The organism is Acinetobacter sp. YH12045, from assembly GCF_013419925.1.
Taxonomy (GTDB): Bacteria; Pseudomonadota; Gammaproteobacteria; order Pseudomonadales; family Moraxellaceae; genus Acinetobacter; species Acinetobacter amyesii.
The window spans coordinates 111899-573271 of the sequence record NZ_VOZE01000001.1; the positions used below are offsets into that span (position 1 = coordinate 111899).

Annotated in this window: 438 protein-coding genes, 6 tRNA genes, 1 other RNA gene and 8 pseudogenes (1 of these 453 running past the window's edge); 257 read left to right on the top strand and 196 right to left on the bottom strand. The window is 39.6% G+C overall.

All coding sequences use genetic code 11. The features are described from left to right. Positions 1-102 precede the first annotated feature (102 nt). Positions 103-1194 (bottom strand): redox-regulated ATPase YchF, encoded by a 1092-nt coding sequence (gene ychF / locus FTU02_RS00645; protein ID WP_078189045.1) that lies wholly within the window; start codon positions 1192-1194, stop codon positions 103-105. Between the two features lie 269 nt (positions 1195-1463). On the opposite strand from ychF, the gene FTU02_RS00650 reads away from it, so the two are divergent. After that, positions 1464-2228, top strand: a complete 765-nt coding sequence (locus FTU02_RS00650; RefSeq protein WP_180012150.1) for a glutathione S-transferase family protein — start codon at positions 1464-1466, stop codon at positions 2226-2228. A gap of 83 nt (positions 2229-2311) precedes the next feature. Here the strand turns inward: FTU02_RS00650 and FTU02_RS00655 are convergent, their stop codons facing one another. Further along, a complete protein-coding gene (locus FTU02_RS00655; RefSeq protein ID WP_180085724.1) occupies positions 2312-3640 on the bottom strand; it encodes a hypothetical protein in 1329 nt (442 codons plus the stop codon). A gap of 484 nt (positions 3641-4124) precedes the next feature. On the opposite strand from FTU02_RS00655, the gene FTU02_RS00660 reads away from it, so the two are divergent. Beyond that, the gene (locus tag FTU02_RS00660; RefSeq protein ID WP_067763303.1) at positions 4125-4595 is read left to right on the top strand and encodes an Lrp/AsnC family transcriptional regulator; all 471 of its coding nucleotides are present in this window, start codon (positions 4125-4127) and stop codon (positions 4593-4595) included. A gap of 89 nt (positions 4596-4684) precedes the next feature. Here the strand turns inward: FTU02_RS00660 and FTU02_RS00665 are convergent, their stop codons facing one another. From FTU02_RS00665 to FTU02_RS00675, 3 genes are all read right to left on the bottom strand, one after another. After that, positions 4685-5437, bottom strand: coding sequence for a YebC/PmpR family DNA-binding transcriptional regulator (locus FTU02_RS00665; protein ID WP_078194353.1), 753 nt, complete (start codon positions 5435-5437; stop codon positions 4685-4687). Positions 5438-5737: 300 nt separating this feature from the next. Next, positions 5738-6307, bottom strand: coding sequence for a 1-acyl-sn-glycerol-3-phosphate acyltransferase (locus tag FTU02_RS00670; RefSeq protein ID WP_180119718.1), 570 nt, complete (start codon positions 6305-6307; stop codon positions 5738-5740). Between the two features lie 764 nt (positions 6308-7071). Beyond that, positions 7072-7148: transfer RNA gene (locus tag FTU02_RS00675), tRNA-Ile, on the bottom strand. 368 nt (positions 7149-7516) lie between these two features. Here FTU02_RS00675 and FTU02_RS00680 point away from each other — a divergent pair. Further along, a complete protein-coding gene (locus FTU02_RS00680) occupies positions 7517-9721 on the top strand; it encodes an OsmC domain/YcaO domain-containing protein (RefSeq protein WP_180155279.1) in 2205 nt (734 codons plus the stop codon). 535 nt (positions 9722-10256) lie between these two features. Then, positions 10257-10481: a hypothetical protein gene (locus FTU02_RS00685; RefSeq protein WP_180007368.1), complete on the top strand. Its 225-nt coding sequence runs from the start codon at positions 10257-10259 to the stop codon at positions 10479-10481. Positions 10482-10608: 127 nt separating this feature from the next. Here FTU02_RS00685 and bioB read toward each other — a convergent pair whose 3' ends face one another. Both bioB and queG read right to left on the bottom strand, forming a co-directional pair. Continuing rightward, positions 10609-11601 carry a biotin synthase BioB gene (bioB, locus tag FTU02_RS00690; protein WP_180027230.1) on the bottom strand — a complete coding sequence of 331 codons (993 nt, stop codon included), beginning with the start codon at positions 11599-11601 and terminating at the stop codon, positions 10609-10611. Positions 11602-11878: 277 nt separating this feature from the next. Next, complete coding sequence (gene queG, locus FTU02_RS00695; RefSeq protein WP_180155281.1) at positions 11879-12973, bottom strand: tRNA epoxyqueuosine(34) reductase QueG; 1095 nt, start codon at positions 12971-12973, stop codon at positions 11879-11881. A gap of 20 nt (positions 12974-12993) precedes the next feature. Between queG and FTU02_RS00700 the strand changes: the two genes are divergently transcribed. Then, the gene (locus tag FTU02_RS00700) at positions 12994-14481 is read left to right on the top strand and encodes an NAD(P)H-hydrate dehydratase (protein ID WP_180155283.1); all 1488 of its coding nucleotides are present in this window, start codon (positions 12994-12996) and stop codon (positions 14479-14481) included. A 1-nt stretch (position 14482) separates the two neighbouring features. Then, on the top strand, positions 14483-14758 hold the full coding sequence (locus FTU02_RS00705) for an acylphosphatase (protein WP_168379658.1): 276 nt from the start codon (positions 14483-14485) through the stop codon (positions 14756-14758). Positions 14759-14827: 69 nt separating this feature from the next. Here the strand turns inward: FTU02_RS00705 and ruvC are convergent, their stop codons facing one another. Beyond that, positions 14828-15373 (bottom strand): crossover junction endodeoxyribonuclease RuvC, encoded by a 546-nt coding sequence (gene ruvC / locus FTU02_RS00710; protein ID WP_180155285.1) that lies wholly within the window; start codon positions 15371-15373, stop codon positions 14828-14830. 132 nt (positions 15374-15505) lie between these two features. Here ruvC and FTU02_RS00715 point away from each other — a divergent pair, with 132 nt between their 5' ends. Further along, positions 15506-16078 (top strand): FxsA family protein, encoded by a 573-nt coding sequence (locus tag FTU02_RS00715; RefSeq protein WP_180155287.1) that lies wholly within the window; start codon positions 15506-15508, stop codon positions 16076-16078. A gap of 145 nt (positions 16079-16223) precedes the next feature. After that, positions 16224-16868, top strand: coding sequence for a LysE family transporter (locus FTU02_RS00720; RefSeq protein ID WP_180155289.1), 645 nt, complete (start codon positions 16224-16226; stop codon positions 16866-16868). Between the two features lie 72 nt (positions 16869-16940). On the opposite strand, the gene FTU02_RS00725 is transcribed toward FTU02_RS00720, so the two are convergent. The 3 genes from FTU02_RS00725 to ahpF all read right to left on the bottom strand — a co-directional run bounded on the left by FTU02_RS00725 (position 16941) and on the right by ahpF (position 19447). After that, entirely contained in the window at positions 16941-17135 is a 195-nt protein-coding gene (locus FTU02_RS00725; RefSeq protein ID WP_111885752.1) for a hypothetical protein, read from the bottom strand. 236 nt (positions 17136-17371) lie between these two features. Next, positions 17372-17614, bottom strand: coding sequence for a hypothetical protein (locus FTU02_RS00730; RefSeq protein WP_078192893.1), 243 nt, complete (start codon positions 17612-17614; stop codon positions 17372-17374). Between the two features lie 267 nt (positions 17615-17881). Further along, a complete protein-coding gene (gene ahpF, locus FTU02_RS00735; RefSeq protein ID WP_180035992.1) occupies positions 17882-19447 on the bottom strand; it encodes an alkyl hydroperoxide reductase subunit F in 1566 nt (521 codons plus the stop codon). Positions 19448-19730: 283 nt separating this feature from the next. Here ahpF and FTU02_RS00740 point away from each other — a divergent pair, with 283 nt between their 5' ends. Continuing rightward, complete coding sequence (locus FTU02_RS00740; protein ID WP_180155291.1) at positions 19731-19949, top strand: DUF1653 domain-containing protein; 219 nt, start codon at positions 19731-19733, stop codon at positions 19947-19949. A 57-nt stretch (positions 19950-20006) separates the two neighbouring features. Then, positions 20007-20600, top strand: a complete 594-nt coding sequence (locus FTU02_RS00745) for an O-methyltransferase (protein WP_180155293.1) — start codon at positions 20007-20009, stop codon at positions 20598-20600. Between the two features lie 86 nt (positions 20601-20686). Here the strand turns inward: FTU02_RS00745 and FTU02_RS00750 are convergent, their stop codons facing one another. From FTU02_RS00750 to ahpC, 3 genes are all read right to left on the bottom strand, one after another. Further along, the gene (locus tag FTU02_RS00750) at positions 20687-20893 is read right to left on the bottom strand and encodes a KTSC domain-containing protein (RefSeq protein ID WP_078189026.1); all 207 of its coding nucleotides are present in this window, start codon (positions 20891-20893) and stop codon (positions 20687-20689) included. Between the two features lie 218 nt (positions 20894-21111). Then, positions 21112-21588 carry a hypothetical protein gene (locus FTU02_RS00755; protein WP_180119739.1) on the bottom strand — a complete coding sequence of 159 codons (477 nt, stop codon included), beginning with the start codon at positions 21586-21588 and terminating at the stop codon, positions 21112-21114. 291 nt (positions 21589-21879) lie between these two features. Beyond that, a complete protein-coding gene (gene ahpC, locus FTU02_RS00760; RefSeq protein WP_078193727.1) occupies positions 21880-22443 on the bottom strand; it encodes an alkyl hydroperoxide reductase subunit C in 564 nt (187 codons plus the stop codon). A gap of 1335 nt (positions 22444-23778) precedes the next feature. Here ahpC and hrpA point away from each other — a divergent pair. From hrpA to FTU02_RS00805, 9 genes are all read left to right on the top strand, one after another. Further along, positions 23779-27666, top strand: coding sequence for an ATP-dependent RNA helicase HrpA (gene hrpA, locus FTU02_RS00765; RefSeq protein WP_218956150.1), 3888 nt, complete (start codon positions 23779-23781; stop codon positions 27664-27666). Between the two features lie 30 nt (positions 27667-27696). Next, positions 27697-28812, top strand: a complete 1116-nt coding sequence (locus tag FTU02_RS00770) for a beta-ketoacyl-ACP synthase III (RefSeq protein ID WP_111885081.1) — start codon at positions 27697-27699, stop codon at positions 28810-28812. Positions 28813-28823: 11 nt separating this feature from the next. After that, positions 28824-29591, top strand: coding sequence for a 1-acyl-sn-glycerol-3-phosphate acyltransferase (locus tag FTU02_RS00775; protein WP_180155297.1), 768 nt, complete (start codon positions 28824-28826; stop codon positions 29589-29591). 212 nt (positions 29592-29803) lie between these two features. Beyond that, entirely contained in the window at positions 29804-31819 is a 2016-nt protein-coding gene (locus FTU02_RS00780; protein WP_180155299.1) for a hypothetical protein, read from the top strand. Positions 31820-31915: 96 nt separating this feature from the next. Further along, the gene (locus FTU02_RS00785) at positions 31916-33631 is read left to right on the top strand and encodes an AAA family ATPase (RefSeq protein WP_180155301.1); all 1716 of its coding nucleotides are present in this window, start codon (positions 31916-31918) and stop codon (positions 33629-33631) included. Positions 33632-33875: 244 nt separating this feature from the next. Then, on the top strand, positions 33876-34796 hold the full coding sequence (locus FTU02_RS00790; RefSeq protein WP_078189020.1) for a LysR family transcriptional regulator: 921 nt from the start codon (positions 33876-33878) through the stop codon (positions 34794-34796). A 143-nt stretch (positions 34797-34939) separates the two neighbouring features. Beyond that, positions 34940-35131, top strand: a complete 192-nt coding sequence (locus tag FTU02_RS00795; RefSeq protein ID WP_373684190.1) for a gamma-glutamylcyclotransferase family protein — start codon at positions 34940-34942, stop codon at positions 35129-35131. A 252-nt stretch (positions 35132-35383) separates the two neighbouring features. Further along, positions 35384-36394, top strand: a complete 1011-nt coding sequence (locus FTU02_RS00800; RefSeq protein WP_078193686.1) for a sensor domain-containing diguanylate cyclase — start codon at positions 35384-35386, stop codon at positions 36392-36394. A gap of 318 nt (positions 36395-36712) precedes the next feature. Next, positions 36713-37879 carry a CynX/NimT family MFS transporter gene (locus FTU02_RS00805; RefSeq protein WP_257232732.1) on the top strand — a complete coding sequence of 389 codons (1167 nt, stop codon included), beginning with the start codon at positions 36713-36715 and terminating at the stop codon, positions 37877-37879. Positions 37880-37911: 32 nt separating this feature from the next. Here the strand turns inward: FTU02_RS00805 and FTU02_RS00810 are convergent, their stop codons facing one another. Beyond that, the gene (locus tag FTU02_RS00810) at positions 37912-38367 is read right to left on the bottom strand and encodes a DUF441 domain-containing protein (RefSeq protein ID WP_180155304.1); all 456 of its coding nucleotides are present in this window, start codon (positions 38365-38367) and stop codon (positions 37912-37914) included. Between the two features lie 151 nt (positions 38368-38518). Here FTU02_RS00810 and FTU02_RS00815 point away from each other — a divergent pair, with 151 nt between their 5' ends. Continuing rightward, positions 38519-39238, top strand: a complete 720-nt coding sequence (locus FTU02_RS00815) for a pseudouridine synthase (RefSeq protein ID WP_180155307.1) — start codon at positions 38519-38521, stop codon at positions 39236-39238. 137 nt (positions 39239-39375) lie between these two features. On the opposite strand, the gene FTU02_RS00820 is transcribed toward FTU02_RS00815, so the two are convergent. From FTU02_RS00820 to FTU02_RS00830, 3 genes are all read right to left on the bottom strand, one after another. Further along, entirely contained in the window at positions 39376-39819 is a 444-nt protein-coding gene (locus FTU02_RS00820; protein ID WP_180155308.1) for a GNAT family N-acetyltransferase, read from the bottom strand. Between the two features lie 98 nt (positions 39820-39917). Beyond that, a complete protein-coding gene (locus FTU02_RS00825; protein WP_078189014.1) occupies positions 39918-40265 on the bottom strand; it encodes a type II toxin-antitoxin system RelB/DinJ family antitoxin in 348 nt (115 codons plus the stop codon). Between the two features lie 112 nt (positions 40266-40377). Beyond that, on the bottom strand, positions 40378-41283 hold the full coding sequence (locus tag FTU02_RS00830) for a pseudouridine synthase (protein WP_180155310.1): 906 nt from the start codon (positions 41281-41283) through the stop codon (positions 40378-40380). A gap of 135 nt (positions 41284-41418) precedes the next feature. On the opposite strand from FTU02_RS00830, the gene tsaE reads away from it, so the two are divergent. The 4 genes from tsaE (at position 41419) to hfq (ending at position 45453) form a co-directional block, all read left to right on the top strand. Beyond that, entirely contained in the window at positions 41419-41898 is a 480-nt protein-coding gene (tsaE, locus tag FTU02_RS00835; RefSeq protein ID WP_180022517.1) for a tRNA (adenosine(37)-N6)-threonylcarbamoyltransferase complex ATPase subunit type 1 TsaE, read from the top strand. After that, positions 41888-43900 (top strand): DNA mismatch repair endonuclease MutL, encoded by a 2013-nt coding sequence (mutL, locus tag FTU02_RS00840; protein WP_180155312.1) that lies wholly within the window; start codon positions 41888-41890, stop codon positions 43898-43900. Before tsaE ends, mutL begins: the two co-directional genes overlap by 11 nt. Before the next feature lie 6 nt (positions 43901-43906). Further along, a complete protein-coding gene (gene miaA / locus FTU02_RS00845) occupies positions 43907-44851 on the top strand; it encodes a tRNA (adenosine(37)-N6)-dimethylallyltransferase MiaA (protein WP_180155314.1) in 945 nt (314 codons plus the stop codon). A gap of 92 nt (positions 44852-44943) precedes the next feature. Then, positions 44944-45453, top strand: a complete 510-nt coding sequence (gene hfq / locus FTU02_RS00850) for an RNA chaperone Hfq (RefSeq protein WP_180155316.1) — start codon at positions 44944-44946, stop codon at positions 45451-45453. A gap of 152 nt (positions 45454-45605) precedes the next feature. On the opposite strand, the gene FTU02_RS00855 is transcribed toward hfq, so the two are convergent. Together FTU02_RS00855 and FTU02_RS00860 are read right to left on the bottom strand one after the other, a co-directional pair. Next, complete coding sequence (locus FTU02_RS00855; RefSeq protein WP_180155318.1) at positions 45606-46913, bottom strand: peptidylprolyl isomerase; 1308 nt, start codon at positions 46911-46913, stop codon at positions 45606-45608. Further along, on the bottom strand, positions 46913-49384 hold the full coding sequence (locus FTU02_RS00860; RefSeq protein WP_180155320.1) for an LPS-assembly protein LptD: 2472 nt from the start codon (positions 49382-49384) through the stop codon (positions 46913-46915). Before FTU02_RS00860 ends, FTU02_RS00855 begins: the two co-directional genes overlap by 1 nt. Before the next feature lie 120 nt (positions 49385-49504). On the opposite strand from FTU02_RS00860, the gene FTU02_RS00865 reads away from it, so the two are divergent. From FTU02_RS00865 to pyrF, 28 genes are all read left to right on the top strand, one after another. Beyond that, positions 49505-50518, top strand: a complete 1014-nt coding sequence (locus FTU02_RS00865; protein WP_111885068.1) for an aminoglycoside phosphotransferase family protein — start codon at positions 49505-49507, stop codon at positions 50516-50518. Further along, positions 50518-51207 carry an N-acetylmuramate alpha-1-phosphate uridylyltransferase MurU gene (murU, locus tag FTU02_RS00870; RefSeq protein WP_180155322.1) on the top strand — a complete coding sequence of 230 codons (690 nt, stop codon included), beginning with the start codon at positions 50518-50520 and terminating at the stop codon, positions 51205-51207. The genes FTU02_RS00865 and murU overlap by 1 nt, the downstream gene beginning before the upstream one ends. A gap of 84 nt (positions 51208-51291) precedes the next feature. Beyond that, on the top strand, positions 51292-51924 hold the full coding sequence (rsmG, locus tag FTU02_RS00875) for a 16S rRNA (guanine(527)-N(7))-methyltransferase RsmG (RefSeq protein ID WP_078188959.1): 633 nt from the start codon (positions 51292-51294) through the stop codon (positions 51922-51924). Positions 51925-51948: 24 nt separating this feature from the next. After that, positions 51949-52731 (top strand): ParA family protein, encoded by a 783-nt coding sequence (locus tag FTU02_RS00880; RefSeq protein WP_078188958.1) that lies wholly within the window; start codon positions 51949-51951, stop codon positions 52729-52731. Next, positions 52728-53615: a ParB/RepB/Spo0J family partition protein gene (locus tag FTU02_RS00885; RefSeq protein ID WP_168378888.1), complete on the top strand. Its 888-nt coding sequence runs from the start codon at positions 52728-52730 to the stop codon at positions 53613-53615. The genes FTU02_RS00880 and FTU02_RS00885 overlap by 4 nt, the downstream gene beginning before the upstream one ends. 31 nt (positions 53616-53646) lie before the next feature. Beyond that, positions 53647-54288, top strand: a complete 642-nt coding sequence (locus FTU02_RS00890) for a MotA/TolQ/ExbB proton channel family protein (RefSeq protein ID WP_180059024.1) — start codon at positions 53647-53649, stop codon at positions 54286-54288. A 13-nt stretch (positions 54289-54301) separates the two neighbouring features. Further along, positions 54302-54724, top strand: coding sequence for a biopolymer transporter ExbD (locus FTU02_RS00895; protein ID WP_180022523.1), 423 nt, complete (start codon positions 54302-54304; stop codon positions 54722-54724). Further along, positions 54724-56451, top strand: a complete 1728-nt coding sequence (msbA, locus tag FTU02_RS00900) for a lipid A export permease/ATP-binding protein MsbA (protein ID WP_180155324.1) — start codon at positions 54724-54726, stop codon at positions 56449-56451. The genes FTU02_RS00895 and msbA overlap by 1 nt, the downstream gene beginning before the upstream one ends. Before the next feature lie 3 nt (positions 56452-56454). Then, entirely contained in the window at positions 56455-57468 is a 1014-nt protein-coding gene (gene lpxK / locus FTU02_RS00905; RefSeq protein ID WP_078188953.1) for a tetraacyldisaccharide 4'-kinase, read from the top strand. 3 nt (positions 57469-57471) lie between these two features. Next, a complete protein-coding gene (gene kdsB / locus FTU02_RS00910; RefSeq protein ID WP_180155326.1) occupies positions 57472-58233 on the top strand; it encodes a 3-deoxy-manno-octulosonate cytidylyltransferase in 762 nt (253 codons plus the stop codon). Between the two features lie 13 nt (positions 58234-58246). Then, positions 58247-59230, top strand: coding sequence for a DNA polymerase III subunit delta' (locus FTU02_RS00915; protein ID WP_180059027.1), 984 nt, complete (start codon positions 58247-58249; stop codon positions 59228-59230). Positions 59231-59245: 15 nt separating this feature from the next. Continuing rightward, a complete protein-coding gene (locus tag FTU02_RS00920) occupies positions 59246-59587 on the top strand; it encodes a PilZ domain-containing protein (protein ID WP_180059028.1) in 342 nt (113 codons plus the stop codon). Between the two features lie 31 nt (positions 59588-59618). Next, positions 59619-60392, top strand: coding sequence for a TatD family hydrolase (locus FTU02_RS00925; protein WP_111885060.1), 774 nt, complete (start codon positions 59619-59621; stop codon positions 60390-60392). Between the two features lie 42 nt (positions 60393-60434). Then, the gene (locus tag FTU02_RS00930; protein ID WP_168378896.1) at positions 60435-61049 is read left to right on the top strand and encodes a TetR/AcrR family transcriptional regulator; all 615 of its coding nucleotides are present in this window, start codon (positions 60435-60437) and stop codon (positions 61047-61049) included. 9 nt (positions 61050-61058) lie between these two features. Next, positions 61059-61616, top strand: coding sequence for a type II secretion system protein (locus tag FTU02_RS00935; protein WP_180155328.1), 558 nt, complete (start codon positions 61059-61061; stop codon positions 61614-61616). Beyond that, positions 61606-61998 carry a type II secretion system minor pseudopilin GspI gene (gene gspI / locus FTU02_RS00940; protein ID WP_180155329.1) on the top strand — a complete coding sequence of 131 codons (393 nt, stop codon included), beginning with the start codon at positions 61606-61608 and terminating at the stop codon, positions 61996-61998. Before FTU02_RS00935 ends, gspI begins: the two co-directional genes overlap by 11 nt. Positions 61999-62044: 46 nt before the next feature. Then, positions 62045-62674, top strand: a complete 630-nt coding sequence (gene gspJ / locus FTU02_RS00945; protein ID WP_180155331.1) for a type II secretion system minor pseudopilin GspJ — start codon at positions 62045-62047, stop codon at positions 62672-62674. A 36-nt stretch (positions 62675-62710) separates the two neighbouring features. Further along, a complete protein-coding gene (gspK, locus tag FTU02_RS00950; RefSeq protein WP_180155333.1) occupies positions 62711-63658 on the top strand; it encodes a type II secretion system minor pseudopilin GspK in 948 nt (315 codons plus the stop codon). A gap of 130 nt (positions 63659-63788) precedes the next feature. Then, positions 63789-64385 (top strand): 6-carboxytetrahydropterin synthase, encoded by a 597-nt coding sequence (locus tag FTU02_RS00955; RefSeq protein ID WP_180023911.1) that lies wholly within the window; start codon positions 63789-63791, stop codon positions 64383-64385. Between the two features lie 36 nt (positions 64386-64421). After that, complete coding sequence (gene ung, locus FTU02_RS00960) at positions 64422-65135, top strand: uracil-DNA glycosylase (protein WP_078193660.1); 714 nt, start codon at positions 64422-64424, stop codon at positions 65133-65135. Continuing rightward, a complete protein-coding gene (locus tag FTU02_RS00965) occupies positions 65132-66253 on the top strand; it encodes an enoyl-CoA hydratase/isomerase family protein (protein ID WP_078188941.1) in 1122 nt (373 codons plus the stop codon). Before ung ends, FTU02_RS00965 begins: the two co-directional genes overlap by 4 nt. A gap of 7 nt (positions 66254-66260) precedes the next feature. After that, entirely contained in the window at positions 66261-66812 is a 552-nt protein-coding gene (gene tadA, locus FTU02_RS00970) for a tRNA adenosine(34) deaminase TadA (RefSeq protein WP_180115261.1), read from the top strand. Between the two features lie 26 nt (positions 66813-66838). Beyond that, positions 66839-67270 carry an SRPBCC family protein gene (locus FTU02_RS00975; protein ID WP_078188937.1) on the top strand — a complete coding sequence of 144 codons (432 nt, stop codon included), beginning with the start codon at positions 66839-66841 and terminating at the stop codon, positions 67268-67270. A 17-nt stretch (positions 67271-67287) separates the two neighbouring features. Continuing rightward, complete coding sequence (cmk, locus tag FTU02_RS00980; protein ID WP_180115259.1) at positions 67288-67971, top strand: (d)CMP kinase; 684 nt, start codon at positions 67288-67290, stop codon at positions 67969-67971. Positions 67972-68078: 107 nt separating this feature from the next. Next, entirely contained in the window at positions 68079-69758 is a 1680-nt protein-coding gene (gene rpsA, locus FTU02_RS00985; protein WP_078188933.1) for a 30S ribosomal protein S1, read from the top strand. A 162-nt stretch (positions 69759-69920) separates the two neighbouring features. Beyond that, positions 69921-70223: an integration host factor subunit beta gene (locus tag FTU02_RS00990; RefSeq protein WP_067767464.1), complete on the top strand. Its 303-nt coding sequence runs from the start codon at positions 69921-69923 to the stop codon at positions 70221-70223. A 24-nt stretch (positions 70224-70247) separates the two neighbouring features. Then, the gene (locus FTU02_RS00995) at positions 70248-70613 is read left to right on the top strand and encodes a lipopolysaccharide assembly protein LapA domain-containing protein (RefSeq protein ID WP_180023907.1); all 366 of its coding nucleotides are present in this window, start codon (positions 70248-70250) and stop codon (positions 70611-70613) included. A 240-nt stretch (positions 70614-70853) separates the two neighbouring features. Further along, entirely contained in the window at positions 70854-71534 is a 681-nt protein-coding gene (gene pyrF, locus FTU02_RS01000; RefSeq protein ID WP_180132993.1) for an orotidine-5'-phosphate decarboxylase, read from the top strand. Between the two features lie 77 nt (positions 71535-71611). Here the strand turns inward: pyrF and FTU02_RS01005 are convergent, their stop codons facing one another. Beyond that, positions 71612-72520 carry a lysine exporter LysO family protein gene (locus FTU02_RS01005; RefSeq protein ID WP_180155335.1) on the bottom strand — a complete coding sequence of 303 codons (909 nt, stop codon included), beginning with the start codon at positions 72518-72520 and terminating at the stop codon, positions 71612-71614. A gap of 49 nt (positions 72521-72569) precedes the next feature. Beyond that, positions 72570-74099: an NAD(P)/FAD-dependent oxidoreductase gene (locus FTU02_RS01010; RefSeq protein WP_180155883.1), complete on the bottom strand. Its 1530-nt coding sequence runs from the start codon at positions 74097-74099 to the stop codon at positions 72570-72572. 157 nt (positions 74100-74256) lie between these two features. Between FTU02_RS01010 and FTU02_RS01015 the strand changes: the two genes are divergently transcribed. The 5 genes from FTU02_RS01015 to FTU02_RS01035 all read left to right on the top strand — a co-directional run bounded on the left by FTU02_RS01015 (position 74257) and on the right by FTU02_RS01035 (position 81308). Then, a complete protein-coding gene (locus tag FTU02_RS01015) occupies positions 74257-75264 on the top strand; it encodes an AraC family transcriptional regulator (RefSeq protein ID WP_180003059.1) in 1008 nt (335 codons plus the stop codon). Positions 75265-75348: 84 nt separating this feature from the next. Continuing rightward, positions 75349-76500 carry a cell division protein ZapE gene (gene zapE / locus FTU02_RS01020; protein WP_111885050.1) on the top strand — a complete coding sequence of 384 codons (1152 nt, stop codon included), beginning with the start codon at positions 75349-75351 and terminating at the stop codon, positions 76498-76500. Between the two features lie 526 nt (positions 76501-77026). Beyond that, the gene (locus FTU02_RS01025) at positions 77027-79189 is read left to right on the top strand and encodes a malate synthase G (RefSeq protein ID WP_180129521.1); all 2163 of its coding nucleotides are present in this window, start codon (positions 77027-77029) and stop codon (positions 79187-79189) included. An 88-nt stretch (positions 79190-79277) separates the two neighbouring features. After that, a complete protein-coding gene (locus FTU02_RS01030) occupies positions 79278-79754 on the top strand; it encodes a hypothetical protein (RefSeq protein WP_180155337.1) in 477 nt (158 codons plus the stop codon). 111 nt (positions 79755-79865) lie between these two features. Then, positions 79866-81308, top strand: coding sequence for an aldehyde dehydrogenase family protein (locus FTU02_RS01035; protein ID WP_180155340.1), 1443 nt, complete (start codon positions 79866-79868; stop codon positions 81306-81308). 76 nt (positions 81309-81384) lie between these two features. Here the strand turns inward: FTU02_RS01035 and FTU02_RS01040 are convergent, their stop codons facing one another. Then, on the bottom strand, positions 81385-82371 hold the full coding sequence (locus tag FTU02_RS01040; RefSeq protein ID WP_180155342.1) for a hypothetical protein: 987 nt from the start codon (positions 82369-82371) through the stop codon (positions 81385-81387). 38 nt (positions 82372-82409) lie between these two features. Between FTU02_RS01040 and FTU02_RS01045 the strand changes: the two genes are divergently transcribed. Further along, on the top strand, positions 82410-83069 hold the full coding sequence (locus FTU02_RS01045; RefSeq protein ID WP_111885089.1) for an SOS response-associated peptidase family protein: 660 nt from the start codon (positions 82410-82412) through the stop codon (positions 83067-83069). 21 nt (positions 83070-83090) lie between these two features. On the opposite strand, the gene FTU02_RS01050 is transcribed toward FTU02_RS01045, so the two are convergent. Then, complete coding sequence (locus FTU02_RS01050) at positions 83091-83555, bottom strand: MarR family winged helix-turn-helix transcriptional regulator (protein WP_078193646.1); 465 nt, start codon at positions 83553-83555, stop codon at positions 83091-83093. Positions 83556-84173: 618 nt separating this feature from the next. Here FTU02_RS01050 and FTU02_RS01055 point away from each other — a divergent pair. From FTU02_RS01055 to FTU02_RS01065, 3 genes are all read left to right on the top strand, one after another. Then, positions 84174-85694: a transporter associated domain-containing protein gene (locus FTU02_RS01055; protein WP_180155344.1), complete on the top strand. Its 1521-nt coding sequence runs from the start codon at positions 84174-84176 to the stop codon at positions 85692-85694. A gap of 380 nt (positions 85695-86074) precedes the next feature. Beyond that, complete coding sequence (locus FTU02_RS01060) at positions 86075-86803, top strand: hypothetical protein (protein ID WP_180155346.1); 729 nt, start codon at positions 86075-86077, stop codon at positions 86801-86803. Between the two features lie 19 nt (positions 86804-86822). Further along, entirely contained in the window at positions 86823-87374 is a 552-nt protein-coding gene (locus FTU02_RS01065) for a DUF3828 domain-containing protein (protein WP_180133003.1), read from the top strand. A gap of 95 nt (positions 87375-87469) precedes the next feature. On the opposite strand, the gene thiM is transcribed toward FTU02_RS01065, so the two are convergent. From thiM to FTU02_RS01080, 3 genes are all read right to left on the bottom strand, one after another. After that, on the bottom strand, positions 87470-88339 hold the full coding sequence (gene thiM, locus FTU02_RS01070; RefSeq protein WP_180155348.1) for a hydroxyethylthiazole kinase: 870 nt from the start codon (positions 88337-88339) through the stop codon (positions 87470-87472). Between the two features lie 11 nt (positions 88340-88350). Continuing rightward, positions 88351-89508, bottom strand: a complete 1158-nt coding sequence (locus tag FTU02_RS01075) for a hypothetical protein (RefSeq protein ID WP_180155350.1) — start codon at positions 89506-89508, stop codon at positions 88351-88353. 148 nt (positions 89509-89656) lie between these two features. Further along, the gene (locus FTU02_RS01080; protein ID WP_111885040.1) at positions 89657-89920 is read right to left on the bottom strand and encodes a hypothetical protein; all 264 of its coding nucleotides are present in this window, start codon (positions 89918-89920) and stop codon (positions 89657-89659) included. Positions 89921-90413: 493 nt separating this feature from the next. Here FTU02_RS01080 and FTU02_RS01085 point away from each other — a divergent pair, with 493 nt between their 5' ends. From FTU02_RS01085 to FTU02_RS01110, 6 genes and pseudogenes are all read left to right on the top strand, one after another. Continuing rightward, positions 90414-90689: a hypothetical protein gene (locus FTU02_RS01085; RefSeq protein WP_180155352.1), complete on the top strand. Its 276-nt coding sequence runs from the start codon at positions 90414-90416 to the stop codon at positions 90687-90689. 353 nt (positions 90690-91042) lie between these two features. Continuing rightward, positions 91043-93652 (top strand): aminopeptidase N, encoded by a 2610-nt coding sequence (gene pepN, locus FTU02_RS01090; RefSeq protein ID WP_180155354.1) that lies wholly within the window; start codon positions 91043-91045, stop codon positions 93650-93652. Positions 93653-93985: 333 nt separating this feature from the next. Continuing rightward, positions 93986-94198, top strand: a complete 213-nt coding sequence (locus FTU02_RS01095; protein ID WP_078193638.1) for a hypothetical protein — start codon at positions 93986-93988, stop codon at positions 94196-94198. Positions 94199-94424: 226 nt separating this feature from the next. Then, positions 94425-95201 carry a Rossmann-like and DUF2520 domain-containing protein gene (locus FTU02_RS01100; protein ID WP_180155356.1) on the top strand — a complete coding sequence of 259 codons (777 nt, stop codon included), beginning with the start codon at positions 94425-94427 and terminating at the stop codon, positions 95199-95201. Between the two features lie 62 nt (positions 95202-95263). Next, positions 95264-95947, top strand: coding sequence for a class I SAM-dependent methyltransferase (locus FTU02_RS01105; RefSeq protein ID WP_180155358.1), 684 nt, complete (start codon positions 95264-95266; stop codon positions 95945-95947). Between the two features lie 215 nt (positions 95948-96162). Continuing rightward, a pseudogene (locus FTU02_RS01110) lies at positions 96163-97196 on the top strand (GMC family oxidoreductase). Positions 97197-97299: 103 nt separating this feature from the next. Here the strand turns inward: FTU02_RS01110 and trmB are convergent. The 3 genes from trmB to FTU02_RS01125 form a co-directional block, all read right to left on the bottom strand. Beyond that, entirely contained in the window at positions 97300-98016 is a 717-nt protein-coding gene (gene trmB, locus FTU02_RS01115; RefSeq protein ID WP_180023891.1) for a tRNA (guanosine(46)-N7)-methyltransferase TrmB, read from the bottom strand. Between the two features lie 175 nt (positions 98017-98191). Continuing rightward, positions 98192-100132: a sensor histidine kinase gene (locus FTU02_RS01120; RefSeq protein ID WP_257232746.1), complete on the bottom strand. Its 1941-nt coding sequence runs from the start codon at positions 100130-100132 to the stop codon at positions 98192-98194. A gap of 289 nt (positions 100133-100421) precedes the next feature. Beyond that, complete coding sequence (locus FTU02_RS01125) at positions 100422-101864, bottom strand: SulP family inorganic anion transporter (protein ID WP_180155362.1); 1443 nt, start codon at positions 101862-101864, stop codon at positions 100422-100424. 215 nt (positions 101865-102079) lie between these two features. Here FTU02_RS01125 and FTU02_RS01130 point away from each other — a divergent pair, with 215 nt between their 5' ends. Further along, a complete protein-coding gene (locus FTU02_RS01130) occupies positions 102080-102691 on the top strand; it encodes a glutathione binding-like protein (protein ID WP_078188886.1) in 612 nt (203 codons plus the stop codon). Positions 102692-102773: 82 nt separating this feature from the next. Here the strand turns inward: FTU02_RS01130 and FTU02_RS01135 are convergent, their stop codons facing one another. From FTU02_RS01135 to FTU02_RS01160, 6 genes are all read right to left on the bottom strand, one after another. After that, complete coding sequence (locus FTU02_RS01135; protein ID WP_180155363.1) at positions 102774-103346, bottom strand: hypothetical protein; 573 nt, start codon at positions 103344-103346, stop codon at positions 102774-102776. Positions 103347-103527: 181 nt separating this feature from the next. After that, positions 103528-104313, bottom strand: coding sequence for a thiazole synthase (locus FTU02_RS01140; RefSeq protein WP_111885685.1), 786 nt, complete (start codon positions 104311-104313; stop codon positions 103528-103530). A gap of 12 nt (positions 104314-104325) precedes the next feature. Further along, positions 104326-104523 carry a sulfur carrier protein ThiS gene (gene thiS / locus FTU02_RS01145; RefSeq protein ID WP_180007313.1) on the bottom strand — a complete coding sequence of 66 codons (198 nt, stop codon included), beginning with the start codon at positions 104521-104523 and terminating at the stop codon, positions 104326-104328. Between the two features lie 56 nt (positions 104524-104579). Further along, entirely contained in the window at positions 104580-104945 is a 366-nt protein-coding gene (locus FTU02_RS01150) for a DUF423 domain-containing protein (protein ID WP_180155365.1), read from the bottom strand. Between the two features lie 169 nt (positions 104946-105114). Continuing rightward, positions 105115-105984, bottom strand: coding sequence for an RNA polymerase sigma factor RpoH (gene rpoH / locus FTU02_RS01155; RefSeq protein WP_078188879.1), 870 nt, complete (start codon positions 105982-105984; stop codon positions 105115-105117). 142 nt (positions 105985-106126) lie between these two features. Next, the gene (locus FTU02_RS01160) at positions 106127-106321 is read right to left on the bottom strand and encodes a sulfurtransferase TusA family protein (RefSeq protein ID WP_078189214.1); all 195 of its coding nucleotides are present in this window, start codon (positions 106319-106321) and stop codon (positions 106127-106129) included. 415 nt (positions 106322-106736) lie between these two features. On the opposite strand from FTU02_RS01160, the gene FTU02_RS01165 reads away from it, so the two are divergent. Together FTU02_RS01165 and rhlB are read left to right on the top strand one after the other, a co-directional pair. Then, positions 106737-106949 carry a cold-shock protein gene (locus FTU02_RS01165; RefSeq protein WP_005014923.1) on the top strand — a complete coding sequence of 71 codons (213 nt, stop codon included), beginning with the start codon at positions 106737-106739 and terminating at the stop codon, positions 106947-106949. Between the two features lie 99 nt (positions 106950-107048). After that, the gene (gene rhlB, locus FTU02_RS01170; RefSeq protein WP_180003018.1) at positions 107049-108200 is read left to right on the top strand and encodes an ATP-dependent RNA helicase RhlB; all 1152 of its coding nucleotides are present in this window, start codon (positions 107049-107051) and stop codon (positions 108198-108200) included. Between the two features lie 98 nt (positions 108201-108298). Here the strand turns inward: rhlB and FTU02_RS01175 are convergent, their stop codons facing one another. Then, positions 108299-108688, bottom strand: a complete 390-nt coding sequence (locus FTU02_RS01175; protein ID WP_078188876.1) for a hypothetical protein — start codon at positions 108686-108688, stop codon at positions 108299-108301. 212 nt (positions 108689-108900) lie between these two features. On the opposite strand from FTU02_RS01175, the gene FTU02_RS01180 reads away from it, so the two are divergent. The 14 genes from FTU02_RS01180 to FTU02_RS01245 all read left to right on the top strand — a co-directional run bounded on the left by FTU02_RS01180 (position 108901) and on the right by FTU02_RS01245 (position 122460). Next, on the top strand, positions 108901-109491 hold the full coding sequence (locus tag FTU02_RS01180; protein WP_171525909.1) for a nitroreductase family protein: 591 nt from the start codon (positions 108901-108903) through the stop codon (positions 109489-109491). 60 nt (positions 109492-109551) lie between these two features. Beyond that, entirely contained in the window at positions 109552-110625 is a 1074-nt protein-coding gene (locus FTU02_RS01185; protein ID WP_078188874.1) for an NAD(P)H-dependent glycerol-3-phosphate dehydrogenase, read from the top strand. A 79-nt stretch (positions 110626-110704) separates the two neighbouring features. Further along, positions 110705-111160: a histidine phosphatase family protein gene (locus tag FTU02_RS01190; RefSeq protein WP_078193626.1), complete on the top strand. Its 456-nt coding sequence runs from the start codon at positions 110705-110707 to the stop codon at positions 111158-111160. Positions 111161-111187: 27 nt separating this feature from the next. After that, positions 111188-112327 (top strand): type II secretion system protein GspL, encoded by a 1140-nt coding sequence (gene gspL / locus FTU02_RS01195; RefSeq protein WP_180155367.1) that lies wholly within the window; start codon positions 111188-111190, stop codon positions 112325-112327. After that, positions 112327-112806, top strand: coding sequence for a type II secretion system protein GspM (gene gspM / locus FTU02_RS01200; RefSeq protein ID WP_180155369.1), 480 nt, complete (start codon positions 112327-112329; stop codon positions 112804-112806). Before gspL ends, gspM begins: the two co-directional genes overlap by 1 nt. Positions 112807-112896: 90 nt before the next feature. Continuing rightward, the gene (locus tag FTU02_RS01205) at positions 112897-113898 is read left to right on the top strand and encodes a quinone-dependent dihydroorotate dehydrogenase (RefSeq protein ID WP_078188867.1); all 1002 of its coding nucleotides are present in this window, start codon (positions 112897-112899) and stop codon (positions 113896-113898) included. 5 nt (positions 113899-113903) lie between these two features. Next, complete coding sequence (locus FTU02_RS01210) at positions 113904-114491, top strand: CvpA family protein (RefSeq protein WP_078188866.1); 588 nt, start codon at positions 113904-113906, stop codon at positions 114489-114491. 24 nt (positions 114492-114515) lie between these two features. Further along, positions 114516-116054 (top strand): amidophosphoribosyltransferase, encoded by a 1539-nt coding sequence (purF, locus tag FTU02_RS01215; RefSeq protein WP_078193623.1) that lies wholly within the window; start codon positions 114516-114518, stop codon positions 116052-116054. 91 nt (positions 116055-116145) lie between these two features. Then, the gene (locus tag FTU02_RS01220; RefSeq protein WP_180155371.1) at positions 116146-118035 is read left to right on the top strand and encodes a M48 family metalloprotease; all 1890 of its coding nucleotides are present in this window, start codon (positions 116146-116148) and stop codon (positions 118033-118035) included. A gap of 174 nt (positions 118036-118209) precedes the next feature. Further along, the gene (locus FTU02_RS01225; protein ID WP_180155373.1) at positions 118210-118857 is read left to right on the top strand and encodes a hypothetical protein; all 648 of its coding nucleotides are present in this window, start codon (positions 118210-118212) and stop codon (positions 118855-118857) included. A 20-nt stretch (positions 118858-118877) separates the two neighbouring features. Continuing rightward, the gene (locus FTU02_RS01230; RefSeq protein WP_180155376.1) at positions 118878-119849 is read left to right on the top strand and encodes a D-glycerate dehydrogenase; all 972 of its coding nucleotides are present in this window, start codon (positions 118878-118880) and stop codon (positions 119847-119849) included. 85 nt (positions 119850-119934) lie between these two features. After that, on the top strand, positions 119935-121374 hold the full coding sequence (locus tag FTU02_RS01235; RefSeq protein WP_180115232.1) for a M48 family metalloprotease: 1440 nt from the start codon (positions 119935-119937) through the stop codon (positions 121372-121374). 121 nt (positions 121375-121495) lie between these two features. Next, positions 121496-121855 (top strand): hypothetical protein, encoded by a 360-nt coding sequence (locus FTU02_RS01240; protein ID WP_111885700.1) that lies wholly within the window; start codon positions 121496-121498, stop codon positions 121853-121855. A gap of 47 nt (positions 121856-121902) precedes the next feature. Further along, on the top strand, positions 121903-122460 hold the full coding sequence (locus FTU02_RS01245; RefSeq protein ID WP_180155378.1) for a GNAT family N-acetyltransferase: 558 nt from the start codon (positions 121903-121905) through the stop codon (positions 122458-122460). Between the two features lie 114 nt (positions 122461-122574). Here FTU02_RS01245 and FTU02_RS01250 read toward each other — a convergent pair whose 3' ends face one another. Both FTU02_RS01250 and rpsU read right to left on the bottom strand, forming a co-directional pair. Further along, positions 122575-123021 (bottom strand): GatB/YqeY domain-containing protein, encoded by a 447-nt coding sequence (locus FTU02_RS01250; protein WP_078193617.1) that lies wholly within the window; start codon positions 123019-123021, stop codon positions 122575-122577. A gap of 39 nt (positions 123022-123060) precedes the next feature. Then, positions 123061-123276 (bottom strand): 30S ribosomal protein S21, encoded by a 216-nt coding sequence (rpsU, locus tag FTU02_RS01255; RefSeq protein WP_001136722.1) that lies wholly within the window; start codon positions 123274-123276, stop codon positions 123061-123063. Between the two features lie 146 nt (positions 123277-123422). On the opposite strand from rpsU, the gene tsaD reads away from it, so the two are divergent. Then, positions 123423-124439, top strand: a complete 1017-nt coding sequence (tsaD, locus tag FTU02_RS01260; protein WP_078193616.1) for a tRNA (adenosine(37)-N6)-threonylcarbamoyltransferase complex transferase subunit TsaD — start codon at positions 123423-123425, stop codon at positions 124437-124439. A 38-nt stretch (positions 124440-124477) separates the two neighbouring features. Here tsaD and FTU02_RS01265 read toward each other — a convergent pair whose 3' ends face one another. Further along, a complete protein-coding gene (locus FTU02_RS01265) occupies positions 124478-125446 on the bottom strand; it encodes an Lrp/AsnC family transcriptional regulator (protein WP_180155380.1) in 969 nt (322 codons plus the stop codon). Positions 125447-125543: 97 nt separating this feature from the next. Between FTU02_RS01265 and FTU02_RS01270 the strand changes: the two genes are divergently transcribed. Continuing rightward, positions 125544-126839 (top strand): MFS transporter, encoded by a 1296-nt coding sequence (locus FTU02_RS01270; protein ID WP_180155382.1) that lies wholly within the window; start codon positions 125544-125546, stop codon positions 126837-126839. Continuing rightward, positions 126836-128179 (top strand): amidase, encoded by a 1344-nt coding sequence (locus FTU02_RS01275; protein ID WP_180155384.1) that lies wholly within the window; start codon positions 126836-126838, stop codon positions 128177-128179. The genes FTU02_RS01270 and FTU02_RS01275 overlap by 4 nt, the downstream gene beginning before the upstream one ends. A 69-nt stretch (positions 128180-128248) precedes the next feature. Here FTU02_RS01275 and FTU02_RS01280 read toward each other — a convergent pair whose 3' ends face one another. Further along, entirely contained in the window at positions 128249-129121 is an 873-nt protein-coding gene (locus FTU02_RS01280) for an ATP-binding protein (RefSeq protein ID WP_180155386.1), read from the bottom strand. 189 nt (positions 129122-129310) lie between these two features. Here FTU02_RS01280 and FTU02_RS01285 point away from each other — a divergent pair, with 189 nt between their 5' ends. From FTU02_RS01285 to FTU02_RS01310, 6 genes are all read left to right on the top strand, one after another. Next, positions 129311-130822, top strand: coding sequence for a DUF3336 domain-containing protein (locus FTU02_RS01285; RefSeq protein WP_180155388.1), 1512 nt, complete (start codon positions 129311-129313; stop codon positions 130820-130822). Then, complete coding sequence (locus FTU02_RS01290) at positions 130800-131618, top strand: protein kinase (RefSeq protein ID WP_180155390.1); 819 nt, start codon at positions 130800-130802, stop codon at positions 131616-131618. The genes FTU02_RS01285 and FTU02_RS01290 overlap by 23 nt, the downstream gene beginning before the upstream one ends. Before the next feature lie 107 nt (positions 131619-131725). Further along, a tRNA-Leu gene (locus FTU02_RS01295) sits at positions 131726-131810 on the top strand. Between the two features lie 37 nt (positions 131811-131847). Beyond that, positions 131848-131921: transfer RNA gene (locus tag FTU02_RS01300), tRNA-Trp, on the top strand. A gap of 36 nt (positions 131922-131957) precedes the next feature. After that, positions 131958-132042, top strand: a tRNA-Leu gene (locus tag FTU02_RS01305). 73 nt (positions 132043-132115) lie between these two features. Next, positions 132116-132200 (top strand) — tRNA-Leu (locus FTU02_RS01310). A gap of 307 nt (positions 132201-132507) precedes the next feature. Here the strand turns inward: FTU02_RS01310 and FTU02_RS01315 are convergent. After that, a complete protein-coding gene (locus tag FTU02_RS01315) occupies positions 132508-132711 on the bottom strand; it encodes a hypothetical protein (RefSeq protein ID WP_078188846.1) in 204 nt (67 codons plus the stop codon). A 440-nt stretch (positions 132712-133151) separates the two neighbouring features. Here FTU02_RS01315 and FTU02_RS01320 point away from each other — a divergent pair, with 440 nt between their 5' ends. Beyond that, positions 133152-133418, top strand: coding sequence for a hypothetical protein (locus FTU02_RS01320; RefSeq protein WP_249748755.1), 267 nt, complete (start codon positions 133152-133154; stop codon positions 133416-133418). A 91-nt stretch (positions 133419-133509) separates the two neighbouring features. Here FTU02_RS01320 and gloB read toward each other — a convergent pair whose 3' ends face one another. Further along, positions 133510-134241, bottom strand: coding sequence for a hydroxyacylglutathione hydrolase (gene gloB, locus FTU02_RS01325; protein WP_180155392.1), 732 nt, complete (start codon positions 134239-134241; stop codon positions 133510-133512). Positions 134242-134350: 109 nt separating this feature from the next. Further along, entirely contained in the window at positions 134351-134959 is a 609-nt protein-coding gene (locus FTU02_RS01330) for a flavin reductase family protein (protein WP_180155394.1), read from the bottom strand. Between the two features lie 104 nt (positions 134960-135063). On the opposite strand from FTU02_RS01330, the gene FTU02_RS01335 reads away from it, so the two are divergent. Together FTU02_RS01335 and FTU02_RS01340 are read left to right on the top strand one after the other, a co-directional pair. Beyond that, positions 135064-135885 (top strand): PhzF family phenazine biosynthesis protein, encoded by an 822-nt coding sequence (locus tag FTU02_RS01335; protein WP_180155396.1) that lies wholly within the window; start codon positions 135064-135066, stop codon positions 135883-135885. Between the two features lie 149 nt (positions 135886-136034). After that, positions 136035-138803, top strand: a complete 2769-nt coding sequence (locus tag FTU02_RS01340; protein WP_180155398.1) for a pitrilysin family protein — start codon at positions 136035-136037, stop codon at positions 138801-138803. Positions 138804-138884: 81 nt separating this feature from the next. Here the strand turns inward: FTU02_RS01340 and FTU02_RS01345 are convergent, their stop codons facing one another. Together FTU02_RS01345 and FTU02_RS01350 are read right to left on the bottom strand one after the other, a co-directional pair. Next, positions 138885-139949: an amidohydrolase gene (locus tag FTU02_RS01345; RefSeq protein ID WP_180155400.1), complete on the bottom strand. Its 1065-nt coding sequence runs from the start codon at positions 139947-139949 to the stop codon at positions 138885-138887. A gap of 172 nt (positions 139950-140121) precedes the next feature. Then, positions 140122-140523: a DUF3144 domain-containing protein gene (locus FTU02_RS01350; RefSeq protein WP_078188837.1), complete on the bottom strand. Its 402-nt coding sequence runs from the start codon at positions 140521-140523 to the stop codon at positions 140122-140124. A 108-nt stretch (positions 140524-140631) separates the two neighbouring features. On the opposite strand from FTU02_RS01350, the gene FTU02_RS01355 reads away from it, so the two are divergent. Next, complete coding sequence (locus FTU02_RS01355) at positions 140632-141264, top strand: hypothetical protein (protein ID WP_180155402.1); 633 nt, start codon at positions 140632-140634, stop codon at positions 141262-141264. Between the two features lie 35 nt (positions 141265-141299). Here the strand turns inward: FTU02_RS01355 and FTU02_RS01360 are convergent. Beyond that, positions 141300-142545 (bottom strand): annotated as a pseudogene (locus FTU02_RS01360) (MFS transporter). 117 nt (positions 142546-142662) lie between these two features. Between FTU02_RS01360 and FTU02_RS01365 the strand changes: the two are divergent. Further along, entirely contained in the window at positions 142663-143352 is a 690-nt protein-coding gene (locus FTU02_RS01365) for a TetR/AcrR family transcriptional regulator (protein WP_257232733.1), read from the top strand. A 23-nt stretch (positions 143353-143375) separates the two neighbouring features. Here FTU02_RS01365 and FTU02_RS01370 read toward each other — a convergent pair whose 3' ends face one another. Both FTU02_RS01370 and FTU02_RS01375 read right to left on the bottom strand, forming a co-directional pair. Then, positions 143376-143852: a hypothetical protein gene (locus FTU02_RS01370; protein ID WP_180155405.1), complete on the bottom strand. Its 477-nt coding sequence runs from the start codon at positions 143850-143852 to the stop codon at positions 143376-143378. Positions 143853-144075: 223 nt separating this feature from the next. Beyond that, positions 144076-145536 carry an inorganic triphosphatase gene (locus FTU02_RS01375; RefSeq protein WP_180155887.1) on the bottom strand — a complete coding sequence of 487 codons (1461 nt, stop codon included), beginning with the start codon at positions 145534-145536 and terminating at the stop codon, positions 144076-144078. Positions 145537-145857: 321 nt separating this feature from the next. Here FTU02_RS01375 and FTU02_RS01380 point away from each other — a divergent pair, with 321 nt between their 5' ends. From FTU02_RS01380 to rapA, 8 genes are all read left to right on the top strand, one after another. Continuing rightward, positions 145858-146241, top strand: a complete 384-nt coding sequence (locus FTU02_RS01380) for a DUF962 domain-containing protein (protein ID WP_180077721.1) — start codon at positions 145858-145860, stop codon at positions 146239-146241. A gap of 592 nt (positions 146242-146833) precedes the next feature. Further along, positions 146834-147454 carry a thiamine phosphate synthase gene (thiE, locus tag FTU02_RS01385; RefSeq protein ID WP_078188828.1) on the top strand — a complete coding sequence of 207 codons (621 nt, stop codon included), beginning with the start codon at positions 146834-146836 and terminating at the stop codon, positions 147452-147454. A gap of 32 nt (positions 147455-147486) precedes the next feature. Beyond that, complete coding sequence (gene hemL / locus FTU02_RS01390) at positions 147487-148785, top strand: glutamate-1-semialdehyde 2,1-aminomutase (protein ID WP_180155407.1); 1299 nt, start codon at positions 147487-147489, stop codon at positions 148783-148785. Positions 148786-148888: 103 nt separating this feature from the next. Continuing rightward, positions 148889-149302, top strand: coding sequence for a heme-binding protein (locus FTU02_RS01395; protein WP_180155408.1), 414 nt, complete (start codon positions 148889-148891; stop codon positions 149300-149302). A 221-nt stretch (positions 149303-149523) separates the two neighbouring features. After that, positions 149524-149817 (top strand): hypothetical protein, encoded by a 294-nt coding sequence (locus tag FTU02_RS01400; protein ID WP_180155410.1) that lies wholly within the window; start codon positions 149524-149526, stop codon positions 149815-149817. Positions 149818-149956: 139 nt separating this feature from the next. Continuing rightward, a complete protein-coding gene (locus FTU02_RS01405) occupies positions 149957-150661 on the top strand; it encodes a phosphopantetheine-binding protein (protein WP_180155412.1) in 705 nt (234 codons plus the stop codon). 133 nt (positions 150662-150794) lie between these two features. Next, positions 150795-151439, top strand: coding sequence for an RluA family pseudouridine synthase (locus FTU02_RS01410; protein WP_078188821.1), 645 nt, complete (start codon positions 150795-150797; stop codon positions 151437-151439). A 141-nt stretch (positions 151440-151580) separates the two neighbouring features. Then, positions 151581-154418 (top strand): RNA polymerase-associated protein RapA, encoded by a 2838-nt coding sequence (gene rapA, locus FTU02_RS01415; RefSeq protein WP_078188819.1) that lies wholly within the window; start codon positions 151581-151583, stop codon positions 154416-154418. A gap of 130 nt (positions 154419-154548) precedes the next feature. On the opposite strand, the gene FTU02_RS01420 is transcribed toward rapA, so the two are convergent. Next, on the bottom strand, positions 154549-154980 hold the full coding sequence (locus FTU02_RS01420) for a hypothetical protein (protein ID WP_180155414.1): 432 nt from the start codon (positions 154978-154980) through the stop codon (positions 154549-154551). A 513-nt stretch (positions 154981-155493) separates the two neighbouring features. On the opposite strand from FTU02_RS01420, the gene FTU02_RS01425 reads away from it, so the two are divergent. Then, positions 155494-155757: a PAAR domain-containing protein gene (locus tag FTU02_RS01425; protein ID WP_078193592.1), complete on the top strand. Its 264-nt coding sequence runs from the start codon at positions 155494-155496 to the stop codon at positions 155755-155757. A 106-nt stretch (positions 155758-155863) separates the two neighbouring features. After that, on the top strand, positions 155864-156685 hold the full coding sequence (locus tag FTU02_RS01430) for an alpha/beta fold hydrolase (RefSeq protein WP_180155416.1): 822 nt from the start codon (positions 155864-155866) through the stop codon (positions 156683-156685). A 29-nt stretch (positions 156686-156714) separates the two neighbouring features. On the opposite strand, the gene FTU02_RS01435 is transcribed toward FTU02_RS01430, so the two are convergent. The 4 genes from FTU02_RS01435 to FTU02_RS01450 all read right to left on the bottom strand — a co-directional run bounded on the left by FTU02_RS01435 (position 156715) and on the right by FTU02_RS01450 (position 161157). Then, positions 156715-159099, bottom strand: a complete 2385-nt coding sequence (locus tag FTU02_RS01435; RefSeq protein WP_257232734.1) for a fimbria/pilus outer membrane usher protein — start codon at positions 159097-159099, stop codon at positions 156715-156717. A gap of 5 nt (positions 159100-159104) precedes the next feature. Continuing rightward, positions 159105-159833 (bottom strand): molecular chaperone, encoded by a 729-nt coding sequence (locus FTU02_RS01440; protein ID WP_180064248.1) that lies wholly within the window; start codon positions 159831-159833, stop codon positions 159105-159107. 290 nt (positions 159834-160123) lie between these two features. After that, positions 160124-160627: a spore coat protein U domain-containing protein gene (locus FTU02_RS01445; protein ID WP_180155420.1), complete on the bottom strand. Its 504-nt coding sequence runs from the start codon at positions 160625-160627 to the stop codon at positions 160124-160126. 212 nt (positions 160628-160839) lie between these two features. Further along, positions 160840-161157, bottom strand: a complete 318-nt coding sequence (locus FTU02_RS01450) for a hypothetical protein (RefSeq protein ID WP_257232735.1) — start codon at positions 161155-161157, stop codon at positions 160840-160842. A gap of 580 nt (positions 161158-161737) precedes the next feature. Between FTU02_RS01450 and FTU02_RS01455 the strand changes: the two genes are divergently transcribed. Then, positions 161738-162412: a response regulator transcription factor gene (locus tag FTU02_RS01455; RefSeq protein ID WP_180155424.1), complete on the top strand. Its 675-nt coding sequence runs from the start codon at positions 161738-161740 to the stop codon at positions 162410-162412. A gap of 30 nt (positions 162413-162442) precedes the next feature. Here FTU02_RS01455 and fabR read toward each other — a convergent pair whose 3' ends face one another. Beyond that, positions 162443-163117, bottom strand: coding sequence for an HTH-type transcriptional repressor FabR (fabR, locus tag FTU02_RS01460; RefSeq protein ID WP_372491111.1), 675 nt, complete (start codon positions 163115-163117; stop codon positions 162443-162445). 168 nt (positions 163118-163285) lie between these two features. On the opposite strand from fabR, the gene FTU02_RS01465 reads away from it, so the two are divergent. Together FTU02_RS01465 and FTU02_RS01470 are read left to right on the top strand one after the other, a co-directional pair. After that, complete coding sequence (locus FTU02_RS01465; RefSeq protein ID WP_180155426.1) at positions 163286-164353, top strand: ferredoxin reductase; 1068 nt, start codon at positions 163286-163288, stop codon at positions 164351-164353. Between the two features lie 12 nt (positions 164354-164365). Then, the gene (locus tag FTU02_RS01470; RefSeq protein ID WP_180155427.1) at positions 164366-165460 is read left to right on the top strand and encodes an acyl-CoA desaturase; all 1095 of its coding nucleotides are present in this window, start codon (positions 164366-164368) and stop codon (positions 165458-165460) included. 84 nt (positions 165461-165544) lie between these two features. On the opposite strand, the gene FTU02_RS01475 is transcribed toward FTU02_RS01470, so the two are convergent. The 3 genes from FTU02_RS01475 to FTU02_RS01485 all read right to left on the bottom strand — a co-directional run bounded on the left by FTU02_RS01475 (position 165545) and on the right by FTU02_RS01485 (position 167726). After that, on the bottom strand, positions 165545-165748 hold the full coding sequence (locus tag FTU02_RS01475) for a hypothetical protein (RefSeq protein ID WP_180155429.1): 204 nt from the start codon (positions 165746-165748) through the stop codon (positions 165545-165547). 176 nt (positions 165749-165924) lie between these two features. Continuing rightward, positions 165925-166554: an HAD-IB family hydrolase gene (locus FTU02_RS01480; protein ID WP_180155431.1), complete on the bottom strand. Its 630-nt coding sequence runs from the start codon at positions 166552-166554 to the stop codon at positions 165925-165927. After that, positions 166521-167726: a DUF1615 domain-containing protein gene (locus tag FTU02_RS01485; RefSeq protein WP_180155433.1), complete on the bottom strand. Its 1206-nt coding sequence runs from the start codon at positions 167724-167726 to the stop codon at positions 166521-166523. The genes FTU02_RS01480 and FTU02_RS01485 overlap by 34 nt, the downstream gene beginning before the upstream one ends. Positions 167727-168002: 276 nt before the next feature. On the opposite strand from FTU02_RS01485, the gene FTU02_RS01490 reads away from it, so the two are divergent. Both FTU02_RS01490 and FTU02_RS01495 read left to right on the top strand, forming a co-directional pair. Beyond that, complete coding sequence (locus tag FTU02_RS01490; RefSeq protein ID WP_180155435.1) at positions 168003-168185, top strand: hypothetical protein; 183 nt, start codon at positions 168003-168005, stop codon at positions 168183-168185. Positions 168186-168300: 115 nt separating this feature from the next. Further along, positions 168301-168516, top strand: a complete 216-nt coding sequence (locus FTU02_RS01495) for an acyl-CoA thioesterase (RefSeq protein WP_249748744.1) — start codon at positions 168301-168303, stop codon at positions 168514-168516. A gap of 91 nt (positions 168517-168607) precedes the next feature. Here FTU02_RS01495 and FTU02_RS01500 read toward each other — a convergent pair whose 3' ends face one another. Next, entirely contained in the window at positions 168608-168778 is a 171-nt protein-coding gene (locus FTU02_RS01500; protein WP_168377461.1) for a hypothetical protein, read from the bottom strand. Between the two features lie 315 nt (positions 168779-169093). Beyond that, complete coding sequence (locus FTU02_RS01505) at positions 169094-169468, bottom strand: hypothetical protein (RefSeq protein ID WP_180074098.1); 375 nt, start codon at positions 169466-169468, stop codon at positions 169094-169096. 475 nt (positions 169469-169943) lie between these two features. Here FTU02_RS01505 and dusB point away from each other — a divergent pair, with 475 nt between their 5' ends. After that, positions 169944-170948 (top strand): tRNA dihydrouridine synthase DusB, encoded by a 1005-nt coding sequence (dusB, locus tag FTU02_RS01510; RefSeq protein WP_265734189.1) that lies wholly within the window; start codon positions 169944-169946, stop codon positions 170946-170948. A 155-nt stretch (positions 170949-171103) separates the two neighbouring features. On the opposite strand, the gene FTU02_RS01515 is transcribed toward dusB, so the two are convergent. Further along, a complete protein-coding gene (locus FTU02_RS01515; protein ID WP_180155437.1) occupies positions 171104-172147 on the bottom strand; it encodes a nitronate monooxygenase family protein in 1044 nt (347 codons plus the stop codon). A 214-nt stretch (positions 172148-172361) separates the two neighbouring features. Between FTU02_RS01515 and FTU02_RS01520 the strand changes: the two genes are divergently transcribed. From FTU02_RS01520 to FTU02_RS01530, 3 genes are all read left to right on the top strand, one after another. Continuing rightward, positions 172362-173621 (top strand): putative DNA modification/repair radical SAM protein, encoded by a 1260-nt coding sequence (locus FTU02_RS01520; protein ID WP_180106565.1) that lies wholly within the window; start codon positions 172362-172364, stop codon positions 173619-173621. Positions 173622-173630: 9 nt separating this feature from the next. After that, a complete protein-coding gene (locus FTU02_RS01525; RefSeq protein ID WP_180155439.1) occupies positions 173631-174410 on the top strand; it encodes a TIGR03915 family putative DNA repair protein in 780 nt (259 codons plus the stop codon). Positions 174411-174475: 65 nt separating this feature from the next. Further along, positions 174476-174997, top strand: coding sequence for a hypothetical protein (locus FTU02_RS01530; RefSeq protein WP_180155441.1), 522 nt, complete (start codon positions 174476-174478; stop codon positions 174995-174997). A gap of 40 nt (positions 174998-175037) precedes the next feature. Here FTU02_RS01530 and FTU02_RS01535 read toward each other — a convergent pair whose 3' ends face one another. The 5 genes from FTU02_RS01535 to metK form a co-directional block, all read right to left on the bottom strand. Continuing rightward, complete coding sequence (locus FTU02_RS01535) at positions 175038-176249, bottom strand: YeeE/YedE family protein (protein ID WP_180155443.1); 1212 nt, start codon at positions 176247-176249, stop codon at positions 175038-175040. A gap of 136 nt (positions 176250-176385) precedes the next feature. Further along, positions 176386-177087 (bottom strand): VIT family protein, encoded by a 702-nt coding sequence (locus FTU02_RS01540; protein ID WP_180010154.1) that lies wholly within the window; start codon positions 177085-177087, stop codon positions 176386-176388. A 146-nt stretch (positions 177088-177233) separates the two neighbouring features. Further along, positions 177234-177578 (bottom strand): hypothetical protein, encoded by a 345-nt coding sequence (locus FTU02_RS01545; protein WP_078193577.1) that lies wholly within the window; start codon positions 177576-177578, stop codon positions 177234-177236. A 151-nt stretch (positions 177579-177729) separates the two neighbouring features. After that, positions 177730-178170 carry an SMI1/KNR4 family protein gene (locus FTU02_RS01550; RefSeq protein WP_180155445.1) on the bottom strand — a complete coding sequence of 147 codons (441 nt, stop codon included), beginning with the start codon at positions 178168-178170 and terminating at the stop codon, positions 177730-177732. A gap of 169 nt (positions 178171-178339) precedes the next feature. Then, positions 178340-179506 (bottom strand): methionine adenosyltransferase, encoded by a 1167-nt coding sequence (gene metK / locus FTU02_RS01555; RefSeq protein ID WP_078188779.1) that lies wholly within the window; start codon positions 179504-179506, stop codon positions 178340-178342. 445 nt (positions 179507-179951) lie between these two features. Between metK and FTU02_RS01560 the strand changes: the two genes are divergently transcribed. The 4 genes from FTU02_RS01560 (at position 179952) to FTU02_RS01575 (ending at position 183865) form a co-directional block, all read left to right on the top strand. After that, positions 179952-180377, top strand: a complete 426-nt coding sequence (locus tag FTU02_RS01560; RefSeq protein WP_180155448.1) for a pilin — start codon at positions 179952-179954, stop codon at positions 180375-180377. Positions 180378-180847: 470 nt separating this feature from the next. Further along, positions 180848-182836 carry a transketolase gene (gene tkt / locus FTU02_RS01565; protein ID WP_180155450.1) on the top strand — a complete coding sequence of 663 codons (1989 nt, stop codon included), beginning with the start codon at positions 180848-180850 and terminating at the stop codon, positions 182834-182836. Positions 182837-183018: 182 nt separating this feature from the next. After that, a complete protein-coding gene (locus FTU02_RS01570; RefSeq protein WP_078188774.1) occupies positions 183019-183234 on the top strand; it encodes a hypothetical protein in 216 nt (71 codons plus the stop codon). A 187-nt stretch (positions 183235-183421) separates the two neighbouring features. Next, positions 183422-183865 carry an N-acetyltransferase gene (locus tag FTU02_RS01575; protein ID WP_227591806.1) on the top strand — a complete coding sequence of 148 codons (444 nt, stop codon included), beginning with the start codon at positions 183422-183424 and terminating at the stop codon, positions 183863-183865. 52 nt (positions 183866-183917) lie between these two features. On the opposite strand, the gene FTU02_RS16285 is transcribed toward FTU02_RS01575, so the two are convergent. Next, a complete protein-coding gene (locus FTU02_RS16285) occupies positions 183918-184358 on the bottom strand; it encodes a hypothetical protein (protein WP_257223249.1) in 441 nt (146 codons plus the stop codon). A gap of 369 nt (positions 184359-184727) precedes the next feature. On the opposite strand from FTU02_RS16285, the gene FTU02_RS01585 reads away from it, so the two are divergent. Then, entirely contained in the window at positions 184728-185324 is a 597-nt protein-coding gene (locus FTU02_RS01585) for a YceI family protein (RefSeq protein ID WP_180003836.1), read from the top strand. Between the two features lie 81 nt (positions 185325-185405). On the opposite strand, the gene FTU02_RS01590 is transcribed toward FTU02_RS01585, so the two are convergent. Further along, positions 185406-186035, bottom strand: coding sequence for a LysE family transporter (locus tag FTU02_RS01590; RefSeq protein WP_180027052.1), 630 nt, complete (start codon positions 186033-186035; stop codon positions 185406-185408). A gap of 66 nt (positions 186036-186101) precedes the next feature. After that, positions 186102-186809: a glutamine amidotransferase gene (locus tag FTU02_RS01595; protein ID WP_180155452.1), complete on the bottom strand. Its 708-nt coding sequence runs from the start codon at positions 186807-186809 to the stop codon at positions 186102-186104. 419 nt (positions 186810-187228) lie between these two features. Here FTU02_RS01595 and FTU02_RS01600 point away from each other — a divergent pair, with 419 nt between their 5' ends. Further along, positions 187229-187504 carry a hypothetical protein gene (locus FTU02_RS01600; protein ID WP_078193570.1) on the top strand — a complete coding sequence of 92 codons (276 nt, stop codon included), beginning with the start codon at positions 187229-187231 and terminating at the stop codon, positions 187502-187504. An 86-nt stretch (positions 187505-187590) separates the two neighbouring features. Here FTU02_RS01600 and FTU02_RS01605 read toward each other — a convergent pair whose 3' ends face one another. The 3 genes from FTU02_RS01605 to cysS all read right to left on the bottom strand — a co-directional run bounded on the left by FTU02_RS01605 (position 187591) and on the right by cysS (position 191877). Further along, positions 187591-189690 (bottom strand): TonB-dependent siderophore receptor, encoded by a 2100-nt coding sequence (locus FTU02_RS01605; protein WP_180155454.1) that lies wholly within the window; start codon positions 189688-189690, stop codon positions 187591-187593. Between the two features lie 627 nt (positions 189691-190317). Continuing rightward, positions 190318-190393 (bottom strand) — tRNA-Gly (locus tag FTU02_RS01610). 62 nt (positions 190394-190455) lie between these two features. Beyond that, on the bottom strand, positions 190456-191877 hold the full coding sequence (gene cysS / locus FTU02_RS01615) for a cysteine--tRNA ligase (RefSeq protein ID WP_180155456.1): 1422 nt from the start codon (positions 191875-191877) through the stop codon (positions 190456-190458). Positions 191878-192232: 355 nt separating this feature from the next. Between cysS and FTU02_RS01620 the strand changes: the two genes are divergently transcribed. From FTU02_RS01620 to FTU02_RS01655, 8 genes are all read left to right on the top strand, one after another. Further along, complete coding sequence (locus FTU02_RS01620; protein WP_168377848.1) at positions 192233-193210, top strand: SIS domain-containing protein; 978 nt, start codon at positions 192233-192235, stop codon at positions 193208-193210. Positions 193211-193214: 4 nt separating this feature from the next. Then, on the top strand, positions 193215-193754 hold the full coding sequence (locus FTU02_RS01625) for an HAD family hydrolase (protein ID WP_078188762.1): 540 nt from the start codon (positions 193215-193217) through the stop codon (positions 193752-193754). Positions 193755-193789: 35 nt separating this feature from the next. After that, on the top strand, positions 193790-194332 hold the full coding sequence (lptC, locus tag FTU02_RS01630; protein ID WP_180007749.1) for an LPS export ABC transporter periplasmic protein LptC: 543 nt from the start codon (positions 193790-193792) through the stop codon (positions 194330-194332). After that, positions 194322-194888, top strand: coding sequence for a lipopolysaccharide transport periplasmic protein LptA (lptA, locus tag FTU02_RS01635; protein ID WP_111883783.1), 567 nt, complete (start codon positions 194322-194324; stop codon positions 194886-194888). The genes lptC and lptA overlap by 11 nt, the downstream gene beginning before the upstream one ends. Beyond that, the gene (lptB, locus tag FTU02_RS01640) at positions 194888-195631 is read left to right on the top strand and encodes an LPS export ABC transporter ATP-binding protein (protein ID WP_078188759.1); all 744 of its coding nucleotides are present in this window, start codon (positions 194888-194890) and stop codon (positions 195629-195631) included. The genes lptA and lptB overlap by 1 nt, the downstream gene beginning before the upstream one ends. A 269-nt stretch (positions 195632-195900) precedes the next feature. Next, the gene (locus FTU02_RS01645) at positions 195901-196500 is read left to right on the top strand and encodes a YigZ family protein (RefSeq protein WP_180048898.1); all 600 of its coding nucleotides are present in this window, start codon (positions 195901-195903) and stop codon (positions 196498-196500) included. Further along, positions 196493-197110, top strand: a complete 618-nt coding sequence (locus tag FTU02_RS01650; protein ID WP_180102636.1) for a DapH/DapD/GlmU-related protein — start codon at positions 196493-196495, stop codon at positions 197108-197110. The genes FTU02_RS01645 and FTU02_RS01650 overlap by 8 nt, the downstream gene beginning before the upstream one ends. Positions 197111-197240: 130 nt before the next feature. Further along, complete coding sequence (locus FTU02_RS01655) at positions 197241-198083, top strand: universal stress protein (protein ID WP_078193559.1); 843 nt, start codon at positions 197241-197243, stop codon at positions 198081-198083. Between the two features lie 212 nt (positions 198084-198295). Here FTU02_RS01655 and FTU02_RS01660 read toward each other — a convergent pair whose 3' ends face one another. The 13 genes from FTU02_RS01660 to FTU02_RS01720 form a co-directional block, all read right to left on the bottom strand. Beyond that, positions 198296-198961 (bottom strand): O-methyltransferase, encoded by a 666-nt coding sequence (locus FTU02_RS01660; protein WP_180155458.1) that lies wholly within the window; start codon positions 198959-198961, stop codon positions 198296-198298. Between the two features lie 131 nt (positions 198962-199092). Then, complete coding sequence (locus FTU02_RS01665; RefSeq protein WP_078188751.1) at positions 199093-199815, bottom strand: D-Ala-D-Ala carboxypeptidase family metallohydrolase; 723 nt, start codon at positions 199813-199815, stop codon at positions 199093-199095. Positions 199816-199953: 138 nt separating this feature from the next. Then, a complete protein-coding gene (gene fdxA / locus FTU02_RS01670) occupies positions 199954-200277 on the bottom strand; it encodes a ferredoxin FdxA (RefSeq protein ID WP_004651686.1) in 324 nt (107 codons plus the stop codon). A 384-nt stretch (positions 200278-200661) separates the two neighbouring features. Next, positions 200662-203292: a DNA mismatch repair protein MutS gene (gene mutS / locus FTU02_RS01675; RefSeq protein ID WP_180155460.1), complete on the bottom strand. Its 2631-nt coding sequence runs from the start codon at positions 203290-203292 to the stop codon at positions 200662-200664. A gap of 1502 nt (positions 203293-204794) precedes the next feature. Further along, positions 204795-206801, bottom strand: a complete 2007-nt coding sequence (locus FTU02_RS01680) for a triacylglycerol lipase (protein WP_180155462.1) — start codon at positions 206799-206801, stop codon at positions 204795-204797. A 128-nt stretch (positions 206802-206929) separates the two neighbouring features. Continuing rightward, positions 206930-207844 carry an ABUW_2363 family tetratricopeptide repeat lipoprotein gene (locus FTU02_RS01685; protein WP_078193555.1) on the bottom strand — a complete coding sequence of 305 codons (915 nt, stop codon included), beginning with the start codon at positions 207842-207844 and terminating at the stop codon, positions 206930-206932. Positions 207845-207949: 105 nt separating this feature from the next. Beyond that, positions 207950-208759, bottom strand: a complete 810-nt coding sequence (cysE, locus tag FTU02_RS01690; protein WP_111883774.1) for a serine O-acetyltransferase — start codon at positions 208757-208759, stop codon at positions 207950-207952. Beyond that, entirely contained in the window at positions 208752-209594 is an 843-nt protein-coding gene (locus tag FTU02_RS01695) for an RNA methyltransferase (protein WP_180039995.1), read from the bottom strand. Before FTU02_RS01695 ends, cysE begins: the two co-directional genes overlap by 8 nt. Positions 209595-209645: 51 nt before the next feature. Next, positions 209646-213218, bottom strand: a complete 3573-nt coding sequence (gene dnaE, locus FTU02_RS01700) for a DNA polymerase III subunit alpha (protein WP_180084291.1) — start codon at positions 213216-213218, stop codon at positions 209646-209648. A 233-nt stretch (positions 213219-213451) separates the two neighbouring features. Continuing rightward, positions 213452-213940 carry a hypothetical protein gene (locus FTU02_RS01705; protein ID WP_257232736.1) on the bottom strand — a complete coding sequence of 163 codons (489 nt, stop codon included), beginning with the start codon at positions 213938-213940 and terminating at the stop codon, positions 213452-213454. A gap of 284 nt (positions 213941-214224) precedes the next feature. After that, the gene (locus tag FTU02_RS01710; protein WP_078188742.1) at positions 214225-214920 is read right to left on the bottom strand and encodes a methionine ABC transporter permease; all 696 of its coding nucleotides are present in this window, start codon (positions 214918-214920) and stop codon (positions 214225-214227) included. Then, on the bottom strand, positions 214917-215942 hold the full coding sequence (locus tag FTU02_RS01715) for a methionine ABC transporter ATP-binding protein (RefSeq protein ID WP_180155464.1): 1026 nt from the start codon (positions 215940-215942) through the stop codon (positions 214917-214919). Before FTU02_RS01715 ends, FTU02_RS01710 begins: the two co-directional genes overlap by 4 nt. 74 nt (positions 215943-216016) lie before the next feature. Beyond that, positions 216017-216889 (bottom strand): MetQ/NlpA family ABC transporter substrate-binding protein, encoded by an 873-nt coding sequence (locus FTU02_RS01720; protein WP_180007758.1) that lies wholly within the window; start codon positions 216887-216889, stop codon positions 216017-216019. A gap of 656 nt (positions 216890-217545) precedes the next feature. Here FTU02_RS01720 and FTU02_RS01725 point away from each other — a divergent pair. Beyond that, positions 217546-217866: a pyrimidine/purine nucleoside phosphorylase gene (locus FTU02_RS01725; protein WP_180155466.1), complete on the top strand. Its 321-nt coding sequence runs from the start codon at positions 217546-217548 to the stop codon at positions 217864-217866. Positions 217867-218112: 246 nt separating this feature from the next. Here the strand turns inward: FTU02_RS01725 and FTU02_RS01730 are convergent, their stop codons facing one another. After that, on the bottom strand, positions 218113-218667 hold the full coding sequence (locus tag FTU02_RS01730) for a GNAT family N-acetyltransferase (protein WP_180155889.1): 555 nt from the start codon (positions 218665-218667) through the stop codon (positions 218113-218115). A gap of 88 nt (positions 218668-218755) precedes the next feature. Here FTU02_RS01730 and FTU02_RS01735 point away from each other — a divergent pair, with 88 nt between their 5' ends. Further along, positions 218756-219643, top strand: a complete 888-nt coding sequence (locus FTU02_RS01735) for a hypothetical protein (RefSeq protein WP_180155468.1) — start codon at positions 218756-218758, stop codon at positions 219641-219643. 232 nt (positions 219644-219875) lie between these two features. Here FTU02_RS01735 and purD read toward each other — a convergent pair whose 3' ends face one another. The 8 genes from purD to FTU02_RS01775 form a co-directional block, all read right to left on the bottom strand. After that, positions 219876-221159 (bottom strand): phosphoribosylamine--glycine ligase, encoded by a 1284-nt coding sequence (purD, locus tag FTU02_RS01740; RefSeq protein ID WP_120365368.1) that lies wholly within the window; start codon positions 221157-221159, stop codon positions 219876-219878. Between the two features lie 130 nt (positions 221160-221289). Then, positions 221290-222864, bottom strand: coding sequence for a bifunctional phosphoribosylaminoimidazolecarboxamide formyltransferase/IMP cyclohydrolase (gene purH / locus FTU02_RS01745; RefSeq protein WP_180155470.1), 1575 nt, complete (start codon positions 222862-222864; stop codon positions 221290-221292). A gap of 95 nt (positions 222865-222959) precedes the next feature. Next, the gene (gene fis, locus FTU02_RS01750) at positions 222960-223229 is read right to left on the bottom strand and encodes a DNA-binding transcriptional regulator Fis (protein WP_001086304.1); all 270 of its coding nucleotides are present in this window, start codon (positions 223227-223229) and stop codon (positions 222960-222962) included. A 392-nt stretch (positions 223230-223621) separates the two neighbouring features. Further along, positions 223622-224506 (bottom strand): DUF3426 domain-containing protein, encoded by an 885-nt coding sequence (locus FTU02_RS01755; protein WP_180155472.1) that lies wholly within the window; start codon positions 224504-224506, stop codon positions 223622-223624. An 18-nt stretch (positions 224507-224524) separates the two neighbouring features. Then, positions 224525-225427, bottom strand: a complete 903-nt coding sequence (prmA, locus tag FTU02_RS01760) for a 50S ribosomal protein L11 methyltransferase (protein ID WP_180155474.1) — start codon at positions 225425-225427, stop codon at positions 224525-224527. Between the two features lie 126 nt (positions 225428-225553). After that, positions 225554-226441: a bile acid:sodium symporter family protein gene (locus FTU02_RS01765; RefSeq protein ID WP_180155476.1), complete on the bottom strand. Its 888-nt coding sequence runs from the start codon at positions 226439-226441 to the stop codon at positions 225554-225556. A 75-nt stretch (positions 226442-226516) separates the two neighbouring features. Next, on the bottom strand, positions 226517-227395 hold the full coding sequence (locus tag FTU02_RS01770) for a bile acid:sodium symporter family protein (protein ID WP_078188732.1): 879 nt from the start codon (positions 227393-227395) through the stop codon (positions 226517-226519). A gap of 146 nt (positions 227396-227541) precedes the next feature. Beyond that, positions 227542-227892, bottom strand: a complete 351-nt coding sequence (locus FTU02_RS01775; RefSeq protein WP_078188731.1) for a hypothetical protein — start codon at positions 227890-227892, stop codon at positions 227542-227544. 253 nt (positions 227893-228145) lie between these two features. Between FTU02_RS01775 and mnmG the strand changes: the two genes are divergently transcribed. The 3 genes from mnmG to FTU02_RS01790 all read left to right on the top strand — a co-directional run bounded on the left by mnmG (position 228146) and on the right by FTU02_RS01790 (position 232017). Beyond that, positions 228146-230026 (top strand): tRNA uridine-5-carboxymethylaminomethyl(34) synthesis enzyme MnmG, encoded by a 1881-nt coding sequence (mnmG, locus tag FTU02_RS01780; RefSeq protein ID WP_180003879.1) that lies wholly within the window; start codon positions 228146-228148, stop codon positions 230024-230026. Between the two features lie 344 nt (positions 230027-230370). Next, positions 230371-231576, top strand: coding sequence for a 3-(3-hydroxy-phenyl)propionate transporter MhpT (gene mhpT, locus FTU02_RS01785; RefSeq protein ID WP_180155478.1), 1206 nt, complete (start codon positions 230371-230373; stop codon positions 231574-231576). 114 nt (positions 231577-231690) lie between these two features. After that, positions 231691-232017, top strand: a complete 327-nt coding sequence (locus tag FTU02_RS01790) for a hypothetical protein (protein WP_078193710.1) — start codon at positions 231691-231693, stop codon at positions 232015-232017. A 72-nt stretch (positions 232018-232089) separates the two neighbouring features. On the opposite strand, the gene glnG is transcribed toward FTU02_RS01790, so the two are convergent. Beyond that, positions 232090-233565: a nitrogen regulation protein NR(I) gene (gene glnG / locus FTU02_RS01795; RefSeq protein WP_168377613.1), complete on the bottom strand. Its 1476-nt coding sequence runs from the start codon at positions 233563-233565 to the stop codon at positions 232090-232092. After that, entirely contained in the window at positions 233555-234661 is a 1107-nt protein-coding gene (glnL, locus tag FTU02_RS01800) for a nitrogen regulation protein NR(II) (protein ID WP_078188727.1), read from the bottom strand. The genes glnG and glnL overlap by 11 nt, the downstream gene beginning before the upstream one ends. Before the next feature lie 352 nt (positions 234662-235013). Here glnL and rimO point away from each other — a divergent pair, with 352 nt between their 5' ends. The 12 genes from rimO to lpxA all read left to right on the top strand — a co-directional run bounded on the left by rimO (position 235014) and on the right by lpxA (position 247384). Next, complete coding sequence (gene rimO, locus FTU02_RS01805; RefSeq protein WP_180102157.1) at positions 235014-236357, top strand: 30S ribosomal protein S12 methylthiotransferase RimO; 1344 nt, start codon at positions 235014-235016, stop codon at positions 236355-236357. Between the two features lie 45 nt (positions 236358-236402). After that, on the top strand, positions 236403-237131 hold the full coding sequence (gene pyrH, locus FTU02_RS01810; protein ID WP_078193535.1) for a UMP kinase: 729 nt from the start codon (positions 236403-236405) through the stop codon (positions 237129-237131). A 79-nt stretch (positions 237132-237210) separates the two neighbouring features. Next, complete coding sequence (gene frr, locus FTU02_RS01815; protein ID WP_078188724.1) at positions 237211-237765, top strand: ribosome recycling factor; 555 nt, start codon at positions 237211-237213, stop codon at positions 237763-237765. A 6-nt stretch (positions 237766-237771) separates the two neighbouring features. After that, complete coding sequence (gene uppS, locus FTU02_RS01820; RefSeq protein WP_180155480.1) at positions 237772-238527, top strand: polyprenyl diphosphate synthase; 756 nt, start codon at positions 237772-237774, stop codon at positions 238525-238527. Continuing rightward, the gene (locus FTU02_RS01825; RefSeq protein ID WP_078188722.1) at positions 238528-239352 is read left to right on the top strand and encodes a CDP-archaeol synthase; all 825 of its coding nucleotides are present in this window, start codon (positions 238528-238530) and stop codon (positions 239350-239352) included. Continuing rightward, positions 239353-240549, top strand: a complete 1197-nt coding sequence (gene ispC / locus FTU02_RS01830; protein WP_180155482.1) for a 1-deoxy-D-xylulose-5-phosphate reductoisomerase — start codon at positions 239353-239355, stop codon at positions 240547-240549. It begins immediately after the preceding gene. A 3-nt stretch (positions 240550-240552) separates the two neighbouring features. Next, on the top strand, positions 240553-241908 hold the full coding sequence (gene rseP, locus FTU02_RS01835) for an RIP metalloprotease RseP (RefSeq protein WP_078193531.1): 1356 nt from the start codon (positions 240553-240555) through the stop codon (positions 241906-241908). Between the two features lie 85 nt (positions 241909-241993). Then, positions 241994-244492 carry an outer membrane protein assembly factor BamA gene (bamA, locus tag FTU02_RS01840; RefSeq protein WP_373684197.1) on the top strand — a complete coding sequence of 833 codons (2499 nt, stop codon included), beginning with the start codon at positions 241994-241996 and terminating at the stop codon, positions 244490-244492. Positions 244493-244533: 41 nt separating this feature from the next. Next, the gene (locus FTU02_RS01845; protein ID WP_180078385.1) at positions 244534-245034 is read left to right on the top strand and encodes an OmpH family outer membrane protein; all 501 of its coding nucleotides are present in this window, start codon (positions 244534-244536) and stop codon (positions 245032-245034) included. A 3-nt stretch (positions 245035-245037) separates the two neighbouring features. Next, complete coding sequence (gene lpxD, locus FTU02_RS01850) at positions 245038-246108, top strand: UDP-3-O-(3-hydroxymyristoyl)glucosamine N-acyltransferase (protein ID WP_180155486.1); 1071 nt, start codon at positions 245038-245040, stop codon at positions 246106-246108. Positions 246109-246113: 5 nt separating this feature from the next. Then, complete coding sequence (gene fabZ, locus FTU02_RS01855) at positions 246114-246599, top strand: 3-hydroxyacyl-ACP dehydratase FabZ (protein ID WP_171263789.1); 486 nt, start codon at positions 246114-246116, stop codon at positions 246597-246599. After that, positions 246596-247384 (top strand): acyl-ACP--UDP-N-acetylglucosamine O-acyltransferase, encoded by a 789-nt coding sequence (lpxA, locus tag FTU02_RS01860; RefSeq protein ID WP_180023806.1) that lies wholly within the window; start codon positions 246596-246598, stop codon positions 247382-247384. Before fabZ ends, lpxA begins: the two co-directional genes overlap by 4 nt. 59 nt (positions 247385-247443) lie before the next feature. Here the strand turns inward: lpxA and FTU02_RS01865 are convergent. Further along, positions 247444-248305 (bottom strand): annotated as a pseudogene (locus FTU02_RS01865) (YbgF trimerization domain-containing protein). Positions 248306-248596: 291 nt separating this feature from the next. Here FTU02_RS01865 and ffs point away from each other — a divergent pair. Next, positions 248597-248693, top strand: an RNA gene (gene ffs / locus FTU02_RS01870) — signal recognition particle sRNA small type. Positions 248694-248800: 107 nt separating this feature from the next. Here ffs and FTU02_RS01875 read toward each other — a convergent pair. The 4 genes from FTU02_RS01875 to FTU02_RS01890 all read right to left on the bottom strand — a co-directional run bounded on the left by FTU02_RS01875 (position 248801) and on the right by FTU02_RS01890 (position 251849). Next, positions 248801-249445 carry a regulatory protein RecX gene (locus tag FTU02_RS01875; RefSeq protein ID WP_180155488.1) on the bottom strand — a complete coding sequence of 215 codons (645 nt, stop codon included), beginning with the start codon at positions 249443-249445 and terminating at the stop codon, positions 248801-248803. Positions 249446-249525: 80 nt separating this feature from the next. Continuing rightward, positions 249526-250569, bottom strand: a complete 1044-nt coding sequence (gene recA, locus FTU02_RS01880; protein WP_078193524.1) for a recombinase RecA — start codon at positions 250567-250569, stop codon at positions 249526-249528. 145 nt (positions 250570-250714) lie between these two features. Then, positions 250715-251155, bottom strand: coding sequence for an RNA-binding S4 domain-containing protein (locus FTU02_RS01885; protein ID WP_168377604.1), 441 nt, complete (start codon positions 251153-251155; stop codon positions 250715-250717). Continuing rightward, the gene (locus FTU02_RS01890) at positions 251148-251849 is read right to left on the bottom strand and encodes an HAD-IA family hydrolase (protein ID WP_180155490.1); all 702 of its coding nucleotides are present in this window, start codon (positions 251847-251849) and stop codon (positions 251148-251150) included. Before FTU02_RS01890 ends, FTU02_RS01885 begins: the two co-directional genes overlap by 8 nt. A gap of 13 nt (positions 251850-251862) precedes the next feature. Between FTU02_RS01890 and FTU02_RS01895 the strand changes: the two genes are divergently transcribed. Together FTU02_RS01895 and FTU02_RS01900 are read left to right on the top strand one after the other, a co-directional pair. Beyond that, positions 251863-252714, top strand: a complete 852-nt coding sequence (locus FTU02_RS01895) for a 3'(2'),5'-bisphosphate nucleotidase CysQ (protein WP_180155492.1) — start codon at positions 251863-251865, stop codon at positions 252712-252714. A gap of 69 nt (positions 252715-252783) precedes the next feature. After that, positions 252784-253527 carry a histidine phosphatase family protein gene (locus tag FTU02_RS01900; protein ID WP_078188709.1) on the top strand — a complete coding sequence of 248 codons (744 nt, stop codon included), beginning with the start codon at positions 252784-252786 and terminating at the stop codon, positions 253525-253527. Between the two features lie 88 nt (positions 253528-253615). On the opposite strand, the gene FTU02_RS01905 is transcribed toward FTU02_RS01900, so the two are convergent. Next, complete coding sequence (locus FTU02_RS01905; protein ID WP_180066534.1) at positions 253616-254059, bottom strand: hypothetical protein; 444 nt, start codon at positions 254057-254059, stop codon at positions 253616-253618. Positions 254060-254503: 444 nt separating this feature from the next. On the opposite strand from FTU02_RS01905, the gene FTU02_RS01910 reads away from it, so the two are divergent. Beyond that, the gene (locus FTU02_RS01910; protein ID WP_180155494.1) at positions 254504-257098 is read left to right on the top strand and encodes a M66 family metalloprotease; all 2595 of its coding nucleotides are present in this window, start codon (positions 254504-254506) and stop codon (positions 257096-257098) included. A 104-nt stretch (positions 257099-257202) separates the two neighbouring features. Here FTU02_RS01910 and rpsT read toward each other — a convergent pair whose 3' ends face one another. Beyond that, positions 257203-257469, bottom strand: coding sequence for a 30S ribosomal protein S20 (gene rpsT, locus FTU02_RS01915; RefSeq protein WP_078188707.1), 267 nt, complete (start codon positions 257467-257469; stop codon positions 257203-257205). Between the two features lie 215 nt (positions 257470-257684). Between rpsT and FTU02_RS01920 the strand changes: the two genes are divergently transcribed. The 6 genes from FTU02_RS01920 (at position 257685) to FTU02_RS01945 (ending at position 263316) form a co-directional block, all read left to right on the top strand. Continuing rightward, a complete protein-coding gene (locus FTU02_RS01920) occupies positions 257685-258350 on the top strand; it encodes an NAD(P)H-binding protein (RefSeq protein WP_180155496.1) in 666 nt (221 codons plus the stop codon). A 10-nt stretch (positions 258351-258360) separates the two neighbouring features. Further along, positions 258361-258873, top strand: coding sequence for a ribonuclease E activity regulator RraA (gene rraA / locus FTU02_RS01925; protein ID WP_180155498.1), 513 nt, complete (start codon positions 258361-258363; stop codon positions 258871-258873). Between the two features lie 143 nt (positions 258874-259016). Then, positions 259017-259796, top strand: a complete 780-nt coding sequence (locus FTU02_RS01930) for a glutathione S-transferase N-terminal domain-containing protein (protein ID WP_180155500.1) — start codon at positions 259017-259019, stop codon at positions 259794-259796. Positions 259797-260021: 225 nt separating this feature from the next. Next, positions 260022-260705, top strand: coding sequence for a response regulator transcription factor (locus FTU02_RS01935; protein WP_078188703.1), 684 nt, complete (start codon positions 260022-260024; stop codon positions 260703-260705). 53 nt (positions 260706-260758) lie between these two features. Beyond that, positions 260759-262597: an ATP-binding protein gene (locus FTU02_RS01940; RefSeq protein ID WP_306669720.1), complete on the top strand. Its 1839-nt coding sequence runs from the start codon at positions 260759-260761 to the stop codon at positions 262595-262597. Between the two features lie 23 nt (positions 262598-262620). Then, on the top strand, positions 262621-263316 hold the full coding sequence (locus tag FTU02_RS01945) for a hypothetical protein (protein WP_180155504.1): 696 nt from the start codon (positions 262621-262623) through the stop codon (positions 263314-263316). A 50-nt stretch (positions 263317-263366) separates the two neighbouring features. Here FTU02_RS01945 and FTU02_RS01950 read toward each other — a convergent pair whose 3' ends face one another. The 4 genes from FTU02_RS01950 to FTU02_RS01965 form a co-directional block, all read right to left on the bottom strand. Beyond that, complete coding sequence (locus FTU02_RS01950; protein ID WP_180155506.1) at positions 263367-264533, bottom strand: cupin domain-containing protein; 1167 nt, start codon at positions 264531-264533, stop codon at positions 263367-263369. Between the two features lie 96 nt (positions 264534-264629). Beyond that, positions 264630-265175 (bottom strand): hypothetical protein, encoded by a 546-nt coding sequence (locus FTU02_RS01955; protein WP_180155508.1) that lies wholly within the window; start codon positions 265173-265175, stop codon positions 264630-264632. Positions 265176-265281: 106 nt separating this feature from the next. Continuing rightward, a complete protein-coding gene (locus FTU02_RS01960; protein WP_078188699.1) occupies positions 265282-265875 on the bottom strand; it encodes a nucleoside triphosphate pyrophosphatase in 594 nt (197 codons plus the stop codon). Further along, complete coding sequence (locus FTU02_RS01965) at positions 265875-266258, bottom strand: DUF2237 family protein (RefSeq protein WP_078188698.1); 384 nt, start codon at positions 266256-266258, stop codon at positions 265875-265877. The genes FTU02_RS01960 and FTU02_RS01965 overlap by 1 nt, the downstream gene beginning before the upstream one ends. A 140-nt stretch (positions 266259-266398) precedes the next feature. Between FTU02_RS01965 and FTU02_RS01970 the strand changes: the two genes are divergently transcribed. The 4 genes from FTU02_RS01970 to FTU02_RS01985 all read left to right on the top strand — a co-directional run bounded on the left by FTU02_RS01970 (position 266399) and on the right by FTU02_RS01985 (position 270139). Next, a complete protein-coding gene (locus FTU02_RS01970; RefSeq protein WP_180155510.1) occupies positions 266399-267586 on the top strand; it encodes a phosphoglycerate kinase in 1188 nt (395 codons plus the stop codon). Between the two features lie 151 nt (positions 267587-267737). Next, the gene (locus FTU02_RS01975) at positions 267738-268013 is read left to right on the top strand and encodes a hypothetical protein (protein ID WP_078188696.1); all 276 of its coding nucleotides are present in this window, start codon (positions 267738-267740) and stop codon (positions 268011-268013) included. Between the two features lie 122 nt (positions 268014-268135). Then, positions 268136-269173: a class II fructose-bisphosphate aldolase gene (gene fba / locus FTU02_RS01980; protein ID WP_180155512.1), complete on the top strand. Its 1038-nt coding sequence runs from the start codon at positions 268136-268138 to the stop codon at positions 269171-269173. Positions 269174-269284: 111 nt separating this feature from the next. Further along, complete coding sequence (locus FTU02_RS01985) at positions 269285-270139, top strand: EamA family transporter (RefSeq protein ID WP_078193508.1); 855 nt, start codon at positions 269285-269287, stop codon at positions 270137-270139. On the opposite strand, the gene FTU02_RS01990 is transcribed toward FTU02_RS01985, so the two are convergent. From FTU02_RS01990 to nfsB, 3 genes are all read right to left on the bottom strand, one after another. Further along, positions 270099-270329, bottom strand: coding sequence for a hypothetical protein (locus FTU02_RS01990; protein WP_257232737.1), 231 nt, complete (start codon positions 270327-270329; stop codon positions 270099-270101). The two genes, FTU02_RS01985 and FTU02_RS01990, sit on opposite strands and share 41 nt — an antisense overlap. Positions 270330-270477: 148 nt before the next feature. Next, on the bottom strand, positions 270478-270711 hold the full coding sequence (locus FTU02_RS01995) for a hypothetical protein (RefSeq protein ID WP_078188692.1): 234 nt from the start codon (positions 270709-270711) through the stop codon (positions 270478-270480). Between the two features lie 115 nt (positions 270712-270826). Then, entirely contained in the window at positions 270827-271480 is a 654-nt protein-coding gene (gene nfsB / locus FTU02_RS02000; protein ID WP_180155514.1) for an oxygen-insensitive NAD(P)H nitroreductase, read from the bottom strand. A 252-nt stretch (positions 271481-271732) separates the two neighbouring features. Here nfsB and hpaI point away from each other — a divergent pair, with 252 nt between their 5' ends. Beyond that, the gene (hpaI, locus tag FTU02_RS02005) at positions 271733-272527 is read left to right on the top strand and encodes a 4-hydroxy-2-oxoheptanedioate aldolase (RefSeq protein WP_180155516.1); all 795 of its coding nucleotides are present in this window, start codon (positions 271733-271735) and stop codon (positions 272525-272527) included. A 327-nt stretch (positions 272528-272854) separates the two neighbouring features. Then, the gene (locus FTU02_RS02010) at positions 272855-273073 is read left to right on the top strand and encodes a transposase (RefSeq protein ID WP_111883736.1); all 219 of its coding nucleotides are present in this window, start codon (positions 272855-272857) and stop codon (positions 273071-273073) included. Between the two features lie 51 nt (positions 273074-273124). On the opposite strand, the gene FTU02_RS02015 is transcribed toward FTU02_RS02010, so the two are convergent. After that, on the bottom strand, positions 273125-274534 hold the full coding sequence (locus tag FTU02_RS02015; RefSeq protein ID WP_180155518.1) for an LLM class flavin-dependent oxidoreductase: 1410 nt from the start codon (positions 274532-274534) through the stop codon (positions 273125-273127). A gap of 346 nt (positions 274535-274880) precedes the next feature. Between FTU02_RS02015 and FTU02_RS02020 the strand changes: the two genes are divergently transcribed. Together FTU02_RS02020 and FTU02_RS02025 are read left to right on the top strand one after the other, a co-directional pair. Beyond that, positions 274881-276086, top strand: a complete 1206-nt coding sequence (locus FTU02_RS02020) for an SfnB family sulfur acquisition oxidoreductase (protein ID WP_180155893.1) — start codon at positions 274881-274883, stop codon at positions 276084-276086. Positions 276087-276098: 12 nt separating this feature from the next. Next, positions 276099-277358 carry an acyl-CoA dehydrogenase family protein gene (locus FTU02_RS02025; protein WP_180155520.1) on the top strand — a complete coding sequence of 420 codons (1260 nt, stop codon included), beginning with the start codon at positions 276099-276101 and terminating at the stop codon, positions 277356-277358. 235 nt (positions 277359-277593) lie between these two features. Here the strand turns inward: FTU02_RS02025 and FTU02_RS02030 are convergent, their stop codons facing one another. After that, positions 277594-278313, bottom strand: coding sequence for a UDP-2,3-diacylglucosamine diphosphatase (locus tag FTU02_RS02030; RefSeq protein WP_180155522.1), 720 nt, complete (start codon positions 278311-278313; stop codon positions 277594-277596). 138 nt (positions 278314-278451) lie between these two features. Further along, a complete protein-coding gene (locus FTU02_RS02035) occupies positions 278452-278961 on the bottom strand; it encodes a peptidylprolyl isomerase (protein WP_078193500.1) in 510 nt (169 codons plus the stop codon). Between the two features lie 168 nt (positions 278962-279129). On the opposite strand from FTU02_RS02035, the gene FTU02_RS02040 reads away from it, so the two are divergent. Continuing rightward, positions 279130-280857, top strand: a complete 1728-nt coding sequence (locus FTU02_RS02040) for a glutamine--tRNA ligase/YqeY domain fusion protein (protein WP_180155525.1) — start codon at positions 279130-279132, stop codon at positions 280855-280857. Positions 280858-280992: 135 nt separating this feature from the next. Beyond that, positions 280993-281904 carry a bestrophin family protein gene (locus tag FTU02_RS02045; protein ID WP_180155527.1) on the top strand — a complete coding sequence of 304 codons (912 nt, stop codon included), beginning with the start codon at positions 280993-280995 and terminating at the stop codon, positions 281902-281904. Positions 281905-281913: 9 nt separating this feature from the next. Here the strand turns inward: FTU02_RS02045 and FTU02_RS02050 are convergent, their stop codons facing one another. After that, positions 281914-282837, bottom strand: a complete 924-nt coding sequence (locus FTU02_RS02050) for a LysR family transcriptional regulator (protein ID WP_180155529.1) — start codon at positions 282835-282837, stop codon at positions 281914-281916. Positions 282838-282933: 96 nt separating this feature from the next. Here FTU02_RS02050 and FTU02_RS02055 point away from each other — a divergent pair, with 96 nt between their 5' ends. Both FTU02_RS02055 and FTU02_RS02060 read left to right on the top strand, forming a co-directional pair. Beyond that, entirely contained in the window at positions 282934-283995 is a 1062-nt protein-coding gene (locus FTU02_RS02055) for an aldo/keto reductase (protein ID WP_180155531.1), read from the top strand. Positions 283996-284078: 83 nt separating this feature from the next. Beyond that, positions 284079-284537: an SRPBCC domain-containing protein gene (locus FTU02_RS02060; RefSeq protein ID WP_372491103.1), complete on the top strand. Its 459-nt coding sequence runs from the start codon at positions 284079-284081 to the stop codon at positions 284535-284537. 139 nt (positions 284538-284676) lie between these two features. Here FTU02_RS02060 and FTU02_RS02065 read toward each other — a convergent pair whose 3' ends face one another. Next, positions 284677-285213: a lecithin retinol acyltransferase family protein gene (locus FTU02_RS02065; RefSeq protein ID WP_111883727.1), complete on the bottom strand. Its 537-nt coding sequence runs from the start codon at positions 285211-285213 to the stop codon at positions 284677-284679. A gap of 135 nt (positions 285214-285348) precedes the next feature. On the opposite strand from FTU02_RS02065, the gene FTU02_RS02070 reads away from it, so the two are divergent. Then, on the top strand, positions 285349-286125 hold the full coding sequence (locus tag FTU02_RS02070) for a phosphodiester glycosidase family protein (protein WP_257220784.1): 777 nt from the start codon (positions 285349-285351) through the stop codon (positions 286123-286125). 56 nt (positions 286126-286181) lie between these two features. Here the strand turns inward: FTU02_RS02070 and FTU02_RS02075 are convergent, their stop codons facing one another. The 4 genes from FTU02_RS02075 to putA form a co-directional block, all read right to left on the bottom strand. Beyond that, positions 286182-286430 (bottom strand): hypothetical protein, encoded by a 249-nt coding sequence (locus FTU02_RS02075; protein WP_180041590.1) that lies wholly within the window; start codon positions 286428-286430, stop codon positions 286182-286184. Positions 286431-286693: 263 nt separating this feature from the next. Beyond that, complete coding sequence (locus FTU02_RS02080; RefSeq protein ID WP_078193492.1) at positions 286694-286918, bottom strand: hypothetical protein; 225 nt, start codon at positions 286916-286918, stop codon at positions 286694-286696. Between the two features lie 252 nt (positions 286919-287170). Then, positions 287171-288253, bottom strand: coding sequence for a tRNA (uridine(54)-C5)-methyltransferase TrmA (gene trmA, locus FTU02_RS02085; protein WP_180155533.1), 1083 nt, complete (start codon positions 288251-288253; stop codon positions 287171-287173). A gap of 229 nt (positions 288254-288482) precedes the next feature. Further along, positions 288483-292214: a trifunctional transcriptional regulator/proline dehydrogenase/L-glutamate gamma-semialdehyde dehydrogenase gene (putA, locus tag FTU02_RS02090; protein WP_180155535.1), complete on the bottom strand. Its 3732-nt coding sequence runs from the start codon at positions 292212-292214 to the stop codon at positions 288483-288485. Positions 292215-292347: 133 nt separating this feature from the next. On the opposite strand from putA, the gene FTU02_RS02095 reads away from it, so the two are divergent. Beyond that, positions 292348-292845: an Lrp/AsnC ligand binding domain-containing protein gene (locus tag FTU02_RS02095; RefSeq protein ID WP_180090044.1), complete on the top strand. Its 498-nt coding sequence runs from the start codon at positions 292348-292350 to the stop codon at positions 292843-292845. A 415-nt stretch (positions 292846-293260) separates the two neighbouring features. On the opposite strand, the gene putP is transcribed toward FTU02_RS02095, so the two are convergent. Next, positions 293261-294763, bottom strand: a complete 1503-nt coding sequence (putP, locus tag FTU02_RS02100) for a sodium/proline symporter PutP (RefSeq protein WP_180155537.1) — start codon at positions 294761-294763, stop codon at positions 293261-293263. Between the two features lie 423 nt (positions 294764-295186). Here putP and aspA point away from each other — a divergent pair, with 423 nt between their 5' ends. From aspA to FTU02_RS02125, 5 genes are all read left to right on the top strand, one after another. Beyond that, the gene (gene aspA / locus FTU02_RS02105) at positions 295187-296635 is read left to right on the top strand and encodes an aspartate ammonia-lyase (RefSeq protein WP_180109709.1); all 1449 of its coding nucleotides are present in this window, start codon (positions 295187-295189) and stop codon (positions 296633-296635) included. Between the two features lie 333 nt (positions 296636-296968). Continuing rightward, positions 296969-297325, top strand: a complete 357-nt coding sequence (locus FTU02_RS02110; RefSeq protein ID WP_180155539.1) for a hypothetical protein — start codon at positions 296969-296971, stop codon at positions 297323-297325. Between the two features lie 179 nt (positions 297326-297504). Beyond that, positions 297505-300972 carry a transcription-repair coupling factor gene (mfd, locus tag FTU02_RS02115; RefSeq protein ID WP_180155895.1) on the top strand — a complete coding sequence of 1156 codons (3468 nt, stop codon included), beginning with the start codon at positions 297505-297507 and terminating at the stop codon, positions 300970-300972. Positions 300973-301194: 222 nt separating this feature from the next. Next, a complete protein-coding gene (locus FTU02_RS02120) occupies positions 301195-301629 on the top strand; it encodes an HIT domain-containing protein (protein WP_067762788.1) in 435 nt (144 codons plus the stop codon). A 61-nt stretch (positions 301630-301690) separates the two neighbouring features. Further along, the gene (locus FTU02_RS02125; protein ID WP_078193484.1) at positions 301691-303157 is read left to right on the top strand and encodes an adenylate/guanylate cyclase domain-containing protein; all 1467 of its coding nucleotides are present in this window, start codon (positions 301691-301693) and stop codon (positions 303155-303157) included. Positions 303158-303333: 176 nt separating this feature from the next. On the opposite strand, the gene fdx is transcribed toward FTU02_RS02125, so the two are convergent. The 8 genes from fdx to FTU02_RS02165 all read right to left on the bottom strand — a co-directional run bounded on the left by fdx (position 303334) and on the right by FTU02_RS02165 (position 309509). Next, positions 303334-303672 carry an ISC system 2Fe-2S type ferredoxin gene (gene fdx / locus FTU02_RS02130; protein WP_078188671.1) on the bottom strand — a complete coding sequence of 113 codons (339 nt, stop codon included), beginning with the start codon at positions 303670-303672 and terminating at the stop codon, positions 303334-303336. A 16-nt stretch (positions 303673-303688) separates the two neighbouring features. Further along, positions 303689-305548, bottom strand: a complete 1860-nt coding sequence (hscA, locus tag FTU02_RS02135; RefSeq protein ID WP_180109194.1) for a Fe-S protein assembly chaperone HscA — start codon at positions 305546-305548, stop codon at positions 303689-303691. 39 nt (positions 305549-305587) lie between these two features. Continuing rightward, on the bottom strand, positions 305588-306103 hold the full coding sequence (hscB, locus tag FTU02_RS02140) for a Fe-S protein assembly co-chaperone HscB (protein ID WP_180155541.1): 516 nt from the start codon (positions 306101-306103) through the stop codon (positions 305588-305590). 104 nt (positions 306104-306207) lie between these two features. Next, on the bottom strand, positions 306208-306528 hold the full coding sequence (iscA, locus tag FTU02_RS02145; protein WP_078188668.1) for an iron-sulfur cluster assembly protein IscA: 321 nt from the start codon (positions 306526-306528) through the stop codon (positions 306208-306210). Between the two features lie 37 nt (positions 306529-306565). After that, positions 306566-306952: a Fe-S cluster assembly scaffold IscU gene (iscU, locus tag FTU02_RS02150; RefSeq protein ID WP_078188667.1), complete on the bottom strand. Its 387-nt coding sequence runs from the start codon at positions 306950-306952 to the stop codon at positions 306566-306568. 104 nt (positions 306953-307056) lie between these two features. After that, positions 307057-308274 (bottom strand): IscS subfamily cysteine desulfurase, encoded by a 1218-nt coding sequence (locus FTU02_RS02155; protein WP_078193480.1) that lies wholly within the window; start codon positions 308272-308274, stop codon positions 307057-307059. 1 nt (position 308275) lies between these two features. Next, positions 308276-308749, bottom strand: a complete 474-nt coding sequence (locus FTU02_RS02160; RefSeq protein ID WP_078188665.1) for an Rrf2 family transcriptional regulator — start codon at positions 308747-308749, stop codon at positions 308276-308278. Between the two features lie 112 nt (positions 308750-308861). After that, complete coding sequence (locus tag FTU02_RS02165; RefSeq protein ID WP_078188664.1) at positions 308862-309509, bottom strand: hypothetical protein; 648 nt, start codon at positions 309507-309509, stop codon at positions 308862-308864. 207 nt (positions 309510-309716) lie between these two features. Here FTU02_RS02165 and FTU02_RS02170 point away from each other — a divergent pair, with 207 nt between their 5' ends. From FTU02_RS02170 to FTU02_RS02185, 4 genes and pseudogenes are all read left to right on the top strand, one after another. After that, positions 309717-310187: a phasin family protein gene (locus FTU02_RS02170; RefSeq protein WP_180155543.1), complete on the top strand. Its 471-nt coding sequence runs from the start codon at positions 309717-309719 to the stop codon at positions 310185-310187. A 166-nt stretch (positions 310188-310353) separates the two neighbouring features. Further along, a complete protein-coding gene (locus tag FTU02_RS02175; RefSeq protein WP_078188662.1) occupies positions 310354-310626 on the top strand; it encodes an HU family DNA-binding protein in 273 nt (90 codons plus the stop codon). Between the two features lie 132 nt (positions 310627-310758). Continuing rightward, on the top strand, positions 310759-312624 hold the full coding sequence (locus tag FTU02_RS02180; RefSeq protein WP_180155545.1) for a SurA N-terminal domain-containing protein: 1866 nt from the start codon (positions 310759-310761) through the stop codon (positions 312622-312624). A gap of 254 nt (positions 312625-312878) precedes the next feature. Next, positions 312879-313804: pseudogene (locus FTU02_RS02185) on the top strand (alpha/beta fold hydrolase). A 76-nt stretch (positions 313805-313880) separates the two neighbouring features. Here FTU02_RS02185 and FTU02_RS02190 read toward each other — a convergent pair. Further along, a complete protein-coding gene (locus tag FTU02_RS02190; protein WP_078189198.1) occupies positions 313881-314750 on the bottom strand; it encodes a DUF2797 domain-containing protein in 870 nt (289 codons plus the stop codon). Positions 314751-314784: 34 nt separating this feature from the next. Here FTU02_RS02190 and FTU02_RS02195 point away from each other — a divergent pair, with 34 nt between their 5' ends. Then, a complete protein-coding gene (locus tag FTU02_RS02195) occupies positions 314785-315255 on the top strand; it encodes a DUF6231 family protein (RefSeq protein WP_168378602.1) in 471 nt (156 codons plus the stop codon). Positions 315256-315367: 112 nt separating this feature from the next. Beyond that, positions 315368-315994 carry a YidB family protein gene (locus tag FTU02_RS02200; protein WP_180155547.1) on the top strand — a complete coding sequence of 209 codons (627 nt, stop codon included), beginning with the start codon at positions 315368-315370 and terminating at the stop codon, positions 315992-315994. A gap of 86 nt (positions 315995-316080) precedes the next feature. Here the strand turns inward: FTU02_RS02200 and FTU02_RS02205 are convergent, their stop codons facing one another. Genes FTU02_RS02205 through FTU02_RS02215 form a run of 3 tightly spaced genes read right to left on the bottom strand, consistent with a single transcriptional unit; the run spans position 316081 to position 318036 of the window. After that, complete coding sequence (locus FTU02_RS02205) at positions 316081-316689, bottom strand: OB-fold-containig protein (protein ID WP_180155549.1); 609 nt, start codon at positions 316687-316689, stop codon at positions 316081-316083. Between the two features lie 16 nt (positions 316690-316705). Then, positions 316706-317032 carry a Rieske (2Fe-2S) protein gene (locus FTU02_RS02210; protein ID WP_180041404.1) on the bottom strand — a complete coding sequence of 109 codons (327 nt, stop codon included), beginning with the start codon at positions 317030-317032 and terminating at the stop codon, positions 316706-316708. Further along, on the bottom strand, positions 317032-318036 hold the full coding sequence (locus FTU02_RS02215) for an adenosine kinase (RefSeq protein ID WP_078193475.1): 1005 nt from the start codon (positions 318034-318036) through the stop codon (positions 317032-317034). The genes FTU02_RS02210 and FTU02_RS02215 overlap by 1 nt, the downstream gene beginning before the upstream one ends. 277 nt (positions 318037-318313) lie before the next feature. On the opposite strand from FTU02_RS02215, the gene FTU02_RS02220 reads away from it, so the two are divergent. From FTU02_RS02220 to FTU02_RS02235, 4 genes are all read left to right on the top strand, one after another. Beyond that, a complete protein-coding gene (locus FTU02_RS02220) occupies positions 318314-318763 on the top strand; it encodes a GNAT family N-acetyltransferase (protein ID WP_078188654.1) in 450 nt (149 codons plus the stop codon). Positions 318764-318930: 167 nt separating this feature from the next. Beyond that, positions 318931-319704: a hypothetical protein gene (locus FTU02_RS02225; RefSeq protein ID WP_373684191.1), complete on the top strand. Its 774-nt coding sequence runs from the start codon at positions 318931-318933 to the stop codon at positions 319702-319704. 141 nt (positions 319705-319845) lie between these two features. Continuing rightward, positions 319846-322785, top strand: a complete 2940-nt coding sequence (locus FTU02_RS02230; protein WP_180022829.1) for an insulinase family protein — start codon at positions 319846-319848, stop codon at positions 322783-322785. Positions 322786-322803: 18 nt separating this feature from the next. After that, positions 322804-323961, top strand: coding sequence for a phospholipase A (locus FTU02_RS02235; protein WP_180034824.1), 1158 nt, complete (start codon positions 322804-322806; stop codon positions 323959-323961). Positions 323962-324025: 64 nt separating this feature from the next. Here FTU02_RS02235 and FTU02_RS02240 read toward each other — a convergent pair whose 3' ends face one another. From FTU02_RS02240 to ilvA, 4 genes are all read right to left on the bottom strand, one after another. Next, the gene (locus FTU02_RS02240) at positions 324026-325363 is read right to left on the bottom strand and encodes a TrkH family potassium uptake protein (RefSeq protein ID WP_168378596.1); all 1338 of its coding nucleotides are present in this window, start codon (positions 325361-325363) and stop codon (positions 324026-324028) included. 52 nt (positions 325364-325415) lie between these two features. Next, positions 325416-326075 carry a TrkA family potassium uptake protein gene (locus FTU02_RS02245; protein WP_180155551.1) on the bottom strand — a complete coding sequence of 220 codons (660 nt, stop codon included), beginning with the start codon at positions 326073-326075 and terminating at the stop codon, positions 325416-325418. Positions 326076-326179: 104 nt separating this feature from the next. Next, positions 326180-326647 (bottom strand): hypothetical protein, encoded by a 468-nt coding sequence (locus FTU02_RS02250; protein WP_180155553.1) that lies wholly within the window; start codon positions 326645-326647, stop codon positions 326180-326182. Positions 326648-326841: 194 nt separating this feature from the next. Further along, on the bottom strand, positions 326842-328380 hold the full coding sequence (gene ilvA / locus FTU02_RS02255) for a threonine ammonia-lyase, biosynthetic (protein ID WP_180023764.1): 1539 nt from the start codon (positions 328378-328380) through the stop codon (positions 326842-326844). 107 nt (positions 328381-328487) lie between these two features. On the opposite strand from ilvA, the gene rpiA reads away from it, so the two are divergent. Together rpiA and FTU02_RS02265 are read left to right on the top strand one after the other, a co-directional pair. After that, a complete protein-coding gene (gene rpiA / locus FTU02_RS02260; RefSeq protein ID WP_078188646.1) occupies positions 328488-329159 on the top strand; it encodes a ribose-5-phosphate isomerase RpiA in 672 nt (223 codons plus the stop codon). Between the two features lie 217 nt (positions 329160-329376). Further along, entirely contained in the window at positions 329377-330054 is a 678-nt protein-coding gene (locus tag FTU02_RS02265; protein WP_180155556.1) for a SprT family zinc-dependent metalloprotease, read from the top strand. Between the two features lie 36 nt (positions 330055-330090). On the opposite strand, the gene FTU02_RS02270 is transcribed toward FTU02_RS02265, so the two are convergent. Then, complete coding sequence (locus FTU02_RS02270) at positions 330091-330546, bottom strand: AAA family ATPase (protein WP_180155559.1); 456 nt, start codon at positions 330544-330546, stop codon at positions 330091-330093. 131 nt (positions 330547-330677) lie between these two features. Between FTU02_RS02270 and argC the strand changes: the two genes are divergently transcribed. The 5 genes from argC (at position 330678) to FTU02_RS02295 (ending at position 335710) form a co-directional block, all read left to right on the top strand. Further along, complete coding sequence (gene argC, locus FTU02_RS02275) at positions 330678-331730, top strand: N-acetyl-gamma-glutamyl-phosphate reductase (protein WP_180155561.1); 1053 nt, start codon at positions 330678-330680, stop codon at positions 331728-331730. A 79-nt stretch (positions 331731-331809) separates the two neighbouring features. Further along, positions 331810-332559, top strand: coding sequence for a hypothetical protein (locus FTU02_RS02280; RefSeq protein ID WP_078188642.1), 750 nt, complete (start codon positions 331810-331812; stop codon positions 332557-332559). 18 nt (positions 332560-332577) lie between these two features. Then, positions 332578-332991 carry an ATP-dependent Clp protease adapter ClpS gene (gene clpS, locus FTU02_RS02285; protein ID WP_180155562.1) on the top strand — a complete coding sequence of 138 codons (414 nt, stop codon included), beginning with the start codon at positions 332578-332580 and terminating at the stop codon, positions 332989-332991. Between the two features lie 12 nt (positions 332992-333003). Further along, positions 333004-335280 (top strand): ATP-dependent Clp protease ATP-binding subunit ClpA, encoded by a 2277-nt coding sequence (gene clpA, locus FTU02_RS02290; protein WP_078188640.1) that lies wholly within the window; start codon positions 333004-333006, stop codon positions 335278-335280. Positions 335281-335356: 76 nt separating this feature from the next. Continuing rightward, positions 335357-335710 (top strand): YnfA family protein, encoded by a 354-nt coding sequence (locus FTU02_RS02295; protein ID WP_180155898.1) that lies wholly within the window; start codon positions 335357-335359, stop codon positions 335708-335710. 47 nt (positions 335711-335757) lie between these two features. Here FTU02_RS02295 and FTU02_RS02300 read toward each other — a convergent pair whose 3' ends face one another. From FTU02_RS02300 to FTU02_RS02310, 3 genes are all read right to left on the bottom strand, one after another. Next, on the bottom strand, positions 335758-336234 hold the full coding sequence (locus FTU02_RS02300) for a hypothetical protein (RefSeq protein WP_180155564.1): 477 nt from the start codon (positions 336232-336234) through the stop codon (positions 335758-335760). Positions 336235-336324: 90 nt separating this feature from the next. After that, complete coding sequence (argF, locus tag FTU02_RS02305) at positions 336325-337245, bottom strand: ornithine carbamoyltransferase (protein WP_180155566.1); 921 nt, start codon at positions 337243-337245, stop codon at positions 336325-336327. Between the two features lie 112 nt (positions 337246-337357). Beyond that, entirely contained in the window at positions 337358-338011 is a 654-nt protein-coding gene (locus tag FTU02_RS02310) for a TetR/AcrR family transcriptional regulator (RefSeq protein WP_111883702.1), read from the bottom strand. A gap of 239 nt (positions 338012-338250) precedes the next feature. Here FTU02_RS02310 and prpB point away from each other — a divergent pair, with 239 nt between their 5' ends. Both prpB and prpC read left to right on the top strand, forming a co-directional pair. Continuing rightward, entirely contained in the window at positions 338251-339135 is an 885-nt protein-coding gene (prpB, locus tag FTU02_RS02315) for a methylisocitrate lyase (RefSeq protein ID WP_180155568.1), read from the top strand. 2 nt (positions 339136-339137) lie between these two features. Then, on the top strand, positions 339138-340274 hold the full coding sequence (gene prpC, locus FTU02_RS02320) for a 2-methylcitrate synthase (protein ID WP_111883699.1): 1137 nt from the start codon (positions 339138-339140) through the stop codon (positions 340272-340274). 64 nt (positions 340275-340338) lie between these two features. On the opposite strand, the gene FTU02_RS02325 is transcribed toward prpC, so the two are convergent. Both FTU02_RS02325 and FTU02_RS02330 read right to left on the bottom strand, forming a co-directional pair. Then, positions 340339-340956, bottom strand: coding sequence for an aminotransferase (locus FTU02_RS02325; protein ID WP_180155570.1), 618 nt, complete (start codon positions 340954-340956; stop codon positions 340339-340341). Between the two features lie 77 nt (positions 340957-341033). Next, positions 341034-341510: a CinA family protein gene (locus tag FTU02_RS02330; RefSeq protein WP_180130223.1), complete on the bottom strand. Its 477-nt coding sequence runs from the start codon at positions 341508-341510 to the stop codon at positions 341034-341036. Between the two features lie 236 nt (positions 341511-341746). Between FTU02_RS02330 and FTU02_RS02335 the strand changes: the two genes are divergently transcribed. The 10 genes and pseudogenes from FTU02_RS02335 to FTU02_RS02380 all read left to right on the top strand — a co-directional run bounded on the left by FTU02_RS02335 (position 341747) and on the right by FTU02_RS02380 (position 346536). Next, positions 341747-341977 carry a hypothetical protein gene (locus FTU02_RS02335; protein ID WP_078190858.1) on the top strand — a complete coding sequence of 77 codons (231 nt, stop codon included), beginning with the start codon at positions 341747-341749 and terminating at the stop codon, positions 341975-341977. A gap of 510 nt (positions 341978-342487) precedes the next feature. Further along, positions 342488-342634 carry a hypothetical protein gene (locus FTU02_RS02340; RefSeq protein ID WP_180155572.1) on the top strand — a complete coding sequence of 49 codons (147 nt, stop codon included), beginning with the start codon at positions 342488-342490 and terminating at the stop codon, positions 342632-342634. A gap of 202 nt (positions 342635-342836) precedes the next feature. Then, positions 342837-343103 carry a hypothetical protein gene (locus FTU02_RS02345; protein ID WP_180155104.1) on the top strand — a complete coding sequence of 89 codons (267 nt, stop codon included), beginning with the start codon at positions 342837-342839 and terminating at the stop codon, positions 343101-343103. A gap of 105 nt (positions 343104-343208) precedes the next feature. Then, positions 343209-343417, top strand: a pseudogene (locus tag FTU02_RS02350) (cold-shock protein). 930 nt (positions 343418-344347) lie between these two features. Next, positions 344348-344569 (top strand): transposase, encoded by a 222-nt coding sequence (locus FTU02_RS02355; RefSeq protein ID WP_067766975.1) that lies wholly within the window; start codon positions 344348-344350, stop codon positions 344567-344569. Positions 344570-344692: 123 nt separating this feature from the next. Next, the gene (locus FTU02_RS02360; RefSeq protein ID WP_180155576.1) at positions 344693-344908 is read left to right on the top strand and encodes a cold-shock protein; all 216 of its coding nucleotides are present in this window, start codon (positions 344693-344695) and stop codon (positions 344906-344908) included. Positions 344909-344911: 3 nt separating this feature from the next. Beyond that, a complete protein-coding gene (locus tag FTU02_RS02365; protein ID WP_180155578.1) occupies positions 344912-345124 on the top strand; it encodes a hypothetical protein in 213 nt (70 codons plus the stop codon). 55 nt (positions 345125-345179) lie between these two features. Further along, a pseudogene (locus FTU02_RS02370) lies at positions 345180-345524 on the top strand (hypothetical protein); the annotation flags it as partial. A 169-nt stretch (positions 345525-345693) separates the two neighbouring features. Beyond that, positions 345694-345963 carry a hypothetical protein gene (locus tag FTU02_RS02375; RefSeq protein WP_078193453.1) on the top strand — a complete coding sequence of 90 codons (270 nt, stop codon included), beginning with the start codon at positions 345694-345696 and terminating at the stop codon, positions 345961-345963. Positions 345964-346326: 363 nt separating this feature from the next. After that, positions 346327-346536, top strand: coding sequence for a cold-shock protein (locus tag FTU02_RS02380; protein WP_180115730.1), 210 nt, complete (start codon positions 346327-346329; stop codon positions 346534-346536). 770 nt (positions 346537-347306) lie between these two features. Here FTU02_RS02380 and FTU02_RS02385 read toward each other — a convergent pair. Then, on the bottom strand, positions 347307-347540 hold the full coding sequence (locus FTU02_RS02385) for a DUF2171 domain-containing protein (protein ID WP_078190806.1): 234 nt from the start codon (positions 347538-347540) through the stop codon (positions 347307-347309). Positions 347541-347716: 176 nt separating this feature from the next. Beyond that, a complete protein-coding gene (locus tag FTU02_RS02390) occupies positions 347717-348277 on the bottom strand; it encodes a lipocalin family protein (protein WP_180155580.1) in 561 nt (186 codons plus the stop codon). Between the two features lie 518 nt (positions 348278-348795). Between FTU02_RS02390 and FTU02_RS02395 the strand changes: the two genes are divergently transcribed. After that, positions 348796-350766 carry a choline BCCT transporter BetT gene (locus tag FTU02_RS02395; protein WP_180155582.1) on the top strand — a complete coding sequence of 657 codons (1971 nt, stop codon included), beginning with the start codon at positions 348796-348798 and terminating at the stop codon, positions 350764-350766. Between the two features lie 44 nt (positions 350767-350810). Here FTU02_RS02395 and FTU02_RS02400 read toward each other — a convergent pair whose 3' ends face one another. The 5 genes from FTU02_RS02400 to FTU02_RS02420 form a co-directional block, all read right to left on the bottom strand. Further along, positions 350811-352889 carry a catalase gene (locus FTU02_RS02400; RefSeq protein ID WP_180133800.1) on the bottom strand — a complete coding sequence of 693 codons (2079 nt, stop codon included), beginning with the start codon at positions 352887-352889 and terminating at the stop codon, positions 350811-350813. A 126-nt stretch (positions 352890-353015) separates the two neighbouring features. Then, complete coding sequence (locus FTU02_RS02405) at positions 353016-353711, bottom strand: DUF421 domain-containing protein (protein ID WP_180133799.1); 696 nt, start codon at positions 353709-353711, stop codon at positions 353016-353018. A 43-nt stretch (positions 353712-353754) separates the two neighbouring features. Further along, complete coding sequence (locus FTU02_RS02410) at positions 353755-354051, bottom strand: hypothetical protein (RefSeq protein WP_078193446.1); 297 nt, start codon at positions 354049-354051, stop codon at positions 353755-353757. An 84-nt stretch (positions 354052-354135) separates the two neighbouring features. Further along, the gene (locus tag FTU02_RS02415) at positions 354136-354546 is read right to left on the bottom strand and encodes a hypothetical protein (RefSeq protein ID WP_180155583.1); all 411 of its coding nucleotides are present in this window, start codon (positions 354544-354546) and stop codon (positions 354136-354138) included. A 189-nt stretch (positions 354547-354735) separates the two neighbouring features. After that, entirely contained in the window at positions 354736-355209 is a 474-nt protein-coding gene (locus tag FTU02_RS02420; RefSeq protein WP_180155585.1) for a CinA family protein, read from the bottom strand. 246 nt (positions 355210-355455) lie between these two features. On the opposite strand from FTU02_RS02420, the gene FTU02_RS02425 reads away from it, so the two are divergent. Both FTU02_RS02425 and FTU02_RS02430 read left to right on the top strand, forming a co-directional pair. Next, positions 355456-356853, top strand: coding sequence for an iron-containing redox enzyme family protein (locus FTU02_RS02425; RefSeq protein WP_180155587.1), 1398 nt, complete (start codon positions 355456-355458; stop codon positions 356851-356853). 262 nt (positions 356854-357115) lie between these two features. Further along, on the top strand, positions 357116-358276 hold the full coding sequence (locus tag FTU02_RS02430) for an MFS transporter (RefSeq protein ID WP_180155589.1): 1161 nt from the start codon (positions 357116-357118) through the stop codon (positions 358274-358276). 24 nt (positions 358277-358300) lie between these two features. On the opposite strand, the gene FTU02_RS02435 is transcribed toward FTU02_RS02430, so the two are convergent. Then, the gene (locus FTU02_RS02435) at positions 358301-359683 is read right to left on the bottom strand and encodes a sensor domain-containing diguanylate cyclase (RefSeq protein WP_257232738.1); all 1383 of its coding nucleotides are present in this window, start codon (positions 359681-359683) and stop codon (positions 358301-358303) included. Positions 359684-359982: 299 nt separating this feature from the next. On the opposite strand from FTU02_RS02435, the gene FTU02_RS02440 reads away from it, so the two are divergent. Next, positions 359983-360465 carry a hypothetical protein gene (locus FTU02_RS02440; protein ID WP_078190792.1) on the top strand — a complete coding sequence of 161 codons (483 nt, stop codon included), beginning with the start codon at positions 359983-359985 and terminating at the stop codon, positions 360463-360465. 70 nt (positions 360466-360535) lie between these two features. On the opposite strand, the gene accC is transcribed toward FTU02_RS02440, so the two are convergent. The 3 genes from accC to aroQ are packed head-to-tail and all read right to left on the bottom strand — an operon-like array spanning position 360536 to position 362802. Beyond that, positions 360536-361897, bottom strand: a complete 1362-nt coding sequence (accC, locus tag FTU02_RS02445; protein WP_180005521.1) for an acetyl-CoA carboxylase biotin carboxylase subunit — start codon at positions 361895-361897, stop codon at positions 360536-360538. 17 nt (positions 361898-361914) lie between these two features. Further along, the gene (gene accB, locus FTU02_RS02450) at positions 361915-362331 is read right to left on the bottom strand and encodes an acetyl-CoA carboxylase biotin carboxyl carrier protein (protein WP_078190790.1); all 417 of its coding nucleotides are present in this window, start codon (positions 362329-362331) and stop codon (positions 361915-361917) included. A 15-nt stretch (positions 362332-362346) separates the two neighbouring features. Beyond that, positions 362347-362802 carry a type II 3-dehydroquinate dehydratase gene (gene aroQ, locus FTU02_RS02455; protein ID WP_180155593.1) on the bottom strand — a complete coding sequence of 152 codons (456 nt, stop codon included), beginning with the start codon at positions 362800-362802 and terminating at the stop codon, positions 362347-362349. A gap of 1118 nt (positions 362803-363920) precedes the next feature. On the opposite strand from aroQ, the gene FTU02_RS02460 reads away from it, so the two are divergent. The 9 genes and pseudogenes from FTU02_RS02460 (at position 363921) to FTU02_RS02500 (ending at position 369432) form a co-directional block, all read left to right on the top strand. After that, complete coding sequence (locus tag FTU02_RS02460) at positions 363921-364289, top strand: hypothetical protein (protein ID WP_078190788.1); 369 nt, start codon at positions 363921-363923, stop codon at positions 364287-364289. Between the two features lie 3 nt (positions 364290-364292). Next, positions 364293-364685, top strand: a complete 393-nt coding sequence (locus FTU02_RS02465; RefSeq protein WP_249748881.1) for a hypothetical protein — start codon at positions 364293-364295, stop codon at positions 364683-364685. Positions 364686-365269: 584 nt separating this feature from the next. Beyond that, complete coding sequence (locus tag FTU02_RS02470) at positions 365270-365530, top strand: hypothetical protein (protein ID WP_180079155.1); 261 nt, start codon at positions 365270-365272, stop codon at positions 365528-365530. 3 nt (positions 365531-365533) lie between these two features. After that, positions 365534-366289, top strand: a complete 756-nt coding sequence (locus FTU02_RS02475; protein ID WP_249748882.1) for a zeta toxin — start codon at positions 365534-365536, stop codon at positions 366287-366289. Between the two features lie 74 nt (positions 366290-366363). Continuing rightward, a complete protein-coding gene (locus tag FTU02_RS02480; protein ID WP_180035250.1) occupies positions 366364-366558 on the top strand; it encodes a hypothetical protein in 195 nt (64 codons plus the stop codon). A gap of 239 nt (positions 366559-366797) precedes the next feature. Beyond that, the gene (locus FTU02_RS02485; protein WP_180155595.1) at positions 366798-367211 is read left to right on the top strand and encodes a YeeE/YedE family protein; all 414 of its coding nucleotides are present in this window, start codon (positions 366798-366800) and stop codon (positions 367209-367211) included. Between the two features lie 2 nt (positions 367212-367213). Next, positions 367214-367633, top strand: coding sequence for a DUF6691 family protein (locus FTU02_RS02490; RefSeq protein ID WP_078193373.1), 420 nt, complete (start codon positions 367214-367216; stop codon positions 367631-367633). Beyond that, positions 367633-368495 (top strand): annotated as a pseudogene (locus tag FTU02_RS02495) (MBL fold metallo-hydrolase). The gene FTU02_RS02490 and the pseudogene FTU02_RS02495 overlap by 1 nt, the downstream one beginning before the upstream one ends. A gap of 175 nt (positions 368496-368670) precedes the next feature. Beyond that, positions 368671-369432: an alpha/beta fold hydrolase gene (locus FTU02_RS02500; protein ID WP_180155597.1), complete on the top strand. Its 762-nt coding sequence runs from the start codon at positions 368671-368673 to the stop codon at positions 369430-369432. A 45-nt stretch (positions 369433-369477) separates the two neighbouring features. Here FTU02_RS02500 and FTU02_RS02505 read toward each other — a convergent pair whose 3' ends face one another. The 6 genes from FTU02_RS02505 to tssH are packed head-to-tail and all read right to left on the bottom strand — an operon-like array spanning position 369478 to position 377120. After that, the gene (locus FTU02_RS02505; protein WP_078193371.1) at positions 369478-370434 is read right to left on the bottom strand and encodes a M15 family metallopeptidase; all 957 of its coding nucleotides are present in this window, start codon (positions 370432-370434) and stop codon (positions 369478-369480) included. After that, complete coding sequence (locus FTU02_RS02510) at positions 370431-371102, bottom strand: hypothetical protein (protein WP_180155599.1); 672 nt, start codon at positions 371100-371102, stop codon at positions 370431-370433. The genes FTU02_RS02505 and FTU02_RS02510 overlap by 4 nt, the downstream gene beginning before the upstream one ends. Positions 371103-371114: 12 nt before the next feature. Continuing rightward, complete coding sequence (icmH, locus tag FTU02_RS02515; RefSeq protein WP_078190778.1) at positions 371115-371918, bottom strand: type IVB secretion system protein IcmH/DotU; 804 nt, start codon at positions 371916-371918, stop codon at positions 371115-371117. 9 nt (positions 371919-371927) lie between these two features. Beyond that, the gene (tssK, locus tag FTU02_RS02520) at positions 371928-373292 is read right to left on the bottom strand and encodes a type VI secretion system baseplate subunit TssK (protein ID WP_111885478.1); all 1365 of its coding nucleotides are present in this window, start codon (positions 373290-373292) and stop codon (positions 371928-371930) included. A gap of 5 nt (positions 373293-373297) precedes the next feature. Then, positions 373298-374428 carry a type VI secretion system protein TssA gene (gene tssA, locus FTU02_RS02525; RefSeq protein ID WP_180027198.1) on the bottom strand — a complete coding sequence of 377 codons (1131 nt, stop codon included), beginning with the start codon at positions 374426-374428 and terminating at the stop codon, positions 373298-373300. Between the two features lie 19 nt (positions 374429-374447). Beyond that, positions 374448-377120, bottom strand: coding sequence for a type VI secretion system ATPase TssH (tssH, locus tag FTU02_RS02530; RefSeq protein ID WP_180155601.1), 2673 nt, complete (start codon positions 377118-377120; stop codon positions 374448-374450). 372 nt (positions 377121-377492) lie between these two features. Between tssH and FTU02_RS02535 the strand changes: the two genes are divergently transcribed. From FTU02_RS02535 to FTU02_RS02600, 14 genes are all read left to right on the top strand, one after another. Then, positions 377493-378188, top strand: coding sequence for a hypothetical protein (locus FTU02_RS02535; RefSeq protein WP_180155603.1), 696 nt, complete (start codon positions 377493-377495; stop codon positions 378186-378188). Between the two features lie 15 nt (positions 378189-378203). Beyond that, positions 378204-378707 (top strand): type VI secretion system contractile sheath small subunit, encoded by a 504-nt coding sequence (tssB, locus tag FTU02_RS02540; protein ID WP_078193364.1) that lies wholly within the window; start codon positions 378204-378206, stop codon positions 378705-378707. Next, positions 378700-380184, top strand: coding sequence for a type VI secretion system contractile sheath large subunit (gene tssC / locus FTU02_RS02545; RefSeq protein ID WP_180050798.1), 1485 nt, complete (start codon positions 378700-378702; stop codon positions 380182-380184). The genes tssB and tssC overlap by 8 nt, the downstream gene beginning before the upstream one ends. Before the next feature lie 48 nt (positions 380185-380232). Then, positions 380233-380736: a type VI secretion system tube protein Hcp gene (locus tag FTU02_RS02550; protein ID WP_078190771.1), complete on the top strand. Its 504-nt coding sequence runs from the start codon at positions 380233-380235 to the stop codon at positions 380734-380736. Between the two features lie 70 nt (positions 380737-380806). Further along, positions 380807-381283, top strand: coding sequence for a type VI secretion system baseplate subunit TssE (gene tssE, locus FTU02_RS02555; protein WP_180155605.1), 477 nt, complete (start codon positions 380807-380809; stop codon positions 381281-381283). A gap of 15 nt (positions 381284-381298) precedes the next feature. Then, complete coding sequence (tssF, locus tag FTU02_RS02560) at positions 381299-383107, top strand: type VI secretion system baseplate subunit TssF (protein ID WP_180155606.1); 1809 nt, start codon at positions 381299-381301, stop codon at positions 383105-383107. Further along, positions 383071-384063 (top strand): type VI secretion system baseplate subunit TssG, encoded by a 993-nt coding sequence (gene tssG, locus FTU02_RS02565; protein ID WP_180155608.1) that lies wholly within the window; start codon positions 383071-383073, stop codon positions 384061-384063. Before tssF ends, tssG begins: the two co-directional genes overlap by 37 nt. A gap of 2 nt (positions 384064-384065) precedes the next feature. Beyond that, positions 384066-385511: a hypothetical protein gene (locus tag FTU02_RS02570; protein WP_180155610.1), complete on the top strand. Its 1446-nt coding sequence runs from the start codon at positions 384066-384068 to the stop codon at positions 385509-385511. 28 nt (positions 385512-385539) lie between these two features. Then, positions 385540-389373 (top strand): type VI secretion system membrane subunit TssM, encoded by a 3834-nt coding sequence (gene tssM, locus FTU02_RS02575; RefSeq protein ID WP_180035240.1) that lies wholly within the window; start codon positions 385540-385542, stop codon positions 389371-389373. A gap of 57 nt (positions 389374-389430) precedes the next feature. Continuing rightward, positions 389431-390390, top strand: a complete 960-nt coding sequence (tagF, locus tag FTU02_RS02580; RefSeq protein WP_078190765.1) for a type VI secretion system-associated protein TagF — start codon at positions 389431-389433, stop codon at positions 390388-390390. A 20-nt stretch (positions 390391-390410) separates the two neighbouring features. Next, positions 390411-391157: an OmpA family protein gene (locus FTU02_RS02585; RefSeq protein WP_257222640.1), complete on the top strand. Its 747-nt coding sequence runs from the start codon at positions 390411-390413 to the stop codon at positions 391155-391157. Positions 391158-391556: 399 nt separating this feature from the next. Next, positions 391557-393185 carry a long-chain-fatty-acid--CoA ligase gene (locus FTU02_RS02590; RefSeq protein WP_180155612.1) on the top strand — a complete coding sequence of 543 codons (1629 nt, stop codon included), beginning with the start codon at positions 391557-391559 and terminating at the stop codon, positions 393183-393185. Between the two features lie 240 nt (positions 393186-393425). Beyond that, entirely contained in the window at positions 393426-394313 is an 888-nt protein-coding gene (locus FTU02_RS02595) for a DMT family transporter (protein ID WP_180155614.1), read from the top strand. A gap of 281 nt (positions 394314-394594) precedes the next feature. Continuing rightward, entirely contained in the window at positions 394595-395893 is a 1299-nt protein-coding gene (locus tag FTU02_RS02600; RefSeq protein WP_180155616.1) for an MgtC/SapB family protein, read from the top strand. 23 nt (positions 395894-395916) lie between these two features. On the opposite strand, the gene yddG is transcribed toward FTU02_RS02600, so the two are convergent. Next, positions 395917-396840 carry an aromatic amino acid DMT transporter YddG gene (yddG, locus tag FTU02_RS02605; protein WP_180107925.1) on the bottom strand — a complete coding sequence of 308 codons (924 nt, stop codon included), beginning with the start codon at positions 396838-396840 and terminating at the stop codon, positions 395917-395919. 266 nt (positions 396841-397106) lie between these two features. Here yddG and FTU02_RS02610 point away from each other — a divergent pair, with 266 nt between their 5' ends. The 6 genes from FTU02_RS02610 to FTU02_RS02635 all read left to right on the top strand — a co-directional run bounded on the left by FTU02_RS02610 (position 397107) and on the right by FTU02_RS02635 (position 402446). Further along, positions 397107-397412, top strand: a complete 306-nt coding sequence (locus FTU02_RS02610) for a hypothetical protein (protein WP_257232739.1) — start codon at positions 397107-397109, stop codon at positions 397410-397412. 1035 nt (positions 397413-398447) lie between these two features. Further along, entirely contained in the window at positions 398448-399014 is a 567-nt protein-coding gene (locus FTU02_RS02615) for a hypothetical protein (protein ID WP_180155620.1), read from the top strand. Positions 399015-399110: 96 nt separating this feature from the next. After that, the gene (puuE, locus tag FTU02_RS02620) at positions 399111-400073 is read left to right on the top strand and encodes an allantoinase PuuE (RefSeq protein WP_180155622.1); all 963 of its coding nucleotides are present in this window, start codon (positions 399111-399113) and stop codon (positions 400071-400073) included. A gap of 143 nt (positions 400074-400216) precedes the next feature. After that, positions 400217-400720 (top strand): 2-oxo-4-hydroxy-4-carboxy-5-ureidoimidazoline decarboxylase, encoded by a 504-nt coding sequence (gene uraD, locus FTU02_RS02625; protein WP_180155624.1) that lies wholly within the window; start codon positions 400217-400219, stop codon positions 400718-400720. Continuing rightward, positions 400717-401037, top strand: a complete 321-nt coding sequence (uraH, locus tag FTU02_RS02630) for a hydroxyisourate hydrolase (protein ID WP_180155626.1) — start codon at positions 400717-400719, stop codon at positions 401035-401037. The genes uraD and uraH overlap by 4 nt, the downstream gene beginning before the upstream one ends. Positions 401038-401066: 29 nt before the next feature. Then, a complete protein-coding gene (locus tag FTU02_RS02635) occupies positions 401067-402446 on the top strand; it encodes a nucleobase:cation symporter-2 family protein (protein WP_180155628.1) in 1380 nt (459 codons plus the stop codon). 203 nt (positions 402447-402649) lie between these two features. Here FTU02_RS02635 and FTU02_RS02640 read toward each other — a convergent pair whose 3' ends face one another. Together FTU02_RS02640 and alc are read right to left on the bottom strand one after the other, a co-directional pair. Then, positions 402650-403150 (bottom strand): ureidoglycolate lyase, encoded by a 501-nt coding sequence (locus FTU02_RS02640; protein WP_180131794.1) that lies wholly within the window; start codon positions 403148-403150, stop codon positions 402650-402652. Positions 403151-403239: 89 nt separating this feature from the next. After that, a pseudogene (gene alc / locus FTU02_RS02645) lies at positions 403240-404107 on the bottom strand (allantoicase). 208 nt (positions 404108-404315) lie between these two features. Between alc and hpxO the strand changes: the two are divergent. After that, positions 404316-405473: an FAD-dependent urate hydroxylase HpxO gene (gene hpxO, locus FTU02_RS02650; RefSeq protein WP_180155630.1), complete on the top strand. Its 1158-nt coding sequence runs from the start codon at positions 404316-404318 to the stop codon at positions 405471-405473. A 104-nt stretch (positions 405474-405577) separates the two neighbouring features. Here the strand turns inward: hpxO and FTU02_RS02655 are convergent, their stop codons facing one another. Then, on the bottom strand, positions 405578-406507 hold the full coding sequence (locus tag FTU02_RS02655; protein ID WP_180155632.1) for a LysR family transcriptional regulator: 930 nt from the start codon (positions 406505-406507) through the stop codon (positions 405578-405580). Between the two features lie 248 nt (positions 406508-406755). Between FTU02_RS02655 and FTU02_RS02660 the strand changes: the two genes are divergently transcribed. Then, complete coding sequence (locus FTU02_RS02660) at positions 406756-407811, top strand: aromatic ring-hydroxylating dioxygenase subunit alpha (RefSeq protein ID WP_180155634.1); 1056 nt, start codon at positions 406756-406758, stop codon at positions 407809-407811. A 71-nt stretch (positions 407812-407882) separates the two neighbouring features. Here FTU02_RS02660 and FTU02_RS02665 read toward each other — a convergent pair whose 3' ends face one another. Further along, entirely contained in the window at positions 407883-408323 is a 441-nt protein-coding gene (locus tag FTU02_RS02665; RefSeq protein ID WP_078190743.1) for a DUF2147 domain-containing protein, read from the bottom strand. Between the two features lie 524 nt (positions 408324-408847). Between FTU02_RS02665 and FTU02_RS02670 the strand changes: the two genes are divergently transcribed. Then, positions 408848-409684, top strand: a complete 837-nt coding sequence (locus FTU02_RS02670) for an SDR family oxidoreductase (protein WP_180155636.1) — start codon at positions 408848-408850, stop codon at positions 409682-409684. Between the two features lie 312 nt (positions 409685-409996). Continuing rightward, positions 409997-410890 carry a DNA-binding transcriptional regulator HcaR gene (gene hcaR / locus FTU02_RS02675; RefSeq protein WP_180155638.1) on the top strand — a complete coding sequence of 298 codons (894 nt, stop codon included), beginning with the start codon at positions 409997-409999 and terminating at the stop codon, positions 410888-410890. A gap of 378 nt (positions 410891-411268) precedes the next feature. On the opposite strand, the gene benE is transcribed toward hcaR, so the two are convergent. From benE to catA, 6 genes are all read right to left on the bottom strand, one after another. After that, a complete protein-coding gene (gene benE / locus FTU02_RS02680) occupies positions 411269-412492 on the bottom strand; it encodes a benzoate/H(+) symporter BenE (RefSeq protein WP_180155640.1) in 1224 nt (407 codons plus the stop codon). A gap of 63 nt (positions 412493-412555) precedes the next feature. Next, positions 412556-413341: a benzoate diol dehydrogenase BenD gene (gene benD / locus FTU02_RS02685; RefSeq protein ID WP_180155642.1), complete on the bottom strand. Its 786-nt coding sequence runs from the start codon at positions 413339-413341 to the stop codon at positions 412556-412558. Positions 413342-413355: 14 nt separating this feature from the next. Continuing rightward, positions 413356-414372 carry a benzoate 1,2-dioxygenase electron transfer component BenC gene (gene benC / locus FTU02_RS02690; protein WP_180155644.1) on the bottom strand — a complete coding sequence of 339 codons (1017 nt, stop codon included), beginning with the start codon at positions 414370-414372 and terminating at the stop codon, positions 413356-413358. A 94-nt stretch (positions 414373-414466) separates the two neighbouring features. Then, positions 414467-414976 (bottom strand): benzoate 1,2-dioxygenase small subunit, encoded by a 510-nt coding sequence (gene benB / locus FTU02_RS02695; RefSeq protein WP_078190730.1) that lies wholly within the window; start codon positions 414974-414976, stop codon positions 414467-414469. After that, the gene (gene benA, locus FTU02_RS02700; protein WP_078190863.1) at positions 414973-416370 is read right to left on the bottom strand and encodes a benzoate 1,2-dioxygenase large subunit; all 1398 of its coding nucleotides are present in this window, start codon (positions 416368-416370) and stop codon (positions 414973-414975) included. Before benA ends, benB begins: the two co-directional genes overlap by 4 nt. 85 nt (positions 416371-416455) lie before the next feature. Beyond that, positions 416456-417376, bottom strand: a complete 921-nt coding sequence (catA, locus tag FTU02_RS02705; RefSeq protein ID WP_180155646.1) for a catechol 1,2-dioxygenase — start codon at positions 417374-417376, stop codon at positions 416456-416458. 281 nt (positions 417377-417657) lie between these two features. On the opposite strand from catA, the gene FTU02_RS02710 reads away from it, so the two are divergent. From FTU02_RS02710 to FTU02_RS02725, 4 genes are all read left to right on the top strand, one after another. Continuing rightward, positions 417658-418572, top strand: a complete 915-nt coding sequence (locus FTU02_RS02710; RefSeq protein ID WP_180107911.1) for a LysR family transcriptional regulator — start codon at positions 417658-417660, stop codon at positions 418570-418572. Between the two features lie 191 nt (positions 418573-418763). Beyond that, entirely contained in the window at positions 418764-420137 is a 1374-nt protein-coding gene (locus FTU02_RS02715; RefSeq protein WP_180155648.1) for an MFS transporter, read from the top strand. 125 nt (positions 420138-420262) lie between these two features. Then, complete coding sequence (locus FTU02_RS02720; protein ID WP_180155650.1) at positions 420263-421576, top strand: DcaP family trimeric outer membrane transporter; 1314 nt, start codon at positions 420263-420265, stop codon at positions 421574-421576. Between the two features lie 369 nt (positions 421577-421945). After that, complete coding sequence (locus FTU02_RS02725; RefSeq protein ID WP_180155652.1) at positions 421946-424075, top strand: TonB-dependent receptor domain-containing protein; 2130 nt, start codon at positions 421946-421948, stop codon at positions 424073-424075. A gap of 105 nt (positions 424076-424180) precedes the next feature. Here FTU02_RS02725 and FTU02_RS02730 read toward each other — a convergent pair whose 3' ends face one another. Both FTU02_RS02730 and FTU02_RS02735 read right to left on the bottom strand, forming a co-directional pair. Beyond that, positions 424181-425617 carry an amidase gene (locus FTU02_RS02730; protein WP_180155654.1) on the bottom strand — a complete coding sequence of 479 codons (1437 nt, stop codon included), beginning with the start codon at positions 425615-425617 and terminating at the stop codon, positions 424181-424183. 120 nt (positions 425618-425737) lie between these two features. After that, positions 425738-427162, bottom strand: coding sequence for a PLP-dependent aminotransferase family protein (locus tag FTU02_RS02735; protein ID WP_180155901.1), 1425 nt, complete (start codon positions 427160-427162; stop codon positions 425738-425740). A gap of 197 nt (positions 427163-427359) precedes the next feature. Between FTU02_RS02735 and FTU02_RS02740 the strand changes: the two genes are divergently transcribed. Next, the gene (locus tag FTU02_RS02740) at positions 427360-428157 is read left to right on the top strand and encodes a hypothetical protein (protein ID WP_180155656.1); all 798 of its coding nucleotides are present in this window, start codon (positions 427360-427362) and stop codon (positions 428155-428157) included. Positions 428158-428396: 239 nt separating this feature from the next. On the opposite strand, the gene FTU02_RS02745 is transcribed toward FTU02_RS02740, so the two are convergent. Together FTU02_RS02745 and FTU02_RS02750 are read right to left on the bottom strand one after the other, a co-directional pair. Next, positions 428397-428555, bottom strand: a complete 159-nt coding sequence (locus FTU02_RS02745) for a hypothetical protein (RefSeq protein ID WP_168379604.1) — start codon at positions 428553-428555, stop codon at positions 428397-428399. A gap of 121 nt (positions 428556-428676) precedes the next feature. Beyond that, positions 428677-429558, bottom strand: a complete 882-nt coding sequence (locus tag FTU02_RS02750; protein WP_078193328.1) for a LysR family transcriptional regulator — start codon at positions 429556-429558, stop codon at positions 428677-428679. A 163-nt stretch (positions 429559-429721) separates the two neighbouring features. On the opposite strand from FTU02_RS02750, the gene FTU02_RS02755 reads away from it, so the two are divergent. From FTU02_RS02755 to FTU02_RS02785, 7 genes are all read left to right on the top strand, one after another. Continuing rightward, positions 429722-431239, top strand: a complete 1518-nt coding sequence (locus tag FTU02_RS02755) for a CoA-acylating methylmalonate-semialdehyde dehydrogenase (RefSeq protein ID WP_180011812.1) — start codon at positions 429722-429724, stop codon at positions 431237-431239. Between the two features lie 15 nt (positions 431240-431254). Further along, entirely contained in the window at positions 431255-432145 is an 891-nt protein-coding gene (mmsB, locus tag FTU02_RS02760; protein WP_180155658.1) for a 3-hydroxyisobutyrate dehydrogenase, read from the top strand. A gap of 89 nt (positions 432146-432234) precedes the next feature. Then, positions 432235-433890 (top strand): AMP-binding protein, encoded by a 1656-nt coding sequence (locus FTU02_RS02765; protein WP_180155660.1) that lies wholly within the window; start codon positions 432235-432237, stop codon positions 433888-433890. A 120-nt stretch (positions 433891-434010) separates the two neighbouring features. Continuing rightward, on the top strand, positions 434011-435138 hold the full coding sequence (locus tag FTU02_RS02770) for an acyl-CoA dehydrogenase family protein (protein WP_180040943.1): 1128 nt from the start codon (positions 434011-434013) through the stop codon (positions 435136-435138). A gap of 81 nt (positions 435139-435219) precedes the next feature. Beyond that, positions 435220-435993: an enoyl-CoA hydratase gene (locus FTU02_RS02775; protein WP_180155662.1), complete on the top strand. Its 774-nt coding sequence runs from the start codon at positions 435220-435222 to the stop codon at positions 435991-435993. Between the two features lie 22 nt (positions 435994-436015). Beyond that, positions 436016-437041: an enoyl-CoA hydratase/isomerase family protein gene (locus FTU02_RS02780; protein ID WP_180155664.1), complete on the top strand. Its 1026-nt coding sequence runs from the start codon at positions 436016-436018 to the stop codon at positions 437039-437041. A 203-nt stretch (positions 437042-437244) separates the two neighbouring features. After that, positions 437245-438582 carry an MFS transporter gene (locus FTU02_RS02785; protein ID WP_180155666.1) on the top strand — a complete coding sequence of 446 codons (1338 nt, stop codon included), beginning with the start codon at positions 437245-437247 and terminating at the stop codon, positions 438580-438582. A 911-nt stretch (positions 438583-439493) separates the two neighbouring features. On the opposite strand, the gene FTU02_RS02790 is transcribed toward FTU02_RS02785, so the two are convergent. The 8 genes from FTU02_RS02790 to FTU02_RS02825 are packed head-to-tail and all read right to left on the bottom strand — an operon-like array spanning position 439494 to position 446775. Next, positions 439494-439787 carry a DUF971 domain-containing protein gene (locus FTU02_RS02790; RefSeq protein WP_180084964.1) on the bottom strand — a complete coding sequence of 98 codons (294 nt, stop codon included), beginning with the start codon at positions 439785-439787 and terminating at the stop codon, positions 439494-439496. Beyond that, on the bottom strand, positions 439777-440769 hold the full coding sequence (locus FTU02_RS02795) for a HEAT repeat domain-containing protein (RefSeq protein ID WP_180155668.1): 993 nt from the start codon (positions 440767-440769) through the stop codon (positions 439777-439779). Before FTU02_RS02795 ends, FTU02_RS02790 begins: the two co-directional genes overlap by 11 nt. 5 nt (positions 440770-440774) lie before the next feature. After that, complete coding sequence (locus FTU02_RS02800) at positions 440775-441626, bottom strand: ABC transporter ATP-binding protein (RefSeq protein ID WP_180155671.1); 852 nt, start codon at positions 441624-441626, stop codon at positions 440775-440777. Beyond that, positions 441626-442474 carry an ABC transporter permease gene (locus tag FTU02_RS02805; protein ID WP_180155673.1) on the bottom strand — a complete coding sequence of 283 codons (849 nt, stop codon included), beginning with the start codon at positions 442472-442474 and terminating at the stop codon, positions 441626-441628. The genes FTU02_RS02800 and FTU02_RS02805 overlap by 1 nt, the downstream gene beginning before the upstream one ends. A gap of 48 nt (positions 442475-442522) precedes the next feature. Further along, complete coding sequence (locus tag FTU02_RS02810; protein WP_180073817.1) at positions 442523-443986, bottom strand: ABC transporter substrate-binding protein; 1464 nt, start codon at positions 443984-443986, stop codon at positions 442523-442525. A 13-nt stretch (positions 443987-443999) separates the two neighbouring features. Beyond that, positions 444000-444245: a ferredoxin family protein gene (locus FTU02_RS02815; RefSeq protein WP_180073818.1), complete on the bottom strand. Its 246-nt coding sequence runs from the start codon at positions 444243-444245 to the stop codon at positions 444000-444002. Between the two features lie 33 nt (positions 444246-444278). Then, complete coding sequence (locus tag FTU02_RS02820) at positions 444279-446015, bottom strand: fumarate reductase/succinate dehydrogenase flavoprotein subunit (protein WP_180155676.1); 1737 nt, start codon at positions 446013-446015, stop codon at positions 444279-444281. A gap of 19 nt (positions 446016-446034) precedes the next feature. Continuing rightward, complete coding sequence (locus FTU02_RS02825; protein ID WP_180155678.1) at positions 446035-446775, bottom strand: GntR family transcriptional regulator; 741 nt, start codon at positions 446773-446775, stop codon at positions 446035-446037. Positions 446776-447291: 516 nt separating this feature from the next. On the opposite strand from FTU02_RS02825, the gene FTU02_RS02830 reads away from it, so the two are divergent. After that, the gene (locus tag FTU02_RS02830) at positions 447292-447528 is read left to right on the top strand and encodes a VF530 family DNA-binding protein (protein WP_111884665.1); all 237 of its coding nucleotides are present in this window, start codon (positions 447292-447294) and stop codon (positions 447526-447528) included. Positions 447529-447656: 128 nt separating this feature from the next. Beyond that, on the top strand, positions 447657-448355 hold the full coding sequence (locus FTU02_RS02835; protein WP_180155680.1) for a DUF1826 domain-containing protein: 699 nt from the start codon (positions 447657-447659) through the stop codon (positions 448353-448355). 67 nt (positions 448356-448422) lie between these two features. Here FTU02_RS02835 and FTU02_RS02840 read toward each other — a convergent pair whose 3' ends face one another. The 14 genes from FTU02_RS02840 to nirD all read right to left on the bottom strand — a co-directional run. Continuing rightward, positions 448423-448632 carry a hypothetical protein gene (locus FTU02_RS02840; protein WP_180155682.1) on the bottom strand — a complete coding sequence of 70 codons (210 nt, stop codon included), beginning with the start codon at positions 448630-448632 and terminating at the stop codon, positions 448423-448425. 95 nt (positions 448633-448727) lie between these two features. Then, positions 448728-449108, bottom strand: coding sequence for a cation efflux protein, CzcI-like (locus FTU02_RS02845; RefSeq protein ID WP_218956144.1), 381 nt, complete (start codon positions 449106-449108; stop codon positions 448728-448730). 198 nt (positions 449109-449306) lie between these two features. Further along, positions 449307-450710 (bottom strand): amino acid permease, encoded by a 1404-nt coding sequence (locus FTU02_RS02850; RefSeq protein ID WP_180155684.1) that lies wholly within the window; start codon positions 450708-450710, stop codon positions 449307-449309. Positions 450711-450923: 213 nt separating this feature from the next. Beyond that, a complete protein-coding gene (locus tag FTU02_RS02855) occupies positions 450924-451562 on the bottom strand; it encodes an ATP-binding cassette domain-containing protein (protein WP_180155687.1) in 639 nt (212 codons plus the stop codon). Beyond that, a complete protein-coding gene (gene modB / locus FTU02_RS02860) occupies positions 451549-452247 on the bottom strand; it encodes a molybdate ABC transporter permease subunit (RefSeq protein WP_180155689.1) in 699 nt (232 codons plus the stop codon). The genes FTU02_RS02855 and modB overlap by 14 nt, the downstream gene beginning before the upstream one ends. Positions 452248-452250: 3 nt before the next feature. Beyond that, entirely contained in the window at positions 452251-453012 is a 762-nt protein-coding gene (gene modA / locus FTU02_RS02865) for a molybdate ABC transporter substrate-binding protein (RefSeq protein WP_180155691.1), read from the bottom strand. Between the two features lie 9 nt (positions 453013-453021). Next, positions 453022-454272: a molybdopterin molybdotransferase MoeA gene (locus FTU02_RS02870; RefSeq protein WP_180155693.1), complete on the bottom strand. Its 1251-nt coding sequence runs from the start codon at positions 454270-454272 to the stop codon at positions 453022-453024. Further along, complete coding sequence (gene moaCB / locus FTU02_RS02875; RefSeq protein WP_180023676.1) at positions 454269-455192, bottom strand: bifunctional molybdenum cofactor biosynthesis protein MoaC/MoaB; 924 nt, start codon at positions 455190-455192, stop codon at positions 454269-454271. Before moaCB ends, FTU02_RS02870 begins: the two co-directional genes overlap by 4 nt. A gap of 51 nt (positions 455193-455243) precedes the next feature. Continuing rightward, complete coding sequence (locus FTU02_RS02880; RefSeq protein WP_180023675.1) at positions 455244-455810, bottom strand: molybdenum cofactor biosynthesis protein MoaE; 567 nt, start codon at positions 455808-455810, stop codon at positions 455244-455246. Between the two features lie 2 nt (positions 455811-455812). Then, positions 455813-456064 (bottom strand): MoaD/ThiS family protein, encoded by a 252-nt coding sequence (locus FTU02_RS02885; protein WP_180102092.1) that lies wholly within the window; start codon positions 456062-456064, stop codon positions 455813-455815. Positions 456065-456066: 2 nt separating this feature from the next. Further along, on the bottom strand, positions 456067-457104 hold the full coding sequence (gene moaA / locus FTU02_RS02890) for a GTP 3',8-cyclase MoaA (RefSeq protein ID WP_180155696.1): 1038 nt from the start codon (positions 457102-457104) through the stop codon (positions 456067-456069). 356 nt (positions 457105-457460) lie between these two features. Next, positions 457461-458084, bottom strand: coding sequence for a molybdenum cofactor guanylyltransferase (locus tag FTU02_RS02895; protein ID WP_373684198.1), 624 nt, complete (start codon positions 458082-458084; stop codon positions 457461-457463). Then, positions 458084-460876: a nitrate reductase gene (locus FTU02_RS02900; RefSeq protein ID WP_180155699.1), complete on the bottom strand. Its 2793-nt coding sequence runs from the start codon at positions 460874-460876 to the stop codon at positions 458084-458086. The genes FTU02_RS02895 and FTU02_RS02900 overlap by 1 nt, the downstream gene beginning before the upstream one ends. A 291-nt stretch (positions 460877-461167) precedes the next feature. Continuing rightward, positions 461168-461373 carry the final stretch of a nitrite reductase small subunit NirD gene (gene nirD / locus FTU02_RS02905; protein WP_180155701.1) on the bottom strand. The gene runs 1405 nt beyond the window's last position, so 206 of the gene's 1611 nt are visible here — the last part of the coding sequence; its start codon lies off the right edge, out of view — the gene reads right to left on this strand; the stop codon is at positions 461168-461170.

The window sequence follows — 461373 nt, forward strand, 5'->3', positions numbered from 1 at the left end:
TTAAGCAGGTTTTAAGTTTTTAAATATGCTTATTTTTTTGGCTTGAGCTTTTGCCTAAAATTAAAAAAGCCAGCAAATTGCTGGCTTCTTATAGGTGCTATCTTATACGTTAAAACGGAAGTGTAAAACATCGCCATCTTGAACGATGTATGTTTTACCTTCTAAACGCCATTTACCCGCTTCTTTAGCGCCAGCTTCACCGTTGTATTGAACGAAGTCGTTATAAGCAACGCATTCAGCACGAATAAAGCCTTTTTCGAAGTCAGTATGAATGACACCAGCAGCTTGAGGTGCAGTTGCACCAATTTTTACTGTCCAAGCACGAACTTCTTGTACACCCGCTGTGAAGTAAGTTTGAAGGCCGAGTAAGCCATAACCTGCACGAATAACTACGTTTAGACCAGGTTCTTCCATGCCTAAAGCTTCAAGGAATTCAGCACGATCTTCATCTTCAAGTAATGAAATTTCTGCTTCGATTTGGTTGCAAAGTGGAACCACAATTGCATTTTCTTCAGCAGCTAATTTTTGTACTGCTTCTAAGTGAGGGTTATTTTCGAAACCATCTTCTGCAACGTTGGCAATATACATGGTTGGTTTAAGGGTTAAGAAACCGTAACCACGTACCAATTTACGTTCATCTTCATCAAGGTCTGCAGCACGCGCAGGTTTACCTTCATCCAGTAAAGGTAAGATTTTGTCTAAAACCGCTTTGGTCGCAATCGCTTCTTTATCGCCACCTTTTGCAGATTTTGCTAGACGTGTAATTGCTTTAGAAACAGCTTCTAAGTCAGCAAGTGCAAGTTCAGTGTTGATCGTTGCGATATCGTCAAGTGGGTCAATTTTGCCATTTACGTGAATGACATTTTCGTCTTCAAAACAACGAACAACGTGCGCAATAGCATCAGTTTCACGAATGTTAGCTAAGAATTGGTTACCAAGGCCTTCACCTTTAGATGCACCAGCAACGAGACCTGCGATATCTACAAATTCCATCGTGGTTGGGACAACACGTTGTGGGTTTACAATTTCAGCAAGTTTATCCATACGTGGGTCAGGTACAGGTACGATCCCAGTATTTGGCTCAATTGTACAGAATGGGAAGTTTTCAGCAGCAATCGCAGCTTTGGTTAATGCGTTGAAAAGCGTTGATTTACCAACGTTCGGCAGGCCGACAATACCACAGTTAAAACCCATGAAATAACTCACAAAGTATTATAAAAAAATTGTGGATGATTTTACATGAAAGCCATAATAAAGTCAGGTGATATGGGAAGGAGAATGTATATCTTATTGAATCGCGCTGAGATCGAGATGAATTCACGTCTGAATAATGCTTGAGTTGCACTACAGATGCAGAATAGGTGCAAAAATGACATTGTGTTTCAATAACACAGTGACTAAAGTATCCCTATAAAATTACTGGGTTTTATAAACTACAGTTACAACAAAAACTTGGAGCATTTATGCGAACTCTCTACCAGTTTCCACTCTCACATTTTTGTGAAAAGGCGCGCTGGTTACTCGATCATAAAGAGTTGGATTATGTGGCTCATAATTTAATGCCGGGTGTACATCGTGCATTTGCACAGCTTAAAACAGGGCAAAACAAATTACCGATTTTACGTGATCAAGATCATTGGGTTGCAGATTCAACTCAAATCGCCTTTTACTTGGATGCGACCTACCCCGAACATAGTCTGATCCGTCCAGATGTCAAACTGCGTGAAGACGCTTTAGAAATTAATGAACTCTCCATTGAGTTAGGCCAACATGTGCGCCGTTGGGGGTTGGCACATGTATTAAATGAAAGTGAAGAATCACTTGATATTTTAATTGGTGAAAAGGGCTATTTACGTCAGTTTGAAAAATATTCCAAGCCCATTATAAAGGCACTGGTTTCTAAAGGTTATCAATTAGATACGGATAAGGTTGCGGCTTCACGTGAGCGATTGGACGAAATTGTGGTTGATTTAAATCAACGTCTGATCGAACAAGGTGGGCGTTATTTTGTAGGCGACCGATTAGGTTTGGCTGATATTGCAGTGTGTTCAATGTTGGCGCCGATATTGGAGATTGTCGGAACGCCGTGGGAAAAAGAGCATGGCGAAACCTTATCAGAAGAGTTTAAAGCTTACAAAGCCTATTTGAGCGATTTGCCTTTAGGTCAATATGTGCAACGTATATACCAAACAGAACGGAATGCACGGGTAGATTGGCGTGGTGTATAAGCTCTTTATATGAAAACTTTGCGTCATACTGCTTTAAAAAAGCGCGCCTAACAGCGCGCTTTTTTTTATAAGACTTTCAATCCTTAAATATAGCTTTGTTGTTGAATATCCAAATTATTCAGCACTGGACTGATACTATCGGCTTGTAAAGTATTCAGAGGCATAACAGGGTAGAAGATATTGCCTAGCGCATCCTTAATACTTGGGATGATGGTGGAGATATCAAAATCACCTTGAGCAGAACCTAAATTTTCCAATAGGTCATTAATATTCGGTAATTGGCCCGTGAGGTTTTCAGTCAATTGATTGAACTGATCCGTGATAGAACCAAGATCAATTTTTTCAGGAGCAAGATTGCCAAGTAAATCGCCAAGATCTGGAATGGTCAGTTGATCGAGGAACTGAGTCGCTTCACCATTACTGTCCATCAGAGCAATGACTGGTTTCAACGAATTAATCACTTGATTTAAATCAGTTGAAAGCGTCAGTAAGGATGGATTGTTGACCACATCCAAAATGGTGCTCAAGCTATTTAATACATCATAAATCGCTTTGACGGTTTGAGCCTGATCCGTATCGATGACATCGCTTTTTGCCAGTAAATCTAACAGCGGATTAAGTCCTTTGATCACCCCTGAAATGGTCTCAGGGACATTCCCTTGGTTGGCTGATGAAATGGCGGTCACTAGATTGGTCACACTTCCAATCACTGTCGGTAAAGCATGACTCAACTGTTCCATATCAATAGTTGAGTTGTCTTTATTGATTGAAGCTAATAAAGGTAGGAGGGCAGTCGTTGCACCTTGTGCAATTTGCCCAAAGTCGATGTTTCCAGAAGACGAGCTCCCAATCATCTGAATAATAGGTTGCGTATATTCTAAAACTTGGCTGAGTGTATTGATAATTTGTGTTGCATCCGTTGACCCTGTTGCGCTTCCAAGCATAGCAAGCAATGGTTTGATGGCATTTACAGCATTGCTAATATTGTCAGGAAGATTACCTTGATTATTGGTGCTACTCAGTAAACTTTGCAAGCTGTTGACAATGGTAGGTAAAGATTGAACCAACTGATTCATCTCTGTTGAGCCAGCGTTGCTACCTAAGTTTTGTAGGAGTGGTTGCAGAGTTGTCATCAATGTCTTGAGTGCATCCGAATTTGAACCATTATTGGATGTAAGACTTTGAATCGTGCTAATCACTTGCGGAAGCGATTTAGTCAGTGCGCTAAAATCAAAAGACTTTGTGCCACCTAAATTACCCAATAATCCTGTCAGCGTATCCGTGATATTGGTTGTAGGTTTAAGCGGGCTAAGTAGGTTACTGACCGTGCTGCTAATTGTACTGAGCTGTAGGGAAGGACTTAGTACAGAACTTAATTTTGAGCTGAGTGAACTCAGTGATTTAATTGCCATGTTTATTCTTCCGTTTTTGTTTTTTTGTATATTTATGAACCGCCGCTATTTTTTAATGTAATTACCAAATCTAGTAAATAAGTGAAAAAAAGCAAAATGTGAAATAGAGCGCACATTGAAAAATATAGTAAAAATAAAAAGTTGAAAAATATAAAATAAAATTTATTTTCCTTTTATCTGAAATTGATTTATTCAGATCAATGGAATGCATCGAGAAGCTTTATTGGTAGGTTGTCTAAAGACGTTATTTAGAATATAAAAACTAAACTTTGATGAAAAAACATTCATTTAAACACGATATTTATGCAAATTATTATGTTCATAATGCATATGAGCTTTATTATTTTTAATAAATCATGCTATACATGAGAAAACTTGCACATAAATGCTGATTTTAAAACTTAAAATAACATTGAAAATGACAACAGGTGTTTGATGAATCGGGATCATCAGCACTGTTTTCAAAAATGGCTGGAGTAGACTGATGGAACTAGACCGTTTTGATAAACAAATTTTAGAAATTTTGACCCATGAAGATGTCAATTTAAATGAACTGTCAGAGCGGGTGAATTTATCGGTCAGTTCAGTTCATCGTCGGATCAAACAATTGATTGATCACAATATTATCAGTGGTCTAAAACGTGAAATTAATTATCAAAAATTGGGATTTAGTTTGCATGTGCTGCTGCAGGTGTCCTTAAGCAAACATGATACAGACACCTTTGCTAAATTTTTAGAAGAATTAGAAAGTATTCCGGAAGTCATCAATGCATTTTTAGTGACAGGGCAGTCTGCCGATTTTATTGTGGAAGTCGTTGCACGAGATATGGAAAACTATAGTGAAATTTTACTCAAACGCATTGGTAAAATTGAACATGTGGTCGCATTACATTCGAGCTTTGTAATTAAACAATATAATGTTTTTAACTGTAATGGCTTATTAAATAAGGTTTAAATGCAGCCCTCATATATAAACTCAAACAGTTGAAAGCTAGGCAATAAAAAACGCACCGAAGGGTGCGTTTTATACTTCAGTCGATTGAATTATAGAGCTTCTAACTCAGCCATTACTTCATCGGTGAATTCAACGTTGGTATACACGTTTTGAACGTCGTCTAGATCTTCAAACATATCAATCATTTTGATGATTTTTTTCGCTTGTTCGATATCTGAAATCAACGCTTTAGTTGAAGGGTTCATGACCACTTCGGCGTTATCAGATTTTAAACCTGCTGCTGCAAGTGCATCCTGAACCTCACCGAAAGTTTCAGGTGTGGTGATAACTAGAATTTCATCTTCATCTACTTCAATATCTTCAGCACCAGCTTCTAAAGCGATGTCCATGATTTGATCTTCTAAAGAAACATCTTCAAAAGTAATCTCACCACGTTTAGTAAACATATAAGCCACTGAACCTGCAGTACCTAAATTACCATCAGTTTTCGAGAAGCAATGACGAACGTCAGGAACAGTACGGTTCAAGTTATCCGTCATTGTTTCAATGATGACCGCAACACCACCAACGCCATATCCTTCGTAGGTTACTTCTTTTAGATCGGTATTTTCTTCACCACCCACACCACGTTGGATCGCACGGTTGATGGTGTCACGTGTCATGTTTGCAACTAATGCTTTTTCAACAACAGCACGTAAACGTGGGTTAGACGCTACATCACCGCCGCCTAAGCGTGCAGCTGTCACGATTTCACGGATAAATTTTGTGAATACTTTAGCGCGGCTTGCATCTTGTTTTGCTTTACGATGCTTAGTATTAGCCCACTTGGAATGACCCGCCATGCGAAATATGCTCCTTGTAGATTGGCCTTATGCCTATCAAATTGAGCAAATTCTACCATAATGGCTTTTTTGTGTGAAAGTACTGGATTTCATGAATTGAGTAGTTGAAAAAAAAATATCCAAATTTGAGAAAATAATGAGAAATGTCAAAACACTCGTACTGTAATTTTTCTTATGATGAGAATCGGGCTGAAAGAGTAAGTTCGATCTTTTTATAAAAGGAAGATATAAATACACAATGCATGGAGCACGTGACATTTATATCTTTAAATACGTATTTCGTTAAAACATGAATGGCGCTTAGTCTTTATTTTTAGGTTCTGGGATCACAATATCTAAACCTACTTTATCTTTATAGAGCTGCTTGATTAAGGCTAAATCGTGATCGAGCTCAGTCGGGTAAATCTTACCGAAAATACCACCTTGTTTGGTTTTTGAGTTGGCATACATTAATACAATCGGCACACCTGCTGCTTTAGCAATATACCAAAAGCCTGTACGAATTGGTTTTCGTGCTTCACCACGTACTGCACGGGTCGCTTCTGGAGCAATGACTAAATTAAATTTTTCGCTAGCTTCAAAATGCTTAACCATTTGAGTCACGATGTCTTTATTGGCTTTACGGTCTACAGGAATACCGCCAATCGCTTCAAGAACAGGTTTAAATGGACCTTTAAAGAGTTCTTTTTTAATCAGCGTGTGAATTTTAATGTCGTAAATTTGGCAAAGGGCCAATGAAAGAACAGCATCCATCATTGAGGTGTGTTCAAAGCCGACGATCACTTGTTTATTTTCTAAAACATCAGGTTCTACGTGGTATTTCCAGCCCGCCAATTTAAATGCAGATTCGCCAATAAACTTTTTCAACATAGTCGGTGATACGGTGATTTAAAAAAGGTGTAATTTCTGCTTGTTTGGATCATGAGTCAAGAGGATTTAAGTGAGCTTTGATCTGAATTGTGCATATATTTCAAATCGGAATAAGAAGGGATGATTGAAGACTGATACTTTTTAGCAATAAATCGGTTAAATTTTATATAGCAAAGCTATCATCATAGATAAAAATACTCTTAAAAATTTGCTAAATATGCCTAGGCACCGTCAGAAATTCTTATTAGACTTTTGTCGTAGGTTAAAAATTTTAGCCTGTTGGTCTTAACTCGATTTCTAACGGAGAACTCAAGCATGATTTATTTAACTGCTGTGTTATTCGCTGTTGCTATGTTTGCTTTGATTGTTATTTGGTCAATTGTTGAGTTTTATTTGGACTTAAGAAAGCCTGAACAGGTTGAGTCTTAATATTTGCGCTTTTAAAATGCGAAATATGTAGTATCTCTAAAAATCATGAATCAAAAAACATTTGCTTATAATGAATAAAATAATATCTTTTAAGTATAACAAATCGTGACTTAATTTATGGGTATTTAGAACTTAAGCTTTTAAATTTTTCTTGAATGTATTTCTTTGAAACCCACTTCTCGTATTAACCAATCGTGGCTTACTCAAGTTGGCTTGAAATTTTGTACGTATCTATATGTTATCTGCCATATCTTTTAAAGGCTTAGACTGACTTTATTTAGTTTTTAACATTAAAAAACCCCTCACGATTAATGCACGTAAGGGGTTGTTTTATATGGTGGGCCCACACAGACTTGAACTGTGGACCAACGGATTATGAGTCCGCTGCTCTAACCAACTGAGCTATAGGCCCTATATTCTGAATGTGTTATTTATCAACAAGTTCAGACGCAAAGCATACTAGCGAAGATTTTTTTAAAAGACAAGCCTTTTTCTTCACGGCTGCACACTAACACAACAAATTGGCTGTAGTTGCAGCAGTTGAGCTTGGATTCGACCAAAATGCACAAAGTGTCGAATCCTATCGTGATGTAAATCACGACAAAAGTTATCAAACAGTCAAAATAACCTTATAATAATGCCCATTCTTGTCAGTACCGTGCCCAACAGCGCTTAGATTGGTACTGGCCTCACATTTTTAAGTCAATGTCCTACAGTTATTCGGCTTATGTTTTCATTTTTATGTGTTGCACTGACACATAAGAATATTTAGGTGCCCACATGGAAATTAAGGTTAATTATCTCGATAACCTTCGACAAGAAGCCAAATTTGATGACTTCACGGTAATTGCCGACCAACCTATTCGCTATAAAGGCGATGGCTCTGCTCCCGGACCATTCGACTACTTTCTGGCGTCATCTGCATTATGTGCAGCGTATTTTGTAAAAGTGTATTGTGCAGCGCGAGACATTCCGACAGACAATATTCGCTTATCACAAAATAATATTGTTGATCCTGAAAACCGCTATAAGCAAATTTTCAAAATTCAAGTTGAACTGCCTGCGGATATTTCTGAAAAGGACCGTCAAGGTATTTTGCGTTCAATTGACCGCTGTACGGTTAAAAAAGTGATTCAGACTGGTCCTGAATTTGTCATTGAAGAAGTAGAAAGCATTGATGCAGATGCACAAGCTTTACTTATGCCAAATTTAGCGTCAGACAGTACCACGTTTATTCCGGGTAAAGATCTGCCATTAGAAGAAACCATTGCCAATATGTCAGGTATTTTGGCTGGTTTAGGCATGAAGATTGAAATTGCATCATGGCGTAACATCGTGCCGAATGTTTGGTCTCTACATATTCGTGATGCACAATCGCCAATGTGTTTTACCAATGGTAAAGGCTCAACCAAAGAAAGCGCATTAGCTTCGGCTTTGGGTGAATTTATTGAACGTCTCAATTGCAACTTCTTCTATAACGACCAGTTCTGGGGTGAAGAGATTGCCAATGCTGACTTTGTGCATTACCCAGATGAAAAATGGTTCCAACCTGGCCCAGAAGGCGAGTTACCTGTCGAAATTTTGGATGACTACACACGTGAAATTTATAACCCAGAAGGTGAGTTATTAGGTACACATCTATATGACACCAATTCAGGAAATATAGCACGCGGTATTTGCTCTCTTCCATTTGTCCGTCAGTCAGATGGTGAAACAGTGTATTTCCCATCAAACTTGATTGAAAATTTATACTTGTCAAACGGGATGAGTGCAGGGAATACCTTGGCAGAAGCGCAGGTTCAATGCTTATCTGAAATCTTTGAACGCGCAGTAAAACGTGAGATTTTAGAAGGTGAATTGGCTCTACCAGATGTACCAGAAGAGGTTTTAGCCAAATATCCAAGTATTGTTGCAGGTATTAAAGGCTTAGAAGAACAAGGTTTTCCTGTATTGGTAAAAGATGCTTCACTTGGTGGTCAGTACCCAGTGATGTGCGTAACCTTAATGAACCCACGTACAGGTGGGGTTTTTGCATCTTTTGGTGCGCACCCTAAACTCGAAGTAGCTTTAGAGCGTAGCTTAACCGAGCTTCTACAAGGTCGAAGCTTTGAAGGTCTAAACGATCTACCAAAACCAACGTTTAGCTCGAATGCAGTCACTGAGCCAAATAACTTTGTAGAACACTTTATTGACTCAAGTGGTTTGGTATCTTGGAAATTCTTTAGCGCACAATCAGACTATGATTTTGTAGAGTGGGATTTCACATCTGAAGGTGAAAATGCCAATGCGGAAGAAGCTGCAGCGATGTTTGCGATTCTAGAAGACATGGGCAAAGAAGTGTATATGGCGGTCTACCAGCATCTAGGTGCTACGGCATGCCGTATTTTGGTTCCGGGTTATTCTGAAGTGTATTTGGTTGAAGACTTGGTTTGGGATAACACCAACAAAGCTTTGGACTTCCGTGAAGATATTTTAAACATTCATCGCCTAGATGAAGATGAGTTAGTGTCACTGGTTGAGCGCTTAGAAGAGCTTGAAGTGGATGACTACACGGATATTGTGACGCTCATCGGGATTGAGTTTGATGACAATACCGTATGGGGTCAATTAACGGTTCTTGAGCTCAAACTACTGATCTATATTGCGCTACAAGAGTTTGAAGAAGCAAAAGAGTTGGTCGAAACCTTCCTTCAATACAACACCAATACAGTTGAACGTGGTTTGTTCTATCAATGCATGAATGTGGTTTTAGAAGTTGAATTGGACGATGACTTAGATCTCAATGACTATGAACATAATTTCCGTCGTATGTTTGGTGACGAACGTATGGATGCAGTGATTGGTTCAATGGATGGCAGTCTTCGCTTCTACGGTTTAACTGAAACCAATATGCAACTTGAAGGTTTAGATCGTCATTTACGTCTGATTGATAGCTATAAAAAATTGCATGCTGCACGTGCGAAGTTTGCCAGTCAGAACGTTTAAATCTGGGCTTGTGAATAACGTTACTCATGTGATCATCTATTTGAAAAAACTCTCCTAAGGGGGAGTTTTTTTGTGTAATATTTGCTGAAAATTAATCTATATCTGTGATGTTGATATTAATAAAAATCCTTATAACTCAGGTGAATATAAGGAAGGCTTAAAAATAACCGATTATCCGAAATTGTGTCATTTTAAAGTAAAGATATTTGACTCATTGGAAAAATATGATAATAAATTAGCTATGGCGTGTTTAGGCATGATCATAATATTTCAGGACGAAATATTCAGAAGCACATTAATAAATAAACGGGAGTTTTAACAACATGCTTCAATTATTCAGAAAACTATTTTGCATGCATATTTACGAATACGAGCAAATGGAAGAAATCGGTTCGCACAAGGAATGTCGTAAGTGCGGTGTGACAAAGTAATGCAGAGTCTAAGCCGAAAAAAAGTGAGCGAAAGCTCACTTTTTTAATGCCGGTCGATATTCAAATCATTAAAATAGAATCACATTCACAGTTTTCATGCAGATATGAGTAAAGATTTTCAAGCCGAGCGTTATACCGTCGATGCCAATATGGCAGATACCATTGCATGGTTATTACAACATCAGGATTGCTTTGAATCTTTTCATTATGATGTGATTCAGCAGCAATTGGTGGTTCAACATGCTAATGGTCAAGACATTATTCGTGAAGGGGATTATTTAAATGCAGGCTATGGAATTTTAATAACAGCACATAACTTTGTTAAGTAAACGATATATTTTCCCTACTCATGGTGATTTAGCCATTTCATTTGTTCGCACCATCTCTTGCATTGCACATTGAAACCTACCACTGATCATTCAATAAAACTAAGCCCCGATGTTCGGGGCTTGGGTTTTAAGCCATTTGCATGGCATCAGTTGAAAGCTGTGCAGCAGTTGGTTTGGGCTGTTCCGCGATTAAACCGAGTTTGCTAAATAAAAGCTGATCTTTGCCTTCGCCTGCATTTGGCGTGGTCAGTAGTTTTTCACCAGAAAAAAGTGAATTTGCACCTGCCATAAATGCCAAAGCTTGTTCTGAATCACTCAGGGATTCACGACCTGCAGAGAGTCGAATATAGCTTTTCGGCATAATGATCCGTGCGACTGCAATGGTGCGAATCCATTCGATCACATCAAGTTTCTCAACCTCTGCAAGTGGGGTACCTTGAATAGGGACAAGGAGATTAATCGGCACGGATTCAGGATGAATCGGCAGCGTTGCCAACTCCATCAAAAAGGCGATACGGTCATCACGGCTTTCACCTAAGCCCACAATTCCGCCGCTACAGATTTTCATTCCAGATTGGCGGACATAGTCTAGCGTCGTTAAACGGTCATCATAGCTACGCGTGCTAATGACATTGGGATAATACTCACGAGAAGTATCGAGGTTATGGTTGTAATAATCTAAGCCTGCCTCGTGTAGGCGCTCTGCTTGAGATTGATTCAGCATGCCAAGGGTCATACAGGTTTCAAGTCCAAGCGCTTTGACTTCACGCACCATTTCTAACACATAGGGCATGTCCCGTTCATGTGGATTGCGCCATGCAGCGCCCATACAAAAACGCGAAGAACCTGAGGCAAGCGCAGCTTTCGCTTCATTGATGACTTTTTCCACAGCCAGACGTTTTTCAGCCTCTAATCCAGAGTCATAATGTGCGGACTGTGAGCAATATTTACAGTCTTCAGGGCACTTACCGGTTTTAATCGAAAGTAAGGTGCTGACTTGAATATGATTGGCTTGGAAATATTCACGGTGAATGGTCTGTGCTTGGAATAATAAATCCATCAATGGTTGTTGATACAACTCTTGTATTTCTGGATGTGTCCAGTCATTTCGGTAGCTCATAAATGATCCATATTTTCTGCCTAATGCAGATCATCATACGTAAAATTTGCAGACTTCCAAGACTATTTTGTAACATTGAAATTTAGCTAAAATACATTGAAATGACTTTTTCAAAGAACTTTTGATTTTTAAGATGCTTGCAAAGTTAGGCTAAATGACAGCACAATCGCTGCAATGTTTATTTTGAGCTAAAAAATTAATTTTCTTGGATTACGTCACTAAGTTTTAGATTAAATGAAAACTTTGTAAGGATCTGGAAAATATAGAATGAAAACCCTTAAAGCATTTTTGAGTTTTGTTCTGTAATTGCCCAATCAATATGAACTTGCACAATCGCGTCATGTTTTTCGCGCGAATTTTTTAATGATTGCACAATATTTAAACTGTAGGGTGCGTTGCCTAAGCCAATAGCGATATTTCGCATAAAGCTTTGATAACCTGTTCGACGGATAGGACTGCCTTCCGTACAGCTTAAAAAGGTGGCTTCATCCCATTGCCAAAGATCTAATAAACTCACTTGGTCGAGACCATGACGTGGATAAAAGTCCTCAATTTGAGTTTTATGCGCAAAGCTATTCCATGGACAGATGAGCTGACAGTCATCACAACCAAACACACGGTTACCGATGCCACGACGTAATTCTTCAGGGATGATGCCTTTGTATTCGATGGTTAAGTAGGCAATACATTTACGTGCATCTAACATATAGGGCTCAACAATGGCCTGTGTTGGACAGATATCAATACAGGCTGTGCATGAACCACAATGTTTGGTTGCCGGCGAATCAAAAGGCAAATTGAGTGATGTAAACAGCTCACCTAATACAAAAAAAGAGCCTGATTTTTTATGAATCAGTAAGGTGTGTTTGCCTGTCCAGCCCATGCCTGCATTTTCAGCTAAGGATTTTTCAAACACTGGTGCAGAGTCGGCAAAGGGTCTAGATTCAAAATCTCCGATTTTTTCACGGATGATATTCGACAAGGTTTTTAAACGACCACGCATGACTTTGTGGTAGTCACGACCTCGTGCATAGCGTGCAATGATGGCTGCATTTGGTTCATCTGGAACATAACGTGGTTTTGGGGTTTCGACCAAATAATCCATGCGGACACAAATGATACTGCGGGTGCCGGGGACTAAAAGTGCAGGATTGGCACGTTTTTCAAGGTTTTCCTCTAGGAATTTCATATCGCCGTGATAACCACGTTCTAAATATTCTTTAAAACGAGGGAGTTCCTCTTGAGCATCTGGCTTTGCGATGACACAATCAGAAAAACCTAAATTTAAGGCTTGTGCTTTAATCCATGCTTTTAGGGTTTCTGGATCATATTGATCGACAGGAATTTTTTGTGCAGGAGTTGAAGCGGCCATAATCATAACAAGGAAAAACAATGCGTCTGCAAGTTTACCATAGCCCTGTTTATCTTAGCCAAAGTATTCAAGCTTGGGAGCAGCGTTGGTTTGCTCATCACAATAGCAGTTATGGTCTGATGCAGCAGGTCGCATGGTCGATTGCTCAGCAACTCATTCCAAGGTTAAAGCAGCAAAATTTAAAAAATATTGCAGTGTGTTGTGGGCAGGGCAACAACGCAGGTGATGGATATCTTACAGCGCAATACCTACAGCAAGCAGGCTTTCAAGTCGATATTTACGCCGCTGAAATTGGAGCATCGAAAGATTTACATCCTGCTGTACAAGAAGCGATAGATCACAAGCTCAAGATCTATACACATTTTGATTTTCAGCATGACTATGACGTTTATATCGACGCATTATTTGGTATAGGGCTCAATCGTGAACTTTCTAGCGAATGGCAAGCCATTATTCAACGATTAAATGCATGCACGGGACTCAAAGTTGCTATTGATATTCCAAGCGGTTTACATGCCAATACAGGGCAGCCTTTACCCATCGCATTTCAAGCCGATTATACCTTTACGGCATTGGGTCTAAAAGCAGGGCTATTTACAGGTCAAGCGAAGGAATATGCAGGTGAAGTTTCGGTGATAGCATGCATACCGACTGATGCTGAGCTTGAACCACTTGCGTATTTGTCGCCACAGAAAATCACTTTACCTGCACGTCAAGCTTTTGGTCATAAAGGCAGTTATGGCCATGTTTTGGTTGTTGGTGGCCATGTTGAAATGGGTGGGGCGGTGATTATGGCTGCTGAGGCTGCATTCCATGCAGGTGCAGGTAAGGTTACGGTTGTTTGTGATGCACGACATCACACCGCTATTTTGGCGCGCGCACCGAATATTATGCTACGCGATATCAATGCATTAACTACAGAAGCGATTCAGCAACTGATCGATCATGTCGATGCGATTAGCTTTGGCATGGGGCTTGGTCGTGACGATTGGGCACAACAGCAGTTTCAGTCATGGTTTCCATTGATTCAGCAGTCAACCTTGGAAATTGTTTTGGATGCAGATGCCTTATGGTTTCTAGCTGAAGCACCTAAAAATTTGAATGCACGAACCTATGCAACGCCACATCCGGGTGAAGCTGCGAAATTACTGGGTATTACTACTGCTGAAGTTGAAGCAGATCGTGTACAAGCAATTCAGTATTTAAAAGAAAAATTTCAAGGTCAATGGGTGCTTAAAGGCGCAGGCAGCTTAATACTTGAAGATCAGCTTTGGATTTGCACCGCAGGTAATGCAGGAATGGGTACAGGCGGTATGGGAGATGTGCTTGCAGGGATGATTGCAAGTTTAAAAGCACAATTTCATCAGCAAATTCATCTGCACGAAATCGTAAGCCTGCATGCTTTAGCAGGTGATGTATTAGCGAAGTCGGGGATGCGTGGTTTGCAAGCACAGGATATGGCCCAAGCGGTTTATCATGTGGTCAATCATTCAGGAGTTGAAGACTAAAATGCATGCGGTTAAATTGCGAATTCAAGGTAAAGTGCAGGGTGTTGGCTACCGTCGTTGGTTTGAGCAGCAAGCGCTTGCACTCGGTTTAAATGGCTATGTGAAAAATCTAGCGACGGGCGAAGTTGAAGCGCTGATTATTGGAACTGAAGATGCCATTCATAAAATACTGAAACACAGTCTGGTGGGGCCTTTACGAGCAGACGTGACTAAAATCGATCAGCAAGAAATTCCAATGCATGAATTAGACTATAGCGGTTTTAAAATGATCCGCTAAATTTGATCACTAGATTGAGTGGGCTTTGAAAACTGTCTGAATTACTGAGCGATATGATTTGACGATTATTTATCGACGTCGAGTGCTTACACGGCTTCGGCCACGAGCCATACCACCTAAGGCATTCAGTACAGCCATTTTACTCATACTACCAGACGCATGCGCATGACAAATCGCGGCAGCCAAAGCATCGGCTGCATCCTGCTGGGGTTTGATGCTTAGGTTCAGAATGCGCATAACCATCATTTGGACTTGTTCTTTATCTGCAGCACCATAGCCGACCACAGATTGTTTGATTTGCCGCGCAGTATATTCAGCGACTTGTAAATCTAAATTGGTTAAAGCAGCAATAGCAGCGCCACGTGCTTGACCTAATTTTAAGGCCGAGTCAGGGTTTTGAGCCATAAATACTTGTTCAACCGCTGCTTCAGTAGGCCCGTGAAACTTTACGATACGATCAATACCAGTAAAGATACGTTTTAAGCGTTCAGGCATTTCTGTTGTTTCGGTACGAATGGTGCCAGCATCGACAAAACGTAGTTTAGAACCATCCTTTTCGATGATGCCGTAACCAGTTAAGCGCGACCCAGGGTCAATACCGATAATTAATGACATGTTTGCCCTATTTGCCCTTTAAAAATAAAATAATGCCCATATTGTTACATAAGCGTGTCAAAAAAGCTTGATAGTGATTGAGCAGTTGAACGCAACACCTTAAATTAATTTACTGAGATTTGTTTAATTTTCATGAAATTATTTCTTCTGATTTTAGCAGGCTTGATCCTGGAAGTGTTTGTCTGGATCGGTGTGGGCGACCTCGTCGGCAGCATGTGGTATGTCTTTTTCTGGTTCGTGGCGGCCTTCTTTATAGGGATGAATATTATCCGTAAATATTCATCAGGTCTGATGCCTCAAATGCAGCAAATGCAAGCAGGTCAAATGAGTAATGATCCAGCTTTAACTGGAAATTTACCAAAAATTTTGGCTGGTTTCTTATTGCTGTTACCGGGTCTAATCTCAGATATTATGGCATTACTTATTTTGATTCCACCTGTACAAAATGCCATGAAAGCGGTCATGATGAAAACCATGATGAAGCGTCAGCAAGCCATGATGGAAAAAATGATGGGTGGCATGATGGGCGATATGGGAGGCATGGGCGGTGCTCAAGGTCAGAACCCACTTGCAGATATGATGCGTCAAATGCAAGATATGCAAAATCAACAATCAGGTCGTGGTTCATCCGTTATTGATGGTGAAGCTCGTGAAGTGACGCCAGATGCGAAACAAATTGAACTGAAAGATGTCAATAAAAAATAATTAACTCAGTATGAAAGGCCGAATGTGTATTCGGCTTTTTTTTGCGTAAATTTTGATACGGCCTAAAAATAAACCTTGTGTTGCCAACAAAAAAATTGAACAGGCGATATAATCTTCACGTTTTAATTCAAATGAATCAGCTAGCATGTCACTGTTATTCACCATCTGCGCGCTACATTTTGTTGCGCAGTTGAGTCCAGGTCCAGACGTATTATTAATTGCTAAAAGTGCTGCATCAACAACGCGTGCAAATACCTTAAAAATTATTGCGGGGATCTCTGTCGGGATTGTGGTATGGGTCGTTTTAACCTTATTGGGCTTTACGGTTCTGGTTGAGCAATTTCCATGGATACAACAAGTTTTAATGGCTGTTGGTGGATTTTTCTTGGCGAAAATGGGTTGGGCGATGTTTAGTGGTGGGCTTAAAAGTTTAAATCAAACAGCCAATTTAGAAGATGGGCAGGCCTTAAGTCAGCAGAAAACTGAAAATTATTTTTTATTAGGTTTATTTACAAATTTAGCCAATCCGAAAACACTGATCTATTTTAGTAGTGTGTTCTCACTGGCGTTGAGTTCATCAGCCAGTAGTAACCTAAAAGCACAGCTTGCTGTCATTATTCCGATTCAGACCTTTATTGTGTTTAGTTTGTTTATGATGATTATGTCTTTGCCTAAAATTAAAGCACTCTACCAACGGTCAGGTAGTTATATTGATCTGGTCTCAGGGGCGTTATTTTTAATTTTTGCAATTTGGCTGTGGTTCGACGCAATTAGAATGTTCAATCTATAAGGGCAGTGAATATATTGCTGTCAGCAAAGCGAAAGCCAAGTATTAGAACTTGGCTTTTTTTATGTGCCAATTTTATTGCTCTGGATTGGTTTGATCTTGGTCTTTGGATGGTGCTGTATTTGATGGATCTTGTGCAACATCGGTAGTTTCAGCATGATCACGATAACGGTTCGGCTTGAGGGTAGTTTCGGTATTTTCAGAACCTTTGTATGATCGGCTACGATTGGCGCGTTCACGTAAACCGCCTTTTTTAATTAACTGCACCATCGTCTAGAACCTCATTGCTATTGTCATAGTTTAAAGAATTTTCCTCGTGAAGATAAGTGAGCACGGCGATGCTAGCGCATAAAAAAGCCTGAAATCATTCAGGCTTTCATCATTTTAATTTCTCGCTTTGAATGACTTTAACGCGACCCGATAACGGTGCTTAAATTCAGCTTAGCTAAAATTTTACACATTGCCAGCTTGTTCATAGGGCTGTATTTGGCTGTTGTAAAAAAAGCTTAATTTTTACCATCTTGCTTGAGTACTTCAAAGATGTTGAGTTGGGTTGTCGCTTCAGTATCGTGCTGTTGCAAATACACTTGAACACTCTTAAATAGAATGGCAACAGCCAAACAACTGAGTATGCAAAATATCCAAAAGCCATATGGGCTACGGATATTATGCGAGCCACATTCGGAACATTCTTTATCGCTTGAAGCTAACACTTTATTGCAACAAGCACAGTGATATTGATAGTGCATTGCTATTCTCCATTTAGTCCAATTTGACCAACATTCTTGTTGTTATTGTCAACCATCAATCCGTGATGATTGTTTTATCTTAATGTGCAAATAAGCTGCTGTACAAGTTTTAAACGGTTTGTTTTGCTCATTATTGTGTAAGTGAAAAGCGTCAGAGAGTTAAATATTTGTTTTATTAATAATTTATAAATGAAACAAGACATGAATTTTCAGTCATAAAAAAAAGCCAGTTCGAAAACTGGCTTTTGCTGTTCTGTCTAAATTGAATTATTGACCAGAGCGGATGATGTAATCAAAAGCAGATAATGATGCTTTCGCGCCTTCACCTGTCGCAATGATGATTTGTTTGTACGGTACTGTTGTACAGTCACCTGCGGCAAATACACCTTTCACATTGGTTTCGTTACGTTCGTTAATTACGATCTCACCACGGTTTGAAAGTTCAACTGCTGTTTCTTTTAAGAAATCAGTGTTTGGTAACAAACCGATTTGTACAAAGATACCAGCCAATTCAATTGTTTTGATTTCATCAGTTGCACGGTCTTTGTAGTTCAATGCAGTCACTTGTGAACCATCACCGACCACTTCTGTAGACAATGCATTCATGATCACAGTGGTATTCGGTAAGCTGTTTAACTTGTCTTGAAGGACTTGGTCAGCACGAAGCTTAGTATCAAACTCAACTAGCGTTACATGTTCCACAATACCTGCAAGGTCAATCGCCGCTTCGACACCTGAGTTACCACCACCGATCACTGCAACACGTTTACCTTTAAACAATGGACCGTCACAGTGTGGACAGTATGCAACACCACGAGTACGGTATTCTTGTTCACCCGGAACGTTCATTTCTCTCCAGCGTGCACCTGTTGAAAGAATCACTGTTTTAGATTCAAGTTTTGCACCATTCTCTAAAGTCACTTCAACCAAGCCATTGGCTGTTTCATCTGCACCTTTGATGTCAGATACACGTTGCAAGTTCATGATGTCCACACCGTACTCACGTACATGTGCTTCCATTTCAGCAGCAAACTTAGGACCTTGTGTCTTTTGAATCGACGTGAAGTTTTCAATGTCCATGGTATCCATGACCTGACCGCCCATGCGTTCAGCTACGATACCGGTTTTGATACCTTTACGTGCAGCATAGATTGCAGAAGTATTACCTGCAGGGCCACCACCAATCACAAGGACATCAAATGCTTCTTTGGCATTTAGCTTTTCAGCATCTTTTGCAGCAGAGTTGGTGTCTAATTTAGCAATGATTTCTTCCAAAGTCATACGACCTTGACCGATGTGGTTGCCGTCTTGGAATACCATTGGTACAGCCATGATTTTGCGTTCTTCCACTTCGTCTTGGAAGAATGCACCATCAATCATGGTTGCAGTTGTACCTGGGTTGTAAATTGCGATCAAGTTAAGTGCTTGAACCACGTCAGGACAGTTATGGCAGCTTAAAGATACAAACACATCAAAGTCAGTTTTAAGACCTAGACCTTTGATAGTGTTCAGTACTTCGTCAGAAACTTTCGGTGCATAACCTGAAGTTTGTAGCAAAGCTAAAATCAAAGATGTGAATTCGTGGCCCATCGGCAAACCTGCGAAGAATACACGTGGTGTTTCACCTGCTTTTGCAATACCAAAGCTTGGCGCACGGCTGTTGTTACCGTCAAAACGTGCAGTCACTAAATCAGATAAAGCGGCAACTTCAGTTACCAATTCTTTAATTTTGTCTGATTTGTCCGTGCCGTTTAAAGTCGCGACGATTTCAATCGGACCTTCAAGGCGTTCAAGTAAGGTTTTTAATTGAGCAGAAGTATTTTGATCTAACATTGCTAACGTCTCCAGAGGAGTAAATTTATTTGATGAGAGAATGATAGAACAAACCATTAAATAGGTGAAACGGTTTGTTTTTATAAAATTAATCGGTTTTACAAATCAATTGATTAAATTTCTTTCTAAATCATAAGAATATACCGATGTGAATGCAGTCAATATTGGGCCACTATCGAGAAATACAAGTTAAATAGTGGAAAAATAAACGAATTCATCGCGCTTTAAGCGAGAGAATGCTAGAGTCAACGCAATTGTATTGAGAACTTTTTAGGGAAATGGCATGCAGGTTAAACAGGGAATTTATCAGCATTATAAAGGTCAGTTGTATCAAGTCTTTCATGTTGCAACACATAGTGAAACGCGTGAAAAAGTTGTGGTCTATCAGTGCTTGTATGACGACTATTCCATGTGGGTCAGACCCTTAGAGATGTTTATGGAAACCATTGAAATTGATGGTGAAGTAATTCCACGTTTTAAGCTGATCCAAGAAACCCACTAAGTAGATATTTAGTACTTCAATTTATAAATATGAAAGAAATAACAAAAGGACAGAATCATGAGCATGGATGCAAATTTTAAAAACTATATGCAACAACTCTATGCAGACTTTAGTGCTCACGATGCTGCGCAAAATCACCGACTTGCGCGTTACCGAAATATTGAGCCTGAGTCTGCACTGTTTTTGGCTATGCAAATTCGCTTAAAACAAGCCAAACAGATATTGGAAATTGGAACATCTACAGGCTATTCCACGCTGTGGTTAGCAGATGCTGCGCAGTCTACACAAGGGCGGGTCGAAACCATTGAAATTGATGCAGCGCGTATTGAGCAAGCTAAACAACATGCGGAAAATTTAGCTTTATCCGAATATATCCAGTTCCATCATGGCGATGCACTGCATTTTTTACAGCAGTCAAATCAGCGTTATGACTTCATTTTATTGGATGCAGAACGTGATGCGTATATCGCGTATTGGCCATATTTAGCTGAATTAATACAAGCTCAAAGTGGCGTATTAATCGTGGACAATGTGCTATCACATACCAATGAGGTCGCTGAATTTATCCAACGTGTTGAAGCGGATGACCGTTTTATCAGTACGATATTAAATGTGGGCGCAGGGCTCTTTATGGTGACTTGGCGCAACTAGAAATCAGGGCATTCAGCCCTGATTTGATTGAAAATATTTTTTAATTAATAAAAATACTGTTGCTATAGCACCAAGCTCGTAGCGGTTTAACCCTGTAAGCTTACGCGTGAAAAATGTAGATCATATTCTAAATATTTGTGGACAAATGCCGTTTTATCACTACATCGAAGTAAATTATCATAAATAAAAGGTGAAACTGGATAAAAGAGATCCCCAGAACCATTCGCATAAAATATTTTTAAGTAACGTGAAGAAGAACTGTATTTCCAAGAAGTTACAACAGTTGTTGTCATAAGCCACCCCCTTATTGCGTTGTTATAGTCATACTGCAGTTAAAGGTTTATCTCATTTGAAATTAAGACAAATTTAGGGCGTGGAGTATTGCAGAATTGTTAAAAAATAATGTTTTATCTCAAATTTTTTTTATTTCTTTATCAACTAATTTGATAAAAAAAATGCCAGTTCAAATAAATGTCATAAGTGTCATTCTCCCATATTAGTGTAAGGAGAGTTAAAAACTACGGCATTGTTCTGATTTATTGCCTTTGACTTGGTTGTTGCTACCATTAATTGAAAAAGCATTTTCAAGACAAATCAAATTACCTGCGATTTCATTATTATTTAGCACAATATTGCCATTATTTTTCTTTAATTTGAGGTCGCCTGAAATTTGGTTATTGAGGAGTTGGATGTTTTTCCCAGTTGTAAAATCGACATTGCCACTGATATTGTTATGATTGGCAATGATCTTGGTAAAATTTTTATTCGATTCAATATTGCCTTTGATGTGGTTGTCATGCAGTTCAACACTTGCACCATTTTCTAAAATAACATTGCCATGAACAATTAAACCTTCAAGCTGACAATTTTTTTTGACTTTAATATCTTCACGAATACTTTGGTTTTTAATTTCACCTTCGCAGTTCATGGCAGCAAAAGTTGTAAACGAACATAAAATTAAACTGATTGAGACGAAATATTTTTTCATGGGCTTACATCTTCCTGAAATAAGCAATTGACCTAAAATTCATGTTAAAAATACTGAAATACTGGCAAAGATGTAAGCCTAGACAATCGGGTTTGCGGCGCATTTTTATTATATTTGTGTAAGCTCTAACTTGATGAATATCTACAGATATGTAGAAAGTGCTAGTACGTTAAAGTTGTATGAATAAAGTGTGAACTGCGTAGGGTGTATAGAGGTATATACTCGCAGATAATAGGCATAAAAAAACCACGCTAAAAGCGTGGTTTTTGAATCAGTTCAATCTAATACAGATTAGATTTTACCAACTAGGTCGATTGAAGGAGCAAGAGTTGCGTCGCCTTCTTTCCATTTAGCTGGGCAAACTTCGCCTGGGTGAGCGTGTACGTATTGAGCTGCTTTAACTTTACGAAGAAGTTCTTGAGCATCACGACCGATACCACCAGCGTTGATTTCAACGATTTGGATTTTACCTTCTGGATCGATAACGAAAGTACCACGATCAGCAAGACCGTCAGCTTCGATTAATACGTCAAAGTTTTTAGCAAGAGTCCAGTTCGCATCACCAACCATTACGTATTGGATTTTTTTGATTTCTTCTGAAGAATCGTGCCAAGCTTTGTGAGTGAAATGAGTGTCAGTAGAAACTGAGTAGATTTCAACACCTAGTTTTTGGAATTCTGCATAGTTGTCAGCAAGGTCACCAAGTTCAGTTGGGCAAACGAAAGTGAAGTCAGCTGGGTAGAAGAATACAACAGACCATTTACCTTTAAGATCAGCTTCAGTTACTTCGATGAATTGACCATTTTGGAATGCTTGTGCTTTAAACGGTTTAACTTCAGTATTAATTAAGCTCATCATTGTCTCCATGATTGAGGTTTGTTTTTGATTTCCAATAGGGTACAGAAATTTTTCTTATTGCTGAAATAGTATTTTTACATAACTAATATCGGAAAATCCGAATTAGTACACTCCAGAACTATTTCAGCAATAACGATTATTTATCATTATTTCATTCGATATAAGCCATATCAATGCCATATAAAGTTGAAAGTAAAATGACAAAATCATCTTTTCAAAGTCTGTAACCAACATGATGCTTGTGGCATAAGATTTCAAGGGTGATCTCTAAAAAAGTTATAAAAAATATTTCAAATTATAGAATTTGTTCATATAAGATGGCATGAACATAAAATGATTCCAGATTTGATCAAGTGCTTAGTCAATTTTTTCGTATCATTGCCATTCTCAGTCTTGCACTTGCATCACTATGTATTCTTAAAGTTGAAGATATAGGTACAAATTTATGTATCTATGAATACTTGCAACCTCAAAAAGCGACCTATTTTAATGAACTATTTGGAACTTCGTCAGATGATCCTACGCTATTGAGTACCATGGGAATCGTTGGAATCTTCTTTTTTTTCATACTGTTGTTATCATTTAGACGTGCTTGGTATGTGGTTATATTATGGCTATATGCGATTTTTCAATTCATCATCATTTTAATGATAGAAACTGCTTCAATTTCAAAAATTATCTATGACAGTATTGTTTATTGTCATAATGGTTGGTTGTTCGCATGGGTGATCGGGCAGAGTATATTTATTGTTTTTAGTATCATTTATATTTTCTATGGGACTGAAACCTAATGGATAAAGCATCCAAATGGATAAGCTTGAGTTGCCTATTCTAGTCAGCATGTGGGTTTATTATTCTGTACTGGATGAATCAAGAATGTGCTTTCAATTCAAGGTGCTAGCCCGAATCAAATTAATTATTATGCTGAAATGAATGGTTTTTCATCGGATGAACCTCTTTTATTTATTTTTATTGCGTTGATTTGCTTTTTATTCTCAATTCTTTTTGTGCTTAGCAAAATCTGTTCATCATTTTTTGATCATCTCTTTCATTTTATTGAGGTTTTTGATTATGCCGTTGAGTATGTCTTATACAGTGCCATTTTATCAGCTATTACATGACAGTATAGAAGCATGTGGCAATTATTGGTTATTGGCCGCAATTTTAGTTTTTTATCATTTTATTCTGTTCGGCTTCATCTATTGGTTTCAGGCACGCAAAAAATAGATTCATCTTTCACTATTTTTACATACAGCGTAAAATATTCGGTTCTATTTTAATTATTAGGATAATGCATCTGTGCCAAGTCAGTTAAATGTCGATCAATTGGTCATGGTTCGTGATCGCCATCGCTTAAGTCGGCTGAAAAAAGGCAAAGAAGCCAATCCTGAAAAATTTCAAGATTTGTTTGAAAAGTCGAATGCGAAAGTGCGCGAACGGATTGCCCGCATTCCCAATATTAAATTAAATCAAGACTTACCTGTTACGCAGTATGCGGACAAACTAATTGAAGCGATTCAAAAGCATCAAGTGATTATTGTGGCAGGTGAAACGGGTTCGGGTAAAACCACACAGTTGCCTCAAATTGCCATGCTTGCAGGTCGTGGTTTAACGGGTTTGATTGGCCATACTCAACCCCGTCGACTGGCTGCCCGTAGCGTTTCGCAGCGTATTGCAGAAGAAGTGGGCGAAAAGCTGGGGGAGTCGATCTCCTTTAAAGTTCGTTTCAATGAACAAGGTTCACAAGATTCCATCGTTCGTTTAATGACCGACGGTATTTTATTGGCTGAACTGGCCAATGACCGATTCTTAAATAAATACGACACGATTATTATCGATGAAGCGCATGAACGTTCGCTGAATATCGACTTCATCATGGGCTATCTCAAACAGCTCTTGCCTCGTCGTAAAGATCTCAAAGTCATTATTACTTCAGCAACTTTAGACGTAAATCGCTTCTCGAATTACTTTAATGAGGCACCTATTTTTGAAGTCGAGGGTCGAAGCTTCCCAGTAGAACTCCGTTATCGTCCGATTTCAGAGCTGAGCATTGTCGGTAGTGATGATGATGAATTTGACGATTTTGAAGAAAATTTACCCCGTGCTGTGGTTTCAGCCGTAGAAGAATGTTTTCAAGATGCGCAGGAAAAAGGTCATCCTGAACATGCCGACATTTTGATTTTTGCCAGCACTGAACAAGAAATACGTGAGTTACAGGAAACACTGCAAAAGTTTGGGCCAAGACATACCGAAGTTTTACCTTTATATGCACGATTGGCTTTGGCAGAACAACAAAAGATCTTTAATCCATCGGGTGGTGGGCGACGGATTATTATTGCCACCAACGTGGCAGAAACGGCTTTAACTGTACCGAATATTCGCTACGTAATTGATAGTGGCTTTGCACGGATATCCCGTTATAACTATCGCTCACGTGTACAGCGCTTACCGATTGAAGCAGTATCACAAGCAGCAGCAAATCAGCGTAAAGGTCGTTGTGGTCGGATTGCACCGGGTGTGTGTATTCGACTGTATTCAGAAGAAGACTTTATGAGTCGTCCTGAATTTACCGAACCGGAGATTAAACGAACCAACTTGGCCTCGGTTATTTTGCAAATGCAAAGTTTGGGCTTTGGTGAATTAGAAGACTTTGATTTTATTGAGCCGCCAGATCATCGTTTGGTGAATGATGGTCGTAAACTGTTAATTGAGCTTGGCGCATTAAAAGATAAATCGGCCAAAGCGGATCAAGCGAAATTAGAAACGACAGCAAACAATACGAAGCACAAAAAACAGAACAATGAGGGTGCTTTAACTAAAATCGGTCAGCAAATGGCAAAAATGCCGATTGACCCACGTCTTGCACGGATGATTTTGGGTGGAGCGCATTTTGGCGTATTAAATGAAGTCTTGATTATTGTCGCTGCTTTAGCGGTACAAGATCCACGTGAACGTCCTGCGGATAAGCAAATGCAGGCCGATCAGAAACATGCTTTGTTCCGTGAAGCTGACTCGGATTTCTTGTTCTATATCAAATTATGGGAAGCTTTGGTTGCTAACCGTGACATGAGTGAGAATAAGCGTCGAACCTTTGCACGCAATCATTTCCTCAGTTGGTTACGTCTTCGTGAGTGGAAAAAAACCCATGAGCAATTGGTGGATTTGGCTCAGGGCTTAAAACTGTCCTTTAATGAAAAGAAGGCCAATTATGAAAATCTGCACCGTGCGTTATTAACGGGTTTACTTTCATTTATTGCCAACAAAACCGATGAACGTAATGTGTTCATGGCAGTGCGTCAGCAAAAGGCACGCATTTTCCCTGCATCAACTTTGCATAAAACCAATACACCTTGGGTCATGGCTTTTGAGATGGTGGAAACCTCTCAGGTATATCTTCGTACATTGGCGAAAATTGAACCTGAATGGATTTTATTGGCTGCAGGCGATTTATTGAAGCATCATTATTTTGAACCCCATTGGTCGAAAAAAGCTGGTGTGGTGAATGCTTATGATCAAATTTCTTTGTTTGGTTTGATTATTGAGCCACGTCGTCAGATTAATTATGAAAAAGTAGATCATCCGGCTGCGCATGAAATTTTCCTACGCGATGCGTTGACGACGGGACATTTGGGTATTACGCCGCCGTTCTTAAAACACAATTTATTAAAACTCGAAGAAGTTGAGCGTGTTGAAGATAAACTGCGTCGTCGTGATTTGGTGGTGGATGAAGAAACCATCTACCAATTTTATGCTGCAAAAGTGCCTGAAGAGGTGGCAAGTCGTCGTAGTTTTGAAGACTGGCGTGCAACTGTAGAACCGAAAAATCCACGGCATTTATTTATCGATGATGATGCGCTTTGGATGAATGACCGTCCAACGACCCAGCAATTTCCAGACTACCTACGAAATGGTGAACTGCGTTTGGCTGCAAGTTATCGTTTTGACCCAAGTCATGATGAAGATGGTGCAACGGTCAAAATTCCAGTTCAAGCTTTGCCGCAAGTGGATGAAAATATTTGGTCATGGGGCATACCCGGTTGGCGACAAGACCTGATTGAAGCCTTGCTTAAAGCACTGCCTAAGGATAAACGCCGTCACTTGGTGCCAATACCAGATACGGCTCGTAAATTAATGGATCGTGTCGATGCCGTGCATTTGCGCGAGCATATTTTTAGTTTTTTGGCATACCAATTGCGTGGTGAGCAAATCACAGATAAGGACTTTTCTTGGGAACGTGTTGAGCAATATCTGCTGCCTTTAATCAAAGTCATTGATGAAAAAGGCCGTGTGATTGAGCAAGGTCGTGATCTAGATGAACTCAAAGCACGCTGTCGTACGGAAACTCATAGCCCAGTCAAACAGTTAAAAGGTGAGTTTAAAACCTTCCCTGATAATTTTGTGTTCGAAGCATCACAAAAAGTCACGGGTGTGGTGGTGAAACAATACCAAGCGCTTGTTCCAGTCAAAGGCTTTGCAGAGTTGGATGCCAAAGACGAATCTGGTGTGGTGATTCAGACTTTCAATGACCAATTTGAAGCAGTCAAACAACACCGCGAAGGGATCATTCGTTTGGTTCATATGCAGTTGGGTGACTTAGTTCGTCAGTTGAAAAAACAGATATCTAAACCCTTGGCATTGGCTTATTCACCGCTAGGTGACAAAGCCAAACTAGAGCAAATGTTAGTTTATGCCACACTTCAGCTTGCAATAAATGAGCTACCTGTCAATGTGCAGGAGTACCAAAACCTGATTTTAAATGTAAAGAAATCTTTCTTAACCCATGGGCAACAAGCATTAGCCGTTTTAACTGAAACCTATATTCAATGGCAGGATATACGTCGGAAATTGTTGGTTTTAGATGATTCTGTGTTTGGAAAGAACATCGATGATATTGAAGATCAGCTCGATTTGATGCAACTTTCAGATTTTGTTTATGGCAAAACTTCCGATGTGTGGCTCGAATTTCCGAGATATTTGAAGGCATTAGTCTTGCGTTTAGACCGCTTGCCAAATAACCTACAAAGGGACAATTCTGCCATTGATCAAGTTGACCCATGGATGGAAAAATTATTTAAGTTTAAAAATGACACTCGCCTTAAAGAATTGTATTTCATGGTTGAGGAGTTACGCATCTCTATTTTCTCTCAACCAATGAAGACCAAGATGCCAATTTCTCCATCCCGCTTGCAAAAAGTATGGGATAAGCTCGGAATCAGTTAAGATATAGGTAATTTCTAAAAGGAGTTTTACATGGGCATCCGCATTACGGGTACAGGTCTTTATCATCCAGAAGACGTAATTACTAACGAAGAGTTAGTTGAAGCTTTAAATGCTTATGTGGAACAGTACAACAGTGATAATGCTGAAAAAATTGAAGCCGGTGAGCTAGAAGCGCGCCGTGGTTCAAGTGCAGAATTTATCGAAAAAGCATCTGGCGTAAAAGCACGTTATGTTGCTGAAAAAAGCGGTATTTTAGATCCAAAACGTTTACGTCCAGTATTGCATGAACGTTCAAATGATGAATTGTCTATTCAAGCGGAATGGGGCGTAGCTGCTGCAAAGCAAGCGATGGAAAATGCGGGTGTGACTGCTGAAGACATCGATGTTGTGATCTTGTCATGCTCTAACATTCAACGTGCATATCCAGCCGTTTCAATTGAAATTCAAACTGCGTTGGGTATTCAGGGTTATGCCTATGACATGAACGTTGCATGTTCAGCTGCAACTTTTGGTATCAAGCAAGCCTATGACGCGATCAAATCAGGCGCTCGTCGCGTGTTATTGGTAAACGTTGAGATCACATCTGGTCACACAGATTTCCGTATGCGTGACTGTCACTTCATCTTTGGTGACGTTGCAACGGCTTCGATCATTGAAGAAACTGAAACCAAAGCTGGTTTTGAAGTGTTGGATATTGACCTGTTTACTCAGTTCTCAAACAACATTCGTAACAACTTCGGTTACTTAAATATGAGTGAAGTCGATGCTGACATCGACAACAACCGTTTCCGTCAAGACGGTCGTAAAGTATTTAAAGAAGTGTGTCCATTAGTGGCGAAAATGATCACTAAGCAATTGGATGACAATAAAATTGCGGCAACAGATGTAAAACGCTTCTGGTTACACCAAGCAAATGCCAGCATGAATGAATTGATTCTGAAACTGGTTGTGGGTAAAGAACATGCTCAGCCAGACCTTGTGCCAATCATTCTTGATGAATTTGCCAATACTTCATCAGCAGGTGTCATTATTGCATTGCACCGTACTGCGAATGAAGTAAACCATGGCGAATATGGCGTACTTTGCTCATTTGGTGCAGGCTACTCAGTAGGTTCTGTACTTGTTCAAAAACATGATGCTGCCTAAGGTCAGCACATTTGCAGGTTGAACATGATGCAAAATGGATAAAGCGTTTAAGCGCTTTATCCCGCATGTATTTCACGCCAACATTTTTAGGCGCTGAATACATCGATGCATCTAAACCTGCAATGTATGTAGGGAATCATACAATTTACGGTGTACTCGATTCACCGTTGATTATTGATTATCTCTACAATGAACATAAAGTGGCTGTGGTCAGTATTGCTGATCATAGCCATTTTTATTTGCCTGGTTGGCGTGGCATGGTCAAAAAGTTCGGTGCAGTCCAAGGTATTCAGGACTATGTCAGAACAGTGATGCAACAAGGTTATTCCATTTTAGTTTTTCCCGGTGGTGGTCGAGAGGTTTTGAAGCGAAAAGGCGAAGCCTATCAACTGATCTGGAAGCAACGTTATGGCTTTTTAAAACTGGCGCAAGAATTTAATTATGACATTGTGCCTTTTGCCGCTTTAGGTGGAGATGAAGTCTTTGAACTGGGTTTTGATGCCAGTGTGATCGTTGAACATCGTTGGTTTAAACAACTATTAAAAATACAAAAACTCGATAAATTATTACGCCATGGTGATGTGATTCCGTCTTTACCCAAACGGATTATCCCCAAGCGCATTCCGTTCTATTTTCAATTTATACCCCGTCAAAGTTTAAGTCATATTCAGAGTGTGGAGGATTTAAAGCGTTATCGAGAGGCTCTACAACAAGATATTTACACTGCGATAGAACAGCTCAAAAAAATCCGTTTAGAACAACATTCTACAAATCAATAATAGTGACTACTCTTCAACTTCATCCATTTTTATTCGTCACAGCTCAAAATCGTAGAGAAATGAGTCACAACATTGGCCTTTCGGTTTTTCAAAATAATTCCTTTGCATTGACCTTTTGTACAGCTATTTGGCTGATTAATGGCAGTAGTCGGAGCATTAAACTTTGACTATAGTGAAGGTTGAAAAATAATCAACGATCGTTAGGGCGGAAGATGGAAAAGAAAAGCTTGACCCCGCAGCTTGAGCATATTGCTCGGCAACTTATTCGAATATCTCCAAGTTTAAAGCAGTTGTATCAAGAGCAAATGGAACTTGCTACAGCACTCAATTCACAAAATATCTTTAAAATTGAACAAGAGCAGCACCGCATTCAACTGTGTAATGGACTGTGTACCTTACAACTACAAAGTCGTGAATCGATTGGATATCAGTTTCCTAGAAGTCCGTTTAGACCCATCAAAATTGCTGAATTGCATTCGACAGTGCCTTGTATTGAAACAATAGAAGATTTCTTATTTCATGAATTATATTTTTTTACTGGCGACCTAAAGCCGCAACATTCACTCTTGCTCAGAGAAAAAGCACAGCAATTTAGACAATTGATCTTACAGTCGATTTTTCAACATCTAAATGGGCCAGCGCGTGTTCAGCAGTTTTTAGCACAGATGACAGCAGTTGAAGCGCAAATTTTTGATCAGCTGATGCAAGAGCAGCAGATTTATCAGACGCCGCTATTACAAACGTATATCGAATGCCAAATCTGTCTACCACATTGGTTGATGCAAAAGATTGAGCAGATGTTTGCGCTTCATTCACTTACAGAAGCTGAAATATTGCCGATACAGCTCTTGATGGATAGTTTGGACGAGATTTGTTTTGCTACAGCACAATTTTTAGATCCAACGATTTACCGGATCATGAGTTTGAGTTATGAAGATCGGTTCAATTTACAAGAATTAAATGAACATATAGAAGATATTATTTTGTTGCTCGACCATGCATATGAGCGTCCCAATTTGTTGGGTTTTATTCGTTTGATGCATCGGGATGTTTGGGCAGAGCAGGACATATTAAGCCATAGCAATTTTGTGCAAGCCACAGCAATTTGGCAAAAAAAATGTGGAAAACTCCCTTTACTCGATAACAACCGTGCAGTGCGATGGATGTTCAAGCAGTCAGCCGAAGTATTGGATTGGCTGAGTCGTAATTTTCAACACAGTAATGTACGAGTGGCTGTGACGGCATTAAGTTTCGTCGATACGCAGCATATTCATCCCATATTGATTCTTGCAACCTTACAACATTTTCAATTTGTTGCAGCGCGCATATTTATTCAAAATTGCCATGCGATTGCGCATGAACATGATTGGTTTAATCATGAAAAAAATCTACAGTTTGTTTTACAGCGAAAATATCAGCAGCATGATGACCATCGTGTAGTGATCAGCCCATCGATTTTGTATTTAGATGAGTGGTTGATCTTAATGCGACAGGTGTTAGGCGCGGAGGATCAGGCCATAAAAAAAGTCTATCTACCTTTGAGCCGTATTATGCAGGCCTATCTGCAACATTTAGTACGTTGTACGCAGCAATTACCGCAGGCTTTGATGGATTATATCCGTCCAGAAACCCAAGAAAATCGCCAGTTTTTAAGTCTGTTACGACAGCATAAAATTCAACTGCAGGATTTTCGAAATTTATTTTATTTAAAGCATGCTAATTTAAGAGTATCTGTATTTGATGCATATGTGCGTGACTATGTTAGTGCGACTTATTCTACAGGTCATACAGTCCCAAAAAATATTACGTGGAATGGGGTCTTTCATCAGGCGGTACATTGGCATGTCAAGCAACAAAAGCAGGAAGTGTTAACTCAATTAAAACGCCAATTTGCGACAACGGTCTGGCAGCCGTTTACAACTGACGACAAAATATATTTTCAAGATTGGGTCTTTGAAGAGTTAAAAACCATCGATCGAATTATTGATGAATCTATTCAGTTTAAACATTGTTTGGCATCAAGTTATAGCGCCAGTATCATTGCAAGAGTATATGTAGCTTTTCATATGTATCATCCCATTTTGCATGTTTCGATGACTTTGGGCTGTCATGTGCAAAACCACATTTTGGTTTTTGATCAACTTGAGTATTCAAATAATACCCAAGCAGAAATAGAAAAAGTAAATATCGCCAAAGAATTTTTAAATAGGTTCAATAGCTTAAAGTAAGATTGGCGAAATACGGATTTAGTAAACTGTGTTGTGCGCTTAACTTTTGAGTCAAAAATCGTTAGGCTATAGCCGTTCTTTTACGGTATAGGTCTTATGAAACAAGAAACTGCACTCAAGCTGCTCAAAGCAGGTGAAAATGTGTTTTTAACAGGTTCGGCTGGTGCAGGTAAAACTTATACTTTAAATCAGTACATCAATTATCTAAAAGCGCGCAAAGTGCCGGTGGCAATTACGGCTTCTACAGGGATTGCTGCAACCCATATGAATGGCATGACAATTCATACATGGGCAGGGATTGGGATTAAAGATGCGATTTCCGAAGATGAGTTAAAGCGCTTAAAAGAACGTAAATATTTAAAAGAGCATTTGGAAAATGCCCAAGTTTTAATCATCGATGAAATTTCGATGTTGCATGCCAAGCAATTAAACTTGGTGAATAAAGTTTTAAAATTTTTTAAAGACAGTGAAGATGCTTTTGGGGGGATTCAAGTCATTGTTGCAGGTGACTTCTTCCAGTTACCCCCTGTGGGACGCAAAGGTGAATTAAACCGTGACAAGTTTTGCTTTATGTCTGAGGCATGGGTAGAAGCGAAGTTTCGCGTGTGTTATTTGACCGAACAACATCGTCAGGGTAATGACTATCTCAATGATATTCTAAATGCGATTCGTGCTCAGCAAATTACTGGCGATCATTTGCATGCTTTAAGGCAGACAAGTTCACAAAATATAGGTGAAACCTTTACGCGCTTGTATACCCATAATATGGATGTAGATAGTATTAACTATAAACATCTAAATGAAATTGAGCAAGAATCTCGCCAGTTTGAAGCCCAATGTGATGGTAATGATAAACTGATCGAAACCTTAAAATCTTCAGTGCGTGCGCCGGAAACTTTGACCTTAAAGAAAAATGCCAAAGTGATGTTTGTAAAAAACAACTTTGACGTGGGCTATATCAATGGCAGCCTCGGTGAAGTGATAGGTTTTGAAGAAGATGATGAATATGGCATCTTGCCTAAAGTAAAACTCACTGATGGCACGACCTTGGTGGTAGAACCTGAAACATGGTCTGTCGATAATGATGATGGTAAAACCATTGCCAGTTTCCAACAAATTCCCCTGCGTTTGGCCTGGGCGATCACCATTCATAAATCTCAAGGGATGACCCTTGCAGCGGCTGAAATTAACTTGACCCATACTTTTGAGAAAGGTCAGGGTTATGTGGCATTGTCGCGTTTAAAAACATTAGATGGTTTGCGTTTACTTGGTTTTAATGAACAAGCCTTAGAACTCGACAGTTTGGCCATTAAAGCCGATCGACGCTTTCAGGAACTCTCTGATGAAGCGGAAACCAATTTTGCAGAGGCCGATTTAACCGTTCAACACAAAGCCTTTATTCGCCATTGTGGCGGAACACTGAATGAAGTGGAAATCGAGCGCAATGAAAAGAAAATTGCCAAAACTGGTGCGAAACAAAGCTTTGCCACAGCGACTTTAGATCAAACTCGGGAGTTGTTTGAGGAAGGTTATGAAATTCAAGATATTGCAGTGGAGCGTGGTTTAACACCTGCTACGATTATTAACCATTTGGCTCGTCTGCAAAAAGAGCAAGGTTTAGATATATCGGTGGCACATCCGGGAGAAGACGTGGTTGAACAGGTGCGTAAAATTTATAAACGTTTGGCGAAACGACAAGACCCAGCAAATTATAACGATGATGGTACTGTTAAGCTGCGCCCAATTGTGGAGTTGACCAGTCCACGCATGGGATATGACCAAGTTCGTTTGGCTTTATTATTTGTGGAATAACACATTCTTTGGATTACATACATTTAAAGCCAGATTGATCAATCTGGCTTTTTTAATAAGGGGCATCGTGTTTATTTTCATCCTTTGCATCTGCTTAAAAACGATGAATTGGTGATTAAAGTTCCAAATAAAACTTTAAATGAATAAAACTTAATAAAATAATGATAAGATGAGTATAATTCATTAATGCTTTGCGAAAACTATTCGATTGCAAAGTTGCTCCCAAGTTTAGTTGAGAACAATCATGTTGGAATTACGCCATCTCAAAACCTTATTGGCACTCAGAGAACACGGTTCTTTGGTCGCTGCATCTAATGATCTGTGTTTAACGCCTTCTGCACTTTCACACCAGTTGAAAGAGCTTGATCATTGGTATGGGGTAGAGGTGGTGAACCGACGCACACGTCCTGTGACTTTTTCGAATGTTGGGCAACGTTTACTACGCCTTGCCGATGACATTTTACCGCAAGTTCAAATTGCGCAATCGGACATTACACGGATTGTGCATGGTCAAACCGGCCGAATTATTTTTTCTTCAGAATGTCATAGTTGCTTTGACTGGCTGATGCCGTTATTGAATGTCTACCGTCAGCAATACCCTGATGTAGATTTGGACTTTGCTTCTGGCTTTGAAGCCAATCCGCATGAACTATTACAAACGGGCGAGTTTGATCTTCTGATTACGGCAGATCCGATTAATTTAAAAGGTGTGGAATATTTCCCAATCTTTGAATATGAGTCTCGTTTGGTATTGTCAAATACACATCCATTGGTTCGTGCGACAAATGTGACTGTTCAAGAATTAGCAGAAGAAACGCTGATTACCTATCCGGTTGATAAACATCGTTTAGATATCATGGCGAAATTATTTTTACCGGCCAATATTCAGCCTAAACACGTCCGTACGACAGATTTGACCCAGATGCTGATTCAGTTGGTTGCAAGTGGTCGTGGTATTGCGGCATTACCAGATTGGGTGGTAAATGAATATGAACAAAAAGGTTGGGTGACCTCTCGACGTTTAGATTGTGTTTCACCTGAAGGTTTAAGACGGACCTTGTACGCAGGCTATCGTACCGAAGAGGCTGAAAAAAGCTATTTTGAAGGCTTCCTAAAACAGTTGGCGAAATTCTCACAAAAGCGCAATCAATATTATTCCAACTAAGGAGGATCTATGACACAGAGTCTTTTTGTATACGGGACATGACGTCTAGGTCAGCCCAATGATCACGTGATGGACCGCATTGGTGGCGAGTGGAAGAAAGGTGTGGTGTGGGGTGAATTAGAACATAAAGGCTGGGTGCGGCGATGGGCAGTCCGGGCATTCGTTTATCGAAGGTAGGTCATGCGATTGAAGGCTATGTTTTTTTCTCTGAAAACTTAGCAGCTCATTGGGAGGCTTTAGACGAATTTGAAGGTGCTGAATATCAACGTGAGGCTGTAGATGTGCAATTGGAAGGCGGAGAATGGATGCAGAGTGAAATTTATGCCTTGAAATAATATCGTGAGGGAGAGTCGTAAAATACGTGGGCCATCCATACATCATGACTTTCCCCAACCTTCGATATGTGTATCGATGATTCTGCTTGCTCTGTTGCTTCCTTGAGTGCAATTTTTTAAAGAGCCGTATCTAAAAGAGTTGTATCTAAAGTGCTTGAATGCACAGAAATCACTTTAAGATCGCTATACAAGTGGATGAATAATTTTTAGAATTGAGCTGTATCTCACACTGAAACCTGTTTGAGCTCAATCATGCCGAATACTATAGAACCATCACCAACTCAACTCATGTCTGTGATTCAAACGCAGACAGCTATTGCCAAACTGGGTTTAGATCTAAATGCAGTGATGACCGTAGTGGCAGAACAGGCGCAGCAGATTACACATGCTAAAGGTGCAGTTGTAGAGTTGGCTGAAGATGGTGATATGGTCTATCGTGCAGTGTCTGGCGGGGCGAGCCATTTACTAGGTTTAAGACTACATATTGAAAATAGCTTATCGGGGCTATGTATAGCGCAAAAACAAACACTGTATTGCCAAGATTCGGAAACAGATGCGCGGGTAGATCGCGTGGCATGTCGACGTGTCGGGTTGCGTTCGATGGCTGTGGTGCCATTGATTCACTGTGATGAAGGTGTCGGTGTATTAAAGATTTACTCTGATCAAGTCGATGCCTTTCAGGAAGCTGACTTGCATATATTGAGTTTGATGTCTGAGTTGATCGCTGCGGCGATGTACCATGCGACACGTTTCGGTGCGACAGAGTTATATAAATTGGCAACTCAAGATAGCTTAACAGGTTTAGCTAATCGGGCTTTGTTTGTCGACTTTTTACGCCAAGGGATAGAAAAAGCACGTGCGCAGAAAAAAGTGCTAGGTATCTTGATGATTGATATGGATGGTCTGAAGCCGATTAATGATCAGTTTGGACATCGCATTGGAGATGCTGCACTGAAAGAAATTGCACAGCGCATTTTGCGTGAAACACGTCAAGATGACTTGGTTGCACGCTTGGGCGGCGATGAATTTGCTGTGATCTTAACCAATATTGCCAACTTAGAACGTGCGCAAACGGCGATGAATCGAATCGCAGAAAGTTGCGGACTGCCGTTTGCATTTGAGCAAATGAGCTTGAAAATTGGTGCCAGTATTGGCATGGCTCTATTCCCAGAAGATGCTCAATCTATCGATCAATTGGTCGAAATGGCTGATTTAAAAATGTACGCCAATAAGCGTGAACGGAAACAAATCAATCCTGAATAACTCACTGCCTAAATATCTTACTGCTTAAATAATTCACTCATAGTTATGCAGGTAAATTCGTTCACTACCTTCATATTATCTAAAGTATCGCAAAACGTTTTGATGAAAACTTGTCCTGTCTCAAACAAATGCGGATGACATGACTAAGTATCATTGTTTAATTTAAATCAAAGTGCGCTTAGCATGTGACGGTGCAAGATGATTAAATAATTGAAAAATCATCTAAGGTCATTTGTTTTTTGACTCAAAATAATATTTTGAATTGTTAAGCTGTGCACTATTGCATGGCGAAAAGAGCATGACAATTCAATGAAAGGGATGTCAAAAGATTTATTCATTATTGCGGCAGGTTTTATTGCTGCAATGCATATCGGGAAACTACCGCCCGCAATACCTGTATTACAGCAGCAACTCGGCATTAGCTTTATTCAATCTGGTTTATTGCTTTCATTGGTACAGGGCGCAGGAATGTGCTTTGCATTGTTGATTGGTAGTTATATCCAAAAAATTGGATTTAAACTGTGTATCTTATTGGGCTTAAGTCTATTGACGATAGCAAGTGCATGGGGGAGCTTTGCACAAAGCTTTGATGTCTTGTTGCTACTGCGTGTCATAGAAGGATTTGGCTTCTTATTGGTGACACTCACAGGGCCTGCATTTATCCGTCAGCTTGTACCGCTACAGCACATCAGCGCAAAGATGGGACTGTGGAGTGCTTATATGGGCGGAGGTATGGGCATAGCCTTATTGGTTGCGCCATTTCTAATTGCTCAATATGGTTGGAGTGTGGTTTGGCTCAGTTTCGCTATGATTACTGCAACATTACTACTCTGTATCGCCATGTTTATTCCTCAGCCTCATGTGGCACTGAATACAACACCTATTATTGGTCTCATTAGAGATACTTTGAAACATCCTGCAGCATGGCTTTTGGCGCTCATTTTTGGGACATATGCAGGGCAGTGGTTTGCATTGGTGGGCTTCTTACCGATGATTTATGCGCAAAATCAAATTTCAGCAGAGCTGGCGGGTGCTTTAACAGCCAGTGTTGCCGTTGCGAATGCTGTGGGCACATGGGGTTGCGGACTGTTATTACAGCGTGGTTTTCAAGCTAAAACTTTAGTCCAACTGGGTTTTGCTGTTTTGATCATTTGCTCCTTAGGGTTTTATCTTTCTAAAGACGCGTTACCGTTTTTACTGCAATATTTAACGGTGTTTAGTTTTTCGCTTTTTGGAGGCTTGATTGCTGCGACGGTCTTTGCACAAGCACTGCATTTTGCACCTTATCCTGCGGCAATCAGTACGACGGTCGGCATGATTTTACAATGCTCTGCCATATCACAATTTGTTCTGCCACCTGTGATTGCCACTGTGGTTTCACAAACTGGAGCGTGGTTTTGGGCGGGGATCTTGATGTCAGCATTATCATTCGTTGGAATCCTGCTCAGTCGACGTTTATTTCAAATGCAGTATGGCTCAAATTAAAATTTTGTTAAACCGCTATGTCAGCAACGGCCTTATTGTTTAATCCCAATCAGTAGCGACAAGATGCCTGCTGCAATGAGTGGGCCGACAGGTACACCGCGCAGCATGGCAACACCTGCGACTGTCCCAATCAATAGTCCGGCAACCACATCTGGCTGATTGGACATCAGTTTGACACCACGTCCGCCTAACCATGCGACAAAGACGCCAATGGCGATTGCGACGAGGGATTTCCAACTTAAAAAGGATTTTAAAATCGAATCACCAGGAATTTTTCCGCTAGCGATCGGCGTGAGTACGCCAATGGTTAAAATAATAATGCCAATGTTTAAGCCATATTGTTGCAGATAGGGGAAAAATTCACTTAAAGGCGTGATGCGGAAAACAATCAAGACACCTGCTGCTATGGTGATCGCTGTATTGTGGCTAAAGATGCCACAAGCCAATAACACCAATAACACGATCAGATTTAAATCCAACTCAGACATAGGATATTCGTGAGAAACTTCAATAAATAATCAATAGTGTAGCGCAGAAACATTAAAAACTGGCGTTCAAGATCATTTCCGCTATTTTTCCTGCAAGTTGGCTCGTTGTTCGGTATAAAATAGCAATATATGGTGTTTATTAGGTTGTTCTATGTTTTTGGAAAAAATGCTGCAATCACAAGGTTTTGGTTCGCGTAAATATTGCCAACAGTTGATTAAAAATGGTGCGGTCGAAATACATGGTGAGATTGTAGATAATCCAAAGCAAAAACTGGACTTGAATGATTTAAGCTACAGTGTGAATGGTCAGGACTATGTCTATCGTGAGCATATTTACATTGCATTAAATAAACCCCAAGGTTATGAATGTTCGCATCAGGCAACCCATCATTTTAGTGTTTTTGAATTATTTGATGATGTGTTGTTAAATCGTGGTTTGCAATGCGTCGGGCGACTGGATCAAGACACCACTGGACTGTTGCTGCTCACGGATGATGGTCAATATCTACAAGCGCTGACACACCCTAAAAAGCATGTTGCCAAAGTATATTCGATGCATACCGCAGATCCTGTGACACCTGAGCAAATACAACAATTAGAACAAGGCGTGGAGCTTCGAAACGAAAAAGGCATCTTCGCTGCAACCGATGTACAGCTATTGGCTTCACATCAATTGCAAATGACTGTTCATCAAGGGGTATATCATCAAGTGAAGCGGATGTTGGCGGCTGTCGGCAATAAAGTTGAAACTTTACATCGTGCTCAAATAGGCCAATTAAAGCTTGATGATCTCGCTGAGGGTGAATGGATTTATTTGAATGCAGCGCAAATTGAACAATCGAAATTTCGTGAAAATCTAAATCCACAGTAATGGGTACTGGGCTTTGATACGTCATCAGTTGAAGGATGAATGTGCGGTATTAAAGCCCCTTAATATGTCTGCAATCTACTGATCGAAAGATTCGTTTCTAATATGCGTTGATGATGTATTTAATGCCTAGCAGAGCATTAGCGAATAAAGTAATGATAGGTTTGAAATTCATCATCTTTAATGAAGCCCATCGATTCATAGAGTTGATGTGAGTGATAGTTATTTTTTTGAGTTTCGAGGCTGATTCGAAGCGCACCTTCATGTTGAGCAAAGAGAACCGCAGTATCGATCAATTGTTTGGCTGAACCTTGACGACGATATACAGGGCTGACATAGACATCATCTAAAATATAGTAGGTTGAACAAGCCACAGATGAAAAGCCTAAATACAGTAAGATAAACCCAGTAATCACTTCATCTTTTAGACAAATAAAAATTACGCTTTCATTATTTTCAAAACGTTGTCTTAGAAATTTATATGAAATATCAAGATTAGAAGAGGTGCCATAAAATTGGCGATATTCATCAAATAAAACAGCAAGTGGCTGAAGGTCTGCTTCTGTCGCGCGTCGAACAATCATTTTTTTCTATACTCCATGCTATTTTTATCAGTCTTGCATGAAGCATATCGAAATTTCGAAATTGGTTGATTTATAAATTGTTTATAAATGCGACAGTGTTAAGTTTTGTCACCTTCACCCAAAATTGCATTGAGTTCTTCAAACAAGTCGAGATGATCATCATCTAGTAATGGATCATTATTCAAAATTTCTAATTCCGCAGGACTAATTTCAGTGGTTGAAATAGCTTGGGCTTCTTGTTGTTTTAATTTGCGTAACTTAATCAATTGTTCAATATTGATATTTTGGTTTTCAATAGAGAAGGGGATCGATTTGGTTAAAACAACTTGTTTAAAGAATAGACGTACAGCCTGTGCAGGTGTAATGCCTAATTGTTTAAAAACGGCAAAGGCCTGTTTCTTTTCCTGTGAATCGAGACGGATTTGGTAGACTTCAGTTTTTCTCATATTCTTAGAAAGCTTTTAAATACTTAACTTTTCGCATTTATTCTAATCAAAACTGTTATAAATTCAAGAAAGTTTGGCAGTATTTTATCAATTTAATGTAATGACAATAGATTTACAGTGTCAATTCATAGGCAGAACTGAATTGAAAAGCCTGCTCTGTCACAGGATCGATAAAATCAAGCTGTTTCGCAAGTAGTTGTAAAGGTTGGCTGAAATCGTCATCTGCCTTATGTTGTACTACTGGATAAAAGGGGTCATTTTGAATTGGAATGCCCAAAGCATTTAAATGTACACGAAGTTGGTGTTGCTTGCCGGTATGGGGATTTAATTCATACTTTGCATGGTTTCCATGCTGCTGGAGGAGCTTAATGTATGTTTCACTATTAGGCTCACCATCTAGCAGTTGCATTGTATAAAATGGCTGACCTTTTTCCATACGATAGCGAGTTGTGATTGGGAAATTTAACTCATCTCGATAAGCTGCAATGGCATGATAGGTTTTTTGAACTTGCCGCTTGGCAAACATCTGTTGATATAGCCCACGGCTTTCGACACATTTGGAGAAGAGAACCACACCGGCAGTTTCACGATCTAAACGATGAATCGGTGTCAGGTGTTCAAGCTGCGTTTGTTTTTTGAGTCGAACCAACAAGGTTTCTTGTACATACTGACCGGTCGGACTCATGGTGAGAAAATGCGGTTTATCGACCACGATGAAATGATCATTTTCAAATAAAATCTGATGCTCAAAGGGAACATGGATTTCATGCGCTAAGAATCGATAATAATAAACATGACGATTGGCTTCAAAAGGACTGTCTATCGTTAAAGCGTCACCATCTGCAGCATAGACTAGACCATCCTTAAATCGTTGTTGCCACTCTGCTGCTTGGATATGAGGAAATTGCTCACACAAATATGTATAAACGGTAGAGGCTTGTGTGTGTTGACCGTCAAGGAAGACTTTGCTGGCACTGACACCATTGATCATCGGGGGAGTAAATTCAAAACTGTGCATGAAGAAAGATCTAAAAACTGAGCAAATAAAGCAGAGAACACATCATGAAAAATGCTCAATCTATAGTGTGAACATATCCATTTTAGCCAGTGCGATGCTATCATATTTAATTCTTATGTACATGTTGTGAGTAATATGCAGTATTCATTCAGTCTGGAACTTAATAGTGAAGTCGATACCCAAAACTTAGCTACCGTACTGGCGACGCATTTTACGACGGGTGTAGCGTATTTAATTGGTGACTTGGGTGCAGGAAAGACCACGTTAACACGTTATTTTTTACAACACTTGGGTCATCAAGGTGCGGTAAAAAGTCCAACCTATACATTGGTTGAACCTTACAATATTCAAGGACAAGATATTTTTCATTTTGATTTATATCGTCTGAATGACCCTTATGAGCTTGAGCTTATGGGTATCCGTGATTATTTAGAAACGCCGAACGCCCTATTTTTATTTGAATGGCCATCTAAAGGGGGCGACGAAATCCCTGCGGCTGATTTAATTATTAATATTGAAAAGTCTGCGGATGAAAGCACCCGTACAGCGACTTTAAGCTCTTCTTCAGAAACTTTGCAAAACGCTTTGGAGCAAAAATTTAACCATGCTGAATGAAATCAGTGCCCGCCGCATTCGAACGCTTGATCCTGCCTTAGCCAACCAAATTGCCGCAGGGGAAGTGATTGAACGTCCTGCTTCTGTGGTCAAAGAATTACTGGAAAATTCCATTGATGCAGGGGCGACTGAGCTGATTGTTCGTATTGAACAAGGTGGCAGTACACTGATTGAAATAATAGACAATGGTCGGGGCATCCACCCTGAAGATCTACCTTTGGCGGTCATGCGCCATGCCACAAGTAAAATCCAAACTGCTGAAGATTTGCATGCCATTGTAAGTCTAGGTTTTCGTGGGGAAGCCTTGGCTTCGATCGCTGCGGTGTCTCGTTTGACTTTGACCAGTAGCCAAAATGATGACGGTGTAGGCTATCAGGTCGAAGTAAATGGCACCGCATTTGATTCGCAAGAAATTCAGCCTGTGGCAGCGACGCAAGGCACCACCATCCGTGTGCAAGATTTATTTTTTAATGTGCCTGCACGGCGTAAGTTCCTCAAAAAACCGGGGACTGAGTATGGACATATCGAAGAAATTGTCCGTCGTTTGGCACTGACCCATTTTGATATACGTTTTGTCCTTGAGCATAACAATAGTATTAAGCTGAACTTGCCTATTGCAGACAGTGGCGCGCTCCGTTTTCAGCGGGTACAACAATTATTAGGCCGTCAATTTACTGAAAATGCGTACTGGATAGATGCTGATAGCGTCAATATGCGTCTCAGTGGTTGGTTAGGTCATCCTTCAGATGCACGTGCGCAGGCCGATATGCAATACGTATATGTGAATGGACGTATCGTAAAAGACAAGACCGTTTCACATGCACTTCGCATGGCTTATGACGGTATTTTGCATGGGCATCAACATGCCGCTTATTTGTTGTTTATGGAAGTCGATCCTGAAAATATCGATGTGAATGTGCATCCGACGAAACATGAAATACGTTTTCTAAATCAACGTGAAGTACATGAGTTTGTCCGCCATTTTGCCAAATCGACTTTAGCGCAATTTCAAACTGCGACAGCTGAATTGTCATCTGCAATGAAACTCGATGGGCAGGCACACGAAAATATCATTCCGCAGCCGCGTCATCAGGAACAATTTTCATTACATCAACCCCAGCCAGTTGCAGAGCAAGGCACAAATTTTGTCAGTCCAGAGATCTCAGGTGGACTCACTGACTTTAGTTCGCCAGCAACGGTGCAATATGCTTCTAATCATGCGCCAACAGGACAGGAAGCTTATACACAGCAATATTCAAATGCGTCGAACAATAGTGCTGGATATCAGTCAAATTTAGCGGGTTCCAGACAGCTCAATAATGCATTGCAAAGTTATTTGGCGCCTTTACGTCAAACTGAGTCGTTAAATGATCCGGATACCGCATTGGCTGAACATATTCAGCAGAAAGTCGATGAGCATCCTTTGGGGATTGCCATTGCGCAATTGCATGGTATTTATATTTTGGCCCAAAACACCGAAGGTTTAATCATTGTTGATATGCATGCGGCACATGAGCGCATTGTTTTGCAACAAATGAAAACGGCTTGGGATAAACCTGAGTTTTGGACATCGCAGCAATTGCTGATTCCTAAAGTCGTGAGCATCAGTAGGATGCAAGCGATGCGCGTCGATGAGCTCAAAGAACAATTGGCACGCCTAGGTTTAGAAATAGATCAATATGGCGATGAGCAAGTTATTGTCCGAGGTGTTCCTGCCATTTTGCATAAAGCAGACTTTGATGCGTTGATCCCAGATTTATTAAATGATTTAGACCCAAGTGATCAGGTTGCAGGGTTACTACAAAAGCGCGATCAAATTTTGGCAGGCATGGCCTGTCACGGCGCTGTACGCGCACACCGTATTTTAAGTCTATCTGAAATGAATGCATTACTGCGTCAGATGGAACAAACTGAATTTGCCAGCCAATGTAACCATGGACGTCCGACGTGGCGTGCGTTTCCATTGGCACAGCTAGATAAACTTTTTGCTCGGGGAGAGTAGTTTTACATGTCAAATCAATTGCCGGTCATCAACTTAATGGGACCAACTGCAAGCGGTAAAACCGCCTTGGCATGTGAACTATACGAGCAAGGTGGATTTGAATTAATTTCTGTCGATTCTGCTTTGGTTTTTCAGGATATGGATATTGGTACGGCCAAGCCGAGTAAAGCTGAGTTGGAGAAATATCCACATCATTTGATTGATATTATCAGTCCGCTTGAAGTGTATTCAGCAGCGAACTTTGTAGAAGATGCGTGTGTGCTGATTGATGATATGCATGCACGAGGTAAAACACCGATATTAGTCGGTGGTACGATGTTGTATTACAAGGCTTTATTGGAAGGGTTGTCTTCAAACTTACCGAGTGCAGACTATGCCGTACGTGCTGAAATTGAAGCCAAAGCTGAGTCGCAAGGTTGGGATGCTGTATATGCAGAATTGTGCCATGTCGACCCATTGGCAGGTGAAAAATTTAAACCGAGTGATAAGCAACGGATCATTCGTGCGCTCGAAGTTTTTAAGTTAACCGGTAAACCCATTACGCAGTTACAAGCTGAGCAACCTAAAAACGTACCATACCGATACAATTTTCATAATTACGCATTATTGCCCGACCGATTAGAATTACATGAGCATATAGCTCGACGTCTAAAAATAATGTGGGAAATTGGATTTTTAAATGAAGTGAAAGCTCTCATTGAAAAATACGATTTAGATGAAAATTTACCCTCTATGCGCTCAGTTGGATATCGTCAAGCTTTAGATTTTTTGAAAAATAGTGATCAAAGTAGCGAAAAACAGCGTGAAATGGAGGATAAGGCACTTTTTGCAACACGACAACTTGCAAAACGTCAATATACTTGGTTAAGATCTTTGCAAGAAACGCATAAATTTACTACATATTTAACTGCGCAGCAGGCTCAAGAAGACTTGCGAAAGTGCTACGGATAAAGCAAAATTTACAGACTACCTTTTTGATAATTTTTAATTGAAAAGTAAAGGTAGCTTTTGCGCTGATTTTTATTATTTTTTGGAGTTATAACATGTCTAAAGGTCAAACTTTACAAGATCCGTTCTTAAATTCTCTCCGTAAAGAACGTATTCCAGTGTCGATCTTCCTTGTAAACGGTATTAAATTGCAAGGTCATATTGAATCTTTCGACCAATACGTTGTTTTATTAAAAAATACTGTAAGCCAAATGGTTTACAAACACGCTATTTCAACTGTTGTTCCAGCACGTAACCCACGTCCTGCTGGTGCTCCTGCAGGTGCTCAAGGCGCTGCCGGCTTCGGTGGTCAACAAGGCGGCTTCGGCGGTCAACAAGGTGGCTTCGGTGGCCAAGGCGGCTTTGGTGGTCAAGGTGGCTTCGGTGGTCAAGGTGGCTTCGGTGGTCAAGGTGGCTTCGGTGGTCAAGGTGGTTTTGGCTCTCAAGGTGGCTTCGGTGGTCAAGGTGGCTTCGGTGGTCAAAGTGGTTTCGGCGCTCAAAATGCTGGTTTTGATGGCGAAACTAAATTTGAAGATGCTCAAGACGACGAAAACAACAATCGTTAATTGAATTAAAAAAACCTCCCAAATGGGAGGTTTTTTTGCCTATAAAAGAGTAGATTGTTTTCACAAAGGGTATGTAATAATTACTAAAGTGCTGAATGATGATAAGAATCGACATAAAAAAACCAGCCGAAGCTGGTTTTTTGTTTATTCACTTATTTCTTTTTACGATCTAGAGTAGGATCTTTAATTTCAACATAGGCATTGTTGCGAATTTCACGTAACCAGCTGTCCAGTTCAGTGTCAAATTGACGCTCACCTAAAATCTGACGGGCCATACGTTCTTGTACTTCATGTGTCATATCTTGTTGACGTGTATCGGTCACTTGAAGGATGTGCCAACCAAACTGTGACTGAAAAGGCTTGCTGATTTCACCTTTCGCTGTTGATTTCATCATTGCTTCAAATTCTGGAACCATCACACCTGGGCTAACCCAACCTAAACTACCACCATTGGCAGCAGAACCAGTGTCATTCGAGAACGTTGAAGCCAAGACCGCAAAATCTTCACCCTTTTGCAGGCGATTATACAAGTTGTCGATCATTTGCTTGGCATTTTCAGGACTCACGACCTCAGATGGTTGAATCAGGATATGGCGAGTTTGGTATTGAGGAACAATGGCTTTTTGTTCTCCACTTTTACGGTCGACCAATTTTAAAACATGAACGCCATCACGTACTGAAATTAGTTCAGTGGTTTGACCAACTTGCAAAGGTGCTACACGTGCAGCAAGTTCATCTGGAATATCAGATAAGTTGCGGAAGCCCATATCGGCACCGTCAACTTTAATGTCTTTGGTGCTGTATTTGCTAGTAATCGCTTTTACATCGTTACTTGCTGCAAGTTCTTTACGAATTTCTTCCGCGATTTTAACGGCATTATCACTGCTAGCTACACGTACATGTAAGACATGAACTTGATTACCTAACGCAGCTTGACCTTGTGGTGAGCTTAAGAAGTTTTTCACATCTTGGTCACTGATTTGAATGCGAGAAGTGACCAACTGTTGGCGTAGACGTTGTAAAGCGATGTCTTCAGCGATGCGTGCACGTAAACCTGCATAGGTATTTGGCGCAACAGCATCTAATTTTTGCTGAAACGCTTCTAAGCTTGGGGAGCCTGCGTCTTTTGCAACTTTAAGTACGGCTTCATTGAGCGATTTTTCATCCGCTTTGACATTATATCGTTTAACCTGTTCAAGCTGTGCTTGGCGCGAAATCAGCTGTTCTAAAGCTTGTTGCTGCAAATATTCAGTCGGTGGGACGGTTTGTTTTTTTGCTTGAAATTGATGAGTGATCTCGGCAATGCTTTGATCAAGATCACTACGTAGAATCACGCTATTGTCAACGACAGCTACAATTTCATCTTTAGGTTGCGCAGCAGCAAATACAGATACAGAAGTCGATAGGCAAAGTGCCAAAGCTGACGCTTTAAAAATTTGTTTTAACTGTTTTGTCTTCATTAACGTTCTGTCCAAGATTGATTAATATTGTTAAAACCCAACACTCGGTTTTCAAGCAAAGAGGTTAATTTATTGTTGAAGCCACCTAAACCTTTTAGGGTGAACTCCGCCATAATGGCACGTTTTGGTTTAACATCTGAAGATGTTACATCATCTAAATCGTTATAGTACGAACGACCATAAACTGAAACACCCCAGCAGCATGACTCGTAGTTCACACCCAGTAAATATTCACGCGCAATACTGTTGTCGAGGTCATATTGTGCATGACCAATAATACGCCAGTTATTGTGTATAGGTTGAATAAACGATGCTACTGCTTGGTCATAGCTGTCTTGGCGGTTAGGAATGTCTTTACGATAGAAATAACCGACATTGTATAAATTGCCTTTATTTCCTGTGTAATACATTTGAATATCGCGCTGAGCATTATCACCATTCGCCATCCATGCTGAATTGGCATTCACACTGATGCTGTCAGATAGTTGGCTAGAAATGCTCACGACAGGGCCGGTATGGCGTTCGGTATCAAATTTATCAGAGACGTTGTTCAGTGTGACACGACGGTCTTCAAAATAGAAACTTTGACCAATGCTAGCTTTTAAACGCTCAAGACCAATATCATCAAATAAACTATAGCTCAAGCCTAGAGATGCGAAGTTGTTGTCTTCTAAACGGTCATTACCATAGAACCGACGCGGACTAAATAACTGGTCATAATTAATTGACGCTGTGGTTGAGTCAAAGTTCGGGTTGGTGTCTTGGTTTTTGTATGGAGAATACGCATAGAAAAAGCGAGGCGTTAAGGTTTGTAGATAACGACCTTCGCGCTCCATCACAAGACCCGCATCTAAAGTGAATTGCGGTACAACGACCGATTTACTTTCATTTGATGAACTAATGTTTTGTGCATTAACAGTGTCTTGATCGTAAATCGTGTTGACGTTACGAATAGACACTTCTGGTATTACAAAAGACCATGGGTTACGATAGTTATAACGCACACTAAAGTCGTTATAAATACGTGCACCACTTGGCTCATACATTGGCGAATCGCCAGTATTGCTTGGAATATTATTACTACGTAAGTTCTTTTTGAAGTAAGCCGTATCATTGTTAAATTCGTACTGTAAGCCGAGCGGATTACCAGTCTTGTAGTTCAGTAGGAATTGCGGCAAGCGCGCATATGGACGGTCTTCATCACTGACAGTTTTATCCAGTGTTTGGAAGTCTTCCACTTTAAGCTGTGCTTTTAGGCCAGGGACACCATTTTTATAATTGAGTTCCCATGCACGGCGTAAGTTCAGGTCAGTTTTTGAGTTTGGATTATTATTGAGATCTGAGAAATAGTCTTTATCAGATGCATAATTGTATTCTAAATTGGTTGTAAATTGATCGTTAATTTTCCAGTTGTGGAGGAAATGTAAGTCTTTACGATCCTGATCATCATACTTTTGGTCGGATGGTAAATAACCACCCCACACCATCCCTGAACCAAAGTTTTCAGTGAGATAGCGGAATTCGCCTTCCATCATTGGACCGCGGTCTGCAATATAACGTGGTGTGACCGTTGCATCATAGTTTGGTGCAAGGTTGAGATAGACGGGAACGGCAAGTTCAACACCACCATCATTGGTAAAACCAAAGCTTGGGGTCAAAATACCTGTGGTACGACGGTCATCAATCGGGAAGTTGAAATAGGGCACAGCCATCACAGGTACGTTTTTTACATATAATGTTGTACCTTTGGTTTCACCACGACCAGTTTCTTGATTCAGCTTAATTTTGTCTGCTTGAATTTTCCACGTTGGTTTTTCATCAGGTGGACAAGTGGTATAAACAGCGTTTTCTAATTCGAGTGTTTCGGTTGAAGTACGTGAAATTTTTTCAGCACGACCATGCGCATGCTGCTGTTCAGCAATAAAGAAGCTGTTATTTAAATCACCCTGTTGGGTTTTTAAATTGTAATCTATTGAATCGCTTTGAGAAATCAGCCCTGACTGTGCCATTTGTACGCGGCCAGAAGCATTCGCATAGGTTTGGGTTTTATCAATTTTGATTTGATCGGCACGAATTTGACGACCTTCTTGGTCAATCAGAACATTACCTTCAAGAATGGAGTCGCCATTCGGGTCAAAATGACCATAGTCTGCGGTAATGGTGGAGGTTGCATCTTCAGGTGCGACTGCTTTCGTTGTTGGAGCAACTGGGGTAATCCAGGTGCCTGTACAAAACGCAGAACTTAATTGATTGGTGTTGCGAATCTGTGCTTCAGGTGCAGATTTATCGACATAATATTGTTCGAAGAACTGCTGCCCCGGATAAGCTTCTGAAATGCTTTGTTTGAGTTGTTCTGTATCGTCATCCGTGGACGGGTTTGAAACAGGTGCTGCATAGCTTGGTAACGAGCTACCACATAGAAGGGTTAAGATCGCAGTCGCTAAAGGATTAAATTTAAACTGATGCTTCATTTGTCTCATTAACCAGGTATGCTTAATCGCAATTAATTATTGTCGCATCATAGAGAAAAAGTTGATAAGTAGCTACACTTAGCACTTTAAAAACTCAGCCTGTATTAGAATTTATCGCAAATGAATACACAACGTGAACAATTGATACAAACATGGATTTCATCTGTACTCGGTTCAGATCAATTTGAAATTAACTTCTTAGCAGGCGATGCAAGCTTCCGTCGTTATGCACGAATCAAATTGAATAATAAAACATTTATGCTCATGGATGCACCACCAGAAAAAGAAGATTGTGGTCCTTTTGTGTCGATTGATGAATTTTTTGATGCACATGGCGTGCGTGTACCACATATCGTGGCCAAAGACCTCGATCAAGGCTTCTTATTGTTAGAAGATTTTGGTGATGTTTTATTGTCGACGTTGTTGAATGATCAAACCGTAGACGCACATTATGCTCAAAGTTTTAAACAGTTGATTCAATTGCAGTCAATTGATGGAACTGCTCATTTTCCTGCATATGCCTATGAAAAGCTGATTTCTGAAATGGAGCTGTTAACCGATTGGTTATTGCCATCTCTACAAGTGCAGCCTACTGAAGAAGAATCGGCACTGATTAAACGAACCTTTGCTATCTTAGCCAATGCTGCATTGGCTCAGCCTCAAGTGATTGTGCATCGTGATTTTCATAGCCGTAATTTGATGGTACTTGATGGTGAGCAAGATCAGGGTGTGATTGACTTCCAAGATGCTGTGATTGGTGCAGATACTTATGATTTGATTTCTATTACACGTGATGCCTATGTGCAGTGGAATGCAGATCGCGTTTATGCATGGTTTAAAACGTTCTATGATTTGTTGCCTGCATCGGCTAAAGATGGTCGTAGCTTTGAGCAATTCAAACAAGACGCCGACCTGATGGCGATTCAACGTCATATCAAAATTTTAGGTATTTTTGTGCGCTTATTTGAGCGTGATGGTAAGTCGGGTTATCTCAAAGATTTGCCGCGTGTGATGTGGTATTTACTTGAAGAAAGTAAACCATATGCAGAATTACAACCTTTTATGCAATTTATTCGCGCTAAAGTATTGCCGAAATTTGAAGCCAAATACGGCACTTATGAGGTTGTTGCATAATGAAAGCCATGATTTTAGCGGCGGGTCTCGGAAATCGGATGCGCCCTTTAACATTGTATAAGCCAAAGCCTTTGCTTGAAGTGGGTGGAAAACCACTGATTGTTTGGCATATAGAAAAGCTAAAAAAAATTGGCGTAACTGAAATCATCATCAATTCTGCATGGCTTGCAGATATCCTGATTGGTGCTTTGGGTGATGGTTCGCAGTTTGGTGTGAATATTCGCTGGACACGTGAAGCGGAAGGTCTGGAAACAGCCGGTGGCATTATTAATGCTTTACCTTTGCTTGGGACAGAACCGTTTATTTTGGTGAATGGTGACGTTTGGACGACCTACGATTTTTCAGCTTTGCTCAATATTGAGCTAAAAGATGACTTGGCACACTTGGTCTATGTGACTAACCCAACGCAACATCCAAAGGGTGATTTTATCTTGGATGCTGGGCGTAGTTATACCTTTGAGCAAGAACATACAGGCGAGGCACTCACCTATAGCGGAATCGCAGTTATACATCCAAACATGTTTAATGGATTGGAAGCTGGCAAGCGTCCGCTCGCACCTTTATTGAAACAAGCTATGTTGGATGGAAAAATTTCTGCAGAGAAAATGCAAACTGCGTGGGTTGATGTTGGCACACCTGAGCGTTTAAGTGATCTAGATCTACAGATTCGCCAAGGCATGTACAATTAAGTGCATATTCGCTAAGCGTTAGCTACTGTTCCACGGCTTAGAAATCGGTATACTTCAGTTAATTTTTATTGAGATGTCTTCTTTATGCATCCTTTTTTTCAAGACTTAAAGCAAGGTAGTCAAAAGCTTGGCTTAGATTTGAGTGAAGAAGCATTAAATCTATTGCTGAAATACCAAGATGCCCTAGTGCTGTGGAACAAAGCGTATAACTTGACTGCTATTCGTGATCCTAAAGAAATGTTGGTTAAGCATTTATTGGATAGCTTAAGTATCCTAAATGATTTGCCTGCAGGTCGTTTATTGGATATCGGTACGGGGGGTGGCATGCCGGGCATGATCATTGCACTGTGTCAGCCTGAACGTGAATGTGTTCTTTTAGATGCCAATGGTAAAAAAATTCGATTCTTAAAACAATTTATTGCTGACTTAAAACTAAAAAATGTCATTGCGGTACAAACACGTGTCGAAAATGAAGACAGTATTAATGAACTGGGTCAGTTTGATGTGATTACCAGTCGTGCGTTTGCATCGTTAACGGATTTTGTGGATGCGTCTAAACCGTATATGCATGAGCAAAGTATTATTGCGTCGATGAAAGGCTTAATTCCTGAAGAAGAAGTTGAAACACTAAAAAGTGATTTCAAGATTGATATCGTTGCATTACAAGTTCCACGACTTGATGAGCAGCGTCATTTAATTTTTCTTAAACGTATTTAAAATTTTCAAAGGACTGGGGTTACCATGGCTCAAATTATTGCGATTGCAAACCAAAAGGGTGGCGTAGGTAAAACCACAACGGCTGTGAACTTGGCTGCATCTCTAGCCATATTAAAAAAACGAGTTTTACTTGTGGACATGGATTCACAAGGCAATGCCACGATGGGTTCGGGCATTCAAAAAAATGATTTGTTGTATTCAGTCACGGATGTCTTACTTGGTGAAGTGCCGATTGAAACCGCTATTTATAAAGCGGAAGTGGGCTATAAAGTTTTAGGTGCAAACCGTGACTTAGCTGGCGTTGAACTGGCGATTGCGGATCAAGACGGTCGTGAGTTTATTTTACGTGAAGCGTTGGCAAGCGTTGAAAAAGACTTCGACTATATTATTGTCGATTGTGCACCAAGTTTAAGTTTGATCACTGTCAATGCCCTTGCAGCGGTACGTGCGGTGCTGATTCCAATGCAGTGTGAATATTATGCCTTGGAAGGTTTGGCTGACTTAACCCAAACCATTGACCGTATTCAGCAAGCTTTAAACCCAGATCTAGAGATCGTGGGTGTGCTTCGTACCATGTACGATGCGCGTAATGCCTTAACACGTGATGTGTCTGCTGAGCTTGAACAATACTTCGGTCAGAAACTTTATGACACGGTCATTCCGCGTAATATTCGTTTGGCTGAAGCGCCTGCGCACGGTTTGCCAGTGATTTATTTTGAAAAAAGCTCGAAGGGTGCAGTTGCTTATTTGAACTTGGCAGCTGAGATGTTAAAAAAAACCAAAGTAAAAAAAGGAACTAAAGCATGACCGTAAAAAAACGCGGACTGGCTAAAGGTCGTGGTCTGGATGCCTTACTCGGCTCAATCCAAAAAGAAAAACTACAGCTCGAAGCAAAAGCTTTAGATCATGGACAGTTAAAACAAATTGATGTGCATTTATTGAAACGCGGCGAGTATCAACCGCGTCGTTTCATTAAAGAACAAGATTTACAAGAACTTGCTGCATCGATTGAAAAGCATGGTGTCATGCAACCAATCGTGATTCGTCCTGTCGAAGATGAAAAGCATCCCTACGAAATTATTGCCGGTGAGCGTCGTTGGCGTGCGGCTCAGCTTGCAGGTTTAACTGAAGTACCTGCCATAGTTCGTGACTTGAGTGACCAAGTGGCAATTGCCTTGGCATTGATTGAAAACATTCAACGTCAAGATCTGAACCCGATCGATCAAGCTATGGCTTTACAACGCTTCCATGACGAGTTCGGTTTAAGTCATCAAGAGATTGCCGATACGGTAGGTAAAGCACGTACCACAATTAGTAACTTGCTACGCCTCTTGTCTTTAGCGGATCAAGTCAAAGACTTTATGCAGCAAGGTTTGCTCGATATGGGGCATGCACGTGCGATCTTGACGTTAAAAGCCAAAGATCAGCTTAAAGTTGCCGAAATGGTGATTGAAAAAAGTATGTCTGTACGTCAAACCGAACAATTTGTTCGTGATTTGAATGCACCAAAACAACAAAAAGCCAAACCAAGTGTTTCATCAGACATTCAACAACTGACACAACGTCTCTCTGACCGTTTCAGTGCAGATGTGAAAATTGATCATAATAAACAAGGGAAAGGTAAGCTGGTGATTAGCTACCATACTCTTGAAGAGCTGGATGGCATTTTAAATATTTGTCTAGCTGAATAATTTTTAAAATCGATTTATTGGGGAAAATCAAATGTGGGAATTAGTCAAAGCGGGCGGGTGGTTAATGATCCCGCTCGTCATTTGTTCGATCTTTACGGTAGCCATTACCATTGAGCGCTTTATTCGTTTAAAAAAATCTATGGTGTTGCCAAAAGACTTGATGATGAATGTGAACACATCAGTGAAAGATGTGGTGCAACAGCTAAAGCAAAGTCCAACTTTACAGCAAAGTACATTGGGTCGTGTCTTGGATGCAGGTTACGCTAGTAAAGATCAAAACGAGCAATATGCACGTGCGCAAATGGAAGTGACAGCATCACAAGAAATTGGTTATTTAGAAAAAAATATCAACTTTTTGGGCACTTTAAGTGCTGTTGCACCGTTACTGGGTTTATTGGGTACGGTGATCGGTATCATTGAAGCATTCTTAATGATTGATATTGGTACTAATAGTGATCCAGTGTTAATGATGCCGGGTATTTCAAAAGCCTTGATTACCACTGCTGCCGGTATGTTAATTGCTGTGCCTGCATTATTTGCGCATCGTTATTTCCAACGTTTGGTTCAGGAATATGTGGCTGAGTTAGAACAGCAGTCGACATTATTTCATGCCGCTTTGTTTTATAAAAAAACACCTGAAGTAGAAAGTCAGGACATTCAGAAAGCCAGCTGAGTGGAGACTGCGCATGAAATTTAAACGTCGTCAGGTTGAAGATATTCATATCAACCTCACACCGATGATTGACTGTTTGATGTTCATTTTGGTGTTCTTGTTGCTCTCGACTACCTTTAACCAGATGAGTCGAATGAACCTGACTTTGCCAGATGCACAAGGTGTTCCACCTAAAAACTATGATCAAAAGATTGAAGTTGTGGTGGATTCATCGGGACATTATTCTGTCAATGGTCAGTCATTGGCGAGTAAAGAAGTCTCTGATTTGAATACTGCAATTAAACAGACAGCCAATGATCGTCGTGATTTAATGTTTGTGATTGCCGCAGATGCAAAAGCAACACATCAAGATGTGATTCGGGTGATGGATGTTGCAGGTCAACTTGGATTTGTGAATATCAACATCAGTACCAAAGTTCCAACTCGAGGTTATTAGTGAAGCACGATTTTAAGGTCTATTTACGCCTATTAAGTTATTTAAAACCTTTTTGGGGAATCGGCCTGCTGGTTTTGCTTGGTTTCGGTATTAATGCTGCGACAGAAGTTTCTGTCGCAAAATTATTGGAACGCATTATTGAAGCCATTCAAAACAAAGATCAAAGCTTTACAACCTTATTTCCACTCTTGGTGGTTTTATTGATGTTCTTCCGTGGACTCGGTTTGTTCATGGGGGGATATTTTACCGCAGTGATTTCTCGAAACTTAATCTTTAATATTCGTCAGCAAGTATTCGCAAAACTCATGCGTTTGCCTTCGCAATATTATTTAGATAATTCGAGCGGACATATCACTGCAAAAATTATGTATAACGTTGAACAGTTGACGGCAGCATCATCTGAGTCACTGAAAACGATTGTACAACAGGGTTTGATTACCATCGCATTATTGGGTTATTTGCTGTATACCAACTGGCGTTTAACCCTGTGTATTTTGATTTTTGGCCCAATTATTGGGTTGATTATCCGTAAAGCATCCAAGCGCATGCGTAAATTATCCATGCAAGTGCAAAGTACCATGGGTGATGTTAACCATGTAGTGCAAGAGACAGTACAAGGCAACTTGGTGGTGAAGGGCTTTGCAGGGCAAGATTATGAACAAAAACGTTTTTATGAAAGCTCAATGGAGAACTTACGCCGCGGCTTAAAGATGGTCGTGGTGCAACAACTCAATAGCCCGATTGTTCAGCTGATTATGTCGATCGCGCTCAGTATCGTGATGTATATCGCGCTACGCCCAGAGATTTTACAAGATACAACCGCGGGTGAGTTTGTTGCCTATATCACTGCCGCAGGTATGCTAAGTAAGCCAATAAAAACCTTGACGGATGTCAACGAAAAACTACAACGAGGCATGGCAGCAGCTTATTCAGTTTTTGAATTGCTTGATATGCCTGAAGAAGTAAATAACGGCACGCTTAAGCCTGCTTTGAAAGGCGATGTCGAATTTAAAAATGTTAATTTGATCTATGCTGATGGTCACCATGCGATTCATGACTTCAATTTAAAAGTCAATGCAGGGCAAACCGTTGCATTGGTTGGGCGTTCAGGTGCAGGTAAAACCTCACTGGTCAATCTGTTGGTTCGTTACCAAGAGGTGTCGTCAGGACAGTTGTTGCTTGATCAGCATGATATTCACGACATAGAACTTAATAGCTTGCGTACTCAGATTTCGATGGTCAATCAGCAAGTAGTTTTGTTTAACCGTACAGTGCGTGAAAATATTGCTTATGGTCAGCTCGAGCATGCAACAGATGAGCAAGTTATTGCTGCTGCCAAAGCTGCATTTGCGCATGATTTTATAATGGATTTACCGCAAGGTTATGACACGCCATTGGGTGCGCAAGGTTTAAATCTGTCCGGTGGTCAACGTCAACGGATTGCGATTGCGCGTGCCATTTTGAAAAATGCACCGATTTTAATTTTAGATGAAGCGACCAGTGCGCTGGATAATGAATCTGAATTTTATATTCAGCAAGCATTTGACGCTGCGATGCAAGATCGTACCACGATCGTGATTGCACATCGTTTATCGACCATTGAAAATGCAGACTGTATTGTAGTGATGGATAAAGGGCGTATTATTGAACAAGGTTCGCATACGGAATTGATGGCACAACGTGGTGCGTATTACCAACTTCATCAGCGTAATTTTGAGGAAAACTAAGTCATGTCTTTTGCACAATTGATTCAGGATGCTTGGAATGAACAGGCAAAGTGGCTCGTTGTGTTTAGACCTTTGTCATGGCTTTATCGTGGCGGCTTTTTACTCAATAAAAAACTCTATCAATCAGGTATTAAGCAAAGCTATAAAGCGCCTATTCCAGTCATGGTCATTGGAAACATCACAGTAGGTGGAAGTGGTAAAACCCCATTGCTCATTCATTTGGTCAGTTATTTAAATAGCTTAAAGCTGCGTGTTGGTGTGATCAGTCGTGGCTATGGTGGTCAAGGACCATTTCCAGCCTATGTGGATTTAGACTCGACGGCTGAAATCGTGGGTGATGAGCCGAGCTTAATCGTTCAGTCTACAGGTGTGCCAATGGCGGTCGGTCCAAATCGCCAGCAAAGTATTGAGTTGCTACTATCCAAGCATGAATTGGATTTGATCATCTGTGATGATGGTTTGCAGCATTGGGCACTTCAACGTCAGTTGGAGTGGATCGTGCTGGATAATAACCGTGGTTTAGGCAATGAAAAATTATTACCTGAAGGTTATTTGCGTGAACCGAAAAAGCGTCTTGCCAGTGGAACGGTCATTGAGCATTCAGCAGATCCAAGTTCTCCACTGAATATGCACCTAGAAGCGGCGCAGCCTTATTTGCTCAATAAAGATCTTGTGACGACATTTGATGCAAATAAAGATTTTTATGCTGTGGTGGGTATCGGCTTTCCGCAACGCTTTTATAAAACCTTAGAAAATATGGGGATTCATCAATTTCAATGTCATGAATTCCCAGATCATTATGAATATGAACTGAGTGATTTGCAGTTTGAAGATGCCAATCCCATCATTACCACTGAAAAAGATGCAGTTAAAATTTTAGCGATCCTCAAAAATAATCCAGATTTTAAAAGAGAAATATGGGTTGTTCCTGTTGATGCAGTGTTATCACCTGCGTGTTATGAAACTTTGCACGCGCAGTTGAAACAACTGGGTCTGAAACTTCCCGAAGGCATTTAATTTATGAAACATATTGTTATTCCTGCACGTTTTTCAAGTTCACGTTTACCAGGTAAGCCACTGCTTGAAATTCACGGCCGTCCGATGATTTTACGTGTGGTCGATCAAGCCAAAAAAGTTGCAGGGTTCGATGACCTATGTGTCGCTACAGATGATGAGCGTATTGCAGCAGTATGTCGTGCAGAAGGGGTTGATGTGGTACTGACCTCTGCAGAGCATCCATCTGGGACAGATCGTTTAAGTGAAGTTGCACGCATCAAAGGTTGGGCGAGTGATGACATTATTGTCAATGTACAGGGTGATGAACCTTTGCTTCCCGCTCAATTGGTAAAACAAGTTGCACAATTACTTGTAGATCAGCCGACATGTTCAATGTCGACACTCTGCGAGCCGATTCATAGTCTGGATGAGTTTCAACGTGACAGTATCGTCAAAGTGGTGATGTCAAAGCACAATCAAGCGCTGTATTTCAGTCGTGCGACTATTCCTTATGACCGTGATGGTGCAAAGCAAGCTGAACAAATCTTGCATGATCAAGCCTTTCGTCATTTAGGCCTTTATGCATACCGCGTAAAACTACTTCAAGAATATGTCACTTGGGATATGGGTGTACTCGAAAAATTAGAAAGCCTCGAACAATTACGCGTTTTGGAAAATGGTCACCGTATTGCCATTGCTGTGGCAGAAGCGAACCTTCCACCGGGCGTAGACACTCAAGCTGACCTTGATCGTTTGAATCAAATGGATGTTTCAAACTTCGAATAAGGTTAAACGATTTATGCAAAATGAAATTGTGGCGCAAGTTTACCCTTGGCAGCAAAATACATGGAATACATTAACCAGCCGTTTTCCACAACTGGGACATGGCGTGCTTTTGTATGGCAAAAAAGGCTGTGGTAAAGAGGCATTTGCAAAACAATTTCTTGCATGGGTGCTGTGTCAAAAACGTGATGAGCGAACTGAGCCATGTGGTGAGTGTGGGAGTTGCCAGTGGTTAAAGTCAGATACACATCCAAATTTTGTCCACATCAGTACAGATGAAGACAATAAAAAGCAAAATGCCAAAATTAAAATCGAAAAAATTCGTGATTTATTGCCCTTTGTACAGCAAACCGTAGACGGTTGGCGAGTTGTGTTGATTGAACCTGCTGAAGCATTAAACATTGCGTCATCGAATGCTTTGCTGAAAACACTGGAAGAGCCTGGCGAACGCATTGTGATTATGTTGTTGGCAGAGCACTATTTGAAATTGCCGGCAACTATACGCAGTCGAATGCAGCACTATGCATTGGATCGTATTGAACCCGAACAATCACAGCAATATTTACAGCAGCATTTGCCCGATAGTGGTGAAACCCAGCGCAAAGTTCTCATGAACTTAGCCAGTCAAATGCCATTACAAGCAATTTCATTGGCAAGTAGTGAATGGCTAAATATGCGCCAAGAGTTTCTACAAGATTGGCAAAAACTTGTGACACAAAAAAACATGCCGATGGCAATTGCGACCAAGTGGAATAAAGCACTGAGTTTTAGTGATTTTAGTCAAATGTTTGAATACTTGTTGTCCGATATAATTTGTGTCAAGCTAAATCAATCCATAAAAAATATAGATTTGGATTTTGGAGTGTTGGCAGAGCAATATTCGCTCGAAACACTCTTTGGGATTTATACAGAATTACAGCAGTCTAAGCGGTTCATCGAGCAGAACGTACAGGGGAATCTGGTCGTAGATGAGCTTTGCATCAAACTGATGAATGTTTAATTAAGGGGAAACATCATGCAACCACGTATGGGCGGGATCGTTCACGCTAATATTCCAGATGTGGAAACACTTTTTGCGAGCTACATGCCTTATGTCGTTGGTGGCGGTTTATTTGTACCATCAAAGCAAGCTGTGAAAATGGGTGATGAGGTTTTCTTATTGGCGACTTTGCCTGAACAAAGTATAAAAATTCCTTTGACAGGAAAAGTAATTTGGATTTCGCAAAAGCAAAATGGTATTAAACCACAAGGTTTTGGGATTCAATTAGGCGGCGAAAAAGGCGTTTATTTCAAAACAGAAGCAGAACGTTTACTTGCAGGGCTTAAATCTGAGGGGCGTAGAAGTTACACTATGTAGTTACAACAGTGAAGACTTGTAGGTACATATTGTGTTTGTAGATACCCATTGCCATTTAACCATGCTCGACTTAAGCCCTTATGAGGGTAATTTAGATCTTGCATTGGATCAGGCTCGTCAAGCCGGGGTCTCAAAATTTATGAGTATCTCGGTTGATCTAGATGACCATATCGAACTTTCAAAAATTGCCGCACGTCATGCTGATGTAGGTTATTCCGTTGGGGTACACCCATGTGAAGATCCTGCAACGATGGCTCGGGCAACAGAAGAATATCTCATTGAATTAGCACAACCTGAAAAGGTTTGGGCGATTGGTGAAACAGGGCTGGACTATTTTCATAGTACAGACTTTATTGCAGAGCAAAAAGAATGCTTTGCCCGTCATATTCACGCATCGCAAGCCGTAAAAAAACCGGTGGTTGTACATACCCGTTCTGCAAAGCATGATACGGTGGATATTATCCGTGCAGAGAAATCCACTCACGGTATTTTGCATTGTTTTACTGAAGATTGGGAAACGGCAAAAGCTGTCTTAGATTGTGGTTATTACGTGTCATTTTCAGGCATTGTTTCTTTTAAAAATGCGCAAGATTTACGTGATGTGGCTAAGCAAGTACCATTGGATCGCGTGCTGATTGAAACAGATAGCCCATACCTTGCACCGATGCCCTATAGAGGAAAGTCTAATGAACCAAAATACGTTCCCTATGTAGCCAAAGCCTTAAGTGATGTATATGATAAGTCAATTGAAGAGATGGCTTTCATTACAATGCAAAACTTTGAAAATCTCCTCAATCTTAAGTAAATAATTTGAATTGATATAAGAGTAAGAGAGTATAGGGTGAAGATGGATCGTCAAGCTCAGTTTAGAGCAAGAGAAGCATTAATTTTCCAAGTGGCAGAGCAACTGCTATTGGAAAATGGCGAAGCAGGGATGACACTAGATGCGCTAGCGGCAGAACTCGACTTGGCAAAAGGGACGTTATATAAACACTTCCAAAGTAAAGATGAACTATATATGTTGCTCATTATTCGTAATGAACGCATGTTATTGGAAATGATTAAAGACACCGATAAAGCTTTTCCTGAACACCTTGCTTTCTTTATGTTGCATCACTTACATCACCCAGAACGTACAGTGTTGTTTCACCAAATTGAAGAGCGTTTATCGACAACGGGTGTGGGTATTCAGCACTTATTTAGTGAACTATATCAAGTGCGCAAACAGCGTCTAAGATTGATCATTCGTATGACTGAGCGTTATTTGGAGTCGATTCAAAGTAGCATGCCAGTACGTGATTATCTTGCTTCAATTTGGTCACTTACACATGGCGCTGCAGCAATTTTGAACTCAAGTTTTTATCAGCGTTATTTGGGTTCAAGAGACACCCTACGGGTTGCTTATATTGATCAAGCCTTGGCCTTACCAAAACAAGTGCATGCGGTTGCTCAATTCGCTTAAAGGCTGCATATGAAAATAGCATCACCATCATCGGTTCGTGGCTTCACCCTCGTAGAATTGATGGTGGTGATTGTGATTATGGGCATCATGGCCTCATTGGTGCTTTTGAATATCGGTGGGACAGATCAACGCAAAGCCATGCAAGCACGCGAAGTGTTTGTGATGGATATGAAACGAATTTTACGCGATGCAAATGATCAAGCTTTGATATTGGCCTTACAGCAAAAAGCTGGAACGGATGTCAACACGCAAAGCTATGCGGTACAAGAATATTTACCAGAACAAAAACGTGTAGAAAATAGTATTTTAAATCAGAACAATAAATGGCAAAACTATAAAGATTTTGAAACCCGAGTATTACCTGAAAATGTCTCTTTTACGATTCAGCCTTTAGATCAGCAGTATGAAAATGCTAATAATGATGATTTGTTAAATACCAAAGCACCCAAATTGATTTGGTTGGGTAATGGTGAGGTGAAACCTGTACGTATACAGTTTTATTTTGAAGAACGTCCCATTGGTAATGAAATCGAAATCGATCATTTAGGGAAAGTTAATGCGGGCTAAAGGATTTACGCTACTTGAAGTCATGGTGGCATTGGCGATTTTTGCTACTGCGGCAATGGCTTTGTCTAATGTTGCGATGCAATATACGCAGTCGACAGCACACGCAATTTTAAGAAATAAAGCACAATTTGTCGCGCTGAATGAAATCGCTAAGATGGAAATCAATCGTGAATGGATGACAGGTACTGCATCTAAACAAGTCACTGAACAAGGCGAACAATGGCAAATTGACAAAAAAGCCCAAGCCACCATTAGTCCAAAAGTACAACGGATTGATATCCAAGTGAGTCTGATGAATGCTGAAACTGGGGATATTGAAGCAGGGATTAGCAGTTTGGTGTTCTTTAACTATAAGGCTCCGTTGGATGAAAATAATAACTAGAAAAAATCGTACATCTAAAAATATGCCTGTGCTTGTGCAGCACGAGATGAAGAATCAAGCAGGATTTACCTTAGTTGAACTTTTGGTTGCGATTGCCATTTTTGCAGTGCTGTCTGCATTGGGTTGGAAGGTCTTTGATTATGTCTCGAAAGTGAAAGAACGAAACGCAACCCATGAAGTAAGGCTCAGTCAGTTGCAAGATGCCCATCAGCAAATACTCAGAGACACAGTGCAAGCTGTGCCCTTAACTGCCAATATTAATGGAGACATTCAACCAGCGTTGGTGTTGCAAAATGGCCGATTTAATTTCAGTAAGACTGGTGTTACTGATCCATTAAATCAGGGCATTGCACCTGATGAGCGAGTGGAATATCAATACAAAGCTGATGAAAAAAAATTGTATCGGCTAAAATTTAAAAATCTCAACCAAACAGGGCATGATCAACCAGATTCGAGTGTATTACTGGATAATGTAGAGCAATTTGAAATCACGGTACTCAATCCAAATGAGTTAGAGAATTGGCCAGATGCTGCCGCTGATTTGAATAATGAAAAAACCATACAACTGTTACCGCGGGGCATCAGGATGCAACTCACAGTTGATGGGACAAACTACGAATGGTTATTCAGTTTGTTAAATACTGATTTTTTATTGGATAAAAATAAAAATGGTTAACGGTCAGGTAGGGTTATTTGAAGTTTGGAGTTGCTTATGAAACAGCAACGTGGCATCGCTTTGTTAACTATCCTGATGATGGTAGCTTTGGCAACCATAGTTGCAGCAGGCATCGCAAAACAACAAGCCAATACTTCTGAAAACACCGCCTACGTGATGCGCCAAAATCAATCGATGTTATATGCGAAAAGTGCCGAAGCATTTTTTGCTGAGCTTTTGGTGAATGATGCTGAAAATGCAGGGCAGGTGGATCACCTTCAAGAAAATTGGGCTCAGCCTATGCCAGCCTTTCCAGTGGAAGGTGGAACTGTTGCAGGTGTGCTCCAAGACGAATCTGGAAAATTTAACCTCAATAGTTTGGTTTCAGAGGAGGGTGTGGTAAATGACAAAGCAAAATTATGGTTTGAAAAAATATTGCAGCGTGTTGGTTTACCCGCAGAATTAAGTCAAGCCGTGATTGACTGGCAAGATGAAGATGATGAGACTTCTGGCCCGATGGGGGCAGAGCTGGCGTACTATCGTGGTTTAAATAATGCGGCACTACCACCAAATGCAAAATTCCATAGTGTGGAAGAACTGAAATCAGTCCGTGGTTTTGAAGGTGCTCAATATAAACTGATTGCGCCCTATGTGAGTAGCTTGCCCTCGCATGAAACAACGGTAAACATTAATACCGCTCCTGCATTTTTGTTAACGACCATGGATGATCGTTTAGATGTCAATGCAGTCGAGCAAGCTTTGCAACAAAAAGCAGCCAAATTTGAACATTTCGAAAATATCAATGATTTATGGGTAATGGAGCCATTTGCACAGGTGAGCACAGAAAATAGGGAAGTTTTAAACTCACAATTGGGTGTGCGGTCGAACTATTTTAAAGCGCAAATTGAAATTAATTTAAATGAAAGAAAGCGTCAATTTACCAGTGAGTTAGTGCGAAAAGATAAAGATGTATATGTGGCTTTTCGCAGTATGGCACCATTTTAGGTCTTAAATATCGCTATATTTTCATGATGCCTTTTCCCAATTGTGTTGAACAGCAAAATTAATGCCTCTTGTTAGACTTTTGCATTATAATCTCTGAGAACCCATAGATTATTTGATTGCATTACGACATATGTTAATTCGTAAGTTATTTAAGTTTGAAAACGCGCATATCGTGCGTAATTGCACGTCAGACCGTTGCAAACGTTCCATTCATGGACACAGTTATAAAGTCGAATTATTACTCAAAGCGTCGAAACTTGACCATGGACAAATGGTTTACGATTTCGGTTTGCTCAAAGGGGTAATTAAAGACTTATTTGACAGTTTTGATCACGCGATTTGTTTTTGGCAACACGATGATGCTGAGTACATTCGTGCCTGCAAACAGTTCAGCGCACGGTGGGTTGAACTACCCGTATCGCCTTCAGCAGAGCAGTTTTCACGAATCTTCTTTTACTTGGCACAACAAGTTCTAAAATCAACAGAAACTCAAAATGGTGAGGGTGATGTTGAGGTGTATTCTGTGATCGTGCATGAGACAGACACAGGCTATGCGCAAAGCTTCTTAGAAGATATCGACAACGCACAAATGGGGTTGTTGCAGTTAGATCAAATTATCTTCTCCGAACAGGTTCAGTCGGAATGGAACGATACCCAGATGTATGAAAAATTAAAACAGGGTCAAAAATTTTTAAACCCTGCAGTTGATTTACAAATTAGAATTTAAGTAAATATTTGGTTTTATTAGGATTGGTTAACAGTGATGTCTTTAACAGAAGAGCAACAAGCAAAACTCGCTAAAGTGCAGCTTGAGCCTAGCTGGAAATATGCCCTAAGTGAGTTTTTGCTTAGCCCCCGCATGGATGAGTTAAAAGACTTTCTGCTACAACAAATCAAACAGGATAAAGTGATTTATCCCCCGAATCCGCTGATTTTTAATGCCTTAAACACGACGCCTATGGCGAATGTAAAGGTGGTGATTTTAGGCCAAGACCCGTATCATGGGCCAAATCAGGCACATGGCTTGAGTTTTTCGGTACAAAAGGGGGTTGCATTACCACCTTCTTTACGTAATATTTTCCATGAGTTAAATACCGACCTTGGGGTACCAGTGTCAAAACATGGGGACTTAACACGCTGGGCAGAACAAGGTGTGTTGCTGTTAAATGCGGTACTGACTGTTGAGGCTGGGCAACCAACTTCACATCAAAAACGTGGCTGGGAAGATTTTACAGACCATGTAATTGATGTTTTAAATGAACAACGTGAGCATATTGTCTTTATTTTATGGGGGGCATATGCACAGCGTAAGGGACAACGCATTGACCAAAATAAGCACTTGGTGCTAAAAGCCGCGCATCCATCACCTTTGGCTGCAAACCGCGGTGGTTTTTTTGGTTGTAAGGTGTTCTCAAAAAGTAATAATTATCTTAAACAAAATGGCATTGAGCCAATAGACTGGCAGCTGGACGCATGACTTATTCTCCCGTTTCAAAAAATTATCACCCAGATCTGATTGTTGAAGAAGCGAAAAAGGGCTGGCGCATTGTTCGCCTGAATCGCCCAAAATCGCTTCATGCATTAGATGAATCTATCTGTACAGCGTTGCTTGAAGTCTTTCAGGACTTTCAACACGATGATGCTGTAAAAGCGATTTGGTTAGATTCCACTACGCCAAAAGCATTTTGTGCAGGTGGCGACGTACGCAAATTGCGACAATTGGTGGTCAATGATGAAGTTGAAACGGCGAATAAATTCTTTGAACAAGAATATGCTCTAGATTTGCTGCTGCATAACTATGCAAAGCCGATTTTGGTTTGGGGCGAAGGTTATGTGATGGGTGGTGGTTTAGGTCTGTTTATGGCTGCACCTTTCCGCTTGGTAACACCTTATTCACGTTTAGCAATGCCTGAGATTAATATTGGTTTGTATCCAGATGTAGGTGCGACGCGTTTCCTTGCTGACCGTGGCGCCATTGGTTTGTTTACTGGGTTAACTGGCTCGATTATGACCGCAGCAGGTGCTTATGGTATCGGTTGGGCAACGCATATTTGTGATGCGCAGCGTGATAACGTACTTGAAACTGTCATTAATATTGATTGGGATCATTATCCAGCGGGTGATTTTCGTGCCATTGATGACACTTTAAATAGTATGCATCGTCCTGTGGGACCGGGGCCATTACAAAACTCATTAGATGTGATTCAAAGTGTGTGCCGTGGGCATAATTTTGAACATGACTATGAATCAATTATTGGTTTAAGCGATGCACGCAGTGATTGGTTACGCCAAGCCAGTGAAAATTTACAAAAAGGTTCACCTGCAACAGCAGCATTAACATGGTTGTTGTGGCAGTGGGGCAAGCAAGTGCATTCTTGGAATGAAGTGTTTGAACTGGAAACCCAAATTTCGGATTGGAAAATTCGTCATGCGGACTTTGTTGAAGGTGTGCGCGCCCGTCTAGTCGATAAAGACCTGTCTCCAGAATGGAAAAAAGGTACAGATCTTTCCCTCAAAGGAATTCTGGCTGATGAGCCTCCTGTAACTAATATTGACAGTTGGAATGCACTGTTAAGACAGTATGGTGTAATTTAATTAATTGATGTCTGAACCAAACTTATTTAGTGATGAACATTGGATGCAGCTTGCTTTCGAGCAGGCTGCACAAGCTGCTGAATTGCAAGAAATTCCTGTAGGCGCAGTCATTGTGAGTCAAAATCAAGTCATAGGTGCAGGGTTTAATGCGCCGATTTCTCTGAAAGATCCCACCGCACATGCGGAAGTACAAGCTTTGCGTCAAGCTTGTTTAAATATCGATAATTACCGTTTACCTGACGATGCAACTTTATATGTAACTTTGGAGCCATGCACAATGTGTGTGGGCGCTTTGGTTCATTCGAGAATTAAGCGTGTGGTATTTGCGACGACTGAGCCTAAAGCAGGTTCTTTGGTCAGTTCGCGTCAATTATTAAATTCAGGTTACTATAACCATATCTTTGAGTTTGAGCATGGTTGCCTACAAGAGCAATGCTCCCAACAATTAAGTGATTTTTTTAAAATGCGTCGTGAACAAAAACGACTGATGAAGTTACAGGAAAAAGCCACTTTGACTGAACTTAATTTAAAAAATCAAGTAAACTCTACTGACAATTAATATTGTCAAATAAAATAGGGTACACCATGAAATCCATTCAAGTAAAAAAAGAATTTAATGCACCGGTCGAGCAAGTTTTTGACTTACTTTCAAAACATTCGACCTATAACGTGGCTTTTGCACCAATTCAAGTGGTGCGCGTCAAAGATTCAGCAGATCCTGAACGTCCTGATGGTGTGGGTTCTGTACGTCGTATGGGCTTTGGGCCAGTGAAGCCTTTACAAGAGCAAATTACCTTGCTTGAGCCAAACCAACGCATTGAATATAAGATTATTAAAAACCCACTGGTGAAACATCATTTGGGCGTGATTCAATTCGAAGCGATTGATGCCGCACGTACTTTAGTTACTTATACGATTGAATTACAGGCGCGTGCACCGTTCGTTAGTCAATTAATCCTTGCGCAACTGAAGTCAGCGATTAAAATTGGTTTTTCAAAACTTGCAAAAACCGTATAAACAAAAGTGGAAGAGCAATGACAGTTCAAATCATTACAATTGATGGCCCAAGTGGCTCAGGTAAAGGAACATTGGCAGCAAAAATTGCGGCACATTATCAGTTCCACTTACTCGACTCAGGTGCGTTATATCGTCTGTTGGGATTGTCATTGCATAAGCAAGACTTAATTGATGCATTAGACTCAAAGCTCGATGAATGCGTAAAAATTGCAACAAATTTAGACATACAATTTGTGACAAATGAAGCAGGTGTTTCGGTGCTTTTAGATGGTGAAGATGTCTCAAAAGTTATCCGTACTGAGAGAGTTGGAGAGTTTGCCTCAAAAGTTGCTGCAATTCCTGCACTTAGAACTGCGCTTTTAGAACGTCAGCATGCCTTTGCCAAAGCACCTGGTTTGGTTGCCGATGGCCGTGATATGGCAACAACGATTTTTCCAAATGCTCAAGCCAAGATTTATTTAACGGCTTCTGCTCAGTCCCGTGCGGAGCGCCGTGTAAATCAGTTGCAGGCTATGGGCGTGGATGTTAAAATAAACGACATTTTAGCTAATATCGAAGCGCGTGATAAGCGAGATATGGAACGCACAGTCGCTCCACTCAAGCCTGCGCCAGATGCTTATTTCATTGATAGTTCAACTTTGAGTATTGATGAAGTATTCATGCTGATGACGAATTACATCGATCAGCAATTAGCAAACTAAAGAATTTTCAGCAGAAGCATAGCTTGATCAGTCTTATACGGACTATGTAGACGCTTAATTAAACCGGCCTTGTCTGATCCAAGACCGCTGACTTTACTAGGTATATCATGACCGAATCTTTTGCAGCCCTCTTTGAAGAAAGCGAATTAAACCTCAACGTTGAAAAGGGTGCTGTCATCCAAGGCGTTGTAGTAAATATCGACTCTGACTGGGTAACAGTTGACACTGGCCTTAAATCAGAAGGTATTGTTGACCGCGCTGAATTCTTAAATGAACAACGTGAACTTGAAGTTCAAGTTGGCGACACTGTTGACGTAGTTGTTGAAGCTCTTGACAACGGTATGGGTCAAACAGTTTTATCACGTGAAAAAGCTAAACGTGCTGAAACTTGGACTAAACTTGAAAAAATCTTTGAAGACGGCGAAATCGTTACTGGTGTTATCTCTGGTAAGGTTAAAGGCGGTTTCACTGTTGACATCGGTCCAGTTCGTGCGTTCCTTCCAGGTTCTTTAGTTGATACTCGTCCTATTCGTGATACTACTCACTTAGAAGGTAAAGAGTTAGAATTTAAAGTAATCAAACTTGATGCTAAACGTAACAACGTTGTTGTATCTCGTCGTGCTGTTATGGAAGCTGAATCTTCAGCTGACCGTGAAGCTCTTCTTGCTCAGCTTGAAGAAGGTCAAACAGTTACTGGTACTATCAAAAATCTTACTGACTACGGCGCGTTCGTTGACCTTGGCGGTATTGATGGTCTTCTTCACATCACTGACATGGCTTGGAAACGTATCAAGCACCCTTCAGAAGTTGTTGAAGTTGGTCAAGAAGTTACTGTTAAAGTACTTAAATTCGACCGCGAACGTAACCGCGTATCTTTAGGCCTTAAACAATTAGGCGAAGATCCATGGTTAGCGATCATGAACCGTTACCCTAAAGGTTCTATCGTTAAAGCTCGTGTAACTAACTTAACTGACTACGGTTGCTTCGCTGAAATCGCTGAAGGCGTTGAAGGCTTAGTACACGTTTCAGAAATGGACCACACTAACAAAAACATCCACCCATCTAAAGTTGTTCAGATCGGTGACGAAGTTGACGTTATGGTTCTTGAAGTTGATGAAGAGCGTCGTCGTATTTCTCTTGGTATCAAACAAACTCGTGCTAACCCATGGGAAGAGTTTGCTAAAGAACACGACAAAGGTGAAAAAGTTTCAGGTACTATCAAGTCAATCACTGACTTCGGTATCTTCATCGGTTTACCAGGCGGTATCGATGGTCTAGTTCACTTGTCTGACATTTCTTGGAACGAACAAGGCGAAGAAGCTATCCGTCGTTACAAGAAAGGTGACACAGTTGAAGCGGTTATCCTTTCAGTAGACGCTGAAGGCAACCGTATCAGCCTTGGCATCAAACAAATGAACAGTGATCCGTTCAACGATTTCTTAGCTGCTAACGAACGCGGTGCGCTTGTTAAAGGTACTGTAACTGCAGTTGACGCTAAAGGCGCTACTGTTAAGTTAGCTGACGAAGTTGAAGCGACTCTTAAAGCATCTGAAATCAACCGCGACCGCGTTGAAGATGCAACTAAGTTCCTTGAAGTTGGTCAAGAAGTTGAAGCTAAAATCATCAACGTAGACCGCAAATCACGTTCTATCAACTTGTCTATCAAAGCGAAAGACGAAGCTGAAGAAAAAGAAGCAGTAGCTAACTTGAACAAGACAGCTACAGCAACTTCAGACAATGGTCCTAAGACTATTGGTGATTTGATCAAAGCTCAAATGAACCACTAAGTAAGTGTTTGAATTGTATTGTTAATGTAAATTAATTAATATATTTTACACAATTACTGTAACGGTAGCGTAGTAAGTGATTATTACGCTACCGTTTTGTATTTAAACAGGTTATTATCGGGAAACTGATCCTAGGTAGCTTGATAATTAAAGAGGTCGCAGATGACTACTGAAGCACTTAATAAGTCTGACTTAATAGAGCGTATTTCTCTTAAAAACCCACACTTAGCTGAACCCTTAGTGGAAGAAGCCGTTAAGATAATGATCGATCAAATGATCGAAGCTTTGTCTACAGATAACCGAATTGAAATCCGTGGTTTTGGTAGTTTTGCATTACATCACCGTGAACCACGTGTGGGTCGTAACCCAAAAACCGGCAAATCAGTTGAAGTTGCAGCAAAAGCTGTACCGCACTTTAAACCTGGTAAAGCTTTACGTGATGCGGTAAACGAATCTGCAAACTAATTTAAAACATAGTTAGGGGTGTTTATGCGTTACGTATTGGTCGTAATTCTATTAGTCCTATTTGGATACTCATTGGCTCTGGTACTGCAAAACGGAACTGAACTTTCAGTCGATTTGTTGTTTACACAAGTGCCTGCAATGCGTTTAGGGCTTTTATTGCTATTAACATTGTCATTAGGTTTGGTTTTAGGTCTTTTATTGGCAGTGCAAGTATTCCGAGTATTTCAAAATAACTGGGAAATTAAACGTCTACGTAAAGATATTGAGCGCCTACGTAAAGAGCAAATTCAAACTGCTCAACTGGCTGCTGCTGAAGCGGCTGCACATACACGTCATGAAAAAACAGTTTTAGATATTGATGCAAATGAGCGTCCTTCTAACCCGTTATAATTGGGTTTATGAAGTAAATTAACTACTTTTATGAGTATAGTTAAATTTTATATTAAACACTCTGGTGGATCATCGGGGTGTTTTTTTATGGACTGAAAAAATAAAACGCATATCTCAAATAAAATAATGAGATAGCTCAATTCAAATTAATCATTTCAAATAACATGAGTTTTATGACTTTCTGATCAAGTTGAATCCATCTATAATGCACTAATTTTGTCAAAATGAAGGGTAAGTCTCTTGAGTATCATCGTTGCACTAGATGCTAAAAGCCAATATGACGCACTTACAATTGCAGAGCAGTTAGATCCTGCATTATGTCGAGTTAAGGTTGGTAAAGAGTTATTTACCCATGAGGGTCCAAGTGTCGTTAAAGCATTGCACGATAAAGGTTTTGAAGTATTTCTAGATCTTAAATTCCATGATATTCCAAACACCACAGCACAAGCAGTTTGTGCAGCTGCGGATATGGGTGTGTGGATGGTCAATGTCCATGCATCAGGTGGCCGTAAAATGATGGAAACCTGTGTAGAGCGCCTAAAGGCGGGCAATTACAATACTCAGTTAATTGCTGTTACGGTTTTGACATCAATGGGTCGTGAAGATCTTGCTGAATTAGGCTTAGATGTGGAACCTTTTGAACATGTGAAGCGTCTTGCGACTTTAACGAAAGAAAGTGGTTTGGATGGTGTAGTTTGTTCGGCACAAGAAGCGAAAATGTTACGTGAAACTTTGGGTGCTGACTTTGCATTAGTAACACCGGGTATCCGTCCTGAGGGTTCTGCAGCGGATGATCAAAAACGAATTGTGACACCTAAACAAGCCATGCTTGATGGTTCTACACATTTGGTGATTGGCCGCCCAATTACTAAATCGGATAATATGCGTCAAACTTTAAAAGATATTTTGGCGACACTTTAATATTTACCCTCTCTCTAACTCTCTCCCAAAGGGAGAGAGAAAGTCCTCTCCCTTTGGGAGAGGATTTAGGTGAGGGTTTAGATAGCCGCCAATATACTCACTAATATTGGTGCAAGTACAGAAAGGATAAAGCCGCTGACCATGGCATGTGGAATAAAATCATTCCCACAGGCTTGTTTGACCATAGGTAGGGTGACATCCATGGCTGTTGCACCCGCAGATGAAATTGCAGAGCGTGGATAGCGCCAGCCAATAATATACATAAACACAATCGCAAAGATTTCTCTGAATAAATCATTCATCAGCGCGATACTGCCGAGATGTGCATTTTTTAATTCTGTCACGACGATGCCTGTCATCGAATAGAAACCATATCCTTGTGACAGCATGATCAAATCTTTCAAGCTGATTTGTGGCAATAGGTATGCAGCAGCAAAAGCACCCAAAAGTGAACCGACGATACAGCCCAGAGGAACAAGTAGAATTTTCCAATTTAACCAAGAACGATCGAGCGGTGAGTAGGCGAGATCTAGACCAATCAGAAACATAAAGACTAAGAGTAGATCCCAAGTACTCATATGTGGCTGAAGACTAAAATATGCTGCCATTTCAGCAAAAGCATAACCTAAACCTAATGCAATAAAAGCATAGCTAATATTGATGAGTGAGCTTGTTACCAACTGCATGGACACTTTGCCATGAGTGGGTTTGTAGCCTAAAAGCTTAAACAAAATATAGCAGCAAATAAACGCACCCATTGAGGTCAATAGTGCAATAAGTACTGATGAAGAGAGGATTTGCAGAGGTACTGGAATAGTGTGTAATGTTTCAGAAAATTCGATCGCAATCGCAAATAACAAAATATAAGTAAAGTACGGCAGGAGTTTAAAGGCGATTTTTTCAAGCCAAGTGGGTAGGCGACGTGCAAGAATAAAACCAAGCCCTAAACAGGCCAAGAGCTGGAAAATCAACCAGAAAGATTGCATACAAAAATAGGCAGATAATGAATACCTGCCTATTATGACCTGTTATTACTTAAGCTGCATGACTAGATTTTGTTTTACTGAGGAGTCGAAAATCGGCTGGATTTATTTTTCGAGTAGCCAGCCAATATTTCCATGTATAAGTTGGCCACAGTGCAAAATTTTTACCGCCATTTTGCTGATACCAGCTTACGCAGCCTGATTGCCATACCGTGCCATCAAGCATGTCTTGTACATGAGTGTTAAATTGATCTTGCACCTGATCTTTGACAGCGATGGCTTGAACATTAGATTTTGAAACCAATTGCATCATTTGTAAGATGTAATCGACTTGTGCCTCAATCATAAATACCACTGAATTATGCGCAAGTACGGTATTGGGGCCTAATAATTGGAACAGATTTGGAAAGCCTTTGGTGCAAATGCCATAAAAGCTTTCTGCGCCAGCTTGCCAGACTTGTTTGAGTTCTTGAGCATTTTCACCAATACATTCAAACGATTTTAAATAAATTCTTGGATCGGTAATAAAGCCTGTGCCGTAAATAAGACAATCAATTTCACGGGATTTTCCATCTTTGGTAATAATGGCATTTTCAGTGATTTCTTGTATTGCATCACTGACCAATTCCACATTAGGTCGATTAAAGGTTGGAAAGTATTTATTAGAAATTAAAATGCGTTTACAACCCATGATGTAGTTTGGTGTTAGTTTCTTGGCAAGTTCAGCATCTTTGACTTGATATTTAATATATAGTTCTGCTAGTTTTTGCGCATACTTCATGGTGGTCGGTTTAACAATTGGCACGACACGTGATTCGTTGGTCCAATACAGGCGAGCACGGTGAATTTTTCGAAACCAATCATATTTTTTAAATAGTAATTTTTCTAAACCATGATAACTACGCTCATCTCGTGGAATGACCCAAGCCGCGGTACGCTGAAAAACATACAGTTGCTGTGTTTGTGGTGCAATTTCAGGAATGTATTGGATGGCACTGCCGCCTGTACCAATAGATGCGACCTTTTTACCTTCTAATGGATATTGATGATCCCATTGCGAAGAATGGAACACTTTACCTTTAAATTTTTCAATGCCCGGAATGTGTGGGATTTGCGGGACATGTAGCGGGCCAGATGCAAAAATCACGTATTGAGCGATAATTTTAATGCCATCTTTAAGTTCTAAATGACAGTCACAGGTTGATTCATTGTATTGGCTTGAAAGCACTTCACTGTTAAAGCGACAGAATTGTTTTAAATTATATTCACGGGTGACCTGTTGGATATAGTCAAATATTTCCGGCGCTTCAGCATAACGTTTTGACCAATCTGTTTTGGGTGCAAAAGAAAGTGAATACATATGTGATTGCACATCACACGCAGCGCCAGGGTAGCGGTTTTCACGCCAGGTGCCACCAAAATCATTGGCTTTTTCGAGGATCAGAAAATCTTGATTGCCTTGTTGTAAAAGTCGTATCGCCATAGCAATACCACCAAAACCACCGCCGATGATGGCGATTTGTGTATGTATTTCAGAATTGGCTTTTGGGGTTTGCACTGTTTTTGTTTGCGCTTCCTGCATCATTTTTTTAATTCCAAGCGAGATTACAAGTTAAGCATACTTGAGTTCGTGATCAGAACAATATGATTGAGGTGACAGAAAAATTGATCGAAACGGCAATGTTCATAATTGCAATTTTGTAGTAAAAAAGAAGAAATTTAATGTCATTTTACGATTTATGAAGCGATCCATTCTAAGCCTGATGTATTTAGTACAAGGAATGCGTAAAGCAGGCGTGGATGTCGATCAACGTTTGCAAACCATTGGGCTGCGTGTCGATGCGCTCGATCCAACTTCAGTAATCCATCCAAGTTTGGAGTGGGATGTACTGAAAGTCATTGGTAAAGATGTAGAACCTGAGCAAGGGTTATTTATTGGTCAACATTATACACTGGCGGGTTATGGCCCTTTGCTGATGTTATTGGTCACCAGTGATACTTTACGCCAAGCTTTAAATCAGGGGATTCGCTTTCAACAGTTGACGCATCTAACTGGGCGTTTAAGTTTACAAATCAGCCAGCATAAAGTGGCTTTATGCTATCAACCGCAAGATGTGTATGCGCCACTAGGTGCATTATTGGCACAGTCGGAAATTTCTGGAACTTATAAATTCATTCGTGATCTGTACAAAATGATGGGTCTATCTACACCGCAAGTTCAAATTGATTTGCCGTTTGCTGAACCCAAAGATCCTGAAAAATTAAAAATGTTTACTGATTATTATGGTCCACAAGTTCGCTTTGGTGCGCCATTTGCAGCGTTTTGGTTCGATGAAGATGTTTTAGATATTCGGATCCCTTCCGCAGATATTATTACTTTTCGATTATATGAGTCGAAATGTATTGCGGAGTTAGAACGTTTAAGCGCCGATGAAGATGCGCCATCATTGGTTCAACGTGTGCAAGATTATTTGGAATTACAAAGTGGTGCGATGCCAAGTATGGCAGCAACTGCTCAAGCGTTGAACTTGCCTGAAAGAACTTTGCGTCATCAACTGCAACAGTTAAATACCAGTTATAAGCAAATTCGTGAAGATATTATTAAAGATAAAGCACTCCGTATGATTGAATATAATGAATATTCAATTGAAATGATTGCAGAATTGCTGGGCTATTCAGAACCTGCGGCGTTTAATCATGCGTTTAAACGTTGGTTTGGGCATAGTCCGAGACAATATAATAAATAGCCAATGCGCTTTACTGCCAAAGTGTTATATCTTCGAGTTTATTCTTCGTTATAATTCATTTAGCCCAAAAAAGTATTTAATGATATGTCAGATTTTCAGTCACCACACAACACCGCATTTACTCCGATTTCACCGGCTGAGCGTTATGCTCAAGCCTTAGCATCTGGTCAGTTTTTACCAGATCAGGAACAGGCGCAAGCGGTGCATGAGTTGGATCGAGTTTGGCAAGAATTAATCCAACGTTTTAAGGCTTCTAAAAAAGCGTTTCGTCGTTTCCGTCGTCAAACTGCACCTAAAGGGGTGTATATGTGGGGCGGTGTAGGACGTGGTAAAACGTGGCTGATGGATCAGTTTTATGATTCTGTGCCATTTCGACGCAAAACTCGTATGCATTTCCATCACTTTATGCAGTACGTACACCGTGAATTAAATAAGCTTTCAGGTCAGCGTAATCCACTAGACCTTGTTGCCGACCAAATTTATAAAGAAGCAGTCGTGATCTGCTTTGATGAATTCTTTGTATCCAATGTCACGGATGCGATGATTTTGAGTGATCTATTCCAAAAATTATTTACGCGTGGGATCACCCTTGTTGCAACATCTAACATCGCACCAGATGGTTTATATAAAAACGGGATCCACCGTGACCGTTTTATCCCAACCATCGAAATGGTAAAAAAGAACTGTGTGATTTTAAATGTAGACTCAGGCGTAGACTATCGTTTACGTGTATTGAAACAAGCGCAGTTGTTTAAGTCGCCTTTAACACATGAACATAAGTTGTGGATGGCACAGCGTTTTACAGCATTAACGCAAACCCAAACGGTTTCACAAGAGCCAATTATTATTAATCAGCGTATTGTAGAAACCATTGGTCATACGGAAGATGTGCTGTGGTGTGAATATTCTGAGCTTTGCCTAAAACCACGTAGTCCAGCGGACTTTATTGAAATTGCCAATATTTATAATACGGTCTTAGTGAGTAATGTGCCGCACATGACGGATTATTTGTCTGAAGGGACTCGTCGTTTTATCTATCTAGTTGATGAGTTTTATGACCGTGGTGTGAAGTTGTTGCTTACTTCAGAAGATACGATTATTGAATTATATCAAGGTGAAAAATTGGCATTTGAAATTGAGCGTACACGTTCGCGCTTATTGGAAATGCAATCTGATGATTATCTACATACATCTCACCGTCAAATCAATGCACCAGAATCTACGGCAGAAAATTAAGCGTTTCTGTTGGAATGAAAAAAAGAACGTCTTGATGGCGTTCTTTTTTTTGATTTTTAGTTTTAGAAAACATGTATAAATTAAGAAAAGCTGTGGAACGAACAATAGAAGTTAAAGCAAAGTCTCATGATAAAAGCATCATTAAATAAGAAGTATGGCTGTTTAATAATTCATCGATAAAAGCATTAAATTTAAACTGATTGGTTGAAGTTGTAGCATCGACATTGGCAGCATTTCATGGCTTAATCGAGTGAGTTTGTTTGACGCTTGGGTCTATTTGTTCAGTTTTAGAACAAAATTCTGCACTTAAGTCTAATTTCGACATTTCAAAAACTTTATACACTGTAAAAAGGTATTCAGGCTGATGATGACGTCGTATTTCTGATCTTTATTATGTTGAATGATGAGGGTATTTCATTACATAGAAAATGATCATTATTTAGGAATGTGATAGTACTATTCAGCAAAGTATAAATGGGTATACTAGAATCTCTTGTTATAAAAAATAGCAATATCAGGAAAGACAATGACTGCACGTATTCAAAAAGGCAAGTTAGCGATTGCTAAAGAACTTTACGATTTCATCGAAAATGAAGCACTACCGGGTTCAGGTTTAGACAGTGAAACTTACTGGAAAAACTTTGAACAAGTCGTTGTCGATCTTAGCCCAAAGAACAAAGCACTATTGGCTAAGCGTGACGACATTCAAGCGAAAATTGATGAATGGCACCGCAACAACAAATTTGAACTCGAAGCTTACAAAGCTTTCCTTACTGAAATTGGCTACTTATTACCAGAAGTAGAAGATTTCCAAATCAGCACAGAAAATGTAGACGAAGAAATCGCATTATTGGCTGGTGCGCAATTAGTAGTGCCTGTACGTAATGCACGTTACTGCTTAAACGCTGCGAACGCACGTTGGGGTTCACTCTACGATGCTCTTTACGGTTTTGACGTGATCTCTGAAGAAGACGGCGCGGAAAAAGGTAAGGGCTATAACCCAGCTCGTGGCGCAAAAGTTATCGAATTTGCTAAAAACTTCTTAAATGAAACTTTCCCGCTAGCTAATGGTTCGCATGCAGATGTAACTAAATATGCGGTAGAAGGCAAAAAGTTAGTTGTAAGCCTAAAAGATGGCTCAACTGCAACTTTAGCGAAAGAAGCTCAGTTTGTTGGTTTTAATGGTGACGAAGCTGCGCCAACTGAAATCGTACTTTTAAACAATGGTTTGCATGTAATCATTGAAATTGATGCGACGAGCCCAATTGGTTCAACTGATGCTGCGGGCGTTAAAGACTTAGTTCTTGAAGCTGCAGTAACCACAATTCAAGACTTAGAAGACTCAATTGCAGCAGTTGATGCTGAAGAGAAAGTTGAAGGCTACCGTAATTGGTTAGGCTTAATGAAAGGTACACTTTCTGAGTCAATCGAGAAAAATGGTAAGATCATCACGCGTACATTAAATAAAGATCGTACGCACAAAAACTTGATCGGTGGTGAAACTACGCTTCACGGTCGTTCATTGATGTTGCTTCGTAATGTGGGTCATTTGATGACAAACCCTGCGATCCTTGTAGATGGTGCTGAAATCTACGAAGGTATTATGGATGCATTGATCACACCGTTATTGACCTTTGCAGACATCAAAGGCGAAAACGAAAACAAGAACTCTCGTAAAGGTTCTATGTACATCGTGAAGCCAAAAATGCACGGTCCAGAAGAAGTTGCATTTGCAGTTGAATTATTTGAGCGTGCTGAACAAGCGCTTGGTCTACCTGCGAAGACTTTGAAAATCGGTATCATGGACGAAGAACGTCGTACTTCTGTGAACTTGAAAAACTGTATCGCGCAAGCGAAAGATCGTACGATCTTTATTAATACAGGTTTCATGGACCGTACGGGTGATGAAATCCATACTTTCATGGAAGCAGGTCCATTCGTTCGTAAAGGCGAAGTGAAGTCTCAAATCTGGTTCCCTGCATATGAAAACCGTAACGTGATGATCGGTCTTCAAGCCGGCTTACGTGGTAAAGCGCAAATCGGTAAAGGCATGTGGCCAAAACCAGATATGTTGCTTGATATGTACAAAACTAAGATTGAGCATCCAGAAGCTGGCGCAAGCTGTGCATGGGTTCCGTCTCCATCTGGCGCTGTAATTCACGCGATCCATTACCATCAGTGCAATGTTTCTGAGCGTCAAAAAGAGTTGTTGAATACTCAGCCGCTATCTTTAGATGACTTGTTAACGCCGCCTTTAGCGACAGATACAAACTGGTCTGAAGAAGAGAAAACCAAAGAACTCGAAAACAACCTTCAAGGTATCTTGGGTTATGTTGTTCGTTGGGTTGATTTGGGTGTAGGTTGTTCAAAAGTACTAGACATCAACAACGTTGGTTTGATGGAAGACCGTGCAACTTTACGTATTTCTTCTCAACACGTTGCGAACTGGTTACGTCACGGTATCGTAACTGCTGAACAAGTTGAAGAAGTATTTAAGCGCATGGCGAAAGTTGTGGATGAGCAAAATGCCAACGATCCACTTTACACACCAATGGCACCAGGCTTTGATGGTTATGCATACAAAGCTGCTTATGACTTAGTATTCAAAGGTGGCGAGCAGCCTTCTGGTTATACAGAGCCGCTTCTTCATGCTTACCGTTTAAAATTAAAAGGTTATACAGGTGACTAATCTGTAAATCAAAAAAAGCCTCTTCGGAGGCTTTTTTTATTGCTTGAGAAAGTTAGAATGTCGACATAAAAAATGAAAAGGAAACTCCATGTATTTATGGAATGTAAATCGGTTGGTGGATGATATAAGACTGAATAAAGTCTCAGAAAGCCATTATAAAAACTACTATATTGCCAGCTCAATATTGATTTTCTTTAGCTACTTAGCACTGACCTTAACCCCAGAATCCAAACCTACAGAAGCTTGGGCTTCGTTTGTTTTACAAGTTGGTCTGCTGATCAGCTGGGTGAATGCCATATTTAAAGCCAATGGCGGCGAGCAAGGCCGAGATTTTTTAAAGCGCTTTATTGCATTGTATTTGCCCGTAACGATTCAGAGTTTAGTCCTCTTTATCTTGATGGCTGTAGTTGTTGAAGGGCTGTTACCCATGTTGACCGTTAACATGGAGGAGGCTGCGCTTGAGCAACTCACCACAGTTAAAGATCTAAGTTTTGAAGTCATCATTAGCTGTTATATTTATTGGCGAATCTATAAAGCGATGCGGCAGATTCATCAGCCTGTTTAAAGTATAAGGTTGTAAAAGAAATTAATTATAAAGTTTTATCCTGTTTTTCTCATAGCTTTTCAATGCTGAAGCCTTTACATTGGAATGAATGATAAAAATAGGATGGAAACGATGTCAGCTTATACCGCATTAGATTTGCAATATATTGGTGGGCAATGGCGAGCAGGGACTTCAACGCGTCACATCAAAAATATAAATCCCTTTAGCCAAGCACAGATTTTTGAATTGCAGGCAGCCAGCAGTGTCGATGTAGACAGTGCTTATAGTGCGGCAGAAGCAGCATTTAAATCAGAAAAGACCAAGCCTATTAAAGTACGTCAGCAAGTTATCAACAAATTAGCTCAAACCATTCAGCAGCGCAGAGAAGAAATTATTCAATGGCTGATAGATGAATCTGGGAGTACACGTTTAAAAGCCAATATTGAAGTTGATGCGGCGCTCGGCATTATCCAAGAATCGCTGAGTTTTCCTGAAAAAATGCACACCGTGGAGCTAGAGAGTAAAGATCCGAGTCGAAAGAGTTTTGTACTGCGCAAACCCTTGGGAGTCATAGCAGTGATTAGCCCTTGGAATTTTCCATTTCATTTGTCGATGCGTTCTGTGGTGACTGCGATTGCTTGCGGCAATAGTGTGGTACTGAAGCCTGCAAGTGACACGCCAGTGACAGGTGGAACGTTACTCGGGAAATTATTTGAAGAAGCGGGTTTGCCGCATGGCGTATTAAATGTTGTTGCAGGCAGCGGCAGTGAAATTGGCGACTATTTTGTAGAGCATCCTGTGCCTAAAATGATTTCATTTACAGGTTCAACTGAAGTGGGTCAACAGGTGGGGGTGAAAGCGCTAGGAAGTTCACGGATTAAGCGTTTAGCGCTGGAACTTGGCGGCAATGCGCCTTTGGTCATTTTAGATGATGCAGATTTAAATTTAGCCGTTGAACTGACCGTGATGGGGCGTTTTTTGCATCAAGGACAAATCTGCATGAGTACCAATCGAGTGATTGTGGATGAATCCTTGCACGATGCTTATGTTGAAAAATTAATTAAACGGGTAAAAAGCATTGTGGTCGGTGATCCGAATGATGCTGAAACTCTGATAGGGCCCATTATCAATAAGTCGCAAATCGATAAATTAAAAACTATTATTCAAAATGCTATTCAGCAAGATGCAATTTTAGCCTACGCAGGTGGTATTGAAGGTCAATTGGTTGCACCGCATATTTTCACCCATGTGGATGCACATGCTGATATTGCATTAGAAGAAAGCTTTGGGCCAATCTTGCCGATTTTAAAAGCGCGAGATGAAGCGCATGCACTAGAATTGGCAAATTCAACCCGATTTGGTTTATCGAGTGCAGTATGTACCTCAAACCTAGCGCGCGGTGGAGAGTTTGCTGCCAAGCTAGATATAGGCATGACGCATATCAATGGCATCAGTGTGGCGGATCATTCTAATGCACCCTTTGGTGGTGAACGTAATTCAGGGCTTGGTCGTTTTAATGGTGAGTGGATATTTGAGGAATTCACCCGCACCCATTGGCAAACGTTCCCTGCTTAAAATACTCAAAGTGAAGTCTATTTAATCTTGTGTAATAGACTTCACTGCAGGTTCTGTTACGCAGGACATTTTTAGTTTATTTCCATGAAATATCAGCAGAATATAGTCCCAAAAACGGCTCCAACGTGTATTTGTAATACAGAAAAGCGCCAATATCTTGGCTTGAACAATTATCCTGATAGTACATTTTGTGATTCATCAACAGAATAGGTTTACGCTGCAAGGCCGTCATATACAGCTTTACCTGCACCTTATAATTGTAGATTGAATAATTAGAAGAAATAGTCTCGGTTTTTATTTTTTGGATATGGTGAATATACACATCAAACTTCAAGCCATTTTTGTAATCCGTTGCCTCATGAACTGTTCGATCTTCGATTGGAATAAGCGGATTGTTATCACTAAACGCTAAGTATGCGTTATGTTTTTGGTTCCCTTGTTGATAATTAAACTGAATGGCTGAATTTGCAGTGGTGAAATAGGGGAGCGCATCTTGAGGATTGATTTTAAACGTGCCTGTACAATCTGTCCTGACACGCCCATCATCTGCGTTCACCGTAAACCAGCCAAATTGATCTTCCAATTCCGTCGTATGGGCTTCATCTACGTCAGGAAGAATCACGCCAAACTGATCTCTTTGTCTTTGCTGATTTTGCATCAAGCGATAACTATTTTGAGCACGTTTTGCAAAACGGATTTCAGGAAACATCTCTGGAGATTTAATTTTAAAGTCAGAGACATTGATTACTTCACCATCAGGCAAGATGACCAATGAAAATTGTTGTTCTTGGGTGTTGGGAAGATTTTTGACCGTAACCCAATGATGTGTACTGATCATTTGCTGATTGCGAAAATGCTTATATTGAATGCGGTACTTGCCTGCAGGAATCTCAGTCTCATTGATTAGGTCTTGTTTAAATGGATATTCGTTGAGATAGAGCGCGTCGAGACTAAAAGGTAGAAATGAAACGGTATGTACAGAGATTTTTGCGGAATGTGCGGTTGGATACAGGCATATACTTAGAATTAAGACGATAAAGCGACTTCGGTCTAGATTTTTCATTTATTATAAAGATTGAATTTTTGCGGATTATGGCAAATATGTGTGCTAATTTCAAACCGATTACCTTATCGCAATTAAAGTCTCAAAACTTGCCTGAAATCAGCTTTGAATATCCTGAGGAAGTCTATCCAAATTATGATTTGCCGCTACTCTTTAAGTCTGAACAAGGGCTAGAGTGGCGAAAAGTGAATTTTGGCATGGTGCCTAAATGGGCCGAAGACAAATCAATTGCACTTAAAACCTATAATGCCCGAAATGAGACTTTGTATCAAAAGCCTACGTTTATTAATGCGATTTCAAAATGTAAGTTTGGCGTGATACCCGTGTCTGAATTTTATGAGTCAATGTATATCGATAATAAGCCGCAGCGTTGGAGTGTTAAGCGCAAAGATGGAGAAGCGTTTTATATTGCTGCCTTATATGACATTTGTCGGCAAGGTGACGAGATTGTACGTTCAAGTACCATGATTACGATGGATGCTATTCAGCATGAGATGATGAAGCATTTTCATGAGCCGGGCAATGTAAAGCGCTCGGTCATTGTGATTCCGCATGCGCGATTAGAGGAATGGCTAAGTTGGAAATCACCCAACATCCAAAGTTTTGTACAAGGTTTTCCTGTTGATGAGTTTGAATGTGCACACGCACCCAAAATAAAAATCGAAAAAATCAGTCCCCAACTGAATATTTTCGATTGATATTTCGGTGATGCAGAATGCTTAGCGCGCTAAGTTTTTGAAAATATGCTTTAAGCTTTCCATGGTTTTTTCAATTTGTAGCGGTGTTAAGCCTTCAAAAGATTGCTCTAGAACGACATTCGTTAGATCGTTAATCTTCTGTGTCATTGCAGTGCCTTTATCGGTTAACACGACGCGGGTAATACGCGCATCATCTTCACAAGAATAGGTATCTACTAAGCCTTCATCTTTTAAACGATAAACGATCTTGGTTGTCGTCGACATTTTAGATACGACCATTTCAGATAAATCCGAAACACTCGCATGAGGTTTAGACTTGAGTGCGAGCAGGATACGACGACGTGAATTATCAACGCCATACTTTTTCAATGCATGGTCGACGTTTAAAACATATTGTGAATGCACCTGAGTAACCCAGTAGAAAGGAAAATTTTCTAAACTAAAGTCATCGGTGGATGGTAAAAATTTTGAATACTTTTTTGTCATAAAGGAGTCCCCTGAATATTTGTTTTAATTTTATTTAATGTTTTAACATTCTATTGAAAAATAGAGGGTAATAGCAAGAGTTCACAATAAAAAAATAGAAAGTAGAAGATATCTCATTTTTAGATTATCTAAATAGATTATATTGATATTCTGTCTAAATGCTTAAAAGAAATTAAAACTAAGGTTAGGTATAGAGATAGTGTAGTGAAAATAAATACGTTTTTAATTTGAATTGAATATTAATATTTTTTACCAAAAGGTAGAAATAAATAATTCATTAGATTTGTCATACAATCTATTACAAGCGTCCTTAATTACATTTAATTAAAAGTCAGGTGAATTCAAGCTTTTTTTAAAAGTGGAAGCAATTTTCTCAAAAAATTGGTTTAACCATCTTGCTGTGTATTTATATCGGCTATGTGATATGTAATGTATTCAGCGTTTTTTAACATTTTGTCATATTGTTGATGCGAAAAAATATGCTTGAATACATTACAAATGCGCAAGATTGTGCATAATGGAATGGTCTCTAGTTACATAGGTTAAATTTATGGATCCGTCGCCGTGCGTTGGTCTGATTGAAGATATTCTTACAATCCAGAATGAGGAAGAGAGCTAATGGAATTTTTGTTAGATCCCGGAATCTGGGTTGGTTTACTTACATTAATTATTTTAGAAATTGTACTAGGGATTGATAACCTAGTCTTTATTGCCATTTTGGCAGAAAAACTCCCTCCAGAACAACGTGACAAAGCCCGTGTACTTGGTCTTTCACTCGCATTATTAATGCGATTAGGATTGTTATTTGCAATCTCTTGGTTGGTCACATTAACAAAGCCTCTGATTACCGTTTTTGATTGGACATTCTCTGGTCGAGATCTCATATTATTGTTCGGTGGATTGTTCTTAGTTTATAAGGCAGTCACAGAGCTACATGAAAAATTAGAAGGTAAACCGGAAGTTCAAGTGACAACAAAAGTGGCATATGCCAGCTTTACAGCAGTAGTTGCGCAAATTGTTGTCTTAGATGCGGTTTTCTCTTTAGACTCTGTCATTACAGCGATCGGTATGGTCGACAACATTTATGTCATGATGGCTGCAATGATTGTGGCAATGGCAGTGATGTTACTTGCATCTAAACCGCTAACGGCTTTTGTAAACCGACATCCGACCGTCGTGATCCTATGTTTAAGCTTCTTATTGCTTATCGGTATTAGTTTGATAGCAGAAGGTTTTGGTTTCCATATTCCGAAAGGCTATATCTACTCAGGTATTGGTGTTGCGATTGTCATCGAAGCCTTTAACCAGTTTAGTCAACGCAATGCTCAAAAACACGAAGCGAAAATTCCATTACGCCATCGTACTGCAGACAGTATTTTAAAACTGATGGGTGGGCGCTTAGAAGCTGATCAAGTCGGTAATCAGGCGCAAGAAACCTTTGCAGACGAAGAGCGTTACATGATTGGGGGGGTGTTGACGCTTGCAGAGCGTTCAGTTGCGTCGATCATGACTCCCCGTAATCAAATTTCTTGGGTGGATTTAAATGACACACCTGAGCAAATTCGTGAGCAAGTCCTTTCTGTGCCGCACAGTTTATTCCCTGTGTGTCGTGGTAGCTTGGATAAAGTGATTAGTATTGTCCGCGCGAAAGAACTTATTGATGTTCTAGACAGTGAAGATGATCTAAAAGCATTGATTAAACGTCATCGTCCGATCTTTATTTTCCAAAAGATGAAGGTGATTGATGCGATTAATACCTTGCGTACCTCAAAAGGCTCTTTGGTGCTGGTTACGGATGAGTTTGGGGCGGTACAAGGTCTGATTTCACCACTCGATGTGTTTGAGGCGATTGCTGGTGAATTCCCTGATGCAGATGAACAACTAGATTTGATTAAAATCGATGATGAACATTGGAAAGCTTCAGGCATGCTCGATTTGTATCAGTTAGAACTTGAACTGGAAATGCTGGATTTGATCGAAGAAGATGATGGTTATATTAGTGTTTCAGGCCTTATTTTAGATCAGACTCACGGCAATGTTGAAGTCGGCACTGTAGTTGATTTTAAAGGCATCCAATTTAAAGTTACGGCAATGGATGAAAACCGCATTAAAACGGTCGATATCTATTACCAAGCTTGATGCTTAAATTTTAAAATAACTCAAAGACAGCTTTTCGAAGCTGTCTTTTTTTGTATGACTAGAAAGTATAAGAAATCCTATCCAAGGGGGCTGTAATTCATGATGTTAAAACATATTATATTTACATGATGTAACAGTCAAAAAACGCTGCAACTTTTGAGCTTTTAGAGGGTTAAAGCGGTTCAAAAGTAAAAAATATTGATAGGGTTGATTTTAAAAAAGCATGAGGGTAAATAGCGATTCATTTTTAACTTGGGGTTTTAATCATCAATGATGATCTATGAATAATTTTATTTCATTTAAATACCGCTTCGGGAAACTTTATAACTCGGTACTTTGAAGAAATTCAAAGTTAATCCATTAAAAAAATGGGTGTTGGTATGGCGATCACTGAGAATATCATTGATTTTAGTAAACTCACGATTGAAGAAAAACATGAGTTGTTTCAACGGCTCTGGGAGTTTGATCAATGTATTTTCCCAACTTCTAAGATTGAGCAACTCTATCAATACATGCATGACCCCGATATTGTTGCATTACCAATCATTCAGTATTTTGAGCACGATAAACTGATCGGGCAAAATATTGTGCGTATATTAAAAATTATGCATAAAAATCGGCCGATTTTTATTTTTAATTCACGGGCAGGGGTATTGGTTGATTATCGTCGGAAAAACCTGACCTTAAACTCGGCGATTAAAGTGGCGATGCAGCATCAGATTCGATTTCCAGCGATTCCGATGTGGTTTGTGGCTACATTGGCACAACCAAAGGTATATACATTATTTGCCTCGCGCTCTGTTAAGTTTTATCCAAGGCATGGTGTCCCGATGCCCACCGAGTATGTGGATGTTTTAAATAGTTATAAAATCCGTCAGCATGATGTGCAGCATCGGGCTGAGGATATTTTTGTTCATCGTTGTGATTTACCGAAGGTGACGCCTGAGCAATTGGTTCGGCGACGGAAAAAATCTGATGAACATGTTCAATTTTTTATGCAGCACGTGCCAGATTATTTTGATGGCATGGGGTTAATGTGTATTTGTAAATTAAATGTTTCAACCATTTTTGAAGCAAATATGAATCTGGCAGTTGGGCGAGCAGTTTAATGATGGACATGGATGTGTTATGCGACAAATGACGATATATCGATTATTAGGTTTTGGTGCGGCAGTCTTTTTAACGGCTTGTCAGCCTGCAGAGCAAAAAATACAAGAGCAATCGCAGAAATGTGTTGCACCGGAAAAATTGGTCAAACAAATTTATGATCAAGAGTTGAAATTGCACGCTTTGAGTAAAGATCAACTTACTGCCTATTTTGAGCCATCGTTAGCGGAACGTATGCAAGCAGAAATTAACTGTAAGCAGTCGGGACAAGAGTGTAATGTGGATTTTGATATTTTCACGGATAGCCAAGATCCGCAGCAAGATTCGAAAAAAGGCGTTGAGCCTAAACTGAGTTTTGATGAAAATAAAAACGTTGTTCGTGCTGAGTTTAAAATTGGTGATGAAGCCAAAGTCTTAAATTATGAAATGAGTGATGGCGACTGTTCAAAAATCAAAAATATTGTTTATGTGGGGGACTATGACCTAGACATGATTTTGAGTAATCCAACAGAAACGATCGAAGATTCAGAAATGTTTGATGCCAATGCTGCAAGTGATAGTACGGCACAGTAAGCTTTTTGACGCGTTCTAATTATTCAAAAACAGCATGAAACACTGAACAGCTTGAGCCTTTTACTCAAGCTGTTTTTTTCTCAAGCTATCGTAGTTCATAGTGCATAAATTTGTATGTTGGCAAGTTGATTGAAATCATCTTCATTGAGATTATAAATTTCATCTAAAAATGCAACATTAAAACTGCCGACACTTGAGCTAATTTCATAGGCTTTTTGACCCGCAATCGCAAAGTGCAAATGTGCTGCGACCGTGCCAGCAGTTAGCGTTTCACTCACGGCGCAATAAGCCGCTGTTAACGCACCTAAAGCGCAGCCAGAAGCCGTCACTTTGGGTTGTAAGTAAGATCCACCATTAATCTGTATCACCGCATTCATTTCTTTCGATAAGATGAAATCTGATTCGCCTGAAATTGCCACACATTCACAGTGTTCTAACAAGGGCACAGCATTTAAATAAATTTCTGCACTATTGAGCGTGCTATCTACACCACGTGATTCTCCTTGGTTACCTGCAAGACCGCTAATTTCTGATGCATTGCCGCGAATAATACTTGGCTTGTATTGGAGTAATTGGTCAACCATTTCAGATCGCCATGGCAAAACGGGGCCATAACCGACAGGGTCAAGCACCCAAGGTTTATTTAAATTTTGTGCTGTTTGTGCAGCAATTTGCATGGCCTGCATTTGTTCAGACGTTGGCGTGCCTAAATTGATATTCAAGGCACTGGCAATCGAGGCAAAGCTTTCAGCTTCAAAGGGATTGTCAATCATTGCAGGAGAAGCACCCGCAGCTAAAAGGACATTGGCGACATAATTGCTCGCGACTGCATTGGTGAGGATATGCACCAAAGGTTGTTTGGATTGAAGTTCAATCCACGCATTAATAACGCTTTGCAAAAGCGGGCTATTTAAGTCAGTCAATTCACTGTTCATGGTCGTTTCAAAATTTTCAGATTGATTCATCGTTTTCTCCCTTAGCGGGTGAAGTAATGGTCTTGATGTTTACAATTACGGCAGAACAGGGTCACATAATCTGCGGCATCATAATCGACAGAGAGCTCTTGTGAACCACAGTACATGCAGCGCTTTGTGGAATAAAAATTTAAGCGAGGTTCGATTTTTTTCCAAGCATGGCGTATCGGTTGCACAAAGATACTTTCATCGAGTCCTAAAAAGTTAAAAAGCAAAATTTCACTCATTTTACTAAAGGGGAGTTGTGGCGGACGAGGGAGGGTAAAGGTTTCCCATTTTTCTTGTAAGCCACGTTCACGGTATTGCTGTAAGGTCTTTTTTAACAGATTGGTATTAATGAAATTTTCATTACGAACTTGCAGGGCTTTTTGTTTATGTAGGTATTCGAGTGCTGACTGAATCATATAGTAAATCTGCCCAACCGCTAGATGGTCGAGTAGGCGATAACAGAACACTTGAAAGCTTTTATTCCCTGCAATTTGAATGCCCCATGTCTTACAGTAAAACTGCATGAATTGCACAATTTCTTGAAACAGTAGGAGATACAAGCACTCTTTCACTTCGTCAGCGCTTTTAAAAGGAACACCCAGAGCTAAATTTTCATAAAACCAATGGCGGAGTTGCTGCGCGACACTAAAAAGACTAGGCTCTGAATATCCATCCAAACGGACATTGATATAATACTGTTCAGCTTGTAGTGCATCATCTTTCACAATCAAAATTTGCTCATGCACGAGATGCTTTTTGAGCGACTGTTGAAAGAGATAATTCGGGCTGATGTTGTGATATTTAATAGCGTCCCAGTCGATAAATTCTTGATGCGCCGTATGTTCTTGGACGTGATTATCCAATAAAGCCAGCAAAAAAAGTTTCTGTAAAAAACTCAGTTCACTTAATTCACGCTCAACGATATCTTTATTTTTAAGTTTACGCTGTTCTTGTAAACGGGTTTCTTTCAGTAGTTTTTTTCGCGCGGCCTGACAGTTTTCACAATGGCAGTTATATTGCTGTTCTGGAAATATTTGATGATGACAGTGGCTACACTGGTAAAAATTAAATTCTTGCTCATCTAATTTTTCAGCATCTACCCAATACATAGATGCACGGCACAACGGGCATTGCGTACTTTCATCCATTTGTTTGCGTAGAATATTGAACATGTTGCCAGCGTTTCTTGAAAGATTAAATTGATTATACACATCTCTGTTTAAAGACGGGTTTGCAATTTCAGTTGCGGCAGCTCAGGCGAGAAGTCGACAAATAAAAAAGCTGCATAGTGATGATGCAGCTTTTAGTCAGAATGGGTTATTAATAAGCGGCTGGGCATGGGATCGATTCGTCCTCCTCTCCAACTTGTTTGGCTTGTATTAAGGCTTGCACTTTTTTAGACGCGACTTTTTTAGTGCCTAATGCACTATATGAGTTAAGTAATGAACTGACCTCAAAGGCTTTGAGTGGAATCCCTTCGCAAGTCATAAACATTGCAATTACTTGATGGTCGATATTTGCAGCATCAAGCGCTTGCAGGGTCTTCATATTTTCAATACGGATGATGTGTTCTTTAATAAACATAATGCATCTCTTTTTGTTTTAGCCTGATGATTTTGCTTTTGGCAATTAAGTAGATGCAAAACGCATGCTCAAATGTTTTGAGTAGACATTTTAAAGCAGATAAACGGCATATTGTTTTATTAAGATATTGAAAATAAATTATTAATTTAAAAGTAACAAAATAATATTGATGCGTATGGCTATGTCTAATGAATTCTCAAAATGCTTAAACTGTTGAAAAAGAAACATCTTGGTGCATCGTTTAAACAGAAGTATGCAATCAAATCTAAATCAGAATATTGATATGATTCGAGAGTTAAGGTGCTTTTTGGAAGGAATCACCTAAGCGATTGGATTTTAAAAGTATATTTGTATATATTGAGCTTATAATTCTAATGATCTGGGCTTCTAGGATTGAAACCAAGCGGAATCTAATGAACCTGATACACAGTAAGATTCGGCTTGATTTCTAAAGGTTTTGATCTTTTTTATCCTTTCTTTGTATGGAATACACATGTCAGACGCACTTAAAAACAGCAATATCACTCGCATGCAATTATATAAGCAGCCACAGGGTACGGTTGGCGCGCTGATTATTGGGCATGATCAAACACTGGAAAAGACGATCGAGTTATTGGGCCTGGCGCAGCAACATCAATTATCTAAAATTTATGTGGCTGGTGCGACGGAAGAAATTCAGCAATTCCTCACTACAAAAGTCACGGCATTTCAATTTTACTTTGCAGTAGACTATGACAGCGCACTCGATTTAATTTTTGCAAATCAATAATCGTATAAGTCTTAAGCAGGTAAGTTTGAGCGCAATAATTTGAACGTACAGATGGATTAAGCACCTGTACTTTCTCTTTCTAGTATATAGGCGCTTTATTTATTTTAGGTAGATAAAAAATTTGCACATTGTTATAGCTGTACTCAACTCAGGCATTTATTTTGCTTAAACATGGCGAAAATATGTGCCAGCATTTAAATTATTCTATAAAGATGATTGAAAACAACATGCGCTGAGCCCATATATAAATCATTGTAAATGCGAGGACAGCTTATGCATCTTGTCGTATGATCAAGTCATTCACAATGTGTTCAAAAAGCTGATGAAGCAATAACTAAGGAATAGGACGAGATATGAATATTGCGGCAAATCCAGTGGTCGAAGCAGACCAAACTGTTTATTTAAAAGATTATCAAAAACCATCATTTGTCGTAGATAGTATCGATCTTGATATTCAAGTCTTTGATAAGCATACCAATGTAAATGCAAAATTAGTGATGCAGCGTCAAACTGCTGGGGATTTGGTGTTATTGGGTCGTGATTTGGAACTCAAGTCAATTCGCTTAAATGGTCAAGTTTTGCCAGCAGATGCCTATATTGTAGATGCAGAACAACTGGTAATTTCAAATGCACCTGACCAAGCTGTCATTGAAACCGAAGTCGTGATTCATCCTGAAAGCAATACTCAACTCGAAGGCTTATACCAAGCGGCAGGCGATTTATTCGTTACCCAAAACGAGCCTGAAGGCTTCCGTAAAATTACCTATTATCCTGACCGTCCTGATGTGCTATCGGTATTTACCACACGTGTCGAAGCGGATAAAAAATTCCCTGTATTACTTGCCAATGGTAATTTGATTGAAGCGGGTGAAACCGGTGAAGGTCGTCATTATACCGTTTGGCAAGATCCAACCAAAAAACCATCGTATCTATTTGCTTGTGTGATTGGTGATTTGGCGGTACTCAAAGATTCTTATGTGACGTCTGAAGGTCGTAATGTTGCTTTAGAAATCTATGCAGAAGAAAAAGACATTCCAAAATGTCATATTGCGATGGAAGCTTTAAAGCACTCAATGCGTTGGGACGAAGAACATTATGGTCGTCCTTATGATTTAGACAATTATATGATCGTGGCAACCAGTGCATTTAACATGGGTGCAATGGAAAACAAAGGTTTGAATATTTTCAACACCTCTTGTGTGCTTGCTGATGAAGAATACACCACAGATGCTGCGATCATGCGCGTTCAGTCTGTGATTGCACATGAATACTTCCATAACTGGACGGGTAACCGTATTACCTGTCGTGATTGGTTCCAACTCTGCTTAAAAGAAGGTTTGACAGTATTCCGTGATCAGTCGTTCTCAGAAGATTTACAATCTGCTGCGGTACAACGGATCGATGACGTTGCTGTGTTAAAAGCTCATCAGTTCCCAGAAGATTCAGGCCCGCTTTCACATCCACCGCGTCCAGATCATTTTGTTGAAATTAATAACTTTTATACCGCAACTGTGTATGAAAAAGGTGCGGAAATTAACCGCATGATGGCGACACTCTTGGGCAAAGAAAAATTCCGTGCAGGTACTGACGAATATTTCAAACGCCACGATGGTCAAGCTGTGACTGTTGAAGATTGGGTAGCAGCTCTGACAGCGGGTTCTGGTGTAGATTTGTCGAGTTTCTTGATTTGGTATAACCAACCGGGTACACCAAAACTTGAAGCAAAAGGTGAGTACGATGCTGCAAATCAAACTTATACTTTAAGCTTCAAACAAAGCTTAAAAGCGCATCCAAAATATCCAAATTTAAAAGCAGTGCCTATTCCTGTGGCTTTGGCATTGTTTGATGCGACGAGTGGTGAACAGTTAGTTCTCAGTTCAGATGCATTGGTTGAAAATGGCATTAAAGATGGCGTGTATTTATTTGATACCGATACTGCAACCATTACATTTAGCGGTGTAAAAACCCAGCCTGTTGTGTCTTTACTGCGTAACTTCTCTGCACCCGTTAATCTTGAATTTAACTATTCAGATAAAGAGCTTGCTTTCCTGATGCAGTACGAGCCGAATGGTTTTAACCAATGGCAAGCCAGCCAAACCTTGTTAGAACGTATTTTGTTAAATGGCCATGATGCTGACATCTATGTCCAAGCTATACAAAATACATTACCAGCATTGGTTGAGCGTGATCCATTACTTGCTTCACGTTTATTCGATGTACCGACAGAGGGTTATTTAGGTAGCCGTATTGATACCGACTACAGTCCTGCCCAAGTGCAAGAACAGCGTGAAGCACTGTTAAGTCGTGTGGCACGTGAGTTAGGTTCATTCTTTAAAGAGACTTATGCAACTTTAGACCCAGATGCGCAGCAAGAGTTTTCACAAGCTATGGGCGTTCGTGCATTGAAAAACATTATGTTGAGCATGATGGCACGTCAAGGCGATGCATCCGTATTTGAATTGGCCTATGAACAATTCAGCTCTACAGGCAATATGTCTGAACGTCTTGGTGCTTTAAAAGTATTGGTTTGGAATGATGCACCACAAGCACAGCAAGCTTTAGAAGCCTTCTACACACGCTTTAAGAATGAAGCTTTGTCGATGGACCAATGGTTTATGTTGCAAGCGGCACATCCGAAAGCAACTGCGGAAACTATCAAGGCACTGACTGCTCATCCTGACTATGACTTGAAAGTACCGAACCGTATTCGTGCGGTTACTGGTGGCTTAAATAGCAATCCTGTCAACACTTGGAGCTTTGGTGTGCAGCATATTGTTGAATTAGCAAAATTCCTCGATGAGAAAAATCCAATTGTCGGTTCACGGTTACTGCAAATTTTGTCCCGTTGGTACACGTTGGCAGAGCCGCAGCGTAGTGAAGTCAAAGCCGAACTTGAAGCGCTTAAACCGGTTGTGAAATCGAAGAATGTGTCAGAAACTTTAAACAGTATGTTGAGTATTTAATCGTTCTATTTCTCAGTAAGATTGATTTGAGTTAAATCAGTCTTACTAAAATGAGCCTGTTGTCATAGGTATGGCAGCAGGCACATTTTATATCCAGTCTTTTTTATCTAAACTTTAGTTAGGATTGAAAATCAATCATGTTTAGAAGACAGAAACTGAATGCCATTCTCTGATTATTCATTTAAATTTAATAATAATTGCAACATAAATCACATAATGGCGTTACAATAAAATAGGTCTAACACATGAATGACTGTATGCGGTAATGCATCCAAGTTTATGAATGTTTAGATTTTTTATCTATTTTATTATGTGGGATTTTTGAGGCGGGTCATGTTAGTTAAGGTTGATGAAGGTTTTTATTTAAACTCACATCATATTATTGCAATTCGAATTAATAGAGATTTGCTTGATACCTTTGTTGTTTCGGTAGAATACACACCCAATAGTGTGCAAAACACAGGTGTATTTGAAAAGAAATTCAATGCGCGCCGAGATGCAGAACAATACCTACAGACTCTGAATCAAATCATTGGTAAATCGTAAAGGCTCAAATGCATATCGTGGATATTGTCTAGATTGAAAGCGATATGATATGAATCAGACTCAGATTGACGTCTAGCTAAAGGGATGAAGTGCATCCCTTTTTTGTGCTTATCTGAGCGAAATTGATGGGAAGTATTGCAAATAAATCATTCTATCAATACGACTCGATTTGCACGTCGGAAATTTTCCTGACATGCTGTAGCCATCCAAAATGAGTTAGAACTATATGCGAATCAGTATTGTGGGTGCAGGTCGGGTTGCACATCATTTGCTCAATGTGCTTCATCCACAACATCACATTGTGCAAGTTTATGCGCGAAATCTTGAAAAGGCAGAAAAACTTGCAGCCAGAGTAGGTGCAGAAGCTATTCATAACCCAGCTAAGTTGAATGCTGAGATTGATCTTTTGATCATTGCGGTGAGCGACCAATCGATTGCAACCGTTATTCATCAAGTGAAAGCTTATTTGCCACAAGTTTTGATTGTGCATACGTCAGGTAGCACCAATATCACGGTACTGACCCAACAGCATTCGCGAGCAGGGGTGTTTTATCCTTTACAAACTTTTAGTTTAGATCGAGATGTGGACTGGACGTCGACACCGATCTTTGTAGAAGCGTCGGATTCTACAGATTTGACGACACTTACAGATTTAGCAAACAGCATTAGCCAAAGGGTTTATCAATATGATTCGGCACAGCGCTTGAGTTTGCATCTCGCTGCGGTGTTTGCCTGTAATTTTAGTAATTATTGTTATGACATGGCAAAGCAGATTGTCGATGCAAAACACGTCGATTTTAGCTTGCTTTATCCTTTGATTTTAGAGACAGCGAAGAAAGCCACTCAGGCTGAACCACGGAACATGCAAACAGGCCCTGCAATGCGTGGAGATCAAAATATCATGCAGATGCATGCCAATATGCTTGAGCAAGCTGATCAAGTCGACCTGAAAGCGGTCTATGAAATGTTGAGTCAGCAGATTCTTGAGCATCATCAGAAATAAACAATCCATATAGAACAATGAATATTTATTAGCTTAGACATACATGTCAATCAGGATGTTACATGGCAAAAGATTTTAATAGCCCACAAGTGGTCGAAAGTTATGATGCACATATAAGAAAATTAATTCCCGGCTATGAACTTGTCCATCAACAGATTCAGGCGGTGTTGAATTGCCATGTCGCTGAAGATGCCCATGTACTGATTATTGGATGTGGGACGGGCTATGAATTGGGTTATCTCATGGCCTTGAATCCAACATGGTCATTTACCGTTACAGAATTATCTGAAAATATGCTGAATCAAACACGCCAACGTGTTGAAGCTGCTGGACAGTTGCATCGCGTCAAATTTGTTTTGGGCAGTCATACTGCTTTTGAGCAGGCGAGTTGTTTTGATGCGGTGCTGAGTATCTTGGTGACGCATTTCATTCCATTGTCCGAAAAAAATGAATTTTTAACTAAAGCTTTTGAATTACTTAAACCGCATGGCATTTTTTTAAGTTTTGACTTGATGCAAACTCATTCGAATTTTGAGCAGCGTGTCCTGCCTGAATTTTGCCAAATGCAAGGTTTATCTACTGCGCAAGCGACAAAAATGATGCAGCGTTTAGAAGATGATTTTGAACTGATTAGCCAGCAGCACTATCAAAGCTTACTGACGGAAATAGGCTTTGATCAAATTTATTGTTTCAGTCAAATCTTTAGCTATGCGGCTTACAGTGCATTTAAAACGGCTATGGATTAAAAGAATAAAGACCAAGTTTGAGTGTATTAAGTTTATCGATCATTTTCACCGATATAGTTACTACGTTGCATGAGTGAAACTTGCATCAAAATTTTGATCAATAGTCTCATTTTTTCTTGCTCGGTATCGCGCTCATTATTTTAAGAAAGAAACTTTTCAGTCAGGGTTAAATCCCTTATTGTGCATTTATAAAAAGAATCAATTGTATGAAAATAATGTCAAAAATGGAATTTGATTACATTGTGATTGGTTGTGGAAGTGCGGGGTGCGTACTGGCTGCACGCCTCAGTGAAGATCCACATATATCTGTGTGCTTATTAGAAGCAGGTGGGCAAGGTGATCAGTGGACGGTCAATATTCCAGCTGCATGCGTGGTGAGCTTGCCGACCAAGATCAATAATTGAGCCTTTGAAACTGTGCCTCAAGCTGGCTTGAATGGTCGTAAAGGCTATCAACCACGTGGAAAATGCCTTGGTGGTTCATCGAGTATTAATGCCATGATTTATATTCGTGGACATAAAAATGACTATGATCAATGGGCGGCACAGGGAAATACTGGCTGGTCATACGACGAGGTCTTGGCCTATTTTATTCGCTCAGAAAATAACAACCGAATACACAATGAATTCCACGGTAATGACGGCCCTCTATCTGTTACAGATGTACAAAGTGACAATATTTTCCATCAACGCTATACCGAAGCGGCTCGTGCGCAAGGCCATAAAGTCCTTGATGATTTTAATGGCGCAGAACAAGAAGGCTTAGGGGTTTATCAGGTAACACATATCAATGGAGAGCGTTGTAGTGTGGCGCGTGCTTATTTGTTTCCGCATTTAGAAATGATCCATTATTGATTGATCCAAACTTTTTAGGGGATGAACAGGATTTAGAAGATTTGGTACAAGGTTTTAAGTTGACGCAGCAATTGATGATGTCGCCGTCTTTATCGAGTCATTATCAGCAAGATTTATTTACCTCACTGGTCAAAACCGATGATGACATACGTGCAATCTTACGTCAGCGTGTGGATACGGTTTATCACCCTGTCGGTAGTTGTAAGATGGGTGTGGATGAGATGTCTGTGGTTGACCCTGAATTGAAAGTCTACGGCATTCAAAACCTTCGTGTCGTCGATGCTTCCATCATGCCTTCTGTGGTGAATGGCAATACCAATGCGCCGACAATGATGATTGCTGAAAAAGCCGTGGATATGATTCGACAAAGTCAGCTCCAAGCGCAAGTAGCTTAGTGGTTATTCGTTTTATATGATTTGATACAACACAGATAAATCTTAGATCAAAAACAGCAATAAAAAACCACCGCTAACGGTGGTTTTTTGCTTCATTCAAAAATTAATATACTTTTTTGAAGATGAAGTCATTAATTTTATGGCCTGCTTCAATTCCGCGACGTTCAAACTTAGTTTGTGGACGCCAGTCTGGACGAGGGTAGCTATTGCCTTTACCTGCAAGGTTTTCAAGACGTGGGCGTTCTTCAAGAACTTCGATCATCCATTCCGCATACGGTTCCCAGTCAGTCGCTGAGTGGAATGTGCCGCCGATTTCTAATTTTTCTTCAACCAATGGCATACGGTCATGAGATACAAAACGACGTTTGAAATGACGTTTCTTCTGCCATGGATCTGGGAAGTATAATTGCACAGTGTTAATACTGTTGTCTGGCATTTCACGTAGCACTTGGATGGCATCAGCATCCAATACTCGAAGGTTAGTTAACCCTGCAAGACCTGCTTCATACACACATTGAGCGATACCCGGAACATGTACTTCAATGCCGACAAAGTTACGTTCTGGGTTTGCTTTTGCCATCAGTACCAAAGAACGCCCCATACCAAAACCGATCTCAACAGTTAATGGGCGTTCAGGGTGTTCAAAATGCTGACGCAAATCCCCAACAGGATATTCCAAAATTAGATGACCATATTGTTCCAGCGCAGTACGTTGCGAAGTATTAAGTGGCGCAGAGCGGCGCATAAACGTCACGATTTCACGGTGTTCGTTTAGGTTATCCAGATCTACTGCGTGCTGGTCTAATTGATCGTTCGACATAACTTTGGCAAATGTAAAAAATTCGAATGCGGTATTTTAAGTCCTGAGATGCACAAGTCAAATTTTTTACCGTGAATATATCCTCTTTTTGCTCAATCTCACCGACGGAAGCCGTGCCGAGGATTTGCAATGTACAGTGAATTACTCAGCTCAAAAGCGATGAAATAACATTAAGCTAGGCGATTTTATCGTCAAGATCTTCACTATCTGTATCATCAGGTTTAAACGGTAAAATGGCCTCAAGAACGGTACAACCCAGCTGTGACTGTATTTTAAATTCACCACCGATACGATGGATTCGTGTTTGCATACTATGTAGACCAACATGTAGACCTTGTTCAACTTCGTCAGGGTTGAAGCCGATACCATTATCTTCAATACGTAATATCAGTTGAGTCTCTGTTTCGAACAAACTGACTTGAACTTTGCTAGCCCGACTATGCTTTAAAATGTTGGTTAGGGTTTCTTCTGCGACACGAGTCAAATTGAGACATTGGGTCGCAGAAGGTGAGTGAATCCATTCGGCAGCAATTTTCCAGCTCGAGCTCATGTCTAATTCTTCAAAGAGCTGTACAAAGCGATGGCGAATCGGTGCCGCCCATTCGATCGGGGTGTCTGGAACTTTCGTTCCTATACTCGAACCTGAATCGATGACTTGTCTTAAATCATTTCGGAACAGTTTAAGCATCGACATGATTTGTGGTTTTTCAATTTTGTCATTTTGTTCTAACAGTAAAATTGAACGGACAATTGATCCGCCTAAACCATCATGTAAGTCATGAGATAAATGAATTCGTTCTTGAAGTCGTGCATTTTCAAGTGCGAGTTGATGTTGTTGACCAAGTGAAGTGGCGAGTTTCAGTTCAGCTCGTTGAACATTTTCAGTTAAGGTCTTATTAAAACGCTCAATTTGACGGGTGTGTCGAGCTAAACGCAAAGCCAGTACACCGCCCAAGACGAGGGTAGTCACTGGCCCGGTATAGGGCGAGAGCGCATGACCTTCCATGGTCATCATAAAGTGCGCATCATGTACCGCAATCGGTAAATAAATCAGATACAGCGTTGCAAGCAAATAGGTTTCGGCCATTTTTGCTTTATACGCCAAGTACGGATAGCTAATACATTTGGCCACAAAGACCAAAACAAAGAAGCTAAAACAAATTTGGATGACAGTCTTTAAATAAGCCTCTGGTGCAAAACCGATACAGAGTGCTGCGATAGTGGCAAGGCTTAATAACAGCTTTTGAATTTTCGGGAAAGGATGGTTTGCAAAATACCACGCACCAATACAGCCAAAAACCGTATAAAAACAGAAAATAATATTTTGTAGACGATCGACCTGTACGGTGGTTAGTAATGCAATTGGCCCATTAAAAATAATACACAGGCTATAAAATACCCAAGCCATGCCTGTAATGGTTAACCATAAGTAAGCTCTTTCATTACGATTGGCGAGCCATGCTAAAAAAAAGAACACGGCCACGACGAAATTAATCATCGTATTCAGTTCGACTAATTGTCGTTGTTCGAGTAACCAAATTTTAAAGGTGTCATAGACTTGCTGGTAATCCCCAATTTGAACTGAACTGAGTCCTGATTTTTGGGTCACCGAACCATACACTTGCACCCAAATGGTATTTACACCTTGCTTTAAACTCGAGCTAGGTAAGTTCAACAGTCTAGGTTGATGTTGGCTTCGCGAAAAATGTTCTGCTGAAATGTAATCTTGCCAAAGTAGGGCATCGTTGATGTAAACCCGTCCACTTTGGGTGATGCCTTGTATAGCGATAGCAATGGGTTGATTTAACTGATGGAGGTCACAGTTCAACTTAAATTGGATTTTGTACCAAGCGATACCATGATAGTCCGGCCAACGTTTATTCCATGTGTCTGGAAGCTTTTGCAGATTTTGCCAACCTGTACGTGGGCGCTCTTGCTCGACAGCGCTTTTAGCTGTGGCAATATGGGTAATTTCAACAGGACAATGACTGCTTGAGATCTGTGGGGTGGCATTGGCAAAACTGGGTATAGCGATACAACATAGCAGGCAAAATAGACTCGCTAAGACCAGCAGCCGATTTGCTTGAATGCAGTGTCGTGACCAAAACCATACCATCAAAATTCCCCCAATTTTGTGTATCCACAATTTAAAAAAATAAATAGAAAGTCAGATCAAATCTTTGTTTTATTATTGATAGTTATAATTTTATGAGATGAATTATACAGTTAAATCGAATGAATGGTGAATTTTTCTCTTTTTTATAGGCTTGGTATTTGATGTAATGTCATTACAAATGAGACTTTGATTATTGAAACCCTTTGCTATATACATCCTGAATAGGGTTTCAATAGGTCACACTTTATTGAAAATTGATTGGATTCAAAGTGAATATTTCAAAAATCCATTAGTCACTGACACGGTCGAGTAAAGTGCTACTTGCTTCATTTAAGCCAAAAACCTCTACTTGAATCTGTTGTGATTCAAATTTTTGCACGACATTCTTCAAAATATTAACGGAAGTAATATCCCAAATATGTGCATGACTCAGATCAATTCGAACATGACGAACCCTCTCCTGAAAATCAAAAAATTGATAAAAACTCTCAGAGCTACTAAAGAAAATTTGCCCATAGACCGTGTAACTACGGACTTTGTCTTTAAGTTCTGATGTGACTTTTACCGAACTTTCTAGTTGATTGATAATAAACAACGCAGAGAGGAGCACACCAACCAATACGCCAAGGGCTAAATTATGTGTTGCAAGCACCACGATCACCACAGCAATCATTACGACATTAAAAGACATCGGATGCTTCGAAAATTGCTTGACTGATTTCCATTGGAAAGTGGTAAACGATACCATAACCATAATTGCGACTAAGGCCGCCATTGGGACATACGCCAACCAGTCTTTTAAGAACACCACTAAGCACAACAAAAATACACCTGCAACCAAAGTGGAGAGGCGAGTTCGCGCACCAGAGCTGACATTAATAATCGACTGCCCAATCATGGCACATCCAGCCATGCCGCCCATAAAGCCACTGACTATATTGGCAATCCCTTGACCACGACATTCCTGATGACGATCACCTTCAGTTCCAGTGACTTCATTGATCACTGTCGTGGTCATCATGGTTTCTAATAGGCCAACTGTTGCTAGGGTAATGGAATAGGGAAAAATAATCGTGAGGGTTTCAAGATTAAAAGGAATTTCAGGAATCAAGAAAATAGGTAAAGTCTCTGGAAACTTACCCAAATCACTCACAGTACGCAGGTCAGCACCTAAAAATAATGCCAAGCCACTGAGGACAATAATGCAAATCAGCGGTGATGGAATGGCTTTGCCAATTTTAGGTAGATATGGAAACAGATAAATAATCGCAAGCCCTAAAAGCATAAAGACATAGCCCAAACTATCCATCTTTGACATTTCAGGTAGCTGTGCGACAAAAATCAAAATCGCGAGTGCATTTAAAAAACCATACACCACTGACTGCGAGACGAAGCGCATAAGTTTTGCGACTTTAAAATAGCCAGCAATGATCTGAATCACACCCGTCAAAACCGTGGCAGCCAAAAGGTATTGCAAACCATGATCTTTGACCAAAGTGATCATAAGTAAGGCCATCGCACCCGTAGCAGCTGAAATCATTGCTGTACGACCACCAAAAAAGGCAATGGTGACGGCGATACAAAACGAAGCATACAAACCAACCTGAGGGTCAACCCCAGCGATGGCTGAAAAGGCTATCGATTCTGGAATTAGCGCCAGTCCAACCACCAAGCCTGCAAGCACATCGGTACGAATATTGGAAAACCATTGTTCTTTTTTAAGTTGTAACACGGTAACTTTTCATCAAATCTTAAACGCGGCTATGTTAAAACAACTGAGTATAAAAATGCATAACAGATTGACTTGAAATCTTCTTGATTATGGACAATAGTCAATGAGTATATGTGTTTCAGCATTTACGCTTTTTTGCAATTTACAGGTTTGATCACTTGAAAGTTTGACAGAAGAGATTTAAAACATTGAATAGTACATAACAAGGATCAGATATGAAGCTTTATTATTCTCCAGGTGCATGTTCATTAGCATCACATATAATTTTAAATGAAATTAATGTCGATTTTGATTTGGTCCGTGTTGACCTAAAAAACCATAAAACAGAAAAAGGGGTAGATTATTACGAGATCAACCCAAAAGGTTATGTACCTGCATTAGAAATTAACCCAGGTTTGATCTTGACCGAGAACGTGGCAATTTTACCGTTTCTTGCACAGCATGATCCAAAACAAGACTTAATTCCGCCATCTGGTTTAGGTCGTGCCAAAGTTTTAGAATGGCTTGGCTATTTGAACTCAGAATTACATGATGCTTATGCCGTATTCTTTGGTGCTCCACTAGATGCAGACGCTAAAGAAAAAGCTTATGCAGAAATTGATCGTTTATTGACATATATAGATAAAGCGATTGGTGAATCGGATAACGACTATTTGGTCGATGATAACTTTGGCCCAGCAGATGCTTATCTCTTTGTACTGACAAATTGGTCAAATGGCATCGGTCATGATTTAACGCCATATAAAAATATCATTGCATTACGCAACAAAGTTGCAGAGCGCCAATCAGTTCAAATTGCGATGCGAGATGAAGGTTTAATTCCTTAAGTTGTGTATTCAAATTGAATTAAAAAAGACCGCCGAAATTGGCGGTTTTTTTATTGCTAGATTGGCATTGCTCAGGTTCAACTTAGTACTCGAACTGTGTATAGAAATCATCAAAGTTAATATTTTTAAGCGTGAGCTGTTGTGGTGCTTTGAAGGTTGACCATTTGGTTTGAGTTTTTGCATCTTCAAACATATTGCCGCCTACAATTTCCTTACGTTTTAAGGTCGAAAAATTGTAGCTTTTCGATGTTTCTTCACCAGAAGCTCGGTGAAAGCTACTGTAGTCAAAACCAATCAGGTCAAAGCGTTGATTTTGCCAACGGAAGGTATAACTATGTCGGGGCCATTCCCAGCCACCACAAGCCATAAAATAACTAAAATGAACGAGTAAATTGCCTTTACTGATTTGGATGTCTTCTGCTTCAGCAAGTGGATCAAGTAAGCATGAATTCGGTTGCTGAGCGACTGGGATACTGTTGTTTTCAACGATACGTTGATATCCCTTTGCGGTTTTAAAAAATACGATGAGTTGTCGTGGATGGTTATGAACGACTTTGCCATCGTCATCATAGGTCACCACTTCGACTTTTTGTTTTTCCACGATCATCGCAATATCTGGCATTTGATCTTTGTTTAGGTCGCCAGTCGTAGCCATCAAAATGTCCCAACCTTGAGGCGCGAGTGATTTGGCAGTGCTGGGCACTTGGGCAGACAGCCAACTAGATGCGACACAAAGACTCAAAGTACAAAATATATGGGATATTTTCATTATTATCAGGTTTTCAAAATCAAAAAAAGGACTCTATGGAGTCCTCTTTTATACCGTGAATGAGTTCTTATTTAAAGAAGTATCCGGTTTCAGGTGAACTGGCATTTGCCATGCGTTTACGAGGCATACGTCCTGCTAGGAATGCTTCACGGCCTGCTTCAACTGCTTTTTTCATCGCTGAAGCCATCAGAACAGGGTTTTGTGCAGCTGCAATTGCTGTATTCATTAATACGCCATCACAGCCCAATTCCATCGCTATCGCTGCATCACTTGCTGTACCGACACCAGCATCGACCAAAACAGGTACTTTGGCATTGTCTTTAATGATCGAAATGGTGTGTGGGTTGAGAATACCTAAACCTGAGCCAATAAGACTACCTAAAGGCATAATCGCTACACAGCCCATGCTTTCCAGTTCTTGTGCCACAATTGGGTCATCTGAGGTATAAACCATGATTTCAAAGCCATCGTCAATCAATGTACGTGCAGCTTTTAAAGTCTCAGTAATATTTGGATATAGGGTTTTCTCATCCCCTAAAACCTCAAGTTTAACCAAATTGTGACCATCTAAGAGTTCACGGGCCAACATACAAGTACGAACCGCGCTGTTCGCATCGAAACAACCGGCTGTATTTGGCAAAATCGTATATTTCTCAGGTGGAACCACTGAAAGCAAGTTTGGTTGGTCTGGATGTTGACCAATATTCACACGGCGAATGGCAACGGTCACAATTTCAGCACCACTGGCTTGAATGGCCTGGTCAGTTTCCGTTAAGTCCTTGTACTTACCTGTACCAACTAAAAGTCGTGAATTAAATGTACGTGAACCAATGATTAGGGGTGTATCTTCCATGGGAGCTCCATTTTAGCCGCCACCTACGGCATGAATAATTTCAATATGATCTTGCTCAGTAATTGGTGTTTGTTCCAATTTACTTTTCGAGATGATCATTTCATTTTTTTCAACAGCGAAGCGTTTGCCTTCCAGTTGTAATTGTTGAACCAATTGCAAGAGGTTGACACATTCGGTTTGTGTAGCTTCGCCGTTTAAATAGATTTGCATTTGTGGATTCCGTTCTTGCTGCCTTGCCTGTTGAGTAAGGCCAATTCTGCTGTTGATTATTTTGCGTATTTAAACGCATTCCATGCCAATATGAGCCATCCAGCAATCATCAGCGCTCCACCAATCGGGGTAATGGCTCCGAGACCACGTGGTAAGCCTAGAGCCATCACATATAAAGAACCACAGAAGAAGAAAATACCAATTTGTATGAGTAGGAAACTAACTTTTATTGGAAGTTGGGGAATGACTTTGGATAAGATCGCGAGGGCAAGTAAGCCCAATGCATGATAAAAGAAATAGTCCGTTGCAGTTTGCCACCAAGCCAATTGGGCTTCAGTCGCGCGCGCTTTTAATCCGTGTGCACCAAAGGCACCAAGCATTACAGCAAAAGCTAAGTTAAGTGCGGAAATGGCAATCCACATGTGCATTCACCTTAACAAAATTTGCGCATAACCATAGCATATTTAGAGTGCAGGATTAAAGCAAAAATGCCCAAAGTTTTTGTGTTACAGCCTGTCATTCAAGAATATACAGAAACAAAAAAAGAGCATCGAAATGCTCTTTTTAAGAATGACTGGAAAAGCCTTTAACTTAGTTTGAGGACATTGCGACTTTAATTTTTTCCATCGCATTTTTTTCTAACTGACGAATACGTTCAGCAGATACATTATATTCTGCCGCCAATTCATGCAGCGTCGACTTTTCGTCATCTAACCAGCGACGTTGTAAGATATTCCGTGAACGGTCATCCAACTGATCCATGGCTTCATGTAAAGCTGAAGTGCTTTGTTCTTCGTAATCTTCATCTTCAGCTAAACGCGCAGGATCGTAACGGTTATCTTCGAGATAAAGGGCAGGAGCGACATGGGTCGAACCTTCATCGTCGTCATCACCTTGAGCTTCAAAGGCAGCATCATAAGCGGTTAAACGGCCTTCCATTTCCAAGACTTGTTCAGGTGTTACATTTAAGTCATTGGCAATCGACTGTGCTTCAGCCAAAGTTAATTTTTTAGATGACTTTTTTAAGCTACGTAAATTAAAGAATAATTTACGCTGCGCTTTAGTGGTCGCAATTTTGACAATACGCCAGTTACGAATCACATATTCATGAATTTCTGCTTTAATCCAATGCACAGCAAAAGATACGAGACGTACGCCCATGTTTGGGTCAAAACGTTTTACCGCTTTCATTAAGCCCAAGTTACCTTCTTGAATCAGGTCACCTTGTGGCAAGCCGTAGCCTGCATAGCTACGTGCGATATGTACAACAAAACGAAGATGTGACATCACAAGCATTTTAGCTGCGTCTAAATCTTGGTCATAATAATAACGTTCGGCCAGCTCTTTTTCTTGTTCGGCCGATAAAATTGGAATCTGATTAACAGTACTAATATAAGCACCAAGATTCACCCCAGGTGCCGATAATGACAGGGGCATCAATTGATTGCTGCTGTCACTCATGTTTTCTCCTTGAGAATTAAAATGGGTAAGCCCAATAACTAAGATTCATCTTAATCCAATATTTCCGTAAATTATGGAAAATTGGGTATAGAAATGTAAACTTTTATTCAATTGTGAAGTAATTTAGTTTAACTGAATCTTTTTAAGATTCAATCAAGTAATGAAACTCAGAATCGGAAATTTTGCGCATTTCACAGTTTAACTGATGTATTTGACAGTATCGTGATACATCTTGTTGGCTGTGCGGATCGGATGACTTTAACAATAAAGATTGGTCTGGACTTTTCTTTAAAGCTTTTTTGAGCATCAATAGTGGCATCGGGCAGGGTTTACCCATTGCATCTACAGTTAAAAGCGAATTTTGGCTGTCACTCACGAAGCAGATCCAACATGTTTACATTTCAATGGAAATATTAGCAAATACAGTGCCAAATCCCAACCTAAAATAGGTAAAAATCCTTTGTGATTTATAACTTAAACGATGTGAAAAAATAAGAATATTCAAAAGGAAAATAGATCAAAAAAATCTATTAATTGCGGTAAACCCGTGTTAAGCTCGTTGCGTTGTTAAGATTTTTGTTGGCTGTGAAGCCTCTTAACTCTTGATATATTTGGATGTAACCGGGATTTTGTTGATAGTTTTACAGAATGATTACAAGCTTAGAAATAAAAATATTTTTTTTAACCTTGTTTGGTCTGCTGTTTGCAACACCGGGTGGTCCTTCTTTTTTAAATACGATAAGGATTAACTTATGACAGCTCGTGAACAAGGCGTTGTTAAATGGTTCAACGACACTAAAGGCTTTGGCTTTATTCAACGTAACGGCGGCGACGACGTATTCGTTCATTTCCGCGCAATTATGGGCGAAGGCCACCGTTCACTTCGTGACGGCCAACGCGTAGAATTCAGCGTTGTTAAAGGTCAAAAAGGCTTCCAAGCTGAAGAAGTACAACCTTTAGACTAATCGTCTGAATGTACTCAAAAACGCTCCAATGTAAATTGGGGCGTTTTTTGTTTATAATGCTTCAGCAATTTTGTGATTATTCAATTAGGGCACATCTATATGTCATCAGGTTTTGAAACCTTAAATTTACATCCGAACCTTAAAAAAGCCATTGATGCTTTAGGTTTTAAGGATATGACGCCTATTCAGCAAAAGGTTTTAAAATTTACATTGGCTGGACATGACGCTATTGGTCGTGCTCAAACTGGTACTGGTAAGACTGCGGCTTTCTTGGTCAGTGTGATCAATGACTTGTTGAATAATCCAATTAAGGAACAGCGTTATCGTGGTGAACCGCGTGCATTGATTCTTGCACCAACGCGCGAACTTGCTTTGCAAATTGAAAGTGATGCAAAAGAATTAGTGAAATACACTGATCTCAATGTCATGACTTTGCTCGGTGGGGTAGATTTTGATAAGCAAAAAAATCTATTAAATCGTAATTTTGTCGACATTATGGTGGCGACACCGGGTCGCTTAATTGACTTTGTTGAACAAAAAGAAGTTTGGCTCGATCAAATAGAATTTTTAGTGATTGATGAAGCTGACCGTTTATTAGATATGGGCTTTATCCCATCTGTAAAACGTATCGTGCGCTTTTCACCACGTAAAGAACAACGACAAACTTTGATGTTCTCTGCAACATTTAGTTATGACGTTTTAAATTTGGCACAGCAATGGTTGTTTGAACCAGTAACTGTTGAAATTGAACCTGAGAAAAAAACTAATGCAGATGTAGAGCAACGTGTCTACATGGTGGCGAAGTCTGATAAATATAAATTGCTGGAAGACATCTTACGTGATGAACCAATTGAAAAAGTTATGATCTTTGCCAATCGTCGTGATCAAGTGCGTAAACTTTATGATCATCTCAAAAAAGACGGTTATAAAGTGGTGATGTTGTCAGGTGAAATCGCTCAAGATAAGCGTTTGAAAATGCTTGATCAGTTCAAAAATGGTCAACATAACATCATGATTGCAACAGACGTTGCGGGCCGTGGTATCCATGTCGATGGTGTTTCTCATGTAGTGAACTTCACACTTCCTGAACAGTCGGATGATTATGTACACCGTATCGGTCGTACAGGTCGTGCGGGTACTCGTGGTGTGAGTATTAGTTTCTTGTCTGAAGATGATGCTTTTTCACTGCCTGAAATTGAAAAAGCCATTGGTCAAAAATTACCTTTAACCCGTTTAGACGGTTATTGCTAATTTTGCTTCTAAAAAGCCTGCAGATTTGCAGGCTTTTTTATTTCATGTCGACTATTTCATTTTGAGTTAATGACAAAACAAAATCACAGACTAGCGTTTTAGTTTGCACGGCAACTAAAGGTTAGTACGGTTTGGTAATCATCATCTTTGCTGATGCTACCGCTATTTCCAGTAATGGTGCCAAGTACGCCAGCCGCCGCCTGAATCATTTGACCTGTCTTTTCATCGACCACGCCTTTTAAAACTCCATTGTATTCTTGCTTTTCATCCACCACGACAGGGGTCGCATTTTTACCACAGGTACTATTTGCAGCTGCAATTGCATTATTTTTTGCCGCTAAACTGGTTTTACCTACGGCAGTCACTTCATATTGATTATTTGGTTTTTGAATCGCTAAAGATTTTGTTGGCGTAGATGTACATGCAGCTAAAAGCACAGTTGCGCTTAGCGTGCTAACAATGGCAACAGTTTTGTTGAATTTTTTCATGCGGTGCCCCGAGTTAGAAACAATTTGATTTATTTGAACATAAAATTTCTTATAGAACAGGGAACTGCTGTACAAGTTATGCGGTTTTTTTATAGTAAATCTGTGAATAAAGCTGACTTAACAAATAAGCACCGAGTCTGATGTAAACATTCTAGAGTAAGTTATTGAGAATATGCTAATCTTGAGCAAACGTTTTAAAGTACAGTGTATAGATGTCAATTCTAAAATCAGCAGTTGATACAGTTCATCAAAATATTCATCAGCGTCAGTCGATTGGTCATTTAATTGAACCTGCGCCGAATGCTGAGCAATTGGAAAATGCGTTTCAAGCCGCTTTAACGGCGCCAGATCATCATCGTCTTAAGCCTACGCGTTTCGTGATTATTCCTGAAACTGAACGTGAAGCATTTGGTGAGTTGCTTTCACATGCTTTAGCCGATACTGGACAAACAGAAGAAGCGCAGTTGGAACGTGTGAAACACCATCCATTTCGTGCGCCACTATTGGTTTTGGCTTTAACTCAATTACAAGATCATCCCAAAGTTCCGCATTTCGAACAAATTTTAAGTTCAGGCGCAGCAGTACAAAACTTTTTGCTCTCTTTACAAGCACAGGGCTTTTCAACTATGTGGCGTAGTGGGGCGGTGGTTGAATCTAAATTGTTTAAACAAGCCTTGGGTTTAACGGAAAACGATTTGATTTCAGGCATTATTTATATCGGTACAGCTGTGAAAGCAATTCCACCTCGTGCTGAAATACAGTCTGCTGACTTTGTAAGCCATTGGCATAAAGCAAACCAATAAAAGTGAAAAATAGATCGATTGATGAAGTTCGATCAGTAAAGAAATTAGGATAAAAGAACAATGTCAGAACTTGATTTTGCAAGTCTTGTTAGCCCTGTGTCAGTTGACCAAAAAACTGCACTACGTGTTACGGTGTTGGGTGGTGGGAGTTTTGGTACTGCGATGGCCAATACCGCAGTACGTAATGGCTGTGACACCATGATATGGATTCGTGATGAGGCGGTAGCTGCGGACATCAATGCAACACATATCAATAAACGTTACTTGCCAGATTTTCAATTAGAAGCCGGTTTGCTTGCTGTTTCAGATTTAGAAAAAGCAGTATGTAATCGTGACATTATTTTAGTGGCTATTCCGAGCCATTCTTTCCGTAGTGTTTTACAGCAGATCAAACCTTTTATCACCTCACAAGCAGTGGTGTCTTTAACCAAAGGTATTGAAGCCAATACCTTTAGTTTTATGAGCGATATTATTCGTGAAGAACTTCCTGAAGTCCCTTATGGTGTACTTTCAGGGCCAAACTTGGCGAAGGAAATTGTTGCGGGACAGCCTGCGGGAACAGTGATCGCAAGCCAATCTGAGCTGGTTCGTTATGCAGTTCAACAAGCGCTACACAGTGCTTTATTCCGTGTATTTGCAAGTGACGATGTGCATGGCGTGGAATTGGGCGGTGCTCTGAAAAATATCTATGCAGTCGCGATGGGTCTGGCTGCGGCTTATGGTGTCGGTGAAAATACTAAGAGCATGATTTTGACACGTGCTTTGGCCGAAATGAGCCGCTTTGCTGTGAAATTAGGGGCAAACCCATTAACATTCCTAGGTCTGTCTGGTGTCGGTGACTTATTTGCAACTTGTAGTAGTCCGCTCAGTCGTAATTACCAGGTTGGTTTTGCACTGGGCAGTGGTAAAAGCTTAGAACAAGCCACCAAAGAACTGGGACAAACTGCGGAAGGGATTAATACCATTGTGCAAGTACGCGCACGCTCTGAAGAGCTCGGTGTATATATGCCAATTACCAGTGCATTGTACGAAGTGATTTTTGAAGGTGCGCCGGCACTGAATATTGCATTGTCATTGATGAAAAATGGCCATCGTAGTGATGTTGAATTTGTCTTACCACATCAGCAAGTTTAAGTTTGCAGATTAATATGTAATACACATAGATTTGTCATACTGGCTGTATATAATGTGCGGAATAGAATAAGGAAATTTTATGCAACTGACATTAGTTAGGCATGGCGAAGCTGCTCCGCCAGTAATGGGGAATGATGAAAAGCGTCCTTTAACAGCGCGCGGACAAACTCAAGCGGCAGAAACTGCAGCATATTTGAAAGATATAATTCAACCAGACGTTTTTGTGGTGAGTCCGCTACTGCGGGCGCAGCAAACACTTTCATCTTTGCAAAAACATTTTCCACATGTGCCTGTGGTTATTTGTAATGCCATCAAACCGGAAGATGATGCCAAAGTTGCAGTGGAATGGTTGTCACATTTACCGTATGAGTCTATTGTGGTGGTGTGCCATATGAACGTTGTGGCACATATGGCCAGTGTTTTAGTCTCAGAATATTTTAATCCCTATGCTTTGGCAGAAGCGCGTATTTATGAACAAGCGGTCATTGCTCCAGGGTTATCGACTCAAATTAAAACGTTTATACCATCAACATAAAAACCAATTAAAACGGCAGAAAAATTAATGTTGTATTTATGGATGCCCGAAGCCAATGGGGTTTGGCAATGGTCAGAAGGGGATTTCTGGAAGCAGTCATCGACACTTGAACAATTGATTCAGGAAATTCAGCCACATGCGGGAAAGGAAGCGGTTGTTTTCTTTCCAAGTCGTGATGTACAAATCATTCAGCAAAATTTTCCAAAAAACCAATATAAAAAACTTGGCCCAGACGGCGTAAAATATTTACTTGAGGAATATGTCATTTTGCCTTTAGATGCAATGAAAGTATTGCATCATTTTCAAAGTCCGGATGAATTAACGGTCATGGGGATTGCGCATAGTACAGTTGAAACGATGCAGCATGCTTTGACGCTAATTCCTGTAAAAGTCATTTCGTTATTACCTGACTTTTTGGTCTTGCCAAGCCCAGAAGCTGGGCAACATGTTTTGGCAAATGTCAGCGGTCATTTATTGGTCCGAAATAGTGAATTTGTCGGTCAGTCTGTTGATGATTTGGCATTGTATTTAGATTATCAAATTGGTCAGCCGAACTATAAGATTTCAAATCTAAGTTCAGATCAGACGCATAGTCTTGAAGCCGCTGTAACGCATGATCACATTGAATCTTTTCATTATGAATTACCCAATATAAAAAAACCGAAACAACATCCACTCAATGTTTTGCCGAAAGCCAAAGCCAATACGGGTGTGAGTGGCTATTGGAAAGCATGTGCAGCTGTTTTGGTTGCGGCTCTAATTACTCAGTTTAGTTATGATGCAGTTCGCTGGTATCAATACAAAAAAGTGGCCAATATCACTGCGGCACAAGCGATTGATCAGTTTAAATATTGGTTTGGTCAAAGCTATCCTGTCACTGAACAAACGCTGAAAAGCCAGTTCGAATCACAATTGCGTCAGAGTCAAACGGGCAATGCACAGGCTTTGTCTTTACTGAGCCGTGTTGGTCCTGTTCTAATGCAAAACCAAATTTCTGCAAATCGTGTGAGTTATGAAGCCTCGATGTTAAATATGGAGCTAAAAGCCAATTCGGCAGAAGTACTACAAACCCTAACCAATCAATTAAAACAACAAGGTTTTAAAGTCGAATTAGGGAATATTCAACCAAGTGCCAACGGCGCGATTGGATTGGTGAAAATACAATAATGACAAAAATGGAAAACTTACAGCAACGAATAGATGGGCAAATTGAGCGCATCACTGATTATTTAGACCAGCTTTCTACTCGTGAACGAGTCATGGTGATCTTTACCACGATTTTTGTTGTATTGGCAGCGATTGGTTCGGCACTGTTTTATATGAACAAAGCTGCAAATTTTCAACAAAAGCGCGTGAATGAACTTAAGGATACTGTTGTTTGGATGCAAAGTAATGCCGTCACGATGAAACCAGCAGGTGATACACAACTGAGCGCGTTGGAAAAAGTTCAGCGTGTATCGCAACAACAGGGCTTGTCAGTAGCATCTCAACAAGTCGGCGAGCAAATACAGATTGCTGTGATGCATGAAAATTATGCAATTCTGGCCAATTTTTTGACGCAATTAGTTCAAATGGGCTTAAGTATTGAAAAGATGGAATTAAGTTCTGAAGCAGGACAGGTTAAATTAACAGCGAGTGTACAATAATCGGTAAAAATAAAGATCTGCTAAGCATGGTGTTTTATCTGTGCTGTGCCTATAATATGCCGACTTAAAAAGCAGTAGACTTTTATAGATATGTTGTATTCTCTAGCCCGCCCTTTGTTGTTTACTTTAGCACCAGAGCGTGCACATGAGCTGACATTATCGCTGTTGAAATCTTCTCACAAGATGGGAATGATGCGTCAAAACGTGGCGTCTAAACCAGTGACATGTATGGGAATCGAATTTCCTAATCCTGTTGGTTTAGCAGCCGGTCTTGATAAAAACGGTGCTTATATCGATGCGCTGGCGAGCCAGGGCTTCGGCTTTATTGAAATTGGTACAATTACACCACTTCCACAATCAGGTAACCCTGAACCGCGTTTATTTCGTTTACCGAAAGCAAAAGCCATTATTAACCGTATGGGTTTTAACAACGATGGCGTGGATCAGTTGATCGAAAATGTCAAAGCTGCAAAATTTAAGGGTGTACTTGGGATCAATATCGGTAAAAATGCAGTCACACCTGTTGAAAAAGCAGTTGACGATTATCTGATTTGTCTAGAAAAAGTTTATAACTACGCTTCGTATATTACGGTTAATATTTCATCTCCTAACACAAAAAATCTTCGCAGCTTACAAAGCGGTGATGCTTTGACTGAACTGTTAGAGACGCTCAAGAAACGTCAACTCGAATTGGCGGATGAAAATCAACATTATGTACCCTTAGTACTTAAAGTTGCACCAGATCTAGAACCTGAAGACATTAATTTTATTGCACAACAATTGTTAAAATTTAAAATTGATGGTCTGATTGTTACCAATACGACTTTGTCACGTGAAGGTGTTGAAGGCCTTCCATTTGGTGATGAAGCTGGTGGTCTATCTGGTGCGCCAGTCTTTGAAAAAAGTACGGCATGTTTGGCTGCTTTTGCTAAAGTATTAAACGGTCAAATTCCATTGATCGGTGTAGGTGGTATTTTGTCAGGCGCAGATGCTGTTGCGAAACAAAAAGCAGGAGCAAGCCTTGTACAAGTGTATAGTGGCCTCATATATACAGGTCCGACACTTGTAAAAGACTGCGTAGACGCATTGTAAATATCATGAATACCATTGATATCTTTATACTGATTATTTTGCTCATTGGAGGGCTTAACGGTTTGCGTCAAGGATTTGTAAAAGCCTTTGCGAACTTCATTGGATGGATTCTTGCACTTGTCATTGCGGCAAAGTATGCAACCGTCCTTGCACCTTCGATGACATCTTTAAGTACAGATCCAGTGGTACAGAAGATTGCCGCGTTCGCATTTATTGTATTGTTGATTGTAGTCATGACTTGGGTCGCGACATGGTTATTGAACAGTATTTTGAAAACATTAAAGCTCGGTCCGTTAAATCGACTGGCAGGTGGTGTTTTTGGAAGCTTAAAAGGATTGTTGGTGGTGCTGATCACTATGCAGGGGCTAGGTCCTTGGGTAGAAAGTTCACCACATTGGAAACAATCTAAAATGGTTCAGTCATTATTGCCATATGCGCCTTGGGCAACCGAATTGTCCAAAGATGCTGCAAATCAAGCACTTCATCATATTCAGTCTGAAGATGCTCAGAAATCTTCAGACCTCCCATCTGAGTCGCAGAACAAGCACGGACGTTCTGGATCGGGTGAGTCAACAAATAATCCTTTTTATTAACCCTAGCTTGTCTGCGAGGTTGCTATGTGTGGAGTAGTTGGTATAGCTGGTAAATCACCTGTTAACCAAATGTTGTTTGATGCGTTAACGATGTTACAACATCGTGGACAGGATGCAGCCGGGATCGTAACTTGTCAGGATGGTCGTTTATTCCTGCGTAAAGATACGGGTATGGTGCGTGATGTGTTCCACACACGTCATATGCGTGCATTACAGGGTAATTATGGTATTGGCCATGTTCGTTACCCAACTGCTGGTTCTTCAAGCAGTGCTGAAGCTCAGCCATTCTATGTAAACTCACCTTATGGCATCACGCTTGCACATAATGGTAACTTAACTAATGCTGCTGAAATTCATGATGACTTGTTCAAGACTGACTTACGTCATATGAACACCGATTCAGACTCAGAAGTATTATTAAACGTATTTGCTCACGAATTGCAAAAACGCGCAAAACTTACACCAAGCGCTGAAGATGTATTCCACGTGGTTTCACGTGTGCATGAACGTTGCAAAGGTGGTTATGCGGTTGTTGCTATGATCACCGGTCAAGGCCTTGTGGGTTTTCGTGATCCAAATGGTATTCGTCCATTAATTTACGGTTCTCGTGAAACTGAAAATGGTATGGAATATATCATTGCGTCTGAATCTGTCGCAATTACAGCGCTTGGCTTTAAAGTTGAGCGCGATATTGCACCGGGTGAAGCAATTTATATTACTGCTGATGGCGTGATGTCGACCAAGCAGTGTGCAGTAGCCCCTGAATATCGTCCTTGTATCTTTGAATACGTATATTTTGCGCGTCCAGATGCAACCATTGACGGTATTTCAGTTTACAAAGCACGTTTGAAAATGGGCGAAAAACTTGCTCAGAAAATTCTACGTGAATGGGGTGATGAGCACGATATCGATGTCGTGATCCCAATTCCTGATACTTCACGTACTTCGGCGCTAGAGCTTGCAAATACTTTAGGTGTGAAATTCCGTGAGGGCTTCATGAAGAACCGTTATATCGGTCGTACCTTCATTATGCCGGGTCAGCAACTTCGTAAAAAATCTGTGCGTCAAAAGCTCAACCCTGTAGAGCTAGAGTTCCAAGGCAAAAACGTACTATTGGTCGATGACTCGATTGTACGTGGTACGACTTGTAATGAAATCATTCAAATGGCGCGTGATGCGGGTGCGAAAAAAGTATTCTTTGCATCTGCTGCACCGATGGTGAAATATCCAAACGTGTACGGTATTGACATGCCAGCCAAATCTGAACTGATTGCGTCTGAACGTAGCGTTGAAGAAATTCGTGAAATTATTGGCGCTGATCGCCTAATTTTCCAAGACTTGGAAGATCTGAAATCTGCAGTACGCACCAAGAAAGTCCCTGAGTTACAAGACTTTGATTGCTCAGTATTTGATGGTAAATATGTGGCAGGCGGTATTGATGCTGAATATTTGGCAGCATTAGAGCGTAAACGTAATGACTCTGCAAAAAATGAAAAGCCAGCTTATATCGATGTCAACATTGATGCAGCTTCTGTGGATTTAACAGGTGTTCGCGAAGAATAATCTGCTGAAAACATACTGAAAAAGCGGGAATTTCCCGCTTTTTTCATTTATGATGAGCAAACAAAAGACAATGTAGCTTAAGGGTATTACATTGAGAAGTGTGGGTTATGATTTTATAAAAAACAAGAATATGTTTTGGCCTGTCACCATGTGTATGGCGGCAGTGTTTTTGACCGTCGCAATTATTAATGTAATTGTCGGTTTAATTGTGGATTATTATGATTCCACTCAGTCTATCTATTGGCATGTTCTTAGCCCATTTTTAGTGGCTGCTGTACTGCTGATTATGTTGGTTTCAGTTCTCTATGATTTTTACACCTTTCGCTTAGGTGGTTATTCACTTGCTAAACAGTTAGGTGCGCGTCGTCTGAGTCTGATAGAAAGTATTCCTGAAGAGAGTGTTGCACTGCGTATGACAGAGCAGTTAGCAGATACCTTTCTAATCGATACTCCTGCACTTTATGTCTTACCCGATGAAGTAGGTGTAAATGCGCTCACCGCAGGTTTTAGCCCTCGAGATACATCGATCATTTTAACCTGGGGTGCCTTACAAACCTTAGATGAGATGGAAATGTATGGTTTGTTGAGCCATGAGTTTAATAAAATCTTGTCGGGGGAAGCTGCGGAAAATACCCGTTTGAAAATCTTATATAGCGGGTTGACGACCTTTAGTCAGTGGGGCAGTAAAATTGCAAAACGTGGCTTCTATAAAAATGGACAAGCACGGGACAATAAGTTTGAAACCCTTTTTGTTGCGATTGGCGCAGTTATTTGGTTGATCGGTAGTTTAGGTGTTTTGATTTCCCGCTTTATTAAATATATCTCTTTGGGTTCTCGAACCTATCGTAATGACCAGAAAACTAAACGTCTGATTCAAAATGATGCCAATATTCAAACCTTATTAAGGATTTATGTGCATCATTCAGGTTCGCAAATTCATAGTGAATATGCGGAATCGATTTCTCATATGTGTTTTGCAAACTCACTCAGTCCGCAAAACTGGATGAATATTCACCCAAGTATTGAACAGCGTATTTTTGAATTAAATCCGGCGCTCATTCATGACCTGCAACTAGAAAATTTAAAAAAACTGCGAAACCAGCCGCTATTTTATTTATTCCGTTCACTAGAAGAAGCTAGTCCAGATGTTGCAACACCATGGAACTCGCCGCAACCATTACCTTTACTGCGCTTGTCACCGATTAGTTTTGCGATACGAGATGCAATTAAACCGTTGAACCCCGAGATTCGTGAAAATTGGCAGCGGCCTGAATTGATCCAACGTGCCTTGCAAACAGCAACGGGTTCGCGTGAGGTGATGGTTGCTATTTTAATGATTCGTCAGTATCGAGAGTTTATTCCGACTGAAGCTGAAGTGAGTCGTGCGATTGTGGATGCCTTATTGAATCTTGATGGTCGTGTGCATATCTCCATTTTTCATGAGGCATGTAAAAATATTGGCACTATGCCTGCGACGATTTCACGGCAGTTCTTAACCAAGCTGGCCAAAATTATTCAAGAAGATGGTGAAATTGGTTTGCTCGATGCCTTACTACTTGAAACAGTGAAATATGAGTTAAATCTGTTGCCTGCACATACACCTACATCTTTAGAAGATGTAAAACCGAGTATTGTGCGTTTGATTGATGCCTTGTTGCATGTGCAACAAATTAACAGTGATAACCAACTCGAAGTGCGTGAAAAAATCCTCAATCGAATCTTAACGAAAGAAGAACTAGAGTTCTATCGCGATATATCTGATGAGCCAATTGATTTGGCTGAAATCCTAAATGATATTTCTGGGCTGCTGCTGCGTGAGCGGTTAAGCATTCTTGGGGTTGCTGAAATATGTTTATGGAATGATCGAATTATCACGCAAGATGAGTTGGATGTTTTGCAGCTACTATATTGGCGTATTGGATTTGAATCAGCTGAGATAGTTGAACTAATGCAAAAGAAAAATAGTTTAATGATCGTATAATTATTTATAGCGGCTTGATTTATGAATAAATTGTTTAATTTTAAGTCAAAAGTAGTCTGAGCAAGTCTACAGAATCTTTAAAGAAATAGTATGATCTAATTGATTTATAAAAGTTCAGCAAAACAGCGTGAATCCCGTTAGAATATCAAGCCTTGAATAGGTGAAAATGAAAGCATGATTGGGCATCAGCGAAGCATAATGGAGGCAATGGGAATTGATATATGGATTCCTCAGGCAGCACCGTGTCAGCAATTTAGCTCAAATATTTGGCGAGATCAGGCGGCTCCTGAAATAGTCTCTGAAATCCTACTCAAAAATGCGCCTCAGCCAACGCCTGTTCCATCACAGACTGAGCTTAAAAAAAACGTTGATGTTGTTGTAAATCAACCTGTAGAAGCACCAAAAGATGAACCAAAGGTTGTTCAAACTGTTGAAGTTCGTCCAATTGTTCAAATCCCTTCGTTTAACTTAGAAGCCATCTGTTTAATGTACTGTGTCATTGTTATTGATGCCACCGAATTAACGGCAGAGCAGCAAGTTTTGTGGAGCAATATTCAGCGCGCAGTCAGTGCAGATTTTTTTGCCTTACAGTGGCCTTTTGGTTGGGTGAATTTGCAAGATGGTCGTGGTGCAGCATCTTATGTACAGGGTTTTATCGATGCGATGAGCTTGGATAAAAATGTCATTTGCCTAGGCGATATTCCGCATTTAGAGCATGCGAAGGTGTATCCATTGGCATCTTTACAGCAAATGATTGAACAGCCTTTATTGAAAAAACGCCTATGGCAATTTATGCAAAACAAGGCAGGACAAAATACTTAAATTACGTAAATGGAAAATTTATGCAAAAAAAAGTAGTGGTTTTTAGTCAAATAGATCAAGAAATAATTCAACGTTTAGAACAGCAATTTAAAGTTTTCCAAATTAGTCCTAAATTGGGTGATGTGAATCAGCAAATTCTTGAGCATTCAAGAGATGCTGACGCCATGATTGGTGCAGGACGTTTGTTGAATGCCTCAAATTTAGCCCATGCATCACAATTAAAAGTCATCTCAAGTGTAAGTGTAGGTTATGACAACTATGATCTAGCATTTTTAAATCAAAAAAATATCTGGTTGAGTCATACACCACATGTGTTGACGGAAACTACAGCAGATTTAGCATTTACCTTATTGATGAGTGCGGCACGTAAAGTGCCTGTATTGGATCAATGGACCAAACAAGGGCAGTGGAAGCGTACAGTGGGCCCTGAGCAATTTGGCATGGATGTCTTTGCTAAAACTATTGGTATTATTGGCTTAGGACATATTGGTGCAGCCATTGGGCGTCGTGCTCGCTACGGCTTTAATATGAATGTACTCTATCATAATCGCCGAGAAAAAATTGAATTGGCTGAATCGTTATCAGCGCAATATTGCGATTTGGATGATTTGTTGCAACGTGCTGACTTTGTGGTCGTTGCAGTGGATTTAAATGCAGAATCGAAAGCTTTAATTGGTGAACGTGAGTTGGCCTTGATGCAATCGCATGCGGTATTGGTCAATATTTCACGCGGTTCAGTGATTGATGAAGCCGCTTTAATCGATGCATTAAGTCGTGGTCAAATTTTTGCAGCAGGCTTAGATGTGTATGAGCAAGAGCCACTTCAAGAATCGCCATTATTTACATTAGCCAATGTCGTGACATTACCCCATGTGGGTTCAGCAACAGCGGCAACCCGTAAACGTATGGCAGAGTTGGCTTATCAAAATCTAGTGGATGTTTTGGTACATGAGCGTGCGCCACGCTATGTGGTCAATCCAAAATTTGAATAAACAATCACAACAGTTTTCTCCATAATTCACCAAAATTCAATGCTATATTCGATGAAGTACGAATATGAAATTTAGAGAATAGACTTTGAAAAAGATTTTACTGGCATGTGGTCTCGGGCTTTGTTCGACATTGGCGCAGACGCAGTCCGTAGATTTTAGTTCATCCCCACAATTTTCTGTGCCTGAAATTGGTAGTGGCGTCGGCTTGTTGGATCAACAAAAAGAACGTGCCATTGGCGAGAAGGTGTATCGTGAGGTGCATCGTCAACTTCCTGTGACTGAAAATCCGTGGATGGAAGATCGTCTTTTATCTGTCTTTACGCATATTTTGAGCCAAACCCAACTCAACCAACCGGTCGGATTGTTATTAATTAATGATCCACAAATTAATGCTTTTGCTGTACCAGGTGGCTTGTTTGCATTAAATGCGGGATTAATTAATTCAGCACGTAATATGGATGAAGTGGCAGGGGTGATGGCACATGAAATTGCACATGTATCACAACGTCATTACAGTCGTTCACAAGAAGCCTTTAAAGGGCAAGGTTTATTGTCACTAGCCGGTATCTTGGTCGGAGCCTTGGTGGCCTCACAGGCAGATGGTGATGTAGGTGCGGCTGTAATGATGGGTTCACAAGCCGCTTTGATGGATAAACAGCTAACCTATAGCCGCAATCAAGAACGTGAAGCAGACCGCATCGGGATGCAGTATATGTACCGTGCTGGATACAATCCACAGAGCATGGCTGACTTCTTTGAAGTGATGCATCGCTCTACGAGTCGAGTGAGCTTTCTGCCTGATTTTTGGTTGACGCATCCTTTAACCACGGAGCGTATGAGCGAAGCGCGCTTACGTGCCAATCAGTTGCCTCAAGTTAAAACTAGTTTGGTTGATCAAGATTTTGAAATTCTGCGCTGGTATAGTCGAGTATTGTCAGGTCAGGCGACTGAATTGCAATTAAATGCGATGGTGGCGCAAAAGAATTATGCAGCTGAGTTGGCTTTGGTGAGCTTGCATATTAAGCAAGGTGACTTTACTGCTGCTCAAAAGTTATTAAATGAAGCAGCAAAACAAAATGCATCGCATGCACTTTTTACTATTTTACAGACAGATGTGCTGTTGGGCCAAAATAAAGCGGCTGAAGCCGTGAACGCTGTAAAAAGTTCGGCAATCATCATGCCTGAAAATCGTGCATTAAATTATAAATATGCAGAGGCTTTGATTCGAAACAAAGAATATGCGCAAGCACAACTGATTCTACAGCGATTTTTACAAGCAAATCCACGCGACTTGAGTGGTTGGCGACTGATGTTGCAAATGGCTGATGCAGACAAAGATGCAAGCTTCCGTTCTGTCAATGTGCTGCGATATCGAGCTGAAGTAGAGTATTGGGGTGGGGATGAAGAACGCGCGATTAAATCTTTGCTACAGGCGCAGCGCATCGCCAAAGACTCGAAAAGTCTTGCTGCGAAAATCAAGCAACGTGTAGATGAAATGCAAAATGAACGGAAATTAAAAATATAAAGATTTCAACTGTGATGCACTTATCTATGTTGATTGTAAAGTGCAAATTGTAGTTTTAGTGGCTTGGATTAATCAGTGTAAAGTAGCTGGATGTAAAATGTTTATGATTAAGAACTTGCAAATGAAAAATATGATTTTGGCGGCCTGTCTGTTGGGCTTAGCAACGAATATTGCAGCAGCTAGCGCAGAACAATATGTGATTGCTGTGAATGATATTAACGAAAAATATAAAACCGATGTACGCCAATTTTTTAGTCAGTTAGACCCGCAGCAACAGGGATTTAAAGCAGACCAGCAAGTGAAATACTGCGGTATTGTTCAGACTTATGTGAATGATCTTTATCGTGCTGCAGACGAAAATCGTGCATTTTTAGATCGTGAGTACCGTAATATGAATAAGCAGGATGTGATTCAGCAGGTGATCGCATCAAAAGAGATGCAATTATTAAAAAAATATAATGTGCAATGTGCCCTAAATTAAAAATAAATTGATAAGCATTTTAAATCATCACGAGAAACTGAATAAAAATGAAACTCGATGATTTTGATATGAGTCATGGCAGAATCACGCTTCAGTTGATTCAGCGCCACGATGCAAAAGCACTTTATGAAGCGATTTGTCTAAGTATAGAGACCTTACGAATGTTTCCTGCAAGTTTGGCTTGGTCCTTACAAGAACCTAATTTAGATGCTTCATTGGCATTTTGTGATTCGAGAGTGTTGGCTGCGTTAAATCAGGAAAATTTTGTTTATGTGATTCGTGAGCAACAGTCGCATAACTTTTTAGGTGTTATGGATATACATCAAATCAATTGGATGGAAAACCAAGCTAACGTTGGATTTTGGGGAAATGTTGAATTTAAAGGGCAGGGTTTGATGACAGAAGCTTTGCAGTTATTTGTGGATCAATTATTGAATGATCTAGGATTTCAGCAATTAAACGCTTTTGTAGATGTAGAGAACAAGCAAGCACGACGTCTATGTGAACGAGCAAATTTTAAATTGATTGAAATCGAACAAGCTGCAATTCAAAATCCAGTAGATGGAAGTTGGCGAGATATTTGTAAGTATGAAATCGTTAGATAAGAAAGATAATTATAAATGATGAATGAATTTGAATTATTTTTGAATTTGGATAATTTGGCTATTTAAGTCATCAGCGTACTTAAATAGACCAAATCAAACAATATAGATGAAAGATTAAGAGAGTTTCGCTTTAATTTTAGCTGAAACTTGTGCAGGATCGGCACGTCCGGCTATGAGCGGACGTAGAGAGTTCATCACCTTACCCATATCTTTCATGCTAGTAGCTTCTTGCGCAGTAATTGTTTGCGCAATGATGGAATCAAGTTCTTCCTCAGTCATAGCTTCTGGTAGAAATTGAGATAACACCTCAATCTCGGCTTGTTCCTTACTAGCTAAATCATCTCGGTTTGCACCTAAAAAGGCTTTAACCGATTCTTTGCGTTGTTTGATTTGCTTTTCAATGACCGCAAGAACTTGCTTATCGTCAAGCTCTATGCGCTCATCGACTTCGATTTGCTTGATTGCTGCCTGTAGACTACGTATTACCGTTAACTTGTCCATTTCTTTAGCACGCATAGCGGCTTTTAAAACTTCAGTTATTTGGTTTTTTAAAGTAGTCATTTATCTTGTCCAAGTTAGTCAATCAATCACAAATTAATCTTAGTAAAGGCGAGTAGTACGTACTGATTCGCGAGCCAATTTCTTTTGGTAGCGTTTAACAGCAGCAGCTTTTTTACGTTTACGTTCTTGAGTTGGTTTTTCGTAGAATTCACGTTTACGAACGTCAGCAAGAACACCCGCTTTTTCGCATGAACGTTTGAAACGACGGATAGCTACGTCTACTGGTTCGCCTTCTTTCAATTTAACTTGTGGCATGAAGAATCCTCATTAAGTTATGGATAAGATCTCGGGTCGAATTACCCTTGATCACAAGTGAAGGTCAGTATTTTACTCATTTACATCTCATATCACAAGTCTATAATAGGTTTCGCAATATTTTGAAATGGGCAAAAGGCAGTTTAATGATCGTTTTAGGCTTGGAAACTTCGTGTGATGAAACAGGACTCGCACTCTACGATAGTGAGCAAGGATTACGCGGACAAGTATTGTATAGCCAAATCAAACTGCATGCAGAATATGGTGGTGTGGTACCTGAATTAGCTTCACGTGACCATGTGCGTAAGTTAATTCCGTTATTAAAACAACTGCTTGAAGAAAGTAAAGTTGATAAATCTGAAATTGATGCCATCGCATATACTCGCGGGCCGGGCTTGATGGGTGCATTAATGACAGGCGCATTGTTTGGTCGTACGTTGGCATTTGCACTGAATAAACCTGCAATTGGTGTACATCATATGGAAGGTCATATGTTGGCGCCGCTGTTGTCTAAAACTCCACCAGAATTTCCATTTGTGGCACTTTTAGTCTCTGGCGGACATACTCAATTGATGGCTGCTTATGGAATTGGTCAATATGAATTATTGGGTGAGTCGATTGATGATGCAGCAGGTGAGGCATTCGATAAAGTCGCTAAAATGATGGGTCTACCATACCCAGGTGGTCCAAATATTTCGAAATTGGCGATCAATGGCGACATCAATGCCTTTGAATTTCCACGTCCAATGCTACACCAAGGTTTAGATTTTTCATTTAGTGGTTTAAAAACTGCCGTTTCAGTTCAATTGAAAAAAGTTGAAGGCGAAGGTCGTGAGGCGGATATCGCTGCATCATTCCAAGAAGCGTTGGTTGATACATTGGTGAAAAAATCAGTGAAGGCCTTAAAACAAACTGGTTTAAAACGTTTAGTTATTGCCGGTGGTGTAAGTGCAAACAAGCGTTTACGTGAGCGCTTAGAAGCTGACTTGGCAAAAATCCGTGCAAATGTGTTTTATGCAGAACCTGCGCTGTGTACAGATAATGGTGCAATGATTGCGTTTGCAGGTTATCAGCGTCTTAAAGCGGGTCAGCATGATGGTTTGTCTGTTACAACTACACCGCGTTGGCCGATGACGGAATTAAGTAATCCAAACGAAGCGTAAAAATCGTTAAAAAAAGAACCGCATTTGCGGTTCTTTTTTTAATCTAAATTTGAAAATAACTGCGCGCTGCTGATTTTTCGCATAAATCCTGCACGTTTTAATGCCAATGTCACCATGTTGGTATTGCAAGATTGAATGCCTTCAAAATTACCAAGATCTTCTGTGATGAGTTTCCATAAATCACTTGAATCATTACATAGGACATGCCAGAAAAATTGTGAATCTCCACTAATGCCAAATAGGCAGCGTGTGTTTTTAAGTTCAGACAAGGTCTTGGCAATATGATTTGCTGCATCTGGACGAGCTTTAATCAAAATAATCGCTTCGGACTTATAGCCCATCAAACTGGGTTCTACATCGACACGAATGTTGAAAATGCCTTCTTCCAATAAATCATTCAATAATTTCTGAGTTTTATGTTCACTGAGTTCGATTTGCTCTGCCAAACTTTTAATAGATGAACGCCCATCAATAGACAGAGCATGAATCAGTTTTAACTCTATTTCAGTCAAACTTCTAAAATTGATGTTTTTATCGCTTGTACCTTCTAAAGCTTTGGGTTTGCTTGCCCAAGTAAATGGTTTTAATACGGCTTGGGTTTCTACGGTTTTAATATCCGGAATATGCGTAACAAAATCATGCATCCAAACAGAGAGATCGGCGGCCTTTTCTAATCCAATTTCAAGGAAAATATCGGCAAGTCCTGTGGTTAGAAAAACAATGCGTACCTCTGGACGGTTTGCAAAAAATTGCGCAACTTCTTTTTCCTTCCCAAATTTCACACTTATCCAGACATGAACGGTGTAACCCTTATTGGCAACCACAGGATTTAATTCAATTGCAGTTCGTATAACTTGGTCATCTAGCAATCTACCTAGACGTCGAGACAGCTTTTTTTCAGGGACATCACTAATCTGGCTCAGTTCTCGCCATGATCCTCTCGGATTGGAGATAAGAGCTTTGATGCATGCAGTATCGATTTCGTCGAAACTAAAAGATTCACTCATGATGATTGACTTGTCTAAAAACTAATTATAATCTAAATTTAAGTCTAGAAAATAAAATACAACCTGTATTTATGTCTAAATATTAAATGAGACGCTTATGGATGAGTCAAAAATGCAAAACTCAATTTCCACACAAGGAAATGTATCACAAAAGAAAGTTATTCTTGCAGGAACTGTAGGAAATGCTATTGAATGGTTCGATTGGACGATTTATGCAACTTTTGCAGTATTTTTCGCGAAACAATTTTTCCCTTCAGATGATCCAACTGCATCCTTGCTTGCGACCTTCGCAATTTTTGCTGTAGGTTTCTTCATGCGCCCATTAGGTGGAATCGTATTGGGTATCTTTTCTGACCTCTATGGTCGAAAAGCAGCTTTGGCCGCAACCATCATAATGATGGCAGGTGGTTCTTTGATGATAGGTCTTTCACCAACCTATGAATCAATTGGTATTTTTGCGCCGATTATTTTGGTATTAGCGCGATTACTTCAAGGTTTATCTTTGGGTGGTGAGTTCGCTTCAGCGGCAACTTATCTTTCAGAGATGGCACCAAAAAATAAACGCGGATTCTATTCGAGCTTTATGTTTTTTAGTTCAGCGATTGGTATTTTGATGGCCTCAGGTCTTGCTTGGGCTTTAACAAGTGCTTTAACTGAAACGCAAATGAGCGAATACGGATGGCGTATTCCGTTTATTTTGGGTGCGATTGGCGGCTTAGTGGGTATGTGGATTCGTAAATCAGTACCTGATAGTGAAATGACCCATAAAAAAGAATCAGTAAAAAATCCTTTGGTTGTACTGATTAAACGTCATCCGAAAGAAACGCTTCGTATTGTGGGTATTTCTATCTTAACAACATTTGCATTCTATATTTTTGTGGTCTATGTCCCGACCTATGCCATTAAAGTTTTAGGCGCAGAGCCACAAACAGCCTTTGCTGCAAATACTGTTGGCTTAATTATCTTTATGTTGTGTCAGCCTGTATTTGGCTGGCTATCAGACAAAATTGGTCGTAAACCGCAGTTGATCGTGTTTGCTGTGGGATATTTAGTGTTCTTTTATCCAATCATTAAATGGATGGATGGCACGTTTGCATCAATTTTATTGGTCGAGCTTTTCGGCTTGGTTTTATATGCTTTATATACCGCCATTGGCCCAGCTGTCATGTCTGAACAGTTTCCGACAGAAGTACGAGCTGTTGGCATTGGCGCACCCTACAACTTGATGGTGGCCTTACTCGGCGGCACAACACCGTATGTGCTAACTTGGCTACAAAGTATTGGTAAACAAGATTATTTCTACTTCATGGTATTGGTTGGCGCATTATTAACATTAATCACATTTATGAAAATGCCTGAAACGGCAGGAAAAGGTTTGGAAGATATAAAATGAATATTGTGAATTTATCTGCACTTGAGCTTGGTTGCCAGATTGCCTGCAAAAAGATAACTTCAGTAGAGACAGTTCAATTTTATATTGATCGAAACCAAACATTTAAACATCTAGATTGTATTTCGGAATTATTCGAAATCGAGGCTTTGCAACAGGCACAACATTTAGATGAGTTGCTTCAGCAAGGCACACGATTGAGTCCATTTCATGGTGTGCCAATTTTACTAAAGGATAATCTGGATGTAGCGGGTCATATCACCTATGCAGGTACGGTTTATTTAGATCAAAAAGCGCAAGCGAACTGTAAACTGGTTGATCAATTGCAAGATTTAGGTTTTGTGATTTTAGGTAAAACTAAAATGACCGAGTTGGCTTTTGGTTTGTCTGGTCAAAATCCAATGCAAGGCACACCTAAAAACCCGTGGGCAGAGCAGCAATTTGCACCGGGTGGATCATCTTCAGGTTCAGCGGTTGCTGTGGCTAGTGGTCTTAGTCCTATGGCCTTTGGCGGTGATACAGGTGGTTCGATTCGTACACCAGCAGCATTAAATGGCATATTTGGTTTTAAACCTTCAGCCCATAAAATTGCCGACACGGGTGCAGTACCTTTATCCAAAACTTTAGATACTCTAGGGCCTTTTGCACGATTTGCAGATGATATTAGCGCTTTAGTCAATGTATTGATGGATGTAGATGTTGGAGCGGCATCAAGTCAAAATGTAATTTATGCTTTAGATGAATCTGCATTTCCATATCCGCTTGAGCCTGAGGTATTAACCCTTTGGCGCGAAGGGCTAAAACGCATTGAATCATTGGGAATCGAAATTAAAAACTGGCAACCACCTGCACATTTCGATTTTCATGATTTATCGGACCGGACGTCTGACATTATTGCTTATGAAAGTTATTTATATCATGGCGATACAGCTGAAAATGCTGAAACACAGATGTGGGAATTAGTTCGTCAGCGTGTGCTACGCGGTAAGAGTATTTCACAGGAAAAATACGAGTCATTGATTGCAGAGCGAACTGAGTTTCAGCAGACATTTAAAGCTTCTTTAAATGGTCAATGTTTGCTGTTTCCAGTGAGCCCATTCCTTGCAGCTGTGTCAAGCTCAACGGATACCGAGTTTAGTCATGTGGGTGAATACACGCGTCCATTTAACTATTTAGATGCACCAAGTTATGCTTTTCCAATGACTCAAAGTGAAAGTGGACTGCCGATGGGTATTCAATTGGTTTCATATCAAGCCAATGATGTTAATGTGGTAAACACAGTGCAGAAAATTGCCAATGGTTTAGGTATTCGTTCTGTGCTTCCACCTATTTGTCAGAATTAAAGAATCATTTGTCATATTCAATAATAAAGAACCGCTATAGCGGTTCTTTTTTTATTTAGTTTTTTGGCTCTAGGCTTGTTTAAGTTGTTCTGACCCAATCCAATGCTTTGAAAACTGATAAGCAGCACGCCCTGAACGTTGCCCACGACCTTGACACCAACGCAGTGCTTCAGCACGAGCTTCATCTGTCCATGGCATTGCAGCTTTAGCCAAATAATGTTCAACAATTTCTAAATATAAATTTTGATCCATTGGATAAAAAGACAGCCACATCCCAAAGCGGTCAGAAAGAGATATTTTTTCTTCAATCGCTTCTTGTGGATGAAGCTCAGTATATTGAGGCACATCTACCTTGGTTACAGGTGTGTTTTCATGCATGAATTCAGGCAATAAATGACGACGGTTACTGGTAGCATAAATAATAAAATTACTTGAACCTGATTGTAATGAACCATCCAAAACACTTTTTAAGCTGCGATAGTTTTCATCTTCAGCATTGAATGCCAAATCATCACAATATACGATAAATTTTTCAGGGCGATGTTCAATCAACTTTTGGATTTCTGGCAAATCAGATAAATCATCACGCTCAATTTCAATTAAACGTAAACCTTGGTCTGCATAATGGGTGAGCAGAGCACGTACGATGGATGATTTACCTGTACCACGAGAGCCAGTGAGTAAAACATCATTGGCAGGTAAGCCTTTTAAAAACTGTAAAGTGTTTTGAATCACTTTTTCTTTTTGACGTTCAATTCCTTTTAAGTCTTCTAAATACATGACTTTGGGCTGTTTAATGGCCTTAAGCTGCTTATCTTGCCATTTGAAAGCGATACTCGAAAAATCGGGTGCTTGTTTAAGCTCAGGCAAACTGTGCTGTAGTTGTAAGAGTACAGTAGATAGCGATTGAAGGATGTTGTCAGGTAAATCAATTGTAGCCATGATAAGTCAGCTTGTCGTGTCTTGTTGTTGGTTGGTATATGACAGCAGTGTACATCAATAATGCAGTTATAATCGCCTAAATATGTCAAAGTTAAATGATTGTTCTGGCAGATCAGCGCTATTCGAATAACCAAAAAGTTGTTATAAATCTAGCTGAGTGAACAGTTTAAAGTGTGCTGAGGGATAGTCATGTTGTTTACAGGGTTTTCAAAAAGTATTAATCCACATCAGGCATATCGGATAAAAAAATTAAAGCGTCAGCTCGACCGTGCTGAATGTTATGAAGAATGGAAAGATATCGCACTTAAAATAGATGAAGAATCGGGTGCGCAAGAATGGAAATTCGATAATAGTTCACCGTATTTTGATGCAGAAATTATCACTCATCGTTTAGGGTTGCTGAGACGATATCGTGCTCAGAAACGTACTCGAGATTTGATGTACATTTTAAGTGAAGGTTTAACCTATGATGTGGGCAATATTGCCCATCCTTTGCTGTTTACAGAAGCCTACGTCGGCACCAAAAAAATTATTGAAGACTATGTTGATGAGGTGAGTCAAAGTTTGGCATTTATCGCATCTGAAGAATGCGTTTGTCTTGATGCTGCACAAAAAATTGAATTCTTTGAACAAAGCCAAAAAGCCTATGGTCAACCTGTTTTGATGTTTTCAGGCGGTTCAACTTTAGGTTTGTTTCATACCGGTGTGTGTAAAGCACTGATGGAACAAGATTTGATGCCAAAAGTTCTGTCTGGTTCCAGTGCTGGCGCAATTATGACCGGGATGTTGGGTGTATCTACACCGTCAGAATTTACCAATTTATTAAACGGACAAAATTTCTTTAGTGAGGCATTTCACTTTCGTAAATTGACTGAATTAGTGCAGGGTAATGGCGGTTTGGCAGATGTAAAATATCTGAAAAAGTTTTTGGTTGAAAACTTAGGTGACTTAACTTTTGCTGAAGCATATAAGCAATCTGGTCTGCATATCAATGTGGCAGTTGCGCCTTATGATGCATCACAAGATGCACGAATTATGAATGCGTATACATCACCCGATTTGTTGGTGTGGAGTGCAGTGTTGGCATCTTGTGCAGTGCCTATTCTATTTCCACCGGTACGACTGACCAGTAAGCGTTATGACGGGCAATTTACGCCATATATGTCGGCAACGCGTTGGGTGGATGGCAGTGTGCGCAGTGATTTCCCACAGGAGAAAATGGCGCGTTTGTATAATATTAATTATAGTATCGCTAGTCAGGTCAATCCGCATATTGTGCCGTTTATGCAGGATGATGCTTCACGCTTTCGTAAAAGCATGTTGAGTTGGCCTGAGCGGATCGTTCGTCGTCAAGGTAAGGTGATTAGTAAAGGGGTGATGGATTTCGCCCGTGAGCGCGCAGGAAGTATTCCACCGGTAAGACGGTTGCTTGATCATGGTTATGGCGTGGTGGATCAGCGTTACTATGGTGATGTCAATATTGTGGGGAAATATGGCTTAAGACACTATAGTTATATGTTGCAAAATCCTCGACCCTACCTGTTTAAAGTATTGCAACGTGAAGGTGAAAGAGCCACTTGGCCGAAGATTTCATTAATCGAAACGCAAGCCCGCATTGGTAAGACCATTCAGCATTGTTTGGAATTATTAAATTATCAAAATGAACCCAGTCAACGACATGCAGAATTTATTGCGGTTTAAATCCACAGATTTAGCGCAAACCATTTGCGAGCCAAAAACCAAAACCAAAAGTTTGGTTTTTGGCCGTCGTCTATATCAATTCAATCAACAACGTTATTGGCTCAAGGCGCAAGTCAGTGACAGCAGCCCTGAACATGTAGCTAGTTTTGATCGAGAAATTGAGCTGTACCAGCTATTCAATCAAGCGTCTACACAAAACAGTATCACGTTACCTTTTCAAGTGATAAAAGAGAAGCATCTCAGTATTCAGCAAGAGCCTATTGATCACTTATTAATACTGCCCAATGCTGAGACTTGGTTCTTACAGCCTGCATCGAGTTTGAGCATTGAGCAGGTGAGGCAAGTGCTATGGCAAGCAATCGATGTGGTTGAGCGATTAAGCTTGCACGGTTGGATACATGCAGATTTAAAACAAGAGCATTTTGTGAATTGGCAAGGGCAGTGCAGACTCATCGACTTTGAGCAAGCGCTACCGTTAGATTTTGACCAGCAAAATACCTTAACTGCGACACCACGTTATATGGCTCCAGAACTTTTCCATGGACAAGCAAAATCTTTGCACAGTGATATCTATGCGCTGGGGATTATTTTCTTGGAATGGCTGACATCACAGCGTTTAGAGGCGAAAAACTATGAAGATTGGGCCTATTTACATTGCCAACGCTTAAAGCTTGATCTGCCAATGCAATATCAAGGGTTTAATCAGCTATTGCAACACATGTTGATGAAGCAAAAAAATGACAGATTGGTGGATTTTTATCGCTTAAAAAGCGACTTAGTTGCTGAATTTGCTTAAGAAAAATACAAAAAAGGCACTATTGTTTTTTATTTAAACAAACAAGATGCTTTTTTATAAAAAAGGCTTGTCATGTAGGGGTGATCTCTATAATATACACAGCCATCGGGGACGTGGCGAAATTGGTAGACGCACTGGATTTAGGTTCCAGCGCCGCGAGGTGTGAGAGTTCGAGTCTCTCCGTCCCCACCACTGAATTACTAAACATGAGTTTAGTAGTGAAGGTCACAGAGGATTGGTGTAATGGTAGCATGACGGTCTCCAAAACCGTTCGTCAAGGTTCGAATCCTTGATCCTCTGCCAAGTTTTAAAAAGTCTGACATTGTCAGCAACCCTGTTGGGGACGTGGCGAAATTGGTAGACGCACTGGATTTAGGTTCCAGCGCCGCGAGGTGTGAGAGTTCGAGTCTCTCCGTCCCCACCACTTAATTTATTAAGTTGCCAAATAAACAGGTTTTTAAAACAAATTAAAGTCTGACATTGTCAGCACCCGAGTTGGGGACGTGGCGAAATTGGTAGACGCACTGGATTTAGGTTCCAGCGCCGCGAGGTGTGAGAGTTCGAGTCTCTCCGTCCCCACCATTAGATTAAGCAAGGTTTTATACCTTGCTTTTTTGTTTTTGAAATTCGAAAAAATCAGTGTCTTAAACATGGTCTTTTTTGAAGACTAATTCTAATAAAAAAATCTAATGAAAGAATGATGAACCAAGAGATACAGCAAGATGTCTTATCTTGCTTTTTTATTGTCAGAAATTTCACTCCTTAAAAATGAGTCAGTAAAACAAAGGTGAAAAAAAGCCCGAATATACGGGCAAATTTTGAAATGCGGATTCGAATCAATCGAATTAAATCATTTATTTCTAATCGTTCGAATAAATTATAAAGAAGATTATGCCTTTAAATGATCTTCAAACTCTTCACCGAGCTGCATGGCCAAAGCATTACCAGACAAGTCTACAGTCACTAGACCATATTCTTTTTTAAAACTGAATGTAAATCCACGATTATCTGCCAGTGTACGAACAGAATATCCTAACTTTTCTAACCAAAGACGGAAGGCAACTAAATTTTTTGCTTTAACCACTTTTTTCACGAGCGAACTCCTTATCAATCATTAAAATATTAAATAGGGGTGTCAAAATATTTTTTAAAGGGGAAATGAAAAACTTTTATTTAAAATATGAAATTTTGATGGATAAATAAACAGATTATCGGCTTGTAAACGGTATAAACTCATTTAACTTGCTGTTTTATAAAAAGCTAAACTTAATGTAAGTAAATATAACGTATTTAAAAATTAGGTTTTTGGCAGTTGGATTAAAATATATCCTATGTGCATAGAGAAGCTGTGCGCAAAATAAACGATTGCTTGGCTTAGAATGCACAGCTGTTTGGGTATGCAGTTGTGGATTGCAAATAACAGCTTGTTCAAAGCCTAATTCGCTGGATAGGTGAGCTTGCAATGCTATTTCTCATCAAGATTTATCGAAAAGCTTTTATACTATGATCTATTGGTATAAGTAGATTGAACGCATGCAGAACATTGAGCACGCTGTAAAAGCAAAAATTGAACAGATGCAACAAGTGGGACAGACGCCTGTTGCGGTGATGCTTGGACATGAAGATTGGTTAGTCTTTTCGGAGCAATCCAAAGTGGCATATACACCATTTGGTAGTGCACGACGTTATCAGCCGGCATTAGGTGGTTTATTGATGGTACGTATCGATGAAATGCAAGCCGTACGAGTTGTGACTCAAGCTGAATTGGATGAATTTGCTGCCACCAATCAAATTTTATAAATATAAAATGATGAATCGGCCCGAAATATTCATCACAAATAAAACAGTTTATTTGTGATGAAATCTAAAATGCTTATACCTCTCAATCCAATTAAAAATTGTCTTTAAGTTCTCTTAAGCGCTGAAACGTTTCAACACTTTCTGCGCGTAAAAATGGATTGGTTTCTAATTCTAATTCAATACTGCTTGGTAAAGTACATTCGCCGAGCATGCGCCTTGATTCAACCTCATCAAAACGCTGTTGTATGGCAAGGTTGTCAGGTTCAACATGCCGCGCAAACTGCGCATTCGATAGGGTGTATTCGTGAGTACAATACACTTGAGTTTCAGCAGGGAATGCGGCTATACGGTTCAATGAATCGTACATTTGTTGAAAGGTGCCTTCAAATACACGTCCACAGCCCATAGCAAATAATACATCGCCACAGAAAAGTGTATGAATGTCATCGATAAAATATACGATATGACCGAGGGTGTGGCCGGGCGTTGCTGTTATTTCGACTTCAAGACCATGAAATTCAAAACGGTCATTATGATCGAGAGGATAATTCACCCATGGAATACGGCTTAATTCTGCACGGGGACCATAAACGGCAATGTTTTTATCCTGAATAAGTTCAGGTACACCACCGACGTGATCTTTATGCCAATGCGTTAGCCAAATTTGCGTAAGATTGAGCTGATGTTCCTGACAATAGCGCTCGACCAAGGCAGCTTCAGTAGGATCTAACGCAATGACATCATGACTTTCGGTGTGTTCAAGCAGCCAAATATAATTTTGCAGCGAATTTTTGACATCCAATGTATGTATTTTAAACGTCATATCCATTCATTCAATATTTTAAATTAAGTTAAAGTTAGCATGAAAATGCTCAAAACGGATGATTATCCATTTTCAATCCTAAATAAACGACAGAGTTCATAGCGCTATTTTAGTCTGGTGTCTCATCTACAGATACAGGATTACCAATGGTATAAAAGTGCCCGCCAGCAACATGATGCAGACTTTTCCATTCATCTTCTACTTCATGATAATACCAATGTCCGTTACGGAAGACGCGGTCATCAGCATAGGCAGCAATGACTTCGCCAATAAACAGATCGTGCGCTTGTTGATTGTGCGGCTCAGGAATAAGTTTGCACAGTAGCCAAGCAGCACAACCTTCAACCACAGGAATATCTGAGGCATTAAATTGAAATAATTCCACGCCACATTGGCGTAATTTTTCTGGCGCATCACGTTGGCTCATCATGCCAAGTGCATAGACGAGTTTGAGTTGTTTCAGTGTCGGTACTTGTAAGGCGAAATAGCCTGAATTCTCGATAATCTCACGTGTTTTAGTTGATTTATCCAGTACTACCGTCACTTTTGCAGGATTGAACTCTAAGGCGCATGCCCATGCCGCAGTCATCACACCGGTATGGGTTTGATCCTGAGCAGAGACGAGCACAGTCGGCCCATGATTTAAAAGTCGGTATGATTTTTCTAAAGGAACGGGGTGAATATGCGTTTTCAAAATTGTGCCTATATTTAAGTTCATCTCAAACTTAGATGTTTTATTAAAAAGTGTTGCTACATAGCATATAACGCATGAAATATTTTCAAAAGCCTTTAATATAAATCACTAAATCAGGAGTTCAATCAATGAAAATGTATCAAGTAGACGCATTTACCCAAGTGTTATTTAAAGGCAACCCAGCGGCGGTTTTGGTGTTGGATGAATGGTTAGATGAACACTTGATGCAACAGATTGCTTTGGAAAATAATCTGTCTGAAACTGCATTTGTGAAAAAAATTGACAGCAGTAATTATGAAATTCGTTGGTTTACACCGACCACTGAAGTGGACTTTTGTGGACATGCGACATTGGCCAGCAGTTATGTGCTTTTTGAGTTTTATACTGCAGAAAAAAACATCCAATTTCATGTCAAAAATCTCGGTATTTTTAGTGTAAATAAAGCTGAAGATGGAAAAATTCTGATGAATTTCCCTGTGCGTCGGGCACAGGTCGTGAGCGAATATCCTGAAGAGCTACGTCTAGGGTTGAGTCAACCTTTTAAGCAGGTTTATCAGAATGCGCAGGCGTATATCGTGGAATACGAAACGGCTCAACAAGTTTTGGACGAACAACCGAATTTTGAAATTTTAAAACGTCTTGGCAAAATCCGCACCGCCATCACAGCGCCTGGTACGATCACTGATGTTGCAATCACTGCGGCAGCCCAGCAATATGACTGTATTTCACGCTATTTTGCACCGGGTAATGGCATCAATGAAGATCCTGTTACGGGTTCTATTCATACCGGAATCGTGCCAATTTGGGCAGAACGTCTACAAAGAGGTCAGATCTTAGCGTATCAAGCATCAAGCCGTGGTGGTGAGTTACATTGTCAAATGCTCGAAAATGACCGGATAGAAATCTCAGGCTATGCGTGTTTATATATGCAGTCTGACATTTATATCTGAACATAAATCAAATACATGCTGTCTCATTCTGCAGCATGTATATAATAAAAAGTAACTATTAATCCAGAAAAGCTCAGCATAAAATCAAAACCAATCTGATCGACAGCACTACGCTGATCGATGCTAAATATAAAGGACACTTGAATTACATGCGTATTAAACATTTAACGCTTTCACTTTTTTTTGCAGGTTTAAGTACCAGCCTATTTGCTCAACCTGTATTGGTTAAAACTGAACAAGCCATTGAAGAATATAAATTAGATAACGGTTTTCGTGTGGTTTTGGCGCAAAACGATAAAGAAAGCAAAGTGTTTATGAATACGGTGTATTTCACGGGTTCTTTAAATGATCCTGCGGGCAAAGGTGGTTTGGCACATTTGCTCGAACATTTGGCCTTTAAAGGCACTGAAAATGTCAAAGGTGATGAATTTCAGCGTCGCTTAGACCAATTCACGCTGATGACCAATGCCAGTACGGATTATTATTCAACGAAATACACCAATGTGATTCGTCCTGAACAAAGTTCGATTGACCAAGTTTTGCATTTGGAAGCAGAACGGATGGACAAATTGGTACTTCAGGAAAAATTTGTACCGACAGAAATTGATATCGTTAAGCGTGAACGTGAAATTCGTTTAGATCAGCCATTTTCAGTGTTAATCGACCAAGTTTTAAAAGAAGCCTATGGCAATCAATCTTTAGGCCGCTTACCGATAGGTGATTTGAAAGAACTTCAATCGATCAATATGAACGAATTAAACCAGTTCTATCGCCGTTGGTATGCGCCAAATAATGCAGTGATGGTGATTTCTGGTAAGTTTGATAAAGCGGCTGTATTAAAACAAATTGATCAACAATTTAGCCCAATTGCCGCACGTCAAATTCCTGAACAGGCCAAAGTCCCTAAATTAGATGGAACGAAATTAAAGCAACGCGAATTTACTGTTCATAAGGGTAGTGACTTTGGCAAATTTAATATTTATTTAAATGGTGCAGTCGAACCGATTAAAACTGCTTTGGCGGTATCTCCAACTTTGTATACCTTACAGCCAAGTGGGCATTTGTATCAAAGCATGGTGGAAACAGGGACAGCAACCGCAGTTCAATCGACCACATGGTTAGATAAAGATTTTAATTTGGTGTTTATGGGGGCGATATATGGCCCAAGTCATGATGCAAACAAAGTGGCAACCAGTCTTGCACAAGGTGTGGAGCAGACCAAAGCATTTAATGATGTTGAACTGAACCGTGTTAAAAGCTTGACTCGAAATATGGCTGACAATATCAAAAATAGCGCTACGGCTCTTGGCGAACGTCTCAGTTTTTATACTGTGGCTTATAACGGGGACTGGTCTCAATATTTCAGAGACTTAGATAAAGTACAAAAGCTGAGTGTAAGCGACGTGAATCAAGTGTATAAGGATTTTCTAAAGCCCGAATACCGTGTCACAGGAAATATTCTACCAACACCTGAAGACCAGAAGAAAGCACAGCAACAGGCTGCGTCGAAACCTGCTGAAACTTTAGATCAGCAAGCGCCTGCAGAAGAGCCGTTGAAAGATGCGAGTGTTTATCGTGCTGAAGTGAAGCAATATGTTGCAGAGTCTAAGCAATATTTAAATCAGAAAGAAAAGCAGATTCAGCGCGCTAAATTTAAAAACGGCATTCAGTATGCGTTGTTTCCAACTAAAACACGTGACGACAAGACCTATGCTACGATTGCATTGGATTTTGGTACAGCGCAAAGCTTAATGAATAAAGGTGAGTTGCTAGATTTGACAGCTTACCTCATGTTCCGTGCATCTAAAGATCAAAGTTTGCAGCAAATTGCCGATAAAATTATTGATGTTGGTGGTGGTGCAACGGTCAGTGCAAATGATAATGGCCTCATAATTCAAGTGGTTGCTCGCAAAGAAAAATTTGCTGACTTTTTGCAATATGTCATTGATGTTATTAAAGCGCCAGCATTTGAACAATCACAATTTGATTTAATCAAAGCGCAAAGTTTGTCGAGTTTGGATCGACCTTATACAGAGCCGGATACCGTTGCAGCAATGACTCTGTCGCGTATTGTCGAGATCTATCAACCGGGGGATATTCGTTATCACTTCGAACCTGAACTTGCGAAAAAACAAATTGAGTCGGCTACACGTGATCAAGTGCAGCAGTTACATCAGAAATTCTTTAAAACACATCACGCACAAATTGCGGTAACAGGTGATTTTGATACCAAGCAAATAGAAAAAATTCTGAAAAAAGAATTTGCAGATTGGAAAACCAGCGAGCCATATCAACGCTTAGAGTCTACATTTACAGCGTATCCTGCACAGAAAGTGCATGCATTGTCTGAACAGCGTGAATTTGGTAGTTACCAAGCCATTATGACTCTACCTGTAGGTGTAGAGCATACCGATTCTCCTGCACTACAAGTATTACGCCACATACTTGGTGATTCACAATTATCTTCACGTCTAGCTCAAGAGTTACGTGAAAAGAATGCACTGGTTTATGGTTTTAGTGCAGACATTAATTTTGATGAATGGGTGAATTCAGGTGTACTGAGTATTGATGCAAACTACACTGCGGGTAAATCAGCAAAAGTTTCTCAGTCTGTTCATAAAGTGTTGCAAAACTTATTGAAAAATGGCGTGACGGAACAGGAAGTAGAAGCAGCCAAAGCCAGTATTTTGAAAAAGCGTTTAACTGCACTTGAAGATGACCGTCGCATTCATAGTATGTTGATTCCACAGTTAGAAAAAGGTCGTGATTTAAACTATCGTGAAAAGCGTGATCAACACATTGCTAGTTTGACCAAAGCGGATGTTAATGCTGTCATCAAAAAATATATTCAACCTGAACATTTGGTTGAGGTGATGGCTGACCAATATGGTCAAGCCGCAAAATCTACTCAAAAATAAACTTAATAAAAAAATCCTCCAGATGGAGGATTTTTTTTGAGCTACAATGGATAACTTGATAGCGAGATTTTCTTAACGAACTTATAGGCGGTAGAACTGACGGGCATTTTGTTGGAAGATTAAAGTCAGTGCATCAGGATCATAACTCGCCACCGCATCTGAAAATGCGTCAATAATATTCACCAAAGATGCACTCACACTATCCATCGGGAAGTTTGAGCCAAACATCACACGGTATTTCCCAAAGCATTGTAGAGCATGCGAAATAAGCGGGAAGGCACAATCGAAAATCTCTTGTTTAGATGCAAGGCGTTGTTCTTTATGAAACTGATGACCCAGCACCGGCATGAATAATCCAGACATTTTGGTATAAACATTTGGGCAACTTGCCAGTTCAGCTAAATCATCTTTCCAACGAAACAAGATATTGTCACGTGAAGTTTGGGTTAAGCCTGTATGTGAGCCGACAGGTCCAAAGGCACCGACAGGTGTCCCAAAATGATCCAGAACGATAGATGTTTCAGGGAAAGCACGTGCTAAAGCGGTTAAATCACGAATTTGGTCTGAATAAACCCATGCATCAAAACTTAAATTCATTTGAGCAAGAGCTTCAAAACCTTTCATAAATTTTTTATTGGTATAGAGATGGGGCTCATTGGTCCATGCATGAACTTTCGGGTCTTCATGTACAGCTGCCATTTTTCGTATGCCACGAAAATGTGGGGAGGATTGTTTATGCATTTTAAGAATTTTCTTAAAACTACTGTCACATGGGTCTGCAGTGCCGACTATGGCGCCAAGTTTAATTTTTTGAGCGTTAAAGTCTAAGGATTCAATGAACTTGGTTTCACCAACTACCCCTTTACCTTTATGGTCATGCCAGCTCACTTCTACATGTACGATTTGATCGACCTGATAATGTCCTGCATCTTGCTTATAATTTTCAGGCAAATACGGTGTCGTCACATGTTTGGTTAAGCCAACTGTGTCAATTAACTCTTGCGGCTTAACTAAGCGCATCATTTTGTCGAGCAAGTAGGGATGTTTACCCAATAATTTCACGGCAAGTGAAGCGGCATGTGGGGTATTGTATGGATCCCATTGATGTATATGTGAATCCACGATGGCAAAATCGAGCGTCTGCATTGCTATCCTTGTCCTTAAAACCATGTCCATTTCTTGCGTATTTCATTGTATTTCCGAATACGCGAGGCACTGAAAATAGCATGAATGATGAAAATACAACGTTATGACTAAATATTAAATCAAAGCTTTGTGAAAGAGAAGTTGTATAAAAAAAGCCCCGAAGGGCTTTTGATTAATGCTGATGATCGTGGTCGTGATCATGCTTATTTGCATGGAATTCTTCGTTATGACGGAAGCGAAGATAGTTTTCAAACTGTTCGCAATATTCATCATAATTATCTTCAAGCATCATTTGAAATTGTTGAAGAATATAAGACATCACTTGATCTTTGGCATCACGCATTTCTTTGCCATCTTTGAAGCCATTTGCAGCAACCCAAGTATTAAAACGAGCGGTACCAAATAACATGGCAGCGCTCACTTGACCGCGCATTTCTGCAGGTTTGACTTGAGAACCCTTTTCAACACGACAAAATTCATTGGCTTGTTTAATAAATTCATCCGCACGTTCAAAGAAAGCTGCATTCAACGCTTCTTCTTCGGTTACATCAGTAGCTTCAATCTTTTGAACCATGAATGTGTCCTAGCATAAAAATCTAATGCAGTATTATAGGCAAAGCCTTGCAGAAACTAAACCTTTGACTTAATCTAAAAAAATAGCCTAAGTAAAGTGGAATACCCCATGCAAGATGCAAACGCAGTGCAAAGTCTGAAAAGTGATATTGCATTACTTCGACAAAATGTTTGGCCGCCCTCAACCTTAGCCAATGTAGAAGGGCTGCCCATTTATTATGGTACAGCGTTTGAAGTAGCCGAATATTATGCGCAGTGGACTGGCTTAATTGAACGTGCTCAGGACTTATTTCAGCCCTTTATGGAAGATGAAGTCCTCGATGCAGTCCATTTGCCGAGTCATTTGAATCTGCCGCTTTTTTATTTTCACGTGGATCGTATTCGAATCAACAAAACACGTGCGAAAGAATCTAAAACCTTTCGGGGTATTGCCAGCTTAGTTGAAAAATGTGGGCAGTTTGAAGCTGATCAAATTCAAGCGATGCGACTATGGCTGGACAGCGATGACACGGCAGCTTTGGTCGCACACCGTGAATTTATCGACCTCAGAACCTATGTATTTCAACATGGGCAAAGTGATTACACCCGTACCCGTTTTTATGTGAATGGCATTGTACTCAGTGTCGAAAACGACTTTAAATTGGTGGATGCCCGTGACAAACCACGTAAAGCCCGTAGTGATAGCTATAGCGACCCTTTAGCCGATAACAATACGTGGAAAATCTTTGGGAAATATCGTTAATCAAATGTATTGACGGTATCATTTAGAGCGTGGACTTAGTTTGATGCACAAGGAAGCTTTGGATTATTTAATCCACGCCCTAAAGTAAATATAGCCACTATGGCAAAGGCGACAAAGATCATGACTGAATACAATAAGGTATTGGCATTAAAATGATCGACGATATAGCCGCCAAACAGAGAACCGCACGCAATCATGAGTTGGAAAATACCAATAAACAGCGGCATGCCTTTTTCAACAGCTTCAGGGGCATGTACAAACATCCAGATATTCGCCGTAGTAGGAAATGCCCCCAAAGGCGAAACCCCATAATGCGGTTAAAAGATATGCACCGAATAAGTGAACTGCAAAGTGTGGAAAGCTAAAAAATACCACGATAAAACTGAATGCGACAAAAGCAAGGGTATAGCGGACATTGATGTTGCTGCTATAACCTGCAAATAAATTACCAAAGAAACCTGCGATGCCGTAGATCAATAATAATGAACTGATGGTGGTCGCATCAAAGCCTGCATGATTCTTAAAAAATGGGGCGAGATAGCTATAAGAAGAAAAATGAGCAAAACCAATTAATAAAATAATAATCAGGCCTTTACGTGCTTTATCATGTTGAATCAGTGCGGGTAAATCACTAAATCGAATAGCCGAAGTGGGTGGGAGTTTTGGGAGGAATTTGATTTCTAAAACTAAAATGATGATGCCAATCGCTGCAATGATTTGAAACGCACTACGCCAACCTAACCAGTCACTCAGCCATGTACCTAATGGAACACCTAAAACCGTCGCTAAGGTAACTCCTGCCATGACGATCGCAGTGGCTTTGGCTATGGCGAGATGACTGGGTGCAACACGTCCACTCAAAGCTATGGCTGTTGCCCAAAATCCACCGATAGCGATGCCTAGTAGAAAACGGCTAAACAACAACAGTGCAAAACTTTCTGTGAAGCCAGTTATAAAATTAGCAATGACCATAATCACGGTTAAGGCAATCAGTAAGATACGACGGTCAAGTTGCTTCACAGCAACAGAAAGCAGGGGCGCTGCGACCGCACCCATAATGCCAGGCAGGGTAATCACCCAACCTGCGGTACCTACACTAATCTTTAAATCAAGAGCAATGGCATTTAACACACCAATAGGTAAAAACTCACTGGTGACTAGTGCGAAAGCTGTAATGGCAACCGTGAGGATTGCAAACCAATTCCCTTGATTGGGAGAAGATTCATCAGGCTGCTGCGTCAACTGTTCATCTGGTTTTAAAGCTGTAGCATGCGGATTCATAGCGTTACACCTTAATTATTTAATTTAATAGTGACTGTTATAAAAATAAATTATTTGATTAAATTGTGAGCGTCAATTATTTTATTAGTGAACGTTATAAAATATAAATGTTAGCTTATGATGAATGATTCAAAGCAAGATAATCAGCACGCTAATCCAGCCGATTCGGTCAAGAAGCGTGGACGACCTAAATGTTTTAATGAACAGCAAGCCTTGGAAAAGGCGATGATGTTGTTTTGGCAATTTGGCTATGAAGGAACGTCCATCAGTGATTTAACTCAAGCTTTGAATATCACCGCACCTAGCCTATATGGCACATTTGGCGACAAAACGGCGCTTTTTGAAAAATGTATTGAATACTATAGTGAACACGAAGTTCAGCCTGCAGAAAAAATTCTACAAGCAGGTCAAACGGCTAAAATTGCGATGGAATTGTACCTATATGACAGTATTCAGCATTTGGTACAAGCCAATAAACCTAAAGGTTGTATGGTGGTGGTGGCAACAATGAATTGTTCACAGCAAAACCAAATCGTACAAGAACAGCTCAAACAACGACGTGCCTATACCAAAACAAAAATTATGGATCGGCTCGCTATAGGTGTGCACAATGCGGAAATTGAAAGTTTGGCTCATGCAGAGCAATTGACTGATTTTTATATGACCTTATTACAAGGAATGACCATACAAGCGCGTGATGGCATGGGCTTGATACAATTACAGCGCATGGTGAGTAATGCAATGAGATCATGGGAGTTATTAGCACAAGGTCAAATCAGTATGGATTATGAATTAAACCCCCAATAGCAGCATAGTCTTAACGCAATTTTTTAGTTTTTTTTGAATGACTGATATGCAAATACTATGCTGAAGTTTATTTGCAGGGGGTGAATTTTGATGTCGCCTAATTCCATTACACTGATATAACCATCAACCGCAATTAAATTATCGCTTTGACTCGATAGAGTTAGACATTCTCCGGACTTGACGCTAGATAGTAACTGACCTTGTTGCGGATTCAAGTTCATACTGTAAATACTCAGTGTGCCAGCATCGGTTTTGATTTGGTAAGACTCATCACCATAGTCCTCATTATTATTGCGCAGGACTTTAAAGGTTCGTCGTGTCTGATCAAAGTTTTGAGTTGGAGAAAGCGGCTTTTCGACTTGTAAGGATGCCGTGCGCCTTAATTCGGTGCTTTGCACAGGCTTATGTTGTTCACTACAAGCACTTAGTAATGGGAAAAGGATAAATATAAGTGAAAATGAAAATAGGGGATGAATTACAGGTATGTGACTATTCAACATAAAACCACCCTGAATCTAATTTTTCAGATAGCTTATTTTAAAAGTTTTTATCCAGAAAACAAAAATAATAGTTTCTCAAAATATTTCAATGTAACTGAGTAAAACTAAGGAATTGATGAATTGAAAATAGACGAATTCGAATCTGAATGTCCAATAAATGAATATCTATATAATAATGTGGGACGCAAATAAAAAGGGAGACTCATTCAATCTCCCTTAGGTTTTATTTAATGAGTTTTCGACTCACAAGGAATTGTTCTGTCGCTTCTAAAAGTTTATCTGCATAAACCTCTTGCTTTGCAGTCAACCAACCGAGAACAAACCAATCGCTAGCTTCCAGCTCTGTTTGCTGAATATACTGTGCAGAAGAGGAAAGGACTTGGTATTCCTGAGCTGCGACTTGTGCATCATTGAGCGCTTTACTGTATTTCTGCAAGTTTTTTACATCATAAATAGACGTCAAAATTGGGAAGCTAAATTTAAGCTCTTGTATGCGTTGAGAAAGCACGTCTAAGCTTTCAAAATTGTTAATGTCGGCATCATTTAAAGCCTCTTGGAGGGCTTTATATTGGTTTTGCAGGGTTGTTTGAGCATACCATTTAAAATCATGTTGCTGCGGTGCATTATCGAATTTCAAACTAAACATTAAAAGCTCAAGATAATGATGTACATTTTGAGTCGATTTAACCAAATTGCCTAACTTCTCTTTGGCATACAAAATATCTTTGGTTAAATTTTCTGAAGTCGTTGGGTTTTGTAAAAAGCCACCCAAGGTATTTTGCATGTGTTCAAAATGGTGTAATTGTTCAAATTGCTGCTTAAATGCACCCAATTGCACAGCCCATTTTTCAACGATATCACTGTTCCAATCTTTAAATAGCGAAATGGTTAATTGTAAATGATGGAGTGCTTTCTGAGCTTGTGTAATGTGCTCAGCCTGAGCCACACCTGCAGAAATTGCGGCAATATTAGGCAGAAGATGCTGCATTTCCTGTGCAATTAAAAGTCGTAAGTTTTTTGCGGCAGTGTCTTTTTTACTGAGTTGAAATTCTTTAGCCTCAACTGCTGGACTCACAGTTTGATTAAACGCCAGCAAATTCCCGATTTCCGCTTTACTGCGGACATCTAACCATAAATGATACTTTTTAACCCATTCGAAACTAAAGGCAAGGAGTGATTGAATAGAGCCACTTTTAAGCTCAAATTCAACTTCATGAACTTCTGTTTCTGTGCTGTTGCTGCGGATACAGCCGACATCTAAGCTAACTTCGATCTTGGCATCTTCAAACTCTATGACGCGATAAGTTCTGAGAATATCTGTTTCAAACTGAAGTTGTAACGAATCCTGCTGATCGCCTAAAGTGGTTTTTAAAACTGACTGAACTTCAGCTTCATTGGCATAGACCGATAAATCTAGGGCAGGAGCTTGTTCTTGCTCGCCCAAATCAAGATTATGTTCAAACCGTTCAATGTGGCTTTTACCTGCAGCTTTCAAGGTTTGAATCCAACGCGTTCCCTCTAGACGTTGACGCAAGGCTGCATGCTGCTGTGCCATTTTCCGATCTGGGGTATCAAAATATTTAGCTTTAAGTTGAATTTGTTCCGATTTTTTTGGATCGAGTGCTTTTAATAATGCAGTTCGACGTGCTTCTGGAATCTGGAACTTTAATTCAACTTCAACCATGGTTTTCTGTCCTGATGTCACAACTTCATGATCTGGCATGAAGCGATCTTTAAATTTTTATAAAAATGAAAAACTAAAATGCGCGTAAATTTTCTATCAGCTAAACGCGTATCGATTGTAGCGAAAAACAGTTGAGAAGTAAGACTTGACGGATTTGAAAACTCTGCTTTTGGACTAAGAAAAGTTTTAAAAGATGGATATTCCATCAATTGTATAATTCACAATGGTTCGATTTTCATGGGATCAAAATAAAATTTTACGCCTTTAAAGTGGGAGAGTTTTAAGCTATGTTGGTTAAAATAAGTTCAGGATGAGCACAACATGAATTCACAAGTACAACCCGAGTTTAATCGAGATTTAAAGCCCGAATTTCAGTTACCTATTCGTGAGTATTCGCAATTTTATCGGTTTTATTTGACTGAACATCGAAATATCATGAGTCGACGTTTACATGTCACCGGCAGCAGTATAGGTCTCTATTTTTTTGCAAAAGCAATTTTAAAAAAACAACCGAAATATTTTGCTTATGGTCTGGTTTCAGGCTATGCCTGTGCATGGGTCGGACATTTTTTCTTTGAAAAAAATAAGCCAGCTAGTTTCAAGCAACCTTTGTACAGTTTTATTTCCGATTGGCGCATGCTGTCTGATATTGTGAAGGGGAACTTAAGCTTAAAAGACCGCAATTTAGATAAGATTGATAGTTAATTGTTTATTAATCAAACGCTTAATTTTTATGGATATGGGTGTGATTTTTTTGAGTAAATGACTTGCAAAATTAGAGTGATTAGTCTAATAATGTTCATATTGTTTATTTAATTCTTATCTAAAACATGAATAGTCGATAAACCCCAGTTTTCCGAGCCTAGAGTGACCTTCTCTAGGCTTTTTTTATGGCCTTAGAAAAGTCTATTGTTTGAAATATATAACAATAAAAACTTTTATAAAATAGGTTAGACTTTTTGATGCTCTGAACGCTCCCCAAAACGCTTCTTACCAAGCACCAAAAAGTCTAATAGGTTACACATTTTTATTTTTATAAAAGTGTTGTGTTTTTATGCGCTGAGTTTTGAGTTCTTCTGGTGCACTATTAAATAATTTGTATCAGTTTTGTTCTATACCTGAAAATAGGTATTTTTTGCCATTTTCTACAGAAAATTTAATTAAACATTTATATAAGTAGTCCTGTGAAAAGGAATATAACTTTCTCAGCAGCAAAGCATTAAAATTTTATGTCCCAAGCAACATTTCACAGACCTAATCGTTATAATATTCAAAAGTTTTAAGTTGTGATTGAACTATGCGTGGTTTATACCTCATTACCAATGATGATCCTATCGAATTGCTTTTAGCCAAGCTTGAAGGCGCGATGGCAACTTATGAAGTTGCTGTTTTGCAATATCGTCGTAAAAAAGTGGCAAAGGAAGATCAGGCTTATGAAATTGAGTACATGAAAAATATGTGTAATCAGTACAAAGTGCCTTTTGTCATTAATGATGATCTCGAAACTGCAGTTCAATATGGTGTGGGTGTCCATTTAGGGCAAGATGACGGTTCAATTGCTGAAGCTGTAGCACGCTTACCTAAAAATGTTTTGATCGGTCGAAGCTGCAATAACTCTTTAGAACTGGCTGAGCAGGCAATTGCAGACGGTGCAAACTATGTGGCTTTTGGTGCCATTTTTGCAACTGAAACTAAGCCTGAAGCAGGCAATATTGGCTTAGAAACGCTAAAACAAGCCAAAGCGAAACTAAATGTACCTATTTGTGCAATTGGTGGTTTAACTGTAGAAAATTCAGCAGAAGTCATTGAAGCAGGTGCTGATCTTTGTGCTGTGATTAGTGATGTATTAGGTCGTTCAATGTCTGCTGTTAGCAGTCGTGTTTATGAATGGTCTGAGCTTTTTGCTGAACAAGCTTAATTTTTTTTAGATTGAATAAGTAGAGAATTTTTATGAGCTTATCTGCTAAGCAAGAACAATTATTTAAACAAGCCAGCAAGCATATTCCTGGCGGCGTAAACTCTCCTGTACGCGCATTTAATGGTGTAGGCGGTACACCGGTATTTATCGAAAAAGCGCAAGGCGCATATCTCTATGACGTAGACGGAAAACGCTATGTCGACTATGTCGGCTCTTGGGGGCCAATGATTTTAGGTCATGCGCAGCCCGACATTATTAAAGCGGTTCAAGAAGCGGCTGTTGATGGTTTGAGTTTTGGTGCGCCAACCGTTCATGAAACGACTTTGGCGGATATTATTTGCGAAATTATGCCGTCTATTGAATTGGTTCGTATGACCAACTCAGGGACTGAAGCGACTATGACCGCCATCCGTCTTGCTCGTGGCTACACCGGCCGTGACAAGATTGTAAAATTCGAAGGCTGCTACCATGGCCATTCAGATTCGCTTTTAGTGAAAGCAGGTTCTGGCTTATTGACCAAGGGTGAAGGTGAAGCGACTTCTGCAGGTGTTCCGGCTGATTTTGCAAAACACACTTTAACACTGCCGTATAACGATATTGCGATGCTGAAAGAATGCTTTGCAAAATTCGGTTCAGAAATTGCAGGTGTGATTGTAGAACCTGTAGCAGGCAACATGAACTTGGTGAAACCGATTGATGGTTTCTTGCAAACAATTCGCGATGTATGCGATGAGCATGGTTCGGTCTTTATCATTGATGAAGTAATGACAGGTTTCCGTGTCGGTCTTGGCGGTGCGCAAGCGCATTATGGCGTTACGCCTGACTTGACCACATTAGGCAAGATCATTGGTGCAGGCCTGCCAGTTGGTGCATTTGGCGGTAAACGCGAAGTGATGGAATGCATCGCACCACTGGGCAAGGTGTATCAAGCAGGTACATTGTCTGGTAACCCATTGGCTATGCGTGCCGGTATTGAGATGTTTAAACATCTGCGTAAGCCGGGCTTCTATGAAACTTTGACTGAAAAATTGGCAGGTTTGCTTGCTGGTTTACAAGCTGCTGCAGACGAAGCGGGCATTCCGTTCTTTACTCAGCAAGTGGGCGGTATGTTTGGTATTTACTTTACAGATCAAACTGAAATCACTGGTTTTGATTCAATTTTGAAATGTGATGTAGATGCGTTTCGCACTTTCTTCCATGGCATGCTGACACGTGGTGTTAACCTTGCACCGTCTGCATTTGAAGCCGGTTTCTTCTCAAGCGCACATAGCGATGAAGATATTGCATTTACCATTGAAATGGCGAAAGAAGTTTTTGCTGAAATGAAGTAATTTTCATTTAAATTGGTAATTTCTGCTTTAGAATAAAGCCCGCAGCCTGCTGTGGGCTTTTTTTGTTGTTTTAAGTTCAGTTTTTTAAGAAAAGGATTTTTAAATGAAAACCAAGCATTATTTAACTTTGGCAGATGCAGAATTTTTACTAAACACAGCACATACTTATGCAGTAGAAAATGGTTTTTATGTCAGCATTGCGGTTACGGATGAGACAGGTAATTTGTTGGCAATGAAACGTATGGATGGCGCATCGCCAATGACAGCAAATCTATGCTTAGAAAAAGCCAAATGTTCAGCCATCAGTAAGCGCCCATCTAAATTATTTGAAGACTTGATAAAAGGCGGGCAGATGGGTTTCTTAACCATGCAGACGTTTAATGGTATGTTGGAAGGCGGTGAGCCGATTTTGTACGAAGGGCAGTTGGTGGGTGCGATGGGCGTGTCTGGCGTAAAGTCTTTTCAGGATGCAGAAATTGCACAGCAGGCGATTGAGAAGTTTTTGGCGCAAGTATAAAACTTACTTAGAGATTTTTAAGTTTAGCTATATTGAAATTCATAGTTTCATAGCCAATGATGCGTCGAACATGAATAATCACAAAAAAACCGTTCCAGTGCACTGTTTATTGGAGTGGATTTAGTTAAGTTGTTGATACTTATATTAAAATTTTAAGAGTTTCGTATAACGTTTATTATGTTAATTGTAAAAATAATTAAAAGTTTAGGAATACTAGTAGAATGCAGCTAATAGAAATAGAACCTTATTTTTGGGAACTATATGAGGATAGCGAAAATATATATCTCAATGTTTTTATAAATATAAGTGCAATTTCTTGGGAGAAAACTATCTGCCTAGATGAACAAGCGATTCAGCAGTATCAGACTCAAGGAAAAAGTTTTATTGATGGCTTGGCAAAAAGAATTGAAAGTAGCCAATTTGGAACAGATTATGAAAGATTTTACTCATATCTAGATGCCTCTAAAGAAAAGAAAGAGGAAATGCTTCAAGCATTTAAAGAATATAAGGCTTAGCAAAATTAAATCCATTTAATATAATGAAGATTGTACGAAATGTTTATGTTTACATAGGTAAATAGCAAAGAACTTATTACTTTTGTGTATCTACGCTAGCATAAATTTAATTTATTAATAATTAGTTGACTCATCTCCCATGCTGTACCCAATGCCCAAAAAAATCCAATTTGCACCATCTCAAGCAAAATGGCAACTGTCATCAACACAGTCAGTATTGGTACTGGTTGGCTTACAAAATTTACGCATGCAGCAGGGTATACAAGATACGAAGTTGATGGAAAATTTGATCCAACTGACCAATAAAGCCAAAGCCTTAGAGATTCCCATTGTCGACTTATATGGCGATGATTTACTTCAAGGCATGCAGCAGCTCGGTGAATATGCAACAACACACCCGCAGCTCATCTTTGCAGGGCAAATCACGCCTATGCTGAAACAGATCTTGCCGCACCTATATAGCGTAACCGAGCAAATCTGTATCGTGGATGATGCGATTGTGATGAATAATCTGGAACAGCATATTCAGTGGGTGGACTACATGTCAGGCCAAGGGATTCATCATATGAGTAGTTATAATTTGATGCGGCTTTGGAATCTGTCAGCACCAACTGAATTCGTTTTGTCAGCCAAAGGCATATTATTGGCTATTGCAGAGCAGTTAGATATGGACGCATTGGAAATAGATCCCTTAACCGATTTACGCAGTTATGGACTCGATTCCGTTGCCATGGTCAGCTTAATTGGGTTGTGGCGTGCCAATGGTGCAAACATTCGTTATGAAGACTTTTTAGATGATGCAAGTCTAAAAGCATTGCTAGAAAAATTGCTCAGTACAGACTAAACAAAGCCAATTGGAATTATTTTTGTTCTAAATCGGAAAATACGTCGGGAAATATGCCTTTGTGCATTGTAATTGTTGGCTAAGCTTTTTATTATTGCCGCCTTGTTTTTCGAGATCAGAACTGGATTGAACTTTGAGTAATTTTCTAACCGAACACCTGATACATCGTGACACTGACTTTATGGTGATCCATAAACCAGCAGGTTTACTCACAGTTCCGGGAAAAACAGCAGATTTACAAGACTGTGTTATCAATCGATTATTAAAAATTGAACCGAATACCTTGCTCATCCATCGTTTGGATCGTGATACTTCAGGTATTTTGGTTTTTGCATTAACCCGTCAAGGGCAAAATCGAATTTCACGCCAGTTCCAAGAACGTCAAACTTCAAAAACATATCAGGCATTGGTTGCGGGTACGCTCGAAGGTGAAGGTACTGTTGATGTACCCGTCGTGTATGACCCAGAACATCCGCCACTGCATATTGCCGATCCTGCACATAATAAGCCTGCACTTACGCATTGGAAAGCCACTGAACATTTTGAGATTCAGGGTCAAGCCGTAACACGTGTAGTGTTAACTCCTATTACCGGTCGATCCCATCAGCTTCGTGTTCATATGCAATATTTAGGTCATCCTATTGTTGGTGATACTTTGTATGCAACACCTGAGCAACAGCAGCTGATGCCGCGCTTATGTTTACATGCTGAGCGCTTGAGTTTTAACCATCCTGAAACAGAGCAAACAGTGGAATTTCACTGTCCTGTACCATTTTAGGAAAATCATTTAAATCCCTAAGAATTCTGCTCACTATTTAGTGGGCTTTATGTCAAAATATATTGCTTTATGGTCTAGATTTTTGCTCAAATAACGTTCACAGTTTGAGCATAATATTTTCAGACCGAACTTGAGAAAAAGGTGGAAAAATTGCAGCAGTTTGCTATTGGTCAACGTTGGTTATCAGATACAGAAACGGAACTGGGTTTAGGTGTTCTTATTGATGTTGATGAGCGATCGGTCAGCATTTTATTCCCGAAAAGTGATGAAACTCGTGTCTATGCCCGTCACAATGCACCTTTATCTCGTATTGTTTTCAATGTAAATGACGAAGTCCAAGACCAAGAAGGTCAAATTTGGATTGTCGAATCTCTTGAAGACCGTGGTGGCGTGGTTCGTTATAACGCGGTACGTAAACTTGCCGATGGCACAGAAGAGCGTAAAGCACTGAATGAAACACGTATTGGTGCAAGTATTCAGTTAGCAAAACCATTAGATCGTTTGCTTGCAAGCCAAGTGGACTATAAAGAATGGTATGACCTGCGTATCGAAGCACTGCTTCTTCAAGCCAATATGAAGTCTAGCCCTCTACGTGGCTTGGTAGGTTCACGTGTGGGTCTCATTCCACACCAACTGTATATTGCGCATGAAGTGGGTAAACGTTTTGCTCCACGTGTATTACTTGCTGATGAAGTGGGTCTAGGTAAAACCATCGAAGCAGGTCTGATTATTCATCAGCAACTCAAAACGGGTCGTTCAGAACGTATCTTGGTCTTAGTACCTGATTCATTGCAATATCAATGGATGATTGAAATGCGTCGTCGTTTCAATCTTGAGTTCTCATTATTTGATCTGACACGTACAGCATCAATTAAAGAACACGATCCAGATCTCAACCCATTCTTAACAGAACAATGCATCATTGCGAGTGTCGATTTGATGATCGACCATGATGACTTGCGTGAACAAGCCCTTGAAGCTGGGTTTGATTTGCTCGTAGTCGATGAAGCTCATCATTTAATGTGGTCAGAAGAAGAAGGCGGCAATGACCGTTATGACCTTGTTGAAGAACTTGCTGAAAAAACGCCGGGTGTCTTGTTATTAACCGCAACGCCTGAACAATTAGGTGTGGAAAGTCACTTTGCGCGTTTACGTCTGCTCGATCCACAACGTTTTAGTTCGCTTGATCGTTTCTTGGATGAAGAAGAGCAGTATCACCAAACAGCTAAAATTGCTGAAGTGCTCATGTCTGATCTACCACTCGAAGAAGGGCATTTGGCAGCGATTGAAAGTCTATTAGGTCATCGAATTACTGACGAGCCAGAACAGCGCTTCCGTGCCATTCACGAATTATTAGACCGTCATGGCACTGGTCGTATTTTATTCCGTAATACTCGTGAAGCGATTCAAGGCTTTCCGGGGCGTGATTGTCAGCCTGCACCATTACCTGCTCCAGAAAACTGGTCTAAAGATGGCAAGCTACGTGAACAAATGTGGCCTGAAGAAGCGCAGCTTGATGGCTCGTGGATGGAAACCGACCCACGTGTGATGTGGTTGATGGAACGTCTGCGTACAGACTTGAAACACAAAAAAGTGTTATTAATTGCACGTAGTGGTCCAGTGGTTGAGTCTTTAGAAAATGTACTTCGTTTGCATGCGGGTATTCGCACAGCGATGTTCCATGAAGGCATGAGCTTATTAGAGCGTGACCAAGCAGCAGCTTACTTTGCTGAAGAGTCATACGGTGCGCAAATTTTACTATGTTCAGAAATTGGTTCTGAAGGTCGTAACTTCCAGTTTGCATCTGACTTAGTTTTGTTTGACTTGCCTGCAAACCCAGATGTACTTGAACAACGTATTGGTCGTTTAGACCGTATTGGTCAAGAAAATCGTATTCAAATTCATGTGCCTTATCTGGTTGGTACTGCTCAAGAGCGTATGTTCCGTTGGTATAACGAAGCATTAAATATTTTCTGTAATATTTCGCCGACTGCGCAAACCTTACAAGAAAACTTCATTGTCAATCTGAAAGATTGTTTGTTGGCAGATAAAGGTCAAGAGTTCGAAGATTTGCTCGAAGCGGTGAGTGTACAACGTGAAGCGCTTGAAGCTGAACTCCAAGAAGGTCGTGACCGTTTACTTGAGTACAACTCTTGCCGTCCAATTGTAGCGCAAGAAATTGTGACTGCACTTGAAGACTACGACGACAATACTACGTTGCCAATGTTTATGAAGCGCTTCATGGCGTCTACAAACATTGATTTTGATGAACAAAGTAACGGTACAGTGATCATCAAGCCAACAGATCAAATGCAAGTTCAGGGTCTGACTTTGGACGAAGAAGGCATGACGGCGACGTTCTATCGTGACCAAGCACAGATTCGTGAAGATGCTCAGTATTTAACACTTGAGCATCCATTCACTGAAAGTGTGATGGAAATGATTAATACACAAAGCTTTGGTAGTACCAACGTTGCTGTATTGAAATCAGCAGCTTTACCACAAGGTTCTGTGTTAATGGAAGTGTGGTTTAAAGTCGATGTGGTTGCACCAAAAGCATTGAATTTGCCGTCAAGTTTGCCACAACAGTTGGTTCGTGTATTACTGAGCGAAAAAGGTCAGGATTTATCGCAAAAAATTGCACCTGAAATTTTACGTCCTTATTTACATCATCTTGATGGCAACAGTTGCCGCCAAGTGGTTAAGGCGCGTCGTGATGTCATTGAACAGCGTTATACGCAAGCGCTGGAAATTGCACGTGGCGCATTACCGGGCTTTAAACAACAAGCCAAAGAAATCTATGGTAGCAAATGGCAGTATGAAATTGACCGTTTGACTTATTTGAAGCAGTTCAACCCAAGTATTCGTGAAGACGAAATTGCACGTTTACAAAAACTGCAAAAAGAAGGTTTAACACTGCTTGATGGTCTGGCGGTTACACCAGAAGCGATTCAAATTATGGTAGTGGTTAAGCCATAAGTTAAGAATCTTAAAAAAGCACCTTAGGGTGCTTTTTTTTATGGCTAAATTTATAGCTGCAAAATCACTCAGTACAGATTTAAGCTCAATCTAAATCTAAATCTAAATCTAAAATATTTTATTTTTTAATTTAAATTGTCGACATCGGCATAAAAAAGTAACTATTTTTCAGCAATTCTACGGCTTGAGTAAAATCTTCATGTTCATCCAACATATAAAATATGCCATCGAGCTTTGTATACTTTGGATGATTTTTTGCTAACTGAATTTGGATTGTACAGCGGTCTGCTTGGCTGCGTGTTGCATAATGAGCAATAAGTAAATCAAAGTTGATGTCATTGCATAGCGGCTGTTTTAAGGCCATGGCACCACAATAAGCATGTATTTCAGGTAATAAGCGTAAGACTGAATCAGCCTCTTTGCTTTCCGCCACGATGAGCTCTGGGTCTGCGGTCTTACACAAGGCGAGTACTTCAGTTAACAGGGTTGAGTCATCTAGTGTATGGTCTAACACGATGACTTTTTGCGGTTGGGTTAAATCAAAGTCATTTATTAAAATCATAAAACCTCCTGAAAAATAGAATGGTTATGCTTTATTTATCTGCGCTATAAAATGAAATGTTGCTACGTTTCGAATCTAAAATTTTCTAAAAATGGTTTTGGATAATGTGTTCAGTCTATGAACGTTCTAAAGTTAATCATGGCGTAGAAAAGCGCCATTTTCTGATTCGAAGCTCAGTTAAATACTGAAATTGTAAAATAGGGTGCTACGCTTCATGCTCATTGCGATACCCAATATACATGCTTTGATTAGTAAAAGAATCGGCATCGCGACATAAGCTGTCGTGATTGATGTCGATTGAATTATGAAAGTGAAATGATTAAATGTATTCGGACATACAGAGATAGCATCATATTCAAATGATTGATCACGAACTGTCTTAATGTCGTTTTTTGATGATTTAGTTAAGTAAAGTTTTGGCTTGGTTAAATTTATACGTCGATGCTAGCGAGTTGTGGGTAGTTCCGTTAAAATGCTTCAAATTTCAGCAGTTCGTTAGAAGAAAATAAAAATATGAAATCCTTAATTACCTTAGGTAGTAAAACGTCACACGGTGGTGTGGTTTCAGAATGTGAACCTTCATTTGTGATTAATGGTATTGCGGTGCATTTAAACGGCATGAAACATTATTGCCCGAAATGTAATTCGACTGTGGCTGCGATCGCGGCAGATCAAAGTACAACGGTAAAGGGGCGAGGTGTTGTGGTTGCTGGAGATAAAACCACTTGTGGCGCAACATTTTTACCGAATCAATCAATGGTCGGTTCACAAAAATAATCTGCAAACTGACTTTGGGGTCATGTAGATAAACTCATTGAGTCCTGTTTAAATCGTATAGATCTCTTTATGATGTGGCATCATCAGTTGATTGGATGAGTTTTAGATGAACAGCGCGATCCATTTTACCCATGCCAATGGTATTCCTGCTGCAAGTTATCGAAAGTTTTTATCCTACTTTGCACCGCAATTTGATGTGAAGGCGATTCCGCTTATTGGTATGGATGAGCGCTATCCGATCACCAAAGATTGGCGATATTTGGTCGATCAAGTCATAACAGATATCGAGCACCAATTTCCAAAACAAAAAGTGATTGGGCTTGGGCATTCTTTTGGCTCTTTAGTCACCCTTATGGCGGCTTATAAACGTCCAGACCTGTTTTCACAACTGATTATTATGGATCCACCTTTCGTAATCGGTCCTAAGTCTGCCATTTTTGAAGGTATGCAAAAATTAAAGCTCAAAGCTGTCGATAAACTTACCCCAGCGGCAATTACATTGAAGCGTAATGACCATTGGCCAAATTTGGATGAAGCCTATACGGCACTACGGAATAATCGTTTATTTAAAAGTTTTGATCCGCAATGTTTTGAGGATTATTTTGCACAAGGTGTTCGCGCTGATGAAAAACGCGGTGGCGTGACCCTCAGCATTCCAAAAGCCGTGGAAGCGCAAATTTTCCGTACAGTACCTGCATGGTGGTGGCGTACTCCACGTAAAGCCCCTCAAATGCCTGTACACCTTATCACCGCAGATAACAGCCATTTTTATAAACAAGGTTTGCCACAAGGCATGAAAAAAACGTATGGTGTTGAGTTCAGTGTGGTTGACGGTGGGCACATGTTCCCTCTGGAGCAGCCGGAAGTAACCGCTCAATGTGTGCAAAAAATAATAAATTTACAGGCTGTAAAAAAAGGAGATTCTTAAGAATCTCCTTTTTTGATGCTTTTTGAGCGTTATTGGCAAGTGAGGGTAACCGGCTCATCGACCTTTGTATCGGGACCCAAGGTAAATTCACTTTTACAGACTTTATCCGCAGTTTGAACTTCTAAACTGTAATCTCTAGGCATCAAGTCATAGAATGTAACGAGACTGTTGCTGGCAATCGGGTATTTCGCATTTGGAATGCCTAAAATACGGACCACGCTGCCGCTGGCTAAAGCCTGCTGATTTGCATCAATAAACCTGAAAGTTACATCTCTGCTTTGATGATTGCTAATTGGAAAATCAACGATGTAGCCGCGCTGATTCATTGGCATAAAGGTATGGAATGTTTCGGCAATATTGGCATCAATGCCGACTTGGCTTTCATCAAAGGCAATGCTGTTTTTGGTATAGCCTGCTAAGTTGTAGCTGAAAATTTCTCCATTTTTATCGGTTTTTCCTATATATGAGCCATTGCTGTACACATCAATGTTTGGCGTATTTTTTAAGCGGACGAGCGAAAAACTGTTGTTGATATATTTGCTTAGGTCAAAGCGATTGCCCAGCCAAACGAGTGACCCCATATAGCTTGCGGTGTAATATTTTTGATCATCTGTTTGCAAATATTGCACATTCAAGTCGCCGGCATTGGTTTTAAAGCGTGTACTGAGATTGCCGGAATATACATCATGTGAGCGGCTTGCGCCGACCGTGTAGTCGAAACCAGTGTTTTCATAAGAATACTTGTTGAACTGCAGGCTGGTCTCGTCATCATCATGCTGTGAGAGGGTGACAGAATGCTTGCGGTCATCAAAGTTATAGCTCAGCATCAAGTCAACACTGGCGCGGTCGCCGCTTTCAGCATCATAGGAGATGCCTAAACTGCCAAAAAGCCCTTTTGCGAGGGATTGGCTGGTTCTTAAGTTGAAAATCCGCTGATCCTGCCGGTCAGTGCCTTCGCGGTATTTTCTTTCAACATAGCTTAATGATAAGTTGTTAATGAATGGGATTTGATTTCTGGATAAATAGATTTGGCTTTCCTGCTTAGGCAGGTAACTGGCTGTATAGTCATCTAAACCCAGCATACGGAATTCTGGGCTGTAATACTGAGCGCGCAAGCCAATACTGTACGATTGCGTATCACGCTTAAATTCAGTATTGACGGTATAGCCTTCTAAACCGAGGTCATCTGCATGGCTATAGGAAGAATTCACTTCCAGCAAGCCAAGCTTATACAGATACTGACTCCATAACAGCCCGGCGCTTTCCAGTTTTTTGCTGTAGTCAGCAACAGCGCCCAATGTTGTGGATGAACTGATGCCTCTGCGGATATAGGCGCTTCCGAACCAGTCGCGGTAATCATTGTCATCATAGGCATAGTTATAGCGGAGCTTGCCGGCGGAAATATTATAATCCGTCAATCCGGGGCGCAGCAGGCGCTGATTGACAAAGATCGGTATGCTTTTGACCGTTGTATTGCCTAAAACATCCTTTACGACAATTTCAGCATTGCCAAGGCCATTAAAGCCAAGATTGCTGTCTATATTGAACTGGCCTGGATTGACTTTGGCGTTATAGGCTTGCGTGCCATTAATAATTAAATCGACGCTGGATTGAGTCAGCGCGCTGCCTTCAATCGAGGGGGTGTTCCAATAGATATAATTCGGGCGGCTGGTAAAGTTGGTGCCAAAGCTGAATCCGCCAAAATAGAAGGACTGGTTTAAGCCGGTATAGGTGCTGATATTATCGCCCAGTTTTAAACTGCTCATCTGTTTTGGAAACTCAAAACTCAATGAGGTATTTAAACGGCTGCTGTTCTGGACATTAGCCTGCTCATGATTATAGTTTTTCCGGAAAACATGGCTGCTGTTGAAAAGTATATTTTTCCAGAAGAGATTTAAATCTGTAGAGGCATTTGCCTGCTTATTAAAATCCCCATCTTGAAAATAGAGATTGTAGTTTACAAAACCGCCTAAATTGGGCAGATCTGGCAGGTATGGCTGCTGAGATGACAGCTTTTGCGCCAGCATATATTGCGCAGGAATGCTGAGCTTGAATAGTTGATGCTGTTCATCCATTTGACTGCTGATATCCGGGCGGTCAATTAAACAATATTGCAGATTGTCTTTATTTAAATGGGTAAACTTGGATATATCGACAAATCCGCCCTTTAAAAGGCTGCATTCGATATAGGTCTGGCCGTTTTCCCTTAAGATAAATGCATCCTGCTTCAAGTCTACACCATTAATCCAAAGCCCCAAAATTGCATTTTCTGAATTTGGGCTGCTTACAGGCGGCTTTGCTGTGGATGCAGGCGAAACGTCCTGCGCTTGCGTATGTTCTAACTGAATGCAGCACAGCAGCAGGATCAGCACAGACGGGGATTTGCGGATCTTGCATAATTTTCTTATCAGCATTGTCATTACTCCGACACATCAAATTGCAGTGTTTTAGAGTCTGCTGTTTGAACAATAAGTTTAAGGTTTGAATCAGGCTTAACAGCCAGTGTATTTAAATCAAATGCAACTTGTTTATGCGGCAAAACATACTTCAGTTCTTGGGAATTAAAAATTTCTTTTCCCGCAGCATTCTGCAGTTTGAAACCCGTGATTTGAAAATGGGCGGTACCTGAATTTTTTGCCAGCAGCACAGGCTGATTTTTATTGTTTTTCGCCAGCTGAAAAGACATCTCAGGCTTAAAGTTCGTACCGGCAAATAACGGGACATTAAAACTATAGGCATATTTTAATCCCTTTGCTGTTTCAGCATTAGGCAGAGGGCTGAAGATGATTCGCCAAGCTTCTTCTTCTTGTAACTGCATGGATGCAATAGGTTGTTTAAAACCCATGCGAATAATACGTTTAGTATTGGGTTCAATCATAAAAGAAAGCGGATTGACAGCTAAACTTGAATCAGGGGTTAAAATATCATGTCCTTGTTCATCCTGTGTCCAACGAAAAACATTGACTTCATAGTTTTTCGCCAGTTCTTCATTGGAAGAAATAATGTTCATGGTGATTGTGCGCTGTCCATTCTCACCAGTGATAAAATGTTTGATGGGATAAATAGAAAGTTCAGCATATGCAGGGAAACTGCATACCCCCATTGAAGCAACAAGCAGGCAAGATATTTTGTTCAAGATAGCAGGCATTAATTATTTTTTCCCTAAATAATTTAGACTCAAAGCTGTACAAAGCAGGAGCGGTTTTCTGGCGTATAAATAACGTGTAGGTGAATGTATAAATGGAATTCCACTATGTGACTGTTAAATGGATTAAATAACTAGTTTCAAAAATTTTATTGAGTCATAAATTCAGACGTTGAATTGAAAACCGGCATGATTAAATACAGGTTGATTCGTTAAGATATTTAGAAGCGGTCACATGGTTTAAACAGCAGTTAAGAAACATAAAATGAATTTATGTTTCTTAATCAGATAAATTAATAGGCGATTTGAATGGTGACTTCATCTGTGTAATCGCCGGCCGGTAAGGTTGATACCATACCCGTTACGATTGGAGATGATGCAGATAATGTATACGTTTTAGGAGTTGCTATTGGAGTAGAAGGAACCACTAAACCAGCTGCATCATTCACAGGGACTGGTAATCCTAGAGCTGAAAAATTAATATTATAAGGGATTTGAGGGAGTGCTAAACTGCCTGAACTATTCTGAAGCACTGACATATTCAATTGACCAGATGAAGCATTTTTTGCTTTCGCTGAAATGGTATAGTCAACATTACAAGTAACATCGAATGTTTCGTTTACAGTTGTACCATCAACCGGTATAGACTTTGAAATTGTGGTACCTGCTTTAGAAAGCGTACATGCCGTAGGTACTGTGAGTGTATAATTTACTGTGACACTCTGACTAGCTGCATGTGCAGTTAAAGCCCCTGAGCTTAACAACAAAATGCTGGATAGTTTTAGTAATGAATTCATGTTTTAAATCTCCCGATGAAAAAATTGCATTTTTATAGCGAATAAAAAAAATATATTTATAGAATGTTAAATATATGATTAAGTTTAAATTTGAATGGTTTTTTGGGAATAACTAAATTTAGGTATTTTGAATTCATTCGACGCATTGTTGGATCAGCAGCCTAATGGATAAAACCTAATAATCCGAAAATTTAATATTGAATGACGCAGCGCTACCATTCAGCCGCGGAGAAAGTGAGGCTGGCTCTGTAAGTGCCGACTGGGTATTTGGCTAAATCTTTATACTGTGAAGAGTCTAGCTCGGCATACATGGTCATATTTTTGATTTGGCTTGAGCTGTTGATGTAGTTGTTGAAATCTGCATAAGCATTTGCGGCAGTCATTGATGCACCTACGACAGGGTAGTTGCCATCCCATTCTCCTCCGATTCTGGAAAAGAAGCTGACCTGAATATAAACATCGGGTTTGCCGTCTAGACGGAAGACTGAATTATTGCCTGCGGGATTAGACCATTGAAAAGAAGGGCGCACTCGAATTTTACAATTTTTAAAATTTGCAGATACGCGCCCAGCTTGAGCGTAATTTAAATTAACATTTGTGACGGGCGCCGTAACGGTGCAGTTGTCGGCATAGCTGTTCAATGTAAACGTGCAGCTGAGTATTACGCTTAAAAAAGCTAAATTTTTAATTTTGAGCATGAGCAGTCAGCTTTAATTTATTTCATAGTAAGTGAAACTATGCTGCTGCAATGCAGTTTTAGCGATACCTAAATTTAGGTATTGTTGAATAAAAAGCCCTACTTATCACGTTAAATAATAATTTTTAAAACAATTTAAGAAGTTACTTTTGGAATTTATGTTTAATCAATCGGTTTGCTCTATTTGTGGTATTTCATTTGAAATGAGTCATTTGAAATTTAAAGTGTGTCTATTGAAGAAGAATTCATTGCAAGATTACGTATGGTTGAGTATTTATAATGCAACTTATGTCACACAAAAATCATAATAGGTTGAATTCATTAGTTTAATATATTCAATATACCCAATTCTAGGGATATAAATCAGAAGCTCTAAAGAAAATAATTAAATAAATTTTAATTATTGGTCAAAAATGAATTTTGAGCCTCCCTTACTAAAACCAATGTTGGTATTAGAAGATGATCCTATTCATCAGCTTAGAATTTTCAATATTTTGGAAAGTTTTGGTTATGAAAAAAATGATATTTTATTCTCACAAACAATAGAATTTGCTAAAAATATTTGTGTTTCAAAGCCTGTCAAATTCATGATGGTGGATTTAAATTTGCCAGATGGCTCTGGTATAGACTTTATCCAAAATATACGGCAGAAAAATGAAAGCAATATCCCAATTATGGTCCTTTCCTCATGGAATACACTTGAGGTGATTTATAATGCATTGAATGTTGGTGCAACAGGCTATGTGCTCAAAGAAAAAGATGATTTTGAGCTAATGTTTGCCATTCGAACAATGTTAAAAGGTGAAGCAATTATCGATCCGACAATTGCAAAGAAGATACTTACAAAATTTGGTCATCTTTTACATGAAAAATCACAAGATTATTGCAAAGAGCATGCTGAGATGTCTCAACGGCAAATTGAAATATTAAATTGTGTGGCTAATGGTATGACTAGTCGTGAAATAGGCGATGAACTAAATATTTCAAAGTATACTGTTGGTGTACATATTAAAAATATTTATCAAAAACTTGAAGTAAATTCTCGGACTAAAGCAATTAACGCAGCTAAGAAAATGGGCATTATTTAACTCAGTCCGATCATTTTGAAAATTTTGAAGCTAACGAATCTGTGCTTCGTCTAGATGGCGAGCACCTTCTAAGATCATGCGAATCATAATCATGGTTTGTTCGGCAACTTCTTTGCGTTGTTCTGTCGGTAGATCAATGACTTTCGCACCCATGTTAAACACCAATTGGGTAATACCACGTGCCACGATGTCAGGATGAGCCAACTTGCTTTGATTTAAACGTTCTAGGACGATTAAATCTTCTCTTAATTCTTGTTGGAAATAGTTAAGTTGACGCTCAACTGCATTTTTATAGGAATGCGAACCAGTATAGCCTTCACGAAGTAAAAGGCTTAAGTTGCCTTCATCGGCATCTAGCTGCTGAATAAATACTTCAACTGAACTACGAATAATACTGCTTTGGCGTGATGCCTGAAGGCGTGCTTCATGCAAAATTTGACGTAACACACCACCAGCTCGATCAATCAACTCAATGGCTAATTCATCAATATCTTTGAAGTGACGATAAAAACTATTTGGAGCAATGCCAGCTTCACGTGCAACTTCACGCAAACTCAGTGATGAAATACTTTTTTGTGGACCAATTAAATTAAGCGCTGCCTGAAACAGTTCTTCCTTGGTAATCGTTGCTTTACGACCTACAGTGCGAACTGCAAGTGGAGTTTCAGCTTCAGAATGTAATTCTTCCTGGTACATGTTAACCATATTCGTCTGTGCAGACTGAGTCATATTTTTTAATAGATTAAAAACATTAACATATTATAGCGTCTGCTAATAGCTTTTGTGAAAATGTCGATTAAATGCACAAGCGTATATACAAATATATATACATGTGTATAATAATTAAAAACCTCCCATGAGTTGTATTTGATTATGCATGTACTCGAAAAAGCGAAAAAGCCTTTAAACGCACTTAAAGACAGTGTTGTAGACGTCAATACGGTAAATTTCTGGTTGCAGAAATTTAATCCGTTATGGTCTGGTAATCAGGCTCTCGGCAAAATTGTACAAAAAGAAAATGCAGCAAATGAGATGGTCAGCCTAACCATACAGGTGAACCGTTTATTTAAAATTGGCGAAGCTGGTCAGCATCATCCTGTTTTTGCTCGCGTAAATGGTATCCGTTACGAACGTACTTATAGTTTGACTCAGTTAGATGATCAACACGTATTGCTTAGTGTAAAAAAAGTGAATACGGGTATTGTGAGTACTTGGCTCGTAGAACAAGCGCAAGTGGGTGATATCTTAGAATTTGGTCAGCCTTTTGGTGATATGACCTTGGTGTCAAATTCTACACCGTTGCTACTATTGGCTGCGGGTAGTGGTATTACGCCTATGTTGAGTTTATTGAAAGCGATGAGCAAAACCAAGCAAATTGCGGAGCAACCAATTCAGTTAATGTACTGGGTTAAGTATCACGATGATGCCGCATTCAAATTACGCTTCGAAGCTTTGGCAAATCAATATCCAAACTTTAAATTTCAAATTTTCTTTACCCAAGAAGATGTTGCCGATCCACGATTAAATGCCGCTCACGCTGCTCAAATTGACGACATTGAGCACAGTACTGTGTTTGCATGTGGTCCATCGGGTTTCGTCACTCAGGCCGAAGCGTTATTTGATCATGCACAGTGCTTTATGAGTGAAGCATTTAGCATGAGTCCAATCGCAACGGATGATATTGGCTTTGTGAATGTCACGCTTACGCAATCCAATAAAACCGTCAGTATTCCAAAAGGCCAATCAATTCTAGCAAGTCTTGAGCAGCAAAATATCAAACCTAATCACGGTTGCCGTATGGGCATTTGTAATAAATGTGCCTGTAACAAAGTAGAAGGTTCGACTAAAAATATGGTCAATGGTAGCCAAAATACAGAGCCGGGTAATTTACTCAAAATTTGTGTGAACTCAGCACAGTCAGATCTTGTTATTGATTTATAAGGTAGAAAAAATATGAACATGCCTGTAAAAATTGAATATTTTAAAAATCCAAAAAACCGTGAGTTAACCCAATCGCAGTTAAACGAACTTGCTCGTGAGCTTGATGCCATTAAGCAAGAAGTTTTAGATGACTTAGGTGAAAAAGACGCGAAATACATTCGCCGAGTGTATTCGACAGTTCGTTATTCATCTATGGCAGGTCGTGCTTTATTGTTTGCAGGTTGGTTCCCACCAGCGTGGATTATAGGCACAGGTCTTTTAGGTTTTGCCAAAATCATGGAAAACATGGAATTGGGTCATAATGTCATGCATGGTCAATATGACTGGATGAATGACCCTAAATTCAATGGTCAGACCTATGAATGGGATATCGTGGGGACAGCAGATAACTGGCGCCAAACACATAATTTTAAACATCATACCTATACCAATATTAAAGGCATGGATGATGATATTGGTTATGGTCTAGTCCGTTTGTTCCCAGAACAGCGTTGGAAGCCGGGCTATCTATTACAACCGATTTATAGCATTCCATTTTGCTTATTGTTCCAATGGGGTGTTGCCATTCAAAACCTTGAATTGGGTAAATACTTTAAAGGTCGCAAAACAAAACAGCAGACCAAAGAAGAATGGAAGCCAATGCAAGCCAAAATCGGCAAGCAATTATTTAAAGACTATGTGTTCTTCCCGCTTATTGCAGGGCCTGCAGCATTACCGGTGCTTACAGGGAACCTAGTGGCAAATGGTCTTCGTAATATTTGGACGTTTAGTATTATTTTCTGTGGTCACTTTACCAAAGATGTTGAAGTTTTCCCGAAAAAAGTACTTGAAAATGAAAGTCGTGGACATTGGTACATGCGCCAAATTCGTGGTTCTTCAAACCTTACCGGTTCAGAAGCATTTCATATTTTGACAGGGCATTTAAGCCATCAGATCGAACACCATTTATACCCAGATGTTCCTGCGCGTCGTTATCGTAAAATGGCGCCAAAAGTACAGGCCGTATGTGAAAAATATGGTTTGAACTATAACAACGCAAGTTTAGTGAAACAGTACGGCAGTGTACTAAAACGTATTGTGAAATATGCGTTTCCATTTAAAAAGTAATAAAAGCTGCACTTGAGTTACTGGATCAAAAAAGCCATGCATTTGCATGGCTTTTTTATATTAACTTTGGGGGAAATATTTACTTCACTTTTTGATATGTAAATTGAGGATCTTAATCAAATTCATATAATTTCCTTTTTTAGCTATACGAATGACCAATTCAATTTCTTCTTTCGTCCACATCTGGCGAGTGGCTGAGAAGGCAAATTGAGCAAGGAGAACAAATGGATTTTCGCCAAATTTAATATGGAGGCCTTTGACATATTTCGGTGGATTGAATTGATTCATATTCTTTTCCCGCTTTTAATATTTGACCGCATTATTTCTAATTAATGAGAAAAATAGCACACTATAAAGTCAAAATAAAAGCAGAATTTTCAAAATTTAATCATATATTAGAGCGACTTAAATTTAAGTTTGTGATTGTTAACTTTGATTAATAAACCAAACTAAATCACTCGACTTTAGTCGAGTTCAGGTAGGCGTTTATCCTTTCCATTCATGAAATGGTGGGTGGCCAATTCAAACATGGCGAGGTCTTCATCGCTATTTCCATAGGCATAAACATGCTCATAGTCTTGAAGGTTAAATTGCTCCAAAACTCGAATTTTCTTTTGCTCACCACTACAGTCTAAGGTTTCATACAAACCAGTCAGTATTTGGTCATTGGCTGCTGTTTCGGTACAAATCAGTTTGACCCCGAGCTTTTTGGCCACAGGTTTAAGATATAAATCGACGGATGCAGAAACCAATACGACTTCATGACCGCGTTTTTGGTGTTGCTGTAATTGTTCATACAGTGAAGGATTGAGTTCTGCCATCAAATGTTCAGCATATTGCGCTGCTTGATTTAAAATGTGCTCATGATTGGCTTGGCTAAACATTGCGGCATATAGGCGAGGACGCATTGCATGTGCAGGATATAGCTTGAGATAATAGCCTTGAATCCAAGGGAGAATTTTAATCCCTTGGCGCACGATATGCCTTTTAGGCAGGGAATAGAAGATGAACCCTGTAAAACTGTCTTTATTACACAGGGTTCCGTCAAAATCAAATAAGGCTAAAGTTTTAGGTTTTTGATGCGGCGCATGCATGTTTGATAACGTCCATCGACTCGTGTGGCAAACCAATTGGTATTGTAATCACGGCTTAATTTCGGCCCAGAAATTACGACTTCAGGCATCATGGCATAAAACGGTTCTTTACCAGTCTTTGCTTGGTACAACTTTTTGACCGCTTTATACGTCAAAGTATCTTCGAAGTCCTGATCTTTTTCTTTTTTAAGATCTGAACGAATTTGACGTGGAGTCGCAATCACATTGTTTTCTGCAAAAACGGCAATCAGCGCGGTTTCCGATTGGCTTTTAGCTGAACGTGGAGAACCATCTTTATTATAAAGTAAGAGGTCACCATCTAAACCGAGCTCAGCAGGGGTTAAGTCATTCAACATGCTTTGGAATGCCGCATTACGACTCGAATAACGACCCGAGTTATAATCTGCAAAACGATAAATCGGTTTGTCATATTCAGCCGGATACATCATTAAACGGTGGATGCCATAATACAAACCGCCATATTGGCTATACATGTCAGTACGTAGAGCAGCAATATTTCCACCTTGGCGTTTGTGGTCTTTGGCATAGCCTATATGGACTTGCATCGAACCCAAAGTAGTAATGGGGTTGAGCTTTTCACCAATATCTTGTCCAACCAGTTTCGCCGCGCCTGTTAACGCACTCACGTGATAGTGTTTAGACATATAGTCAAAAATTTCACGATATAGCTCGTCTAGCTCACGTTCAGTTTGAACACGGCGCATTTGGCTGAGATAGTTATCTTCTGGACTCGGTTGATTTTTTAATACATCTTGGAAATAGCCAGCGACTGTACCACCGATGCCATCACCCAATTTATCTTTAAACTTTTCTTCAAGACGATCTTGAACTTCTTTAACGGCTTTTTCACCGAGCCCCGGCACATGCGGATCAGCAACAAAATTGGACTCTTGATCGACCACAGCAACAATCGTACAGACATTTTCTTTCGTGGTTGGAATACCGAGCTGATCACTAATGTCGTAGATATCATTGGCCCATGACAGACGTTCATTCACGCGAGGTGGAATGGCTTTTTTAATCTGTTCCGCTTCCATAGTGGGTTCATCTTTGCTCCACCATGAACCATTACCACAAGCAGCCAAGCCAATGGATAAAGCCAGTACAGAAAGGGATTTAAAGCATAATGTGGTCGAAAAAGTTTTGTTCATATTTTCCAATAAACTCAGCCATATGGGGGCGACAAAGCAGGAGCAGTATACTATGCAAAATACATAAGTAATGAATAAATATGTATATGCCTCATAGGGGACTGTCAATCTATTTATGGAGATCTACGCGTGTAAAAACAAGCAGTTCTGTCAGGATGATTGGAAAAAGAATGCTTTTTGAGCTAAATAGATGAATATTCCAATATCATTTTCAACAGATTATAAAAAATGAAGGTATATACTAGCTGAAATCCATAATTTTTTAAGGGGATTGTTATGCCTGCTAAATTTTTCAGTCGTTTCTTAGGTTTGATTGCGTTAGTTATGGTATTGGGGGCAATCGTTATAAACTTTGTTGTGGCTAAACCAATAGTGGAATATTGGATCTTACTCTTACTAACTTGTTTTGCAGTTCCAATTTTAACCTCAGTGATGATCACAAAGGATGAAAATCTTTAACGTCATTGCACAGTGAATCAATATTTCAATCTATATAAATGAAGAATAAACAGTCTTTGCATAAAGCTCACCTAGGGTGGGCTTTTTTGTGAATTAGCCAAAAGTCTTTTATACTATGCAAATGAGAAGGTCAAAACGTCAGCAAAAATTAACAGCTTCAAAAGTTATTTGGTCAACTGAACAAGATGCCGAGTTGATCGAACATGCAGACTTAGCAATGCCTGAGTTAATCCAGCGCTTGGGATTTTGTGAAGAAGATATTTTGCAAAGAAAAGAAATATTAGGTTTAAACCGGCGGGCACGACAAATTCAACGTTTATATTTTAAATAACAGATGTCAAAGTGATTGTATACTGTGACAAACATAAAATTTCTGTGAATTTAAAAACCCACAAACTGTTGGCTTTTAAATTTTTGCTCAATTATTTTGCAACAGCTTCAGAAGCAGGAGCCGCTTCAGTTGCGTCTTGAGCAACTTCAGTTGTTTGAGCTTCAGATGCAGCAGCTTCAACTTTTTGTTCTTCCGCAGCAAATGTAGTTGCAGTAGCAGCAGAGATAAGTGCAGCAAAAAGTGCTTTATTTAAAGTTTTCATGATTCAATCTTCAGTCTATTTTTGGAAAAAACAACTTAATGTATTAATCATGATAAAAGTGTAATTAAAATGGGTTGTTATGTGGCTAGATTGTGAACTTTAACGAAAAATTTATCACAATAAATCAATGGCTTGAAATCCATCACAAAATAATATGTGTCATTCAAATATCGTTTAATATTTTAAAGACTTTAAAAAAAGAAAAACCCGAATAAATCGGGAAGTGTATTTTACGTTGTTATTACAGCGAAACTTACACACTTTTCGCTTAATAACAATTTATCGCACAATTATGACGCCATGATGAAACGGAGGTTATTCAGCAGGGCATTCAATTTTGAGTTTTTCTTTGTAATAGTCCTGTGCAATCTTCAAATCATTCAACATTTTATCTTGAGTATAGTCTTGGGCTGCGAGTTTGAGCATGGCAGGCATGTAGTTAGTTTTATATTCATGAGGGTAGTCATGACATAAGACTTGTGTTTTTTCCTTGATAGATGTGCTTGGGGCATCTAAAACATCAAGGTATTGACTGATTTGCGCATCTGACTGCTCAAATTGTTGAGTCGCTTGTTCCGTTGTTAAATCAGCGTTTTGGCTTTCAGCTGCAGCCACCTCGTCATTGGGTTGTTGGCAGGCAGTCAGAAAAGTAGCGAAAAATATAAAAGAGAGAATTTTCAATTTTTTCATAAAGTTCAACTCACTGATGTGAATTTATAGATTTAAGTTTTCAATGATTTTAGCAGTATCCCTCTATAGTAACACCTGTACAGGCAGATCTGCTGAAAGTCTGATGTTGAATCGATAGTGTGTTAGCTAGAAGGTATATTCATAACTTTCAACGACTCTTAAGCAAAAGCGTAGAAATTTTTGTTTGGAATTACTAAACTATCGCATTGCAAATTTGCCGTCCAATTCCGAAGCTTCAAATTCCTCAATTTAAGCGTTGAACGATGTTGATGTTCATTGTCATCATTCAATTGCATAATCATTGCCATGAAACGTTTTTTCGCTCAACAGATTTTGCGAATATACATTTGAATTTAGCATTGTTAAAAGTGGCTTGGAAGATTTCGAATCTGGTTCAGGCATCATTTGCTAAATATAGCTAGAGGTTAAAACATTGAGTCAACATCCTGTCATTCAAGAATTATTCGATCGTCCCATCGAAAGAAAACTGTGGGTGGCACCTATGGCAGGGGTTACAGATCGCCCATTTCGTACCCTTTGCAAATACTTTGGCGCAGGTCATGCTGTCAGTGAAATGATGACGGCAGATAAGACCTTACGCATGAGTAAAAAGAGTCTTTATCGTGCCAATTTTGATGGTGAAATAGCGCCTATTTCTGCTCAAATTGCAGGGTCAGATCCAGCTGAACTGGCTGAAGCTGCACGCTATCAAGTGGCAAATGGTGCGCAAATTGTCGACATTAATATGGGGTGTCCAGCGAAGAAAGTCTGTAATAAATTGGCAGGTTCAGCGCTACTCAAAGATGAAGACTTGGTGGCTCGTATTTTAGATGCTGTGGTCGAAGCAGTTGATGTGCCTGTGACCTTAAAAACCCGTTTGGGCTATCTCAATGGTCATGAAAACATTATGCGCGTTGCGAAGCGTGCCGAAGAAGCTGGCATTGCTGCATTGGCGCTTCACGGTCGTACACGTGAAGATATGTATCTGAATACGGCGCGTTATAGCTTAATTAAAGATGTGAAATCGTTGATCAATATTCCTGTGATTGCCAATGGTGATATTGATACACCTGAAAAAGCTAAATATGTATTGGATTATACCGGTGCCGATGCAGTCATGATTGGCCGTGCAGCTCAAGGTCGCCCATGGATATTCCGTGAAATAGGACATTACCTGACGACGGGTGAGCATATGGCGGCACCAAGTATTATGGAAGTCCGTGACGTATTGCTCGGACATTTATCTGAGTTATACGGTTTTTATGGTGAATATTCAGGTTGTCGAATTTCACGCAAACATATTGCTTGGTACACCAAGGGTTTACGCTCTAGTAATGAGTTCCGCCAAAATATGTATAAAGTTGAATCTACAGCAGATCAATATAAAGTCGTCGAGAACTATTTTAATCACTTACTTGATCATGGTCAGATCATGAGTGATGTTCAAGTTGATCAGGTCAACTTGCTTGAAACCAAATAATTTAAAGCCAAACGAAATAGATCTGTGCAATGTGATACAAAGTAAGTCGATTTAAGCTAGTTAGATTGATTTGAAATATGTAGATAATAAAAAGCCCTCAATGTTGAGGGCTTTATTGTAGGCATTCATGATTGAATGACGCGTTGAGCTAAGTATTAGTTAAAGCGCATTTCTAAAACCAATTGATTGATCAAGTCAGGTGCTTCCAATTCACGTATTTGAGAGACGTTGGTTCCCGCCCAAAAAGCACCATATTCATGTACACCATGCTTGCTAGCAGCGGCATGTAATTGTTTGCCTAAATCATAGCTATATGGGTAAGCCGGGACGGTCGAGCGAGTCGGTGTGTCAATATCTGTGTGCCAGTTATTGATAATGCCACGAGCAGGGCGGCCTGAAATACTTGATGTAATCTGCGTGATGGGTGCATCAAATAATGCTTTGCGATAAGCTTCATTGGCATTTGATGTTTTGCATTGCACAAAAGCAGTGCCCAATTGAACAGCATCTGCACCTAACTCCATAATTTGATAGGCCTGATGTCCATTCATAATACCACCAGCCGCAACGACTGGACATTGAATATGGCGTTTCAAGAGCTGAACCAAGTCACGTGTCTTAACGCTACTATCAAAGTTTTCATTGAAAATGCCACGGTGACCACCAGCTTCAATACCTTGAGCAATCACGATATCAATGCCTGCAGCTTCGATCAGTTTAGCTTCTGCTAAGTTGGTTGCAGAAACTAGAGTCAAAATACCCGCTTGTTTCAAGGCTTGGATTTGATGTGGATGTGGAATACCAAAATGGAAGCTTACCGCTTTAGGGCGCGTTTCCAGTACGAGGTTTAGAAAATGGTCATTGTCTTTAAAGCTTGGATAAATACAGTTCAGTGCTTCTGGAGCTTCTGCATTATATTGAGCAAAGCGTGATTTAAATTGCATGATCCATTTGGCAGCAACTTGTTCATCGAGTTCTACTGTGTCATGACAAAAAAAATTGACCTGAAAAGGTTGTTCAGTGAGTTCTTGAGTTTGTAATATTTGTTGACGTGCATTCTCAACACTGCTTGCACCTAAACCCAGTGAACCAAGTCCACCTTGATTTGACACTTCTGCAGCAAGTTCAGGTGTAGAAACACCTGCCATTGGGGCAAGAAATATAGGGTGTTTGATGCCAAGTTTTTCTAATAAAGTCATGTGCATACTCCAATCACTCTAAATACTTTGCCCAAGCGAGTGAAATTAAGCAAATAATATTCGTTATTTCTTATCAAAATGGTCTTATGCTTACACGAAAGTTGTACTTGAAATTAAGCGACACCTCGTGTCGTAGTAATGATGTATGACCCGACTTTTGAGGTGGATCCTTTTAAAATAATGCTGTGTTCACTTTAAATTTTATAATTCTCCCATGTCTGAACGTATCCGTGAAAAACTGCAAATTTTAGCCGATGCTGCCAAATATGATGTCTCATGTTCTTCGAGTGGTAGCAAGCGTCAAAATAAAGACAAAGGTCTGGGTAATACTGGAAACGGTATTTGCCATAGCTATACAGAAGATGGCCGCTGCGTTTCGTTATTAAAAATTCTATTTTCTAATGTCTGTATTTTTGACTGCGCATATTGTGTATCCCGTCGAAGTAACGACGTAAAGCGCGCAGCATTTACGGTACAGGAAGTGGTCGATTTGACTATGAATTTTTATCGTCGGAACTATATTGAGGGGCTATTTTTAAGTTCGGGGATTTTTAAATCTGCGGATTACACCATGGAACGTATGTTGCAGGTGGTAAAAAAACTGCGTTTAGAAGAAAATTTTAATGGTTATATTCATCTGAAGACCATTCCGGGGGCATCTCAGGAAATCATTACCGAAGCAGGTTTATATGTCGACCGTATGAGCATTAATTTAGAAATGCCGACAGAAGATGGTTTAAAAAAATTTGCACCTGAAAAAAGTCATGTTGAAGTCCAAAAAGATTTAGGTATCGTGCGAGATCGTTTGATTCAATTCAAAGATGAACGAAAAATAATACGCACAGTTCCTAAATTTGTACCCGCAGGACAAACGACGCAAATGGTGGTGGGCGCACATCAAGAGTCTGACCGTGATGTAATACTGATGGCAGACCGTCATTACAAAGAGTTTAAGCTCAAGCGTGTGTATTATTCGGGTTATATTCCAATTAATGAAGAGGAGCGTGCGCTGCCAGCTGTGGGGTCTGCGCCACCTTTATTACGAGAAAATCGGCTGTATCAAAGTGACTGGTTAATGCGTTTTTATGGATTTGAAGCGACAGAGTTGGTCGATGAAGAACATCCAAATTTAGAATTGGACATTGACCCTAAATTAGCGTGGGCACTGCGTCATCCCGAGCAATTTCCCGTGGATATCAATCGTGCTGAATATCAAATGATCTTACGTGTGCCGGGCATCGGTGTGCGTTCTGCTAAAAAAATTGTTCAAGCACGACGTTTTGGTAAAATTCATATCGACCAATTAAAACGTATGGGTATTTCCTACAATAGGGCGCAGCACTTTATACGCTGTGAAGATTCACCTAAATTTATTCGTGAACAACAGCCTCATCAAATAAGACAGCAGATTTTGCAAAGTGGCCAGTCGAAATATACGCAGCAAATTTCTCCACAATTGAACTTAGGTTTTTAGGATACAGTCGTGAGTATTTATGTCTTTGATGGCACGATGACAGGATTTTTAAGTTGTGTTTTTCGGGCCTTTCAATTTAAGCAATTTGACATTCAGATTTGTACCGATGGGCAAGTGCAGGCAGGTCTTTTCGCCGAAGTCATTGATGTGGCTAGTCACGATGAACAAGCACAGCGGGTATGGCAAGGATTAAAGCTTAAAGCATCTGAAAGTGCTTTGAAGCAGTTTTATTATGCGTTTTTATCCGAGCAGCAGCAGGCTTTTCAGCATTGTTTTAATTTTGTGATTTATGTGTTCCAGCAACAGCGTGATGTGTCTAAAAACTATGGCCATGCTGATGTATTAGGGATGAGCCAATGGGCGAAGCAAGTGGGGCGTGAAAAGCACCGAATGGAAGCTTTTGTGCGCTTTAAAAAATGTCAGGATGGCTTGTTTATCAGTTTAGTCTCACCTGACTTTAATGTATTGCCTTTGATCGAACGGCATTTCAAATCACGCTATCAAGATCAACGTTGGCTGATTTACGATGAAAAACGCAATTATGGCATTTATTATGATTTAAAACAGGTGCATCAAGTGGATATGGATGCCACAACCATAGATAGGCAAATACAATCAGGCCATAGTCAATCCTTTAATATCGAACTGGATGATGATGAGGTTTTGTATGATCAGCTTTGGAAAGATTATTTTAGAAGTGTCAATATTGAAGCCCGACGTAATATGAAATTACATGTGCAGTATGTGCCACGTCGTTATTGGCGTTATATGAATGAGAAAGCGATTTAAGTGTGAATCATCTAGTTGTTTTCGGGCATAATGATCGAGCTTTTGATTGTTTAAGTGAGACTTTGATGAAATTATTTCTTGTTACGACCATTCTGACGACAATGGCATTAACGGCGTGTTCTGCAAATGAACAAGAAAAGAAAACATTCAATCCGCAAAGTTATCAAGTTGCCGATACAGCGGGATTACAACAACGCTTTGAACAATTAAATCAGACTCTAGCAGCCGATTTTAGTCAACTAAAAAAAGTAGAAAGTATGGCTTTTTCAGATCAATCCGCTTTAGATGTTCAGAACTTAAAAACTTTAAATCAGCATTTTGTTGCTAATACCGCTTTAAAAAGCTCCAAAATTGCCTATTGCGAAGTAATGAATCATTATTTTTCTGAAATGTATCATCTCGGACATGTGAACTTGGCCTTGGTGAAAGACGTTAAACTGCCAAATGCCGCAAATGAAGATTTGAGTCAGGTGTTTGCGAATGCTGACCAATTTTATGATTTTATTATCAACCGCTATACCACATACAAACAGGCACAAGAAACCATGCAATATGGTTGTAATCTAAAAGGCGCACTGAAAGATTAAAAAAAGCCCCTCATTTGAGGGACTTTTTATTTCACAGAAATTAGCAGCCTGTAAGTTTTTCAGGTTGTGGACGTTCGCCAGGGAAGAAGATTGGACGTAGTTTGACGCCGATACCGTTCCCAATGAAGGCAAATACTAACCATAACCAACCATGTAAACTACCTGAAGCAATACCGCTGAAATACGCTCCAATGTTACAGCCGTATGCTAAACGTGCGCCATAACCTAACATCAAACCACCGATCACAGCTGCTAGCAGTGAACGTTTTGGAATATTAAAGTTCGGTGCAAATTTGCCTGCTAGGCTCGCTGCAAGTAATGCACCGAGCATGATGCCGAAATTCATCATCGACGTGATATCAAACCATAATGATTCGGTCAGTGCTTTGGCATTTGCAGGTTGCTGCCAATATGCCCAAGATGCAACATCGATCCCCATGATACTTGCTGATTTTGCTGCCCAAACAGCTAAGGCAGAGGTCACGCCCCAAGGACGGCCTGCAAGTGCGAGTGTGGCAAAGTTTAGTAAAGTCAGGATAATTCCGCCCCAAACCAATGGCCATGGTCCACGTAGAAAACGTTTCCAGCCGTGTTGCATTGCTTGCGGTTCAACTTCAAGCTGACCATGGCGTTTCTTTTCAAAGTAAACTGTTGCTGCGGCAATGATTGCAAAAAGCACAAAGTTTAATGCCAGTGCAGGAACTACACCAAAGCTTTTGACTAAAGAAATCGGCTCAAAGTGGGGAAGGTCAAACCACCATTGAATATGTGAAGTTGCAATCAATGAACCTGTACAGAAGAAGATCAGCGTTACAATCATACGTGCGCTACCTGCGCCCACAGTGTACAGGGTACCTGATGCACAGCCGCCGCCAAGTTGCATACCAATACCAAAAATAAAGGCACCGATCATCACGGACATTGAAACAGGATTAACGTTACCTTTGACTGGGTTGCCAAATAATTCACCTGCACCTAAAGCAGGGAAGAAGAGCAGTACAGCCAAAGCCAACATGATCATTTGTGCACGCAAGCCACGACCACGACGCTCTTTAATAAAGACACGCCAACTTGAGGTAAAACCAAAAGATGCGTGATAAAGGGTCATACCCAAAGCACCGCCAATTAAAAATAGCAATGCTTGGTTAACGCCTACAACCAGATAAGCACCAATGGTGCCTAAAATTAATAAAACAAAAGCCACCCAAATCGATATATTGGATCGATTGGCTGGCGCAGCAATAACAGACATGGAGAAAAAAGCTTAAAAAATGTATCTCTATTTTACGGTTTTTATATATTGTAAAAATGAATATTGTTGAAAAATCACACAATCATTGCTGTGTATAATTGATTTAACATATTTGCAAAACTGATTAATGTTTGCATTAAACTGGATTTACATTAAATAAAGAACCAATCCAACTAGAAAATAGCATGGCTGCAATGCCCCAAAGCGCAACACGTAGACTGCCTTTCAACATAGAAGTGCCAGCTGCATAACTGGCTAAAGCACCGAGGAGTGCTAGGGAAATCACGCCAACAGCCATAACGGTTTTTTCAATATGCATGTCAGCACTGATCAAGATCGCAACCATCGGAAATATTGCACCAATTGAAAAGGCTAAAGCCGATGATAGCGCTGCTTGAACGGGTTTTGCTGCTGTATTGTCATGGATTCCAATTTCATCTCGGGCGTGGGCTTCAAGTGCATCATGTGCAGTTAATTGGACTGCGACTTCATGGGCCAGTGTAGGCTCTAAACCACGTTGAATATAAATTTGGGTAAGTTCTTTAAGTTCTAGCTCAGGGTTCTTTTGTAGTTCTTTATGCTCCATGTGAAGATCTGCTTTTTCGACGTCTTCTTGAGATTTCACAGAGATATATTCGCCCGCCGCCATAGAGGTTGCACCAGAGATGAGTCCTGCAATGCAGGTAATGAGTAAGGTATGGCTAGAAGCACCACTTGCAGCCATGCCCATAATTAAACTAGTAACGGAGATAATGCCATCATTTGCACCGAGTACAGATGCACGTAGCCAACCTGTACGTTCCATAAAATGTTTTTCGGCATGATGTGAGTAAGACATTATTTTCTCTAAGTTTGTTATTTATATGACCTCATAAGATTGACCTGACATCAGTTAAATTTCAAGTTAAAAATAGATTGAAACAGTAAGTTGAATAAAATACAGATGTAAAAAAAGCACCCGAAGGTGCTTTTTTTATAAAATGCTTATTGCTGCGCTTTTTCTTTCACGTCAGCTGCACCTTGTTCAACAGCACCTGCTGTTGCAGCAGTTGCGTCTTTAGCTGCTTCTTTGGCATTGTGTGCAGCAGCTTCAGCATTTTCTGCAGCATTTTCGGCTGCTGTCGCAGTTGCAGTTGCAGCATTATCAACAGCAGTAGCTGTCGCAGTTGCCGCATCTGAAGTTGCATCAGCGATGTCATGGCCTGCTTGGTCAGCAGCGTTTTCTAGGTGTTCACCAGTTGTTGCACCTGTTTCTGGCGCTTTGTCTTTATTACAGCCAACAAGTGCAACAGTTGCAGCCAAACCTAAAGCAACAAGTAATTTATTCATTTTGATCTTTCCTTTTTTTGTTATGCCCGTAGCATGGGCTGAATTTATATTAGCTGAAAAAATATTCAAAAATCGATCAAAAATTGTTGATTTAGTGTAATTTTATCCAGCTTGTTTTGTATTTTGAAAGGCTTTATATCTGCTTATGGCGTTAAGGGTTTTGAGTAAATAATTCTTCAATTGAGTTAACAAGTAGATAGATAAATTCACTGTCTTCATGGCGCCATAAATATATTTCTTCCCCCAATTGTGTATCGTCTATCGTACGCATCAATAAATAATCGCCATCGCCGTTATGTGCAATAGCAATGCTGTTTTCAGGGAAGTCTTCGATTTCACTGATGGATTGATGTTCTGCGGCTAGATGATTCGTTGTACGTTTTATTCTTTTCACATCGCTGGTGTCTTGGAAGGGGAAAAGCCACCATGCTTCGATGTCATCACCATCTTTAAATTCATCCGCGCTAGAAAAGCTAATGCCGAATTCGCCACCATTTTCAATTTGCATTTTGGCTTTATATTTTTCTGGAAACTTAAATCCTAATTGTTCTTCAGTTGCCGTAATAAATTTTAAGTCTAATGGAAAGGGCATGATGTTGTTCTTAAATTATTTTGGTGTTTTATGAATAAGCTAGGCGTAAATTTTAGTCAATATTTTTTACACTCGTTATTTTTATCCTAAATATTTTATTTATGAACATATGGGGCATAAAAAAGCCTGCAATCAATGCAGGCTTTTTTGGGAAATTAATCTATTAAGATTAAAGACCAGCAGATGCTTTAAGCGCTTCCACTTTGTCAGTTTTTTCCCATGTGAATGCGGTATCAGAACCTTCACGACCGAAGTGACCATACGCAGCAGTTTGTTGGTACATCGGTTGGATCAAGTTCAACATACGAGTAATACCGTATGGACGTAAGTCAAAGTGTTCACGTACAAGTGCAATAATCAAATCTTCAGATACTTTTGCGGTATTGAATGTGTTGATCGAGATAGATGTTGGTTCTGCAACACCAATCGCATATGACACTTGAATTTCACATTTGTCAGCCAAACCAGCAGCCACAATGTTTTTAGCAACATAACGACCTGCATAAGCAGCAGAACGGTCAACTTTTGATGGGTCTTTACCAGAGAACGCGCCACCACCGTGACGAGCCATACCACCGTAAGTATCTACAATGATTTTACGGCCTGTTAAACCACAGTCACCTACAGGGCCGCCAATGACGAACATACCTGTTGGGTTGATGTGGAATTTAGTGTCTGCATGGAACATTTCAGCAGGAATCACTTTTTTCACGATTTCTTCAATTACCGCTTCTTTCAATTGAGCTTGGGTAATTTTTGGATCGTGCTGAGTTGAAAGTACAACTGCGTCTAAGCGAACTGGCATGCCATTTTCATAAGCAAATGTTACTTGGCTTTTTGCATCGGGACGTAACCAAGCAAGTTTGCCTTGTTTACGTAGTTCAGCTTGTTTTTCCATTAAGCGATGCGCATATGAAATCGGTGCTGGCATAAGCACATCAGTTTCACGGCTTGCATATCCAAACATTAAACCTTGGTCGCCTGCACCTTGATCTTCAGGTTTTTGACGGTCTACACCTTGAGCAATTTCAGGTGATTGTTTACCGATCATGTTGATCACGGCACAAGTTGAACCATCAAAGCCAAGATCTGAATGATGATATCCGATACCATTTACGGTATTACGAACAATCGCTTCAAAGTCTACATTTGCAGTTGTTGTGATTTCACCGGCAAGTACAACCGCACCCGTTTTTACAAGCGTTTCACAAGCAACCCGTGCATATGGGTCTTCTTTTAAGATTGCATCCAAAATAGCATCACTGATTTGGTCAGCCATTTTATCCGGATGGCCTTCGCTTACAGATTCCGAGGTAAATACAGCGTACTCGCGCATAAGTCCTATCACAGTTAAATTTAAAGACGCAATATGTTACATCGAGAAAGCGTTTAGGACTAGCTTAACATGACCAAATTGGATGAAATTAATTCATTTCAATGACTTTTTAATTGATATAGGCATCTAAAAAATTGATATGAGCTATGGATTTATCAATTTAATTTTTTATGATGAGATAAAACAGAGATATTTTGTTTTGGCACAAGCAACAATGTGATTAGGCGTTAAAATGCCTAAAGTGGCATTTTAAGTGAATCAATTATAAGAAAAAATCAAATCAATATCCTGAGATTTATCAATAATGAATGTCATGAACTGCCAGAATATGACTGTAAACGACAATTATTCGTTTAATTTGAAAAAATAAAACACAATAAATGCGGACTTTTGAGACTTGGTACGCAAATTGCCTAGTTGTCATTACGTTGAATGGGGAAACGTAATGAAACAGTCTGGTTTTACACTCATTGAAATCATGATGGTAGTGGCAATTATCGGCATTTTGGCTGCAATTGCTACTGTATCTTACAATGGCTATGTCGCTCGAGCGCAAGTGGCTGAAGTTTTAACAATGATTTCATCCTATAAATTGAAACTGATTGAAAATTATTCAGAGGAACAAAGCTGTGTAGATTTGAATACAGCGCTGAATGAAAGTATCAGTACCAAATATATTGCGAGTAGTGACATTATTGATGTGGCAGGAACGTGTTCAGTGGTTTTTACGTTTAAATCAACAGATGTCAATTTTGCTCTTCGCTCAAAGCAGATCTATTTTAATATTCCAGATGATTTAAATGGTGCTTGGAATTGTCAATCGGATGATATTTCGCAGCGAAATTTACCTGCTACATGTCGTGGTATCTAAAGTTCTGTATCTAGGGTCTCGAAGATATTGGATCAGTGTTGATTTCACAGGGATGAGTATGCTCTTAGAGTTTCATAAATATTCATAGGTTTTTTTATTGAATATATTTCATATTTCATATTTCTAATGGCCATTTATCTGGATCGGCTTTGGCTGCTATTTATATTCACAATTTCCATTCGATGTATTGGACTTTTATCAATTACGAAGCGTTTGCTTTCGCCACTAAACTCTAAATATGCATTGCGCTGTCATTGATTCGCCATATAAAAGCGTCACTGTATACAAAATAAACGACATGCATAGGCTTGAAATTGAGCAATAAGCGCCCAAAATACAGGTGGTGCAGGAATAATTAGCGAAAATTTGCCCCTGAGGCTTTACCCATTCCGCTTTTTTTAAGACAATATGCGCATCTTTGAATTCTTATTCATCTTACTCTTTTAAACCATTTGTTTGGACTCTGACCTATGACAACCCCGCTTAACGAACGTCGTATTGCAAACGCAATTCGTGTATTGGCAATGGATGCTGTGCAAAAAGCAAATTCAGGACATCCAGGTGCTCCAATGGGGATGGCAGATATTGCTGATGTGGTATGGCGTGAATTCCTCAACCACAACCCTGCAAACCCACAATGGGCAAACCGTGACCGTTTCGTATTGTCAAACGGCCATGGCTCTATGTTGCAATATGCGCTATTGCACTTAACAGGTTATGACCTGTCTATTGAAGATTTAAAATCTTTCCGTCAATTGCATTCTAAAACTCCAGGTCACCCAGAATTGGGCTATGCACCGGGTATTGAAACAACCACAGGTCCATTGGGTCAAGGTATTGCAAACGCTGTAGGTTTTGCACTAGCTGAAAAAACTTTAGCGGCTCAATTCAACAAAGAAGACATCACAGTTGTAGATCACAACACTTACTGTTTCTTAGGTGATGGCTGTTTAATGGAAGGTGTTTCTCACGAAGCATGTTCATTGGCTGGTACTTTGGGTCTGGGTAAATTAGTTGTTTACTACGATGACAACGGCATCTCGATTGACGGTGAAGTAGAAGGTTGGTTCTCTGACGACACAGAACAGCGTTTCTTGGCATACGGTTGGCAAGTGCTTAAAGTTGACGGTCATGATGCAGATGCAATCCGTGCGGCAACTGTTGAAGCAAAAGCTGAAACTGCGAAACCAACCTTAATTATCTGTAAAACCATTATTGGTTTAGGTTCGCCAAACAAACAAGGTAAAGAAGATTGCCACGGTGCGCCGCTTGGTAATGATGAAATCGCTTTAACTCGTGAAGCTTTGGGCTGGACAGAAGGTCCATTTGAAATTCCTGCTGATGTTTATGCAGCTTGGGATGCAAAAGCCAAAGGTACTGCTTCTGAATCTGTTTGGAACGACACATTTGCTGCTTATGCTGCTAAATATCCAGCAGAAGCAGCTGAACTAAAACGTCGTCTTTCTGGTGAATTACCTGCTGACTTCGCAGCAAAAGCGGATGCTTATATTGCTGAAGTAAATGCTAAAGCTGAAACAATTGCTACTCGTAAAGCTAGCCAAAATGCCATTCAAGCATTTGCACCACAGCTTCCAGAAATTCTAGGTGGTTCTGCTGACCTTGCAGGCTCTAACCTGACTTTATGGAAAGGCGCAGAAGGCGTTGAATCTAACCCAGCGGGTAACTACGTTCATTACGGCGTACGTGAATTCGGTATGACTGCGATTGCGAACGGTGTAGCGCTGCATGGCGGTTTCGTTCCTTATGTAGCAACATTCTTAATGTTCATGGAATATGCGCGTAATGCAGTACGTATGTCTGCATTGATGAAACAGCGTGTGATTCATGTGTATACCCATGACTCAATTGGTCTAGGTGAAGATGGTCCTACACACCAACCTGTAGAGCAAATTGCATCTTTACGTGGTACACCAAACCTAAACACTTGGCGTCCATGTGACACTGTAGAAGCGTCTATTTCTTGGAAATCTGCGCTACTTCGTTCAGAAGGCCCTACAGCGTTAATCTTCTCTCGTCAAAACTTGCCATTCCAAACTCGTACAGCAGATCAAATTGCTGACGTTGCGAAAGGCGGTTATGTACTTGCAAAAGAAAAAGGCGAATTGAAAGCAATCATCATTGCGACTGGTTCAGAAGTTTCATTGGCAATGGATGCTTACGCACAGCTTGACGGCGTACGTGTTGTTTCTATGCCATGTGCTGAAGAATTCGTAAAACAAGACGCTGCTTACCGTGAAGCGGTTCTTCCTGCTGCGATCCGTGCGCGTGTTGCTGTTGAAGCTGCGCATGTGGACTACTGGTGGAAATTTGTTGGTCTTGATGGTCGTGTAATCGGTATGACGACTTACGGTGAATCTGCTCCAGCAAAAGACTTGTATCAACACTTTGGTATTACTGCTGATGCTGTTGTTGCTGCTGTGAAAGAAATTACCGCTTAATCTGTAAAGATTAACCGTAATAAAGACGCCCCAGAGAAGGGGCGTTTTTTATTGCAGAGATTAAATTTATTTTAAATTGTGAAATAACGATTTGTAACGAATGAATTAAAGCATTGGTTTAAAATTAATTCATTCATGCAGTATTCAGCCACGGGTGCAATGTTGCCCCAAGTGAGGAAACGATGAGCCTTTATGATCAGATAAATGATGAAATTGTACTGATGGATGCTGGTGAACAGAAATGGATTGGCACAGACTTAGAGCTTGAAGCCATGGTTGCAGTAGAGTTGATGTTGCAAGATTTGCAAGAAGACAAAGTGATTAAGATTCGCCGTAAGAACCATGAAAAGCATACAGGTTTAAAGCAGGTAGATCGGATCTTGGTTGAAAAGCTATAAGCTGAATGGTTAAAAAGTCCGAATCTTCGGGCTTTTTATTTGCCTATCGTATTTATAAAACAGATAAGAAAACGTTCTTTCAAGACTCATCATGTTTAAAAAGAGCGCATAAAATACAGTGTTTTCAACACAAAAAGCTTTATTTCAGTTATAAAAATCCAGTGATCATTTAAAAAAGCCATTGAACGTGCAAATACAAATTAAAAATTTAACTGAAATTTCAAAAAGCCAATGGCAGCCGCTCTGGGAGCTGTATTTAGAATTTTATAAAAGTCAGGTGGCGGATGCAGTGACCGAGCGAACATGGCAAAGGTTACATGCTGCTGAGTGCGAACATATGTATGGCTTTGCAGCCGTAATTGAACATCAAGTGGTTGGGATCGTGCATGTCATAGAACATGAGAGCTGCTGGACATTGCAGCCTTATGCCTATTTGCAAGATTTATATACGCTTGAAGAATATCGCGGGCAGGGTATTGGCAAGGCGCTGATCGCGAAAGTGAAAGAATATTGTGATCAGCGGCAGTGTGACCGTGTGTATTGGCTTACGCATCAGGACAATGAAACTGCGCAAAAGCTGTATGATCAAATCGCGAGAAAAACCGGATTTATCCAATACCGCTGTCATTAACTCAATGTAAAAAGCTATTCCAAATCAACAGCAGCTTTTGCGCATCTCAGTATTAAGCTGAAACTTTAAAGTTTTTAGCTGAGTCAGCATCTTGCTGAATGATCCATTCTCCACCTACGCGGAATGATGATGCAGAGGCATAGGTATCTTCCATAAATTGGAAAAAGCTGATTAAACCGTTTTGAACTTTGGCTTTAATTGAAAAAGGCGAGGTGAAAGTATTTTTTGCATAGACTGAGGTGTAGGTGAATTGACCAAATACAGCTACAGTTTCATCTTCAGCGATCATATCGGTGATTTGAAAGTCGTCGATATTCCAGTAGGTCCCGACGTTGGCAAAGGTATAAATATAGATGGCTCTGCCTGTGCCAGACCCAGCCCACGGCTCAATTTGTTTCAGTTCTGGGTTGCTGAAGTTTAGGGAAACATACGCCGCATCTTCTGCAACCAACAGCTGAGTTGCATTTTCGACGAGTTCTTTTGAAGTATTCATAAGAAATGCCAAAACGACATCTTTGGGAGTTTTTTGTGTTTAAGGCTTTTTCAATAGCCAGCGATTGTTCTGTCATTTTTGGGTACTCAGATTTTTATGATGTCTAAAAATCTTAAGTGGATTTGTTTAGAAAACCTACGACTCAGATAGGTTGATGTTTCCTAAATTTAGGATAAATAACTCATGGATCAATTAAATTATTAATTATTTGAAATATATGGGAAATTTAATAATTGAGAGTGGTTGTAGATGCTGCTACAGATTTTACAAAACTATCGTTCTAAACATGCAACAAAACGTTTTATCTTTAAAGCTGTAATACGGCTAAAAACCTATAGACTTAATGGTATTCGAAAGTGAGATAAAAACATGAACTTTAAAGCATTAACAATCGGTTTGGCGGTAGCATCAGTTACAACAATTTCTATGGCAAAACCTGTTGCCTATCAAATTGATCCTACTCATACAGCAACAGTATTTACTTGGAATCATTTTGGTTTCTCAACGCCTTCTGCAAACTTTAGTGACATTCAAGGGACAATTAATGTCGATCATGCAAAACCTGCAAATTCGTCTGTGAACGTGACGATTCCATTATCAAGCTTAAATACCAATGTCAAAGCATTAGATGATCATTTAAAAACAGCTGATTTCTTTGATGCTGAAAAGTATCCAAATATCACGTTTAAAAGTACAAAAGTTCAAGCGATCAGCAAAACTAAATACAAAATCACGGGTGATTTAACAGTTAAAAATGTGACTAAACCAGTGGTATTGGACGCTGTATTGAACAAGCAAGCCGTTCACCCAATGACTAAGGCGGAAACGATTGGTTTCAATGCAACGACTTCTTTTGATCGTTCAGCATTTGGTGTCGGTGCATATGTACCGAATGTAGGCGACAAAATTACGGTAAATATTACGACTGAAGCGGCTGTGTCTACAGCAAAGGCAGCAGCGAAATAAGATTTAGCTCCCTCAGCTAAGTTAGGAAAGCACCCATTTGGGTGCTTTTTTATGTTTGGCAGATATTTAATTGGTGCTTGATCAATCGCGATTGATCAGTAACAGGCAGCCAAAACTGATAAAAATTCCACCGGTAATTGCGTCAATTTTTTTACTAAATTTTTGATAGTAAAGGGTCATTTTAGGCGCTGAGAATAAGACCGCAACCAATGCAAACCAAATCAAACTTTCAATAAAGACTAAAGCCAATAAAGAGCTTTGATCAAAAATACTGACCTTTGCACTGATCCCAATAGAAAATACACTACTGAAATAAACCAATGCTTTAGGATTGGCCATATTGGTCAAGAAACCTTGGAATAACAGCGTCAAAGGCGATTTTTTCTGTACTGCTTGCTCGGTTGGCTTTGTACGCGTACCTAGATCTTTACTCCACGCAGACTTTAATAACTGAGTGCCTAAATATAAAAGATATAGGCCACCCAAAATCATGAGGCATTGTTGTAACCAAGCCATTTTTTGAAATAGAAAATGTAAGCCACTTATTGCACAAATTGACCAAACTAAAATACTGAGTGATATACCTAATGCGGCAAATAATGCATGTGATCTGGATTGTCGAATAGCACTTTGAGTGACAAAAAAGAAGTCTGGGCCTGGGCTGATGAGAGCAAAAAAGTGGATGAGCGCAATGCTGAGTAAGGGAGTCATTCTAATGGCTTATACGTTTTGAAGTGCAACCGTTATAAGCCATTTAGCTTTAAATTAATAGCTGTTTTAAAGCTCAAGCTGTTGTAAAAATTGTTGCAAAATAAGGGGAGCAACACGTTCTAAATGAGGTGCTTGTTGTTGGCTTTCCATGCGCAAATTTGGGATGTTAATTTGTGCTTTATGCAGTTCACATGTATGCCCAATTAGCCATTTTTCCATGGCCTGTGTTTCTGCTTCAATATGAAACTGTAGGGCTAAAATATTGGGCCCATAGCTAAACGCTTGATTCGGGTATATTGTCGAGCTAGCTAGCAGCTGTGCATTTACAGGTAAATCAAAGGTATCACCATGCCAATGCAGTACAGGCACTTGATCTAATGGCGCTAAAATATTGTGAGTAATGGCATCTAGCTCTAGGTAGCTCCAACCGATTTCTTTGCTATGACCTGGATAAACTTTCGCTCCCAATGCGTGTGCAATTAGTTGAGCACCTAAGCAAATGCCTAAAGTCGGTAAATTACTCTTTAAACGTACTTTAAGTAAGTCTATTTCTTTTTGTAGGAAAGGGTAGTCATTAGTTTCATAAACTCCGATCGGGCCGCCCAAAATGATGGTAAGCCCTGTATGTTGCATAGCTTTACTGAGGTCATCGACACCAGCTTCGAAGTATCTCACCCGATAACCCAGTTGATAAAATACATCTTCCAATGAACCCAAATCTTCAAATGCAAGGTGTTGAATGACGTAAATGGTTTCGTTTAATGCAGTACTCATAGGGATTTTTCAGGATTAAAATTTCAAAATAGAATGTAGCTTGAATTGTCGGAGATTAAAAAGGAAAACTGTAAATTTTTCACAATTGCGAAAAGAGATAAATATAGAAGTTGGCTGAAGCATATTGTTTTTTTCTTTGAATGATTAGGTTCGATCGTTGAACTTAGCATTTAAAACCTTTGTATTGTGAATTAGGGGATTCCCGAAAGGCTTTATTGGTAAAATTTATGAGAAAAAGTGCATGAAATTTTGATAAAGCTTTGGTTTAGTATAAAAAAAAGATGAAAAACCAATGGAAAAGCGTTTAGAGATGCGTATGATGAAATCTTCGACAAACAACAGTTCATTTTTCTTTTAATATCATCACATAATTAGATAACTGATTTTAAAAGTAAAAAAATATAAGCCAGGGAACTTGTATGCAGTCAAAACATAATCGAGATGCCAGTCTCTTGCATGCGATACATAAAATTTTATTGAAGGAATGGGATCCTTTAGGGATTCGCCGTATTCCTGCTTTACGTGATGAATATGATGATTATTTGCCCAATATTTTTAAATTAATTCAAGAGGATTCAAGTGAATCAGAAATTTTTGAATATTTATGGTGGGTTGAGCAAAAGGTCTTAGAGAAAAAAGGGCAGAAGGAACATACCCTAAAAATTGCGAAAATGTTGAAGGCAATTGAGCGCTAGTTTGCGGTCGTGTACGCATAAAAAACCGATTCGTTGTTCGTATCGGTTTTTTATTTTAAATCTCTTAGAAGTCTCTTAGAAACGGTTTAGAATTTCTTTTCTAAGGTAAACATAAAGCTTGGAATTGCTTCATTGATACGAGATTGGTATAGCGCGCCAGAACTTTGTTCTTTTAACGCTTCTTTATAATCTGAGCTGAGAATATTACGTGCATTCACCGATGCAGACCAATTTTGATCAAAGCGTTTAGTAAAACTCACATCCATATTGACGCGTTCATTGCTGGTGCGATTGTACGGTTCGTTACTCAGCGCACGTGTATATTCAGGGGTATAATTGAGGTTCACACTTGTTGCAATACGCCACGGTTGATAATTATAAGATAAACCAGCACTTGCGGTATAAGGTGCAACATCGCTTGCCAAACGGTCAGAGCCGTCAGTTTCTTCAATTTTTGCACGTACAGTTGAAAGCTGAGCATTCAACATAAATGAATGACCATTCTCCGTTTGCTTCAGTGCATAACGTCCAGCAATTTCCACACCATAGGTGGTTGCACTGTCTTGGTTATAAGGACGTTCGACAAAACGGCAATCGGTATTTCCTGTTTCACAACGACCGCCTGTAGCATTTTCTGACAGGATCGATTTTTCAATATAGTCATTAATTTCTCGATAATAGGCAGTGATATTTACACCGCCAGCAGGGGTGTTATAGCCTAAGGTTGTTTCGTAAGCATTAATAGTTTCAGGTCTTAGGTCTGGATTACCACCACGATCAGGGTTGTTTAGTGTCCCTGCATCACTATCTGTAGAAACTGAAACAGTCGGCATCAATTGATTACTACGTGGGTTTTTAAAAGCCTGACTCAAATTGGTTTGGAGTGACCATTGGTCATTAAAGTCAAAACGGTGTGCTAATACAGGACTTAAATGCTGATCTTGATAATCAACTAAACCTGAACGATCAATCCACTCTTGGCGTACACCTAAAGTTAAGGTTTGGCGCGGCGTATATTTCCAACTACCTTCAACATAGGCAGCATACAATTGTTCATCTAAGGTCTCTGCAATATTGCTTTCAAGTTCATTACTACGTAGATCGGTACCAAATTTTATTTGGCGTTTTGAGTCGAACTTGCGCACACCGTCGTAGCCTAAGCCATATTCATTAATTTGTTCATCAATATACGATTGAGAATCTCTGAATTCGGTCAATTCCGTTTCATTTTGCTGTTCGATTGATAAGCGAATTTTGTCTGAATTTCCTTGGTCTTTACGCTCATATCGTGTATTGAGTCGAATGCTGTCATTTTTATCTTTTTGGACTTGGGTGCCACTTGTGCCTTCGCTTTCATTGTTGCGATAAAACATTTCAGCGACCAATTTTTGTTGATCATCAAGTTGATATTCAACACGTGGGGTTAACATTTGCGACGTACGATTGGTGATGCGTTTCTGGGTTTTCGTTCCTGTTGCATCTTGTGTACGGGTGAGGGTATCTGAATCATTCCACATTTGGCTCCCAGATAAACTATAGATCCAAGGGTCTGAACGACCATCCATTTGAAAGTTTAAATTGGTGCGTTCTTCTTCACGTGTATTTGATTTGGTTAGGCCATAACCAGCACGTACAGATCCACTCAAGCGCGTGCCATTCAATGGTTCTTTTAAAATAATATTGATGACTGCAGAAGAAGCAACCGAGCCTTGAGCAACGCTCGGTTGCTTGGTGATTTCAAGGCGTTCGATCATTTCCGGTGTAATGCTATCAACAACTGACATGCCACCACGAGGACCACCTTGTACAGGTTCACCATTGATTAAGAACACGGGTGCGCCACCACCACGAAAGCGCATGCCGCCAGCACCTGCACCACCACGAGGACCACCGCCAGCACCGGGCAGTTGAAACCCTGCAGCACGGCGCAGCGCATCATTGATGGACTGATCGCCAAATTTCAACATTTCATCACGGCTTATAATAGTTTTTGCGACAGCACTGATATCTGGGTCTTTAGGCTTAGTGCTTGCTGTTGGAACTTCAAATGTTAAAGCTTCCATTTGCTGAACTGCTGCAGATTCTTGCGTATTTTGAACAGTATCTGCGGCCCAAATTGATGTTGAGATCGTAAGTAATGCGTAACTTAAGCTGGTCAGTTTGAGTGTGGTGTGCGCGCCGTGCATTATTTGGTTGTCCAAATGTAATTTTGGCAAAGAATAACGGAAAATTATGGAGAAAAATTGAGGAAAATAGCCTAGATGAGCATTTCGTTAGATTATATTTTAACAGGTAGGCGAAAGGTTATATTGCAATAAGGAAAGCCTTAATCGTTGGGAAGAAATTAAGGCCTATAAACGCCGCTACAATATAATAAATCACTGATGTTACGCAGTAACATCAGGAGCGTACTTTGCTTCAAATAATAAAGATACGCGGTAATGTCATCCGCAGTTGTTTGAGACAGGGCGACTTCTAATCAAAAGTGTTTTTGCGATACGTTGAATAATTTGACGGTAATGAATGAGTTTTGTCAGTGAAGTCATTGCACCGCAAGATGCTTTCCTTGCGAAGCTTCGAATCTCATTTTGCCGAATGAGAAGCAACGTTTCGTAAGAGTACCTCCGGCTTAGGACTAATCCCTGTATTCAATCCTTAAATGTAAGACTCTGTCGAATAGACTTAAATATTATTTCAAAAATGCGAAATGACTTTTATGTGTATAACATGAGTAAATACATCTAAAAATAAGCCGCTGAAGAAAAATTTAGACATAAAAAAACCTCATCTTTCGATGAGGGTTTTTCGTATTCTGGAGCGGGAAAGGAGACTCGAACTCCCGACCCCAACCTTGGCAAGGTTATGCTCTACCAACTGAGCTATTCCCGCAATGAGGTGAATTATAGAGAATTTCACGCAACTGTCAACTCTCTATGCTTCTGTTTGCTTAATTAATCAGCGCGACGCCAAATAGTACCTTGACGTGTATCTTCCAGAACTACGCCCTGATCCAGTAAAGATTGACGAATGTCATCTGCTTTGGCAAATTCTTTAGCCTTTTTCGCATCTTTACGTTGTTGAATTAAATCTTCAATCTGTTCTTCTGATAAGCCTAATGCTTCCTGACCGATATCAGATTTCAGGAAATCATCTACATTGTGTTGCACCAAACCTAAAATATTGGTCAAGTGATGCAATGTCGAATAATACACAGCCGCTTGTTCAGCATTTTCATCTTTTACGGCACGGTTCAATTCTTTGTTGACTTCAAACAATACCGCAATTGCTTCTGCGGTGTTGAAATCATCACGCATAGCGGTATTAAAGCGCTCAACTAAAGCATCATCCAAAGTTTCTACGGTTTTTTCACCATAGACTTGCTGATAAGCTTTAAATGAATGATAGAAACGGGAAAGGGTATTTTTCGCTTCTTTTAAAGCAGTGTCAGAGAAGTTTACTGGGCTACGGTAATGTGATGACACAATAAAGAAGCGAATCACTTCAGGGTGGAATTTATCCATCACATCACGAATAGTGAAGAAGTTACCTAAAGACTTCGACATTTTTTCGCCATCGACATTAATAAAGCCGACATGCATCCAGTAATTAACATACTGTTCGCCAGTAGATGCCTCAGATTGCGCAATTTCATTTTCATGATGCGGGAAAGTTAAGTCTGAACCGCCACCATGAATATCAAAATGGTTACCTAAGCAGCAGGTCGACATCGCTGAACATTCAATATGCCAGCCCGGACGGCCATTGCCCCAAGGCGAAGCCCAAGAAGGTTCATTTTCTTTGGCATGTTTCCAAAGCACGAAGTCAAAAGGATGTTTCTTTTCTACTTCTACATCAACGCGTTCAGAAGCACCAGCCTGCATATCGTCAAGTTTACGACCCGAAAGACGACCATATTTGGCAAACTTTTCAACTTCAAAATAAACATCGCCATTTGCAGATGGATATGCTGTACCTTTGTTAACCAAGCTACCAATCATATTCTGCATTTGATCGATATAGTCTGTTGCACGTGGTGCTTCATCAGGTGCTGCACAACCTAAATTGGCAGCATCTTCGTTCATGGCCTTAATAAAACGGTCGGTTAAAGCAGTAATGCTTTCGCCATTTTCATTGGCACGGGCAATGATCTTATCGTCAATATCGGTAATGTTGCGAACGTATTTAACGCTCCAGCCCTGACTGCGCAGGAAACGGATAATATAGTCAAATGCAACCATAACTCGAGCATGACCAATATGACAGTAGTCATACACAGTCATTCCACAGACATACATGTCGATATGTCCTTCTTTACGAGGTACGAATTCTACTTTTTTACGTTGCTCTGAGTTATATAGAACAAAAGGTTGCATAGGTCTTCAAATTGTTTCTACCAAAAGATGGCTCATCTTAACCTAAGCATTTTTATTCATAAAGTTAAAACCCAAAAAAGCAGATATTTTTTAATGCTTGATGTCTTTGCGTTGCTAAAAATAGCGTAGAAGGTTAATTGGATTCGGTCTGAATCTCATTCAAGTGCTGAATTCAATTTATCTGTCCGTAAGATAAAAATGAAGAAATGCATCTTTTCTGCATAATTCATGAATTCTTATACATTTGGAAACGTGCTATTTGCATAGATATGATAAAATTGTGAAAATTTTTTATTTTGAAAGTGAGAGCGCACCTCTCACGGCTTAAGGTATAACAACTTTGAATCCACCAAATATGCCGAATCAAGTCGATTTTCAGAAAGTCGCATTAGAAACTTTGCGTATTGAAGAGCATGCTTTACAAGTATTAGCGACGCAAATAGATGATCGTTTTAGCCAAGCCTGCGAAATCATTTTACAGTGCAAAGGGCGTTTAGTGATTACTGGTATGGGCAAATCGGGTCATATCGGTCGTAAAATGGCCGCTACGTTTGCCTCGACAGGTACGCCATCTTTCTTCATGCATCCGGGTGAAGCTGGACATGGTGATTTGGGCATGTTGGTTAAAGGTGATGTGCTCATTGCAATTTCAAACTCAGGTAAGAGTGATGAAATTATGATGCTGATGCCATTGATCAAACATTTGGGCATTCCTCTAATTACCATGAGTGGCGACAATAAAGGCCCAATGCCACAAAATGCCGATGTCGCATTGACCTTGGGTAATATTCAAGAAGCATGCCCTTTGGGTCTAGCTCCGACATCAAGTACCACTGCAACATTAGCCTTAGGTGATGCCCTTGCAGTTGCATTATTGGATGCACGTGGCTTTACCTCAGATGATTTTGCACGCTCTCATCCTGCTGGAGCGTTGGGTAAGCGTTTGTTATTGCATGTAAAACATCTCATGCATACAGGTGAAGACTTACCCAAAGTGTCGCCAGAGACACCCATGAATAAAGTTCTGTATGAAATTTCAAATAAACGTTTGGGACTCACCACGATTGTCGATGAAAACGATACATTATTGGGTATCTTTACCGACGGTGACTTACGTCGTTTGATTGATAAACAGCAAGGCTTTGATGTGAATATGAAAGTCTCAGAAGTGATGATTAAAAATCCTTTGACCATTTCACAAGAAGAACGCGCGGTACATGCTTTAGAACGTATGAACGAAAAGAAAATTACACAATTTGTAGTTGTTGATGATGCCAATAAAGTGATTGGGATTATCAGCATGCATGACCTAATTCAGGCTGGGGTAAATTAAGAAAATGGCATCGTATGTATTGCTAGAACAAGCGCGTCACATAGAAGCACTGGTACTGGATGTAGATGGAATTTTAAGTGATGGATTTGTAACGTTGACCAATAGTGGCGATGAAATCAAATCTTTTGATATTCGTGATGGCTTAGGCATGAAGTTGGTGCAAAAAGCGGGTATCAAAGTCATCATTATTACTGGCCGTAAAAGTAATATTGTTGAAAAACGCATGTCTGACTTAGGTGTGGACTTGGTTTTTCAAGGTCGTGAAGATAAAGGCGTTGCCTTGACTGAAGCCTGCGCACAGTTTGGTATTGATCCTTCAGATTGCCTATATATGGGCGATGACTGGCCCGATCTTTCAGCCTTCGCTATTGCGGGGATGAAAGTGACCGTACCAAATGGACATTTAGAAGTACGTCGCCGTGCAGATCTTGTTACGCAGGCGATGGGTGGACGTGGTGCTGTTCGTGAAATCTGCGATATGCTTTTAGTTTCTAAAGGTGTATACCAGGAACTACTTGAAAAATATGCAAGTGCACCTTATTAATAAATTGATGCAGTCACTGGATTGAATCTCCGCTTATGGATACTAAAGTTTTATACGTGACAGCTGTGGTCATTGCTGCAGTAAGCGGTGGTTTTTACTATTTCGGTGGAAAGGGTAATAAGCTTCAGGCGGACTCTTCGAAAAGTATGACTTACTCAGCTGAAAACATTAACCTGACGCAGACTGATGAGCAGGGAAAATTGCATATTCGTGCGCAAGTCGATCGACTTGAGCAGGATTTGCAAAAGCAAACTTCTCATTTGGTGAATCTGAAAGCATCGACCTATCAGGATGGTGCTGTCGATGCCACGTTCTTTGCCAAACAAGCCAATGGTATGGATGATAACCAAAAAATCGTACTGAGTGACAATGTGGTTGCAACAAAATTGATGCGTGAAGGGCAAATGGAGTTTCGTACTGAGGAACTAACTGCTTTTCCAAAACAGCGTGAAATAGAAACGGACAAGACTGTAACGGTGATTTCACCACAAGCCGAATTTGTCAGCCAAGGTTTAAAAGCAAATTTAAACGACGGTCAATACGAATTTTTTAATATTCGAGGAAAGTATGAACCATAATTTTAATCGAAAAACTGCAAAAACTTTCCTAAAACGTACAGCGCTACTCGGTTCACTGGCGTTATGTTCAGTTGCAGCTTTTGCTTTGCCTTCAGACCGTAATCAACCAATTTCACTGGTTGCTGATCGTGCAACATTTAATGAAAAGACCGGGATTACGACGTATACCGGTAATGTCATCATTGAACAGGGTTCGATGAAGCTTCAGGCAAACTCAATCGTTGCGAACTTAAACAGCAAAAAAGAGATCAGTACGATTACAGCAACGGGTGGGCCAGCACATTTCCAACAAAAAACTGACCCTGCCAAAGGCTATGCAAAAGGCCAAGCTCAGAAAATCGTCTATAATGCTGAAACGGGTATTATCACCATGACGGGTGGTGCTTTGTTACAACAAGATGGTGCAAGTATTCGGGGTAATAGCCTGAAATACAGTATGAATAAAGGCGATATCGTTGCTGAAGGTACGCCAAATAAATCTGGATCTTCTTCAGGTCGTGTTCAAATCGTGATTCCACCGTCAAGCACTAAGTCCTTCCCAGGAGCACGTGATTAATGGAGCAAACCTCGCAAGTTCAAACTTTATGTATTAAACATTTAGCCAAAAACTATAGTAAACGTTGGGTGGTAAAGGATGTATCCTTTAGCATGCAAAGTGGTCAAATTGTGGGTTTACTTGGTCCAAATGGTGCAGGTAAAACCACAAGTTTCTATATGGTTGTTGGCCTAGTGCGTATGGATAAAGGTGAGATTCATTTAGATGATCTTGATTTGTCTGACTTGGCAATGCATGAGCGCGCACGTAAAGGTATTGGTTATCTACCTCAAGAAGCATCTATTTTTAGAAAATTAACCATTTCTGAAAATATCATGTCGATTTTAGAAACCCGTAAAGATCTGAATAAGCAACAACGTCAGCAACGTTTAACGGAATTGCTTGCCGACTTTAAAATCACTCATATTAAAGATTCTCTTGGTATGAGTGTGTCGGGTGGTGAGCGTCGTCGTGCGGAAATCGCGCGTGCGTTAGCGGCAGACCCTAAATTTATGTTGCTTGATGAACCTTTTGCAGGGGTTGATCCTATTTCAGTGGGGGATATCAAAGACATTATCCGAACATTGAAAGATCGTGGTATTGGTGTATTAATTACCGACCATAATGTGCGTGAAACTCTTGCGATTTGTGAGCATGCCTATATCGTGAGCGAAGGTTCAGTGATTGCAGAGGGTACTCCAGAAGAAGTCCTTGCGGATGAAACTGTACGTAAAGTTTATCTTGGTGATGATTTTACCGTTTAATTGAATAAAATAAGGAATTTCCCGTTGAATGGCGCTAGTTTCATTCAACGGGTTTATGTTATTGTCTGAAATGACAAAAACTGAGCGATTAATCTAAAAAATTAACAAGAATTCAGTATACTTTAAACTAAAAATACGACCTGCAAAAATCATGCGATTACGAAAGATGAATGGTCTTCAATCAAGCCTCCAGTATTGGGGGCTTTTTTGTGGATGTAAGTCTTTCAAAAAACGCTATAATATCCGTTGATAGAGGATCTAAAGACGTTATGCCATTTACACTCGCCGCACAGTTTGAATATGAAGAAGACATTAAAAAAAGTCGTTTTCAAGCCATCGCAGTTCCTGTGGAAAATGAACAAGCCGTTAAAGAATTTCTCGAAGCCAATAAAGATATCTCAACAACACATCAGTGTTGGGCATGGAAAATTGGACATACCGTACGTTTTAATGATGATGGTGAGCCTTCAGGCACAGCAGGTCGGCCCATTCTAGCAACCATAGAAGGGAATGACCTAACCAACGTGTTGGTCTTGGTTAATCGTTGGTATGGTGGAATTAAGCTCGGGACAGGGGGATTGGTACGTGCCTATGGTGGCTGTGCAGGTCAATGCCTGTTGCAGGCTGAAAAAATTGAACTTATTGAGAAGAAAAAAGTGCAATTTAGTTGTCAGTTTAATGAATGGGCAATTTTCCAATATGAACTCAATCAGCAGCAAATTGAATTTCAGGAAGACTATACAGCGCAGGGCGTAAATGTACTTACATCATTGCAAATTCATCAAATCCAACCGCTACAGTTAAAAATTCAGGATATAACTCGCGGACGTGAACAATTGCATATCATCGAGGCTGCTGAAGGTGAATGAAATAGATCCATTATTGAAATATCGAGAGCAACATAAGCATCGTCTGAATTATATGCCTTGGTTGTATTGGTCACTCAAACCTAAAAATCGTGGTTGGGCCGAAGCTTGGCAACAGGAATATCAAGACTATCTTAAGTCTATGGAAACCGTTGAAATTGGTGAAAATTGTTTTATATCGCCCTTGGCTCATATTTTTGCCGAACCGGGACGTAAGATTGTTATTGGAGATAACAGCTTTATTGCAGCAGATTGCACTTTGCATGGCCCAATAGAAATTGGCAATGAAGTGGCGATCAATCATCACTGTATTTTAGATGGTGGGCGCGTGGGCATAAAAATTCATGATCAAGTTCGTATGGCGGCATATTGCCATCTATATGCTTTCGATCATGGAATGGATGTCAATCAACCTATCTATCAGCAGGCTGTACGATCACAAGGGATTGAGATAGAGCATGATGTTTGGTTAGGGGCGCATGTTGGAATCAAGGATGGCATTCACATCGCTGAGCAGGCTGTGGTCGGCATGAACAGTATGGTGACGAAAAATGTCGAAGCGCGTGCAATCATTGCAGGAAATCCTGCAAAATTTATTCGATATCGTGAATAAATAATCGCCAAATACGTCATAAATCATTTTTATGCTTACACAAATGCATGCACAGTGAAACAGAGTTGTGATAAGTTAAAAATAACAAACAACATTTTATAGCCAAGCAATAATAAAACGAGGGCTAATCATGAAACGAGTTATCGCCTGTATCGACTCTTCTCCATGCATTAATGCACTAGCTGATGCTGCTGCTTGGGTTGCTAAACAAACTCACCGTGAGTTGGTTTTACTGCAAATACTTGATTACTATCCGGCAAGTTATCACTTAGGTGAAATTAGCGGCGTGATTGGGTTTGAAAGTAATGCCATGCTCTTAAAAGAACTCGCGGAGTTAGAACAAAAACAAAGTGATTTAGCGCTAGATTATAGTAATAACTTGCTCAAACACATTTCTGAAATGATCCAAGATAAGCATGGTATTCAAACCACCCATATTCAGGAAAAGGGTGACTTCTTAGAGCAAAGTTTTAATATTTTGCAAGATGACGATATTGTTTTAATTGGTCGCGTTGGTGAACGTTCAGCAGAGCGTAATAAGCCGCTGGGTAGTAATGTTGAAAACTTTATTCGTGGTGCAAGTTGTACAGTTATGACCGTAGGACCAACGTTTAAACCACCGACTCGCTTTATTTTTGCCTATGAATATTCGCCTAAATGCGTTGAGTTAATGAAGCGTGTGGCACAAAGTGATCTACTCAAACTCTTACAATGTCATTTGGTTTATGTTGGAGATCACCCACAAATCTTGGATGATCCAAAAAATTATTTAACCAATGCCGGTCTCGATGTGGTGACAGAATACCGTTATGGCGATGTTTCGGAAAATATTCTGGACTATCAACAAGAGCATGGTATTCAGTTAATCGTACTTGGCGCTTTTAGCCACAGTAAAATCCATCAGTTCTTCTTGGGCAGTATCACTACCAGTATTTTCAGAAATTCCAGTGTTCCATTGTTGGTTGTAAAATAAGTTGAGCAAACGAACAGAGTTGATTTAATAGACGGACAATTACGAGTAAATAAATAATAAGTTGTTGATTTAAAAATAATCAGAGTTATCCTCAAAAATTGTGGATAACTCTGTGTGTAGTGTTTGTAAGTAATTGTTTTTAAAATAAAATATTATATTGATTGTTTTTTATACCTTTATTCGAGGTGTTTTTTTAAACACCTCGATTGAGATTATTTAACGATTGCAATTGCAAAACCGTCATGACCTTTGCAACCAACAGTTTGAAGTGCTGTGCAAGATAAAATTTTCGTATGATTTTGCATGGCTTTGAACATATCACGGATACCTTCAATGCTTGGTTTGTGGTTTTCAGCATTTAGAATCTCACCTGCACGAATTACATTGTCTAAAACAATCACTGTACCTGAATGAGATAAATTTAAACTTAATTCTAAATATTCAGGGTAGCTCTGTTTGTCTGCATCGACAAAAATAAAGTCAAAAGGTTCGGTATCTTCAGGAAGGGCACGTAAAATATCTGCCGCACGACCACATTTCAGTTCTATCGTTTGTGCAAGCTTTGCATTATCAATATTTTCTTGACCGAGGGCAGCATGTGTATCACGACCTTCAATGGTCAGAATGTAACCATCTTCAGGTAAGGCACGTGCTAACCACATGGTGCTGTAGGCTGCAAAAGTTCCAAGTTCTAAAACACGTTTACACTTGTTCATTTGGATTAACATTTGTAGCAGCATGCCTTGATTGGCCGCTACAGCAAGATGATCTGGAAAGCCACGTTCATCTGTATGTTGAAGTGTTTGAGTCAGTATTGGATCTTCAGGAATTAAATGTGAATCGATGTAAGCATCAATGTCTGTCCACATTTGTTGCATGTTGTCGCACCTCGTGATTGATGCAAGCATTTTAAACCTTTCCACTAACATCGCAATTTATTGTTCTGTATTTGTATATTTTATGCACAAAAAAGACCTCCGAAGAGGTCTTGGTATGACAATGTAATGTTTTAGTAATTACACATTGATGAACGACTTGAGTGATCAGGCCCCCAAGTACGGTAGCCTTGAGTATCAATATGAATTTGTCCGCTGGCATATAGACCTAGGCCCATATTGAGGCTTTGCCCATGTTGTGACCAAAATTGGCATAAACGGAACTTGGTATTTTCAATATAACTATAGTCTTCGGGCTGTGGATACGCAGGTCCAATACGGAAATCAATCGCCGAGTTGTATAAGTGACGAGATGAACTTGCACCACCGGCACACTGGTTCAAAGGCAAATCACGATAAACCGATGTCACTTCAAAGTCCGTTAAGATATTGGCAGCTACTAAATATTTAAAGACACGTAAGGTTGCAATTTGGTTTTGCCATAATTCACGGTTAGGTACCATATATTCTGAGCGACCACATTTTTGCCAGTCACGTGCAGTACGCATCAACTCAAATGATGGAATGATATTGCCTACACCATTTTTCTCTAAAAAGACTTCATAGTCTCGAACGCGACGTAAATTATCGACAGACGCGACCCACGAATTGTAGGCATAAGGCACCACTTTAGGCGGGGCTTGTCTGATGGTCGTCACTTTTTCTTGAGGTATGTAAATACGTTTACCGTCGGGAGTTGTAATAGTGTGACCTTGTTTTTGTGGTGTAGTTGTACAACCAATGAAAACAAGAGGGAATATTGCAACGGACAATAATCCCTTGAGTAAATGCTTCATTATAGAAATCAATTATTTATAAACTCGTTCTATTTTAATCCAATTTGATTGAGAAAATTTGAATAATTTGCAATGAAATGTGTGCTTTAAGTATAAAAAAAGATCAGCATGTGCTGATCTTTTCATGAAAGCGTAAAATTACTTTTCAAGATATTGTAATTTATCAGCTTTACCGTTCCATTCTTCACGGTCGGCAGGTTGATCACCAATTTGAGTGATGTTCGGCCATTTTTGAGAAAGTTCAGTATTAAGTTCGATAAATACTTCTTGACCTTCAGGTAACTCATCTTCAGAGAAAATCGCGTTAGCTGGACACTCAGGTTCACATAGCGCACAGTCGATACATTCATCTGGATTAATAACAAGGAAGTTTGGACCTTCATAGAAACAGTCAACAGGGCAAACTTCTACGCAGTCTTGATATTTACATTTAATACAGTTTTCAGTGACAACAAAGGTCATGGCGACAGCTACCTAAAAAATATGGTTCTAATAAACTAATGGTGTATTTTAGGCAAAAAATAGGGTAACTAACAATTCCTTTTATTGATAATTATTATATGCAGTGCTGTTAAAATCACTAAAAACTGAACAATTTATGTAAATTTCACAATGAATGAGAATCATACTCAAAAACTAATTAAATTACATCTGTTTATCGAACAATATTTTTATGTGCATTTTAAGCATGAAACATTTTAGAACATTAATTTTTTATCAATTTATTGCTGAATAGCCGCAGTAGTAGATAGCAAACATTCACTAATTTACGCGTTTGAATGGAGTCAATGCAAAGAACACCTTCATAGGTGCTCTTTGCATATCTCATCTATCGTTATTGCTCAATTAGATCTTAAGTAAATCCTTTAAGGCGTAAAGCTGTTGTAGTGCTTCACGTGGACTTAAGTTATCGATATCTATATCTGCTAAAGCATCAAGTACGGGCGATGTTTTTTCAACTTCAACTACGCGTTCGATGACTTCAGGCTCTGCGAGTGCCGAGAATAGATCGGTTTGTACAGCCGTATTGAGTTGCTGTTTTTGCTGAGTTTCTAATATACGAAGGCGATTTTGCGCTTCTTTGATCACAGCTGCAGGAATCCCCGCAAGCTTTGCTACTTGTAGACCATGACTTTGACTCGCAGGGCCTTGTTGAACTTTATGTAGCAGGATCAAGTTGCCATTAAGCTCACGAGCAGTCACATGATAGTTATCGATATTGGCGTCTTTGCCTAACTCGGTGAGTTCAAAATAATGCGTTGCAAATAAGCATAAACATTTAATGCGACGGGTGAGATCGAGTACACATGCCCAAGCCAAAGATAAGCCATCATAGGTACTCGTACCACGCCCAACTTCATCCATCAGTACCAGTGATTGATTGGTTGCATGATGAAGAATCTGAGAGGTTTCAGTCATTTCCACCATGAAGGTTGATTTGCCTGTAGATAAGTCGTCGGCAGATCCAATACGGGTAAATATCCGGTCGATAGGCCCTAAAATGGCAGATTGGGCAGGGACAAAGCTACCACAGTAGGCCAATAAACTGATTAAGGCTGTTTGGCGCATAAAGGTCGATTTACCGCCCATATTTGGCCCTGTGATAATCGCCATACGGTGATTAAAGTCCAAACTGGTATCATTTGGAGTAAATGCTGATTTGCTCAGAGATTCCACAACTGGGTGACGTCCGGCTTTGATTTTGATCCCAACTTCAGGGCTATATTCAGGACGTGACCAATTTCGTAATCGAGCTTGATGGGCAAAATTAGCCAGTAAATCAATTTGCGCTATAGCGGCGCTCATCATTTGTAAGTTGCCAATATCTGCACGTAACTCATCAAGTAATAGCTCAAAGAGCATTTTTTCGCGCGCTAATGCACGTGACTCACTCGAAAGCACCTTATCTTCAAAAGATTTCAACTCAGGGGTAATGTAGCGTTCCGCACTTTTTAGGGTTTGGCGGCGAATATAATGATCAGGTGCTTGCTCAGCCTGCGCTCGAGTGAGTTCAATATAGTAGCCACTGACACGGTTATAGCCAATTTTTAAGGTTGAAATTCCGGTTTGTTCACGCTCTTTGATTTCGAGATCAATGAGGAATTGTCCTGCATGGTCACGAATTTTACGTAGTTCATCAAGTTCAGTGTCGAAACCCTCGGCAATCACATTTCCATCACGTAAAAGCACTGGCGGGTTTTCTACGATGGCAGACATGAGACGCTCATGTAAGCCGTGAAAATCACCCATTTCATCATTTAACTGAGCGATTAGCTTAGATTGATGTGCCTGAATGATCGGTTCAAGTGCATGTCGAAGATAGGGAATTTGTGCACAAGTTTGACGTAACTGAACTAGGTCTCGTGGACGAGCACTGCCGAGAGCTACACGAGATAGCACACGTTCAATATCACCAATTTCTTTGAGAACTAAGCGGATCGGAGACTCATGATAGCCTTGCAGCATCGCTTGTGATGCATCTAAACGTGCATCCAATAAAGCGGTATCTCGTAAAGGCTGCATTAAGGTACGACTTAATAGACGGCCACCCATCGCAGTTTGGCAATCATTGATTAGTTGGAACAGGGAAGTACCATGTTCAAATAGGGGATCAATCAGTTCTAAGTTACGACGAGTGACGGGGTCGAGCGCCACAAAATCACTACTTTGTTCGAGTTGAATGCTGCGAATATGTGGTAAAGCAGTTTTTTGAGTCACTTTTGCATAGTGAATCAAAGCCGCTGCGGCAGCTTTCGCCAAAGGTAAATGGTCAATACCAAAACCTGAAAGTGTGGCAACTGCAAATTGGTCACACAGCGTTTTTTGTGCGTTATTTAAATTGAAGTCGACGTTTGGACGTTTAGTGACAGGGCAGTCTAATTGACGTTTAATTTGCTCGACAATATTCGGATCAATAAGATCTTCATCAATCAAAATTTCGCTCGGCATTAAACGTGAAAGTTCGATTGCTAATTGTTCCAGCTGATAGTCCATTTGCTGAACTTTGAAAATACCTGCACTGAGGTCTAGTAAAGCAATCCCGATCTGATTTTGTTGTAAGCAGATCGCGACTAAATTTGAACTTTGATGAGAGGGAATTAGTGCATCATCCGTTAATGTCCCCGGGGTAATGATACGAACAATGCCGCGCTCAACTGGACCTTTACCTGTTACCTCACCAATTTGCTCGCAGATCACCACCGTTTCCCCTTTTTTTACAAGGCGGGCTAAATAGCCTTCAGCTGCATGGTACGGGACACCCGCCATAGGAATAGGCTCACCATTGGCTTTACCACGATGTGTTAGTGTAATTCCTAAAAGTTTTGCTGCCTTATGCGCATCTTCAAAAAAGAGCTCGTAAAAATCACCCATCCGATAAAACATCAGTGAATGCGGATTTTGCATTTTGACTGACATGTACTGTTGCATCATCGGGGTCAGGGTTGAAAGGTCAACTTTGGAATTATCAGCTTGCATGAAACGAAATACCTTAAAATAAAAATTTGTGCGCTGCTAAACGAATAACACTGTTTTGATGAAAATTGGATTTAGAAAAAGTCCTTATATTTATATTGTCTCTTCATTCAAAACCACAGGTGTACGTTAACAAATCGTGTTGCTGATTCTAGCAAAAAAAGTGGTAGGAAAATGCCAGAAAAGGTTTGTCTGCATGTAAAAAAAAGCAGACTTGAGTATTCTTTAAAACACTAAAATATCTCAGTATAAATTCAAAAAGCTTAGACTGACTCAAATACTAGGCTATGCTTCAGCCTGAGCTAATCGATATTGGTTGCGATCGCTACCTTATGCAAGGTAAAGTGCACGATCGGCAGCCTATATAAATTTCTGAATTTTATAAGATTTAGATGGAATGATCGTTTCCGTACCGATGCTAATCTTCACAAATTCAGACATATGGCTGGCTGGATGTGGAAGTTCGAGTGATTAAGTTCTGCATAATAAATCGGCTGCCAAAGGTTCAATTTTCAGCTTCAGTTAACACCCTAAAGAGGAGTAAAAACTATTCGCTGCCATTGTGTGCAGCTAACTCACTATTTCGATTGGTGATTTGAGACAAAACCTCTGCAATTTGGGGCAGGCAGATGTCAACCGCCTGATGACCTAAATGATCAGTTTAATTTTCAAAAATTCGATATCGATCACCATGATGCTTAAAGGCTGTTGATGGCGTAGGGCATAATGCCATAGCTATTCTAAAGCTCCTTATAATGGACGACAGTCAGTGGTCATGTTCTACCAACCCGTAACCATGGCAATATAAAAACGCATACCAACAAAGGCATAGATGATGACCACGGCATACTTCATGGCTGCATGTAATAGCGCATCATTGTGATCATTACAAATCATAGTAAAGATGATAAATATGATCGCAACAGCGCACATCGAGCCTAGACAAGTATAAACATTAAAATAAGGGGTTAATGCGGAAAAAAAGAAAAATCCCATGCGATCAGAGTGATAAACACTACCCAAATATACAGAGGAATCTACAAAACTGCGTTATGGAATCACTTGATAAATCCCCGTACATGACAGGGCATACAGGAGAAAAATAATGATTCCGCGAAAACAAAATTTTTTCGCCGCTTCATCACGGTAGAGCGGTTGATAAATGGATTATAAACTTGACGTAAAATATACTTAATTTTATATAGTTATGATTAGACCCTTAATTTCACAGAAGAAGTGACTTAAAGCCTTAAAATTTCATAATTCGATATGCTCATAAAAAATTAGGAAATGGGCACAATATTTTGAATTTATTTTACAATAATTTATCTCCAATATAAGGTTTATGTAAAGTTTAACGAGTGCCTTTGAGTTTTAAAATAATTAAAAAAAAGCTTATATAGTAATTACCTGAATAATGGCATATTCAAGTAAATGCAGAAATAAAAAAACCGATCCTGAGATCGGTTTTAAAATATGTAGATCGATTTAAATGCTGTATTGCCTTATGGTTTATAGAGGCCAAGTTCAATCAAATGCAAACGTAATATACGGCGTAGTTCGAGTACAGCTTCAGGGGTTTCTTGAATCGAATGACCCCCTTTAATGATTTTTTCTGAAACAGCACCCTCTAGATGAGCACTAGTGTATGGTACGATATCATCCGTCATAATATTTTTATCTTGACTGTTGGTGTTATTTCCCATAATTGAATGAAACTTCAAACCCTTACGCGGCTGAATATTTTCAGTGAGCGCGATAAATTTTGATTGATGACTTAAGTCACTTGGTCCATTTTGGATCAAGCCATGGTCAATTTCACGAAATAAATCTTTCAGGTCTTCTTCTTGAGTTAACACATCACCCATAGCCGATAAAAAAGCTCCTGGGAGTTTAATAATTTTTCGAGCGGCTTTGGTAAACCAGCGATCTGCATATTCTGTACCACGATGAGGTGCAGCCAAAAAAATTGCACGGCTGAAATTAGGAATATCATCAATCACCATACGTTGCTTCACGACTGGAATATTTCGGTACTGATTTAATTGACGTGAATTCATCATTTTCAAAGCTGCTTGCGTGGTATCGGCTTGGCTGACCAGTAGTCGTGCAATAATGCCGCCCATACTATGACCGACTAGAACAGCATCTTTTTTAGCTGCGGCATTGGCGTCTACTTTGCTAAAGGTCTGAGTCAAAATGGAATAAATTTGGAAGCGGCTTTCAATAATCGGCATATTAGTTGAATAGAAGACTTGCCACACTTGATAATGTTCACGTAGCACTGAATCGCCCATAATATCGTTAGTCAGACGAATCCATGCTTCAGGGCTGCTAGCAAGGCCATGTACCAAGACGATAACTTTCTTGTCAGGATTATATGGTTCAAGCATGTAGAGATGCGGCATCGTCAGTTTTTCATCTCGGTCAATCAGTGATAAATAAGCTGCCTTACCCAAGTTATTTTGTGCTAACCAAAGACCATATGGAGCAGAAAAATTGGCAGCAAGCGCATAGTTTTTATTGGCAATATTGACCTGTTCATACTTATACGGGTCGTAAGCTTTAATTTGAAACTCATGTTGATTCAAAATTTGATCAACTGTAGTTGCAGCGCTTAGTGGTTCAGCCGTTAAGGTTGCAGCTAAATAGCGCGCTTGATGGATATTAGGATTTGAACCAGACGGATATTTAAAATCAATCGGATTGATAATATATTTGGCTTTGCCTGTTTCAATCGTATGTTCTTCGGGTAAAACCACAAGAAATTCGGAGCCAAAACCATCTCGACGTGTAATTGAACGTAAACCTGAGAAGTTAAGGTTATAGGTTGACATCAATTGTTCAATTTTACGATTTTTGAGTTCTGGGTAGTGGCTGAAGTCTATGTGATAGGTGGTTTGCCCAACTTTAATCTGTTGAGTGACTTTTTGCGGTTTATAACGTAGTGCATAACTGCTAACCAATTTGGCAATCCCTTGATTATAGAAATCACGGATTTGAACTTGACGGTTATCAAAAATACGATCAGCAGGCGCACGTTTGGTTTTAAACATGTACGCATAGCTATAGCGAATACTTTTATCGAGAAGTATCAATTGTTGATCTAAGCACTTATTATAAGTGTCTTGTTCAATTTTTTGTTTTTCTTCAGATTTGTGACTACTGAGCACACCTAACTTGCAGGCTGAAGAAGATTCATATTCTATAGCTTTAGCTAAATATAATTCACTTGCTGTAGAAAGTAATTGTTCATCTTGAATCTGAGGAATTTGTTGTAACTCATCAACACAGGCTTTCGGGTCTTCTGTGCAGGCTTTGGCTTCCCGACCTGTCATCGACAAGACATTTAAACTGGCTTCGCTAAGTTTGTTTCGAGAAATAATACTTTCACGTTCATTGGCAATCGAAACATTGAGTTTTTGATTTTTGACACTGACGACCTGACATCCACTCAGTACGCTTGTACTTATGATTCCAAGGAGCAGTATTTTTTTAATATTTTGCTGCATAAAGAGGCCGCGCATAAGGTTAAGTATTTTCAAATCATACGATAATTGTCAGGATTTTCAATTCACCTTAAATGAAAAAAGACCGTTAAAACGGTCTTTTTTCAAAAGAATTTTCTAAATCGTCTGATTTAAGACGCAGCTTTAGGTGGATTTAAAACTTGCCAAACATTCCAGCGACCTTGCTTTTCAATTTCTTGAATTAAACGATCAGCAACTTCTGCTTCTTGTGGATATTTAACTTTATAGTTCTTTAAAACCTGAATGGCGTTCTTTTTTTGTTCCATGGCAATATAGTTATTTGCTGCAGAAAGATACGCTTCTTGAACACCGGCTTTCATTGCTTTGTCTAAGTATGGAATCGCTTCACGTTGACCACCACCTTCAGATAAACCAAAACCGAACCAGAAGTTTGCTTCTGCATCATCTTGGTTGATTTTTAAAATACGTTGTGCGTAAGTTAATGATTTAGTTGTGTACACAGAACCCAAATCAAGGTTACGTGCCATCACACTGGCTTTAAATGCACGAACTAAAATATCAAAAGAAGCATTGTCTTTAGACGCAAGCGTATCTAATTTTTGCGTAACTTCCTTGAGTTTAAGCTCAAACCCTTTGCGTTCTTGGCGTTGAACAAAACGTGGTGGATAGTGACGTGCTTTACCTTCAACAAGCTGTAAGAAATCATCAATTTCAGTAATGTCGATTTCATTATCACCTGCTAAAGCAGCAAATTTCATCGAACGTTCTTTGCTGTCAACAGTGGGGATAATCAGGCGGTTTTCTTCTAGGGTTAATTGCTTAGATGGGTCGGTTGGGCTAGTTACCACCATCTTAGTCACAGGCTGTGCAGCAGCTTTTTGTAAATTTAATTCAAAAGGAGGTGGTGCATCGTAGTTAAATGGGTTGAGTGCGTAGAAAGGTGGAGTCAGTTCAGGCTCTACAAAAATCATGGCATCTTTAGGAGCATTATTTTTAGTTGGGGCGCTTCCACAAGCGGCAAGGGTTAAAGCAATACAAGCAACTGCCAAGGGCTTAAGCGTCATATGATTCATCCATTAAATTTATTTTATAAAAAAAGCATGTTGGTCAGTCTAAAAAAACTCTGAACAACATGCAAGTTAAAGGCAATTTATTCTGATTGCTTTTGGTTAAGCTTTAGATTGACTACTTTGAGCTTCGCATTCGCGGCGCACATCTTCAATGATTTTAAGTTCTTCCTGACTAAAGGGTTGTTCATTAAGCTGTTGCTTTTTGAACGTTGGGTCAAGGAGAGACAAACGCTGACACAAATTATTCATACGTTTTTCATTGTGCTGAATACGATCTAACAATACACGCATACCTTCTAACATTGGGTCAGTTTGGTCTTGTGTTGCAGCATACGGTTGGAAACCAATACTTTCTGCATAATCGCGACGACGGGTTTCCGCTTCATCTTTTGGTTTATCTTTGGTGATAAAGCGTGCTGGATTGCCCACAGCAGTAGTATTTGCAGGAACTTCTTTAGTCACGACGGCATTTGAACCGACTTTGGCATTTTTACCTACCGTAAATGGGCCCAAGATTTTTGCACCGGCGCCAACCACTACGCCATCTTCCAAAGTTGGGTGACGTTTGCCTTTGTTCCAAGTCGTGCCACCTAAGGTCACACCATGGTAGAGGGTGACATCATCACCAATTTCAGCTGTTTCACCAATCACCACACCCATACCGTGGTCAATGAAGAAACGACGACCGATTTTTGCACCCGGATGAATCTCAATGCCTGTGGCAAAGCGGCTAAAAGAAGACAATAGACGAGCTGAGCCTTTACACTCTTTTTTCCAAAGTTCATGTGCCATACGATGCATGATTAAGGCATGAATTCCTGGATAAGTCGTTAAGACTTCGAGCGTATTTCGTGCAGCAGGATCGCGCGCGAATACAGCCTGTATATCTTCTTTGAGCTGCTTAAGCATTAGATTGATCCTCATTGTCTGTAGATTTTTTCCATGTTCCGTTATTTAAAGCCTGTACTCGGCTAAAGATGCCACGTAATAAGTGGTATTCCATACGATCTAATTGTATACGTCCAAATAGGCGACGCAAGCGTAAAGGTAATAATCTTGGATTTTTTGGATCCATAAATTCAATCTCTGCCAGCATTTTTTCAATATGCGGGTAGAACTGTTCCATCATTTCATGGGTCACCAAAGGTTCATCCCATTCCATATCGATGTCATCAGTAACATGCATATTGGCATCAGGATTTGCCGTTAACTCAGTATGTGCAAGGGCGGCCATGCGCATTTCATAGCAAATGACTTGAATCGCTTGGGCAACGTTTAAGACGCCATATTCAGTATTTACTGGAATAGTGACGTGGTAGTTGGCCATTGCCAATTCTTCATTGGTCAAACCACGGTCTTCACGGCCAAACACCACGGCAATTTCTTGCTGTTGTTCACAGACCGCTTTGAGAGACATTTCGGCAGCAGGGCGAGCGTCAAGTAATGGCCATGGGATGGTACGACTACGCGCACTAGTACCAAAGACAATATGACAATCTTTAATGGCTTCTTCTAATGATTCAACGATTTCAATTTGATCAATTAAATCGACAGCACCGGCAGCTAAGGCATTAATGTCCGGATGCGGGTAAGTCTTCGGTGCAACTAAGACCAACTTTGAAAGTCCCATGGTTTTCATGGCACGTAATGCACTACCAATATTTGCGGGTAATGTTGTATTCACCATGACAATACGCACATGGGAGAGATGTGCTGAAACCGCAGCATTGTCAGTTTGATTCATGATATTTCCAATATGTTTATTTAAAAAAGCAGTTCAAACAGCGTTTAAACTTTAAGAAAATTGATTGGCTTCTGCTTGGTATAAATCCATGGCATCATCCATGCTCATCCCATCTGGCGGTGGCGGAACCTGCGCAGGAATAGAGGCTTGTTCATAACTTACCGCTTTGGCAGCTTTGGATTTGACATGATATTCGACATGCAAAGATTCTTTGCCGAAGTAGTCACGCAGCTTAGACAGTAATTCATCTAGTGGGGCAACTTTCCAGTTTAAGCCCAAATGAATGTCGGCCGTCGCATATGGATAGTCAATATATAACTGCACAGGTATATGCGTACACATATCGACATTGCAGAAAGGCAGTAAAATATTTTGGATGTCGCGTGATAGCGTTTTACTAAAATGTTCAGGTGTTAATTTAATTTGAATGGCATTGGCACGTTTTTGACGGATTTCATTCAAACTGAAGGCTTTAGTTAAGCGACCCATTGGCCGATCAAAACCTTCACGTTCGTAAATTTCACCTTCAATGACCACCACTTTTTCGTTTTGAATCACATCTTTGAAGCGGTTAAAACGTTCGTGATTCGCAGACACTTCTATACGTGCAGTACCATCATCGAGCGTCACCATCATGCGGTTCGGGAAGTTGGCAATATCGACGACTAGGCCTGCAAATACTGTAGTGACACCACGTCGTGTAGGCGTAAGCTCATTAATGCGCTGTGAAATAAAGGCTTTTAGCTCTGATCGATACACATCGATCGGATGACCTGTTAGATAAAGCCCGAGAGTATCTTTTTCACCTTTAAGACGAACTTCATCAGACCACGGTTTAACAGGTTTAGAAGGTTTACGCTGAACTTCTTCAACTTCACCAAATAAATCCATCATCCCTGTTTCGCGGTTTGTACGGGCTTGGTCAGCCGCTTGTACAGCTTCTGGCAATTGCGCCATCAAGTCAGCGCGTTCTAATCCTAAACAATCCAATGCGCCACCACGAATCAATGCTTCAAGCGTGCGCTTATTGATTTTTTTTAGGTCAATACGATGACAGAAGTCAAACAGATCTTTATATGGGCCATCTTGGATACGTGAGTCAATCACAGACTGCATGGCAGCTTCACCGACACCCTTGATCGCACCTAAACCATAGACGATGGTTTTTGGATCGCTGGCATGGAAATTATATAAAGACATATTGACCGAAGGTGGCAAGACTTCAAGACCATTAATACGACAGTCATCGATTAAGAACACCACGTTGTCCGTGTTCTGCATTTCCGAGGTCATCACTGCTGACATAAATTCAGCAGGGAAATGTGCTTTTAACCAAGCGGTTTGATATGCAACAAGGGCATAGGCTGCGGCATGGGATTTGTTAAAACCATAGCCTGCGAATTTTTCCATATAATCGAAGATATGATTGGCCGTATCTGCATCAATACCTTTGGTTGCAGCACCTTCAGTAAAGATCTGACGGTGCTTAATCATTTCTTCGACTTTCTTTTTACCCATGGCACGACGAAGTAAATCCGCGCCACCCAAGCTATAGCCAGCACAGAACTGCGCTGCCTGCATTACCTGTTCCTGATACACCATAATGCCGTATGTTGGTTCAAGGACACTTTCTAGTAATGGATGTAAGTATTCAAACTCGCCACCATGCATACGGTAAATAAAGTCAGGAATCAGATCCATCGGGCCTGGACGGTATAAAGACACGAAAGCAATAATTTCTTCGAACTTACTTGGACGTGCCTCTTTCAGCATTTTTTTCATGCCGACGGATTCAAACTGGAAGACCGCTGTGGTATTTGCATCTGCGAACACAGCATAGGCAGGTTTGTCATCCAAAGGAATCAAGGAAATGTCGACAGGTGTAGTGATATCTGGACGGGCATTGATGTGCTTAATGGCATCTTCAATTACCGTTAAGTTACGTAAGCCCAAGAAGTCGAATTTAACTAGACCTGCAGCTTCCACATCGTCTTTATCGAATTGGGCTACACGGTTAGTTCCATCTGCATCACATAGGACAGCCGAATAGTCAGTTAACTTAGTTGGTGCAATAACCACACCACCGGCATGTTTACCTGTATTACGGGTAATGCCTTCAAGTTTGAGTGCCATTTCCCAAATTTCGGCTGCATCGTCGTTATCTGGGTTAGATGGATTGGTGACAATATCTTTTAGCTGTGGTTCGGCCTCAATGGATTCTTCCAAACTTAAACCTAAAGGCTTGGTCGGAATCATTTTAGAAATACGGTCAGCCAAACCATAAGATTTACCCAAGACACGGGCTACGTCACGAATTGCACCTTTTGCCGCCATGGTACCGAAAGTTGCAATTTGAGAGACCGCATCTCGACCATAGGTGCGTGCAACATAGTCAATAACACGGTCACGACCTGCAATACAGAAATCGACGTCAAAGTCGGGCATTGATACACGTTCAGGGTTTAAGAAACGTTCGAACAGTAGGTCATAACGTAGTGGGTCTAGGTCAGTAATTTTTAAACTATAGGCAACCAAGGAACCTGCACCCGAACCACGGCCTGGACCAACAGGGACGCCATTACCTTTAGACCATTGAATAAAGTCCATGACAATCAGGAAGTAACCTGGGAATTGCATGGTCAGGATGATCCCGACTTCATAAGCCAAACGTTCATCATAAGGCTTACGAATTTCTGGCCAGTCGTCACCACGTTGTTCGACAGGGTACAAATGCGCTAAACGTTCTTCTAAACCTTCTTTCGATAAATGTTCAAAATAGGTGTCAATTGTATGGCCTTCAGGAATTGGATAATCGGGAAGGTCATGGAAGCCTAAACGTAATGACACATTACAGCGTCGCGCAATGTGATAGGTATTTTCTATAGCCGTTGGAATGTCTGCAAACAGCTCCGTCATTTCCTCAGCAGTTTTAAAATACTGTTCAGGACTGTAATTTTTAGGGCGACGATTGTCACCGAGGACATAGCCATCGGCAATACAAACGCGTGCTTCATGTGCCTCGAAATCTTCTTTACGTATAAAATGCACATCGTTATGAGCAACCACACCAATGTTAAATTTCTTCGCAAGTTTTACTGCTTCGTGAATAAAGTCTTCTTCACCCGAGCGCTCAGTTCGTGTAATCGCTAGATAAACACGATTGCCAAATTTTTCGACCCATTCAGCTAACAGGGGTTCAGCTTTTTGCGGGTTAGAAGAGCAAAGCATTTTGCCGACATCACTTTGCATACCCAGTAAAACAATCAAGTCTTGGTGTTGATTTAAAATCCAATCTTTTTTTACGCAAGGAATATCAAGCTGTTGACCAGAAATATAACCTTCAGAAACCAACTCTGTTAGACTGCGCCAACCTTTATTGGTCATCGCTAGAAGAGTAGCTTTGTGTTCAGCATCATTCAAACGAATGGTTGAACCAAATATGGGTTTAATGCCTTTATCTAAGCACTTTTTATAGAATTTTACAGCAGCATGTAGATTTGAAAGGTCAGTAATGGCCAGAGCGGGCATTTCATCTGCAGCTGCAGCTTTTACAAGATCAGGTATACGTACAATAGATTCAGTAATGGAAAATTCTGTAAAAATACCAAGATGTACAAAGTGCATAGATGAGTCCCTGCGAAAACAGCTGCTGATTTTAGCATGCTCTGAGATCAAACTTGCGTTTATTGCATGGCTTTATGCAGATTTATAAATTCACTGTTTAAGCAATAAACGCTGTATGACAATCACGGTTTAGCAAGCAATACCTTGATTAACTGAAAAAGCTATTAATTTGCTATTTTTAAAGTTGAAGGCTAGATTGCCAATATAGGGTAAATCATAGTTATGCGGCTCTTTCAATACGGATTTTGCATGAGTGGTGAGAGTAAAATCATATATGCAACTTCATTTGGATTGGCCAATTTTGCACTTTTGGTAAAGTCTTTTACAAATTGTTGATAGTCATTTTGGCTTATCAGATGTTTTGACCCAATTTGAATTTTATCGCGTATTTGAGTGGATTTATCCCATTCCATCCAAACATCCCCTTTGGTTTGTCCAAGTTGGGCGAAGCTGCTTTTATTTTTATAGAATGAATCATTTTTAACTTGAGGATTGTCCTCAGCATAAATTTCAAATTTTAGAAATTTACCTTTTGATGTGACATGAAACTCAGTATTGCCGGCACATTCTGAATATTCATATTTAAGCTTTACTGGATTTTTGCTGATTAATGCATTTGCTTTTGATGCAGGCAAGGGTAAGGCTAAGCCAACATCATTTACCTTAATACTAGTGAGATAGTCATAATCAGCAATGGATGCAGATGCTGCTGAAGTGATCAATATTGCTGTTGTGAAAAAAATTTAAGCGGAAAATTTTTGCTGTCAGTGTAGTTTGCATGGGGAATATAAAATCCTGTTCTTTTGATATTTTGTACTCATTCAAGTTTTTGTAAACGTAATATTGAAGGTTATATTTTAAATTTTATGGTGTTGCTAATTTGCCGTCAAAATACTTTAAAACTAAAAAAAATTTTGGTTTAATTGCGGCATTAAAAACTAAATTTTAGAATCTAAGAAACTAAAAAGCCCTCCGAGGAGAGCTTAAATATATGAATTATGCAGGCTTAGCGCAGTTTCGATAACCAGTCCCCCAGACTTTGAACAATTTGTACCAAAATCAACAATACAATGACGGTCATGATGACCACGCTACTATCAAAACGTTGATAACCATAAGAAATGGCAAGATCACCGATACCGCCTGCACCTACTGCACCCGCCATGGCTGTTGCACCAATTAAGCTAATGGTTGCAGTCGTTAAGTTTAAAATTAAAGAGCTACGAGACTCTGGTAGGACAAATTTAGTAATGATTTGCAGCGGAGATGCACCCATCGCTTGAGCAGACTCAATGATGCCGTCATTCACTTCAAGCAACGAAGTTTCAATCAGACGACCAATGTAAGGACCAACATAGATTGTGAGAGGAACAATTGCAGCCCAAGTACCAATTGAAGTACCCACAATGACTTTGGTCAAAGGGATGACCGCAATCAGGAGGATAATAAATGGCAATGAACGCAGTGCATTCACAATCGGGTTCAAACCATGGTAGATGACACGGTTAGGCAAAATGCCTTGTGGACGTGAGACATATAAAATCACGGCCTGGATAAAACCCCAAATACAGCCAAAGAGCATGGCAAAGAACACCATGTGAAAAGTTTCTTGTAGGGCAGTGACGAACTGATCCATAGACAAAGAACTTTTCCAAAAGGGTGCTGTAATTTGAGTCAGCCATTGAACAATTAAATCTCTCATTGCTGAACTCCTGCTTGAGTGACTTCAACGCCATGTTGTTCTAAGAACGCCACTGCTTGTTGAATCAATGTTGCATCACCTAATAGCTGAACGAACATTTGTCCAATCACCGCACCATTAATTTCAGTCATATTGGCAAACAAAATATTCAGGCTAATATCAAACTGTTTAATTACCGCCTGAATGACAGTTTCTTGTGCCGAACTGCCGAGGAATTTTAAACAATAAATACTGTTATGATTTTGATTTTCTAGATTATTTAAAATATTAACAGGCAGCTGTTGCTGCAATACAGTTTGAATAAAGTTTTTGGTTGTATTGTGTTTTGGCTGACTAAAAATCTCTAAGGTTGAGCCATGTTCGATGACTTTCCCTTGTTCCATTACCGCGACATAATCACAAACGGATTCAATCACATCCATTTCATGGGTGACCATCACAATAGTAATGCCTTGTTCTTGATTGATTTTCTTTAATAACGCCAATACCGATTTGGTGGTTTGCGGATCGAGAGCAGATGTTGCTTCATCACACAGTAAAATTTTAGGATGATTGGCAAGCGCACGGGCAATCCCGACACGTTGTTTTTGACCACCAGAGAGCTCATCTGGATAAGCATTTTTCTTATGTTTTAAGTCAATAAATTCGAGCAACTCTTCTAAACGTTTTTGGCGTTCAGCTTTAGCTACACCTAAAAGTTTAAGTGGCATTTCAATATTTTCTGCAACTGTTTTGGTTTGTAGTAAATTGAAGTGCTGGAAGATCATGCCAATATTGGTTCTTTCTTGACGAAGCTCTGCCGAATTTAAAGCAGTAAAGTCTTTATCATGAATAATAATTTGCCCTTCACTCGGACGTTCTAGCAAATTAATTAAACGGATTAAGGTACTTTTGCCTGCACCACTGTAGCCAATTAGACCGAAAATACAGCCATCTGGAATGTCCAGATTAATCTGATCCAGTGCTGTAACGGTTTGGCCTTTAAGCTCAAAATGCTTGGAGATATTTTTAAATTGGATCATAGCGTCAAAAAAGGTTCAGAAATGAAAAAACAGGCAAAGTAAACTTTGCCTGTTTATTTGAAGAAATTATATTACTATTTTGCTTCAGTGAGGTAGCTAGTTGGTTTATTTACATCAATTTTAGTACCACCAAAATGTTCATCGATGTAAGCTTTTACCGCTGGAGTGTGATAAAGCGCGCCTACTTTTTGTAGAACTGGGTCATTTTGACGGTCAGCAGCAACAGCAAGAATGTTCACGTTCATTTTTGTACTTTGGTCGATTGGCTCATAGTAAACCGCATCTTTCAGTACGTTTAAACCACCTTCCATCGCAAGGGTATTACCCAAAACAATCGCATCAACTTCGTCTTTAACACGAACCGCAGTCGCCATTTGAATTGGTTTGATTACGATTTTCTTCGCATTTTCAGTTACGTCAGCAGGTGTACCTTTTACATCGTCAAAATCAGCTTTAAGTTTGATTAAGCCAGCAGATTGAAGTAGTAACAATGCACGTGATTCGTTTGCGCCATCATTTGGAATCGCAATGGTTGCACCTGTTTTAAACTCTTCAAGTTTTTTGACTTTGCTTGAATAGATACCCATTGGTTCTAAATAAGTAGTCGAAAGCGGTGCAATTTTATCTTTATTGTTGTCGTTAAACGCAACCATATAGGCATATGACTGGAATGCATTAACATCAATTTCTTTGTTCGCTACAGCAGTGTTCATAGACACATAGTCAGTAAAGTTTTTCACTTCAAGTTTAATGCCAGCTTCTTTGGTTTCAGGAAGCGTAGCAATATAGCGCCAAATATCAGCATCTGAACCAGTCGAAGCCATGGTAACAGTTTGCACTTCTGCAGTGTCTTTTTGTTGTGCGGCGTCAGTTGCAGGAGCTTCTTGTTTACCACAGCCTGAAAGGCCCACAGATAAACCGAGAACTAATCCTAGGAGCTTTTTCATATATTCACCCGAGTAAATTTATAAAATTAATAAATTCACAAATCATATTATGGAGAGATTTACTTAAGTCTTTTATCAGACAGGCTGATAGATGCTTAATAATTTAAAATGCTACACAGACTTATACAATTAGATCTGAGTCTATTTCCAAATGGGAAAAGATAGCCATTGCAAGCTGCTGTAAACAAAAGATTTAATAAAGCAAATCTCTATATTTCGCTAGGCATCATATCAATTTTTTATTATTCAATATAGTGATTTAAAAAGTTATGCTTAGCAGCAAAAATGTATATGGAATATGTTTAATTAAATAATTTAATAAGTAAAAACAATATATTATTTATAATTAAACTATTTAAGTACGTCATTTGTATAAGTTTAGGTCTATATAACAAATTTTAAAATGTATTGCTGAAAAAATGATAAAAATGAAATAAGTCCTGTCATACACAAAATTTGTAACATTCATATGTAAAAATAACGGAGAGTTTCAATCTAAGCTGAGTTGAAATCTTCATTGATATATTTGAAGTTTAACTCTGATTCATGGTTTTTCAAAATCTTAGATCTAAATCTGAGGAAGATTGAATCCGCTATATTGTTTAATATAAGCTGCTTAATAATTGATCATAATAAATTGCTATGTGAGGCACGCTATGTCAAATCAGTTTGATTTCGTCTCAGTTGTAAAAAAGCCTACAGTTCATTATGGCGGTAGATCGGTGAGCCATGTTTTAAAAATGGAAGATGGTAGTCAAAAAACCATCGGTGTATTTTTGCCATCAGACCAACCTATGACGTTTGAGGCGCATGTGAAAGAATGTGTTGAAATCACATCCGGGCAGTGTGTTGTGCAGATTGGAGAGCAGGGCGAGTTTGTACAATATACTTCTGGCGAAAGCTTTATTGTTCCACAAGATTCTATTTTCAAAGTGCAATGTACCGATGTTGTTGATTATGTATGCCATTTTGATTAAGCATGCTTAAACAGGTTGGAGTTGCTTTAGCATTGTGACTTATGATTTTTACTTCCAAAGCCATAGTAATTGATCTGTTTAGAGTTTAAACCCCGCATTTAGCGGGGTTTTTTGTATGATTTAATGGATAATTTAGTTTTCGTATACGAATTCCTGCGGTAACTAAAATTAAAGTATTTAACATCACCTATAACCACTGTTTGGCAGAGTTAATGTGCTTTGGTTTTGCTGTGAATAAATATTCAATTAGCAAAATGGAATGTGCAAATAATCACTACGCTGTATTTCATAAAGCACGTGACGGTTTAGTGGGTGTTCAGCTGGTACAAGCGGATGATTGAACTCGCGGACTTTTTGCATGCCAATGCGCTGCATCACACGTTCCGAAGGCGTGTTTAAACTCGCTGTGAATGATATGACCTTGTCTAATCTTAGGTTTCTAAATGCATGTTTGAGTACAGCTTTTGCACCTTCGGTGGCATAACCTTGATGCCAATATTGCGGCAGTAAGCGCCAACCAATTTCAGGGGCATCGGCTATTTCAAATTCGGGCGGGTGTATGTGTAAACCGATAAAGCCAATAAATTCACCTGTGGCTTTTAGCTCTACAGCGTATAACCCCCAACCTCGTGTATCTATTGAATTACGTAGACGCTGCATAAATGCGACGGCTTCATCAGCATCAAGTTTGTTAGGGAAATAGCGCATGACGTCGTCATCTGCACACATTTGGATAAATGGGGCAGTGTCGGAGTCTTGCCATTGGCGGAGGATAAGGCGAGGGGTTTGGATAGGAATCATCAGCAACTGAATTATCATTAATAAGCTTAAGTCCTTGACTTTATAGTATATAAAGAGAAAAATAAATTTTATTTAAAAATAATCAAAAATGAGCTCATTTAACCTTTTTAAAATGTTTATAGTTTTAATTTCTGTAGGTTTGATTTCTTGCTCAAATACAGAAAATCTCGAACCAGATTTTCAATTTTTATTGGCTAATGAGCCTAACTGGGTTGAAGTAAAAAACGAGTCAGCCTATTCCGATCTAATGATCACAGAATATATGGATATCAGTACTATAAGTAGATGGACCTATAAAGAACCATTAATTATTAGAACAAAAACATCCTATAGAACGATAGGAGGAATAAGTACTGAGGATAGGGATGAAATAATCTATTCGTTAGTTGAATGTTTTAATTCTCGTTCGGCAACTGTAAGTTATGAGGATGTACTAATGATTCCTAATTCGGAGCCAATTATTCATTCGAATCGTTATTTGATACCTGACTATAGTTTTGATCTATCTGATGAAATTTGGCAGCAAATTCCAAAAGATACCTCCATATCAACTTATTGCTCTAAATTAAAAAAAACTAAAAAACTCGATGACTTTGTAAATAAAACTCAAGAAAAATTGGGTTGGATACCTATACGAATTGAAAACTCACCAAGATATCATTACTTAAATATTAATGATTTAGATAAGATTTCTAATTTTGTGCCTTTTAGATTGGAGGTAAAGGTTTATAAAGTAGAAGAATACTTAGACAAAACATCTACATCAACGACTTATAGTGTGATATTTGATTGTAAGAATCATCGCATGGCTATTTGGAATAAAACGCTTAATATGAATGATTTTGAATATAAACCTAGCCCTAATCCAATAGTGCTGGAAAAATATAATTACTTTAAGGATTTAAGTGAGATTGATGACTGGCAGCTTATAGATACCGATAGTTTTGTATATAAGGAAAAAATATGCCAAAAATAATGGAGAGACCTTTAAAACCATATGTAGAAATAGTTCTATTGATTAAGTAAGGCAGATATTTTTGAATAAATGTTTATGTTTATCTCAAAAAAGTATAAGCAATACTTAGTGTTAGATAAGTAACGAATAAAGTAGTTTATAATATTTAATTTTTTTATTTAGGATTACCAAATACATATAGTTCTAAAAAAACCCCGAACGAATCAGGGTTTTTATTTAATCAAATGAATGATTAAGCATTTTCACGTGCAATTGCACGGTAACCAATATCTTTACGGTATTGAACACCATCAAAAGTCACTTTTTGGCACAGCTCTAATGCTTTTGCTTGCGCTTCACCAATTGTGTTGCCTAGCGCAGTCACACAAAGAACACGACCACCAGCAGTCACAATATCACCATTTTCAAGTGCTTTAGTGCCTGCATGGAAAACTTTCGCATCAGCCATTTCTGTGTCTAAGCCAGAAATCACATCGCCATTGCTAGACGTTTCAGGGTAGCCCTTAGATGCAAGTACGATACCTACAGTCTTACGCTCATCCCATTCAGCTTCCGCAGGTAAGTTACCCGCGATACCAGCTTCAACCAAATCAACTAAAGACGATTTTAAACGCATCATAATTGGTTGAGTTTCAGGGTCGCCAAAACGACAGTTGAACTCGATCACTTTAGGTTGACCTTGTTCATCAATCATCAAACCTGCGTATAAGAAACCTGTATAAACGTGACCGTCTTTTTTCATGCCTTCAACGGTAGGACGCATCACTTCATTCATAGTTTTTTCAAATACATCTGCAGTCACTACAGGCGCAGGAGAGTAAGCACCCATACCGCCTGTGTTTGGACCTTGGTCGCCTTCAAAGATACGTTTGTGATCTTGTGAAGTTGCCATTGGCAAAATGTTGTCGCCATCAATCATACAAATGAAAGATGCTTCTTCACCTGCCAGGAATTCTTCGATCACCACACGTGAGCCGGCATCACCAAATTTGTTGCCTGCAAGCATGTCATCAATCGCATCAAATGCTTCTTGATTGGTCATGGCAACGATCACGCCTTTACCCGCAGCAAGACCATCTGCCTTGATAACGATTGGTGCACCATTTTTTTCAACAAATGCTTTTGCTGCATCTACTTCTGTAAATACATCATAGAAAGCAGTTGGAATGTTATGGCGTTTTAAGAAGTGCTTCGCAAATGCTTTAGAGCCTTCAAGCTGTGCAGCAAATTGAGTTGGGCCCCAAATTTTTACACCCGCTTCACGGCAAGCATCCACCACACCATTGACTAGTGGTGCTTCGGGGCCAACCACGATCAAATCAACTGCATTATTTTTTGCAAAGTCGATAATCGCAGCATTGTCTAAAATATTTAAGGCAACATTTTCGCATTTATTTTCAGTTGCAGAACCCGCATTGCCTGGTGCTACAAATACTTTTGCAACTTTGTCATCTTGTGCGATTTTCCATGCCAATGCATGTTCACGACCGCCATTACCCAAAACTAAAATATTCATCGGTTCATACTCCATGAATCGAAAATGACATAAAGTCCTCAGCCTAAAAATAGGAGAGGACTTTATGCAAGATTAGAAATCTGTTTTAAACCACATGTATGACTTTGTCATTACATTCTAAGCACTGTGCTTAGTGGCGGAAGTGACGCATGCCAGTGAAGACCATTGCAATACCCGCTTCATCAGCTGCAGCAATTGTTTCGTCATCACGCATAGAACCACCCGGTTGGATAATGCATTTAATGCCCGCTTTCGCAGCGTTATCAATACCATCACGGAATGGGAAGAATGCATCAGATGCCATTACAGCGCCTTCAACAACTAAACCAGCGTGTTCAGCTTTAATTGCTGCAATACGTGCAGAGTTAACGCGGCTCATTTGACCTGCGCCAACACCAATGGTTTGACGGCCTTTAGCGTATACAATTGCATTTGATTTAACGTATTTCGCAACTTTCCAAGCAAAGATTAAGTCATCAATTTCTGCTTCAGTTGGAGCGCGTTTAGTCACAACTTTAAGGTCATCTTTAGTGATCATGCCTAAGTCTTGGTCTTGAACCAATAGACCGCCATTTACACGTTTGTAGTCAAGCTGTGCTTTACGCTCAGTGATCGCAGGAAGCTCGCCGCATACAAGTACACGTACGTTTTTCTTCGCGCCAGTCACTTCAAGCACGCCTTCAGCAACGCTAGGAGCAATGATCACTTCAACGAATTGACGGTCAACAATTGCTTGAGCAGTTGCAACATCTAATTCGCGGTTAAATGCAATGATGCCGCCGAATGCAGATTCAGGGTCAGTTGCATAAGCAAGGTCATAAGCCGCTTGGATGCCGTCTAAAGATACAGCTACGCCACATGGGTTTGCGTGTTTTACGATGACACATGCAGGCTTAGCAAATGATTTTACACATTCAAGTGCTGCGTCAGTGTCTGCGATGTTGTTATAAGATAATTCTTTACCTTGAAGTTGTTTCGCAGTAGAAACAGATGCTTCAGTTGCTGTGTCTTCTACATAGAAAGCAGCAGATTGATGCGGGTTTTCACCGTAACGTAAGTCTTGAACTTTGTTCAATTGAGTATTGAAAGTACGCGCAAATTTATCTGCTTGACCTTCTTCCTTACCTACGCGAGCGCCTAAGTAAGATGCAATCATGCCGTCATACTGTGCAGTATGTTCAAATGCTTTAACCGCAAGGTCAAAACGAGTTGCATGTGATAATGCGCCTTCAGCTTTAAGCTCAGCAACGACAGTTGCATAGTCAGATGCATTTACTACGATACCTACAGATGCATGGTTTTTCGCAGCAGCACGAACCATAGTCGGACCACCGATGTCGATATTTTCAATAGCATCAGCAAGTGAGCAGTTCGGTTTAGCCACAGTCGCAGCGAAAGGATAAAGGTTAACAACAACTAAATCGATTGCATCGATGTTGTGTTCAGCCATCACAGCTTCGTCTAGACCGCGACGAGCTAAGATACCACCATGAATTTTCGGATGTAGCGTTTTTACACGGCCGTCCATCATCTCTGGGAAACCTGTGTGCTCTGAAACTTCAACTACGGCAACATTATTGTCTTTCAACAATTTGTATGTTCCGCCAGTAGATAAAATTTCTACCCCTAGAGCAGCAAGTTCTTGTGCAAATTCAACAATTCCAGTCTTGTCAGACACAGAGATTAAAGCGCGTTTAATAGTCATGATCTTCGTCACAGTTTTCAAGGAACAGATTAAAACAAAATTAGCAAAATGCAGGTTAAAAAAAATGCCTGCGGAAGCCGCAAGCATTTTATCATTTATTCACTCATTAAACCGTGAGCTTTCAACTTTTTACGTAAAGTACCACGGTTTAAGCCGAGAATCTCAGCAGCGCGGGTTTGATTACCACGTGTATATTCAAGAACTACAGATAGAAGAGGCTTCTCCATTTCCGCCAGCACCATATCGTATACCTGAGATGGTTGCTCGCCTTGCAATTGTGCAAAGTAATGGCGAACTGCGCGATCTACGTGAATACGAAGAGCGACATCAGATTGTGCAGTAAAAATAGGAGATTTGCTATTCATGCGAATTAATCCGAAAAATCAAATATCACTTGGGTAAAGTGATTTGTTAAAAGTGGTCTATAAACTTGAATGAACTCCGTTTTAGTTCCTAATGCGGAGTTCTAAAACTTGTACATTACTTGTAGCTTGACACAACTCGCAAAATTGTTCGAAAAATAAGCGTAACAATAGATTAATAATTGTTACAGCCTAAAAAACAAACAAAAAATCTACTCAATACGCAATAAATATTAAAGCGCACGGTTGGGATTGTATTTGTTGTGAAAAATTAGCGAGGAGTTTGCAGCACAAAGCTTTCGTGGCGCGTATCATACCATTGTCTAGGAAAAAGTGAGCAAGAAAACTGCATTTTTTTTATGTTTTTTTTACTTTTTTAATAGTTTTTTCCAATATTAGGGGCGAATCAACTCAATTGAATAATTATCGAAGCTTTTGCGTGCAATTGGTAGACTAAATTGGAATTTAAAAGGACTACTTTTTGGGATCCGTTGGATGCCATGCAGACTTTTGTCCAAATACTCTTCAGGTAAAAGCGTATAGTTTGCTATTTCAGTACCATTTTCTTTTAGTGAAATTTTCATATTGGGTAAGGCAAGGCTACGGTCATGAAAATTGATCATTTCACCTGTAAAACGTGTTTCATTATTTCCAATGCTACGAATTTTGACTTTTTTGGTACTAATTAAACTGTAATGTTCCTCTAGACGTGAACAATTGAATACATCACAGACCGCAGTAAATGCAGCACCCATCACTGGACTATTTTTTAAATATTGAGGATTGAACCAGAAAAACTGGAATATAAGTGCACCAAATAAGAAAGCATTAATACAGAACCACATAAAATAATTCAGTGGTGTACGTTTTTTATCTTTTTCAGCCTGTTCTGCCCAATTTACAGCAGGCAGGTTGCCGATTGGTTCGGTGCTGAAATAATTTAAGTTATTTAAATAAGTTTTTAGATCGATATTAGAGTTTTCGACTTTTTGATCAAATAGTTTTAATAAATGGTGGCTTGGTGTTTCTTCAACAGTCACTGGTATAAGCGTATTATTGAATTCGCTGACATTAATAATGGTATTGGTATTTTTTTGCGGCGCATTTTCTGGCTCATGGGTAGAAAAAGACAACGCTTTATCTACCACCAAATGAGACAGTGCATTAAAAGATGTAGAGCACTTTGGGCAACAAACCATGCCCTGAGCGACAGTAAGCTGCGGAACAGTTACTTTATATGTTGTAAAACAAGTTGGGCAGTTAGTTAATTTGTCGCTCATAAGTACACATTTTAAATTTTAATACTGTTGGCGTTTACCCGAAATTCGGCACCATGTTTCGTCACGTTTTTCTACGTCTAATATATCAAAAAATTCAGAATAAACACTAGAAACATCAGAAACTTGCTCTTCAATTACACCTGCAAGTGCGAACTCGCCCTCAGATTTAATTAAAGTTGAGAATTCTGCAGCCAAGGCCATTAGAGGGCCTGCAAGAATATTAGCAACAAACACATCGGCTTTTTGTCCAGCGAGTTCTTGGTTGAACTCTTCAGGTAGGCCTACATACAAATTTTCCAGTACACCATTTAATTCGGCATTTTGTTGTGTTGCTAAAACGGCTTGTGGGTCAATATCAGTGGCATAAACTTTTTTTGCACCCAAAAGTAAAGCGGCAACACCTAAAATACCAGAACCACAACCGTAGTCGATGACGATTTTATCCTTAAGATCAACTTTACCTAACCATTGTAGGCATAGGAATGTAGATGCATGGTTACCAGTACCAAAAGCAAGACCTGGGTCTAGTTTGATGTTTACGGCGTCTGCTTCTGGCGCTTCCATCCATTCTGGTACGATCCAGTATTTTTCACCAATTTTAATAGGCTCGTAAGCATCCATCCATGTGCGTTCCCATTCTTGGTCTTCAATGAATTCGCTACGCATTGGCGCATCAGGAAGTTGAGCTTTAATAAATGTTTCTAATGCTGCAACATCAATTTCTTCATCATCTTCTTGTGCATAGATACCAGTAACGATCACTTTATTCCAAAGTGGTGTTTCACCTGGAAGTGGTTCAAGTAAATCCTGATTTTCTGCATCATCTAGCGTGACACTGACTGCACCTAAAGAACTGAGCAGTGTTTCAGTGTAATCAACTTGAGCTTTTTCAACAGTAATATGAATTTGTAACCACTTCACGGACATAACCTAAATGAGTTTTATAAAAAGCTATTGTAACGGAACTCGGCAACTTGCAGCTAGCGATTATCAAAATTGACAAAAAATAAAAGGATGCACGTAGCATCCTTTTAATTTTTCAATGACTTAACTTTTAATTGTTTCTGTTGTAGTTGTCGAGAGCGGTGCAAAACGTGTAATTAGGAAGCCAAATACAGCGGCAAAGATGTACATAAAGATTGAATATACTGCCGCAGGCATTGCAACTGCAGAACTGGCCATCACTGTTAAGGCGATGGTCATGGCTAACGTACTGTTATGAATGCCGATTTCAAATGCACATGCACGTGCCTGAGCACTATTGATGCCGAAAAGTCTTGGAACAAAATAACCGATACATAAGCTGAAAATACAGAATAGAACCGTAGCTAAGCCAACTTGGGTTAGATAAGCCGCAATATTATGTCGTTCAGAATAAATGGCGCCAATAATAATTAAGATAAGAAAGAACACAGCAAAGATACGGAGTGGTTTATGCAGTTTCTCAGTTAGTTTAGGTGCATAGTGACGAAGTAACATACCTATACAGACAGGGATGATAATGATGCTGAAAACTTGGAGGATTTTTCCAAATTGCAGACTGATTTGTTGGCCTTCTTGCATGAAGTGCATGATCGAAAAATTCACGATCAATGGAAGGGTTAATGCTGCAATGACTGAATTGATGGCGGTCAGGGTTATATTTAAAGCCAAGTCACCTTTAAATAGATAACTAAATAAGTTGGCTGTACTACCACCGGGTGAGGCTGCGAGTAGCATCAGTCCGACTGCAAGCAGTGGTGGCAAGGCCAGCAGTTTACATAATAAAAAGGCAACGCCGACAAGTAACACGAGTTGGCAGAATAAAGCGATTAACACGGCTTTAGGATGTTTGGTGACACGTGCGAAATCTTTGGGGGTAAGTTCTAGCCCAAGCCCGATCATAATAAAGGCCAGTGCTAATGGCAAAAGAACCGTAATAATTCCAGAATCCATCTTATTTATTCTCCTTGAGCATATTTAATGGTGTTTCACCAAAGTCCTTATGGTGATTGCGTTAGAAAAAATAGTTTAGGTTTTCACTTGTTGAATCAAGTGACTGCCACGGCGCGTCAAAATAAAACCAAATAAGGTCGCCAATAAATACATAAAAATAGAATAAACACCGGCAGGTATCGCCACTGTGGTGTTTTCAAGCACACTCAGTGCGATAGTTAACGCGATACTGGTGTTATGAATGCCGATCTCAAAGGTACACGCACGTGCCTGCTTTTCCGGTACACCTGCGAGGAACGGAATTAGGTAACCCAAAAATAAGCCACTGAAACAGAGTAAACAGGTCGCAATGCCGACGCTGGCAAAATACGTAATTATGTTGGATTGTTCACGCAAAACTGCGAGTGTAAAGATAAGAATTAATAAGAAAATAGACAACATTCGCATCGGCTTGTTGATGTGATATGCAATGGTCGGGAAGGAGTTTCGAATAAACATACCGAAACATACCGGTATCAAAATAATCAGAAATACATGGGTGATCTTATCGATAGGCATACCAATACTTGTACTTTCACCAACAAAATGCAAAATGGATAGATTGACGATAAAAGGCAATGTAAAGCACGAAACAACTGAGTTGATGGCTGTTAAGCTAATGTTTAATGCAACGTCACCTTTATATAGGTAGCTAAAAAGGTTAGCAGTGGGGCCGCCGGGTGAAGCCGCAAGCAACATGAGCCCGACCGCGAGTAAAGGGGGTAACTCCAGCAACTTACACAGGAAAAACGCAATACTGGTCAGTAGAATTAGTTGAGTAAATAAAGCGATGAAAATGACTTTTGGATAGCGTCCAACGCGTAAAAAGTCTTTGACTGAAAGTTCAAGCCCCAACCCCATCATCATAATGGCTAAAGCAATGGGTAGAAAAAAAGCAAATAATCCCGAATCCATGGAATTTCCTGATATTTTTATCCTTATAGTTTTTTGAGTTTATCTTAGTTTGATAAATAAGCAATAAATAAAAGCGAGTAAAAACTGATGTTTTACCCGCTTTATTCTTGATCTGTTAATTGGTCGATATTTTCATCGACAACTGTTTATTTAGGACGAGGAGGAGTGAACCCTAAAGCACATTTTCCTTTAATTTCTTGTCCATTAATCGTTGCAGTAGTGGCTTTTGCATCTGCACTGCATGTGCTTAATAATTCGGCTTCTTCGCCATGAAGATTTGCATTTTTGGACGAGCTAAAAAATTGTGGTTCGCAGGTACCATTCCAGATAATACCGCGATAGGCAAATGATACTTGAGCGCCTTGGCTTTTACCTTTACAGACTTGTTGATATCGCTGTGCATCATACACTTTCTCAACTTTATCATTGGCTGAGGCAGCAAGTGGTGATAAACATAAACCGCATAAAACCGTGGATAGCAAAATATTCTTATTCATGCTTATAGTCCTTATGATTCTCATGGGATCTATAACAGAATAAAAAATCATCAGAATAAAACAACAATCTTCGAGTAACATTTGCTTGAGAAATGTATATTTTTATATGGAATATGCAAAGTATGTATGTTCATAAAGAAATATATAGGCATAAAACAGTAGTCAATAACAATAAAATCGAGTTAATCAGTCAACTTATCGGCGAATTTTTGCTATAATCTTCCGTCATCCTTTTTTAATCTCCTTTACCACTATGCATTATCCTAAAGTTTACGATGTCATTGTTATCGGCGGCGGTCACGCGGGTACTGAGGCAGCTCTTGCTGCGGCACGTATGGGTCGACAGACTTTACTCTTAACTCATAATATTGAGACTTTAGGGCAGATGAGCTGTAATCCAGCCATCGGTGGTATTGGTAAATCACATTTAGTACGCGAAATTGATGCGCTTGGCGGTGCAATGGCATTGGCTGCTGACAAAGGTGGTATTCAATTCCGTATTTTAAACTCACGTAAAGGTGCGGCTGTTCGTGCGACTCGCGCACAGGCTGACCGTATTCGTTATAAAGCTGCGATTCGTGAAACCTTAGAAAATCAAGCGAACTTGGATATTTTCCAACAAGCAGCTGATGACCTTATTGTTGAAGGCGATACCGTTAAAGGTGTAGTCACCCAAATGGGTATTCGCTTTGATGCGAAAACTGTTGTATTGACTACAGGTACATTCCTAGGTGGTGTGATCCACGTAGGTCTAAATAATGCTTCAGGCGGTCGTGCGGGCGATCCTCCTTCAATTTCATTGGCTGCGCGCCTTCGTGAATTGAACTTACCTGTAGGTCGTTTAAAAACTGGTACACCACCACGTATCGATGCACGATCAGTTGATTTCTCTGTGATGACGCCACAGCCGGGTGATTTCCCATCTCCGACTATGTCATTCATGGGTGATGCGTCGATGCATCCTGAGCAAATCAATTGCTATATCACACATACCAACGAGAAAACTCACGATATCATTCGTGGCGGCTTAGACCGTTCACCAATGTATACTGGTGTGATTGAAGGTGTGGGTCCACGTTACTGCCCATCAATTGAAGATAAAATTCATAAATTTGCCGATAAAGATTCGCATCAAGTGTTCTTGGAACCTGAAGGTCTAGATACACATGAGCTTTATCCAAATGGTATTTCAACTTCATTACCATTCGATGTTCAGTTTGAATTGGTTCGCTCGATTCGTGGTATGGAAAATGCGCACATTTTGCGTCCGGGTTATGCAATTGAGTACGACTATTTCAACCCACAATCATTGAAATTCTCTTTAGAAACCAAATCGATTAATAACCTGTATTTTGCAGGTCAAATTAACGGTACAACAGGTTATGAAGAAGCGGGAGCGCAAGGTTTGCTTGCAGGCTTAAACGCAGCACGTCGTGCATGGGATCAAGAGCAATGGACACCAAAACGTGATGAAGCGTACATGGGCGTGTTGGTTGATGACTTGATTACTCTCGGTACTAAAGAACCGTACCGTATGTTCACGTCACGTGCGGAATACCGTTTGATGCTTCGTGAAGACAATGCGGATCAGCGTTTAACTGCCATTGGTCGTGAAATGGGGCTGGTAGATGATGCGCGTTGGGATTCGTTCTGCCAAAAAATGGAAGCTGTAGAAACGGAGAAAGGTCGTTTACAACACCTTTGGGCAGCGCCAAACAATCCACTAGGCAAAAAATTCGTTGAAATGACTGGCGATGACCTGTCAAAAGAAACCAATGCAATTGATTTGCTCAAACGTCCAAATATCAACTTTGCGCAAATTGCTGAATTGACGGGTTCTGAAGTTTCAGCATTTGTGGGTGAGCAAATTGAAATTGCTGTGAAATATGCAGGTTATATTAACCGTCAGCAAGAAGATGTTGCGCAAATGAAGCGTTTGGAAGATACGCGTATTCCAGCTGATTTTGATTATGATGTCGTTTCTGGTCTTTCACGTGAAATCACCATGAAGCTGAAAAATGTATTGCCTGAAACATTGGCACAAGCAAGTCGTATTCCAGGTGTAACACCTGCGGCTGTTCAATTGGTGATGATTACGATTCGTAAGAATAACCAAGCGAAAAAATCTGCATAAGATTTTGAGTTAAATAAAAAACCCGCTCAGTTGCGGGTTTTTTTATTGCCAATAAATTATTGGCTGTTGGTATTTGATCGGATTAAATGAATATTTTGATCATCATTAGTTTTAGCTATGGTTTGATTATTAAAATCTTTCATAAACCTAAGTGATTGATAATTAATTATAAATACAAAAAATAAGATCTAAAAACTATTGATATACAAAGTTTTAGGTCTTAATGGTGGGCTTTTGGTCGTGTGAATTCCGACCTTTGTAGTGGTATTTATTCTACCCAATAAAGCCGAAACTTCAGGGCATGGCGTACAAGTGGGTTTACGCTACATGAATGGAGTTCGATTATGGCAAATCAACAATCGGGAAAAATGCAAAAATTTCTAACAGTATTTTTGTGTTTCTGGGTGGCATTTTTTGAAGGTTTTGACCTACAAGCTCCCGGTATCGCAGCAAAAGGAATCGCAGCGACATTTTCCTTAGATCAGGTGCAAATGGGCTATGTGTTTAGCTTGGGTGTATTTGGTATGTTATTTGGCGCGTTCTTTGGGGGGCGTGTCGCTGACTATTTGGGGCAGAAGAAAGTCCTAATGTTGTCGATTTTTATCTTCGGTGTATTTATGTCTATAACGGCAGTTGCACCAAGTATTGAAATTTTATATATCGCACGATTCTTTACAGGTTTAGGTTTGGGCGCTGCGATGCCAACGATGATCTCGGTGGTGGGTGATGAAGCGACGGATGCTAACCGTGGGCGATTAAATAGTTTGATGTACTGCGGCTTACCTGTAGGTGCAATCTTTGTTGCTGGCTTGGGTATTGTCTTTAAAGATATCTCATGGCATACACTGTTTTTAATTGGTGGTTTAACGCCTTTAATCTTGATTCCATTCATGGCGATTATCTTAAAAGATAAGCGTACTGAAAAAGTTCAGGCAGAAAGTAAAGAAGCGGTTCCAGCGATGGGGCAAATCCTTTTTGCTGAGCAGCGTTATAAATATACATTGCCGCTTTGGTTGAGTTTCTTCTTTACCTTAATGGTGAACTATATTCTGATCAGTTGGTTGCCTAACTTGCTTATGGAACAAGGGCTGGAAAAGCAACAAGCTTTCATGATCATGTTGATGTTCCAAGTGGGCGCAGTAATTGGTACGCTGGGTTTAGGCTACTTGCTTGATCGCCTAAAATTATGGCAAATGGCAGTGATTATCTATTCAGGTTTGTTTGTAGCATTGCTTGTGTTGTTTACAACAAATTCCATTCCTGTACTCATTGCTGCAGGCATCATGGGCGGGATTTTCTCTACAGGTGGTCAATCGATTTTGTATGGGATCTCTCCAATTTTCTATACACCAGCTGGGAAAGTAACAGGTGTGGGGAGTGCGATTTCATGGGGTCGTTTGGGTGCAATGACAGGTCCATTACTCACAGGTAAGATTTTGGCGCTAGGTCTAGGAACGACAGGTATTTTAATTGCAAGTGCGCCGGGTATTGCTTTGTCAGCTATCGCAGTGGCTGCATTGTCAGCCTATAAGTCATCCCTTAAAAAATAGTCAAAACCAGTCATATTTAAAGGAGCTACGGCTCCTTTTTTATTGAATAAATATCTTTAGCTGAAACTAAGTTTTGTTAGAATAAATCTAATATTCATGAATAAATTTACTTCTATGTCTTATCAATTGATCGAACTTGATATTTCTCCTTCAGATAACATTCAGTGTCCACATTGTCAGCAGCAAGTGATTGATTGGTCAGAAGAGCAGTATGTGCAGCCATGTGAGCATGTGCTGTTTATTGCAATGGATATTGGTTTTGAGTTTATTACCGATGAATTTGAGCAAACCATGCAGCATACAGTCGATGACTTGCATGCCAATGATGATCAATATCATATGTTTACTGAAATTACCGCCTCAAGTTTCCCTGAGTTTCTGATATATAAGTCTGATTTAGGGGTGGAAGGTTATTCACGTTATGTCGGCTTTACGGCATAAAATATTGCTAAAAAATCTCTAAATAAAAAAAGCCAGTCAAGTGACTGGCTTTTTTAATGTTAATCAAAAAAATTAACTTTCTAATTCTTCTTCGACATCATCTTCGGCACTGTCCATACCGAGTTCTTTAAGTTTACGGGTTAAAGTGTTGCGACCCCAACCTAAAAGTTCTGCTGCATGGCGCTTACGCCCACGTGTTTGTTGTAGTGCTGCATTGATGAGGGTGCGTTCAAACATTGGTGTGGCAATGTCGAGAATTTTCATCTCACCATTTTTAAGTTTTTGTACGGCCCATTGACCAAGTAACTCATCCCAGTGATGCACACCAATACGATCAATCCCTTGAGCAGCAGGATTGCCATCTGTGCCTTGAATTGGAATCTGTTTTAATTCAGAAGGTAAATCTTCTGGATAAACTTCACGGCCTGTGATCATAACCGTTAACCAGCGACAGGTATTTTCAAGCTGACGCACATTACCTTGCCACGGCAGTTTTTGCATGTATTCTTGCGTTTCAGGACGCAGAATCTTCGGACTTACCCCAAGTTCTTTACCTGCACTTGCAAGGAAGTGTTGTGCAAGCATCGGAATATCTTCACTACGATGTGCAAGTTTTGGAATATGAATACGAATCACATTTAGACGGTGGTACAAGTCTTCACGGAAGCGACCTTCATGTACTAACTTTTCTAAGTCTTGGTGCGTTGCTGCAACGATACGGACATCCACCTTGACTGGGATGTGACCACCAACGCGGTAGAATTCGCCATCCGCTAAAACACGCAATAAGCGGGTTTGGGTTTCAAATGGCATGTCGCCAATTTCATCAAGGAAAAGAGTCCCGCCATTGGCTTGTTCGAAACGACCTTGACGCTGTGTGTTGGCACCGGTAAAGGCGCCTTTTTCATGACCAAATAATTCAGTTTCGATCAAATCTTTTGGAATTGCTGCCATGTTGAGGGCAATAAATGGCTTATTGCCACGTGGTGAATGCTTATGCAATGCATGCGCAACCAATTCTTTCCCCGTGCCTGATTCACCATTAATTAATACGGTAATGTGTGATTGAGAAAGACGACCAATGGCACGGAAGACTTCCTGCATAGCAGGTGATTCACCAATAATCTCTGTAGATTGAATCGGTTGAACGGTTTTTGCAGATTCTTGTTGTTGTAATTTGGCAATATGTAAAATTGCACGGTTTACAAGTGCTAAGGCTTCATCAATATCAAAAGGTTTTGGTAGATATTCAAAAGCACCCGTTTGATAGCTCGACACAGCAGATTCTAAATCTGAATGTGCGGTCATGATAATTACAGGTAAGTCAGGGTAGTTGCCTTTGACTTTACCTAAAAAGGTCAGTCCATCAATACCCGGCATACGGATGTCCGTCAAAATAACATCTGGCGCATCGACACTTAACTGATCTAAAGCGGATTGTGCTTCTTCAAAACTGGTAACATCAAAACCTTCTTCTTTGAATGTTTTTTCCAGCACCCAACGCATGGCGCGATCATCATCGATGACCCAAATCTTATTACGCGACATGATCTGACTCCCAAGGTAAATATAGGCTAAATACTGTTTTTCCAGGAACTGATTGGCATTCAATCATTCCGTTATGTTGATGCATAATATTTTGTGCAATGCTAAGGCCGAGACCTGTGCCTTTCGCTCGTCCTGTCACTAAAGGGTAAAATACGGATTCTAATATTTCTTGTGGTACACCCGGTCCATTGTCCTCGATGTCAATGCGTACCGCAGAACGTTTTAATACACCGTTGATGGTGACTAAACGTTGAATACGTGTGCGCAAAGTGAGTTCTGGTTGATGCTCAACAAAGAACTCTTTATTTTCCGTCATCGCCTGAACGGCATTTACACTGATATTCAGCATGACCTGAATCAATTGATCACGATCTGCTAAAACATCCGGTAACGAAAGGTCGTAATCACGGGTGATCTTAATTTTCTTTTTGGTTTGGTTGACGATCAGTGAACGGACACGTTCAAGTGGTTCGTGCACATTGACTGGTTCGTAACTTGGCAATTGTCTAGAGCCAAGCATGGTGTCAGCTAGATTTCGTAATCGATCCACCTCACTGATAATAATGTCGGTGAATTCGCTGTACTTCGGATCATTTAAGCTACGCGCTAAAAGTTGTGTCGCCCCACGGATACCACCGAGTGGATTTTTAATTTCATGGGCAACACCACGAATCAGTTGTCGTGCGACTTGATGCTGTTGAATTAGGTTTTCTTCTTTAGAGATTTTCAACATCCGGTCGATTTGATTGAGTTCAATCAATAGCAACGGGTGGTAGGGTTTGCCAGAGTTGAGTTGTGACACGGTGTAATCAACATGAATGTCTTTAAAGTTGACATTAATCGTTGCTTCTCGGCGCGTATAGTGTTGACCAGAAGTTAATGTATTCATTAATGCATCATGCGTATTGAATTCATCATCGGGCATATGGAGTAAATTTAATACAGGCTGACCTGATGCACGAAGTAAGCTGATGTCAAAAAGCGCTTCACAAGATGAATTTAAATAAAAAATATTCAGGTTGCTATCGACCAATAAAATGGCAGTGGTTAAATTATCCACTAAAAGCCGGTAATCAATCGTCATAGTCTGATCCATTAGCGAGAGGTTCCTGTCTTAAAATGGCGCAATGGCATCTTCATAAAGCAAATCGTTCAATCTAATAAGGTTCGAATTGATGCAAGTTATGCAAGATATAAGCCAACTATTTCAGAAATACGCTAAGTTTTGATGCTTATTTGAATAAATGCGCTTATTTAAGACTTTAAATAAAGTGTATAGCTGATTAAAAACAGGCTGTAAATCTAAAATGCATTAAAATGGTGCAAATGAAATTATATGGATGAATTTATAGCATTATTTTGGTGCGTGATATAAAGAGTGGCCTTTTCACCTGTTTTTATGTTTTGAAAAGACATACAATACGCGGATTATAGTGGAGCGCAGATTCATGAAATCCCCCAAAGTCGGTTTTGTTTCTTTAGGTTGTCCTAAGGCATTGGTAGATTCCGAACGAATTTTAACTCAGTTAAAGACTGAAGGTTATGATGTAGCATCAGATTATGATGGTGCCGATTTAGTAGTTGTAAATACCTGTGGTTTTATTGAATCTGCAGTACAAGAGTCGCTAGATGCCATTGGCGAAGCGATGAGTTCAAACGGTCGCGTAATTGTGACTGGTTGTTTAGGTAAAGACGAAGACAAAATTCGCCAAATGCACCCAAATGTCTTAAAAGTGACAGGTGCTGCGGCATATCAAGAAGTGATGGAAGCTGTGCACGAATACGTGCCTGAGCCACCGAAACACAATCCGTTTATTGATCTAGTACCTGAACAAGGTATTCGATTAACACCAAAACATTATGCTTATTTGAAGATTTCAGAAGGTTGTAACCATCGTTGCACATTCTGCATTATTCCGAGCATGCGTGGTGATTTGGTTTCTCGTCCAGTAGGTTCAGTATTGACTGAAGCTCAAGCGCTGAAAAAAGCAGGCGTAAAAGAAGTCCTTGTGATTTCTCAAGATACATCGGCTTATGGCGTAGACACCAAATACAAATTGGACTTCTGGAACGGTCAGCCCGTTAAAACCAAATTCTATGACATGTGTGAAGCATTGGGTCAATTGGGTATCTGGGTGCGTCTGCACTATGTATATCCATATCCACATGTGGATGCTGTGATTGACTTAATGGCACAAGGCAAAATCCTGCCGTATTTGGATATTCCATTCCAACATGCAAGTCCTAAGATTTTAAAACTCATGAAACGTCCTGCGCACAGTGAAAATACACTAGAGCGTTTAAAAGTTTGGCGTGAGAAATGTCCTGATCTTGTGATTCGTTCTACATTCGTTGTGGGCTTCCCGGGTGAAACTGAAGAAGACTTCCAAATGTTGCTTGAGTGGTTAAAAGAAGCGCAGCTTGATCGTGTGGGATGTTTTACTTACTCGCCAGTTGAAGGTGCGACAGCAAATGATTTGCCAGATCATGTGCCTGAAGAAATCAAACAAGAGCGTTATGAACGTTTCATGCAAGTTCAGCAAGAAATCTCTGCTGCGAAATTGCAAAGTCGTATTGGTCAGAAAATGACAGTACTGGTGGATGATCTTGAAGAAGAGTTCCCAGTTGCTGTTGCACGTTCTTATGCAGATGCACCTGAAATTGACGGTAATGTATTTGTTGAAGATATCGATAAGTCAGTGATTAAAGCAGGTGATTTACTTGAAGTGGAAATCACAGATGCAGATGAATATGACTTATTTGCAAAATTGATCTCGGTTAAGTCTGTTTAAACGATTCATTAAAAATAATTGAAATTAAATAATTCGGAGTTGATGATGCTTGATTCTAAAAAACCACGTTTTGGTCGCATCCTGCTTAAGCTTTCAGGTGAAGCTTTAGCGGGCAATAAAGAGATGGGTATCGATGCACAAGTGCTCGATCAAATGTCACTCGCAATTGCGCACCTTGTTGGTTTGGGTGTTCAAGTGGGTATCGTTGTCGGCGGTGGTAACCTTTACCGTGGTAGCCAATTACAAAAAGATGGTTTGGTTGGCCGTGTAACAGGTGACCAAATGGGTATGTTGGCCACTGTGATGAACGGTTTGGCACTGCGTGATGCTTTGGTACGTCGCAATATCAAAACTCGTCTAATGTCAGCTTTACCCATTGGTGCAGTAGTTGAATCATATTCTAGTCGTGATGCAATTCGTCATTTAACACGTGGCGAAGTTTGTGTATTTGTCGCAGGTACGGGTAACCCATTCTTTACGACAGATACAGCAGCATGCTTACGCGGTATCGAGATTGAAGCCAATCTTATTCTCAAAGCGACGAAAGTTGATGGCGTATACAACAAAGATCCAAGCAAATATGAAGATGCAGTGAAATACGATGCATTAACATTTGACCAAGTTTTAGATGAAAAACTGGGTGTGATGGATTTAACAGCGATCTGCTTGTGCCGTGACCACAACGTCCCACTTCAAGTATTTGATATGAACAAATCAGGTTCATTACTTTCAGTGGTAATGGGTGAAAAAGAGGGTACTCACGTTACTAACTAATGTACGTGGGCCCTAAAGCTCTTTATACTACAAGCTATTTTAGAATTTACATCTTTTCGAATTAAGTAAGGAAGATCACATGATTAACGATCTTAAAAAAGACGCAGAAGACCGTATGAACAAATCTCTAGATTCTCTAGAGCATGGTTTTGCTAAAGTTCGTACAGGGCGCGCGCACCCATCAATTTTAAATGGTGTTATGGTTCCTTACTATGGCTCTGATGTGCCATTAAACCAAGTGGCGAACGTGGGTGTAGAAGACTCTCGTACTTTACTTGTTCAGCCTTTTGAACGTTCAATGGTTGCTGCAATTGATAAAGCAATCCGTGAATCTGACTTGGGCTTAAACCCGATTACTGCTGATGCAATCCGTGTTCCTATGGCTGCATTAACAGAAGAAACACGTAAAGACATGCAGAAAGTTGCACGTAACGAAGCTGAAAATGCAAAAGTTGCGATCCGTAACATCCGTCGTGATGTTTTAGGTGATATCAAAGCATTGTTGAAAGAAAAAGAAATTTCTGAAGATGATGAGCGTCGTGCGGGTGATGACATTCAAAAAATTACAGACAAATTCGTTGCTGAAGTTGAAAAACGTCTGGCTGCAAAAGAAGCTGAATTGATGAAGGTCTAAGTTTTAATGACCTCATCTGAAGAAACTTCCCGTCTTCCAAAACATGTTGCCATCATTATGGATGGCAACAATCGTTTTGCCAAAAAGAATCAAATGCAAAAAGGTGAAGGGCATCGTTCTGGAAAGGACATCCTAGATCCCATCGTTGAACATTGTCGTAAAAGAAATATCCAAGCACTGACCGTTTTTGCTTTTTCGAGTGAAAATTGGAATCGTCCTCAGTTTGAGGTTGATCTGTTGATGGCTCTTCTCGAAGAAACCATTCATGAGCAGTTGCCGCGTATGGAAAAATTTGACATTTCCCTACGTTTTATTGGTGATCGTTCTCGTTTATCTCCTAACTTACGTGACTTAATGTTGCAAGCCGAACAAAGGACTGCTAATTTCGACAGCATGACTTTAACTATTGCAATTAGTTACGGTGGTATGTGGGATATGGCACAGGCTGCAAAACAAATCGCAGCAGATGTTTTAACTAACAAAATAAATCTTGAAGCAGTGGATGCTGAAGTCTTCGGTCAATATGTCAGTTTAAGTGATCTACCTCCGGTAGATTTGTTAATTCGTACAGGTGGTGATTTCCGTCTTTCGAACTTCTTGCTTTGGCAAGCTGCGTATGCAGAACTTTATTTTACCCAGACATTATGGCCTGAATTTACCATTGAAGAATTTGATGACGCACTAGCAGTATTTGGTGGTCGTGAACGTCGTTTTGGTAAGACCTCAGAGCAGATTCAACAAGAGCAGTTTGAGAATAAATAAATGTTAGAGCGGATAATAACCGCATTGGTACTGGTTTCAGTTGTATTGAGTTGCATGTTTGCAACCGAGTCTAAATACCCAATGCTTGTGCTGATGATTATTGCATCAGCTGTCGCTGGTTATGAGTGGTTTAAACTCATGCCGCGTAATACACAAAATGTGATTAAACCTTTCGCTTGGGGCTATGGTCTAGTCACTGCTATTCTTTCAGCACTAGCATTGCATTTTACAGATGTTGCATTACTGCTTTGGGCAGCTTCAATCTTTACTTGGATCTTAAGTGTATATTGGGTGAAGTCTTATCCTGAATACGACAACTGGTATAACCCAAGTCTGAGTGGTATTGGTTTAGTCTTAGTTCCTGCTGCGGTAACTGCTATTTTTTCTGTGTGGATGAACTCACCGTGGTGGCTCATGTATCTGTTCCTTTTGGTATGGGGTGCAGACAGTGGTGCATACTTCGTGGGACGTAAATTTGGTAAGAAAAAACTTGCACCAGATGTGAGCCCAAATAAATCGATCGAAGGTTTATATGGCGGTCTATTCACTGCAATGCTAATTGTTATTGTTGTTGAAATTATTTATCTTGATTTAAGCATCGCTGAACATATTTTATTTTTAATACTTTCAGTAATAACAGTATTTAGTTCAGTACTTGGTGATTTATTTGAATCGATGATCAAGCGTCGTGCAGGGATCAAAGATTCTGGTCGTATTCTTCCGGGACATGGTGGTGTGCTGGACCGTATCGACTCGTTGCTTGCTGCAGCACCTATCTTTGCAGCAGGTATGTATGTTTTAAAATTAATTGGCGTAGATTTATAGATGTCACAATCTGTTTGTATATTGGGTGTAACAGGATCCATTGGTCAAAGTACTTTAAAGATTCTGCAACAGCACCCCGAAGAGTATTCAGTTTTTGCAGTCACTGCACATAGCCGAATTGTAGAACTTGTCGAAATATGCAAACAATATCGACCGAAAATCGCAGTTGTTCCATTCAATAAAGTGGATGAACTGCGCCAATTACTCGTAGCTGAAAAATTAACTGATATTGAAATCCTGCATGATGAAGAAGGATTAATCGCAGTAGCAGAACATCCACAGGTTGATGTGGTCATGGCAGCTATTGTGGGTGCGGCAGGGTTGCTACCTACATTGGCTGCTGCGAAAGCAGGTAAACGCGTGTTGCTTGCAAATAAAGAAGCGCTGGTGATGTCGGGTGACATCATGATTCAGACCGCACGTGAAAATAATGCTTTGTTGCTGCCAGTCGATTCTGAACACAATGCAATCTTCCAATGCTTACCTGAAACTTATCTACAAGGTGAGCGTCTTGGTCAGCCAAAGCTAGGTGTCAAACAAATTTTACTTACCGCTTCTGGTGGTCCATTTTTACATCATAGTTTAGAACAATTGCAAAGTGTAACGCCGGCCCAAGCCTGTAAGCATCCAAATTGGTCGATGGGGCAAAAAATTTCAGTTGATTCTGCAACGCTAATGAATAAAGGCTTGGAATTAATCGAAGCCTGTCATCTTTTTGCAGTTGAAGAACAATTTGTAACAGTTGTTGTCCATCCACAGAGTATCATTCATTCAATGGTTCAATATGTAGATGGTTCGACTTTGGCACAAATGGGAAATCCTGATATGTGTACGCCTATCGCTCATGCATTAGCGTGGCCAAAGCGTATTCAAACACATGTGCCTCCATTAGATTTATTTGTTCATTCACAGTTAAATTTTGAACAGCCTGATATACAGCGATTCCCAGCGCTAAAATTATCACGTCAAGCCATGAAGGCTGGAGGCTTAGCTCCTACGATTTTAAATGCAGCCAATGAAATCGCCGTCGCAGCATTTTTGCATGAGAAAATTGGCTTTACTCAAATCCCTCAAATTGTGGAACATGTGTTGGGGCAAGTTGAAAACTCAGCTGCAAATAATATTGATGTTATTTTGCATGCAGATAAATCGGCACGTATGGTTGCTGAAAAAGCAGTATTGAATTCAGGAAGTTAAGACATGAATGCCTTGTTTATGATTATTGCAGCAATATTGCTACTTGGACCGCTGATAGCGATTCATGAATTTGGGCATTATTTTGTTGCACGTAAACTGGGCGTAAAGGTTTTAGTTTATTCGATTGGTTTTGGCCCAACTCTGCTCAAGTGGACGTCGAAGAAATCAGGTATTCAATATCAACTGTCTGCATTACCACTGGGTGGTTATGTCAAAATGTTGGATGAACGAGAAGGTGATGTCGCCGCAGAAGACTTACCAAAAGCATTTAACCGACAACACCCTTGGAAGCGTATTGCAATTGTTGCGGCAGGGCCACTCATTAACTTGGCTTTTGCAGTAGTGTTGTTTTGGATTTTATTTTTACCAGCTCAGGAACAGCTGAATACGCGCGTAGGTAAAATTTTACCGAATACGCCTGCAGCAGCTGCGCAAATGCAGTCTGGTGATAAAATTACTGCCGTAGATGGCACTCAAGTATCCACTTGGGAGCGCTTGAATTATGCCTTGGTTGATCGTGTGGGTGAAACTGGAAACATTCAAATTCAAGCTGAACGAGCAGGGCAAATTCAAAACTTCAGTTTACCAATTCAGAGTTTCTTACGTGATCAAACTCAGTCACCACTCGATGTTCTTGGTTTTACACCGTATCGTCCTGAAATTCCTGCAGTGGTTTCAAAACTCAGTGAAGATGGCGCAGCGATTCGCCAAGGGATGCAAGTGGGTGATCGAATTGTTTCGATCGATGGCGTAAAAATGAAAGACTGGTTTGATGTTGTACAAGTTGTACAAGCTTCTCCAGAAAAGTTACTTAAAATTGATGTTTTACGACAAAATAAAATTGTGCATTTAAGCGTGATGCCGCAAGGTAAGCGTGACCAAATGGGTAAAGTCACAGGGCTTTTAGGTGTACAAAGTGATCCGGGTAAAGTCAATATTCCAGCCGAATACAAACAAACCATTCAATACACGCCTGTAGAGGCGATGGGCAAAGCGGTAGAAAAAACAGGTCAGATATCTAGTATGATCCTGAATTCTATTGTAAAAATGGTGCGTGGTTTGGTTGGTTTAGATAATTTATCTGGTCCGATTACTATTGCGAAAGTGGCTGGACAAAGTGCTGAAATGGGGTGGCAAACCTTCATTTCATTTATGGCACTGATGAGTGTAAGTTTGGGTATTTTAAATTTACTACCGATTCCTATGCTCGATGGCGGTCATTTAATTTACTATTTTATTGAATTAATTCGTGGTAAACCTGTTTCTGAACAAATACAATTGGTTGGATTAAAAATTGGTATGGTATTGCTGGGTAGCATGATGCTACTGGCTCTATTCAATGACATTATGCGTTTATAAGAACGTTATACGAAATAAATTAACAGCGGAAAAGACTGGCATGCAGCACAAACATTTATTTATGCCATTGGCACTGGTTAGTGCTATGGCCGTAGCACAACAAGTATATGCAGCAGATGATTTTGTAGTACAAGATATTCGTGTTGATGGCTTAGTGCGTTTAACTCCTGACAATGTAGCCGGAATGATCCCATTCTCCGCTGGTGATCGTGTCAATGATCAAATCATTTCAAACTCAATTCGTAGCATGTTTGCGTCGGGTTTGTTTGATGATGTGAAGTCTTCACAAGTCGGTAATACCCTTGTATATACAGTGGTTGAACGCCCAGTAATTTCTAAAGTTGAGCTAAAAGGCAATAAACTTATTCCTAAAGAAGCCTTGGAAGAAGGCTTAAAGAAAATGGGTCTGTCCGAAGGTGAAGTTTTAAAGAAATCATCTTTGCAAACGGTTGAAACTGAATTAGAACAACAGTACATGCAGCAAGGTCGCTACGATGCTGATGTCAAAGTGATTACAACCGCTCAACCGAATAACCGTGTAAATGTCTTAATCGAGTTTGAAGAAGGTCAATCTGCCAAAGTATTTGATATTAATATCATTGGTAATACGGTCTTTAAAGAAAGCGAAATTAAACAAATTTTTGCATTAAAAGAAAGTGGTTGGAACTCGATCATTTCTCGTAATGACCGCTATGCACGTGAAAAGATGGCTGCGAGTTTAGAAGCGTTACGTGCGATGTATCTCAACAAAGGTTACATCAACTTCAACATTACCAATTCAAGTCTGAATTTGAGTGAAGATAAAAAACACGTCTTTATCGAAGTTTCGGTGGATGAAGGTGAACAATTTAAGTTTGGTGAAACCCATTTCTTAGGTGATACGCTTTATACGCAAACAGATTTAAACGCTTTAAAACTTTATAAAGATGGCGATTTATATTCACAAGAAAAAGTGAATGGTGTGAAACAACTTTTACTTCGTAAATACGGTAACGCAGGTTACTACTTCGCAGAAGTAAACATTGTTCCTGAAATCAATAAAGACACCAAATTGGTTGATTTAAATTACTATGTGAATCCGGGTCAGCAAGTCACTGTTCGCCGTATTAATTTCACAGGTAACTCGAAAACAGCTGATGAAGTTCTACGTCGTGAAATGCGTCAAATGGAAGGCGCATTAGCAAGTAACGAAAAAATTGATTTGTCTAAAGTGCGTTTAGAGCGTACTGGTTTCTTTAAAACCGTTGATGTTAAGCCTGCACGTATTCCGGGTACCCCAGATCAAATTGATTTAAATGTAAATGTTGAAGAGCAGCATTCGGGGACAAGTACTTTAGCTGTTGGTTTCTCACAAAGTGGCGGTGTAACTTTCCAAGCAGGTTTGAGTCAAACCAACTTCTTGGGTACAGGTAATGCAGTTTCTATCGATTTGTCTCGTTCAGAGACTCAAGATTATTATAACCTCAGTGTAACTGACCCATACTTCACTATTGATGGTGTACGCCGTGGTTATAACTTGTACTACCGTAAAACCAAGTTAGATAACGACTATAACGTTAACAACTACGTCACTGATAGTTTTGGTGGTGGTATCAACTTTGGTTATCCGATCGATGAAAACCAAAGTATCAGTATGGGTTTGAATATTGATAATACCGAAGTGACAACAGGTCCATATGTTTCTACCTATGTGCGTGATTATTTACTAGCAAATGGTGGGAAAGCAACAGATACGACATCTTTCTGTCCTACTGATGCATCTGGTAATTCGCAATTAACTGTGCCTGTATACAAAACTGATGAGAATGGCGATTTTGTACTAGATGATAAGGGTAATAAAATTGTTACTCACAACACTTGTGCAGTACCTGAAGAATCGTACGACAGTGCGTTTAAAGGTGATTTCTTAACCTATAACCTTAACTTAGGTTGGTCGTACAACACCTTGAATCGCCCGGTATTCCCTACATCGGGTATGTCACACCGCGTCAATGCCGAAATTGCATTACCGGGAAGTGATGTTGAATATCAAAAAATCACTTATGATGCACAAGCTTATTTCCCACTAGGTAAAGACTTTGTGTTACGTGGTTACGGTAAGTTAGGCTATGGTAATGATTTACCGTTCTACAAAAATTTCTATGCAGGTGGTTTTGGTTCGGTACGTGGCTATGACAACAGTACTCTAGGGCCGAAATATCCTGGTGTGTATTATGATGCGCAAAATCAGGTTGACTACGATCCAGAAGAAGTCGGTGGTAATGCTTTAATTCAATTTGGTACTGAATTGGCTTTACCTGTGCCATTTAAAGGCGATTGGGCGCGTCAAGTTCGTCCAGTATTGTTTGCTGAAGGCGCACAAGTATTTGACACCCAATGTGACGTTCCTAAATCTAGTGAAGACCGTCAATACTGTAAAGATAACTACGGCTTTGATATGAATAACATGCGTTATAGCGTTGGTGCAGGTTTTACTTGGATCACGATGATTGGTCCAATTTCACTGAGTTATGCATTCCCACTGAATGACAAAGCTGGCGATGAAACAAAAGAAATCCAATTCGAGATTGGTCGTACGTTCTAAGTACGACCCTTCTGGGAATAACAAAATTACAGGTTGATAATATGAATAAATTATTTGCTGGTTTGGCGGTATTGGGTATGTCATGTACTGCTGTTGTGCATGCAGCAGGTTACGGTGTGGTTGATTTAGAAAAGGTGGTGGATCAAAGCACTTATCTAAAACAACAAAATGCTCAAATTCAACAGCAGTTGAAACCACAAACCACTAAAATTGAATCACTTGCAAAAGAGCTGGAAGCAATGCAGCAAAAAGCTCAGCAAGGTGGTGATAAGTTGACTGCTGCGCAAAAGCAGCAAATGGGTCAACAGTATCAAGCTAAACTTAAAGAACTAACTGATTTACAGCAAAAAGTTCAAGCTTCGGTTCAAGGGAATATTCAGTCCTTAAATCGCACGATGGATACTCGAATCAAGCAAGTTGCAGAACAATTGCGCACAGAAAATAAGTTAGATGTTGTTTTGAATAAAAATTCAGCACTTGCGTATGACCCTAAGTTTGATTTAACTGATAAAATGATTCAAAAGGTTAATGCAATTAAATAATCAATGAATTCTCAAAAATTCAGTTTAGAAAAGCTTGCTCAACTTGTTCAAGGTCAATGTATTGGTCAGCTAGACTTGCAATTCAGTGGAATGGCAAGTTTAGAAAGTGCTCAACCGCATCAGCTTGCATTTTTAAACGCAGATAAATATCTGAATGAAGCTCAACAGTCTAAGGCTGGTGCGCTGATTGTGACTGCAGACATGCAGTCACAAATCCCTTCACATCAAAACTTCATTGTCGTATCCAATCCATATCTGGCTTTCGCTATTCTGACGCATGTTTTTGAAAAGAAATCTGTAGAAACAGGTATTGAAAGTACTGCCCAAATTCATCCTTCCGCAATCATTTCTGATACTGCTTATATTGGGCATTATGTGGTGATTGGTGCGAATAGTGTGGTGGGTGATGGGACTCGCATTGAATCACAAGTGAAGATTGATCATGGTGTTGAAATTGGTAAAGATTGTTTTATCGATTCGCATGTGACAATTACTGGTGAAGCCAAGTTAGGTGATCGCGTACGTATCCATGCAAATACGGTGATCGGTGGTGAAGGGTTTGGTTTTGCACCTTATCAAGGGAAATGGCATCGTATTGCTCAATTAGGTTCTGTACGCATCGGGAATGATGTACGTATTGGTTCAAATTGTAGTATTGACCGTGGTGCTTTAGATGACACAATTTTGGAAGATGGTGTCATTATTGATAACCTTGTGCAAATCGCGCATAACGTCAAAGTAGGTGCAAATACGGCAATGGCAGCGAAATGTGGCATTGCAGGTAGTACAACTATTGGCAAAAATTGTGTGCTAGCAGGGGCTGTTGGTATCGTAGGTCACATTAATATTGCAGATAATGTGACAATTACCGGTATGTCAATGGTCACAAAAAGTATTTCCGTTGCTGGAAGTTATTCTTCAGGTACGCCAATGCTTGAAAGTGGTTCTTGGAAAAAGGCAGCAATCCGCTTTAAACAATTAGCAGATGTGCCATTGACCCAATTGGTCAAACGACTTGATCATATGCAGTCTCAAATTGAGTCCCTTGAATCAACATTTAAATTGCGTAAATAATTATGATGACAGAGTCGAATACCCCAGCTTTCACAAAACCTGAATTACCAATGACTATTCAGACTATTCGTGAATATTTGCCACATCGTTATCCGTTTTTATTGGTTGATCGTGTTGTTGAAGTGACTGACAACGGGATTGTAGGCTATAAAAATGTAACCATTAATGAAGAATTTTTACAAGGCCATTTCCCTGAATACCCAATTATGCCGGGTGTGCTGATTGTTGAAGCATTGGCGCAAGTATCGGGTATTTTAGGTTTCATTATGAATAATGAGAAACCTTCAGCGGGTTCGCTGTTCTTATTTGCTGGTGCAGAGAAGGTTCGATTTAAAAAACAAGTCGTTGCAGGCGATCAACTTGTATTAAAATCGGAATTAGTGATGCAAAAGCGTGGCATTTACAAATATAATTGTGTTGCCACTGTAGATGGCGTAGTCGCAGCAACCGCGGAAATTATGGTTTCGCATCAGAAAACAGAGACAGCATGAGCAATAACGAATTAATTCATCCTACCGCCATTATTGACTCATCAGCAGTAATTGCTCCGGATGTGCAAATTGGACCATATTGTATTATTGGTCCTAAAGTCACAATTGGAGCGGGCACTAAACTGCATTCACATGTTGTGGTGGGTGGTTATACCCGTATTGGTCAACATAACGAAATTTTTCAATTTGCCAGTGTTGGTGAAGTTTGCCAAGACTTGAAATATGCTGGTGAAGAAACGTGGTTAGAAATCGGTGATTATAACTCGATTCGTGAACACTGTAGTTTACATCGTGGTACTGTTCAAGATCAGGGTCTAACTAAAGTTGGTAGTCACAATTTATTGATGGTGAATACACATATTGCACATGACTGTGTAGTAGGTGATCATAATATTTTTGCTAATAACGTCGGCGTTGCAGGTCATGTCCACATTGGTGATTACGTCATCGTAGGTGGTAACTCTGGTATTCATCAATTCTGTAAAATCGATTCATACAGTATGATTGGTGGTGCATCGCTTATTTTGAAAGATGTACCTGCTTATGTCATGGTATCTGGTAATCCAGCCCATGCTTTTGCAATGAACATTGAAGGAATGCGTCGTAAAGGTTGGTCTAAAAATGTGATTCAAGGTTTACGTGAATCTTTTAAATTGATCTATAAAGATGGTTTAACGACGAATGAAGCGATTGAGCGTATTCGCATTGAAATTTTGCCTGAAGTGGCAGAAGCGCAACTGTTGATTGACTCACTTGAGCAGTCTAAGCGCGGTATTGTGCGCTAAATGCTGCGAATAAAAAAAGACACCTTATAAGGTGTCTTTTTTTGCATTAAAAAATAGTTCTATTTTTTAACAAAGCCTGCTTCTTCAGATTTTGGATACTTTTGTGTGAGCTTGGTTTTGAGCTGCGTTGCTAAATTGCTATTTCGATCGACATCTTTTGCAATGCTATAGAGTTGATATAACGCTCTAGGCGCGCGGGTCGATTCAGGGTATTGATCTACCACGATACTATAGTTCTTTTTTGCTTCCGCGTAGTTGGTCGGTTCAACAGCAAGGTTGAACTCAGCTAGCCAAAAATATGCGTTGCTAATATAGACACTGTTAGGATTATTCTTAATAAAGTTTTTCATCGGTGCAATGGCTTTTTTCGCACCACCTTGTTTGTATGCATCTAAAGCAACGGTATATGCCGCTTTCTCGAGCTCAAGTGAGTCACCACCTGCATTTACAGGTTGTTTTGCAGATGAGCTTAATGTTGCTTGGGTCGTAGGTTGTTTAACAGGTGTAGGCGCTGTATTAGCTGTTACTGGGTGCAGTACCTTGTTGGTTATCCTCCGCGGCCTCTGTGTCTTCACTTGGATCTACTTTTTGTTGGAGTAGTTCTAAACGTTGATCTAAATCTGCATAGCGGTTTGTAAGTTCACTTTTTAATTGTTCGATAATATTGTCTTGCTCTTCCATTTTACCGCGTAAGTTACGCAATTCATTTTCGAGCTGTTGGTTCTTCTGCATAAGCTGCCAATTCAAATTGGTTGGAATAGGGGTAGAGCCAGCACCTGTTTGAATGGCCGTATTATTTGCTGTATACACAGTGCCATTATTAGCGCCACTCAAACCACGAGATTCAATTGGAATATTGGCAAATAATGCACCTGAGCAAGTCAATGTAAGGGCACACAATACATGCTGTTTAAACATCATAAAAATTCCATGTAGTTACAAGCATGTCCGTATAGAATAGTTTTATTACAGACAGCTTTAGATAAAACGATAAGCACATTAAAAACGCCAAAGTTCTGAATTGCAATAAGCTTTTACAATCTTGTTGTGTATTAAAGTAAAAATATAGTGATGAAGTTTCACGTTTTCTACATCATCGACCATCATATTGATTTATAAATAATCAAATAGTTTTTTCTATTCAGGAATTCTTGGTTTTAGGCTTGCATGTTTATTAAAAATCTCTATACTCTGTTCTTGCAATGGTAGCCCTGCCGGTTACTTCGCAATTGTACTCTATAAACCCCGCCAGGACCGGAAGGTAGCAACGGTAGTAGAAATATGATGTGCCGAAGTCTTGCTGGTAGGGTTGCCACCAGTTTCAACAATAATAAATTAAACGTCCTCTCATTTTTTCAATCCTATATTATTCTTTATTTTAGTTTTATTAATTCTTCATTTAGATCTATATCTTTGTTATTCGTCATCAAATTCTTTACGTGCAATCACTTTAAAAATCGTATCGAGATCAAAGCCTCGATATTGCAAAAAACGTATTTGTTTGGCTTTTTGTTTTGGATCACGTTCAACAGCTTTGCCAAATTTTTTTATTTTGAGCTGGTAGGCTTCATTGACCCAATCTGTTTCTTTTAATTCATCCTGAATTAATTCACTGTCTACTTTTTTATTTTTTAACGCGAGCTTTATACGATTAGGGCCTTTACCTTTACGTTTTTGACTCGATAGCACCATCTCTGCTACACGCTGATCGCTTTGATAGTTCTCACGTGCGAGTTCTTCCACCAAGTGTATGACTTCTTCACGACTATCTGCATACAGTGCTAATTTTTCGATTAAATCCGCTTTTGAGTATTCTTTACGTGTGAGTACTGCAAAAGCGTACGAGCGTAGACGAGAGCCGCACAGTCCTGGTTTTTTTTCAGCATGAACATCTTTACCATTGGTGTCAAAATGCAACGCAGTGTGATCGATCACCGAAGTATTGTCATGTGAAATGTCAGTTTGTGCAGCATGATTTACGCAGGTAGTTTCTTCAGCTTCTGCAAACTGTTGTTTCAGTGCTTCATAATCAAGCAAGAGTGGAAAATGGTCTTTAGTCATGGGGTCATTTTAATACAAATTTTGAGTGCAAAACAAAACGCCCCGTAGGGCGTTTCGTCTGCTATTAAAGTATGCTGTAATTAAGCATCTAAAAAGTCTGGTTCTTCTTCGTCTTTGTCTTCTACAGGTGCTGTACCCGTAGTCAGAAGTTGTTCACGAATCAGTTTTTCGATAGTTTGTACAAGTTCAGGGTGTTCTTCTAAGTGGCGAATGGTATTGTTTTTACCTTGCCCAATCTTGTCACCTTGGTATGAATACCAAGCACCTGCTTTTTGAACAATTTCTTGTTGTACTGCGAGGTCAACAAGCTCACCTAAATGGTTCACGCCTTTACCATAAAGAATTTGGAAAATCGCTTCACGGAATGGAGGAGCCATTTTGTTTTTCACAACTTTCACTTTGGTTTCTGAACCAATGATTTCGTCGCCTTCTTTCACTTGACCAATACGGCGGATATCTAAACGTACAGATGCATAGAATTTAAGTGCATTACCACCAGTTGTGGTTTCTGGGCTACCAAACATTACACCAATCTTCATACGGATTTGGTTAATGAAGATCACCATACAGTTCGAACGTTTCGCATTACCGGTAATTTTACGCAGTGCTTGGCTCATCAGGCGAGCTTGTAAGCCCATGTGTGAGTCACCCATTTCGCCTTCAATTTCGGCGCGAGGGGTCAGTGCAGCTACAGAGTCGACAACGATCAGGTCAATGGCACCTGAACGTACCAGCATGTCTGCAATTTCAAGTGCTTGTTCACCATTGTCTGGCTGTGAAACAAGTAAGTTATCAATATCTACGCCAAGTTTACGTGCGTATTGAGGGTCTAATGCATGTTCAGCATCGATGAATGCACAAGTACCGCCAGCTTTCTGACATTGTGCAATAGCTTGTAATGTCATAGTCGTTTTACCAGAAGATTCAGGACCGTAGATTTCTACGATACGACCTTTAGGCAAACCACCAATACCTAGTGCGATATCTAATGTTAAAGAACCTGTAGAGACAGCTTCAACTGCCTGTACAGTATTATCACCAAGACGCATAACGGTGTTTTTACCAAACTGCTTTTCAATTTGGCTTAAGGCCGCATTTAACGCCTTGCTTTTATTATCATCCATCTTACAACCTCAATACGATGTCACGAAACAATATACTCAAGTGGATGTATTCAGTTTAGATCTGTTCCACGAGGGTATAGTGACAGAAATCATCCTTTTGTTCTATGAAAATCACAACAGGTGCGACATGTTGTGACGCTTTAACTTAATCATCATTATAAGACCATTGCTGGTCAAACTGTTGATCATTTTCTCTTTTAAATTTACCAATATCTCGACGATCTTTTTTACTTGGTCGATGATCTGGCCGAGCTAGATTATGCAACTTTCTTTGGGATGCGAGCAATTCCCGTTTTGCAATACTGACCTCAGTTTCATCATAAAGCAGCTGAGCGGTTGGGGCAGGCCCACGAACATCCGACAGTGCTTTCACCACCACAGTTTTTTTCTCAAGGCCTTGTGCAATGGTTAATTCCATGCCTACACGAACTTCACGAGAAACTTTAACGCGTTCGCCATTATGATGAACTTTACCGCCTTCAATCGCATTTTTGGCAATAGAGCGTGTTTTAAAAAAACGTGCAGCCCACAACCATTTGTCTATACGCATACCAACCGCATCTTCGGCTAGATTTGATTTACGCATATTTTTTCTGTTCCTCGGCTTGCTCAGTCGTTTGAGCTTCTAAAATAGGGATTAAATCTGTTAATGCGGACAGCATTGGATAATTACAAGTCTCGCGAGGCGCTTTGGCAGATGAAGGCTGCTGAATCGAATAGAGCTGTTCAATCCCAAAAAGTTTTGCACCATTGAGCACTTTTTCTGTGTCATCAATGAAATAACAGTTTTTTGCATCGAAGGGGTGTTTGCTTGCTAATATTTGCCAAAACTCAATAAACTCTTTGGCATGACCGAGCGTTTCTGAACTGACGATAACATTGAAAAAATCACGAAGACCGGTTTCTTCAAGTTTGAATTGTAAGCCTTCATAGTCGGCATTGGTCGCAAGCCAAATAGGATAGCCATTTTCTTTTAGATAGGTGAGTAGCTCAATGCAGCCTTTGCGTTTAGCTACTTTGGCTTTTTGTTCTATTTGCATTGCCAAAACATCAACGCCAACTTGTGACGTCCAAAAGCGAGAGGAGTACCATTTTAGGGTATGATTATGTTGTTGATAAAAACTAAATAGCGTTTGCTTGCTTTGTTCGAGTGAGCACTGATGCTGTTCAGCATAGCGAATTGGCAGCAGCTCATTCCAGATAAAATCATCATAAGCAAGATCGAGTAAAGTACCGTCCATATCAAAAATGATCGTTGGCTTTTCTGAGTAATTTGGCATATAAAGGTATTCTATGTTTAAAACAACAACAGCACCGCAAGACCCACTGATTTTGCAGTTGGTTCCCATTGTGACACAAGCTTGCGAAATTTTGCGAGAAGAATATCAGCGTTATTGCTCAGGTGCGGATTTTGATGTGGAACGTAAAAGTGATGATTCACCTGTAACGCAAGCTGACTATCGTGCAAATAGCTATATTACTCAAGCATTATCCAAAGTTTCTAACTTGCCTGTATTGTCAGAAGAAGGTGGCAAGTCTGAACGTATGCAATGGCAAAAATTTTGGCTGCTTGATCCTTTAGATGGTACCAAAGAGTTTTTACATAAAAGACCTGAATTTACCATTAATCTGAGTTTGGTTGATGGCGCCAATACCACCTTTGCCATATTGGCGATTCCCGGGGAATACAGCGTATATATTTGTCCCTTTGAGGGACTGCCGCTGAAATATGATAGCCAGTCAACCACATGGTATGAATATGTTCAAACCTCTGTAGAGAATGTCGTACACGTTGGCTTGAGTCAAAGTGCCAAAAATAAGCCGATTTATAAGGACTATCTAGACGCTTTAGAAAAACTCACTCCTTATCAGACATACCATGCTGGTAGTGCATATAAGTTTTGTATGATGTTAGAAGATCGAGTGGATATTTACCCGCGTTTTCATCCGACTTGTGAATGGGATACGAGCGCTGGACAATGTTTAATCGAGCGTATTGGTGGTGGTTTGGTTGATTTTAAAGGTCGCGCTTTTTTATATAACCAACGTACAACTTTATTAAATGGTGGATTTATTGCATTTAAAAATGCCGAAATGAAAGAATTGGCCTTAAATGCTTTGGCAAACATGCCTGACAAAACTTGAGCTAAATCGGGTTCATGCTATAGTGTCTGCACACTCCGTTAAATCTCCTGCATATAAGAACTGTCAATTATGGCCCTAGATTTGCTCCCTCCTAGTATGCTGAAAGCAATAGACTTATTGCCGGATGAAAAGACGCCTGTAACTTTGTTTACACGTCATTCCATTCGTGAAGTTGTACAAGGACAGGGGTTGGCTGGTTATGACTTGCAACTGACCCATCAAGGACGTGATTTAGCCGAAGCGTGGGGCAGCTATTTGGTTGAAAATACCGATCGTGTTATTCAGCACTGTATTTCGAGTCCAATTCAACGCTGTGTGGATACAGCGGCATTGATGATTCAAGGTGCGGATAATGTCACGATTGAACCGAATACCCACCATATCGAGATCATTGAACAAGGATTATTGGTCGAGCCGGGAAGTTTTGTGCTCGATATTAAAAAAGCAGGACCATACTTTCAAAAGCAAGGTGCTTTAGGCTTTATCAATAGTTTTGTGAATAATGCTTTGCCGGGGATGAAACAGCCTATTCATGGGGTGGTAGATGTATTGGAGTTGATTTACAACACTCATCCAACCAATGATTATGGTCTGAGTCTAGCGGTGAGTCATGATACGATTTTGGCTGCAATTCTTGCCATTATTTCAGGTAAAAATATCGTGACACGCGAAGACTGGCCGAAAATGATGGAAGGTTTATTTGTTTGGTTTGAAGGAGATGTATTCCTTGAGTCAAAACTGAAATGGATTTGGCGTGGTGAACTAAATGAATTAAATATTCGTGAATTTCAGCAAGCTGAACAGCAACTTTAAGAAATTTTGCTAATAATAAAAAATTTATAAAAGGCATCCATGTGCGGATGCCTTTTTTATCTGTTTCAGTATTTCATTAAATAAAAGATTAAATATTGGCTTTAATTCGTGCAGGGTACTGATTTAAATCAATACTTGAACCATCGTCACTATAAGGCCAGCGGCTAGTATTAACTGGGAGATGTTGTTGGTGGATTCGACTGTATTTGTCTGCAGCAATCAATGTCGCAATGTCATGATCCTTAATGCTATACGCTTGTACGATTTCAACTGGATATTGTGTGCGTTCAAAAAATTCAGCTTCTGTTTCCCCTTGATGCAGTGCAAAAATTCGTTCTACAGCTGGTAAGTACACGCCATATGCTAACCATGAATCTACGCCTTGAGAGGCTTGAATCTCAGCGGTCGATTTCATATTTGAAATGACTTTACCTAAAATGTCTTTTTCACCTTTCGATGTAAAATATTCAATATATTGATTTTCTGCTTCTGCAAATTTTTCTAATGATGGCAAAAATTGGTTAATCGACATTTTTATCCCTCTTTTCATTTGTACAGCAATGGCTGCCTAGGATGAAAATTAAAATACCATAAAAAATATATGGGATTAAACCATTTCTTAAAATTTTTATTTACAAACTTTCTAAAAATATCCAGACAATTTCTGTCGGGAATATACGATTGTATTAACAGGTCTACATCTTAATTTTAGTTGAAAAGTGAAGTACCTGTCACATTAATAATGATTCTACCAATAGAAAATATTTAGATTTTATTTGAATTGTTAATAAGTGACAAAACACGGCAATTGAATGATTAAAAAAAAGAAAATAGCATTAACTTTGTTGTAAATTATTGATTTATATATTTTATGTAAGTCTCTTTATTGGATTCTTTTGTGGCTAATTGGGGAATAGTAGTGAAAAGTGTGATAGATTTTTCATATAACAAATTATCAATTTGTATTGTGTCATTAATGTTAGTTGCTTGTGGTGGTGGAGGCGGTGGTGATAGTTCAAGTGGTTCTGCATCAACTGCAAATTATCCAGAACCGACTCAAGACATAGTCGATGATACCAGTATTGGCTTTTATGACTACGATGCAAATGATGCTGTTCGTGAAATACGAAATGATTTAGTCGGCAACTTTTCAGCGCAAGTTCAATTTGGTCAAAGTCATGTCGTCGATCCGAATGCGAACGAAGCCAAGAAAATGCCACGGTTAACCAGTGAAAAAGAAGCGCTGCTTATCGTGACGCCAACACTTGATATGCAAAACATCAAGCAACTCAAAGTAGAAATCTATCAAAACAACCGCTTAGTTCGTACCGCGACATTGGATGATCCGACGCAAATGCCTGTTTCAGACCAGAGTGGGCAAAGAGGTCGTCCAGATGTTTGGTACAGTAAACGCGCGTGGACCACGAAGCTCAATTGGGATGAAGTTAAACCCGGTCTAAGATTAAAATTTATCGACGCAAATAAAGTCAGCGGTGAATTGGCTGAGGATAAAATCGATTTTGCTGCACCAGGTGAATTGGTTTTAAATAATATCCGTGTTGGTATGTTGGCAGATAAGCCAAATTCTACCGGCCACTATATGCTACTAGAGCCTGAAAAAGCGGGCACAGATTATTTCCAAACCATTCCTGCAGCAGAAATGACGGTTGCACAATATGATGATATTCAGTTAACACGTGCAATGGTATCTTCAGGTGTTATTTATGACAGTAAAAGTGCCGGAGATGGTGGTGTTTATGCAGGAGACATGCGTGAGGATGTCGGTAAATCAACCTTTAGTGTTGGTATAAACCTTGCTAACTGGGGTATTACCAGTGCATCTATGGCCAACCAAAGTCAGCCACAATTAACCCAAACAGTAGTTGTCCATCATACGAAGGGGAACTATGCCAATGGTGTGCATACTCATGGACTGAGTGGTGGTAATGGCATGCTCACGCTTTATGATTCTGTAGGGAATGAATTTAGCCATGAAATTGGCCATCACTATGGTTTAGGACATTACCCTGGTCAGGTAGGTGACAATCTATTTTGGGCTGCACATCATGCGGACAGTGGATGGGGTTATATTGCCAATCGCAATATGATGCGCGGAAATCTATCATGGACGGCGACATGGAAGTGGGATGGAGCGAATGGTATCCCAAATTTTAAAAATCTGTTTCCGTACGGAAAAGATGCCATGTCCGGCGGGTATCCTGATAGTAATGTATCACGCTACACACACTATACGGGTTACAGCACATTCCTGAAAATTCAACCACACTTTGACCGTTATGTCTGGGATGAAACTTCGCCTACCGGCTACAAAAAGTGGAACAAAACCACTCGTGAAATGGAAGTCGCTCAACCGAAGATGCCAAATTCTACGGCTCCGGTTTGGTATAACGCAGATCAAAATTATCCACGACCACGGGTCTTTGGTCAGCCCGTAATTACCATTTTAGGGGGCTATGATCCAGTCAATCAAGTTGGTTTGTTGTATCCTGCTGCACGTTCAAACTGGGGTAATGTGTATGACTTAAATGCTGCCAATACCGCTTTGGATCAAGCGGCATGTTGGTTGAATGTGCAATACACGAATAAAGTCAACAATATTGCTTTAGCACCTGCACGATTAGGCAGTAATGCCAATAAATTGCATGTCAATTTAGCTTTGGCAGATCAACCACAGAAAGTTGATTTGTATTGTAAAAAAGCAGGTGAAGAAGCCAAGTTATTAGCAAATATTGATATTCCAGTCTACAGTACAGCGATCAAGCCGGCCGTCAAAATTGGACGTCAGCATGGTTATAGTGCATTGCGTGCTATCGAACTTCCTCAATTAGAAAGTGCTTTGGAAGCGCAAGCTGTAAATGCTGTTGTTGCACTTAATCCAACTGAAAAAATGCTGTATGAGTCCTATAAAAATGACAAGTCATTGATGAATAGTGTGGCGCGTCAGCAATTAACCCGTTATGAATCGCAACAAAACACAGCATACCGACTAAATCGTTGGATGAATGTGTATGCACAAGACCTAACCAATCAAGTACCTGAGGCGCAAAGCGCGCTCGAAGCATTTATGAAAAAGCTTTCAGTCACTCAAGAAGGTTTGTTCGAGCAGGCGACATTGATCAAAAATGGTAACAATTGTTTGAAATCTGAAACCTTAACTGATGGAACATTAAATTTATACATCAGTGGCCCAAGCGGTTGTACGGCGGACGAATCGGAACAGTGGGTATATGATGCCATTGGCCGTATACACAGTAAGTCAAATCCAGATCAATGCATAACAGGCAACGGTGGTTCAGCTAAAGTGACGCTAGAACGTTGCGTGTTAAACCAAACCAACCAAATTTGGACCATGGACCCTGCGACTACAACGATTCGTCAGAGTGGTCAATGTATGGATTTAAATACGGGACGTTTGCAAAATAACCGTGCGGATTTAATTCGATATAGCTGTACCAATGGTGCCAATCAGCGTTGGACAAATTTGACAGCAAGCCAAAACTTATTATGGACGTACTTATCAGCGACGAATATGAAGCTGATTAATAAATAGCCTATAATTAAAAAAATAAGGTCCATCGAGGACCTTATTTTTTGCTTTTAAAAACCTATAGGTACAAAAAAAGCCCTAAAAAGGGCTTTTTTTATCGCAACAAATTAGTTAGCTAAAGCTTTAACTTGTGCATTTAAACGGCTCTTATGACGAGCAGCTTTGTTTTTATGGATGATGCCTTTATCAGCCATACGATCGATAACAGGAACAGCTTTTTTGTAAGCTTCTGTAGCGACAGCATAATCACCAGCAGCAATAGCAGCTACTGTGCGTTTAAGATAAGTACGAACCATAGAACGTAAGCTTGCGTTGTGTTGACGTGCTTTAACGTTTTGACGAGCACGTTTTTTTGCTTGAGCAGAGTTTGCCACTCGTGCACTCCTTGAAATAGATTGGTCTGGGCGGGCTGAAATTACATCTGAAAACCAACATCAGAAGAACTATCACCAGCCCGTAAACAAGTGCCATATTGTGATTAAACTAAGCGCTTAAGTCAAGTCTTGACATGCTTTGACAACATTTTAGATGCAGAAAAATTTTAAAGAAAACGTTAGATTAGTCTAAAGTGATTGAGATTGTATGAAAAATGACTAAAAGTATAGAGAATGCGATTGTCATCGGAGCAACAGGATTGGTCGGGCGGGTATTGGTTCGTCAGCTCAGTCAAAATACAGGATGTAAGAATATTACGGCTGTGGTACGTCAACGTGACCATGAACTGAATGGATTGGCAAAAGTTCAACAAATGGTGATCAGTGACTTTCTTTCCCTGACTCAGGATGATGTGAGAGATTATAGTCATGCCTTTAGTTGTTTAGGCTCGACCATTAAAAAAGCAGGGTCTAAAGATAATTTTTATCAAATTGATTTTAGCATCAATGCGCATTTTGCTGAATTATTAGAATATACAGATACACAATTGATCATTGTCAGTGCTATGGGCGCTGACGCCAATTCCGCATTTTTTTATAATCGAGTCAAAGGGGAATTGGAATATTATTTAAAAACCTTAAAGTTAAATCAACTTTCGATATTAAAGCCTTCGCTGTTACTTGGTGAGCGTCATGAATCTCGACGTTTAGAAGATGCGACACAGAAACTTTATATGCGCTTTTCGCATTTTGTACCTGATCGTTTCAAATTTAAGCCAGTGACAGCACAGCAAGTGGCTCATACTATGGTCGAGGCGGCACAAACTCAGACTGAAAAGTTCGAGATTTATGATAATTTACGCATACTAACAATTAAATGAGGGAAATATCGTGTCTACAGTTCCATTCGTCACTTGTGATTTACTTGATGATCATCCAGACAAAGAATTACAAGTGGTGATCCCATCAATGGATGGTAAATTCTTTCAAAGTTATGGTGCACGAAAAAGTTTTGGCGGTAAGGTGGTGACGGTCAAATGTTTTGAAGATAACTCTCGTGTTAAAGAATTATTGGCAACCGATGGTACGGGTAAAGTATTGGTTGTGGATGGTGGCGCTTCGATGCGCTGTGCCTTGATGGGCGATATGATTGCTGAATCTGCAGTCAACAATCATTGGAATGGTGTCATTATTTACGGCTGTGTGCGTGATGTCGATGCGATAGCCGAACTTGATTTAGGTGTGCATGCTTTGGCTGCGATTCCACAAAAAAGTAACCGCAAAGGCGTGGGTGAAACAGATATTCCATTAAGTTTTGGTGGTGTAAACATTCAGTCTGGTGATTTTATTTATGCTGACAATAACGGCATTGTTGTTTCAAAAGAGCAATTGGTTGTTCTATAAGTGTGTTTGAGTTTTTAGTCATGGAATGAGTTAGCATTGCCTACTTATATACGACGATATAAATCTGGAATAAATACAAACTTCAGCTGAGGACTCTCGGCTGTTGTATAAAAATACGAAATAAAAGAAGAAAGGAAGAATGTATGTTGTTGCATCAATTAAAAGTGGCGCAAGCGTTGCTCTCAGGCGTAGCAGAGGGAGGACGTGGTACAAATGGGACGCCTTATCCCAAACAACCTGAAAAAGCCCTTAAACTGTACGAATTTGAAGGTTCTCCGTATTGCCGTCGTGTGCGTGAAGTTTTGACCACACTTAATTTGGATTATGAGGTTTACCCATGTCCCAAAGGGGCTAAAAAGTACCGTTTAGAGGTACAGAAATTAGGTGGAAAACAGCAATTCCCTTTCTTGGTGGATGACAACACTGGGGATCGTTTGTACGAATCTCAGCAAATTATTCATCATCTATTTAAACATTATGGCAAAACAGGTCAGACTCCTAAGAAGTATGCCAATTATCCTAAAATTCCGTATGTTGCCTATGTTGGAACCTTAATTAATGGGGCTCAAGGCGTGTGGGTGCAGCGTAAAGTTATCCATCGTGATGCACCAAGTCAACTCTTAGAACTATGGGGTTTTGAAGCGAGTCCATATACACGCATCGTACGTAGCGCATTGTCTGAAATGGAATTGGCATATACCTTTCATAATGTGGCTAAGGAGCGTTGGCAAGATCAAGGATTAGCGATAATGCGCTTAAAACCTGGTAAATATGTACCCCTGAAAGGTGGTAAACGTGAACAAGTGTTAAAAATCATGGGGAACAATATTCAAGTGCCATATTTGAAAGATCCTAATACTGGTGTAGAACTTTTTGAATCTGAAAAAATTGTAAAATATCTGAAAAAGCAATATTTGAGCTAATCTTACTCAAGTTTAAGCTAAGTGCAGTGTATAGTCAGACAGATGGCTATACACATATTGTAATGATAAATGGGTCTAAAATTAGAAGAAAAATGCATCATAGCTGCATCAATTGAATTAGAATAAATTATTAAAAATAAGAAATTTACTTAATTATAGGGATATCCTAAAAGGATTAAACTCATTAATGTAAAAGACATTTCATTTTTTCGGGGGAAGTAAATCATGTCACCACAAGAAGTCATACTACCCGTACCGGTGCTTGTCGTTGAAGATGAGGAAATTATTCAATTACGTTTACGTCAAATTTTGACGGAGCTGGGTTATAAGCGTGAAGAGCTTATCTTCACCAAAAATGTTAAAGAATCTATTCAAGCCGTAGAGACACAACCGATATCATTAGCCTTAGTTGACTTAGGTTTGCCTGATGGCAGTGGTATCGAAATTATTGAAAAAATACGTTCCCTCGAAAGTAATACTATGATCTTGGTTGTCTCTGCATGGAGTACACAAGAAAGCTTATTTGCTGCGATTAAAGCAGGTGCAACAGGCTATGTATTAAAAGAACGTGATGATGCTGAAGTACTTTTATCTATTCGGAGTATTTTACGTGGTGGGGCGCCGATTGACCCATTTATTGCACGAGAAATCCTAAAACAAATATCCGAAGCTGAAGCACCAAGTCCAGAACAAACAGTCGCCGATGAAGCAGACTTAAACCTGCTGACCAGTCGTGAAAAAGAAATTTTATGTTTGGTTGCTCAAGGTTTGAGTAACCGTGAGATTGCTGAACAGCTTTTTGTATCACGCTATACCGTAGAAAGCCATATTAAACATATTTACCGAAAATTAGCCGTAACGAAACGAACCAAAGCCGTGAGTACAGCAAGATCTATGGGTATTCTATAATGCGTAAAGGAGGATATTTTTTCTTATTTATCCTCTGTTTAGTATGGGGGAGCTTGAGTCATGCAGAGCAAGTATTCCCTGTAAATGATCAATGTAATGTAACTGTGAATAGCATTTCAAGGGTGAAGACACCATCCAATCAAGAATTACCCAGAACGGGATGGAAAACCACACAATTACCTGATCGTTGGAAAGAAGATAAAGACTGGGAAGGTTATCAAGGTGGTGCTTGGTATAAACTAGACTGGTCTTGGTACTGTAAAAATAATGCCCGTTTGGCAGAACCCATCGTACTATATATTGATTATATCATTAATACGGGTTCAGTCTTTCTGAATGGCGACTTGCTGTGGACCAATAAAAATCTTCAAGAACCGATTTCTAAAAGTTGGAATGTTGCGCGCTATTGGATTTTACCGATAAGTGGAATCAAACATGATCATAATGAAACTTTGATCTATGTGTATGGTTACTCGAGTTTAAATGCTGGCTTAGGCCCAGTAGTATTTAACAATGTAATGGCAACGGTTGAGCAAGCTGAAAAAACAACGTTTACACGTCGGACCATATTACAGTTAAATATTTTTCTTTCTGGGGTCTTGGGTCTAATTTGCTTTATTATTTGGTTGATGCGTCCTCGTGATACCAGTTTTGGCTGGTTTGCGCTTTCAACAGTGCTGTGGATTTTATTTCTCAGTAATGCCCTGACTACTGAAACCTTTCCATACCCAGATTCGGTTTTTTCTGCCAAAGCTAATCTGATATTTGTAATGCTGTACTTTCAGTGCTTTAGCATTTATATCTTACGCTTTCTTGGGCGTAAGTTTCCACGAATAGAACTGTCATTTACAATGTTGACTGCTGCACTGATTGGTGTGGTGTGTATTTGGCCATTCGAACAAAATGCAGATATTTCGAGCCTTATTTTCTTTTTGTATTGTGCATTCTTTTTTATCACTTACCTCTATCTGTGTAAAATTTGTTTCAAAGAACGAAGAAAGGACTATATTTTATTAGCAATCTGTTTGACTGCGATAATTGTGATAGTCATAGCTGACATCATGGTCTTGGTACTCTTTCCAAAAGAAAATTTTACACCTTTATCACCCTTTACTTCACCGATTATAACCTTATTTATAGTGGTGATCTTGGGGGCGAGACTCAATCGAAATATACAGAAAATTGAAAAATATAATGATGATTTGGCATTTGAAGTTCAGAAAGTCAGTGATGAACTATGTAGTAGCTTGAATGATAAACATCAGCTTGAACTGAGTAATGTACGCCTGCAGGAACGGATTAAATTATCGCATGATCTGCATGATGGTCTGGGCGCATCCATTGTGCGCTCGATGATCTTGGTTGATCAGTGTGAAAGTAATATTCCAAACAGACAGTTCTTGTCGATGTTGAAATTATTGCGCGATGATTTAAGGCAAATTATTGATAGTGGATCATCTTTGGACAGTAAAGTGCCAGATTCACCTTTGCTCTGGATCGCACCTGTTCGACATCGCTTTAGTCAGTTGATGGATGAAGTGGAAATGAATGCCAAATGGTGTATTCCTTCGCAGTGGGCGATCAAACCAACGGCAATTCAGTGTCTGACTTTAATACGAGTGATTGAAGAAAGCCTGACCAATATTGTGAAACATAGCCAAGCAAATCATGTCAATGTCACGCTGTCACAGTTCGAAAATGGCGCATTGTTATTAACTATTGAAGATGATGGCGTCGGTTTTGATGTTGAGAGTGTTTCAAATCATGGCATGAGTATCGGTATGAGAAGTATGAAAATGCGTGTGGAGCGTATAGGCGGAAATTTCAAAATTCATTCTCAGCAAGGCTGTACCATTATTCAAACAGAAATTAATTTAAAATCAGCTGCATAAAATAATATGTTGAAATAATAAAAATGATGATCAATTCGATATTAAGTCATCTAAAGCGCATTGCATTCTTCTGCTGTGTCACTTTTATAGCAGCTTGTGGTTCGCAGGATCATGCGCCTAAACCAGGTGAGTATGGGCAGATTTTGTTCCAGCATGCGGTGTTAAGTACCGAAGAAATTCAACAATTACTCAGTGAAAGTCAAAGCGATACAAATACATTAAACACTAAAAAATTTGCAGTGGATTACATGGCGACATCGAGCCAAAACCCATATCGTGTAGTCTTATTGGTCAGAGGTAGGGCAATGACCAGTGGTGAGGTATCTGTAAAATTTCAAATTGATAACTACAATGCCGCTATTCAGCAAAGCTCAAGCAATCTTATGCAAATGGGTGCAGGTATTGATCAGGTTGAACGATTAGAAACATTGGATGCAGGACAAGAATTTACTTTTGTTATGGACGGTGCACCTTTTTCAGTCAATGATGCCAATGATCCAAATAGTATGACCAGTCAACTAAGTTTGTTAGAGTCGAGGAATGTGGAGTTTCAAAGTATTGAATTACAAATTTGGCAAGGCAAAGGTAGTCAATACGGTGTAATGCGCTATCTGTGGTTTATTGGATTGGTGTTATTGATAGTATGGGTTTATCACGTCATCGTGGAAAAAAAAGCCGATCAAGTCGAAGATTTTTTAAATCGTAGAAAGCGAAAATAATGCTATTCAGCAGTATAAAAAGGGAGCATGACGCTCCCTTTTTATTGAGTTTATTCAGCTTCCGTTGGGACGAGCATCAGCACAGATTCATTTAATAGCATGGAAATATCTTCTAAGATATCAGCATCATATAAAGATTCGTCTAGCGCTAGACTTTGGCCATCGGCAATGGTTTTTAAATGCACTGCAAATTCGTCTGAGATACAGATTCCTTCGCCATTTGCCCAAAACAAAATATCACCGTCTTGCTCTGTATATAGTAAGCGTGAAGCCGGTTCTAACATGAGTTGATAGCCTTGATCTAAGGCCTCTTCAAGATCACCAGTGCCGATTTCTTCGGCTTCAGGAATATTGTCAGGATATTTAGGTTCTGACATTAAGCTCATGATTGCATCTTCAAGTACGGTTGAATTTTGCAATTGTTCAAATAACTTTTCTTTTAAATACTCAAGTTCATTTTCAGTCACTTGGCCAATCGCACTGATTTGATCACGTAAAATATCAGTTAATGGATTTTTAAGTAGGGGATTGTCTGTGAATTTGTCTGTCACTCGATCCATCATTTCAGTGACATTTGGCATGCGGAAGCCAAATGAATAGGTCAGACACTCATCTTCAGCTACGCCATAGTGTGACAGGCCTGGTGGCACATAAAGTAAGTCGCCGGGAGCAAGCACTTCATCAAAATGAACGTCCATTTCTGGCAGTAAGCGAAGCGGTTGACCTTCGACAAATGAAGTATCTGCATCACACATCTGACCTAATTGCCAACGGCGGTGACCATAGCCTTGTACGAGGAATACATCGTAAAAATCAAAATGTTGCCCGACAGAGCCACCTTTTTGTGCATACGACACCATGATGTCATCACGACGCCATTGCGGAATAAATGAAAACTGCTTCCATAGCTCGGCTAGGTCAAAAGAATAATGATCGACAGCTTGAACCAATAAAGTCCACAGTTTCGGCATTTTTTGAAAATCGGCTTTAAGTAGTGGAGAAGATTTTACTGTCCATTGGTTAGGATCACGATCTTTTTGTTTGATGAGACGTGCAGTGACGTTATCTTCTAAAGCCAATTCAAGAACATCTTTCGGTTCTAGTATTTGGGCTATTTCAGGGAGTGCATTACGAACCAATAATGGTTTTTTCTGCCAATATTCGGCAAGGAATTGTTCAGCGCTGATGCCGCCGAGGATGTCAAGAGAATGAGCCATAGCTAAATACATACAATTTCAATGGATATATTGTCCCTTGAGATTCCTGTTTTTAGCAAGGCTCTATTTCATTAAATTATTTCGATTAGCTTGAGACTATTTTAAAGGATTGTCTTTGAGATATTGCATGACTAATTTTTCAACTTCCAAATCATAGCTATTGGCAGCAGCCGTTGTCGCTGAAAATTTCATGAATTGCTCAAAATGTGCATTGGTGTCAATTTTAGTATTTTCTTTGTCCGACATTAATTTGAAATGATTCGGCATGACTTTTGCCATCATTTCAACATTTTCGGTTTGTAGTTTTAGAAGTTTTTTTACTTCAACTGTTTGTGGCTGAATGCTTTCAAATTTTTGTTTGCCTAGAGCAACCAGTTTATTGATTTGTTGTTCTGGCGAGTTACTACCACCGGTTTTGGTTTTAGTGCCTAGCTGTTGAATGATTTGCTCCTGCATTGCAGCGCCTTGTTGTTCTAATTCAGCATAGATGAATTTATATTGAACCCACTCATTGACTAAGTTTTTGTTGTATTGCTGAGAGTTGGTCACAGTTTGATTCACTGTATTGGTATGACCGTTTGTTGAACAAAATAGAAGGCTAATGCTAATGAGGCTAGATGAAATTAAATTAAACGTTTTCATGTTTTCAGTTCTTGGTTGTAATAAATAAGTAAGTGACTTTTTAATCATTAGCCCATAAAGGGCTAATGATGTGTTTATTATGCTGTAACAGATAAAGATTTTAAAATTATGGGACTAATATTTTCAGCTCACGCAAAATATTGCAGAGTTTAATCATCGGCATACCCATGAGTGTGGTTTGGTCTTGCCCGATCATTTCTTCAAATAAGCTAATCCCTAAACTTTCACACTTAAAACTGCCAGCGCAGTGTAGCGGCTGTTCAACCTGAACATAACGTTCAATTTCAGGCAAGCTAAGTTTGCGAAACTTAACTTTATAGTGCTCGACAAGGGTTTGTTCAAAACCTGTCGATTTTTGTTGGACACTGAGTGCAGTACTGAAATAAACGATTTTGTCTGAATTGGCTTGAAGCTGCTTAACGGCTTTTTCATCGCAAAGCGGTTTACCAATAAAAATATCCGGTGCGCCTTCGCGCCATGCGACTTGGTCAGAACCAATCACAATTGCGTCTGGGTGCTGGTTTGCAATTGCAGAAGCTTTTTCAAATGCCAGTCGCTTCGCTAACTCATCGGCGTGGTTCTCACCGCGAGGTGTTTCGTCTATATCTGGTACGATTGAGTGGTAATCAATCCGTAAACGGTCCATCAGGTCTTTACGGGTTTGGCTGCTCGAAGCCAAAATGATTTTGGGAGTACTCATTACACTGCATATTCCATAAGTACATCAAGCGGCACATAAGACAGCGCCGCTTGGTGACACGCTTGTATTTTAATAGGTGGGGCAAATCCTTCTTGATACGCTTCCACCCAGCGAGTCACACAGATACACCAGAAGTCACCAGGTTGTAGTCCTGGAAAACCAACTTCGGGTAAGGGTGTGATTAGGTCATTGCCAACTTTTTGGGAAAAGTTTAAAAATTCAGATGTCATTTGTGCACACATCGTATGCTGACCAAGGTCTGTTGTTGCTGTATGGCAAAAGCCATTTCTAAAATATCCGGTAATCGGATCAAAACAACAGCTTGCCAAGGGTTCGCCTAAAACATTTAAACGATTAATATTTGGGTCTGGATGAATCGACATAAGCGCTGAATCTTTATAAGGCTTTTCGCTATCATAACAAAACTTTGGCTCTACATAGCTTTTCTGCAAAAGAAGCTAACGTTTTTCTGCATAATCATTTAAAATCGTCGCGTTTTGATATCAATAAAAGAGAGTAATGCATGAACTTTCAGCGTATGACTGACCTTGATTTGGCGGGTAAACGTGTTCTGATCCGTGAAGATCTTAACGTACCAGTTAAAAATGGCGTGATTACAAGCGATGCACGTTTACGTGCGGCGTTGCCAACAATTAAAGCAGCTGTAGAAAAAGGTGCTGCTGTAATGGTGTATTCACACTTAGGTCGTCCTGTTGAAGGTGAGCCTAAAGCAGAGCAGTCTCTAGCACCTGTAGCCGCTTATTTAACAGAAGCTTTGGGTCAAGATGTTCAATTGATCACTGACTATTTAGATGGTGTTGAAGTTGCGCCAGGTCAAGTGGTTTTACTTGAAAACTGCCGTTTCAACGTAGGTGAAAAGAAAAACAATCCTGAATTATCTGCTAAATATGCAGCACTTTGTGATGTCTATGTTATGGATGCATTCGGTACAGCTCACCGTGCAGAAGCATCGACTGAAGGAGTAGCACGTTGTGCAAAAGTGGCTGCTGCAGGTCCTTTACTTGCTGCTGAGCTTGATGCGCTGGGTCGTGCACTTAAAACTCCTGCAAAACCAATGGTTGCGATTGTTGCGGGCTCAAAAGTTTCTACTAAATTAGATGTATTAACTTCACTATCTGACATTTGTGATCAATTGATCGTGGGTGGTGGTATTGCCAATACATTCTTAGCTGCTACAGGCTTCAATGTCGGTAAATCACTTTGTGAAAATGACTTGATCGACACAGCAAAAGCCATTGCTGCAAAAGTATCTGTACCACTTCCAACAGATGTTGTTGTTGCTGATGCTGCTGAAATTGATTTTGCAGACTTCCTCGGTTCATTAGCTGCTGCTAAAGCTGTCGTGAAAAAAGTTGAAGATGTAACAGACAACGACATGATTTTGGATGTAGGTCCTGAAACTGCAAAAGCATTTGCTGAAATTTTGAAAACTTCAAAAACTATTCTATGGAATGGCCCAGTAGGTGTGTTTGAAGTTGATCAATTCGGTGAAGGTACGAAAGCATTGTCTTTAGCGATTGCTGAATCTGAAGGCTTCTCTATCGCAGGTGGTGGTGACACGCTTGCTGCAATTGATAAATATGAAGTTGCAGACAAAATTGGTTACATCTCGACTGGTGGTGGTGCCTTCCTTGAATTCGTCGAAGGTAAAACACTTCCTGCTGTAGCAGCACTTCTTGACCGTGCTTAATTTAGTATTATCAATAAGATAATACAGTATTAAAAAAGGTTGGCTTCGGTCAGCCTTTTTTTATGGTCCATTCATTTTGCCGTCATCAAAGTGCAATATTTCTGCAATAAAATTCATCGCAACACCTAATTCGCAGTAGTAGGAAACAACGATGAACTTAAAACTTGCACTTGCTGTACTTTTAATCGCACCATTAACTTTGACAGCTTGTGCTAAAAAAGAGTCAGCACCAACGGAATCAGAAGCATCTGCTGTTGCCGTAGATAATGCTCAAACAACGCCAGAACAACAAAAAGCCATTGATGAACTTGATAAGCCAGTATTAGATGAAAAGAACCAAGATGTTCCTGCTGAGATTGCAAATGCACCTGCAGACGAAGCAACAGCTGACGCTGAAACAGCCGCTTCAGCAGCAGCAACTCACTAAGATTGTTGTCTTTATTTAAAAAGTCCCTGCAAATGCAGGGATTTTTTTTTAAATAGTGTTATTTGTTGCTGAATTGAAATGATTGAGCATGTAGAATATGCGGCATTACCTGGGAGGATATTATGGCTCTTATTTCATTGCGCCAGCTCTTGGATCACGCCGGCGAACATGCTTACGGCGTACCAGCATTCAACGTAAACAACTTAGAACAAATGCGTGCAATTATGCTTGCAGCAGATGCAACAAATTCACCTGTAATCGTACAAGCATCTGCGGGTGCACGTAAGTATGCAGGCGCTCCGTTCTTGCGTCATTTGATTTTGGCAGCAATCGAAGAATGGCCACATATTCCTGTGGTTATGCACCAAGACCATGGTACTAGCCCTGACGTATGTCAACGTTCTATTCAACTTGGCTTCTCATCAGTGATGATGGACGGTTCTTTAGGTGAAGACGGTAAAACACCAACTTCATACGAATACAACGTAGATGTTACTCGTCGTACTGTTCAAATGGCACATGCATGTGGCGTTTCAGTAGAAGGCGAAATCGGTTGTTTAGGTAGCCTTGAAACTGGTATGGCTGGTGAAGAAGATGGTGTAGGTGCTGAAGGCGTACTTGACCATTCTCAGCTTTTAACTTCAGTTGAAGAAGCGCGTTCATTTGTAGCCGATACTAATGTTGACGCACTTGCAATCGCAGTGGGTACTTCACACGGTGCGTACAAATTTACTCGTCCACCTACAGGTGACATCTTAGCGATTGACCGTATTAAAGAAATTCACGCTGCGTTACCAAATACGCATCTTGTAATGCACGGTTCAAGCTCTGTGCCACAAGAATGGTTGGCTGTGATTAACGAATTCGGTGGTAACATCGGCGAAACTTACGGTGTTCCAGTAGAACAACTTGTAGACGCAATTAAACACGGTGTTCGTAAAATTAATATCGATACAGACTTACGTCTTGCTTCTACAGGTGCTATGCGCCGTATGATGGCTGAAAAACCAGCTGAATTTGACCCACGTAAATTCTTCTCTGCAACCATTGATGCGATGAAACAAATTTGTATCGATCGTTATGAAGCATTTGGTACAGCGGGTAATGCTGACAAGATTCGTCCAATTTCTTTAGAGAAAATGGTGAGTCACTATAAATAATTTGTCTTGAGATAGATTATTTTTGAAGAAAAGCCCACAATTAAGTGGGCTTTTCTTTGATTTGAACTTAGAAAAATTGCTTTAAATACAACTCAAGAATAAGAGCGTGTCATGGAATTGATCTTTGCTGCCGCGATTTGCAGTGTTCTCGTTTCAGTAATTCTAAAACTCTGTCGTGATCGGGGTTTTAACCCTGCACAAATGATCACATGGAATTATGCATCTGCGAGTATTTTATGTTTTTTGTGGTTTAAGCCGGATCTAGCTCATATTTCGATTAATAAAACGCCGTGGGTTTTAATTGCGGCTTTGGGTGTATTACTGCCGACGATTTTTTATTGCTTAGCACGTTCACTGCAAACTGCGGGTATTTTAAAAACCGAATTGGCTCAGCGCTTATCTGTTGTGCTTTCTCTTAGCGCAGCCTATTTTATTTTCAGTGAATATTTTAATGCCATTAAGCTCATTGGTATTGCACTTGGTGTACTTGCGGTATTACTGATTTTATTTTCACAGCGCAAGGGAAGCATTGATGGAAAGCAGGGGATTTTATTTTTATTAAGCGTTTGGGCAGGCTATGCACTGATTGATGTGTTATTAAAATTTGCCTCAGGTTTGGGCATGCAGTTTGCAGTGACTTTAAATCTGGTGTTTATTTGTGCATTTTTACTTTCGAGTATTTATAACATCGTACAGCACGGCAGTTTGGGGCAGACCAAAAATATCCTCGCTGGATTGGGCTTAGGTCTCTTGAACTTTGCCAATATCGCACTGTATGTGAAAGCCCACATGTTGCTTAAAGACACACCTGCAATCGTGTTTGCTGGAATGAATATTTTGGTCGTGGTTTTAGGTGTGGTTGCGGGCCTTATCATCTTTAAAGAAAAATTGAGAGTCGCAACCGTATTTGGTTTGATTGCAGGGATCATGAGTGTGGTTTGCTTAGCATATGCCATGTCTGTCTAAGATAATTTTTAGCAAAAACGATCGGGTGCTGTAGTACATCATCCCATTCAGCCACGCCCATGAGCAGTCCTTGATCTCGACAGCTCGGACACTCAGGGCAGTGATGGTCGGTATATTGATAAGTATGCAGATACATTTGATGGCAATGACCGCATTCAAACTTCATCGGCATTTGTAGTAAATATGACATGTCCCACCTCTGCTTGATTAGTTGTTTTGATTCAATTTCTTCAGCAAAGTTCAGACCAATTTATAAATTTTATATTTTCACATTGTTGCTAAATATATCGTTATAAAAAAAGCCCTCGTATTGAGGGCTTTTAGTTTTAGATGTTTAGTTAACGTGTGAGTTGTTGAAAACGTTGTAAGGTGTTTTCAAAATAACATTTACCCACAGCAACAGGGTGCTTCAGGAAATCTTGAGTTTCAATGGTGCCTTGTAACTGACCCGGTTGTTTACAGTTTGGGCAGTTTGGATAGCTATGAAGCATATCGCCCGCATATTTTTGTAAATAAACCGTATTGCACGCTTCGCAATGAAATTTCATGGGTAATTTTATAGCTGTAGGCATAGGGAGAGACCTGAGTATATTTTGAGCAGAATATACTCGATAATTGTTTAAATAATAAGTCCCGAAATGACAAAAAAGAGGCAAAATTGCCCCTTTCGTCGGTTTTATGGAAAGCTTAGAGGTGTGTAAAAATTTCTTCAGCATTCAGACGTGATTTAGGTAATTTCGCATTGAAATCATTTTCACTTCGATAACCTAAAGTCATCAGTACAGAAGGAATCAAGTTTTGTTCAACTAAGCCCAATTCTTCAGTGATGATCGCTTCGTCAAATCCACCAATCGGTGTTGCATCGACACCTTCAATGCCTGCTGCCAAAAGCATTTGACCTAAAGCAATAAATGTTTGGTTTTCAGCCCAACGTTGAATATCACCTTTTTCATTACGATAATAATCGACATAACCTGTACGGCTGTCTTTTTGACCTTGTTTTGCTTTGTCATCTTTAAAGCGACCACTACGATCATCCTGATTTAAAAGATTATCTAAATGCTCTGCAGTGATGTCTGCTTTAGTACAGAATAAAATCGTATGTGATGAATCTAAAACTTTTGGGGCATTGTAGGCATATTTTCCTACTAAGGCTTTGGCAATGCGTTGTTTGGCTGCATCATGATCTGCAATAAAAAAATGCCAAGGCTGAATATTAATGGAAGATGGTGTTAAACGGAGTATTTGTAATAAACGCTCAAATTGTTCCTGTGGAATTTTTTTAGCAGGATTATATGCTTTCGTGGTATAGCGTTGTTTTAATACGTTTAACAGATCCATCGAATATCTCCAGATATAGTTTGCTGTAGTTTAGCGGATAAATGGCCAAATGGTCTAAGGAGAAAATTTTCCAAAGATAGATCTTAGTCGTATATGCTGGACTCAATGGCTAAAAATTAACAGATTTAAGCTGTATGAAGTGCGAATTAGAGTTATATAAAATCATAAGATAGATAAATGCTATTGGTAGTTTTTGCCAAAAGGCGTTTAATCAATTGTAGTTAATCATAGTTTAAGCATGAGACAGCAGCGATGGATTACACCAATCATTTCAAGAAAAAATTAAAAACCGAACAGCAGATTGGTTTGTGGGTCGGTTTAGCCGATGCTTATGGTACTGAAATAGCTGCAAATGCAGGTTATGACTGGTTGCTCATTGATGGCGAGCATGCACCAAGTGACTTGCGGACGACATTGTCGCAATTGCAAAGTATTGCTGCATATCCTTCGCAAGCTGTGGTTCGACCTCCAATTGGTAGTGTGCAATTAATCAAACAATTGTTGGATATAGGTGCGCAAACCTTGCTCATCCCTATGGTCGAAACTGTTGAACAAGCTCAACTTATGGTTAAGGCAGTACGTTATCCACCCAACGGTATTAGAGGCGTTGGTGCAGCATTAGCACGTGCAACACGTTGGAACAGTATTCCTGACTATTATGCAAATGCACATGAAAATATCTGTTTACTGATTCAGATTGAGTCGGTTGAAGGGATTAAAAACTTGGATGAAATATTGAAAATTGATGGCATCGATGGGGTGTTTATTGGTGCAGTAGATTTGTCGGCGACGATGGGTTATCAAGGGAATCCGAATCATCCTGAAGTACAAAAAACCGTGATTGATGCGATTCAGCGCATACGTAAGGCGGGTAAAGCTGCAGGTATTTTGTCGACACAACATGATGTGACTCAGAAATATATCGAGTTAGGCACAGAATTTGTTGCCGTGGGTGTCGATACCAGTGTGCTCATGAATTCGTTACGTGAACTTTTATCGAAATACAAAAATGATACCCCAGTAACGAAAACAGAAGGTGGTTACTAAGCGATACAGCCTTCGTTATATTATTCACTGTATGGGTAATTAATTTACTCGATGGTTAAAATTTTAATTCAATAATTTTAGCAAAAGTAGTGGCTTAGAGTATATGTAAACTCTACTTTTGCTAATCAAAGCACAATATTGTATACTTCTGCTTAACTCGAAGCGGGTAATGTTCCTGCTTATCTTTTTTATTTAGCTGATTGTGATTTATCTGTATTCAAGCTTCTGACTTGAATCTTATCTTTGTAACTACAGAATTATTATTCCAAACCCGATTGATTAATCTCTTTGTTCTGTCACAAAAAGCTCACATGTTGAGTAAATCTTTTGAATATTTTAAATACTTGGCAAACTGCCAAAGCTGTAAATGGCGATGAAATTAATGTGAAATTGGTGCCTTTGAAACGTCAACAAAATACCAATGCTGGTTTAATTTGGGTTGATGTTGGGCAAATGATTGAATTAGAAACAGGTGAGACATTTAACCTGAATCTAGATGGTAAAAGCTTCTATACTGGCCCAAACCAGCTATATCGCTTAGCCTGAAAGCAAAAAACAGCAGATCATCTGCTGTTTTTTTTGCCTAAAAAAAGTGGCTTAAGCCATTTCAAGGTGTTGATGCTTGTTCGCAACTTGAGCGTGATTTTTATATCGGTATTGCGCCGCACGGTGGTTGTCGGGCAATTTCGCGCCTTGGCCGAAGAGTTTTTCACGCAAGGTTCCGTCAGCATATTCTGTTTGATATACACCACGACGTTGTAATTCTGGTACCACGTATTCCACAATATCTTCAAAACTCTTATGCGCCAATATGTAGGCTAAGTTAAAGCCATCGATACCAGTGTACTCAATCCACTCCTGTAAACGGTCTGCCACGGTTGCTGGAGAGCCGACAATAACAGGTCCGTTACCGCCGACACTGGTCCATTTTGCAATTTCCTCAATCGTCCAAATTTTATCAGGATCTGCCTCTACATAAGATTGCAGCATAGATTGAATGGCATCGGTTTGAATGTATTCCACTTGATCTGTTGGTTTAAACTGAGAAAAGTCGACACCTGACCAGCCAGAAGCCAGGGTCAAGCCGCCGTCATAGCTGCCATATTGCTGATATTCACGGAACTTAGCTTGGGCTTTTTCATCGGTCTCATCAACCACTATGGCCAGCATGGTATAGATCAGGACAGAATGGGGATCTTTGCCTTCTTTTACTAAATTATGCCGAATACCATTGGCCAGTTTTTTTACTGCAATTTGAGTCGGTGCCGAGATGAAAACACATTCTGCATTTTGACTGGCAAACTGCTGTCCGCGTGCGGATGCGCCAGCTTGATATAAAACCGGTGTACGCTGGGGTGAAGGTTCGCAAATATGAATGCCAGGAACAGTAAAGTATTTTCCTTCATGTTGAATTGGATGCACTTTACGGTGATCAGCAAAGATACCATTTTGTTTATCGCGCAGCACGGCATCATCTTCCCAAGAGCCTTCCCAAAGTTTATAGAGGACTTCTAAGTATTCATCTGCAATGTCATAGCGGTTGTCATGACTGACTTGGGTTTTTAGGCCTAAATTTTTAGAGCCGCTTTCTAGATATGAAGTCACAATATTCCATCCGGCACGGCCTTTCGTCAGGTGATCTAAAGTACTCATACGCCTTGCGAAAGGATAGGGGTGCTCAAATGAAATTGAAGTCGTGACACCAAAGCCTAAATGTTTGGTGACAGCTGCCATTGCAGGAACAATTTGCAAAGGATCATTCACAGGTACTTGGATAGCGCCAGTCAGCGCATGTTCAGCAGAACCGTGGTAGACATCATAAATACCCAAAACATCTGCTATAAATACGCCATCAAATTTTCCGCGTTCTAAAATTTTTGCTAAGTCGGTCCAATATTCTAGGTCTTTGTATTCTGTAGAACGGTCTAATGGATGACGCCACAGACCGGGTGACTGATGTGCAATACAGTTCATTTCAAAGGCATTGAAGCGAATATTTTTAGACATGATTTTTTACTGGGTTATTTAATCTCTTGCATAAGAGGGTATATAAAAATACAGCTGCATTTATTAATAAAAAGTCAAAAACAAATCTGAATAAATGCTAATCATAATTTTTGAATAGTTCATATATTCATATGGATAAGCAGATATTTTTTTTGTTTGGTACGGCTTATAAAGATTTTGTTTGACAATTAAAAATGTAAATTCCATGTCATGAAAACTGATTTGTTTTGATGATAATTCTATAAATAATCAAAATAAAAAGTGCTAGCTTGGTTTTATAACAACCAAACTGAGCATTTTAAAATGACTTCAAAAATTGAAATTAAATTAAAAAGAGGCGCAAAACATTCCGCGCGATTTCTATCAATACGAGGGTTTAGCCCATATTATTCGCTCCGATCAAGAAGCTATCGAGGTTGCTGAACAATTAGCAGTGGAATTTACAAAAGAAGCAGCTAAACGCGATCATGAACGCCGCTTACCTTTACAGGAAGTACAGCAATATTCAGCATCAGGCTTGTGGGGCATTACTGTACCGCGTCAATTTGGTGGTGCAGGAGTGAGTTATAAAACCCTTGCAGAAGTGGTCAAAATTATTTCTAGTGCAGACTCATCCCTAGGACAAATTGCTCAAAACCATTGGGCCTTTGTCGAGCATATTCGTTTGGATGCAAATCCATCACAGCAAGAGTTTTTCTTTGATCAAGTCTTACAAGGAAAACGCTTTGGCAATGCATTTTCAGAAAAAGGTTCCAAAACAGTTGCAGATTTAACAACAGCCATTGAGTTTAAAGATGATCATGCGCTCATTAATGGTCAAAAATTCTTTGCAACAGGCGCTTTGCTTGCACATTGGATACCTGTGGTTGCAGTGAATGATGGAAAACCTTATGCAGCCTTAGTACCCCAGCATACGCCGGGTTTAACCATTATTAACGACTGGAGTGGTTTTGGACAAAGAACGACAGTCAGCGGTTCTGTACTGTTGGACAATGTCAAAGTGGATTTAAATCACATTGTACCCATTCATCAAGCTTTTGAACGTCCAACGGCTGCGGGCGCTATTTCTCAATTCATTCAATCTGCTGTCGATGCTGGTATTGCGCGCGGTGCGATTAATGAAACGATTCAATATATACGCCAGCATGCACGTCCTTGGATTGATTCAGGCTTAGAAAAGGCGGTGCAAGATCCGTATACGATTGCCAACATCGGCGAGTTGAAAATTAAACTCCGAGCTGCAGAGGCAGTGTTGGCTTTGGCGGGTGAAGCGATAGACCGAGCCGTAGAGAACCCAACAGAAGAAACAGTGTCAGAGGCAACACTACTAACAGCAGAATCTAAGGTCCTGACGACTGAAATTGCGTTACTTGCGGCGAATAAACTATTTGAACTCTCAGGCACACGATCAACATTGTCTGAGCTGAATTTAGACCGTCATTGGCGTAATGCGCGCACGCATACTTTGCACGATCCCGTACGTTGGAAGCTGAATATTGTAGGCAACTACTATTTAAATGATGTACCACCGCCGCGCCATGCTTGGAGTTAAGAGGAGAAGATTATGACGATTCAAAATAATAAACAGCCCTTATCTTTAGGTGCTGACTATGATCAAGTGGCCGCTAAGTTCCGTCCGATTTTTCAGAGAATTGCAGAAGGCGCTTTGGCGCGGGAACAAAATAGGAAACTGCCGTATGATGCAATTTCATGGTTAAAACAAGCTGGATTTGGTGCGGTCCGTGTACCCGTGGCTTTTGGCGGTGACGGGGTTTCACAAAAACAGTTGTTTCAGCTGTTAATTGAATTGGCTAAGGCCGATTCTAATGTTGTACAGGCATTAAGAGGTCATTTTGCTTTTGTAGAAGACCGTTTAAATGCGCAAAAAACACAAGATCAGACAGTTTGGTTTAAACGCTTTCTGCAAGGCGATTTGGTCGGTAATGCTTGGACAGAAATCGGAAAAGTTGAAATTGGAGATGTTGTTACCCGAGTTACTGAAAATGCGCAAGGTCAGCTAAGGGTCAATGGTCAAAAATACTATTCTACCGGAACAATCTTTGCAGATTGGATCGATCTATTCGCTTTAGATGAAACAACGAATCAACATGTTATAGCCGCAGTTTCAACACATGACGCTGGCATACAAGTATACGATGACTGGGATGGCTTTGGCCAAAAAACCACAGGCAGCGGCACACTGAATATTCAAGATGTCAGCATTGATCGTGATCATATTTTGCCGTTCGATCAGCGCTTTAAATATCAAACGGCGTTCTATCAGGTCGTGCATTTGGCAACGCTGGCAGGTATAGCACAAAATGCTGTGGACGTTTTCAGTAATGAAGTCCGTGAACGCACACGTATTTACAGCCATGGTAATGCTGATTTAGTTCGAGATGATGCACAAATTTTACAAGTGATTGGTAAGGCGTCGGCACAGTCTTATGCAGCTGAAGCAATTACACTTCGTGCAGCAGAAGCTTTGGATGTCGCATATTTAAGTCATTTTCAGTCTGATACCCAGTTGGATCAGCAAGCGAATGACCGTGCGGAGCTTGAATCCTCTAAAGGGCAAGTGGTCATATCAGAGTTGGTACTAAATTTGAGTAGTGAGTTGTTTAACGCCTTGGGCGCTTCAGCAAGCTCGACAACTAAACAGTTAGACCGCTTTTGGCGTAATGCTCGTGTAGTGTCATCGCATAATCCACTTATTTATAAACAGAAAGTCATTGGTGATTGGGAGGTTAATCAAACGCCGCTACCATATGTATGGCAAATTGGTAATAGTCCAGCAGTTAAGCAACCTGTCATTGCTGCTTAATTAATATCTGAAGATGTTCACTGTGGATGAAAGTAAGTCCATAGTGAATTCCTTGTGAAATTATTTTTAAGTTTAAACTTTGTTTTTTTAAGATTTTAAATGACGTTAATCTGCTATATGTAGGATGCAGTTCAATTGATAATCTGTTGAGATAGTCTGGTAAAAGGCTATGTCTTGATATCTGGATGTATTGTTTTAACCAAATATGACGGCAGGTTTAACTAAAGCCTAAGGGTTAGTAAGACCATTTTTTTAATTTTAAATCACTCACAGATGGGTTTTCACCAACCTCTAATATTTGAGCTTGTTCTGCGCGCCAGTCCCCTAAAACGATACGTAGTTTTCCATGCACATCATGTATTTGGGGCCGGTGGGTATGTCCATGAATCAGTAGATCGGCATGCTCTAAAGCTTTTTCTACAGCTTCGGCATTTACATCCATGATTTCATAAGATTTAACTTGTTTGGTTTCTGTACTTTTTTTGCGGAAGCCATTGGCGATTTTTTGTCGAATGCTAAGCGGTAAGCTTTTTAAGAAACCTAAAAGCAAAGGATTACGAATCACTTTACGAAACTTTTGGTAAGACATATCATCTGTGCAAAGTAAATCCCCATGTTCGAGGCGAATTTTATAGTTGCCAACGTGGAGATAATCAACGTCTTGTAATAATTGACCGTGAAATTTATTTAAAAACTTTTGACCCAATGCAAAGTCACGATTACCCACTTGGAAATAAATTTGATTTCCCAAAGCAGTAAAATCTTTAAGCGCTGCAATGATTTCGTCTAACCATGGGGCAGTAAAGTCATCACCAATCCAAGCATTAAACCAATCACCTAAAATATACAGCTGGGTATTTTGAGTTTTGTATTGTTCTAACAAAGCTAAAAACCCCCGAACGAGTCGAGGGTGTTCAGGTGACAAATGTAAATCAGCGATAAACAGATAGGTCACGAATCTTTTCCTTATTCTAAAAATCCCTCCCAGCCTCCCTTTAGAAAAGGGAGGAGTTCCGACATTTATTTCATATTGAAACTCCCTCCGTTATTAAAGGGACTTGCGCAGCAATGCTACTCAGGGAGAATTTAAAAATTACTCAGAAATGATTTTAGCTGATTCAATTACAACGTTCTCTAGAGGAACGTCTGCGTGGTAGCCACGGTTACCAGTGCGAACGCTTTTGATTGCGTCAACAACGTCAAGACCTTCAACTACTTTACCAAATACTGCATAGCCCCAACCTTGCGCTGTTTTACCAGTGTGGTTAAGGAAGGAGTTGTTTTTCACGTTAATGAAGAATTGAGCTGAAGCAGAATGAGGTGCTTGAGTACGTGCCATAGCGATCGTACCAACATCATTGCTTAAACCGTTGTCAGCTTCGTTTTCAATAGAATCACGAGTTGTTTTTTCTTTGAAGTTTTCATCCATGCCGCCGCCTTGGATCATGAAACCATCAATAACACGGTGGAAAATCACGCCGTCATAGAAACCATCGCGAACATACTGTAAGAAGTTTTCAGCAGTTTTAGGTGCTTTTTCAGTGTTAAGCTCAAGAACAATACGACCTTTATTGGTGTTTAATTCGACTTGAGGAAAACTCATTGTGTAATCTCCTGTACATGGACATGAAAGCCATGGGTTTTTTGGTTGTGAGAAGCATAAGCAAACTGTAAACTACAAGGCAAGTAAAAACGTTACTTTCTTTGTTAAAAATAAAGAAAAGTGTTTTAATTATCCTAATTTTATCTTTATAGAAGTGATTTTATTACCATGAAGCCAAACGATGTTGTTTCATCCCTGCCAAACAATCCGACAACCAAGAACAATGCCCCTGTCGAAGCTGCGCAGCAGGAACAACAGCCAGGCTTAGATTTTGTACGTCAAGTCATTACAGATGATTTATCTGCAGGTCGTACCGAACAAGTTGTAACACGTTTTCCACCAGAGCCAAATGGCTACCTACATATTGGTCATGTAAAAGCCATTTGTTTGAACTTTGGTATTGCTCAAGAATTCGCAGGTCTATGTAACCTCCGTTTCGACGATACAAATCCAGATGCTGAAGAACAAGAGTATGTAGACGGTATTGCCAATGACGTGAAATGGCTAGGTTTTGAGTGGAACGGCGAGCCACGTTATGCATCTAGCTATTTTGATCAGCTTTACGCTTGGGCAGTGCAATTGATTGAACAAGGTGATGCTTATGTGGATTTGCAAACCCCTGAAGAAATCAAACTGAACCGTGGTAATTTTGTTGAGCCGGGTAAAAACTCGCCGCAACGTGATGCTAGCGTAGAAGAAAACTTAGCGCGTTTTGAACAAATGCGTAATGGTGAGTTGGGAGAAGGTCAGGCAGTACTACGTGCCAAAATTGACATGACTTCACCTAACATTCATATGCGTGATCCTATTTTGTATCGTATTTTGCATTCTGAACATCACCAAACTGGTGATAAATGGAAAATGTACCCAATGTACGATTATGCGCATCCATTATCAGATGCCATTGAAGGGGTTACGCATTCACTGTGTACACTAGAATTTGTTGATCACCGTCCATTCTATGACTGGGTTGTCGAGAAAGTTAAATCACCATCTGTACCACATCAGTATGAATCAAGCCGCCTAAATGTAGATTACACCATTACCTCTAAACGTAAATTACGTAAATTGGTTGAAGGTGGTTTTGTGAATGGTTGGGATGACCCACGTATGCCGACCGTTGTGGGTATGCGCCGTCGTGGTTTTACACCTGAAGGTCTGCGTGACTTCTGTAAACGTGTTGGCGTAACGAAAGTCGATGGTAGTATTGTTGATGTTGCAATGCTCGAATATTGCATCCGTCAGTCTTTAGAAAATACTGCTTCGCGTGGTATGGCAGTGTTGAATCCACTCAAAGTGACTTTAACTAACTTGCCTGAAGCAATGGATTTGGTTCATGCACGTCATCCAAATGTAGACATGGGTGACCGTATCATTCCGTTGACTCAAGACATTTACATTGATCGTAAAGACTTTGAAGAAGTTGCGCCTAAAGGCTTTAAACGTCTGATTCCGGGCGGTGAAGTGCGTTTACGTCATGCGTATGTGATTAAGTGTGATGAAGTGATTAAAGACGAGAACGGTGAAGTGGTTGAATTGAAATGTTCAATCGACCCTGAAACTTTAGGTAAAAACCCTGAAGGCCGTAAAGTGAAAGGTGTTGTACATTGGGTTTCTGCAAGCAAGGGTATTGCTGCGGAAGTTCGTATCTACGACCGTTTATTCACTGAATCAGACCCTGAAGTGGGTGATGACTTCCTTGCAAACTTAAATCCAGAATCACTTAAAGTGGTTCAAGCGGTCATTGAGCCTGCATTGGCAGAAGCAAAACCTGAAGATCGTTTCCAATTTGAACGTGAAGGTTACTTTGTTGCAGATCAGTTTGATCATACAGCTGAAAAACCAGTGTTTAACCGCATCTTAGATTTGAAAGACAGTTTTAAACCGGGTAAATAAAATCTTAGTTTTTAAAGGGATTCATCTTTGAATCCCCAATAGGTTAAGATCAAGTAGGTTAAGATTAAGCTCAACTTCGGTTGGGCTTTTTTCATGCTTGAGATGGTTCATTAAGGCAGTACAGAGGGGAAATAAGTGATCATTCGAAATAAAAATAATAGCTTTAAACTTTTATTTGCATGGCATGGCACGATACTCCCAAAAGTCATGCCTGCGTTGGCTGTCGTCGTGAGTTTGTCGGCGATTTTGGTGTATCTAAGCGCTGCACACTACCTGAATACGCCTGAAGTTCCAGCCATCGGATTTACCATCTTTGGGGTGATTCTGTCGATTTTTTTGAGCTTTCGAAATACTGCCTGTTATGACCGTTGGTGGGAAGGGCGCAAGCTTTGGGGCTCATTGATTGCCAATACACGCCACATGATTCGTGATAGCCATGTCCTAGAAGATGAGCAAAGAACCGTGTTGATGTACCGCATCATGCTGTTTTGCAATTTGTTACGTGATCGCTTACGCTATGAATCACAAGATATTGCACATTTTAAAGACGGCGTAGCTTTGACGGATCAGCAATGGCAGCAATGCCGAGACAATATCAATTCACCACAGTATTTACTTGAAATTATTCAAAAAGATTTAGTCAAAGCCTATAAGCAAGGTCAGATTACAGACATTATCTACAGCACGCTTACACGTCATACCGTAGCGATGGGTGATATCCATGCAGGCTGTGACCGTATTATGACCACGCCATTGCCATTTTCATATTCCGTGCTTTTACATCGCGCGGTGTATTCATTTTGTCTGATTTTGCCGTTTAGCCTAGAGGCCAGTTTAGGGATTTGGACACCTGTTATTGTGGCTTTGATTGCGTATTTATTTTTAGGTTTGGATGCGTTAAGTGCAGAACTGGAAGAGCCTTTTGGCTTGCAGGAAAATGATTTGCCGCTGGACTCGATTGTACGAAACATTGAGCGTGAAATGTATAGCAGCTTAGAAGTTGAACTTCCGCCGCTGATTAAGACTTTTAACAGTAATTTAAGATAAATTCTTGGCCTAATTTTCAGATAAATTCGGCGATACGTACCAAGCATATTGATGCTGAAAATAATCGTCCAAGTGTCGCATAAAAGCCTGTACTTTAGGCGGAACAAAATGTCGATGCGGAATTACCACATAGATTGCAGTACTTTGAACAGGGATCTTGGGTAGAACTTGGATGAGCTGGCCAGATTGTAAATCTTCATCCACATGCCAGATGGAGTGGTTTGAGATGCCTAAACCTGCAAGTGCTGCTTGGCGTACGCCTTCACCTGAGTTGATATGAACTTGTCCTGAAACAGGTATATTTATGTTGTGTTGATCTTGGACGAATGTCCAAAGCTGCGAAACACCCTTAGGGTATTTCTGTAAAATGCATTGGTGTATAGAGAGCTCTTCTAGGGAGTGAGGTTCGCCATGTTGTTCGATATAGCTAGGCGAGGCACACAAAATACGACGGTTTAAGCTGAGCGGTTTAGCAATCAGTGATGAGTCTTCTAACTGTCCAATACGTATCGCAACGTCGATACCTGCGGAGACCAAATCTAAATTTTGATCGGTCTGTTCAATATCCAAAGTCAATGTTGGGTGTAGATTGGCAAAGGCTGCAAATACTGGCCCTAAAATACGATTTCCAAAAACTTCTGAACATGTGATTTTTAATACGCCGCTGAGTTGTTGTGTTTCAGGTTGAAATTGGCTCAGGAGAGAATTAAATTGTTCGAATAAGGGAAAACCTTGCTGCAATAAAACAGCACCTTCCTGTGTTAAATGTAGCTGCCGTGTAGTGCGATGAAATAAGCGCAGCCCTAAACTATGTTCAAGTCTGTGTAGACAGCTACTAGCGACAGAAACAGAGAGATTGGCTTCTTTAGCGGCTTGACTGATTGAACCCAGTGCCGCCATTCGTGTAAATAAGTCGAAATCTTCAGTTAGCATTATCAATATAATCAAGAAAGTCTTTCTCGATATTCAGGGTTTTTCTGATAAATATCTGTGCCTATTCTGTGTATAAATTAAACACAGGAATTCACCATGAACTATCACAACCTAGGGCAATCTGGCTTACAAGTTTCAGAGTTCGGCTTTGGTGCAGGTACATTTGGCGGGCAAGGCCCTATTTTCTCTGCATGGGGGCAATCGAGTTTAAATGATGCCCAACGTATGATTGATCTGTGTATTGATCAAGGCGTGAATTATTTCGATACCGCAGATGCTTATTCAAATGGTGCCTCTGAGCAGATGCTCGGTGCATTACTTCAATCAAAACGCCAAGAGGTGATTATTTCCAGCAAAGTGGGTATCCGATTGAATGATGGAATCAATCAAGGTGGATATTCTAGAAGCTATTTAATTCAAGCCGTGGAGGCGAGTTTAAAGCGGTTAGGCACAGATTATATCGATGTGCTGCAGCTGCATCAGTTTGATAGCACGCCGCCACTTGAGCAGCTGATGCGCAGTTTAGATGAATTGGTACGTAGTGGAAAAGTTCGCTATATCGGTGCATCGAATTTTTCAGGCTGGCAGCTTATGAAAGCACAGTCGATTGCTCAACAGCATGGCTATGAAAAGCTAAGTGTGCATCAAGTCTATTATTCTTTGATTGGACGTGACTATGAATGGGAGTTGATGCCTGCGCAGCATGATCAACAGATTGGTGCAGTGGTTTGGAGTCCGCTGGGCTGGGGGAGATTAACAGGAAAATTTGATCGTGAGCATGCGATTCCAAAGCAAAGTCGACTACATGAGACAGCACAATTCGCACCACCAGTTCAACACGAAAAGTTATTTGCAGTGTTAGATGTAATGCAAGAAATTGCCATGGAAACAAAGCACTCTATCCCGCAGATTGCATTGAATTGGCTGAAAACCAGACCGACTGTGTCTAGTATTTTGATAGGCGCACGTAATGAACAGCAACTGTTGGATAACCTTGCGGCGAAAGATTGGTCGTTAAGCGTAGAGCAGTTAGCCCGATTAGACGCAGTCAGTGCAGTGTATCCACCTTATCCATACTATCCCTATTGGAATGGGCAATTTACAGAGAAGAATCCCAAGCTAGTGACATCAGCATTTATTACAGAACATACAGCATAATAGGGCAATAACAATTCAGTGGTAGGCAATGATCAGTTCTCTGTGCTATCACTGAATAAAATTAAAATACTGTAGGAATGCTGATGAGTGTCGTGATTGAAACCCAGATGTTAATTCGTAAGTCCATCAATATCGTATTTAATGCTTTTGTTGATCCTTTAATAACACAGCATTTTTGGTTTAGTGCATCGAGTGGCTATCTAGAAGAAGGTAAAACCGTGCAATGGACTTGGCAGAAATATAATGCAGTCGCCGATGTAGACGTGCTGAGTATTAAGGAAAACAAATTAATTCAAATACAGTGGGGAGAACCAAAAACTCAAGTCGATTTTATTTTTGAGCAGATTAGCCCGATGGAAACCTACGTTCGTATCAAAAATTCAAAGATTCCTCTGCAAGGTCAGGCATTAATTGATTTTATTATCGATAGTACAGGTGGTTTTACAACGGTTTTGGATGCAGCCAAAATTTATTTAGAACATGGCCTGCAAAGCAATTTGGTTGAAGATAAATTTCCACCTTTTAGCAATGCGAACTTTTAGCAATGTGAAGAGTGACCAAAATTAAGCATGACATCTGATACGCCGTAAGGAAAAGCTTGTGTATTAGCGCAGTATTTCTAAGCAATGTGCTGATGTATTGAAATTTGATAAAGCCACGGTTCAATGCTGCTGCAGTGAATTAACGATTTTTATGTTCTTCACGCTTTAAATAGGTATAAACCGGCATTTGCATTTTTGCTTTTTCGCGCAGTTTCTTTTTGATATAGAACACCAGTGCAAAGCAAGTGGTGGTCACGGTCAGCATCATACTGCTCATAAAACTCATCAGAGAACTGACATAGCCAATCGTGGTGAGTCGGTTCATCATACGGAACACTTGAGGACTACTTTCAACGCCGGTAATAGCCCATGTGCATAAGTGTTCACAGTTATTAATAATCAGATGATAGTTGTTTTCATGCATGCGAGAGCGCATACGACGCACCACTTTACGACCTTTAAATTTTGGATTGCTATATGACTGAACGATAATTTTTTTGCCGTGGCTGAAATTTTCGATAGAGGTCATTTCAATCGGATGTTTTTTGAAAAGGTGTGCAAAACCAGAGTAGTGAATGACTCTACCGCGGCCGGCATATATGCCATGATGGCTATAACCGAAGTGTTTAACAATAAGATGTGTTCCAAGAGGAAAACCATCTTTCTGCACGTGCATGAATTTACTAGTCCTACTTTAAATCCGAATTATTTTTAAGGATTAGTCTACTTTTAATCTGTGAATTAATCGACTATTTTAGCGATGATTTAGCTAAAATTTGTTCGATTTTTAACTCACGCTATGGATAGGGTCATGCTTGGTGTTCAATCAACCTCAATGTTTAAAAAAATGCGCTTTATGATGCTGCTCGGTCTGATTTTCTCACCGACTATTTCCTATGCCAATATTCAAGCGAAACGTGTCAGTCAGCCCATTGCCGTGGATGTGGTTGAAATTTCGGATCTGAGTCAACTGAAGCTCTATTTATATAATGCAGAGCAGCAGCCATATCGAGACTTACAGCGTTTAAAGCAGGCATTAGCGCGTAAATGTAATACGATGAACTTCGCAATGAATGCAGGGATGTATCATGCAGATTTAGCGCCTGTTGGTCTTTACGTTGAAAATGGGCTGCAGAAAAAAGCCTTGAATCGTGCAACACGAGGCTTTGGCAATTTCTTAATTCAGCCGAATGGTGTTCTAGCATGGAATGACAAGCAAGCGGTGATATTAACTACACAAAAATATGCTTCCACAAATTTTAATGCACGTTATGCGACGCAGTCAGGCCCGATGCTAGTGGTAGATGGAAAAATCAATTCAAACTTTATCCCACAGTCAGATTCATTGAAAATCCGCAATGGTGTGGGGATTAAAAACGGCAAGTTGTATTTTGTGATCAGTCGTGAAGGCGTGTCGTTTTATGCATTTGCACAATATTTTAAGCAGCAATTATCGATTAACAATGCCTTGTATTTAGATGGATCTGTGTCTAGTGCAGATATTCAAGCATTGAATAGACATGATTCAAGTTTGAAAGCTTTAGGGCCAATTGTAGCGTATACAACAGCATTTCAATGCAAACAATAAAAGCCCGAATGGTCGGGCTTCATGTATACAGTCTTTAGATTGATAGCAACTACTGTTTATTTGCCGACTAAACCTAAAAAGGTACTTTGGGTTTGGCACATTTGAATGGCTTGTTCTTTAGATTGTTGCTTGATACTTTCTTCAAACTGTTTTTTCTGTTCTTTGATTTGCTCTTCGTTTAAGCCCATTTGTTTCGATAAGGCTTCGAGTTTATCCCAAGATTCTTCGCATTCTTTGGGAATTTGGCTACAAGCACTTAGACTAAGTATGCAGCAGGCGATTAGGCAAATTGTTAATTTATTCATGTTCATTCCTTTAGTTTTTATATCAATGCTGTTTAGAGGTCTTCGGCATCATATTTGATGCAATATTAGGTTTTATTGTCGTGTGTTTAAAAATTAGACATCACTGAGTTGCCTTGGAGCATAGCATAAAAGCTGTAAATAGCGATGTGGCCAATCCACAAAACCTGATCTGTAAATAAGCGGCATACTTTTGATTAGACTAAAAAATGAAAAAGGCACTCTGTAAAACAGAATGCCTTGTTTGAACATTGAATGTTCAGACTCTACTGTAGAGGTAGATGCTGGATTTCATTTAATTCCTTACGGCTATAACCGCGCGAAGCGAGTACTTTTTTGATACCGAGGATAACATCTTCATCCGTTGCCTTTGTAAGAGCAGCAATAAGCTGTTCATTGGTTTTACAAGAGCAATCATTTTCAACACAGGCAATTTGATTCTTATGCCCGTTTTGCTGTTCTGTAGCGAACAACTTATGCCAAAAACTCATAGAGCCTTCATTTGCGACCTAACATAGGACGAAATATAACCAATTCAATAAATAAAGCAAGACTACTAAAGTGATATTTTAGCCAGTTGAATGATCATTTTTTCGATTGGACTTTTAGAATCTTTGCCTAATTGATATAGAAAGGCATCAGTTGCACTGCATGTGGCGAGAAAATAAAGCTTTTTTAGCATATAAAAAAGGAGCTTTTAGAAAGCTCCTTTTATGACAGCAACATGACTTGAAATAATTTGTTTAAATCTTCTCAAGAAACACGCCAGACTCTACATGGTGTGTGTAAGGGAACTGATCAAACAAGGCAAATTTGCTGATTTTATGCGTTTGTGAAAGCAGTTTGAGATTGTCATGCAAAGTATCTGGGTTGCATGAAATATAGATAATGCGTTCAAAACGTTGTAACAGTTTTAATGTTTCATCATCGATACCTGCACGCGGTGGATCGACAAATACCGTATCGAAGTTATAGCTTGAAATTTCAATTTCAGCTTCTTCAAGGCGGCGGAATGTACGTTCAGCATTGTAGGCTTGGGTGAACTCTTCAGCAGATAGACGAGCCACTTGGATATTTTCAATACCATTTTGCTCAATATTCCACTGCGCTGCATAGACTGAAGACTTGGCTAATTCTGTTGCCAAAACGCGATTAAAGCGTGTAGAAAGAGGCAGCGTGAAATTACCATTACCACAGTAGAGCTCAAGTAAGTCTTGGTCTGAGTGATCGGCAGCCTGACATGCCCATTCCAGCATTTTTTGACATACACCGGCATTTGGCTGTGTGAAGCTACTTTCGATTTGCTTGTACTGATATTTACGATCAAACACTTGGAGTTCTTCAACCACATAGTCATCAGTTAAAATCACGCGCTGACCACGGCTACGACCATAAATCTTGATGTTGAGCTTTTCAGATAGGGCTTTGGCAGCAACTTCCCATTCAGCATTGAGCGGGCAGCGGTAAACCAATGAAACCAGCATTTCACCTTTCAGCGTCGCTAAGAAATGAACCTCAAATAAACGGCTCGATAAGATCTCTTGCGCCTTAAGTTCATTTAATAATATTGGCATTAAATCATTAATGCTTTTATCTGCAATCGGAAAATCTTTAATTTCGACAACTTGTTTTTCATTGTCTGCATTGCGTTCAAACATTGCATAGAACATATCATTTTCAGTATGCCAAATTCGGAATTCCGCTCGCATACGAAAGTTTTGTTCAGCAGAAGGAAAAACTTCTAAAGAGGGAGGGTTATATTCTGAAAATTGAGCCGTAATGCGGGCAACTTTGGCATCAAGTTGTTGCTGATAAGTTGAAGTCATATGCAGTAAAAAATCGCAAACATATTAAAAAAAGTCATGTTAGCAAAATTCACCTTATAAGACTAAATTAATTCCACTTTTGGCTGTATTTATCTGTCGAGAAAATGAGTCTGAATGCGCTAAACAGAATATTTATCTAGGGGTAGTTAAAAAAACGCTCAATCTTTATGGAACATTCATAAAGATTGAGCTAAGTGAGGAACTGATTTGTTGGAGTTCATTCGAATGTTTAATTCATCGTCATTAAGCTGGCATTACCACCGGCTGCCGCAGTATTGACACTGATTGCCCGCTCAATCACGAAACGTTCTACAGGGGTGTCATATTGGCCTGAAGCTAAATGCGTAATGCCAATAATTGCACCTTCACGAGAAGCGATAACCTGTTGAATCTTTAATAACTCAGTTTGTTCACCATGGTGTAAAACCGCATCAAAATTGCCATGATAAAGATCCGTGATCACTTTAAATTGGTCCACGAGGATTTTTGGCATGCTATTTAAGTGCTTCAACATAAAAGTATTGTCTGCAAGTACCACAGGCTGACTACCCACCGATAAAATCGCAGCAATTTGATGCAGTTGATCTGCATCATTATTTGCCAAAGAAAGCACACCCTTACGTGCCAAAATGGCATATTGGTTGTTTTCACCGGTTGGGCCTTGTAGCTCAAAACTTTGTCCAGCGGCTATGGCCTGCGGTGCTTGAATAGCAATGCCTGAAAAATGCTGTTTCGCCCAAGTGTTAAAAGCCTCATATGCAGGGAAGTGTGCAGCTTGCGTTTCTGCCTGAGCTGCATACGGTGAAGCTAATTTTTTCTCAGAAACTTGATGCATTAAACGGTAAAGATATAAAGGACCGCCAGCTTTTGGACCTGTACCTGATAAGCCTTCGCCACCAAAAGGTTGTACACCGACCACAGCACCTACAATATTACGGTTAATGTACAGGTTGCCGACTTCTGCATGACCGATGACTTTTTGAATCGTGTCATCAATACGTGTATGCAAGCCCATGGTTAAACCATAACCTTTGGCATTAATTTGTGTTAATAGGTTTTCAATCTCACCATATTTGTAGGTAATTAAATGCAATACTGGCCCAAAAACTTCGCGTTCTAAATCATTTAAATTTGGCAGTTCAATCAAAGTTGGTGCAACGAAAGTTCCCGTGCTTAAGGCATTGCTATCAGCATTAAACATGATTTGATGTACTGGATAGCCTTTGCTACGCATCTTCTCAATATGTTTTTCAATATTTTGCTGTGCTTCAAGGTCGATCACTGGGCCAATGTCAGTTGCTAAAAGTGCAGGATTTCCGACACGAAGTTGCTTCATCGCACCTTGTAACATGGTACGGACAACGTCCACATTATCTTCTTGTACACAGAGAATACGTAGGGCAGAACAGCGTTGACCTGCACTGTCATAGGCAGAGTTAACGACATCCAATACCACTTGTTCTGTCAATGCAGATGAGTCAACAATCATGGCATTTTGACCGCCAGTTTCAGCAATCAATACCACGCTTTCGCCAAATTGGTTTAAGCGCTGTGCCACGGTTTTTTGCAAGATACGTGCGACTTCCGTTGAGCCAGTAAACATGATGCCTTGGACACGTGAGTCCGCGCTGAGTTTGGCACCAATGGTTTCGCCACGGCCAGGAAGGAGTTGCAATACATCGAAGGGAACACCTGCTTCCCATAAAATATGTACAGCTTGAGCAGCAATCAGTGGCGTTTGTTCAGCAGGCTTGGCAATCACGGTATTACCTGCAACCAAGGCTGCAGCAATTTGACCTGTGAAAATAGCAAGCGGGAAGTTCCACGGGCTAATGCACAGCACAGTACCAAGGGGTTCAATTTGCGTATTTTCAGCTAGATCAATCATTTGAGCCGCATAATAACGTAGAAAATCTACAGCTTCACGGACTTCAGCAATAGCATTGGCGTAGGTTTTACCGCTTTCACGTGACAATAACACCATCAGAGATTGCAATTGTGCTTCCATCAAAGCCGCCGCACGGTTTAAGCATGCTGCACGCTGGTCTTTGGCTAAAGTTTTCCATGAAGCTTGGGCATTGACCGCATTATTGAGAGCGATTTCCGCTTGTTCTAAACTGGCTTCGCTGACAGTGCCGACCACATCACTACGGTTTGCAGGGTTTGTAATGTTGATACTTGCAGTATGAATTTCTTCTAAATTAGCGCCCATTGCACTAGCATGCCACTGGGTATGTGCACGCTGTACTGCCGTGGTATTGAGCTGAGATAAGTCGCGATCATTGGCTAAATCGAGTCCTTTTGAGTTGCGACGTTCTGTGCCATATAAATCTTGCGGAAATGGGATAGAAGGATGCTTAGCTCCAGTGATACCTTCTTTTTCAGCCGTCGCTAATATCGTCTGTCTTGGATTTTCAATTAAATCTTCAATTTTTAAATTTTTATCTGCAATACGGTTGACGAAAGAGGTATTCGCACCATTTTCCAGTAAACGTCGAACCAAATAGGCCAATAAGGTTTCATGGTTACCCACTGGTGCATAAATACGACAAGGCACACCCAGTTTGTTATCAGACTTCGAACCCACCACTTGTTCATAGAGGGGTTCACCCATGCCGTGAAGGCACTGAAATTCATACTGGCCTGGATAGTAAAGCTCTGGCTGTGCTAATTGGTAGATCGTAGCAACGGTTTGCGCATTGTGTGTTGCAAACTGAGGATAAATTTGCTCAGGTGCTGCTAAAAGTTTTTTAGCACATGTAATATAAGACAGGTCGGTATGAACTTTGCGCGTAAATACAGGATAGTCACTCATACCTTCAATTTGCGCTTTCTTAATTTCGCTGTCCCAGTATGCACCTTTCACTAAGCGGATCATTAAACGTTTTTGGCTACGCTTAGCGAGGTCAATAATATGGTCGACCACATAGAAACAGCGCTTTTGGTAGGCTTGAATCACAAATCCAATACCTTTCCAGTCTGCTAATTTAGGCTCAAAACACAGGCGCTCAAGTAGTTCCAAAGAAATTTCTAGGCGGTCAGTTTCTTCAGCATCAATGTTTAGACCAATATTGTAATGCTTGGCTAATACTGCAAGTTCAAGCACTTTGCCATAAAGTTCGTTATGCACACGGTCGATCTGTGAACGTTGATAGCGCGGGTGTAGGGCAGATAATTTGATCGAAATGCCTGCTCCGTTATAAACATCCTTACCTTCAGAAGCTTGACCAATCGCGTGGATCGCATCGGTATAGTCTTGATAATAACGTTCTGCATCAGGTTCAGTTAATGCTGCTTCACCCAACATGTCATATGAATAACGGAAGCCTTTGTCTTCTAATGCTTCTGCATGTTTAAGCGCTTCATTGATGGTTTCGCCTGTGACAAACTGTTCGCCCATCATACGCATAGCCACGTCGACAGCTTTGCGGATAATGCCACGTCCACTGCGTGCTAAAATACCGGTCAGTAGGCTAGACAGATTTTTTTGTTGAGGGGTTTCCATCAGTTTGCCCGTCAGCATTAATCCCCAAGCAGCAGCATTAACGAACATGAGGCTACTTTGGCCAACATGATCTTTCCAGTTACCTTGGTTGATTTTATCTTTGATCAGTAAATCACGTGTTGCTTTGTCTGGAATACGGAGTAGCGCTTCAGCTAAACACATGAGCGCGATGCCTTCCTGAGAAGACAATGAAAACTCTTGTAGCAAGCCTTGTACAATGCCTGCTTTACCTGTACCGCTTTTACGTTCACGTAATGAATGGGCTAAGTCAAAAGCCAATTGTTGAATTTGATCGCTGATCGGAGAAGGGATTTCACTGTGTGCTAATAAGTTTTCAATGCACTCAGTTTCAGCACGACGCCATGCTGTATTAATCGATTGTTCAAAGCTATTCTTGTCTTTAAATTCAGTGATGTAGTCATCGCTTCCCGTGACTTCAAATACTTTTCCATTCATGTTTCAATTTTCCGTGTCAAAGTTCTATGACGAGCAAATAAATCTTGAGCTTGATCCTTTATTTAATTTATCATCACAGAATATTTAGCGAATAACTCACTATAGTTTTAATAATATTTAGAGAAAAATTCAGATGACTAGCCCATATTTGAGCTTAGACCGTATAGATATTCGTATTTTAGAGTTGCTGCAAGAAGACGGAAAATTGTCCAATATTAAGCTTGCGGAAATGGTGAATTTATCACCGACTGCGGCGTTGGCACGTGTGCAAAAATTATCGAAAGAGGGCTTTATTTTAGGCTATGAAGCACGTTTAAATCCGGTCTTACTCAACAATGGATTTGTGGTTTTTGTAGAGATTTTACTAGATAAAACCACGCCCAATGTATTGGAAGATTTTTCGGATGCAGTGCGTCAAATTCCAGAAATCGTAGAATGTCATATGATCAGCGGTGGTTTTGATTTTGTAGTGAAAATACGCTGTGCAAATATGGAAGAATTTAGAAAAATTTCAGGGCAGGTGCTTTGGCAGCTACCTGGTATCAAGGAAACGCGTAGTTATCCTGTGATGGAAGTGATCAAAGAAAGTATGCAAATTAAGCTGAAACCTGCGGCTCGATCAATTAAGTAACTGCTCTTATGAGTGTAAACGTAATTTCGCATTTTAAAACGATTTTTAAGTCTATTCGACGGAGTCTTACATCTTGGGTTTGGATAAAGGGTTTAGCCTTCGGCTGGAGGCACTTTTACGAAACGTTGTTTCTCATTTGGCAAAATGAGAAGCGTGCTTCGCAAGGAAACCATCTTGTGGTGCAATGCACCTCACCAACAAAACTCGTTAACTTCCGTCAAATTATTAAAAATGTCGCAAAAACATTTTTGATGAAAATTAGTCCTGTCTCAAACACTTGTGGATGACTTTATCGCGTATCGTTTTCTTATTTGAATCAAATTGCGCATCTGATGTTACTGTGTAACATAAATTATGTAATAGAAAATGTGAGTACTAAAAAGGGGCATTTAGCCCCTTTTTAGTGTGAAAAATTTTAGATTTCAGACATTTCTTTTTGATATTGCGCTTCGGCTTTTTCAAAGCGTTCAACAACTTCAGCTTCAGGTGCTTTGCTCAATAAGCTCACCACAACGATACTGATCGCAGAGAAAATAAAGCCCGGAATGATTTCGTATAAACCAAGGTGGCCTAAGTAGTTTTTCCACACGATGACAGTCACAGCACCCACGATCATGCCAATGATTGCTCCGTTAAGCGTCATACGTTTCCACAGCAATGAAAGAATAATCAGCGGGCCAAATGCAGCACCGAAACCTGCCCATGCATAAGCCACTAAGCCTAAAACTTTACTTGCAGGGTTCATTGCAAAGGTGATTGCAAATACGGCAATTGCCAAGACCATCGCACGTCCAATCCAAACCAATTCTTTTTGCGATGCATTTTTACGAATAAATCCTTTGTACAAATCTTCCGTCAAGGTGGTTGAACATACCAATAACTGACAGCTAAGTGTGCTCATCACCGCAGCTAAAATTGCGGCCAAAATAATCCCAGCAATCCACGGATTGAATAGAATTTTAGTCAACTCCATAAATACCGTTTCAGGGTTGGCATTAACGACACTTGCCAGTTCTGGGTGGACTTGGAAGTAAGCAATACCGATATAACCCACTGCTACAGCACCGCCTAGACACAGGATCATCCATGTCATACCAATGCGTCGTGCATTCGGAATGGATTTAACAGAATCGGCTGCCATAAAGCGAACCAAAATATGCGGCTGACCAAAATAGCCTAAGCCCCATGCCATGCTGGATAAAATCGCAACTGTACTTAAACCTTCAAATAAATTAGAAGCTTGTGGGCGAGCTGTTTCCAAAACAGCAGCAAGATTTTGACTGTTATCACCTAAAGCAAGGTAGGCGATGATCGGTGTGATCAGCAGTGCAAAGATCATCAGACCCGCTTGGAAAGTATCGGTCCAACTGATCGCTAAGAATCCACCAATACAGACATAGCTGATGGTTGCAATTGCACCAATCCACAGTGCTGTTGTGTAGTTCCAACCGAATAAACTTTCGAAAAGTCGTGCGCCAGCCACCATGCCAGAAGCACAGTAAATCGCAAAGAACACTAAAATCACTACAGCTGAAATGATACGTAAAATCTTTTTACGGTCTGCAAAACGGCTCGTGAAATAATCGGGCAGGGTCAGGGCATTATTTTGATATTCGGTATGAACACGCAAGCGACCAGCAACGATCAGCCAGTTCAACCAAGCACCTATAATTAAGCCGATTGCAATCCAAGCTTCGGAAAGACCAGATAGATAAATTGCACCAGGGAGACCCATGAGTAGCCAACCACTCATGTCGGATGCACCTGCTGAAAGTGCAGTCACAACACTTCCTAAACTTCGTCCACCTAAAATGTATTCGTCAAAGTTATGCGTAGCTTTGTAGGCATACAAACCAATGGCAAGCATTGCAAGAATATAAAAAATAAAGGTGACTAATGTCGGGTTTAAATGGCTCATAGGCGGTTCGTCCTTAATGAAAGCAAATCATCTCTGTCCTAGATGAAAATTTGTACTTCTGTCGTAAGTCGCAGATTCAAGCACGATTTAAAAATTACACTCTGTAACCTTTAAGCATATTTTATGTATGTTTTGCGTAAATGATATTTTTTCTTATTACAAATCGAATTTTTTATTGTGCTGCTAAAATGTTGTCCAGAAGGGAATTTAAATTTTGAAATGTAAATCTACTAAAGACTTTTCATCACAAAAAGAGAACTAATGAAAATAGGTAAAAATTACACAATGTTACATATTGAACAAGAAATGTGCATTTGAAATATTTGGTTGCAAATGTGCATCACATCATCTGTAGTGAGATGATTTGAACAGGTCGAATATGAGGTATGCACAGTCTTGGTGCGTAATTAGAGGGAATGCGCAGTGACAACGGTTCAAATGGAAAAAACGAGAATAGAGCATGATTTATTGGGGGATAAAGCAGTCCCGCAGTCATGTTATTACGGTATACATACATTGCGTGCCATCGAAAACTTTCAAATATCAAAGCAGCATGTCGGACAAAATTTAAACTTTGTACGCGCTATTGCTCAGGTAAAAAAAGCGTCAGCAGAAACCAATTATCAATTTAACTTAATACAAGATGATATTCGCCAAGCGATTCAGCAGGCATGTGATGCATTGATTGATCATCCAGAACAATGGGCAGATTCATTTCCAATTGATATTTATCAAGGTGGAGCAGGCACTTCTATTAACATGAATGCCAATGAAGTCATTGCCAATATTGCCCTTGAGTCGCTCGGAGATGCGAAAGGCAGTTATCAACGGATTCATCCCAACGACCATGTTAATAAGTCACAATCCACCAATGATGTCTATCCAACAGCGCTGCGTCTAGCAACATTTAGCGCTTTTGATGCTTTATTTGTGGTTTTAAATCAGCTAATTGGAAGCTTACATATTAAAGCCGATGAGTTTAAACATGTCATCAAAATGGGGCGTACACAGTTACAAGATGCTGTTCCGATGACTTTGGGGCAAGAGTTCCGAGCATTTGCAACATTATTAAAAGAAGATTTGAAGTTGATTGAGCAAAATCGACAGCTTCTATTGGAAATTAATTTAGGTGCGACGGCAATTGGCACTGGCGTGAATTCTCCTGCGGGTTATGCAGCGAAGGCCGTTGAAAATCTAGCTCATTTGACCGGTCTAAAATTGCAAGGTGCAGAAGACTATGTCGAAGCAACCAGCGATTGTGGCGTATTTATTTTATTATCAAGTTGCTTAAAACGTTTAGCTGTCAAACTTTCTAAAATCTGTAATGACTTACGTCTTTTAAGTTCGGGGCCACGAACAGGTTTAGCGGAAATTCGTTTACCTGAGTTACAAGCAGGTTCGTCCATTATGCCTGCAAAGGTCAATCCTGTGATCCCTGAAGTGGTCAACCAAATTGCATTTCGAGTGATGGGAAATGATTTAACCATAACTTTAGCCGCAGAAGCAGGGCAATTACAATTAAATGTCATGGAGCCGGTGATTGCATTGTCCATGAATGAGTCAATTGAGCTTTTGGTGAATGCGGTGAAAACATTAGACAGCAAATGTATCCAAGGAATTCAGGCAAATGAGCAAGCATGTTTTGATGCTGTGATGCGTAGTGTAGGAATCGTGACCTTACTCGATCCATATTTAGGTCATGCAAAATGTGATGAAATCGGTAAGCAATGTATTGCCGAAAATAAAACCATTCGCCAAGTGGTTTTAGAGCAAGAGCTGTTAACTGTAAGTCAATTGGATGAAATTTTCTCGATTGAAAATTTAGTTTCTGAAGTGACACCATTTAGTATGCCACTCGCTCAAGTGAGTTAAATGCTTATTTAAGACTTTTAAATAGCCCCATGATGAGTAAATGACGAAGGTTAATCCTTCGTTTTTTATTTGAAGAAATCAGTGGTAAAGCTAGAGAACTAATCTGAGCAGTGATGTATTAAGTCTCTAATAGGAACTTAATTTCTAAAAGAAAGTATTGGGTTGAAAAGAAAACGCTATATTTGCTTAGGATAGTAATTATAGTTCTATATATAGTCATGAAGGTTTGGATGAAAAATTTAGCGCATAGATAAAGTCAGAAATACTTTAACTTGCCCAAAAAAGGATGTAATCGAAGTACAATAGGTTTTTAATCATGTTGTAGATAGTCAGATGTTTAATAAGTTAGTCGATTTATTCAAAGGCGCTAAAGAGTCGCCTGAGCAACTTTACTTAGAACAACACCACATTCAATATGATGAAACTCAGGGCTATATCATTGAAGGCGTAGTTTTAAATACTTTGTCTGAACGTATGGAATACTTGTCAAATAGAAAAATGACAAATTTCGATGATTTAAAACAGCTCTATGCGACTGCAATGATTATCAATGAAAAAATAGACTTGGAAATTGCAAATCAACGCTTTGTTGCACGATTAGGCAATACTGAAGAAAATCTTTTGCAGTTTAAACATTATGTCAAAGTATTGAATGATTATTATCGTCAATTCATCCGTGATCGTAAGTAAAAGAATCAATGGCAGTTTTTGAGTTTGATGGATGCGTTAAGGGTACTCATCAATAGAATGTACAATCGCAAATCCATATTGGTTAAAACACTGTATATAGTTGCTTAAATCTCGGAATGTAAAAAGCATCGTGTTAATATGATCACTAAGTGATTAAAACATTAAAAGCTATTTACATCATGTTCCAGCAAGAAATTTCACAACTCAATCTTAAACAGCTCAAAGCTGGCGAAAAGCGGTGGGTCGGAAACTTACAAGGCTCATCTGCTGCATTATTATTTAAAGAAATTAGCAAACAATCGAAACAGTTGTTTGTGATTGTAGCACGTAATAATCAGCATCTCGGGCAGTTAGAAAGTGAGCTGGAATTTTACGGAATTAAGCCGACTATTTTCCCAGATTGGGAAATTTTACCTTATGACCGGCTGTCGCCACATCAAGACATCGTTTCTGAGCGCTTGGCGATTTTGTCCAATATGCCACAGCAAGGTGTGTTGTTGGTTTCAGCAACAACTTTAGCGCAGCGAGTTGTGCCTGCATCTTGGGTATTAGGTGAACACTTTGATATTAAAGTAGGTCAAAAATTTGATATCGAACAACAAAAATTAAGATTAGTACAAGCGGGCTATCACTTGGTGGATACCGTTTATGATCATGGTGAATTTGCAGTACGCGGCAGCATCATGGATATTTACGCTTCGGGGCAAAGTTCACCGATTCGTATTGACTTATTTGATGATGAAATCGATACCCTCAAATTCTTTGATCCTGAAACTCAGCGAACCACCCAAAACTTAGATCATTTTACGGTTTTACCTGCAAAAGAATTTCCATTAAAAGAAGCGCGCTCACTGTTTCGTAATCGATATGCGGAAAATTTTCCGACGGCAAATCCAAAGAAAAATCCAATTTATCAGGATGTACAAGATGGCATAGCTTCACCGGGTATTGAGTTTTATTTTCCGTTGTTCTTCTCTGAACAAGCCATGAGAGAGCAAAGTACGCTATTTTCGTACTTACCAGAGAATGGCATTGTCATTACAGATAAAGCTATTGATGACACATTGATTCAGTTTTGGTCAGACATTGTGCGTCGTTATGAAGACCGTCGTCATAATGTAGACCAACCGATTTTGCCGCCAGAGCAGATTTTCCTACAACCAAATCAAGTGTTAGAACAATTAAATCTTTGCCGTCGTATAGTGGCTTCACCTGAGACTTTTGATGAACGCAATGGCGTGATCAATCTTGCAGCTGAGATTCCACCCCGTTTACCTGTCGATCCAAAACGTGAAAAGCCATTTTATGCTGTTAAGCAATATATCGATGCGGCAAATTATCCAGTGCTTTTGGTGGCTGAAAGCGCTGGTCGACGTGAAACTTTAAAAGATGCATTGCGTCCAAGTTTGGGTGATATCCCAACGGTCGAAAGTTTTGATGATTTTATGCATTCTATGCATGCGATTGCGATCACCAATGCGCCCTTAGATCGTGGTTTATTGCTAACTGACAAGCTCAGTGTAATTTCTGAAAATCAGCTTTATGAACACCGTGTGGTTCAACGTCGTCGTAAACGCCAACAGGAAGTATCAGAAGAGTTCCTTGTTCGTAGTTTAACCGAGCTAAGTATTGGCGCACCTGTGGTTCATATTGATTATGGTGTGGGGCGATATGCAGGTTTAATTACCTTGAGTATCGATGACCAAGACCATGAGTTTTTGCAGTTAGACTATGCCGATGCAGCTAAGGTGTATGTCCCTGTAACAAACCTGCATTTAATTAGCCGATACAGTGGTGGTGACCCAGATCTAGCACCATTACATAAATTGGGCACAGATGCATGGTCTAAAGCCAAACGCAAGGCTTTAGAGCAGATCCATGATGTGGCGGCAGAACTTTTACATATTCAAGCCCGTCGTCACTCGAAGCCGGGTTATGGATTTGAACTGGATCAAAGTCTCTATATGCAGTTTGCCAGTGGCTTCGCCTATGAAGAAACTTTAGACCAAGCCAATGCTATTGAAGCGACACTGTATGACATGCAACAAGCGAAGCCGATGGATCGCTTGGTTTGTGGTGATGTCGGTTTTGGTAAAACAGAAGTGGCCATGCGTGCTGCATTTGTGGCAGTACAAAATAACAAACAAGTGGCTGTACTTGTGCCAACCACGTTGTTGGCGCAGCAGCACTACGAGTCTTTCAAAGACCGTTTTGCGGACTGGCCTGTACGTATTGAAGTCCTTTCACGTTTTGGTTCATCAAAATCACATACCAAAACCATTGAAGACCTCGCAGAAGGCAAAGTGGATATTGTGATTGGCACACATAAAATCTTGCAGGAAAGTGTGCAATTTAAAAATCTCGGCCTCATGATCGTGGATGAAGAGCACCGTTTTGGTGTACGTGATAAAGAGCGAATTAAAGCCTTACGTGCCGATGTTGATATGCTAACGCTAACTGCAACGCCTATTCCACGTACGCTGAATATGGCTTTTAGTGGCATGCGTGATCTATCTATTATTGCAACGCCGCCTGCACGTCGACTTGCTGTGAAAACCTTTGTACAAGAGCATACTGGAGATTCGATCAAAGAAGCCATCTTGCGTGAACTCTTACGTGGCGGGCAAGTGTATTTCTTACATAATGAAGTCGAGACCATTGAACGTACGGCAGAAACTCTACGTGAATTGGTTCCTGAAGCCCGAGTTGCGGTAGCACATGGTCAAATGCGTGAGCGTGAGCTAGAGCAAATCATGCAGCAGTTCTATCACAAAGAATATAACGTGCTGGTGTGTTCAACCATTATTGAAACTGGGATTGACGTGCCAAACGCCAATACCATTTTGATTGAACGTGCAGATAAACTGGGGCTTGCGCAGTTGCATCAATTACGTGGTCGTGTTGGTCGATCGCACCATCAAGCATACGCCTATTTACTTGTACCTTCGCTCAAAGGCTTAAAGGGTGATGCTGAAAAACGCCTAGATGCCATTTCGCGTGCATCGACTTTGGGTGCGGGTTTCATGTTGGCTACAGAAGACTTAGAAATTCGTGGTGCAGGTGAGTTGCTGGGTGAACAGCAAAGTGGCTCAATGCAAACCATCGGTTATAGTCTATATATGGAAATGCTTGAAAAAGCCACCAAAGCCATTCAAAAAGGCAAAACACCTAATTTTGACTCACCATTATCATTAACGGCTGAAATTAGCATGCATATGCCAGCCTTAATTCCAGATGATTATTTAGGTGATGTACATCAACGGTTATTGTTCTACAAACGCATTAGTAATACGGATACTCAAGAGAAACTCGATAACATTCGTATGGAGTTGATCGATCGTTTTGGCTTACCACCACAAGCAGTTAAGCAGTTATTCTCTGTCCATCAGTTGCGTTTAAAAGCGGAACAATTGGGTATTACTAAAATTGATATCAGCTCACATGGCGGCAGTATTGAGTTCTCGCCAGATACACCAGTTCAAGCCATATCCATCATCCAAATGATGCAAAAGCATCCGACTTTCTTCCGAATGGAAGGTGGACAGCGTCTAAAAGTGATGGTCATGCTCGAAGAATATGACAAACGCATTCAATTTATAAATGACTTATTAGACAGTTTACTGAAGGAATTAGCGCCAAATCACTAGATTTGGCGTATAAATTGCTTGTTTAGAATAAGTAGATTTTATGCGTGTTTTTTATATAGAAGAAACGCTTGATTTTTTTGAAAAATTTATTAGAGTCATAAGCAAGCAACGTTTTATTCAAATGCGGTTTATTTGTAATGAAACGTTCTGTACAGAATATTCACACCCATAAGGATGTGATAGTATTAGCCATCATTCTAATTTTGCATCATTTATAAAGATATGTTTAGTTTACATCCACAACTTGCTCAAGATACGTTTTATGTAGGCGACTTTCCTCTGTCAACATGTCGTTTGATGAATGATATGCAATTCCCGTGGCTTATTTTGATTCCACGTGTTCCGGGAATTACAGAGCTTTATGAATTAAGTCAGGCAGACCAAGAGCAGTTTTTACGTGAATCAAGCTGGTTATCAAGCCAATTGTCACGTGTATTCCGTGCAGACAAAATGAATGTAGCTGCATTGGGTAATATGGTTCCACAATTACATTTTCATCATGTTGTTCGTTATCAAAATGATGTGGCTTGGCCGAAACCAGTTTGGGGTACGCCAGCAGTTCCTTATAACAATGATGTCTTGGCACACATGCGCCAAACACTAATGCTTGCACTACGTGGTCAAGGTGATATGCCTTTTGATTGGCGTATGGACTAATCCCGATTTACGGACAATATCAGGATAGTAGAAGAATGAGTGTCCGTATGGGGGCGATCGAGTGCCGTTAGACAATTTAATCAGCAAAGAGCCTAAACAGTTTGAATATTTTCATCGTTTGATGGGATATATCATGCTGTCTTTGGTGATTGTTGTCTATCATTACACTCAGCCAGATACGCAATATCAAATCTATATTCCTGCTTTTTTATTTTTTCTGATTTTAGTCGTTCCTAAGTTTTCTCATTGGTTAATTTATCGATATAGCAATCAAGTTAAGCGCAATGTGCTTTTTCTGATCGATATCATAGTAATTGCTGTATTGATGTCTGCAGTACATTTAAGCCTCGTTTTAACCTTTCTTGCGGTCTTTGCGCTGCTATATACAACCATTTATAACAAAATTAATTTCTTAATGATGTCCTTGGCTGGGATTGTTGGTGTCACTGTATTTTATTTATGTAATATTTATGTCTTTGGTTTTCAAGAATATTTTGAGTCAACCAGCAGTGAATTAACCGTTCTAGGTTTTTTGTGCCTTATTACATATTTCAGTGTAGGGACATTTTATCAACACACCCAAGTTCAGTCTTTGAGCAATAAAAAGAATCACTATTATGATCAGATGAATCGTTATATGGAATTCGCTAATCAATTAAGTCGTTATGCGCCTATGCAACTTTGGCAATCGATTATGAAAGGTGAGTCTGAAGCTAAGATCGAATATAAACGTAAAAAACTCACGATTTTCTTTTCAGATATCCAAGGGTTTACAGAACTTTCTGAAACATTAATCCCAGACGATTTAGCATTTCTACTCAATGACTATTTGAGTCATATGACTGAGATTGCCAAACAGTATGAAGCGACTGTCGATAAATTTATGGGGGATGCAATTCTAATCTTCTTTGGTGATCCACATAGCCAAGGCGTAGAGCAGGATGCAAAAACCTGTTTAGAGATGGCAATGGTCATGCGTCAGCAAATGAAGTTGCTGCGTGAACGCTGGATTAAAATGGGTTATCCGCCGCTACACATTCGTATGGGTATTTCTACAGGGTATTGCCACGTTGGGAACTATGGTGCAGCTCACCGTATGGCATATACCATCGTGGGTCGTGATGCGAATTTGGCTGCACGATTGCAAAGTGCTGCTGAAGTCGACGAAATTTTGATTTCAGATGACACGCATCATTTAGTGAAAAATGACTATTTATGTGCTCCAAAAGCACCAATCTTCTTAAAAGGTATCAAAGGCCCAGTACGTACTTGGCAAGTGATGGAAAAATATACCTCACAGAAAACAGATTATCAGCGTTGGTTCGACTACGAATATAAAGGCTTTAATCTATTGTTGAACTTAGATGAAGTACAAAACTTTGAATATCCTGAACTAATACATGTTTTAGAACGCATGATTCAGCGCCTACAAACACAGCAAAAAATGACCAACTCTGCTGGTATTGTTAAACTGAATTTAGAAGACGAAGTGATCGAAGAAGTCAAAAAAACTGAATCTCACTCTTAATGATTCAACACCTGCATTATTAAAATTAGATCTAATCGTATTGCGTAAAATTTTAAAAAGAACTCAATTCATTCTTTTATCAAAACGTCATCTTTTTTGAAATGTTGAATAAATTTATGCATCAAAAAGCCAGTTACGATGAACTGGCTTTTTGATTATAGAAAATTATCTATAAATTAATGATTTTCTGAAGCATGGTTGATGGTGTATTTAGGAATTTCAATTTCCAAATCTTCATCTTCAATTTTTACTTGGCATGACAGACGAGAGTCTGGCTCTAATCCCCAAGCACGATCGAGAAGATCTGCTTCGACATCATCCATTTCATCTAGACCATCAAAACCTTTACGTACAACCACATGGCAAGTGGTGCATGCTTTAGACATATCACATGCATGTTCAATTTTGATGCCGTTTTTTAACATGCTTTCGCAAAGGTTAGCATTTGCTTCGACTTCAAACTCAGCGCCGTTTGGGCAGATTGTTGCGTGAGGCAGTACTTTAATACGTGGCATAATCTTGACCTATAAATTAATTTGAGTTTGACCAGTCATCGAGTTTTGTGCCTTTCAGTGCGGCATCAATGTGCTGATTCATACGAGCTGCAGCAAATGCATCGCTATGTATTTTAAGCTGTTCTACAGCATGTTCAATAGCTTTGATATCTGTCGTTTCAAGTGCAGCATCTAAAACAGTGCGTGCAGCGGTGAGGGAACTGTGTTGCTCTTGGCTGAGAAGCTGAGCATCTACTTTAAGTGCTTGATCAAGTGCTTCAAGTTCACGTTTTGCTTCCACTTTGGTTTCTTGAAGATGACGTAAGTTTTTGTCTTCTTCAGCAAACTTATAACCATCAATCAGTAAGCGTTCAGTATCGGCATCAGATAAACCATAAGATGGTTTGATGTCAATTTGAGCATGCACACCAGAAGTGGTTTCTTTGGCAGACACCGTGAGTAAACCATCTGCGTCAACTTGGAAAGTCACTTCAATGCGCGCTTGACCCGCAGTCATCGGTGGAATACCACGAAGCACGAAACGACCTAGACTACGGCAATGTTCAACCAAATCACGCTCACCTTGTACAACATGAATCAACATCGCTGTTTGACCATCTTGATAGGTTGTGAATTCTTGGCGACGCGCCACTGGAATAGCTGTATTACGCGAAATAAGGCGCTCAACCAAACCGCCCATGGTTTCTAAACCTAAAGAAAGCGGTGTGACGTCTAAAAGCAATGAACCATCTTTAGAGTTACCAATAAGCTGGTTCGCTGTAATCGACGCGCCAATGGCCACAACTTCATCAGGGTTAATAGTGCAGAGCGGTTCTTGATTGAAGACATCTTGAACAGCTTTTTGTACAGCATACGAGCGGGTAGAACCACCGACCAATACCACATTTTGAATATCGCTAAGCTCAAGCTTGGCATCACGCATGACACGTTTACAAACGCTGATAGTTTTATCCAAAGCAACTTTGATGATTGATTCAAAAGTAGGGCGGTCTAAAGTCAATGATTGATCAAGAACTTTAAGCTCTACAGATTCAGCCTCGGTTAGAGCTTCTTTTGCTTTACGAGCAGAAACGATGAAATGGGCATATTCAGCATCATCTAAAGTTTCAATATTCAGTTGTTTTTTTGCCCATTTTACAATCAGACGGTCTAAGTCATCACCACCAAGCGCCGTGTGGCCACCCGTTGCTAGAACTTCAAAAACGCCTTGAGAGAAACGTAAAATTGAAACGTCAAAAGTACCACCACCCAGATCATAGATCACATAGTTTTGATCATGTGCAAGATTGGTGTCTTGGTCTAAGCCATAAGCCACTGCAGCAGCAGTCGGTTCATTTAAAAGACGCAGTACATTTAAACCTGCAAGCTGAGCTGCATCACGCGTTGCTTGACGCTGTGCTTCATCAAAATAGGCAGGTACTGTAATCACAGCACCATTTACTGGATTATTTAAGCTGCTTTCTGCACGGTCTTTAAGTTGTTTTAAAATTTCAGCAGAAATTTCAACGGGTGTTTTACGACCTTGTGCAGTTTCAAAAGCAGGCATTTCATTCGCTTCACCGACTAAGTTGTACGGGTGTTGGAATTTGATATCTGCTTTAGAGCGACCCATAAAGCGTTTTACAGAAACGATAGTATTTTTAGGATCAGTCGTTAAGAATGCCTTTGCGTCGTCACCATATTGCGCAGTGGATTCGCCATAGTGTGCAATAGAAGGGAGTAACACACGACCATGTTCATCGTTAAGCACTTTCGCTTTACCAGAAAGTACCGTGGCTACTAAAGAGTGTGTAGTCCCAAGATCGATACCAATTGCGATGCGGTGTTCATGCGGCGCACTTGATTGACCAGGTTCTGCAATTTGCAAGAGAGCCATGTGTGTTACATCCTTTGAACGTCAAATATAAAAAATAAATTAAAAATCATCGTCTAAATCAAAGCTATCGTCGTCTAAGAAGCGATCTTCAGCTTTATCGATGTCAGCCATTACTTTTTGGAAGAAGCGTAATTTACGTACGGTATCACGTGCTTCAGCCCAGTCTTCGTCGTCATAATCAATTTTAAATTCACGAACCAAACCGTCAATCCATTGCTGAACTTCAGTTTTAAGTGAAGTGAGGTCATCAGCAGAGCCTGCCTCATCTAACTGTTCACGAATTTCTAAGGCATCTTGTAGGAACTCAAAATCACTAATCGATTGATCAAGGTGATAATCTTGTTTTTTGAGACTTAAAAGATATGCAGCGCGGCTATCAACATTGGATAAAGCTTTAAATGCGTGATTAATCTCACTAGATTTTATCAGGGCTAAATCTTTGTCTTCGGCTTTATCTGGATGATATTGTTGCTGCAACTTTAAAAATTCAGCTTTTAAAACTGCTAAATCAATATCGAGTGCTACAGGTAAGTTAAACAACTCAAAATGATTCATGGGAGATGGTGTCCGCAATAGAGGTGCAAAAAGTGTTGCTTTAAATGCAATTAAAACAGTGAATTTTACACTGTTTTAATGCGAAAAAGGAGCGTGGAAATGGCTTAAACCGTAAACGATTCGCCGCAGCCACATTCGCCTTTTTTATTTGGGTTATTAAATTCAAAACCTTCGTTTAAGCCATTTTTCACATAGTCCATCTCCATACCTTCAAGATAAACTAAGCTTTTTGGATCAACGAATACTTTTACGCCAAACTGATCGAATACTTGGTCATGCGTGTCAATATCATCGACAAACTCAAGTACATAAGCTAAACCAGAACAGCCAGAAGTTTTCACGCCAACGCGAATACCTTCACCCTTACCGCGATTCTTGATGTAATTGCTGATATGAGTTGCAGCATTTTCAGTTAAATGAATCATGAAAACTCCGTTAATCTTTTTTAAAACACGTAAACAATTAAGCTTTTACTTTCTTGCTACGGTAGTCTTCTACAGCAGCTTTGATTGCATCTTCAGCAAGTACAGAGCAGTGTACTTTTACTGGTGGAAGTGCAAGTTCAGTTGCAATATCAATGTTCTTAATTGCTTGAGCTTCATCAAGAGTTTTGCCTTTTAGCCACTCTGTTACTAATGAGCTAGATGCAATTGCTGAACCACAACCGTAAGTTTTGAAGCGAGCTTCTTCAATTACGCCGTTGTCATCAACTTGGATCTGTAGACGCATAACATCGCCACAAGCTGGTGCACCGACCATACCTGTACCAACGTTTTCTGCATTTTTGTCTAAAACACCAACATTACGAGGGTTTTCGTAATGATCAATTACTTTTTCGCTATAAGCCATGATGCTTCTCCAAACCTCGGGGTCAGCCTTAAGATTAATATGGGGGTGAAATTACGTTAATCAATGAGATAGCCTTAAAATAAAAGCTATCTCACCGGGATGAATTAGTGTTCAGCCCATTCTACAGAATTAAGGTCGATACCTTCTTTGTACATGTCCCAAAGCGGTGAAAGATCACGTAGTTTTTCAACTGCTGCTTTGGTAATTTCAAGTACGTGGTCAATATCGGCTTCAGTGGTGTATTTACCAAAGCTGAAACGAATCGAGCTGTGAGCCAATTCGTCTGAAAGACCCAATGCACGAAGTACATAAGATGGTTCTAAAGTTGCTGATGTACATGCAGAACCAGAAGATACTGCGCAATCTTTAAGTGCCATCATTAACGATTCACCTTCAACAAAGTTAAAGCTGACGTTTAGATAGTTTGCAACGTTGTATTCTGGGTGACCGTTCAGGAAGACTTGTTCAAGATCTTGCAAGCCATTCCAAAGTTTGTCACGAAGTACACGAATACGAGTTTGTTCGGCATGTAGGTTTTTGCCTGCAAGTTCGAACGCTTCGCCCATACCCACGATTTGGTGAGTCGCTAGCGTACCTGAACGCATACCACGTTCATGACCGCCACCGTGCATTTGCGCTTTAATACGTACACGTGGTTGACGACGTACATAAAGAGCACCAATACCTTTAGGACCATAGATTTTGTGGCCAGAGAAACTCATCAAATCAACTTTCATTGTTGAAAGATCAATTTCTACTTTACCAGCAGCTTGCGCAGCATCTACATGGAAATAAGTTTTGTTTGCACGAGTCAATTCACCGATTGCAGCTACATCTGTAGTTGTACCGATTTCATTGTTCACCATCATTAAAGATACAAGAATTGTATCTGGACGAAGGGCTGCTTGAACCATTTCAGGTGTGATTAAACCTGTTTTTGCTTCTGGCTCAAGATAAGTAATTTCGAAGCCTTCTTCTTCAAGCTCGCGGCAAGTATCAAGAATTGCTTTATGTTCAATTTTACTTGTAATAATGTGCTTGCCTTTAGATGCATAGAACTGAGCAATACCTTTAAGCGCAAGGTTGTCAGATTCAGTTGCACCAGAAGTCCAAACGATTTCGCGTGGATCAGCTTTTACTAAATTAGCAACTTGTTCACGTGCATATTCTACTTTTTCTTCTGCCTGCCAGCCGTAAGCATGAGAACGAGAAGCTGCATTACCAAAAGTACCGTCAAACGTTAGACATTCCATCATACGTTCTGCGACTTGAGGGTCTACAGGTGTAGTTGCTGCATAGTCAAGATAAATAGGACGCTTCATGTCAAATACCTGTAACCGATAAAAGGGCTGAATCAAAGTTTGCTGAATTTTGACGAATAGATACGGTTTGAACGTTATCGCGTGCTACAAGGTCAGCAAGGGTGATTTTTGCAAGATAATCGGCAATGTGGTGGGAGAGTTCCTGCCATAAATCGTGAGTCAAGCACATTGCACCATTTTGGCAGTTGCCTTTGTGGTCACAACGGGTTGCATCAACTGTTTCATTTACAGCTTCAATAATTTCCAAAACAGTGATGTCTTCAGCACTACGAGCAAGGTGATAACCACCGTTTGCTCCACGGATGCTGGAAACTAAGCCGTGACGCTTTAATTTTGCAAATAACTGCTCAAGATAGGCCACTGAAATGGTTTGACGAGCTGCAATTTCTGCAAGAGTGATCGTTTGTTCAGTTGGCTGCAAAGCTAGATCAAGTAGAGCAGTCACTGCGTAGCGACCGCGAGTTGTTAAGCGCATGATTCGATACACATGTTAAGTCTAGATGTGCAGATTTTATGAATCCTGACTAAAATAGTCAAGTTTTTTTGAGATTGTTTATTTGTTTTATTTTGTCTGAAAAATTATGTATTTATTTGAACCACACATTATACACTAATAACGTTATTAAAAGAACAGATATTAGACTAAAAGCGATATTAATCCGCTTTTGACGACGTTCGATACGCTTAATACGGTTTTTATATTGTTTAACTTCAACTTGCAGTGTGTTGATTTTAGAGCGTTGCTGTTCAATTTTTTCTAAAAGTGGGGCAATACGTTTTTTAGATGCAACGATATCGTTTTCTTCGACAGGTTCAGACAACCAGTGTTTCCAGTCAGATAAAATTTTCGGCACACTAAATAAAGAAACCAAATCACGAAATTCATCTTTTAAAACTACATCGCCATCGATACGCATGGTTTTGATGCTTTTGCGATTACCAAAAACAAAAATTTTTACCAAATCCATTAATGTCGTACGGACATCAAGGTCGATGGCTTTATCTGGAGATTTTGTGTCGAACAGAATGCCGTGCTCAGTAAACTGAACATAAAAGTCAAAATAAGGGATGTAGCTATTTATTTTTAGTGCGACTTTTTGATCAACAAATTTTTTAGCTTGTAATGCTACAACACGGTCATGTTTTAAAATGAAGGTAAAAATCGTTTCTAAAACAATCAGGGTCATAGTAAGCAACAAATGTGGTTGAGCTTGTGTTTGTTGCGTATCACTCATAAAAAAAATGTCCTTGTTAAAATCTGAAAGCACTGGAAACTGAGCATCCTGCTCTAGAGGAACTTAGAATATACCAAAAAGTTGGTAATTCACCAGCTTTGTAGAACAGTTTAATCAATCTATCAAGTCATATGTTTGCTATTATGTTGTTAAAATGAAGAATCACGTGTTGATGTGCACATAAAATAATCAGGAGAAGTGCGGATTATGGAAAATAAAGAAAGCATAATTGACGATGCACAGGAAACATCAGAAAAGCTGGCTAAACCTCGGGTACGTAGTCATTCTGATCGTCGCTCTAAAATGGATTTTCGTAAATATACCAAACAGATTTGGTTGGCTGGATTAGGTGCTTTTTCACGTGCTGAGGGAGAGGGAAATAAGCTTTTTGACTCTTTAGTCAAAGTTGGAGAGGAGCTTGAGTCCAAAACGATTGATATTGCAGATCAAACTGTCGAAAAAGTTTCAGAAAAAGCCAAGGAATCTGTAACCGATACGAAAGATAAGGTAGAAAAAATTTTAGATAATGGTGTTAATCATTCTTTAAACCGTTTAGGATTAGTGACTGTAAAGGATTTACAGCACTTAGAAAGGCTTATACTTCAATTACATACTAAAGTTGACCAATTGGCCGAAGAAAATGCCCAACTGAGGGCCGAAATATTAAAAAAACACTAACTTTTTTAATATTATCGAATTTTCAAGGTTTTTTTCGTCAAAAAATTCTATAAAAAGAGGTTGAGGAGTATTGCGTTTAACCCTAAAGCATTGCTATAAAGGCGTTATGGCGTTTTATACAAATTCTTGAACCTTAAATAAACGATATTAAGAGGACGTAATTTTCATGAATAAATCAGAATTAATTGATGCAATTGCCGAAAATGGGGGATTATCTAAGGCCGATGCCGGTAAAGCTTTAGATGCTACAATTGCTGCAGTTACCAATGCATTAAAAGCTGGTGATACAGTTACTTTAGTTGGTTTCGGTACTTTCAGCGTAAAAGAACGCGCTGCACGTACTGGTCGTAACCCACAAACTGGTGCGACTTTAGAAATCAAAGCAAGCAAAGTTCCTAGCTTCAAAGCGGGTAAAGGCTTGAAAGATTCTGTAGCTTAATCTTATTAAGCACATGAGACGCGCCATTATTTGGCGCGTTTTTTATTGGTAAATGTGATTAATTGATATATCGCATTCATTCATCTCGGGTTTTCGGTTAAAATTCACCGCAAATAAAATATTGGAATACTTATGGAATCGTTTCGTAAAGTCATTAAGGGTTGGCTGGGCAAGGTCTTGCTCGTTTTGTTTTTGACCCCTTTAGCACTTGTAGGTATTGAAGGATATTTTAGTGGTGGATCTAAAGATGCAGCAAAGACTGTAAACGGTACTGAAATTTCTCAAAAAGAACTCGAAGCACTGACGAACTCATTAAAAGAACAATATCTGGCATATGCTCAGGGTGATGAAACATTATTGAATCAAAATTTCATTAGCAATAAAGCGATGGATACTTTGGTTTCACGCCAATTGCTATTGCAACAAGCTGATAAATTAGGCATTAGCTTGAGTGATGCACAAATTGTGCAAATGATTCATCAGCAGCCAAGCTTTCAAGTCAATGGTCAATTTTCTGATGAAGCGTTTGCGCGATACCTCGAATCGATTGGTATGACGAATCGCACATTCATTGATAATTTACGTAAAGACCATGCTTTAAAAATGTTGTCTACAACATTTATGGAATATGCATTGGTGAGTAAGCTTGATATCTTGCAAATTGCGAACTTACAAACGGAACAACGTAGTATTCAGTTGGCAAGCATTAATCTTGAAAATTACAAGAAAAATGTAAAAGTATCTGATGCAGAAATTGCGGCTTATTATGAGCAACATAAAAACAAATTTAAGCAAGCAACTAGTGTTGATGCAGATTTTGTCGTATTAACACCTGCCAATATTACTGCACCTGTAGAAGCTGCAACTGATGCTGAACTGAAAGAAGCGTATAACAGCTTTGTTGAGAATGCACAGAAGTCAGTTAAACCTATCGTTAAGCACATCATGATCACTGCGGACAATCGTTCAGATGCCGAAGCTAAAAAACTGGCTGAAAGTGTTCAAGCTAAAATTAAAGCAGGTTTAAGCTTTAACCAAGCTGCTGCGCAATTCTCTGAAGATCCTGAATCTAAAGCGAAAGGTGGTGAACTGGTTGCTTATGAAAAAGGTGTATTTGGTGATGCATTTGATGCAGCAGTTGAAGGTGCTCAAGCTGGTCAAGTGACTGCTCCAGTGAAAACAGACAGTGGTTATCACTTGATCGAAAAAGTGGCGCCAGCTGTAAAAGTGGCTTCATTTGAACAAGAAAAAGCACGTCTGCAAGCAGAAGTCGCTGCTTCGAAAAAAGCCAATGTTTTTTCTGACACTGTAAACAGCCTCAATGATATGGTTGTGAGCAGTGATGCCCTTGATGTCGTGGGTCAAGAAGTGAAAGGCGTAAAAGTACAATCATTGAATGGCTTAACATTAGCATCGCAACATCCAGTTTTAAGTGATGCAAACGTCAAAGTTAAATTGTTTAACGATGATGTTAAAAATGGTGAACGTAATGTTTCATCGAGCATTCAGTTGAAAAACGGTGATGTAGTTTGGGTGAAAGTGCGTAACTACCATGCTGCAGGTGTTCAAACCTTAGCTGAAGCGAAAGCGCATGTGAAAACTCAGCTGATTGAAAAGAAAGCGTCTGATGCTGCAAAAGCCCAGATTCAAGCGACATTGAAAGAGTTTGCTGCAAAACCTGCTGCTTCAGTCGCGAAAGGCAATTTAAACTTTGAAAATGCGGGTACCTTCACTCGTGCTGATGGTTTGTTGAAACGCGAAATTCAACGTGCTGCATTTAGTGTAAAAGCGCCGAAAGCAGGTCATTGGTCTGTTACGACTACAAATCTACCAAATGAGTTGGTTGTGGTTGCTGTGACTGCAGTGAACAAACAATCTGATGAGGCATTAACGGGTGAGCAGTTAGATGAGTTAAAAAAACTTTATCAACAGCTTCGTGGTCAGCAAGAATTTGATGACTACACACGTTATCTAAAAGATCATGCCAAAATTAAATAATTAAGGCAGCTTTAAAAAAACCAGCTTCTGAGCTGGTTTTTTTTGACTTAAATTGACAGATATAATTTTTATTTAAAAGATTTGGCAAATGAAATATCGGCTCTAGCATCGTAGATTGGTGTTCTCAAAAAAATAATATGAAGAAGAAATAACTCATCACGACAAGGATTAAGCGGATGATATCTCTGTATATGCCTCAATTTAAACGTTTAAAGAACCCGTTATTGCTATGGATAGATCATTATTTTAAGCACATGATATTGATGCTATTAACCATTTGTGTTGCGAGTAGTATTCAAGCTGCAGAACTGAACTTTCAAAAAGTTCTAGAGCAGGAAAGGGCTTTGGCGGGCTTGACTAGTAAAAAAGTCAAAAATAATGAAATCGAGTGGACATATAGTGAAGGGGGAAATCCACAAAACCGACGCTGTTGTTGCTGCATGGTTTGTCAGGCACGCGTGATAATTGGAACCGCGTTGCCCGTTATTTAACGCCCAATTATCATGTCATTATTCCAGATCTGCCAGCACATGGAGAAACTATTGTCGCAGATCAATTTGATCTATCGATTCCAAATTTAACTGAAAAATTACGACGTTTTATTGATGCTGCAAAGTTAGATCCAAATTTACATATCGCAGGGCATTCGATGGGTGGTGCAATTGCCATGCTCTATAGTGCTCAGTATCCCTTAGAAGTGAAATCTTTATTGTTGGTGGATTCGGCAGGTGTCTTTAAGTCGAGCAATACAGCGTATCTAAAAGATACGGCAAAGCTTGCAGAGCTAGTGGTCAGAAAAACTGGTGATTTTGATCGCGTGATGAAGATCGTGATGCAATCCCCGCCTTTTATTCCACAAGAATTAAAAATTGGGCAAGAAAAGTTGATGATAGTTCAGTCTAAACAAACTAATAAAATGGTGGAGCAACTGCAAAAAATGGCGACCTTGTATACGCCGGATTCCTTTGCTTTGGCTGCACGAGGCATTGATGCACCTGTGTTTATTATCTGGGGGAAGCAAGATCAGATTATCAATGTTGAAGTGGCAGAAAAACCGAGAAGCTTATTTAAAAAAGCCGAAAAACCGCTGGTATTAGACCATGTTGGTCATATGCCTATCTTAGAAGCGGAGCAGTTAATGGCGTTGCCATATTTAAAGTTTCTTTCAACTGTTCAATGAATAAAATCGGTAAAATAGGTGTAAAAAAGCGAGAAATATCTCGCTTTTTAAACTTAATTAGACACTTTGAGTTGATTTAAGTACGTACTTTAATTTCATAGCCCGTGTATTTTCGAATATTAATCACACCGGTATCCAAAATCAGATACTGACCTTTAATCCCTTGTAATTTTCCTCGAATAATTGGTGTTTTGTCCAAATTATGCGATTTGATTTTTTCAGGATATTCATCTACCGGGTAGATAAATTGGCGTGGCAACTCATCTTCTAACAGTTCAACAGTTTCATTAAACTCTAAATTTTGGCTAAATTCTTCACGAATGGTCTGAATTTTTGGTGCAAATTCTTCCACCAATTGGTCGCGAATTTCGATCAGGTTGATGGGTTCTGCTTCACCTTTGAGTAATTTACGCCAATCAGTTTTATCGGCCACTTGCGTTCCAAACATGACTTCAAGCTGACCAGATAGACGACGTGAACCAACTTTCATAATAGGCAAAGCTTGCGTCGCACCTTGGTCCAGCCAACGTGTAGGCATTTGACCAAGTCGAGTAATCCCCACTTTTAAGGCACTCGAATTGGCTAAATAGACAATATGCGGTTGAAAGCAAACTTCATGGGCAAAATCATCTTCACGGCAAGTCCCGAGATGATAATGACAGGTTTCAGGCTTCATAATGCACATATCACAAGAAGCCTTAGTCTTCATGCATTTGAAGCAATGACCTTGTGAATACGATTTAGGCGTTTTTGCGCCGCAAGAAATGCAGTAGATATTTCCCGTGGCTTCAATTTCAATTTCTTGGCCAAGGCTAAACGGTAGATCAACTTCTGAGCGATCTAGAATAAATTTATACTCAACATTTGCCTTGTGTGTATGTTGATCAGTTACACTAAGGTCTTTAAGACCTGCATGCATTTTATGGCAAATGCCTTGTAGTTCCATACGAATACTCACTTCATTATTAAGGATGCGGTCAATGGCTGAACAAAATGTCATCACTTCTATGCTAGACGATTTGTCAAAAGAGCAGCCCATTTCAACCGCAATCTGTATTGGTCAGGATCTTGAGCAATACAATCAATTTCATCCAATTCAATGGCAACATTTTAACGTAACTGAGTTTTTAAATCTGCCTTTTACCCAGCGTTTTGACCTTGGATTTGTGATTCTTGATACTGAAATGATGTTGAGTTTGGATCAGCAGCAGAAAACTCAGATGTTGGTAAAATTGCGTGACCTATTTGCCAAACGCATCGTGGTGGTGAGTAAGTTACACGATGAACAATTATTACGTGCTTTAGGTTTTACTCAGCTCATTGATAAAACCACGCATGAAAGTGATTTTGCTTTATGGCAGTTTAATATTTTGACTTATAAACATATTCCAGATTGGTTTAACTCTAAATTTTGGGCAAATCCTGAAAACTGGGATAAATTCCGTTGGTAACAAATACTTAGCCTGCGAGAAATTGCAAAAATTAACAAACATTTATGATAAATCTGTGTTTTCCCACGTATGCTGTAATTAAGTTTATCTAGGTTTCACTGGGAAAAATAAAATGACAAATTTAAATAATATTGTTGAGATTTTAGCAAAGCAGGCCCTTGGTGGTGCAAACAATCAAAATCAACAAGGTGGTTTGGGTGGTATTTTAGGTTCGGTGCTGGGTCAATTGGGCGCAAATGCAGGCACTCAAAATACCCAAACCAATGCTCAAAACCAAGCGAGTGGTTTGGGGGGAATTCTAGGCTCTGTGTTGGGCCAACTGGGTGGTGCAGCGCAGCCGCAGCAACGTAGTAGTGGTGGTAATGCATCAACTATTTTAGTTGCAGTGTTACCTCTGGTGCTGGCTTGGATTCAAAAACAAGGTGGCCTACAAGGTGCTTTGGATAAATTACGTGGACAGGGTTTGAGCAGTCAGGTTGATGATTGGGTATCTACAGGCCCTGGTGATAATGCTGCTGTGACTAATCAACAAGTACAAAATTTATTTGATGATGCCGAAGTGGAGCAAGTTGCACAAGAAACACAAACTCAGAAACAAGATGTATATAGCGCAATTTCAAGGGTATTGCCGCAAATTATTGACTCATTGACGCCACAAGCTGGACAAACCAATCAGCAAGAAGCGAATGCTGATATTCAACAAGTGATGAATTTGGTCTCAGGTTTCCTGAAGCGTTAATCAAAATATCGATTTAGGTATTTGATTGAATACAAGCCAGTGAACACTGGCTTTTTTATGATTTGAAAAATGATAACAATGTGACGCTAAGATGGATTAAATAAACGGTTCGACACACTGATTTTTTTGCCAATATAGTGTGATTTTTTTTGACGAATCAAAATGATTTTCGACTGAAACTCTAACTCACCAAACTCTGGCTCAACTTGCACATAATGTAGTTGACCAAACTCATCACGCACACGGGCTTGAGCTGAAAAGCCGGGACGGGCATTTCCACTTGAAATGGTGGCTAGACGACCCAATAGGTTAACGGTTTGTTTTTTATATTTGGGCGGGATAACCTGATCCAAACAATGGATCATAAATACCGTAAAGAATATGGCAATAATCAACGCAGGTAAAATCAGATAATAAGCGGGAACGAATTGACCTTCTTTGGCATGGATGCAAAACTGAAGTACATAGCCTGCAAAGCTAAAATTCATCAGTAAGAAGAACAAAATCAGAGTCTTGGAAAATTTGACATTCAATAATGCCAATTCTTGTATGCGCTGAGGGGCAATTCTTTTTAAAACTTGGCTAGGACTAATATTGATATAGTAGCCAATGGTTTCAACCATGCCCAATAACAGTACGGCTAATAAACTTAAATGAAAGGGTATTAAGTTATAGTCTGTTAAAAATGCGGACATGGTTGTATTCCAGTGTTTATTCTTCTGTGAGGTAGATTCCACCATCAGAATGCACGTTAATGTTCACTTTTTCAAGGGCTTGACCTTGGCATGGACCAGAAATACATTCCCCAGATTCGACCATAAACAGGGCGCCATGTGTTGAGCACTCAATAAATTCTTGGTCACGATCTAGAAACTGATTTTCTAGAAACTCAAGTTCTACGTGCAAGTGTGGGCAGTTATTTTGATAAGCGTAAAACATGCCGTCGCGTTGGGTGATAAAAATCGTTTCGCCATCAGGCGTTTCGAATGATCGTGCTTCACGTTCAGGCACATCATCCGTCATGCAAATTTTAAACATTAAGCACATTCCTTTTGAAATGATTGTAAAAGCTGAGCATAGTCTTCAACTGCTAGGCGTGGACCAAACTGAGCCACAACTTCACTTGAAATCAGGATAGCAAGTTCAGCAGCCGTTTGATAGTCATGACCCGCATTCAGTGCATATAGGAAAGCACCAGCAAATGCATCACCAGCACCATTGGTATCAACTGCGGTAACTTTACGACCTGGCACGGTAAATGTTGCGGCTTCATTGTGAATTAAGGCGCCTTTGGCACTTAATGTAATGACAATGTGTTTGCTCAGTGATTGCAATTTAGCAAGTGCAGCATCTAAATGATCTGTTTCTGTGTACATCAGCGCTTCTTGTTCGTTACAGAACAATAAGTCCACGCCATCATCGAGTAACTCATCTAGACCTTGACGTGCATATTGCACCATTGCTGGATCAGATAAGGTCAATGCAATTTGTACACCATTGGCTTTGGCGATTTGACGTGCTTGTTTTACCGCAAGACGCGCGCTATCTGATGTTGAAAGATAACCTTCGATATATAACCATTTCGCAGTATTTAAGCTGCCAAAATCAATTTGGCTATCAGTTAATTCAGCAGTAATACCGAGGTAAGTATGCATCGTACGTTCAGAATCAGGGCTGACCAATACCATACATGTGCCGGTTACACCTTCACTGATTGATTGATTTGCAGTTTGGATACCTGCGTCGTTTAAACCATTTAGGTAAATTTGACCTAAGTCATCATTGCCGACACGACAACCATAAAATGCAGTTCCGCCTAAAGCACTAAAAGCAACCGTTGTATTTGCTGCAGAACCACCAGAAGCTTGACCTTTATATTCTTGAGTCGCTTTTAGATTGTTATAAAGGGCTGCTTGAGTATCGCCATCAGTCAGTTGCATCGTACCTTTTTGCAGATTGTGTTGAATTAGGAATTCGTCAGAGACTTTAAATTCTTGGTCAATAAGTGCATTACCAATTGCAAAAAGGTCAACAGTTGCCATGTTGTATGTTCACATCAAAAAAATGAAAGTGCTAAGTTTACACGAATGCTCAGGATTGCTGTAGTTTGTTGAAGAAAATTCAATTAAAGGACAAGTGTGTATAAAAATCGGGCAAATCTATTATATTTTTACATTTTTTTTGAATTAGTTGCCGTTTTAATCAGCTTTGCTATTGTGCAAATCGAAAATTTTTACTTTTATAGAGCTATAGGGTGTTCAGACTGAATCAAGATGATTTGGTCATCATAAATAGATAACAGATTAAAAGTGTGAATATATGGAAATTACGATTCGTCCAGCAGAGCAACTTCCTGCTCAAATCGAAAATATTGCTGCTTTGGCGCAGCATGAAGGCTATACATTTATACACCGTTTAATTGAAGAATATCAAAGTGGTAAAAATCGTTTTGACCAAACCGGTGAGCAATTATTGCTTGCTTATGATGGCGATAAATTGATTGCTTGTGGCGGTTTAAATCAGCAATGGGGTGATACTGGTGTAGAAGAACGGATTGGTCGAGTTCGCCGTTTCTATGTGCATCCGCAGTACCGTCAGCATGGTGTGGGTAAGCAGCTATTGGTGGAATTGGAAAAGGGTGCAAAAAAACACTTTTCTGCACTGTGCTTAAATACAGAACTTAAAAATGCTGCAAAATTCTATCAAAAACAGAATTATGTCTATGTTGAAAGCCATCCAAATTATAATTATTTCAAATATCTGGTTTAGTTTTCAATCCAAAAATAGACAGTAAACACTTTAAATGAAGCATCCGATATCGGGTGCTTTTTTCTTGTGATAATTCTAAAAAAGAGCGCCTTATTTTAAGCAAATTTTTAAGCAAAAATTCATTTTAGTTATCGAAGATATAAGAATCAAAATAACTGCATAGAGTGATGCATATGCAAGTGTCTGAGCTACAAGACTACGTTAAAAAAGTTCCTGAGATTACCGCACTGTTTTGGTTGACCAAAATTTTTGCGACCACCTTTGGGGAAACCAGTGGTGATGCATTGTCCATGTCCTTAAATTTGGGCTATCTACTCAGTACATTTATTTTCGCAGGCATATTTATCAGTTTGCTGTATTTTCAAATACAGTCCAAAGCCTATAAACCTTATTTATATTGGGCCACGATTATTGCCAGTACCACGGTCGGTACGACCTTAGCGGATTTTGTAGATCGTTCTTTAGGTATTGGCTACTTGGGTGGTAGTTTGCTGTTACTGAGTTTGGTGCTCATATCGCTTTTTAGTTGGTATCGAGTCGAAGGATCGATCAATCCAAGTGTAGTGAATTTGCCGCGAACACAGATCTTTTATTGGTTGACGATTACATTTTCTCAAACGCTAGGTACAGCTTTGGGGGACTGGACTTCCGATAGTGCAGGATTAGGCTATAGCGGTGGTATTTGGCTATTTGGTGGTCTAATTATCTTGATGGCATTGTTGTACTTTTTTAGTCAGGTCTCAACGACGATTTTATTTTGGGCTACTTTTGTTTTGACACGTCCATTGGGCGCAGTTGTCGGCGATTTTCTAGATAAGCCAATCAGTTCAGGTGGATTGGATTTAAGTCGCTTTATGGCTTCCTTTGTATTGTTATTGGCGATTGTGATTTGTGTCTATTGGTCAACACGAAATGATAGGCAATCCATAAAACCAGTCTAAATGTTTTAGTGCGAAAACAAGTGATTTTTAAAATTAAAGTTCAAGTTGATTAAAACAGTTGGAAATGTTGTTTCGGTGAATCTAGTTGTGATTTTTTAAGGTATACTTTGCCTAATTTAAATGAATAGATTAGGAGCACACATGACTGTAGATGTCACTGAAACCATTTCTCAAACTGTACATCCCGCGTTTCAGTTGATTCGTCAACATCATGTTGAAGCTTTAGACATTTTAGTGTCTGAATATAAACACAAAGTGACTGGCGCAGTGCATTATCACTTAGCCACAAACCATGACGAAAACGTATTTTTAGTTGCCTTCCGTACGCAGCCGATGGATTCAAAAGGTGAGGCGCATATTCTTGAGCATACAGCACTTTGTGGCTCAGAAAAGTTCCCTGTACGTGACCCATTCTTTTTAATGATTCGTCGTTCCCTCAATACGTTTATGAATGCGTTTACCGCAGCGGATTGGACGGCTTATCCATTTGCAACGCAAAACAAAAAAGATTTCCAAAACTTGTTAGAAGTTTATATGGATGCTGCTTTTGCTGCGAATTTGAACCCGCTTGATTTTGCGCAAGAAGGGATTCGTATTGAGCTAGAAAATGGCGAAGCTGTATATAAAGGCGTGGTATTTAATGAAATGAAAGGTGCAATGAGTTCACCTTCAGATCAGTTGTATCACCAACTTGCCCATCATTTATTCCCAGAAACAACTTATCATTACAACTCAGGCGGTGATCCGAAAGACATTCCTGACTTAAGCTATGAAGAATTGGTTAGTTTCTACAAATCACATTATCACCCAAGTAATGCGGTGTTTATGACCTTTGGTAATGAGCCTGCATATAATTTACAAGAACAGTTTGAAACGCTTGCTTTGTCAAAATTTGAAAAAGGTCAAACGCTATATTCAAAACCTGAGCGCCGCTTAACTGCGCCTGTAACTGTAACTGAAACGTATGCAGTTGATGCTGAAGACCTCAAAGACAAAACCTATCATGTGCTTTCTTGGTTATTGCCAGAAGCAAGTAATATCAAATTACGTTTAGGTATGCGTTTGGTTGAAGGTGTATTGCTTGAAGATTCTGCTTCACCATTACGTCATTACTTAGAAACCTGTGGTTATGCACAGTCGACTGGTCCATTCATGGGCGTAGATGACTCAAACTATGAAATGACGTTCTACTGTGCAATTCAAGGTTCAAACCCTGAGCATGCAGAACAATTTAAAAATGGCGTGTTTAAAGTATTAGAAGACGTTGCGGCTAAGCCTGTTGACCCGGCTTTAGTTGAGGCGATTTTGCATCAGATTGAATTGCATCAGCGTGAAATCAATGGTGATGGTACACCATATGGCCTAAGCTTAATTCTGAATGGTTTAAGCAGTGCGATTCACCATTCAGACCCTGTGGATGTCTGGGATGTGGATACGGCCATTGAACAAGTGAAGGAAGAGTTGAAAGACCCAATGTGGTTATCTAACTTAATCAAAACTTACTTGCTTGATAATCAACATCGTGTGCAATTAACTTTGGTTCCAGATGCTGAAAAAAATGCGTTGGAAGCGGCAGCAGAAAAAGCACGTTTAAAAGAAATTGATGCGAACTTAACTGAAGCGCAAAAAGCAGAGATTATTGCGCAGACTGAAGCACTGAACATTCGTCAAGATACCCCAGATGATTTGAACCTATTGCCTAAAGTAGGTTTAGAAGACGTTCCTGCACAATTACAGATTGTACAAGGTCAATTACGCGAAATTATCAGTAATGGCTTGGATACGCCGTTAAATCTTTACCACGCAGGCACCAATGGTCTTTATTACCAACAAGTTTTGATTCAGATTCCTGATGAAGTGGTGCAATCGCCGTATTTCAACCTCTTGTCGATTTTGATGGGTGAAGTTGGTGCAGGTGAATACGACTACTTAGAGCTACAACAGTTGCAAACAGCTGTGAGTGGCGGTTTAGGTATGGGTGCATCCCTGCGTTCAAAAGTGGACGATAAAGGTCAAATTAGTGCTTGGCTGACTCTAACCACCAAATCATTGGTGAATAATCTTGAAGCTATTCGCTTATTGAAATTGGCTTTTGAACAGCTACGTTTTGATGAGAAAAACCGTATCGTAGAGTTATTGCAACAACGTAAAGCACGTTGGCAGTCACGTGTATCTGGTTCTGGTCATAGTTATGCAATGCAAATTGCAGGTCGTCAACATAGTGCATTGGCGCTACGTGATTATCATAATACAGGCCTAGGCGCGCTGAACTGGCTGTCAGAACTTGTCAGCAAAATTGAGCAAGACGACACGGCTTATAATGCCTTGATTGATGAGCTTAAGTTAATTCACAACCGTTTGCTTAAAGCACCAAAACAATTCTTGGTGGTGTGTGAGGAGCATCATTCAGACCGATTGGTTGAAGAAGTTCAAACCATTTGGGATAAAGTGGCGATTGATGATAACCCACATGCTTTAACTCAAGTGAATTTTGCAGATAGCAACAATGACGAAGCTTGGCTCATTCAAGCCAATGTTCAGTTCTGCGCTTCAGCATATCCTGCGGTGGAAGTGTCACATCCAGATGCAGCACCTTTAATGATTTTGGCGGCTTATCTACGTAATGGCTTCTTGCATAGCGCGATTCGTGAAAAAGGTGGTGCTTATGGTGGTGGTGCAAGCTATGACGGTAATGCATGTTCATTCCGTTTCTATAGCTACCGTGACCCACGTTTAGCTGAAACGTTTAAAGATTTTGACGCAAGTGTGCAGTGGCTACTGAATGCTGAACAACAACCGCATCAGCTTGAAGAAGCGATTTTGGGTCTAATTGCCAGCATGGATAAACCCGGGTCACCAGCGGGTGAAGCCATTACAGCTTGTTATGCTTTATTGCATAAACGCACGCCAGCTTTCCGTCAAATGTTACGTGAACGTCTGTTGAATGTGACTTTGGAAGATCTTAAACGTGTTGCTGTGGCGTATTTGGTTGAACAACAACCGACAAAAGCTGTGGTTGCACCGGTGGCTAAGCGAGATGCTTTGGTTGAGCTTGGTTTCGAAATAAAACAAGTGAATTAAAACAAAAAAGGGGTTTTTATGGCGTTCAAATCTCTTGAGCGTACGACATTGCAACTGAGCCTCATTGCGCTCAGTTCAATGTATGTCAGTACTGTAAATGCACAAAATGCGGATGTGGCTGCTAAGCCTGCAACCGCAGAAGCATGTGTGGCACTTGAGTCAAATGCAGAGCGATTATCGTGTTATGACGCTTTGTTTAAAGTGCAACCTGCTGAAAAAGAAATGTTGGTCTCTGAGCGTCAAGCCGCACAAGAAATTAAGCCTGAACCGACAGAGAAGCTGACTTTGAAAGAAAAAGTCAGTCATGCGTTTACGGACCGTTTATTTGCTGTAGAAGCACCGAACCTCAATCCAAATCTTTCATTATTGGATAGTCGTTGGGAACTTTCTCCAGAGAGTAAATTAGGGACGTGGAATATTCGCGGCTATCAACCTGTGTATTTAATGCCGGGATATTGGACTTCAGATAAAAATGAACGTCCATCTAGCCCGAATGAAAATAACACGGTACAAGCCGATCAGGAACAAAACCTTAAATCGATGGAAGCCAAGTTCCAATTGTCATTAAAAACCAAAGCTGTTGAAAACTTATTTGGTGATAATGGTGATATCTGGTTGGGCTATACCCAGTCTTCTCGTTGGCAAGTCTACAACGAAGACGAATCACGACCATTCCGTGAAACCAACTATGAACCTGAAGCTAGTCTGGTTTTTCGTACCAACTATGAACTCTTAGGTTTGAATTGGCGTATGTTGGGTCTAACCTTTAACCATCAGTCTAATGGACGTTCTGATCCCTTATCGCGGAGTTGGAACCGTGTCATGTTAAATCTAGGATTTGAACGTGACAATTTTGCACTGATGTTACGTCCTTGGTATCGTTTCGAAGAAGATACCAAAGATGATAACAATCCTGACATTACCGATTATGTGGGACGTGGGGATTTAACAGCATTTTATCGTCATAAAGATCATGACTTTAGTTTGATGTTACGTCATTCACTGAAAGGTGGGGATGACTCACATGGTGCTGTGCAGTTTGATTGGACTTTCCCAATCAATGGTAAATTGCGCGGCACAGTTCAATTGTTTGATGGCTATGGTGAAAGCCTGATTGACTATAACCATCGGGCAACCTATGTCGGTGTCGGTGTGTCATTAATGAATTGGTTCTAAAGATTCGCAAATAAAAAAACCACGCTACGGCGTGGTTTTTTATGACTGAGAGAAAATGTACAAATCAACCAATCTGAATCTCAGAAGGCGGGTGTTTTAAACGACTCTTCTTTGGTGTAGCAATCAGATAAGCCAGTGTTAAGGGGCCAAGACGGCCTGCGAACATCAACAACATCAGGGCGACTAAACTGGCGGGTTGTAAGTCACTGGTAATGCCACGAGATAGGCCTACTGTACAGGCAGCGGACACTGCTTCAAAGAGTAAGTCTAAAAAGCGTTTGTCAGGTTCGAGTAGCAATAGACTGAAAAAACCAATGAAAATCAACGTCACTGTAATGAAAATCACTGCTAATGCTTTGAAGGTCGTTTTTTCTGAAACAGAATGGTTAAACACACGCAGTTCGTCTTCACGTCTTAAAAAGCTGACTACACTGAGCACAACAATGATAAACGTCCCGACTTTAATGCCACCGGCTGTACTGAGAGAACCACCACCAATAAACATCAGTAACATCGTTACGAGTGATGATGCATCGCTCATGCTTTCCATAGGTAAGCTGTTAAAACCCGAAGAGCGTGGAACCGTTGCATGGAACCACGCGTTGAGGGCTTGGTCACCAAGTGACATCGTGGCTAAGGTCGCAGCATTATTGGCTTCTAATAACCATATGGTGATGAAGGCGAAGACATTTAGTCCTGCAATGGTAGATAAAATCAACTTGCTATTGGTACTGAGTTTTTTCCAACTTTTATTGCGCTTAATGTCCATCAGTACCAAAAAGCCAATACCCCCAATGATGTAAAGCATACTGATGGTAAACGTAATGAAATAACGGTCAGCAAAGCTCATTAAACTATTGGGAAATAATGAAAATCCACCATTATTAAATGCTGAAACACTATAAAAGGCAGCATAGAACAGGGCCTGGTTAAAATTGTATTCTTGCATCCAAGCGATGGTCAAAATAACCGTTCCCACCATTTCAAAAAATAGCGAATAAAGCAGTACGCCTTTGATGGTCATGGTCACTTTGGCAAGGCTGGTTTGTCCAATGGTTTCTTGAGCCATAATTTGTTGTTTTAGCCCAATTTTAGGGGACAAACTCATAGCGGCCAATATCGCAAAGGTCATAAAACCGAGACCACCGCATTGTAGTAAACCCATAATCACGACTTTACCAAACACCGTATAGGCTTCGCCGACATTTACAACCGAAAGTCCAGTAATGGTCACGGCTGAGGTCGCTGTAAAGAGGGCATTGATCCAACTTAAATCACCATGATGTGAATATGGGAGCTTTAACAGCAAGGTGCCAATGATAATGAGCCCAAGAAAACCCAATGCCAAAATACTGGGTGGACTGAGATTAATGGTATTACGCTGTTTATTGTGCAGTTTCATGTTTTTCTACTGTCATCTTGCGCGCTTGTGTGCAAATAGAGCGCGACGCTGATTACAAAGTTGCTTTAAAGTGTTTAGCCAGTCGACGTAAATGTTCGAGTAAACCTTCAACCACTAAAATATCGCCTGTTTGTAAAATCAGGTTTGGATCTAAACTATATTGAAGCTCGGTGCCACGTTTATGCAGAATCGTCGTCACTTCAGGGACATGATCCATTATTTGATTTAAACGCGTGCCTTGTTGTGACTCTTTAATTTCAACTTTCACCAAATAATGCTCATCTTCGAGCACCATGTAGCGACTCACCATTGGATAACTCAGTGACTGGGCAACACGGACACCCATATCTTCTTCAGGATGGATGATTTTGCTGATGCCTAAATGGGTTAAAATCATGTGATGCGCTTTGGACTTGGCTTTGGCCCAAATTTTGTTGATCCCCATGTTTTTAAGATGGAGCACACATAAGATGCTGGCTTCAATATCTTCACCAATTGCGACTACGACTGCTTCACAATTTTGAATATTGAGTTCTTGTAAAACGTGCTCATCTGTTGCATCAGCAATCACTGCATGGGTTAGTTGGTCCGAAATACTTTCAACAAACTTTTTATTGCTATCGATTCCAATGACATCGTGTTTTAAACCCATGAGTTCTGTGGCTACAGTTGCGCCAAAACTTCCTAAGCCAATCACAGCGAATTGAGCCATGCCGTATTCCTAAATTATTCTAAAGTTATTAAATATGTTGATGTTAGCTTGTTCAGCCTAGAGCGGCTATGAAAATTTACATAATCCATCTAAACCGAAAAGCTCTAATTTTTAATTTCTTCAGCATTTTGATAGGCATAAAGTTCAGCAATATTGGGACAATTATCCATAACTTGTTGGTATTTAAAAATTTCATAGCCTAATTTATTTTTTAGAATGTATTGAAATTGATGCTGATCTTCTTTAATGACATTTAGAGTGGCTTTACGAACAAGCTCAGAATTGTTCTTTAAACGGTTTAAGCCATCGCATGAAAATTCACGGATGATGGCTTGAACAGGTTCGGGAGCGGTTTGATCACTTAGCTCATCAAAGCGAATATATACAATGTAATTTGGATATTGATTCAACATTTCAGCTTGCGCGGTATAGCCGTAAATATTTTCTAGATTTTGCGTACGGGACTGATTTGGAATTTGTTTCATACTTTGACGAATCTTATCTTCCTCTTGCTTAAGTTGATAAGCCGGATATGCATAAAAATATCCACCTAAACCTACAATAGTGATCATAAATAAGGCATAAATATTCAATTTTAAAAATCCATTTTGTTTTATTTTCAATGGATTATAGGGTGTGGTGAATTTAACAACAATGACAGCGTTGATGAATTAAATTGATGAATATATTTATTTTGATGCAGAAAAGAATTGATGCAAATAAAAAAGCTGGAACCTAGATCCCAGCTTTAGAATAAAAGTCTTATTTATTTCAAGAAACGTTGATAACCGAGGTTATTGGTAATCTCAACATATGGATAGGTAATATTTTCCAATGTTTCAATCAAACCATCAGGGTTTTGTTTGGCATCCGTTGCTTCCATACCCACCAATACACGACCTTCCGCAGCACCGTGGTTACGGTAGTGGAATAGGGTGATGTTATGCGTTGGGCCTAGACGTTCTAAGAAAGTCAGTAATGCGCCTGGACGTTCGGGGAATTCCACGCGGAATAGGCGTTCATTCTCGATATCGGCATGACCGCCAATCAAATAACGGATATGCAGTTTAGCCACTTCATCATCGGAAAGATCGTCTACATCGTATTGGAATTTTAAGGTTTCAAAAATTTCCTGACGTTCTTTCTCACCATTTTTGAGACTAATACCCACAAAGACTTGAGCGGCACTTGAGTTGCTTGCACGGTAGTTAAATTCAGTGATATTACGACCTTGCAATGCGCGACAGAATTGGAGGAATGAACCTTTTTCTTCTGGAATAGTCACAGCAAAGATCGCTTCTTTACGTTCACCTAGTTCAGTACGTTCTGCAATGTAGCGCAGACGGTCAAAGTTCATATTGGCGCCGCATACAATCGACACCATATTTTTGCCTTCTAGACCATGCTCAGCAACATATTTTTTAATACCTGCAAGTGCCATTGCACCTGACGGCTCTACAATGCTGCGGCACTCATCAAAGGTATCTTTAATTGCAGCACAGATTTCATCTGTATTTACCAGTACAACTTCACGCTCAACAATTGGGCCTGAGTTATCTGATTTTTGTAGCTGAATCACTTCAAATGGTTTTTCACCAATTTGTGCAACTGCTGTACCGTCGGCAAATAAACCTACAGATGGAAGAATGACACGTTCATTAGCTTCAAAGGCTGCTTTTAAACATGCTGATTCGTCATATTCAACAGGAATGACTTTAACATGCGGTGCCACATCACCAAGATAAGCAGCTACACCGGCAATGAGACCGCCACCGCCAACAGCAACAAATACATAGTCTACATCACGCCATTGACGCAAAATTTCGTTGGCAATGGTGCCTTGACCGGCCATAACGAGTTCGTCGTCATAAGGTGGAATAAAGGTCATACCTTCATCTTTTGCACATTGGATTGCATATTTATTGGCTACGTCAAAAGAATCACCATGCAGAACCACCTCACCACCTAAGCGTTTAACCGCTTGTACTTTAATGTCTGGTGTGGTTTTAGGCATAACAATAATGGCGCGGATACCTAACTTTTTACCAGATAAAGCCACGCCTTGAGCATGGTTACCTGCAGAAGCAGTAATAACGCCACGTTCCAACTGAGATTTCGGTAATTGACTAATACGGTTGTAGGCACCGCGTAGCTTGAAAGAAAAGACAGGTTGTAAATCTTCGCGTTTAAAGCGAATGTTATTGTTTAGTTTTTCACTAATTCGTGGCGCTGCTTCGAGTGGGGTTTCGATTGCAACGTCATAGACCGTTGCCTGTAATATTTGTCGAACCAAACGAGACAGCATGTTAATTTTCCATCTAACAGTTTAAAATAGGGGTTTATTGTAACAAACCCCTGTACATTTGGGCTGAAAAATCAGCGTCTAATGTCAAAAAATAGTTGAGCCAAGTTATGAGTCTGTATGCAACCCAAGATGAAAAGAAACAAGCTGCCGCAAAAGCTGCGTTAAAGCATTTGCCAAAGGGCGGTATTTTGGGTGTTGGTACAGGAAGTACTGTGAACTTCCTTATTGAGTTATTGCCAGAACTTCAATTGGAAGCGGCTGTTGCAAGTTCTGAAGCAACTGCACAACGTTTGAAAAAATTAGGCATTGAAGTGGTTGATATGAACCACGTTGGCGGTTTAGATGCCTATGTGGATGGTGCAGATGAAATCGACCGTCATATGCACATGATTAAAGGTGGCGGCGCTGCGTTGACTCGTGAAAAAATCGTGGCGTCTATTGCGAAAAAATTCGTTTGTATCGTAGATGATTCTAAATGGGTTGATCAGTTGGCACGTGAATTTCCGCTTCCTGTAGAAGTGATTCCAATGGCACGTTCTGCTGTTGCGCGTAAAATTGTCTCTTTAGGCGGCGACCCTGTGTACCGTGAAGGCGTAGTAACAGATAACGGTAATGTAATTTTAGACGTACACAACTTAAATATCCTAAATGCATTGGAACTTGAAAAGACTTTGAATGACATTCCAGGTGTAGTGTGTAACGGTATCTTTGCATTAAACAAAGCGGATATTGCTGTTGTTGCAACTGATAACGGTATTGAAGAGCGTACTGCGGTTTAATCTATAGAAAATTTAAATGTAAATAGAGTTTCGATTTATATTTAAATTTCTAATGGAAGTTCCCTCTCCTTTGAGGTGAGGGTTAGGGAGAGGTCAATTTAAATGTCCCCCTCATCCTAACCTTCTCCCAGAGGGAGAAGGAACCCCCAATATACTTTTTGAAAACTGCTTAAAATTCAATTTATGCATTGTTTAAAAGCTTTTAATAAAAAAATAAATGACACTAAACCTTCCTGAAATTCAAATCACTCGGAAATTACGTGCCACACGCCTAAGACTCCGTGTAGAACCAACTCAAATCAAATTAACGGTTCCGCAGTTTTGTACTCAGCGCCAAGTTCAAGATTTTTTGAAACAATCAGAACAATGGATGATTGAGACATGGCAGAAGCAGCAGGAAAAAGCAGGGCTGCAGGATCGAAGTCTGCCAATAAAATTAAAGTTATTTAATTTAGAACAACCGTTAATGGTTGTTTATCAAACGCAAAAACATTCATTTATCTTGGATGACGAAAGCCATCAACTATTCATCAGTGATCGACAGCCTGAGCAATATTTAAAAAGCTTTGTGATTGCTTATGCCAAAGAGTATTTACCAATTTATTTAAAGCAAGTGAGCAGTGAAACAGGCTTGAAATATGGTGATTGCTCAATTCGTCAGCCCAAAACCCGTTGGGGCAGCTGTTCTGCAAAGCATGACATTATGTTGAATAGTGGGCTGGTACTTTTTCCGTTGGAAATCACGCGTTATGTGGCTGTACATGAGTTAGCGCATACTAAGCACTTTGATCATAGTCTAAATTTTTGGGCTGAAGTGCAAAAGCATGATATAAATTTTCAGCAGCATCGAAAAATACTAAAAATGACGGCAATGCCTTGGTGGTGGGTGCTCTGAATTAAAGGCACTAAGTTGTAAACACTAAAGCATTTCTTAATATATTATTTCAATTAAATCAAATCCTTCTTGGTATGTAGGCGGTTCTAATGCGTAATAAACATTGGTTAATGCCGTCAGATCGACTCTTTCATCTGAAGGTCGTTGAGCGTTTCTTTTTATGCATACTTCGAGCGGGATTTGAAACCATACAGCAACGCATTTTTTACCCAATTGTTTAGCTTGCTCAATTATCGGTAGACGTTCAGATTGCTTTACTAAAATAGCATCAAAAATAATATTTTCAGGTTCGCGGGATATTTGGTTTTTGGCCCAAGTTGATTTCCCAGCCCCTTGGCATCCGATCAATATATAAATGATTTTAACCTTTGGGTTAGTTTTTAATTCATGCTTAAAAGCGTCAAAACAGCATTGCCATGCTGGAATATTTCTTTCTTTAGTGAAGACACGACCTTGAGCTGTGGATAGGTAATGATCAGGATTTATATGCATGATCTGACTTAATAGGATTCAGAAGATAAGCTAACATTATAAAGTGAAGCTTTATATGTCAAAACAGTTCAGAAAACCGTAACTTCCTGTCATACTACGCAGTCATCAAATGGATACTTTGAATAGAGGTAATGAGCGTGATTTCAGTAGGTATTGTCGGCGGTACAGGTTACACAGGTGTTGAATTACTGCGTATTTTACTGCGACACCCAAATGCAGAAGTAAAAGTTCTGACATCACGTACTGAAAATGGCCGCCGTGTGGATGATATGTTCCCAAGCTTGCGTGGACATACAGACCTTTGCTATTCAGATCTAAATATTGAAGAACTAAAACAATGTGACGTTGTATTCTTTGCGACGCCGCACGGTGTTGCAATGAAACACGCAGAAGAGTTAGTTGCTGCAAATACTAAAGTGATTGACCTTGCTGCTGACTTCCGCTTGCAGGACTTAGCTCAATTTGAAAAATGGTATGGCCTCGACCATGCTTGCCCAGAATTATTAAAAGAGTCAGTTTATGGTTTGTCTGAATTAAACCGTGAAAAAATTCAAAAGGCTTCAGTGATTGGTAACCCAGGTTGTTACCCAACAACTGTTCAGCTCGGTTTAGCGCCATTATTAAAAGCTGAAGGATTAGTGAAACCTGAAAGCATTATTATTGATGCAAAATCAGGTGTGTCTGGTGCAGGTCGTAAAGCCAGCCTAGGTATGATCTATTCTGAAAATGCCGATAACTTTAAAGCTTATGGTGTAGCGGGTCACCGTCATCATCCTGAAATTGTAGAAGCCTTAGAAAATATTTCAGGTCAAAAAGGTGTGTTTAACGAAATTTTATTCATACCGCATTTAGTACCAATGATTCGTGGCATGCTCAGCACTATCTATATTGATTTAACAGACGCAGGTGCTTCTGCGGATTTACAAAGTATATATGAACAGTTCTATGCCAATGAGCAGTTTGTAGATGTTATGCCTGCAGGTAGCTCACCTGAAACACGTACTGTGCGTGGTGCGAACCAATTACGTATTGCGATTTGCAAACCTCAACCGAAAAAATTAGTGATTTTGGTGGCTCAAGACAACTTGGTGAAAGGTGCAGCAGGTCAAGCCGTACAAAATATGAACTTGATGTTTAGTTTTGCTGAAAATGCAGGACTTCAAGGCATTGGTTTATTACCATAAGAAACGATTTAAAACTTCACACACATTTAAAACTGGATTTAAATGTGTGCCTTGAGTGAACTAAAAATAAGAGATGACGATGTCGAATACAGAATCTAATTTCAAGTCAGAACCTGAAAACAGTGAAAAAACGCCTTTTATGAAGACGAATATGCCACTGGCGATTGGTGCAGTTGTACTTGCATTGAGCAGCGGTTTGCTCGGATATAGTATCGGTCATCGTCAGGGCTTAACTGTGGTCGGATATGATGCAGATGCAGAGCAACTGGTTGATGTGGTGCAAAAGCAAAAAACTGAATTAGCAGGCCTGAATAAAAGTTTGAATGCGGCAATTCAAGAGCGTGATGTCGCTGTAAGTAATTCAAATGATTTATATTTGGCTGTTAAAAAAGCACGTGATGATCAAGAGTTAACCGGTAATTTGGGTGTTTTGTATCGTGAAGTATTGCGCCAACGTGGTGGTATGCCGCTTGCAGTACAACATTTAGCGATTAAACCGTTACCTGAAAATGCATATGAATACCAACTTGATCTCGTTCAAGTTAGCCCATCAAAAAGTAATGTATCTGGAAGTGTTGAGCTGCGCCTAATTAAGGGTACAGAAGTACTTGCAGTACCTTTAGAAGACAAAAACTTTAACTTTAGCGAAAGTGAACGACTCACTGGACGTTGGACCATGCCTAAAGGCTTCAGTCCAGACTTTATTGAAGTGCGTTTAACCGGTTCTAAACCCGTTATTCGCCGTTTTAGCTGGTCGAAAGGTCAGCCTGTTGAAAATCAATCTGCCTTCCTTTCAGAAATTCCTCAAACTGAAGCAAGTGCAAACTAAGTGTGAAACCTAAATCCTATGCGAACCAATAAGCGTCAAACGTGTTTATCTGACATTAAAAATTCATTTTACCAATCTGGTTTAGTGGACTGGCATCTAAACCCGAATCTCAGCCATGGTACGCAGGATGATGGTGATTCAGACATTCAAGTATTGACTGCGCCACCTGAGTTAAAGCGTCCTCCTATGTATGCTGTCGTTTTAATGAACGATGATTACACCCCAATGGACTTTGTAATTGAAATTTTACAACAATACTTTGCTTTGAATCTTGACCAAGCCACTCAAGTAATGCTAACTGTACATTATGAAGGAAAGGGTGTTGCAGGGGTTTATCCGCGAGACATCGCAGAGACTAAAGCAAATCAGGTCAATAATTACGCTCGGTCGCAAAGTCATCCATTACTTTGTCAGATTGAGCCAAAAGATTAATAAGGGGATTACATGCTCAGTCGTCAATTAGAAGTATCACTACGTTTGGCTGTCAGCATGGCTCGTCAAAAGAGACATGAATTTTTGACGGTAGAACATTTATTATTGGCTTTACTGGATAATGATTCCGCTGTTAATGCATTGAAAGCATGTGGCGCAGACATTATTGTGCTTCGCAAAGAACTTGAAGAATACGTAGAACAACATACCCCTAAGCTTGGCGAAAATAGTGATCAAGCACCACATCCTACAGAAAGTTTTGATCGCATTTTACAACGTGCAATTTTCCATGTGCAATCGAGTGGTAATGACCGCACTGTAGAAGGTGCAGACATTTTAGTTGCGATGTATTCAGAGCGTGATTCATTTGCGGTGTATTTACTTAAACGCCATCAAATCAACCGTTTGACATTAACGCAGTATTTGTCACATGGCACACGTAAAGATGAAGTTCAAGCCGAAGAAGAAATCGAAGAGCTCGATGGTGAAAGTACTACGTCTTCAAATTCTGGCCCATTAGAGCTTTATACGACCAATCTCAATGTTGAAGCTCAAAAAGGCAAAACAGATCCACTGATTGGTCGTGAAAAAGAGATTGAACGTACAGCTCAAATTCTATGCCGCCGTCGTAAAAACAACCCGCTTTTGGTAGGTGACCCAGGTGTAGGTAAAACTTCGATTGCTGAAGGTTTGGCTTGGCTCATTGTAAATGGCAAAGCTCCTAAACCGCTTGAAAATGCAGAAGTATTTAGTTTAGACATTGGTGCTTTAGTTGCAGGAACTAAATACCGTGGTGATTTTGAAAAGCGTTTAAAACAACTGTTAAATGCATTGAAGAAAAAGCCCGAAGCTATTTTATTTATTGATGAAATTCACATGATCATCGGTGCAGGCTCAAGTATGGGCAGCACGATGGATGCATCGAACCTCATCAAACCTGCTTTGGCGAATGGTACTTTGCGTTGTATCGGTTCGACGACTTTCCAAGAATACCGTCAAGTCTTTGAAAAGGATCATGCATTATCTCGTCGTTTCCAAAAAATTGATGTCAATGAACCATCTATTTCAGAAACGATTGATATTCTGCGTGGCTTAAAAGGCAAATTTGAAGAATTCCATCATGTGAAATACGAAGATCAAGCGTTGGTTTCTGCGGTAGAACTATCTGCGAAATTTATCAATGATCGTTTCTTGCCTGATAAAGCCATTGATGTGATAGATGAGGCAGGTGCACAGCGTCGTTTAAAAGCTGAGCAAGATGATACGGTCATTTCAGTTGAAAACATTGAAGATATCGTTTCGAAAATTGCCCGTATTCCACCGAAAACTGTGTCTAAAGATGACAAGAGCGTCCTTGAAAATCTTGAGCGTGATCTGAAACGTGTGGTGTTCGGTCAGGATGAAGCGATTGAAGCGCTTGCATCTGCGATTAAATTATCTCGTGCAGGTCTAAAAGCACCAGATAAGCCAGTGGGTAATTTTGTCTTTGCGGGTCCTACAGGTGTGGGTAAAACTGAAGTCACTAAGCAATTGGCGAAATTGTTAGGCGTTGAACTTGTACGTTTCGATATGTCGGAATACATGGAACGTCATGCCGTATCTCGTTTAATTGGTGCGCCTCCGGGTTATGTAGGTTTTGATCAAGGTGGTTTGTTGACCGACGCGATTCATAAAAATCCGCATTGCGTACTTTTACTAGACGAAATTGAGAAAGCGCATCCAGATGTCTTTAATTTGTTATTACAAATTATGGATCATGGTTCATTAACGGATAACAATGGTCGTAAGTCTGACTTCCGTAACGTCGTGTTAGTGCTGACTACCAATATTGGTGCAGAATCAATTTCACGTGTGAGCATTGGTTTCATGGATCAAGATAACAGTAATGATAACCAAGACGCGATGAAAAAAGCCTTCTCTCCGGAGTTCCGTAACCGCTTAGATGGTGTTATTCAATTTAAAGCATTGCCAACAACTGTCATTGAAAGTGTGGTTGATAAGTTTTTAACAGAGCTTCAGGCACAGTTAGATGATAAGAAAGTGGTTCTTGAAGTCGATCAAGATGCACGCGAATGGATGGCCGAGCAAGGATATGATCGCTTGATGGGCGCTCGTCCAATGCAGCGTTTAATTCAAGAGCATTTGAAGAAACCGCTTGCTGAAATGATTTTGTTTGGTGAGCTTGCAGAACATGGCGGCAATGTTGCTGTTTCGGTGAAGAAAGAAAATGGCAAAGCTGTGGGCTTAAAACTTGAAGTGTTTGAAGACCAAACCGCTGAACCTGCTTAAGCAATTTATTTAACAAAAACCCGTGCTTGCACGGGTTTTTTATATTTATTCGACGCTAGTTTTGGGTTTCTCAATGATGGACATACCATTAACAAAAGTGCTGACCACATTTGGTTTATTTGCGCTGACAGCACTGATGGAAATTTTAGGCTGTTACTTCCCATATTTGATTTTAAACCAGCAAAAATCGCAGTGGTTATGGATTCCAACAGCGCTTGCATTGGCTGCATTTGTTTGGTTATTGACGTTGCATCCAGCAGCTTCGGGTCGTATCTATGCAGCCTATGGCGGAATCTACATTTTCTCTGCATTGCTGTGGTTGCGTTTTGTCGATCACGTAGTTCTAACACGTTGGGATATGCTAGGTGGCGTCATTGTGTTGCTGGGCGCAGCTGTGATTGTATTACAGCCTCAAGGTTTAATTCGTTAAGTTAAACAATGCAAAAGTTAAACCAAGAGCTGTAAGAAATTAGATATTTATTTAAATTTGCACTCTGTATTTTTAATGATAATTTCGTATTGATTGCTACCCGAGCTTAGATCCATTTCAATTTTATATGGATTAACACGTTGAAATTGATGCTCGAATAGTAATTCACAGTTTTGGAGTGAATTATGCTTGATGAGTTGCTTCACCTTATGTTCACCGAATGATTGTTCAAATTGCGCAAAATCAGGGGTGGTGATAATACCATCAATTTCAATCTTATCCGCTTCCATTTCCATTTTTTCCATCAACATATTCTGATCAACTTGATAGGGAAGAGTGCGTGAATCTTCATCACTAATGGCAGCCAGTATTTCGTTTAAAGCTGTTTTATTTTTAATTTTAAAATTGCTATCTAAAATCTGATTTTTCACCAAGTATTGATCTAATTCACTTGGTTCACCAGCAAAGCTAAAAGTAGATAAGCTCAATCCAAGAGCCAATAAGCAAATATTTCTTAAACGCATAATCTTAATCACTTATAAAAGTTATGGTTTTATTAAAGCATGCAAAAACAAAAAAAGCACCCGAAGGTGCTTTTTTATCTAAGTAAAACCTTAGTCTTTTTTAAGATTTTCGTTAATTAAGAATTCAACAAGTGCTTTTTGTGCATGTAAGCGATTTTCAGCTTCATCCCAAACCACGGCATTTTTGTGGTCAAGCATATTTTCAGAAATTTCTTCACCACGATGCGCAGGCAAGCAGTGCATAAATAAGCAGTCAGCGTGAGCAAGATCCATCAGGCGTTCATTCACTTGATAATCAGCAAACGCTTTTTCACGAATTTTTTGCTCTTTTTCTTGGCCCATACTTGCCCAAACATCTGTCACGATTAAATCTGCATTAACTGCAGCATCTTCGGCAGAATCAACAAGTTCCACACAGTGTGCAAATTCAGATAAAAATTCTGCTTTAGGTTCATAGCCCTTAGGTGCAGCGATTTTTAATTTAAAGCCCCACATATGAGCCGCTTCAATATATGAGTTACACATATTGTTGCCATCACCAATCCAAGCAACCGTTTTACCTTCAATAGAACCACGGTGTTCAACAAATGTTTGAACATCGGCAAGTAATTGGCAAGGGTGGTGATCATCTGTTAATGCATTGATGACAGGAACTTTTGAATAAGAAGCAAAACGTTCAACAATGTCATGACCAAAAGTACGAATCATCACAATATCAAGCATGCTTGAAATCACGCGTGCAGAATCTTCCACTGGCTCGCCACGACCTAATTGAGAGTCGCGAGATGAAAGGAAAATTGCGCTACCACCAAATTGGCTCATTCCTGCTTCAAACGATACACGTGTACGGGTGCTCGATTTCTCAAAAATCATGCCCATGACTTTACCAACGAAAGGTTGGAAAACTTCATTGTTATGCTGTTTGCGCTTGAGTTCGATACCGCGCTGTACAATTTGATTAAGTTCTAAAGTCGATAAATCGCGTAAAGTTAGAAAGTGACGTAGAGCCATTGTTACTCCACAATAATTGCTGAATCAAAAAACAAAACAACAATTAGTTGTTGGTTGGTTAGAGAAAAAGGAATCGATTAATATACTATAAGAGAGGTAAATTGCAAAAAATCTAGCGCTTTTGGTGACCGTCTAGGAAACGATCGACGCAATAACTGATGTAATTGATGGTTTCTTGATCATTTTCATCAATGGTGATGCCCATGAGAACGCGCCATTCTAAATTTCGCAGAATTCCAAAATAAAACTGAGCCGAAAACAACGGGTTTTCACAATACAGCAAACCGTGTTGATGTGCTTGATACAAAATTTCTGCAACGGTGTTCTGAATTTGTTTTGGGCCTTGCTCATGAATATAACGTGCTATTTCAGGATTACGTCCTGTTTGTTCTAAGACTAACCGCATAAATGCAGCATTTTCAGGCATCACAATATGCTGATGAAAGTCACTTAAAGTATTGATGAGATAAGCACGAATATCTGTGTCAGGGCTCACCGTAAATGGTAGGCAAATATCTTTGAAAAATAAGCAGCGACGATAGTCACAAATAGCCTTAAATAATCCGTCTTTATTACCAAAATATTTATAGATTGACGCTTTTGAACCACCTGCATGATTCACGATGTCATCTAATGAAACTGCATCAAAACCACGTTTTAAAAAAAGCTCCGTAGCACTTTCTAAAAGCGCAACACATCGTTCATGTCCGCGCCGCGTTTGTGGCTGGTCATGCGTTAAAGGTTCAATGTGTATTAAATCTTGCATAAAGTGATAATATTTAACAAAAAAAGAGCTGATTTGACGATAATTATAGCAAACAATTCAGTACTTTTCTGCTTTGCTCATAAATAAGAGATCTTTGACTAAAGAATAACAACAGATAGGTGACAAGTGAAATATTTGACTAAAGTTTTAGAGTTAATATTCTACAAAGCCATAGAGTTGGAAAAAAATATGGATATACTCAAACTTCGAAAATTAAAGTAAATGCCGTGGAAAGGAATATGACACAACAAACGTCTGCAGGCTTAAGATTTAGACAAGCATTGGAAGTAGAAAAACCATTACAAATCATTGGCACAGTAAATGCCTATGCAGCAATGATGGCAAAAGAAGTTGGCTATAAAGCCATATATTTATCTGGTGCAGGTGTTGCGAACTATTCATATGGTTTACCTGACTTAGGCATGACCAGTTTAGACAATGTTTTGGAAGATGTTCGTCGTATTACTGAACGTGTAGATACGCCATTACTTGTCGATATCGATACAGGTTGGGGCGGTGCATTTAACATTGCTCGTACTGTGAAACAAATGATTGCTGCGGGTGCAGCAGCGGTTCATATCGAAGACCAAGTCGCGCAAAAACGCTGTGGACACCGTCCGAACAAAGAAATTGTGACGCAGCAGGAAATGGTTGACCGTATTAAAGCGGCTGTCGATGCAAAAACTGATTCAAACTTTGTAGTGATGGCACGTACAGATGCTTTGCAGAAAGAAGGTCTGCAAGCAGTGATTGACCGTGCATGTGCATGTGTAGAAGCCGGTGCTGATGCGATCTTTGCTGAAGCAATGACTGATATTACCATGTACAAAACTGTCTGCGATGCTGTGGGTGTACCTGTACTGGCAAACATTACAGAGTTTGGTGATACCCCTTACTACACCAAAGAAGAACTAGGCGAGCAGGGTATTGCAATGGTGCTTTACCCATTATCACCAACACGTGCAATGCAAAAAGCGGCACTCGAAGTAATGCATGCGATCCGCAATGACGGTACACAAGTCAATGTACTGGATAAAATGCAACAACGAAAAGAACTCTATCAATTCCTCGATTATCACACTTTTGAAAACACCTTAGATAAATTGTTCACTGAAGGAAAATAAAAATGGCTGAAGGAAAAGTACTCACGGGCGCAGGACTGCGCGGACAAGTAGCTGGTAAAACTGCATTGTCAACTGTAGGCAAAAGTGGTGCGGGCTTAACCTATCGTGGTTATGACGTTCAAGACTTGGCAGAAAACTGTCAGTTTGAAGAAGTCGCGTACCTGATTTTCTTTGGTGAATTACCAACAACAGAACAGCTTGCAGCATACAAAGCCAAACTCAAATCATTGCGTCAATTACCGCAGGCGTTGAAAGAGGTGTTAGAACGCATTCCTGCTGACTCGCACCCAATGGATGTGATGCGTACAGGCGTTTCAATGCTTGGAAATTTAGAAACTGAAAAATCGTTTGAAGAGCAACAAGATGTTGCAGACCGTATTTTGGCAACACTACCGGCAATCATCTGCTATTGGTACCGTTTCAGCCATGATGGCGTACGTGTAGAAGAAAACACTGATGATGATTCAATCGGCGCACAATTCCTACATTTACTGCGTGGTGAAAAACCAAATGAATTGCATGAGCAAGTGATGAACGTGTCACTGATTCTATATGCAGAGCATGAATTTAATGCCTCTACATTCACAGCGCGTGTATGTGCATCAACATTGTCTGATATGCATTCTTGTATTACAGGTGCAATTGGTTCACTTCGTGGTCCATTACATGGCGGTGCAAACGAAGCTGCAATGGAAATGATTGAAAACTGGACGTCTCCAGAAGAAGCTGAGCGTGAAATGTTGGGTAAACTTGAGCGTAAAGAAAAGATCATGGGCTTTGGTCATGCGATTTACAAAGATAACGATCCACGTAATGGCATTATCAAGAAATGGTCTGAACGCCTAGCAAAAGACGTCGGTGATACTGTACTTTATCCTGTATCAGTCCGCTGTGAAGAAGTGATGTGGCGTGAGAAGAAATTATTCTGTAATGCTGATTTCTTCCATGCATCTGCATATCATTTCATGGATATTGCAACCAAGTTGTTCACGCCAATCTTTGTAATGTCACGTGTAACAGGCTGGGCAGCGCATGTGATGGAACAACGTGCAGACAACCGTATTATTCGCCCAAGTGCGGACTATACAGGTCCGGAATTACGTAAAGTTGTGCCAATTGCAGAGCGTTCTGCAGCATAATTTTAAGTGTAATAAAAAAGCCTCAAAAGAGGCTTTTTTATTATTTGTTATTTAATTTAACAATCTATTTGGTTAGTAAAACCGGATCTTCAACGCTATATCCTGTTTCAAATGGAATCCCTAGATATTTAACAGTCACTAAATAAAAGGGCTTTTGCATTACACGATAAGTTTTAGAGATTTTTAAACCTTCTTTATAGGTCTCAGCCTTTTGTACAGCGCTTTTATACTGAGAATTTTTAACACGATATTGATAGGTCCATTTATCAATGGTTTCATTCGGGTCATACCATGATTTTGCAGTGCCATTCATGGTTGTTAATAACTGTATTCGAGCATTATTGTTATTTACTGGTGTTAATTTGACTAAACGTTTTTTTATTTTCGCGATTTCTTTATCAAACTGGGTGCTGTCTTGATCGTAATCAATCCGTTTTGTCTTGGGATTAATATACAAAGACTTCACTGTAATTAATTGAGTCGGCTTTTGGCTATTTAATTGATAATAATATAATTGTGGTAAACGACCACGACCATCTTCAAAATGACGCATTAAATAGATTTTTTGGTCTTTTTTATCAAAACCTAAAACCTCAATGGTTTGAGGGCCGCCTACCGTCGCGAAAGCAGAGCAGGACAGTAGGGTGCTAATTGCGAATGCATTGAAATGACGTAGCTGCATTTTCTTGTCCTGATAAGTAAATTCCTCAATACAGTATGCGATGCAAAATGATATTTAATATGTAGATTATGTATGTTTTATTCTGCATTTAAGATGTCTAATATACTGTGAGCAACATTTTCAGTTAACTGATCTAAGCGTTCTAAAGCCGTACCCAAAATAAAATAATGATAATTATAGATACGACCATCATGTAAAATTGAAATATAAAATGTTCCTTCGGGTTTTTCTACGGTTGCACTGCCACCGGGTTTGAGTAATCCAGTGCAGGCCACCACGAAGTCCGCATGTAAAAATAGTTGTTGTCCTTGCTCAGCCATCGCTTGAGTCACTTCTGCGGATTCGGCCGTAAATTTTTCTATTAGTAAAGGATCTACTTTTAAAATTTCACGTTTGATCGATGGATCATAGCTCACTAGTCCACCTAATAAGATATCTGCACCACTATTCTTATAAATTGAAAATTGACTACATAAATAACCAGAGCTTGCACTCTCGATAAACGCGATGGTCATGGATTTTTGTTCTAAAGCATCGCAACACTGTTTAAGCACGTACTTACCCCAAAGTAGAATGGTGAATGATCATTAGTATTCTTAAAATTTTAGCATTGATTCCGCTCGCCTGTAATTTCACTAAAAGTCTAAGGTGGCACTGTGGGCGTTGAGGAATTCACAAAAATAGTGTGATTGTTTAGAAGCTGTACGAAAAGATGAAATAAAGGTTTCTTCGGAAGGGAAACGATGTTAAAACTTAAAATAAAGAGCGTAACAAAAGTAGGTTTATTTCAATGAAAACGACTGTTAAATATGTAGTATTAAAAAGCCTAGACTATCAATTGGGCACGCCACTTTTTCAAGAAGAATTAGACGCAGATAGCCTGTATTTTGATCAAATTCCGGCTGTAATTCAGTATCAAAATCATCAATTCAAAGTGAAAAGCAAAGAGTTAAAGCGTGTTTATTTGGCAGAAGAAAATGAAGACATGCAAACCATTATTGTGAAAGTACTTGCAGTTTAATTTTGATCAATTTTTAGTTTAAAAATACAGTTTTCATTGAGTTGGGAGCTGTATTTTTGTATTTGACAGACTCGAACTTTTAGATAAATCTAGATTTAAAGAAGATGTGTATTTTTAATGATCACTTGATCATATCGATTTATCTATTCGACCAACAGCTATTTAATCCCCCAGATATTATTTAGTATAATTTATCTGTTTATTCATGGGGGAAGAAATGATGGATTTATTTAAATTTCTAAAAAGCTTTAACACAACGGGCACTTATCTTTTAATTTCAACGATTTCGCTAATTTGCTTAGTTGTGTATTTCTATTTTATTAATCCAAACTAATCTAAGTTGGTTGCCAACATATTTGGCTTTAAATAAAAAGTTTAGTAAATAAAACTACATAATTAAATTTTGTATCAAAAATATTGATATAAAATTTTGAATAAATTTTAAATAGAGCTGATGGTTTTAATTCATTTGTGTATGGGTAAAGCCAAAACCATAGCAAGGTTTTTTCTATGCAAGATTTTATGAAAGAAGAAGCGCCACGTACGAAAGATTTTGGACGTAGGTTTGTTCATCTAGGAATTATATTGCGGAATAAGACCTTACCAGTAGGTTTGTGCAACAAAGCCTTTAACGATATAAAAACTTTAATTTTTTAAAATTGTAAAAAAATAACTTTTAAGACTTTTAGGTTATGTATTTTAATTAAACTTAACAATGGTTTAGCTAGATATTTAAATTGGATAAAAGTTAATATCTTTAATTTGCATTAATGTTTTGTTTTTTGATCTATTTCGTACTTTTAAATTTATACAATTTAGTTAAATTAATAGAATAACTATTCTAAATCGAGCAATCAAAATGCCCAATTTATATGATCATCATGTTTTAAGGCAGATCTATGATTTTATAGTCGAACGGGAAGGATTCGAAAAATTAACATCCTATAACCAAGCTATGGAGTTTTTCAAAGAACTCTCTCAAGGGGATCAATCAGACGTCATCCAAACAGAGCCAAATATCCTTTATGGAAATTTTGGAAGAATATCTAAAATTAATCTTAGACTAGTACCCTTATTTCGAGAAAAGGATAAGTTTTTAAAATGGGCTTATGAGCAACTTAACTAACTCTAACTAACTCTAACTAACTAACTAACTAACTAACTAACTAACTAACTTACTAAGTATTACTAAAGAGTATGAAATAACAAACTCAAACATTAGGAATAAAAAATGACTAACAATGCCAGTGGTATAGTGAAATGGTTCAATGAAGGTAAGGGATTTGGATTTATACAATCTGATAGTGGTGAAGATTTATTTGCACACTACAGTGAAATAAACATGAGTGGATATAAAGTACTGAAAGAAGGGCAACGTGTACAATTCGAAATTACTCAAGGAAAAAAGGCCGACAAGCTAGCAATATCACAGTTATGTAAGGCAACTGTGTTGGGGTGCTAAACGCAGTTAATATACACGATAGTTTGGCCGTAAAAAATTTTTGAGGTTTCTCCATATGCGTAAAAGCTTCAAAATACTTATTACAATATTTCTATGTAGTTTAATCGTTGTCTGTTTTGTGGTTCATAGACAGAACACGGAAATAAGGTTAAGTGAAATGGAACGACTGGTTAAATAATATTTAAGCTCTTAAATTTAAATAATTAATTTAATATATCAGGGACCCTTAAAATGTTACAACTTATAAAATGCTTGGTTGGTATTCATGGTGAGATGGTTACACGAAAGTACTTTGATGGAAATTTAATTTTTTTGTCAGAGTTATTTAAAAGTAAAGAAATAACGGCTCAAAATAATTTAAAGTTTCAGAAAATCCCGCTAGGAAGTAGCGGGATTTTTTTGGTGACTATATGACAGACAAAGCATAGGCGAAACTAGACTTAGAAATTTGTATGAAGTGTTGTAATCCTAATGCCCCGAATATGCCTAGCTAACAAAAAGTTAATTTATAAGCTATGAAATATAAATAAAATTGAAATAACATTAGGTTTATATTAAAATATTTGATATAGTGTGTTTGATCGAATCCGTAAGCGGAACGGTAGTGTTTGAGTTGTTAACGGAATTGCGTATTCCCTCCATCCTGATGTTCAAGCATCAAATTCAAACAGTTAACGCATAGCATGAATTCGCATCATGCCGATCAAGGGAAGCCTGCAGCTATCCGTGGGTTTTCCTTAAATTCTATTTTTAAGATATTAATTTAATTTTTTTATCTTTCTTAAATTTCACAACTACTGTAAATATCATAAGTTTAAATTTTTCTTAAGTGAACAATCTCCAAAATTAAAGTTGGTTTTATTTTTAATACTATTCTGTTTACAAAAGCTCATTATATGAGTCAATAAATGAACATATCTAACGGCTGGACTACTGCTTCAGCAACTAACGGTGATGAAATTCGAGTGAATATTATTCCGTTAAAAAAAATTCAAAGCAATTTGAATGGTAAAACCTTAGTTGAAGTTGCTAAACAAGTTGTCTTGGAATCAGGACAAAAGTTAACTTTAAATATTGATGGTAAATCTTTTTATACTGAACTAAATAAACTATATAAATTGTATTTTTAAACATTCACTCTCAAACCTAAACAGTTTAGAGCTAAATTTTTTAATTAAATTATTTATAGATTAACTATTTATTTTCTTAATTTTTGAAGAACTCTAAATTAAATATTATTAAAGGAAATTATTATGTCAAATTTAACTACAGGTACTGTTAAGTGGTTTAACGATGCTAAAGGCTTCGGTTTCATTGCAGCTGATAATGGCGAAGAGGTCTTTGCTCATTTTTCTCAAATTATGTCAAATGGGTTTAAAAGCCTAGCTGAAGGTCAACGTGTACAATTCACCGTATCAAAAGGTCAACGTGGTTTACAAGTGATTGAAATCATTGGGATTGATGGATAATATATGGATACTTTACTAAACAAAGTAATGTTAGATGTGGTTGATCAACATGGCGCTGTTTATACACTTGAAGCTATGTGCGAAAAATCCTCTGATGAGCCAAATAGTTATGGTGATTGCGTCCGATATTTAAATATTGATGATAAGATAATTAAGCCTAGCTTTGATATGCATTTTTACAGTAATAAAACTGGGAAAATATTTAAATTATTTTAATTGTTATATCTAGTTTAATAAACCTCCTCCGGGGAGGTTTTTTATTGGGTGAAATATGGAGCCTGATGTATATAAAGCGCTAACCAAAAAGATACGTCCCAAAAAGAAACCACGCACCAGGCCTTTACCTAAAGCCAGTGAAAAATACTTAGAAGCATTCGAGAGGTTAAAAGAAATATTAGACCGGATGGAAATGAAGTATGAGGAGTACTTTCATTTCAAAAGTACCAAACATTGGCGTTTTGATTTACACCTCATCGAACATCGCATGCTAATTGAAATAGCAACTGGTCCATGGTCTGGAGGTCGTAAAGGCAAACTTTCAACGAAGGCTTGGAATATGGATCGTTATGACCATGCTGAAGAATTGGGGTATCGATTTCACAGGTTTGAACTTGCAGATATCAATATGGGGCGGGCAAAGGCCTGACTAAAAGCTTAAAAAAAACATGAGTTATCTTAAATTAGATATTTCAAAGCATATTGTTTCAGGATGTTAGATTACTTTAATTTTCTCATAATAACCGTTAGTTTGGGATTTCAACCTTAACAATTATGAGAAGAAAGTCATGAATAAAAATTTTGAATTACATGTTTTAAGCCAGATTTATGATTTTCTGATAGAGCGAACTGAACATTCACAGCAAGGTTTGCATAACAAGGTTCTGGAGTTTTTCAAAGAACTTAATTTAGGTAATGACAATGATTTTGAAATTGTTGATCCTAAAAAGATTGCGGGTAAATTTGGAGCAGTGAGTTTTATTCACTTAATCAATGTACCAAACTTTCATGATAAAGATAAATTTTTAAAATGGGCATACACGCAGTTGAATCGATAGTTTATATTAATTAGCTTTAAAGATATATTTTGAATACATATTTTGATTAAAGTGCTTTATAATTTACCGGCTCATATCAGCGCAAATGAATTGGGTGAAGCCCCACATGTATATGTGGGGCTTTTTTCATTCAATTTATGGAAAGTGTGAATGATCGAATATTACAATCTATATCTGATTATTACCTTAATATGAGAGAAATTTATCACTTTTGTGCGTAATTGCGAAATAAAACAAGAACTTGATTCACATAGATCTAACAGTTGTATCCTCATATTTAAGGATTATTGGTTATATTGAATATGCTTGTTAATTAATATTTACAGCAATTTCTAAACTTATAATTACTTAAAGGAAATATGAATGTCTAATTTAACAAACGGGACAGTGAAGTGGTTCAACGGTACAAAAGGTTTTGGATTTATTGCTTCCGATACTGGTGAAGAATTATTTGCACACTATAGTGAAGTACGAATCGATGGCTATAAAATACTAGAGGAAGGTCAGCGCGTAATGTTTGAAATTACAAATGGCAAGAAAGGCAAGCAAGCCAGCAATATCCAAATTCTCTAAAAAAATATTTACTAAACATGTAATGACATGTCATGTCTTGACCCGTCAATAATTGACGGGTTTTTGTCATTAATTGCCATTAAGTTTTAATATTTAAATGCTTAATTAAAAATGAAAACTTCATGATAAGAGCAATAAAAATGATCTTTACAAGACTACAAGTACTGATTGGCGGACTAATTATAAGTGTGTTGATTTCTTCTGTGTGGATTTACCATGAAAAGAAGAAACAACGACGGGAAGAAATTCAAAAAATCATCGTCGAAGCTAGAGCAGGACTAAATCATGCTCAATAACAGGAGCTAAACTTATGGATACCTTTACATTCCTACTTTCAAATGTGATAGATCAGGCTGAGGGGTAAGACACTATACTTCTAGCGACAGAAAAAGAATTACTGGTTTGATTGAAATGCAATTATTTGAATGTAGGGATAACTTCATAATCTAGACAATCATTAATTTATGAAAATCTTTATTTAAGAACTTTCTTATTATGTATCTCATAAATGATTTTTCATAAATTTACACAGTAATCGTCATGCTTTGTTAGTGTAGAGCTTTAACACATATATAGGCCTAAGTATGAAAGCGTTAGCCATTATAAGCGTGGTACTAGTAATGGGGCTGGTAGGTTGCCAGCAAAAAGACAGTAATGAAAATGAAGAGACGACAACACCTCATACATTAGATAAAGACTAACTTCCTCCAATGATTATTACAGAAGATATAAAAAACCCTCACTAAGAGGGTTTTTTTAGGATTAGGGTTTTAAGCTTCAACCCAAGTATCTTTAACTTCTTGAGAGTCTTTAGTCAGTACAATTTTATTGTCTGTAATTTCACCAACCCATGAAACTGGAATTAAGTGGTGATGACCATCACCATGCTTAGTCAGTTTAATTTGATCCGAACCTTGCAAGTGGTCTACTTCACCAACTTTAGTCCCACATGAAGCAATTACATCTGCATGGCTCTTAATATTTTCAACATTAATAGTAGTCATTAGAATATTATCCTATTTCAATGTGAGTGAGCATTCAGCCTATCGTAAATAGACGCTGATATCAGGGATTGAAATAGAAGGGATACAAAGGGTCTTATATTCTTACGTTCTTGACCAGATAAATTACATTGTATTATTTAGAAATAAGTCCCCAAGAATGGGACTTATTAAATAACTTATTTATGCTGAGTCTTAATGAGATCTGATAAATCAAAACCGATAGATTTTGCATAATCTAGGTATTCGTCAACTGTGGTTTGGTTGGGGTTAGCAGTTCTGCTGAGCACCCAAAGATATTTTTTATTTGGTGACCCAACTAATGCAGTTTGATAGTCATCATCAATTTTTAAAACCCAATAATCACCACGGCCTACTGGCAACCAACGAATTGCTTTTGGTAAAAAGCTCACTTTAAGTTTCGAGTTTGCTGGCGCGTTCTGAACATATGCTTCACCTATTGATTGGTTGAGTTTACCATCTGCGCTATAACAACTGTTATCAACTTTGACGTTACCATTTTCATTTAAAGAATATTTAGCAGTGACGTTGTAATCACATTTGTTCTGGAAATATAGCGGCTTACGTGCAATTTCATGCCATGTACCAAGATATTTATTTAAATCTACTTTTGATACCGCTTGAACTTCCGTAGTATTTGCATTTGCCGTTGAGAGCAATGAACCTGCAATAAGTACTGCACCACCAGCTAAAAGGAGCTTACGGGTTTTTGAATTCATGTTATAAGCCTGCTTTAATTTGAAAGTGAATTAATTACTATAAATTGCTTTTAAGGTCATTTTGTTTTTTTATGTATTAAGTATTTGATCTTTAATCATTGTTTAACTTTTCAAGTTTTATTAATCCTTTTACTACCATTTTTAACAGATAAATAATATTACTTATATAAGCCCAAAAACTAAGTGAAAAAATGCTTACATTAAGCAAAATTATAATTACTTTCTAAGAACTCACTTACTTCTAAAGCACTTCAAGAGAGTATTGAATAAGAAAATTAATTGACGAAATAAATAGTTTAGTAATGGTCTTAATTTACTTTACTACTTAATATTGGATTATATATCTAAAAATATGATAACATGCTCAAACTCTAAGCAATGGCTTTGAATGAGTCAGCCTTAAATTTTCAAACGAAAATGCCAGCACTTTTCAATACAAGCCTGTTTCTTCCGCAAATAGCGGATATCTCTTTGATCAATTCAGATCTGTCTTACAAATAAAACGGAATAGGGAAGGTATGTCTTCATTGAAACCGTCATGGTATTCCAATGTGAATCCAAATGTATTTATTAGCACAGTTGTTATTATCGGCATTTTTATTGCCATTGTATTTTTAGCTCCCAATGCTTTTGATTTAATAACTAAACAACTGAATCAATGGGTTACAAACTCATTCAGTTGGTTCTATGTACTATCTGTAGCCATTTTTCTCTTAGTGCTTATTTATATTGCCTGTTCAAATATGGGTAAAATTAAACTTGGTTTAGACCATAGCCAGCCAAAGTTTAGTAATAGCTCTTGGTTCGCTATGCTATTTACAGCTGGTATGGGCATTGGCTTAATGTTCTTCGGTGTCGCGGAACCAGTGATGCACTATGTTTCACCTCCAACTGGTGAACCTGAAACAATTCAATCAGCGCAGCAAGCCATGCGTGTAACATTCTTTCATTGGGGACTTCATGCTTGGGCAATTTACACAATTGTGGGCTTAGCTTTAGCTTACTTTGCATATAGACATAATCTACCTCTTAAGATTCGCTCTGCTTTATATCCTCTTATTGGAAAGAAAATTTATGGTCCAATTGGAGATGGTGTGGATACTTTTGCGACCATCGGTACAGTATTTGGTGTCGCAACAACATTAGGTTTTGGTGTAACCCAAATTAACTCTGGCTTAAATTATTTATTCGGAATTGAATATTCAACGACGACGCAGCTTATTTTAATTGTCATTGTTACAGCTATGGCATCTTTATCTGTATTTATGGGCTTAGACAAGGGTATTAAACGATTATCAGAGATTAATCTGGGCCTAGCTTTAGTGCTGTTGCTATTTGTATTTTTTGCTAGTTCAAGCATTTTTATATTGCAAACGACTATCCAAAACACGGGGCAATATTTTTCAAACTTATTCAACATGACCTTTAATTTATATGCCTACCAGTCTGATGGTTGGATCGGTGGTTGGACAATTATGTACTGGGCATGGTGGATTTCATGGTCACCATTTGTAGGTATGTTTATTGCGCGTGTGTCTGAAGGACGTACTATTCGTGAGTTTATTGTAGGTGTTTTACTTATTCCAACAGGCTTTACGCTGATCTGGATGGGAGTCATGGGGAATGCTGCACTCTATAGTATTTTAAACGAAGCGAACACCTCGCTGATTTCTGCAGTGCAACGAGATTCATCCGTTGCATTATTTGAATATTTAGGGACCTTGCCTTTCTCAGGCTTGATGAGTTTTGTGGCGACTATACTGGTTATGCTATTTTTTGTGACTTCAGCTGACTCTGGTGCACTTGTTACAGACTATCTAACTGCAAAATCTGAAAACTCTCCAACTTGGCAGCGATTGTTTTGGACAACGTTAATGGCTGTACTTGCGATTGTTTTGTTGTTTGCAGGAGGTTTAGGAGCTTTGCAATCTGCAACAATGTTGAGTGCATTACCATTCACCTTCGTAATGCTTTTAATTTGCTGGGGGTTAGTCAAGGCTCTACATTTAGATGCAACCAAGATGCAAGCATTACAGGATGCACGTATTACACCTAGAGCAATTCATAATCCAAGAAGTTGGCAACAACGTTTAGGATTGATTATGCATTATCCGCATACACGTGAAGAAGTTGAACAGTATATTGATACAACGGTAAGCCAGGCATTTTTAAATCTACAGAAAGAGTTTAAGCGTCGTCATTTAGATGTGACAGTAAACACGATAGATGATGGCTTGCAGCTACGTGTAAACCATCAAGATGAGATTAACTTTATTTACCAAGTGGTTGTTCAAGAAAAAAATACACCAAGTTTTATGACTGATTCAGATGAAATTACGCAAGATTATCAAGCTGAAGTGTTTTTGAGGGAAGGTGGTCAAAATTATGACATCATCGAATGGACGCAAGAAGATATTTTGCAAGATGTTATTGATCAATACGAACGTCATCTACATTTTTTAAATCTAGTTAGAACCAAGAACCAATAGATAAAAAACCGCCCAGAAGGGCGGTTTTTTTATTCATAGTTAAATTAGGCCGGTATAGAAGCAACCTTATCTTCACGGTCCCAATAACGGTGATTTTGTACCGCTGTTTTAAATTGATCACTGACATCTTTGAAACTTTGTGAAGTGAAAAGCGCAGCATCTTGAGTCAGACTAAGCTCTTTAATTAAAGCCTCTTTATCACCCAATAAAACTATAGGTTTAAGATGCTTAAATGTTTCCAATACATAATGTTTAGCTACACCATCATTCAGGAATTCATCTAGATTATCACCATCAATAACAACGACAGCATCGTAGGTAACTGAAGGTTCGCCATTTTGACGTCCATTAACTGCAATTTCTTTACCATCGTTAGATTTAACTGGCGCTGCATTAGGGGCTAAAACTTCAACTACAGCACTTTCTGATTCGCCCCAAGTCTTGATTGCATCGATAGAGGAAGCATTAGCACCGTTGTGCACCAACAGAGCAATTTTTCGTTGCTTAATATCAGATGCAGGGTATGCCAATGTGCTTAAGTGATCAGATTTAGCGATGGTAGCTTTCTTAACCGATTTATTTTGCTTAGTCGGAGCAGCTAACCCTAATTCATTTGCAACAAATTTCGCTAAATCCAAATCAATATTTGCAAGCACCTCATTTACAACTCGTTCCCTAATTTTAACAGCTTTCACTTTTGAGAGTTCAAATGCATAGGCATCCTTTATATGCTGTTGTTCATGCTTAGCAAGACTTTGGTAATGCATGGTCGCTTGCGAGAAATGATCTGCGAAGCTTTCTGGTCTAATTCTTAACTTGCTGCCTTGGATTTGTTCAGGATGGGTTCGAAATGCATGCGGATCATTATTAGATTCTCTAGGCCAATTTTCATCTACAGAGTTAGGCTCATAATTCGCTTTACCTTTATAGACTTCATGGTTTGCATAGCCGCCACGTCGATTGGTATGGAAAGGGCAGACCGGTTTATTAATTGGAATTTGATTAAAGTTTGCTGTTCCTAAGCGGTGCAGATGCGTATCTGTATAGCTGAACAAACGACCTTGTAATAAAGGATCATTACTAAAATCAATTCCTGAAACAATATTGGCTGGACTGAAAGCAACTTGCTCTGTTTCTGCAAAGAAATCATCTGTATTTCGATTTAGAGTAAATTTACCTAGTGGGGTAATAGGTACAAGCTCTTCAGGTACCAGCTTTGTAGCATCTAAAACATCAAAGTCCCATTGAGCCGCTTCTTCTTCAGTAAAGATCTGTGCCCCTAATTCCCACTCAGGATAATTGCCACGTTCAATGGCATCCCAAAGGTCGCGTCGATGGAAGTCTGGATCTTTGCCATTAAGCTTTAAGGCCTCATCCCAAACGACTTGAGCAACACCTTGCTTAGGAGTCCAGTGAAATTTAACCAAATGCGCCTGATTTTCTTTGTTGATTAATCTGAAGGTATGTACACCAAAACCTTGAATCGATCGTAAATTCCGTGGGATAGCACGATCTGACATCACCCAGGTTGTCATATGAGAGGCTTCGGTATTTAAAGAAATAAAATCCCAAAAAGTATCATGCGCAGATTGACCGGTTGGAACTTCATTCGGATCTTCAGGCTTCACTGCGTGGGCAAAGTCAGGGAACTTGATTGCGTCCTGAATAAAAAATACAGGAATGTTATTACCGACTAAATCGTAGTTTCCATCTTCGGTATAAAATTTGATAGAAAATCCGCGTACATCACGGACTACATCAGCTGAGCCGCGTCCGCCTTGTACTGTAGAAATTCTGACAAAGATTGGTGTTGGATTTTGAGTATTAGTCAAAAATTTAGCCTTAGTCCATTTTTCGTTGCCTTCATAAGCTTCAAAATAACCATGCGCTCCAACACCACGAGCATGCACAACACGCTCAGGGATACGTTCACGGTCAAAGTGAATTAACTTATCTCGTAAGAGAAAATCTTCTAACAGAGTAGGACCAGTCTGATTTATTTTTAAACTGTTTTGATTGTCAGCTACAGGTACACCCAAAGATGAGGTCAGTGTTTTATTTTTAGGGTCTACATATGCCTCTTTTTCAAACTGATCAATTTTAGGATTATTTGATTTTTTCATGAGCTACATCCCTTTGTCTGATGTTATTTAGTACATGTGCTAGATAAGGTTTTGCTATTGCATAAAGCTAATATAGACAATAAAGATGCTTGGCAAAATTAAAGTAAAAAATTGTCTATTTTATGTTCAATCTGATGGTTGATTGGAGCTACTTTCACAATAAAAAGCAGATTCAGCCCAACGTTCACATTTACATCGGGGGCATTGAGCGTTTAGAGAACTAATAAATTGTGTTTGACCACACAGCATGCACGAATAGTATGTTTTAGAATCAAAACGCTTTGCTTTTTGGTAGTGATCAGGAAAAATTGGTAGTCCCCATTTAATATTATCTTTGGCATAAGGAATCACACTTAGACACCCATCAGTTTCAAGTAATGCTGATTTGACTTGCCCTAAGTGTTCTATTTTGTTTTGCCTTAACTCAGCAAAAAATTCGTCATATGAATACTTTTCCTGTTTGATATCTTCAACAATCAATAAGCCATCTTTGACGATATACATTGGCCTACCTTCTAACATGGTTTCAAACGAATCTGATTTCATGATGAGGTATGTAGTTAATCTATAGAGAAGAATAATGACTGCAAACACAATGAGTGCTTGTATGATGGGGATATCATCATTAAACATGGGGTCGCCTGCTGCAGATCCCAAACTTAAAATAATAGCTAACTCAAATACTGAAAGTTGCCTGACACCTCTTTTCCCTGAAAATCTTAAAAAAATAATAATTAAGATAAACATAATGATGCATCGGAAAATAATTTCCAATGCAAAGTTAAAAGAGGTGTCATGCAGAATTATTTTTATGAAGTCCATATTTGATACAATTTATTAATTCTAGTTTTACATACATACAGGGTTAAATTTTATCCCAAGCATCCTTAATTGCATGCTTAGCATGTTCCCATTTCAAGCGAGAATCTGCTTTAAACTCTTCCCATTTGGTTTGTAAATCCGGCTCAGAATCTTCGAAACGCGCATTTTCACCGTATAAATGACGTTCCCTCTCTCCAAGCTCATAAGCTGACCTTAGATCACGGTCATAATCTATATCTGGCACTTCGCGTTGCAGATCCCCATAGTACGGTCTATTGGAGTAATCCGTACGCCAGTCATGATGTATTGGATGTTCATTTTGATGGTCGTTCATAGTAATAACTCCGATAAATTATTTAATAAATTGCAAAAGTAGTGATCCATGGGCTACTTCTGCAAATACAAATTACTGTTGTTACTTTGACTATTGGTCTTGCTGATCATTCTGCTGACGTTGTTGATCAGACTGTTGGTTTTGTTGATGTTGGGGTTGCTGCTGTTGTTGCTGACCATTTTGCTGACGTTGTTGATCAGACTGCTGGTTTTGTTGATGTTGGGGTTGCTGCTGTTGTTGCTGACCATTCTGCTGACGCTGTTGATCAGACTGTTGGTTTTGTTGGTGTTGCGGTTGCTGTTGTTGTTGCTGACCATTTTGCTGACGCTGTTGATCAGATTGCTGATTTTGTTGATGTTGGGGTTGCTGCTGTTGTTGCTGACCATTCTGCTGGCGCTGTTGATCAGACTGCTGTTTTTGTTGGTTTTGAGGTTTTTGAGTATCGCCACGTTGGTGCTGTAAGCGAGTATCATTATTTTGATCTTGGTTATAATTAGACATAATACTGTTCCTTTAAAGATTAATTAGATAATCTACTCAATTACAGTAGATCATTTATTATTAACATGAATATTGCTAATATGATTATTAAAGATGTTACATAATCTTTATTAAGTTTCAATTTGTTTAAAAGTAAAACTTTAGGGGCTGTTTTATATACATAAATAGTCTTTTTTTAATTACATGAAACTAACAATAATAATTTTTTAATATTTTAGTGAGTGACTTGCATAGAGCTTTATATAGTATTTTTAATTTTTTGATAGGCTTACCTTTAGTTAAAATTCTGAAATTATAAAATTTTTTCTTAAAATAAATGCAATAGAAAAAAGTACCTACAGGTTTCTTTTTGTTTTCGGATCCTCCGCGCTTTAAAAGTCCAGTGCAAGAAATATAAATATCTGATTTAAATAATTTTTTTCCATTTATAATCATTTGAGTGGTTACTTCTGGGGATTCAGCAGTATATTTATCTATAAGTGATTGTTTTATATTTAAAATACGCTTCTTGAATAGTAAGTCATAACTAACAATAGAACCATCCAGAAGTATTCCAGAGTTTTTATCTTGTGAAATTCTATATGCTAAATAACCTGAACTCGCACTTTCAAATAGCGTTATCGATAGGGATTTTTTATAAATAAAGTCAAAAATTGATTTCATATAAATTATCCTATGAATATTTTATAAAAGAATCATAATTGATATTTAAATATGAATATGTGAATTAAGTCACATCAAAAAAATGTTACTTTTTAAAAACTTGTTAAAAATTATGCTAAAGGTGTGTTTTATATATTAAAATTTTTAAAATATTACATTGCGTTAAATTTTATTAAAAAAATTAACAAATACTACTTATTTTCTGAACTATGGTTAAGAAGAATCATTTACCGCGTGAGAATTATAATGCCTACAGCAGTAAAAGAAAGAATCTTAAATTTAATAACCAAAGATCATCAGAAATATTTCGAAATTGTTGAGTTCTTCTTAGATGCTTCAATACCTAATTCAGCCAAAGAATTAAAGGCATTTAAGGTTTTAGAAAATGAAATTCTAACTCTCGAGCACATTGATGAGATGCCAAATGAGATAGACCATCTTGTCGATTGGATTCATCATAATAACCGTACACAGTGTGAATATTATAAAGAATACCTAGATAGAAGAAAGCAAGGTGGAGGAAGAGAGTATTTTTCATCAGTTAGTAAAGCTTATGAGTTTTTATACAAGGTTGCACCCACAAAAAAAGTGGATGGTTCATGGCTATATAGCTTTACTCAGTATTGGAATGATCCAGTATTTAGAGATTTTATTCAGATATATTTAGAGGAACTTGGTCTCGGTTCAGAAAAAGCCAATCACGTGAGAATGTACGACAACCTACTACTGGCACATGGTTTGAATCAACTATCTTTAAACTTATCTGATGCCTATTACCATCAGGCAGCAATACAGCTTGCGCTTGCATATGCACCTTCAGAGTTTATACCAGAGATAGCAGGTTTTAATTTAGGCTATGAACAACTTCCTTTACATTTGCTAATTAGCAATTACGAGTTAAAAGAACTTGGAATTGATGCACACTATTTTAATGTTCATATCACGATAGATAATTTTGATAATGGGCATGCGCAGCTTGCGACCAATGCCATTAAAAAACTTTCTACAAGGTACAGATCTAAAGAAGAGTTCATTCGTAAACTCAAAATCGGCTATCTCCTAAATAACAAAGGAATGAGTTCAGTTCAGATAATTAAAAATTTAAGCACTGAAAAGATGGTGCTAGAAATATTTAAGAAAAAGGCGATCGTTGGTAAACACATGCATAGCAATAAGTGCATGTTTAATAATAAAACAACGAATGAATGGCTGTCTGAAGATGATAGTGTTGAAGAGTTTATTTTTGAACTTGTCCGTATGGGCTGGATAAAATTGAATCGACCACCTGAAGAGAGTAGATTTTGGCAGATGATTCACGACGAAGACGGTAAAATGTTTGGAGTGTTTAATGCTGTTGAAAAAACTTTTATTTATGACTGGATTGCAGGTAAATCAGTAGATTCCAAACAAAATCAAGTGAATAATGAGTTTGTGAAAAACTTCCTAGAGACCAATTCATTTAGTTATTTAGCGAACCATGAAATGGCTGAGCTTAAGAAACAATTTGATGGAAGTACGAATACAGGATATAAGATCAACAAACTTCTAAAGTATTTAGCACCTCATATGCATCATCAAGAAATTGGGTTATGGAGTACCCAGCGTATCGTAGAGAGTTTATTTCCATCTCTAGCCCGCCAATAAAATAAATACTCCAAAAGATTTATAACTTTCATCGTCAAAAATAACCGCTTTCGGGCGGTTTTACTTTTATGCAAAAAACAATGATAAAATAGTGAAAATTAATGAGTTTTTAAAGCAGTCTACAAAAAATCAAAAAAAATATTTTTTTGCAATTTGTAGACTCATTTATAGACTGTTGAGCTACAAATACAGCCAAATGAGTGCAATCTTATACAACCATTAAATTATTTAAGTGTTTGAAAATACAAGTGAATAAAACCAAATGCAATCAATTCCAATCCAAACAAAACTCGGTGGATTCTACTTTTTCTATTATTCAATAGTGGGTACATTCATGCCGTATTGGAGTTTGTATCTAGAGGATCAAGGGTTTAATTATCAAGAAATAGGTATTTTATCTTCGATTGCAATTGTCACACGTTTTTTTGCACCGTTTATTTGGGGTTGGATTGCAGATAAATCCGGCAAGCGCATGCTTTTAGTCCGAATAGCAACATGGATGGAAGCCTGTATTTGGTTTCTGATTTTTATAATTCCAAACAGTTTTCAGTCTGTTGCATTACTCATGCTGGTTTTTAGTTTCTTTCAAAATGCTATATTGGCTCAGTTTGAAGGAGTAACTTTATTTTGGTTAGCTGAGCGGCGTGCAGAACTTTATGGAAAAGTCAGAAAATGGGGATCAGTTGGCTTCATTGTTGGGGTATTTGGAATTGGGGCTTTGCTAGAAATAATACCTGTTTCAATGCTGCCTATCATGTTGTTATGCATTGCATTTCTCGCATTTATTTGGTCATTTACGATTAAAGAGCCCGCTACTGCACCATCTTCACAGAAAAAACTTGAACCACTTTGGCCTATCTTAAAACGACCAGTTGTAGCGAGTTTTTTTATCATTGAATTTTTTCTGCTCTTTTCGCATGCACCGTTTTATAGTTTTTATAGCAATTACCTTATGCAGGCTGATTTTTCGACGAGCCAAATCGGTTTTTTATGGTCTGTCGGAGTCATTGCGGAAATCATTATGTTTGCCTATGCCAATGTCTTTTTTAATCGATATTCTTGGCGTAACTTAGTGCTCATTTGTTTGGGGCTAACAGGGATGCGATGGTTGATTGTAGGCTTATATCCGACGGTGTTTATCACTCAATTTGCTGCGCAAACGATTCATGCCTTTAGTTTTGGATTATTCCACTTAATCGCTATGCGAATCATTTTTCAAAATTTTACCGCAAGTCAACAAGGGCGTGGTCAAGCGCTATACAGTACCATGTGGGGCTTAGGTGTTGCGAGTGGCAGTATTTTAGCAGGTCGATATTGGGACATGCTTTCGGGACCCGTTATTTTTATGATCGCAGGACTGGCTGTTGTACCTGCCATGTTTTTGGTCGTGGGTTTGCCTAAAACGATCCAAAAGCCAGTTTGAAACAATTCAGTATATTGAAAAGTCTCAATGGACTAAAATCACTTGATTACGGCCGAGTTCTTTAGCTTGATATAATGCCTGATCGGCTTGATTAATCATACTTTGCAAACTTGGAGCATTGGGCAAAGACTGATGAATCAGACCAATACTCACCGTAATATAAATCGTATTTTTTTCATCAATGAAAATAGGCGTAGTTTCAACGACTTTTCGGATACGCTCAGCAATACCTTGAGCTTCAGTTGCAGCAATGTTCGTGAGTAATACACTAAACTCTTCTCCCCCAATTCGTGCAAATAAATCAGTTTCACGTAAATTCTTACGCACAATACTCGAAAATTCTTGTAAAACTTGGTCACCGACATAATGCCCATATTGATCATTTAATTTTTTAAAATGATCAATATCTATCATGATAATGGAAAAGTTAAGCTGAATTTGGTTTTGTAGGTAAAGCTCACCTTGCTCGAAAAAATATCGACGATTCATCGCATGCGTTAAACTATCATGATTTGCAAGGTATAAAACCTCTTTATATAGTTCGTGCCGATTACGGCTAATAATACAAAGAATCAACGGCGAGAGAATCAGCATGGCTAGGCCAATACGAACTGAAATTGCTGTCGATAAATAGGCTAATGAAGAATCGTGTAAGTAGAACGCATTTAAATTGTAATAGGTCGCTAAAATTACCACGGCATTAATTAGGGATAAGGTAAATAAGCGATAGGTTAATGCTGCCCAAATTAGAGCCGCTAAAGGGTAGAGAATTGCCCCTGGACCTGCAGAAACGGCTGTTAAAAATACACAGAAGACAACTGCAATAGCCGGAAATATTTTATTGATATGAAAGCTTTGATGTCTTCGATCTTTAAAATAAAGTTTAAGATCGGCCAGTTTAGGAAAAGACAGAATAAGTGGCAATATAATCAGTGCATTTAATATTTCTGTAATCCACCACATACCAAAATCAATCGACAATCGATCGGTCGACATAAACGTGTTAGGTATATAAGGCACAGTGAAAATAGCAAAAAGAGCACCTGCAAGGCATCCACCACAGGCGATGATGACAATCATGGTCAGAAAGGTGAAACCTTTATTATAGTTTTGATAGTTCACCTGAAAATATCGCATAAAAAATAGCGATACCATGCTGTTGGTTAAATTTGAAAAAGTGAGAAATAAAGTGAGTTGGAAATAATTGCCCGTCACTAAATCTGCGAGCATATAACCGGTAAATGCACCTAAACATCCTCCCAGATTACTCAGTTTAGGGAACCTTAAGAATATTGCTAACAATACTGCATTCGCAGGCCAAAAAATCGCTAAATAGCTTAATGGGCGGGTGAAAATACCGATTAAGCAGCAGCAAAGAATAACTGCAGCGACTATTACAAAAGCCATGCTGTGGCGTGCATTAAGCGGAGCAAGACTATTCGAATGCAGTTTCATTAGCTTATGTAAGACTAGGTTAAATATGGGAGAATTCGTTTTTTTCGTATATTAAACGATAAAAAAGATTTTATATTATTTTATTGTTAATAGTGTGATTTGTTTGGCATTTAGCTGATTTGTAGTTTCGTTAACCGAGATTGATTTTTTGGATAAATAGGAAAAATGATTGTTATGAAAATGTGATAAACCGCGGATTTGTAAAAAAATGTGTTACTTTAAGAGCATGATTTATATGACTGATTAAATGTATGAAAATAGCATATCTTACAGTTTTACTCATGTTGAGTTCATCGTTAGTGATGGCGGCAGATAATAAGAATACAACTCAAAATTCAGAGGCTAAAAATCAAGTTGAAGCGGTGAATAGCTTTAGGGTGACAACACGTTCTGAATTGGTCGGCTTATGGGGTATGGAAATTCCGACCAATAAAAAGTGCGTTGAATATTATAATTTTAAGAGCAATAATGATGTTGTGATCAAAAGCGGTGAAGAGTGGTCATCTGGGGTATATGACTATCAACCTGCGCAAGATCCGAATGTGCAAATTCCAGCACTGATTTTACAAGTGAAATATGACAATAATCAGATGGATTGTTCGGGCAATATTCAAGATCAAACCGGCGAAATTTCACAGTACTTTGTAAAGTGGAAAAGTCCATCGGTTATTAATTTCTGTGCCAATGATCAGGCTCAGCAGTGTTTTGCGACATTGCGTCGAGTTTTGCCTTAAGCATGACTATAGATCTTTCTTATGAAAATAAAAAACCACTCATTTGAGTGGTTTTTTTGACGCTGAAGTTTTATTTCTCTTCATGTCCTTCGACTTTCTTTAATAGATGTTTTTCAAGATAGTGAATATCCATTGCTTGTTCGCAGAAATTTTTATCTTGAAGAATCAAATCTTTATGTAGTGGAATATTGGTTTTCACGCCAGTTAAGATAATCTCTTCTAAAGCTTGTTTCATGCGCGCAATAGAGGTTTCACGATCCTTACCATGCGCAATGAGTTTTGCAATCATTGAATCATAGTATGGCGGGATGCTATATCCTTGATAGATATGAGAATCTAGTCGGATACCTGCGCCGCCCGGTGCATAGAAATGATCGATTTTGCCCGGTGAAGGCATAAATGTAGATGGATCTTCTGCATTAATACGACATTCAATCGCATGACCTTTAAGTTGAATATCTTCTTGTTGAAGATCCAAACCTAAGCCAGCAGCAATGCGTAATTGTTGCTCGATAATATCTACGCCAGTCACTTGCTCAGTAACAGGATGTTCTACTTGCACACGAGTATTCATTTCAATAAAGAAGAATTCACCTTCTTCAAATAAGAACTCGAATGTACCCGCACCACGATATTGCATCAATTTACAAGCATTTACACATGCTTCAAGAATATGCGCACGTGCTTCTTCAGGTAGACCCGGTGCAGGAGCTTCTTCAAGTACTTTTTGATGACGACGTTGCAATGAACAGTCACGATCATAAAGGTGAATCGCATGGCCATTACCATCTGCAAGAACTTGCACTTCGACATGGCGTGGCTTTTGAAGGAAACGTTCCATATAAACGGTGTCGTCACCAAACCACATTTCCGCATCACGTTGAGCAGCTTGTACAGATTCGAGTAGCGTGTCTACACGTTCAACGATACGCATACCACGACCACCACCACCTGAGGCAGCTTTTACAATCAATGGAAAGCCAATTTCTTTGGCTTCTGCCAATGCATTGTGAATCGTTACAGCATGGTCACAACCCGGAACAGTCGGTACGCCGGCTTTTTTCATCGCAATAATGGCAGAAACTTTGTTCCCCATTAAGCGAATGTGTTCAGGACGCGGACCGATAAAGATAAAACCTGAGTTTTCTACAATTTCAGCAAACTCAGCGTTTTCAGATAAGAAACCATAACCTGGATGGATGGCATCTGCACCGGTGATTTCAGCCGCTGTAATAATGGCAGGGATATTGAGATAACTTTCGCTGCTGGCACCTGGTCCAATACACACTGCTTCGTCACAGAAGCGTAAGTGCATTAGGTCTTTGTCGGCATCGGAATAAATCCCTACGGTTTTAATTCCTAAAGTTTTGCAAGCGCGGGTGATGCGGAGCGCAATCTCACCACGGTTTGCAATTAAAACTTTTTGCAACATTGTGATTCCCCGTGGTCTTAAGCGCGATAGCGGAATAATGGTTGACCGAATTGGATCACTTCGCCATTTTTAACCAAAATTTCTTCAATTACACCGCTTTGAGTTGCTTCAATTGGGTTCATGATTTTCATTGCTTCGATGATACCGAGTGTTTCACCAGCAGATACAGTTTGACCAACTTTCACAAATGGTGCTTCACCTGGATTTGGCGCAGCATAGAACACACCAACCATAGGAGACGGCTCAACAGCACCACGTGGTGAACGAGGTGCAGCAGGTGCAGCGGCAGGAGCAGCCATAGCAGGCGCAGCGGCAGCAACTACTGGATTGCGACGAGTTAGAGCAATCGATTGATCGCCTTCTTTAACTTCAATCGCCTGTAAGTCAGATTCAATCATCAAATCGATGAGTTTCTTGATTTTACGGATATCCATGAACAGTATTCCTAATTAAGATTGAGAAGTTGGTTGAATTTTTTCGATGGCGAAGTCTAGTGCTGCGGCATAACCTTTTGCACCTAAACCACAAATAACGCCAACGGCTTTATCAGATAGATAGGAGTGATGTCTAAATGCTTCGCGAGCGTGGACATTTGATAGATGTACTTCGATAAACGGAATGGCTACACCAAGAAGGGCATCACGCACAGCAACCGAAGTATGTGTTAGGGCTGCTGGGTTAATAATGATGAATTGAACGCCTTCTTGTTGCGCTTGATGAATTCGGTCGACGACAGCGCCTTCCCAATTACTTTGGAAAGTGTCGAGAGAAATGGAAGCGTTTTGAGCCTGTGAAATCAGTTTTTGGTTGATATCTTCAATTGTCAGATAGCCGTAAACTTCGGGTTCACGTTTTCCCAGTAAGTTGAGATTCGGTCCATGAATGACCAAAATGGTCGAGCTCATTCAGCCTGCTCCAATAAAAAGTTGCAAATTTACTTTGCAAGATACCTGCAAAGTTTGCTCATTATGGCATAAAATTCCACATTTTTTTTATAATTTCTTTAAATTGACGTGAAAAGCATGTGCCGAGAATGGGCTATATAATGCGAACTTTGCAGAGAATTGGCAATGTTAAAAAATTACATTTTTATCATTATATTGTAGGACATCATTTTAAACCCAATTGGCTAAAACTGTTGATATCTTTTGTGTAAACTTGCTTTATCGTGGTGCATTCGTGTAGCAATAACCAGTGCGAATGACCTTAAATGTGAGATGCCTTGTGTATCCATCTTATAGATCGTCAGTTGAACAGCCTACGCATGCATAGTCATAAAGATGGTTATTCATACAGCGAATTAAAATTTCTAAGGTTTAATTTATTTCGTGCATAAAGAAATCTAAATTGCTTTCAGCTTTCAAGCGAGTTTTTTGAAGGAATAAAGCAAATTTGTATGCTAAGTATATAAAAATTAAAAGATAGTTAATTTTTTATGGTTTATAAAGCATATTTCTAAACCAATAAAATGTTTTCATAAATGATAGGGCTCAACCTAGATATTTTGTTTGCCTCAGTGAATTGAATTTTCTGTGGGAGCATTTCCTTATAAGTAGGCAGCTTTAGATATGATGAACATTTATTGCGTAGCTAAGTCATACTTTATAGACCTATATATAAGCGTTTTAACCATCTTGTGTATTTTCTAGTCAGTGTTTTGAATGTATAAAGCGTGCAAGGCATTGACGATTTCTTTCATAAATCATGCAAGTTTGGAAAATTGGGTATTTGTCCAAATTTGTACAGGTATTGGCAAAAGTTAAATCTGTGGTGGTAAAGAAGCTTGCTGTTTGCATACTGATTCTATTTTTTATTCGTCTATTTCTGTGTTTGAACGGTATATGTCTTGAATTAAGTCTCCTTTATTCCTGTTTATATCTTTACATGGAATCTACTGCATTGAGTCTTTTGCTATAAATGAATTAATAAAACAAGGCACGAATGCTTTCGCACGGAAAAAATATATCTATATAAGTGTAATTCACGGTAGAATGCCCGAAACCTATATGGCCTGAGAACAAACATGGCAAAACATACGCAAAATTCATCACCTTTGGCAGAGTTGATTGCAGAACAAAAACTTTTATGTGAAGAAGTGGGTTCTGCATATGTAGAAGTGCAGGGCGATGATGTAATTGCTGTGGCTGTCCATACCTTAAATAAAGATCCAATAGTTGGTATTCGTAAGCCTGCAGAAGGTGATGAAAATGTCAGTTGGTATATTTATGGTGGCGAGCTTGAAGGCGCAGATAACTTTGAAACAATGACTGTGCGTAAACTGCAAGATGTCGTGCCTGAAGTGCTACCGTATTTAGCTTTGGATGTAGGCTATCGTTTTATGATAGATGCTGATGATTATGAAGATGTTTGGAAAGAAGGTGATGAGGCTTAATTTATGCATTCTCCATTGATGTATAAACTTTATGTCCTTATTTTCTCTGTGTTTACTGCTTCTGCAGCATGTGCAAATGTGAATGAAGCGGTTACTCCACAACTGACTCAAACTGAATATAATGCTCAGATAAAAGCATATACTGAGCAAATTAATTCAACCAAAGCTATTTTGGATGATCCTGCATCTACAGCAACGGTTCAGCAGCAAACTCAAGCTTTTTGTTTAAGATTGAATGCATATCGACAGATTTTAGAAATTTCTCAGCAAAACTCAGCTCTTGAAATGGCCAATCTAATGCGAGTGGCTTCACAGCACTATTTACAACAACAGCAACAGAGTATGCAGTCATCTGGCTTAAACGAAAGTGCATTTTGTTCGATTCCTACAAAATAATTTAGGTTTAAATTTCTCTTCTAAAACTTTTGGGCTATAGTCTAACTTTCTTTCATTTTGTTCTATTTTTCATAATTCGAAATGGTCTAGTATTTCAAAATTATTACAGCATAATTCACTATAGGTGCAGTTTCTAATAATATTAGAAATTGAAAATGCAGATTGTCAGGAAATGATATGAAATATGCTTAAAATGATAAGTCCATCACATTATTATGATCAAGTTAGAACGATTTATATGCAACAAACATCCCTGGTCCTGTTGCATAGGTCAGTCCTAATACATCAACTTGTTGATGTCGTTCTCTTTTGGCCACTGAATAAGTGGCTATTTTTTTGTGAAAAATTAAATGCTTAATCATATTATAAATCGAATTTGGATAAAATTTAAATTATTCATGATGTGGCATCCCCATACATTGACTCATATGTGCAGTTTGGTTCGAGGAATACAATCAAATGATTAAATCACTTTGTATTTTTATTATTTTACTCTCGGTATGAGTGATGGATAAATAGACAAATATTGCAAGTATGATAAGATAATTGAACACATTATTTTTGATGTTTGAGGAGTTGTTTACATGACAGCTTATACTTCAGTAATGAAAGCAAGCCAATATGAGGATGATATGATCCCGAGCCTTGCTATCCATGCATTTCGCCATGCTTTTGAACAAGCAAGTGCGTCATCCACTGTGGTTTATGTAAAAGGTCTACAACTGGTTCAACGTCTGCAAAATGGTCAAGAAGTACAAATAAAAGATGTTTCAGCCGACTTCGTGCAAATGGATGATCTACCTAAAATTTTAAAACGTAAAAAGAAAATAGAGGAAATTGTTTAATACATGCCTCCACAACCTCGCATTAGAATGTTCGCGGGTCCAAATGGTTCAGGTAAAAGCACAGTTAAAGAATATTTATTGCCCCATCATATTGGGGCATATTTAAATGCGGATGAACTCGAAGCTCAACTGAAACATTCACACAGGCTCAATTTGTTGGATTACCATCCCGCTTTAAAATCAGAAGAATTAATTGACTTTCTATATACGAAAAAACGTCCCGCGAATGGAGAATTTATTCCTCTATTAGCACGTAAACCTCAGATATTAGATCCGTGGAAAATTGAGTTTCATCCAGACCAGATTGACTCATATCTTTGTGCAAGAATTATCGATTACATTCGTTTGCAGTTTTTAGAACTAAAAATTAGTTTTACCTTTGAAACGGTGATGTCCCATATTTCAAAGGTGGAGTTTCTACGCGAAGCAAAAAGAAAAGGCTTTAAAACCTATCTGTATTATGTTTCCACTATTGATCCTGTTATCAATATTTCACGTGTTCAGTACCGAGTGAAAACGGGTGGACACGGAGTGCCAGAACAAAAAATTCGCGAACGTTATTATCGAAGTATGGATTTGTTAATGCAGGCGGTGGAAGCAACGGATCGTAGTTATTTATTTGATAACTCTGCCGATGGACAGCATGCTTCTTTCATTGCGGAAATTGAACAAGCTGAAATTTTAAAGATGAATTCAGGTATTCAGCGTTTACCGTGGTGGTTTGTAGATAAGGTGCTTAAAGAGTTTGAGCCAAATTAATATCAACTGAATATAATATAAAACAAAATAACAGGATGAACCTATGCAAAATAACGACTATAAATTACAACAACATGCAAACTCATCTTGATCAAGCCATTGAGCCGCAAGTTGAACAAGAACAGCAAAAAAATAGTACATCATCTGATCCGTTGTCTTCTGTAGATTTGACTGACTTAGCTGAAATTGGTTCGAATATTATAGAATTGGGCTCAGATGCTTTAACGTGGGTGAGCGATGCACTCAGCGATATTAGTATTGATCTATAAATTATTTATTATTTCAATTAACTTCATAATAAACAGCCTTTATTGAAAAATCTCCGAGGATATATTTCGTGATTTTTCAAGTTTATAAATTAATTCTAAATAAAACTAATCAAACACTCTTGAAGCGTTAAATTTTTCAATCAGAAAATGCATGTCAGAATGAATATTTAGACTGGCGAGTTTGCATATTTTTTTAATAAAATATTATAAAAACATATATTGTTTTATGGCTGATAAATATGCATCCATTTCTAACCGCTTTTCTCGGCGGGATCTTATTGGGCCTGGCAGCAGTAGGCTACCTATATGTACATGGTCGAATCGCTGGTATTAGTGGTTTAATTGCGCAAATGTTGAATCCTCAGACGATTTTAAAAACACCTGCGATATGGTTTTTAGCGGGACTTTTTATTGTACCTTTTATCTACGGGAAAATGACCTCTGTGACAATTGAACTGGATGCAAGTCCATGGATGATGATCATTGCCGGTGTTTTGGTTGGATTCGGAACTCGATTAGGTTCAGGTTGTACTAGCGGTCATGGCATTTGCGGTATTAGTCGTCTTTCTAAGCGTTCATTTGTTGCAACTGCTAGTTTTATATTGGCAGGGATTATCACAGTTTATGTAATGAGACATGTAATCGGAGCTTAATGATGAAAAATATATTGGCATTTATTTTTGGTGGAATTTTTTCATTAGGTTTAATGATTTCGGGCATGTCTAATCCAGAAAAGATCTTAAGTTTCCTTGATACAACAGGGCAGTGGGATGCGAGTTTAGCTTTTGTGATGATGGGAGCCATTGCAGTTGCATTTATTCCATTTCAAATGGCCGTTCGTCAATCAAAACCGACAACCTTTGATGGGACGGCGATTGAATTACCAAGTAATAATCAAATTGATGTAAAACTCGTCTTAGGGAGTGTTATCTTTGGAATAGGTTGGGGTATTGCTGGGATTTGTCCTGCGCCAGCCTTTACTTTGATCGGGCTTGGTTATTATCAAGCGATCTATTTTGTTGTAGCGATGTTTGCGGGCGTCTATATACATCGTAAATTTTCGGGAGCAAATTAATGTCAAATCGTGCACAGGTACAACATTTTTTTGATGAAAATACCAATACATTCAGTTATGTGTTAGCCGATCCGCAAACAAACCGATGTGCGATTATAGACAGTGTATTGGATTATAATGTTGCTTCTGCAACTACTCAAACGAAGCATGCAGATTTGATTATTCATTATATTTAAGAAAATAGCCTAAGCGTAGAATGGATTTTAGAAATGCATGTGCACGCAGATCACTTAACCGCATCTCAATATTTAAAAAAGTTCTTGATGGTAAGATTGCGATGAGCCATAACATCAAGATTGTGCAGGAAACATTCAGCACCATTTATAATTTTGATGTGAAATATTTTAATTCACATCAGTCATTTGATTATTTATTTGCAGATCATGAGGCATTTAAAATTGGTGAGTTAAATGCCTATAACATTCCAACGCCTGGACATACACCTGCTTGTCTGAGCTATGTGGTTGGTGATGATGCTGTGTTTGTCGGTGATACCTTATTTATGCCTGATTATGGCACAGCACGCTGTGATTTTCCCAAGGGCAGTGCGGAAGTATTATTCGACTCTGTACAAAAGATTTATCAGTTAGCACCTGAAATGCGCGTGTTTTTATGTCATGCAAAATACTGCTGCGAAAGCAGTGTGCATGCGCAAAAACAGCAGAATATTTATATCCACGTTGGTACGAAAAAAGAAGATTTTGTCACAATGCGAACTCAGCGTGACGCAAATTTGGCTATGCCAAAACTGATTTTACCTGCAATACAAATCAATATGGATGCAGGTAAATTTCCAAAACCAGAAGGGAATGGTATTCGCTATTTAAAAATTCCTTTTAATCACTTTAAATCTGCAAATTAAAGACAAAGAACCTTTAGGTTGAATGCGGTTGGCTATTTCATTCTATAAAATAGCCTAAGCAAGTTAAATCATTGCCACCTACAAATAGCCTAGTAAGACTAATAATTTTTAACTGTCATTTGATTTCATTCCGTCAACTAGGCATCATAATATCAACATAGCAAAGTATTCAAAAATGATCCTTAATTACGAATATCATCAAAAATTAGAAGGCGAAACGCACCCGCTAGTCTTTATTCACGGTTTATTTGGCAGCCTCAGTAACTTAGGGATGCTTGCCAGAGCTTTTCAAAATTCACATTCTGTCATTCAGCTTGATTTACGAAATCATGGTAAATCACCTCAAAGTACAGAAATGAATTATCGTGAGATGGCAAACGATGTACTTGAGACATTAGATGCGATTGGTATCGATAAGTTTTCAGTGATTGGCCATTCCATGGGAGGCAAGGTCGCAATGCAATTGGCTTTAATCTCAGAGCGGGTAGAGCAACTTGTTGTATTGGATATCGCGGCATTTGCATATCAGGAACGTCATCATGATGAAATATTTATAGCTTTGATTGCTGTACAAAATGCGCAAATTCAATCTAGACAGCAAGCGGTAGAAATTATGCGTGAGTATATTCATTCAGATATGGTGATACAGTTTCTACTCAAGTCTTTTAGCAAAGGACAATGGTTGTTTAATGTAGATGCGTTGTATAAACAGTATGACCAAATTATTGGTTGGGAAAGTATGGGAAATACTTGGCAACAGCCTGTATTGTTCCTCAAAGGTGGACAGTCACCTTATATTTCAAAAGCGGAACATACCAATGCGATTGAACACCAATTTCCACATGCGAAAATTGTAGTAATAGAAGGTGCAGGCCATTGGTTACATGCAGAAAAAACAACTGAAGTTATAGAGCAAATACAAAATTATTTAAATTAATACGGTGTGCCTTCAATTATATTTTGAAGGCAAAACATCGAAATATTACTCAATCGAAATGTTATTGGCTTGAAGCTGACCTTCAGAGGTAAGTAGTGCGGCCATCTCTGCAGTTTTTTTCAGGCCTGGCATACGATATTCTGTATGACCATAATCTTGAATAGATTTCCAGCGTCCACCCCATGTTAAACCGACAGACTCAGCGGCTTGACCATAAAGTTGATAACCACGCATAGCCCAAGGGTCTCGTTCAGTAATGACCACTTTGCCATTGCGTTTAAAGGCGACATCAGCTGCTAAACCAAACTGATGATAACTTTGGAAACCACGGGCACGAGTGGTATTTTTATTGGTGGCTAAATTATTTTGACGTTCAGGACTACGATAACCTTCAAGCAAAACCATTTCATAACCATGCTGTTCACGCATAATTTTAAATACCATTAATAAGCGCTGCTTATAACGAGGGTTCATTTTATGCCATTTACGATCTGCTGAAGGCACATCTGTAGAATATGAATGCGTATGTATATCTTGAACTTCTGGATTGAAACTTGAGGCCATAACAGATGGCTGCTCAATCATTGCTGCTTCTTCAGCGATCGCTTCTTGAACAAGATATTCTTCAACCTCAGGAGGCGCATCTAAAACCTGTCCATCAAGCATGGCGTAAATTTGTGGGTCGACTTTACGCAAATAATCAGCTTCCACTTTACTTGCAGTAATCGGGCGAGTAAAAGCAAATAATAAAATACTGGCAAACAGTAAGAAGCCTGCAAATAAAATCCACCATTGTTGTAAATGCCAGTGTGATTGAATTTGTTGTGGTGCTGCTGCATAGTTCAGTTCATAAGCAAAATTTTTGGCGTGCTGAATTCTTTTTTTACTTTGTGGAATGATTTGAAAGAAAAAATCCTGAACTTTAACTCTGAGTTCATAAGAAAAACAAAGCACTGTCACCAGTGCTAAGACAAAGAAACAACTAACCAAAAAGATGATCATGGGGAAACTGTAGCGCTCACAGTCGCATTAGCAGTGTTTGTTGCAGCAACCACTTTCGGACGTTTGGTTTCAGAAATTTGCGTTCCACCCATCGGTTCTTCAAAGTATTCTTCTTCTTTTGCTGCTTTCGTAGAAGGCTTTGTAGGTTTGGTCACCTTAGCTGTTGTTGGCGCAGCTTTTGGTTTTACTAATGTAGTTGGAATATGTTGTTTAACGGTTGTTGTAGCAGCTACAACAGGGCGCTGCGGTTGGGTAATTTCAAAAGGCGAACGGTTATTCGCTACAGCTTGAACAGGCTGAGTCACTTTAGCCGTATTGCCATGATTGAAAGCAGTAGCTAAATCATTCGAATATAAACCATTATCCTGATCTTTTTCGTCCATAGCATGAACGCTTTGCAGTGCTTTTTCAGCTGAAGATTGCTCATTTTCACTTTGACGGGGTGCAGTGGTTGCTTCAGTTTCAGCTTTATCTTCAGTTGGGGCAGAAGTAGTCATTTCTGTATTTGCAGGCTGATCGTCAGAACTTAGATAAAAATATCCCAGGCCAGCAACAATAATGACCGCTGCACCAACAAGAAAGCCAATCGCAGCATGAGCTAAAGGCGGTAAATTATTCTTTTGAGTCGACTGTAAAATTCTAACGTTATTCGATTTTTCGTTTGCCATGGTGTCTAAGTCTTATGGTAAATGAATGGTGATATAAGCCTGTTCCGATGGTGCAGTTATGACATTTTGATATTGTGATAACGCCTGATTATTTTGACTGGATAACATATATTTCAGTCCACCAAATGCTAATACAGCAAACAATGCCCAAAAGATAATGATCCAAAAAAATGGTAATTCACGGTGAATAATGTTTTTAATTTGATCCGGCAGTGCCGCGAAAGGCGAAAACGCCTTTTTACCTTTCATATAATCAATTTCATCACCGACACGTGCAACGAGTGAATTGAGCATTTCAATCGATTCAAGTCGGTATTTACCATGAAAACCAAGGAGCATGCAGTAATGATAAACTTCAAGTGCTGCTAAGCGATCTTTATTCTTAGAACGAATTTGCTCTAAATTTTCAAAAAAACGATAACCTGCTAGCTGTGAACCAAAAAGACTTAATTGCAGTGGATTCATCATCCAATTATTTTGTAAATCAAAAAAACGTGCATCTTGTTGGGTGACAATGGTTTCATCTAATAAAGCGCAATAGGCATATTTTGCGTCCGTGATATCTTCATTGCTGAATTGAAGCTTACGGGCTTGGCTTTCAAATCGGTTTAATAGATCCATAATTTTTGTCCTGAAACTTTCAGGGCTGGATGGAACATATTGATTTTTGAGTAAGAATACGATGTAAAAACCATCATGCAGTAGATCAACTAAATTGGTTGAACTGTTGATTTTCGGTTCAGCACTTGGTTTTGAAGAGCCTAATCCAATTTGACCGTCGTCAAAAAGTGAAGGGGCATTATTTGAAATATTCATGATTGCTCCTTAACCATTCATCACTGCAATAAGTTCAATCGAGATATCTTGGAAGCCAGCTGGTATGTAAACGCAGATCGATTCAGAATCAAGCATACGCTGATACAAATCATTATTTGGCTCAATTTCAAAATAACTCACACCTGAACGAACTGGAATTGCTGTTGGCACTTGCATCATATGTTGCAATGGAACAGCAGGTAATGCTGCCATGACACGCTGTTCAACATCAACGGTATTACCGACTTTAAAGCGCAGTGGTACATAAGAAATAATGTCATGTGTAGGCATCACACTACTTGAAACAGCTAAATACAGGCGCGAATCGCGAGTAATTTTGTCACTTTCAAGACTGCCCACCCAGTAGGATTGACGGGTTTCTTTCAAGTTAATACTGATATATCGATTTGAAATAATCGTATCGAGCAACTCACGTAAAATCACATCTAATTGAGCAAAACTTTCTTGCAAATTATGATGTTGATACTGTGGGAGTTGATCTACTTCATAAGCTGTAGAGAAGGTGAGTAAAGAACCTGTCAGACGCAATAATTCAAAATACAAACGTTCAGGATGAATCAGTGGATATTGCAATAAATGATTTAAGGTCGCATGTGCAGTATTCAGCGCATTAACCAACCAAAATGAAACGATATCACCAGAACGGAATTCAATTAACTTTTGTTCGTTTTCACGATTATTCGATTGAATAGTTTTAATTTTAGCTTTGATAATATTGAGCGTTCGTTTAAGCCCAGTAATCAGTGAATCACACGAACTAATATGTAATATTGGTGGGATAAATTGATAATCTAAAACAAAATTACCTGAACTTTGGCGCTTAATTCGGCCTATAGGCATGTAAAGAAAACCATCAAGATTGTGCTGTGGTTCTTGGCCTAATTCAAAGATTTTAAACTCTGCACGGCGGCGTAATAAAGTGATTTCAGCAGCCGTCGCATCTGTAAACAAATCATGAGTTTCAGTCAAATGTGAATGATAGCGACTCGATTGGGTATTTTCTTCAAAATTGACGTTTCGTTTATTCGGTTGAACAATCGGTAATGCTAAATAAATTTGCATTTCACCGCGTAAATTTAATGAATCAAGTAGTACAGGCTCAGGTAATAAGTCTTGTGCAGGTGCTTGATAAATCTCACCATCTTGCCAAATCATTTCGACTTTATTCAAAGCTAATGTGTTGGTACTGAGTTGCGATTCATCAAAAATTAAACTTTGAATACCATAAGCGAACGGTATTGTTGCGCGAACCGTATGGTTTAAACGCTGTTCATGATAAGCATCTTGTAATTGAAAGTGTTGCGGGCGTAAAAATAATCCTTCACCCCATAAAATTTTTTCTGCTTTAAACATTGTTTTTACCAGTCGCTATTCGATTCATTACTTTGTTGCTGAACACCTAACATTTCTTGTACAGCTTCAAGAGGGTTTTCATCCTTAATCACATGAGTTAACCATTCATGCAGTGGCATTTGTGACCATTTAATGGTTTTTTGCAGCATATAACTGACAGGGCTATGCGGCTCATTCACTTGGAAATAGTCCGCAATATCTTGCAAGACTTTCATGGCTTGTTCACGGTTTTCAAGATGATTTTGCACTTGAGGTTTAAACTGCTGTGTATGCTGTTGTTGTATTATTTGCATATCATTCTGCACGGAAGTTACAGTGGAAAGTGTTTGGCTTTCAATTGGAGAATTTGATTGAACCTGTTCAGCGCTCGATGAATTGATAAAAGCATCTGCTTTATAGATTTTTTTTAAGCTCAAGTGAATCATTTCGATTTGAGAGTCAATGCCAGCAAAGCTTGGCGCATCTAAACCCATCAAATCATCAAGAGTCGTTTTTAAGTTTTCCCAATGGTTTAAAATATCTAAAAACTGTTGGTAATACTGGTATTGAATTGATTTTGACGTATTGAACAAGGCATGTTCAAACTGTTCCATACCATTAAAAGACTCTTCTTGATCATCATCTTCATGGTTGGATTTACGTCTTTGGTTTTGAACATGAAGTAGTCGATCATAGTCGGATAGGGAATAAGCTGCCGCGCCATGAACGATTGAAACTGATTTAATTAATGTTGGGATTTGATTAATTATCCCTTGTAATAAACCTAGACGTTGATCAAGGTCATCATCTTCAATTTCAGGATGAAGTTGTAGCCAAAAGTCTTGCAAACTTTTTTGTGTAAGTTCAATCCCTTTGGCAATCCCTTCAAAACCATGAATATGAGTCCATGCTTCAAGCAACCACCCATATAAGCGAATATCTTTAGTTTGTTCGCGAAGTAAATCTGACGATTTTTGGTGCACAAAGCCCCAATCTGCTTGTTTCGGTTCTGCGATCCAGTCGCCTTGATCCAAGAGCGGGTCATCTTGTGTTTTAGCTTTTTTAATTGCATGAAAATCATTTGAAAATGAAAAATCACTACCGCAAGGTAAATCATCCGTAATCGGTTGCAATAAAGCGTCGAGCTCTAAACTCATATTCTACATCGTTCCTAACTTATGCTTCTAAGGTTTTAGTCTTTTTGCTGCTGCGTTTTTTCGCAGATTTACTTTTAGGATCTAAAACATAAATAATTTCATCGTCTTTGACATCGATTTCAATGACTGATGGAATCTTTTGTTCACTCATCGCCATCAACAATTCAGTGGCTAAAGCAGGTAAGACCGTCGCATTTAAAATGTTGTCGACATTACGCGCACCACTATCGACCTCAGTACAGCGACTTAATAATAATTCGACTAAATCATCGGTATAACGTGTTTGCGTACCATATTGTTTTTCAATACGCGCGGTGATTTTGCCTAATTTATGCTGAATAATGCGTACGAGCAGATCATCGTGCAATGGGAAATACGGCACAATACGCATACGACCTAAAAATGCCGGCTTAAATTGTTTATATAAGGCTGGTTTTAATACATCTAGAAGTTCTTCTGCTGACGGCCATTCTTCTACTGGCTGATTTAAACAAGCCTGCATAATGGCACTAGAGCCAGCATTTGAAGTCAGCAGGATAGTGGTATTTTTAAAGTCAATAACACGACCTTCACCATCTTCCAAAGTACCTTTATCGAATACTTGGTAGAATAGCTCTTGAACATCGCTGTGTGCTTTTTCAATCTCATCGAGTAAAACCACACTATATGGGTTACGGCGAACTGCTTCTGTCAGTACGCCACCTTGGCCATAACCGACATAGCCTGGAGGAGCACCTTTTAAAGACGACACGGTATGTGCTTCTTGATATTCAGACATGTTAATGGTGATTAAATGAGACTCACCACCATATAACTCGTTTGCTAACGCAAGTGCAGTTTCGGTTTTACCCACACCACTTGGGCCAACCAGCATGAAAACGCCTTGAGGTTTATTTGGATCTTCCAATTTTGCCTTAGAGGTTTTAATGCCTTGTACCAGTTGATGCATTGCATAATCTTGACCCATCACACGTTGTTCTAACTGTGCTTCAAGCTTCAAAATTTGCTGAATTTCATCATTCACCATTTTCCCAACAGGGATACCGGTCCAGTCTGAAATGATTTCATTAATAATTTGAGCATTTACACGTTCAAAAACAAGCGGCGTTTGACCTTGTAAAGTTGCCAGTTGGTTACGAATATTGCTTAAAGTTTCAATATTTTCTGGTTTTTGCTCGGACTCTTGTTCAAGCGTTTTAATCTGTTGAACGATTTCGAGTTCTTTTTTCCACTGCGTTTCTGTTGACTGAATCTCCTGTTCAAGCGCGGATATTTGTGTTTTTACACTTTCAATGCGTTCGTGGTGAATCGGAATATTCTTATGTTCATTTTCAAGAATCGCCAATTCAAGCTTCAAATTATGTAATTGAGCTTGAAGTTGATCCAATTTTACAGGTTGTGCATTTTGCGTTAACGCAACACGCGCAGAAGCCGTATCTAAGACACTAATCGCTTTATCAGGCAATTGACGGCCAGTGATATAACGGTGTGATGCATGGACTGCAGTAACGATAGCTTCATCGTCAATTTGTAAATTGAAATGTTTTGCCATCACGGGAATCATGGCACGCAGCATATCGATTGCGACTTCTTCAGTCGGTTCTTCAACCTGAATTACTTGGAAGCGTCGGCTTAATGCGGCATCTTTTTCAAAAAACTGCTTATATTCAGCCCATGTGGTTGCGGCAATGGTTCTTAACTCACCACGTGCAAGCGCCGGTTTTAACAGGTTTGCTGCATCATTTTGACCTGCTTGACCACCCGCACCAATCAACGTGTGTGCTTCATCAATAAATAAAATGATTGGATGTGCAGAGGCTTGAACTTCATGAATAACTTGTTTTAAGCGATTTTCGAATTCACCTTTAACACTGGCACCCGCTTGTAGTAAGCCCATATCTAAAGTATGAATGCTGACATTTTTTAAAGCATCTGGAACTTGGTTGGTTGCAATTTTTAATGCCAGACCTTCAACAACGGCTGTTTTACCAACACCAGGCTCACCCGTTAAAATTGGATTGTTTTGACGACGACGCATCAAAATATCTAGCATTAAGCGGATTTCAAACTCACGACCAATCACAGGATCAATGCCACCATTTTTAGCTTTTTCAGTAAGATTAATGGTGTATTGGTCTAGAGCTGGTGTTTTAACTGGCGTAGTTGCATTCGTTTGTGCTGCTGATTTTTCATCTGGTGATGCAGTTGCTAAATCTTCATTTTCAATGCTCTTTAGGCAAAGATCTAAAAATTTATGTTTAATCGTATCGATAGGTAATAAATCGAAAAGAGAAGAAGCTCTTGCTGCAATTTGGTATAAATCTGGCGCGGTAAGGAGCGCAACAAGTAAATGACCACTACGAATTTGTGGATCTTGTTCAGCAGATGCTAATAACCAAGCTTGTTCAAGTAAGCGCACAATGGATTGGGCAAAAATAGGAGTGCGCGTATTTCCTTTTGGAAGTTGAGCAATACTTTCTTTGAGGTCATCTGCCAAACCGTCTGCAGAAACTTTGTATTTTTCTAAGAGTATTTGGAGGTCATTTTTATTCTTATAGGTTAATAATTCGAGTAAAAAATGTTCAATTTCGATTTCATAATTTTGCTGTGAAATACATGTATTGGCTGACTTTTCGAGTGAAATGCGGGTGTGAGGTGAAAGTTTAGTAATTAAAACTTTTAAATTATTCATAAATAACTCATCAAATTTAGAATCCACAGTACGAAATTTTACAAGTTTGACTGTGATCTCTTTTTTCTTGCTATAAAAAATAAAAACTTTAAAATCAACACCTTATATATTATTAGTGTCTTGCTTTAGGCGATATAATACAGACTAAATAAAAAAAGGAAAAAGATTTTTTTATAAAATGAAACAAAAAAAAACAAATAGACGACAAACTTTGGAGTGTTTGGCACATTTTTGTATTGACTCTATGTGCTTATTTTTTGTTAAATCTGCAGCATATTTTTAATTTTGAAATGAAGAGAAAACCCACGGGAAAATAAGTGGTGATTTCTCCACATAAATTAAGTTTTAGCACGTAGAAATACAGAGGCAATTTTGAATAAATTTAGTGTTTTATTACCTATAATTTTAGCAGCCAGTTTAACACAAACCGTTTTTGCAAAAGATAAAGCGGCATCTGTGAAAAAATCCTGTTTAAAGGATTATCCACTGGCAGTAGGTGATACAGATCCAGAGATTATTGGTTTTTATAATCAATTATGTGACAAAAAAAATAAGAAAAATGAGAACTTAAAAAATGAAATCTTTGTAGATATTGCCAAAAAATATCAAGCCAATGGTTACAATTTAAAAGCATTGCAAGCAGTCAATCTGCTGCGAGAAAAGAACTATCAGTCGCCTGAACTTACTGATGTCACTTTTTTAGCAGGTATCGCTATTTCTTATAATGCGCTAAATCATATGCGCAGTAATGAAAATCGTACTCTAGATGAACAGACCTATTCTCCTGCCAAAGTGTTGTCGGATAATATTCGTTATATTCAGCCGACGATTGATAAATCTACGTCTACTGCAGCAGATGTTCGTGAAAAAAGTACTGAATCTTCGAGCAATGTGAAATCTAAACAGACGATACCTACTAAAAAACGAACCAATACAGCGTCTACCAAGCCTAAACAAACGACTACAGCAGCAAGAAAAAAGAAAACCACCACGACAGCAAAACCGCAGACTACAGCGAAAAAACCTGCTACTAGTGGTTCACCTTTCGATACATTGAAGAATAAATAACAAGGAAAAGCACTCATGGCAAAACGTGAAAGTGTACAGAAAAAACTTCAACGAATTCGTCCTCCTCGTGTTCAATTGACTTACGATGTTGAAGTTGGCGACGGTAAAGAAATTAAAGAGTTACCATTCGTTGTTGGGGTGTTAGGTGATTTCTCTGCGGCATCTGAAGTAGAGAAAACTAAATTAAAAGACAAGAAATTCATTAATGTTGATTTAGATAATATTGATGAGGTAATGGAGTCTTTAGCGCCACGTGCTAATTTTCAAGTTGAGAATACCTTGACTGAAGACGGTGGAAAAATGTCGGTAGATCTTACATTTAAGAGCATGGCCGATTTCACTCCAGAGCAAGTTGTACAACAGGTTGATCCATTACAAAAGTTAGTTGCCGCGCGTGAGCGTCTGTCTGACTTGCGTAATAAAATTTCAAATAATGAACGCTTAGAAGATTTACTGGATGAAGTGTTACATAACACTGATCAAATTCGTAAGTTGAGCGTGGAGGCAGAAAATGAGTAATTATAATACTGCAACTGCTGCAAACGTTGAAGCAACCGAAGAATATTCACTTTTAGATTCAATTGTCGAACAAAGTCGTATCGCGCGTACAGATCAAGAACATGATCGTGCAAAAAGTTTGATTGGTGAACTTGCTAAAGAAGTGATGGCAGGTACCATCACCGTTTCAGACAATATGACTTTATCAATTGATAAGCGTATTGCTGAAATTGATGCGTTGATTTCATCTCAGTTAAGTAAAATCATGCACCATGCTGAATTTCAAAAAATTGAATCGACATGGCGTGGTTTGTATTATTTCTGCCAAGAAACACCTTCAAATTCTTTAACAAAAATTCGTATGTTAAATACGACGAAAAAAGAATTGATTAAAGATTTCCAAGGTGCGACCGATTTTGACCAAAGCACGTTGTTCAAAAAAATATATGAAGAAGAATACGGATCATTCGGTGGTGCACCATATGCAACACTGATTGGTGATTTTGAGTTTGACCGTACACCATCTGATATGTATTTGCTTGAGCAAATTTCACATGTCGCGGCGGCTGCACACGCACCGTTTATTTCGGCTGCAAGCCCGAATATGTTGGGTCTAGAGTCATTTACTGATATTGATCGTCCGCGTGATGTCTCTAAAATCTTTGAAACAGCAGAATATGTACAGTGGCGTTCATTCCGTGAAAGTGACGATGCGCGTTATGTTGCGTTGACAATGCCACGTGTATTGGGTCGTTTGCCATATGATCCAAAAGAAGGTATTGCCACTGAAGGCTTTAACTTCGTTGAAGAAGTTTCCGGCGAAAACCACAATGAATATTTATGGATGAACGCGGCTTATGCCTTTGGTACGCGTTTAACCAATGCATTTGATATGCATGGTTGGTGTGCTGCGATTCGTGGTGTAGAAGGTGGTGGTTTAGTTGAAGGCTTGCCTGTCCATACGTTCAAAACCAATGATGGCGAAGTGGTCTTTAAATGCCCAACTGAAATTGCCATTACTGACCGTCGTGAAAAAGAACTGAGTGACCTTGGTTTTATTCCGTTGGTACACTGCAAAAATACGGATTATGCAGCATTTTTCGGTGCGCAATCGACGCAAAAACCTAAAAAATATGATAGCGATACAGCAAATGCCAACTCTGCATTGTCTAGCCAGATCCAATACATCATGGCAGTTTCACGTATTGCACATTATTTAAAAGCAATGATGCGTGACAAAGTGGGTAGTTTTGCATCAGCGGGTAATGTTGAGACCTTCTTAAATGAATGGTTATCGCAATATGTATTACTCGATGATGGTGCATCTCAAGAAGCTAAAGCTCAGTATCCATTGCGTGAAGCTTCTGTAAAAGTTGTAGAAAATCCAGCTTTGCCTGGTCACTACAAATCTGTGGTTTTCTTAAGACCACATTTCCAGTTGGATGAGTTGTCTGTTTCATTACGACTTGTGACCGAGTTACCTCAGTCCTCAAATTAATTTTGGGTCAACACTATAATAACTTTAAATAAATAGGTATTCAGAACAATGAAAGATATATACATTCAATTTCGTGGTAAGTACAAAGTAGACGGCGAATCTCGTGATGCAGAGCACAAGAGTTGGTTAGAAGTAAACTCTTGGACGCATAACATCCGTCAACCTAAATCTGCGACTTCTTCAAGTGTGGGTGGTCACACCGCAGAACGTGTAGAACATTCTGACATGGTTTTTGTTAAAGATTTAGATGCGACAAGCCCTAAACTTTGGGAAGCATGTTCAGCAGGTTATACATTTGATGAAGTTCAAATTGATTTTTACCGTGCGAATGGCGACAAACGCATTAAATATCTTCAAATCAAACTGAAACATGTGTTGGTTTCTAGCGTGACACCAACTGTAAATGATGAAGGTGTTCCACACGAATCATTTGGTTTGAAATATGCTGCAGTAGAGTGGACATATAACCAACAAGATATTAACGGTACTGCGAAAGGTGCTGTTACTAAGAAGTGGTCATTATCTAACAACACTGCTTCATACGCAGCGTAATAGATGGATTCAGATAGAGGCTTACTTGGGTAGCCTCTATTTTCATTTTTTTAAATATTTATAAGAAGATATGAATCTCGATCAGCTTTATCCTTATGGTTTTAGAACGACTTTATTTGACCGCTTATTACCAGCAGATGCTCAGCAGACTCAAGGTCTGTCTTTGCAAGAACTTCGTGAATCTGTTGCTTCCGATTTAGAGGATCTCCTCAATAGTCGGGTGGCAAAGTTAGATGAACTGATTGATGACTTTCCATTAGCAAAAAAGTCTATTTTGCAATTTGGCATTATCGATTTTGTGGGCTTATCGACAGCAAATCCATCGGATCGCGACAAAATTTGCCAGTCAATTGAGCAATCGATTGCTGCACATGAATCGCGTTTAAAACAGATTCGAGTCGAAATGCTCATGGATGGCCATAATATGGGGGCACTATGTTTAAGTATTCAGGCATATTTAAATATTCATCCTTTATACGAACCAGTTATTTTTGATGCCTTATTAAAACCAACAACACAACAATATGTTATTTCTCCAAGAGCTTAATGAAGTGGGTTATCTGTGATTGAAGAGCTGTTACCGTATTACGAAAAACAACTACAGGAATTTGGACAACAGTCCCGTGAGTTTGCCAGTAAATACCCCAAAATCGCCCAGCGTTTGTCTTTAAACCAAGAACAAATAGATGACCCGCATATTGAGCGTTTAATTCAAGCCTTTTCTTTAATTTCTGCACGGATTGATAAAAAACTTGCAGATAGTTATGACGTTTTTACCCGATCAATTTTTGAGGTGATGTTTCCTCAATATTTAAAACCATTTCCTGCATGTTCTGTGGTGAGCTTCGAAGATATAAATAAAATTAAGCAATTAACAGATCGACACGTTATTCCAAAGGCGACCAGTCTAAAAGCCAAAAGTACGCGCGGTGTTCAATGTGAATATCAGACGGTACAAGAAGTCACATTATTACCGATTCAATTAAAACAGCTCAATTTCAAAACTCATCCATCGGCACATATGCATTTAAATCAAAATGCCACATTGAGCTTAGGATTTGAAATTTTTTCGAATAAGCACGCTTTACTCAAAAATGAAACTTTGCCGATCTTTTTAGACGCTATTTCTAATTTTCCTTTACAGGTTTTGGATAGTATTTTTAAATCCACTACGAGTTTTTCGATTCGTGTGGGGCAGCACATTTTTGATATTGCCAATCCATTTGAAATTATGGGCTTTGAAGAAGTTCAAAGTGTTCTACCTATCGATCAACATACGCATCATGCATATCGTTTATTGATGGAATATTTTTGTGTTCCTGAAAAATTCAATTTTTTAAATCTAAATTTAGATTTCATTAAGTTTTTAAGTTTAGAACATAGTGAATTTGATGTTCAAATGCACTTTAAACTCAATTTAAATGATCAAGCAGCGATTCGAAATTATTCTGAATTAAATGCTGCAAATTTTAAATTGTTTGCTACACCAATTGTTAATCTTTTCAATAAACAAGCAGAGCCGCAAAAGATTAATCATAAGCGAATGGAATATCCATTGGTGACAGATGCACACCATCCTGAATATTTTCAAGCCTATAGCATTTTAAAAATGAATATGGTGCGTGAAAAAAGTAACCAAGATGAAGTGTATTATCCGGTACTGCCTTTTTTTGCAATGAGTCATTATCATCAGGATAAAGTCCAGTTTTTTTATAGTTTAAATCCGCAGCAGATGAAGAATAAACATCAGGAATTAAACTATTCAATCATATCTCGTGCTTTAGACCCACATAGCACTCAATCTGATTTTATTAGTACTGAACTACTATGTAGTAATCGAGAGTTACCTTACGAAAGTTATAATAAAGATCAGAATGCATTAACACTGAATGATAGTAATTTGGCACGTCGTGCTCTGATGCTCAAACGACCGTCGTTACCGTATTATTTTGAGCAAAATAAACAAGAACAGTGGCGGGTCATTTCACATTTATCTTTGAATAATATGTCTTTAATGAAAGGCGATGCGGTCTCTCATATTAAAGAACTTTTGGAATTGTATAATTTACCTAAATCAAAAGAAAACCAAATTATTATCGATTCCATAAAAAAGATTCAGTTTTCTACTACGCAGAAACTTGTAGATAGTAAACCATTTCCATTATTTGTCAGAGGTTTAAAAGTACAGCTCGATATCGATGCGGATATATTTAGAGGACATAGCCTGTATATATTTAGTCAATTACTGGCACATATCTTTAATTTAAAAGTTAATATGAACAGCTTTGTCGATGTCTCGGTTTTTGATGCAAATAGTCAACAGGAGTTATACCAATGCGTGCAGAACGTTGGTGGCAAGAAAGCTCTGTAATTGACGGACTTTTCCAAGAACCGAAAGCCTACGAGTTTGTTCAAGCTACTCGTTTGTTAAGACATGCACCTTATGGAGCAGCTCAAGTCCATTGGGCCAATGACTTTGAGTTTAATAGTTCCCTTAATTTGAACTTCCCGAATACTGAAATTGAAAGTTTAGAGTTCAACGATGAGAAAGTTGAACTGACAAATTTAATGGTGGGTTTAACGGGTATTCAAGGTGCATTACCTTATAGCTATACCAATAAGATTAAGCTCAGCGGGCGACATCAGCGACACGAAACACAAAAGTTTTTAGGGCTGTTTAATCATAAATTAACAGCACATTATGTTGATGCCAGTTTAAATTATCATTTACCTATTCGTTATGAAATCGAGCAGGATAATCACTATCTTGATATTTTACATGCATTAAATGGTTATATCCGTAGCCAGCATGATCAGCCTGATTTAGATGATTATTTTGCTGAGTTTTCAGGTTTAATGCAGGGGCAAAACAATACAGCTTATGCTTTAAAAACCATGCTGAACTGTATCTTTAAGCAGAAATTTGATATTCGAGAATTTATCCCTGAAACTTTTGTATTTGAAGAAGATCAGAGAACATGTTTAGGTGGATCTCAGCCGAGTTTATTGGGGCTGAATACTTTTTGTGGTGAAAAAATTCAACAGATAGACGAAAAAATTGAAATCGTGATTGGACCTTTAAATCATGAAGATTATTTAACATTTTTACCGAATCAGTCACGCAGCTTAAAATTAAAACAAATGATTCAAACTTGGTGCAGTCCAACATTAATGGTGGATGTGCGCTTAATTTTACAAAAAGAAGAAATAAAACCGGTGTGTTTAAATTCTTTGAGCGGAATTGGTTTAGCTCAGGGAGCATTTTTACAGCCGAATAAACAGGTCGATAATACAGAAACCTGTTATGCCTTAATGGGGAATTTATAATAATGCTGAAATTAATAATTGGAACTTTTAGTACGCTTTTTATTTTGTGTACTGCTTTCGTGATTTTTTACTGGCGAGATACAGGCTATGATCCGACGGCTTTCGATTTAGTCACATACTTTTTACTTCTTCCTTTAGCTTTATGTGCAATTATTTTGTCGCCTTATTTGCTTTACAAGGGCATTCAACATCAAAAAGAAAAAAAACTTGAAGCTGAAAAATGTGCAGAAGAACAAGCTGAGCAACAACAACTTGAGGCCATTGAACAAGCAAAACCAAAGCCTGTCGATGTACAGCAATTTCGTTTAAATGTTTATTCTTCAGCGGCTTGGCATAGTTTTGGTGAAAACGAACAAATTATCCAAGATATTCAACAATTCAAAAGTCCTGAACTCGATGATAAGTTATTTAATGCATACGGTTTGCCTGTTCTTTCATTTCGAATCAAAGATTTAGATGAACTTACTAATGAAGAAGCAGATGATGAATTTAGTGCCATCACCATGCGTGAAAAACGAATCCAGTCACTTATTCAGCAACAACTAGAGCAACACGTTGAAAGTCTATTTTTAATTGCTGAGCATCTGAAGCAATCAGCACTCTTTTATGATAGTGAATTGGCATATCAGTACCGTATGCATCCGGGTTGGGTGGATCCAGATTATACGCAAGATGAACATCCAGAACATTTGGCGAACACTGCACAACAAGTTTCACGTCTAAACCGTTTAAATGTCCATATTTTGCTTGCTGATAATTTGATTCATCAATGGAATGATGATTATGCTCAAATTATTCAGCAGTATCTATCTGACGGATTTTCGATCATTCCCGAACAAATTCATATCGAGCCACATTTTATCGGCACTCAAGTCGCTTATTCAGAATGGTTAAGCATTTTAGAGATGATTTCAAAACAAAAGTTTGAAGTCAGTTTGATTCTGAATGCTGACTCTGAAATCGACCAAGAATGGATTGATGAAAAGATGTGGTTACAAGAAAAATACATTGCTGCAGAGTTTGCATCGAGTTGGTGTTTGGCTGCTTCAGACGTTCAAGTTCGAGGTTTAACTCCAAATAAAGTGCTACAAGTGGTGGCACATGAGCCTGAGTTGAAACGTAATTTAGAGCTTAAAGCACTGAATAATTTAGATCAGTATGATCAAGAACAACCCTTTTTATTGATGTTAGATGATGCAACAGATATGAAAGTGGTGAAAAAATTACAGCATAAATTTAATGAAACCGCGATTGAAACCTATCATTTTTTATATACAAAACAGAATCTTGGAAATACCCAGCAATTGGCAAAAATTTTTGGATTCATGTTGGGTATGCACTTGCCAGAAGAGTTAACTGCCATGATTTATAGCACAGACCAAGAATCGACATTTGCTTTTATTCAAGCATTTTCAGTAGAAGATGAACTTGAACAAGAAACTGTTTAATTAGAATTAAGACGAAATTGAGAACATTGTGAACACACTATTTTATACGATCCTCGGTTATGTTTGGCAGTACGTCACCAATCCTAAAGCGATGGTGGCTTTGTCATTTTTTGTGGCCATTGTGGCTATGCATAATTCGATTCCACAAAAGACTTTTTACATTGTGGTTGCTGTTTATATTCTCGGATTAATTCTGTGGGGTATTTATGAATTAGTGCAGCATTATCGTCATAAACAGCAAGGCGAAGAACTTGCTGAGGCGATTGCCAAGGATAATGAAGCTGAATACGGTAAACAAAAAAATAAAGAAGAACTTGCGCTGATCAATCAGCAAATGAAAGAATCGATTCAACTTATCCGTAAATCAAAACTTGGCGACAAAAAGGGAAATGCAGCGCTATATGAATTACCTTGGTACATGGTGATTGGTAACCCAGCAGCGGGTAAAAGTTCAGCGATTTATAATTCTGGTCTTAGATTTCCATTTGAAGAAACTCATCAGAAAATGGTGTCAGCAGGTCTAAGTGGTACTCGTAACTGCGATTGGTTTTTCTCTACAGATGGTGTGTTACTCGATACCGCAGGTCGATATTCAGTTTATGCCGAAGACCATTCAGAATGGTTAGGTTTCTTAAATATTCTCAAAAAAAACCGTTCTAAAGCACCAATTAACGGTTTAATCGTGATTGTTTCTGTGGCTGAGCTTGTCAGTCAAAGCCCTGAAAAATCAATCAAATTAGCCAAAAACTTACGCGCACGTATACAGGATTTGACTGAACGTTTAGAAATTTTTGCGCCAGTGTATATCGTTTTTTCAAAAATGGATTTGATTGCCGGCTTTACTGAATTTTTTGATTGTTATGATAAGGATGAATTTGATCAAGTTTGGGGTGCAACACTGCCTTATGATCCAGACTCATCTGAGCATGCCGTTGAGATGTTCGAAAAGCATTATTCAATTTTATACGATGGTTTGAAGAGCGTCAGTACTACGCACTTGAGTCGTCGTCATTCGCAAAATATTTCTCCAAGTGTAATGACATTTCCACTTGAGTTTAAAAGTTTAAAGCCAGTGTTAAAAACTTTTATTGGTACGTTGTTTCAAGACAACCCTTATCAGTTTAAACCGGTATTCCGTGGGTTCTATTTCACCAGTGCGTTGCAAGAAGGTGTGATTGAAAGTCCAATGACGGAGCAAATCGCTGAAGATTTTCATTTGGTGAAAAGTACGGATAGTGAGTTTGGCATTCCTACGAATTCTGTTTCGCAAGACCATGGTTATTTCTTAAAAGGACTCTTTTCAACCGTCATTTTAAAAGATAAAAATCTAGTTAAACAACATATCAATCCTGCACGTAAACGTCAGCGCTTTATGGCATTTATTGCTGCATTGTTATTGGTTGCTGTGGTGCTTGGGTTATGGGTTTGGTCGTATCGTAATAACCAACAACTCGTGGCGGAAGTTCAAGCTGACTTAGACAAAGTTGTGCAAATGGAAAGCCGTAGCGGAAGTGAGCTTTCGACTCAATTGGATGCATTGCTGATATTACAAGGACATTTACAGCAGCTCGATCATTTTGATGAAGATCGTCCATTGAAATATAGTTTTGGTTTATACCAAGGGAATAAAATCCGTGAAAAACTCAAAGTTGAGTATTTACGTGGAATTCAACAAATTGTATTAGCACCATCTCAGCAAAATATGGCGCAGTACTTACAACGCGTTAAAGCCAATGAAGCAACGTTGAAAGAAAATCACGTCAATGTGCAAATAACTCAAGCTGTGAAATCAAATCAGCCCTATTTAGAACCATCAGATACTAACCCTCAGGATGCATATAATGCACTGAAGGCTTATTTGATGATGAGCAATCATAAATATATGGAATCGAGCCATTTGAGTGACCAAGTTACTCGTTTCTGGCGTTCATGGTTAGATTCAAATCGCGGTCAAATGCCACGTGGGGAAATGATTCAAAAAGCTGAACAAGTTTTATCTTATGCGATGACTTTAGCTGCTGATCCTGCGTTCCCGCAAATGGAATCTGATCCTTTATTGGTTGATCAAACACGTCAATTATTGACGGCTGTTACTATGGGTATTCCTGCACGTGACCGCGTTTATAATGAAATTAAAATGCGTGGTTCGGTACGTTTCCCTGCAGTAACTGTTAAGCAAATTTTAGGTGAAACAGGCCAAAACAGCATGTTAGGTAGTTATGCCTTGCCGGGTATTTTTACTTACCAAGCATGGAATGATTATGTAAAAGATGCGATTAACCAAGCTGCGAATAATCCGACAGATACCCAAGATTGGGTACTCAATACCAATCGCTCTGATGACCTGACGTTTAGTGGTAGTCCAGATCAGATCAGTAAACAGTTAACCGAACTTTATAAGCAGGAATATATCGCTGAATGGCGTAAATTTTTAAATGCTGTGCATTATGGAAAAGGTGCAGATGTTGCTCAGCAGTCACGTTTTATCGATATTTTAGGTGAACCTGAGAATTCGCCAATTCGTAAAGTGGTGGACCGTATTGCGAAAGAAACCAGTTGGGATAATCCAATTGTTCAAGCAGAACTGGCTGCGCCTCAGAAAGGTTTTATTGCGTGGTTTAAACGTAAAGTCCTCAGCCGTGATGATGCGCAGCAGGCACAGCAAGTTGCTTCTAAAGCCGGTCAAGGTGTTATTGCAAAAGAATTTGATGTGTTCTATCAACTAGTTCGTAAGCGTGATGATCAGCAAAACAAATCTATTTTAGATGAATACATGCTGTCTTTGAGTCAAGTACGTAGTAAGTTCAATGATTTGAAGAGTGGCGGTGATATGGGACCTGCAAGCATGACATTGGTGAAACAAACCATCAATGATCAAAGCTCAGTCTTTAATAGCACACAAAAATTCGTAGATGAAAAAATGTCTGTGGGTCTGAATGAATTAGATCAACAGTTGATTCAAAAACTCTTTATGCAGCCGGTGACTCAGTCATTTGAAGTTCTTTTGATTCCAGCTCAAAACGAAATAAATAAATTGTGGGCAATGCAGGCGTATCAACCATTTACAACCAATCTTGCACCTAAATATCCATTTAATAGCAATGCTACTTTACAAGCGACCAGTAATGAAATTAGCCAAATTTTTGGTGAAAACGGAAGTATCGCTCGTTTTGTAAAAGAATATTTGGATCCATTGGTGATTCGTCGAGGCTATACCTTAACCACGAAAACATGGAAAGATTTGGGCATTGGTTTAAATCCACAATTTGTAGCGAACTTCCAACGCTATGTTGCGCCAAGTAATGGCGTTGCTACAGGGGAATTGAGTCAAGCAGCACCTGCGGCAACCAATCAATCGAACTTCCAGTTCTTCCCATTAGAAAATACACAGTTGCTTTCATATACCATTGATATTGATGGTCAGCGTATGGTGTATGAAAACGGTGTTCAGCAATGGGTGAACTTCGTTTGGCCAAATAAAGGGGCAATTCCGGGTGCACGTATTACTGCAATTGACTTGGAAGGTCAAACGCATACGATTTTTGATGAGCCGGGTGAATATGGTATTAACCGATTGGTTGAAGGCGCTCAGCGTACACAAAATGGTAATTCATTTGAAATGGTGTGGCGTAGCAAACAAAATCCAAAAGTGTTTGTTAAAGTGAATTTCCGTTTAATTAGTGGTAACGCATCTGGCCCAACTACAGGTTCAGGCTATTCAGGTATGACTCTTGTTGATCAAGTGGTGACGAATAAAGGTGTTCGTGTCGTCGCAGCGCAAACGATGCCTGCAGGACAAGCGCCTGTAGCGCCACCAGCGACTTCACCGATGAGTGTTGTACAAGGAACAGCAACACCATGATGATGAATTTAAAAATGAGAGCGGTGGCATTCGTGCAAAAGAACAAGGAGTGTGACGATGTATGAAGTGAGAACGACACCGCTGTATTATGGAAAATGTCCAGCTCGTGGTGACTTCTTAAAGAGCCGTGAACAATATTCACTGATTCAGTTAATCGATCAGTGGATCACGGAGGCGCTTGAGTTCGCTATGCGTTCAGACAATTTTAATGCAGCGTATAACTCACTGCCTTCATTAGATTTCTTTATTGCCAGTCCAAAAGATAAGCGTTTTTTGGTTGCCAATTTGATTAGTAGTGAAGACAGTTCAAAGCGTCAATTTCCAATGGTGCTCGCTCATCTGCTAGAAATCGATGATCCTTTCGATAATATTTTGTATGCACCTTATCGTTATAAACAAACCTTAATTGACTTATATCAGCGTAACCGAGTGATGCGTTCTATTCGCGATCCCGATATTTTGCTCGATAAATTAGGCAAACTGAATAACGAAATTCAAGTGTTCGGGACAGAAGAAACCTCTTCTTTTTATGAGCATCATACGTTGCATTCATTTGCACGTTTATTGAATTTTACGCCTTATCAGTTGGCGCAAAGCATGATTGGTCTCGGTTTGCTGCTACAACCGATTATTCATCAGGGTACGTCTCGGTTGAATAAAGTGCTGATCTTACCAATCAATAATATTAGTTACTGCTATGAAATTGCGGCTTTTTGGGTCAATTTAATTAGTCGTTTTGTCGAAAACCAAGATGCTGAGTTACTCATTGGCATCCTACACAGTGATTCACCTGTTTTACTGTTTGGTTTTCAAGGTGCTGATATTACTGCACTCAGTGATGTTTTTACCCAAAATATGCAAAGTGATCATTGGGTTTCCCTGATCGATGCCAGTTGGATTGATCCTTATCTTGAACAAAATGCAGGCTTAGCCGTTTTGGAACAGTCTTTGAGTGAGCGTCAGATCAGCCTTATTCATGGCATTAAACTTTTTAGACAGACTTTTATAGAAGAATAATGATGCAAAGAATCTTACCAATGTTGCCCAAATTTCTTGCGAGTGTGTGCATTTTAGGCTGTTCGGCTTTGCTCTGGGCAGAGCCTATTGTGATTGAAGGCGCTGTACCGAATGAAGCAACCAAGCAAGAAATATTAAATAAAGCCTATTTGACCTATGGTCAGGCAAATGTGGTTGATAAAATTCAGGTTCGAGCGGTTACAGCACCTAATGGTTGGGGTAATAGCGTAAGCCAAATGATTAATGATGACCTAAAAAAAGTAAAACAGGGGAAACTCTCTGTACGCGGAACGCAAGTCGATTTAAGTGGCAAGATGTCAAATCAAAATGATATCCAACCCACGACCACCAAGTTTCAGTCTTTGGTCACAGCACCTTTTCGTTTCAATGCACAGCTTTCTGTCAATCAGGCTGAACAAGCCATTATTGATGCGGCTTTACGTAATCGTATTATTGAATTTGAATCTGGAAGCGCGATTTTAGCGCCATCTGGGGTACAGATCTTAGATGAAATGGTTGTCGCACTGAACCGCGTCGGTGGGAAAAAAGTACGAATTATTGGTCACACAGACAGCTCAGGGAATCCTGAGAAAAACTTAAGTTTAAGCCAAGATCGTGCTAATGCAGTTAAAAACTATCTGATTTCAAAGAATATTGCGGCGGCGAACTTAAGTACTGAAGGGATGGGCTCAAATAAGCCTGTAGCAGACAATGCTACGCCTGAAGGTCGTAAGAAAAACCGTCGTATTGAGTTTGAAGTGCTGTAACTATTTCAACTTAACTACAACGGCTAATGCGTCGAACCCAGTGTATCTAGACTGGGTTTTTTTATGCCAATTGATTCTGTCAATTATTTGATGTCAAAAAAAGACATTTTTAAAGCAGCAGAGTGAAAACAAAATAGGAACATATTTTGAATTGGGCTAAAGCTTTAATTTTTGCATTTTATACCACTAAAGCATTCATATTTTGAGCAATAAAACAGTGGATTCTAAAATCAATTAAGGTTAAAACATAAGAACCAGTTTTGGATATGCGTTTCATATCTACTGCTTTCAACCTTGTCGATAAAGAATAATCACTTTTGACATGGTACAAAGTTTTAAAAATCTGCAGGACAGTGCGGAAAAACAACAACTCAATATGGATGAATGTGGGAGCAAAGAATGCTTGGTAATATGATGTTTAAACCGCTTTTGATTAGTAGCATGATTGAACATGCGGGTCGCTATCATGCGGATAGTTTAGTCATTTCAAAAAATACAGACACGACGATTACGAAAACCACTTGGGGTGAAGTCCATAAAAATTCAAAACGATTTGCCAATGTTCTTGCATCACTCGGTTTAAATTTAGGGGATCGTGTTGCGACCATCGCTTGGAATAACCACCGTCATTTAGAGTCTTGGTACGCTATTTCAGGTAGCGGCTATGTTTGTCACACCATTAATCCGCGGTTATTTCCAGAACAATTAATTTTTATCATCAATGATGCCGAAGACCGCGTGATGTTATTTGATAAAACCTTTTTGCCTTTAATCAAAGCAGTAAAACCACTATTAAAATCTGTTGAACATTTTATTTGTTTAGATGCACCAGATGCAGCAATTATCGAAGCAGTGCCAGATGTGAAGTTTTATGACGAACTTATCGCGGGGCAATCTGCAGACTATACATGGCCAGAATTAGATGAATTATCGGCTAGTTCTTTATGTTATACCTCGGGTACCACAGGCAATCCGAAAGGCGTGTTGTATAGCCATCGTTCAACAGTCTTACACAGTTATGCGATTTGTATGCCGGATTCATTAAATATCTCAGCGAGAGATATTATGATGCCCGTTGTACCGATGTTCCATGTCAATGCATGGGGTACGCCATATGCTGCGGCAATGGTGGGATGTACTTTAGTGCTGCCAGGCCCAGGTTTAGATGGTGCGAGCCTGACACAAATGATTGATGACTATAAAGTATCCGTTGCATTAGGTGTTCCAACGATTTGGCAGGGATTAATCAATGCTGCGCAGCAAGCGGGCAGTCAGCTCCAAAGTTTAGTGCGAAATGTGGTTGGTGGATCTGCTTGCCCACCTGCGATGTTAAAAGTCTTTAAAGAACAATTTAACTGTGAAACGATTCATGCTTGGGGGATGACTGAAACCAGTCCATTAGGTTCTTCAAACCAGTTTAAAGCCAAACATTTATTATTATCTGAAGAAGAACAATTACAAGTAAGATTGTCTCAAGGTCGTCCACCATTTGGGGTCGATTTACGTATTACCGATGAAGAAAACGGTACACACGAAGTTGCACGTGATGGCGAAACGACGGGTAATTTACAGATCCAAGGGCATTGGATTATTGGCAATTACTTTGGCAAAACAGAGTCTGCATTAACCTCAGATGGTTGGTTTGATACAGGGGATATTGCAACCCTGAATGAGGATGGTTTCTTAAAAATTAGTGACCGTTCAAAAGATTTGATCAAATCTGGCGGTGAATGGATTTCTTCTGTTGAGTTAGAAAATTTAGCTATGGGACATCCTAAAATTGCAATGGCAGCTGTGATTGCAGCGACCCATCCGAAATGGGATGAGCGTCCAGTATTAATTGCGATTAAAAAGCCAGATGTCGATTTATCTGATACAGAAATTTTGGATTATTATGCAGATAAAGTTGCTAAATGGCAGGTGCCAGATAAAGTGATTTTCGTGGATGCTATTCCTTTGAGTGGAACAGGTAAAATGCTGAAAAAAGATCTACGTGAGCAATTTGGTGCTGTACTACTTGAAAGCTAACTTACTGTAAGTTACCAACTAAATATTTGTAAAGAGCAAAACGCAAAGGTAACATGCCTTTGCGTATTTTTATAAAAACTTAAATTTTGATAAATACCATATTCTTAATATGAGGTTTTTAAATAAAATTTTTTCAATGAATCCATAACCAAGTTCAATGAATAATCTAGCCGTGTTAGGTGCATTCAATTCAATAAAAGCGTAAATTGATGAGGCATCCACCGTTAAACCACCTTTCTTATGTTTCCAGTTTGGATCTTATTCACTTTAATGGCTGCTTTTATGCAGTCATGGCGCAATGCATTTCAAAAACAACTCAGTACCACTGTTGATGTGTATGGTGTTACCCTTGCTCGGTTTATTTTTGGGCTCCCATTTGCCTGCATTTATTTATTTGTGCTGTACCAACAACAGCCTGTGACTCAGGTGACCACATTTACACCTATGTTTTGGATCTATGTGGTGATTGCAGGACTAAGTCAAATTTTAGCGACGATATTAATGGTCTTGCTTTTTAAACAAAAGAATTATGCCATCGGTGTCGGTTTAGCGAAAAGTGAAGCCATCTTTGCGGCCATAGTGGGGGTGATTTTCTTAAGTGAATATTTAAGTTTATTTGGTTGGATTGGTGTTTTGGTTGGTGGTGTTGCCGTTTTTCTTTTAAGCAAAGGATCTCAACGACAAAAATTATCTCTGCCAACGTTATGCATTGGTGTAGGGAGTGGATTAAGTTTTGCAATTACCTCTTTATTGGTTCGTGAAGCCAGTTTAGAGCTAAGTGATTTACCGACTTTGCATCGTGCGGCGTGGGTGTTGTTGAGTGTAATTGGCTTTCAATGTGTGATTATGCTGCTGTACCTCAGTCTATTTAGCCGCAAAACGCTCATTGCCATGTGGGAGAGAGTCGGTCTGACCTTTCGCGTTAGTGTCTGTAGCTTTCTAGCGTCCTTGGGCTGGTTTACTGCTATGAGCATGCAAACGGTTGCGATTGTCAAAACCCTAGGTCAAATCGAAATCTTATTTAGCCTCTTAATCTCTGCATATTTCTTTAAGGAAAAACTCGCAAGAACCGATCATTGGGGATTAGCCTTAGTGGTGATTGCGGCGATTATGGTGATTTGGGCTTAGTATGTTTAGAAACAGCCAATAAAGCAAAAGCAGCTATAGGTCGAATCTGAATTGGATTGAATACGTTTTTCAATCCAAAGATGAGAAAAATTAATGTTTACTAAGATATTTATCATGGAATTGTTTATGATTTAAAAGATGATTAAACTTTGAACATGATTGAAAATGCTCAAGTTGTTCAATTTATATATTTATTTTTCTAATTTTAGCGTTAAATTTATTTTAATTATTTTTTATTTATATTGCCAAAATAAACAATGTATTGATGGGAGGGCTTAAATTTGGAAATACTCATACAAACTTTATCCTTCCCAGCATTGTTAACGATTTTAGCTTCGGCTTTAGGCTGTGGATTGCTCATCGGTTTGGAGCGTCAACGTAACAACAATTTGGACAGTGAACAGAGCTTTGCCGGTTTACGCTCATTTACCATTTGTGCGCTGTTTGGAGCATTGTGTTTTTTAATCCATTTAGCTGTTGGTGTGATCGGTGCAATTGTCGTCAGTATGTTTAGCTATTATGGATTAAGCCAGCAAAAACAAGATATTGGCACAACCACAGAACTTGCTTTTGTTATGACCTATTTAATCGGCGCTGCTTGTGTATTTAATATTCCATTGGCTGCGTGTTTGGCTGTGGTGTTGACCCTCATATTAGTTGGAAAAAAAGGCTTACATCATTTTGCAGCACATTGGATCAAAGACTATGAGTTAAGAGATGGTGTATTTTTACTGGCATTGATCCTAATTGCCTTACCTTTAACGCCGAATCAAGCCTATTGGGGTTCAGTATTAAATCCCTATGTGATTTTAAAATTACTGATATTGATCTTGGTGGTGCAGTCATTAGCACACATTTCCAAGCGGCTATTATCCTCTGATAAAGCCATTATTTTATCGGCCTTGGCATCAGGTTTTGTGTCGAGCACCGCAACGATCGCTAGCTTAGGTATGGAAGTACGAGCAGGAAAAGCCAGTGCCAAAAGTAATGCAGGGGCAGGACTTTTTTCATGTGTTGCGACATTGGTTCAACTTTTGATCATTGTCCTTGGGGTGAGTTTTGCTTGGTTTAAAATATTAGTTATACCAAGTATCGTCGGCATCTTGATATTGGTCCTTGCTGCGCTATATCTGATTTATGGCTCATCTCCAGTTCAGCATAATAAAGAGTCAGAACCCGAAATGCTTCATGTAGAGGCGAATGAACCAGCAAAGTTAGAAAAGACTGATAGTCGAATGTTTAGCTTAAAACAGGCGGCAATCATAGCCATCACGCTTACTTTGATTCAAACACTTGTCTATGGATTAAATCTCGCTTTAGGTGATAAAGGTTTAATTTTAGGGACATTATTGGCATCACTCTTTGAAGTCCATGCAGCTATGGCAACCGTGGTGATGCAAGGTAATATCGACAATTTCACACTGGTTTATGCTGTGGTGATTGGATTATCAGCCCATGCAATTTCAAAATGTGTGAATGCATTTCTCACAGGTGGATGGAAATATTTTCTATATTTTGCACCAACACAGTTACTTCACATGCTGTGCCTAATCGCGGTTTTGCTATTCAGTTTAAGATAAATGAGCCAAGTGACTGCTTCTTATTATTCATGGCGCAATTGCATTAATCTGGCTTTAATTTGTGGCCAACTGGTTGAAATCCAACATACCAGCGAACCGAATGTCACCAAAATGGCACCATGCCAAAAACTTAAACTCAGTGGTGTCTGTAATATAAACATTGAAATAACCGAAGAAAAAATCGGACTAAAATACGATAAGGTCACCAATATCGTAATATTGCCTTTTATAATACCAACATTCCACGCTGCATAGCCCAATGCGGTCACGATGGACACGATTAACATATACTTACCGGTATGTAAGTCTACGGCAGGCATTCGCGGGATACCGTGAAATATCAACATTTTTAGCCATAGCACAATGGTGATCACGACGAAAAAGAATGAAATAGGGTTATGTCCATGACTGTATTTACGGGTAATCACACAGTAGAGTGACCATAAACTCGCGCCCATAAAAGCAAGAAAATAGCTTAATGGATTGGACTGAATGTTCGTAAAGACTGTAGACCAGTTAAAACTTCCATTACCCGTTTGGATCAAAATAATGCCGCCCAAACTAATGGCTAAACCAATGATTACGAAAAAGTTAAATTTTAATTCTTTAAATAATATTAACGCGGCAATTGTCAGACTCGGCCATAAATAGTTGACTAAACTGATTTCAATCGCTTGTTGAGCTGTTTGAGCCAAAGCAATGGCATACGAAAAACACAACTCATAAATCACAAATAAAAGGGTGGCGTATATCAAAAATTGGCGCGGAACCAGTTTAAGGTTTGGAATTTTAAATAAGAGCAATAGAATAATTGCGCTCAAGGTATACATAAAGAGCACAGCAAGATCAGGGCCAATACTGAAACTAATTTTCTTAAGTAAACCAACAATAGAAGACCATTGTAAGATTGCACTGAATCCAATCAGCGTTGCAAGATTTTTGGACATGATTGCTCGAAGATTTCGCAAATAGCGAATGAATTTTTAATTTTTATTATAGTCTTTATTCAGTCGTTTAGTATAAGCGTGAAAATTATCAAACTCTATTTAATTAAAAAGATTTAGAGCTCGTCGTACGTCAAGAGCAGCATGGCGATGAACTAGGTTTAGGTTCTGGTTTATTAACACAAGATTTAAAACTTGGACAATGTATTCATGCCTATATTCGTGCGAATCCAAATTTTGACTTAGCAGAAGGCGTTCACTCTGCGATTTTGATTGGCAATGGCTCAGGAATGGCGGGTTTGCTTTCACATCTTAAGCAACGTGTCGCAACAGAGCACTATCAAAACTGGTTAATTTATGGTGAACGTCAACAAGCTTTCGATGCAATTTTTGCTGATGAACTGCATGAATTACAAAACCAAGGTAAAATTGCAGAAATCGATCGGGTATTTTCTCGTGATGGATTTGCTGAAAAGTATGAGCAAGATGTCCTAGTTGTAAAAAAAGCTGAATTGATTGATTGGCTAGAGCAAGGGGGCTTGTCTCTATATCTGCGGCAGTTTGAATATGGCTAAAGCGCTAGATGCCACTTTGCAAGAGATACTGGGCATTGAACAACTGCATACACTGTGTAAAGCAGGTCGTTACCGCCGTGATGTGTATTAAATAATTGATGTCTACTGAAGAAGTAAAGTAATGAGATGGATCGTTAGTTTAAAAAGGAATAATAATGGATAAATTTGTAATTAGAGTTTATCACGATTATAAAAGGCTAATTATAGCTATTTTTTTTATTATTGAGTTTTTGATTTTTTTAATAAAGTATTACTTTTTTGGGATAGGTTTCTGGAGTTTTATTGGTGCAGTAGTTTTTTTTATTATCTTTGTTGATCTAATTTATAATGGGAGTTATTTGTTGATCGGGAAGATAAAAAAAGAAAGTGAAATTTATGAATATTATATTAGGTTTATCTATATTTTTGTAATTTATTTATTTTCAATATATTGCATTGTTGAGTGAAGAGTAAAATTGAAAAATTATGAGTAAATATTTTTTTTAATATTTTGTATAGTTTTGCTCGTTTATGGCTCTATTGCATAAAGATTCTTAAGGCAGACCACCATAAGTCACTAAAAATTAAGTAATTTACTTGGATATGAGGTGGGCCTAATCAAAATCTTTTGTTTTCTCCAAAGCATGGATTAATCAATTGCTAGCCAATCTTATTTTTTGAATCTTTTATTTGGAACTGAGTGAAAGTGACTTATGAATATAAATTAATTTTCAGAGTTAGGTGTGTTGATTTTACAAAGAATATTTGATCATGACGCTTTAAATTTATCAATAATTAAGTATAGTTATACCATTAAAAAATTACTAGATTAAACAAACAATGAGAATGCATATTTTTTTAAATTCCTTACTTACGATGTATTGTTCAATTTCAATATTTATGGTCATTTTTATATATTTTTTATCTAATTGGCAAATATGGGAAAAACATTTTACATTCATTAGTTTAATGTCATTCTTAATACTGGTAATTTGTTTTTACTTTAAATATAACGTAAAATTGAATGATGGTAATATTTTATTCAAGCAGTTGCCAATGAAAGTACAACTACCAATAAGAACTTCAACTATATTATTTTTAAACCTAAATTTGGGTTTTATCTTATTTATATTGGCAGTACTTACGATAGTAATTACAGCTAATATATGGTTTTTTACACTTTGTATTTTTATTATTTGGAATGCAATAATTTGTCATCCTCATATTTGGTTTGTCGATTCAATTGATTTAAAACAAGATATAAAAAATAAAACAAACGAATTTGAAATTCTAAGACAGTATAAAGGTGATTTTGAATATTTTAATGATGGTTTCACATACACTATAACTGGGCCTGAAATAAGCACTAAAACTATATTATGGAAAGATATTCAAAGTATAGATGTCGTACGCCAAGATCTTGGAACCATTGATGAGATTCAGCTCTATATATTGTTTTCAAATACAATCATTTATATTACCGAAAATACACCGGGTTATTACTATTTCATTGATCAACTGCATCAGAATTTTCCAGAAATAGATGAAATTTGGCAAATTTCAATCATTGCAGATGATTCAGGGCAACCATTCAATATTTTAAAAAAAGGTAATGGTCTCTGATATGAAAAGCTATTTAGCCATCTATGACATTGGCGCATAATTTGCTTGCTTCTACCTAATTTTTTACTGTTTGATATAACAAATTAGGAAGTTGAAGTGACTACAGGCTACTTACGTGGACAAGACTTAATTGACCAGATCCAACAACAGGATTATTCCAGAGACCTAATTGGATATCATGGCGATGTACCTCAAGTCGTATGGCCTAATCAGGCACGTATCGCAGTGCAGTTCGTGTTGAACTATGAAGAAGGTGGAGAAAACCACATCGAACATGGGGATGCAGGATCAGAACAATTCTTATCCGATATTATTGGAGCGGCCAGTTTTCCTACCAAACATATGTCGATGGACTCGATGTATGAATATGGCTCTAGAGCCGGTTTTTGGCGGATTCATGAAGAATTTAAAAAACGTGATTTACCCATGACGATCTTTGGCGTTGGTATGGCTCTAGCGCGCAATCCTTATATTGTCGATGCGATCAGACAATCCAACTATGATGTCGTTTCACATGGTCAACGCTGGTTACATTATCAGGATATGCCGATAGAGCTAGAACGTCAGCACATGGATCAGGCGATTAGTGTGCTTGAAGCTTTATTTGGAAAGACGCCTATTGGTTGGTACACAGGGCGTGACAGTCCCAATACACGTCAACTATTGGCTGAATTTCCGCAAATCAAATATGACTGCGATCACTATGGTGATGATTTACCTTTTTGGAGTCGTTTGACGAATGAAAGTGGTCAAACCCGTCCACATTTAATTATTCCTTATACACTCGAAAGCAATGATATGAAGTTTTGTTCACCGGGTGGTTTCAACAGTGGTGAACAATTTTATCAATACCTTAAAGACGCATTTGATGTGCTATATGAAGAAGGTGAAAGCGCGCCAAAAATGTTATCGATTGGGATGCATTGTCGTATTTTAGGGCGACCAGGCCGTTTTAAAGCACTACAACGATTCTTAGATTATGTGCAATCACATGAAAAAGTGTGGATCTGTCGCCGTGGTGATATCGCGGAACATTGGTATACACATCATGCAGTCTAATAAAAAAATATTTGGATAAAGAGGAGCTTAGCTCCTCTTTTTTTAGGCCTGTACATAGGTAACTGACATCATAGACCTAGGTTGGCACTGATATTGCAAAACTAAATTTGAACAATCATTCAATAATTTTAGGCGATTTTATAGTGCAACTTGTTGAATTTAATAAAGCATCCGAAGCAGATGTAAAAACTTTTTTAAAGCACTGTGTGCAAATTGAAGGCTGGGCAGAACACATTGTAGCGCAGCGTCCTTATACCTGTGTCACGCAAATCACAGAGCAAGCAGTAAAAGCTGCAAAAGCTTGGACTTGGGATGAAATCAAAAATGCTCTAGATAACCATCCACGAATTGGTGAAAAAAAGGCACAGGCTGAATTAAGTAGTTTGGAACAACAATTTTCTAATCGAGAACAGTCTGAAATTTCAGCAGATGAAGAAACTCAATTTGCATTGCTCAAAGGCAATATCGCGTATGAGAAAAAGTACGGTTATCTCTTTTTAATCAAAGCTTCTGGCCTCAGTAGTGAAGATGTACTACAGGCACTGCAATATCGCTTATTGAATGACCCTGAAACCGAAAAACGAATTGTTCATCATCAACTGGCTGAAATTGCCTTATTAAGATTAAAACAGGAGCTTAGCGCATGATTAGCTCACATATTTTAGACACCAATCTAGGCAGACCTGCAGCGAATGTCCGCACTCAATTATTTAACGCCGATGGAGAGTTACTAGGTTCAGCCCAAACCAATGCAGATGGTCGCGTCAATGATTTTGCGCTGAAGGACTTTACAGCAGGTGCTTATAGCCTTGAATTTGCGACTGCTGAATATTTTCAGACTTTAAATACCGAAACCTTTTTTCCAAAAGCTGTGATTCATTTTTATGTAAAAGATGCCTCGCAGCATTTTCATATTCCTTTACTCATCAGCCCATTTGCATATTCAACGTATCGTGGCAGCTAAGAGCAAAGTTAAAAATAGGGGATATAAAAATGACAGAACAAGATAAAACAGTTTCACCAGAACATGAATATTTAGGCGCAGGGAAAAGCCTTGCCTATGGTCTACAGCATGTATTAACCATGTATGGCGGTATTATCGCTCCACCATTGATTATTGGTACAGCCGCGGGACTTGAACCTGCGCAAATCGGTTTATTGATTGCTGCGGCGCTTTTTGTCGGTGGCTTGGCGACCATACTACAAACCGTAGGTGTGAAATATATCGGTGCAAAATTACCCTTAGTTCAAGGGGTTTCATTTGCAGGTGGGGCGACAATGATTGCCATAGTAACCGCAGGCGGTGGGCTTTCTGCTGTTTATGGTGCGGTGATTGTTGCATCCTTGATTGGCTTTTTCCTAGCACCTTATTTTTCAAAAATTATTCGTTTTTTCCCACCGATTGTGACTGGCTGTGTGATCACCGTGATTGGTCTTTCATTGCTGCCTGTCGCGGTACGCTGGATGATGGGGGGGAACAATAAAGCACCAGACTGGGGAAGTGCTGAGAACATCAGCTTGGCATTTTTAACTTTGGGTATCGTGATTGCGCTGAACTTAACCCGTAATGCAACCATCCGACGTTTATCTATTTTGTTAGCCATCGTCTTCGGTACAGTGCTCGCTTATGCCTTTGGCTTTGGCGATTTTTCTAAAGTTGCAAATGGTAACTGGATTCAATTTCCAAGCTTGTTTGCTTTCGGTATGCCAACTTTTGAGTTAAGTGCCATTATTGCCATGCTGATCGTGACTTTAGTCATTATGACTGAAACGACGGCAGACATTATTGCTGTCGGTGAAATTGTTGGTACTAAAGTAGATGCTGAGCGTATTACCAATGGCTTACGTGCAGATATGCTATCTAGTGCAGCAGCACCAATCTTCGGCTCATTCATGCAAAGTGCTTTTGCACAAAATGTCGGTTTAGTAGCGATTACAGGCGTGAAAAGTCGCTTTGTTGTTGCAGCGGGTGGAATGATTTTAGTCGTATTAGGCGTTCTGCCAATTATGGGCCGACTTATTGCAGCAATTCCAGTCCCTGTCTTAGGTGGTGCTGGTTTAGTTTTGTTTGGAACGGTTGCGGCTAGTGGTATTCGTACCTTGGCGAAAATTGACTATAACGAGCAAAAGAACCTCATCATTGTTGCGACGGCAATTGCAGCAGGGATGATTCCAATTATCGATCATTCGTTCTACGCAAACTTCCCTAAATGGGTGCAAACACTCTTTCATTCAGGCATTAGTTCGACTTGTTTGATGGCGATTATTTTAAATATTGTATTCAATCATTTAAATTTATTTAAAAATAAAGAAGTGATTATGAGCAAAGATCAGGTTAAAAAACCAAGCATGGCAATAGATGTGCAACATTAATCATGGCAGATTTTAAGTCTTGAACCTTGCGATGATGCATAAAATATAGTTTGTATAGAATAAATAAAGCCCTCTAAATTGAGGGCTTTTTATTGCGTAATATTTAAATAAATTAATACCAAGACATGAAATAAGATATTTACTAACAATTGGTTAAGTGATTTTTAGTCTATTGAACTCTAAGTATTTAAGCTAAAAATACATTAATTTGAAATGTGAATAGGCGTTGGGAACTGAAACACATCACAATTATGCCCAGCGCCAATACGATCGATGACGGCAAAGCTACTCGGTGCTTCGAGTGTTAGGAGAGGATGATGCCATGTTCCTGCACGATAGTTGACTCCTTGGCTACCATCAGTAATGAAAGCATATAGCTGTGTAAGATCGGGACTGTGATCATCTAACGCAGGTGCAACAACCACTAAAAAAGCCTGTGCTTGCATTGGAATAAAAGCTTGCGAGCCGTTGGGATGCCGCTCTAACATCGAAATCGTAAAAGGCAACTCAGTCGTTTTGATATTTCTGAAGATGCTAATTCCAGCAACCGCATCACCTGAAATTTCTGCTTCCACGAGCGCATGATATCGCTCTGTATGTGCGTCATTGATGTGGAAAAAATCATGTCCAGTTGTACAAATAACCTCACCAAAAGGCGCAAAGCCTTCAATACTTAGAGCTTGTAATTTTATGCTGTGTGTCATGTTTAGATATCTTATAGGGCATTTAATTAAAAAAATTGAAACAATACAAATAGGAAGCCCGAAGGCTTCCTATTTGATTAACACTGCAATTAAAGATGTATTTTTCCCCATAACCGTATGCGACTAATGCCCCCGTCAGGAATCATATTGATGCGGATATGCGATATTTTTTCATGCTTTAAAATCTCACTGACAAAGCTATGAATATGATCCATCTGCATGTCTTATTGCACCAGATTGGCCCAAAGCCAAAATGCACCAGTCAAAACCTGGTGCACGGCGACGTTTAGTTTCCCAACCATCTCCCATATTGATGCCGCGACTAGGGTTAATTAAGTTTCGTGGATGTCCAAAGTGAGCATCACTATAAGCAATAACACGTCCACCATTTTCTAGTGCAACGAGGTCTAATGTGCTCGTACTGTCTTGAATTTGAACCTGAACTTCACCATAGACTTTAAATCGTGCAATACCGCCGTCTGGATATATATTTAAACGCACATGGGTAAAAACCTGATCAGTTGAGACCTTCAATATATGGTGTTGGCTCGGGCCCAATACGGTATTGCCTAAGATATTGACCCATGCTGCCTGTGCTAGTTCACCACTCGGTGCAAAGCAGGCTTCAACTGATGCGGAAGCTGGATAATTCCCTGTAAAGAATGTTGTATCAATATCTAAGGCTTGAATTCGACCAGCGACACCGAGTTGGATAATTGCCCAATCATAACCTGCATGGCGTTTACGACGGGTTTCCCAACCATCCATCCATTTGCCATGATCATCAAATTTATCTTCGACAAAGATTGGTGCATTAAATTGCAGCATGCGTTTTGCTTCTGCAAAAAAATCATCTGAACATTCAAGTATTTTTGCACCAATACGGTCATCTGCTAAATTTGTAAGTATCTGTAATTGTGCAGGAATATCAAAACTTGGTGCGAGTAAAGTCGCCATATATAAAATCCATTCACTATTTTCATTTAAAACATATGCATTTAGTTTTCAGTGTTAAAAATTTAACAATTGATAAAAACAAGCATTTACACGTGTTTAGAAGCACAGCGTGTGCCAACTTTAGAATTTTTTATTGCTTGTTTGAAAAAATGGCATGCTTTTCGCTTTTTAGGAGAAAGATATTTAAAAAAACACAGGGGAGTTATAGATGGACATTACAATTATTGGTGCAGGTATGGCGGGCCTAACGACTGGGATCGCTTTGAACAAATTTGGACACCAAGTAACCATCTATGAACAGGCAGAACAAATTTTACCTGTTGGAGCCGCCATTTCTTTATGGTCTAACGGTGTCAAATGTTTGAACTATTTGGGGCTAACCGAACAAGTCGAAAAGCTCGGTGGCAAGATGGATCACTTAGCCTATATTGATGGCTTAACGGGCGATGTTATGACGCAGTTTAGTCTGTTTCCTTTAATCGAAGAAGTTGGACAGCGACCTTATCCCGTTTCACGTGCTGACTTACAAAATATGCTTATGGATGAATTTGGTCGTGAGAATATTCATCTAGGCAAAAAAATGGTGAGCTTCTCAGAACAAGATGATCAAGTGATCACACATTTTGCTGACGGAAGTGAGGTTCTGGCTGATTTATTGGTTGGCGCCGATGGTACACATTCATTGACACGGGCGTATGTATTGGGGGAACAAGTTGAGCGCCGCTATGCAGGTTATGTCAATTGGAACGGTTTAGTCGATATTTCAGAAGAATTTGCTGCGGCAGATCAATGGACGACATTTGTAGGTGAAGGTAAACGCGTTTCGCTGATGCCCGTTGCCGACAACCGATTCTATTTCTTCTTTGATGTACCTTTGGCAGTAGGCTTAGAAAATGACCGCACACAATATAAGGCCTTATTTAAAGAATACTTTAAGGGCTGGTGTGAACCGGTGCAAAAGCTAATTGATGCTGTAGATGCCCAAAAAACCAATCGGGTAGAAATTCATGATATTGAACCTTTTGCAGATTTCTACAAAGGTCGTGTGGTGATTGTGGGTGATGCAGCACACAGCACAACGCCGGATATTGGACAAGGCGGCTGCCAAGCAATGGAAGACGCAATATATTTAGCCCGTTCTTTGCAAATCAATACTTTAGGGTTGCAAGATTCATTGCGTCGTTATCAAAATAAACGTAATGAACGTGCCAATGAATTGGTTCTGCGAGCGCGTAAGCGTTGTGATGTAACCCATATGAAAGATGTAAGCGTAACGCGCGAATGGTATGCAGAACTGCGTAAAGAACAAGGCAATCATATTATGAAAGGTATTATCAGTAATATTGTAGGTAATCCATTGGATTAAAAAAAATAAACTAATAAAACTTTAGCTTTCAGCAGCCAGTACGAATTATTCGCACTGGATTTTTTTACAAAAAATTAAGTGACAAAAAAGCTTAAATAATGGTTTTAAGGGTTCAAAGATTTTAAATTGATCTTAATTTCTTCCATTTTTTCCACCAACAGATTAATCATGATCTGAGAAATTCGAGAGGTTTGGCGCTTCGATGCGACACATAAAGCGATGGTCAAACTGTGTAAGCCTTTTTCACGGATTGGTTTAAAAATAATCTTATTATTCTCAAGCAGTGGCAAAGCATCCATGTATGACATCAAACTGATGCCTAATTGTTGCTGAACCAATGACAATATCATTCTAATGTCATTACATTCGATCTTTTGAATCGGACTAAACTTATGATGTTTATATAAAGTCTGTACATATTCACTAATAATGAGTGGTTCACTCGGTAAAATATGCCGTTCATTTAACGTATCTGAAAGATAAATTTTATCCATCCCACCCAAGGTATGATGCGGTGACATTACAAAGCCCAACGGAATTTCTATAAAGGATAAAATCTCTAATTGGCTATGGCTTTTTGGATTTAAGATAATGCCAAAATCTAATTCTGCATCGACGATTTTTCTGGATATATCATCACTGCTATTCATGCTGATGTTGAGGTTGATCCACGGATAAGTCTCAGCCATCTTTTGAATACAGTCGACGACAAAACTGTCATTCAAAGCTGCAATAAAGCCCATTTCAATGTTTCCACGGTTTAAGCCTTGGATTTCATCAAATCGAGTTCGCGTCAGTTGATATTCTTTTTGCCATTTTAATAAATCGGCATACAGTAATTCACCCGCGAGCGTCAGTTTTAAGCCCTGAGGTAGTCGTTCAAATAGGGCAACCCCCAGTTCTTCTTCTGCCAAAACGATTTGTCGATGTACTGCCGAGACTGAAATAAAAAGTTGTTCAGCAGCTTTGCGTAGACTCCCAGTCCTTGCAACCGCCATAAAATATTCAGAAAATCTAGAAAAAGTAATCGACATACAGGCTTCAATCTCTATCGCGTGATCAGCGAATCATAATGTTATGCATTTTAAGCGATATTCATGCCAGCTTTATCAAATCAAGCAGGGTTCAATGCTTAATGTTCTAAAAAACAGAACAATCTATGCAAATCATTCTAATAGACAGAAATGTTTTTAGAATTTAATTTCGACTTAGAAAATAAGGATTTAGCAAAATTTCAATGACGCTAAATGCTGAAGAAATATTGAAAATGTCGAGATGAACTATGAATGCCATTCCAGTACTCAATTTATTTACCCAACCTCAGTTCAGTACATTTGATGCCAACGACTGGAATATTTTGGCGCAGCATTGGTATCCCGTTGCACGTGTAGAAGATGTTTCGATTGAACCGCAACAAGTGCAATTACTCGATGTAAAAATGGCGTTATATCAAACTGAAAGTGGAAAAATTCATTTGGTTCGTGATATCTGTCCACATCGAGGGGTGCCATTAACTAAAGGCTGGGTCAAGGGTGAAGACATTATTTGTCCATATCATGGTTTACATTATAACGGCGCAGGAAAGTGTGTAAAAATTCCTGCACAGCCTGAGCTGACACAAATTTCAGAGCGTTTTTCATTAACTAAATTTCCAGTTGTATTGAAATATGGATTGGTGTGGACCAGTTTATTTAACCGAGATGAATCTACGGCCAATTTTCCAAATTTAGACACGTGGGATAACGAGCAGCACCAATCGATATTGCCACCTTATGTAGATATTGGAGGTTCAAGTGGACGTCAGCTCGAAGGCTTTATTGATGTTGCACATTTCGCATGGGTGCATCATGAGAGCTTTGCAGACCGTGAAAACCAAAAAGTGCCAAAATATTCGACAGTGCGTACAGACTATGGACTACATACAGAATATCTCAGTGATGTGAGTAATTATCCGCATGGCTTACAACATTTAGCGCCAGAAGATTTTTTATGGAAAAGAACATTTGATGTCTATCCGCCATTTTCAGCAATTTTAACCATCGATTTTCCTGAAAATGGGGTGTTGAAAATCTTAAATGCCTGTTGTCCTGTATCGCATAATAAAACCCGTTTATTTGTGCCTTTAACTCGTAATTTTGATACCACAGGAGATTTACAAGCGGTCTATGATTTTAATGCACAAATTTTTGCTGAAGATCAGGACATGGTGGAAAGTCAAAAACCAGAGGAATTGCCACTGGAAATTAGTATGGAGGCGCATTTTGAAGCAGATCGCTCATCCACAATGTATCGTCGCATATTAGCTGAGTGGGGGCTAAGCAAACGTTATACCGTTTAAATTTTATATTTGAAGTATTCATGCAAAAAAGCGACTCAATCGAGTCGCTTTTTGAATTTGTAGGCTAAGGATTAGTTTACACGTATCCATGTTTGGCTGCGTCCAAGCGCAGATACACCAATATAACCACGACCATTCAAAGTCTTGCCGTCATTCGACATTTTGGCATTGAAGCTATAGGTTTTACCATTTTTCGGGTCAGTAATTTTACCGCCGTCATAGGTATTTTTACCGGTATTTTTCAAACCATTCACGATTTGTACACCGAGTAATGGTTTATTGTGGAATTTACCAACACATTTTTGGCAGTTTTCTGCTTCACCCGGGGTGAGTACATCAACGATTTTTGCAGATAAAACGCCATTTGAGGTTTCGTTAAATTGAACTACAGATAAAGGTTTTTTTGTTTGGTCATCGATGGTTTTCCATTTAGTACCATGCAATGGATCAGCAGCCAATGCTAAGCTAGACACCAGTGATAAACCGATTAGGCTAAGAGTTGTTTTTATCATTTTAGAACCTCTATTGAACATAGTAAGAGATGTGCATCCCTGATCTTCCAAAGGGTGGATACACAAGACTTGGAAAATTACAAAGCATCAGCCTTGCTTTCTTCAAGGACTATATTCACAAAAAAATAAGTATATATTGTGGATTTTATATACTGATTTTGAATATCTAGAATCTGGATCGTGTAGAAAAATAGAATAAATGTTGAGCTTTGTTTATAACATTTGGGGTTTGTATCACTTTTATAAATATCAAACGCAGTTTGAATTAAAAGAATTGGAGCTACAATCCGTAAAAAAGTAGGAACTAATAGGCTCATTTAAGCTTTCATTTTTTATTGTAATCATGGTGAATTAGATTAATTTGATTTTAAAAAATAACGCTAAAGTGCTATGTATAGCATTCATATTTTAGAATTAAATAAAATCATTTCATTCATAGATTAGAACTCGTTAAGCTTGTGCTATGAATAATACGAAAATGCGGCTTGATCACTGAACTGGATTAAGTATGTATAGGAATAACGATGAAAAATTTTAACAACAAAGTCGCAGCCATTACTGGAGCAGGTTCAGGTATTGGGCAGCAGTTAGCTATTCAACTGGCTCAAGCAGGTGCGAATCTAGCATTAAGTGATCGGAACCTTGACGGTCTTGCACAAACGTCTGAAATGATTAAGCACACCGGTGTGAAAATAACTCAGACCCAGTTAGATGTATCTGATCGTGCCGCTGTCGAGCAATGGGCGGCTGCAACCCAAGCTGAATTTGGTCAGGTCAATTTGATCTTTAATAATGCGGGTGTCGCGCTAGCCAGTACAGTAGAAGGTATGCATTATGATGAAATTGAGTGGATTATGAATATCAATTTCTGGGGCGTGGTGTATGGGACAAAAGCATTTTTACCGTACTTAAGACAAAGTGGCGATGGACATATTGTGAATATTTCCAGCTTATTTGGTTTGACAGCTCAACCGACGCAAAGTGCCTATAATGCAACTAAGTTTGCAGTCCGTGGTTTTACAGAATCTTTACGTCAAGAATTAGATTTGGAAAATGTCGGAGTGAGCGCTACCTGCGTGCATCCGGGTGGAATTCGAACCAATATTGCAAATAGCGCACGTATGAGTGACAGTATTCGCGCGTTGGGTATGAACCCAGATAGAGCCACGAAAGCCTTTAATAAAGTGCTGAAAACACCGCCTGAAGTTGCAGCAAAAGTGATTTTAGATGCAGTGAAACAGAATAAACGTCGTGTTTTAATCGGCAATGACGCCAAAATCATTGATTTAATTCAGCGGATTGCACCTACACGATATGCCCAAGCCATAGATCTGCTCAGTGGTAAGAAAAAACGTAAATAATTCAAAGATCAATAATAAGGGATGATGCAATATGATCCCTTTTTTTTTGATTCTGTATTGTCAAAATATTTATTTGAAAATGTATTTCTAATATGAATTAAGCGGTGCTAGAGAAGACGCTCTTTTGAAATCACATAATTCCAGCATGAGTTCAATTGATTAAAAATTTTGAACTATTTAGAAGTAAAATATGAGAAAAAATGATATTTAAATAAAAAATGAACACTTCACCACAAAATATAAGACTATTTTAGCTTGCTAACAGAATTGTATTAAAAACGTCCTAAGGATTGGACTACACAGGTGACTTAAATGGAATTAAGACATTTAAAATATTTTGTCATGGTTGCACAAGAACTTAATTTTAGCCAAGCGGCCTTAAAACTTTATACGGCTCAGCCTTCTCTTAGCCAACAAATCAAAGACCTCGAAGAGTTTATTGGCGTACAGTTATTTATTCGCTCTAAACGTAAAGTTGAACTGACCGATGAAGGAATTGTGTTTTTAGAACATGCCAAAAACATTTTAGAAAGTGCCGATAAAGCAGTAGCGATGACGCGCCAAGTCAAAAAAGCCAAAGACCAAAAAATTACCATCGGCTTTGTACCTGTTGCTGAAATGAAAATTTTCCCTTTTATTATTCCGAAACTTACAGAGATGTTTCCTGACTTAAAAGTTGAACTTTTAAGCTTAAATGACACGCAAATCGTCAGTGATTTACATAATGGACGTATTGATATTGCTATATCGAGGGCAGATATTAATAACCATGAAATTTCGAGTCAGTTAATTTTTGAAGAGCCTTTGATTTTCTTGATGAATAATCAGCATCCATTTGCAAATCAAAATAAAATATCAGTCAAATCTTTAGAAGAAATAGATTTTATTATTCCGGCTGAGGAAGTGTCGTCAGTTTTGCATCATAAGATTTTAAAATTTGCAGAAGACAAAAAGATCAACTTAAAAATCATCCAGCGCGCCAGTAATATTTTATTCAACATTAATTCAATCAATATCACACAGTCGTGTACGATTTTACCGAGTTATATTGCAGATATTGCTTATGAAAATATTATTGTCAAAAAGTTAGATACGGACCTTCCAACAATCAACTTATATATGAGTAAGCGCAGTACAAATACATCACCTAGTGTGCAAGCATTTATAAATTTAATTAACGATTTTTTTCATTTGAAGTTTGATTGAAGTATATCATTTAGTTAAATGATTCTGCTCAATAAATAATCTTCACAGGGGGGTAAAAACCTATAGATTTGCGCTGCTGATAAAGTTTATGTTGGTTCAAATTAGACGGTTTTTTTAAACTAAGGCTAAGTGGCGATTACTTCATCATAAAAATTGAATCTGTGCGATGCTATGCTTATTTGCCTAAAGGGTTCACTGGATTGCCAAAGTTGTAGAGCTTTTATTGACTGCTGTGGGATTAGATGTTCAATAAGCTTTTGAAATCGCTCATCGAGAATTGCCTGAATTAACCGAAGTCTAAATGAAAGCTTTTTGTTTTTGATTAAACAAAGAAGATGTAATTTTCCATCTTCTTTGTATTAACAATGCGTTTGGATATTATGAACTTTTAGAATCTTGAGTCGTTGTTATCGGTGCTTGTGTGGCTACTCGTTTGGTCAAAATGACATGTGCCGCGACACCGATACAAATCCCCCAAAATACTGAGCTTAGCCCTAAAAAATGCATACCTGAGGCTGTCGCTAAAAAGGTGATCAGCGCTGCATCACGGTTGGCCTCATTTTTCATCGCAACCGACATATTTGTCCCAATCGCACCTAATAACGCTAGACCTGCAAGTGCAGCGACCAACTCTTTAGGTAATAGGCTAAATAACATGACAATGCTGCCTGCAAATAAGCCACCTAAAATATAAAAAATACCATTGGCAATACCGGCTATATAGCGTTTTTCTTTTAGTTCATGTGCATCTTTGCCCATACACATAGCTGCGGTAATAGACGCCAAAACAATGGTAATGCCTCCGACACATGCGACACCGAGCGAGGCAATACTGGTCGCTGTGATAATCGGCTTGGCTGGCGTGTCATATCCACTGAGTTTCATGATCGCCATCCCCGGAAGGAATTGACCACTCAGACTGACTAAGATTAAGGGAATCGCCAAATTTAAAGTTGAGTTCCAAGTCCAAATTGGGGCAATAAACTGCGGTATAGCGAGTTGAAAATTCACATCAACAGGATTAATTTTGCCTAATGCAAAACTCAAAACGACTCCAGTCAGTAAGACCCAAATCATCGCGTAGCGTGGCGATAGTCTTTTAGAAATCAGAAAGACCAATAACATGCCAAAGACAATGATCGGCATACTATCTGTAGCAGTGAACAGTCCAAGCCCAAACTGAAATAAAATACCTGCCATCATTCCCGCAGCGACATCTTGAGGAATCCATTTTAGGAGTTTGTCAAAATAGCCGGTGATTCCAATCAAAAATATAACGATAGCAGACGTGATATAAGCCGCTATGGCTTCATTCAGCGAAATATTCGGAAAGAGGGTGACTAAAAGAGCCGTACCGGGCGCTGACCACGCGGTAATCACCGGGGTTTTATATTTAATAGAGAGATAAATACCCGCCAGTGCTGCACCAATAGAAATCCCCCAAATCCATGAAATCATCATGGCTGGGGAGACTTGGGCTTTTTGTGCGGCTTGGAAAAAAATAATCAATGGGCCTGAATAGGAGATCAGCACGGCTAAAAATCCTGCAACCGTCGCTGAGATCGACCAATCTTCTTTTAATGTTTTTAACAGGGGTGCCATCGCTTTTGCCTCCATGCGACTATGTCAATGAGCCTGTTGAATTTAACCAATGATTTTTAGAGATTAACCTTGATCTCCACCACCAACAGGGACGACTGTTCCTGTCATATAAGATGAATCATCGGATGCCAAAAATAAGATGGCATTGACTTGTTCCTGAATTGTGCCATAGCGGCCTAAGAATGTGCGGTCAATGGTTTGATCGACCACGTCTTGCATCCATTGTTTTTCATGATCTGACAATGGGTTGGCGTTTCTAGGTACTTTTCGTGGTGGCGCTTCTGTACCACCTGTAGCTACGGCATTGACTCGAATACCATCTTTGGCGTGTTCAAAAGCGAGTGCAGAGGTTAAGCCATTTACCCCACCTTTTGACGCTGAATATGGCACACGGTTAATACCACGGGTTGCAATAGAAGATACATTTACAATTGTCCCTTGCTGATTTTTAATCATTTCAGGTAACACGGCTCGGCAGCACCACATAGTTGGAAATAATGAACGATTAACTTCCTTAATGATTTCTTCTTCTGAAAACTCTTGGAAGGGCTTCATCCAAATCGCACCTCCGACGTTATTGATCAAGATATCAATTCGGCCATATTTTTTAATGGCTTGGGTAGCAACTAATTGAGCGCCTGAATATGTTTCAAGATTGGCTTTAATAATAATGGCATCGCCATTATGGGCTTGAATATCGTTCAGCGTATCTTCAACAAAATCTGAAAGATCTGCCAATACCACTTGAGCGCCTTCCCGTGCCACTTGTAGTGCGACTCCACGACCGATACCTTGAGCGGCACCGGTTACAATGACAACTTTATTGCTAAATCTGGCTTGTTCTGACATTAAACTATTCTCCCTTAATTCGCTGAGAATTTTTCAAACAAGAAGTTTGCAGGTTTAACGCCTTCTGTATCTAACCAGCCACGTACAGCTTCAACCATCGGTACAGGACCACAGAGATAAATATCTACATCGCCGTTGTTTAACCAATCTTTTTCAACATGACTGGTCACATAGCCTTTACGTTCATGCTGTGACTCAGGGTGAGCGACCACAGTACGGTATTCGAACCAGGGGAGTTTGCTTTGTAATTCATCGAGCTTGTCTTTTGCCACGATGTCAAAGTCATTGGTTACGCCAAATACAAGACGAACAGGTTGTTCAGAACCTTTTTCTTCAAGCACTTGTAACATGGACATAAACGGCGCAATACCTGTACCACCTGCAAGCATGACCACAGGGCGGACGACATTACGCAGATAAAAACTACCAAAAGGACCTTTGAAGGTCATTTTGTCGCCGGCTTTCGCATTGGCACTCAGGAAGGTACTCATTTTTCCTTCAGGGACATTACGAACCACGAAGCCTGTTAAACGATTGCCCGGCTTTGAACTAAACGAATACGAACGTGTTTCTTCAGTCCCCGGAATGCCGACATTGACGTATTGACCTGCCAAGAAGTTAATGTCAGGTTGATCTTCATCCAGTTGAATATCAAAGGTAATCGTAGAATCCGACATATTTTCAACACGAGACAATGTGCCTTGAAACTCATGAATTTCAGTTTTACACACGTCAGATGATGCACTGATTTGGAAAACTGCATCTGAACTTGGACGACATTGGCAAGCTAAAATATAACCTTGCTCAGCTTCTTCGGGGGGTAAAGCATCTTCGATATAAGATTCTTCAGGCATGTCGTAAGTTCCCGACTCACAAAATGCACGGCATGTCCCACATGCGCCATCACGGCAATCTAGAGGGATATTGATTTTTTGACGATAGGCTGCGTCGGATAGGGTTTCACCTTGAGCAACACTAATAAAACGAGTAACGCCATCTTCAAATTGAAGTGCAACATTATGGTTTGACATGGCTGAATATCCTTTTGAAAATCTGGTATAACGTGTCCTTTCAGCCAAATATCCTTCTGGCTGAAAGTAAAACCTTGCTTAGTAAAATAAGCTTTTAGAGGTGATAAATATCAATAACTTGGTTGATATAATCGTTTTTCAGAACAACATATTTGCTGAGGATTTTTGGCTGCTCGCCTGAAAAATCAATTTCATAACGTGACATGCCAAAGTAGCTATAGTTGGTTTTGTAGCGGAAACTTAAGGTGTTCCAGTTAAAACGCACCGTCACTTTGTCGCCATCACGTTCAATAATCTCGACGTTATTAATGTTATGGCTGGTTCGGGTATCTGGCATCGTGGCAGATGAACGCTCAGTTTTAATGCGGAAGACACGGTCTTCTAAACCTTGGCGGTCTGGATAATAAATCAAAGAAATCTCAGACTGCGGATCTTCCGTTAGGCGGTCATCGTCATCCCAAGCCGGCATCCAAAATGATGCAGATGGGGCATAGCACGCTAGCCATTCATCCCACTGTTCATCATCTAAAAAACGCGCTTCGCGGTAGAGGAACTGAGATACAGCTTCAATGCTTACGCTGTCTAAATGTGCAGTTGCATTCATGCGACATCTCCTTGTTCATTTGCGACTTGTTCTGCCAACTCTTTTTCTTCAGCGATGGCATGTTTCATGGTTTTTAACCAATATTGATGCTGAGCAAGGTAAAGACCTTCATCTTCCGTTTTGATGCCACTTAATAGCGGTTTTAATCCAATTTCATTGGCTGCATCATCCGGTCCATGAATCCAGTGTTTTGAACCACGGCACATGTCGTTCCATTCCAGTTCAATCCCCGCATATCCAGCTTGGCAGGCACGGAATTCTTCTAAATCGTCAGGTGTTGCCATGCCTGAAGCATTAAAGAAGTCTTCATATTGACGAATACGACGTGTGCGTGCTTCTGGCTCTTCACCAACAGGGGCGATACAGTAAATGGTGACTTCAGTTTTATTGACAGAAATCGGGCGTAAAACTCGAATTTGTGAACCGAATTGATCCATCAAATAGACGTTTGGATAAAGACATAGGTTACGTGAACGCTCGATCATCCATTTCGACATCGGCGCGCCAAATTTTTCGGTATATTCATCGGCTTTGCTAAAGTTTGGACGGTCTTCTGGGTTTGCCCATTGGGTCCACAACAACATGTGACCACTATCAAAACCATAAGAACCACCGCCTTGCTTGCCCCAAGAACCCGCACTCATGGCACGAATATTATCTGCCGCTTGTGCTTCTTTACGGTGCTGAGTGGTCGCTGCATAGTTCCAATGCACGGCTGATACGTGATAGCCATCTGCGCCATTTTCAGCTGTCAGTTTCCAGTTACCTTCATAGGTATAGGTAGATGAACCACGTAAAACTTCTAAACCGTTTTCCGACTGACCTTCGATCATGTCGATAATTTTGGTGGTTTCACCTAAGAATTCTTCAAGGCTTGGCACATCAGGATTTAAGCTACCAAATAAAAAGCCTTTATAACTTTCAAAGCGCGCGACTTTTTTCAAGTCATGTGAACCATCTTGGTTAAAACAATCTGAATAACCCGCTTCGGCAGGGTCTTTAACTTTGAGCAATTTACCTGAGTTATTAAAAGTCCAACCATGGAATGGACAGGTGTAGGTTGCTTTGTTGCCTTTTTTATAACGACATAACTGTGCGCCACGGTGTGAGCAGGCATTGATCATGGCATTCAGTTCACCATTACGGTTACGTGCAATGATGATCGGCTGGCGACCGATATGAGTCGTGTAATAATCATTGTTATTTGGAATTTGGCTTTCATGTGCTAAATACACCCAGTTACCTTCAAAAATGTATTTCATTTCAAGATCAAATAACGCTTGATCAGTAAATACTGAGCGGTGCAGTTTAAATTCACCAGTGTCAAAATTATCGACAAGAAGTTCATCAATACGATCTAGATGGCTGGTGTTAATTACAGGAATACGTGGCATGTCCATTCTCCGACTGTCCAATGAGGGGATAGTCACCGAGTTGTCAAACTTGGATGAGACAGCTCGGCTTCCTTAGATTGAGTAATTAAGCGCTAGCGCGTCGACGATCAACTTCAGTATTTGGTGCTGCAGCTTGTTCTTTAACTAACTCAACATTAAAGCTAATGTGTTTAAACGGTTGGTTTAGGCCACGACGCGCAATTTCAGCTTCGTCTGTGATATCAACAGCAGTTGCCACCAGACCATCACGAGTTGCAAAGGCAAAGTCGTCCCAAAGGTATTTATCACCTTCGATGTTGAATTGAGTGGTTAGCTTGCGGTAACCTGGTGCAGAGATAAAATAATGTACATGTGATGGACGGTTACCATGACGGCCTAGTTTGTCTAAAACAAATTGAGTTGTACCTTCTGGAGGGCAGCCATAACCAACGGGCATCGTAGTTTGTGCAACATATTTACCGTCTTGGTCAGAAAGAATCGTACGGCGAAGGTTAAAGTCAGATTGAGACTTATCAAAGAAAGAATAGTTACCTAGGCTGTTGGCATGCCAAATTTCAACTTTAGCGCCTTCAATGATGTTGCCTTCGGTATCTGTTACCGTACCTTCAATAAACAGAGTTGGAATTTTATCGGTTTCCGTACCATCATCCATACGAGCAAAGCCCACTGATTCAGGTGCGCCAGCCACATATAAAGGGCCTTCAATGGTACGTGGTGTACCACCTGTAATACCTGCTTTCGCATCAGCTTCATCCGCACGTAAATCAAGATAGTGCTCTAAACCTAAACCTGCGGCTAAAAGACCTAATTCGTTTGCTTGACCCGCGTCTGTAAAATACTCTAGACCTTTCCATAGTTCAGTTTGAGTAATATCCAGATCTTCAATCGCTTGGAATAAATCACCCAATAAACGTACCACAACTTCCTGTACACGTTGGTCAACAGGCCCTGTCGCTGTATCTACGTTCATTTGTTTAACCAGAACATCAATCTCTTGACGGTTCATACTATATCTCCTTAAGTATGCATTTAAGTTTGGGTGGCTATCACTCGATAAAAGAGGTCTTTGGCTGCCACGTTCCTTGTTTAGTTGTCTAACAATACTTTTTAAGTTGTTTCGTGTAGCGGCTGAAGCTTCTTTCAGGTAATGCGCTGCACGATGTCTTTGATCTGTTGGATGGGATTAAATTTGCTTAATCCTGTCTATGTGATATACCTTAAAAGAATAAAATCTTCACGTCGAAGATCAAATTTGCATTTTATTATACTTAATAGGTATCGATAGCCATGGAACTAAGACACTTAAGATACTTTGTCGCGGTGGTTGAAGAGCAGAGTTTTACTAAAGCGGCAGAAAAACTATATATAGCTCAACCACCTTTGAGTCGGCAGATTCAAAATTTGGAACATGAGCTTGGAATTCAGTTATTTGAACGCGGTAGCCGTCCGCTTAAGACTACCGAAGCAGGCCAATTTTTTTATCATCATGCTTTAAAACTTTTGTCTAATGCAGAAGAAATTAAATCAATGACGAAACGAATCGGTTTGACAGAACGGACCGTGACAATCGGTTTTGTGAGCTCTTTATTGTTTGGTTTACTTTCGAATATTTTGTATTTATTTAAACAACAACATCCACATTTAAAAATAGAAATGGAGGAAATGGCCACCACAGAACAAATCAAAGCATTAAAGGAAGGTCGTATAGATGTCGGCTTTGGGCGTTTGCGTATTTCAGACCCCGCGATCAAACGGGTTTTACTGCGTGAAGAACGCTTAGTGGTAGCCTTACATGCTAGTCATCCATTGGCACAAAAAAAGGAAGGGGTATATCTCGCAGATCTGATTGATCAACAATTGATTTTTTACCCAAATCACAACAAACCAAACTTTTCGACCCAAGTGCGTGGCATATTTTCAGAGTATGGTTTGGAACCTAAAAAAGTACGTGAAGTTCGTGAATTACAACTGGCATTGGGCTTTGTTGCGGCGAACGAAGGGGTTTGTATCACCCCAATGAGTGCCCAAAGTGTGCAATTAACACATTTAACCTTTGTTCCTATCTTAGATGAAGCCGCGATTAGTCCTATATTTATGGCTGTACGTAATATGGATGAAAGCGAAGATATTCGTGGTTTATTTGATAGTGTTTATCAAGTGTATGATTTAGAAGCGATTCCATATGATCGTGCTGTGTTTTGAGTATGTTGTCGCTAGACGTTCAGATGAACTGCACATATGAAATGATCTATTTAAATAAAGCGGAATCAAGGGATTAATTTGTATTCAACTTTTTAGGTATACAAACATGCCTAATCGGTTTTGGACATTAAGCACCGACTTATTCATTGTGAAAAGCGAATTTTACAAGCTTCACAATTAGGAGGTGGGCTATGCAAAACCAGAAAATTAATATTAATACCTTGGTTGATGAAGCCAAATTTACGCCATTTCATTGGGGTGTTTTGATTTGGTGTCTTTTGATTATTATTTTTGACGGTTATGACTTGGTGATCTATGGCGTTGCCTTACCGTTGTTGATGCAAGAATGGTCATTATCTGCGGTACAAGCGGGCTTACTGGCAAGTACGGCTTTATTTGGCATGATGTTTGGTGCAATGTGTTTTGGCACACTGTCCGATAAAATTGGTCGTAAAAAAACCATTATGATCTGCGTCGGTATTTTTAGTGGTTTTACCTTCTGCGGCGCTTTTGCAAGTACTCCAGTTGAGTTTGGTATTTTACGCTTTATTGCCGGTCTAGGCATCGGTGGCGTTATGCCGAACGTTGTGGCATTAATGACAGAATACGCGCCAAAACGTATACGCAGCACCTTGGTTGCACTAATGTTTAGTGGTTATGCCATTGGTGGTATGGCTTCAGCATTATTGGGAGCTTGGTTAGTGCCAGTATATGGCTGGAAAATCATGTTTTATATTGCGATTATTCCATGTCTTGCACTGCCTTTAATTTGGAAATTCCTCCCTGAGTCATTGATGTATTTAACCTCGAAGCATCAAACAGATACGACTCGAACGATTGTCTCAAAAATTGCCCCTGAACATGTCCTCACAACGGATACTCAATTTGTACTCAATGAAATTTCTGAAGAAGACAAAGCTCCATTAAAAGCATTATTTCAACAAGGCCGTAGTTTCAGTACGTTCATGTTCTGGATTGCATTTTTCATGTGCTTACTGATGGTTTATGCACTTGGAAGCTGGTTACCAAAATTGATGATTCAAGCTGGCTATTCACTTGGTGCAAGTATGATCTTCCTTTTTGCGCTGAATATTGGTGGAATGGTAGGTGCTATTGGTGGTGGTGCTTTGGCTGACCGATTCCATATCAAAAAAGTACTGAGCATCATGTTCCTGTGTGGCGCATTGGCTTTAATCTTACTGGGCTTTAACAGTCCGCAAATGGTTCTGTATAGCTTAATTGCTGTTGCAGGTGCAGCTACCATCGGTTCACAAATCTTACTTTATACCTTTGTCGCACAATACTATCCAACCACGGTACGTTCTACAGGTATGGGCTGGGCATCGGGCATTGGACGAATTGGTGCAATCGTTGGACCGGTACTTACTGGTGCGCTGTTAACCATGAATTTGCCGCATCAAATGAACTTCTTGGTGATTGCCATTCCGGGTGTCGTAGCTGCTTTAGCAATTTTTATGGTGAATTTACAAGCGTCAGTAGAGGCATCTACTCAAGGTCAATCACGAAAGATCAATACACAAGCCATTAAAAATCCAGCGAATTAAGCCGGTATTTAAAGATTTAACATTACCCCAAAATTTTAGTTTCCAGGCCCTGATGCACAGCATGAGGGCTAGTGGGAAATTGTGACAAAAAATAAGGAAAGGGCATCGCCCAAATCGAGGTCAGGATGAAAACTCAAAAGCTAAATTTAGTCAAAAAAACCTTTAAAATTAAACCGATGCTACTGGCTTGTGCAGCTGTCTTCCCCATGTGGACACATGCGGCAGTCAGCGAGGCTGAAGTTGAACAGTTGCGTGAAGAAGTCAAAGCATTAAAAGCCATGATGCAGCAATATGTTCAACAGCAAAACACTTTGTCGAGTGAAATCAAAGACGTAAAACAAGGGCCTGTAGTTGCTGTGCAGAATCAAAAACCGACTCAAACACCGAGCCTGAGTTTAAATACCAAATCGGGTGCTGAGTTTAGCTTGTATGGCAATGTGCGAGCAGATGCATCTTATCAGGCAGAAGGCGGCAGCTTATCTCGCCTGTATAACCAAATGAATAGTGTTCCGCTAGAAGGGAATGCTGAAAGTTCAGATCGTTTAAAAGCAACACTTGCTGCCACACGTTTAGGCCTAGACTTTAAAACGCCGACTCAAGTGGGCGATGTAGGCGGTAAAATTGAAGTCGACTTTTTGGGCGCAAATGATGGACTGCGGATTCGTCATGCCTATTTGACCTATGGTGATTGGTTGGTGGGGCAAACATGGTCTAACTTTGCTGTACCTGATTATATGCCTGAAACCATTGATGCATTGGGCTATGTCGGTGGTGCTGTTAAACGTACACCGCAAGTTCGCTATAGTCACAAATTTAGTCCAGAGACAAATCTAGTACTCGCTGCAGAAGATTCTAAGGATGACAGCTCAAATATGCGTTTGCCTGCATTAACAGCGCGGTTAAACCATAAAATGACAGATACACTCATGTTGAGCGCACGTGCGATGGGTGCTGAAAAGAAAACGGATACGGATACAGAAACCGCATGGGGACTTGGTCTGGGCGCAAAACTAGATTTGACGGATAAAACAGTGTTCAAAGCGGATTATTACCATGTCAAAGGCGACAGCAGTTTTGTGTCATGGACCAACCAAGGTTTTGTGACCAATGCGGATAAAGACATCATCGCCACCAATGAATTTGACTCGATTACAGTAGGTTTAACTCAACAAATTTCAGCACAATGGCGCGGAACATTGGGCTATGGTTATATGAAAGCAGATGGTAATGCAGATTATGTCAACTCATTAGTTGATAAAACCAAGGCCAATAAAAACTTGTGGCAAGCATGGGCAAATGTATTTTACAGCCCTGTTAAGCCGATTAGTTTAGGTCTGGAATATGTCTATGGTGAACGTGAAGCTTTTGGCGCTGCGCCAAATGGCAGTACTAAAGGTGAAGATAATCGAATCGATGCAGTCGCGATGTATAACTTCTAATGTCGTTACAGAGAATTGTTAACTTTAAATTGCCTTAGAAATTTCAATATCAATTTAACGAGAGCGGGATTGGAAGTATGTTCAGGTTTTGACATTTAATTTTCCGAAAAACTTTCAATACGTGCTCTCAATCCATACACGCCCTTGATCTTCTCCGATTGAGGGCTTTTATCTTATTTAGAAACTTTTATTTTTTGACTAAAAAATATAATTATCTGTTTTATTTCATTTAACAAATCATTTGAATATAAAAATACGAAGAAGGATATTGATAAAAATCATGAATTTTGAAATATTTTGATACATACATGACGATAAAACACACTACAATCCTTGCCGTCAATTTCGTTTCACTTAGAAGACGCAATCATGGATGTCCCTCAATTTTCCAAATATAACAACACGTCACTTAAGCTTTTAAGCCTGATGATGCTTACTGCAATGGCACAATATAGTGTTGCAGATAGCAATGTATTACCTGAAATCACCATTAACGTTGAACAAAGTTCAATGGATGATCAAATAAAAAAAGCATTGACTAAAGTAAATGGTGCAACCAATGCGATCGTTGCAGCAGACATTCAAGATGTACCCAAGCGAACAAATGCTGATTTATTTAAAAATCAATCGGGGATTTACGCGGCATCTTCAGGAAATGAAGGGGTGAAACTGTCGATACGTGGCTCGGGGATCAATCGTGCACCGGGGGCGCATGCTTCAGGGTTGTATGTAACCTTAGATGATTTGCCATTTACAGGGCCAGGAGGAACACCTTATGAACTGCTTGAGCCGCTGTGGGTAGACCATATAGAGGTTTTACGGGGGGCTAATGGTTTAACACGTGGCGCATTAAGCTTGGGTGGTCTAATTAACTATGCAAGCCCAACAGGAAAAAATGCAGCAAAACTGTCAGTGCATCATGAAATGGGCAGCCACGGTTATCAAAAAAGTGAAATCAATTCAGGACAACAAATTGGCGACTTAGACTATTATCTTTCCTTAACGCAAAGTGATGATGACGGTTTTCAAGATCATGCTTCAAGCCAGAGCAAAGGTTTATCGGCCAATGTGGGATATAAAATAAACCCTAACCTAGATACACGTTTTTATCTGCGTTACCGAGAGACTGAACACCAAACCCCGGGACGTCTAACCCAACAACAGATTGAACAAAATCCAAAACAAGCAGTAGCCCACAATATCTCGCTGAATAATAATCGTCCGCAGCCGGGAAGTCTTTGGTTGGCGAATAAAACCAATATGATTTTGGACACAGGTGATCGCTTACAGTTGGGTCTGGCCTATCATCATTATCCGATGGATTTGCAAGAAGGACTTTATAGTACTGAGGTTGACTATGACGATATCAGTACCTTATTTAACTACCAATTTGACCGAATCTTGTGGGGCCATGAAAGCCAAAATACTTTAGGTTTCCGTAGTACCACGCATTTGCCAGATGGTCAGGTCGTTGAACGCTTGCGTGTTGCGCAAGGCGCCTATGCTGCGGGTACAGAAACGCGGCATTATACCTACCAAGGTGGTGACTATGTTTTACATTATGCTAATGCCTTGGCACTACACCCACAGTTTTGGCTCGATAGTCGTGTTGCATTGGCGTACACCCATCGTGAAAGTGAAGTGACATGGCCTGTGCAAAGTCATAAAGAAAATATTCGTGAATGGAATGTCCTGCCATCGCTAGGTTTTCGATATCAAATCCAACCTGAAACACAGCTCTTTGCCAATGTCAGTCGAAGCTTAGAAGCACCACATCCTTGGGCTTTAATTTGGGGTTCGGATCAAAAGTTCCCCGATGAAAGTGGCGCAGCGACGGGACGCCAAAATGCTCCGATTCATTTGAATAGTCAGACAGCGAATACTCTTGAACTAGGTGGGCGTGGTCAACATGCACTGGGTGAGTGGAATATTGCATATTACTATTCACAGGTTAAAAATGAACTGTTGGCTGTTGAAATCCAACCAGAGCCTAATCCGATAATTTACGAATCGAATGCTTCAGACACCATTCATCAAGGGATTGAAGTCGGTTTAAACAGTTCACTTTGGCAAAATGATACATATGGACAGGTTCAACTAAAACAAGCCTATACCTTGAATGATTTTCACTATAAAAATGATGCGGTATTTGGAAAAAATGAGCTTGCAGGTATACCAAAACACATCTATCAGGCTGAACTGAAATATGAACATCCTTTAGGCTTTTATGCTGCGGTGAATACACTTTATGCCGCAAAGGTCGCAACCGACTATGCCAATAGTTTCTATGCAAAAGATTGGCAAATTTGGGGAGCATCATTCGGCTATATACAACCACAAAAACAATATATGGCGTGGTTGGATTTTAGAAATATAGCCAATAAAAAATATGCATCTACCGTTACACCGGGCTATAACGATGCCGGCAAAGATCCTGCGCGTTTAACACCGGGTGAAGGTCGGGCGGTATATGCAGGACTGACGTATCATTTTAATTAAGCATCTTATATTCAAATACAGCGAACAATTGAAAAGCCTTATGCTGCGGATTTGATAATAAAAAAGGGAGCCAATCAGCTCCCTTTTTTATCCTTGCATGGGCTGTTAAGCAGTTCGAGGCATATCTTGAATACGTCGCCATGGCTGAGCTTCTTCAATTTCATACGCCAGTTCAATCAAGGTTTTTTCATCACCGACATCGGCTGATATTTGCATACTGATCGGTAGTCCGTCGTTTTGCGTTTCTCCCATAGGAATCGACATACCCGGCGCACCCACCACATTTTGGATAGGGGTAAAAGTCACATAGTTCTGTATACGTTCGAATAACTGGTCAAACGGTAATTGAGGTGACAAATAGCCAATTTTAGGTGTGGTATGTGCAAGTACAGGCGATAGCAAAACGTCATAATGCTTAAAGATTTCACGATATTGTTGCTGCATTTTCTTTAATCGATACAGAAATAGCGGGGTTTTATAAAAGTTCTTTTTATACAACTTCGATAAACCAACGGTTAAGTGATCTAACTCTTTTGGATTAAAGTCAGCGCCAAAGATTTTCTTGCCAAAGGTACTCAGTAAAAAGGACAACATCCCCCAATATTCACTAAAATCTTCAACAAAGCTTAAGGAAAAAGGTAACTGAAGTTCTTCAACATGATGACCTAATTTTTCCAAGAGTGCTGCGCTATGCATTAAGGTTGTAGTTGTTTCGCTATCTATTTGCCCTGTAATCGATTGCGGGACTAAGCCTATGCGTAGTCGACGTTTAGAAGGGCCATGAATCATGCCTATTCGTGGCAGTTTTTTATTGTAATAACTTGACTCCATTCCTGCATAAAAATGCGCTGTATCTCGTATGCTACGGGTTAAAACACCTTCACTGATGATATTAATCGGAAGAGAGCCTGCTGCTTCACTGTCATAAGTACGGCCACGGCTAGGCTTTAATCCAATCAAACCGCAGCATGCAGCAGGGATACGAATTGAACCACCGCCATCATTGGCATGGGCAATCGGCACTACACCGGCTGCAACGAGAGCTGCGGAACCGCCTGAAGATGCACCGCAGGAATAACTTAAATGCCAAGGGTTATAGGTGGCTGAGCCATCTTTATATTCGGTACTGGCATTTAGACCAAATTCAGGGAGCTTAGATTTTCCTAATACGACAAAACCTTGATCTAAGATTTGTTGGCTAATTTGAGGATTACGATCGGCTGGTTTTAAACCTATGGCCTTTGAACCATGGCGTGAGGGCAATCCTTGATAATCTAGATTATCTTTAAAGAAAAAAGGGACACCCGCAAAAAGACCATGTTCAACATATTGATTTTGCTCTAAAGCACGCTGAAAACAGTCCAGTTCAATGGCATTTAGATGCGGATTGACTTGTTCCGCACGTGCAATGGCCGCTTGAGTTATTTCTTGCACGGAGGCTTCTTTAGATTTGATGAGCTGTGCAATCCCCACAGCATCCAGATCTGTGAGTACATCCGAACTAAAGGCATGTATGCGTTGACTGTGTTTTTGATCTTCCATGAACTAACCTATTTGTTTTTTGAATTTTGGTAAATATTGAATGAATTCATTGTTATCTCAACAACAAATATATGTATTTGAACAATATCTGTTTGAGCATAATAATGACAATAAAAATTGTCAAATATTCGTCTGATCTGAGGAAAGTGCAGAGATTGTACTAAGGAGGGCATCTAAAGCCTGTTGAATCTCATCCTTCCATGCAAAGGAACAATTTAAACGGATATATTGAGTTTTGGCTTCTGATACGTTAAATAAACGGCCTGGAGCAACACCGATCTGCTGTTGAATTAAGGCTTCATAGACTGCCATACTTTCAACATTCTCCCGTAATTTTAACCAAAGAAAATAACCACTTGGATGATATTGTAATTTACATCCAGTCGGTAGACGGTTTTCTAAATAACGGTAAAACTGTAATTTGTGTTGTTGTAGACTTTTTCTTAGGACCCGTAAATGTTTTTCATAATGATAATTTGAAATAAATTCCACCAAGGCATTTTGCAATAAGGTATTGACGGAAATAGTACTCATGAGTTGTAAGTGTTGAATCGCTTGAGAGTATTTACCGGCGTGCACCCAACCGACCCGAAATGCAGCGCCCAACGTTTTAGAAAAAGAAGAGCAATGTAAGACCATATTATTTTGATCAAAGTATTTCATTGAAACAGGTTTCTTAGACGCATAATGCATTTCTTCATACACATCGTCCTCAATTAAATGCACATGATATTGGTGTAAGAGCACGGCAATTTTTTGCTTGATTTCATCACTCACTGTGAAGCCCACAGGATTATGTGAATTCAGCATCAACCAACAGATCTTGACGGGATAAGTTTTTAAAATATGTTCAAACGCGGTTAAATCAAAACCGTCTTGTGGATGTTCAGGTAAGGTCACCACTTTAAGGCCTAAGCGCTCTGCAGCTTGCAAGGCGCCATAGAAAATATTTTGCTGTAACACAATATAATCACCCGGTGACGCAATGGCCTGTAAGGAAAGATTCAGTGCATCCATACAGCCTGAGGTAATCACAATATCCTCTGGATCTGTGGCAATGCCTTGCATGCAATAACGCTGTGCAATCAACTTACGAAGGGCTAAATTACCGGGTGGAAGATTATCAATGGCATCGTAACTTTTGGGATTTCGGGAAATTTGCCCCATGATTTGGGTTAACTTTTTAGAAAAAACAATGTCTTGAGCTGGAAAAGCTGATCCCAATGGAACGATTTTTTCATCTTGTATTGATTTTAAATACTTAAAGACCAGAGAGTTAATTTCAATGGGGGTGTTTAAAGACACGATTTGAGTTTGTTCAGCTTCTATTTCGAGTAAGCCTTGCGCCACATAGTAGCCTGATTTTTCACGTGCATAGATTAAGCCACGCGATTCTAACTCCTGATAGGCATTCATGACCGTGATCAAACTAAAACCGGACAACTGCACTTGTTCACGTAAAGACGGGAGCTTTTCGTGCGCTTTTAAAGTGCCATTTTCAATCAGTTGACGTAGGTGCTGAGCAAGCTGTTCCGATTTATACATAGTCATCAACAAGACAAGATTCTGTTATAAATATATCAGTAAAATTAATTGTGCATTATATTTTTATAACAGATGAGGCTGTACTGTTATATGTTTTTTCAAATTCACTGTATCTAGTTTTAAGCTTGAATTTTTTATAAGGTGTATTGACAACAACACTTGTGGCGTCAAATGGTATGGAAGTTAGGGAGTTGAGTATGTTTAAAGCCAGTGAATTAGAACTGTTACAACATTTACTGGTGGATGTTCCATTGACAGATTCAACGCTGCATCTGCTGCAACAACAGCATACTAATTTAGAAGCGGTGCTGTTACGCAGTCGAATTTTGCGCCAAGTACAGCAAATGGGCTATGTCAGTATTTGTCAGGAGCATATGCAAGCCAAGGCTGAAAATGCGGCTTTTTTATTTGCACCCTTTATCTTAGCGAATTTGAATCAGAAGGTGATCTACGCTACACCACAAAGCCCTGAAAATGTTGCGATATTGAATCGTTATTATCATGCTGAGGCTAAACTTAGCGCATTTAAAGTTGATGATGTTTTATCAGGACTCAATGTCTACATTGAGCTAAATAATGAACAGCTATCGCCAGCAGAATACTTCTATTTTAGTTTGATCAATAGCTTATGTAATCCGAAAGTTTCCAAAATTATTTGTATTACACATCTACATATCGACTTAGAAAAATTAAATCAGCTTGCTGAATATTTAGATGTTGAAATCCATGTCTTGGCGGATAAAGCTGAATCGATTGACTTTGATCTAAATAAAATCAATATGTTAAAGCTGCTATTTAAAGACAAAGATCAGCAATATATCGATTTATGTCAAAAATTTTCGTTTATTAATGCGCAAATTTTACAACGATTAGGTTTATATGAGTTTGACCGTGCGCAAGTCTTGGTAGAAGACATGTTTTATTCAGAACACATCTTTGAAAAAATGTCGGTATACGGTGAATATATTCAAACGCATCTACAGCACCAAGTTTAAAAAAACAGAGTCCTGCATAAGCGATTCAGAGGGGAAAGTAATTTTATAGCTGTAATTTGATCACTTTAAAAATGCAAAAAAGCTTGTAAATCTAGACTTACAAGCTTTTTTAAATTCAAATTTAAACCAATTTATTTGGCCTAATGATCCGATTAATACTTTATGAACTGATCATGAGCAAACATGAAATGTAAGATATACATGCAATAGCGAGTTGCAATAAGTGAATAGATTATCGCTTAAGGTAGATAAGAATTATCTGCACCAACGACAAACGCTACACCAATACAGAATAAAAGCACATAGATTGAGAACCAAATAATGGCACGTTTAAAGGCCTTATCTGAAATTTCACTGTCTGCATATTTTTGCGGTTTTTTAGGCTCTTGATTGCTCATAAGATGTACTCTAAATCCCTAGTGGTTATAGGTGATTATTGGGGTATATCGCCTGAAAGCATAGATACAACATTCATCTAAATTTCTATAACAGTTATATTTTAGAAGAAGCCATCCTGACTTAATCCATTAATAAACTATGATATTGGTCAGTTCTTTTTCTCAAAAAGTCCCAAACCAGTTTAATACGCGGCTCATGCTGTAAATCGACTAGGGTCAGCATCCAAAAGGTATGCACAAAACGAACATCTTGCGCCAAGACTTGTTCTAATTCGGGTTTTTCCTCGGCCAAAAATTTGGGCAATATTGCCAATCCTGCACCCGCACTCACTGCAATTTGTTGTGCCAAAATACTACTACTTCTAAAGTTGGCATTGAGCTGAATAGGTAAGCGCTCTAAACAATACAGTTCGGGGCTATAGACTAGATCATCTATATAGTTCACAAAAGTGTGTGATTTTAAATCTTCTAATGTATGAATGGGTTGCGTGTTTTTTAAGTATTCTTTACTGCCATAAATCTTTAAACAATAGTCTGCCAGTCGAGTAATAATATAAGGTCCTGATTTCGGTCGATCGATGGAAATAACAATATCTGCTTCACGATGTGAAAGTTTGATCATTTTCGGGACAGGAATAAGGTCGATAGTCAATAGAGGGTATTTTTTGGACAATTCTGCCAAGAGCTGTGTCAAAAATGCTGTTCCAAACCCTTCGGGTGTGCCAATTCGCACACGACCTTGCATAGGTTGGTTAGGTTTTTCGATTTGTAAAAAAGCCTGTTCCATTTGTTCAACGCGAGGAACCAGTGCCAAACCTTCTAAAGTGAGCTCATAACCTGTGGCTTCACGTTTAAATAATGGCGTGCCTAAAGCCAGTTCTAGCGCATGTATACGTCGAGAAACCGTACTGTGCTCAACACCGATAATACGTGCGGTATTGGTTAGGGTTTTCGCACGAGCCAAAACCAAAAAATACTGTAAATGATCCCAATCTACTTTCATTGTTATTGTCATCCCTGTGCATATTTGCACATCAATCGTGCGTGAATCTCTATTGGTAGTCAAAATTTTCTTTGCTAGTTTGAAGTGAATTGGAAAATATAAATATAAGGCTTTTGGATATTTTCTAAGTCAGTACAAAACAATAAATGCCTATGGAGAGGTCATGAACACAATGTCAAATATTCAGTCAGCGACGGCTAAATTATTAATTAACGGTAAATTTGTAGAGTCAAACACTACAGAGTGGCAAGACATTCTAAATCCTGCAACTCAAGAGGTTTTGGGCCGTGTTCCAATGGCGACTATGGAAGAAGTGGATGCAGCGATTGCTTCAGCGCAAGAGGCGTTTAAAACTTGGCGCTTAACACCCGTACAAGCACGTATGCGCATTATGTTGAAGCTACAAGATCTGATCCGTAGCAATATGAAAGACATTGCCCGTGTACTGACTGCTGAGCAAGGAAAGACACTTGCAGATGCTGAAGGTGATATTCAACGTGGTTTAGAAGTCGTTGAGCATGCGTGTTCGGTTGGCACACTTCAAATGGGCGAATATATAGAAGGTGTTGCACGTGGTGTGGATACCTATACTTTGCAGCAACCTTTGGGTGTATGTGCAGGAATTACGCCATTTAACTTTCCTGCGATGATTCCACTGTGGATGTTCCCAATGGCCATCGTCAGTGGAAATACCTTTGTTTTAAAGCCATCTGAACAAGATCCATTATCGACCATGATGCTTGTCGAACTTGCGATTGAAGCCGGTATTCCAGCAGGTGTATTAAACGTAGTGCATGGTGGTAAGGATGTTGTTGATCGTTTATGCACACATCAAGCTATTAAGGCCATTTCATTTGTGGGCTCTACGGCTGTTGGTACACATGTATATAACCTTGCAGGACAGCATGGAAAACGTGTGCAGTCGATGATGGGGGCTAAAAACCATGTGGTGGTGATGCCAGATGCCAATAAAGAACAAACTTTAAATGCTCTCGTTGGTGCAGCATTTGGTGCGGCGGGTCAGCGTTGTATGGCTTTGTCGGTTGCTGTCATGGTTGGTGAAAGTAAAGAATGGGTTAATGAACTGGTTGAAAAAGCCAAAACGCTGAAGGTCAATGCAGGGCATGAACCGAATACCGATATTGGCCCAGTCATTTCACCTCGTGCAAAAGCACGTGTACTGGATTTAATTCAAAGCGGTGTAGAGCAAGGTGCAGAGTTGCTGCTGGATGGTCGTGATGTTCAAGTCATTGGCTATGAGCAAGGAAACTTTGTCGGAGCAACGATTTTTAATCAAGTTTCAACTGATATGCGCATCTATACCGAAGAGATCTTTGGGCCCGTGTTAGCCATTATTCATGTCGATACTCTGGAGCAGGCGATTGAATTGATTAATGCCAATCCATTTGGCAACGGTGTTGGACTATTTACACAAAGCGGTGCAGTCGCTCGTACATTCCAAAGCGATATCGATATTGGTCAAGTGGGTATCAATATTCCAATTCCTGTACCAGTTCCTTTCTTTAGCTTTACAGGATCGCGTGGTTCAAAACTGGGGGACTTAGGTCCATATGGTAAGCAAGCAGTTCAGTTCTATACACAAACCAAAACGATCACCAGTCGTTGGTTCGAAGATACACAAGAAAAAGGTGAAGTGAATACCACCATTAACCTACGTTAATTTAGGAGTTCAAGGATGAATATTGCCTTTATCGGTTTAGGAAACATGGGCGGAAAAATGGCCCAAAACCTACTCAAAGCAGGTTTTACGGTTTACGGTTTCGACTTAAGCGAAATTGCGATTCAGCATTTTACTGAAGCAGGTGGCATTGTTTGCCAAAGCCCACAAGATGCAGCGAAACAAGCAGATGTTGTGATTAGCATGTTGCCTGCTGCCAAGCATGTCAAAGAAGTGTATTTGGGAGAAAATGGTGTATTAGCGGTAATGAAAGCAGGAAGCTTATGTATCGATAGCAGTACCATTGATCCGCAAACCATTAAGGACATAGCCGAGGCAGGTGCTGCACATCAGATAAAAATCTGTGATGCACCTGTTTCAGGCGGAACTATTGGTGCTCAGGCAGGTACATTAACCTTTATGGTCGGTTCGGATGATCAAACCTTTGAAAAAACCAAAGCGGTATTGGGCCACATGGGTAAAAACATTGTGCATTGTGGTGATGTGGGTGCAGGTCAAATTGCGAAAATTTGCAATAACTTGATTCTTGGTATTTCTATGGCAGCCGTTGCTGAAGGTATGGCGCTCGGTGCGCGTCTAGGGATTGATCCTCAAGCCTTAGCAGGTGTGGTGAATAGTTCGAGTGGACGTTGCTGGAGTTCGGATGTATGTAATCCATGGCCGGGTATTTCAGCAAATGCACCCGCAGGACGCGGCTATACCGATGGTTTTGCAACGCAGTTGATGTTGAAAGATTTAGGACTGGCTGTAGAAGCCGCAGGACAAGTCAAACAGCCGATTATTTTAGGCGGACTGGTTCAGCAGATGTATCAACAGCTGTGTTTACAAGGTAATGCACACTTAGATTTTTCAAGCATCGTGCAGCAATACTTACCTAAGGACGCTTAATCGCTTTGAATACCAATCTAGCCTAGGGATGGCTAAAAATACTAACACTCGTGTCGGAATAACAATAAATTGAGACTGAGGTAGAGAAGATGTCGAATTATCAAGATGTTGCAAAGGCATTTGACTTAAATCATGCTGCCAAAGAAATGTTATCAGGCTCTTTAGAGCAATTAAATGCATGTTATGAATGCTGCGACCGTCATGCGATTGATCAAAATAAGGTTGCACTGTATTGGCAGGGCAAAGATGGGCGGAAAGAACAATATACCTTTGCAGAGCTGCAACAGTGGTCAAGCCAATTTGCCAATTTTTTAAAGTCACAGGGTGTGCAAAAAGGTGATCGTGTATCGGGTTTATTACCCCGTACAGTTGAATTACTTGTGGTGATTTTAGGGGCTTGGCGAATAGGTGCTGTATATCAACCGCTATTTACCGCCTTTGGCCCCAAAGCCATTGAACATCGTTTACACCTTGCACAAAGCAAATTGGTGATTAGCGATGTTGGTAATCGCAGTAAATTAGATGAAGTTGCACGTTGTCCCCAAATCGTTACTGTTGCAGATCGATCTGGTCAAGGGATTCAACAGGGAGATTTAAACTTTTGGGATGAAGTAAACGCACAGTCTACAGATTGTGAAATTGTCCTACAGAGCATCAATGATCCATTTCTTTTGATGTTTACTTCAGGTACTACAGGTCCTGCAAAGCCCTTAGAAGTCCCGCTTAAAGCTTTGATCGCTTTTGGTCAATATATGAAAAATGCGGTAGGGCTACGTGAAGATGATTCGTTTTGGAATATTGCCGATCCGGGTTGGGCTTATGGTTTGTATTACGGAATTACTGGGCCACTTTTACTTGGACATGCAACACTCTTTTACGAAGGTGGTTTTAGCATTGATAGTTTGTGTCAGATCGTAGATGACTACAAAGTGACGAACCTTGCAGGCGCACCGACAGCGTATCGGATGATGATGGCAGCTGATCCTGAACAAATGGCAAAACTCAAAGGGAAATTTCGAGTCGTCAGTAGCGCTGGTGAGCCGCTTAACCCTGAAGTGTTCCGTTGGTTTAAACAAGTCCTCGATGCACCGATCTTTGACCATTATGGTCAGACTGAAGTTGGTATGGTGGTGTGTAATCACCATGGTTTACAACATGATATTCGCGCAGGTGTCGCAGGTTATGCCAGTCCGGGATATCGCGTGGCGGTTGTTGATGAACAAGGGCAAGAGCTAGCTGCAGGAACGCCAGGAGTACTGGCTGTCGATATCAGTCAATCACCGATGATGTGGTTTGGTGGCTATAAAGAAAGTCGTAAGTCACCCTTTGTAAAGCATTATTACCTCACGGGTGATACCGCAGAATTACACGCAGATGGCAGTATGAGCTTCGTTGGTCGTAATGATGATGTGATTACAACATCAGGTTATCGTATCGGGCCATTCGATGTTGAAAGCGCTTTACTTGAGCATGATGCAGTGATTGAAGCTGCGGTCATTGGTGTACCTGATCCGGATCGGACAGAAATTGTAAAAGCTTTTGTGATTTTAGCTGAGCATGTCACAGCGTCAGAAGAGTTAGCAGAGCAACTAGGGCAATTTGTGAAAAAGCGCTTATCTGCACATGCTTATCCACGATTGGTGGAGTTTGTTCAAGAACTGCCGAAGACTCCAAGTGGAAAAATTCAGCGTTTCTTATTAAGAAATCAAGAGATTGCAAAACAATCTACGCAGCATGCAAGTTAAATGACGCAACGATTAACCCTAAATGAATGCCGAACAATCAGGATCAAAATCAAGCTTTCATTCAGTTTTAGTCATTTTCAAACTGGATGAAAGCAATTGATTGATGTACAGGAAGATAAGATGCAATTTACCGAAGAACAATTATTAATTCAGGACATGGCACGCAGTTTCGCACAGGAACAAATTAAACCTCAAGCGGCTGAATGGGATAAAAACGGTACCTTTCCCAAAGCGGCTTTAGCGCAGATGGGGGAACTGGGTTTATTGGGTATGTTGGTATCAGATGAATGGGGTGGTTCAGACACAGGTAATCTTGCTTATGTTATGGCTTTAGAAGAGATTGCCGCGGCCGATGGGGCAACCTCAACCATTATGAGTGTACATAACTCGGTAGGCTGTGTTCCTATTGCTAAATTTGGCACAGAAGAACAAAAGCAGAAATATTTAGTGCCTTTAGCACAAGGCAAAATGATCGGTGCATTTGCATTAACTGAGCCACATACGGGTTCAGATGCTGCTGCCATTAAAACTCGTGCAGTAAAAGATGGCAATGAATGGGTGATTAATGGTGCTAAGCAGTTTATTACCTCGGGACATAATGCAGGGGTCATTATTGTCTTTGCTGTGACTGACCCAAGTGCAGGGAAAAAAGGCATGAGCGCTTTTATTGTCCCAAGAGAAACACCCGGTTATGAAGTGATTCGTACTGAAGAAAAGCTTGGATTACATGCCTCAGATACTTGTCAAATTGCACTCACAGACGTGCGTGTGCATGAAAGCCTAATGTTAGGAAAAGAAGGTGAAGGTTTGAAAATTGCCTTATCAAATCTAGAAGGCGGTCGTATTGGTATAGCGGCGCAAGCAGTTGGTCTTGCACGTGCAGCATTAGAAGAAGCAACCCGATATGCCAAAGAGCGTATTACTTTTGGTAAACCAATTTTTGAACATCAGGCAGTTGCGTTCCGATTGGCAAGTATGGCAACAGAAATAGAGGCCGCACGCCAATTGGTCTATCACGCGGCACGTTTAAAAGAAGCAGGACAACCTTGTTTAAATGAAGCGTCTATGGCCAAGCTTTTTTCGTCTGAAATGGCAGAACGAGTTTGCTCCGCAGCATTACAAGTCTTTGGAGGTTATGGCTATCTCAAAGATTTCCCGATAGAGCGTATATATCGTGATGCACGTATTTGCCAAATCTATGAAGGCACAAGTGATATCCAACGTTTAGTAATTGCCCGCAGCTTATAACGTTGTCTTTAAGACCTTTAAACGAAAAGGCTTCAGATATGAAGCCTACTCATAAATATTGAATATATATAGGGATCTCACATGCAATTTGAAACGATTCTACTCGAAAAGAACAATGGTGTTGGACTCATTACTTTAAATCGTCCTCAGGCCTTAAATGCGTTAAATAGTACATTAATTCAAGACCTTAATTCTGCCTTGGATGATCTAGATCGAGATCCCACCATCGGTTGTATGGTTATTACAGGTTCAGAAAAAGCCTTTGCAGCTGGTGCAGATATTAAAGAAATGGCTGAACTGAGTTTTCCGAATATTTATTTGGATGATTTTTTTCATCTGGCAGATCGAATTGCTCAGCGCCGTAAACCTCTAATCGCAGCTGTCAGTGGTTATGCGTTAGGTGGAGGCTGTGAGTTAGCACTCATGTGCGACTTTATTTACTGTGCCGATAATGCAAAATTCGGTTTACCAGAAGTGACTTTGGGAGTAATCCCAGGGATAGGTGGGACACAGCGCTTAACGCTTGCTATTGGTAAGGCCAAAGCAATGGAAATGTGTCTGACTGCGAGACAAATGGGCGCAGTAGAAGCAGAGCAGAGTGGTTTAGTTGCTCAAGTCTTCCCTAAAGAGGAGTTGGTCGAAAAAACCTTAAAAGCTGCTGAAAAAATAGCCGAAAAATCTGTAGTCGCAACCATGATGATCAAAGAGTCAATTAACCGTGCATTTGAAGTCAGTTTGCAAGAAGGTTTACGTTTTGAACGTAGAACATTCCATTCGATTTTTGCAACTCAAGACCAAAAAGAAGGCATGCAAGCATTTGTTGAAAAGCGCCAAGCCAATTTTAAAGACAATTAAAATAAAAAAGGATTATATGGATATGAGTACAAATAACTTAATGATTGAAGAACATGGACATTTAGGCCAAATCAGTTTAGATCGCGTGGCAAGTTTAAATGCCTTGTCTTTGGAAATGATTCAGGGGATTCAACAGCAATTAGCACTATGGGCTGATCAAACCAATATTCATGCCGTGCTTATTCGCTCAAATAGTCCCAAAGCATTTTGTGCAGGTGGAGATATTCGCTATCTCTATGATAGTTATATGAATGGTAGAGATGATCATCAAGCTTATTTTCAAGCTGAGTATGAAATGCTGAATACCATTCGTGCGTATGAAAAACCCATTATTGTCATACTCGATGGCTATGTACTTGGCGGTGGATTTGGCTTAGCCCAAGCATGTCATGTGCTTGTCAGCAGCGAAAAGTCTAGATTTGCCATGCCTGAAACTGCCATTGGATTTTTCCCAGATGTGGCTGCGACACACTTTTTATCCCGTTTAGATGATATTGGTGTGTACATGGCAACTACAGGCGATCAAATCAGTGCCAGTGATGCGTTGTATCTAGATTTGATTGACTACCATGTTCCGAGTGAGCAACTTGTTCAATTAGAAGAAGATTTAAGAAATTCTAAGCAACTAAGTAAGGAAAATATTGAACAATTGATTGCGAAATATATTACTCGACCAGCGGAAAGTGAACTTAGTCAAAATGCAGATTTAATTCGTAAGCATTTTGGTTTTGAGAGCATTGATGCCATTGAAAATAGTCTTGAAAATGAACAGCATAATGATGCTCAAGTGTGGGCGTTAAAAATACGGAATACATTGGAACAACGCTCTCCAATTGCGAAAAGGATCAGTTTACAACTCCAGCATTTAGGTCGTGGGCTTTCACTAAAGCAATGCATGCAAATTGAACGACATTTGCAAGATGTTTGGTTTCAACATGGGGATATTGTTGAAGGTGTGCGCGCATTAATTGTGGATAAAGACAAACAGCCAAAGTGGCAACAGTCTAGTCCGACTTTAGACAAAATATTGGAGGAAATATCTATTTAATCAGTGATTTAAAAAACTTTAACGGTTCAAACCCTTGGTCAATATTCATATTCATTTTGTTATTAGATATGAAGAAGTGACTCAGCGTAAATTAAACACATATGATATCTAAAAATATTGATTTTCATGAAGAAAATCATCACACAAATCAAGCATCGTGAAAATGCAACATAGAAATATCTTGCAGAATAAGGAAGATAACAATGCAAAATGTACAGGGAAACACAGCTCCACCAGCTAAGTCCTCGCATCGTTTAGCGGGTATTTCCAGCATGGTGGGTACAACCATCGAATGGTATGACTTTTTTATCTATGGTGCTGCCGCAGCACTCATTTTCAATCGACTTTTCTTTCCAAATCTTGATCCGTTAACGGGCGTATTGGCAGCATTTGCTACCTATGCTGTAGGATTTATTGGTCGACCACTTGGTGGAATTGTTTTTGGTCATTTCGGCGATAAAATCGGTCGTAAATCAATGTTATTGGTCACATTAATGTTGATGGGTATTCCTACTGTGATGATTGGGTTGTTACCGACTTTCGAAACCATTGGTTATTGGGCAACGGTCTGTTTAATTATTTTAAGATTTATACAAGGCATGGCCATGGGTGGAGAATGGGGCGGAGCAGTCCTCATGGCGGTAGAGCATGCGCCAGCGGGTAAAAAAGGCTTTTGGGGAAGTTTGCCGCAAGCAAGTACAGGTGGTGGTTTATTGCTCGCTTCCGTGGCTTTAGGTCTAGTCTCAATGTTACCTGAAGAAGCGTTATTTAGCTGGGGTTGGCGTCTACCATTTTTAGCCAGCATTATTTTATTGGCTGTAGGTTGGTATATCCGAGTAAAAGTGCCTGAGTCACCAGACTTTGAAAAAGTTAAAGCGCAAACCAAATCAATTAAAGTTCCAGCAAAACAAGTGTTTAAAAATCATCCTAAGCAGTTGATTACGATTATTTTATCTCGAGCTGCTGAAAATGCTTGGTTCTATTTGGCATCGACATTTGCTTTAGCCTATACCACCACACAGCTAAATATTCCTAGGCAAGATATCTTGTTTGCAACGATTTGTGGTGCTGCAGTCATCATGGTTATTACGCCAATTTTTGGACATTTGTCTGATAAAGTTGGGCAAAAAAACATGTTTAGATTTGGTTTATGCGTACTGGCTTTATACAGCTATCCATTTTTTGCGATGTTAAATACTAAAGATCCAGTATTGGTTTGGACGGCCATTGTGATTGGTATTGGTGTGGTTTTTCCTTTGATGTATGCGCCGCAGTCACAGTTATTTTCGCGCCAATTTCCAGCAGAAATACGTTATAGCGGTATTTCAATCTCAGTTCAATTTGCAGGCGTGCTAGGTGGCGGTTTAGCACCATTAATCGCGACGAAATTGCTAAGTATTGGTAATGGAAGCCCAAATTTAATTATTGCGTATATTTCAGGCTTTGCAGTGATTGCGATTATTGCATCATCATTCTTAAAGCCGGATCAAATAGAGCGAAAGACAAAAGCATTTAGCAGTGAGGAAATGAAATCTTCCTAAATTAACAATCAGGAAAACAGAAGACTGATTTAAATATAGAAATACATGTGAACAGCCATAACAATTGTTATGGCTTTTTCTTGTCTAAGGATTGTGTCAGGACAAATTTATTTTTAGCGTAGCTTAGGATCATAGCAATTTGAATACGGTTTATGTGCAAGAGCTGTGAATCATCATCTTAGTAAATAAAGTTGAAGCATTTCGTATAATGTATATTATGTTAAATAAGATATCCAAGATTGCGCCCTACATAACTCAGCCGTTGGCGCAACTTCACTGGAGAGATTAATATTATGGTGAATCTCTCCAGTGAAGTATCCTAATGAACATAATATACGTTATGCCGAAATCTGGTACGCTATGTGATGATCTAGCCGGACAAACAATAATTTTAGTATCGTATTCTTCATCATGATCTAATTCTGATTTTTGCAACTGCTCTAGCACTGTCTCCAGCAGATCGCGCATGTATATATATAATCATCTTTGGTTAAAATGCCCTTTTTTTTCCATAGCTGAAAGTTTTTATAGGTCTATTAAAAACGGATGTTACAAACCACTAAAGCTAATTTGTTTGCAAAAAAATGATCAATTTTAAAGTAATAAATAATACCCATTACAATAAAAAATTTTATAAATAAATTAAAATATATATCTATATTTATGTTTTGCAAATCCAAGCAATACAAAACCAAGAAGAATATAGAAAATATAGTTAACAAAACTATAAGTATTATTTTTCTTAATTTTATCACTAAGTTTCTATAGAATAACAACCTTCTATATCTTATTGCATATTTTCTATATAAATCTTTTGATTTCATAATATTAAACGCATTTTTTTAATTATTAATTTTTTTAAACTATATTTAAAATAATTATTTTTCTAAACTATTTAACAATTTATTATGTCATATAATATTTTTTAAATATTCCCAAGGAAAAATCCCTTGATTATGACCATCACTAAAACAGATCTGTACACCATAACCTTGGCTATTCAATTCGGTAACCTGTACATGATCGACCAATGAAATCGGTAACTTCTTAATCTTGTTATAACGACAAAATGCACAAGGACATGCATTTCGCAGTTGATCATGACTCAAAGTGATGGTCTTTTCTTCCGACCAAATAAAATGGATGAGATCTCGCTCAACATCAAACTGGATATCTGTCGGTTTTGTTTGCGAATTATTCTGCATGGGCTTGCTCCAAAATTAACCCTAAACCAATACGAATCGCTTTACGCACTTCAGGGTCTGGGTCATCGGCGTGATTTTGTAAAAGTTGTTCAGCACGATTGCCACCAATTTCACCCAATGCCAAAGCAACTTCTTTACGGAGGTTGCTAATCTCAAAGTCAAAATTATGTGCTAAGCCATCTAAAGCTTGCTTGGATTTGATTAATCCTAAACTACGAACCACTGCAATACGCACTTGCCAATAGGTGTCATACAACAGTTCAACCAAATTTTCTTCAAGTGAGGCTAATTTTAATTTTCCAATGGTTAATGCAGATTCAACGCGCAATTGCCAATCGTGTGAGGCTAAACCATAGGCTAAGGCATCTATAACTTCAGGATGTGCCTGTTTTACATAACCTAACCCACCTGTTGCAATACGACGAGTCTCTAAATCTGGGTCGTTGCGTGCAATTTGACTTAAACTACTAACGGCTTGTTCTTGCTGTAACCAACTCAATGTACTCACCGCTTCACGGCGTACCAATACATCTGTGTGATGAATATGTTTTTCAATTTCTTGATAAAAACTAAGATCACGTAAAGGTTTTAAGGCTCTTAAAATGGCAACTTTGACCGCAGGTTCTTCTTTAGCCAAATAGCCTGCTAAAACCTCTGCAGATTGAGCTTGTTTAACTTCACTTAAACTTTGCGTCGCTGCTGCAACCACTTCAGCATCTGGATCTAATAATGCTCCTGCCAAAGCATTTAAACTGTGTGGATCTTCCCAACCTTCAAGTCGTTTTGCCGCTTCTAAACGTACTAAAGACGCTGGGTCATGTGTCAATGCATAATGCAACCAAGGTAATAAATCTTCCCGCTCTTCATCTGCAATATTCATTAATGCGATAAAACGTCTTTTTTCATCCTCTTGATTGAGTTGCTCAAGAAAATCTAAATCATCTTCATCTATATTTTTTAATTCGGGGTATTGGAACTGCATGAGGTTTATCCTTCTACAACTGCTTTTTTGGGAATCCCCAAAGGATTTAATCGATTCATATCTTCTAAAATTTCACGCTTTAAAGCATGCATACAATGTTTCTTTAATTCGGTAAATTCTGGCGATGTAACAATGTCAATGTCTCTAGGACGGGCAAAATTCAGTCGAATTTCCTCAATAATCCGCCCCGGACGATGGCTCATGATCAGCACCCGATCCGCCAAAAACAGCGCTTCATCAATGTCATGGGTAATAAACAGCACTGTGGTTTGAATATCTTGCCAAATATCAAGTAGGAGTTGCTGCATACGAATGCGAGTTTGGGCATCCAAAGCACCAAAGGGTTCATCCATCAGTAAAACTTTAGGCTGATTAATCAGTACACGGGCAATTTCCACGCGTTGCTGCATCCCCCCTGAGAGTTCTGCTGGAAATTTTTGTTCAAAACCCGTTAGTCCCACCAAGTCGATCATGTGCTGTGCTTGTTTTAGGCGCTCAGTTGGTGAAATACCTTTCATTTTTAAGCCAAAAGCAACATTTTCAATGACGCTTTTCCAAGGAAATAATGTGTGATGCTGGAATACCAAGCCACGATCAGGATGCGGTTTAGACACTGTTTCAGTATCGACCAGCAATTCACCAGCGCTATACGCCAAATGCCCAGCCAATGCGCCAAGTAGTGTGGATTTACCACAACCCGAAGGTCCAAGTAAGCACACAAACTCGCCCGCTTGAATATGCATATCGACTTGATTTAAAGCTTGAAAACGCTGCTGGCCTTGTCCTAAATGTAAAGACAAATTGCGGATGTCAATTTCACCGAGTTTTTTCAGAGATGGGTTCACATGCTCAGTCATTAGGCTTTCCTCAATTGATACCAGGGAGTAAATTTCTTACCAATCCAACGTACTAAGGCACTACTCATCATGCCCAAGGCACCAATCAGTAACATTCCGACCACGATGCTGCTGTAATTCTGTAGCGTGAAAGACTCCCAAGTGAAATAACCAATGCCTAACTGACCTGAAATCATTTCAGCCGTAACTAAACAAAACCAGCATGTCCCCATACCAATGGATAGACCTGTAGTGATATTTGGTAAAGCCCCCGGTATGACCACTTCACGTACAATGGCAAATTCAGATGCACCGAGACTTTTTGCAGATGCAATCAGTCGAGGATCAACTGCTTCCACCCCATGAATGGTATTCAATAAAATTGGAAAGAGTGCTCCAATAAAAGTGATGTAAATCATGGAAGCTTCAGACGATGGAAAAATCAAAATCGCCAATGGAATCCAAGCCACCGCAGGAATTGGACGCAAGACCTCAAGTGGTGTCAGAAAAAAAGTTGCCATTTTCTTATATTGACCAATCAGCAAGCCTAATGCCACGCCAATCACCCCCGCTAAAGCAAAACCAATCAGCACCCGTAACATGCTGGCTTTTAAATGTGCCAAAGCCGTCGGCAGTTGGAAAAATTGAATAATGGCTTGAACGACTTCAACAGGTGTCGGTACATTGCTAAAATTCACAATACCCAGATTAATTTTAAATTGAGCCAACGCTTGCCAAAGCAATAAGCACAGCAAAAGCGAAACAGTCCCCAATATAAATTGACTCAATTTTGGATTTTTAAGTGCATCCCATTTTACGGAAATGGCTGGATGCAGCCCCTTTTCCTGATTTTCAACTAAACTTCCCATAATGCGTTTCCTCATTGTTGGCGATTAGGCTAGACAATGTGATTGCCTTTATTTCACGAGTTGTTGAACGGCTTTAAAATCATAGACTTTACCGCTGTGGGTTTGCGCAAACTTAGTGGCATCATCTTTGAGTAAAAATGCCTGAATCTGTCCCGTTTGATTGGTTGCGAACCATGCTAAATTTGACAGCAGCTTGATATCACTTTGGAAATCTTGGCTATACACCACACGGGTTTGCTGACCAGCTTGCTGAATTTTCTTTAAATCTTGGAATGCATGTTCAGCCGTTTCATAACTACGCACTTGGTTTTCACCTTTGACCCAAATTTGCGTCACATGCTTAAAGGTTTGAATTGGCTCACCTGTTAAGGCATCCTTGGCAATCAAAGGTGATTTGCCATAATTGGCTAATGACTTGGCATAATCGAGCTTGGATGCTGAAAATGCATCTTTAATGTATTGCTCTGAAATAAATTGATTTACATCAATTTTTCCGTCATTTTTACCTAATATTTTTAAGGTATCGACTGCGGTTTGCGTCGCTTGGCGATATTCAGGTTTCCATGTTAAATCTCGGGTTTGTAAACCCAATGGCCCATGAAACAAATATACGACTTCGGCAGGAATACCGGTTTTATCAGCAATGAGCTGACTATATTTTTCAGGTTCTTTTTGTAGCAATTGATTTGCCTCGATGGTAGCTTGCAGATAGGCTTTAATCACTTCAGGGTGTTTTTCGGCATAGTCTTTAGCAACAATCGAACCATGAAAAGTCGGTACATTGGCCTGCGAGCCATCATAAATTTTTCGAGCAATACCTTGATATGCAAACAACTCACCAAAAGGCACAAAGTCTGCATGTGCGGCAATCTTATTGCTCTTTAATGCAGGACCTGCAACTTCAGGTGCTTGCGCGATAATTTTAATGTCTTTATCCAGCTCCCAACCTTGTTCTTTGGCAACTCGCAGCAATAAGCCGTGTGCAGTCGAAGCAAAAGGTACAGAAATCGTTTGCCCTTTCAGTTCTGCAATCGAATTCACTTGAGAGTCTGTCGGCACAACGATTGCGTTACCACTGCCCGTAGTACTCCCTGATAGAGGATTTAAAAATAGACTTTGTTTACCTGCCTTTTGAAAAGCCACCAAATTATTGACCGCAGGAAAATCTGCCATTGCGCCAATATCCAATCGGTCTGCCACCATTTCACTGGTTAATGGAGCACCTGAAGTAAAGTTTTTCCATTGAATGTCATATTTCACATTCTTATATTCACCATCTTTGGGCAAATATTTATCGAGTAAATTCAGTTCACGGATCAGTAAACCACCCGTTGCACAGTTAATGGTTGTATCTTGTGTACCAATGGCGATGCGAACTGTTTCAGCTTTTGCTGATGTGCTATTTGTATTGGTTTTATCAGTATTTTTACTGTCACAAGCGCTTAGCCCCCCTACAACGGCTAGACCGACGATGGTACTGATTAGCGCTTTTTGTGTTGTTAATTTACGCATGGATGAGTCTCTTTTATTTTAATAAATACGGGATATTGACGTGTATTGCATCGGTTGGGCAGTCCTTTTCACAAGGCATGCAGTACCAGCATTCATCAAATTGCATAAAGGCTTTATTGGTTTCAGGATCAATCGCCAACAAATCCATCGGACAAACATCTACACAGACCGTACAACCTTTATCAGCAATACATTTATCTTCATCAACCAAGACTGGAGCTACAGTTCGATGTGAAACTTCTTTAAATATCAGTGCCATTTTTATATTTCCGTATCTAGATTATTTTAAAATTTAGTCTGCAAGCGCCAATTGCTGTTTTTGGATACGCAGTTGGTCATATGAGTTTTGTTCTGCTTTTTCAATTGCGACCACATATGGTTCAATTGGCTTTTTGAAGCTCGTCATATTGCCCTGTGCATCTTTTTTCAAATGGGCATGACAGAACCAATCGTCATTATTTTTTTCTGGGAAATCGGCACGGTAGTGATACAGCCCCCAACGGCTTTCCGTACGATAGAGTGAAGCTCGAGCCGCCATTTCTGCGCAGTCTCGAATCACAGACACTTCGGCAGCACGCATGAGTTCATGTGGGTTTGAAGCAGAAATTTGAGCAATGTCCTGCTTAATTTCTTCAAAACGACGTAAACCAATTTCCATTTTTTGACGTGTTTTTGGCGGTTGTAAATAGTCATTTACAAAGCGACGTAACTTATATTCCACTTGGTCTGAAGGTAAGCCTTGTTTACGGCTTAATGGTGCAAAAATGCGTTCACGTTCAGCATCAATTTCAGCTTGATTGAGTTCTGACTCTGCAACATCTACGACGTAATTTGCAGAGTTTTCACCTGCAAACCAGCCATAAGTAAATGCACCCAACATATAGTTGTGTGGTACAGCCGCCATATCGCCTGCGCTATATAGACCTTTCACAGAAGTTTCTGCTTTTTCATTGACCCATACACCTGAAGCACTGTGACCACTACAGAAACCAATTTCAGAAATATGCATTTCCACCATGTCAGAACGATAATTGGTGCCACGCCCTTCATGAAAACGGCCACGGCTTGGTCGCTCATTCGTATGTAAAATTTCTTCAATAGTTTGAATGGTTTCTTCTGCTAAATGATCAACTTTTAAGAATACGGGGCCATTACCGCTTTCAAGTTCCTGGTAAAACTCCCACATCATCTGACCACTCCAATAGTCACATTCAATGAAACGCTCACCTTTACTGTTTGCGGTATAGCCACCTAGTGGTCCTGTCACATAGGCACAAGCAGGTCCGTTATAATCCTTAATCAGTGGGTTAATCTGAAAACATTCCAAATTGGCAAGTTCAGCACCTGCATGGTAAGCCATGGCATAGCCATCACCAGCATTGGTTGGATTTTCATAGGTTCCCATCAAATAACCTGAAGATGGCAAACCTAAACGTCCCGCAGCACCACAACATAAAATGGCAGCTTTGGTTTTAATGACATAAAAATCACCGCTACGACAGTCAAAACCAAGTACACCATTGATTGCACCTTGTTCGTTTTTAAGCAGTTTGGTGGTCACGATACGGTTATTAATTTTGACCTGCGCACGCTTCATTTGACGGTACAGGACTTTTTTAACATCATGTCCTTCAGGCATCGGCAACACATAAGCACCCATGTGATGAACTTTTTTTACAGCAAATTCACCTGTTTCATCTTTTTCAAATTTGATGCCCCATTGATCCAACTGTTGAATGGTTTTAAAACTATTTTGTGCATAGGCATAAATGGCCGTTTGATTGACCACACCATCATTGGCGATGGTAATTTCCTTGGTATATTGCTCAGGCGTGGCATAACCTGGAATCACCGCATTATTTAAACCGTCCATCCCCATTGAAATTGCACCACTGCGTTTTACATTGGCTTTTTCAATTAGTAAGACCTTTAAATCAGGATTGGCTTGTTTGGCTTTGATCGCAGCCATTGGCCCTGCGGTTCCACCGCCGATGACTACAATGTCATATTCTAAATGTTTGGTTTCCATGATATTTCCTTGATCCCGATTAACGAAAAATGCGTAATTGGTACTGGAAGCTTTCGCCTGAGAAGTACAAATATTCGTAGTCAATCGGATATTCATTAGCATCGTGTGTGAGTCGTTCCACACGTAAAATAGGTGTATGAATGTCCACTGAAAGTAGCTGTGCTAATTCATCATCTGCCTGTATGGCATCAATGTTTAAGTCGGCATAACCCAGTGGTATAGATAAGTCTTGTTCAATGGCGGTGAAAATATCGCTAACACGTAAATCCACCTGTTTGTTTTGAAGTTGTAAGCCAATTTCTGCAGGTAAATAAGTCAACTCATAAGACACAGGTTCGTTATTCAGCAAACGTACCCGTTTAATTTCAGCCACTTGACTACGCACAGCCAATTTCAATTTGGAGGCGACTTTGAGCGGTGCTTCAATGAATTCGATCGACAACACTTCATTTAAAATGTGATGCCCACTCGATGACATGGCTTCTGCGAAGCCTTGAAGCTGTGTGATGTTTTGATAGGCTTTCGGCTTACTGACAAAAGTACCTTTGCCATGCACTTTAAAAATCAACCCATCCTGTGAAAGCTTATGCAGCGCCTGACGAATGGTAATACGGCTCACAGAAAACAACTCTGAAAGCTCATTTTCCGATGGCAATTGACTCAATGCCGGGTATTCACCTGAGTGAATTTTTTGCTGTAACTGCCCTTTGACTTGTTCATACAAAGGCAACTGGCTCGTTTTGCTTGTTGGTTCCGACATCGCATTCAACTTGTTATAACAACTTGAGCAAACAATAATTAATTAGATCTAGAAATTGAAATATTAAGATTTGATTTATTTATGAAAAATAAAGCTGAATAAGCTCAGTAAGCTATTATTCTTAAAAAGAATTTATTTTTATGAAAAAAATATAAGATAGACAATCTAAATAATGGTTCATGAATTATTGATATTAAAACCCGTGATTAAAAATATATAATTCACTGATATATAAATATAAATATTGAAATTTATCTTATGAATCTGACTTTAGGTGAACATAATTTAAATAAGTTATCCAAGATTGCGCCCTAGATCCGCTGACACATTGGCGCAACTTCACTGGAGAGAATCGAGCTAAGGTTTTTTTCTTCAGTGAAGTATCCTAATTTCAAATAATTTTAACTTTTAAATAAACTGCAATTTCCTATGTTGAAAAGGTTTAATTTGAAACCCTCTCATTTTTCAACTCGCTCAGGTTATAATAATGGTCTCCCAAAATACGATTGATCTAATATGAGCACCTCCAATGACCCTTTACACGGCAAAAAACTTGCTGACATCTTGGATGAATTATTAGATTACTACGATGGTTTTGAAGGCTTAAGCCGTAAAATTGAAATTAGATGTTTTTGCATAGATCCAAGCGTTAAATCATCACTACGATTCTTACGTACTACACCTTGGGCACGTGAAAAAGTAGAAAGCTTATATTTGTATGTCTTACGCCAAAAAGCCAAACAGAAAGCATAACGATTAATACCTAAGCTCAAATAATCTTGTATAGCAGTTTGTGTTTTAAGATAAAATACAACTGCTGAATCCTTCTAGCTATTCCTTGCACGCAGTATTTTCGCCTCAGATTTAATTTGATCCCTATTATGAGCAATCCTTTTTCCCAGCATCCTCAAATTGGTGTAGTTACTACATTTTCTGAATTGATTCATCGTCATTTCGAAGGTCAAATGAATGCGCTCTGTTGGCAACGTAGCTTACAAGGCGATTTTAAAGAAATCGTAGAAAAACTCGAACTGATTGAAAATATTACTGAAGTTTCTATAGATGATCTGATGGAATTAAAGCTTTCAGCGCAAGGTCATTTAGCTAGAGAAATCATTTTAAATGACATGCAACAATTAACAGCATTTGGTGCATCACCCTCGCTGAATTTGCTTAAATGTTATGAACGCGATGATGAATTTGATTTCATCTCAACCGATGTTTATTCTTTCCATGTCGATCGATCACCCATCGCTACCGATACCTTTTTATGTACATATTATGGTGCTTCTAGTGATATTGTGCCAAATGATCAAGTCACACAAAAAATCTTAATTCCTCAAATACGAGAGCAACTCAAAGCTTTATACGATGGCCCTGACTCAGAGTTTGATGACTTTTTAAAGGAATATTTTTTTGATTTACATTATCAACTCAAAGACAATGCTGTGCCTGTAAATTTAGGCAATGGTCATCTATGGCGTTTAGCGGTGGATCATCCTACACAGCCAGTTTTACCTTGTGTGCACCGCGCACCTGTTGAAAATGCAGGTGAATATCGGCTTATGCTGATTTGCTGATTTGCTGATTTGCTGATTTGCTGATTTTAAATATTGATAAATCCTGAGTCCATACGATCCATTCTGTCTAATGAATGAACCGTAATTGAGATCGAGCTGAATTAAGGCAGCGGTAAAGCACTGGCAGTAGCCAAATATCTGTTTGGGCTTGGTCGTTTTGTACTTTGGCAAATGCAGATTCAAAACTACTGACATTTTCGGCAAACGTACTTTGTAAGGCCGTCGAAATACCGACAGCTAAGCCTAGACGTATAAACGCCGTAAAATATAACGACATGATTTTTCCCACTCATTTATTAATAAAAGTGGCGGGAATTTTTTAGGCTACCCCGCCATTAGCGGGGCATAAACAGGAGGAGGTGTTTGCAGTAATCAATCAGGGGCTTGATAAAGATTCTTCCAAACAAATTTTGGCGAATATTCAAAGGCCTGATGTGCAATAAAAAGAATCGATTGTTGATTTTGCACAATCAAATGCGTCATAGACGGCAAATGGTCTTGATGATCTTCACCGAGTTGCAGATCACTTGCGGTATTTTTGACTGGTTTATTACTTGATTCAGATGCTTGATGCAACGAATGCTGTGGATTGGTTTCACTGCTGACGCATAAGGTATTTTGATGATGACCAAAATGATAGCTTTGAACAACTTGGGTTTGCTCTTCATGCACACAGAAAGCGGCTGCCACGTTCCAAAGGCTTTGGAACATGAACAATCCGACTAAGACTGTTATCCATGTCGCAGAACGCATATTGTATCAATCAAGAAAATTTGAATGATGATAAAGCTTGGAGTCGGTCGAAGGTCAAGTGAATCTTTGAATTTGTCTTAAAAATGGATTGCCATAGAGATATAATGTAACGCATTCGCTTTAATCCCCTGACACGGCACATTCTAAAGACAATCCATTGGTTCATGATTACGATTTTTATCAGCGATACCTTTATTTTTAATTCAGTTCTGAATCATTCTTCAACTTAGCTTTTCTTGTCACAACTAAGCCGCAGAGCACCACCAATGTCGTAACACCTAAAGATAATGAAGTTTCATAACTGTAGGCTGGAGATAAAAACATGTAGATCAGCACACTTAAGATCACCAAAATGACTGCCCATGTCAGCCATGGAAATAGCCACATTTTAAACACAACCTCAGTTCCATTTTTTTCGATTTGTGTTCTCAATTTAAGCTGTGAAAATGCAATCACTAAATAAACCAATAAGGCAATTGAACCTGTTGTAGACAGTAAAAATCCAAATACTTGGCCTGGAAATAAATAATTGACTGCACAGCAAATTAAGCCCACTACAGACGATGCCAATACTGCAATTGCAGGCACACCAGAGGCATTAATGGATGTGACCCATTGAGGTGCTTCTTTGCGTGTCCCCAATGAAAATAGCATCCTTGATGAACTATAAAGTGCGGCATTCATACAACTTGCAACCGCAATAAAGACCACACTATCAATAATCAATTTTGATTGAGGGACATTTAAACTGACCAAGACATATTGGAAGGTGCCTAATTGTTGTAATTGCGGTGAACGCCAATCGACCAATGCAACCGTTATAAAAATTGAAACCACAAAAAATAAGATGACCCGATACAACACTAAATTGGTTGCGCGTTTAATTTTTTGCTCAGGATCTTTTGATTCTGCTGCAGCGATCGATAAGATTTCAACACCAAAGAATGAAAATGCTGAAATCAATATTGCTGAAAGTACACCACCCAGGCCATTTGGCATAAATCCATCATTTTTAAACAGATTTTCTACACCACTTACATTAGGTGCTAAGGGCCAAAACCCCAATATGGCGGTGAGTCCAATGGCGATAAAAATTACAATAGCCAAGACTTTTATCAGAGAAAACCAAAATTCAAACTCACCAAAACTCCGAGTACTAAAAAAGTTCGCTAAACTGAGAAGCACAATAAAGAATGTCGCAAATACAGCACTTGATATTGAAGGAAACCATGCATGCAGAATTTCTGCACCAGCGATTGCTTCAATTGGAATAACTAAAACCCAAAACCACCAATATAACCATCCGATGGTAAAGCCCGCCCAAGGCCCAATGGCTTTTCTTGCATAGGTTGAAAATGAGCCGGTGTCAGGTTGAGCTACAGCCATTTCTCCCAACATGCGCATGATTAAAAAAACCAAAATACTGGTAGTAATATAAGCAAGAACGGCGGCAGGCCCTGCTTTTGCAATCGCAGCAGATGATCCAACAAACAGTCCAGCACCAATTACACCGCCGATACTGATCATTGTAATATGCCGATTAGATAGCCCTGCACCCAGTTTTGCAGTTGAATTATGTGTGGCTAAGCTATCATCATGCATCGATTAGATTCCCTGTCTGCACGGTCAGTCGTACAAATCATTATTTCCAAGATCATTAGGAATAAAAAAGGGAAAACGCTGTGTTCTCCCTTGTTTTGTAACAATTTAATCTAGAAAATGAGTTTTTCATAGTTCTAATCAAAACTTTAAGATGCAGCTTAATACCATTTTTTTATCTAATTCACTGTTATTACTTATATAATTTATATTTATTTAAAAACTTATTTGACCATTTTCTAGATACAAAATATGGGCTTTTAAATAATCTAACTCATCGCCATGATGCGTAACATATATCATCGGCAGCGCCAACTGTTCTTTCACCGTGTTTAAAAATGGCAATATTTGATCTTTCAGCCTGCGGTCCAGTCCTGTCAGCGGTTCATCTAACAGCAGTAAGTCAGGCTGTGACAGCAATGCGCGTCCTATGGAAACGCGCTGCGCCTCACCGCCAGAAAGTTCATGCGCCCGCCGTTTGAGCAGTGGCTGTAACTCAAGCAGATTAGTCACTTGCTCAAATTTAAATTTCGCATTTTCCTGAGCGCCTAAGTTCTCCGCATATTGCAGATTTTGCTGCACATTCATATGCGGAAAAAGCCATGCTTTTTGAAAAATCAGCGCAATACAGCGTTGATGCATCGGCACGTTAATCTTCTGCGCCGTATCGAACACATCACGCTGATTCAGCGATATATAACCTTGCTGCGGCTGCAGCAAACCAACCAAATTTTTCAGCAGCGTAGACTTGCCGCTGCCTGATGGCCCCATAATGCCAAGCAGCTGTTCTCGCATCTGCAGCCGAGCCTGCAATTGAAAATCTGCATATTGAAACTGAAAATCACACTGAAGCATGGCCGGCTCCGAGTTTTCGCTGATAGCGCTGTAAAATATAATAATTGGCAATCAATGCACCAAAAGCCGCCAGCAATGAAAGGATCACTAAACGCATTGCAGATTCTTCGCCATTGGGCTGCTGTATCAGCGAATAAATAGCGATAGGAATGGTTCGGGTTTCATCTGGAATATTACCCACAAAGGTAATGGTTGCGCCAAACTCACCTAGACTTCGGCTAAATCCTAAAATACTGCCAATTAAAATCCCCGGTAAAGCCAGCGGCAGGCTAATTGATGCAAATACCCGTAACGGATGCGCGCCTAGTGAGCCTGCAACCTGCTCCAGCTGCTGATTAATCATTTGAAAAGACAAACGGATCGGCTGCACAATCAGCGGAAATGACACAATCATGGATGCTAAAACGGCGCCTTTCCAATTAAAAGCCAGTTGAATGCCCCATTCATTGAGCAGCTTGCCGATCCAGCCATTTGAACCAAACAGCATCAATAGCAGATAACCTAAAACCACCGGCGGCAGCACCATCGGCATTTGTAACAGCGCTTCGACTAAAAATTTCAAATGAAACTCATAGCGCGCCAGCACCCAAGCCAGCCCAATAGCAAATGGCAAGCAAAATACAGTGGCGCAAACGGCAACCTTAGCCGACAGAAACAAGGCGCTCCACTCTTCTGGGCTGAGCATGCTTTAGCCTTTCACACCAAAGCCATAATGCTTAAAAAGCATTTTGCTTTGCGCATGGTCTTTAAGATAACGGTAAAACTTCACGGCCTCAGGTTTAGCTGCGCCTTGATGTGTTAAAGCCAATGGATAAATGATCGGTTGATGAGTATGATTTGGAAAAATCCCGGTTATTTTAACTTTAGAACTGATCAGCGCATCGGTACGGTAAACAATCCCCGCTTGGCACTCACCGCGTTCAACAAAAGCCAAAGCCGATCGTACATCATCTGTCCCGACAATCCTTCCATTCAAACTTGATAGCCAGCCCAACTTGGTTAGGCTTTGTTTGGCATATTTTCCAGCAGGTACAGACTCCATCTGCCCTGTACATAAGTGACCTTTGAATGCCTTGGCAAAATTAAACTGCGGCACGGCTTTAAATTGGATATTCACCGCTTTAGGCGTAATCAGCACCAAATCATTGCTTAGCATGTTGAATACTTGCTTTGCAGGTATTTTCTGTTTTTGCACCAAATAATTCATCCAGTCCACATCTGCTGAAAAATACAAATCACTTGGCGCACCGGCTTCAATCTGTTTGGCTAAAGCAGATGACGCGCCAAATACCGGTACAATTTTGATGTCTGGATTCTGTGCCTGATATTGCTTTGCAATATCGCTGATAGCATTACTTAAACTGGCTGCAGCATAAATTTTGACTGTTTCCGCCTGAGATGCGCCAGCAATGAAGCTCAGTCCTACTGCTAAAATAAATTTGAATCGCATAGCAAACTCCTAATGCTGAATAAATACGCCTTGAAGAATTTGTCCTGCTTGCACAGACTGCCCTGCAGGAATCCGAACAATGCAATTGGCTTGCATTAAATTGCTCAACATATGCGACTGCTGTTTAGACAGGCTGGTTAGTTGAAGCTTGCCTTCCTTATCAAAGTGCGCCGACATTCTTAAAAACCGCTCACGTGCATCTGCTTTTAGGTCATGTGTCATGACTGCGCTGAACCAGTCCAGCGCAGGTGTTTGACCTTGTAGGGCTTTCAATAATCTATCTGTATAAATTTGCATGCCGACATAGACTGCAGCGGGGTTGCCCGGCAGTCCGAGTAAATAACAGGAACTGCTGTCAGGACGTCGATATTGTGCAAATAGTATCGGTTTGCCGGGTTTTTGTTTCACTTTCCAGAAAATTTGCTGAAAACCGATATCCAAGGCTGCCGGCCGAACAAAATCATAATCACCGACAGATACGCCGCCAGTCGTTAAAATTAAATCAAAGCTGTCTTTTAAACGGTTGAATAAATCTAAAACCGCCTGTTTTTCATCTGCAATATGAATCACTTCAACTTGGACGTGCTGCGACTGAAACCATACTAAAATCAGCGGCGCATTGGCATCAAATATTTTACCAGCACGGTAATCTTCTATATTTTGCGCAACTTCATCACCTGTAATTACGACCGCAATTTTCGGATAGGCAAAAACTTCGCAGTGTGAAATACCAGCCATACTGAGCGCTGCAATTGATCCAACCGTCAGCTTTTGACCACGCGCTGCTAAACATTGTCCAAATGAAATTTCCTCACCTGCATCTCGAATATCTGCATGCGGGCTTAAGGCTGCAGTCAGTTCAATCTGCTGTCTATCCGCCTTTACAATTTCTTGCCGCGCTACAGTTGCCGTGCCTTCAGGTATCGGCGCGCCGGTAAATATGCGGACAGCTTGCCCTGCTTTTAAGCTTATTTCAGCCGTTTGCCCTGCGCGGATTTCTCCAATCAGCTTAAATTGCGCGCCGGGTTTAATTTCACCCGCTGCGCAAATGGCATAGCCATCCACTGCGCTTTGCGCAAATAAAGGCAGCTGAATTGGTGAATGCACATCTGCCGCCAAATAACGGCCTAAAGCGTGCTGAAGCGCCAAAGTTTCATGCGCTAAACTTTGCGTATGTGTCTGAATCAGCGTAAGCGCTTCGTCCACTGAAATCAGTCCAGCCTCGGCCCCGCAGCCTGCGTGCAATACGGCTTGGTTCATTGGTAGCCTCCTGCATGCGGAATATTCTTCTGCACATCAAATAGATGCACCAAGGCAGGTAAAATGGCAATCAATGATTCTTTTGCGCCTTGTCTGCTGCCCGGCAGTGTAATGACTAAACTGTCATCAATATAGCCGGCAACACCGCGGCTGAGGGCCGCATAAGGGGTGCGTTTCTGCCCAAAACTGCGGGATGCTTCCATCAGCCCTGGAATTTCCCGTTTTAACAGCGGCTGAATGGTTTCAACGGTTAAATCTTTCTGGCCTAGACCTGTACCGCCCACGGTCAAAATCAGCGGATATTGCGTCTTATGCTGTTCAATAAGAGCCAAAAGCTGTTCAGGACTGTCCGGTATCACTTGATAGCTGATGTTGCTGAAGTTTGCTTCTTCTAAAATTTCGAGGACATTTTGCCCTGCAGTATCTGATTTTTTACCGGCAGCAACCGTATCTGAAAGCACAATAATCGACGCCGATAAGCTTTCTTTCAATACACGGGTAAAATGTGATTTACCGCCTTTTTTCTTTTGCAGTTTCACCTGATCTAGGCATAAATCTTCAGGCTCACAGTGCGGTTTCAGCATGTCATACAGCGTTAAACCGGCAAGACTGACCGCAGTTAATGCTTCCATTTCCACACCCGTTGGGCCAATGGTTTCGACCACAGCACTGATTTCGACATGCGCCTCAAATAATTCATATTCAACATCTGCACGGTAGATCGGCAGCGGATGACACAGCGGAATGAGTTCATCCGTGCGTTTTGCGCCCAATATACCTGCAATCCGTGCGGTTTTCAGCGCATCGCCTTTTTCTGTATTGCCATTACGCAGCAGTTCAATGCAATGTGGCGGCGCATGCAGAATTCCAGTTGCAATGGCTGTACGGTAACTTTCCGCTTTCATGCCCACATTTTTCATTGCTTTGTCCTTATCTTATTCATTTGCGTCTGCAGTATTAAATTTGGAGTTTTATAGGTGCCATTGGTAAATATTGGCGTTCAAATGCATGGTCTGATGGCTGTTTTGATGTGCATGTTCACATGACTCGCCATGAATATGAGCATGCTGCGCTGCATGACTTGTCGCCTTGGGCACATGATCTTTACGAATACAGCAGCCCTCTACATATTGGCTGCTGCCGTCCATATAAAACTCTTCTTTCCAGACCGGAACTTCATGCTTAACCCGCTCAACCGCTTCTTCGCAGGCAGCAAAAGCCTCACGTCGGTGCGGCGCATAGGCCATGGCGATAATGGCGGTATCACCGACCTGCAGCGCGCCAATACGGTGTACAACCCGTACATATGACACGCCGTATTTGGCTTGAATTTCCTGTTCAATTTGCCGGATCATTTTTTCAGCCACAGGCGCATAAGCGGTATATTTCAAAGCTTTTACCGCTTTGCCTTCATGGTGATTACGCACCGCGCCTATAAATACACCTATACCGCCGCATTCAGGAAATGCCTTAATGCTGTCAAAATCGGCTTGGCTGAATACCGTGTCTTGTATGCGTGAAATATGCTTGAGCTCCATATTCAGCCTCCCGCCACAGGTGACAACAGCACAACGGTACTGTCCTGCATCAATGCGGTTTGCCTTGGCACAATGTCTTCTCCCATAGCGCAGGCGCAGCGTTCAAGCATGTCGAATGACTGCGGAAATTGATCTGCGACCTGCAGCAAAACCTCTGCAATCGACTGCTGTGCGAAGCAAGTCAGACTCAAATTCTCTGGCAGCAGGCGTTCAATAGCGCCAAAAGATTCTATTTTGATGGTGATCTGACTCATCATTAGCCTCCAATCATATGCATGCTGATTTTTCTAGATGGACTGGATTGAGCTGTTATGGCATGAAAGCCTTGCTCCTTCTGCCAAATATAACTGCCTAATTTTTGCTGCAAAGCCATTGCATCGAGCGGCATTAACTCTGTTGTTTTACTGCTTTTCAGCTGCTGAATTTCATGGCTGAGATTTAAACCTTTTCGGGCAAACAGGCAGTTAAAAAACTCGCCTTGCGCATTGAGTCTTAGACGGTCGCAGCTGCCGCAAAAAGAATTGCTGATGGTTGAAATAATGCCTATAGGCAAGCCGTTGATTAAGTATGATCTGGCTGGTGACGCGCCTTGACCTTGCAGTGTTTGCACTTCAAAAGCAGTCTTTAGTTTATCCAGTATGTCTTGTTCAGTAACGACCGCAGCTTTAGACCAGTTTTGATCACCATCCAACGGCATAAACTCGATAAACCGCAGTTCGAAACCTTTTTGCAGCGCCCATGCTGTTAATGGAATGATTTGCTGTTCATTTAGACCTTTGATTAACACGGAATTAATTTTGATTTCAAAGCCCGCTTGCTGAGCTGCTTCAATCCCCTCTAATACAGGCTGTAATTGTTTTTGTGTCAGCTGGAAAAATTGCGCTTCATCCAAACTGTCTAAGCTGATATTTATGCCGTCTAGTCCTGCTTGTTTTAGGGCGTGTGCATATTGCTTCAGGTAATGCGCATTGGTGGTCATGGAAATACGTTTAAGGCCTAGCTTTCTCAACTGCTGCAGCTGTTGAATAAAATGCACAACGCCTTGACGCATGAGAGGTTCGCCGCCCGTGATCCGGATCTGATCAATCCCGCGCAGCACCATAAATTCACAAAAATTGTAAAGGGATTCAAAACTGAGAAGATTATGCTTTTTCATCCATTCAGGATGCTCAGGCATGCAATAGACACATTTAAAATTACAGCGGTCTGTCACTGAAATGCGCAACTTGCGTTTTTCACGGCCAAACTGATCTTTAAAAATGGTCACTGGCTGTAATTGTGTCATGCTGTTCATGTTTTTCTTCCATGACGCTGTCATTTGCCCTGTCTTAGCTCAGTACAAATTTTGCGCCCTCTTTTCTTGCAGTAAAAATTGCAAAAAGTGTTCCAACTTTGCGCTTTTTTAAATAATTATTTTAAGCACTTTAGGTTTGATATTTTAATAAACAATATCAAATATTTACGTTTTATAGACCATAATATTAAACACAAATTGACGTTAAGGCGCTGATCTATAGGATATAAGCAGGCAGCTTTATTACTGAATAACGCGGTTGAAGTCTATCAATTGGACGTCATGCCTCTTCATTGGCTCAAAACTGCACCTGAACATCATCCATTCACATAAAAGCGCACAGCAAATTAAAACTTTTAAAGGAAATTCAGCTGACGGTGCTGCTGCAGCTCATCCAAAGAATTTATACTGTGAAAAAAGAGTGCATTATTTTGAAAACGTGCAACTTGCATGTGCATTTTACTAAAACACCCCTTCAAATTGCGCTGTTTTTGATCAAGATGCACCTGCAGCATTGTGAGACTGCTTCGTTTCAGCAAACAAAATGGATACAGCGCTTTGCCATTAATTTCCACTACAGCTACTTCACACAAGGGATCCCGCTGCATGGCCTGATGCAATCTCGAAAGCACTTTCTTCGGGATATAGGTCACATCGCACGGGACAAACAAAACATAATCAGACTCAACATGTGACCACGCGCTTTTCATCCCCATCAATGGCCCTAAAAATCCGGCTTCATCATCTTGATAAAAGCGGATCGAGGGAATGAGCCGTTTATAAATCGAATGATCGCGATGGCTGTTGATCCAGACATTTTCAGCTCGTGATTTCAACTGCTGATGGATCTTAATCAGCTGAATTTCATTATCAAATTTTTGCAGCACTTTATTCATGCCGTTCATTCTGCGGGCCTGACCGCCCGCCAAAATAACCAAGTCTGTTTCTGGATAGCCTACTGATTTGGTGATTTTCTTCATCATTCTGCGTACTCCGTCTGACAGGCTTTAATCAAACCCCGTATTTCTGCTAAGCACGAACCGCAATTACCACCGGCTTTTAAACATGCTGTGACTTGTTTTTCATGGCTAATATTCTTTTCTTTAATGGTTTCGATAATGGTATTTTTGCCTACTTTAAAGCAGCTGCACACCAGCGGACCTGCACTGTTGGTCATATTCATTGGCTGACCTGCCAGCAGCGCTTTGCGGTGCATTGCGCTCAGCCGTTCACGCTTAAACATGCCTGCAATCCAATCACGATCAGGCAGCAATGCTCTAGGCGCAATATACAAGCTTGCAATCAGATGACCGTCTTGCAGAACCACAGAATGGCTTAAATGTGCCGTTTGATCCTCTAAATTCAGCCATTCAAATGATTCGTCAGTAAATGGCAGCAAGTTTTTCAGCTGCTGCGCTGTAGTGCTGAATTTTTGACGGTTTGCAAGTTCATAGCGAGTAGCTTTTGCTGTGGTGACTTTAGTCCACCAAATCGTATTTTGAATGGTAGATTGCACAATGTGTTCAAAGCCCTGACGCACGTACAGCACGCCTTGCCACTGTGTATAAAACGGCTGCACAAATACAGGTGTGTGTTTAAACTCAGGTTCGCCTGAAAGCGCATCAACCACAGGGTTAACCACTTTACCAATTCTCGCATCGGACGCTACCTGATCATTCCAATGAATTGGCGCAAAAACTTGTCCACGGCGCATATTGCTGCTGACTTGTGCACGTAAGATGCACAGTCCCCAATTGGATTTAACTTCAACCAATTCGCCATCTTTGACACCAAACTTCAAGGCATCTTGCGGATGAATTTCACAATACGGCTCTGCACGATGCGTACTTAAGTTTGCCGACAAACCTGTACGGCTCATAGTATGCCATTGGTCACGAATACGGCCTGTGTTTAAAATTAAAGGATATTCGCCACAGACCTGATGCACAGGGTTAATTGCGGCTGTCGCCACAAATTTAGCTTTGGCATCCGCATGGCTGAATTGGCCTTGGGCAAACAAACGGCTAACAGCATCATCGGCTTGATCAGCTTGCCATACAGGCCATTGGGTTGGCGCAAATTGGTTATAATCTTCTAAACTTAATTCAGTTAGGCCTTGAAGATTAAAATAACGAAAATGCTCTGCCGAAGCTCTTTGCGCTAAGGGTACATTTTTATACGCAGATAATTTTGCATGTTCTATAAATATCTCATGACTATTTTTAAAGTCAAAACCTGAAAACCCCATTTTTTTCGCAATTTGCGCTATCGCCCACCAGTCTGCTTTAGCTTCACCCGGAGCATCTAAAAATGCAGTTTGACGTGAAATACGGCGTTCAGAGTTGGTAACGGTTCCGTCTTTTTCACCCCAGCCTAAAGCTGGTAAAATCACATCTGCATATACCGTTGTGTCAGTGTCCTTGCAGATATCTGACACCACTACAAACTCACATTGTTCAAGTGCACGTTTGACTTGATCCGCATCTGGCAAGCTCACAACAGGATTAGTAGCCATAATCCAGATGACTTTTATTTTGCCGCTTTCAACCGCCTGAAACAGATCAACCGCTTTTAATCCCGCTTTATTGGCAATAAATGGACTTTGCCAAAACTCTTGTACTAATGCCTGATGCGCTCTGTTATCGAGGTCTAAATGTGCCGCCAGCATATTGGCTAAGCCACCAACTTCACGGCCACCCATCGCGTTCGGCTGTCCTGTCATGGAAAATGGCGCTGCGCCTAATTTGCCAATTTTTCCAGTCAGCAAATGACAATTGATAATGCTATTGGCTTTGTCCACACCACGTGAAGACTGATTGACGCCCATAGAAAATAGGCTCATGACCTTTTCTGTTTTGGCAAATTTTTCAAAGAAAATATTTAATTTTTCTAATGAAATACCTGTGCGTTCTGCAACAGCTTCAATAGATGCTTCTGATTCACTTTGTTGCAAAGCCTGAGCTAAACCTTGTGTATGACTCGCTATAAATTCAAGATCGCTATAATTATTTTTAACTAAGTACTGAAGTAAGCCGTTAAACAATGCAACGTCTTGGCCAGGTAAAATTGGCAAGTGCAAATCTGCAGCTTCACATGTACTGGTAAAGCGCGGATCAATGACCACCACGAACAAATCACGTTCTTCTTTGGCTTTCATTATGCGCTGATACAGCACTGGATGGCACCAAGCAGTATTAGAACCCACCAAAACAACCATGTCAGTGTGTTCAAAGTCTTCATAGCTTGCTGGCACAAGATCTTCACCAAATGCACGCTTATGTGCCGCCACAGCCGATGACATGCAAAGCCGTGAATTGGTGTCAATATTTGCAGTACCTAAATAGCCTTTGACAAATTTGTTAACGGCATAGTAATCCTCCGTCAGCAGTTGGCCCGACACATAAAAAGCGATGCTTTCACGTCCGTAAAGATCTATACATTGCTGAAATTTTTCGGCAATCAGTGCTGTTGCTGTGTTCCAATCTGTAGCCTGACGAGTATGAAATGGTGATGTTTGACGCCCAAGCATCGGCTGTAAAACACGTGTTTCTAATCCAATCGTATCGGCTAAGTTACTGCCTTTAATGCACAGCTTGCCATAGTTTGATGGATGGTTCGCATCGCCAGTCACGCTCACTTTTTGCCCTAAAGCTGTCTGTTCAACTGTTGCGCTCACGCCGCAGCCGACACCGCAATATGGACAAGTGGTTTGCGTTGTTTTAATTTTATTTTCTGTGGAGCTATGCAGTTCCACTATCGGGATGCTATTCACTTCTGCTGGCTCCTTTTCCAAACTTTTTTAAACACTTAACACGCTCAAATCGGTGTCTTTTCATTCACGTTTATATTTAAAGATTAACCTTCGGTTCGACCTACTTTTCTTTCGGGAAAAGTAGGCAAAACCATTGTCATCAGCTGAAATCGTCCACTACCGGCTTCTATCAGATGTATTGCAAATACATGACTATTCATCTGCAATCCTGCCTTAAACAACAGCGGATGACGTTATCGCGTATCCAATGACGATTTAAATCTTGTATCTTTTTTTATCAGGGCGATTCCGTTACCCTGCTTTCTTTAATGCAAAATCCTTACCAAACAGCAATTTGTTTCGGATGCTTGAAATTGGAGTTTGATCTGAAATCAATTCTGCATACCATGCACCATCTTCAGTATCGCCAAACAGCACAGCACCAATTACCCTATCCTTTTGAATAATAATGCGTTTATAGATTTGACGCTTTTCATCATTCAAAATAATGTCTTCAA

Bases quoted from the DNA above. Each gene is read 5' to 3' on its own strand.
- tsaE (WP_180022517.1), top strand. From the start codon at position 41,419: ATGCAGTATTCATTCAGTCTGGAACTTAATAGTGAAGTCGATACCCAA.
- FTU02_RS01340 (WP_180155398.1), top strand. From the start codon at position 136,035: ATGCGTATTAAACATTTAACGCTTTCACTTTTTTTTGCAGGTTTAAGT.
- FTU02_RS01160 (WP_078189214.1), bottom strand. From the start codon at position 106,321: ATGGGTAAACCCTGCCCGATGCCACTATTGATGCTCAAAAAAGCTTTA.
- FTU02_RS00880 (WP_078188958.1), top strand. From the start codon at position 51,949: ATGGCTCAAATTATTGCGATTGCAAACCAAAAGGGTGGCGTAGGTAAA.
- FTU02_RS02225 (WP_373684191.1), top strand. From the start codon at position 318,931: ATGCATATGCAAGTGTCTGAGCTACAAGACTACGTTAAAAAAGTTCCT.
- FTU02_RS02295 (WP_180155898.1), top strand. From the start codon at position 335,357: ATGGACATACCATTAACAAAAGTGCTGACCACATTTGGTTTATTTGCG.
- FTU02_RS01605 (WP_180155454.1), bottom strand. From the start codon at position 189,690: ATGCACGGCGCGCACACCACACTCAAACTGACCAGCTTAAGTTACGCA.
- FTU02_RS02205 (WP_180155549.1), bottom strand. From the start codon at position 316,689: ATGTCCGCATTTTTAACAGACTATAACTTAATACCCTTTCATTTAAGT.
- FTU02_RS00890 (WP_180059024.1), top strand. From the start codon at position 53,647: ATGTGGGAATTAGTCAAAGCGGGCGGGTGGTTAATGATCCCGCTCGTC.
- FTU02_RS01960 (WP_078188699.1), bottom strand. From the start codon at position 265,875: ATGAGTACTCCCAAAATCATTTTGGCTTCGAGCAGCCAAACCCGTAAA.
- gspI (WP_180155329.1), top strand. From the start codon at position 61,606: ATGCGGGCTAAAGGATTTACGCTACTTGAAGTCATGGTGGCATTGGCG.
- FTU02_RS02805 (WP_180155673.1), bottom strand. From the start codon at position 442,474: ATGGGAAGTTTAGTTGAAAATCAGGAAAAGGGGCTGCATCCAGCCATT.
- ahpC (WP_078193727.1), bottom strand. From the start codon at position 22,443: ATGAGCTTAATTAATACTGAAGTTAAACCGTTTAAAGCACAAGCATTC.
- gloB (WP_180155392.1), bottom strand. From the start codon at position 134,241: ATGACGTTTAAAATACATACATTGGATGTCAAAAATTCGCTGCAAAAT.
- FTU02_RS00975 (WP_078188937.1), top strand. From the start codon at position 66,839: ATGAAATCCATTCAAGTAAAAAAAGAATTTAATGCACCGGTCGAGCAA.
- FTU02_RS00805 (WP_257232732.1), top strand. From the start codon at position 36,713: ATGTCAAAAGATTTATTCATTATTGCGGCAGGTTTTATTGCTGCAATG.
- FTU02_RS02785 (WP_180155666.1), top strand. From the start codon at position 437,245: ATGCAAAATGTACAGGGAAACACAGCTCCACCAGCTAAGTCCTCGCAT.
- FTU02_RS16285 (WP_257223249.1), bottom strand. From the start codon at position 184,358: ATGAATACTTCAAAAGAACTCGTCGAAAATGCAACTCAGCTGTTGGTT.
- FTU02_RS01660 (WP_180155458.1), bottom strand. From the start codon at position 198,961: ATGCAACAAATGTGGACAGACATTGATGCTTACATCGATTCACATTTA.
- FTU02_RS00990 (WP_067767464.1), top strand. From the start codon at position 69,921: ATGACTACTGAAGCACTTAATAAGTCTGACTTAATAGAGCGTATTTCT.
- FTU02_RS02325 (WP_180155570.1), bottom strand. From the start codon at position 340,956: ATGCAGCTACGTCATTTCAATGCATTCGCAATTAGCACCCTACTGTCC.
- FTU02_RS01405 (WP_180155412.1), top strand. From the start codon at position 149,957: ATGCTGTACCCAATGCCCAAAAAAATCCAATTTGCACCATCTCAAGCA.
- hscA (WP_180109194.1), bottom strand. From the start codon at position 305,548: ATGGCTCTCTTGCAAATTGCAGAACCTGGTCAATCAAGTGCGCCGCAT.
- FTU02_RS01560 (WP_180155448.1), top strand. From the start codon at position 179,952: ATGAAACAGTCTGGTTTTACACTCATTGAAATCATGATGGTAGTGGCA.
- benD (WP_180155642.1), bottom strand. From the start codon at position 413,341: ATGTCAGAACAAGCCAGATTTAGCAATAAAGTTGTCATTGTAACCGGT.
- FTU02_RS02500 (WP_180155597.1), top strand. From the start codon at position 368,671: ATGATCCTTAATTACGAATATCATCAAAAATTAGAAGGCGAAACGCAC.
- FTU02_RS01875 (WP_180155488.1), bottom strand. From the start codon at position 249,445: ATGACTAAAGACCATTTTCCACTCTTGCTTGATTATGAAGCACTGAAA.
- FTU02_RS00965 (WP_078188941.1), top strand. From the start codon at position 65,132: ATGACTTATTCTCCCGTTTCAAAAAATTATCACCCAGATCTGATTGTT.
- FTU02_RS02250 (WP_180155553.1), bottom strand. From the start codon at position 326,647: ATGATCACTATTGTAGGTTTAGGTGGATATTTTTATGCATATCCGGCT.
- FTU02_RS00810 (WP_180155304.1), bottom strand. From the start codon at position 38,367: ATGTCTGAGTTGGATTTAAATCTGATCGTGTTATTGGTGTTATTGGCT.
- FTU02_RS02440 (WP_078190792.1), top strand. From the start codon at position 359,983: ATGAAAATAGCATATCTTACAGTTTTACTCATGTTGAGTTCATCGTTA.
- FTU02_RS01620 (WP_168377848.1), top strand. From the start codon at position 192,233: ATGCCGAATCAAGTCGATTTTCAGAAAGTCGCATTAGAAACTTTGCGT.
- fdx (WP_078188671.1), bottom strand. From the start codon at position 303,672: ATGCCACGTATTAAAGTACTGCCTCACGCAACAATCTGCCCAAACGGC.
- FTU02_RS00730 (WP_078192893.1), bottom strand. From the start codon at position 17,614: ATGCACTATCAATATCACTGTGCTTGTTGCAATAAAGTGTTAGCTTCA.
- FTU02_RS02195 (WP_168378602.1), top strand. From the start codon at position 314,785: ATGGCTGAACAAAATGTCATCACTTCTATGCTAGACGATTTGTCAAAA.
- FTU02_RS00740 (WP_180155291.1), top strand. From the start codon at position 19,731: ATGCAGGTTAAACAGGGAATTTATCAGCATTATAAAGGTCAGTTGTAT.
- tssB (WP_078193364.1), top strand. From the start codon at position 378,204: ATGGCAAAACGTGAAAGTGTACAGAAAAAACTTCAACGAATTCGTCCT.
- FTU02_RS02800 (WP_180155671.1), bottom strand. From the start codon at position 441,626: ATGACTGAGCATGTGAACCCATCTCTGAAAAAACTCGGTGAAATTGAC.
- FTU02_RS02160 (WP_078188665.1), bottom strand. From the start codon at position 308,749: ATGCGCTTAACAACTCGCGGTCGCTACGCAGTGACTGCTCTACTTGAT.
- mmsB (WP_180155658.1), top strand. From the start codon at position 431,255: ATGAATATTGCCTTTATCGGTTTAGGAAACATGGGCGGAAAAATGGCC.
- fdxA (WP_004651686.1), bottom strand. From the start codon at position 200,277: ATGACCTTTGTTGTCACTGAAAACTGTATTAAATGTAAATATCAAGAC.
- FTU02_RS00815 (WP_180155307.1), top strand. From the start codon at position 38,519: ATGTTTTTGGAAAAAATGCTGCAATCACAAGGTTTTGGTTCGCGTAAA.
- FTU02_RS02065 (WP_111883727.1), bottom strand. From the start codon at position 285,213: ATGCACGTGCAGAAAGATGGTTTTCCTCTTGGAACACATCTTATTGTT.
- FTU02_RS02735 (WP_180155901.1), bottom strand. From the start codon at position 427,162: ATGTATAAATCGGAACAGCTTGCTCAGCACCTACGTCAACTGATTGAA.
- FTU02_RS01035 (WP_180155340.1), top strand. From the start codon at position 79,866: ATGTCAGCTTATACCGCATTAGATTTGCAATATATTGGTGGGCAATGG.
- FTU02_RS02730 (WP_180155654.1), bottom strand. From the start codon at position 425,617: ATGGAAGATCAAAAACACAGTCAACGCATACATGCCTTTAGTTCGGAT.
- FTU02_RS00650 (WP_180012150.1), top strand. From the start codon at position 1,464: ATGCGAACTCTCTACCAGTTTCCACTCTCACATTTTTGTGAAAAGGCG.
- murU (WP_180155322.1), top strand. From the start codon at position 50,518: ATGAAAGCCATGATTTTAGCGGCGGGTCTCGGAAATCGGATGCGCCCT.
- tssA (WP_180027198.1), bottom strand. From the start codon at position 374,428: ATGAGTTTAGAGCTCGACGCTTTATTGCAACCGATTACGGATGATTTA.
- FTU02_RS02435 (WP_257232738.1), bottom strand. From the start codon at position 359,683: ATGGCTTTTGTAATAGTCGCTGCAGTTATTCTTTGCTGCTGCTTAATC.
- aroQ (WP_180155593.1), bottom strand. From the start codon at position 362,802: ATGAGCTCGACCATTTTGGTCATTCATGGACCGAATCTCAACTTACTG.
- FTU02_RS00790 (WP_078189020.1), top strand. From the start codon at position 33,876: ATGTTGGAATTACGCCATCTCAAAACCTTATTGGCACTCAGAGAACAC.
- catA (WP_180155646.1), bottom strand. From the start codon at position 417,376: ATGAACCGTCAAGAGATTGATGTTCTGGTTAAACAAATGAACGTAGAT.
- pyrH (WP_078193535.1), top strand. From the start codon at position 236,403: ATGCTTGATTCTAAAAAACCACGTTTTGGTCGCATCCTGCTTAAGCTT.
- FTU02_RS01005 (WP_180155335.1), bottom strand. From the start codon at position 72,520: ATGCAATCTTTCTGGTTGATTTTCCAGCTCTTGGCCTGTTTAGGGCTT.
- FTU02_RS02245 (WP_180155551.1), bottom strand. From the start codon at position 326,075: ATGGCTCAATTCGCTGTGATTGGCTTAGGAAGTTTTGGCGCAACTGTA.
- FTU02_RS01350 (WP_078188837.1), bottom strand. From the start codon at position 140,523: ATGGTTCAAAAGATTGAAGCTACTGATGTAACCGAAGAAGAAGCGTTG.
- FTU02_RS01930 (WP_180155500.1), top strand. From the start codon at position 259,017: ATGTTGTTGCATCAATTAAAAGTGGCGCAAGCGTTGCTCTCAGGCGTA.
- purD (WP_120365368.1), bottom strand. From the start codon at position 221,159: ATGAATATTTTAGTTTTGGGTAATGGCGGTCGTGAACATGCATTGGCA.
- FTU02_RS02665 (WP_078190743.1), bottom strand. From the start codon at position 408,323: ATGATAAAAACAACTCTTAGCCTAATCGGTTTATCACTGGTGTCTAGC.
- FTU02_RS01595 (WP_180155452.1), bottom strand. From the start codon at position 186,809: ATGAGTACTGCATTAAACGAAACCATTTACGTCATTCAACACCTTGCA.
- FTU02_RS00915 (WP_180059027.1), top strand. From the start codon at position 58,247: ATGCAAAATGAAATTGTGGCGCAAGTTTACCCTTGGCAGCAAAATACA.
- FTU02_RS02490 (WP_078193373.1), top strand. From the start codon at position 367,214: ATGAAAAATATATTGGCATTTATTTTTGGTGGAATTTTTTCATTAGGT.
- FTU02_RS00930 (WP_168378896.1), top strand. From the start codon at position 60,435: ATGGATCGTCAAGCTCAGTTTAGAGCAAGAGAAGCATTAATTTTCCAA.
- FTU02_RS02820 (WP_180155676.1), bottom strand. From the start codon at position 446,015: ATGGAAACCAAACATTTAGAATATGACATTGTAGTCATCGGCGGTGGA.
- FTU02_RS01770 (WP_078188732.1), bottom strand. From the start codon at position 227,395: ATGGATTCGGGATTATTTGCTTTTTTTCTACCCATTGCTTTAGCCATT.
- FTU02_RS01395 (WP_180155408.1), top strand. From the start codon at position 148,889: ATGAAAACCAAGCATTATTTAACTTTGGCAGATGCAGAATTTTTACTA.
- FTU02_RS01530 (WP_180155441.1), top strand. From the start codon at position 174,476: ATGAAATTATTTCTTGTTACGACCATTCTGACGACAATGGCATTAACG.
- FTU02_RS00700 (WP_180155283.1), top strand. From the start codon at position 12,994: ATGCGTCTGCAAGTTTACCATAGCCCTGTTTATCTTAGCCAAAGTATT.
- FTU02_RS01755 (WP_180155472.1), bottom strand. From the start codon at position 224,506: ATGAGCGACAAATTAACTAACTGCCCAACTTGTTTTACAACATATAAA.
- FTU02_RS01435 (WP_257232734.1), bottom strand. From the start codon at position 159,099: ATGCTGATAAGAAAATTATGCAAGATCCGCAAATCCCCGTCTGTGCTG.
- FTU02_RS02475 (WP_249748882.1), top strand. From the start codon at position 365,534: ATGCCTCCACAACCTCGCATTAGAATGTTCGCGGGTCCAAATGGTTCA.
- FTU02_RS01470 (WP_180155427.1), top strand. From the start codon at position 164,366: ATGAACATGCCTGTAAAAATTGAATATTTTAAAAATCCAAAAAACCGT.
- FTU02_RS01280 (WP_180155386.1), bottom strand. From the start codon at position 129,121: ATGGCTACAATTGATTTACCTGACAACATCCTTCAATCGCTATCTACT.
- FTU02_RS02210 (WP_180041404.1), bottom strand. From the start codon at position 317,032: ATGTTTAAAATTTGCATGACGGATGATGTGCCTGAACGTGAAGCACGA.
- tsaD (WP_078193616.1), top strand. From the start codon at position 123,423: ATGATCGTTTTAGGCTTGGAAACTTCGTGTGATGAAACAGGACTCGCA.
- FTU02_RS02200 (WP_180155547.1), top strand. From the start codon at position 315,368: ATGACAAATTTAAATAATATTGTTGAGATTTTAGCAAAGCAGGCCCTT.
- FTU02_RS00770 (WP_111885081.1), top strand. From the start codon at position 27,697: ATGGGCATCCGCATTACGGGTACAGGTCTTTATCATCCAGAAGACGTA.
- FTU02_RS01045 (WP_111885089.1), top strand. From the start codon at position 82,410: ATGTGTGCTAATTTCAAACCGATTACCTTATCGCAATTAAAGTCTCAA.
- FTU02_RS02590 (WP_180155612.1), top strand. From the start codon at position 391,557: ATGCTTGGTAATATGATGTTTAAACCGCTTTTGATTAGTAGCATGATT.
- gspM (WP_180155369.1), top strand. From the start codon at position 112,327: ATGACAAAAATGGAAAACTTACAGCAACGAATAGATGGGCAAATTGAG.
- FTU02_RS01950 (WP_180155506.1), bottom strand. From the start codon at position 264,533: ATGGCTCATTCTCTTGACATCCTCGGCGGCATCAGCGCTGAACAATTC.
- FTU02_RS02485 (WP_180155595.1), top strand. From the start codon at position 366,798: ATGCATCCATTTCTAACCGCTTTTCTCGGCGGGATCTTATTGGGCCTG.
- lpxD (WP_180155486.1), top strand. From the start codon at position 245,038: ATGAATTCTCAAAAATTCAGTTTAGAAAAGCTTGCTCAACTTGTTCAA.
- FTU02_RS02780 (WP_180155664.1), top strand. From the start codon at position 436,016: ATGAGTACAAATAACTTAATGATTGAAGAACATGGACATTTAGGCCAA.
- FTU02_RS02120 (WP_067762788.1), top strand. From the start codon at position 301,195: ATGTTTAGTTTACATCCACAACTTGCTCAAGATACGTTTTATGTAGGC.
- accC (WP_180005521.1), bottom strand. From the start codon at position 361,897: ATGTTGCAAAAAGTTTTAATTGCAAACCGTGGTGAGATTGCGCTCCGC.
- recA (WP_078193524.1), bottom strand. From the start codon at position 250,569: ATGGATGATAATAAAAGCAAGGCGTTAAATGCGGCCTTAAGCCAAATT.
- moaA (WP_180155696.1), bottom strand. From the start codon at position 457,104: ATGAACAGCATGACACAATTACAGCCAGTGACCATTTTTAAAGATCAG.
- FTU02_RS01080 (WP_111885040.1), bottom strand. From the start codon at position 89,920: ATGTTTATTAAAGAACACATCATCCGTATTGAAAATATGAAGACCCTG.
- FTU02_RS02835 (WP_180155680.1), top strand. From the start codon at position 447,657: ATGAGCAATCCTTTTTCCCAGCATCCTCAAATTGGTGTAGTTACTACA.
- ahpF (WP_180035992.1), bottom strand. From the start codon at position 19,447: ATGTTAGATCAAAATACTTCTGCTCAATTAAAAACCTTACTTGAACGC.
- FTU02_RS02855 (WP_180155687.1), bottom strand. From the start codon at position 451,562: ATGCTTCAGTGTGATTTTCAGTTTCAATATGCAGATTTTCAATTGCAG.
- FTU02_RS01895 (WP_180155492.1), top strand. From the start codon at position 251,863: ATGTTTAAAACAACAACAGCACCGCAAGACCCACTGATTTTGCAGTTG.
- trmA (WP_180155533.1), bottom strand. From the start codon at position 288,253: ATGACTTCAACTTATCAGCAACAACTTGATGCCAAAGTTGCCCGCATT.
- dnaE (WP_180084291.1), bottom strand. From the start codon at position 213,218: ATGCACTTTGTACATCTTGGTATTTTTACAGAATTTTCCATTACTGAA.
- FTU02_RS02375 (WP_078193453.1), top strand. From the start codon at position 345,694: ATGAATAAAAATTTTGAATTACATGTTTTAAGCCAGATTTATGATTTT.
- hrpA (WP_218956150.1), top strand. From the start codon at position 23,779: ATGGTTCGTGATCGCCATCGCTTAAGTCGGCTGAAAAAAGGCAAAGAA.
- cysS (WP_180155456.1), bottom strand. From the start codon at position 191,877: ATGCAACCTTTTGTTCTATATAACTCAGAGCAACGTAAAAAAGTAGAA.
- FTU02_RS00855 (WP_180155318.1), bottom strand. From the start codon at position 46,913: ATGAAGACAAAACAGTTAAAACAAATTTTTAAAGCGTCAGCTTTGGCA.
- tssH (WP_180155601.1), bottom strand. From the start codon at position 377,120: ATGAATAATTTAAAAGTTTTAATTACTAAACTTTCACCTCACACCCGC.
- benB (WP_078190730.1), bottom strand. From the start codon at position 414,976: ATGAATGCAACTGCACATTTAGACAGCGTAAGCATTGAAGCTGTATCT.
- FTU02_RS01245 (WP_180155378.1), top strand. From the start codon at position 121,903: ATGAAACTCGATGATTTTGATATGAGTCATGGCAGAATCACGCTTCAG.
- FTU02_RS02850 (WP_180155684.1), bottom strand. From the start codon at position 450,710: ATGCATGATGATAGCTTAGCCACACATAATTCAACTGCAAAACTGGGT.
- FTU02_RS02345 (WP_180155104.1), top strand. From the start codon at position 342,837: ATGCCCAATTTATATGATCATCATGTTTTAAGGCAGATCTATGATTTT.
- FTU02_RS02755 (WP_180011812.1), top strand. From the start codon at position 429,722: ATGAACACAATGTCAAATATTCAGTCAGCGACGGCTAAATTATTAATT.
- lptB (WP_078188759.1), top strand. From the start codon at position 194,888: ATGGAGCAAACCTCGCAAGTTCAAACTTTATGTATTAAACATTTAGCC.
- FTU02_RS01140 (WP_111885685.1), bottom strand. From the start codon at position 104,313: ATGGAAGATACACCCCTAATCATTGGTTCACGTACATTTAATTCACGA.
- tssE (WP_180155605.1), top strand. From the start codon at position 380,807: ATGAATCTCGATCAGCTTTATCCTTATGGTTTTAGAACGACTTTATTT.
- FTU02_RS02070 (WP_257220784.1), top strand. From the start codon at position 285,349: ATGCTTGGTGTTCAATCAACCTCAATGTTTAAAAAAATGCGCTTTATG.
- FTU02_RS01400 (WP_180155410.1), top strand. From the start codon at position 149,524: ATGCAGCTAATAGAAATAGAACCTTATTTTTGGGAACTATATGAGGAT.
- FTU02_RS02895 (WP_373684198.1), bottom strand. From the start codon at position 458,084: ATGAAGAAAATCACCAAATCAGTAGGCTATCCAGAAACAGACTTGGTT.
- FTU02_RS00720 (WP_180155289.1), top strand. From the start codon at position 16,224: ATGTCACTGTTATTCACCATCTGCGCGCTACATTTTGTTGCGCAGTTG.
- ilvA (WP_180023764.1), bottom strand. From the start codon at position 328,380: ATGCTGTCTCGTTTGGTTCGACAAATATTACAGGCAACGGTCTATGAC.
- FTU02_RS01990 (WP_257232737.1), bottom strand. From the start codon at position 270,329: ATGTCATATTTACTACAAATGCCGATGAAGTTTGAATGCGGTCATTGC.
- FTU02_RS02825 (WP_180155678.1), bottom strand. From the start codon at position 446,775: ATGTCGGAACCAACAAGCAAAACGAGCCAGTTGCCTTTGTATGAACAA.
- FTU02_RS01685 (WP_078193555.1), bottom strand. From the start codon at position 207,844: ATGACGCTTAAGCCCTTGGCAGTTGCTTGTATTGCTTTAACCCTTGCC.
- fabR (WP_372491111.1), bottom strand. From the start codon at position 163,117: ATGGTTAACATGTACCAGGAAGAATTACATTCTGAAGCTGAAACTCCA.
- benA (WP_078190863.1), bottom strand. From the start codon at position 416,370: ATGCCACGTATTCCTGTAATTAACACCAGCCATCTAGATCGTATTGAT.
- mnmG (WP_180003879.1), top strand. From the start codon at position 228,146: ATGCATTATCCTAAAGTTTACGATGTCATTGTTATCGGCGGCGGTCAC.
- FTU02_RS02765 (WP_180155660.1), top strand. From the start codon at position 432,235: ATGTCGAATTATCAAGATGTTGCAAAGGCATTTGACTTAAATCATGCT.
- benC (WP_180155644.1), bottom strand. From the start codon at position 414,372: ATGTCAAACCATAATGTTGCACTTCAATTTGAAGATGGCGTTACTCGT.
- FTU02_RS01765 (WP_180155476.1), bottom strand. From the start codon at position 226,441: ATGGATTCTGGAATTATTACGGTTCTTTTGCCATTAGCACTGGCCTTT.
- FTU02_RS02265 (WP_180155556.1), top strand. From the start codon at position 329,377: ATGACACTAAACCTTCCTGAAATTCAAATCACTCGGAAATTACGTGCC.
- tkt (WP_180155450.1), top strand. From the start codon at position 180,848: ATGACAACCCCGCTTAACGAACGTCGTATTGCAAACGCAATTCGTGTA.
- hpaI (WP_180155516.1), top strand. From the start codon at position 271,733: ATGGATTACACCAATCATTTCAAGAAAAAATTAAAAACCGAACAGCAG.
- FTU02_RS02815 (WP_180073818.1), bottom strand. From the start codon at position 444,245: ATGGCACTGATATTTAAAGAAGTTTCACATCGAACTGTAGCTCCAGTC.
- FTU02_RS01225 (WP_180155373.1), top strand. From the start codon at position 118,210: ATGATTGGGCATCAGCGAAGCATAATGGAGGCAATGGGAATTGATATA.
- FTU02_RS02335 (WP_078190858.1), top strand. From the start codon at position 341,747: ATGAAAACGACTGTTAAATATGTAGTATTAAAAAGCCTAGACTATCAA.
- FTU02_RS01100 (WP_180155356.1), top strand. From the start codon at position 94,425: ATGCGAATCAGTATTGTGGGTGCAGGTCGGGTTGCACATCATTTGCTC.
- FTU02_RS02080 (WP_078193492.1), bottom strand. From the start codon at position 286,918: ATGAGTTTTTGGCATAAGTTGTTCGCTACAGAACAGCAAAACGGGCAT.
- gspJ (WP_180155331.1), top strand. From the start codon at position 62,045: ATGAAGAATCAAGCAGGATTTACCTTAGTTGAACTTTTGGTTGCGATT.
- FTU02_RS02775 (WP_180155662.1), top strand. From the start codon at position 435,220: ATGCAATTTGAAACGATTCTACTCGAAAAGAACAATGGTGTTGGACTC.
- rhlB (WP_180003018.1), top strand. From the start codon at position 107,049: ATGTCATCAGGTTTTGAAACCTTAAATTTACATCCGAACCTTAAAAAA.
- FTU02_RS02180 (WP_180155545.1), top strand. From the start codon at position 310,759: ATGGAATCGTTTCGTAAAGTCATTAAGGGTTGGCTGGGCAAGGTCTTG.
- FTU02_RS02635 (WP_180155628.1), top strand. From the start codon at position 401,067: ATGACAGAACAAGATAAAACAGTTTCACCAGAACATGAATATTTAGGC.
- FTU02_RS01535 (WP_180155443.1), bottom strand. From the start codon at position 176,249: ATGTCTGTTATTGCTGCGCCAGCCAATCGATCCAATATATCGATTTGG.
- iscU (WP_078188667.1), bottom strand. From the start codon at position 306,952: ATGGCTTATAGCGAAAAAGTAATTGATCATTACGAAAACCCTCGTAAT.
- purF (WP_078193623.1), top strand. From the start codon at position 114,516: ATGTGTGGAGTAGTTGGTATAGCTGGTAAATCACCTGTTAACCAAATG.
- FTU02_RS01380 (WP_180077721.1), top strand. From the start codon at position 145,858: ATGAATTCACAAGTACAACCCGAGTTTAATCGAGATTTAAAGCCCGAA.
- FTU02_RS00860 (WP_180155320.1), bottom strand. From the start codon at position 49,384: ATGAAGCATCAGTTTAAATTTAATCCTTTAGCGACTGCGATCTTAACC.
- FTU02_RS00820 (WP_180155308.1), bottom strand. From the start codon at position 39,819: ATGATTGTTCGACGCGCGACAGAAGCAGACCTTCAGCCACTTGCTGTT.
- FTU02_RS02300 (WP_180155564.1), bottom strand. From the start codon at position 336,234: ATGCGTTTAAGAAATATTTGCTTATTGGCTCTTGGATTGAGCTTATCT.
- rpsA (WP_078188933.1), top strand. From the start codon at position 68,079: ATGACCGAATCTTTTGCAGCCCTCTTTGAAGAAAGCGAATTAAACCTC.
- accB (WP_078190790.1), bottom strand. From the start codon at position 362,331: ATGGATATCCGTAAAATCAAGAAACTCATCGATTTGATGATTGAATCT.
- argC (WP_180155561.1), top strand. From the start codon at position 330,678: ATGAGCGTGATTTCAGTAGGTATTGTCGGCGGTACAGGTTACACAGGT.
- uppS (WP_180155480.1), top strand. From the start codon at position 237,772: ATGACCTCATCTGAAGAAACTTCCCGTCTTCCAAAACATGTTGCCATC.
- FTU02_RS02095 (WP_180090044.1), top strand. From the start codon at position 292,348: ATGACTAGCCCATATTTGAGCTTAGACCGTATAGATATTCGTATTTTA.
- FTU02_RS01965 (WP_078188698.1), bottom strand. From the start codon at position 266,258: ATGTCGATTCATCCAGACCCAAATATTAATCGTTTAAATGTTTTAGGC.
- FTU02_RS00885 (WP_168378888.1), top strand. From the start codon at position 52,728: ATGACCGTAAAAAAACGCGGACTGGCTAAAGGTCGTGGTCTGGATGCC.
- FTU02_RS02340 (WP_180155572.1), top strand. From the start codon at position 342,488: ATGCAAGATTTTATGAAAGAAGAAGCGCCACGTACGAAAGATTTTGGA.
- FTU02_RS01975 (WP_078188696.1), top strand. From the start codon at position 267,738: ATGAACTTAAAACTTGCACTTGCTGTACTTTTAATCGCACCATTAACT.
- FTU02_RS00725 (WP_111885752.1), bottom strand. From the start codon at position 17,135: ATGGTGCAGTTAATTAAAAAAGGCGGTTTACGTGAACGCGCCAATCGT.
- FTU02_RS01455 (WP_180155424.1), top strand. From the start codon at position 161,738: ATGAATTTTGAGCCTCCCTTACTAAAACCAATGTTGGTATTAGAAGAT.
- FTU02_RS02640 (WP_180131794.1), bottom strand. From the start codon at position 403,150: ATGACACACAGCATAAAATTACAAGCTCTAAGTATTGAAGGCTTTGCG.
- FTU02_RS02720 (WP_180155650.1), top strand. From the start codon at position 420,263: ATGAAAACTCAAAAGCTAAATTTAGTCAAAAAAACCTTTAAAATTAAA.
- FTU02_RS02470 (WP_180079155.1), top strand. From the start codon at position 365,270: ATGACAGCTTATACTTCAGTAATGAAAGCAAGCCAATATGAGGATGAT.
- FTU02_RS02215 (WP_078193475.1), bottom strand. From the start codon at position 318,036: ATGGCAACTGTTGACCTTTTTGCAATTGGTAATGCACTTATTGACCAA.
- FTU02_RS01720 (WP_180007758.1), bottom strand. From the start codon at position 216,889: ATGAAAAAGCTCCTAGGATTAGTTCTCGGTTTATCTGTGGGCCTTTCA.
- FTU02_RS01845 (WP_180078385.1), top strand. From the start codon at position 244,534: ATGAATAAATTATTTGCTGGTTTGGCGGTATTGGGTATGTCATGTACT.
- FTU02_RS02660 (WP_180155634.1), top strand. From the start codon at position 406,756: ATGAATGCCATTCCAGTACTCAATTTATTTACCCAACCTCAGTTCAGT.
- bamA (WP_373684197.1), top strand. From the start codon at position 241,994: ATGGCCGTAGCACAACAAGTATATGCAGCAGATGATTTTGTAGTACAA.
- FTU02_RS02380 (WP_180115730.1), top strand. From the start codon at position 346,327: ATGTCTAATTTAACAAACGGGACAGTGAAGTGGTTCAACGGTACAAAA.
- rseP (WP_078193531.1), top strand. From the start codon at position 240,553: ATGAATGCCTTGTTTATGATTATTGCAGCAATATTGCTACTTGGACCG.
- FTU02_RS00795 (WP_373684190.1), top strand. From the start codon at position 34,940: ATGGGCAGTCCGGGCATTCGTTTATCGAAGGTAGGTCATGCGATTGAA.
- FTU02_RS02365 (WP_180155578.1), top strand. From the start codon at position 344,912: ATGGATACTTTACTAAACAAAGTAATGTTAGATGTGGTTGATCAACAT.
- FTU02_RS01065 (WP_180133003.1), top strand. From the start codon at position 86,823: ATGCGACAAATGACGATATATCGATTATTAGGTTTTGGTGCGGCAGTC.
- FTU02_RS01645 (WP_180048898.1), top strand. From the start codon at position 195,901: ATGCCATTTACACTCGCCGCACAGTTTGAATATGAAGAAGACATTAAA.
- glnL (WP_078188727.1), bottom strand. From the start codon at position 234,661: ATGGATCAGACTATGACGATTGATTACCGGCTTTTAGTGGATAATTTA.
- FTU02_RS02235 (WP_180034824.1), top strand. From the start codon at position 322,804: ATGGCGTTCAAATCTCTTGAGCGTACGACATTGCAACTGAGCCTCATT.
- FTU02_RS01365 (WP_257232733.1), top strand. From the start codon at position 142,663: ATGATGAATGATTCAAAGCAAGATAATCAGCACGCTAATCCAGCCGAT.
- FTU02_RS02270 (WP_180155559.1), bottom strand. From the start codon at position 330,546: ATGCATATAAATCCTGATCATTACCTATCCACAGCTCAAGGTCGTGTC.
- FTU02_RS01590 (WP_180027052.1), bottom strand. From the start codon at position 186,035: ATGACTCCCTTACTCAGCATTGCGCTCATCCACTTTTTTGCTCTCATC.
- mhpT (WP_180155478.1), top strand. From the start codon at position 230,371: ATGGCAAATCAACAATCGGGAAAAATGCAAAAATTTCTAACAGTATTT.
- FTU02_RS02830 (WP_111884665.1), top strand. From the start codon at position 447,292: ATGAGCACCTCCAATGACCCTTTACACGGCAAAAAACTTGCTGACATC.
- FTU02_RS00705 (WP_168379658.1), top strand. From the start codon at position 14,483: ATGCATGCGGTTAAATTGCGAATTCAAGGTAAAGTGCAGGGTGTTGGC.
- FTU02_RS01335 (WP_180155396.1), top strand. From the start codon at position 135,064: ATGAAAATGTATCAAGTAGACGCATTTACCCAAGTGTTATTTAAAGGC.
- FTU02_RS01730 (WP_180155889.1), bottom strand. From the start codon at position 218,667: ATGATTCCTATCCAAACCCCTCGCCTTATCCTCCGCCAATGGCAAGAC.
- FTU02_RS01075 (WP_180155350.1), bottom strand. From the start codon at position 89,508: ATGTTCAATATTCTACGCAAACAAATGGATGAAAGTACGCAATGCCCG.
- hemL (WP_180155407.1), top strand. From the start codon at position 147,487: ATGAGCTTATCTGCTAAGCAAGAACAATTATTTAAACAAGCCAGCAAG.
- FTU02_RS02355 (WP_067766975.1), top strand. From the start codon at position 344,348: ATGAACATATCTAACGGCTGGACTACTGCTTCAGCAACTAACGGTGAT.
- kdsB (WP_180155326.1), top strand. From the start codon at position 57,472: ATGAAACATATTGTTATTCCTGCACGTTTTTCAAGTTCACGTTTACCA.
- rsmG (WP_078188959.1), top strand. From the start codon at position 51,292: ATGCATCCTTTTTTTCAAGACTTAAAGCAAGGTAGTCAAAAGCTTGGC.
- FTU02_RS01680 (WP_180155462.1), bottom strand. From the start codon at position 206,801: ATGCAGCAAAATATTAAAAAAATACTGCTCCTTGGAATCATAAGTACA.
- FTU02_RS01725 (WP_180155466.1), top strand. From the start codon at position 217,546: ATGTCAAATCAGTTTGATTTCGTCTCAGTTGTAAAAAAGCCTACAGTT.
- FTU02_RS01485 (WP_180155433.1), bottom strand. From the start codon at position 167,726: ATGAACAAAACTTTTTCGACCACATTATGCTTTAAATCCCTTTCTGTA.
- FTU02_RS01775 (WP_078188731.1), bottom strand. From the start codon at position 227,892: ATGAATAAGAATATTTTGCTATCCACGGTTTTATGCGGTTTATGTTTA.
- FTU02_RS01920 (WP_180155496.1), top strand. From the start codon at position 257,685: ATGACTAAAAGTATAGAGAATGCGATTGTCATCGGAGCAACAGGATTG.
- FTU02_RS01655 (WP_078193559.1), top strand. From the start codon at position 197,241: ATGAAACGAGTTATCGCCTGTATCGACTCTTCTCCATGCATTAATGCA.
- FTU02_RS01790 (WP_078193710.1), top strand. From the start codon at position 231,691: ATGTCTTATCAATTGATCGAACTTGATATTTCTCCTTCAGATAACATT.
- prpB (WP_180155568.1), top strand. From the start codon at position 338,251: ATGACACAACAAACGTCTGCAGGCTTAAGATTTAGACAAGCATTGGAA.
- FTU02_RS02870 (WP_180155693.1), bottom strand. From the start codon at position 454,272: ATGAACCAAGCCGTATTGCACGCAGGCTGCGGGGCCGAGGCTGGACTG.
- FTU02_RS01015 (WP_180003059.1), top strand. From the start codon at position 74,257: ATGAAGCGATCCATTCTAAGCCTGATGTATTTAGTACAAGGAATGCGT.
- FTU02_RS00995 (WP_180023907.1), top strand. From the start codon at position 70,248: ATGCGTTACGTATTGGTCGTAATTCTATTAGTCCTATTTGGATACTCA.
- FTU02_RS01375 (WP_180155887.1), bottom strand. From the start codon at position 145,536: ATGGTTGAAGTTGAATTAAAGTTCCAGATTCCAGAAGCACGTCGAACT.
- purH (WP_180155470.1), bottom strand. From the start codon at position 222,864: ATGACTATTAAACGCGCTTTAATCTCTGTGTCTGACAAGACTGGAATT.
- FTU02_RS02360 (WP_180155576.1), top strand. From the start codon at position 344,693: ATGTCAAATTTAACTACAGGTACTGTTAAGTGGTTTAACGATGCTAAA.
- FTU02_RS02770 (WP_180040943.1), top strand. From the start codon at position 434,011: ATGCAATTTACCGAAGAACAATTATTAATTCAGGACATGGCACGCAGT.
- miaA (WP_180155314.1), top strand. From the start codon at position 43,907: ATGTCAAATCAATTGCCGGTCATCAACTTAATGGGACCAACTGCAAGC.
- FTU02_RS02655 (WP_180155632.1), bottom strand. From the start codon at position 406,507: ATGTCGATTACTTTTTCTAGATTTTCTGAATATTTTATGGCGGTTGCA.
- FTU02_RS01285 (WP_180155388.1), top strand. From the start codon at position 129,311: ATGTTGTTTACAGGGTTTTCAAAAAGTATTAATCCACATCAGGCATAT.
- FTU02_RS01890 (WP_180155490.1), bottom strand. From the start codon at position 251,849: ATGCCAAATTACTCAGAAAAGCCAACGATCATTTTTGATATGGACGGT.
- putA (WP_180155535.1), bottom strand. From the start codon at position 292,214: ATGAATGGAAAAGTATTTGAAGTCACGGGAAGCGATGACTACATCACT.
- FTU02_RS01175 (WP_078188876.1), bottom strand. From the start codon at position 108,688: ATGAAAAAATTCAACAAAACTGTTGCCATTGTTAGCACGCTAAGCGCA.
- FTU02_RS02840 (WP_180155682.1), bottom strand. From the start codon at position 448,632: ATGTCGTTATATTTTACGGCGTTTATACGTCTAGGCTTAGCTGTCGGT.
- nfsB (WP_180155514.1), bottom strand. From the start codon at position 271,480: ATGGATCTGTTAAACGTATTAAAACAACGCTATACCACGAAAGCATAT.
- FTU02_RS00920 (WP_180059028.1), top strand. From the start codon at position 59,246: ATGCAACCACGTATGGGCGGGATCGTTCACGCTAATATTCCAGATGTG.
- metK (WP_078188779.1), bottom strand. From the start codon at position 179,506: ATGCGCGAGTACGCTGTATTTACCTCGGAATCTGTAAGCGAAGGCCAT.
- FTU02_RS01495 (WP_249748744.1), top strand. From the start codon at position 168,301: ATGCAAATGAGAAGGTCAAAACGTCAGCAAAAATTAACAGCTTCAAAA.
- clpA (WP_078188640.1), top strand. From the start codon at position 333,004: ATGCTCAGTCGTCAATTAGAAGTATCACTACGTTTGGCTGTCAGCATG.
- FTU02_RS02550 (WP_078190771.1), top strand. From the start codon at position 380,233: ATGAAAGATATATACATTCAATTTCGTGGTAAGTACAAAGTAGACGGC.
- hfq (WP_180155316.1), top strand. From the start codon at position 44,944: ATGTCTAAAGGTCAAACTTTACAAGATCCGTTCTTAAATTCTCTCCGT.
- fba (WP_180155512.1), top strand. From the start codon at position 268,136: ATGGCTCTTATTTCATTGCGCCAGCTCTTGGATCACGCCGGCGAACAT.
- FTU02_RS01030 (WP_180155337.1), top strand. From the start codon at position 79,278: ATGTATTTATGGAATGTAAATCGGTTGGTGGATGATATAAGACTGAAT.
- FTU02_RS02710 (WP_180107911.1), top strand. From the start codon at position 417,658: ATGGAACTAAGACACTTAAGATACTTTGTCGCGGTGGTTGAAGAGCAG.
- FTU02_RS01550 (WP_180155445.1), bottom strand. From the start codon at position 178,170: ATGCCCTTTCCATTAGACTTAAAATTTATTACGGCAACTGAAGAACAA.
- FTU02_RS02885 (WP_180102092.1), bottom strand. From the start codon at position 456,064: ATGAGTCAGATCACCATCAAAATAGAATCTTTTGGCGCTATTGAACGC.
- FTU02_RS02670 (WP_180155636.1), top strand. From the start codon at position 408,848: ATGAAAAATTTTAACAACAAAGTCGCAGCCATTACTGGAGCAGGTTCA.
- FTU02_RS02015 (WP_180155518.1), bottom strand. From the start codon at position 274,534: ATGTCTAAAAATATTCGCTTCAATGCCTTTGAAATGAACTGTATTGCA.
- FTU02_RS00800 (WP_078193686.1), top strand. From the start codon at position 35,384: ATGCCGAATACTATAGAACCATCACCAACTCAACTCATGTCTGTGATT.
- FTU02_RS01290 (WP_180155390.1), top strand. From the start codon at position 130,800: ATGCAGAATTTATTGCGGTTTAAATCCACAGATTTAGCGCAAACCATT.
- FTU02_RS01540 (WP_180010154.1), bottom strand. From the start codon at position 177,087: ATGTCTTACTCACATCATGCCGAAAAACATTTTATGGAACGTACAGGT.
- FTU02_RS00685 (WP_180007368.1), top strand. From the start codon at position 10,257: ATGAGTAAAGATTTTCAAGCCGAGCGTTATACCGTCGATGCCAATATG.
- FTU02_RS01500 (WP_168377461.1), bottom strand. From the start codon at position 168,778: ATGAAAACTTTAAATAAAGCACTTTTTGCTGCACTTATCTCTGCTGCT.
- FTU02_RS01250 (WP_078193617.1), bottom strand. From the start codon at position 123,021: ATGACTACTTTAAAAAACCAAATAACTGAAGTTTTAAAAGCCGCTATG.
- moaCB (WP_180023676.1), bottom strand. From the start codon at position 455,192: ATGAAAAATGTGGGCATGAAAGCGGAAAGTTACCGTACAGCCATTGCA.
- FTU02_RS02025 (WP_180155520.1), top strand. From the start codon at position 276,099: ATGACGATTCAAAATAATAAACAGCCCTTATCTTTAGGTGCTGACTAT.
- FTU02_RS01190 (WP_078193626.1), top strand. From the start codon at position 110,705: ATGCAACTGACATTAGTTAGGCATGGCGAAGCTGCTCCGCCAGTAATG.
- glnG (WP_168377613.1), bottom strand. From the start codon at position 233,565: ATGTCGCGTAATAAGATTTGGGTCATCGATGATGATCGCGCCATGCGT.
- FTU02_RS02615 (WP_180155620.1), top strand. From the start codon at position 398,448: ATGAAAGTACAACTACCAATAAGAACTTCAACTATATTATTTTTAAAC.
- FTU02_RS01475 (WP_180155429.1), bottom strand. From the start codon at position 165,748: ATGAATCAATTCAATCCACCGAAATATGTCAAAGGCCTCCATATTAAA.
- FTU02_RS02040 (WP_180155525.1), top strand. From the start codon at position 279,130: ATGAAGCCAAACGATGTTGTTTCATCCCTGCCAAACAATCCGACAACC.
- FTU02_RS01430 (WP_180155416.1), top strand. From the start codon at position 155,864: ATGAACAGCGCGATCCATTTTACCCATGCCAATGGTATTCCTGCTGCA.
- FTU02_RS02425 (WP_180155587.1), top strand. From the start codon at position 355,456: ATGCCTACAGCAGTAAAAGAAAGAATCTTAAATTTAATAACCAAAGAT.
- FTU02_RS02745 (WP_168379604.1), bottom strand. From the start codon at position 428,555: ATGAGCAATCAAGAGCCTAAAAAACCGCAAAAATATGCAGACAGTGAA.
- FTU02_RS02110 (WP_180155539.1), top strand. From the start codon at position 296,969: ATGTTTAATAAGTTAGTCGATTTATTCAAAGGCGCTAAAGAGTCGCCT.
- FTU02_RS01055 (WP_180155344.1), top strand. From the start codon at position 84,174: ATGGAATTTTTGTTAGATCCCGGAATCTGGGTTGGTTTACTTACATTA.
- zapE (WP_111885050.1), top strand. From the start codon at position 75,349: ATGTCAGATTTTCAGTCACCACACAACACCGCATTTACTCCGATTTCA.
- FTU02_RS00895 (WP_180022523.1), top strand. From the start codon at position 54,302: ATGAAATTTAAACGTCGTCAGGTTGAAGATATTCATATCAACCTCACA.
- FTU02_RS00865 (WP_111885068.1), top strand. From the start codon at position 49,505: ATGAATACACAACGTGAACAATTGATACAAACATGGATTTCATCTGTA.
- rpiA (WP_078188646.1), top strand. From the start codon at position 328,488: ATGAGTCTGTATGCAACCCAAGATGAAAAGAAACAAGCTGCCGCAAAA.
- FTU02_RS01600 (WP_078193570.1), top strand. From the start codon at position 187,229: ATGCAGTCAAAACATAATCGAGATGCCAGTCTCTTGCATGCGATACAT.
- FTU02_RS01270 (WP_180155382.1), top strand. From the start codon at position 125,544: ATGGATGAGTCAAAAATGCAAAACTCAATTTCCACACAAGGAAATGTA.
- FTU02_RS01040 (WP_180155342.1), bottom strand. From the start codon at position 82,371: ATGAAAAATCTAGACCGAAGTCGCTTTATCGTCTTAATTCTAAGTATA.
- FTU02_RS02050 (WP_180155529.1), bottom strand. From the start codon at position 282,837: ATGCTAACTGAAGATTTCGACTTATTTACACGAATGGCGGCACTGGGT.
- FTU02_RS02725 (WP_180155652.1), top strand. From the start codon at position 421,946: ATGGATGTCCCTCAATTTTCCAAATATAACAACACGTCACTTAAGCTT.
- FTU02_RS02750 (WP_078193328.1), bottom strand. From the start codon at position 429,558: ATGAAAGTAGATTGGGATCATTTACAGTATTTTTTGGTTTTGGCTCGT.
- trmB (WP_180023891.1), bottom strand. From the start codon at position 98,016: ATGTCGAACGATCAATTAGACCAGCACGCAGTAGATCTGGATAACCTA.
- FTU02_RS02060 (WP_372491103.1), top strand. From the start codon at position 284,079: ATGAGTGTCGTGATTGAAACCCAGATGTTAATTCGTAAGTCCATCAAT.
- FTU02_RS01885 (WP_168377604.1), bottom strand. From the start codon at position 251,155: ATGCGTAAATCAAATCTAGCCGAAGATGCGGTTGGTATGCGTATAGAC.
- icmH (WP_078190778.1), bottom strand. From the start codon at position 371,918: ATGAATATTTCAAATAATGCCCCTTCACTTTTTGACGACGGTCAAATT.
- FTU02_RS02740 (WP_180155656.1), top strand. From the start codon at position 427,360: ATGTTTAAAGCCAGTGAATTAGAACTGTTACAACATTTACTGGTGGAT.
- FTU02_RS02880 (WP_180023675.1), bottom strand. From the start codon at position 455,810: ATGGAGCTCAAGCATATTTCACGCATACAAGACACGGTATTCAGCCAA.
- modB (WP_180155689.1), bottom strand. From the start codon at position 452,247: ATGCTCAGCCCAGAAGAGTGGAGCGCCTTGTTTCTGTCGGCTAAGGTT.
- putP (WP_180155537.1), bottom strand. From the start codon at position 294,763: ATGAGCCATTTAAACCCGACATTAGTCACCTTTATTTTTTATATTCTT.
- fis (WP_001086304.1), bottom strand. From the start codon at position 223,229: ATGAATAGCAAATCTCCTATTTTTACTGCACAATCTGATGTCGCTCTT.
- FTU02_RS01105 (WP_180155358.1), top strand. From the start codon at position 95,264: ATGGCAAAAGATTTTAATAGCCCACAAGTGGTCGAAAGTTATGATGCA.
- FTU02_RS01205 (WP_078188867.1), top strand. From the start codon at position 112,897: ATGTTGTATTCTCTAGCCCGCCCTTTGTTGTTTACTTTAGCACCAGAG.
- FTU02_RS00825 (WP_078189014.1), bottom strand. From the start codon at position 40,265: ATGAGAAAAACTGAAGTCTACCAAATCCGTCTCGATTCACAGGAAAAG.
- gspL (WP_180155367.1), top strand. From the start codon at position 111,188: ATGTTGTATTTATGGATGCCCGAAGCCAATGGGGTTTGGCAATGGTCA.
- bioB (WP_180027230.1), bottom strand. From the start codon at position 11,601: ATGAGCTACCGAAATGACTGGACACATCCAGAAATACAAGAGTTGTAT.
- ruvC (WP_180155285.1), bottom strand. From the start codon at position 15,373: ATGTCATTAATTATCGGTATTGACCCTGGGTCGCGCTTAACTGGTTAC.
- pepN (WP_180155354.1), top strand. From the start codon at position 91,043: ATGAATATTGCGGCAAATCCAGTGGTCGAAGCAGACCAAACTGTTTAT.
- FTU02_RS01230 (WP_180155376.1), top strand. From the start codon at position 118,878: ATGCAAAAAAAAGTAGTGGTTTTTAGTCAAATAGATCAAGAAATAATT.
- FTU02_RS01370 (WP_180155405.1), bottom strand. From the start codon at position 143,852: ATGTTGAATAGTCACATACCTGTAATTCATCCCCTATTTTCATTTTCA.
- iscA (WP_078188668.1), bottom strand. From the start codon at position 306,528: ATGATTCATTTAACTGAAAATGCTGCAACTCATATCAGCAATTACATC.
- FTU02_RS02280 (WP_078188642.1), top strand. From the start codon at position 331,810: ATGTCGAATACAGAATCTAATTTCAAGTCAGAACCTGAAAACAGTGAA.
- FTU02_RS01120 (WP_257232746.1), bottom strand. From the start codon at position 100,132: ATGGTATGGTTTTGGTCACGACACTGCATTCAAGCAAATCGGCTGCTG.
- FTU02_RS02570 (WP_180155610.1), top strand. From the start codon at position 384,066: ATGCTGAAATTAATAATTGGAACTTTTAGTACGCTTTTTATTTTGTGT.
- tssC (WP_180050798.1), top strand. From the start codon at position 378,700: ATGAGTAATTATAATACTGCAACTGCTGCAAACGTTGAAGCAACCGAA.
- FTU02_RS00935 (WP_180155328.1), top strand. From the start codon at position 61,059: ATGAAAATAGCATCACCATCATCGGTTCGTGGCTTCACCCTCGTAGAA.
- FTU02_RS01320 (WP_249748755.1), top strand. From the start codon at position 133,152: ATGCAGAACATTGAGCACGCTGTAAAAGCAAAAATTGAACAGATGCAA.
- FTU02_RS01060 (WP_180155346.1), top strand. From the start codon at position 86,075: ATGGCGATCACTGAGAATATCATTGATTTTAGTAAACTCACGATTGAA.
- FTU02_RS01665 (WP_078188751.1), bottom strand. From the start codon at position 199,815: ATGAAGCATTTACTCAAGGGATTATTGTCCGTTGCAATATTCCCTCTT.
- FTU02_RS02035 (WP_078193500.1), bottom strand. From the start codon at position 278,961: ATGAGTTTTCCTCAAGTCGAATTAAACACCAATAAAGGTCGTATTGTT.
- hscB (WP_180155541.1), bottom strand. From the start codon at position 306,103: ATGAATCATTTTGAGTTGTTTAACTTACCTGTAGCACTCGATATTGAT.
- FTU02_RS01625 (WP_078188762.1), top strand. From the start codon at position 193,215: ATGGCATCGTATGTATTGCTAGAACAAGCGCGTCACATAGAAGCACTG.
- FTU02_RS01180 (WP_171525909.1), top strand. From the start codon at position 108,901: ATGTCAATTCTAAAATCAGCAGTTGATACAGTTCATCAAAATATTCAT.
- yddG (WP_180107925.1), bottom strand. From the start codon at position 396,840: ATGTCCAAAAATCTTGCAACGCTGATTGGATTCAGTGCAATCTTACAA.
- FTU02_RS02390 (WP_180155580.1), bottom strand. From the start codon at position 348,277: ATGAATTCAAAAACCCGTAAGCTCCTTTTAGCTGGTGGTGCAGTACTT.
- FTU02_RS00670 (WP_180119718.1), bottom strand. From the start codon at position 6,307: ATGTTGAAAAAGTTTATTGGCGAATCTGCATTTAAATTGGCGGGCTGG.
- FTU02_RS01970 (WP_180155510.1), top strand. From the start codon at position 266,399: ATGAACTTTCAGCGTATGACTGACCTTGATTTGGCGGGTAAACGTGTT.
- FTU02_RS02845 (WP_218956144.1), bottom strand. From the start codon at position 449,108: ATGCGTTCTGCGACATGGATAACAGTCTTAGTCGGATTGTTCATGTTC.
- FTU02_RS01095 (WP_078193638.1), top strand. From the start codon at position 93,986: ATGTTAGTTAAGGTTGATGAAGGTTTTTATTTAAACTCACATCATATT.
- FTU02_RS02415 (WP_180155583.1), bottom strand. From the start codon at position 354,546: ATGTCTAATTATAACCAAGATCAAAATAATGATACTCGCTTACAGCAC.
- FTU02_RS01330 (WP_180155394.1), bottom strand. From the start codon at position 134,959: ATGAACTTAAATATAGGCACAATTTTGAAAACGCATATTCACCCCGTT.
- FTU02_RS00680 (WP_180155279.1), top strand. From the start codon at position 7,517: ATGGAAATTAAGGTTAATTATCTCGATAACCTTCGACAAGAAGCCAAA.
- frr (WP_078188724.1), top strand. From the start codon at position 237,211: ATGATTAACGATCTTAAAAAAGACGCAGAAGACCGTATGAACAAATCT.
- FTU02_RS01585 (WP_180003836.1), top strand. From the start codon at position 184,728: ATGAACTTTAAAGCATTAACAATCGGTTTGGCGGTAGCATCAGTTACA.
- tssK (WP_111885478.1), bottom strand. From the start codon at position 373,292: ATGTTTAAAGCAGAAAAAATTTTATGGGGTGAAGGATTATTTTTACGC.
- FTU02_RS01900 (WP_078188709.1), top strand. From the start codon at position 252,784: ATGGCCCTAGATTTGCTCCCTCCTAGTATGCTGAAAGCAATAGACTTA.
- FTU02_RS01955 (WP_180155508.1), bottom strand. From the start codon at position 265,175: ATGAAAACGTTTAATTTAATTTCATCTAGCCTCATTAGCATTAGCCTT.
- tadA (WP_180115261.1), top strand. From the start codon at position 66,261: ATGTCTGAACCAAACTTATTTAGTGATGAACATTGGATGCAGCTTGCT.
- FTU02_RS01210 (WP_078188866.1), top strand. From the start codon at position 113,904: ATGAATACCATTGATATCTTTATACTGATTATTTTGCTCATTGGAGGG.
- FTU02_RS01715 (WP_180155464.1), bottom strand. From the start codon at position 215,942: ATGATCCAATTTAAAAATATCTCCAAGCATTTTGAGCTTAAAGGCCAA.
- mutS (WP_180155460.1), bottom strand. From the start codon at position 203,292: ATGCAAGCTGATAATTCCAAAGTTGACCTTTCAACCCTGACCCCGATG.
- FTU02_RS02395 (WP_180155582.1), top strand. From the start codon at position 348,796: ATGTCTTCATTGAAACCGTCATGGTATTCCAATGTGAATCCAAATGTA.
- cysE (WP_111883774.1), bottom strand. From the start codon at position 208,759: ATGCTTAAGCAGCTCAAAGAAGATATACAGGCTGTATTCGCGCGCGAT.
- thiM (WP_180155348.1), bottom strand. From the start codon at position 88,339: ATGAATCAATCTGAAAATTTTGAAACGACCATGAACAGTGAATTGACT.
- FTU02_RS02505 (WP_078193371.1), bottom strand. From the start codon at position 370,434: ATGATCATCTTTTTGGTTAGTTGTTTCTTTGTCTTAGCACTGGTGACA.
- FTU02_RS01735 (WP_180155468.1), top strand. From the start codon at position 218,756: ATGAGCTCATTTAACCTTTTTAAAATGTTTATAGTTTTAATTTCTGTA.
- FTU02_RS01545 (WP_078193577.1), bottom strand. From the start codon at position 177,578: ATGAATAAATTACTTGTTGCTTTAGGTTTGGCTGCAACTGTTGCACTT.
- FTU02_RS01010 (WP_180155883.1), bottom strand. From the start codon at position 74,099: ATGCAGGAAGCGCAAACAAAAACAGTGCAAACCCCAAAAGCCAATTCT.
- FTU02_RS01995 (WP_078188692.1), bottom strand. From the start codon at position 270,711: ATGCCTACAGCTATAAAATTACCCATGAAATTTCATTGCGAAGCGTGC.
- FTU02_RS02405 (WP_180133799.1), bottom strand. From the start codon at position 353,711: ATGGACTTCATAAAAATAATTCTGCATGACACCTCTTTTAACTTTGCA.
- FTU02_RS02190 (WP_078189198.1), bottom strand. From the start codon at position 314,750: ATGGAACTACAAGGCATTTGCCATAAAATGCATGCAGGTCTTAAAGAC.
- ung (WP_078193660.1), top strand. From the start codon at position 64,422: ATGTCTTTAACAGAAGAGCAACAAGCAAAACTCGCTAAAGTGCAGCTT.
- FTU02_RS01240 (WP_111885700.1), top strand. From the start codon at position 121,496: ATGAAAAATATGATTTTGGCGGCCTGTCTGTTGGGCTTAGCAACGAAT.
- FTU02_RS02400 (WP_180133800.1), bottom strand. From the start codon at position 352,889: ATGAAAAAATCAAATAATCCTAAAATTGATCAGTTTGAAAAAGAGGCA.
- FTU02_RS00665 (WP_078194353.1), bottom strand. From the start codon at position 5,437: ATGGCGGGTCATTCCAAGTGGGCTAATACTAAGCATCGTAAAGCAAAA.
- fabZ (WP_171263789.1), top strand. From the start codon at position 246,114: ATGACAGAGTCGAATACCCCAGCTTTCACAAAACCTGAATTACCAATG.
- lptA (WP_111883783.1), top strand. From the start codon at position 194,322: ATGAACCATAATTTTAATCGAAAAACTGCAAAAACTTTCCTAAAACGT.
- FTU02_RS01945 (WP_180155504.1), top strand. From the start codon at position 262,621: ATGATGATCAATTCGATATTAAGTCATCTAAAGCGCATTGCATTCTTC.
- ychF (WP_078189045.1), bottom strand. From the start codon at position 1,194: ATGGGTTTTAACTGTGGTATTGTCGGCCTGCCGAACGTTGGTAAATCA.
- FTU02_RS00750 (WP_078189026.1), bottom strand. From the start codon at position 20,893: ATGACAACAACTGTTGTAACTTCTTGGAAATACAGTTCTTCTTCACGT.
- FTU02_RS00780 (WP_180155299.1), top strand. From the start codon at position 29,804: ATGGAAAAGAAAAGCTTGACCCCGCAGCTTGAGCATATTGCTCGGCAA.
- FTU02_RS02795 (WP_180155668.1), bottom strand. From the start codon at position 440,769: ATGCAGTTCCAATACCCCGAATTAAAAAATATAGATGAAGATGATTTA.
- tagF (WP_078190765.1), top strand. From the start codon at position 389,431: ATGTATGAAGTGAGAACGACACCGCTGTATTATGGAAAATGTCCAGCT.
- FTU02_RS00755 (WP_180119739.1), bottom strand. From the start codon at position 21,588: ATGAAAAAATATTTCGTCTCAATCAGTTTAATTTTATGTTCGTTTACA.
- modA (WP_180155691.1), bottom strand. From the start codon at position 453,012: ATGCGATTCAAATTTATTTTAGCAGTAGGACTGAGCTTCATTGCTGGC.
- FTU02_RS02480 (WP_180035250.1), top strand. From the start codon at position 366,364: ATGCAAACTCATCTTGATCAAGCCATTGAGCCGCAAGTTGAACAAGAA.
- FTU02_RS02460 (WP_078190788.1), top strand. From the start codon at position 363,921: ATGGCAAAACATACGCAAAATTCATCACCTTTGGCAGAGTTGATTGCA.
- clpS (WP_180155562.1), top strand. From the start codon at position 332,578: ATGCGAACCAATAAGCGTCAAACGTGTTTATCTGACATTAAAAATTCA.
- FTU02_RS01480 (WP_180155431.1), bottom strand. From the start codon at position 166,554: ATGCATGCGCCGCATCAAAAACCTAAAACTTTAGCCTTATTTGATTTT.
- hcaR (WP_180155638.1), top strand. From the start codon at position 409,997: ATGGAATTAAGACATTTAAAATATTTTGTCATGGTTGCACAAGAACTT.
- FTU02_RS00785 (WP_180155301.1), top strand. From the start codon at position 31,916: ATGAAACAAGAAACTGCACTCAAGCTGCTCAAAGCAGGTGAAAATGTG.
- FTU02_RS01445 (WP_180155420.1), bottom strand. From the start codon at position 160,627: ATGAATTCATTACTAAAACTATCCAGCATTTTGTTGTTAAGCTCAGGG.
- FTU02_RS02170 (WP_180155543.1), top strand. From the start codon at position 309,717: ATGGAAAATAAAGAAAGCATAATTGACGATGCACAGGAAACATCAGAA.
- tssG (WP_180155608.1), top strand. From the start codon at position 383,071: ATGCGTGCAGAACGTTGGTGGCAAGAAAGCTCTGTAATTGACGGACTT.
- FTU02_RS01135 (WP_180155363.1), bottom strand. From the start codon at position 103,346: ATGGCTACGACTGGCGACCTAAACAAAGATCAAATGCCAGATATTGCG.
- FTU02_RS02165 (WP_078188664.1), bottom strand. From the start codon at position 309,509: ATGAGTGATACGCAACAAACACAAGCTCAACCACATTTGTTGCTTACT.
- FTU02_RS02510 (WP_180155599.1), bottom strand. From the start codon at position 371,102: ATGGCAAACGAAAAATCGAATAACGTTAGAATTTTACAGTCGACTCAA.
- FTU02_RS01985 (WP_078193508.1), top strand. From the start codon at position 269,285: ATGGAATTGATCTTTGCTGCCGCGATTTGCAGTGTTCTCGTTTCAGTA.
- argF (WP_180155566.1), bottom strand. From the start codon at position 337,245: ATGGCTCTACGTCACTTTCTAACTTTACGCGATTTATCGACTTTAGAA.
- lpxK (WP_078188953.1), top strand. From the start codon at position 56,455: ATGTCTTTTGCACAATTGATTCAGGATGCTTGGAATGAACAGGCAAAG.
- FTU02_RS02230 (WP_180022829.1), top strand. From the start codon at position 319,846: ATGACTGTAGATGTCACTGAAACCATTTCTCAAACTGTACATCCCGCG.
- FTU02_RS01345 (WP_180155400.1), bottom strand. From the start codon at position 139,949: ATGCAGACGCTCGATTTTGCCATCGTGGATTCACATATACATCAATGG.
- FTU02_RS01185 (WP_078188874.1), top strand. From the start codon at position 109,552: ATGTCAGAACTTGATTTTGCAAGTCTTGTTAGCCCTGTGTCAGTTGAC.
- lpxA (WP_180023806.1), top strand. From the start codon at position 246,596: ATGAGCAATAACGAATTAATTCATCCTACCGCCATTATTGACTCATCA.
- FTU02_RS01570 (WP_078188774.1), top strand. From the start codon at position 183,019: ATGAGCCTTTATGATCAGATAAATGATGAAATTGTACTGATGGATGCT.
- FTU02_RS01465 (WP_180155426.1), top strand. From the start codon at position 163,286: ATGCATGTACTCGAAAAAGCGAAAAAGCCTTTAAACGCACTTAAAGAC.
- FTU02_RS00660 (WP_067763303.1), top strand. From the start codon at position 4,125: ATGGAACTAGACCGTTTTGATAAACAAATTTTAGAAATTTTGACCCAT.
- hpxO (WP_180155630.1), top strand. From the start codon at position 404,316: ATGGACATTACAATTATTGGTGCAGGTATGGCGGGCCTAACGACTGGG.
- FTU02_RS02715 (WP_180155648.1), top strand. From the start codon at position 418,764: ATGCAAAACCAGAAAATTAATATTAATACCTTGGTTGATGAAGCCAAA.
- FTU02_RS00955 (WP_180023911.1), top strand. From the start codon at position 63,789: ATGTTAATTCGTAAGTTATTTAAGTTTGAAAACGCGCATATCGTGCGT.
- queG (WP_180155281.1), bottom strand. From the start codon at position 12,973: ATGGCCGCTTCAACTCCTGCACAAAAAATTCCTGTCGATCAATATGAT.
- FTU02_RS02175 (WP_078188662.1), top strand. From the start codon at position 310,354: ATGAATAAATCAGAATTAATTGATGCAATTGCCGAAAATGGGGGATTA.
- mfd (WP_180155895.1), top strand. From the start codon at position 297,505: ATGTTCCAGCAAGAAATTTCACAACTCAATCTTAAACAGCTCAAAGCT.
- gspK (WP_180155333.1), top strand. From the start codon at position 62,711: ATGAAACAGCAACGTGGCATCGCTTTGTTAACTATCCTGATGATGGTA.
- FTU02_RS00830 (WP_180155310.1), bottom strand. From the start codon at position 41,283: ATGCACAGTTTTGAATTTACTCCCCCGATGATCAATGGTGTCAGTGCC.
- FTU02_RS01165 (WP_005014923.1), top strand. From the start codon at position 106,737: ATGACAGCTCGTGAACAAGGCGTTGTTAAATGGTTCAACGACACTAAA.
- ispC (WP_180155482.1), top strand. From the start codon at position 239,353: ATGTCACAATCTGTTTGTATATTGGGTGTAACAGGATCCATTGGTCAA.
- FTU02_RS02465 (WP_249748881.1), top strand. From the start codon at position 364,293: ATGCATTCTCCATTGATGTATAAACTTTATGTCCTTATTTTCTCTGTG.
- rpsU (WP_001136722.1), bottom strand. From the start codon at position 123,276: ATGCCACAAGTTAAATTGAAAGAAGGCGAACCAGTAGACGTAGCTATC.
- FTU02_RS00715 (WP_180155287.1), top strand. From the start codon at position 15,506: ATGAAATTATTTCTTCTGATTTTAGCAGGCTTGATCCTGGAAGTGTTT.
- benE (WP_180155640.1), bottom strand. From the start codon at position 412,492: ATGGCACCCCTGTTAAAAACATTAAAAGAAGATTGGTCGATCTCAGCG.
- FTU02_RS01420 (WP_180155414.1), bottom strand. From the start codon at position 154,980: ATGATTTTAATAAATGACTTTGATTTAACCCAACCGCAAAAAGTCATC.
- thiS (WP_180007313.1), bottom strand. From the start codon at position 104,523: ATGCAAATCTATTTAAACGGCGAAGCTACACAAACCGAATGTGTCAAC.
- FTU02_RS01150 (WP_180155365.1), bottom strand. From the start codon at position 104,945: ATGTGGATTGCCATTTCCGCACTTAACTTAGCTTTTGCTGTAATGCTT.
- FTU02_RS01425 (WP_078193592.1), top strand. From the start codon at position 155,494: ATGAAATCCTTAATTACCTTAGGTAGTAAAACGTCACACGGTGGTGTG.
- FTU02_RS02430 (WP_180155589.1), top strand. From the start codon at position 357,116: ATGCAATCAATTCCAATCCAAACAAAACTCGGTGGATTCTACTTTTTC.
- FTU02_RS01515 (WP_180155437.1), bottom strand. From the start codon at position 172,147: ATGACTTTATTAGAAAAACTTGGCATCAAACACCCTATATTTCTTGCC.
- FTU02_RS01505 (WP_180074098.1), bottom strand. From the start codon at position 169,468: ATGAAAAAATTGAAAATTCTCTCTTTTATATTTTTCGCTACTTTTCTG.
- FTU02_RS01825 (WP_078188722.1), top strand. From the start codon at position 238,528: ATGTTAGAGCGGATAATAACCGCATTGGTACTGGTTTCAGTTGTATTG.
- FTU02_RS02810 (WP_180073817.1), bottom strand. From the start codon at position 443,986: ATGCGTAAATTAACAACACAAAAAGCGCTAATCAGTACCATCGTCGGT.
- FTU02_RS01695 (WP_180039995.1), bottom strand. From the start codon at position 209,594: ATGAATCAAACTGACAATGCTGCGGTTTCAGCACATCTCTCCCATGTG.
- FTU02_RS01910 (WP_180155494.1), top strand. From the start codon at position 254,504: ATGTTAGTTGCTTGTGGTGGTGGAGGCGGTGGTGATAGTTCAAGTGGT.
- FTU02_RS02240 (WP_168378596.1), bottom strand. From the start codon at position 325,363: ATGAAACTGCACAATAAACAGCGTAATACCATTAATCTCAGTCCACCC.
- FTU02_RS02420 (WP_180155585.1), bottom strand. From the start codon at position 355,209: ATGAAATCAATTTTTGACTTTATTTATAAAAAATCCCTATCGATAACG.
- FTU02_RS00655 (WP_180085724.1), bottom strand. From the start codon at position 3,640: ATGGCAATTAAATCACTGAGTTCACTCAGCTCAAAATTAAGTTCTGTA.
- FTU02_RS01355 (WP_180155402.1), top strand. From the start codon at position 140,632: ATGCAAGATGCAAACGCAGTGCAAAGTCTGAAAAGTGATATTGCATTA.
- FTU02_RS01050 (WP_078193646.1), bottom strand. From the start codon at position 83,555: ATGACAAAAAAGTATTCAAAATTTTTACCATCCACCGATGACTTTAGT.
- FTU02_RS01265 (WP_180155380.1), bottom strand. From the start codon at position 125,446: ATGAGTGAATCTTTTAGTTTCGACGAAATCGATACTGCATGCATCAAA.
- FTU02_RS02155 (WP_078193480.1), bottom strand. From the start codon at position 308,274: ATGAAGCGTCCTATTTATCTTGACTATGCAGCAACTACACCTGTAGAC.
- FTU02_RS02790 (WP_180084964.1), bottom strand. From the start codon at position 439,787: ATGCAGAATAATTCGCAAACAAAACCGACAGATATCCAGTTTGATGTT.
- rpoH (WP_078188879.1), bottom strand. From the start codon at position 105,984: ATGAGTGACAGCAGCAATCAATTGATGCCCCTGTCATTATCGGCACCT.
- FTU02_RS01085 (WP_180155352.1), top strand. From the start codon at position 90,414: ATGTCAGACGCACTTAAAAACAGCAATATCACTCGCATGCAATTATAT.
- FTU02_RS00745 (WP_180155293.1), top strand. From the start codon at position 20,007: ATGAGCATGGATGCAAATTTTAAAAACTATATGCAACAACTCTATGCA.
- FTU02_RS01905 (WP_180066534.1), bottom strand. From the start codon at position 254,059: ATGTCGATTAACCAATTTTTGCCATCATTAGAAAAATTTGCAGAAGCA.
- FTU02_RS01025 (WP_180129521.1), top strand. From the start codon at position 77,027: ATGACTGCACGTATTCAAAAAGGCAAGTTAGCGATTGCTAAAGAACTT.
- FTU02_RS02310 (WP_111883702.1), bottom strand. From the start codon at position 338,011: ATGCAAGATTTAATACACATTGAACCTTTAACGCATGACCAGCCACAA.
- thiE (WP_078188828.1), top strand. From the start codon at position 146,834: ATGCGTGGTTTATACCTCATTACCAATGATGATCCTATCGAATTGCTT.
- rimO (WP_180102157.1), top strand. From the start codon at position 235,014: ATGAAATCCCCCAAAGTCGGTTTTGTTTCTTTAGGTTGTCCTAAGGCA.
- FTU02_RS01130 (WP_078188886.1), top strand. From the start codon at position 102,080: ATGAAGCTTTATTATTCTCCAGGTGCATGTTCATTAGCATCACATATA.
- FTU02_RS01520 (WP_180106565.1), top strand. From the start codon at position 172,362: ATGTCTGAACGTATCCGTGAAAAACTGCAAATTTTAGCCGATGCTGCC.
- FTU02_RS02075 (WP_180041590.1), bottom strand. From the start codon at position 286,430: ATGAATAAATTAACAATTTGCCTAATCGCCTGCTGCATACTTAGTCTA.
- cmk (WP_180115259.1), top strand. From the start codon at position 67,288: ATGACAGTTCAAATCATTACAATTGATGGCCCAAGTGGCTCAGGTAAA.
- FTU02_RS01275 (WP_180155384.1), top strand. From the start codon at position 126,836: ATGAATATTGTGAATTTATCTGCACTTGAGCTTGGTTGCCAGATTGCC.
- FTU02_RS02220 (WP_078188654.1), top strand. From the start codon at position 318,314: ATGGAAATTACGATTCGTCCAGCAGAGCAACTTCCTGCTCAAATCGAA.
- FTU02_RS01935 (WP_078188703.1), top strand. From the start codon at position 260,022: ATGTCACCACAAGAAGTCATACTACCCGTACCGGTGCTTGTCGTTGAA.
- FTU02_RS02385 (WP_078190806.1), bottom strand. From the start codon at position 347,540: ATGACTACTATTAATGTTGAAAATATTAAGAGCCATGCAGATGTAATT.
- FTU02_RS01440 (WP_180064248.1), bottom strand. From the start codon at position 159,833: ATGCCTGCTATCTTGAACAAAATATCTTGCCTGCTTGTTGCTTCAATG.
- FTU02_RS01710 (WP_078188742.1), bottom strand. From the start codon at position 214,920: ATGAGAGATTTAATTGTTCAATGGCTGACTCAAATTACAGCACCCTTT.
- mutL (WP_180155312.1), top strand. From the start codon at position 41,888: ATGCTGAATGAAATCAGTGCCCGCCGCATTCGAACGCTTGATCCTGCC.
- FTU02_RS02055 (WP_180155531.1), top strand. From the start codon at position 282,934: ATGAACTATCACAACCTAGGGCAATCTGGCTTACAAGTTTCAGAGTTC.
- lptC (WP_180007749.1), top strand. From the start codon at position 193,790: ATGGATACTAAAGTTTTATACGTGACAGCTGTGGTCATTGCTGCAGTA.
- FTU02_RS02595 (WP_180155614.1), top strand. From the start codon at position 393,426: ATGTTTCCAGTTTGGATCTTATTCACTTTAATGGCTGCTTTTATGCAG.
- prpC (WP_111883699.1), top strand. From the start codon at position 339,138: ATGGCTGAAGGAAAAGTACTCACGGGCGCAGGACTGCGCGGACAAGTA.
- FTU02_RS01490 (WP_180155435.1), top strand. From the start codon at position 168,003: ATGCCTGCTAAATTTTTCAGTCGTTTCTTAGGTTTGATTGCGTTAGTT.
- uraH (WP_180155626.1), top strand. From the start codon at position 400,717: ATGATTAGCTCACATATTTTAGACACCAATCTAGGCAGACCTGCAGCG.
- FTU02_RS02585 (WP_257222640.1), top strand. From the start codon at position 390,411: ATGTTGCCCAAATTTCTTGCGAGTGTGTGCATTTTAGGCTGTTCGGCT.